Here is a 461373-nt window from a genome sequence, read left to right on the forward strand (position 1 = left end):
GCATCGTGTGAAGTGCTGTACAGCATGGTCAAAGGTGCGCAAAATGCGTTTATCAAAGGATTAGCAAAAGAGCTTGCTCCAAGTGGAATTAGAGCAAATGCTGTCTCGCCAGGTGCTGTCAAAACAGACATGATGAATCGTTTTACGCAGGAAGACATCGCTATGCTGGAAGAAGAAATTCCGCTTGGCCGGCTTGCATCGCCTGAGGAGGTTGCAGATGTCATTTGGTTTCTCGCGTCAAAACAGTCAAATTATATCACAGGTCAAATTTTATCTGTTAATGGCGGCTGGTACTGTTAAAAAACGTGTATAATTCGTCTCTCCATGACAAAAGCTATGGCTGTAATTCATCTTTTCGAATGGAGGAATCGACATGTCTGTACTTGAGAACTGGGACCATTGGAAAAACTTTTTAGGTGATCGCTTAAATCATGCGCAGGATAAAGGTTTAGAAGATGAGACTATCAATAACCTTGCGTATGAAATTGGCGGATATCTAGCTAACGAAGTTGAGGCAAAGAACGAGCAGGAAAGAGTACTTGCTGACCTTTGGAGCGTTGCATCAGAAGATGAGCAGCGTGCCATTGCAAATATGATGGTCAAGCTAGTTGAAAATAATAGCTCGCACTAAACAAAAAGAGAGGTCGTTTGTGCCTCTCTTTTTATTTTAACCGTTTCACAACATTGTGCTTTCTAAAAATGTGAAAATGCTTTATGATAAAGGAAGGTAAAAATTTGCCACAATGAAGGGGGTAATATCATTTGGCAAAGCTCGAATGGTATTTTGAATATGAGATACAGGTAAACCGTCCCGGACTTTTAGGAGACATTTCTTCTCTAATGGGGATGCTTTCAATTAATATTGTGACAATTAATGGTGTTGATGTATCAAGACGCGGAATGCTTTTACGCTGTGACCACACAGATCAAATTAAGCGGCTTGAATCAATTTTAAATACAATGGAAACGATAAAAGTAACGAAATTAAGACAGCCAAAGCTTCGTGACCGCTTAGCTGTTCGTCATGGAAGATACATACAGCGTGATGCCGATGACAAAAAGACGTTCCGTTTTGAAAGAGACGAGCTCGGTCTTCTTGTTGATTTTATGGCTGAACTCTTTAAAAAAGAAGGACATAAATTGATTGGGATTCGCGGAATGCCGCGTGTCGGAAAAACAGAATCAATTGTGGCTTCAAGTGTTTGTGCAAGCAAGAGATGGCTGTTTGTATCATCAACTCTTTTGAAACAGACGATCCGAAGTCAGCTGATCGCAGATGAATACAGCCCAGATAACGTCTTTATTATTGATGGGATTGTATCGACAAGAAGAGGTTCTGAGAAGCATTTGCAGCTTTTAAGGGAAATTATGAGACTGCCGGCAACGAAGGTGGTCGAGCATCCAGACATCTTTATTCAAAATTCAGAATATACAATGGATGATTTCGACTATATCATTGAATTGCGGAATAGCGCAGACGAAGAGATTACATATGAACACGCTGAAGAACCACAAGTGTTTGATCATTCTGGTTTTTCTGGCTTCGATTTTTAATATGGTAATGGTAGGTGTTTGTTTTGACTGAATTGGGAAAACGGCTCGTTGAGGCCAGAGAGGAAAAAGGAATGTCGCTGGAGGATCTTCAGACGGTGACCAAGATCCAAAAGCGCTATTTGCTAGCAATCGAACAAGGAAACTATGATATTATTCCAGGTAAATTTTACGTCAGAGCGTTTATTAAACAATATGCCGAAGCCGTTGGACTGAATCCTGAACAATTGTTCGAAGAATTTCGTAAAGATGTTCCAAGCACGTATAACGATGAAGTATCTGATAAATTATCGAATATTAAGCCGCAAAGAGAGCTGCCAAAGCCTGCCTCGAAAGTGCTTGAACTATTGCCGACAATTTTAATTATTGGAGGCATCATTGTGGTCATCGCCATCATTTATGTGATCGTGCAGGCGGTCAATCATGATAGCGGACAGAAGAATAATCAGGCGGCCCCTCAGCAATCAGAATCTAAATATGAAGTATCTAAGGATTCATCTCTTGCAAAAGATCAAAAGAAAAAAGAAAAAGCTTCGTCAGATGATAAAGAAAAATCATCTAAAAAAGATGATTCATCAAAAGACGATGAAACTGTATCTTTAAAGGCGACGAATACAGAAGGCTCGACAACAACGTATGAAGTATCAGGTGCAGACGAAATGGAGTTAAAAATTTCTGCCTCTCAAGCTTCATGGCTGCGCGTAAGAGACGAATCTGGAAAAGTGCTGAAGATGGGTGAACTAAAAGATGGCGAATCGTTTAAAACAGACCTGGCTGATCTTTCTCAGGTCGATATCCGTCTAGGCAATGCGTCTGGAATAGATATCAAGGTAAATGACGAGACACTTAAGTACGAATTAGACCCTAAGGACACCATGACACAAAACATTGTGATTGTGAATAAAGGAAAGGAAAAGTCATCTTAAGCAAGTAGATGACTTTTCTTTTGTTCCTACTATTATATACATAATAAAATTGCATTATTGGAGGATTGGATTTCATGTTTAACTTACCGAATAAAATAACCCTTTCTAGGATCGCCTTGATCCCTGTTTTTATGATTATTATGCTTGCACCGTTAGATTGGGGTGTTGCGCGCTTTGGCGACGTCAGCATCGAAGTGACGCACCTTGTTGGAGCGATCCTGTTTATTGTTGCTTCAACAACTGACTGGATTGATGGATACTACGCACGTAAGCTTAATTTAGTGACGAACTTTGGTAAATTTTTAGATCCGCTTGCAGATAAATTGCTTGTTTCAGCTGCTTTAATTATACTTGTTCAATACAACCTCACACCGGCATGGATGGCGATTGTGATCATCAGCCGTGAATTTGCTGTAACAGGTCTAAGGCTTGTATTAGCCGGAGGCGGTGAAGTAGTGGCAGCGAATATGCTTGGAAAGGTGAAGACATGGGCGCAGATCATTGCGATTTCTGCACTTTTACTGCATAACCTGCCGTTTGAACTTGTGTCATTCCCGTTTGGTGATCTAGCGATGTGGGTAGCGGTGTTCTTCACTGTTGTCTCAGGCTGGGATTACTTTGCAAAAAACTGGGAAGCTTTAAAGAATTCTAACTAAAAAGGACGTGTACGCTTTGAAGTCAGAGAGAAAAGCAGAAATTATTGCAGTCGGTTCCGAACTATTGCTAGGGCAAATTACGAATACGAATGCACAATTCATCAGCAAACAACTAGCTGAAATTGGTGTGAATGTTTATTACCACACAGCAGTTGGTGACAATCCAGAGCGTTTAAAACAGGCCATTCAGGTGGCGCAGGAAAGATCTAATTTTATTATCTTCTCAGGTGGTCTTGGACCAACCAAAGATGACTTAACAAAAGAAACCATTGCGAGCACGCTTGGCAAAGAGCTTGTACTAAATGAAGAAGCATTTGAATCGATTCAAGACTACTTTCTAAAGACCGGACGCGTTATGTCACCGAACAACCGTAAGCAGGCACTCGTTCTAGAAGGGTCTGATGTGCTCGTGAACCGTTTCGGGATGGCCCCGGGTATGTTTGTTCAAGAAGACGATACGTTTTATATGCTTCTTCCTGGACCGCCAAGTGAACTGCACCCGATGTTTAAAAACGAGGCAAAGCCGCTGATTTCTGAGAAACTTGGCTTAAAGGAAAAGATCGTGTCTGTTGTTCTGCGCTTCTTCGGAATCGGTGAATCGCAGCTTGAAACAGACCTAGAAGATTTAATTGATGCTCAAACCAACCCGACGATTGCACCACTCGCATCTGACGGTGAAGTGACGCTAAGGCTGACTGCTAAGCATGAGGATGAAAAAGAAACAGAGCGTCTGTTAAAAGAAACAGAAGCGCAAATTTTAGCGCGGGTAGGAGAGTACTTCTACGGATATGGGGATACATCACTTGTCCGCGAAGCGTCCAAAGCCTTGCACGAGCACGGGAAAACAGTAGCAGCAGCAGAAAGCCTGACTGGCGGAATGTTCTCCGAATGGCTGACAGACCTCGAAGGAGCATCATCCATTTTGAACGGAAGTGTGGTTTGTTATACAAACCAAGTCAAGCAGCAGGTACTTGGCTGCCGCGAGGAAACATTGTCTTCTCATGGTGCTGTCAGCAAAGAGTGTGCTTTAGAGCTTGCTGAAGGGGTTAGAAAGCTGACCGGAAGTGATATTGGCATTAGCTTTACGGGTGTAGCAGGACCTGATACCCAAGAGGGTCAGCCTGTTGGAAAAGTGTTCATTGGACTATCTACGAAAGACCAGACGGACGTGTTTGAATGGATGTTTACAGGCAGCCGGTCAGGCATTCGAAAGCGTGCTGTGAAATATGGTCTGCATCACTTACTCAACTTATTAAAAGAGAGTTAATTTTGTTTTTTGTTAGGTTTACTCCTTTATAAAAGAGCGTTTTTTCTAATAGAAAATACTCTTTTCTTAAAAATCTGCCAAGAAAAAAATCGAATATGTGTTCGTTTTTTTCTTGGCAAATGACGTAAAACAAGGTATAGTATAGATAGTGGAATTGATAAAGGAGGAAACAATAGAATGAGTGATCGTCAAGCAGCCTTAGATATGGCTCTTAAACAAATAGAAAAACAGTTTGGTAAAGGCTCTATTATGAAACTAGGAGAGCAAACAGATACACGTATTTCAACAGTACCTAGTGGTTCGTTAGCACTTGATACTGCGCTTGGAATAGGCGGATATCCCCGAGGCCGTATTATCGAAGTATATGGTCCAGAGAGTTCTGGTAAAACGACAGTAGCCCTTCATGCCATTGCTGAAGTTCAGCAGCAGGGAGGACAAGCTGCATTTATTGATGCAGAGCATGCACTCGATCCAGTTTATGCTCAAAAACTAGGTGTCAACATTGATGAACTGTTACTTTCTCAGCCGGATACAGGAGAGCAAGCACTTGAAATTGCAGAAGCTCTTGTCCGCAGCGGGGCAGTTGATATTGTTGTTATTGACTCTGTAGCTGCTCTTGTACCAAAAGCAGAGATTGAAGGAGACATGGGTGATTCACACGTTGGTCTTCAAGCACGTTTGATGTCCCAAGCCCTTCGTAAACTATCAGGTGCTATCAATAAATCAAAAACAATTGCCATCTTTATTAACCAAATTCGTGAAAAAGTTGGGGTCATGTTCGGTAACCCTGAAACAACGCCAGGTGGACGTGCGCTGAAGTTCTATTCGTCTGTTCGTTTAGAAGTGCGCCGTGCTGAACAGCTGAAACAAGGCAATGATATTATGGGGAATAAAACGAGAATTAAAGTAGTGAAAAACAAAGTAGCACCGCCATTCCGTATTGCCGAAGTAGACATTATGTACGGTGAAGGGATCTCAAAAGAGGGAGAAATCATCGACCTTGGAAGCGAGCTAGATATCGTACAAAAGAGCGGTGCTTGGTATTCTTACCAAGAGGAACGTCTTGGACAAGGCCGTGAAAATGCGAAACAGTTCCTAAAAGAAAATAAAGATATCATGCTGATGATCCAGGAGCAAATTCGCGAACATTACGGTTTGGATAATAACGGAACAGTGCAACAGGAATCTGAAGAGGCGCTAGAACAATTAGAATTAGAATAAAAATTAAATCAGTATGAAATGATAAAAAAGGCTGGGTGAAAAAACTCAGCCTTTTTTATTTTGCAAAAAACTTTCGACAACTTTTTCAGTATTTCATCCGTCTAAAGTGTACAAAATGGCATTTATTTTGGGAGGAAAAACGAATGACAAGCCCGACCCGCAGAAGAAATGCAAAATACAGCCGGAAACAACCAAGTCAGAGGGGAAAACTTGTGCTTGTTTTTTTAGCAGCGATGATTTGCTTAACGATGTGGAATGTGCTTCATCGAAATAGTGAAGAGAAGAACCCGTTTCAAAAAACTGCAGTAGCTTTAGAAAACAGCCAGAATAAAGAAGTTAAAAGGAAAACCGCTAAAATATCAGAGAAACAAATCAAAACAGTGGACCGTAATCACAAAATCAGCAGTTATTTAAATGGGATCGGTTTCAGCGGAACAGCCATGATTGTTCGAAATGGAGAAATCGTAACAAATAAAGGTTTTGGTTATGCAGACCGTAAACAAAAAGTTCGAAATAATCCTTTGACATCTTTTTATGTCGGTTCGTCACAAAAAGCGCTGATTGCAACCGCTATTTTGCAGCTTGAGGAAAAGGGGAAACTTCAGACAAGTGATTCGGTAAGCACGTATTTACCTCATTTCCCTAACGGACAAGCGATTACTTTGAAAAATCTGCTGACACATACATCGGGAATAAACGGACATATTGAAGGAAACGCCGTAATTACTCCGGACGAATTAATAAAAGACATAGAACGTCAGGGAATTAATCGTCAGCCGGGTGTATGGGGCTACAAGGATTCAAACTATTCTGTTCTTGCTTATATTGTTGCTGAAGTGAGCGGTGAGTCCTATGAACAATATATAAAGAATCATATTTTTAAACCGGCGGGGATGACGCATGCAGGCTTTTACAAAACATATGAAAAAGAACCTTATCCTGCTGTCGGGTATAAGCTGAAAGGCAGCAAAGCGGTTACACCGTATATGCCCGATCTATCTCAGCTTTACGGTGCTGGAGATATTTATATGAGTGCTATAGATATGTACAAATTTGACCAAGCCCTGATAGACGGCAAACTGTATTCGCAGAAGAGCTATAAAAAGATGTTTACGCCAGGAAGCAGCTCCACATACGGAATGGGATTTTATGTTGCTCCCGGTAGCTATTCAAGCCATGGTGTCGTGCCGGGCTTTAACATTTTGAACAGCTTTAGCAAATCTGGACAAACCATCGTTGTTTTGTTCTCAAATATACAAAATAACACTAAACTGGGCCAAGTGAACAATAAAGTATATCAGCTGCTGAATCAAGAATAATTCTGATCTGCTTTTGCAAACGCTAAGATGGCTAGCTTGACAAGTATTTCCGACACAATTACAATGGGAATGTATCACTTGTTTTTCTTAACATGATTGATAACTAATTTAAACTTGACAAGGGCAGTGAGGATCTCATTCCCTGTGAAGGCCCTGTATGTTGAGACACAAAACAATGTACATGCCGACACTTTATTTGTAAAACCAAGTTCATAGCAAGAGGAGGTGAAAATATGTCGCCTACGATGTTTACGATCATCTCCATTTTGCTGAGCCTAATCTGTTTAGTTGTTGGCTACTTTGTTCGTAAAACCATTGCAGAAGCAAAAATATCCGGCGCAAGAAACATGGCCGAACAAATTGTTGAGGATGCAAAGCGTGATGCGGAAGCATTGAAGAAAGAAGCGCTCTTGGAAGCGAAAGATGAAATTCATTCGTTTCGTGTAGAGGCGGAGCAAGAAGTTCGTGAAAGACGAAATGAGCTTCAAAGACAAGAAAACCGTTTACTTCAAAAAGAGGAAAATCTTGATCGCAAAGACGAATCTTTAGATAAACGGGAGTCCCTGTTGGAGAAGAGAGATCATTCTCTGAATGAACGACAACAACATATTGAAGAGATGGAAAGCAAAGTGGATGATATGATTCGTTTGCAGAAAGCCGAGTTGGAACGTATTTCAAGTCTAACTCGAGATGAAGCGAAACAAATCATTCTGGATCAAGTTGAAAATGAGCTTTCCCACGACATTGCAGTCATGACGAAAGAATCTGAAAACCGAGCGAAAGAAGAGGCTGACAAAAAGGCGAAAAATATTCTTTCACTTGCGTTACAGCGTTGTGCAGCTGATCATGTGGCTGAAACAACGGTATCTGTAGTCAATCTTCCAAATGATGAGATGAAAGGTCGTATTATCGGACGTGAAGGACGAAATATCCGTACGTTAGAAACGTTAACAGGTATTGACTTGATCATAGATGATACACCTGAAGCTGTTATACTATCGGGCTTTGATCCGATTAGACGTGAAACAGCGAGGATAGCTCTGGACAAGCTAGTCCAGGATGGCCGCATTCATCCTGCACGAATTGAAGAAATGGTGGAAAAATCACGCCGTGAAGTCGATGATTATATCCGCGAGATGGGTGAGCAAACGACATTCGAAGTCGGAGTTCACGGTCTGCATCCGGATCTGATCAAAATTCTCGGCCGCTTAAAATTCCGTACAAGTTATGGACAAAATGTCCTGAAGCATTCAATTGAGGTTGCACATCTTGCAGGTCTCATGGCTTCAGAGCTTGGAGAAGATGCAAAGCTTGCAAAACGAGCAGGTCTTCTGCATGACATTGGAAAAGCCATTGATCACGAAGTAGAAGGAAGCCACGTAGAAATTGGCGTTGAGCTTGCGACGAAATATAAAGAGCATCCTGTTGTCATCAACAGTATTGCCTCTCACCACGGTGACCAAGAACCGACATCTATTATCGCTGTTCTTGTTGCGGCAGCTGATGCATTATCTGCAGCACGCCCTGGTGCAAGAAGTGAGACGCTTGAAAATTACATTCGGAGACTTGAGAAATTAGAAGATATCTCTGAATCTTATGAAGGTGTTGAAAAATCGTTTGCGATACAGGCTGGACGTGAAGTACGTATTATGGTGAAGCCAGATTCAATTAATGATCTTGAAGCTCACCGTCTAGCAAGGGATATTCGTAAGCGAATTGAGGACGAGCTCGATTACCCTGGTCACATTAAAGTGACAGTCATTCGAGAAACTCGCGCAGTAGAGTATGCAAAATAGAGCGGTGCGCTTAGCGCCGCTTTATTTTTTTGTGTAAATATGCAACACTGATAAGAAGATCAATTTAAAAGAGAAAGGGTTCAAAAGCGCATGAAAATATTATTTGTTGGAGATATTGTCGGTTCACCTGGCAGAGACACACTGAAAGAATATTTGCCAAAGCTAAAGAAAAAATATCAGCCGCACTTTACCATTGTCAACGGAGAAAATGCTGCTCACGGGAAAGGTCTAACTGAAAAAATCTATCATGAGCTGCTGCAAGCAGGAGCTGATGTGCTCACAATGGGCAACCATACATGGGATAAAAGAGACATTTTCGATTTCATCGATGATGCAGCTAATATGGTCCGTCCAGCTAACTTCCCAGAAGGCACACCTGGAAAAGGTCTCACGTTTATTAAAAAACAAGGAAAAGAATTGGCGGTCATTAACCTGCAAGGACGTACGTTTTTACCGCCAATTGACTGCCCATTTCAAAAAGTAGATGAATTAATTGCGGAAGCATCCAAACGGACACCGTTTATTTTTATTGATTTTCATGGTGAAGCCACAAGCGAAAAACAGGCGATGGGCTGGTATACAGACGGCCGTGCATCATGTGTCGTTGGCACGCATACACATGTTCAAACAGCAGATAACCGCGTATTGCCAAAAGGAACTGCGTATATTTCAGATGTCGGGATGACAGGACCTTATGATGGCATTTTAGGTGTTGACCGAGAAACGATCATTAAACGATTCAAAACAAGTCTCCCAGTCCGGTTTGAAATTGCAGAAGGCCGCACGACGTTAAGTGCAGTAATCGTAGAAATTGACGAACAGTCGAAAAAAGCTGTCAAAATTGATCGAATTTTGATAAATGATGACCATATTTTCTTTGAATAAATGTTCACATATTTATTTCAGAAAAATATTAATCAGAAAGAAGGAATATGCGCCCTCTATCGTGAATATAGTAAAAATGGTAGGTAGCCTGCTATTTTTGAAAAACATTTTGGGGATGGATTTTCAAAAAAATAGCATCATCTAACAAAGATTGTTCTAATGAACACTCACTTATCCATTGTAAATTTAAGGGGGAGCAGAAATGGAAATTTTAAAAGTTTCAGCAAAGTCAAATCCGAATTCAGTAGCAGGAGCATTAGCCGGCGTTTTACGTGAACGCGGTGCAGCGGAAATACAAGCAATCGGCGCTGGGGCACTGAATCAGGCGGTTAAGGCTGTCGCCATTGCAAGGGGATTTGTCGCGCCAAGCGGAGTGGATTTGATATGCATTCCAGCCTTTACTGACATTCTGATCGATGGAGAAGAAAGAACAGCCATCAAATTGATTGTTGAACCACGATAATTCTAATTTTATTATTTTCAACCTGCTTACATCATGTAAGCAGGTTGTTTTTGTTTACCGCTATACATTTCTTATATAACATATTCAGTTCGTGAAATAGATAAAAATGACATATTAGAGCTTGCATTTTTTCACCGTGATGATAAATTAAGATTAAGTTGAATTTACTTCATCAAAAATAAATATTTAAGTAGGTGAAATAATGTTTGAAGCTTTTTTGAAAAGAGGAAAGCTTGTTTTTATTTTATTTTTTATCGTTCTCATTGCTGGCGGCTATTTATTCGCGCAGCTTCCTAAACGAGAACTTCCAGAATTCGAGGCGAATCTCGTCACGATTTCTACCGTTTTTCCTGGTGCAGATGCAAAACAGGTGGAAAGAGATGTCACCAATAAACTGGAATCAGCCCTATCAGATATCAATGGTGTAGAGAAAACGAGCTCAATTTCTGCCATTGGTTTCTCAAATATTGTGCTTGAAATTGAGGACCAAGCCGACTTTCAAAAGGTGGCAAGTCAAATTAAGAATGAAACCACAAGTGCTGCGTCGTCTTTTCCTGACGGGGTGATGGAGCCGGAAGTAAAGGATGAATTCGGCAGCGTGCCGGTTGGCTCTTATATGATTGTGTCAAATGAATCATCGGACTTAGCAAAGAGTCAGCAATCGCTGCGTGCATTGAAGGAAAAAGTAGAGGACATCAAAGGGGTAGACAGTGTCATTATCAAAGGCTTCAATGACAAACAAGCGCTATTAAACTTAGATTCAAACAAGCTGGAGGGTGAAGGGCTCAATGTAACTGATGTCACAGATGCCATCAATCAGGAATTTGACACATCTCCACTAGGCGATATTCGGCCAGGCAAAGAGAAGGTGAAGCTGTCCATCGATACATATGACCGCTTAGATCAAGTTAAAAAAATTGAGCTTTTCTCAAAAACGAAAAGAGAGCCGGTCACAATTAGTCAGCTTGGCAGTTTAAAAGAAGTAGAAAAACAGAAAAGTGATATTGTGTCGTATAACGGAAAGCCCGCTTATTCATTTACTGTGAATATTAAACAAGGGCTTGATATTCCTAAAATGTATGACAAAGTCAGTGAGGTCATTGAGAAAGAAAAGCAGCTGCCAAATGGGGTGGAGTGGGTAGACTACTATTCACAAAAAAGTGAAGTGGATACCATTTTCAATGATTTAATAAAAGAAGCCATTGTTGCGGTCATTGCTGTCATAATTGTTACCACACTTGGACTCACGATTGGCGGGGCGTTTATCGTTTCACTCGCCATTCCGCTATCCATTACAATCGGAACGATTCCGCTGCCATTTTTACAAGTGGACCTCAATCAAATTTCGATCATCGGCTTTATCATTGCTTTAGGGATACTTGTCGATGATGCGATTGTCGTCAATGATAATATTTTAAGACAAATGAAAAAATACGAAAGTCCGCTTAAAGGAACAATTGCAGGGGTGAAAGAAGTCGCAGGGTCCATTTTGACATCAACACTAGCTGTTGTGTTTGCCTTCCTGCCGCTTGTATTCCTATCAGGTGCAAATGGTTCATTTATTCGGGCATTACCGTCTGTTCTAGTGACGACTGTGCTTGCGTCCATGGTGATTTCTCTGACACTTGTACCGGTCTATCAATATACTGTGAACCGGAAAAGAAAGAACAAAAACAGTCAAAAAGAGCCGGGATTCCTAGGGAAACCATTAAAAAGGCTGGCTGATTTCTATGCAGACCGTGTGCTGACAAACATTGTGAAACGGCCGCTCGTTATTGGACTAAGTGGTTTGCTCGTTGCAACGCTTGCTTTTTTACTTATTTTCGTCACACCATTTGAATTTTTCCCTGCGGCGAATAAGAAAGAAGTGGTCGTCACTGTCACGCTTCCAAGTGAAACAACATTAGACAAAACAAATGAAACACTAAAGAAAATAGAACAAGAAATTAAGCAGCAAAAAGGCATTGAAGAAACGGCGATTTTTGCAGGCGGCGGTGTGCCGAACCTATTTAATGAAAGTATTTCAAATGCAAGTGACCACACGGGTCAGGTTGTCGTGAGAGTAGACAATGATCAGATGACAAGTAAGGCATTAATAGATCGTATGACCGAGCCTTTGCGAGAGACATTCAAAGAGGCTGAAATCTTTATGAAAACCATTGTACAAGGACCGCCAACTGGAGCGCCAGTGACAGTAACGGTTGCGGGTGACTCTTTTTCAAAGCTCATTGATGTCAAAGAAACACTGACAAATGAAATGAAAGACAAAGGGGCAAGCTTGATTACGGACGATGTCAATCAGCCGGTGAAAACGATCTCTTTTGAATTAAACCGCAAGCGGATGGCAGAGGATGGGCTCAGTGCTCAATTTGTCAGCAGACAGCTTGGTCTTGTGACAGAAGGGATGCCATTAGGTACCTTTCAACAAGGAACAAATGATATCGATTTAGTAGTGAAACAGGATATAGGCACACATCAAAATGGTTTAAAGCTAAAAGAAATGAAAGTGCCTGTGAAGACAAATGAGGGCGGTATGCCTCAACTTGAGCCGCTTAGCCGATATGTAAAAGAAAAAGAAACAGAGCAGTACGAAAGCATTCCACATGAAAATGGAGTTCCGACCATTACGCTGAAGGCGTATCCCGGCGCATCAGATTCGTTTAAAGACGATATGAAAGAAGTCGTCAATCAAGTGGGGAAAAGCGCTGCAGCGAAGGATTTGACCATCTTACAGGGTGGAGAAAATGAAAATCAGACCCAGTTCTTTATTGAAATTAGTCTCTTATTTGCAGTAGTCTTGCTGCTCATTTACGTGACCATCGCATTCCAGTTCAATTCATTGATGCTTCCGCTGTTAGTTCTAGGAACGGTTTACTTAGCCGTATCAGGAGCCATTATCGGACTGTTTGTCACACAAACACCATTCAGCTTTATGGCAACAATGGGAATTGTCTCATTGGCTGGTATTGTCGTCCGAAATGCGGTCGTCCTATTCGAATTTATTGAACAGCGGTGCAAGCAAGGGTTTGATCAACAGACAGCTGTCATTGAAGCAGGAAGAGCAAGGATTAGACCGATTCTCTTAACAGCATTTACGGCACTTGTTGCACTAATGCCTGTTGCATTAAGTCATGATCCACTCTTTAAGCCGCTGGCCATCTGCATTGTATCTGGTGTCTTTTTCTCAACAATACTGACCTTATTCATTGTGCCAGCACTATATGTTGCCGTTTCAAAGAAACGCTGACGATGAAAGCAAATCTCCGATCGAAAGGAGATTTGCTTTTTTTTTTAGAAAAATATCCAAAAAAATATGTGGGGTGTTCATTTGTCTTTTTCTAGTAGACAGTGGTATTTACGACTAAAATAAGTCGTGTTAAAATCTGATTGGGAGAAGTTTTTTAACAAAGGGGTTGTACGTCATGTGTGGAACGATGAAAGCAATTGTTAAAAAAGAAAGCGCTTACGGAGCGGTGATGATGGAGATGCCGATTCCAGAAATCAAAGATCATGAAGTTTTGATCCAAGTGAAAGCCACTTCGATATGCGGAACAGACGTGCATATTTATAATTGGGATGACTGGGCTAAGGGAAGAGTCAAAGCGCCTTACATTTTTGGACATGAATTTACAGGGGAAGTTGTTAAAGTGGGGAAGCAGGTCTCACGAGCAAAGGTAGGGGACTTTGTATCGGCTGAGACGCATGTTGTATGTAATCAATGTTATATGTGCTTAACAGGGCAGCAGCATTTGTGCAGTGAAACGAAAATTTTAGGGGTAGACATTGATGGCTGTTTTGCTGAATATGTCAAAGTACCTGAACAAAATGTGTGGCATAATCCAGCTCAAATGCCGGTTGAGCTTGCCTCTATCCAAGAGCCGCTAGGAAATGCAGTCCATACTGTACTGCACACACCTGTATCAGGTAAATCAGTGGCGATTTTTGGCTGCGGACCAATCGGTTTAATGGCAATCGCTGTCGCAAAAGCCTCCGGGGCTGTTCAAGTGTTCGCTGTTGATAAAAATGAATACAGGCTCGATCTTGCCCGAAAAATGGGTGCAGATCATATCGTGGATATTGGAAAAGGTGATCCAGTCGCGATAATTAAGCAGCTCACGCGGATGGAAGGGGCAGATGTGATGTGTGAGATGTCAGGTCATCCAGCTGCCATTAATCAAGCACTCGAAGCTTGTGCAAATGGAGGGAAAGTCAATATACTAAGCTTGCCAGAACGGCCAGTAACAATTGATATTACGAATCAAATTGTTTTTAGGGGATTAACCGTGCAAGGGATCACGGGGAGAAAAATGTTTGAGACGTGGCGTCAAGTATCTGAGCTATTAAGAACTAATACCATTGATGTAAAGCCGGTTGTCACTCATACACTGCCATTTGAAGAGTTCGAAAAGGGATTTGAACTTATGCAAAGCGGTACGTGCGGAAAAGTCGTACTGATGATGCCATCATATCAAAGGGGGAAGAAATGATGAAAGAATTCACGTATTTACAAGATGAATTGGAAACAATGAAGCAGCAAGGCACCCACCAAACTTTGAAAGAGATCGACTCAAAACAATCATCCACTGTGACATTAAATGAACAATCTGTCATACAACTCTCCTCAAATAACTACTTAGGGCTCACCTCACACCCAAGGCTGATAAAAGCAGCAAAAGAGGCAATCGATGAATTCGGTGCGGGTACAGGATCTGTACGTACCATCGCCGGCACAATGACGATGCATGAACGTCTTGAAAAAAAGCTTGCTGCATTTAAAAAGACAGAAGCAGCACTTGTATTCCAATCAGGCTTTACGACCAATCAAGGGGTCTTATCCAGTATCTTGACAAAAGATGATATTGTCATTTCAGATGAACTGAATCATGCCTCAATTATTGATGGCATCCGATTAACAAAAGCAGATAAAAAGGTATACGGTCATTCCAATATGGAAGAGCTGGAGAAGATTTTGAAAAAATCAATGAATTACCGCGTCCGCCTCATCGTTACAGACGGTGTATTCTCGATGGATGGAGATATCGCGCCACTTCCTGAGATCGTCAGGCTCGCAGAAGCATATGATGCATTTGTGATGGTAGACGATGCGCACGCCTCGGGCGTGCTTGGTGAGAATGGCCGCGGGACGGTCAACCATTTTAAACTCGACGGCAGAGTGCACATTCAGGTCGGGACACTTAGTAAGGCTGTCGGAGTGCTCGGCGGCTATGTGGCTGGTTCAGCGGTTTTAATTGATTATTTAAAGCATAAAGCAAGACCGTTTTTATTCAGCACCTCTCATCCGCCAGCTGTGACTAGAGCGTGTGAAGAAGCGATTGAAGTGCTGTTAGATGAACCGGAACGAATCGATACACTTTGGGAGAACGCCGCTTATTTTAAAGAAAAGGTCATCAGCCTAGGATTTCAAGTCGCCGCCCCAACAGAGACACCGATTATCCCAATCATGATTGGAGACGAAGCACTTACTTTTCGATTCTCAAAGGCTTTAATAGAACGAGGCGTGTTTGCCCAAGGCATCGCCTTCCCAACTGTAGCAAAAGGCAAGGCAAGAATTAGAGCCATCATCACAGCCGAGCACACAAAAGAAGAACTAGACCGGGCACTGACAATCATTGAAGAAGAAGCAAAAAAACTAAACATACTTGATTGAGAGAGCGCAGGCTCTCTTTTTTTGACGATATTCTTTCCAATTTTCATCAAATCTACCGTTTGTTATGTATAATGTATGTAAAAAGATCTATTGAGGTAAGTGATGAGACAAATGATATTTAATAAAGAAGACTTTTATAAGCAATATTTAGATTATAAGAGCAATGTAATAACAGATAAGAATCACCCTTTTCACAAAATGTTTAATAAAGAGATACCAAACAAAATTCAAAATGAATTAGAAAAACGTCATATGAAAAATTTGGATAGAATCGATATTAAAGCATCTACAGGAAATGGAAAAGTTTCAGAGTCTATTTGGATAGCGTTTCTAGACCAGCTTTTAACAAAAAATCAAAAAACAAATAAAACAACAACACAAAAAGGATTATATATAGTCATTTTATTCGCTAATAATGGCAAAGATTTTTATTTATCGATTGGTTTAGGTACTGAAAATCTATCTCTCAAAAAGATTAAATATGAAGCGGATATTTGGCGAGAACGACTAAAACCTCAATTGATGAATAGTCCTAATTTAAAAGGATTTGAAATAGGTGATTTTTACTTAGGAGAATCTGATAGACCTAAAAAATATGCAGCAGGTTCTTTGGTATTTAAAAGATATAATATTGATACATTTAATCAATACGAGTTTTTAAAAGACATATATAACTTAAATGAATTTTTTTATGATTTTATTTTCGAAATATATTCGAATCCGGATCTTCATATGGATACAAAGATTAATAAGAGTATAAAACGAAAAAGAATCATCCATAGAAACGTTTATAAGCAATTAAGAGAAGAAAGAGCCAAGCAAAATGAAGAGACAGGTCGAATAGCAGAGAAGTTTGTTTATGATATGGAAGTAGAGCAATTAAAAGCAGTGGGTCAGGAGCAATTAGCGAAAAATGTCAATTGGTTAGCCGAAACGGAAGATGGCCATGGGTTTGATATCAAATCGTATTACCCTGATGGAAAAGAAAAACTAATAGAGGTGAAGGGCTCAAAACTTGCTCATCAAGACTTTCCTTTCTTCTTATCTGAACAAGAAAGAATGGTAGCAGAAGAGGAAAAAGAAGCATATGTGATTACTTTAGTTGAGAGTGTCGGTACACAGCAAATGAAGATTGTAAAAGAAATACAAAACCCTTTGGAGAAAGATAACCTACTGTTAAAACCTACTCAATATTCATGCAGAATCCGGGTGGATTGAAAAGTAATGACACATATGATTTATTTTCAATTCATCACAAAATAGTCTATACTGTAGGGTGGAACTTGGTTTGAAAGGAGTACAAATTCATGAATGAAGAGCAGAGAAAAGCGAGCGGACAAGTAAGTTCATCGGACAAAAAATCCGAGAAGGACTACAGCAAATATTTTGAAGCTGTGTACATTCCGCCTTCCTTAAAAGATGCAAAAAAACGGGGTAAAGAAGAAGTCGAATACAATCAATTTCAAATTGACGAGCAGTTTCAAGGGTTAGGAAACGGCCGCAAGTTTTATATTCGCACATATGGCTGTCAAATGAATGAGCATGACACAGAAGTGATGGCTGGTATTTTTATGGCGCTTGGCTATGAACCAACAAACTCAACGGAAGATGCAAATGTCATCTTATTAAACACTTGTGCGATTCGTGAGAATGCAGAAAATAAAGTGTTTGGAGAGCTTGGTCATTTAAAAGCATTAAAGCGTGAAAAGCCAGATTTAATTTTAGGTGTCTGCGGATGTATGTCACAAGAAGAATCTGTCGTGAACCGTATTTTGAAGAAACACCCATTTGTTGACTTGATTTTTGGCACGCACAACATTCACCGCCTGCCAGAGCTGTTATCTGAATGCTACCTTTCAAAAGAAATGGTCATTGAGGTTTGGTCAAAAGAAGGCGACGTGATTGAGAACCTTCCAAGAGCCCGTCAAGGTAAAATCAAGGGCTGGGTGAACATTATGTACGGCTGTGATAAATTCTGTACATACTGTATCGTGCCTTACACGCGCGGCAAGGAAAGAAGCCGCCGCCCAGATGAAATTATTCAAGAGGTCAGACGTTTAGCGGCAGAAGGATATAAGGAAATTACCCTTCTTGGTCAAAACGTGAATGCATATGGAAAAGATTTTGAAGATATGGAATATGGTCTTGGCCACCTGATGGATGAGCTGCGAAAAATTGATATTCCGCGTATCCGTTTTACAACAAGTCACCCGCGTGATTTTGATGATCACTTAATCGAAGTGCTTGCCAAGGGCGGAAACCTTCTCGATCATATTCACCTGCCAGTTCAATCCGGAAGTTCTTCTGTGCTGAAGCTTATGGCGAGAAAATATGACCGTGAGCGCTACCTTGATCTTGTGCGCAAAATCAAAGAAGCGATGCCGAATGCTTCATTAACAACGGACATTATTGTTGGATTCCCAAATGAAACAGATGAGCAGTTTGAAGAAACACTTTCGCTTTATCGCGAGGTTGAGTTTGATGCCGCTTATACGTTCATTTATTCCCCAAGAGAAGGAACGCCAGCAGCGAAAATGAAAGACAACGTGCCAATGCGTGTGAAAAAAGAACGTCTGCAGCGCCTAAATGCACTTGTGAATGAAATTTCTGCGAAAAAAATGAAGGAATATGAAGGGCAGATTGTCGAAGTATTAGTAGAGGGTGAAAGTAAAAACAACCCTGAGATCCTAGCCGGATATACAAGTAAAAGCAAGCTTGTGAATTTTAAAGCACCAAAAGAAGCGATTGGCAACATCGTCAAAGTGAAAATCACACAAGCCAAAACTTGGTCTCTTGACGGAGAAATGGTTGGAGAAGCTATCGAGGTGAATTAAAATGACACTTTATTCAAAGAAAGAGATTGTCGAGCGTGCAAGAGAGCTCGCTAAAATGATTTCTGAAACGGAAGAAGTTGATTTCTTCAAAAAAGCAGAAGCGCAAATCAATGAAAATACAAAAATTTCAACGATCATTAATCAAATTAAGGCGCTTCAAAAACAAGCTGTGAACTTAAAGCATTACGGCAAACATGAAGCCTTAAAGCAAGTCGAAGAAAAAATCGATGCCCTGCAAGAAGAACTGGATGACATCCCAGTGATTCAAGAATTCAAAGAATCACAAATGGAAGTCAATTCCCTGCTTCAGCTTGTGGCACACACGATTTCGAATCAAGTAACAGATGAAATCATTCTTTCAACCGGCGGTGACCTCTTATTAGGAGAAACCGGTTCAAAAGTAAAAAACTCATCACCAAGTTGCTCCATTAAATGAGAAAACCCCGCAGATGCGGGGTTTTTTATTTGTGGACTCTTATTTATTTGTAATTTAGTATTTAAAATCCCTTATAGGTTTATAACGCTTAAATGTTGCTATAAGTCATGTATAACAGAAATAGATGAGATTTCTTGCGATCTAATATTAAGGAAAATTAATACGGAATAGTAGAAAACCGCATAATACTTCATTAAAGGTGAGATCTTTGTGGTCACTAAAAACTCACTTCACCTTATATGTAATTTATATTTTATAGGCTGTGACATCAACAATTTGTTGATGTCACAGCCCCTTTTTTATTTTCTATGGTTACCTTATTTCTTCATAAAACACGTAATACAAACTAAAAAAAGTGGATATATTTTTTAATGATATTCTTTATTATTTTTAAATCTAATTTTAAATATAAAGAAAATCGAATGTTGATTTTTATAAATAGCCCCTCCTAAAGGGACTGTGACTTCATCATTAAACCACAACCTTCTATTCCAATCAACCTCCAAACCTCTCACTCTCCAACTTTTCCAATTTTCAAGGCAAGTTTATGGGCGACCATGCATACACTGAAACAGAAATGAATTTAATTGAACATGAAGTTCAAAATCGTGACACACTAGACGAATGCCCAGCATAAGATAAAACGATCAAGAACAAGGAGGCATGCCGGAATGTCTGAATACAGAGAAATTATTACAAAAGCGGTGGTTGCAAAAGGGAGGAAATTCACCCAAAGCACACACACCATTTCTCCATCGCAAAAACCAACCAGCATCCTAGGTGGTTGGATCATTAATCATAAGTATGATGCTGAAAAGGTCGGTAAAACCGTTGAGATCGAAGGAACATTTGATATTAACGTATGGTACTCTTACGCCGACAATACGAAAACAGAAGTCGTCACAGAGCGTGTGAAGTATGTAGACATCATTAAACTGAGATATAAAGATAAAAATTTCCTTGATGATGAGCACGAAGTAATTGCGAAAGTATTGCAGCAGCCCAATTGCTTAGAAGTGACCATTTCTCCAAATGGCAATAAAATTATCGTTCAGGCAGAGCGTGAATTCATTGCTGAGGTAGTCGGTGAAACAAAAATTGTCGTAGAGGTCGATTCAAGCTGGAAAGAAAAAGATGATCACGAGTGGGAAGAAGAAGTGGATGAGGAGTTAGAGGATATTCATCCAGAATTCCTAGCAGGTGAGACAGAAGAGTAAGGAATGACTAGGGCGCATATCCCCCTAGTTTTTTTGTGCCTGATCTAGGAGAAAAAAGGTGATTTTTTATGCTATAATTAGAGATGGTATGAATTCGAAAGTAATATAGTGAGGGATTAGAAATATGGCAAGTTATACGCCCATGATACAGCAATATTTAAAGATCAAGGCAGATTATCAAGATGCCTTTTTATTTTTTCGCCTAGGCGATTTTTATGAGATGTTTTTTGATGATGCAAAGGAAGCCGCGCAAGAACTAGAAATTACGTTAACAAGCAGAGACGGCGGCACAATTCCAATGTGCGGCGTTCCTTATCATTCTGCTTCTGCATACATAGAACAGTTGATTTCAAAAGGCTACAAGGTCGCCATTTGTGAGCAGGTGGAAGACCCTAAAACGGCAAAAGGTGTAGTCAAAAGGGAAGTCGTTCAACTGATTACACCAGGAACCGTCATGGATGGTAAAGGATTAAGTGAAAACGAGAACAACTTTATTGCGTCTGTTACCAGCTTTCAAAATGGGTACGGTCTTGCGCTGTCTGATTTATCAACAGGTGAAAACATGGCGGCTTTCATCGATCGATTAGATGAAGTCGTATCAGAAATTTATTCTGTCGGTGCAAAAGAAATTGTGGTGTCAAAGCAGCTGGATGAGGAAACAATCAAAACCCTTAAAGAACGCTGCCAAGCGACCATTTCATACGAAGATAGTGATGCATTATTAGATGAAGCTGAACGGCTCGTTTCCCATCTAGACGAAAAGTTAAAAACGTCATTTTTAACACTATATGCCTATTTAAGAAGAACGCAAAAAAGAAGTTTGGATCATCTTCAGAAAGTTCAAGTGTTTGAACTTGAACAAACGATGAAAATCGATCTTTACTCAAAACGAAACCTTGAATTAACAGAAACGATTCGTTCAAAAAGCAAAAAAGGCTCTTTATTATGGCTGTTAGATGAAACAAAAACAGCGATGGGCGGCAGACTGCTCAAGCAATGGATCGACCGGCCGCTTATTCGCCTTTCGCAAATTAATGAGCGTCAGGAAATGGTGCAAATTCTGATGGATCATTTCTTTGAGCGAGAGGATCTGCGCGAAAGATTAAAGCAAGTATATGATCTTGAGCGTTTAGCGGGCCGCGTGGCATTTGGCAACGTGAATGCTCGTGATCTCATCCAGCTCAAAGAATCCTTAAAACAAGTACCGGATATTAAACAACTCGTTCATTCATTACCAGAGGAAATGGCAAAATCAAGAGCGAATGAGATTGATCCTTGTGGTGACCTCCTTGATTTATTAGAAGATGCACTTCATGAAAATCCGCCGATGACGATAAAAGAAGGCAATTTGATTAAAGATGGCTACAATGCAAAATTAGATGAATACCGTGATGCCAGCCGAAACGGAAAGGACTGGATTGCACGGCTTGAACAGCAGGAAAGAGAATATACCGGCATTCGCTCCTTAAAAGTCGGGTTTAATAAAGTGTTTGGTTATTATATCGAAGTGACACGCGCGAATACACATCTGCTGGAGGAAGGGCGTTACGAAAGAAAACAAACGCTTGCCAATGCAGAGCGGTATATCACACCTGAATTAAAAGAAAAAGAAGCACTGATTCTTGAAGCAGAATCAAATATTAACGAATTGGAATATGAACTATTTACAGCTCTCAGGGAGCAAGTAAAAGGCTATATTCCTAGATTACAGCTGCTCGCAAAACAAATGAGCGAGCTTGATGCGCTTCAATGCTTTGCGACTGTCAGTGAAAAGCGCCGTTATATCCGGCCGGAATTCTCAGAGGATGACGTGGATGTCAAAGATGGCCGTCACCCTGTCGTTGAAAAAGTGCTCGATCACCAGGAATATGTACCGAATGACTGCCATATGGGAAAAGGCAGACAAACCTTACTCATCACTGGACCAAATATGTCAGGGAAAAGTACGTATATGAGACAAATGGCACTCATCTCGATTCTTGCGCAGATTGGCTGCTTCGTTCCTGCGTCAAAGGCGACGCTTCCAATCTTCGATCAAATCTTTACACGTATCGGTGCAGCAGATGATTTGATTTCTGGTCAAAGTACTTTTATGGTAGAGATGCTCGAAGCAAAAAATGCGATGGTACATGCTACGAAAAACAGCTTGATTTTATTTGATGAAATTGGACGCGGGACAAGCACCTATGATGGAATGGCTCTTGCGCAGGCAATCATTGAATTTGTTCATGATCATATTGGCGCCAAAACCCTATTCTCTACACATTACCATGAGCTCACTGTCCTTGAATCTCAATTAAGCGAGCTGAAAAATGTTCATGTGCGAGCTGAAGAGCATGAAGGCACGGTCGTTTTCTTACATCAAATCAAAGAAGGTGCAGCTGATAAAAGCTATGGTATTCATGTAGCGCAGCTTGCTGAATTGCCTGATGCCATCATTAATAGAGCCCAGACTATTTTAACGGAGCTTGAGAGCGGATCACATGACGTGACCCCAACCGTATCTGCAGCATCAAAAGCAGAAAAGACTGTAGAAAAACAGCAGCTTTCTTTCTTTGAAGTAGAAGAAAAACCGCAGCCGAAAGCTGCGCTAAAACAGAAAGATCAAGCGGTCATCGACGAATTAAAGTCTTACAACCTAATGGATATGACGCCGCTTGAAGCAATGACAAAGCTGTATGAATTGCAAAAGAAATTATAATGTAAGGTGAGGTGAGCAGAAATGGCAAAGATTATTCAGTTATCCGATGACCTATCCAATAAAATTGCTGCAGGTGAAGTGGTCGAGCGCCCGGCTTCTGTTGTAAAGGAGCTTGTGGAAAATGCGATCGATGCAAAAAGTACAGTCATTGAAATCGATGTAGAAGAAGCAGGTCTTTCTTCTATCAGGATTATTGATAATGGTGTTGGAATCGATGCTGAAGATTGTAAGCTCGCCTTCCAGCGCCATGCAACGAGTAAAATCAAAGATGAAAATGATCTGTTTCGTGTTAGAACGCTCGGATTCAGAGGAGAGGCGCTGCCAAGTATTGCATCCGTCTCTCACCTAGAAATGAAAACAAGTACTGGCGAAGGAGCTGGGACACACTTAGCTTTGCAAGGCGGGAAGATTATCTCAGAGAAAAAAACCTCTGGCCGCCGCGGCACCGAGATTGTGGTCACCAACTTATTTTACAATACGCCAGCCCGTCTAAAATATATGAAAACCGTTCATACGGAACTTGGTAATATATCGGATGTGGTCAATCGAATTGCGCTAGCTCATCCCGAAGTATCGATCCGTTTGCGTCATCAAGGGAAAGTCCTGCTACAGACGAATGGAAACGGAGATGTGCGTCACGTACTTGCGGCCATTTACGGGACAGCTGTGGCTAAAAAAATGCTGCCGCTTCACGTACAATCACTTGATTTTGAAGTGAAAGGATATATTTCCTTACCAGAAGTGACGAGGGCATCACGGAATTATATGTCTTCTGTTGTAAACGGCCGATATGTCAAACATTTTCCGCTCGTGAAAGCGATCCATGAAGGGTATCACACGCTGCTTCCGATTGGCCGTCATCCAATTACATTCATTGAGATGAAGATGGATCCCATTCTAGTGGATGTGAACGTTCATCCATCGAAGCTAGAAGTGAGGCTAAGTAAAGAACAGGAACTTCATGATCTGATTAAACAAGGAATTAAGGAAGTATTTCAAAAGCAGCAGCTCATTCCAAGTGCTTCAGTACCAAAAAAAGCACCAATGCCAGCTGTGAAAAATGAGCAGCAATCCTTAACCTTTGATGCGAAACAAAGGAACGCAAGCCCAGCGGAAACACCGCTAACCTATCAGCCGGAGCCGCACGAGTCGGTCGTATACGAGACAAGTCATACCGATGCATACGGAATGCCTAAACATGAGAAGACAGAAGCATCATCACCAGTATTTTATGAAGAAACCTCATCTGAGCGTATTCATTTAGAGGAATCCGCCGCTTCACTTGAATATGAAGAGCCGGTACTACATGAAGATGCAAAAACGATTCCTGAAAACGAACGCGTCCCTGTGATGTATCCAATTGGGCAAATGCATGGCACATATATTTTGGCTCAAAATGAACGAGGGCTTTATATCATCGACCAGCATGCGGCTCAAGAGCGAATCAAGTATGAGTATTATCGTGAGAAGGTGGGAGAGATCGAACAGGAAGTGCAAGAAATGCTCGTCCCCTTAACATTTCACTACTCTAAAAACGATATGCTGATCATTGAAGAGCATAAGGATATTCTCGCGAAAGTGGGGGTCTTCTTAGAGCCCTTTGGTTCAGGTAGCTACATCGTTCGGTCGCATCCGCAGTGGTTTCCAAAAGGTGAAGAGGCTGAATTGATCGAAGAGATTATAGAGCAAGTGCTTGATGAAAAACGTGTTGATATCAAGAAACTAAGAGAAGAAGCGGCGATTATGATGAGCTGCAAAGGCTCAATCAAAGCAAATCGTCATTTGCGTCATGATGAAATCAAAGCCTTATTAGATGAACTTCGGCAAACGAAAGACCCATTCACCTGTCCGCACGGCCGGCCGATCATCATTCATCACTCCACTTATGAAATGGAGAAGATGTTTAAACGGGTGATGTGATATAAAAAAGCGCTCTAATCAGAGCGCTTTTTTATTTAGCATCCGCAAGGATCTGGCGGTGTGACCACAACTGGTCGTGTATTAATATCAATCGTATCTTCTGCATAAAATGTGGAACCGATGCTGATGGCTCGATTTTCTGCACGGAACGTGTATGTACCTGCAGCAGGGAGTACTTTATGTGAAAGCTTTAATGTATACTTGGAAATTCCAAGTAAATCCAGTCTGAGCGGAATACGAACGGTTTGTCCGTTGTTCAAAATATAGCTGTCTTTTAATGCTTTGCCGTTCATAATGTCTTTCGTCGTTGCTTGGAAACCCTTTGGCAGAGTGAACTCAACCGCACCAAGACTTAGAACAGAATTTGGGCTGTATGTCAGCTCAATGTCAGAAAAAGACCATTCCTGCTTACTTGCTCCTGTAATTTTTGCGTAAAGTGCAGCTGGTTTTGCATTAGTTGTTGCTTTGCCGGCTTCCTCAGCAGATGCAGAAAGCGGTACTGACAGCGCCATAACCAATGTGAGCATCCCCATCATAAGAATCGTCCATGTTTTTTTCATTTTTTCCTTCCCCCTTGTTGAATATAGGTAAATAATAGATGATTACACCCATTATTTACCTATAATGTTACCATATTACCATATGGTATTAAATGGGATATTATACCCTTATTTTGTCATTCTTTAGTAATAGCGGGGAAAAAGCGCATTTGGTTGATTCATTCCGTAATAATGGCCTGGCATTTGCTGGTTTGTTGGCATCATCATATGCATATCTTGATAACCGTATGGATGGTGTGGCATCATCCCATATCCACCATAATGGCCTAGATGATGGTGATCCTTCATTGGAACATGCTTTGAAAAGGTATCATGCTGATTTGGGAACGGTGAATAAACTGAATGATGATGTGGATGGTGCGCGTTATACATATCTTTTTTGCCGCTATGATAATGGTTGGGCATATTCATATGATCATGCATGTTTGGCGCGACCATATGCTCATGATTGGCTGTATACACATTTTCAAATGTGTGATAGGGATTTTCTTGGTGATAATGATTCATTTGGCTGTTCATATCGTTCATGTATATCTCATCCTTTATGTCAGGTTGCCATATCCTATGAGACAGATCTGCTTCATGAGCCTATCCATATGAAAGAAAAAAACCGGCTTTTCAGCCGGGAAAAGGAAAAGCAGGTAAAGCGTCAAGCGTTAAATTGTGTAGCTGTGTCTTCTTCTGCGACGCTTTTTACATCTGCTGCAGACACTTTTAGGAAAATAACAGGGATCGTAGCTTCGAGAGGTATCCCAAAAATCGCTCTCAAACCATTTATCTTTTTTATGACAAAACTTTTTTTCTTTACATGGATCCTCATGGCAATGATCGTCATGCTTTTTATGGCAGTGTGAGTGGGAATGTTTGCACTTGCATTTGCACATTGTCATCCCTCCTAAATGTGACTCAATGCTAGTATATGCAAGAAAGAGTCATGAGGACTGGATGCTCATGCTTCTTTTATAAAAAAAGGCTTTTTCTGAAAAAACTCAAATAAAAAGAATTGACTAGTGCTAAATTAACATGATAAAATATAAATTTTTATCCTCTGACGAAATGTGTTATAATGATATTGTGAATACTTTCGGAGGTGGCGGATTTGTTTCAAATAGGTGATAAAATTGTTTATCCAATGCATGGAGCCGGTGTGATTGAAGGAATGGAAGAAAAAGAGATTTTAGGTAAGACACAGGAATATTTCCTGATTCAAATGCCGAATATGCAGATGATGGTCCCAAAAGGCAGAATCAATCAACTAGGTATACGTCCGGTAGCAGATCAAGCAACGCTGAAAGTTGTGATGAACAATTTTGCAGAAGAAACAAACGACGACACGCTTACTTGGAAGCAAAGATATGATGAAAATCTGAAAAAGCTAAAAACAGGTGCGATCGAAGATGGTGCAGACGTTGTCAAAGATCTAATGAGACGAAATCAGAAGAAAGCGTTAAATTCAAGTGAAAAGAAGATGCTTGAAGATGCAAGAGGCATGTTAGTGAGTGAGATTTCACTTGCACAGGGACTGACGCAAGATGAAGTGATGACAGCTTTAGAGAATGAATTAAGAATGTAATGATGATATACAGAGACTAGCTGTAAACTGAAGGGGACTACTTCTTTTGTTTACAGCTTTTTTGTTTGAAAAAAAGAGTAATATTGCCATTTTTGTAGGTGGTTTTAACTAAAATTGAAATGAGGTCATACGATTTAGTTTTTACGTTCACAACAAAAATTTAAAGACCTCTGAAATACCTAGATCATATGAAAAACAGGTAACTTCTCCTGATTCATTCAAATGAGCCGGACAACCTTTGAATTTTCTAAGCCATTGATAGTAAAATATTGCGGTAAGATGACACCTAAGAGAAAAAAGGAGCGGTGAAATGAAAAGGTTACTAATATGTGGATTCATCTTTCTTATTCTGTGTACTCTTTTAATGGTGAAATGCAGCCATTCTGTTCAAGAAAAAAAAGAACAAAAGCAGCATCATCAAGAGGTAGAAAAGTATCAAAAAGAGCGAAAACAAGGCGATCAATATGAAAGCTTTAAACAGCTCATGCGATATGAAAGAGACGGTTATGAGATAGAATTTCACGAAAAGGGCGGAAGTGATTTACTTGTATTTTCTCCTCATGGAGGTGAAATTGAACCAGGAACAAGTGAAATTGTAGAAGCCTTTCAAGAAAGCTACTCTACGTATTTGTTTGAAGGTACAAAGCAAGACAATAACCGGGACCTGCATATCACGAGTACCAATTTTGATGAACCCATTTTGGTTCAAATGATTAAAACGTATCCTTTTTCAATTTCCATCCACGGCTATAAAAGTGATAAAAGACACACGCTCGTTGGCGGCACAAATGAAAAAATGCAAAGAGCCGTTGTTCGAGAACTAAAAGATCGGGGATTTTCCGCAGAAATGGTACAAAAAGGCGAACGGCTTTCTGGTACAGATCCCAAAAATATAAATAATCGAAATGCGAGTGGTGAAAGCGTTCAGCTCGAAATTAGTACAGCGCAAAGAGAAGCTTTTTTTGATAATTTTGATACGAGAAAAGGAAAGAAAAAAGCATTTAGACGCTATATTAATGCATTAAAAGAAGTGCTAAGAGAATTCGATCCGTCTGCGTAAAAAAGTTTGATGGGCAAAAGTGCTCTATTTAAACTTGGTAAAAAAGATAGGAATATGCGATTTGAACATAAAATATGTAATAACTTACAATTTGCCTTGAAAACATAAATTATGTAAAATAATAGTTATCAGTTTGATATGATAGAATGGGGCTGAAGTGGATGGCACACAAAATACCATCTTCCGAAGTAGGTGTAAAGATCAATCAATGGTACACGCATATTTGCAAATTTGAAGTTGAACAGGCAAACCGCATGAAGCGCCTTGTTGAAGAAGAAATTCATGATATGGAAGAGGATCAAGATTTACTCCTATACTATTCTCTAATGGATTTTCGCCATCAAATGATGCTTCAGCACTTAGCGCCAGTCCATGCAGGGAGTGAAACGCTTCAAGCAGTGTCCTTTCCTAAAGAAATTGACGATGCAGAAGATGAAATGACAGGCTTACTCGGCTATTATTTTCATTTTTTTCATGGAATGTATGCGTTTATCCAGCGCCGGTATATCGAGGCCATTTCATATTACAAGCATGCGGAACATCAACTGATTTTAGTGACAGATGAGATCGAAAAAGCAGAATTTTACTATAAAATCGCAGAAGTATACTATCATATGAAACAAACCTATTTCTCCATGCACTACGCTAAAAAGGCAAGAGACATCTACAAGAAACATCAGCTTTATGGAAAAAGAAGCATTCAATGTGATTTTGTCATGGCAGGTAATTGGATTGATGTTAATCAGTATCAAAAAGCGCTTCCTTATTTAGAAAAAGCGTTAAAGGTCTGTGAAGCAATGGAACAAAAAGAATGCACATCTTACTTTAAAGCAATGGCGCTTAATAATTTAGGCACTTGTCATTATAGTATGGGAACGTATCATACAGCGACTGTCTTTTTTGAACAAGCCATTTCACTTTATCAGAAAGATCAAGCATCCACGATGATCAAATCGTTGTTTTCACTTGCCCTTACTTGTTTTAAACTCGGAGATATCAAGCGGGCGGGCGAGGCCATATCTACAGGAATGGAAGAGGCTTGTGTATTGGAAGATGAAATTTATCAGCTGAAATTCCAATTTTTGCAGGCGCTCTATATAGAGAAAGACAGCTGTGAGCAATTGAGGTCGGCCCTTTTTGGTCTGAGAAATAAAAAAATGTTTGCTGATTTAGAGGAATTAGCACTTGATGCGGCTAATTATTATAAGGAACGCGACATGTACAAGGAATCCTCCACTTTTTTTGAGATTGTGATCGAAGCGCGTACGCACATTCAAAAAGGAGATGAGATGTATGAGAACGAAGCATAACATGTCAGCTGCTCAAGTAGATGAAAGACTTCACACTTAAAAATGAGACAAACAACACCCTTTACGCAAAACGTAAAGGGCTTTTTTCTTTATTCTTTGATTGCTTTTTCTGCGTCAATTGCACCTGCTCCATAAACCATCGGGTCATCCCCAGACCACTTGCTTGTATTTTCTTTTAACAGGGTTTTGACTTCATCCGGTGTTAAATCTGGTGAATGCTCTAGTAGTAGAGCGCAAATACCAGCACAAATCGGTGTTGCCATCGATGTGCCAGATAACGTTGTATAATCATGATCGACTCTGCTTGATTTATCAAGTTTATCCAGAAAGGATCTTGGTGATCTGAGAGAAACGATGTTTACTCCAGGTGCGAGGATATCAGGCTTTGCTTCACCATAAACGGTTGGCCCTCTGCTTGAAAACGGTGCCACGATATCGTCGCTTGATTCTGGTGTATTCCGGTCATCATAGGCTCCGACCGTAATGACCTTTTGACTGACAGCAGGGCTTGCAATCGTCTGGCTGTTAGGACCAGAGTTTCCGGCAGCGACGCATACAACAATCCCTTGATCCCAAGCCGCATTGACAGCACGCACCATTGGATCGTCCTGTTCGTCATCATAACGCTGCGCAGCTCCGCCCAGCGACATACTGATAATATGAATCGGATCATCCGGGTTTTCTTTGTTGAATTGTATGCACCATTCAACACCTTCTATAATAGTAGAAAGTGATCCAGCCCCTTGTTTATTTAACACTTTTACGCCAATCAGATTTGCTTTTGGGGCAGGTCCTTTGTATAAGCCGTCTGAGGCGGCTCCATCTCCAGCGACATCTCCCGCGCAGTGAGTACCGTGGCCATTATCATCATAAGGCTTTGTTTTTTGTTTGACTAAATCCACAAAATCTCGAATTCTTCCATCTAAATCTTCATGTGGATAAATTCCCGTGTCAATGACAGCGACCGTAATGCCTTCTCCTGTTAAAGTTGTCCCGTTTCGGATGACTTCTTCAGCATGGCTTGCTTGTGTGGCTACATCCAGCAGCGCATGAACTTTCCGGTCTAAATAAATTTTACGAATATGCTCACCATTTGCTAATAGCTCCTCTAAAGCAGCAGGCGTTAAATCAGCAGCACAGCAGTCGATATGTGAAAAATGCCGTTTTATATTTGTTTTTCTGCTTTTTTTCATGAGCTGCTTTGTGCTTTGAATCCCTGCCTCGGCTGCACCTTCCTTAAATTCAATGACCACACGAAGCTTCTTTTTCTTCTTCAGCCTGCCTTCGAAAAAACGATGAAGAAAGCATGGCGTCCATTTAAAAGGTTTATAAAGGTGAAGAACGGTCTCTCTTAAAGGCTGATCTAGTTTACTAGCATGTGTTCTGACCATTTGCACCATAGAAAATCCAAACATGTGATGCCCTCCATTCCAGCTATCCATTCTCGTACACTCTTACGTTATGAGAATGAGAACTGCTTGGTTCGGATTCTTGTCCCTCCTTTTCTTTATATTGGCGGCTTGCTTATGTCTTTCAAAAAAAGAAAAGCGCTTACATTTTGTAAAATAATAGAAAAAGGTGGAATTCACGTAGAATCTGCCGATGATAGGTGGGAGAGTTCTTCTGAGAGAACCAGTGAAACAAAGGATTTTGCAGAAAAAGGAGGGCTGTGGACAGGGTCAATGCTCATATAAATGTGATGCGTGACAGATGGAAAACATCAAATCCTTATCAAAAAAAGCCGAATTAAAGAAAACAGACTGGATAGGACTAGGTCATATTAAACATAACGTCATTTTTTTGTCATACTATTCTAACTCTGTTTTCAAAGAGGAGAGGCGTTTCTGTGTATATAAATGCAATTATCTTATTTTTGAGGAATCTCATGATCTAGAGTGTTATGATCAAACGTGAAGAGAAAATGTGGAAAAAATGATAAGAAATGATGATTCAATATTAATCATAGAAACGGCTTAGAAATCTGTTAAAGGAGAACGGGAATGAAGAAGTTTTTTGCTTTGCTTCTCCTGCTTGCGATCGGATGGGGCGTTTATTATACTATGCAAGCACAGGAACATGATGAGCCAGTGTCATCAGGTGGGGAAGACGAAAGCGGTTCAAATGATATTTATCGAAATTTTAAAGAACTTGAAGAAAACGAATCAACAAGCAGCTATAACATTACAGCCAACCCAGTGTCTGGCAGCCGCCTTCTTGTGATGTCACCTCATGGCGGGAGGATCGAAGGCGGCGTGAGCGAGATCGTCCATTTTTTTGACAACGATTTTTCGACGTATTTATTTGAAGGTCTAAGAGAGAATGCATCAGAACTTCATATTACAAGTACAAACTTTGATGAGCCAATCGGCGTCGCGCAGGCAAAAGCACATGATTACATCTTAGCAGTGCATGGATACAAAGGCGAGGAAGGTATTGACCATACTCTCGTCGGCGGAACAGATTACGATCGTGCAGAGAAAATTGTGAGCTCATTAGAGCGGAACGGGTTTTCTGCTGAACTAGCTGTCGCACACGCAACCCTGAGCGGGACAAGCAATCATAATATTAATAATCTTACAAAAACAGGGCAGAGTGTGCAGCTTGAGATTAGTAGAAGTCAGCGTGAAGCTTTATTTGACAGTTTCGATTTTCGGAGGCGGTCAAGTACAAAAAACGAGACATTCTATCGTTATGTCAGGGCGATTCGGACAGTGCTGGATGAAGAATATACATAAGGGCTGTGCACATGTTAAGACAAGGAGTGGAATTCTTGTTACACTATGAACAGTGATAACAAAAGGAGAGACGGATATGGCGCGTCATCATTTTCATCTTCAGGCAAGCTGGCCCGGTCTGCGTAACGATGTGGGTACAATCGCATGTGAACAATTAAAAACAAAGATTTCGATTCCAAAGGAAATGGACGGTCCAGGTATTGGAACCAATCCAGATGAGATGCTCTTAGGTGCAGCGGCTACGTGTTATATCATTACACTTGCAGCCATGATGGAGCGGAGTCAATTAGACAAAGAGGATCTATCGATGAGCTCTGAAGCCGTCGTAGATGTGACAAATGGTGTGTTTACTTATGAGGAAATCATTCATCGGCCTGTCATCACCCTCAAAGAGTCCGCTTCCGCACATGATATTGAGCTGGCCCGAAAGCTTGCGCATAAAGCCGAAAGCTCATGTATGATTTCAAGAGCTGTTCAGGGGAATGTGAACATTTCCTTAGAAGAAACCATTCAAGTCGGCCGTTAAAACAAAAAAGTCATTTTCTCTAGAAATATGGAGAAAATGACTTTTTTTATGACGTCCATTCGGTTTGATCGAGTTGTGCTTTGGTTTCGTTCTTTTGCTTCTTGGATTGATTTAAGACAATCACGCCGCAGATGACAAGTGCAAGGCCGATGTAGCCTTTCGTGCTGATCGTTTCGTTAAACAGCACAAGTCCTACAAGAGCAGTGAGAGCTGTTCCAACGCCAGACCAGGTTGCATAGGCAGACGAGAGCTCGATGGTTTTAAGTGCCAAGCTCAGGAAAGTAAAGGCGCATCCAAATCCGATCAGTACCCCGATACTCGGCAGCAGCTGCGAAAAGCCTTGAGAAAGCTTCAGCATTGTACTGCCAAAAACCTCCGTCAAAATGGCTCCTATTAAGTAGAGTATTCCTTTCATCATCTCCCACATCCTTTATGACATATTTAATAGTACGACCCCTGAGACAAGCATCGCCATGCCAATGACGGCTTTTTGGTTCAAGGTTTCTTTGAAAAAGAGCACGCCAAAAATAGCCGTGAGAACCGTACCAACCCCAGACCATGTTGCGTAAGACATGCTTAGCGGAATGATATTGAGCGTCAATGACAGCATATAAAAAGCAAGTGTATAGCCAGCCACAACAACCGCGCTAGGCTTCCAGCGCGTAAAACCATGAGATAATTTTAACATCGCGGCGCCAATGGCTTCTGAAAAAATGGCCACAGCCAAAAAAAGATATCCGAGGATCATGATCATCCCTCCTCTAATAGGTGTAAAATCCGATGAAGTAAAAGGTTTTTTTCCTCTCTTTTCAACGGTTCAAGCTGAAACATTTCTGAAAACCATATCCCATCACATGCAAGGCGGATCAGCTGACTCAGTGCAGGATCGCTTATTTCCTCAGCTGCTTTTTCTTTGAACTCCGTATAAAAATCACGCCAAGGGTGCAGCAGCGCATCATCAAATGACATGGTAGCTAGCATACTTGTACATAGCTGGGTCGTATGCTGCATGTCTAAATCATGTAATGTGGCCAATAGATATGCGCGTACATAAGGCGCTTTTTCGTGTTTGTATGTTTCGTAATACGTCTCGAGCTGCTGACGAAAGGAAAGAATCGCGTGCTCATTCATTTGTTGGATGAGCTCTTCCTTGCTTGAAAAATGATAAAGCAGACCAGCTTTGGTCATATTTGCATGCTCTGCCACCTGCTGAAGGGTGAGCTGGCTTAACCCTTCTTTTAAAATCGTACTGGCAGCTGCATCAAAAATTTGCTCTTTTTTGGTTTTAGACATAAAAAAAACACCTACTTTACTGAACAGTCGGTAAAGTAAATGTTAACCCATGAAAAAAGAGTGTGTCAATCGATTCATTTTATGAACGGATGTTTTCACTTAAACGTCATATTTAATACCAAGGGTATGGTCCATATGGCGGGTATGGCGGATAAGGGTATCCATAGCCATATCCTGGCGCAAGCAGAGATCCAGCAAGCAGGCCTCCAGCAAAACCACCTAAAAATGGAGGTCCAAAGAATCCAGGTCTTCCAAAGCCAAAGCCTGGGCGGCCAAATCCAAAACCAGGTCTCCCAAATCCAAAACCAAAAGGTCTTCTCATGTCTTCTTGAATAAACGGAGGTGCGTCAAAATAATTCATAATAAAAGGCTCCTTTCTCATAAAATCACTGTAACTGACATCAGTGTATTCCAGCAGCCTACAGATGTTTGGGTGAACGCCTAATATAAGGAGGAATGTTAGAAATGGGCCTGTATCCATCTGATTGGGCAAAGTGTCCGCCGCATGCTCATGCATATAAAGCACGTACAGATATAACGGAGGGGCATTATCATTTAATAGAAGGTATTTCTCAGCCTGTAAATGGAAGCAGTACCGACCGGCATACTCATTTTTATCGGGGGATCACCTCCTTTGAAAGAGGGCATTTTCACAGGTACTACGGGGTCACAGGGCCGGCAATTCCTAGAGTGGATGGAACACATTATCACGAGATCGAGGAAGTCACCTATTCAGCCTATCTCGATTCTGTTCCCATTCCATATGGAGGTGTCGTCTATAGTCCAGATGAGAAGCGGCCAACACATAAGCATCGTTTAAAAGGAAAAACATATGAAGTGGTTGGAAATGAACCGCTTGGCTGGTAATGGGCAGGAGATAGGAGAGTAAGAAAAGTTATGCTATACTGTAGGCAGTTTTGTAAAAGTGAGTGATGTTATGAATAAAACGAAGCAGCCAGTAATCGTGTTAGTAGGGCCGACGGCTGTCGGCAAAACCAAATTGAGCATTGATATAGCCAAAGCATTTAATGGAGAGATTATCAGCGGGGATTCTATGCAGATTTATAAAGGGATGGATATCGGAACAGCTAAAATCACTCCCGAAGAAATGAATGGCATCCCGCATCATTTAATTGATATTAAACAGCCAGACGAATCTTTTTCGACAGCTGAATTTCAGCAGCTGGTTCGTGCGAAAATCAAAGAGATTGCCGCTAGAGGGAAAACACCAATGATTGTCGGTGGAACAGGCCTCTATATCCAATCTGTTTTATATGATTACACATTTACGGATGAGAAAAGTGATCCTGCTTTTAGAGAAGAAATGACGCTCTTTGAACAGCAGCACGGCGCGCTTTTGCTGCACGAAAAGCTAAAGGCAGTAGATCCTGATGCGGCAAACGCTATTCATCCAAATAACGTCCGCCGCGTGATCCGGGCGCTGGAAGTGATTCATACAACAGGTCAGAAAATGTCGGAGATGCAAAAGGGGCATCAAGAAGTTCCTCTTTATGATACAGCCTTCATTGGGCTGAAAATGGATCGAGAGGTTTTGTACGAGCGCATTCATCAAAGAATTGATATGATGATAGATGAAGGCTTAATTGAAGAAGTGAGAGCACTTTATCAATCTGGCTTGAAGGATTGTCAGTCTGTTCAAGCCATTGGTTATAAAGAGCTGTATGCCTATTTTCAAGGTGACTGCTCACTTGATGAAGCCATCCAGCAATTAAAGCAAAATTCCCGTAGATATGCGAAGCGTCAGTTCACGTGGTTCCGTAATAAAATGGCGGTCACTTGGTTTGATATGACACCGCCTTGCCACTTTTCAGACAAAAAAGAGGAAATTTTCGCATATATAGCAGGAAAGCTTGGACTTAAAGCGAAACTGTAGTTATCAGAATCAAGGAGGACGAAACATGAAACCGATTAATATTCAGGAGCAGTTTTTGAATCAGATCCGCAAAGACAATACATTTGTCACAGTATTCTTGCTGAATGGCTTTCAGCTTCGCGGTCAAGTGAAAGGGTTTGACAATTTCACGGTGCTGCTTGAAACAGAAGGGAAGCAGCAGCTTATTTATAAACACGCCATTTCTACATTTGCACCTCAAAAGAATGTAAATTTAGAATTAGAATAGGATATGTTGTATTTAAAATAGCCCCATGCCTCTGCGAATAAACCGGCCGGAACCCGCTACGTTTTTTGTCAGTGCAGAGGGGCTATTTTGCATGCAATGAAACTTTTCTGCCAATTTTCCGTATAATTCCTTATTGGATATTAGAAGGGTGAGGGGATTCATATGGAAAATGCAGAGCTTGAATTAAGAAGGATTAGAGTGATCCTCCTTTTGATTGGAATTGTTGTCTTGTTTGGATCGTGCGCTATCTCAAACATTGAAACGAGACAAGAAAGTTGGAATAACCATTCTCATGAAAATGCAGATGGAGTTTTACCATCATCTGCTGCACTAAAAAATAATCATTTTGCTGTTGTGAAAGATGATCAAGTACATGTGTACCGATTTGATGAAAAAGAAGGAGAGCTGACTCTCGTTACAACGAAATACATAGATGAATGGGACGACGAAGAATATGATGATGACCTTGATGAAGACGAGTAAGCACGTAAATTTACAAATGAATGTGAAGTCGCTACACTATAATCATGCATCAGACATCTAGACAGAAAAGGATGAGTTCATGACACATAAAATTAAAATTAATCATTGGGAACAAACTTGTGAAGACGATTCCTGTTTCGAATATGGAACAAGCGTTTCTGTAAATGGGAAAGAATTAGTGAGAGAAGCTTCAATCGTCTCTGCGCTTGAAGCGGTGCTAAAAGAATTAGGTGTTGAAGTGGAAATTACAGAAGTGTCAGAAGATTTACAGTGCGATGCCTACAAAAAATAAAACAAAAAGTCTAGTCTACTAAGCGATTTTTTTTCGTGTTATGATAGATTTCGGTTTCAGTTGAATAGGGAGTAGAGCAGTCTATTTTTAGATCCTGTTCTGCTCTATTTATTTGAACGTACGAGTTCGGCTATGAAGGTTCGGCCGGGTTGGTTGATTTTTTTCGTTTCGAACATCTATATGTTGTGTTTTGAAAAAACATAGTATACTATATATAGTGAATAACGAAATGATCAACAATACTAAAAACTAGGTCGTGATGGAATTGATTCAAATCGTATTTGATTCAAAAACAGGAAATGTTCAACGCTTTTTGGACAAGACCCCTTTTACAGACAAACGAAAATTGACTGGAGAAGAGTTTTTGGATACGCCGTTTATTCTCGTCACCTTTACGACAGGATTTGGACAAGTCCCTAGTACCACTCAGTCCTTTTTAGAGAAAAATGCTCACCTTTTACTAGGTGTTGCGGTGAGTGGCAACAAAGTGTGGGGAGATAATTTTGCAAAAAGCGCCGATACGATTTCTAAACAATATCAAGTTCCTATTTTGCACACCTTTGAACTAAGCGGAACAAAAAGGGATGTTGAATTGTTTACACAGGAGGTAGAAAGAATTGTCACAAAATCAGGTTCCAAAGTGGATACAATTAAATAACGAAATTATGATTCAAAAAGAAGGAAAGTTTCAGTTCGATAAGGACAAAGAAGCTGTACATAGTTATTTCGTAGATTACATTAATCAAAACACGGTCTTTTTTCATAATCTAGAAGAGAAGATTGATTACTTAATAGAAAACGACTACTATGAGGAAGAATTTTTAAGACAATACAGCATGGCAGATATTAAAGAAGTCTTTGAAGCTGCATATGCCAAAAAATTTAGATTCCCATCATTTATGAGTGCATTTAAGTTTTACAATGACTATGCACTGAAAACAAATGATAAAAAGAAAATCCTTGAACGCTATGAAGACCGCATTTCAGTTGTAGCACTTTTCTTTGCGGGTGGAGATAAAGAAAAAGCACTTGAGTTTGTAGAACTGATGATCAATCAAGAGTACCAGCCAAGTACACCAACCTTCTTGAACGCTGGACGTAAAAGACGCGGTGAGCTTGTGAGCTGCTTCTTGCTTGAAGTAAATGACTCACTAAACGATATTTCAAGAGCGATTGATATTTCCATGCAGCTGTCAAAATTAGGCGGCGGCGTCAGTTTGAACCTGTCAAAACTTCGTGCAAAAGGCGAAGCAATCAAAGATGTCGAAAACGCGACAAAAGGTGTCGTCGGCGTGATGAAGCTTCTTGATAATGCGTTCAGATATGCAGATCAAATGGGGCAAAGACAAGGATCAGGCAGCGCCTACTTGAATATTTTCCACAGAGATATCAATGATTTCTTAGATACGAAAAAAATCTCTGCCGATGAAGATGTTCGCGTGAAAACTCTATCCATTGGAGTCGTCATCCCGGATAAATTTATCGAGCTTGCTAGAGAAGATAAAACAGCTTACACCTTCTATCCGCATACAGTCTATAAAGAATATGGACAGCATCTTGATGAGATGGACATGGAAGAAATGTATGACGAGCTTGTAGAAAACCCGAAAGTTAAAAAAGAAAAAGTCAATCCGAGAAAGCTTCTTGAAAAATTGGCTGTTCTACGCTCAGAATCAGGCTATCCATATATCATGTTCCAAGATAATGTAAACAGAGAGCATGCCTTGAACCATATTTCACGAGTGAAATTCTCAAACCTTTGCTCAGAAGTGCTTCAGGCGTCAGAGGTTTCTTCTTACACGGACTATGATCAAGAAGATGAAATCGGCCTTGATATTTCTTGTAACCTTGGTTCATTAAATATCATGAATGTCATGAAAAACAAATCGATTGAAAAAACGGTTAAGCTTGCAACAGACTCACTAACGCTTGTGTCTGAAACAACAGACATTCGCAATGCACCGGCTGTTCGAAAAGCGAACAAAGCGATGAAGTCAATCGGACTTGGCGCGATGAACCTTCACGGGTATTTAGCTCAAAACCAAATTGCCTATGAAAGTGAAGAAGCAAGAGATTTTGCAAATACGTTCTTTATGATGGTGAACTATTATTCAATTAAACGCTCAAGTGAGATTGCAAAAGAAAAAGGAGAAACATTCCATCGTTATGAAGGCTCTGGCTACGCAACTGGTGAGTACTTCAATAAATACGTGGAGAATGATTTCACACCAAAAACAGAAAAAGCAGCAGCACTATTTGAAGGCATGCACATTCCAACAAAAGAAGACTGGGCAGCACTCAAAGAATTTGTAGCGGAACATGGCATGTATCACAGCTATCGTTTATGTATTGCACCAACAGGTTCCATTTCTTATGTTCAATCGGCAACAGCTTCTGTGATGCCAATTATGGAACGTATCGAAGAAAGAACATACGGCAACAGCAAAACCTATTACCCAATGCCAGGTCTTTCAGCACAAAACTGGTTCTTCTATAAAGAAGCGTACGATATGGACATGTTTAAAGTGGTCGATATGATCGCAACGATTCAGCAGCACGTCGATCAAGGAATCAGCTTTACACTATTCTTAAAAGATACGATGACAACGCGTGATTTAAACCGCATCGATCTTTATGCACACCATAAAGGCATTAAGACACTTTATTATGCAAGAACGAAGGATACAGGGCAGGAAGGCTGTCTTTCTTGTGTTGTTTGATTAAAGGAGAGTTTAACGTGACAAAAATTTATGATGCAGCCAACTGGTCAAAACACGAAGACGATTTTACACAAATGTTTTACAACCAAAATGTAAAGCAGTTCTGGCTTCCAGAAGAGATTTCCTTAAACGGAGATCTCTTAACATGGAAATATTTAGGTGAAAAAGAGCGAGATACGTATATGAAGGTACTTGCTGGACTGACTTTACTTGATACAGAACAAGGAAATACAGGGATGCCGATTGTTGCTGAACATGTGGACGGCCATCAGCGTAAAGCTGTACTCAACTTTATGGCAATGATGGAAAATGCGGTGCATGCGAAATCATACTCAAATATCTTCATGACACTCGCACCAACTGAAACGATCAGTGAAGTGTTTGAATGGGTCAAGAAGAATAAATTCCTGCAAAAGAAAGCAGATATGATTGTCAGTTTATACCGTTCGATTCAAAAGGACGATCCTATTTCTCTCTTTAAAGCAATGGTTGCTTCTGTTTATTTAGAAAGTTTCCTATTTTATAGTGGTTTTTACTACCCGCTATATTTCTATGGACAAGGAAAGCTCATGCAAAGCGGTGAAATCATCAACTTAATTTTGCGTGATGAAGCGATACATGGTGTATACGTTGGTTTATTAGCACAAGAAATTTACAACAAACAAACACCTGACGTGCAAAAAGAGCTGTATGATTTCTCTATTGACCTTTTAAACGAGCTTTATGAAAATGAACTTCATTACACGGAAGATATTTATGACCAAGTCAATTTATCGCATGATGTGAAAAAGTTCATTCGTTACAATGCCAATAAAGCGTTAATGAACCTTGGATTTGCCCCTTACTTTGAAGAAGAAGAGATCAACCCTATTGTATTGAATGGACTCAATACAAAAACAAAGTCGCATGACTTCTTCTCAATGAAAGGGAACGGCTACAAAAAAGCAACAGTTGAGCCGTTAAAAGATGACGATTTCTTCTTTGGAGATGAATCATAAGGAAAGCGTAAAAGTCAAAACGCATCACTCGTTTTGGCTTTTTGCCATTTCTAACAATGTGATAGTTACATACTGGAGGTTACCGAACATGGGAAAAATGGACGAAATCATTTTAGTAGCACCACGCGCACGCGTGTTTCAAAACGAAACACTTGCGTTTAATGGTGTGAACAGTGAAGAGAAAACAATCAGCACCATTATGAAAGAAATCGAAGAGCACTTCGAGCAAATGCGAAGAGGCGATGCAGAAGAAAATCCTGACTTCAAGCAGCCGATTCCTTATGTCGTGATTAAGCGTGAGGACGAAGTGTATGTATACGAAAGACTTCAAGGCGGAGGAGAGACTCGCTTACATCATAAGTTATCTCTTGGCTTTGGGGGGCATATGAACTTCATCGAAGGAAAAAACTTTGCTGAGATTCTAAAAGAAAATACAGATCGTGAGCTGGACGAAGAACTTTCAATTCAAGAAGAAGACAAACTTGAAATGAAAACCCTTGGGTTAATCAATGACGATGACAACAGTGTCGGCCGTGTGCACATCGGACTGTTATCAGCGCTTGAACTATCTCCAGGTGCTCATGTAGAGGTAAAAGAAACAGATCAAATCTCAGGAAAATGGATGAAAGCAGCCGATTTGAAAAAGCCTGAATACTTCGATCGTCTTGAAACATGGTCTCAATTTGTCGTTAACATCTTAGCGTAAATGAATACACAACAAACCGGCTCAGCAGAAGACTTGAGCCGGTTTGTTTCGTTACAACAGCTTCAACTTATTGGAAAACGAATGCGTCGTGACCGGCCTGTTTCAATCTTGCGACGAGATCATCTGCATTTTGCTTTGTACGGAAAGCCCCGGCTTGCACTCGGAACATGCCGCCGTCTAATACAACAAACGCGTCAAAGCCTTTGGATTTAAGTGTTGCTGCTAATTCATCTGCATTGGCTTTCACTTTGAAAGCTCCTGCCTGCACTTTATAAAGATTACTTGCTTTTTTTTTCAATTGAAAGGCTTCTTCTAGACCAGTCGCATGAGCGCGAGCGATGCCTTGAAGGAAGGTTGCGTTGCGGAGCTTATTAGCATCAGCTGCCGTATCGATGAAACCATTCTCTGTTAAAATAGCGGGCATAGAAGTTTCTCGAAGAACGTGGAAGTTCGCAGTTTTCTTGCCGCGGTTCGCAAAATCAACCGAGCGGACAATTTCATCATGAAGGGCATTGCGATACGTGGTGGTCGGTGCTGAAACGCCAGGATACACATAGCTTTCAAACCCTGTGCCCCCGCCAGCATTAATATGAATAGACACGAAATAGTCTGCCCCCCAGCTGTTTGCCGCATTCGTACGCTGGGACAAAGTGACGGATTGGTCAGTTGAACGACTTAAGCGGACGGAAACCCCATCATATTCACTAATCAAAATGTCTCTCAATAAAAGCGCGATTTGAAGTGTTATATTTTTCTCCAAAAGTCCATTAGCACTAGCTCCAGAATCTGTTCCTCCGTGGCCAGGATCAATAAAAATTTTCACCATCTATTCATCACCTCGTCTTTATTTTATGAGAAAATAGAAGAATTGCCTGTACAAAATGCGGAAATCATTGAGACTCTTTTCTGCATCATTTGTGATTAAAAAGCTACATTTTTCTAAGAAAAAGCAAATTGTTGGTTTGTCCGCCCAAACGGGATGAATACAATGGAAATAGCACATCATTTCCTGGGAAACCGCAGAAATCCCTACAATATTCGGTATCTCGGGTCATTTTGACAGCAAACTTGGGCTTAAGCGGGCGATTGTCACGATTACAGCTCCACCCGAATAGAATAAAGAGAGAAGAGCGAGAGGTGAATACGTTGGAGCGAGCTGTCACATATAAAAACAACGGCCAAATCAATATTATACTTAACGGACAAAAGCAAGTATTGGTTGATGCAGACTCAGAGGCAGAATACCTAGAAGCCTTGCAGAAAAATGAGGCAAAACACAGCATCTTACGGGAAATAGAGCGTGAAATGAACAGCCTTGTCGGTATGGATGAAATGAAACGAAACATAAAAGAGATTTATGCTTGGATTTTTGTTAATCAAAAACGGCAGGAACAAGGGTTAAAGGTAGGAAAACAAGCGCTTCATATGATGTTCAAAGGAAATCCTGGCACAGGAAAAACCACAGTTGCAAGACTTGTCGGGAAGCTTTTCTTTGAAATGAATGTGCTCTCAAAGGGTCACTTAATTGAAGCAGAACGCGGTGATCTAGTTGGAGAGTACATTGGTCATACAGCGCAAAAAACAAGGGATTTAATTAAAAAATCATTAGGTGGTATTTTGTTCATTGACGAAGCCTATTCTCTTGCACGCGGAGGAGAAAAGGATTTTGGAAAAGAAGCGATTGATACCCTTGTAAAACATATGGAGGACAAACAGCACGAATTCATTCTCATTCTTGCTGGCTACTCCAAGGAAATGGATCATTTTCTTTCTTTAAACCCCGGCCTGCAATCAAGATTTCCAATCAACATCAGCTTTCCTGATTATACAGTCGATCAGCTCATGGATATTGCAAAACGAATGATGGCAGACAGAGAATATGTATTTACACAAGAAGCCGAATGGAAGCTGCGGGATTATTTAATGCACATTAAAAGTACCACAAGCCCGGCAAAATTCAGCAACGGCCGGTTTGTGCGAAACACCATTGAAAAGGCCATACGAACCCAAGCGATGAGACTGCTTCTTGTGGATCATTATGATAAAAAAGATCTGCTGACCATTAAAAGTCACGATCTTCAAATGAAAGAGGATACGCCTTCTTGAAATGGCGTATCCTTTTTATAAAGAGTCACTAAAATAAACCATCCGAATAGTGGTATACGTGTGATGTGTTTGGTATGATGGTACTACTGAAAACTTAAGTACAGAAAGGAAACAACTAACGTTGAATGAACATGAAATGACTGAAAAAGCGATCCTTGTCGGCTGCCAATTGCCGCATGTAACGGATGAACGCTTTCAATACTCAATGGAAGAATTAGCTTCCTTAACTAAAACCGCTGGCGGTGAAGCTGTCAGCGTGATGACGCAGAAGAGAAATAGACAAGACAGTGCAACGTATATCGGGAAAGGGAAAGTAGAAGAACTTGAAGTGCTTTGCGAGGAACTCGAATGTGATGTCATTATTTTTAATGACGAGCTTTCTCCAAGCCAGCTAAAAGCTTTGGCGACTGCTTTAGATGTAAAAATTATTGATCGTACGCAACTGATTTTAGATATCTTTGCAAAAAGAGCCCGTACAAGAGAGGGGAAGCTGCAAATAGAGCTTGCCCAGCTTCAGTATGCCTTGCCGAGACTAAGTGGACAAGGGATCAGCCTTTCAAGACAAGGGGGCGGAATTGGCGCAAGAGGTCCAGGTGAAACAAAACTTGAAACAGACAGACGCCATATTCGAAACCGCATTCATGAAATTAACGGGCAGTTATCTGCAGTCAAAGAACACCGAACAAGATACCGGGAGCGCCGAAAGAAAAATGGTGTGTTCCAAATTGCTATTGTCGGGTATACGAATGCCGGAAAATCAACTTTGTTTAACCAGTTAACAGAAGCGGATAGTCATGAAGAGGATTTGTTGTTTGCGACACTTGATCCAATGACACGTAAGATGACATTAGAATCTGGCTACAGTGTGCTGATTTCAGATACAGTTGGTTTTATCCAAGACCTTCCGACCACACTGATTGCCGCATTTCGTTCCACCCTTGAAGAAGTGAAGGAAGCCGATTACTTGCTTCATGTCATCGACTCTTCTAATGAGGATTATGAAGGGCACGAACGAACGGTTCATGAGCTTTTAGAAGAATTAGAAGCGGACCGTATTCCGATGCTGACTGTTTATAACAAGGAAGATCAAATTAGACCAGATTTCATCCCATCTTCAAAGCATCGCCACATCTTAATCAGTGCTAAGCGCAAGGAAGATGTAAAAAGGTTAAAAGCGGATATTATGGCTGAGCTGAAAAAAGCCTTTTTAAAGCCATATCATGTAAAGATTCCAGCGCATGAAGGCAAGCTCATCTCCGCATTAAAATCAGATACGCTTGTGGAATCACTAGAATTTCAAAAAGAAGCAGAGATATATGACATCACCGGATATAGTGGTGAGGATCAGACCATTTTAGGTCAAATCAAGAAGTATATGTTGGAAAGGAATTAAATCAAGATGTTTCACACATTAAAACACGGCAGTATTTTAGAAAAAGCAGCAGCAGAAACAGAACAAGAGATTTTACACGTGCATCAGCAAATTGATCAAAAGAGCGAACAAAATGAGTGGCGGGTGCTTGAAAGCTATCGAAAGCACAAAGTCAGTGACTCCCACTTTAATCCGACGACTGGATATGGCTACGATGATATGGGGAGAGACACATTAGAAAAGATTTATGCGGATGTCTTCGGCGGAGAAAGCGGGCTTGTGCGTCCGCAAATCATTTCCGGCACACACGCGATTTCCATTGCCTTATTTGGTGTGCTGAGACCTGGCGATGAATTGATCTATATGACGGGAAAACCATACGATACGCTAGAAGAAATTGTCGGGATTCGCGGGAAAGAAGGGACAGGCTCATTAAAAGACTTCCAGATTGACTACAAAGCCATTGATTTACGACAAGATGGATCCGTCGATTATGAGAAAGTTAAAGAGTCAATTTCCTCTAAAACAAAAGTCATCGGCATTCAGCGTTCGAAAGGCTATGCGTCAAGACCCTCCTTTACTATAGAAGAAATTGAGCAAATGATTTCATTTGTGAAAGAGATAAATGAAGAAATCATTGTGTTTGTAGATAATTGTTATGGTGAATTTACTGAATTACAAGAGCCATGTCATGTCGGAGCTGACCTCATGGCCGGTTCACTCATTAAAAACCCAGGCGGAGGCCTTGCCAAAACAGGCGGTTACATCGTTGGAAAAGAAAAATGGGTAGAAGCTTGCTCTTATCGAATGACTTCTCCAGGCATCGGCAGTGAAGCGGGTGCATCGCTGTATGCGCTCCAAGAAATGTATCAAGGCTTTTTCTTGGCGCCGCATGTTGTAGCTCAAAGTTTAAAAGGCGCAGTGTTTACGGCTCGTTTTCTTGAGAAGCTCGGATTCCAAACAAACCCGGCGTGGAATGCGAAAAGAACGGATTTGATTCAATCAGTCGAATTTGGGGATCCTAAAAAAATGATTGCGTTCTGTCAGGCAATCCAGTATGCATCTCCTATTAACAGTCACGTCACACCACATGCAAGCTATATGCCAGGCTACGAAGACGATGTCATTATGGCAGCGGGCACCTTTGTACAAGGAGCTAGTATCGAATTATCAGCCGATGGTCCGATCAGACCGCCTTATACTGCCTACGTTCAAGGCGGACTCACGTATGCCCATGTGAAAAATGCGATTTGCAGTGCTGTCGATGCCTTATTGGAACAAGGCTTTATTGAAGTACCTGCTCAATAAAAAAATCCATGTTAATATTCCTAACATCTTGTTGACACATAATATAACATGACATATAATAAATTTAAGCAAAGAGGAGGAGACAGTTGAGATGAGTGATAACATTCGCCGCTCAATGCCTTTATTCCCAATTGGGATTGTCATGCAGCTAACAGAATTATCTGCAAGACAAATTCGCTATTATGAGGAAAATGGTTTAGTATTTCCAGCAAGAAGTGATGGAAACCGCCGATTATTTTCTTTTCATGATGTTGATAAATTACTAGAAATTAAAAACCTCATCGAACAAGGTGTAAACATGGCAGGAATCAAAAAACTTTTTGCCAAAGCTGAGGCAGAAAATCCATCGTCTGATACAAAGACGGAGGAAAAAGCTGCAGCTAAGCACAACTTGACAGATGATGAACTCAGGAAGCTACTGAAGAAAGAACTCATTCAGGCTGGACGTTTCCAACAAGGAACGACCTTTAGGCAGGGGGATATGTCAAGGTTCTTCCGTTAACCAATTAGCAAAAGCATTGCTATACACATTTTACCTTTTGTAGGGGAGGAGTTTTACGAAATGGCAAAGTACACAAGAGAAGATATCGTAAAATTAGTAAATGAGGAAAACGTAAAGTACATCCGTCTGCAATTTACAGACATTCTCGGAACGATTAAAAATGTTGAGATTCCTGTGAGCCAGTTAGAAAAAGCTCTCGATAACAAATGTATGTTTGACGGTTCATCTATTGAAGGATTCGTACGTATCGAAGAATCAGATATGTATCTATACCCAGATCTAAACACATTTGTTATTTTCCCTTGGACAGCAGAAAAAGGTAAAGTTGCACGCTTTATTTGTGACATTTATAAGCCAGATGGGACACCATTTGATGGAGACCCGCGTAACAACTTAAAGCGTATCTTAAAGGAAATGGAAGAACTAGGATTTAGTGATTTCAACCTTGGACCTGAGCCAGAATTCTTCTTATTTAAATTAGATGAAAAAGGCGAGCCAACGCTTGAACTAAACGATAAAGGCGGATACTTTGACCTTGCGCCAACAGATCTAGGCGAAAACTGCCGCCGTGATATCGTGCTAGAGCTTGAAGAAATGGGCTTTGAAATTGAAGCATCTCACCACGAAGTAGCACCAGGGCAGCATGAAATTGACTTCAAATATGCAGGCGCGATCCGTTCTTGTGATGACATTCAAACGTTCAAACTCGTTGTCAAAACCATTGCGAGAAAGCATGGTCTTCATGCGACATTCATGCCAAAACCATTGTTCGGTGTAAACGGATCTGGTATGCACTGTAACCTATCATTATTCAAAAATGGTAAAAACGCATTCTTTGATGAAAAAGCAGATTTACAATTAAGCGAGACTGCTAGACACTTTATCGCAGGTATCGTCAAGCACGCAACAAGCTTTACAGCGGTCACAAACCCAACTGTAAACTCTTACAAGCGTCTTGTACCTGGCTATGAAGCACCTTGCTATGTGGCTTGGAGTGCACAAAACCGCAGCCCATTGATCCGTATCCCGGCATCACGCGGCATCAGCACACGCGTAGAAGTACGCAGCGTAGACCCATCTGCAAACCCATACCTTGCACTAAGCGTATTACTTGCAGCAGGTCTTGACGGAATCAAAAACAAACTAGAAGCACCAGCACCAATCGACAGAAACATCTATGTCATGGACAAAGAAGAGCGCCTTGAAAACGGCATCGCTGACCTTCCTGCAACACTTGCAGAAGCACTCGAGCTGCTAAAATCAAACGAAGTCATGATCAACGCACTAGGCGATCACCTATTCGAGCACTTCATCGAATCAAAAGAAATCGAATGGGATATGTTCCGCACCCAAGTACACCCATGGGAACGCGATCAGTATATGTCTCAGTATTAATAATAAAAACCCCTTGGAGCCATTGGCTTCAGGGGGATTTTATTTTTGTGGGTGTTTCTAATATTTCAAAATGAAGGAGCTATCATCCACAATTCACCCACAAAAAAGGCGACTTTCAAATTTCAACGAAGGTCTCACAAAAGTATTCAAAACCTTGCTGAAATGATTGGTACGAAGTCCAAGTGGAGCGATATTCTCCGCTATATTTGCAAATGCAGAGCGTCTAATTATAAATTATCAGAGTAGATCACAGTGGTGTAGTTCACATTGCTGATCATGAGCCGGAACAGTTAGAGGATGAATTGAGCTTACCTGCAGAAAAAATAAGATTAAAGAAAAATTCCATAAAAATTGAACGTAAAGTGGAGGGGTTGAAATCAGGATCAGATTAACGAAGGTAAACCGATGCAGACTGAAGAAACATATGATAATAATTTAGATTCCAGATTTCTCTCATAGTGTGAAAGACGATTCTGGCGGGAATGATCAAAAAGAAGAGGAAGCTTATGTACTTAAAGTATCTGAAGATGCTGATTGATCTGTCTTTAGATTTAAGGGATTTGCAAAGTCTTCAAGGCAAATAAAAAAAGCGAAGACTACAGATTTAATGAATATATATAATTCATTATAACACGGGAAGCTTTGTGCACATGAATAATCCTTACAAACTTACAAATTCAACCATTTTCATTTATAACTTTATGACCAAAGGAGTAGTGAAAGCATTATTCTAGATGATCATTCCAACCAAGCGTTTTTAGCTGAAGCACCTATTTACGGGAAAACGGATATCACTACACGCGAAGGCCAGTTCACAAATTTAAATTAATCGAGTTCACACAAAATAAAATAGCAGGAGCTTCCTCCTGCAGGTAACAGTCAAAAATTAGTCATTTGCTAATGATTCTGAAATTATTAAAACAGGCATAGTGATGGCAGCTATATATTTTCAAATTAGCTAATTAAAAATGAGATAGGAGGGTCATCCTCCTATCTCTTAGATATTTTTAAAATCAACATTGATATTTGCCTGTCCGAGTACCATCACCCTTTTATGCATCTTTTAGGACCAAAGAGACCGAAACATTTGATAGGTTTTTTGTGTGTATTGGCTTTTAGATGAATAGTTTTCAACTCAGCTTGAGGAGTTATTACCTTTTGACTCATCTTGCTGTCTGCATTAGAAGGTGAAGCGAATGCAGGAGATGCAGAAACAAGTAAAGCAAAGGATAATGCGGAACAAATTAAAACTTTTTTTAATCTCATTTAAAACACTCCATAGTTTATTTTTTACATACCTAATTATCCTATATTTTATAAAAAATTCAAGGATTTTTTTGTAAAAATAAGAACAGTTTTCAGATTTAGATAGATTATAAGAAAATTTCAATATGAACTTTCAAGGAGTGATAGGCTGAAATCTGAACAATTGTGTTTACTACCAGGGATCGATGAGAAACAAGTCCGAAATGCTCTGATCAAGGAGCTAAAGGTTTATAGGGCCCTGAAGGTGAAGGAGGATAACAAAAAGGAACAAGAGGCAAACGATGCTACAGGCCTGTTTCCTTCTCTTAGAAATCAGGAAGTTTTTAAATGAACTAAAGATGCGGGAAATAGAAAGAGCACTTGAAAACAGCCTAGATGAAATTGAGCAATATTATAAATAAATTGGAAAAGGAGTATCGGAATGAAGAGATTTGCTTATTCGATTTTCTTTATGGTTGTTCTGTTGACGGCATATTTGTAGGAGATGCGAAATAAATATATCAAATGGTATATTGGTAAATACACAGATCCTAAATGGGATTGGTCTGGTTTAGACATTCACCATGTTATACCTTTAGAATATGGTGGAGATAATAAAATGGGTAATTTATATGCACTCACAAGAACGCTGCATCAACAAGAGGTTTCTCCTTGGTGGAGAGGATATAGATAGAAGGTGAAAGATTGAGTAGGATCGTGCAGATATTAGAAAAGCTTGAAAATCAATTAGATGAGAAGAACATCATCAAATTCTCGGTAGACGGTGAAGTCTATGAAAAGTGCTGTACCTTCAATGCCCCAGCCGATCAAGAAAATATAAAACAATTTGAAAAGAAACATCATACATTGCCTGACGATCTCAAAGAGTTTTTATGTCTACATAATGGCGCAAGAATATTTGAAGACATAGTTTTTGGGAACAAGGTAGGTGGAGGATTACACGTTTTCAGTTTAGAAGAAATCGAATCCGAGTTGTCTAATGATTTTTTTGATCAGGTTGATGGAACAGCTATTGCCGCTCTTTTTGAAGGGTGCTACTTGATACTAAATAAGGAAAATCCCAACCTTTATCTATTTGAAGACGGTTTAGAGTATAGGTTGCTTGACGTAGATTTTGAAACTTTCCTTCAGAAGTATATTGAATCTGAAGGCGATGCGTTTTGGGAATAATAGAACCAAAGTGTCCATCTTTATGGGCACTTTTTTTATTTGCATTGCAGAGAAAGAGCCGAGAAAAAGCCGACAAAAAGGGGGATAAAATGGGGACCTTTTTTCATGCGTGGATCATCGTATGATAGAGACAAGCAAAACGAACGTGAATATTTTGTCCAGAAGGAAGAACCTGCGGACGCTAATCATTGAGCACTTTAAGTGCCTTGGTTAGTGTCCGCTTTTTTTATTGGGAGACGCGTCTTTCCTTTATCAATGGCGTATCTGGATACGGAACAAAGGTGTTGAGGAATGTGGCCATACGAGAGGGACATTCTGAGCCTGGATAGCAGCTGGTCTGCGGCAGCCGTATCGAGGACAGTTTTTCATTTTAATTGATGATTGACTGTACTTGGCATCCTCTCGGAGTGTAGTCATCATTGCAAAATCAAAATCTATTTAAGCGAATAGCGTAAGGTGGTGCTTATTCGGCAAGGAGAGTATGAACATGAAGATCAGGGATTCTGTTTCTAAAGAGACATTAAAGCAATTTAAAAGCATTGCTCCTGGTTCTAATAGTAAGAAGAGCGATGCTGATCCGATAACAAAGCGAGATTGGGAAGAAATCATGGGAACGAGACGCGAAACGTATCAAAGACAAGGCGGCCGTATCCGGAGGAAACCCTAATGGGAACAGTCGTATTTTGGGTGTATGGCTGCACGTGCTTTGGTGAGGGATAGGAGCGCAAAAATATAAAAAGGGAGATGATGAGCATGGCATCAGGATTTGGAGTGTCGGCGAACCCGACAAAAGCTAATCACAAAATTGGAGAGGATAAGGTCGTACGAATTGCAGTACAAAACCACAATGACTTTAGTGCTGGTCCCAACCTTATTCCACAAAGAAAGGTTAATGGAAAGTGGGAGACAATAAAAACAAATTCCCGGAACCCCCTTAACCCAGGTGAAAAACTTTATGATCAATTTGACATCAAAGAGTCATTTTGTAACAAAAAAGGTACTTATCGCTTTAGAGTGGATGTAGAACGTTACGACAAAAAGGGCAATCATGTTGCAACTCTTGGAACATTCTACACTAGCGAATTTTACATTAAATAGAACCAATTTAGTGAACACCTGAAAATTTCCAAATCACCTCCGATATATTTTTAGGAGGTGATTTCTTATGAATGAAATTAACGAAACCAACGAATTTACATCATTTGAACAGAGTAAATACATCGAGATTTATTTGAAACAATTTAGGAAAAAGCTGCATAAAGCAACTATTAATCAACAAACAGCATTTAAAGAGAAAATAAAAAAGCAGTATAATAGAAAAGAAATTCAAATGCTTTTGGGTAGGACTGAAGATATTATAGAGAATAAGAAATCTAATAAGCATTACATTTATGCAACAAATAAACCTAATAATTGACTAGACTTTGCTAGAACGATTGGTATTATTAGCTTGTCGCTCTCTTGAGGAGTGTGGATTGAAAGAAACTATATCTTTAAAGTTAAGAAGAGCCAATGATGTAATTATCATTGGCTCTTTTCTTTTAACGGAATTTAAGTTACCTAAAATCCGAATGGGATAACAGAATTTAAGTTACCTAAATAAAGGGGTGTGTTCTTTACAAGAGCACCCCTTTTTCGTATAGGCGAGGGGCTTGGCACGCCCCCAAGCTTAAACGAGAGCGCGGCAGCTTCACATTCTCCTTATACATTACTTGGTACACCGCTAATATAACAAGGCTTTAAAGTGCACCAATAAAGCGAATGAGTGTAGAATGACATAAATTCCAACCAAGAACCTTTTTTTGTTCATTTTGTTATAATAGATTCAAAACACTAGTTAAGAACTGCGCTTAATTAAAAAATAGAGGAGTACTTATGAAAGAAGAAATTATAAAAGAATATTTCTTTATGTGGGTAACTAGAGATTTTACGTTTTTAGATACGTATTTTTCTGATGATATTATCTACCGCGAATGTTATGGAGCAATGTATGTGGGTATAGAAGAAGTCCATTTGTGGATCAAAAAAATGTTACTGAAGCAAGTTGTCTTAGAATGGAAGATAAAAAATATTCATCAAGTAAATGATACCTTATTTTTTGTAGAATGGTATTTTAAAGCAAAAGAAGAACAACTTTATTCATTTGATGGTATATCAAAGATTAGATTTGATGGAAATAAAATCCGATTAATAGAAGAGTATGAAGCTAAACATGAAACTTTTAGACCGTGTAAGATTGATTAAAGATGTCCAGGGACAAGAACATCAATTACATACACTTAAAACTGATACGATGTGAGGTTAAACACGGTTGAGGGATACTCCGTATGAATGGTACAGAAAATTGTCCAGGGACAAATTTGCTCCGTTTATTAAAGATTGTCGAGGGACAAGAACATGGTCCCCATTGAAGTCGCTATTTTAGCGGCTTTTTATTTTATCGGTACAAGTTCTTGTCCCGATTGCCGGAATGCGAAAAGAACATGTTACTATTGCCAATTAGTCATATGTTTGCATTTTGCGGGATACCGAAAACTTTTAAAATGAACACCTTGGCTTTACATATGTTGTAAATGTCATGTTAAAATTATACAAAGGAAATGATTGCAAGGGGGTAATGGGATGTCGAATTTGATTTCTTCTGTAGATGTAGCAAACACGCTCAACAAATGGTATTTACATATTAAAAAGAGGGAAGTTTCACAAGCAGTAGAGCTGAGGGATGAGATTCAAGAAATGTTAGGCGAAATGGAAGAAAATCAAGATGTGTTACTCTATTTCAATATTCTTGATTACAGATTTAAGGTACTGATGGAAGATTTAGTGGGGCAACCAACAATAACAGAAAGTGAAAGAGTCAAAACAGATGACATGCTAAGGTTTTACTTTTATCTTTTCAAAGGTATGTATGAGAGTGCAAAGAATAACTATTCAGAAGCCCTAGTCCTATTCAGAGTAGCTGAGAGACAGTTGGACAAGGTACATGATGAAATTGAAAAGGCTGAGTTCCATTATAAAATTGGCACGCTCTACTATTTCAATAAAGTCACGCTTCTTTCTCACCATCATCTACAAACAGCAAAGGACATCTACAAAGGTCATGAAGGCTACAGCATACAGACCATAAACTGTAATATGTTGTTGGCACTGAATTTGATTGATGACGGTAGACTAGACAAAGCTGAACGGATGCTTTTGGATTGTGTCGATAGACTGATTGAAAAGAATGATAAGAGATTGTTAGCGTTGGCTTATTATGATTTGGGATTTCTTAAAATTCAGGATGACCAACATATAGAAGCAATTGAATATTTCAACAAAGCAATTTCCGCAGATGATCTAAAACAGTCAGCTCCTGTTTCATACTTACAATGTGCGTATGAATTTGCAAGATCAAGCTACAAATCAAATCAGATGGATCAGGCAATAAGTTGGGTTGCTGAGGGGAAAAGCTTCTCTAAAGAACAGCAAAACACAAACTTTATTTTGAAATTCAATATCCTTGAGAAATGTTATACAACACCACGGGAAAGCTATGAGGACATCAAGAAAGGGCTATGTCTTTTGGAAGAAAGAAAAGCATATGTTGATATAGAGGCTTTAGCTCCTGATGTTGCCTCCATTTATAAGAAGTTAAATCTTTATGAAGAAAGTAACTACTTCTTGGAATTGGCTTTGAAATCTTGTACGCTTATAGGAAAGGAGGTCATATGATCATGAAAAAAATAATGATGATGATTACTACCGCTTTGCTATTAGGTGCAATTCTTGGAATGCCTGCTGGACAACAAACTCAGGCAGATGCTAAAAATGAGGTAGTGTTGCTTTTCTCTAGAGGTGCAGGGTCATAAAAGGGATAAGATTTAATCCACCACTACGGAGGATAATTGGTTAAAAAACGATAAAGTGGATTAAAGTGTAAGACTCCTTATGGTATTCTAGTAAAAGAATACGCCATAAAAGGAGTCTTTTTTATATGAAAATATTAGATGCTCCATCTTTACTATCAGCTGTCGAACAAAGGTCAAAAGCCTATCAGGAGCTTCGAGACGAAATGCAGCATGTGAAAATAGCATTAAAAAGTGTGTCGGGATTAGGTGATGAATTTACTGGAAAAGGTGCAGACAATATCAAAGCCTTTTATGAGGATCTTGCGCTTTACGCAGACACTTATCTTGACTTTATCGATATGCAAAAAGCGTTTTTAGATGGGGTAAAAGGAAAGCTTGATGATGAATCGTTAGGCGGGAGTACATTTATTGATGAGCATTTCTTAGACGCTCAACTGAAACAAGGGATTCAGAATAATAAAGATATGGTCAAGGAACAAAAAGAAGCCCTATCCACTATTTTTGATGACATCAGTGATCTCATAGAACTGAATGTATTTTCAAGTAAAGAGGTCAATGAGCATTTAGATGATGCGAACAAAAAAAGAAAAGAGGCAATTGATGCTGTACATAAATTAGATCATGCCCTAAAAACAGAATACGCAAAATCAGAAGCGATTGAGAAACATCTTACAACCTTTTATACAAAAATGATGGCTGCTACAGGAAAAGGGAAAAATGCGCAGCCCATGTATTACGATGCAAAAGCATTTCATGAGACAGATGTGTACAAGAATCATGATAAAATCGATGCACAGGTGAAAGCATATTTAAAGGTGAAAAAAGAAGAAAAAGAGAAACGAAGAATCAAAGAATTGAAAGAAAAACTCAACGATCCTTCGTGTATGTCAGAAGCGAAATACTTTGAGATTGTAGACGAAATTGGATATGAGAATCTTTCTTACGATCAAAAAATGTATTACAGCCAGCTTCTCCAGATCAAAGCGCAGGAAGAAGCATCAGAGGGGTTCGTTGATGTTGTAAAAGGTGCAGCAGTTGGTCTATATGATGTGGCCAAAGATACAGTAGTTGGCATCTACGATCTTGTGACAGATCCTGGAGGTGCCGTTGAATCGGTCGTAACGGCAGTTTCACATCCAATTGAAACATCGAAAGCGATTGGAAAGTCGATTTCAGACTCATTCCAAAAAGAAGTCATCGATGGTGATGCATATTCTCGATCACACTGGTTCGCCTATGCGACTGGTTCTCTAGCAGAAATCGTCTTTGGCTCTAAAGGGGCAGGTGCCATTACAAAAACGGGGACAACAGCGGCAAAAACAACGGTGAAGAAAGGGCTTGAACAAGGAGCAAGATCATTAGACAATGTCTCTATTCCGAATCTATTGCCATACTCACCAAAGTTTCAAATGGCTGGCGGCCCGAAGCTGCCGTATAACGTGTTTGACGGAGAAAATCTCAAAAATAAACTCCTCTCTATGGCAAAGCGTCTAGACAACAATTCAGGATATGGCATCTCTAAGACAGGCAGACGATTACCGGCACCAAAATCACCACCAACCGTTGTCAGTTACGGAGATCACTATGTGAGATGGAATCGTAAAAAAGTATTAAAACCGAATATCGTTTATTCAACAAAGCAAGGCTACACCTACACAACGGATCACTACGGACGTATTGTCAAAGTCGAAGCAAGTGATTTAAAATACGGAGAGGTTAAAAGAAACCAATATGCCCAATCCAATTCAGGAAAGCCGGATCGATTACTAGATGATGATGGAGGTCACTTGATTGCAACTATTTTTAAAGGTTCAGGGGATATTGATAATCTTGTGCCAATGAATGGAAATTTAAATAAAGGTGAATGGAAAAAGCTTGAGAATGCATGGGCTGATGCTCTTCAAAATGGTGATCAGGTTAAAGTAAAGATAACACCTAACTATAAAGCTGATTCTCTACGTCCAGAAACTTTTGATATTAAGTATAAAATTGGTGATGATGAGTGGGAAATCAGACGATTCGATAATGTGTATGGAGGGAAAAAATAATGAATGAAGAAGAACTAGAATATGTATACAAACAGATAGTTGATATTGTAGTTAAGACAATACCTGTCAATTGGATAAAGGTGTATTTATATGGTGAAGTAGTTGAAGGTTCACAGACTGCTTACTTTTATTTTTTACCTAAGGAAAATGATGATCAGCCGATCTATAGTCATGAGATCACTGAATTGTTTGAAGTGAGTGAACATGAATACAGAGAAAGATGGCATCAATTAGTTGACTGTATCCAAGAACTTAGGAGAGCGTTTGAACAAAGTGGTCAAGAGCCTTGGACAAATTTCACAATGATATTTAATGAAACGGGACATTTTAATATAGAATTTAATTATGATGATCTTTCGAATACAAACCCTCATGAAAGAAAAACCATTTGGAAATATAATCATCTAGGTATTATACCTAAAAGTAATTCTGGTAAAAAACATTTAGAAAAATATCTTTCTACATTGGAGTAACTTTTGAATTTTTTAAGAAGATGTTATAAATTTCATTTTGATAGATTATAGAAATAAAAAATAGAGAACTAATTGAGAGCACCATTCCAAGCAGAAATGGTGCTCTTTTTAAATAATAACTCCTTTTATTCAATAACAAAACAGACACATGTAATGACAAAATAAAAATATTGATTGTGATTGGAATCAATTGTTATTGATTAGCATGTCAAAGAAACCGATCAACGAAAGCAAAAAGATCGAAAAACAAATTCCTCTTCTAATTTCATTATTCATTTCCCTCTATCTAAACCGATAAACCGTCACTTCACAATCACCCAGCACCTCTTCAATCATCTCTTCCACAATCGTCCAATCGCCGCCAGCCAATCCGCAGCCGATCCCGTATGGAATAGCGATGGACGTTTGGTTTTTCTCTTCAGGTGATTGTGTCACTGTATCCTTTAGGTGTTGAAAGCAGCTGCGTAAGGCATCGTAGTCTGTTTGCTTTCTTGTTCTTCCGTATCCAGCTTGGGCAAATAAGTTGGCAATTGTTTTTCCGTCTTTTGTTGTGATGAGTTGAACGGAGCTTAACAAGTCATCTCCTTGTTCTGTACATAACTGTTTATAATCTTTGAACACATTCGGATATTTGCTTTTGATCTGTTTTGCTAATCCAGCTCCCATGACTCCTTTACAGTTCACTTGGTGACAAATGATGTCTTCGCTTGCCTCTAATATATTGCCGTCTACCGTTTTGATCATATGCAGTAACCCCTTTTTGATAAAATGCAAACTTATGTTCTATTATAACAGTTTTGTTCCTGTGATTTAATAGCCTTTGATGAGTTTTTAGTTAGTACACGATGTTCAGGTGACAGCAAAGTGACAAACATGTCATATGATTCCATGGTTTGTTCGTTCGATCGATGGAGGCAGACATCTCATTTCAATTATCCTTATCGTAAATCAAGTAAAAAGGGATGAAATGAGATGCGGGGACTTAATGAAGATTTATTTAGGCGGGTGAATGAGCTCAGTATCGATTATGGTTACTTGAATCCAATATTTATTGGACTAGCTGAATATACAGTGCTGCTGGCAGCGCTCGTGTGTCTGTTCGTATGGTTTCAAAATCGCAGCAGGTACAATAGGGCGATGGTCGTTTCTGCCGGACTGACCTTCGTACTCGCCGAGTTACTTGGGAAAATCGCTGGGGTGTTTTATTTTAATCAGCAGCCCTTTGCAGAAATGAGCCACGTCAATCTTTTGATTCAAAAGGAAGTGAATAACTCGTTTCCGAGTGATCATACCATCTTTATTTTTTCGATTTGTGTGATCTTTTGGCTGTTTCACAAACGCCATATGTATTGGCTGATCATTGCGTGTGCTGTTGGTTTTTCAAGGATTTGGGTAGGTGTTCATTATCCATTAGATGTCTTAGCAGGAGCTGCTATAGCGTGTTTAACAGCCGTCGCCGTTGTATATTTGCCGATATGCCAAAAGAGCGTTGATGCCCTTTTGTCATGTTATGAATGGCTTGAACAAAAATTGGTAGGGAAGAGAACAAAATAATATTGTTGCAGCAAAATACCCCGATCTGTAAAGCTGAGATCGGGGTACTGTTTATTTTCGCCAAAACGTTGAACAATCCGCTTTGTCTTCGATATTAAATTCGATGATTTTTTTTAGGAGAGGATAATCAACTGGCAAGCTTTCTTTCATGCGAAACAGATTTTTCCCATGATCGTACCCAGCTTGTACAATGTCAGCTGAAAATTGATCAATTCCTTTTGCTTCTGGTGCGACAGAAATGTGATGTTTTGCCACGCTAAACCCAATAATAAATGTGCCGTGATCTGTGAACATGGGCTGATTCCAAGCAATTCTTGCCTCTAATTGAGGGAATGTGTCTTCTACCCATTGTAAGATGTCTTGAGTGCGCTGCTTCAGCTCTGGGTTACCGATTTTGCTGATATATTCTTCAAACACATGCATGATATTTTATCCTCCCAATCCATCTACTTCATAAGCCTCAGACGGGATTCGAACCCGCACTCCTTTCGTAAGCATAGGCTAGGGGCAACACGCTTCCCTACGGAATTTCACCGACAGGAATTTCACCTGTCTCAGCTCATGTGCTTTTCGGTGCTTCTGAAACCCTTGCCTTGCGACCCGCCAGCTACAATTTGTTTTACGGCGCTCTTCCCTTCTAGAGCTACTGAGGCGTGTAAGTGATTGATCATATTATATAAAGAAACTGGATAAATGAAAAGCTGCTATGAACCATCATCAGATTAGAAAGCCTTGACATTGGGCTTTTTTCATTTCATCTCAAGATGTTTATTTTAAAAAAGGCGGAATTTTTTCGCAAATATCATTGACTAGGAGAAAGAAACGCACTTTCAATGGAAACGGTTATTGAAGATTCAAGTGATTCATATTAAAATGATGTCAAATGGACTAATTAGCAATTGCTAATAGAAGTTCCATATTTAGTGAAATATGTGTTGTAGCTGAAGGTGATTGGGGGTGTAGAATGAGCAAAGTTCCTGTTGCGGAATTGGCATCACTATTAAATGACTGGAACATGGAAATCAAAAAAGATCATGCAGATGAGGCAGAACGGTTATTTGCCAAAGCGAAAAAAGCGGTAGAGGAAATTGACGATGCGGATATCCTCATATACTATTCTCTTCTTGAGAAGAGGCATCACATTCTTATGTACAATTTAAGAGGGCAAAAGGGCAATGTTTCAACGAAAAGCATAGAGGGTCATTATGGAAAAAAAGAAGATGACCTGTCTAATCGTCTTGCCTATTATTTTGATTTTTATGAGGGTGTGTATGAGCAGCATCAAGGTAATTATGAGGTTGCATTGCAGATGTATCAAAGTGCTGAAAAGCTCTTAGATAAAATTCCAAGTGAGATAGAACGTGCTGATTTCGATTTTAAAGTGGCATGGCTTTATTACCGGCTCAGTCATATCATGCTCTCATTAAGCTATATCCGCAGAGCGCTGCACGTCTATAAGCGGCACAAGCAGTATGAAAGAAGAACGGCCCTTTCATACTCTCTTATAGCAGCGAATCTAACGGAGATCGGCCGGTATGAAGAGGCGCTTGAGAATTATCGTCTGGCGGAAGAAGTTTTGACAAATGAGCAGGATGATTTTATGCTGGCTCAGCTTCATCACAATGTGGCCATTTTATATTCATTTTGGAATAAACCGAAGGAATCGATACGTCATCTTGAAAAAGCACTGTCCCATCAAGAGTATTATGATTCAGATTTCTTTTTCCATTCTACGTATCTGATCAGCCGGGAACTCTGTGTGATTGGTGAAAAGCAGCGTGCAAGCCAATATATAGAGGCTGCATATGCCAGAATAAAAGATGCTTCTCATGAAGTGTTTCAGCTAAAAATAGGCATCGTACATGATCTTTACTTAACGCATGCGCCACAAAGATTTCAGCAAATTGATGAGAAATTAAGAAAGTTAGAAGAGAAGAATGAATATCATGAAGTAAAAGAGCTATCACAATTTGCAGCAAAATATTGTGAAAAGCAATCACTTTATGAGCAGTCTGTTTTTTACTTGAACAAAAGTTTAGAAGCGGATTTACATATGAAAAGAATGGGGTTGATTTAAGATGAAAACAGGATTAAAAGTATTATTCGTTGTCGGTTTAGCGGTCGCTGCGACTGTTCTATCGCAAAACGTTGCGGGTTCATTCGAAGTTGCAGAAAAAATCATTGGTGGTTAATACCATTTATCTCTCGCCCTTGTTGATGATCGTCAGCAAGGGTTTTTTGTGTTTTAATAGGCTCTTCTTATTAAACGCTGCAAGAACGTTTAATAAGAAGAATTCGCAACAAAGGGGGTGTGCAAATTTATTACCTGCTCCATTATTCTAAATAAACATAGGGCAGAGCAACAAGTTAAAAAGGTCACTTTTCTTTGCTTAATTTAATTTTTTGCAGGACTTTTCATTCAAATTTTATCAAATTGGTCTAATGTACATAGAAGGAAAGAAAAAGCAGGAGCACCGCCCCATTTGTCATGCATATGATTAGATAAGGTCTGATTCGAAGGCAGGTGATTGTATGTATCCACGGGTTTATGGTGGTTTTCATGGAGGCGGTTTTAGCGGAGGCGGGGCACATATTGGGCCGGTTGGTTCCCATATCGGCTTTGGCGGGTATTATTTGAGTCCTGGTGTATTCTCTGGCTTAGGCGGTTTTCCCGGGTACGGAGGATTCGGGACATTTTCTGGATATCCATATGGTTCAACGTTCATCATGGGACGCCCTCCTGGTTTTTATGTCAGGAGTTATTAGTGTAAGATCACAATAATTGAAATAGCCGTCTAAAGAGAGGCTATTTCAATTGGTGAAAGTGCTTCAATCCAGCAGTTATCACAATGATGCCTAGAATGATGATAGGCAGCCATATGATGATAAACGGATCGTAACGATCTGTGTATGCAGCAATAGCTGCACCTAGGCAGTAGAAGACAATAGAGCCTATTCGCATCAAGCTTACAAGCTGGATAGGGGCCTTTCTTTTTTCCCGGTATGATATGCGCTGGGCTGCATCTTCAAATAGGTTAGCAAGTGTACTTGTGAGAACGGTTGTGGAAATGCCAGCAACATTCAATTTACGTGCGGCCGCCGTTTGCATGCCCATAGCCATACTTAAAAGAATGATCAGCATAAAGTAAGCACCTTGTGTATAAGGGAAAATGGTCATGAGAGCAAATAGAAGCAAAATCATCAATTCGATGATAAAAATGCGGGTTACGGCTTTTGGCCAAAACGTTTTCTCGTGATTTCCGCCTATCACCACTGCAAGTAAAACCCCTAAAACGAATCCACTTAGAGCAATGATGGAATGAAGGGCTGTTAGCTGCAAGGAGCTTCCTGCTGCAATGCCAAGCAGCACAATATTACCTGTCATATTGGCTGTAAACACATGCCCTAGGCTTAAATAGCCAATCACATCCACAATTCCTGCGGAAAGACATAAGAAAATCAAAGCTGTATTTCGAAATGAATGTGCGGTCAAAATAGTCATCCCTTTCTTCCTCTCTAATGAATAAGTGTAACGCTTCATGACCGCAAATGTCCATCTGATGAGATGGTCACATGTGTGCAAGCTGATGTAAGACTTGTCTAAAAGCATCATCATTCACAAGGTGCCTCATGCGGCGGAACGGATCGCCCTTTTCCTTTAAACGCTCTATAACAGCCGGCATCGTAAAAAGAGAAGGATGAAGCTCATCATGATAGAGTTCGTCCCATTCAAGCGGTGTCGCAACAAGTCCAAGCTCATTTCCTCTTGGAGAATATGGAGCGATGATTGTTTTCCCAGCATCGTGCTGAATGTAGTCTAAATACAAGCGATTGCCGCGTTTTTTCTTAAGGCGTTCCAGAGTAAAAAGATCCGGTGCTTGCTCACATAAAAATTGGCATATGAACGCGGTGAATTGTCTTGTTTCTTCGTATGTGAAGGCGTTTTTCTTTAAAGGAATATAGACTTGAAGCCCTTTACCTCCGCTTGTTTTAATAAAGGCTGTGAGATAAAGCCCGTCTAAAAGCGTTTTGATTCGTTTAGCCGCTTCTATGGCTAGATGAAACTCATTTACAGATGGGGGGTCTAGATCAAAGACGATTTCTGTCGGCCGATCCGTATCTCTTGTTTCAAAAGGGATATGAAATTCCATCGCCAGCTGGTTGCCAAGCCAAAGAAGTGTACGAGGATCATTACAGACCGTATAAGAAATATCATCAACTTCATCTGTTAAAACAAAATCCGGCGCATAATCAGGTGTCGACTTTTGATAAAAGAATTCGTCTCCAGTGCCATGCGGATACCGAATTAAAGTAAGACGCCTTTCACGTAAAAAGGGCAAAAGGTAGGGAGCCGCTTGTCTTAAATAAAGTAAGTAATCTGCCTTGTTTAGTTGAAGAGCCGGGACAATCGGTTTTTCTGGGTGGGTGACGTCTATAGCAGCAGGGAGTGGATACAGCTGTTTGAGCATTTGCTGAAATGTACATGCTGCTGGATCAGCATCTAGTAAAAAGGAAGAAAAACGCGGCTCTCTTAACGCCGATCCATCAAAGGATATACAAGCAATGCTGGCAACGATAGAAGGAGGGATTTCGTATAAAGATCCTCCTGTTAACTGGCCTTTTGTCTGAAATAGTGTACGCAGCGTTTGTTCTTCTTCTTTAGAAAAACCATGCTTGAATTGGACAACCTCGATGAGAGCCGAATCTTGATAAATGGAACCTTGAAAATAGCCATTTTCTTTGTCAAAACGGGTGACAATGACAGAGACATACCGCCAGTTTTTCATTTTCAGCCATTCTTTTGAACGAGTATTGTCATGCCATTTACTCGACTTTTTTTTCGCTACTAGTCCTTCTGCTAAATACGTCGTCATCACGTTTTTCATGTATTCAGAGTCTGGGTCTGTATGAATGACCTGCAAAAGGGAAGGGTGCTCTAGCTGAACTGAGGAGGGGAGCTTTGCTTCTTGGAATAATTGCTGCAGCTGATTTTTTCTTTCCATCAACGGTGAATCAACGAGAGGTTTCCCTTTGCAGCTTAATAGATCAAACGTAATGAAATGGCATGGAAATCGTTCAGCCTGTCGTTGTATGGCTTCTTTGTTTTTCAGCCTGCCTCTTTGCTGAACCTTCGCAAACTCGCTTTGTTGTTCACTCAGTAAAAAGACCAATTCTCCGTCAAGTGTCAGCGGTAAAAAGGGAGCAAATTGTTCTCTTAATTGTTCGCATTGATCCATCACTTCAGGAAATTGCTTATTTAGCCGTTTTCCGGTCCTGCTTTCTAAACGAATCCCGTCTTCTTCCCATACAAGAATAGCCCGAAAGCCATCATATTTTAATTCATACACCCAGTCTGCACCGGCAGGTATATCATGTGCAGGTGTTAATCGCATAGGTTTCATTGTGCATGTCACTTCCTTATATCATGTGTTCTTAGAGTGGGATGAAATTTTCATTCACATACATAAGTCTGATGAAAACATTACATAGTAAGGAGAAAAGAACGGAGGAATCGCGATGCATACAGTATGGAAAGGCGGCATTAGTTTCGGATTGGTCAATATTCCAGTCAAGCTGTTTACCGCTACAGAGAACAAAGACATTAAATTAAGACAGCTGCATAAAGAGTGTCACACGCCCATTAACTACAAGAAAGTATGTGCCAATTGCGGTGAAGAAGTAGCGCCAGAACAAATTGTGAAGGCGTATGAATATGCGAAAAATAAATTTATTGAATTGGACGATGAAGAACTGGAAAAGCTGCGAAAAGAAAATGAAGAAAAAGCCGTTGAAATCATTGATTTTGTAAAGATTGAGGAGATTGATCCAATCTATTACGAAAGAAGTTACTTCTTATCACCGGATACCGGCGGAGCGAAGGCTTATTCATTATTAAGAAAAGCTTTAGAGGAATCGGGGAAAATTGGTGTCGCTAAGATTATGATTCGCTCAAAGGAGCAATTAGCGATCGTTAGGTGCTATGAACATATTTTGCTGATGGAAACCATTCATTTCCCTGACGAAATTAGACAAGTATCAGATGTGCCGAATATCCCCCAAGAGGAGAACATTGTAAAGAAAGAGTTAGATACAGCGCTCCTTTTAATCGAGCAGCTGACCACAACGTTCGATCCAGCGGCATATCAAGATGAATACAGAGAACAGCTGATGAATTTAATTGGCGATAAAATATCTGGAGAACATACCGTTCAGCCAGAAACGACAGGCAAAAAAGATCCTGCAGCCAATGTGACAGATTTAATGGCCGCACTACAGGCTTCGATCGACCGATCAAAACCAGCCAAAGCGAAAAAAGCAGCACCTAAGAAAAGAAAAACTCCAGCGAAAAAAGAAAAGAATGCTTAAAAAAAGACCGCTGACGAGCGGTCTTATTGCGGTTTTAACACGTCCTGAATCGTCCCGTCTTTTCGATGAATGACAACGGAAGTTCCTTTATTAGCTGAAATCTCCTTTGCCCGGTCAATTGCTTCTTGTTTTGTTTCTTTGACCTCACTTGCTCGTTTCGCTTTCTCTGTTTGAATCGCCCAGCCTTCCTCGTGTTTCACTACATGCTGCGCATGATCCATGAGCTCTGGTCTTGTGGAGCTGCTGCTCTCTGAAGGTTTGACAGAACCATGAGATGAAAAATTCTCTACCTCTTTCTCCGCTGCGTTCTTTTTCCACTCTTTCGCTTGACTGATTGCAATTGGAATGGCTCTATTTTCCTCATAGCCTTCCTGAATCATTTTATTGGCAATCTCAAGCGCTTTTTTTCGAATGACGTTGTCTAATGATTTAAATGAAGCTGGATAATCGTTCATCGTCCAAGGCATATGGACCGCTCCTTTCTGTTATTTTATTTGAACACCTTCCCCCATCTGCAATAAATCAAACATACAATGTCTCTCAAACTAATGTTAGGGATAAAATACATCGTTTTGCTGAGGCAGAATATCATTCATTCACGCAGAATAGAAGATAGAAAAGGAGTGATTTTGATGATGATGAAAGGTTTGTATGAAGCACATTTACCTGTGAGTGACTTGAAGACATCGATTGCGTTTTATGAAAAATTGGAATTGACACTTGCTCATGAAAATGAAAGAGTTGCTTTTTTATGGATTGAGAAAGGAAAGAGCTGGCTTGGACTGTGGAAAGTAGATATAAATGCCTATCCATACCATCCTTCGACTCGTCACGTTGCCTTTCAAATTACAACGTCCAGTATCGAACAGATTAAGACTTGGCTGATTGAAAGAGGCATCAGTATTCACCCAATGTTTGGTTTTTCAGAAGAAAAGCAGCCTTTAGTTCTCGATAATCCGCCGCAATTTCATGCAGCGATCTATTTTCTTGACCCAGATGAGAATCTGCTTGAATGCATTGCCCCGCTTGAACTTGATACAGCAGAAAACTACGATATCATGGCATATGAGGACTGGGACCAAAAGAAAAATCCGTTTATTGATTGACAAAATCACTCATTGTAACTATATTGATTACAACGGTGGTGAAAGATTGTGAAACAAATTAGCAGCAGGTATCCGATTGCTGTTCATATTGTGTCATTTATTGCAGGTGTTCCAAAAGAGTGTACTAGTGATTTTATTGCAGAGAGCGTGAATTCAAATCCAGCCATTGTTCGAAAAATGATGGCAATGCTCAAACGGGCGGGTCTCATTGAAATTCGCCGCGGTGTGGGCGGTGCTTATTTAAAAAGACCGGCTGAGGACATCACGCTGTTAGATGTGTATCGCGCTGTGGATGTAAGCGAGGATAAAGAATTATTTAACTTTCATCAGCCCGTCATCGCATGCCCGATTGGTCAAGCGATGGACACGAGACTTCGGCATGAACTAAAAGAAGCACAAGCTGCACTTGAGAATCACCTAAAGCAAGTGACAATTCAGCAATTATTAACAGAGGCGGAATAAAAAAGCTCGTACTTTAGAGCTTTTTTTACACCTTTGTTGTAACCATTTCGATTATAACGAATGTACATCACCGTTGAACGAAAAATGAGGAGGTCAACAAATGAAATTATTAGTAACAGGCGCAACGGGACAACTTGGATCGCTCGTCGTCAAGCATTTGCTCACAAAAGTACCGGCTGAACAAATTTCAGTCAGTGTTCGAAATCCGCAAAAAGCAGCACATTTGAAGGATGCAGGGGTGGATGTACGCCATGGAGATTTTACTCAGCCAGACACCCTGGCATCAGCATTTAAGGGCATTGATCGTCTGTTGATCATTTCAACAGCGGATGGTGACCGCGTCGAGCAGCATAAAGCAGCAATTGAAGCGGCGAAAGCAGCAAATGTGAGGTTTATTGCTTATACAAGTGTTGTCAATGCAAGAGAGAGTCAGCTTGTCCTTGCAAATGACCATGCCAAAACAGAAGAAGCCATTTTGGCCTCTGGCATTCCTCATGTATTTTTAAGAAACAACTGGTATGTTGAAAACGAAAAGGATACGATTCTGGCGTCAGTCAGCGGCGCACCATTTTTAAGCCCTATTGGCGAAGGAAAGGTTGGCTGGGCAACAAGAAATGACTACGCAGAAGCGGCAGCAAATGCGTTAACACTTGCCGTACATGATCAGGAGATATATGAACTGTCAGGACCTCTTCGGACGCATAGTGAACTTGCACAAATTGTTAGTAAGGTGAGTGGAAAAGAAATCAAAGTAGAAAAAATAGATGTAGACACCTTTGGAGACTTTTTAGCTTCAAATGGTGTACCAAAAGAAGCAGTGCCATTTGTCAAAGCCATTCAAAGCGGCATACGCGATGGTGCTTTAGCTGTCGAAAGTCAAGATTTCGAAACATTACTAGGCCGGCCGTTAACACCTATTGAAGAGAGAATTCGTGAATTGATTTCAGAATAAACAACAAAAACGCCCTATGAAAAGGGCGTTTTTTCCATCTAAAAAGCTCACGCCAGTTTTAAAAAATCATCTTGCCACTAGGTGAATGGACATAGTAAGATGACGACATACAAGATGAACTGCTCATCTACTGCTGATGTAAAGGAAGCTGCTAATGGAAATGAAGACAACTGCTCAAACGAAATCAATTGCACTGCCGCTTGTGATTTCAATTATTGCTATTTCGTTTTCTGCAATCATTGTGAAATGGTCAAATGCACCTGCTGCTATTTTAAGTATGTATCGAATGATTTTTGCGGCGGCTCTCATGCTGCCGTTTATCTTGCCAAGAAAAAAAGAATTTCTCTCGATAAAGCGCAGAGACTGGTTTTTCTTATGTACCTCAGGCTTCTTTTTAGGGCTTCACTTTGTGTTGTGGTTTGGCTCACTGAAACTGACGACAGTGGCAAGCTCTACCATTATTATCGCCCTTCAGCCGATGGTGTCCTTATTAGGAGGATTCCTCATTTTCCGTGAACGAACAACAATGTCTGCAATATTCACGATGTGTGGGGCGATTGTTGGTGCCCTCATGATAGGCTGGGGAGATATTGGTCATAGCAAGGAAGCCATCTTAGGAGATATTTTATCCTTTTTGAGTGTGATCGCTGTTGTTTGTTATTTGTTAATAGGCCAACAGGCTGTAAGAAAAATATCTCATTGGATTTATAGTTTTTGTGTATTTGGCTTTGCCGGTCTTTTTTTAATTTTATTCAACCTGCTTCAGCAAACTTCTTTTATAGGCTATCCGAGTAAAGAGTGGGGAATTTTTTTATTGCTCGCCCTTATTCCCACGATGTCTCATGTCATTAATAATTGGCTATTAACCTATGTTAATGCGACTACCATTTCAATGAGTATTCTAGGTGAACCTGTTGGGGCAACGATCCTTGCTGTATGGCTGCTTGGAGAGAAAGTCACGCTGCTTCAAATGCTTGGCGGTCTGCTTGTTCTTTTAGGCGTCTTTTTCTTTTTGATGCAGCAGCGTCAAGGTATCGTGATGAAAACAAAAAAATTCGGTTAACTTCCGGATTTTTTACTCTTTTAAATCGTTTTTTTCAATTACTTTGTTTAATCTTGCCTCGATTTTTTTCAATTCCATTCGTTTTCTTCTAATCATGCGAAACGCGATAACAATGATTGTCACAATAAAGGCAATGAATAGAAGAGAGAACACTTGAAATAGAAGATCTCCCATGTTGAATGCCATATTCTCTCTATTAGACATACGTAAAACCTCCTTTTCTATCTATATATTACCATAATCAATAAAAGATTGAGATTTATCCATAATTTATCTATAATAGGTAAAATATCACTCATTAAAGGAGAACCAATATGAGAACTTTAGTCCTTTTACGAGGTCTCCCAGGCGTAGGTAAATCAACATGGATCAAAGAACAAGGCTTAGAGCCTTACACTTTATCAGCGGATCAAATCCGGCTGTTAACTCAGCCGCCGCAGCTATCAGTCAATGGGAAACTAGACATTTCAAGCAAGCATGACCACAAAGTTTGGTCTTTATTATTCGATCTACTCACAGCCCGTATGGAGCGCGGAGACTTTACTGTGATTGATGCGACACATATTTCAAGTAAATCGATTTCTCAATATAAGTCTTTAGCGACATCTTATCGTTACAGGGTGTATGTCGTCGATTTCACGCAGGTCCCCCTTGAAACAGCTCTTTTGCAAAATCGCTCACGTGAATCTCACAAAGTGGTGCGGGAATCTGTTTTGTATCAAATGAACGAGCGGTTAAAAACAGAAAAGGTCCCATCATGGGTGACTGTTTTGCAGCCGGAGGATTATCCGCAAGTGATGACTTATCAGCCTCGATCTTTTGATCAATATGAGGCCATTCATGTTTTCGGAGATATTCACGGTTGTTACACCGCACTTACCACCTATTTGCAAGGAGACATCAAAGAAAACGAACTTTATATTTTTGCAGGTGACTTGCTTGATAGAGGAATAGAAAACAAAGAAGTATTAGAATGGATGCTCGCCCATAGGGTATGCCGGAATGTCATCGTCATTGAAGGCAATCATGATCAGCATTTATACCGGTTTGCACATGGTGAAAAAGTCAGAAGCAATATGTTTAATCGTCATACTGTGCCTGAAATCGAAGCAGCAAACTTTGATTTGAAGGAAGTACGAAAGTTTGTCAGAACCTTTCATCAGCTTACTTATTTTACGTACCATGATCAGACATTTCTTGTTACACATGGCGGGCTTGCTCATTTGCCAGAAGAACTTCTGCATGTCTCAACACAGCAGCTCATTCACGGCGTAGGAGAATATTCAGATGATATTGATCACTTATTTGTTCAAAATACGGCTGGGCTGGATATCATCCAAATTCACGGGCATCGCAATTTATACAGACTGCCTATTCACGCAGCGGAAAGGTCTTATAACCTAGAAGGTCAGGTTGAATTTGGGGGGCAGCTGCGGGTGTTGAAAATCACAGCTGACGGGATTGAGACTCATGAAATTGACAATCCAGTCTACAGAGCGTCTGAGAAAAAACAATCGGCTGCTGTTCAGACAGATATTTCACTGGATGATTTTTTAGCTCATTTAGATCAGCATGAATACGTACAGGAATTAAAGCTTCCGCACTATATTTCATCTTTTAATTTTACGAAAAAGGCTTTTAGTGAACGGCAGTGGGATGATGTGAATGTGAAAGCAAGAGGTTTGTTTGTCAATATGGTTTCTAAGCAGATTGTGTCTAGAAGCTACAATAAATTTTTTAACATTGATGAGCGTCCGGAGACAAGAATGCAGCATTTAGTGAACCATCTTCAATTCCCTGTCACCGTATATGATAAAGCAAATGGATACTTAGGAACTGTTGGGTATAATGAAATGGAAGATGAATTGGTGTTTACATCCAAATCGTATACATCACATGTGAAACAAAATCAGCATGCTTCATGGGTCGAAGAGCTATTTAATAAGACCTTCAGTGACGTGCAGGCTGATTACATTAAATCATATGTCCGTGACCACCATGTATCTCTTGTGTTTGAAGTCATTTTGCCAGAAAAAGATCCGCATATTATCACTTATGAACAAGATCAACTCATTTTACTTGATATTGTGAAGCGGCAGTTAAGCTATGAAAAAGCACCATTCGCTGAAGTGAAAAGATTAAGTGAACAGCTTGGAATATCCTGCAAGCAGGAAGTGGCTGTTTTCCATGATTGGACGTCTTTTTATAAATGGTATCAGGCTGTCTCTCATGATAATACAATTAAAGAAGAGGGGTATGTCATTGAGGATGATCAAGGCTTTATGACAAAACTCAAGCTCCCTTATTATCAATTCTGGAAGCAGATGCGGGGGATGAAGCAGCGCGTTGTAGAGAAGCGTTCCTCGCAAAAATATATGCAGGCTTTGCAGACAGCGGAGCAAGCAAGATTTTATACATGGCTTCTTAAGCAAGAAGCAGATCATGTGAGGAATAGCTCAATTATTGAACTGCGATCACAATTTGAACAAAGCAGTACTGCCCAATTGAATAATGATGAAATAAATGCATAGTCTAACAAAGAGTCTTTTCTAAGGAAAAGGCTTTTTTTGATGCAATTGAAAGGTGGATACTTGCATGTCTGACCATATTGAAGTCATTCTTCGGACGATGTTTGCTTTTGCGATTTTATTTGGAGGAGCACGTCTTTTAGGGAAACAAACCATTGCGCAAATGAATATTTTTGATTTTATAGCAGCCATCAGCTTAGGTTCAATTGCAGCGAACCTGGCGTTTAATACAACGCTCCCGCTTCAGCACACAACGATTTCCTTTGTGTCACTTGTCATGATTATTTATGTGATTTCCCTGCTTGCATTAAGAAGCCGGAAGATGAGAGGGTTGATGGCGGGTAAACCAACACTTGTCATACAAAATGGAAAAATTCTTGAAGGAAATATGAAAGGGATGAGATATACCCTTGATTATTTAAATCAGCAGCTGAGAGAAAAAGACATCTTTGATATTAGCGAAGTTGAATTTGCAATGATTGAAACAGATGGGCATATGTCAGTGAAAAAATACCCTTCGTTTGAAAAAGTCACGCGGAAGGACCTTCATTTATTCATGGAGGCAGAGCGTTACATGCCGATTGAAGTCATCATGGACGGGAAACTCATCCAAAAAAACATACAAGAAAATCAATTAACAGAGCAATGGATAGAAGAAGAGCTGAAAAAAAGGCAGCTGTCCTTAAAGGACATTGTTTATGCTGTCCGTTCAAGTAATGGAAGCTTATATATTGATACATATGACGACCATATTCAATCCCCAATCGATCAGGAATGAATGTGTAGTGCTGATGACACCTGCATGACACAATTGACAATCTTTATAAGTCCTTTGGCTGTCATGTGACTAGGTATCATTTCTCAATTATTATTATTTTCAGAAAATGTAGTGACGGAGTAAAATAAGTATGTTTAAGTATAAATAGATGAAATTAAAATGTTAATATAATATACCACAAGCGGAATGAACGTTCATTCCTACGTTTAAAAGGAGGGGATGAAATGCCAGCAGTGACTGATAAACAAGAACAGATCATGAAGGCTTCGCTGGAACTATTTATTGAACGAGGCTTTGATGGCACCACAATGCCGATGATTTCAAAAAGAGCAAACGTCGGAGCGGGCACCATTTACCGTTATTTCGACAGCAAGGAGGCACTCGTCAATATTTTGTACCAGCGCAGCCTCTCGGCATTTATCGAAAAAATGAACACAAACAGTCCAGATCCAAAGTTAAGTATTCGGGCGTACTTTAAGCATGTATTTTATTGCTTAGTTTTATTTACAAAGGAGAATCCAAGCGGGCTGTATTTTTTAGAGATAGATAAACGGTCCCATTACTTAGACGAGACGAGCAAAGAGAAAATGCAGCATTTGTTACATGAGCTATTCCTTATCTTTGAAGAAGGAAAAAAGGATGGGATTCACCCAAACCTCTCAGGCAGAACCATTTTATCTATTGTATTTGGTGCTTTTGTGCAGCTGCATAAACAAATTCTTGCAGAAGAAATAGAGCCAACGATTGAATTTTTGGAGGAAATTGAGCAATGTTTATGGCGTGCCATCAGCGTTGCATCTTAAAAGAAATAAAGGGAGTGGGCATATGAAGCAAACATCAATCATTCCAAAACCAAAAACATACGGACCTTTAAAAAATATTCCCCATATAAAAAAGGGAGAGCTTGCTCAAACCTTTTGGCGGCTGGCAGATGAATTAGGACCGATCTTTCAGTTTGAATTTTCAAATGCAACAAGTATTTTTGTTTCCAGCCATGAACTTGTCAAAGAAGTATGTGACGAAAGCCGTTTTGATAAATTTATTGGAACTAGTCTGAGTAAAGTCAGAGCATTTGCAGGGGACGGACTATTTACAAGCTGGACAGAAGAACCGAACTGGAGAAAGGCTCATCAAATTTTGATGCCTGCATTCAGCCAGCAGGCCATGAAGGGCTATCATGAGATGATGCTCGATATTGCCACACAGCTTGTGCAAAAATGGCAAAGAACAGGCCGCGATGAAGAAATTGAAGTAGCTGAGGATATGACAAAGCTGACTTTAGATACGATCGGCCTTTGCGGTTTTGATTTTCGCTTTAACAGCTTTTATAAAGAAAATCAGCATCCGTTCATCGACAGCATGCTGAAAGGCTTAAATGAAGCAATGGAGCAGTCGAGTCGATTGCCAATTGCAGATAAACTCATGATCAAAAGAAGAAAAGAATTTGACCAGCATGTCGATTTTATGAAGCAATTAGTAGATGACATTATTCAGGAACGAAGAAAACAAGATAAAGCGGGCGATGATTTACTGTCTCTTATGCTGCATGCAGAGGACCCTGAAACAGGTGAACGTTTATCCGATGAAAATATCCGTTATCAAATCATCACCTTCTTAATTGCAGGCCACGAAACAACAAGCGGGCTGCTATCATTTGCGATTTATTTCTTACTGAAGAATCCAGAGAAATTAAAGAAAGCCGTCCAAGAAGCAGATGAGGTGCTGCAGGGCGGGCTTCCGGCATTTAAACAGGTGCAAAAGCTAAGCTACACTCGTATGGTGTTAAATGAAGCTCTCCGCCTCTGGCCAACAGCGCCTACATTCTCTCTTTATGCGAAAGAGGACACAGTAATCGGGGGAAAATATCCGATTCAAAAAAATCAAAGTGTCTCTGTTCTGCTCCCTAAATTACACCGTGATCCAGCGGTATGGGGCGAGGATGCTGAAGAATTTAAACCAGAGCGGTTTACACATCCTGAGAAAATCCCGCAGCATGCCTACAAGCCTTTTGGGAATGGACAGCGTGCATGTATCGGTATGCAGTTCGCCCTGCATGAAGCTACGATGGTTCTCGCGATGGTTCTGCACAATTTAGAGTTAATTGATCACACATCTTATGAGCTTGATTTAAAAGAATCTCTCACAATTAAACCTAACGATTTTAAAATCAAAGTGCGGCCAAGGAACCAGCAATTCTTTATGGCACCACCGAAAGAAGAATCTAAGAAAAGCACCAAATCTCATGAGTCAAAAGTGGCGAGTCACGGTACACCGCTGCTAGTTTTATACGGATCAAATCTTGGTACGGCGAAGCAAATAGCGAACGAATTGGCTGAAGATGGGAAAGCAAAAGGGTTTGATGTGACCACTGCGCCGCTTGATGACTTTACACGCCAATTGCCAGATACAGGTGCTGTCTTCATCGTGACCGCTTCATACAACGGACATCCGCCTGACAATGCGAAGCAATTTGTGGATTGGCTGGCGCAGGATGAAGAGCAGGATTTATCAAACGTGACATTTGCTGTCTTTGGATGCGGAGATCGAAATTGGGCGAGTACGTACCAGCGGATCCCCCGTCTAATTGATGAAGCTCTAGAAAGAAAAGGAGCCAAACGTGTAGCTGATTTAGGAGAAGGTGATGCAGGCGGTGATATGGATGAGGATAAAGAAATCTTCCAGAAAACAGTCTTCGAACAGCTTGCAAAAGAATTTAAGCTCACCTTCCAAGAAAAGGGGAAGGAAAAACCAAACCTATCAGTTTCTTATACGAATGAGCTAGTGGAGCGTCCTGTAGCTAAAATATATGATGCCTTTTCAGCTGTTGTATTGAAAAATGAAGAATTACAATCAGAAACAAGCACGCGGCAGACAAGACATATTGAACTGAAGTTGCCTGCTGGCAAAGCATACAAAGAAGGGGATCATATCGGGATTGTGCCGAAAAATAGTGATGCACTCGTTGAGCGTGTGACCTGCCGCTTTAAACTAGATCCAGAGCAGCGCATTAAGCTCTCATCTGATAAAGAGGCAAGTCATTTACCATTAGATCAGCCGATTCCAATCAAAGAATTACTTGCCTCGCATGTTGAGCTTCAAGAACCTGCGACACGTACACAGCTAAGAGAGCTTGCAGCACATACGGTATGTCCGCCTCACCGCGTAGAACTTGAACAAATGGCTGGTGAAGCATATCAAGAAGCCATCTTAAAGAAACGAGTAACCATGCTGGATTTATTAGATCAATATGAAGCGTGTGAGCTGCCATTTGTACACTTTTTGGCGCTTTTACCAGGTTTGAAGCCGCGTTATTATTCGATCTCTAGCTCGCCAAAGGTAGATGAAGAAAAAGTCAGTATCACAGTGGCAGTTGTCAAAGGTAAAGCATGGAGCGGCAGCGGAGAATATGCCGGAGTCGCATCAACCTATTTATGTGGTCTGAAAGAAGGGGAAGAAGTAGCCTGCTTCCTGCATGAAGCACAAGACGGATTCCAGCTGCCCCCTTCATCAGACATACCGATGATTATGATTGGACCAGGTACAGGAATCGCTCCATTTAGAGGATTTGTTCAGGCAAGAGAAGTGTGGCAGAAGGAAGGGAAGCAGCTAGGCGAAGCCCACCTATATTTTGGCTGCCGTCACCCTCAGGAAGATGATCTGTATTTTGATGAAATGAAGCTTGCAGCGCAAAAAGGCATTGTCCATATCCATCGTGCTTATTCTCGTTACGATGAGCAAAAAGTATATGTCCAGCATTTGTTGAAAGAAGACGGCGGCATGCTGATCGAATTGCTTGATCAAGGTGCTTATCTGTACGTGTGCGGAGACGGAAAAGTCATGGCTCCAGATGTAGAGGCTACACTGATCGATCTTTATCAAAACGAGAAACAATGCTCGAGAGAAACAGCTGAAAATTGGCTGACAGCCCTCGCAAATGACAATAGATATGTAAAAGATGTGTGGAGCTGACAAAGAGGAAAGACCGCCTATTAGGCGGTTTTTTCTGTTCTCATAGAAAGAGATCGATAGAATGAAGGTTGGGAAGATACAAAACACCTAATTTGGAAATGAAATATTTTGTAAAAAATAAGAATATTCTCTCATTTACTCCAATATGAAACAATCGTATGATTTTTGATATAGGACATAAAGGAGGAATATGATGAAAAAGGTGAAAATGTTACTCCCTTCTCTTCTCGTTTTTGGTGCTTTAAGTGTGCCTAGTTTTGCCCATGCCGCATCGGATTCAGTACTAACGTCTGATTATGACATGGTGACTTCTGATGGTAAAGTGATTTCTTCAAGTGATTTCCACAATGATACGAAAGCCCCCTCATCCTTTGACAAAGTGGATGATCTTTCTTCTACTGTTGGCGAAAAAGTAAAACCACTATCAAAATATTTAAAAGATTTTCAAACGAAAGTCGTCATTGGAGACGATGGTAGAACCAAAGTAGCAAATACAAGAGTGGCACCATACAATTCGATTGCTTATATTACATTTGGCGGCTCAAGCTGTACGGGAACACTCATTGCTCCTAACAAAATTTTGACAAACGGACACTGCGTGTACAATACGGCATCGAGAAGCTATAGTGAGAAAGGGACTGTATATCCTGGTATGAATGATAGTACTGCGGTGAACGGTTCAGCAAAAATGACTGAGTTCTATGTGCCAAGCGGGTATATTAATACTGGTGCAAGTCAATATGACTTTGCCGTAATCAAAACCGATACGAATATTGGCAATACGGTCGGCTACCGATCTATCCGCCAGGTGACAAACTTGACTGGGACAACCATTAAAATCTCAGGATATCCTGGTGATAAAATGAGATCGACTGGCAAGGTGTCACAATGGGAGATGTCAGGTCCTGTGACGAGAGAAGATACGAATCTAGCATACTATACGATTGATACATTCAGCGGAAATTCAGGTTCTGCCATGCTGGATCAGAACCAGCAAATCGTTGGAGTTCATAACGCTGGGTATTCAAACGGAACGATAAATGGCGGGCCGAAAGCGACAGCTGCCTTTGTTGAGTTTATAAACTATGCGAAAGCGCAATAAAAAATAGAGCTTGTTTCCTTCATAGGGGACAAGCTTTTTTGTATGAATCGATTTGATAGGATTCATATTTCTAACCTGAGAGATTTGAGATTGAGAGCTCATCATTTTTTTCTCATGTCATCTGCGCACCACTCATACATTAAAATGACACATTTCCTTTAAGTCAAGATGATGCTGAAGATGGATGAGGAGGTCACATGCTTTTGAAGATGAAAAGAGGCTGGATCGCTGCTGTCGCCTTATGTTTTGTGATATGGATGGGCACGTTGTTTGGCGGATTTGGAGAGAAGCAGGCAGCAAAAGGGGCTGATCGATATGATCATGTCGTTCAATTTCCAAAGGAAAGGTACCCTGAAACAGGCAGTCATATTCAAGAAGCCATTCGAAAAGGGCATTCAGATGTGTGTACCATTGACCGAAATGGAGCAGATGCCCGCAGGCAAGAATCATTAAAAGGAATTCCGACAAAACCTGGCTTTGACCGGGATGAATGGCCAATGGCGGTTTGTCTTGAGGGAGGAAAAGGCGCAAGCGTTCAATATGTCAGTCCATCTGATAATAGGGGGGCAGGCTCATGGGTCGGGCATCAAATCAGCGAGTTTCCTGATGGGAAAAGAATATTATTCATTGTGAAATAAATCGGAAAGAGTCTCCCTTGAGTGGGGGGCTCTTTTGTTTATCATCAGAGCCTATTCGAGCTAGCAGGGTCAAAAGATTCAGTGGTACAATCAATCTATAAGGTACAAAGACTGACAAGAAGAAAATGTGAAGGGACATTTGCTTATGGATAAGAACCGTGCATTATACGATTTTTTTATGCAGCATGCAGAGAAGCTGACTGAAACATGGTATGAATCAATTGAGGACGATGATCCAGATTCTATATATCGTTCAACAGATTCCAGCATCATAGCAGAGCTAAAACGGCAGAATCAAGATTATTACCAGCATTTTATACGAGCTATTATTGAAGATAAGACGTATTTACATACTGAATTTAAAAAATGGTCTGAGGACTTAGCCAGCGACCCAAAGCATTTAAATACACCATTAGATTATGTCGTGAGAGAATACATGTCCAATCAAAGAGTGGTTCTGCATTACTTAAAAGAATTTATCAAACAGCGTCAAGATGAAATTGATATTGACCGCATCTTTTATTGGTATGATTTAATTTCCGAAGCGTTTAATATTTCAATCCATGTGTTTATCCAGCAATATGTGAAAAATACAACCGAAAAACTCGTGGCTCAAAGAGATATGATTTACGAATTGAGCTCACCGGTAATTGTCTTAAAAAGCCAGATTGCGTTATTGCCATTAGTAGGTGACATTGACACAGCGAGAGCAAAGATTATTTTAGAAAATACGCTAAATCAGTGCTCACAAAAAGGTGTTCAGCATTTATGTATTGATTTATCGGGTGTTGTCATGATTGATACAATGGTGGCTCATCAAATCTTTGATCTTGTCACGTCACTTCGGTTAATTGGAGTAGAGACGACCATTTCAGGGATTAGACCAGAAATTGCCCAAACAGCAGTGCAGCTCGGGCTTCCTTTTAATGAATTTCGCACGGCATCATCACTTGCTCACGCGCTGGACCGTATGACTGAATTTTCTTCAATATAAAAACCAGGCCGATGAAAGGCCTGGTTTTTTATTTAGATGACAGCGTCAATTTGTGTGACTTTCCAATTTTTTTGTACTTTTTCGTACGTAACAGTTCGTTTTACTTTGCGTCCATCAAGTGTTGGGACAGTAAATTCATATGTGCGGACCGTTTGTTTTTTAGAAACAAGTTTAGGTGTGGCTTTTTCCCAATTGAGCATGTTGTCTCCATCACCGACTGGAACAGCCATTTTGCCTTTATGAACAATGAATTGATAATCTTTTAAACCATGTTTGATGGCATCTTGAGTGAAAACTTGAGATAGGTAGCTGTTTAATTTTTTCTTTGTATCAAATGTTTTAGAAAGATAGTTGTACGTCATATCTTTATAGGTAAATGATTTTAATTTGACATTAGAATGGACTTTAATTTTGTAGCCTGACATTGCACTCCAAAAATGTTCTCTTGCATCAAGGGCAATATGTAACGCTTCTTTATTTGTCAAAGCGGCTGATTTCTTGGAAGCGGCCAATGTTGTTGTTTGTAATGAGATCATAAGCATAATAGCAGTTAATAAAACAAATAATTTTTTCAAGGCGATTGCCTCCTTTTCTCAATGAAAACTTCTTATGTTACAAATGTTACAATAATTACAGTGATATTACAAGTATTAAATCTAAATGTTTTTTATTTCTTTTGTTTCTAATTATATAACGTTTGAGGGAGACAAAAAGTTTTCATTTTTTTTCTTTTTTTCTTAATCATTATTTAACCGTTCTAAAGAAGAACGAAACGTCTTTTGGAAAAATTTCTATTTAGACGTTTAACACTCTTTTTTATTTATGACATATACTGTCGTGATGAATGTCTAAGGAAAGTGGTGTTTATTATGTATCATCCGTATGAAGGTGTGTGGAATGGGTACTCATATGATAGGCAGATGCAAGGATTTCCATCCATTGGTATTCCTTCAGGGTTTCCTGGGTTTCCAATCGGAGGAGGAGGTACTTTACCAGGGCAAGGTTCAGGCGGACATTCAGCACCGCCAGCACCGCCGCAGCATATCATTTCGCAGTATCAGCAAGCACTCTCTCAGCCTCAAAGTATGCAGTCGTTTATATCTGGGCAAGGTGTAGGCGGAGGCCATCAAACTGTACAATTTGCAGCGGGATGTAATAGAAGATGGACAATTGTGCTTTTGAGAAACGGCCAAGTATTTTTAATGTTCGTTCTTTCCTCACAGCCTTTTGGCCGAACAACTGGCTTTATATGGCCGAACTTTACATTTGGTTCCTTCCCAAGCTCAAGTATTCTTGCCTATTCTTGTGCATAAGAAAAAGCCGGTTCTCATCAGCAGCTGATGAATACCGGCTTTTTTTAATGAATATTTCGAAATACGCCAATCACTTTACCTAGTATACTCACATTCTGTAAAATAATCGGTTCCATTGATGGGTTCTCTGGCTGTAATCTAAAGTGTGTATCTTCTTTATAAAAACGTTTCACTGTCGCTTCATCTTCCTCTGTCATGGCGACCACAATATCTCCATTGTTAGCAGTGCTTTGCTGACGCACAATGACATAGTCCTTGTCCAAAATACCTGCATCAATCATACTTTCTCCCATAATTTCAAGCATAAACACTTGTTCGTCTGGTGCAGCAAATGTCTCTGGAAGAGGGAAGTATTCTTCTACATTCTCAACAGCTGTGATAGGAAGGCCTGCCGTTACTTTTCCGATGACTGGAACGTTCATTACAGCACTCCTCGGAATATTCATTTCCTCTTCATCTAGTACTTCGATCGCTCTAGGTTTTGTCGGGTCTCTTCTAATTAAGCCCTTTGTTTCTAGTCTAGCTAAATGTCCATGGACCGTTGAACTGGATGCTAGACCGACAGCTTCTCCAATTTCACGGACGGATGGGGGATAACCCTTGCTTTTTACTTCATCTTTGATGAATTTCAGGATATCGAGTTGTCTTTTTGATAGCTTCGTCATCTTTTGCACCTCAAAACGTCAATTTTAAAGAAATTATAGCATGTTTTTCCTAACAGTACAAACATAGGTTCGAAAAAACGTTTGACAGAAACGTTTGTTCGTATTTATAATGAGAGACAGAAAGAGCGAACACACATTCTATTAGGAGAGATGACATTATGAGGTTAAAAGAATCTATTATTTTTATTGGGGTATTCTCATTCATCGTTGGCATATTTCTCTCACTTATTGCAGTCACAAGCCATAATGATTCAAATCAGTATGTTAAAATAGAGGTTCAATCAGGTGATACTCTGTGGGGATTAGCTGATCAAGTAAATGACAGCAAATCAATCGACAAAAATGCATTTATTGACTGGGTAACAGAACACAATGATCTTGCTTCAACTGAAATCCAGCCTGGCGACATTCTTGTCATACCCGTCAAAAAAGAGCATCCAGTCGTATATCAACTTGCAACAGTACAGTAGAAAGGTCGATTTTAGACATGAACGCAATCATTTATGCGAGAGTAAGCACTGTGAAAGAAGAGCAGGAAACCTCGCTGAAAAGACAAGAAGAAGAACTGCTGGCTTTAGCTGCCATGCACAAGATGAATGTGGTCAAAGTCATCAAAGAAAAAGCAAGTGGATATGAGCTAGATCGTGATGGCGTGTTTGAAATGCTTGCTGCACTGAAGGAAGAGTCAATTGATGCCGTTCTGATCCAAGATGAAACACGTCTTGGAAGAGGACAAGCAAAAATTGCGCTTCTTCATTGTCTATTTAAAGAGAACGTAAAGGTATACAGTGTGTTTCATAGAGGAGAGCTTGAGCTTTCAGAAGCAGATGAAATGGTCATTGAGATTGTAGGAGTTGTCGAAGAGTACCAACGGAAAATTCATAACCTGAAAATCAAGCGGGGGATGAAAAGGGCTGTTGAGCGCGGTTATCAGCCTGAACTGAATTTAAGACAGCAGAACCATGCACCTGGCCGTGAGCGTATTGAAGTGCCGATTTCAGAAATTGTTCGATTAAGAAAAAATAACATGACGTTCGCCGAAATTGCCGCAACTCTTCAGGCATTAGGTTTTGACATTTCAAAAGCAACGGTGCATAGAAGGTATCAAGAATATGAAAAAGGCTTTACCACCTAAAGCGTGATTTGTTGTCAAAATGATTGATATTTAGTAGTATGTAGAGAAAATGCTTTAAAGGAGTTTGTCATGATTTCTAAAGAACAGCTTGCAAGAATAAATGAGCTTTCAAAAAAGTCGAAAGAGACCGGTTTATCAGATGCTGAAAAAACAGAACAAAAGCAGTTGAGAGAAGAGTATTTGAAAGCTTTTCGTTCTTCTATGAAAAATACACTTAAAACTGTTAAAATCGTTGACCCTGAAGGAAACGATGTTACACCAGAAAAATTAAAAAGAGAAAAAGATCAGAACCTTCATTAAGGCTGTGATTTCTTGAATTTTGAAAAGATGGGAAGAATATTCTCGTCTTTTTTCATATTTGCATAACTTTTTAGGTGATCGATAAACTAAATGTGACAAAATCCTTCTTTTTCAGCGTGAAATAGTTGTGAAAAAAGGACAGTAGATTTATGATAATGGTGTACACAAGATACGGAAGGGGATTTATATGGAAACGATTGAATTGAAATCTATTGCAACAATACGTACTCTCTCCATAGACGCAATTGAAAAAGCGAATTCCGGTCACCCAGGAATGCCGATGGGTGCTGCACCAATGGCGTACGCTTTATGGACGAATCACTTAAACGTAAGTCCGCAAAATCCAAATTGGTTTAACAGAGACCGCTTTGTTTTATCTGCGGGCCATGGTTCTATGCTTCTATACAGCATGCTTCATTTAAGCGGATACAATCTGAGCATTGACGATTTAAAACAATTCCGCCAATGGGGAAGCAAAACACCTGGACATCCTGAATTTGGACACACAGAAGGCGTAGACGCGACAACGGGTCCACTAGGCCAGGGAATTGCTATGGCAGTAGGAATGGCACTTGCAGAAAGACATCTTGCGGAAACGTATAACAAAGACAACTTTCATGTTGTAGACCACTATACATACAGCATTTGCGGAGATGGAGACTTAATGGAGGGAATTTCCTCTGAAGCAGCTTCACTTGCTGGTCATTTAGGCTTAGGCCGTTTAATCGTTCTTTACGATTCAAATGACATTTCTTTAGATGGCGATTTAGATCGTTCATTCTCTGAAAATGTGAAGAATCGTTTTGAAGCGATGAACTGGGAAGTTCTTTACGTGAAAGACGGCAACAACATCGAAGAAGTAACAGCTGCTATTGAAAAGGCGAAGCAAAGCACAGACAGACCTACATTAATCGAAGTGAAAACAACGATCGGTTTCGGATCGCCAAACCGTGCGGGAACGTCTGGTGTGCATGGTGCACCGCTTGGCAGTGAGGAAGCAAAGCTGACGAAGGAAGCTTACTCTTGGACGTTTGAAGAAGATTTCCATGTACCTTCTGAAGTGTACGATCATTTCAAAGAAGCTGTCAAAGACGCTGGACAGAAAAAAGAAGCAGCGTGGAATGAATTGTTTGCGCAATACGAAAAAGAATATCCAGAGCTGGCAGCACAGCTGAAGCTTGCGATTGAAGGAAAGCTTCCTGAAAATTGGGATCAAGAGGTTCCTGTTTATGAAGCAGGTTCAAGCCTTGCCTCCCGCGCATCCTCAGGTGAAGTGTTAAATGGCATTGCGAAGCAAGTACCTTTCTTTATTGGCGGGTCTGCTGATCTTGCTGGATCAAATAAAACAACGATTAAAAACACAGATGATTTCGGTAAAAATAATTATGCCGGCAAAAACATTTGGTTCGGTGTCAGAGAGTTTGCAATGGGTGCAGCACTCAATGGTATGGCACTTCACGGCGGTCTTCGTGTATTCGGCGGAACGTTCTTTGTTTTCTCAGATTACTTAAGACCAGCAATTCGTCTTGCTGCCTTAATGGGACTTCCAGTCACATACGTCTTTACTCATGATAGTATCGCTGTTGGTGAAGATGGTCCGACGCATGAACCGGTTGAACAGCTTGCTTCACTGCGTGCGATGCCTAACCTTTCCGTTATCCGCCCAGCAGATGGAAATGAAACAGCTGCAGCGTGGAAACTAGCTGTATCTTCAACGGATAAACCGACAGCACTAGTTCTTACTCGTCAAAACCTTCCAACGATTGACCAGGCACCAGAGAAGGCATATGAGGGAGTAGAAAAAGGTGGATACGTTGTGGTTGAAGCAGCTGATGCACAGCCAGAAGCACTTCTACTCGCTTCAGGATCTGAGGTTGGTTTAGCCATTGAAGCGCAAAAGGCACTTGAAAAAGAAGGTATCCGCGCATCTGTTGTCAGCCTTCCTGCATGGGATCGCTTCGATCAGCAGTCAGACGAATACAAAGAATCCGTTCTTCCTAAAGCAGTACGTGCACGTATTGCAATTGAAATGGGTGCTTCACTTGGCTGGGAGCGTTACACTGGTCTTGATGGTGACGTGATTGCAATTGATAAATTTGGCGCTTCTGCACCAGGAGAAACCATTATCGAGAAATACGGCTTTACTGTCAGCAATGTAGTCAGCCGTGTGAAAGCGAAGCTAAATAAATAAACGAACTCCAAGCATCATGCTTTTTTGCTATCTGTTTGCAGAGCATTTTCATCCGCTCTGCAAACTTTTTTCTTTTTTCTTGTTTTTTTGACAAAACTAGTTTCTTCTTGCTTCATATATAGACAATTCTTTCTTTCACATTTTTGTATAATACAAGCAATAAACGAGATTGACGAAATGTGAAAGGAAGGGATAGACATGGAACGTCATTATTATATTTATTGGATTGAGGATGAATTTGCGCATCACTATTTTGGCAGAGAATCGATTTTGTTTCATTTGTTTGAGTCGTTACATTGGACGAACCGCACTGACGATGAGTTGGTTATGCTTGTGAAGCAAGTGGATTATGTGACGAAACGAATCCCTGCTTTTCATATGCACCAGCGTCTAATGAATAACTTAACGAACATTCACTATACACAAATAGGCTCGATTTACAGCGCTTCCTTACCAGATGGAAAAGGAACTGTAGCATTTATTATTAAAGACCGGTATATTCAAATGTCTGCCACTGGCAGTTATGAGGCAGAAGCCGTGTTTTTTGAAGTGCTGAGAAAAATCAGCCCTTGTTTTCTTGCGATGGACTTTAGTTCAAAGAAACACGGATGGCTCAATCCAGTAAAAGTGAGGAATTTTGTTTAAAAAAATAAAATTGAACGTGAAATGTTGTATAATAGCCTTTTGTTTAGTACACTTTATACGAGACAACATGAAGGAGGAAGAATTATGGATTTATGGGTTGTCATCCTTGTAGGCGTTGTTGCACTGCTTGCAGGAGTTGCACTCGGATTCTTTATTGCTCGTAAGTATATGATGAGCTATTTGAAAAAGAATCCACCGATTAATGAACAAATGCTTCGAATGATGATGATGCAAATGGGCATGAAACCGTCCCAGAAGAAAATCAATCAAATGATGAAAGCCATGAACAACCAAGCGAAATAATACGTACGATATTATGATCATAGATGGAACATGGTTTTAAAGAATGGACAAGCGTTGTCCTTTCTTTATTCAATTCACCTTCATCAGACGCTTAAAACCACTGTACTTGCATGAATGAAGCAGGGAAGGTGGTTTTTATTATGGCGTCAAGAGCATGTGAAAAACAAAAAACCCCTATGTCAGAGGTTTTTGTTTCGTTTATGGTCACACATATCAACTGTTCTAAAAATGGTACGGCATGTTTGATATCATGAAGTATGATTAGTTGGCTGAGTTTGAGTGTAAGTGTCGTTGATATTGTAAGAGGAGATGATCTAGCTGCTGGCTATGTTCGATGGTCACTGTTGATGTCATCCCATTATGCAAGACAACTTTCATCAGCTCTTCTCTTTTTTCTTCGATTTGAGTTAATAATGATGTTTTTACCAAAGTCATGTTCCTTTCATGCAAATCTTGATAAAAAGAATCGATTCTATTATATCCATTTTAAGGTTTATTTTCAAATTTAAAGGATTCATTATCTTGATGTCAAATTAAATTATATAAGGTTTTAAGAGAATAGACCATCTTTATTGAGGTGATGTAAAAAAAATGAAATGATTTTGTCATCTCTTATTGTATATTGTAAGAAGGGGGTGCTCTTTTGACAGATTTGAATTACTTTTTAGCATTTGGAGCAGGATTTCTTTCTTTTATTTCACCGTGCTGTCTGCCGCTTTATCCAGCATTTTTATCGTATATTACGGGCGTTAGTATAGATGAAGTGAAATCCGAGAAGGTGATGCTGAGAAGAAGAAGTCTGCTTCATACTTTATTTTTTTTAGTTGGGTTCTCTATTATATTTATTGCGATTGGCTTTGGGACATCGTTTGTCGGGAAGTTTTTTTATGATTATCATCAAGCGATTCGTCAAATTGGAGCCATCCTCATTATTTTCTTTGGTTTTATGACTCTTGGCGTATTTAAGCCCTCTTTCCTCATGGGCGAAAAGAGAATCCAGTTCAAAAATCGTCCTGCTGGTTTTTTTGGATCCATTCTCATCGGAATGGGCTTTGCCGCTGGATGGACACCTTGTACAGGACCTATTTTATCCGCTGTCATCACACTGGCGAGTAACAATCCTGAGTCGGCTGTCATGTATATGATTGCGTATGTATTCGGATTTGCCGTCCCGTTTTTTATTCTCTCCTTTTTCATTACGAAAATGGCGTGGATCAGAAAACGTCAGCAGCTCATCATGCGAGTTGGCGGAATCATTATGATTGTGGTAGGGATTTTGCTGTTCTTTGATCTTCTGACATGGATTATCATCATGTTCTCATCATTGTTTGGCGGCTTTACAGGCTTTTGAAATCGTTTTCTACAGTCGCGGCGAATGGTTTTTTTTCGTCAATTGGAGTATATTATACATAGGCTGACCTTAAAGAATAAAGGAATGATTTGATATGATGATCTTGATCTCTTCTATAATTGCAATATGTATGGCGGTGGCCGTCATGTTTATTCGCATTAAGTCATCTGCAAAACCTGCAACTGCGAAAAAAATTATTTTACCTCCTATTTTCATGAGCACTGGCGCATTGATGTTTTTTGTTCCTATGTTTCGGGTAACTGGAGCTGAATTTCTAGAAGCGATCACAGTGGGGATGTTTTTCTCCATATTTTTAATCAAAACATCGAAGTTTGAAATTAGAGGCAATGACATCTACTTAAAACGGTCAAAAGCATTTGTGTTCATTCTCATTGGACTTCTTGTCCTTCGTATCGGGATGAAGACCATCCTAAGCTCTTCTATTGATTATGGTTCATTAAGCGGGATGTTTTGGATTCTTGCCTTTGGCATGATCGTGCCTTGGCGGGTTGCCATGTATTTATCGTTTAGAAAGCTGTCTAAACAATTAGATCCGCAGCAGATTCAAATGAATTAAACCTCCTTTTTAAAGGAGGTTATTTTAATAACGATTCATATGGCGAGTGATCAATGTTTTTTTCTTGAAGGCGCTTCAGTAAAAACTTATGATCCCTCTTTGGTGTGGCCATAATGTAGCCGCGAATGATTAAGTCTAAATTAATGCTGGCAGCCTGTTCTTTTAATGCCAGCTCGCCAATTTTACCCGCAATTTTCTCTTTGGCAACATCTCTAAACAGCTCTGGAACAGGTAATACGAGTTCATTTAACAGCTGTTTGTCCTCATCCCGCCATAGGTGAAGGCTCTTTTGAATATATTCATCCTGCCAATCAAGCTCTGATTTACCATCTTCCTTTGGCAATCGTTTTAAAAATTTACGAAACATAAAAAAGCCACCGATTGCGAGTAATCCGATCATCACTGTACCCCAAAATAAAATGAACCACAAAAACCAGCCGCTTAACATGTTCTCACTCCTTATACCCCTTATCTCTCTATTTTATATTACATGAAGAGAGGATAGAAGAAAATAACAAAAATGTATGTCTATTTTCTCTATAAACGCCCTTTTTCATTGATAGCCGCCCATTTACTAGAATGACCCAAACCAATTAGTAGAAAAAGAATACATTATCATATAGCGACTCTACTATTTGGCCATGGTGGTTCGCAAAAGGTATTGACTTGAAACGAACGGGAAGAGAGCCCACCTATATAAAGGTGGGCTCTTAATGTTTGAAGTGCGGGATTTGAAAGGAAAATGCACCGTTTGGATGGTCGGAACATTTTTTAATTTTTATCGATATGATTCGGTTTTCATAATCTGTTTCAATGTCTTTGTCGTTTAAATAAAAAGGGAGCATCACGCTTTTTTCAATTGGCTGTTCTCCTTCACCATTTGGATGCTGTACTGTGTAAGTCAACGTCAGCTCATGTCCAGCAAAGGTCAGCTTTACATCAGTGATCGATAAGGTGGAGACATCGATTTCGATAATATAATCACGGCTTGTTTCATAAAGATCAATTGGGAGGTGTTCATCATACCAGGCAAATGGATCATCCATTAAAACATTGAGCCAATCATCTATTTCAATAAAATCAGAGGAATTCGATTGCTTTTCATTCTCCATAAACACTCCTCCATCACATCTCATAATAAATCATATGATGAAAATGGAAATGTGTGAAAGACCTAAAACATCCCGTGTGGTCACGGGATGAGAGGGGGATCATTACATATCATGATGAGAATTGTGCTTTTGTCTTGTATGGTTGCGGTTTTTCACTTTTTTACTGCCTGATAACGGCTCAGGCTGACCGCCTTGATGCTCCTTAGGAGAGTTTTGACGGATGTCTTTCCCTGTGTTTTTATTCGTCATGATGTTTGGCTCCTTCTTATTGATTCTTTTTACGTTTTTTATTGTTTTGCCTTTGTTCTTCTGTTAAAACGAGCTGATCATCTTCCGTATAGCCTGCGCCATTACCCTGGCTTTTGGCTGCGTTCATGCCATTAATGACATGATTAGCTTTGCGTTTTGTCATGTTCTATCACCTCATTTGTAGTATGAGCCCGCCCCGCTTCGTTTATGAAGAGTAATCATTTCCTAATGATAAGTTAAACTTATTGAATTTAATAAAAGCATTGTTATTTACTTATGTATGAATTTGTTTTAAGATGAAATTGTGAGAAAATTGTGGTGAAATACGACGATTTTTCTGAGAATTGAAATTGATCTTGATCATCAAAAGGGGGATTTTGGACATGTCGAAACAGCAGCAAGTCGCTAAACAAGACGCTTTTCAATCTAGAAAAACGTTTTCGACAAATGGGAAAACGTATCACTATTATTCGTTAGAAGCACTAGAGAAACAAGGAATCGGAAATGTTTCTAAGCTGCCTTATTCCATTAAGGTACTTTTAGAATCAGTGCTTCGCCAAGTAGACGGTAGAGTGATCAAGAAGGAACACGTTGAAAACTTGGCAAAATGGGGAACTGCCGAGGTAAAAGAAATTGATGTTCCGTTTAAACCTTCTCGTGTTATTTTACAAGACTTCACGGGTGTACCAGCAGTCGTTGACCTTGCTTCTTTAAGAAAAGCAATGGCAGATGTAGGCGGGGATCCGGATAAAATCAACCCTGAAATTCCAGTTGACCTTGTGATTGACCACTCAGTACAAGTTGATAAAGCTGGAACTGAAGATGCATTAAACATTAACATGGATTTAGAATTCGAACGTAACGCAGAGCGTTATAACTTCCTTAGCTGGGCAAAGAAAGCGTTTAACAATTACCAAGCTGTTCCGCCTGCAACAGGAATTGTTCACCAAGTGAACTTAGAGTATCTTGCAAGTGTTGTTCATGCGATTGAAGAAGATGGCGAGATCATCACTTACCCAGATACATTAGTTGGAACTGACTCTCATACAACGATGATTAACGGTATCGGTGTACTTGGATGGGGCGTTGGCGGTATCGAAGCGGAAGCTGGTATGCTTGGTCAGCCTTCATACTTCCCAGTACCAGAAGTGATTGGTGCTAAATTAGTTGGAGAGCTTCCAAACGGAACAACTGCAACTGACCTTGCATTAAAAGTCACACAAGTCCTTCGTGAAAAAGGTGTAGTGAACAAGTTCGTTGAGTTCTTCGGACCTGGTGTTGCACAATTGCCGTTAGCAGATCGTGCAACCATTGCGAACATGGCGCCAGAATACGGTGCTACTTGCGGATTCTTCCCAGTAGATGAAGAAGCGCTTGCTTACCTGCGCCTTACTGGACGTGATGAAGAGCAAATTAATATCGTTGAAGAATATTCTCGTGCAAATGGCTTATTCTATACGCCAGATGCAGAAGAACCAATTTTTACTGATGTTGTGGAAATTGATCTTTCTAAGATTGAGTCAAACTTATCTGGTCCTAAACGTCCACAAGATTTGATTCCACTTTCTCAAATGAAAGAGACGTTCCATAAACACATCGAAAGCCCAGCTGGTAACCAAGGGTTTGGCTTAGATAAATCAGAGCTTGATAAACAAATCGAATTTGATCTTGCAAACGGTGAAAAAGCTGTGATGAAGACAGGTGCGATTGCGATTGCAGCGATTACGAGCTGTACGAATACATCGAACCCGTACGTGTTAATCGGAGCAGGTCTTGTTGCGAAGAAAGCAAGTGAGCTCGGTATGAAAGTGCCGAACTACGTGAAAACGTCACTAGCGCCGGGTTCTAAAGTTGTAACAGGGTACCTTGTGAATTCGGGACTTCTTCCATATTTAAAAGACCTCGGATTTAACATTGTTGGATATGGCTGTACAACATGTATCGGAAACTCCGGACCGCTTGAGAAAGAAATTGAAGATGCAGTCTCTGAAAATGATCTGCTGATCACTTCTGTTTTATCAGGTAACCGTAACTTTGAAGGTCGTATTCATCCGCTTGTGAAAGGGAACTACCTTGCATCTCCACCATTAGTTGTGGCTTATGCACTTGCTGGTACGGTGAATATTGATTTAACAAAAGATCCTATCGGTGTCGATAAAAATGGCGAGAACGTTTATTTCAATGACATTTGGCCATCAATGGATGAAATCAACAGCGTCGTTAAGAGCACTGTCACACCTGAGCTATTCCGTTCAGAGTATGAAACTGTTTTTGACAACAATGACCGCTGGAATGAAATTAAAACGACGGATGATGCATTGTATAAATGGGATGAAGATTCCACATACATTGCAAACCCGCCATTCTTTGAAAACCTATCAGTTGAACCTGGTAAAGTTGAACCGCTTAAAGGCTTGCGCGTCGTTGCGAAGTTCGGCGACTCTGTCACAACTGACCATATTTCTCCTGCTGGAGCGATTGGTAAGGACACACCGGCGGGCAAATACTTGCAAGAAAGAGGCGTATCGCCTAGAGACTTTAACTCATATGGATCTCGCCGTGGTAACCACCATGTCATGATGAGAGGTACTTTTGCAAACATCCGTATTAAGAACCAAATTGCACCAGGAACAGAAGGCGGTTATACAACTTACTGGCCAACTGGTGAAGTGACATCGATTTATGATGCATGCATGCGTTATAAAGAGGATGGAACAGGTCTTGCGATCTTAGCAGGTAAAGACTACGGAATGGGTTCTTCACGTGACTGGGCTGCTAAAGGAACAAACCTTCTTGGAATTAAATTTGTTCTAGCTGAAAGCTTTGAGCGTATCCACAGAAGTAACCTTGTCTTCATGGGCGTACTTCCTCTGCAGTTTAAAGATGGAGAAAGTGCAGAAACTCATGGTCTAACAGGAACAGAAACATTTGAAGTTCATGTTGACGAAACAGTTCGTCCACGTGATCTCGTCACTGTGAAAGCAATTGACACAGATGGAAACGAGAAAACGTTTGAAGTGGTGGTTCGCTTTGACAGTGAAGTCGAAATTGACTACTATCGTCATGGCGGTATCCTTCAAATGGTACTTCGCGAAAAATTGGCAAGCAACTAATACAGCAAAGAAGAGAAGGCGATCCAACAGCTTTCTCTTCTTTTTTAAAATAGTGGAGGATCAATCATGTGGAAAAAAGGAATGGCAAGCGCTGTTTTACTTGTGTTGATTGGTTTACTTGCGTGGAATTTATTTGGGCCAAAAGAGCCCGCAATCGGTCTTGAAAAAGGGGATCAAGCCCCTGATTTTGAACTGAAAACCCTTGACGGCAAAACCGCCTCGTTATCTGATTACCGAGGGAAAAAGGTGCTCGTCAATTTTTGGGCGACATGGTGTAAGCCGTGCAGGACAGAAATGCCGGATTTAGACGCGATTAGGAGCGAAAATGACCAAGTTGAAGTACTAGCAGTGAATTTAACGACCACTGAAAAGAGTGTGGATCATGTGGCAGCATTCACAAAAGAATTAAAGGTGAGCTTTCCTGTTTTATTGGACCAAAAAGGCATTCAAGCAAGATATCAGGTGCTTTCATACCCAACGACATACATATTAGATGAAAAAGGACGCATCATGTCTGTGAAGCATCAAATGCTGACAAAAAAAGAAATTGAAAAAGAGCTGGATCTATAATGATTCAGCTCTTTTGCTTATTTTCTAAATGTTTTGGCGAAAATGTAATCATACATATATGGAGGTGAGTGGAATGAGAAGAAGAAAACGACGCACATTTGAAGAGCTTGTGCTTGAAAATAAAAAAGAATTATTAAGCAATGAGGAATTTTTAAACCAGCTTGAAGAAAAGTTGGAAGAACGATTTAGACAGAAATAAGTTATGAATTATCCGTTTTCGTTCATCCTAAAGAAGAGGGAGGGATGAATAATAATGGGTAGAGAGCATGATAAACAAGCACAGTTTACACCAGACCATTTAGGGACAAAACCTGTAGCATACAAACGGAATAAAGGTAAAAAGATGCATAATAAATCAAATGAACAGCCTGATGTGATACAGACGAAGGGCGAATAAGGAGGGGAATCATCATGAATAACGAGTCCTATCAATCCAATCCAGATGATCGTTCTGATAATGTTGAAAAGCTGCAAGATATGATCGAGAACACACTTGACAATATCGATGAATCTGAAGCAGCGATGTCCGTTTCAACAGAGACAGAAAAGCAAATGATCAAACAAAAAAACGAAAACCGCAAAATGAGTATTGACGCGATGCGTTCTGAGATCAAGGACGAAGAAGCGGCAAGAAAGAATGGCTATACCGAATAAACCAGGGATTCCTGGTTTATTTTATTGCCTCTTTTTAGAAGAACCATTTGGAATGTGGTAAAATGGCAGAGACAGACCTTAGGTTTTGATAGGAGAGCGATGAAAACGTGTATGTATCAAAAAAAGAAATAGAAGTCCGTTATGCAGAAACAGATCAAATGGGCATCGTGTATCATGCCAATTATTTAATCTGGATGGAAGTCGGCAGAACAGCATTGATTAAAGAATTAGGGTTTTCCTATGCGCAGCTAGAAGCAGATGGTGCTCTTGCACCTGTTATAGACTTGCAGGTTCAATATAAAAAACCATTGCTGTATGGTGAAACAGCAACCGTTCATACATGGATTGAAGAATATAATGGTGTCAAAACGGTGTATGGCTATGAAATTCAAAAACCTGATGGACAAACAGCGATTACAGGGACAACCTCACATATATGTGTGGATAAAGACACCTTTAGACCTATTCAATTTAGAAAAGCCTTTCCTGCCTGGCATAAAGTATATGAACAGTCGAAGAAGCGGGTTTAATTTATGGCTTTTGGTATTAAACGAAGCGATTTAAACGCTTGGAAATCAGCTGTCCAGCAAGGAAAAGTTGCTTTTTTAACACACTACTGGCTCGATGACCGTTTTCCAAATGCCAATACTGTCACAAAAGCAGCCTGTCAGGATATGAAGCGGTTAGTTGAGTGGGGAGAAAGACATGGACTAAAAAAAGAATGGATTCATGACCGCGAAGGGTTTCCTCATTTTGACTTGATCGGTGAGCCGCAAAAAAGAATTCTGCAAAAGGAACGATCTTTAGGGAACATTCAGGAGTATGGGCTGAATATTGAAGTGTAAAACAAAAAAGATACCCGAGGGATGAGGTATCTTTTTTGTTTATTCATAATGAAATTCTGGTTCTTTCACGGACTCGTTATAATCAATATGCAGATCATGGTTGTCAAAGTACCAAATATCACTTTCCTCAATAAAGAAAGTAATACCTTCTATTTCAGCGGTTGCGCCGGCATTTTGAGGTTCATCTTTTGCGACGCCGAGAGAAAAGCCTTTTTGTACATTACTGCACCCGCCATATCTCACAAAAAAGCGAACTTGATCACCTTTTTCTAAATCTAATTCATTCTTGTACCAATTGAGTGCATCTTCTTTTATCGTTAATTTCAATGTGATCGCCCCTTTTTGAAGTCATGCTGTTTTTAAAATGCAGGATGCAAAAACAGCTTTTCTTTACTTTTACCACATATTTAAATGGATGAAACGGCTAGAGCCATTTGATTTTCGGTTCAGTTTTGTTGAGAATTCGTTTGAGGTTGGCGATGTGTCTGTAGATCACAAAGCCAGCAAGAACGGCAACAACAATGATTAAGAATAGGTCTTTGGTGAATATGCTGTAAATGAATGTATAGATCCCGGTCAGCATAGATGATAGTGAAACATATTTACTAATGTATAAAAATAAGAAAAAAGCAGCGATCATCGTGATAAATAGGAATGGGGCATAAAATAGCAGCACACCGCCTGATGTAGCGACTGCCTTTCCCCCTTTAAATTTTGCAAAGACAGGAAAGCTGTGACCGATAACAGCAGCAACTCCTGCTAATAAGGGATGGATGTCCAGCTGCATGAAAAACGGTAAAGCTGAAGCAAGCGTCCCTTTTAGGATATCAGCAGTAATCACAATAGACCCTGCTTTTACGCCAAGTGTACGAAATGCATTCGTCGCACCTAGGTTTCCGCTGCCATGTTCACGGATATCGATACCCTTTGCAGCTTTCCCGACAATGAGACCGGATGGAATACTGCCGAGAAGATAAGCCAAAATAAACATCAAAGCAATTAACATCTGCATAACTCCTTTATATTCTCCCTCTTGTCTTACATTTTAACATGATCTTGTGAAAAACATGGGGAACTTTTTTTGAAAAAATCGAAAGCAGATGGATTCGGCTTTGTTTTTAAGCAGAAATTCGCTAAAATGGAGGAAAAGGAGTGTCTTGATGAACAATCCTACGAAAGAAGAAATCGGCCGTATATTAAAAAGCAGTAAACGAATTGCTGTTGTTGGATTATCAGATCAGCCGCACCGGACGTCTTATATGGTGTCTAAGGCGATGCAGGATGCCGGGTATGAGATGATCCCAGTGAATCCAAAGATCGATGAAGCACTCGGTGTGAAAGCAGTCGCTTCTTTAAAAGATATAAAAGAGCCTGTTGATATCGTCAATGTCTTTAGACGTTCAGAGTTTTTACCAGAGGTGGCAGAAGAGTTTCTCGAAATAGACGCACCTGTTTTTTGGGCGCAGCAAGGCATATATCACGAAGAAGCGAAAAGGCTGATTGAGGAAAATGGCAAGGTCGCCATCATGGATTTATGTATCAAGGTGGCCCATGCGATGACAAAAACTCATTAAATCGTCAAAAATCCTTGGTTTTTCAAGGATTTTTGCTTTTTTGTTGCAGAAATATATTTGCGATTCTGAAAGAAAGCGATAAAATAAGGCGACAGGGACATATCGGCGGCCTTGCATATCGAGAAAAAGAGCGATAAGATAAATATAGAACATTTGTTCTGTTTTGCTAAAACCATCATATGATTGCATTTGGCTTATGAAACAGTCTTGTTTATAATGGACTTCTAGTTCTGATTGCAGAATGTAGAATGATTCTCATAGCTGTGCAAAAGAGCATGTATTGGTGAATGACACATGCATGATGATGATGCAGCTTATTAAAGTGGACAGTAATGAGCAGCATGATCATCATTAAAATCTAGAGAGATCATTTGATGATTAGCCGGTTATGTTTGTTAGTGAAAGGGGATTAAGCATTTGGTTAAAAAGCAGCAAGTAGATTATAACGATGATTCTATTCAGGTGCTAGAGGGGCTTGAAGCGGTCCGTAAACGTCCAGGGATGTATATTGGATCTACGGATTCGCGCGGTCTTCATCACCTTGTCTATGAGATTGTAGACAACTCTGTCGATGAAGTGCTCGCTGGCCATGGAGATCATATCATTGTCAAAATACATAAAGATAACAGCATTTCCGTCCAAGATAAAGGGCGTGGAATGCCTACTGGTATGCATAAGCTTGGAAAACCGACACCCGAGATCATTTTAACGGTCCTGCACGCAGGCGGAAAATTTGGTCAAGGCGGATATAAAACAAGTGGTGGACTTCACGGAGTTGGGGCATCTGTTGTGAACGCGCTGTCAGAATGGCTCACTGTCACAATTGAACGTGACGGATTTATTTATCATCAGCGCTTTGAAAACGGCGGTAAACCTGTCACATCACTCGAAAAAATCGGAAAATCGAAAAAAACGGGAACACTGATTCATTTTAAGCCTGACCCTACCATGTTCAGTGTTACGACCTATAATTTCGATACATTATCAGAGCGTTTAAGAGAATCTGCCTTTTTATTAAAAGGGTTAAAAATAGAGCTGATCGATGAACGGCATGATGTACAAGAAACGTTTTATTATGAGACAGGCATTGAAGCCTTTGTTGCTTATTTAAATGAAGAAAAAGATGTTCTGAGTGAAGTCGTCTCATTTGAAGGAGAGCATCAGTCCATTGAAGTAGATTTTGCTTTTCAATTTAATGATGGCTATTCGGAAAATATCCTTTCCTTCGTTAATAACGTCAGAACAAAAGATGGCGGAACACATGAGTCTGGTGCCAAAACGGCCATGACGAGAGCCTTTAACGAATATGCTCGCAAAGTCGCTCTTTTAAAAGAAAAAGACAAAAATTTAGAAGGTACTGATATTCGCGAAGGACTGTCTGCTATTATTTCTGTCAGAATTCCTGAAGAACTGCTTCAATTTGAAGGGCAGACAAAAGGAAAGCTTGGGACAAGTGAGGCACGTTCAGCTGTTGATGCTGTCATTTCTGAAAAACTTGCGTATTTCCTTGAAGAAAACCGGGAAACAGCCACTCTTCTTGTGAAAAAAGCAATTAAAGCGCAGCAGGCAAGAGAGGCTGCTAGAAAAGCCCGTGAAGAAGCAAGGAGCGGTAAGAAACGGAAAAAGTCTGAAGCCACGCTGAGCGGAAAATTAACACCTGCCCAATCTAGAAACCCAGCAAGAAACGAACTATACCTAGTAGAGGGTGACTCAGCGGGCGGGTCAGCAAAACAGGGGCGCGACCGTAAATTCCAGGCGGTGCTGCCGCTGCGCGGAAAGGTCATCAATACAGAAAAAGCAAAGCTTGCTGATATTTTCAAAAACGAAGAAATCAACACCATTATTCATGCAATTGGTGGAGGCGTCGGTGTCGATTTTAATGTAGAAGACATCAATTATGACAAAATCGTGATCATGACAGATGCGGATACGGATGGAGCGCATATTCAAGTGCTTCTCTTAACATTCTTCTACCGCTATATGAAGCCGCTGATTGAGCATGGCAAAGTGTTTATTGCACTCCCGCCTTTATATAAAGTCAGCAAAGGCTCAGGGAAAAAAGAAATCATTGAGTACGCATGGTCTGATGAAGAAATGGATGACGTTTTGAAGAAAGTTGGAAAAGGGTACACGATTCAGCGCTACAAAGGGTTAGGTGAAATGAATGCCGACCAGCTATGGGAAACGACAATGAATCCAGAATCGAGAACACTTGTCAGGGTCAAAATTGATGATGCTGCACGTGTGGAACGCCGCGTCACAACTCTAATGGGTGACAAAGTAGAACCACGCCGTAAATGGATTGAAAAGAATGTCGCCTTTGGACTTGATGAGGAAAGCAACATTCTTGAAAATGAAAACTTGTCGCTAGCTGAGGAGGTTTAAACATGGCACAACAAGAACGATTTCATGATTTACCATTAGAAGAAGTAATCGGGGACCGCTTTGGCCGCTATAGTAAATATATTATCCAAGACCGTGCGCTTCCAGATGCACGTGATGGACTAAAACCTGTACAACGAAGAATTTTATATGCGATGTATGCAGAAGGAAATACGCAGGATAAAAACTTCCGTAAAGCCGCTAAAACAGTCGGTAACGTGATTGGTAACTATCACCCGCACGGAGACTCATCTGTTTATGAAGCGATGGTAAGAATGAGTCAGGAGTGGAAAGTACGAAATGTACTGATTGAGATGCATGGGAATAACGGGAGTATCGATGGTGATCCGCCTGCTGCCATGCGTTATACGGAAGCAAGGCTGTCTGCTATTGCTTCAGAGCTTTTAAAGGACTTAGACAAGGAAACGGTCGAATTTGTCGCAAACTTTGATGATACAAGCAAAGAGCCCGTTGTATTACCAGCGATGTTCCCAAACCTTCTTGTGAACGGATCAACAGGGATTTCAGCCGGGTATGCCACTGATATCCCGCCGCATCACTTGGGAGAAGTCATTGATGGCGTTATTAAACGAATCGAACAGCCGCATTGTACGGTTGAGGATTTAATGACGGTCATCAAAGGGCCAGATTTCCCAACAGGCGGTATCATTCAAGGTGTAGACGGTATTAAGAAGGCGTATGAAACAGGAAAAGGAAAGATTATGATTCGAGGCAAAGCGGAGATTGAAACCATCCGCGGCGGACGCCAGCAAATCGTGATCACAGAAATTCCTTATGAAGTGAATAAAGCCAATCTTGTCAAAAAGATGGACGAGTTCCGAATTGAAAGAAAAGTAGAAGGCATTTCAGAGGTCCGAGATGAGACAGACCGTACTGGGCTTCGAATCGTAGTAGAGCTGAAAAAAGAAGCAGATGCAAATGGTGTGCTGAATTTCTTATATAAAAACTCAGATCTGCAAATCCCATATAACTTTAATATGGTAGCGATACATAATCGAAGACCGACCTTAATGACGCTCACCACTGTACTAGATGCATATATTGCCCATCAAAAAGAAGTGGTGACGAACCGCTCAGCGTACGAGCTTCGAAAAGCGAAGGAACGCCACCATATTGTAGACGGATTAATTAAGGCACTTTCCATCTTAGATGAAGTTATTGCCACAATTCGCTCCTCTAATGATAAGCGTGATGCAAAGAACAACTTGATGGCCAAATATGACTTTACAGAAGCACAATCAGAAGCGATTGTTTCACTCCAGTTATATCGTTTAACGAATACAGATATTACGCAATTAAGAGACGAAGCAAGAGAGCTAGATGTGCGCATAGCAGAGCTTGAAGACATTTTAGCGAACGAGAAAAAGCTGCTGAAGGTCATTACAAACAGCCTGAAAAAGCTCAAAAAGACATATGCTGATGAGAGAAGATCCGTTATTGAGGAAAAAATCGAAGAAATTAAGATTAACCTTGAAGTGATGATCGCATCAGAGGATGTATACGTCACAGTCACAAAGGATGGTTACATCAAACGGACAAGCCAGCGCTCCTATGCTGCCTCTAACGGTAAGGACTTTGGCATGAAGGATACTGACCGTTTGATTCATCAGTTTGAAATGAATACAACGGATGTTCTTCTGCTGTTTACGAATAAAGGAAGCTACATTTATTGTCCTGTTCACCAGCTGCCAGATATACGCTGGAAAGACATGGGGCAGCATATTACGAATATCATTTCGATTGATCGCGAGGAATCAATCCAAAAAGCCATTCCAATAAAAGAATTTGATGAAACGTCATATCTTTTATTCTTTACGAAAGGCGGAATGGTGAAGAAAACAGAGCTTCTTCAATATAAGGCGCAGCGTTATTCGAAACCGCTTGTTGCCTTGAACCTAAAAGGTGACGATGAACTCGTCGATGTTCATGTCACAACAGGACAGCAGGAATTGTTTATTGCAACGAAAAATGGTTACGGTTTGTGGTTTGATGAAGAAGAAGTAAGTGTTGTTGGACCGAGAGCGGCCGGCGTCAAAGGAATCAACTTGAAGGAAGGGGACGAGGTAGTCTCTGGCCAGATCATTGATCCGAAAAACGATGTCCTTGTGCTCACGACACAAAGAGGGGCTGTAAAGCGAATGAACCTCTCTGAATTTGATAAAACATCAAGAGCGAAACGCGGAGTTCTTATGCTGAGAGAATTAAAGAAAAACCCGCACCGTATTGTGGCTGTGATCGCTGCAGCGCTGCACGATACACTTGAGATAGATACCGAAAAAGGTACAACGATTCCACTTGATATTTCTACTTTAAGAGCAAATGACCGCTATAGCAATGGATCATTTATTGTAGATGAGGAAGAGCAGGGAGAAGTGACTCATGTCCTTCTGACACCTGAACCTGCACCAGATGACAATAAATAAGCAAACGAAAACCCCCTGCGACTGGCAGGGGGTTTCTTTTATATACGGGTCATTTAGCTCTCGTGGTTGCCAAACATGCTTGTAATGGCGTGCACTACTTCAATTCCTTGGTAAACGAAAAGAGAAAGTGAAGTGACAGAGAAAAGACCTAGAATGAAAATTCTTAAGAAAAATAACATCGTGTAAAACCTCCCAATTTTTGTTTTGATTTAGATGGTTGGGTTAAACACGAGCTTGTCGGAAATAAGAAGATTGATAGAACACTGCAAGTAAATGCTTCTTTTTCCGGTCAAATCGATCAGTATGAGTGATGCGTGCAAATCCAGCTGTCATACTGCCAATAATCAGCAGTGCTGTAAATGCGGCAAATACTGCGTTCACATGTTTTTGTTTCTTTTCATCGCCCATTGTCTGGACGATTTTCATTTCATGTGATTCTTGATCGGCAACCACCTTAGCATGATGGTATACCTGAACGGAATGAGGCATTGAGAACAAATGAAAACTTGCAAGTGCTATGCATAAAACACCTAATTTTAATAGCATATTTTTTTTCATTTTTCTCACCCCTTCCTGGTTATTTTCATGATCTTACCACGTTTTCAGTTATTTGAAAAGTCTTATTTTTTTACTTTCCCTCTTTAAAAAAGCGATAAACATCACGACATCTATAGGACTGTTTCACTTCATGAAAGGTTTCAATTTTATTTTTTAAATTTAAAAAAAGTGCCATGATCAAGGATCAGACACTTTTAGTCGCTTGTAATGAATGTGGTTTTGCTACAGCTTTAGTAAAGATTCCTGCAATACATATGGCAAATAGAACAAAGATAAAGGCATGAAGGAGTCCAACCTGATTGGCAAGCAGCCCTAAAATAGGAGGACCGGAAAGGGAGGCGGTGTAACCAGATAAGGTCACAATACTAACGCGTTTGACCGCGTACCGGCTATCATCGCCAGCAGCAGAAATAGTTAGCGGAAAGCCTAAAGATGCGCCAAGTCCCCATAAAAAGATTGATATCATACATACAACAAGTGAAATCTTCAAAATGACTAAGAATAGGCCGGCAGCTGCTGATAAAATCGCAACTCTTAGTAACAGTACTCTGCCAAAGCGATCGATCAAACGTCCGCTGATCAGTCTGCCGCTAATCATGCCGCACAAAAACAAAGCATAGATGACCGTACTCATGGAATGTGAAACTTGGTAGCCATCCACCATTGCAAGTGGAATCCAATCATTGGCGGAGCCTTCGACAAACGCAAGACATAAGGCGATCATCGCAAGAGATATCGTTCGTTTGTTCAGCCATGCCGTTTGAGTAGGCTCAACTGTATCGGACTGTTTCTCATGCTGATCCTTTCCTGTCCCGTGCGGAATAAACCGTGTACAAATCAATATGCTGAGGAAAAGCAGAAGGGCAATAGCGAGAAGGTGTATCAATACAGAAACCCCTAAATGGATAAAAAGAATACCAGCACCTGCTCCAATAAAAGTCCCAATGCTAAAGGAAGCGTGCAATATAGGCAGAATGGTTTTCTTGATGCTGTACTCAATCTCTGTTCCTTCTAAGTTCATCGCTACATTGCACATGCCAGAGCCTGCGCCAAAAAGAAAAAGACCAGAAGTGACGACAAAGATAGAAGAGAGTGTTGAACCAATGGCAAGAGTAGTAAATCCAAGGAACATCAAAAAAGCACTGATCACAATCGCCACTCGGCCGCCTTTTTTGCGGACGAATACATTTGAAAGAACAAGCCCAACAATTGAACCAACGGATAAACCGAGTAAAATAAGTCCCATTGTTCCTGTGTTTGCTTGTAATAAATCTCTCACTTCCGGTGTCCGTGAAAACCATGTAGAAATGGAGATACCAGACATCGTAAAGATCACAATAATTGCTTTATACCACTTTAATTCCATCTAATCCCTCACATTTAAAGATATATATGTTATTGAACAAATCTACTCGATTATAAATGAGACTTGCTGATTCGTAAATAACTTGCTGGAGGAACAAGGTCAATTCTAGTCAAAAGAAATCATTCCTTCCCAATTCTTATGATGAGAAGGTAAAATAAACATAAAGGGGGCGGTAGGATGTAATCATATCGCATCGGTATAAATAGAAGGGAGGAGGAGACCAACATGAAAAGTGAAAAGGAAAAAATGATTCAAGGAGAACATTATGTATCTAGTGACCAAACACTGATCGCAGATCGTGAAAGAGCGAGACAATTGACATACGCATATCAGCAAACCAATCAGCAAGAAAAAAGAACATCCATTTTAAAGGAATTATTAGGCGCTTGCGGAAATGATGTCGTTTTTGAAGGAAGACTGCAGTGCGATTACGGATACAATATCGAGATTGGTGAGCATTTTTTTGCGAATTTTGATGCAGTGTTATTAGACGTTTGTAAAATTACCATTGGACATCATTGTTTATTAGGTCCGAATGTACATATTTATACGGCTGGACACCCGCTTGACCCGATAGAACGTGCAAAAGGCATTGAATTCGGCAAACCAGTCACCATTGGAAACCATGTATGGATTGGCGGCGGTGCTATTATTAATCTAGGTGTCACAATTGGCGACAATGCTGTCATTGCATCTGGTGCCGTTGTGACAAAAAATGTTCCAGCAAATGTGGTGGTTGGCGGAAATCCTGCGAAAATCATTAAATATCTTGATGAATCAAAATCTGGCGAATAACGTTGGATTTTGATTTTTTCTATTTTGTCTCAATAAGATAAGTATACTTAATTTTGAGACGAGGGAAATTCATTGTTTGTTTAACTTCCTAGAATATATATTATGTAAACTAGGAAATGAGAATACATATTTGAGTGTCGATATTTAATTTCACAACCTCTACCACTTTCTCAATAAATTAAATCAGTCGTAAAGGTTGTGCCTTTCCTTATTGGCTGCTACAGTAAATTAAATACTTTGGGATATTTCGTTTAAAAATACTTTCCTCTTTTCATCTGTTGTTAAGTTAACTCTCGAAAAATGAATCCATTTGGTGTCTTCGTTTTTAATTCCCAAGTCAGCAAGAGTTCTGTTAATAAAAACGCTTTGAATCGCATTCCCACCTTCAGATTCTATATAATCCTTATCTGTTGTAGATGTTGAGATCACGGTTGTTTTTTTAATATTTGTCAATAAACCTTTTAAAGCCCCAGTGTTTTTATCTTCCAAGAATGCGAAACCTCTTAACATGACTTTATCAATAAATCCTTTTAAAATTGCAGGTAAATCCCACCACCAGACAGGAAATATAAATATTAATTCAGTTGACTGACTTAATTTCTTTTGATAATCCTTAACTAATTGATCAGGCGTTTCTCCTTTATGAAAATACTTCAATTCCTCAGCTGAAAAAACGGGATTAAACCCATCTTTATATAAATCGATCACTTGAAATGGTTCTCTCTTTGTTTCTAGATTTTCTGTAATGGAAGTCAAAATGGCATGATTATAGCTTCCATCCCAAGGATGTGCATAGACAATTGTTTTCATGATTCATTCACCCTTTTTTGTTATTTTCATCATATTTTGATGTACATTCATTTTATTGTATGCTATAACGTACTACAAGTACGGTAATTAAAGTGCGATACTAACCTAAAGGAGAGTGTGAAATGACCAAAGAATCCTTTACAGCTCATGTTGATCTAAAAGAAACTGGATTTGGGTACACTTTATCATTAATTGGTGGGAAATATAAGATGACGGTACTGTATGCTTTATATGCAAACAATGCGCCTATTCGCTATAATCAGTTGAAACGAATGCTTGGGGCAATCTCTTTTAAAACATTAACCAATACACTAAAAGAGCTTGAAGCAGATCAGTTAATTAATCGTAAAGAATATCCTCAAGTGCCTCCAAAAGTAGAATATAGTTTATCGGAAAAGGGATTATCATTGATCCCTGTATTAGATGCGATTTGCTATTGGGGTGAAGAACAAATGAAAAAATAGTTAGACGTTGAGTGAAATTGTACTTTTAGGCAAAAGGGTGTACATTCAGTCAAAAAAAGAGCATCTCTCTTGAGATACTCTAAGAACATTGATAAATCTCATGGAATATTAAGTTGTCTTTCTCTTATTTTTTGTTTGAGTTATGCTGCAAATAAACAACATGAGTTTGTAAAAATTCTTCTAACCCATGTTTACCATCTGCTCCGCCAATTCCAGATTTCTTACGACCTGCGTGGAATCCTTGAAAAAAATAGAGATTCCAAATGGAAACTCTATTTTTTATATCAACCAACCTTACACAATGAAATAAAAAGCTTTTAAAGGTCCATGCACACCTACGACCAAATTCATTTCGATATCTGCAGAATTACTTGGTCCAGAAATAAAGTGAATACAAGAAGCAACAGCTTCTCCCTTTTCCACACGTTGGTTTAGGTCAGAAACAGCCTGTGTAATACGTGCCACAATCGTTTCACGCGGGATAATCGTGACATAGACAGTCGGCAAAAAGTGAAGTGCCCGCCCTTGTCCCTCATGAGTTTTTACAACAATTGTTCCTGACTCGGCAAGTGCATAGTCACTGAATGTAATACCAATATTGGCTTTTTCGGCGAGTGAATGATTCGCTTCACGTCCTCTTTTTGAATCCCATACATGTACCTCTATATTTTCTTCCGGCCATTCTTTTTCAAGTAAATCTGTTAAGCCATATTCTTTGAAACGTGAATCTTGGGCTGTCATTACAGGCCCCCCGCCATGTTCAGCAACAATTTTCTTTAAAGCTTCAGCTAAGTGATCTTTTGTTGTTTCAAAAACAGTGGTATGAATTTTGCTGCAGTGCTCTGTGAACGTAGCGATTAACTCCTTTTCTGTATAACCTTTCATTACATTCCAATTTACGTTATTCTTCCACTCTGGTCGGACAACACCACTTATTCGTCTTTCCCGTCCCAGTTGTTTAGCCACATGATTTAAAAAAACTTCCTGATTTTGAGCTGTTCCTCTCATTACTTTTCACCACCTTTTTTATGATTGTCAAACCAGTCTCGAAAACGTTCTTTACTTGGAGCTGGGAATTCTCGAATTTCAGTCCAATTTTTTAATGGGCCAATTCCTTTGGAGACTCGATCTCCTGATACAATGGGCTTCATAGCTGCAGGTGCCATTTTTGTACCTAGTTTGTATAGAGCAGCAGATGATGCTCCCATTCCAAACATTTTCATCGCTAGTTTCTCACCGAGAGGAGCACGTCCTTCTTTTTCAACAATTACTTGACGATGTTTTAAAAGTAGTTCGTGTAGCGGAATTTTAACTGGACAAGCATCAGTACATGCTGCACAAAGAGTTGATGCATATGGCAGTTCTTTATAATCGTCATATCCACCTAATAGTGGACTTAATACTGCACCAATTGGCCCCGGATAGATAGAGCCATAAGAATGTCCTCCGACATGACGATATACTGGACATACATTAATACATGCCGCACAACGGATGCATTGTAATACTTGTTGGAACTCAGACCCTAAGATTTCAGAACGGCCGTTATCAACGACAACAAGGTGAAATTCTTCTGGACCATCTGCCTCTTCTTCATATTTAGGCCCTACTGTTGTAATGTAACTTGTTAGCTTTTGCCCTACTGCACTTCTGCAAAGCAATCCAACGAGTACATCCAGCTCCTCCATTGTTGGTACAAGACGTTCCATTCCCATTACAGCGATTTGCGTTTTTGGAATAGCAGTTACAAGATCTGCATTTCCTTCATTGGTCACTAAACAAATTGATCCTGTATTTGCAACGGCAAAGTTGCAACCGGTGACACCGATTTCTGCTTCAAGAAATTTTTCGCGCAGGATTTTACGAACAAATTTTGTCATCTCGTAAGGATCTTCCGACTTTCCATAACCTAGTTTTTCTTGAAATACATCACGAATTTGTTCTTTTTTCATATGAAGAGCCGGCGCTACGATGTGGGAAGGTGGTTCATGATCATCAACTTGCAAAATGTATTCGCCAAGGTCACTTTCTACCACTTCACAACCTATGTCTTCTAAAGTTTTATTCATTTCGATTTCTTCGGTTACCATTGATTTGGATTTCACGACTTTCTTGGCTTGTTTTTTTTCTGCAACTTCCTTCATGTATTGAGCGGCGTCTTCTTTTGTTTTCGCAAAAAAGACATGTCCCCCGCGTTTTGTAACATTTTCACTTAATTGCATTAAGTAATAATCTAAATTCTCCAGCGTGTGTTGACGGATTTGCTCCCCTAAATCGCGCCATTCTTCCCAGTTCCCAAGCTCTTCACTAGCTGTCAAACGACGTGTATACAGGCGTTCTTGAGCTGTAGACACAGCTTCACGCATCGTAGAATCTTGGATTCCTTTATCAATACGTTCATTAAATTTTTTATCACTAATTTTCATGCTCATGTCGTGTTCCCCCCCTTGAATTAACGGCTATTTAATACCTCTGCAATATGCAGTACCTGCGCTGATTTTCCTAAACGTTCTATTCGTCCTCCAATATTCATTAAACATCCACAATCTGCACTAATTAAATAGTCCGCACCGGTCTGTTCAACACTTTCCACTTTTTCGTCTACCATTTGTTCAGATATTGGCATCATTTTCACAGAAAAAGTTCCACCAAATCCACAGCAATTTTGGGCGTTGGGAAGGTGCTCAACCTCTAATTCTTTTACATTAGAAAGCAGCGTAAAAGGTGCTTCCTTCACACCTAGCAAACGTGTCATATGACAAGATGTATGATAGGTCGCTTTCCCTTTTAAACGTGCCCCTACATCTGTAACCTTTAACACCTCTACGATAAATTGAGTTAGTTCATACGTTTTCTCAGCAAGACGCCTTGCTCGCTCCTCCCATTGAAAATCTCCTTTGAATATATGTGGATATTCGTGGAACATCGCTGCACAAGAACCAGAGGGAGTTACTATATACTCTGCATCTGCAAAGGTTTGAATCATATTTTTCGCTGCTTGCTTGGCTTCGGCAACATAGCCACTATTATAGGCGGGCTGGCCACAACATACTTGTGATGTAGGAAAGGATACTTCACAACCAAGGTGTTCAAGTATCTCAACTGTTGCCTTACCGACATTCGGCTGGAAAGTATCAATTAAACATGTAATAAATAAGCTCACTTTCAATTTTAAAACCTCCTCTTAACGAATATTTAGATTTACCTGGTCGGCTGATGACTGAAAAGTAAAAGCAGGCCCCTTCTTTCATAAGTATTTTATTGTGTATTCTCCATGTGAGATGAATATGATTCCCTTCAATTAGCACGCGTAGAGTGGAAAAAACATTGAGTTGTAACCTATTCATCTAAAAAGGAATCCTTGTAATATAAACAGGGGAATTGATCTATTAGACCCTTCCCCTGACTGTATCTCTTTGTAAATTTACTAGTTAGCCTTTCATGATTTTTTAGGCTAAAACAGGGTTTCTTTTTGTTAATACATCTTGCTCATATTGTTTCACTTCTTCCAGCCATGTTTCTTTTAAAGGCACGCCCATTTTTTCACAATAGTAATCCCAGATTGCACCGAAAGGATACGTTTTGAATTCCTCTATTAATGCTAATCTTTCTGTAAAGTTTCCATCTTCCTGTAACTCTTTTAAATGTTCATTTGGTACTAACATTTTATTAAATAATGAAAATAGTCAGGAACCATTAGAAAAGATTTTGCATTTTCTAAAATCTCCGGATGATTTTGTTTAATTGAATAAAGTTGATAAATCGTATTAAATTTTTGAAATTGAATTCCTGTCTCTAGATACAGACGTTCCTTCATGAATGTTTTAAAAACCTCATCCATCATCCCGTCTGTTCTCGAATCGCGATAGGCAACAAAATCTGTTAAAGGTTTGTTCCATTTATCTAGTAAAACAAAGTCTACTGCCCATGTATCAATACCGATACTTTCTGGAGATAATCCCATTTCACTACATTGATGAATTCCCTTTTTTATTTCTTCAAATAATCGATCAAGCTCCCAGCAAAACTGGCCATTTTTTTGGACCATTTTATTCTCGAAACGGTGGATTTCTTTTAGATTTAAAAGTCCATCTTCAAGATGACCCGCTATTAATCTTCCACTAGAAGCACCAATATCAACTGCTAAACAACATTTCTTCATTTTAATCACCCTTTGCATGAAAGCGTTTGCTTATGTCTTTATATTAATCCAGCTAAAAGGAGAAAATAATGTCTAAAATGATTTATTTATTGTCCTTATTTGCAATTGTTTAAAATAAAAAAGAACATTTAGCAGCATCTTATTTTTTTGCTAAGTGTTCTCTGAATTGCTTTGGTGTCTGATGATATTTGTTTTTAAAAATCCGATAGAAATAACTTACATTATCATATCCAACTTGATCTATAACAGAGGCAATTGGCATATCTGTACTTTCCAGTAACTCTTTCGCTTTATTTAAACGTTTTTCTTGAAGTAATTCTTTAAATGTAAAGCTGGTAGCTTTTTTAATCTCTTTACTTAAAGCATAAGCGGGCTGGCTTAATTTTGTGGCTAATTCATTCAGTGATGCACTCTGGAAATGTTCATCAATATACTTTAATGATTCAACAATTAAATAATGTTGTACAGGATTGTCTTCTGTATGTTCGGCCTTATCAGCGTGTTTAATTAACTCCACCATTAAAAGACCCATATACAATTTAATGGTGGATTCAGACATAAAAGCAGGAGACATAATTTCAATAATAATTTTTTTTATCAATTCTTGAATGCTTTCTACTTCTGAAACTTTAAAGTAAAGGAATTGTCCATTTTGAGTACTGTTATATAAACTGTTAATTAAGAAATTACTAATTCTGTTTTCAGTCGTTAAAAACGAAAAGATAAAATCAAAAAAATGAGGTAAAATGATAAAATTAATAATAATGTCTTCTTCTGCACAAGCTTGAGTTTCATGCTCAATATGCTGGTTTAAAAATAACAGCTCCCCTTGTTGCAATTTTATTCTTTGATTCCCTACTTTTTGGTTATACTCTCCATTGTAAACATAATTAATCTCAATGTATTCGTGTTTATGTTTAGGAAAATCCACAAAGCGTGTATGTTTTCGAACCGTAATCATACTCTCTTGATTGAGAAATTTTTGACTTTCTATAATAAAATTAGACTGATTGGTATAAATGTCTTTATTTATCTCTCTTCTGTTTTGTAGAATCAGTTCCTCTTCATCTGTTATCTTTAATAATTGATTGAGAAGATCATGTTGCATAGGTATCTCCTTTGTTTATAATCTTACTTTATTGTTTATTAGACTTCTTCAACCAAAGCCCACATACCTTTTTTCTTTTATAGAGTCTAACTCCATGCTTTTTAAAAAAAGACTACCTAAAGTAGTCTCTTTATTATTTCCCAAGCTCATAGGTTTGTACAAAAGTGCTTTCTGCAAGAATGGCTTTCACTCCTGTTTGTTCAATTATCTAAAAATGAATGATCCCTAATTCTATTGATGTTTTAATTGCTTCAGCTCTTGATGTCACATTTAGTTTTTGATAAATGTTTGTTAAATGTGCTTTTACAGTTCTCTCGGAAATTCCCATATCAAATGCAATTTCCTTACTCCGAAACCCTCTAGCTACTGCTTGCAAAACGAGCATTTCTTTTTCGGTAAGCAAGTGGTTGTCTGTTTTCAATTTTTCTTGAGGTTCTTTGTGTACGGTTGATTCAAATACCTTTGAGGCCACATTTGATTGAAGTAAAATGTCTCCTCTGATGGCCGCTTCAATTGTATTAAATAAGTTTTCTCTGCTGGCATCCTTTAAGAGGTAGCCTTTTGCACCAAGCTGTAACCCTTGAATCATTAAGTTCTCTTCATTATAAGTAGTCAAGATGAGTACGGGAACTTTTATTTGAAGAGTCTGCATTTCTCTAAGCATATCAAGCCCGCTCATCATAGGCATGTTGAGGTCAAGTAATACAAGGTCTGGGGATTTTTCTTTTATGACATCTATCCCCTTTCCTCCATCTTCTGCTTCTCCAACTACTTCAAATCTTTCGTCTGTTTCAAGAATTAATTTTAATCCTTCTCTCACAACATAATGATCATCAACAATCACAATTCGATAAGACACTGTATTTACTCCTTTTTCAAAGGTATGTTCACTATTACTTGTGTACCTTCATTTTTTTTACTTTTCAAATGGATCTCTCCACCAAGCAGCCGAACACGTTCTGACATACCAATGATGCCGTAATGTCCAAAAGTGGATTCTCGTTTTTTCTCATCAAATCCCACTCCATTGTCTGCTATTTCCAAATGGATGTGATCACCTTGTTGTACCATCACTAACTCGACATGGCTTGCTTTGGCATGTTTTGAAACATTCGTTAAGCATTCTTTTATCATGTAAACAGTATGTTCAATAAAAAAAGGTGACATATTCTGAGGTACAGATATCTTTGTACGAATTGGGATATTCGTTGCTGTCGTAAATCGATTTACTTCATTTTTCACTGTTTCAGTTAAATCGTATTGATCATGACGATCCTTCCGAAGATCATCAATCACCATTCGTGCCTCACCTAATGTTTTTCGAGCTTGGCTCATTGAGCCCTTGATAATGCTTTGAGCACGCTGGGTATTTTGATTCTCTAAATGTGCTTGAACAGCTTCCAATTGCATAATAATGCCTGCAAGCCCTTGTGCAAGGGTATCATGTAAATCTCTCGCCATTCTTTGACGTTCATTAGCAAGGGTTAACTCTTCCACCTGCTGATGTGCGAGTTCGAGTTCCTTTAGAAACGTTTGAGTTCGTATTCTAGCCTTTACTTGTCTAAAAAATAAGATAGAGTATGCAACGACCACAATAAGGATAAGAAATAAAATCGGAATGTAGACAGTCAGATCATCTGTATCATTAACCAAAATAAGAGCTAGAAAAAAAAGTACATAAAAACAAAGTCCTGTCAAAATAATCTTTAATGTATGATAGTATACACCGATGCTTTGAGCAATTAATACCGGTAAAAGACCAATTAAAATAACAGGAGAGGCAGCTTGCATAGCTAAAACACAAAGTAGAATAACGATTCCTTGTATGAAGAAATAAATCCAAGGCTTCTTCTTGAACCAATAAAATGACCACCAGTGCAAAATGAGATGGATCGCGATAAGGCCAGAAAAAAACAAACTTGAAAGCGATAAAGATGCTGTTAAAAACTGAAAAATCATCGCTGCAACATACACAAGAACGCCCCATAATAACGTGGGAATTCGGGAATAGATCATTTCATTAAATGGGTCTATCCGTTTCTTAACCATAAACTCTCACCTTCCAAACCCCATCATAACACGAAAAATACCGCCCGCCTTTTAAAGAGGCAATGGCGGTATTAGGATTTTAACATTTTAAAAAGAATACATTATATAATCTTCTTTTCTTTTTGGGCAATTGACTCTCCTTCAATATCAATATGCGGAAGCAATCGTGCCAGCCATTTTGGTAAGTACCAATTTGCCCGCCCTAATAGCATCATACAAGCAGGGATAAAGGTCATTCTAATGACAAATGCATCGAATAAAACCCCAAATGCCAATGTTAATCCCATTGTTTTAATAATCAAGTCTTGAGCAAAAATAAAGCTTGCGAAAACGAAAATCATAATTAAGCCTGCTGCAGTTACAACCCTGCCACTATGCTGTAATCCAGAAATAACAGATTTCTTTGCATCATGAGATAGAAGGAATTCTTCCCTCATTCTACTTACTAAAAATACTTCATAATCCATTGCAAGACCAAATAATATTCCTGTCACTAGTACAGGCATAAAGTTTAACAACGGTCCTGCTGCAGGTATTCCAAACAATGGGGCAAGGTGTCCATCCTGTAAAACAAAGACAGCAAAACCTAATGTAGCAGTTAATGTCATTAAAAACCCTAGTACAGCCTTTAATGGAACAAGGAATGATCTAAATACAAGAATCATTAACACAAAAGCAAATCCAATAATGACTCCTGCAAATTTTGGCAATGCTTCACTGAGTCTATCTGAAATATCTATATTCACGGCAGTAGAACCAGTCACAAGAAACTTTGTGTCAGTCACACTCGATACATTTCGAATGTCTTTCACTAATTGCTTCGTTTCTTTATCCTCCGGACCACTTCTAGGTAAAATTGTTAACATTGCGTACTCACCCGATGGATCAGGAATCGCCGGCGTGATTTGTGTGATACCATCCATTTTTTCTAACAATTTTGATGATTCCTCGATGGACTTGGACTTCATCGTTTTATCTGCTTGAGAGGCATCTATGATGATGGCAAGTGGTCCATTAAACCCCTTGCCAAATCCTTCTGCTAAAAGATCGTATCCTTTACGTTCAGTTGTTTCTTTGCCTTTCATACCGTTATCCGGAAGACCAAGCTCCATATGAAGTGCTGGCCAGCTTATCAATCCTGTCAATAAAATGACACCTAGCATTATTTTACCCGGATGCTTTTGAATAAATCTTCCCCAGCCCATTGTTTTTTTCTCTTTTTTTGGCTGTAATTTAGAAAATAACTTATTTTTCCTAGAAGGACTCACCTTATCTCCAAGAAGCCCTAGTATAGCTGGAACAATCGTGAGGGAAACAAGCATAACAGATAGTACCATAAAGGCTCCCACAAGGCCCATGATACCTAGAAACGGTATGTCAACTAATACAAGTCCACATAATGCAACAATGACAGTGACGCCCGCAAATAATACAGCACTTCCTGCGGTACCCACAGCTCTAGCAGCAGCCTCATTCAAATTGTAGCCTTCTGCTAACAGCTGTCGATATCTTGAAATGATAAACAGTGCATAATCAATTCCTACTGCAAGACCAATCATCACCGCTAATGTGAGACTAAATGCAGACATTTCTACAAAGTTTGAGGTGATTAAAATGACCATCACACCTATTACTAACCCAATTACAGCCGTCAATATTGGTAATCCTGCGACCAAAAGTGAAGCAAATGTAAAGGCTAAAATCAAGAAGGCGAAGATAATCCCTATGATTTCAGAAATGCCACCTACTTCAATTTCAGAGAATGTCACGGAGCCGCCTAATTCCGTTTGGATGCCCGCATCTTTTGAAATCTTTATGCTATTTAATACTTTCTCTTTTGAGGATTCCTTTACCTTGTCCGCTTTCACTCGATACGTAATATCCGCATATCCTATTTTCTTATCTTTACTTATCGTAAAGGTCTCATATAAATCGGTCACCTGCTTAACTGCTTTATCCTTTTTAATTTCTTTTATCGTCTCATTAATTTTATGTTTCACTTTCTTTGCTTCTAAAGTTTCATCTTTAGGTGCTTTAAATATTAGACGAATTGTTCCCTCATCATCACCTGCTGGGAACTTCTTTTCCAAGAGATCCATCGCTTTTTCAGATTTTGTTCCTGGAATCGACATATCTCCATTAAATGAAACGCCTGTCCCTATTGTTGCTGCAACTACAGCTACTAAAATAAGTAACCAACCGATTAACATTCGTTTAGGCTTAGTAAAAGCAAAGTTTCCTAAGTTATATAAAAATTTAGCCATTCACTTACTCCTTTTTCATCGAATTCATGATATTCACCTCTTTATTCTACGTAATGAAATAGTTGATTGAAATTGTACTTTTGGGCAAAAGGGATTGTACATTTAGGCATGAAAAAGAGCATCTCTTTTGAGATACCCTTCTATTGATAGAGAGCGTTCATTTTATCTATATCATCATCTGGCCAATTCCGGATCAGTTGTATTAGTCATATCTGGTTATTTTGATTTAATTCCTGCACCACAAAGAGGTATGACGATTGTTTCTTTTGCTTCCTTTTTATATTTCATGTAGCCAGCAAAATTGACGGCAGATGTCACTTCCACATAAAATCCTTTCTCACTTAGTTTAGAGCGTGCATTCAATATCTCATCCTCTTCAATATCTATAAATGTACCATTGGTATCTTGGACAGCTTCTAGAATTTGTTTGGAGCGCGCCGGGGCAGCAATGGCTATACCTTCTGCCAAAGTTCCTGTATTCGTAACAGGCGATGCTGATTCCTCCGCGTTTTGATAAGCTTTCACGAGAGGAGCACAGTTTTTCGCTTGTATGGCAATGATTTTCGGTATTTTATGAATCAAACCATTTTCAAATAACTCTTTAAAACCGTAATATGCACCTAGGAGGAGAGTACCATTTCCAACCGGAATGATTAATGCATCAGGTGCTCCTTTTATTTGTTCATAAATTTCATAGGCGTATGTTTTTGTTCCTTCAAAAAAATAAGGATTATACACATGGCTTGCATAAAAAACGTTTTCGGCGTCTACTGCTTTTTGCGCCGCGGCTGCAATATCCTCTCGTGTACCGCGAATTTCTTTAATCGTTGCTCCATGGGCTTTTATTTGAGCGATCTTTTTAGGTGAAGTTTCATCGCTTAGATAGATGTCACATGCAATCTCGCAACGAGCTGCATAAGCGGCAATCGCCGTTCCTGCATTCCCGCTGCTATCCGCAATGACTTTTGATACCCCTAATTCCTTTGCCTTTGTCATTAAAACAGCAGCTCCTCGATCTTTAAAGGATAGCGTAGGCATCATATAATCAACTTTTACATAAGTGTTTGGCTCATGAGGATCTAAAACGATTAACGGAGTTTGACCTTCACCCATTGTCACAGATTCCCAAGTCTTAGAACCTTTTGAAAATGGCATGGTTTCAACATAACGCCATAATGAGTTTGGGTAGTGATTCCAAGCCTCCATATCTATTTTAGGGGTATCTTTCACCAGGTTTAATACGCCGTTACAATCACATTTCCATAGAGTTGGTGTCATCTCATACTTTTTCCCACAATCGTTACAAATCAATTGATTCATCAATCATCAGCCCCTTCGAATAATTTTTTATACAAAATATACTTTTTTATATATCATAGGCAAAAAAATATTCTAAATATAAGAAATAGCATCAATTTCAATCTTGAAACCAAAATGTAATTCATTCGTTGGGACAACAGTACGTGCTGGTTGATGTTCACCAAAAAATTGAGTATAAACCGCATCTACTTTGTCCCATAAATGAATATCCGAAATGTATAATGTCATACGCAAAATCTTTTCTTTTTTACTTCCGGCTGCTTCTACAATCATCTCCACATTCTTAAGCGCTTGTAATGTCTCTTCTTCGATGGTGCCGAATTCCTTTTCTCTCGTTTCAGGATTGATGGCAAATTGTCCTGAAACATAGACCGTGTTTTGATGAATGGTTGCGAATGCATAATGTCCGTTGGATTTTAGATTTCCTACCTCAAGGATGCTTTTCATTTCGTTTCCCCTTCATTCGATTTATGTTTGATTTCATCCAAATAGCTATAGACGGTGACTTTAGAAATACCTAACATAGATGCGACCTTCTCAACCGAACCTTTCATTAAAAAGATTCCCTTTTCATCCATGAACCTTATTAATTCAATTTTTTCATGGCGTTTCATAACTGGGTGGACACTGTTTTGAATGATCTGTTGAATCAATTGATCTACGATTCCTTCCACATTTTCAAGATCATCATTTGATGTTGTTTCATTCTCTTGAACTTCAACTTTTGTAGAAAGAAAAGTATCCATAAATTGCTGCATTTGATTCAATGCTTCAACATCAAAATTGATACAGAATGCCCCGATCACCTTTTTCTTCGAATCACGAATTAATGAAGTCGAAGAACGAATGGTACGGTTGTCTTCTGTTTTAAATGTATACCCAGCAAGATAATCTTCTTTAAAATCTTCTGATTGTAAAACAGTCTTTACCAAATGATCAAATGATTGACCGATTTTTCTTCCCGTCACATGATGATTGACTGTAAACATGACAGATGCTTGTGGGTTCGTTAAATCATGAATAACGACTTCACAATTTGGTCCAAACATTTTTGCCGTAGATTTTGCTAAAGGAATATAGCTCTCTAATAAATTCTTTATATTTTCCATGCCTAAGCACCTCATTTGTTTATTCCACTAGATTATATAATTTTTTATATACAAAAACAATATATAGATTTTTTTATATATGTTGAAAAAGTTAAGAAAATATAAAAAAAGCAGCCATTGACTGCTTTTTGCTTGTGCTCCTTTCTAATTGATTTCTTGCTGGATTCCATACAAAATGACTTCAATTCCCCACCTGAACCGTTCCATTGATACGGTATCACCTGCAAACATTTCTTCTTTTAGGCTATGGATGAAAGGAAACCGCGTTTTGTCTGCATCATGAAATGCTTTTTTTGTATCTGAAATCTGCGAAGAGCCATGTTTCTTCCAAGAGACCTTTTCGTATGCTACGGAAGATACGTATAACAGTAACAGGTCTACTCCCCATGCAGCAGATGTAGATTTGACCCCGCCTTCATGCAATGCAGCGAGAATATGTTCGGTCAACTGTAAAAAGTTCGTTCCTTGCGGGATGGTGGAAAGAGAAATTTCAGCAAGACCAGGTTTTTCGAATAACAGTAGGAAATAAGTATGCAATATGTCAAATAACTGTTCTTTCCATGTGCCATTCACTGAATTTGGGTAAACCATTTGGCCGAGACCATAATCCAATACGTAAGCACTTAGTTCTTGAAAATTGTTCACGTAGACATACAAAGATGCAGGTCCCGTATCGAGTGCTTTAGCCACCTTACGCATACTCATGCCCTCTAACCCTTGCTCCTTTAGAAGCTCATAGGCAGTTTTCACAATGAGTTCACGACTTAAGGGCTCTTTAGCCGGCCGAGACCGACGACTTATAATACGACGATTTGAATTGTTCATAATCTCTTTATAACATGTCAAAGTCAAATAGTAAATTGAGCATCAATCACCGTTTTCTTGAAAAGAATTCATCATTTCAGCAAGCTTGACTGCAGCATCTTTTGAAAAACACAGCTTTAAACTTTTTTCAGATTCATGAGCTTTCTCCGATGAATATTCGTACATCCTGTCTTCGTATTCTTCAATAGCCTTTTCAATATGATGAGGATTTCGAACAATCGCAAGTGCAAGCTCCATTGCATCAAACATCGCCATGTTTACACCCTCCCCTGCGAATGGCGACATGACATGAGCGGCATCACCGATAAGCGTTGCTCCTTTATGGCGGTTCCATTTAAAACCGACAGGAAGCGTATAAATCCGTCTTGGAATGATGGCATCTTCTGCATAACGAATATAATTTTTCAGCTGATCGTCCCAATCACTAAATAATTCTAATAATTGTTCTTTTGCTTCTTTCGCTTGATGAAACGGAATACCACAAGTCTCAATCCAGTTACGCTCTACCATAAGGCTTGCATACACTTTGATTCGTCCATCTCCGTTTAACTGACCAATCAGTCCTTTGTGGTCAGCTAAAGCAAACATCTTACCACGTTTATTAAATGCAGCTAAATCAGGATGGTTCATCTCTACGTTGAGGATATTCAGTTCCAGCATCGTGAGTCCGGCGTATTCAATATCAATATCTGTTAAGAGAGGACGCACACGAGAAAAAGCACCATCTGCCCCGATTACAAGTTCAACTGTCTCAACAACTCCGTTTTCAAAATGAAGCTCCGTCATGCCGCTTTCTAGTGAAATGCAACTTTCTAGTGAAATGCAACTTTCTAGTTTATATCCATATTTGATGTTTTCAGCATCAATTTGATCTAACAGCAGTTCGCACAAAACACCACGATCAATTTCTGGGCGGGTGCCTTTTTGCTCTGATTCCGTTTCTTCATCTAAATAAATTCTTCCTGATTTATCAAGTAAGCGGAAATCTTCTCCTTCATAGCGGGCGTTCCTTTGAAATTCCTCATAAACTCCTGCTTCTTTTAAAGCTTTTTGACCTGTTTCTTCATGAATATCCAGTGATCCCCCTCTTTCAAGACTCTTGTCATGCATCTCTCGCTCATAGATAGTAGTTTGTATACCGTAATTTTGCAGAATTAAGGCGAGTGTTAGCCCCCCAGGTCCTCCTCCAATAATAGCGATCTGCTTTTGTTTCTTAGATAATGCCGTCATCGTATGCATCTCCTCTTCTTTATGGAAATCGTTTAAAGCCACATCACATTTATATTATAACGAACACCGTTCGTAAAGAACAGTGTTCGTTTAAAAAGTTTATTTCACAATTGTGTATTTTACAATCGCCCGCCACCATATGATACACTCCAACTAGGAATGTGAAAGGATGTCGAATCATCACAATGATTCTTGAATCAGTCGTTTCGATTGTTCTAATTCTGAGTGTAAGAGGTGTTTCTATGAATAAATTATTGGCAATGTTGATATTAGGATTGAGCTTTAGTGGTGCGGCTCTCATTCTTTCTGTCCCTTTGTTATTCAAGTCAAAACCAGAACAATTTGAGCTAGTGTTTGCTGCTGGATCAGCAGGCGCTTTCGCAGTATTCGCTGTCTCATGCCTAGTTCTTCGAAAACAATTCAATCGCTAAAAAACCTAAACACAATCCGCCATTAGAACAATGGAGATTTGTTTAGGTTTTGTGTTTTATTCTGATATCAACTTAAAGAATGTGGTACAAGCTGACCCCGATACTGAGAGCGAATAACACAAGTGCAGGGAGTGCTTTTTTAAAGGGATCTTTGGCTAATACGATCAGAGTAAAGGCAGCTGCAAGCATCGTGCCTCCTAACAGTAAGCCTGATAATATTGCTATTGTTGGCATCCATATGCCAATCAGCATTCCAGCTGCGCCTATGAGCTCAAAGGCTCCGGTTAAAACATTAAAAAAAGCAGGTAAACCAAATCGTTTGAACTCTTCTGCCATTTTCCCTGATATAATTTTCGATCCTGTTACAAAAAAGAAAGCGGCCAATATCATTTGCAGAATAAGTATGAAAATCGTGATCACATCTTTCTAAGTTATTTGACTGAAACACTCAGTCCAAATGGACAAATTTTCAGCTGGTGAAAATTATATGTCATAGCATATATTAGATATAAATCGTTTGTTACAGATTAGACATTTCAAGATTCATAGTGTGAATGAAATAATTTGTTCAAAAGTAATTTTAATTGTTGAATCTCTTCATCGCTTAATTGCTTTGTTACCGTTTGATGTGCATCCATGACAACAGGAAGAATGGCCTTTTTGACCTCGTGCCCTTTTTCTGTTAAAAGCAGGTGATGTGAGCGCCGGTCTTGTTCGTTATAGATTTTTTTGACAAGCCCTTTTCGTTCCATTGACTGGATCATTCTGACGACAGTCGTTTGATTTTTATCAATTCCTTCTGCCAATTCTTTTTGAGTAGTCCCCTTTTCACTGCTCAGAATACTGATAATACTCCATTGTTCAGGAGTGACCCCGTAAGGCTTTAACCTGTTTGTAAAATAATTTGTCATTTTGAGATCGGTACGATGAACGAGATAACCTATTAAATCTTGTAAATCCATGTAAACACCCTCTATAAATTTTATATGCTATAGCACTTATATTAGTGAAGCCTTTGAAAATTGTCAAATCAACTATCTTTCTTGTTTAAAATCAATCCCTGACAAAATATATGGAACTGCTGATTTGATAAACTCCTCTGATGATATGTGCGAACTATTTTTTCTCCACTCAACAGAAGCTCCGTGAATTCCCCAGCTTAAAAAAACAGCTGTGACCTTCAGAATTTGCTTTTCGACATTTGTATATTGATTGATTAACAATTGATAAAAAATAATTTCAAGCTGTTCTCTCACAATAGGAGCAAGTTCAGTTTCATATTCTACTTGGCAGCGGTTATGCAGAGATTGTTGAAAATTCGTTAATGCTTTAAAAATATTGATGATCGTATCTTCATCTAGTTTACGATGATTGAAATGAATACTTTCTAAATTAATCGATAATACTTCTGACAGCGTTTTATCCAGCAAATCGTACTTATCCTCAAAATGATAATAAAACGTAGCTCGGTTGATCATGGCTTCTGCCGTGACATCTTTGATTGTAATATCCTTAAATTCCTTTTTCGATGAAAGTTTCATAAAAGACTCCATGATTAACTTACGCGTTCTCAGAACCCGAGGGTCTGTCTTTGGCTGCGTCATCTTATCCCTCCTCCTTTTTCAACACATCTATTAATCTGTTGGATAAACAACAAATTGAAGAAATTATTGGTGTTGGTCTTACTCATTGTGTCTTAAGATCTAATTGTAATGCAAATGATTGATTCAAACAAACATAGGGAATAGCGTTTCCTGCAAAATTTGAGGAGGTAAATGAAATTGAAAAACAATGAGATGTTTTGTGATATAGAAACAGGTGTATGTGGTGTAGGTGAAGATGAGGATATCCAGGTCATTGATTTTCAACAGCCTAAAAAAACAATAACGCTCTATTATGTAACAGATCCGATTTGTTCGCATTGCTGGGCAATTGAACCTGTCCTGCGTCGATTGAAAGAGCAATATGGACATTATTTTCATTTCCAAACTGTGTTGGGTGGACTGTTAGAGAAATGGCATGACGGTCCAATTGATCCTGCAAATGGCATTTATAAGCCTGCTGATGTTGCTGGTCACTGGAGAGAGGTTGGAGAACATTCCCGCATGCCAATTGATGGTTCCTTAATGATTGACAATCCTGTTCAATCCTCCTACCCGCCCTCTCGCGTGTTCAAAGTAATTCAAAAACATCATGATGATGCACTAGCCTATACTTTTTTACGCCGTGCAAGAGAAGCGCTATTTGCCTTCAATCAAAATATATCGGATATCGCGGTGTTGATTGACATCATCAACAACCTTGGACTTAACGGAGATGTGATTGTCCATGAAGCGGAGCTGCCAAGCGGCCAGGAATTATTAAATCAAGATTTTACGCTTGTTCGAGACCTTGGTGCTAGAGGTTTCCCAACGATCATCTTCGTCAACGAAGAAAATAAAGGAGTCAAAATCACGGGTGGCCGCTCATTTGAAGTCTATGTTGAAGGATTAAAGCAAGCTTTAAACACTGAAGAACTTGAACCGAAAAAGCGCCCAGCTGTTTCTATCCTGCTCGAAAAAGAAAAACTTCTATTTTCTAAAGAAATTGAAGTAATGTACGATGTTGACCAATCAGATGTACGGTCTTTTATGAAGAAAGAACTTCCGCAGCAGCAGTATCAAAGGAAAGAAGTGCTGGGAGAACTGTATTTTACAACTTCGACATAAGGAGAATGACGATGGCACATTTATTACAGGTGAATTTTAAGATGAAGGGCCCTTTCGGTGATGAAATGGCAAAAGAGTTTTCTGATTTAGCGAAAAGTATAAATGAGGAAGACGGATTCATATGGAAAATATGGACGGAGAATCCCGAGAAGAACGAGGCTGGCGGAATCTACTTATTCGAAACAAAAGAAGCAGCTGAAAACTATCTTGAGATGCATTCTAAAAGAATCACTAGCTTTGGAATAACAGACATCAACGCTAAAATCTTTAACATGAATGCTCATCTTACTCATATCACAAAAGGTCCATTAAAAACTCGTCAAGGTTGATACACGAAAAAAGAGCGGCTGATGGCTGCTCTTTTTTTCGTGTGATTTCATCGATTTATCCACTTTACATTTTCTTTTTTCTCTTCATTGACGACGAGTTGGAAGACATCAGGTCTTGAATAATGTCCTACGACATCGAAGTCAAATTGACTAGAAGAAATATCACGCAAATCAAGATCTGCCACCAGTATCTCTTCTTGACCATAGACAGGTTCTTTTATATATTCGCCTAACGGACCGACGATTGCACTTCCCCCTCGGCACATTTCATCAGGAGAAGATGCTAATTCATCATAGCAGGCTAAATCTCTAGGATACATCTCTTTATTCACATATTGATTACAAGATAGAACGAAGCAGCGGCCTTCTGCGGCAATATGGCGAATCGTTGATTGCCATAGCTCCCTGGAATCTGCTGTAGGGGCTATATAGATTTGGACGCCTTTTGCATACATCGCTGCTCTAGCTAATGGCATATAGTTTTCCCAGCAAATTAAAGCGCCTATTTTACCATACGGTGTATCGAAAACCGGTAGTGTGCTGCCATCCCCCTCTCCCCATATGAGTCGTTCAGAGCCTGTCGGCTTTAGTTTACGGTGCTTTCCAAGTAAGGTTCCATCTGGTCCGAAAAACAATACGGAACAATATAAAGTCCCGCGGCTTGATTCATCATCTCTTTCAATGACACCGATGACGAGGTAGACACCAGCTTTGCGGGCTGCTTCTCCTAATCTGTCTGTTGTTTGACTTGGAACTGGAACTGAATTTTCTAAGTAACGAAGCCAGTCCTTTCTTCCTTCTGGAGAACGGCTTCCTACAGTGGCGCCAAATGCTAGTCCTCTTGGATAAGCAGGTATAAATGCTTCAGGGAATACAACAATATTGGCTCCTTTTTCTCCGGCCTCAAGTGTTAACGAAATGGCTTTTTCAGTACAAGCTTCTCTATCCATAATGACAGAAGCAGCTTGCACAACAGCAACTCTACATGTTGACATCTTACCCCCTCCTTATTCTCAGTGTAAAAATAAACGTTTATCATGTACAATATATCATCATCATAATGAGTATGCCTTATTGGAATAATGGGAGGATAAAATGAACATACGGGACTTTGAAATATTTAAAACGATTGCGGATTGTGGAAGTTTTTCAAGAGCAAGTGAAAAGCTTTTTATCGCACAGCCTTCCCTTTCTAAAACCATTCAAAAATTAGAGAAAAAACTGGGTGTCATTCTTTTCGATCGGTCAAATCGAATTTTTAGGTTAACGGATGAAGGACAGCTTGTATATGAAAAAGCGATTGCGGTGCTTCAGCAAATGAATGAGCTGCAAATGGAGCTGGGTGATACCGACACGCATATTCGCGGCCATTTAAAGATCGGTCTACCGCAAATAATTGGTACCTTTTTCTTTTCCAAAGTGGCAAAGGCTTTTACTAAAAAGCATCCAGATGTGACGCTCGAAATGATTGAAGAGGGCGGCTTGCATGTAGAAAAACTCGTTGAGAAAGGCGAAGTAGATGTTGCCTTTGTTGTCATACCTGCGCAAAGTCTTGAATTAGAGGAACAACTCATTTTTGAAGCGCCATTTGTAGCTTGTGTACCAAAAAATCACGCTTTAAAAGATGAACAACAGCTCTCACTCGAACAGCTTAAAGAGGATAACTGGATATTGTTTGATTCTTCATTTGCGTTGAGTCAAGTGATTTTAGAAAGCTGCCGTAAGGAACATTTTGTTCCCAACATCGCTTACAGCACAACACAATGGGATTTGCTTTTGACATTAGTTCGTGATGAACTTGGAGTGGCGATCCTTCCAAGTCCTTTAACGGATATGTACAGAGAGGACATTTGTGTAAAACCAATTAGCAGTCAATATATTCCCTGGAAAATTGGCATTGTCGTGAAGAAAGATCGATATAAAACACGTGCTTTGAAGGCTTTTTTAAAAATCGTTGCGGATATCTATTCTGGGGAACAGAAATAGAAACAAATAAAAAATCATCCTTCTTAGTTTCTCCATGATAGCACCTGTCAGCCATGCAATAGACATGAGACCATCAGGTCATCACTTTCTGCTCGTTTTCCACGCCATCGTATGACAGACTTTCCACATGTACAGGCTTTTGCAGAATGTAATGATCAAAAAATGAATGTGAAATACACATTTTGATATAAGCGCTTTTCAAAACGATGACCACTCTCTTTATGTTTCTAGCTTTATGATATAATAACTTGTCAGTGCCAACCGCTTAGTGAAACCGAAATGAACTTGCTGGAAGGTATTCATCATTGGAAAAGATTCTGAAGAAATGATAGGTGATCACAATGAGAAGGCTTGAGTCTAGAATGTCAGTAGACAACGAAATATTTTCTGATATTGTCAGGTATGAACATGAAACGATAAGCGGAACGACGATCAACAACTCGAATGTTCATTCACCTATATTTTGGAGCTGTTACCTGCGTCATCTTGTATTTAATACGTGTGATCTGACGAATGCGAGATTCTTTGCAGATAGTACGATTGATCATTGTACGTTTATTCGTTCCGATTTGCGTTCTGTTGGAATTGCTAGAGACGAGGCTGTTTTTACGAATTGCGAATTTTCCTCCTGTGATATGAGAGGAATGACATTGGAAAATGCTGCGTTTATCAACTGTACATTTTATCAATGCAGGTTTAATGACCGCGTTTTACAAGCAGCAAATATCGTAAATTGTACCTTTACCGGTAAGCTAGTGGATATAACGTTTGAGGGAAATGGTAAACAAAAGCTGATTGCCAATTTTGAAAACTGCATTCTTGACGGTGTTCGCTTTACAGGCTGTGACCTGTCGCAATGTATTCCGCCAGCTTCCAAAAACCATCTATATGTTGAAAAGGTCTCCGCGCGTGTCAAACAGGCATTGCTGAAGATAAATCATGACCCTCATCTTTCTGACGAGGATCGCAAAGTACTGGTACGCAGCCTGCGCAAGCTTGAGCATATGGAACAATATATTTTTAATACTGCGCATATGGAGAACATACATGGGGCTGATTTTGTGGAGCGATTTTTCAGTTATCTGGAATGTAACAAAGAGAACGCTTGATGCGTCCCTCTTCCTGCTAAGTCTAGGTCGTACATCAACTTCGAGTATATTTGAGAGGAATGAGTTCTCCAATTTTCACTTTGACTAGTTCGCCATCTATTTCTAAGATGACAAAACATTCTGGTCCGAAATCTGAAATGAGCTCTCTGCAAATGCCGCAAGGGCTTACGACCCTCAATCTTCTATCCTCTTCATCTGAATATGGATGTCGAACGGCAACAATTGTATCAAAATCTTTATATCCATTCGATAAAGCACTGCCAATTGCAATGGCTTCTGCACAAACTGTTACCCGTCCGATATACGCTTCTATATGGACAGCCGAGATCATTTCTCCTGTTTTCATGCGGATAGTGGCTCCTACATGATGTTTATCCTCTTCATAAAGGCTCGTAATCTTCTTTTTTGCTTCGTCTATTAACTCTACATCTTTTGGAGTAAGATCAAATGTGTGCATTGTGTTCCCTTCGCCCTTCTATGCTCGTTTTGAATATACTGATCTATTATACCAAACTTCAGAAAATGGGCGGTTCCGCAAGATGAAGAATGGATACAAAAAAGCTGATTTTTGTGACCATCAGCTTTTTCGTTATGCTCTTTTATAGCGGGCATACATATATCGAATGATTTTTGTGATGACAGAGGTACACATGCATAAAAAGGTCATCACCACGACCCAATACAAATTTGACATGTCAAACCCAGTATAGGCAAATATAAAAATAGTGGAGACTGCAAATGTGATGATAAGAACGATGTAAACTCGCTTAAAGATGCAGTAGCCAACAATCCCCCATACCAAAGATAACAAAGGCAGTGTAAATAAGATTAGCGCCATGGGATGAAGAAAGAAAACACTCATCATGTCACTCTCCTTTATGAACCGGTGAACAACCGAATATTTATCATATTAATAGGAAATTCGCACGTTGTAAACAAAAATTGGAATTTAAGGAATGTTTAATCTGAGGCGGATTGCATTGTATGTCATGTTGAATGGAAAAAGACTGCTTTCAGTAAGCAGCCCATTTTGCTAAGCTTTCAAATATTCAAGCCGGAGCATTTTGATATGTGAAAAGAGAATCTAACTATTTATCACCTGAATGATTTTTTCCTGAGCGTCTTGTGCCTCAGGGATTGGCATGACGACAAATACATGCAGCATTTCTGGATAAACAAAGGTTTTCATGTCAATTCCTTGTTCTGCTAGCTTTTCATCAAGCTTTAGTGCATCTGGATATAAAATATCATGTGTTCCAATAAAATGAGTGATCTTCGCAAGACCGTTAAAGTCACCGTGAATTGGACTGATTATTGGGTCAGTTACCTTTTTATCTGCTGCCCACATTTTTGTAATGACATCTATTCCTTCTGGCGCTAAAATGGGATCTTTATCGGCATATTCAGATATAAGAGGATTGCTTAAACTCATATCAACACATGCAGATAATAAAATAATATCCTTCGGCTGCGGCAGATCTTCCATCTTTAAGAGGTGCGCAAGGCCAAGAGAGATATTTCCGCCCGCTGAATCACCCATGATCGTTAATTGATCGGTACTCTCAATTGTTTTTAGTATTTCTTTATATAGATTTAGAATTTTTGGATAGGTATCTTGGTAGCTGTAATGAGGTAATTTAGGGTAAATAGGAGCGATCACTTTGGCGTTAAGGGACCTAGCCATTTTATCCATGTACCACCAATGGAAATCGAGAGGCTGGTTTACCCAGGCACCACCATGTATATATAAAATCACCTTTTGTTTTTGTGACATTTGGTCATTCAATGTGAAAACCTGCATTCCTTCGAAAGTCTGCTCCTTTATCTCACTCTTTAATTTCACATCGTCTCCGATTGCATAAGGCTTTATATTTTCTATTTGAGACAGAAGATTTTTGGTTTTTTCGACACTAGCAAAACTCTCTTTATTACTTTGGGACGTGAATAATGTTTCAAATTGAATACTTTCTTCAGAACGTTCTCCATTAAAAATGTCGATACTCATTTTGTTTTCTCTCCTTTAAGCAGATATGTTTATTCGTCATCCTGATTCATCATACGAAATGATTTGAGATACACTTGTACTTCTTTCTCAGGAGTCTTTAATAAGTTAGATAAAAGGTCTTGTATGAGACGGAGACTGTTAATTTTCTTTTCAATTTCTTCATGTTTTTGATGTACAATTCTTTTTAAAGTATCAAGTTCTATGTCTTGACTCAGCATTTCCAATATTTCTTTTATTTCCTTTAGTGAATAACCCAATGATTTGGCATCTTTGATCAATTGAATTTTCACAATATAATCTTCTGTGTATCGTCTATAACCGTTCGAACGGCGTCTCGGGACAGGTAAAATGTTGTGTTCTTCATAGTAACGAATTGCGGCAGGGCTTATTCCTGTTTGTTTGGCAAGTTCTCCTCTAGTCATCAACTCCATCGTTACTCCTTTTTCGTGATTTTGTCTTTCTATATTTACATTATAAAGGTTGAAGTATACTTCAAGGTCAAGATACGTTTTCGTAAAAAACAAAACACCATCGCATGCAGCCGGTTAAGGCGCCCTGAGATGGTGTTTTACATCATTCAATTTGCTTTTATAGGTCTTCTCCATTTGATGCGATTACATTTTTGTACCAGAAGAATGAGTCTTTGCGGTAACGATTTAGTGTACCATTTCCTTGGTCGTCTTGATCCACATAGATCAAACCATAGCGTTTAGTCATTTGAGATGTTCCGCAGCTGATTAAGTCAATGCAGCCCCAAGGTGTGTACCCCATTAAGTCAACACCTTCTTTTACGGCTTCTTTCATCTGTTCAATATGTTTTTTCAAATAATCAATTCGATAATCATCGTGTATTTTTCCGTCTTGTGTCAATGTATCCCTTGCACCAAGTCCATTTTCACAAACAAATAAAGGCTTTTGGTATCTGTCATACAGTTTAATTAATGAAATGCGCAGACCCATTGGATCGATTGGCCAATCCCATTGTGATAATTCCAAGTGTTCATTTTTAATCGGACTGTCAAACGTACCCGCTAGCTCAGCTGCATCTTCACGTGCTTCTGCTACGTGTGACATATAGTAGCTGATCGCAACAAAATCAACCGTGCCTTCTTTTAAAATTTGTTCATCCTGCTCTTTAATATCCAGCTTGATTTGATTATCAGCAAAGTATTTCACCATGTATGTTGGATATTCGCCTCTAGCTTGTACATCTGGATAGAACATATTCAATTGATTCGATTTGACTGCCTGCAGCTGATCCTCTGGTTTTGTTGTTTTTGCATAGGCTTCAATCTGGTTAATCATACAGCCAATTTGGACATCTGGAATGATTTCCTTCGCAGCCTTCACTGTTAAGGCACTTGCCACAAATTGATGATGAGATGCTTGGTAAGCAGCTTGTAATTTATGGTCTACTAGATCCTCTAAAATTCCAGCACCTGTATAAAGGCTATTGAGGTTCATATTCATTTCATTAAACGTAATCCAATATTTCACTTTGTTTTTATATCTTTCTAAAATCGCACGTGCGTATTTTTCGAACAATGGGACAAGCTCTCTACTCATCCATCCATTATATTTTTCTGTTAAAGTAATCGGCATTTCATAATGAGACATCGTTACTAGCGGTTCAATTCCATATTTCGCACATTCATCAAATACTTTATCGTAAAAAGCCAATCCTTCTTCATTCGGCTTGTCCTCTAAGCCTGTTGGAAAGATTCTTGCCCATGAGATAGACAAACGAAATACTTTAAATCCCATTTCTGCAAACAGTGCAATATCTTCTTCATAACGATGATAAAAATCAATTCCGCGTCTTTTTGGGAAATCAAATGCATCAGGACTTTCCTTGTACTTGTTTAGTTCAGCTGAACTCACATCGAATGTAAAGTTGTTCACTTTTCCTTGTGCATAAGGATCTTTATATGCAGCGAAGTCTGAAGTTGACAGCCCTTTTCCACCTTCTAAATATGCACCCTCAATTTGATTGGCAGCGGTTGCGCCACCCCATAGAAAATTATCTGAAAATCCTTTTTTTAATTCTTTCATTTCAATCATCCCTTCTATTTTGATTAATGAATGAGCATTAAGAGTTTATTTTCTCCTGCGTTGACATAAGAGTCACCTGTATAAATAACATCCAGGTACTTCGAGGAATTAGTGACGATCATAGGTGTCACGACATCTAATCCTTTTGATTGAATTCCTTCTATATCAAAGGATAATAAATGATCCCCGATGTTGATTTCATCTCCTTCTTCCACCAATACCTCAAAGAATTGACCATTTAGGGTGACGGTATCAATCCCTACATGTATTAATAATTCAACCCCATCATCTGAAACCAAACCTATTGCATGTTTAGTAGGTGTAACGGTCACTACTTTTCCGGCAAACGGCGCTTGTACCACCCCCTTATCAGGTATAATCGCTACTCCCTTGCCCATCATTTCGCTTGAAAAGACGGCATCATTTACGTCAGATAAAGGAACGACTTTACCAGTTATAGGTGCTTGTACTTCATAAGGATTTACTTGTCTGGCAGCTTGTTGATTGACTGCATTCTCTGGATTTTTAGATGGCTTCTCCTGTTTTTCCGGCTGATCTTCTTCTTTTGTGGCAGGTTCCTTAAAACCAAGGAACATAGTGACTAGCAGGGATACTAAAAAGCTCAGTGCTATTCCAATTAGAGCCAGCTGGAAATTGTTTGTGCCTTTCATAATGTAAGTTGGCAGAGATGTAATACCTGGAATTGAAAATGCTGTCGTTTTGACTGAGAATAAACCATAAAAACATCCGCCAACTGCGCCGCCTATTAATGAAGCATAGAAAGGCTTTTTCAGTCTCAGTGTTACGCCATAAATGGCTGGTTCTGTGATACCAAAGAAACTCGGAAGCAAGGTTGATAACGCTAAAGACCTTGTTTCTACTCGTTTTGTGCGAATGATGACACCTAAAACGGCGCCTGCTTGTGCCATATTGGCAATAAAGTTCATCGGAAGCAGCATGACATCGTAACCAACTTTTTCAAAGCTGGCAAACGTGCTTGGGAAGAATGCGTAATGCATCCCAGTTAACACAATTAAAGGCATGAGGCCTCCCATTAATAAACCTGCAATCGGTCCAGCAAAATGGAATAAAGAAGTGAAAAAGATCTCTAAATACTGGCCGAAAACGTTTCCAACAGGAGCTATGAAAGCTAGTGTAAGAGGCGCTGTGATCATTAAGCTCAGTACTGGTGTAAACACGATACTTAAGGACTTTGGAATCACTTTCGTCATCCATTTATCGACAAAGCTAAGCAGCAGCACGCCTAAAATAATCGGTAAGACTGAAGAAGTATAATTATATAATGGAATACTCAACCCTAAAAAACTAAGTGGATCTGCCCCTTTTACTGCACCTTCCACCATCGTGGGATACAATAAAATCCCAGCCAAGGCCATCGCGAGAGATTCTCGTGTTTTAAATTTCTTCGCTGCAGAATACGCAATGAGGAAAGGTAAAAAGTAAAAGACTGCATTTGAAAAGATTTGAAGCACAGCATAGGTAGAGCTTTTTTCCGTCAGCCAACCTAAACTAACGAACAAAGCCATGATCCCTTTAATCAATCCACTACCAACAATCGCCGGCAAAATGGGTGTGAAAATTCCGCTAATGACATCGAATACGACTTCGATTGGATTCATTTTTGACGTATTTTTAGCAGAAGTAGAATCATTGCTGCTCTCTCCAATCAGATGGTCGATTTCCTCATAGACTTCTGCAACCTTTGCTCCAATAATGACTTGGAATTGTCCGCTTTGGAATTGCGCTCCCAGCACACCGTCTACTGTTTTCAGTTCATCTACTTTCACCTGTTTTTCATCGTTGATATTAAATCTCAGCCTCGTAATACAATGCCAGCTTTGAGATATATTGCCGGTTCCACCCATTAATTTGATAATTTCTTGCGCCAATTCTTTGTTTCCCATGTCTTCACCCCTTCATTTTCACAAAAAAAACCTAAACAAAATCCACCATTAGAAAGACTTCTAAATGGAGATTTGTTTAGGTTAATGCTTTTTCATAACACGCCTAAAAGAAATCATTTATTCTGTTGATGTTTCTTTGTAATTCTTTCAATATGAATGACTAGAAAAACAAGTTCGTCTTCCGTGACATTCCAATTGAATTCCCGCTTTAACATTTCTTTAATAATTAAACCGCATGCATAGCTCTTCATATAACGATCCTGAATTAATTCTTTTAATGAATCATCCATTTGCTGAGGCGGTTGATTTGTTTCTTGTCTGACAATAAAATATCTCAAATGAGTGATAAACCTCGAATAATCTATTGATGATTTATCTAATACCATCTCGAAAATGTTTTGAATAATCTTAACGATTTCCTTCGTGAGATGGGTCATTTTGATCGTATCTCCCATAGACTGACCATCTATTTGAGCGTTTACAAAATGAAGGGCAATGAGTGAAGCCTCTGTATCATGAAAAGTAATTCCCATCATTTTTTGAATAATTTTAAGTGCTTTTTTCCCAATTTGATATTCTTGAAAATATAGATGTGGAATTTCCCATACAATAGGGTTTTCATATTCCATTTTTTCTTGATGCCTTTGAATAGAAAAGGTAAGATGATCAGATAGCGAAAACAGCATGCTAGAACCTAATTTTTTATTCAACATCTCTTCGCCCATATGAATGATTTTTTCAGTTAATAAAAGGATATCAGTTGGGATAGCGGCAAGTTGAGATTCTAATGGAGACGTCTGATCAGAATAAAACGTCTTACTGACAGCGCTCTCATCAAGTGTATCACCCTTTTTCTTCTTAAAGCCTATTCCTGTACCAAAAACAACTACTTCATTTTGAGTGTCTGTTAGAGCTAATACAATATTATTGTTTAAAACTTTAACGACGGTGAACATCTTCATCCCACCTTACCTAAAACTGCTAAAAAAGCATAAAAAAAACACCAAAATCTCAGCAAACAACGTACAAATGTACAACATGTTTACCTGACTTGGTGGTGCCTGATGATATCAGTAACACTCCTGCATCGGTTACGACTTTATTGTAAACACAGGATAAACCAAAGTCAACTATTTTTTTCGGTAAAATAGATTTAAATACCTATATTATAGTATGTCGTTTATAAATTATTTTAAAAGGTAAACATTTTTAAGGTTGCTGTAAGGTTCAGATTAATACGGATTAAGGTTGAGGTAGTACAATGTGTTTGTAGTGAATAAATCATAGAGGTGAAACGTTTTGAGAGAAAATAAAGTCTTGTCATCATTATGTTACTTCAGTATCTTTTTCGCACCATTTTTGTTCCCAATTATCGTCTATTTCTTAGGTAAGGACGAAGTGAAATATCATGCGAAAAAATCATTATGGACGCATGTCATACCTTATTTGATTTTTGGTATTGGTATCCTTGGTTCAGGTTTACTTGGTATGAAAGATATCAGCCATGCGGGGCCTTTCTTAATTGCGACATATGCAGTGACATTCCTTGTTGCCATCTACTTCTTCATTTGGAACATTGTGAAAGGCATCAAAGTATTTTCAGAATAAATAATAGGTAAAAAAACGGTTCTGTTGTTGATCAGAACCGTTTTTTTTTTGTCTATTTTTATGCTGGTAGTTGGATATCAATTGTTGTTCCTTTTCCTACACTGCTGCGGATCGTGATGTCCCCGCCGTGCTTGACGATAATATCCTTTGCAATGGCCATCCCAAGACCAGAGCCAGCATGTGAAACTCCTGTATTCGTCCCCCTGTAATAGCGGTCAAACACTTTTTCCAGCTCTGCCTCTTCTATTCCTCTGCCGTTGTCTTTAATCGTGATATGGGTTTTTTCTTTTTGTTCAAGCTGTACAATGATCGTCACATCAGGATCATTGTGAACGAGGGCATTTAAAATCAGATTGGTAACCGCTCTTCGAATGAGGATTTTATCAATATTCAGCATGAGCTTGTCTTCATTCGTTTGAAGCTCAATCGTCTGATCCGCATATCTTGAATCGTTCAAAATATCAATTAACGTTTCCCGCAGCAGTGACACGATGTTGACCAGCTCTTTATTGAGCATGACGCCGTTATTTTTCAGCCTTGTCGTTAAATTCAGATCCTCCATGACATCTTTGATATACAATGATTTATTCTCAATGATGCCCGCGTAATGTCTGATGTCTTGTTTTGAAAGAGGATACTTTGGGTCTTTCATGATTTCTGCATAGCCTTGAATAGAAGCGAGCGGCGTTTTAATATCATGAGAAATATGGCTGATCCATTCTTCACGCATTTGCTCTAGTTTGTCTTTTTCTTTTTTGCTTGAAGCGAGCTGCTCTGATAAGTGATTGACATTATAGAAGACATCTTTATAAATTCCTTTAGCAGGCAGATTTGTCGTGTAATCTCCGTTTGCCAGCCGCTGGATGCTATGAATGGCACGGCCGAGCGGTTTTGTGAGCTGCCGGCTGAATAAGTAACCAATGAGTAATGCTATGATGGCATCAATTGATAATAAAATCATCGTCCCGATATTGAATCTAGTGACTAAATCCTTCGTGTCAAACGAGAATAGGTATTTTCCAATGGAAGGATCTTTAAATCCGATAAAGTAACTGTATTCTTTGCCCTTTACTTTTTTTCCGCCAGCATAAATGGTCGATAATAATTGCTTATCTTTATATTTATGTAAGTTCACGATGTCTATCGGTGTATATTTGTGCTTTAATCCTTTAGGTGCCTGCGCATGATACACGTCCTGTCCATTTTCGTCTAAAATTTGAATCCATGCATTCTGTTGTTTTAAGGCTTTCTGCCCTTTTTTGTTTACGGTTATCCCTTGATCAGAGAAAGAGACGTATTGTTCAAATGATCTTGTAAAGGTTTCGGGCGTATTTTCCTCGTTATGCTGGCTGTTTGCCTGAAGTACGAGCCAAATCATAAATACGAATAAGTTGATAAAGACCGTGATTATGGTCACGATAATGACAGAGACCATATATCTGCCTGTTAATCGCCATTTCATCCTTACGCATCCTTTACAACAAATTTATAGCCAAGCCCTTTGACTGTGACGAGAAACTCTGGTGTTGACGGGGAATTTTCTATTTTTTCCCGAAGTCTTCGGATATGAACCATCACCGTATTGTCAGAACCGAAGAAGTCTTCCCCCCAAACAGTTTGATAAAGCGTTTCTTTACTGATGATGCGGTTCGGATGCTGCAAGAAGTAGGTCATCAGCAGAAGCTCTTTCGGCGTGAGCTCAATGACCGCGCCGTTTTTCGTCAGTTCTGCTTGCTGCTCGTTTAATTCAAACGGCCCTTTTTTGATCACGGGATCGGCTTGAGATGACTGCAAGTATGAGAGCCGTCTCAGCTGCGCTTTCACCCGGTAGGCGACTTCCTTTGGGCTGAACGGTTTTGTAATGTAGTCATCCCCGCCGATGGCAAGTCCTACAATTTTGTCTGTTTCCTCTCCCTTTGCTGATAAAAAGATAATCGGAACATGGGAGGTCTCTCTGATTTGTCTGCAAATATCATAGCCTTCACCGTCTGGCAGCATAATATCAAGTATGACAAGATCGGGCTGTTCTTGATGAAATTTCGTGAGCCCCTCACGGGCAGTTGAAGCTGTTATGACACGATCAATGCCTTCTCTTGTTAATACTGTGTTGATTAATTCCAAAATTTCTTTTTCGTCATCGATCATTAATACTTTGCTTTGATGCTTTGGCATACATTGATCACTCTCCTGAAGTCATTGCCATTATTATACCCAATGTAAGAACATAGTGAAAAAATCAACTTCTTATTTGCATAAAAAAAGCCAATTTTCTTTTGAAATGAGAAAATTGGCTTTTGGTGATTCAATTGATTTTTTAGCGTTTGACTACAAATGTTGTCACACTTTGAGCCGGGAGATGAGCCCAAAATTGATTACCTGATATATTTAAGTCTGTACCCGGCTGAAGGTTGCTGTTGCTGCTCGTAATCCATCTTGATGCTTGCGAAGCAGTTCCATTTTGCATCACAAAGTGCTGATTGACTCCTGTATTGTTTTTGTTAATCGCGACAATGACGACCTGATTGTTTCCTTTGTAGGCAGATACGAAAACATTTGGTTCAGGACTTTTCGTTGCATCAATTCTGACGTATCCTGGGCGTACAAACTTGGAGAAATGCGCCATGTTGTAACCGCGTTTACTGATCAGGCCATCTTCCTTCATAGGGCCGTAGGATCTGCGGATGTACCACCAAACATATGCCTGAAAGTCCCCTTCTACCATCGAATGGTGAATATGCTCTGAAACCCCTAATGCCTCAGGCCAGCGGTCCGCTGAATTGTTATCGCTATTCGGGTAGTAGACCTCTGTCATCCAAAGCTCCTTTCCCCCTCCTTTTTGTTTGAACAGAGGATACGGAAGCTGGCTGATTTGGGTTCCGTACAAATGGGCTCCGAGAATGTCCATATTTCTTAGCGCCTGCGGATCATTTAAGATAGGATCTGATATATTTTTAAGGTATTGAAAGGATTCTGGTGCAATCACGCGGGCATTAATGGAGCCGGCATTTTCTCTCATGAAACGCAGGATTTCCTGAGGAGTCCACCATGTCCATTCATGTGCATAATCGGGCTCGTTTTGTACTGATATCGCATAGAGATTGACGCCATTATTTTTCATATACGTCACAAAATCGTTCAGATGCTGAGCATATGCAGCGTATTGATTGTATCTCAGACGCTTTGCAGTTGTACCATTACGGTTGAAAGTCTCGACCATATGGCTTGGAGGATTCCAAGGTGAAGCGATCACTAAAGCTCCATGCTCTATTGCTCTTTTGGCTGTGGCGACCTCTCTGTGCCAATTATTTCTGTTCTCATCTACAAAAATTCTTAGAATGGAAAACCCTAATTGATTCTGCCCATTGCCAAAAGCGGTTTCCCTTTGAGGTGCGGTCAAATCACCAATCCAAGCCGGGTGGTTCATTCCGCCAAAGCCACGAATCACTTGTCTTTCTGCATTGATATTAATATTGGCATCGGCTGCTGAAACTTCAGTGACGCCAGGTCCGATGAACATGACAGACAGCATGGTGAAGCAGATCAATAAAGTACAGATTGGTTTTTTGATCATTGACATCAAATTTTTCCACTCTCCTATCATTTTGTCATCCTTTGTTATTGAGTAAACCGCCAGGAATCAAACTGAAATAGGTTTGAACCTGTTCCAGTAAAGACAAAAAATACGTTGTGCACGCCAGCTGCTCCGTTTACTGTCGTTTCTACTTCTCGCCAATTGTTTGTTCCGCCTGTGGAAGGGACATTTAGTGTCCCAACGAGTCTGCCGTCAGGGCTTCCGAGGCGTACTTCTATTTTTCCGCCTGCATTTGATGCTACATTGGCTTTAAATGTTCTTGCGCCGTTTGATCCGAAATCGACGTTACTGGCAGCCACCCAATCTCCGTTTTGAATGTTTGTGACATGCTGGTTATTGACCGGTCCGCCTGGAGCTGAAGATGCCTCTGTCAAAATGCGTCCATTCCATGCGAATGTTTCAGCTTCTACCCGCTGATAAGGATTCAGGTTGGAAAGCTGTTTGACCCCTTCAAAATTGGCTGCTACCTCTCGAAGGGAGCCGTCAGCATTATGCACGAGCTTATTTATATGTGGAGATCTGTAGCCTTTTCCTGCCCCGTATAAAGCAGAGCTGACTGTTTGGGTATGATACACGACATACCACTCGTTTTTAAAATTGAACACAGCATGATGGTTGTTACCGCCTCCACCGAAAAATGCACCCGGATTTTTCAGGAAATGCCCTCTATACGTAAAGGGACCCATCGGACTTGAGCTCGTCATATAACCGATCTCACCAGGTGGTTTATCTGCTGGGTGGGAGCCGCCAAAGTTGATGCAATAGGAATAGTAATAGGTTCCGTTATACTTATGCATCCCTGAGTCTTCAAACATAAAAGGAGCATCAATGGTCGAAGCGCTGCCCACAACACTTGTCATATCAGGCCCTAGTTTTAAGACTCTTGCTGTTTTCGGATTGGCCCATTGTCCCTGCGTTGGATTAGAACCGCCTGGTACGCCTCCACCGGCATATAAATAACCAGTGCCGTCATCATCTACAAAAACGGCTGGATCAAACAGCCATACAACCCCGGACATTCCTGGTGTATTTGGTGTGACGAGCGCTTTTCCGATAGGATCTGTCCATGGACCGATTGGGGAGTCTGCTGTCAGAACCCCAATCCCTCCGCCGCTGTTCGCGAAATAAAGGAAAAATTTATCTTTCCCATTGATTTTTTTCACCGCCGCTGATGGAGCCCAGGAAGCACCTGCCCATTTAGCGATCCCTTTGCCGCCATTTGCTCCATTAGCCCCGGCTACTGGAATCGCGCCATGATCTGTCCAGTTCACCATATCTGCTGAAGAGATGACGAAGACCCTATTCAAATTGGCAAAAGAATTATCCTTAATCGTTCCGTTGCTGTGATATTCATAGTCATCACTCGACATATAAATGTACACTCTTCCGTTATAGGTGAGCGCAAACGGATCAGCGCCCAAGTGGTGGTCTATGAGCGGGTTTGCATTTCCTACACGTTTTGCAATTGTTGTGCTTGCCGCACTCGCATCATATACCGGTAAAAAGCTCAGTACCAAAGCAAAAATCAATAAACCAACGCCGCACTTCATCCTCGTCCTCATCGTTTCATTTCCTCCTGTTTTCATCTTCCTTATATTGGGGTTTAGGCCCAATTTCAAAATATGTTGATAGATACTGATGAAGAATGAATAGAAAGAATGATTTCTACTGCAAATCCTTGCTGGAATCACAATGAAAACCCTTACTTTTTGACTAGGAGACAACAAAAAATGCAGTCTCCCATGCTGGGACTGCATTTTTTCTCCTTATGATTCATTGCATATAGCTTACATATAACGAGCGGTGACCATTTTCTTTCTTGTGTAAAACTCCACTCCGTCTGTTCCATTGGCATGCAAGTCTCCGTAGAAAGAATCCTTCCAGCCGGAAAAAGGGAAGAATGCCATTGGTGCGGGTACACCGATGTTTACACCGAGCATTCCCGCTTCGATGTTTTCGCGAAATTCTCTTATGCTTGATGCGCTGTCCGTATACAGGCAGGCACCATTCGCAAATTTTGATTGATTGGACAGGTCGATTGCTTCTGCTAATGAAGAAACACGGACAATTGATAAGACTGGGGCGAAAATCTCGTCCTGCCAAATTTTCATTTGATTTGTGACATGATCAAAGATTGTCGGTCCGACGAAATACCCTTCTCCATTTGTTTCGTGGTCTTGCCGGCCATCACGAATAAGGCTTGCTCCTTCTTCAATCCCTGACTGGATGTATTGAAGCGTTCGTTCTTTATGTTCCTTTCGAATGACTGGACCAAGAAAGACGTCTTCATTGATCCCGTTTCCAATGACGAGCTCGTTTGATTCATCCACTAATTTTTGAATCAACTCATCAGCCACTTCTTCTTCCACTGCGACAACGGCTGCGGCCATGCAGCGCTCTCCCGCTGATCCAAAGGCAGCCCCAATGATTTGTTTCGTTGCTGCGTCTAAATCCGCATCTTTGAGGACAATGGAGTGATTCTTTGCGCCTGCAAGTGCTTGGACACGTTTGCCATGCTCCGTTCCTTTTTTATAGACATATTCAGCGACTGGCTGAGAGCCGACAAATGATATGGCTTTGACCTTTTGATGTTCAAGCAGGCCGTTGACGACATCATGAGCTCCATTGACAATGTTGAGAACACCTTTTGGAAGACCCGCTTCTTCAAACAGTTCTGCTAACCGTGCTGCAAGAATAGGTGTTCGTTCTGAAGGTTTTAAAACAAACGTATTTCCGCAGGCAATTGCAAGCGGGAACATCCAGCATGGAACCATCATTGGAAAGTTAAATGGCGTAATGCCGCCGATGACGCCAATTGGATAGCGGTACATGCCTGATTCAAGTCCAGTCGCAATATCTGGCAGCTGTTTTCCCATCATTAACGTCGGTGCGCCCGCAGCAAATTCCACACATTCAATCCCGCGCTGTACTTCTCCTTTTGCCTCTGTTACACTTTTTCCGTTTTCGATCGTTACGAGTTCAGCCAGCTCATCCCAGTTCTCAACGAGTAACTGCTGGTATTTAAATAAAATGCGTGCACGGCGGGGAACAGCAGTTTTAGACCAAGTGGTAAACGCTTTCTGTGCTGCTTGTACCGCACGTTCAACATCCGTTTTTGTTGAAAGCGGCACTTCCGCGATGATTTTGCCAGTAGCTGGGTTATACACTGCCTCTGTTTGACTTGTTTCTGCCTCAATCCATTGTCCGCCAATATAATTTTTCAACATTTGTACATCTGTTTTGGTCATGTTCCCTCTCTCCTCTTTGTTAAAGAATGTCATGCTTAAAGGGTGTGTATGTATCGTCATTGTCTCATCTAACGGGCATTCATCTGTATACACTCTTTGTCAAATCAAACGGCAGTTTTGGTTTACGTTGTGATAATCTGGTTTGTTTGTGACATATGACACTAGAACGCCAAAAATCAATGATGTATTTTTGATTAACTGTTGGTTAACTTTAGAGAAATCATAATATGAAAATGACCCTCAGTCAATCCTCTTTTTGCTTCATAAGAAAAACCTGATGCGCGGTGCATCAGGTAGAGGCTGGTTCATTGATATTATTTGGTTGATGCGGCATATTGATTTGGTTCTATATAATTTGGCAGCATCTCTCCATGTGTTTCAATGAGTTCATCACATAATTTAATGGTGTCATCAATTGATAGTTCAGCGCTTGTGTGTGGATCCAGTAGAGCTGCTTGATAAATGTGTTCTTTTTTACCGCTGATCGCTGCTTCAATCGTCATCAGCTGTGAGCTGATATTCGTTCGGTTGAGTCCTGCCAATTGTTCAGGTATTTCTCCGACATAGCATGGCATGATGCCGCTTCGATCTGCCACACACGGTACTTCTACACAGGCTTTTTCAGGCAGGTTGTCAATGAGCCCGCCAGTGTTCAGAACATTTCCGCCAAATTTAAAGGGAACGTTCGTTTCAATCGCTTCAATGATCCGGGAACCATATTCTTTTGAGCGGGTATGTGTGATCTGTGTGTTTCCCACAAGGTCATGCTTCATTGTATTCCAATTGTTGATTTGTTCCTCGCAGCGTCTCGGGTATTCATCGAGAGGAATGTTAAACTGACCGATTAGTTCAGGGTACCGTGATTTGATGAAATATGGATGGTATTCGGCATTGTGCTCTGAGGATTCTGTGACATAGTAGCCGAATTTATCCATCAGTTCAAAACGAACCATATCATGATGCCTCGATTGCTGCTTTTCTTTTGCTCGTCTTTTGATTTCTGGATACAAGTCTTTTCCGTCCCGTTTTACTTCTAATAACCATGCCATATGGTTAATGCCGGCGATTTTTTCTTCAATGCCTTCATGATCCATTTCAAGAGATTCAAATAGGTCCTTTGTACAGACTTGCACACTATGACAGAGACCAATCGTTTGAACCTGAGTATAGCGCAGCATCGCACCTGTCAGTGTGGCCATTGGGTTCGTGTAATTTAACAATAAAGCATTTGGGCAAACCTCTTCCATATCCTTTGCAAAGTCTAGCATGACAGGAATCGTCCGAAGGGAACGGAAGATGCCGCCGATCCCTACCGTATCCGCGATCGTTTGTCTTAATCCGTATTTTTTTGGTATTTCAAAATCAATGACAGTACTTGGCCGATAGCCTCCGACTTGGATGGCATTGATGACATATTTTGCATCCTTTAAGGCTTCTTTGCGGTTGTGATAGGACTGGATGGTCACGTTTGCACCGTAATTTGCTTTTAAATGCGACAGCATTGTTTCTGATTCTTTCAGCCGGTTGTGGTCGATATCATATAATGCGAATTCAAACCCTGCAAGGGCGGGAACAAACAGACAATCTCCTAATATATTTTTAGCAAACACGGTACTCCCTGCACCGATAAATGTAATTTTAGACATAGACGACTCTCCTTTTCACATCCATATTGGGCTAGCCTTTGACAGAGCCTTGTGAAAGCCCTGCGATAAAATATTTTTGCAAAAGTAAAAACATCGTGACCATTGGCAGCATCGCAATGAGTGCAGCTGCCCCAACGAGCTGAAGCTGATGCTGATTTTGACCAAAAAAATGGGATAAGGCGACTGTGAGTGTATGCATCTCTTTATCTTGCAAAAAGAAGATAGCAAATTGATAGTCGTTCCAAATATACACGCAGGCAATGATTAATACAGAAGCGGTGATGGGCTTCAAAAGCGGAAAAACGACTGTGAAAAAAACTCTGAGTGTCCCTGCTCCATCAATACGGGCAGCTTCTTCAAGCTCCTTTGGAATTGTCGATCGGATAAAGCCTGCGTATAAGAAAATTGTCAGCGGCAAAAAAGCAGCCACATTATTTAAAATAGCGATTTGGTAGGTGTTCATCATCCCGATTTGAACGACCATTTTATAGAGCGGGACAAGGGCTGTAAGCGGTGGAATGACCATAATGGCAATAAATAAAACATAGACTGCTTTATTCAGCTTTGTGTTCCTTCTTGCAAGCGGATAGGCTGCAAGAGATCCAAAGATAATGAGCAATACAGCGGAACTGAACGTAATGATTACTGTATTCAAAAAGGACTGGCCAAGCTGAGCCTCTGTCCATGCTGTGCGGAAGTTTTCAAGATGCAGTGCTTTCGGAAACAGCCATTTTGAACTGAAATCTCCTATCCCCTTTAATGATGTTGTCACCAAAATATAAAATGGAATGAGGTGCAGCAATGTGATCAATAGTGCGAGGACAGAGTACCATCTTTTCTTGCGTTTATAGGCGTTATCCATCACACCTCGGTCTCCTTTCGTTTGAAATAAATCAGCGCTGCGACACTAATGACAAGGATGATGACCGCCATGAACACCCCTTGCGTCGCTGCATAGCCTGCATCCTGACGTTTGAAATACAGATCATACATAAAGGTCGACATGGATTGCGAGGAATCTCCAGGTCCGCCGCCCGTGAGTGCTACAATGACATCAAAGAGCTTGAGCCCGCCAATGACATTCAGCACAACATTAATGGTGATCGACGGCATAAGCAGCGGCAATGTAATCCGCCTGAATTGCTGGAAGCTCGATGCGCCGTCTAATTGAGCCGCTTCATAATAATCCTTAGGAATACTTTGAAGTCCTGCTAAATAAATGATCATCGCAATCCCCACAAATTGATATGTGTTGACAAGCACAATGATCCATGTGTTTAATTCCGGATTGCCGAGCGCATTTATTTGATCGAATCCAAAAAGCGTCACCACATCATTTAAGGCACCGCCTTGGTAAGCAAACACAAAATACCAAATATAGCCCATCGCAATCGGGCTGATCATGACAGGTAAATAGATGACCGTTCTTGTGATGGCTTTCATCTTTAAACTTTGATTTAATAAAAGAGCATATCCAAGTCCGATGATATTTTGCAAGATGGTGCTCCCAATTCCATAGAGAAGCGTGTTTTTGACAACAAGCCATGTCGCTTGATCCTGAAGCAGTCTTTGATATTGCTCAAGACCAATCCATTGATAAGTTTGTGAGAAACCGTTCCAATTCGTAAAAGAAAGCTGAATGCCGTTCAAAAAAGGATAAATGATAAAGGTACTGACGACGAGAACAGCTGGCATGTACATCCACCAAAGTGAGGAATTCTGGCGTTTTTGCATCTTTTCTTTTGGTAAAGAGGTGAATGCGGCTGGCTGCTTTGCTTTTGTGATGTCATTCATTGGCTTCACTCCTGTTTCAGCATCCATCGGCTATTGTTTTTTCAAACGCTTATATTCCTCTTCCATTTTCTTTGATAACTGTTCTGGTGTGATCGAGCCTGCTAATAATTCTTGACCGGTTGTTGCCATGACCGCCCACATTCCGCTTGGTAAGTATTTTCGATCGAAATACGGTTCAATCTTTACCTGTTCGTATTGATCGTAAAATGTAGAGTAATAGTTTTTCGCTTTCACTTTTTTTAGAGCTGTTTCAGAGGATGTGCCCTCTGCGATTTTTTTTGCGTTTTCAGGTTTTGCTAAAAAATCGATGAATTGTTTTGCTTCTTTTAGATGCTTAGAGTCTTTCCAAGCAGCAACAGTAAAACGTTCTCCGCCAATCCAGCTTTGTTCATCTCCTTTATGAATGGCTGGAACAGGCATCGTGCCTACTTTGATCGATGAATTCAGCTCTGTTGCTTCAGGTCCTAAGGATCCTCCGACAAAGGTGAAGGCGATTTTGTTTTGTGCCATGAGTTCAGGCGCTTGAGAGAGTTTCGCTGTCAGGACATCCTTGTTTAAAAGGTCTTGATCCTTCAGATCTTTCATGAACCTGGCAAGCGGTGTATAGTTAGACCAATCAAATGATCCGTTTTCAAGTTCTCTTCCGTGTTGATGCTTTTGATCGGTGATTAATAAAGGCGTCGCCAGCTCATCAAAGACTTGGGCAATATTTGAGTTATCTCCTCCTGGTATCCAGAGCGGCACAACATCTCCTTTGCTCTTTTCTTTCACTGTCAGCAAAGCAGATTTTAATTCATCAAGTGTTCTAGGCACTTCTATGCCATATTCCTTTAATAGATTGGCATTAAAGCTAAGCCCGTCTTTTGCTTGATTCAGCGGATAAGCGTACACTTTCCCATCTTGGTCTTTTAAAATCTGGTCGAGTGAAGGATCAAGCTGTTTGACCCAATCCATCTCTTTTAAATCAGCCACATACTCGCTATAGCGCAGTTTGGCCCAGCCATGTGTATCAAACAGGTCTGGCATATCGTTTGCTCCCATTTTGATGCGGATCATATCTTCATAGCTGTTGCCTGGGAAATTAGCATCGATTCGAATCTGTTGATGCTCCTTCTCAAACTCGCGAATGACTTCTTCAAACGCTTTTCTTTCCCCGCTGTTACTCATCGTTGAAAATAGCGTCAAGGTGACCTTTCCATTTGCTTCAGATGAGCTGTTATTACCGCAAGCAGACAAAATCATGGTCAAGAACATGGCTGCAGTCAGCAGCATGATTTTTTTATTCATGGTTTCCTCCTTTTAATCACTGAAAATTCAGACGATAATCGGTAGAATTCATGCAGTTGCGGAAACAAAGGAAGTCCATTATACTGGAATTCTATTCTTTTCTAAGAGATAAGAGAGCATACCGGCAGGCTGCCTTGTTCTTAGCATGATCTGGCCATCATGCTAAGTAGCTTGCTTTCTGCTTTTTTGTCTCTTTTTTGTGTGCTGAAATCTATGGTTCACCCCCTTTCATGGATGAGACATGTACTGCCTCGCTCGATGAGTGTTGTTGGCACGACGACTTTTAGAGGAAGTTTTCTTCCGTTTATTCTCTCAAGCAAAAGTTTCAAACCGACTTCCCCCATTTCTTCTGTATATACTTTGACGGTCGTAAGCGGCGGACTTGAAAATGACGCGGCTTCAATGTCATTAAACCCAACAATGGATACATCTGAAGGTACGTGTAGACCGGCTTCATGCAGAGCGCGCATTGCGCCGATTGCCATAGAGTCACTTCCAATGAAAAAGGCTTGCGGCAGTTTTCCCTTTTTGATCGCTTGCTGCATAAGCGTATAGCCTTCTTGCATGGAGTATTCACCAATGTGGATGTCTTCCATATGAAGAGCTCCCGCCTCCTGCATTCTTTTTATAAACGTCGTTTGTCTTTCGTCCTCAATCACAGCATTACCTTCGAAATAATGCTCCCGCTCTTTCCCGCCAATATAGCCTAGATGTGTATAGCCGAGAGATTGCAGATGGCGAATGGCGCGATCTGCCGCTCTGACAAAATCCACATGTACACAATCATACAAATCTTCATCCGCATAATGATTGATAAAAACAATGTGTTCCATTCGATTTGTCATTTTTCCAACCGTATCCGGGCTGATTCGTCCAATGACGATCAAGCCGTCAATATCCTTTAGCATCGCCCCTTTATCCATGCTTCTTAGGCGAAAGGTATGGAGAGTGGACAAGCCTTGTTTGGCATATTCTTTTTCAATTCCTTTTCGAATCGATGAAAAAAAGGGATCATTTAATTCTTCGTCAATGGATTGAGCGACAACGACACCGATGACTGGGGATTCAGATGGGCTTTTTTCTTCTGCTTGATCGGCTTTTCTTGCTCTCACTGGGGTATAGTTTAACTTCTTAGCAATGTCGAGGATGTTTTGTCTCGTTGCGTGTGAAACGGCAAGCGTTTGATCGCCATTTAACACACGGGATACAGTGGAAACAGACACTTTTGCATCATGAGCAATATCTTTGAGTGTGGTCATAGGCAAACTCCTCATCGTTATTTGACTAAATATTTACTAAAGATATTTGAAGGATAACACATAAATAAAGCGCTTTCAATTATGAATTTTTGATTTTTATTTTGTTTTTGGGTAAGTTTTGGTGAATGAATTGTGTTTTAGTAAAATTTGCGTAAAAAAGAGGATGGTTTTCATCCTCTCTTTTACTAACGTGATTCGATTGAGGCTGTTTCTTTTGCAAATATTTGCTTCATTCTTTCCCAAGCAGTGTCGAGTTCTTTATGAAGTCCAAATAAACCTGAGGTGCCGATGATGTAAATTTCATTTCCAGCCTCAGCAAGCAGCCGGAACGTGCTCTCATTACAAGAGCCGTCTACTTCAATTGAAAACGAGTATCCTCCGTGCTTTTTGATATCTCTCACCTGTTTAATTTTTTGAAGCATTTCTTTAATAAAAGGCTGTCCGGCAAAGCCTGGATCGATTGTCATGATCGTCACTCTGTCTATTAAATGAATAAAGGAATCTAATGCTGCAACTGGTGTGGCGGGATTTAGAACAAAGCCAACATCACATTTTCTTTGGTGAATATGCCGGATGATTCGAAAGGCATCTTTTTGCACGACTTCTGGGTGTAAACAAATCATCGTTGCGCCTGCATCAATACATGCATCGATTAAAAATTCCTGCGGATGTTCGGCCATTAGATGAACATCAATCGGTAAATTTGTCAGTTTCCGAAGCTGTTCAATGAAAAAGGGTGATAACGTCATATTCTTCACATAATGCCCATCCATCACATCGACATGGTACCGGTCTGCTCTTGTGTTGAGAAGATGGATTTGTTCACGGAAGTGCGTTAGATCCATGCACATCAATGAAGGTGAAAAAACGGCTGTCATTCTCAGGCTCCTCCTTTTTACAGCTGAAATAAAAACTTGATCAATCCAATCAAGATTCCGATGATACCAAAGTCTGTATCTCCAAACGTCGTCCCTTCAAAGCCAAGGGCTCCTAACACAGGTAATAAACAGGCAGGTAAAAAGGAAAGAAGCAATCCATTTACAAAGGCCCCAGCGACAGCACCTCTAACCCCTCCTGTTGCATTGCCATACACGCCTGCTGTAGCACCGCAAAAAAAGTGCGGGACAAGTCCAGGGACAATGACAGTTAAACCAAACAAAGGTAAAAGAAAAATGGATACGATGCCTCCTGCAAAGCTGCATAAAAAACCGATAATGACCGCATTTGGCGCAAATGGAAAAACGGTTGGCGCATCAAGTGCCGGCTTTGCCCCCTTCACGAATCGATCGGCAATCCCTTTAAACGCAGGTACGATCTCGCCAATGGCCATCCGTACCCCTGCTAAAATAATGTACACACCAGCAGCAAACGTAATCGCTTGAATGAGAATGAAGACAGCGAAGTTCGTGCCACCGCTAATTTGTTCTATATAAGGAATTCCTGCAAACGGTGCAATTGCAAAGAACAGTAAAGCCATCGTGATCGAAATGGCAACAGATGTATCTCTTAGAAAACCGAGTGATTTAGGCACTTGAATGGTTTCCGTTGATTTTTCTGGAGATCCAACCCATTTGCCGATCATTCCCGCAGTAAAATAACCGAAAGTACTGAAGTGTCCGAGCGCGAGATCATTGCTTCCGGTGACTTTCCTCGTAAACGGTTGAAGGATTGCGGGTGCAATGACCATAGCTGCCCCTAATATCATGGAGCCAGTGGAGATGAGCAGCCACCCGTGCATGCCGGCTGTCGAAAGAACGACGGCGAGCATCGCCGCCATATACAACGTATGATGACCAGTCAAAAAGATATATTTAAAAGGTGTAAATCTTGCAAGTAACAAATTGACCAGCATACCAAAAATCATGATAAGTGCTGTCTGTGTACCGAATTCCTTTTGAGCAATGGCGGCCATAGCATCTGTATTTGGGACAACCCCTTGAATGTGAAAGGCTGCTTCAAACATCTTTCGAAAAACCCCAAGTGAATCAGAGACGACTGTAGCGCCCGCCCCTAATATTAAGAAACCCATGGTTGTTTTCAAGGTGCCTGACACAGTGTCTGCAGCTGATTTTTTCTGCAAAAGTAAACCGGCTAGTGCAAACAAACCGATGAGAATGGCAGGTGTGCCCAATATATCGTTCATGATCAGTTCTATCATGATGTGAATCCCCCTTTTTCATGACTTAAATGTGTTGACGAAGGACGTCTTTAATGGCTTCCTGGTCTAACAAATTGTTTAAGCCAGCCACATTCCTTGTGCCGTCATTCAGCTGGTCAATAATATCAGCTGCTCCGATATAAAGGTCTGCTTGTTCATTTTTACTTGTACTGAGATCGGTATGATCCACTTCAGCTTTAAGACCTAATTCTTCTAATGCTTTTTTGACATTCATTTCTACAATAAAGCTGCTTCCTAACCCGTTTCCACATACAACAAGAATTTTTTTCATTTTCTTACTCCCCCTTTATACTTGTGAAAATTGATCAATTAGTTTTTGAACTGATGCTAAATCTTCTGCTTCCATCAATTGTTTCGTGCGTTTCTCTTCACTTAACAGCATGGTTAGCTGTTTGAGTGCTTTCAAGTGGCTCATGCTGTCAATAGCGGCTAACACAATGACGAGCCGCACCTGCTTTTTTCCATCCTTTGAAAACGAAATGGGCTGTTTGAATGACATGAGCGTCATGCTCAATTTGTTCACGCCATCCTCGGGCCTTGCATGTGGAATGGCCACTTGTGGTGCAATGACAATATAAGGACCATTTTGATGAACAGACTGTATCATGGCTTCTACATAACTTGGTTTAATAGCATTTTGATCAAGTAAAGGCTGCGCCGCTTTTGTAATCGCCTCTTGCCATGTGTCTGCTGTTTGGTGGAGCTTGATGGTTTGTTCTGTTAATAAATCATTTAACACTGGGTTCCACCCTTTCTGATAAGATACATATGTGGGATGTAGCAGCTCCCGAATGTCATGAAGCAGTGCTTGTTTATTTTGTACAATGGTATGCTGCTGAATGATGTTGAATAAAGCGTTTACATGCTTCTCGTCAATCTTCGTTTCTGAGCCTTTTCCGTATTGAAGTAATGTTTTTTTCTCATAGGCAGTTAAAATAGGATGAACGAGATGAACTGGTTTTCCTTTAAACGAAATAGGTGTTGTGGACACAACGAATTCTGCATCAACTGCTGCTAATTCTTCATATGCACGCTTTGATAACAGTCCGCGTACTTCAATGTAGCCGATTAATTCGAGAAGCTGAGTTTTCAGCATGTTACTTGTGCCGATTCCTTCTCCGCAGACAATGTATACAGAACGCCTGACAATGGATGAAATTCCTTCTCTTCTCATCCAGCTGCCAAAATGCATGGCGAGATATGCAATTTCATGGTCACTCAACTTTGAACAGGCCGCCTTTTCTAAATGACATGCAACTTTTTGAGTGATTTCAAACACTTCTGGCTGTGCTTTTTTTATAGAATCCGTCAGTTCGTTGATCATACCAATGTGATAGATGAGCCTGTAATAGGCTGGAATTAAATGCATTGTTAAGTTTTGCTCCAATGCTTTAGGTTCTTGAAAGGAAATACAAGCATATCGCTGAAAGTCAAAGATCATTTGTCTGGCGATGGTGCGAATGAGATGTTCTTCTGGTTTTTTAATTGATGGAAGTTTTTGTTTTTTGGCACTGAGCCATAAGGTGCTAAGAAAATAGATCTCATCATCATGAACAATGAGACTGGCCTCTTTTTGAATCTGCGCCATGAAACGAATAGCAGCCAAGCATTCCTCTGTTTCCTGCAATGTTCGTTTTTCTTCGTTTGAAATGTGTACGGCATGCCCCAGCTTCATCCGCTTGAAGTAAAAAAAGAGATCCAAAGAGAGCTGATCCAGCATCTCATCTGCAAATTCAAGCTTAAGTTCTTGTTCTGACTGCTGGAGGAGATGGTGTACCCGTTTGGATGAAATAGGTCCCTTTAACCAAAACGACGGAAACGTTTTTTCGTTTTTTATCATGGTGCGAATGAAATGTATATAAGGTTTGAGTGCCAATCGAATGGCCCTTTCGTCACCTGAAATGACATAACCGCTTGCTGCCTGATAGCGGAGTGTGATCTCCTGCTTTGAAAGCGCTTCTTTTAGCTGTTTCATATCCTCGAGTAATGTATTTCGGCTCACCTTTGTCATCTTCATAAAATCATCTATTCTTAGGCAATGCTCGCTGCATGCAATGGTTAAAAGCAAGATAGCCCTTCGTTCCTTTACACATGGTTCATAATCGTGACCAACAAGAATGGTATCAGCTTTTTGAATAATGATTTCTTTTTCATGAGGATTTAAATAATAGCCAAGTTGGCCTTTTCGCTGCACACCACTAAGCTGATGAGTTTCTAGCCAGCTGTTCATTCGCTTGATTTCAGCGTAAACGGTTCGAGTCGAAACGTTCATTCGATTCTGCAAATCTTCTATTGATAGATAAGATGTCGTATGAAGCAGCATAGATAGTAACGTCGTGCCCCTTTTGGTTAAGTACAGTTGGAATTCCTCCTTTCTTTCCCTTTGTTATAAGTCTAATCAACTCACATGCATCAAAGAAGCCCAAATGTCTTCAGCACGTGCTGTGCAGCGATTGTGTTCTCCTTTCATAAGAAAAACACACCATTTGAGTGTGCTTTCAGGCTTGTATACAATTTGAGAACCAATAAACGCAAAAAACCTAGAATGGTATAGAGCCAGTCAAGGTTTTTTCATTTCTTATCATCTTTTATTTTTCTTATATGTGACGCTCAAAATTATTTTTTGTTTAAACTAAATCCGAAATCCAAATCGTTTTCAAATGAAATACAAATACACCAATCGCCTTCTAAGGATATAAAGTAGTGGTGCTGTGGGATATCTAAAAAATAGACTAGTAACTCTTTTAAATGTTTTAATTCAAACTGGTACCCAAACTCTGTAAGGTTATCCCCTATGTAAATTACTTGTAAGTTATTATCTAAATATTTTTCTTTTAATTCGGTTATAAATAGAAGAGCATCAGGAAGTAACGATTCATGATTTGAGCTCTTACTATAATGTTTATTGGTTTGTAACCAATCTATTTTTGAACCAGCAAAATCAAATTTTTGTTCTATTAAGTCTAAATAAATTTTTGGATTTTTATGTACTTTGACATATTTAAGAAGGTCTTTTAATTCCAAATCTTTTATTAGATCTTCATCATAAGAATTCAATAAAATTACCCCCTTTTATGTTTTTTAATGTCTTTCTTGTCAAAATCCATAGGAATCGCTGTTTTGTCATTTTGTTGCAATCATTACAGTGTACAATGCCATTGAAGCTTGCTGATCCGTCTCTGACAAAGCATATTTATCTTTCTTCAACAGCTGAGATCTAAAGAAGATGGAAATAAGATTGGTGGTTCATTGAGATTTTGTTCGAAACTTGGAGCAAGAATTTTTTGATACGACTCACGTTCATGTATCTAGTAAGAGGTCTAACCAGCATTGATTATGGACAATATAAGAGTAGTCTCTCTTGTAAACTTTCCAAGATTTCTACAGGCATTTCCCGGACCTTGATATCATCGCCTAGGAAAAATAGCCAATTTGTCATTTCCGTTATTTCTTCTGAATGATTAACATCGATAAAAGTCTTTAAAATGGCTGTAGTTTGGTAAGGATTCGTATAAGAAATTGACATTTTGAAAGGATGGTATTTTTTGAACTGTGCAATTGCCTTTGGACCAAGTTCAAGGACAAGGTTGATTACTTCCTCCTGCTTACTTAGTTTTTCTAAAATCTTTTTCCTGCTTAATCGATTATTTGTAGAGCATGGTTCAACATCTGTGAGGTTGTCGACAGGCAAAATCCGTTTCTTCTCTTCCTTTAAATCAAAGCCTTCAATCAGCCAAAGGCTTTTTTCACGATAAAGGTTCAAGAGGTAAATAGGATAGGACTTTATCACTTTCTCCTCTCTCATGGTAATCAGTAAATATCGATCCAAAATAAGCAGTTGGATTAATTTTTCTAACATGGGATGAGGGAGATCTGTCAAATCAAGCAGATCAGGATTATTCGGATTAGTCCCTTCAAATAGCAAAAGGCGATTTAACAGAACAAGGTCATCTTGCTGGGTTTCTGAGATGAGTCCTAGTAATTTTTCAGCTAAAGACTGGCGACTCTTTAAATAAGGGAGTTGTTGGTTTCTTGTGGCCATAAAGGCAATAAAAAGAGCTTTAATCTCATTATCGGTAAAACGAACAGTTGGCAGGACTGAATTGTTCATCACAAAATACCCCCCGTCCCTTCCGACTTCAGCGACAAGCGGCATCCCCATAGCTTCAATTTCTCTGATGTCTCTAATTGCTGTCGAACGAGAGATATGAAATTCTCTCATGATTTCAGAAATTGTAAAGTTGGCGCGGTTGTTAATATACCGCATGATGGTATTAATCCGTTCAACTTTTTTCATCTGATCCCCCTAAACAGTATCATTTTTTGACATGATTTAAGCCTATTATATATTTATCAAGTGAAAAGAAAAAACATTTGATCAATTTTTCAAAAGGAAGTGTTGAATATGGCAGATTATATACTAGAACAAAAAGACAGCTTTCACGTGTTAGGTATTGGAACTGAACTTAAGAGTCATTACACAGACTATGCGGGCATCACGAAGGAAAAAGCAGACTTTTGGCAAGCAGTCACACAAGAAGGTAAGCTTGACACCTTAAAAGCCATTGCCTCAAATGACTATATTTTTATCGTAAACGAAGCGGTAAATAACAAGCTGATGCATTATGTCGGGGTCATGACAGAGGAATCGTTACCAGAAGCGGACAGAGTGATTCAATTTCCTAAAGGGGAATATCTAATCGTTAAAGGGGAAGCTAAAACCGCTGATGAATTGCATCAAACGCTTACTGGTATTGCATTTGGTCAAGTCTTGCCTGAAGCAAAGAATTTCGCTTATGTTGGTGGACCAAATGCAGTGGTAGAGATGGGGCAGCGAAACGACTTATTACTTGGTGAGATGTGGATTCCTGTTGTACGAAAATAAGAAGGATATGGAGGGATAGAAATGGCCTATATCGTTGATTTTAAAAATGTGTCTACGATTGGTTTAGAGTCTTCACCTGTAGCAGAAGCACTTGCTGGCTTACGAGCTAATGAGGCTCGTTACTTTATGAACAAATATAAGCATGAATTTACAGTATTACCTGCCAGCGAAAGTCAGGATACCCTTGATTATGTGAACCGAGTGTTAAAAGAAGAACGTGAACTAGAGTTTGCAGCCAAACCTTTAGAAACGGCAAGTTTTCAAGTGGAAAATATCAAATGGACTTACGTCTTTTATGAGGATGGTCTTGCAATTAACGTCCTGTATACAGTGGATGACCCGAAAAAACGTGCTGTTGGTTTTAAGCTTTCTGAAGGTATGGAAGTACCAAAGGAATTAGAAGGGAAATTTAAATTTGCTAGACAGAAGTCTAAACTTGCTGGAACGATTCGTGGGTCATTTTTTAAAATTAAAGGGGAATATTGAACCCGAATTTGTGAATCTGATGAAACAAATAAATAAAAATTATTTCCCTCTTCTAAACAGAGCAGCATTCTCTATGCATTATTAGAGGATGTTTTTCTGTTTATTGTACCAATTTCATTTTCTTATGAAAAAGTTCGCCGTCAAAGCGGCTTGGCTATTTCACTGTTTAACATCTATACTTTTTTCAGATCTATATTCAAAGAAAATGATGTGAAGTATCCCTCATTCAACAAAAAACACTCACCATAAAAGCTGTGAGTGCCTAGTTTTGCTTGTCTCTATCATACGATGACCCACACAGAAAAAAAGGTTCCCATCTCCCTTTTGGTCGGTTTTTTCTCAGTTTGAAGTCCAATAACACAAAAACCTTAAAAGGCATTAGCCCATTAAGGTTTTTTATATTCTATAAATTCTGTAAATCATCTCCACCGCCAGCTAATTTCCCTATCAGGATAAACTGCCGGTATATATATGCCCCTTCTTTTATTTTCTTCATCAATAATGTACCAATTGTTATCATCTAACCATTCTTCGTTAAAATTTGTTTCTACAAAATCATTTTCTTCATCAACAAGTGCTGCGAAAAAATCATTAAATTTGTCTATATTATTTGAAGGGGTAATCTCACCATTAACCCACATACCATCAACATTAATAGCGCGTATATCTCCTAAAAACTCGTTTAGAAAGTATAATTTCACAATTCTCACTCCTTAGGTGAAACCTTAATATATTGGCTTGGAACTTCCCCTTTAATCAAATACTCATTATCCCTTTTAGTCCAATTAATCGCTCTTTTCTTCCAAAAATCAGAACAAGTAACATCTCTTTCAATCAACTTTTGAATTTGTTTTGGAGAAAGTATAACAACACCTTTTAGCTTTCCAGACTGTATATCTTTCCTTAAAGCTGATATGTTTAGTTCAATTGCATTTTCTCCATAATTTCCAATAACATTTTTGTTATTTGTAAAACTAGTATAAGGGCTATTAGATTTAGCTCCTTTTCTATAACCTCCAAGTATATGCTCTGTAACAGTCACTTCTCGTCCTTTATATAAACCTTCTTTACTAGCTGGTACTAAATCACCTGAACTTGATATATGAGGTTTACCAATTCCATTTGGTCTAGTTGGAGAGTGTAGTAAACTATCCCCTCTATATAAATTACTTTTGTTGGTTAAAGAAGCATCATCTATACCCCTAATCCCCATCTTCCCATGAAACCTCTTCGACCCGATCGGCAAAAGCATCCCCAGAGTCGCGTTCATACTCGCTTCCTGCTGTTCTTTCGAGATCTTGTTTCCAAACATGTCTCGGCCTGTAATCGCTTCGCTGAAGCCGTTGGTCGCGGTGAGCCCGTATAAACCTTTTTGAGATGTTTTTAAGGCGTCAAAGGATTTTTGTGATGTCTTGTAGATATCGACTGCCCTAACTGCGGCTGATGTGGCTTGGGTGGTTTTATAGACAGCTTTTCCGCCTTTGAAAATGCGGCCTGCCCAGCCGACGATAGGGATGTAGCCGGCTGCAGCCATTCCTCCTGCAGCGACTCGCTGGCCTGCGGTGAGTTCCTCCCCTGTGATTGGATCGACGCCTGTTGCGGCACGTTTTGCATCGTTCACGCCAGTCAGTTCATTCACGATGTTTCCACCATAATCGAGGGCTTTTTCATACCAAGGGCGGTTGGCGAGGGCTTCTTGTTCCTTTGCGATCTTGCGGGCTTCTTCTTGTTCTTTTTTGATTTTCAGATATTCAGCAGTTTGCTTTTCAATATCGCTTTTTGCCTTGTAGATTTCGCTATTTTGATACGCTTTCTTGTCAAAATTCATAGGCGAAATCGCTTTTCCGTCATTTGTCGCATTGATCATTTCAGCGTACAATGCCATTGTAGCTTGCTGCTCCGTCTCTGACAAAGCATATTCATCTTTTAAATTTTGATCAAGCTCTCTTAGTTCTTTGACCGTCTTTTTTCGTTCATCTTCCGCATCTTCTATATTTTCATCAAAGGTTTGGCTATCAAATACCTCTAGGGAAATGAGGTCATCAATGTCTTGAAAAATCGTTTTGAGTGCCTTTTTTTGATCCTTCACAATGCTTTTGGCATTCTTGATGCCCATATGTACTGCGTTGTCTAAAAAGTGTTCTTCTACAAAGGTATCGCCGCCAAAGCTCGTATCATCCAGTGTCCCAGAAACACCTTCATGAAAGGCTTTTTGTTTATCAATGAAGCTGATAAACATGTCTACATTTCCAGCAAGCTCTTTATAGAAACTTTTAATATTATCTGCACCTTTCCCAGTGAAATCATCACCGAGATTGGCCACACCTTGTAATGCCTTTTTTAAATCTACCATTTGTTCGCGGAGTTCCTGATAGTGTTTTGCCCTTGTGTCCATGGCACTTGTTAGTGCTTTTGCATCAAGTATCTTGCCCAGAAGAATTCACTCCTTCCTATTCATTGACAAGGTCAATTTTACCAATAAAAATTTTGTCATTAAATAGGAATATTGATACAAAAAACAGCACTTATTATGTAAATGAACAAGGTTTCAATAGAATACTTTAGCTCCACTTTTGTCATAACAATTATAATGTAGTTTTTAGAACAATCTTTTAAATAGAACATTTTTTTGAGCTACTCCATTATAAAAAATGTTATAGAGCACTTCCATGGTAAGGAAGATGTCACTAGTCGAGGCAATCCCTACATGAATTAGGAATGCACTTAGAAAAAGCACACCCGCATCAGTGTACTTTTTACGATTTAGACTTCAGCAATTGCAGCTCTTGCTCCATGATATCTGCTGCTTCAGTTATAAATTGAATAATTAAATCTAATTCTTCTGGTTTGTATTCATTTGTGAGTTCCTTCGTTGATGTTGATAAGGATCGAAAGAGTTCTTTTACCTGTGATTTCCCCGCTGTTAGAGGAACAATGATGACTCTTCGTTTGTCTTTTGGGTCCTTTTCTCTTTTGGCGTAGCCCGCTTTTTCAAGCCGATCAATGAGAGCTGTAACCGCACCGGAGCTAAGACCTGTTTTTTCACTTAATTCTCCTGCTGTGAGAGGACCGAGTTCGTTTAATAAATCGGCGGATTTGAGATCTGTTGGAAAAAGGCCGAGCGATTGAGCGGCCGCTTGGTGGAACAAAACGGTTCGTGTGGCGAGGCGCCTCATTGTATGTATGATCTGGGCTGCTCTGTCTTCAGCCTCGTTCTTTATTGACAACTTGTTCTCCTCCCTTTAAAATCAATTTATCTTGATCATCAAGATAAATGTTCTCTTACTTTATGGTTAAGTTGATCATAGCAAAAATAATGAGAGAACGTAAGCAGGAGGTAAATGAAATGAATCATGTGGATAAAGGCAAGGCATCCACTCGCTTTGTTGTCATCGGTTTGCTGTTAGGGATTTTTATGGCAGCGATGGACAATACCATTGTTGCAACAGCAATGGGAAGCATCGTAGCAGATTTAGGCAGTTTTGATAAATTTGCTTGGGTGACGGCTTCTTATATGGTGGCAGTGATGGCGGGAATGCCTATTTACGGAAAGCTTTCTGATATGTATGGTCGAAAGCGTTTTTTTCTGTTTGGACTTATTTTCTTTTTAATTGGATCAGCGCTGTGCGGTATCGCACAAACGATGGATCAGCTCATTATTTACCGAGCCATTCAAGGGCTTGGGGGCGGTGCACTTCTTCCGATCGCATTTACGATTATCTTTGACATCTTCCCGCCTGAAAAGCGCGGAAAAATGTCTGGTATGTTTGGAGCAGTCTTTGGTTTATCAAGTGTACTCGGACCGCTTTTAGGTGCTATTATTACGGATTCGATCGGCTGGCATTGGGTTTTCTATATTAATGTGCCGATTGGTATTGTCAGTGTCTTCTTGATCGCCAGATACTATCAGGAATCGCTTGAACATCGTAAGCAGAAAATCGACTGGTCAGGTGCTATTACACTTGTCGTTGCGGTTGTCAGCTTAATGTTCGCGCTTGAGCTTGGCGGTAAATCTTATGCTTGGGATTCGGTGCAAATTCTCACACTTTTTGCTGTGTTTCTTGTGTTCGGTACGATCTTCTTTATTGTTGAGCGTAAGGCTGAGGAGCCGATTATCTCATTTTGGATGTTTAAAAATCGATTATTTGCAACATCTCAAATTTTGGCGTTTTTATATGGCGGGACATTTATTATTCTTGCTGTCTTTATTCCTATTTTCGTGCAGGCGGTGTACGGTGAATCTGCGACAAGTGCAGGGTTCATTTTAACACCGATGATGATTGGATCAGTCATTGGCAGTATGATTGGCGGAACGATGCAGACGAAAGTGCCTTTCAGACGTCTTATGACCATTTCTGTCATTTCATTTTTCGCTGGGATGCTGCTGCTTGCCAATATGTCACCAGATACAGCAAGACTGTGGCTCACACTCTTTATGATGATATCAGGCTTTGGCGTCGGGTTCAGCTTCTCCCTTCTGCCTTCAGCTTCAATGAATGATCTTGAGCCACGCTACCGAGGCAGTGCAAACTCGACCAATTCATTTATGAGATCACTTGGAATGACTCTGGGTGTCACGATTTTCGGAACGATTCAAACCAATGTGCTGACAAATCGTTTAGCAGATGCCTTTAGCGGAATGAAAGGAGCCCCTTCTCAAGTAGGCGATCCACAGGCTATTTTCCAAGAAGGTGCCCGCTCACAAATTCCGCCTGATATTTTAAATAAAGTCATCGATGCGATGTCACAAAGTATTACGTACGTATTTTTGCTTGCATTATTCCCGATTGCACTTGCGGCGATTACGGTCATATTTATGGGAAATGCACGAGTACGCACATCTAATGAAATGAAAGAAAACGAATAATGTGAAAAAGCAGAGCGATAGCGGCTCTGCTTTTTTTCTTATTGATATAACGGATGGGCTTTGCCTTCACTGCCAACGATTCGTATTTTCGATTGGACCATGTCTTTCGCTGCTTGTTTTGCTTTTTGTAAATACATACGCGGATCTAAGCTTTCAGGTTCGTTTGAGAAATGATCACGTATTGCTTCGGAATACGCATTTTTCAGTTCAGTTGAGACATTCACCTTTGCCATACCAAGTGCAACGCATCGCTTGACATCCTCATCTGGTACAGCGGAACCACCGTGCAGGACAAGTGGTACATCGACCAGCGCTGCAATTTGTTCAATGCGGTCAAAGTCAATATCCGGCACCCCTTTATAAATGCCATGGGCAGTACCAATCGCAGGCGCTAAAGTAGGCACTCCAGTTTCTTCTACAAATTGACGGCATTCTGATGGAACGGCTTTTTCAGCATCCTTTTCGTCAACGACGATATCATCTTCTACACCGCCTACCTTGCCTAGCTCTGCTTCGACATTTACACCTACTTTTAAGGCAAGATCCACGACTTCTTTTGTGCGGCGTACATTTTCTTCATATGAGTGCATAGATGCATCGATCATAACGGATGTATATCCAGCCCTGATACAGGTGAGAATCACATCAAAGTCTGTGCAGTGATCCAGGTGAAGACCGATTGGGATTTGATATTGATCAGCCGCCGCCTTCACTGTATCTGCAATCGCTTTTGCTCCAAGAGATTGAACCGTTCCAACCGTTGTTTGCAAAATCACAGGTGACTTTAATTCTGCGGCAGTTTCGAGCACCCAATAGATACTGTCAAAGGAGTGCACATTGAATGCCACAATTCCGTATTTTTCGTTTTTCGCAGCCTCAAGCATTGGTGTTGTTGAAAGTAAAGGCATGATCAAACATCCTCTCTAGTTAAAATATCCGTTTCTAATACAGCAAGCATGTCTTCATTTGTTCTTGTTTCCAGCAGTTTTTGACGTTTCGTTTCATCCATTAAGCCTCGTGAAAGGGCTGAAAGAGCTTTTAAATGAGTCGTCCCTGCTTCACTTTTAGGGATCAGTAAGGATAAGAAGAAAAAGCAAGGCTTCCCATCAAAAGCGTCCCATTCAATACCTGTTTCCGTGCGGACGATCACAAGTGCTGGTTTCGTGATGGCTTCTGTTTGAGTATGCGGAATGGCAAATCCATCTTGAAATCCGGTTGTACTCAGTGCTTCCCTTTCCGCTAACCCTTTTTTGACATCCTCTGGTGAGGTGCAAATACCTGCTTTGTAGGCAATGTCAGCAATGGCTGCGAACACGCCAGCCTGTGAAGAAGCTGTTTCGTGAAGATTCATATAGATATGTTCCATCATTTCTCATCCTCCCTTTTAAACTGCTGGGTTGTCTATTTTTTTACGGTAAAGTCCGTAGAGAATCGCACCTACGAGTGAGCCGATTAGTATGGAAAGCACCCATTGGAATGCACCTGTGACGACCGGAAGAACAAGGAATCCACCATGCGGAGCTGGAACCTGTACCCCAAACAAATATGTCAATATAGCAGAGATGGCAGAGCCAAACATGATAATTGGCAGGACAACGACCGGGTTTTTGGCCGCAAATGGGATGGCTCCTTCTGTAATATGTGTCGCTCCTAGAATATAGTTGATTGCCCCTGCATTTCGTTCTTGTGGCGTGAAATGTTTTCGGAAAATCGTTGTAGCAATCGCAATGATAAGCGGCGGTGTGATACATGCTGCTGACACACCTGCCATGAAGTAAAGGTTACCTTCTGCAAGTAAAGCCGTTCCTGTGACATAGGCTGCTTTGTTAAAAGGTCCGCCCATATCAAATCCACACATTGCTCCAACAATTAAGCCTAAAAGCAGCGGATTTGTGGATTGTACAGATGAAAGAAAGTCCATTAAGGAATTATTTAGCCCTGTGATTGGAACTAACAACGGGGTCATGACAGCCCCAATTAAGAAAATACCGATGACAGGATAGATGAAGATTGATTTTAATCCATCAAGTGATGCTGGTAATTTTTGAAGCAGGAATTGAAGAAGTACGATGATATACCCTGCTGCAAAACCAGCGATAATACCACCTAAGAATCCAGCGCCTCCATCATTTGCAAGGAGACCACCTATAAATCCAACGACCATCCCTGGGCGTCTTGCGATCGAATCAGCGATAAATGCTGCTAAAATTGGTACCATTAAGCTGAAGCCAAGTCCGCCAATGCTTTTCAAATAGGCAGCAAACGGATGATACGTTTCGTGCTTAGGATCAGCAGAGTAGATACCAAATAAGAAAGAAAGGGCAATTAAGACACCGCCTCCAACGACAAATGGCAGCATGTGTGATACACCGTTCATTAAGTGCTTATAAATGGTGTGTATCCATTTATTTGCCGACTTTTGTTGAGAGGATGAAGGAGCAGATGGTTTCTCCGTTCCAGAAGTTCTTCCTTTCACTTGATGAACGGGGGCATCTCCATTGATAATGCCTTGGATCAGTTCATTTGGCGTGCGGATACCCTTCGCTACAGGCACTTCAATTAGTGGTTTGCCGTGAAAACGATCTGTATTTACATCTTTGTCAGCTGCGACAATGACCCCATCGGCCTCCAGAATGTCTTGATCAGTTAAAGCGTTTTCAATTCCTACTTGACCATGCGTTTCGACTTTGATGTCGACCCCTAGCTGCTCGGCAGCGATTTTTAATGCTTCAGCTGCCATGAATGTGTGTGCAATGCCTGTTGGACAGCCGGTTGCAGCGACAATTTTTTTACGGCTCATGTGTTATTCCCCCTTATTTCTTCTGAATGTGTACTTGCTCAATCAATGAATCAATGTCATGTAAATCACTTAAGCCTTTAGAAAATGCAGTAGATGCGCCAGTTGCAATGCCGTAACGTAAGCACTCGTCAGATGAATGACCTTCAAGCTGTTTACTAAGAAAGGCTGCGAGCATCGCATCTCCAGAGCAAGCTGTATTTACTACAGTGCCTGTCGGTGCGTTTCCTTTTAAGACGGCGTCTTTCGTAATGAACAAAGCCCCTTCTCCCCCGCGGGAAATAAGCACTTGCTCTGCACCCATCTCAATGAGTTTCTCTCCTGATTGAATGAGTTCTTTTTCTGACAAAGGATGTGTTTTGCCGAAAAAAGCAGCGATTTCTTCTTCATTCGGTTTTAATAAATACGGTTTGTATTGAAGCGTCTCAAGAACCGCTGCGGAGCTTGTGTCTAAAATGAACTTGACCTTCTGTTGATGACAAATAGCTGCTACTTCTGAAAAAATGCTGGCAGGAACGCCCTTTGGCAGACTGCCTGACATGATGAGGATGCCTCCTTGCGGGATAGCCGCAATTTTCTCACGAAAGGCGTGAAGCGCTTTTTCTTCAATTGCAGGGCCTTGATTCACTAGCTTGTATTCTTCTGTCGTATTGATAAAAACATTAATGCGTGTAATGCCTTCAACCGAGATAAAATCGGTTTGAATGGAGAGATCCTTTAAGGATTGTTCAATATAAGAGCCTGAAAACCCAGCAATAAATCCTAGTGCAGTGCTGGTGAAGCCATATTTCTTTAGCATAATTGACACGTTCACGCCTTTTCCATTCGGCTGATAATCTTCATCTTCTGTGCGATTGACTGCATTTGCCCGCATTTCTTTTAATGCAATATATAGGTCAATAGCAGGATTTAAGGTGCAGGTATAAATCAATTGGTTTCACCTTCTTTCTTTTCTCTAAAGAAAGTATCTCATACGATTCAGTGAAAATGTTTTCAGAATGTGTAAAGGTTTTCATGAGAAAAAGCCTTCCAGATCAAACTCTCGAAGGCTTTCTTATTGGTTATTTCATTCGGATCACATAGGCGTCAAGTAAAATGCGGGCAATGACATGAAGAGACAGACGGGATCTGACTTCATAATCTGGGAAGAAAGATTGTTCCCCTTTATATCCGACTAGTGTCATATCTGATATTTTGCTTAATGTAGAATCTATTCTTGTCGTAACCGTAATGGTTGTGACTTGCTTCATACTGAGGTTTTGACACGCTTCAACAAGCTCAGCTGTTTCGCCATTTAATGAAACAAAGATGGCAAGCTCACTTTTTTCAATGTCTCGCGATTTCAGCCGAATGATATTCGGATCGTCGTGTACTTCACATGTTTTCCCGATGAGCTGTAATTTGATGGTCATCTCTTTGGCGATCATCTCTGAGAAGCCTCTGCCGAAAATATAAATTTTGTCTGCATTATGTATTTTTTGAACGGCATCTTCAATTTGTCCAATACTTTGCAGCTGTATCGTTTTTAAAACCTCTTCTTCATTTTTCCGAATTGCTAGTTTGATGTCTTCATCAATATTTTTGAGCTGGTCGCTTGCATCTGTCATTTTCTTTTCTTGTTTCAATCGATATTTAAAGGATGTATAGCCGTTATAGCCAATTTTTTTCATCAGTCTGACAATCGTGGCCGTTGATACATTGGCTCTTTCGCTTAAAGTGACAATGGATAAGGTGGAGATATCCTCTAAATGCTGGTGAATATAATTGAGTAAATATCGTTCTGTTTCACTTAACGTTTGATATACATCACTTGGGATGTTAAATAATGATTCATTCAAATCGATTCCCCCTTATTCATTTCATACTATAATTAAATGCCCAATAAAAACAAGATGATTCTTTTGTCATGTATTTAGATGAAAGGCGAAAATGAGTGAAATTTTATTTTTGACATAAACTAAAGAAAAGTTGTGTCTATGTGAAAGGAGCTGATCCGTATGCTTCATCTTTTGTTTTATCTGATCCTTCTCTATGTCGTTTATGTCTTTTTGACCGCATTTGTTTTGTTTTATTTACCGATCCAAAAAACATGCAAAGAACATTGTATTTATAAAGCTTCTTCGATCTCAGGAGACGATCAGGGCACAAATCAAGTGATGCTTCTTGACGATGGATTTGTGTCCGGTCAGGCCAGAATCCAAATGATTCGTGAGGCAAAGAGGATGATCCGCCTTAGTTATTATTCCATCCAAAAGGGGAAAACAGCCGAATGGGTACTAGGTGCTTTAATTGAAGCTGCTGATCGAGGGGTGAAAGTTCAGCTGCTTTTAGACGGCATCTGCCACAGTTTGCGTGGACCGCTAAAAGATTTACGATATGCCGTGGCAAATCACCCGAATATGGCCATTCGTTTTTATGAGCCCTTTCGGTTATTTAAGCCATGGACGTGGCATAACCGCCTTCATGATAAGCTGCTGCTGGCAGATGGCCGAGTGGTTGTGATGGGCGGAAGAAATATCGGTGATAAATACTTTGCAGATCAGCCCCCGAAAGATTTTGCATTTGACCGCGATGTGCTGCTTTATAACGACAAAAAAGGAAAAGTATTAGATGAAATGGAACAATACTTCGTTTATTTATGGAATCATGACTTTACGAAAAGAACAAAAGCTGTGTTCTCTAAACAAAAAGCAAAGAAAGGCTTAAAACTAAGAAAGAAACTGCTTAGATCCTATCAGGAGGCAGTGCATGCGAAAGAACCTTTTGTGATGTCGTCCTTTAATTGGGCAGCAGATGGCACCTCAGTAAAGCAGATTGCATTTTTTACAAATCCTGTGGAGCGTTTCAATAAGCGTCCTCTTGTGCTCAAAAAACTAAACGATCTTGCTCACCGGGCAAAGCGTTCTGTGCTCATACAGACGCCTTATGTCATCCCGACACGCCCCATGAAAGACGGCCTCACTCCCTTAGCCAGCGGGATTCAAACGACAGTTGTCACGAATTCTCTTACAGCGACGCCAAATCCGTTAGCTTTTGCAGGTTACTTAAGCACGAAAAAGGAACTGATGAAAACAGGCGTTCATTTGTACGAATATGAAGGTCCGTATTCCATTCATGCGAAATCAATGGTCATTGATGATTATTTAAGTATTATTGGCACATATAATTTAGATGCGAGGTCTAGTTTTTTAAATACAGAGTCAATTTTGGTCATTGATAGTGCCCCTTTTGCGCTATCACTTACTCAGGCAATAGAACGTAAAATTGCCTATAGTATACTTGTCGCGAAGGACAAAGCAGCCTATAAAGCGGAGTCCTATGGGCAGAAAAAAAAGCCTTTGATGAAAAGGCTCCTTTTAAATGGTTTATCCGCGATAACTGTTCTATGGCGGCGGTTAATCTAAAGGGCGGCTACTCTTGTGGCAGCCCTTTTTCTTCTGATTGATCCTCTTCTGCTGACTCCAATTTGGTCAATTTAAACACCAGAATCCCCGCAACAATCACAATGACACCTAATAGTTTTGCGGGAGAAAATTCTACTTTCTCTAACCCAAGCCAGCCGAGCGAATCGAACAAAAGCGCGGAGCCGAGCTGTGAAATCAGGACAATCGAGATTCCATAAGTCGGACCGAGACGTTTGATGCTTTGAACGAGGCAGATGACCACCCCTACTCCAATGGCTCCGCTAATCCAGTACCACGCTTCCATATGTCTTAATTGAAACATGCCGGTTCCTTCTAGCAAAAGACCCATCAAAAGTGAAGCAATAAAGCCCATACCTAGAACGAGAGTGGTCGTTGACCAAGAGCCTGTCTGCTCATTGACCTTACTGTTAAAAATGGTTTGTAAGCTGACGAGTGCGCCAGCCGTGATGGCTAATCCTATTCCTATGATCATGTCTGAATCCCTTCATTTCTTCTATTCATAAATGTTTCGCTCCGCTATTTCTAAGAGTCCTTCCCGGTCAAGAATCGTAATCTTCCCTCTTCGCCTCTCTATCAGCCCTTTTTCACAAAATTGCTGAATCACCCGGTTAATATGACGGTAGCTTGTACCAATTAAGCTCGCCGCATCAGTAAGACGCAGTGCGCTCGCGCTGTTATCCCCTGTTAACACAGACAATAAGTAGCTTGCGAGTCTGACCTCTACAGGGTATAAAAGGTGGAAGCTCAAATCGTTTGATTTCGTATAAAATTTGTTTGTGATGCCCTTTAGTAAAAAGGTTAACACGCGGGAGTCATCCTTCGCATGGCGCATGAGCGCTTGATGAGAAATCCTTAGCATATGTACTTCTGTGACAGCCTCCACTGTATTGACCATATCAGTCTGCTGAACGTATTCAATATCTCCAATCGCTTCAAGAGGATGTTTAAAACAAAGAATGAAGGTCTTTCCTTCTTTTGTGGTGGTGAAAATCTTTAATTTTCCTTTTACTAACAAGTACAAGTGCTCCCTCTGATCTCCCTTTGAACAAATCAGCTCACCTTGCTCATAGCGCCATAAGCTGACGTGTGATATGAGTTTCTGATGAAAGACGTTTTCTAATTCATGTGCCTTGAGATAAGAGGAAAATAGAGATTCATCATGAAGCTCCTCCATCTGACGCCCTCCTTTATAGCTTTAAAATGATTACGCCTGCGATCATCAATAGAATTCCTGCATAATGCTGCCATTTCATTTTCTTCTTCTGTACACCAAACCATCCTTTTGCATCGATTGCAAAGGTGAAAGCAAGCTGAGCAATGAGTAAAGCAGCGATGGTCAGTGTGACACCGATCATTTGAATCGCAGTCACTTCATTGAAAATAATAATGGCTGCAAATGCACCGCCTACTAAATAAAGCGGCTGCACCTTTCGATATTCTCGAAAGTGTCCGTCACGTACGATCAGTAAAATGATCAGTGCGATCATAAAGCCGGTCAGCTGCGTGATGGTTGCCGCCTGCCATGTGCCGATATCCTGGCTGATTCTTGCGTTTGCGACGCCTTGCAGTGTAATACAAGCGCCTCCTAATAAAGCGAAAATAACACCTTTCATTCGTTCAAATGCTCCTTCTTTTTCAGTCTAGTTCCATTAAAAGATAGATGCCCTCATGTTGAAAAGGACATATGTCCCACTTTGCGTATTATATCAGAAACTTTTTCTTTTACAGTTGCATCGTTTTAGATTTTTCACAGTGGGTACAGTTTTATATCACCTGAAAACAGAATATTGAATGGAATCACATATAAAAAGGAGACATGTCAGAATGAGAAATCAAGAGAAACATTTTATTAACGGAGAATGGATCGCATCAACAGGAAACGAAACGACGGAAGTCATCAATCCTGCTACAGAGGAAGTCATTGGCACCATTAGTTTAGGAACAAAAGAAGATTTAGATAAGGCAGTCAAAGCTGCTCGTGACGCCTTTCCTTCTTTCTCAAAAACATCTCGAAATGAACGCGTAAAGATGCTGGAAAACATTGTGCGCGGCTACGAAAAGCGTAAGGATGAACTAATTGAAGTCATGACACAAGAGCTCGGTGCACCGCTGAAAGTATCGGAAGAGGTTCATTACAAAATGGGACATGAACATTTTTCTAAAGCAGCGGAAGCACTTAAATCGTATACATTTACTGAGGACCGCGGCGGACATACCATTATAAAAGAAGCAATTGGTGTCAGCGGATTGATTACACCTTGGAATTTCCCAACAAATCAAACATCACTTAAAATCGCGGGTGCCATTGCAGCAGGCTCACCAGTTGTCTTAAAGCCTGCGGAAATTACACCTTTTGCCGCAATGATTCTTGCAGACATCATTGATGAAGCTGGCGTACCGAAAGGCGTCTTCAACCTAGTTAACGGAACTGGTGATGTCATTGGTGACGGCATTAGCTCACACCCTGATATTGACTTTGTTTCATTTACAGGATCAGGCGCTGTCGGCTCTAAAATAATGGAAAATGCTGCAGACAATATTAAGAAAGTGGCTCTTGAGCTCGGCGGGAAATCCCCTCTTATCGTCTTAGATGATGCAGATGTGGATGAGGCAGCCGAAACAGCCGTTCATCATATTGCGATGAATACAGGTCAAGTGTGTTCCGCAGCTACACGTGTGCTGATTCCTGAATCAATGAAAGACGCATTTGAAAAAGCGCTGCTGAATGCTCTGCCGAAGTTTACAGTTGGTGATCCGCGAGAAGATCACGCCACTGGTCCGCTTGTCTCCAAAAAGCAATGGGATACCGTGCAGTCTTATATTGAAAAAGGAATTGAAGAAGGTGCTCACCTGCTTGCTGGGGGAACTGGTAAGCCGGACGGACTAGGCAAAGGATATTTCGCCAAGCATACTATTTTCACAAATGTGAAAAATGATATGACCATTGCGCAAGAGGAAATATTCGGACCCGTCATGAGTGTGATCACATATCAAGACTTGGATCATGCCCTTGAGATTGCCAATGATACAGTGTACGGTCTTGCTGGCTATGTGGTTGGAAAAGATGAAAAAACATTAAAATATGTAGCTGAACATATTCGTGCCGGTCAAATTACCATTAACAACGCCGAAACAGATTACTTTGCCCCATTTGGCGGCTTTAAGCAATCTGGTATCGGAAGAGAATGGGGAGACTTCGGTATCGAGGAATATTTAGAAGTGAAAGCTGTGATGGGACTTCCAACAGCATAATTTGAAAAAGGAGAAAAACTCTAAGGTTTTTCTCCTTTTTTCATGATAGAAAGAATCTGCCCCCTGCTCCCCTACTTATCCATGATGATTTTATATTTTTCGACCTTTGCTTTAGGAGGAAACGATTCTTGTAACTCATCAAACCAAACCTCAATCGTTTGACCCTGTGACAGCTCTTTAGAGTCTACTTTTGTTAAATCCATAACGATGAGATCATTTTTATACTTTTCAATAAGAAGATGAGTTTTCAATGAATCATCGCTTTTTAATGGCGTTTTATTGTTTATAAGAAGTAAATTCGTCTCCCCTTTTCTTAGCAGGATGCCTTTTTTTGAAAAAGATGCTGTTGTTTTATTCTGATTGTATGAATCTTTTATATTGTCCTTTGGAGAATTGCACGCTACTAATAAAATGAGAAAAATCAAGGCGACAAGCCGAAAACATTTTATATTTTTAAACTTTAGCAGTATCAATTTCATACACCCCTTTTCAATTCCTTACGATCGCTTATTCATTCAAAACGGCCCATTTTTCTAAAGATGCTTTATACAATTAAACGATTCACCTTCAAGTTCTGTCACCTTGCAAAGGTATTAGAAATCTTAATCATGACAATCAATATTATATATTTTACTTAATGGCAAACTTTCGGTAAAGTTCAAATTGAACCTATATATATAATTCCTATCGAATTAATCTATGTTTATATTCCTTGTGAGGTGGATATCGTTGCAACTTCATGTATTGAACAGTCCGTTTAGTCAGGAGCAGGCAGAACTGCTTAATCAGCTGCTTCCGACTTTAACAGATCAGCAAAAAATTTGGCTTACCGGTTATTTATCAGCACAGGCAGCTTTAGCCGGATCAGAAAATACTGCCCTAGCCCCTTCTCCTTCTGCCGCAGCACCAGCGCAGCCTGTCAGCAAAGATGTGACCGTCCTTTATGGCTCACAAACAGGCAATTCTGAAGGGTTAGCAAAAAAGACAGCTCAGCATCTTGAAGAGAAAGGTTTTCAAGTGACGCTCTCTTCTATGTCAGATTTTAAACCAAATAGTCTGAAAAAAATAAACAATTTACTGATTATCGTCAGCACACATGGCGAGGGAGATCCGCCTGATAATGCCCTTTCTTTCCATGAATATGTTCACGGCAGACGTGCACCAGAGCTTGATCATTTAAGCTTTTCTGTCCTATCACTTGGTGACAGCTCTTACGAATTCTTCTGTCAAACAGGTAAAGAATTTGATGAGCGCTTAAAAGAGCTTGGCGGAACGCGTCTTTTCGATCGAGTGGACTGTGATCTTGATTATGATGAGCCGTTTTCTGAATGGCTTCAAGGGGTGGCATCATCACTTAGCGAAGGCGGAGCTGCAGCAGCCCCGCAGGAATCAGCGGAAGCAAACACTCAAACAGCTGCATCTGAATACTCAAGAACAAATCCTTTTTATGCTGAAGTGCTTGAAAATATCAACTTAAATGGCCGCGGTTCTAACAAAGAAACCCGGCATTTGGAGCTTTCTCTTGAAGGATCAGGACTTGTTTATGAGCCTGGTGACAGCCTTGGTATTTATCCAACAAATGATCCTGCGCTTGTTGATGAACTGATCACAACATGCGGATGGAATGCAGAGGAAGCCGTAACCGTTCATAAAAACGGCGACACGCTTCCTTTAAAAGAAGCACTTACCTCTCATTTTGAGATTACCGTATTGACAAAACCTCTTCTTCAAAAGATGGCGTCCTTTACAAAAAGCGAAGCCTTGCAGGCTCTTTTAGAAGAAGGAAACGAAGAAAAGCTGAAAGCATATATAGCAGGAAGAGATTTAGTAGATGCTGCTCGTGATTTCGGTCCTTTTGAAGGAACAGCGGCAGACTTCACTGCCATTTTAAGAAAAATTCCGGCTCGCCTTTATTCCATTGCAAGCAGCCTGAAAGCAAATGAAGAAGAAGTTCATTTGACGATCGGTGCTGTGAGATATGATGCTCACGGAAGAGAACGTCAAGGTGTCTGCTCAATCTTATGTGCGGAGCGCTTAGAGCCAGGTGATAAGCTGCCTGTTTATATCCAGCACAATCAAAACTTTAAGCTACCTGAAAACCCTGAAGCACCGATCATTATGGTAGGACCAGGCACAGGCATCGCCCCTTTCCGTTCCTTTATGCAGGAGCGCGAGGAAGTTGGTGCAGACGGAAAGTCATGGTTGTTCTTCGGTGATCAGCACTTTGTGACGGATTTCTTATATCAAACCGAATGGCAAAAGTGGTTAAAAGATGGTGTGTTAACGAAAATGGATGTGGCTTTTTCAAGAGATTCAGAGGAAAAAGTATATGTCCAGCATCAAATGAAGAAACAAAGTAAAGAATTATTCGAATGGCTGGAGCAAGGTGCCTATGTATATGTCTGCGGAGATGAAAAACATATGGCGCATGATGTTCATAATACCCTTCTATCAATCATCCAAGAAGAAGGTGCGATGAGCAAAGAGAAAGCTGAAAGCTATCTAGCCAACTTGCAGCAGCAAAAACGCTATCAGCGTGACGTATATTGATTGAATGCTTGAAAGAAAGGAGCTTTTACTTACATGGTGAAGACAGCATTAACAGCGCCGGAAGGACCTCCGAGCGACGTAGAGGAAATCAAAGAAAAAAGTGATTATTTACGGGGTACTTTAAAAGAAGTGATGCTCGATCCGATTTCAGCGGGTATTCCTGATGATGATAACCGTCTGATGAAGCATCACGGCAGTTATTTACAGGATGATCGTGACCTGAGAAATGAACGGCAAAAACAAAAGCTTGAGCCTGCCTATCAATTTATGCTGCGCGTCCGCCTGCCTGGCGGAATCGCTACATCCAAACAGTGGCTTGTGATGGATGAGCTTGCTCATAAATATGGAAACGGTACGTTAAAGCTGACAACTCGTGAAACCTTTCAGCTTCACGGTATTTTAAAATGGAACATGAAAAAGACCATTCAAGACATTCATTCCACTATGCTTGATACGATCGCTGCTTGCGGCGATGTGAACCGTAATGTCATGTGTACATCAAACCCCTATCAATCAGAAGTGCACCATGATGTATACGAGCTCGCCAAAAAATTAAGTGATGACCTGCTTCCGCAAACAAGAGCGTACCATGAAATTTGGCTTGATGAGGAAAAGGTAGCAGCAACGCCTGATACAGAGGTTGAGCCGATGTATGGTCCACTTTATTTGCCAAGAAAATTCAAGATTGGTGTGGCGGTCCCTCCTGCTAACGATATTGATGTATTTTCGCAGGATTTAGGCTTCATTGCGATTATTGAAAATGATCAATTAGTCGGTTTTAATGTCGCGATTGGCGGTGGAATGGGCATGACTCATGGTGATACAGCGACCTATCCTCAGCTTGCAAAAGTAATTGGCTTTTGTACACCGGAACAAGTTGTAGAGATTGCCAAACAAGTGATCACCATCCAGCGGGACTACGGAAACCGTTCGGTGAGAAAAAATGCCCGCTTTAAATATACAGTGGACCGCCTCGGTCTTGAGAATGTAAAAGAAGAGCTTGAGCGCCGCCTTGGATTTACCCTATTAGACGCAAGAGATTATCACTTCGATCATAACGGTGACCGCTATGGCTGGGTAAAAGGCATTAATGGCAGATGGCATTATACGATGTTTGTAGAAGGCGGACGTATCACGGATTACGATGATTATCCGCTGATGACAGGCATTCGTGAAATCGCAAAGATTCATACAGGTGACTTCCGCTTAACAGCGAATCAAAATTTGATCATTGGAAACGTCACATCTCATAAAAAGAAACAAATCGAGCAGCTCATTCAGGAGTTTGGTTTGTCAGATGGACAACAGCACTCTGCACTGCGCCGCAGTTCAATGGCCTGTGTTGCTCTTCCGACATGCGGCTTAGCGATGGCAGAGGCAGAACGCTACCTCCCGCGCTTAATTGACAAAATTGAAGAGATTGTCGAAGAAAATGGCTTAAGTGATAAAGAAATCACGATTCGTATGACTGGATGTCCAAATGGATGCGCCCGTCATGCGCTTGGTGAAATTGGTTTTATCGGGAAATCACCTGGTAAATACAACATGTATCTTGGCGCTGCGTTTGATGGCAGCAGATTAAGTAAACTGTACCGAGAAAATGTAGGAGAAGAAGACATTTTAAATGAGCTTGGCACTCTACTCCCCCGCTATGCAAAAGAACGCAAGGAGCATGAACATTTCGGTGATTTTGTGATTCGGGCAGGTATTGTAAAAGAAACAACAGATGGCACGAATTTTCATGTGCAATAAAAAAGACAGGACGCTCTCCTGTCTTTTTTTATGGACTTTGTTTTCTTTTCAAGTATTCGCAAATGCTGTTATACACATCAGGATTATCTAGAGACGAAAGATCTGGTGAAGGCTGCTGTTCATAAGCTCCTTTTAATAAACGCCGGACGATTTTTCCGTTTCTAGTTTTCGGTAAAGCTGAAATGAGATGAATTTCCTTTGGTGTGAGCGCTTTTCCCGCATATGAACCTACATGTATTTTGAGCTCTTGAATGAGTGCTGCTTCTTCAAAAGTCTGTGAACTGGCCACAATGAAACAAACTAGTGCTTCTCCCTTCACCTCATCCTTTACTCCAATCACAGCAGCCTCATGTACGGCTGGATGCCCGACAAGAATGGATTCAATTTCAGCTGGACCAATGCGTTTACCTGCTGTATTAATGACATCATCCGATCTGCCCGTGATATGGAATGCGCCATCCTCTGATTGCATCACCCAATCACCGTGTGTCCATACCCCATCAAATCGTTTAAAATAGGTGTCTTCATATCGCTCCGGATCTTTCCAAAACCCACATGTCATGCCGACCCACGGCTTTTTCACAACAAGCTCCCCTACCTCATTCAGAACGCTCTCTCCTGCCTCATTATACACATCTGCCGCCATTCCTAAGATGGCCGCATTAAAAAGGATCGGTTTGATTAGACGAAGCAGCGTACTTCCTACAATACCGCCAGAAACCTCTGTTCCCCCTGAGTAATTTAAGATTGGAATGTGCTTTTGACCAATGGTGTCAAAAAGCCATTGCCATGGTGCTTCATTCCACGGTTCACCTGTAGATATGATGGCTTTCACATGCGGCAGCTCAATGTCTGAAAGGTTTTGCTGCATCGCAGAACGAACAAAAGTAGGTGAAAGTCCAAAATGGGTGACTTTTTGCTCGTGGATGAATGACCAAAGGTGCTGTTCATCTGGATAATCGGGGGCGCCATCATATAAAACAATTGTAGCTCCATTGATCAAGCCGCCAAAGACGAGAAAGGGCCCCATCATCCATCCCATGTCTGTGAGCCAAAACAAACGGTCTCCTTTTGCAACGTCCATACAAAGACCGGCATCAAAAGCCGCTTTTACAGGAAAGCCTGCGTGTGTATGGACAGCCCCTTTTGGTGTACCGGTTGTTCCAGACGTGTATAAGATCATAAGGGGATCTTCATTTGAAAGATAAGTTGTTTTACTCAGTGGTTCCTCTTTTAACAAATCGTTTAGCTCAATATCCTCTTTATATCCAGTAGAAGAGGAAGCATGTACAATGACTGTTTGGACAGTCTTGGTTTTGTCGATCGCTTCTGCCGCACATTCACGCATGTTGATTGTCTTTCCCCGGCGCGTCACGCTTGAGCCTGTGACGACAATGGTTGCACCTGATGCACGAATACGTACGGCAAGAGGCTCGCTTCCATAGCCAGAAAAAACCGGGCTAAAGATGACACCAATCTTTGCAAAGGCAAGCATGACAGCAGCCGTTTCCGGAAGCATCGGCATATAAATGACCGCTACATCCCCTTTTTGTATTCCCTTCTTCAAAAAACCAGCAGCGAGACGATTGACCTTTTCTTGAAGTTCGAGGAACGACCATCTTCTCTCTTCTCCCGCTTCATTTCTCCACATCACAGCTGGTTGATGCTGGGTTTCTTCATTCTCTGCCCATTTGTCAACAGCCGTTTCGACCACGTTGAGCCGGCCGCCTTTATACCAATTGGGCCACATGAATGAATCTTGGCCTAATGCGGCTTCATACCGCTTCTTCCACACGATGCCGACCGCCTTTTCGGCTTCTCTCCAAAACCAATCGGTCCGCTCGATACTAGCTTGATAGAACGCATCATAAGTAGAAAAACCAAGTGAATGCATCCATTTGTAAAGGCGTGTTTGTTTCATCATCTGTTCTTCGGGTATCCACGCTGGTTTTAGGTTCATCATGAGGCCGCCCCCTTTAGACCGGATAAACCGGGTGTTTTCGTCTTGTAAATGTCATCTCTTTAGAGGTATAAGCTTGTAATCTATGACAAAGCTCATCTCGCAAATGGTCAAATGGGATGACACCATCGACAATCATTTCAGAGGCAAGCTCATATATATTCATATCTTCCTGGTATTCCTTGCGTTTCTCTTGAATAAATGCTGCTCTTTCCTCAGCAGGCAGTTCGGCAATTTTATTCGCATAGACAGCATTTACAGCGGCTTCTGGCCCCATGACAGCAATTTGTGCTGATGGAAGTGCGAGACAGCAGTCCGGTTCAAAGGCCGGTCCCGCCATTGCATATAAACCTGCACCATATGCTTTACGAACAATGACGGATATTTTCGGAACGGTTGCCTCTGACATGGCGGAAATCATTTTCGCCCCGTGCCTGATAATGCCTGCTTGTTCCACTTTTGTTCCGATCATAAACCCCGGTATATCGGCAAGGAAAAGGAGTGGAATATGAAAGGCGTCACATAGCTGAATAAACTTAGCGGCTTTGTCGGCTGAGTCATGGAATAAAACGCCGCCTTTTACCCTCGGCTGGTTGGCAATAAGACCGACAGGCTGACCATTCATGCGGCCAAAGCCTGTGATCAATTCTGCGGCAAACAGTTTTTTGATTTCAAAAAATGATCCTTCATCAATGAGTAAATCAATGAGCTGATACATATCAAAAGGGGTATTCTGCCCTTTAGGGATGAGGTCTTGGATGGTGATCTCTGATGGTTTAGGTGCTTTTGCGGCTGCCCGTTTTGGTTTTTCTGTATAGTTGGCAGGCATGTAAGTTAAATAAGTGCGGGCGATTTGAATGGCTTCTTCCTCTGTTTTTGCTAAAATATCGCCGCATCCAGAAATGCTGCAATGCATTTTTGCTCCGCCCATTTCTTCAAGGGATACTTTCTCTCCAATCACCATTTCGGCCATTCGCGGTGAGCCTAAGTACATTGAGGCATTCCCTTCGACCATGACGACGATGTCACAAAAAGCAGGAATGTAAGCACCTCCGGCTGCCGAAGGACCAAATAGTAAACAAATTTGCGGAATACGTCCAGACAGCTTCACTTGGTTATAAAAAATGCGGCCTGCACCCCTTCTGCCTGGAAACATGGCGATTTGATCGGTGATTCTAGCACCCGCAGAGTCAACTAAATACAGCATTGGGCAGTTGAGCTTTTCGGCTGTTTCCTGGATTCTAATGATTTTTTCTACCGTTTTGACGCCCCATGATCCTGCCTTGACGGTAGAATCATTTGCCATAACGCAAACAGTCTGCCCATTCATCCGCCCTGTCCCTGTGACAACACCATCTGCTGGTAAATGTTCATTTTGACACTCGGCAAACATGGCATCCTCAATGAAAGAATCCTCATCTAATAACAACTGGAGGCGGTCACGGACAAACAATTTTCCTTTTTCTTTGTTTTTTTGATGGTATCGGTCTGCCCCGCCTTTCAGAATCTGCTGTTTTTTTAGTTCATATCCTTCGATCATACCCATTCCCCTTTCTTGCTACCTGCCTCTGTATTGAGGCGTTCGTTTTTCTTGGAAGGCTTGAAGACCTTCCGTTCGATCTTCTGTCTCAATGAGCCGTAGATAGGCTTCGTATTCCTTTGTCAAACCTGTATGCAAATCGTGATCAAGGCTTGATTGAATCGCTTGTTTCGCTTCTTTTAAGGCAAGCGGGCCATTTTTGATGATTTGTTTTGCAAGAGAGATGGCATCGTTCATGAGGGAATCTGCTACAGAGATATGCTCAATCAGCCCAATTTGAATGGCTTCTTCTGCTTGTAATGATGCGCCTGTGAAAATAAGTTCTTTTGCTTTACCGAGTCCAATGAGGCGCGGAAGGCGCTGCGTCCCTCCGGCTCCTGGTATGATAGCTAGTCCTGTTTCTGGCAGGCCGAGTCTTGCTCCGGCTCGTGAAATGCGGAGATCACAAGCGAGCGCGAGCTCAAGTCCTCCGCCCAGTGCGTGTCCATTTATCACTGCAATGACAGGTACAGGAATAGATTCAATCTCGATAAAAGTTTGCTGAATCGAAAGAACAGCGCCTTTTGCTTCTGCTTCTGTCATCAATCGTCTTTCTTTTAAATCTGCTCCAGCACAAAAGACTTTTGAACCGGCTCCTGTAATGAGAAGACAGCGAATGCTTTCATCGTGTTTGATTTCTTGAATGATTTGATTGATCTCCTCCAGCATTGGAGCAGATAGGGAATTCGCTTGTTCTGGCCTGTTTAAGGTCATGATGCCGATCTGTTCATCTTGTATCGAAAAATGGACCAATGATGTCATGTTATTCATCCTTTATGAAGTAGTCTGAGAGTGAAAAGCACGTAAACAGTGACTAGGCAGGGTTCGATCTACTTTCGCTTCAATCCATTCTGCCGCTTTAATTAATGCAGGAAGGTGAATATTTGTCTCAATTCCTAGTTTTTGAAGCATATGCACCACATCTTCTGTCGCCACATTTCCGCTGGAACCAGGTGCATAGGGACATCCGCCAAGCCCGCCGCTGGAGGAGTCAAATATGGTGATCCCAGCTTTTAATGCCGTATAAATATTCGCAAGAGCCATCCCCTTCGTATCATGAAAATGAAGAGCGATTTTATCAGCAGGAAAACGTTCGAGTAAAATGTCTAAGCGCCTTTCTACTTGAAGCGGATGGGCTTCACCGATGGTGTCACCGAGAGATATTTCATCAATGCCATAAGAAAGCAAAATATCCGTTAACCGGAGGACTTGATCCATTGGCACTTGTTTTTCATATGGGCAGCCAAACACGGTGGAAATATACGCGCGCGTGTTTTTTCCTGCTGCTTTTAAATCAGCTGTCATTTGTTTGATAACAGGAAGTGTTTCGTGGATGGATTGATTCATATTTTTCTTGTTATGTGTTTCACTCGAAGAGATGAACATAGCGCCAGTGTCAAGATTGGCTTCAAAAAAATGAGCTAAGCCTTTTTCATTGGGAATGAGTGCTGCATAGGTGATGTCGTCTTTTTTGTTAAAGGATTGGGTGAGTTCTTTGGCATCTTTTAAGGCTGGAACCCATTTAGGATGAACAAATGATGTGACTTCAATATAAGGGAGCTGGGCTGCTGCGAGCAGATCAATCCACGTTCGCTTCTCGCCTGTGTCAAGCCAGACTGATTCATTTTGCAGTCCGTCCCGCGGGCCGACCTCCCTGATAAGCACACTCTTTGGTAATGCCATCTGGCTCCCTCCTATTCTGATAGTTCTAAAAGAACCTCTCCTTCATCGACAAACTCTCCCTCTGCCTTATACACTTTACTGATGATCCCGCCCTCTTCAGCAACGATCGGAATCTCCATTTTCATTGATTCTAAGATGGCAACCTCCTGTCCTTTTTGCACTTCATCCCCTTGTTTCACAAGAAGCTTCCACAAGTTTCCGGCCATTTGAATTGTGACAGTTTTCATGAACGGTTTTCCTCCCTTTTTTTCATGAGAAAATCGGTGGTGATGCTGCCTTGTAAGAAAGCAGAAGATCCGGCCATTTCCCTTAAAAGCGGTAAGTTGGTTTTGATCCCTTCTATTTCATATGCTTGTAATGCCCCTTTTAATCGTTCTATTGCAAGTTTTCGTGTATCACCGTAAACGATCATTTTCGCAATCATAGGATCGTAAAAAGGGGTAATGATGCTTCCATTTGTCACGCTTGACTCATGACGGATATACGGAGCTTCAGGTGTGGAAAGCTGAGTGATCGTTCCTGGTGATGGATAAAAGGTGACGGGATCTTCCGCATAAATTCTAACCTCGATGGCATGGCCGATTTGATGAATATCCTCCTGATTAAAGGAAAGCGGCTCACATGCAGCGATTTTCAGCTGTTCCTCGACAAGGTCAATGCCTGTAATTTCTTCTGTGACAGGGTGCTCTACTTGTAATCTTGTGTTCATTTCTAGGAAATAAAATTGTTGATGCTGATCGACTAAACATTCAATCGTTCCTGCATTTTCATACCCAATCGCTTTGGCTGCTTTGACGGCCATCTCCCCCATCTGATGTCTCACCGATTCATCGAGACAGACGGCTGGTGCTTCTTCAATGATTTTTTGATGTCTTCGCTGGAGTGAACAGTCGCGCTCAAATAAGTGAACCCCATGGCCGAAGGAATCAAAAAGGACCTGAATTTCAATGTGCCGAGCGTTTTCAATGACCTTTTCCATATACAGCGTCCCATCGTTGAAAAAGCTTTGCGCTCTTTTTTGATTCCCTTCAAAAGCCCTGTACAGCTCCTCGTCATTTTGCACGAGCTGCATGCCAATTCCTCCGCCCCCGCTTGATGCCTTGAGCATGATCGGATAACCGAGTGACTGCGCTTGACTGACCCCTTCTTCTGCATCATGCAGCGGAGCTGAAACGCCTGGTACAATGGGGATACCTGCTTGAGCCATCGTTTTTCTTGCTTCAATTTTATTCCCCATTCGCTGAATGACTTGTGCGGATGGGCCAATAAAGGCGATTCCTTCGCTGCGGCAGCGTTCTGCAAAGGCTGCATTTTCTGATAAGAGGCCATATCCTGGGTGGATAGCATCTGTATTTGTCTGTTTGGCTACACGAATGATGGCTTCCATGTTTAAATAGCTTTCAGATACTTTCGCGCCTCCAATCGGATAGGCGCTGTCTGCTTCTTGCACATGAAGTGCATGCTGATCTGCTTCTGAATAAACGGCGACGGTGTGGATTCCGAGCCTTTTACACGTTCGAATAATTCGCCGGGCAATTTCGCCTCGATTTGCAATCAGTACTTTTAGAAACATCACTGCCTTCACTCCTTTATTAGATCAAGCGCCTGCTTTTTCAGACGAAATTTTTGAATCTTCCCTGATGCGGTCATTGGATACTCGTCAGTGATGAAAAAATATTTAGGAATTTTGTAGCGAGCCATTTGCGACTGACAATAGCTGGTGAGTGTCTCAATTGTCACCGTCCTACCTTGTTTAAGCCGAATGAATGCGGCGGCTTCTTCTCCATACGTCTCGTCAGGTATACCAACGACCTGTGCATCAAGAATATCCGGATGAGTATAAAGAACATCCTCAATTTCTTTTGGATAAACATTCTCCCCGCCTCTAATGATCATATCTTTCAGCCGTCCTGTGATTTTCACATAGCCGTCCTCATCCATCTCTGCTAAATCACCCGTATGAAGCCAGCCGTCCTGATCAATCACTTCATTTGTGGCTTCTTCATTTTTATAGTAGCCTTTCATCACATGATAGCCTCTTGTACACAGCTCTCCTTGTTCTCCTCTTGGTACTTCCTCCGGCGTGCCTGGAACGGTGATTTTCACTTCAATGTGAGGAAGTGCCCGGCCGACCGTTTGAACCCGCCTTTCAAATGAATCATCCGTTCTTGTTTGGGTAATGACAGGAGAGCTTTCGGTCTGGCCGTAAGCAATCGTGAGCTCCTTCAGTCCCATTTGTTCAATGACGGCTTTCATCACATGGGATGGGCAAAGAGATCCTGCCATAATGCCCGTTCGTAATGTGGACAGATCGTATTGGTGAAAATTCGGATGGTCGAGCTCTGCAATGAACATTGTCGGGACGCCGTGAAGGACGGTGCACTTCTCTTTTTCTACGGTTTGAAGAACTCGCTCTGGGTGGAAGGATTCAATTGGAATGATCGTTCCTCCTTTTGTGAGACATGCAAGCACGCCAAGGACGGATCCAAAGCAATGAAAGAAAGGAACAGGGATACACATTCGGTCCTTTTGGGTGAGCTTCATACAATCTGCGATTTGGCTGGCATTGCAGACAATGTTTGTATGGCTGAGCATGACTCCTTTTGGATAGCCGGTTGTGCCTGAGGTATATTGCATATTAATGACGTCATCCGGTGCAAGCTCATCCATTCGTTTCTCCCACTCATGATCCTCTGTTCTTTTGGCAGCTGCTTGAATACTGTTCCAGCTGCGCATGCCCTTTGGCGTGTGCTCACCTATATAGACGACACTTTTTAAATAAGGAAAAGATGAGGATGTGATCTCTCCTTGATGAGCGTTTTGAAGCTCCGGTATGAGTTCTTCAAGCATTTTGACATAGGATGTCTCTTTAAACCCGTCTACGATAAACAGCATGCTGCTATCAGAGTGCTTGAGTAAATAAGCGAGTTCTTGTGATTGAAAGTTTGTATTCACGGTGACAAGAACGGCTCCAATCGACGCGCAGGCGAATTGCAGCATGAGCCATTCGGGTACATTGGGCGCCATGATGGCGATATGATCCCCTTTTTGAACCCCTAATGCCATAAGACCTTTCCCGGTTTCCTTGACTTCTCGATAAAACGCTTCATATGAATAACGTAAAGAACGTTCTGGATACACAATGGCTTCATGTCCTGGATGCTGATCCTTTTTCTCTTTTAATAACGAGCCGATTGTCTGTGGATGAATCGACATCATGGCTTTCCTCCTCCATTGATGGTAAGCGTTTTCATTATCGGATTACGCTAACAGTTGTCTTGCGATGACTAGACGCTGAATTTCAGAGGTCCCTTCTCCAATTTCCATTAGCTTGGCATCTCTCACAAGCCGTTCTACACCACATTCTTTCATGTAGCCTGTTCCCCCGTGAATTTGAACAGCATCAAGACTTGCTTTTGTCGCCATTTCAGAAGCGAAGAGTTTGGCATAGGCAGCTTCTTTTGTAAACGGCTTGCCGTGATCTTTCAGCCAAGCGGCTTTCCACACCATTTGTCTAGCGAGCTCTATTTGCATCGCCATATCTGCCAGCTTAAACTGAATCGCTTGGAAGGAAGAAAGGGTCTGCCCAAATTGCTTTCTTTCTTTTGCATGCGAGAGCGAAGCATCTAGTGCAGCTTGTGCGATGCCAACTGATAACGCAGCAATTGAAATGCGCCCCCCGTCTAATGTATATAAAAATTGCTTAAAGCCTTTCGTTGGGTCTCCTAAAATATTCTGGGCTGGTACACGTACACCGTCTAAAATGATTTCTGCTGTATCTGAACCGCGCACGCCCATTTTGTCATATGGATTTGTAATGGTCAGCCCTTTTTGCCCTTTCTCCACAATGAAGGCGGAGATGATCGGGCGGCCGTTTTCATCTTGATCCGAGACAGCAGTGACGATAATGGTTCTGGCAAAATTGGCGTTTGTGATCCAACACTTTTCCCCGCTAATGACATACTCTTGTCCGTCTTTGACTGCTTTTGTTTTCGTTCCTTTTGCATCTGACCCTGCATTTGGTTCTGTTAATCCGAAGGAACCAAGTGCTGTTCCAGAAGCCAGCGGGACAAGGTGGTCCATCTTTTGTTCCTCTGTACCGAAATAATAAAGCGGGCTTGCGCCTAAGGAGACGGCTGCGGCATAGCTAAGACCTGTACTACCGCACTGTTTTCCGATTTCTTCTACAGCGAGTGCATATGATATCGTATCTCCTCCTGAGCCGCCGTATTTCTCTGGAAAGGGGATGCCCATAAAGCCGAGCTCTCCCATTTTTTGAAACGTTTTGGCTGGGAATACGGCCTGTTCATCAATGGTTTGAGCGATTGGTGCAATTTCTGCTTTGGCGAAATCTTTGACCATCTGGCGGATCATTTGTTGTTCTTTCGTTAATTCAAAATCCATCTTGCTTCCCCCTTTAGCTCTTTTCTATCATATTTATTAATCAAGCAGCTGCTTCATGCCAAGCTTGATTGAATTCAGAAAATTAAAACAAGAATAATAGAAAAAAAGCATGAACGAAGAAAATCTCACTCATGCTTTTTCTGTTATTTCACTATTTTTGTAGAAGGCTTGCTTTCGTGATGAAGACGATTAAGAGCCGTAATCTTGTAAGTATCCATTTTCTTTTGATTGACTGGGAGGTCTTTAATCGTTGTTATGGCGCCTTTTTCTTTTCTAACCGTTTGCAGCAATTCATACGTTCCTTTATTTGTTAATCGATAGACCGCATAATAGGATACGGTAGAATGCGGATCATTTTTGATTTGTAAAGCCGCACCATCCGATGTCTTTTTCACAGATTGAATGATTGGTTTTTTAGGTGCTTTCTGATGAAGCCAAGGCATTTCTGGAATGAGAGCTGGTTTGCTGTATGACTCTTCTATCAATCGATCCTTTACATTCAAAGGGTTGCGATTGAGATCCTTCAGGCTGAAATGCATGCTTCCCTGCACAAGCTGTGACTGCCTGTTCAGCTCAATCTGCCTAAAATATTCTTCCGGGTCAGACCAAGCAGGGTCACTGTTTTGATTAATTTTATATGCCGCCTGCCCAATGTACAGGTGAACCGGCTCCCCTTTCACCTCATTTGACCACCATTTCGTCAGCACATCATAAGCGGCAGCTTGAAAGCCGATGCTCCAGTAAATTTGCGGAGTAACATAATCAATATCATGCTGCTGAATCCACTCTCTTGTATCAGCATACAAATCATCGTAGTTGGTCATTCCTGCAGTGGTGTTTGAACCAGTCGGGTCATCTTTTATGTTGCGCCATACCCCGAATGGACTAATACCAAATTTCACATACGGTTTTTCTTTCTTAATGGTGTTATTGATTTTCTTCACCAGCTGATTCACATTATCTCTTCGCCAATCTTCTATATGTGTAAATGCTTTTTTTCCATATGTTTCATACGTTTCTTGATCTGGAAATGGTACACCGGCTATTTTATATGGATAAAAATAATCATCCATATGCACTGCATCAATATCGTAGTTTTTCACAACTTCTTCTATACCGCCGATAATGAAGTCCTGAGTTTCAGAAATACCAGGATTGTAATAAAGCTGATTACCATACGCAATCGTCCAATCAGGATGCTGTCTTGCAGGGTGATCGACAGACAAACGGCTGAGATCAGTATGATTCATTGTGATTCGGTAAGGGTTAAACCAAGCGTGAAATTCAAGGCCACGTTTATGAGCTTCTTCGATCATAAACTCAAGCGGATCGTACCCCGGATCTTTCCCTTGTGTTCCAGTCAAATATTCTGACCACGGCCCGTATGCTGAAGGATAAAAGGCATCTGCTGTTGGTTTAATTTGCATAATGACGGCATTCATATTCATCGCTTTGATTTCGTCTAACAAACGAATAAACTCTTGCTTCTGCTCTGCTACGGGCAGCCCCTTCTTTGAGGGCCAATCTAAGTTATAAACCGATGCAATCCATACCGCGCGCATCTCTCTTGTGCTCTCAAGCTTCCCTTTTGGCACTGCACGAGCTGCTAGACTGCTAGAAGGAATCAATAAAAATACAAACATCAACATCAGTGTTAAAACTGTCATACTGATCTTTTTCAGCATGTTTTGCATCACCTCATCTTAAGTTTATTCCGCTTTTTGTGATGGAATGCCAGCAGATGGTGTAAGCAGAATGTTTTTCATTTCATTGAGCTGAGCTTCAGGGACTTTGCAGGCTTCAATTAAATACCGCTCTGCACTCCCGTATGTCTCCAGCATTTCGTGCAGCACATCTTCAAGATAATCTTGCTGCACACCGACAAGCGGCTGAATTTGTTCTTTTGACACCCGGTATAAACTCATCAATCGGACAAATCGTTCCTGTCTTCTGACGAGCATTTGCACGCCTTCATTGGAACGCATGTATTCACTTAAAACGACAGCCAGCGGTACACCTGCCACCAACTGAATCAGGGCAGATAAAAAACCTGTACGGTCCTTGCCACTCGTGCAGTGAAGCATCAGCGGGTAATGGCTTTGATCTGAAAGCAGTGTGAACAGCTGACGAATCTCTTCTTTACGCTCTGTCAGCATGCTTTGATATAACTCTTTCATGATCGGTGTAAATGAGAGAGACTTCCCTTCTGTTACCAGCATACGAAACATGGTCCATTTACTTGGCATCTTACTGTCAGGCTGCATCGGAATATGGACGATTTTGTCGTGTTCCTTGATCTTTGGCGGATGTGATTTACGTTCTGAGGCTGTACGGAGGTCACAAACGGTTTGAATTCCGAGTGCTGAGAATATCTCAATGTCTTGTTTCGACAAACGGGATAAGTCTGCGGATCGATAAATCATTCTCTGTTTGATCACCATCCCATCTGTTGTTTGAAGCCCCCCTACTTCTCTAAAATTCGCAAGCTTTGAAAATGGGTTGTTTGATTGATTCATAGAAGTGAAAGTTCCTTTCTGGTTTCTTTCTTTTTTCTATCATACGCTTTTATATCAAAGGAGAAAAGAGAATCAATTGACCTAATCCATGTAAGAGAATTTATTGGTATAATGGATAAAGGACATTCGGATTGATTGGAGATATGAAGTATGATAAAAACAAAACGGATTCAGCAAATCAAAGAGTATGTGTTTGACCGGGAATCTGCCTCACTTGATGAGCTTGTGGCGCATTTTGGTGTCTCCAAAAACACGATACGCCGAGATGTACAGGCGTTGGTCGAGTCCGGCGTGCTAAAAAAAGTGTATGGCGGAGTGGCTGTGAACCACTCAACGTTAGTGGTGTATCAGGAGCGAAAGATCCGTCAGCTCAGTAAAAAGCAATTGATCGGTCAGACGGCTGCCGCTTTTGTGGAAAACGGGGATATGATTTTTATTGATTCTGGTACGACAACGCTTGAGATGCTCCCCTATTTGACGGAGAAACAGGTGACCATTGTGACCAATAATGTGGATTTCATTACACAGGCGATGCCTTATGAAAATCTCACCATCTTTTCCACTGGCGGGATGCTTGAAAGAAAAACGAATTCTTTCGTTGGTTATCAAAGTGTTGAGCGCTTAAAAGCTTACAATGTCAATAAAGCCTTTATCGCATCAACTGGTTTATCCATTGATCACGGCGTCACGAATTCGTCTCCGCTTGAAACCGATATTAAAAAGACGCTTGTTCAAAAAAGTGCCAAAACCTTTTTATTAGTGGATGATAGCAAATTCGATCATTACGCCTTGACCACGTTTTGTGATTTGCACGAGATTAATATCGTCGTGACCAATCAGGAGCCAAATGAAGATTATCTTCAATATGGAAAAGAGCATGATGTACGGTTTGTCACACCTTCATCAAATGAATAGATGGACAAAAAAACGGCTCAGGAATTTGAGCCGTTTTTTGATTCATTGATTTCAAGCTGTATGATCATATGGAATAAAAATCGATACACGGCCGAGATGACGTCAATGAAAGCCGTATCTTCGTGGATATCCTCAAGCTCAAGAAGCTGCAAATTCACATCAAATAAGCCATCTTGTCCATTAAATTGAAGCTGAGCACCATTTAATGGCGATAGCATGTCCTTTAGAATATTCGTGTCTTTTTTAGGACGTTTTAAACCGAATAGGACGGTATACGTTTGAAACACTTCATCCCATTCAATGGCCAAGCCATCCACTTTCACAACATCAAACCACTTGGATTCGATATAAATGAATTCTTTTTGATGTTTTTTCACATATGTAAGCGGTGTGTTTAGAAATGAGGCGTTTTCTGTTTGAATCATGTTCTCTGATTCCTTGTCTACACGCTCTATATATACATCGCCAAAACGGGCTTCTTCTTTTATTCTCGCCCCTTCTAATGTCCAATTGCGGCGCGCCGCTTCATCATATTCAAAGTCGGTCAGCGCCTGTCCTTCTTTCAGTAAGTCTTGTAAGCGATTTTGCAGTGACATGGCTATGTCTCCTTTCTTCTCCTTCATGTGTGTTTATTATTTTAGCATAACTCATGAAAAGAAAGATATGTCCCAGCATATGATGGTATGATAGTGTCAAAAGAAACATCTCGGAGGGGTACGTTTTGCTCACAATGACACTGGCAGAAAAAATCGTAGATGAGGTTAAAAAGGTGCTGACTGAGGAAATCATCATCGCACAAACAAACGGCACCATCATTGCAGCAACAGATCCAGCGCGCGTTGGACAATTTCATGAAGGAGCGTATCTGACATCTTTTGAAGGACAGAAACGAATTCTCACAAAGGATGACCAGCAGCACATGAAAGGCGTCAAAGCTGGCATCAATCTGCCTATTTATTTTAAGCAAGAGGTCATCGGGGTCATTGGAATGACAGGAGATCCTGTACATGTGTCTCCTTTTGGCGAAATATTAAGAAAAATGACCGAGCTGCTTATTCATGAACATGAATTTTTTCAAGAAACTGAAACGGATGAACGTCAGCTCGAAGCGTTTGTATTCGACTGGCTTCATCTGCCAGAGACAGCGATTGATCTCACTGAAAAAGCGTCGCGGCTTCAGCTTGATATCAACAAGGAGCGCGCAGTTGTCCTGATCGATTGTCAGGATGAATCGTTTATGAAGCAAAATCAATACAAAGAATTGAAGGAAACGCTGCATCTCAACAGCCAGGAGATCATCGTCCGCTGGGGGCATGGCCGCTTTTTACTCATGCTGCAAACAACAGCAGATGATCGTAAAGCCCTGCAGCAGCGCCTGTTTCACATCCATGCCTCCCTTACGGCGCGGAGCTCGCCCGGGGTTTTGATTGGAGCGGGAAAACCAGCAGCTGCTCATTTGATGAAGCAATCGTTTCAACAAGCCTTTCGAGCATTAAAAATGGCACATGCTGATACGCCGATTGTATTTGATGAAGATTTAACGCTCGAACTTTTTATGGAGGAAATAAGTCAGGAAACAAAAGAAGTGTTTCTTGATCGAACGATCGCCCCTCTTCTCCCCTATCCTGAATTAGTGAAAACATTGCGGGTACTCATGACATCAGATTGTTCATTGAAATATACCGCAGAAGCGATGCATGTCCATATCAATACACTGCATTACAGGCTAAAACGAATCCAAGATTTAACGACACTTGATCCAAAGCGCATGCAAGATGCCATGCTCCTTTATTTAGCCTTCATGCTATTAGATAATGATCCAAAAAAACGAAGCAAACAGCCCGATATTTTGTAGAATCGTCCATAGGCATGAGGCGATTCTTTTTTTATACTGAAAAGAAACGATACGTCTCATCAATAGGAGTTGAATGCGTATGTTACATTCTGAATTTTTAAATCAATTAAAAAAGATTGTTGGCGCGTCTTACATGCAGGACAGTAAAGCCGATCGGCTTGCCTATTCTTATGATGCAACACCAAATTTTCAGCATATGCCAGATGTCATCGTAAGCCCGCATACGGCTGAGGAAATCCAGCAAATTGTCCGGCTCTGCGCTTCATACAACATACCAATCGTGCCAAGAGGATCAGGAACGAACCTTTGTGCAGGCACATGTCCCACTCAAGGCGGACTTGTGCTGCTGTTTACAAGAATGAACCAATTAATAGAAATAGATGAAGAAAACCTGACAGCAACGGTGCAGCCTGGATTGATCACACAGGAACTCATTCACCAAGTAGAGGCGAAAGGCCTCTTCTATCCACCTGATCCTAGCTCTATGAAAATCTCTACATTAGGCGGAAATATTAATGAAAATTCAGGTGGTCTCCGGGGGTTAAAGTATGGAGTGACGAGAGATTATGTCCTTGGACTTGAAGTCGTTCTGCCAAACGGTGACATCATCAAAACAGGCGGCAAGCTTGCAAAGGACGTGGCCGGGTATGATATGACCCGTTTGTTCGTAGGTTCAGAAGGAACGCTCGGGATTGTCACTGAAGCCACGCTAAAGCTTTTGCCGCTTCCAGAAACAAAACAAACGATGCTTTGCTTATATGAAAGTTTAGAGGAAGCCGCCGCTTCAGTGTCGGCGATTATTGCAGAGCGTATCATCCCCGCCACATTAGAATTTATGGATCAGCCGACGCTGGAAGTCGTTGAAGACTTTGCAAAAATCGGTTTGCCGACTGACGTTCAAGCGGTGCTGTTAATCGAACAAGACGGCCATCCTGAAGCGGTTGCCCGTGATATGCAGCGCATCGCAAAAGTGTGTCAGCAGCATGGTGCAAAAGAAGTGAATATCGCACATTCTGAAGAAGAGGCAAATGCACTTTTAACAGCGAGACGATCCGCTTTATCTGCCCTCGCCCGCTTAAGCCCGACGACCATTTTAGAAGATGCCACAGTTCCCCGGTCTGAAATTGCCAGCATGGTGCGGGCGATCGAAGACATTGCGAAGCAGTACAAAGTGAAAATCTGTACATTTGGTCATGCAGGTGATGGCAATTTGCATCCTACTTGTGCAGCAGATGCAAGAAATGAAGAAGAAATGAAACGGGTGGAAGAAGCCTTTCAGGCCATTTTTGAAAAAGCAGTCTCACTTGGCGGCACCATTACGGGTGAACATGGCGTGGGTCTTATGAAATCCCCTTACTTAGAACTGAAGGTTAAAAAAGAAGGCATTGCGGCAATGAAAGCGATCAAACAAGCGCTTGACCCGGAAAATATCATGAACCCTGATAAAGTGTTCGGAAAAGCCGCAAGAAAGCGGGTGGTGGTCTCATGAGTTCTAAACAAACAGAGATTCAGCAAGCATTTCAGCAGCAAATGGACGAAAAAGAGCTGCTCAATTGCATGCGCTGCGGATTCTGCCTTCCTTCCTGCCCTACTTATATTGAATCTGGTCAACAAGAAACACACTCTCCCCGCGGCCGAATTGCTTTAATGAAGGCGGTGAGAGACGGCGTCATTGAGCCAGATGAAGATGTCGAGCATTCACTGAATCTTTGTCTTGGCTGCCGTGCATGTGAACCGGTCTGCCCTTCCGGCGTTAAATATGGACGGTTACTTGAAGATGCAAGAGACATCATTCAGCAGCACAAAAAACAATCCATTCCTGTCAAACTTGTAAGACGTGTCGTGTTTAAAGGTCTTTTTCCTTCACAAAGCCGAATGCGGAAAGCAGCAGGACTTCTTCGCTTTTATCAAACATCTGGTCTGCAAACGGCTGCCCGCAAAACTGGCATGCTGAAGGTGCTTCCACCGCATTTACGTCTGATGGAACAGGCGCTCCCAAAGGTGCCGCGTCAACGAAAAAGCCGTTTGACGGAATACAAAGCCGCCGGCCCAGCGAGAAAACGGGTCGCCTTTTTTACTGGCTGTTTAATGGACACCGTTTTTTCCAGCACAAACGAAGCGACCATCCAGCTTTTGCAGCTGGCAGGCTGTGACGTCATCGTCCCTCCTATTCAGACGTGCTGCGGAGCGCTCCATGGCCATAGCGGTGAAAAAGAACAAGCGAAACAGTTAGCAAAGCGGAATATTGAAGCATTTGAAGAGATAGATGCGGATGCCATAGTCATGAATGCAGGCGGTTGTGGCGCTTTTTTAAGTGATTATGATCATTTGCTTTGCGATAATCCGGATTTTCAAAAGCGAAGTGAAGCCTTCTCAAAGAAAATCACGGATATATCAGACATTTTAGTGGAGCTGGAATTTCACCGCCGCATGCCGCTTGCTTTGCCAGAGCAGGTCATCACCTATCAGGATTCTTGTCATTTGCGGAACGGAATGGGCGTACAGCATGCACCAAGGGTGCTGATGAAGGCCATTCAAGGTGTATCATTTAAAGAAATGAAGGATTCGGGCCGGTGCTGCGGCTCAGCTGGCATTTACAACATCTTGCAGCCAAAGATGTCGATGCAAATTTTAGATCATAAAATGACAGAAGCCACTCAAACAAAGGCCGCTGCCATCGTTACGTCTAATCCAGGCTGTCAGCTGCAAATGGCAGCAGGCATCAAACGCTCAGGGCACTCACCGAGCATGCGTGCCGTCCATCTAGCTGATTTATTATTAGAAGCCGTTCTATATGGAAAAAAAGCGTCCAGCCCATCAAGCTGAACGCTTTTTTCATGCATATCTTTAGACAATCGGTTAGATAATAGAGGCAAATCGCCGAAGGAGCTGGTCCAAATGCTGAAGAAAAACAAACAACAAAAGGACCCGAATTCAGTATTTGAAGCATTGTCACGTTCTGCTGATTTTACAAATGAGCTGTCTCGAAATGGAGACTTTCTGTATAGGATTTCCTTTTTTCGTTCATTGATTAATGGACATCTTCTACATGAACAAATTCTCCCCTCCCTCAAACAACTGCACCTGTCACCCACTCTTGAAGAGCTGAAAGAACGAATTCCCATTGAGAAGGCTGTCATCACGAGCGATCTTCAAAAAGTGCAAGAAGCCCTTCACCGGGGCAGCATTGCGATTAGACTTGAGACAGACTGGGGCAAAACGCTTCTCTTGCCGATTGAAGAAAAGAAAGGCAGACAAATAGGTCCGCCTGAAATTGAATTTGGGATTATCAGTGCACAGGAAGCATTTGTGGAGGTTTTAGATACCAATTTAAATTTGGTCAGACGGCGGCTGCCGACGCCTAACCTGAAAGTTGAGGAAAAGACGGTTGGTACGCTCTCTCAAACAAAAGTTGCCGTGTTATATATTGAAGAAATCGCCAACCCGGAAAACATCGAAACGGTTCTTCAACGAATTGAGGACGTTGATTATGATCAGATTTTAGATGCGAATTACCTCGCTCAAATGCTTTATGATGTATCCAATACGATCTTTCCGTTGTTTTTGAATACAGAAAGACCCGACCGCGTGTCTTCAGGCTTATCAGAAGGGAAAATTGCCATATTAGTGGATGGTTCGCCTCATGTCTTGCTTGCCCCAACTATTTTACTTGAGTATTTTTCCACGATGGAAGACTACAATATGTCATGGATTGCGGCTTCTTGCTTTAGGCTGTTACGCATATTTGCTGTGATATTTTCCATTTTTGCGACACCTTTATATGTCGCCGTTTTAACCTTTCATTATGAGCTGATCCCAAAGGATTTATTAGAAACCATTGTCTCCTCGCGCTATCTTGTGCCATTTCCTCCGATCATTGAGGCACTATTTTTAGAGATTTCGATTGAATTACTAAGAGAAGCAGGTTCAAGGCTCCCAGCTAAAGTCGGTCAGACGCTCGGGATTGTTGGAGGGATTGTCATTGGACAGGCTGCTGTAGCAGCAGGCTTAACGAGCAATATTTTACTCATTATTGTTGCCCTGTCTGCTCTCGCCTCATTTGTCACGCCCATATACAAAATGGGCAGTACCATTCGGCTGCTGAGATTTCCTTTTTTAGTTGCAGCACAGGTTTGGGGCGCATTAGGTATTGCTGTGATGGGATCTTTTCTGCTCACCCATTTAATGAAATTAACTTCAATTGGCCGGCCGTATTTAGAGCCTATTTTTCCAATGCGCCTTGCTGATTTAAAGGGCAGTTTGATTCGTCCTCAGCTCCGTTTTTTGAACAAAAGGCCGGAAAATTTACGTCCGCAAAATGAAACCATCCATCGCTCTAAGCCGAAGCAAGGCCGCAAGGGGAAAAATGATTTTTATGAATAAGGAAGTGAAGGCATGAGCTCTTCTTCTGTCAAAGAGAAATTTCAAGTATCCCCTTATTTTGTGTTTTTTCTCATCAATGCCAATCAAGTCGGTGTCAGCATTTTAAACTTTCAAACAAACCTTGTTCGTTCTATCAATAATGATGGATGGATCGCTATTTTGATTTCTGGCATGAGCGTCAATGTGATGATCTTTCTCATATACTTAATGTTTAAAAAGGCACCTTCGGATGAATTTGGTGAAATCGCGCAATATGTATTTGGCAAATGGATTGGGCAATTATTCAACATTCTTTATATCTTATATTTTGCTTCTTTGTCGCTGACCGTTCTTATCCATTACATGGATGTGATCCATGTATGGCTGTTTAAAGAAATTCCTGGTCTTTTGTTTGCGTCTGTACTGCTTCTGCTTGTGTATTACATTCATACTGGCGGCTTTAGAACCATTGCTGGATGGGCATTTTTTAGTGTTGTATTGACGTATTGGATGACGTTTATCTGTTTTTATGCCATGAAATATAGTCACATTCGTTTCATGTTCCCAATGTTTGATCATACATTTTCGCAAATGCTCGTGGGAGTCAAAGATGCATCCTTATCCATGTTTGGTTTTGGCACGCTGCTTGTCTATTATCCCTTTATTAAACAAGCTCAGACATCTCAAAAATTTGCTCACATGGGGGTATTATTTACGACATGCTTAAATTTGCTCACTTTTCTCGTCTCTATAGCGTATTACTCAAGTGCTCAGCTCAAATTAACAAAATGGCCGACGCTAACGTTAACGAGCATTGTGAAGCTTCCGTTTATCCAGCGCTTTGAATTTATTGAAGTGTCTCTTTGGCTGCTTCTGATCATTCCTAATATCACGATTCCATTATGGGCAGCGAGCCGAATGGCAAAAAAAATGCTTCATACGAGCCAGCGCGTCACGTACATCGGGCTCAGCATCCTCATTCTGATCATGTTTTCGTTTTTTGCCAGTGCAACTTCTTTTGAAACCTTTAATCAATGGGTGGAATTTAGCGGATTCATTCTGATCTATGGATTGATTATCTGTATGGTCATTGGACTGATGCTGAAAAAAAGGAGGGGGAAAAAACGAGCATGAAACGTTATATACTTACGGGCCTCATGTTGTGTAGTCTTTTGTTAACCAGCTGTGCAGAGCCCCGCCTTTTAGATGAATTAAATATCTCTCAGGCGGCAGGATTTGATTTATTGGAAGATGGAGAAATGAAGGGCTTCTTTGTCTTCCCTGTCTTTAAAAGTCAAGAGCAAGGAAGTTATCAAATATTAAGCGGAAAGTCAAACACCATTAGTAATATTCAATTTCTCGTGTCAGAAGAATCACCTTTTCCAGTAGTCATGGGCCAGGTGCTCGTTATTTTAGTCAGTGAAAAGTTAGCAAAAGAAGTCGGCATGATCGATTTAATGAATTATATTTATCGTGATCCTATCATTGGTTCACGCCAAGTGTTTGCGATTGTAGGCGGAGAAGTTGAAGAGTTATTATACACAAAAATGAATCAAACGAACTTAAATATAGGTGTATATCTCTCTGACATGTTGGCCCAAAATATGCGAAATGGCAATGAACCTGTCACCAATCAGCATATTTTTATGAATCAGATGCTGGCAAAAGGGGTCGATGCATACCTCCCTTACATCAAAAAAACAAGCAGTGCTATAAAGGTCTCGGGTGTCGCTCTTTTTGATCAAGAAAAAATGGTGGGGCATATTCCGGCGGAAGAAACGTTTACGTTTAAAGCCATGATTGAAAACCATAAAAACGGCATTTATGAATTTCGTTTTCATGATAAGTGGAAGACTCATGTTGTGATTGAAAATATCAAATCACGGGTGTCTTATCATATAAAACCAACTGAAAACCTCACTAAAAAACCCCATATCACGATTGATATCAAGCTGAAAGGCGAATTAAAAGAATTCATGAAGTCCAAAAAAATTGATAAACCATCTATATTGGACCATGTTGAAAAAGAAGTAGAAAAACGTGTCGCTCAGCAAGGACAAGACCTTGTTCAATCCTTTAAAAAGCAAAACATAGATCCGCTTGGGCTGGGCCTGAGGTATAGATCAAAAGACAAAGCAGTAACACCAGAAAAGTGGAAAAGCATTTATCCTGATGCAGATGTACAAGTTAAATGCCACATGAAGATTGTTCAAACCGGAGTCAGCCAATAAAAAGGCTTATTCAAATATGTCTTGCTTGTTCTCCAAGATGTTGGACACTTTCATTTTCACTCGTGGAACCGGATCTTTTTGATGAACATCATGTGAAATCTTTTCTACTTCATTTTTATCAGTTCTAAGAATTTTAGGTGAAAATTTTTCCACAAGAGGCGGTCTATTCCCTTTTGCACAGTTTGCCATTGTATCTAGTGCAATGAAGCAGAAAGGTCTTCCTTTGTTTAGCCAAGATTTCATTCTCTCCCAGGTTGGGCAGCTGACGGCTGCCAGCCTTTCCCACTGATCGTGAAAATGGGTGCAATTTGACTCCATCCAATCCAAAATTTTGTGAGAACGGAAACGATGCAGGCAAATAAAAGCCTCTAACGGCAATTCTTTTTCACTGATCGATTTCAATTTTTCTAATATATGGTGTAATCCCTCATCTCCTGGCAAACTGCTGGCTGCTGCCCACGAAAGTGGGTAAAGGAATTCTTCGTCCTCGTAATCCAAAAGTTCCCTGACCCATTCAGCGGCAAATGTATCTAGAACATCAGCCGTGATCTCTAACATTCACTTCGGCATGCTCCGTTTCATGAAACCTACTTTGAATAGAATGCAAGATTTTTGCTGATCGTGCTGTTTCAAAACATCGATGACATCATCCTCAAGAAACCATCTAGTGATTGAAAAGTCTAATATAGACACCAAATCATGCCTAACGGCTTTTAATGTTGGAACTTTCTCGCTTTTGGTGATGACGACATTCTCCTCTAATTGAAAAGCCTGTCCGTCCTCTCCATAAAAATCATCGCGGGAGTAAAAATTGTTTAGGAGAATGGAGAACAGCTAGGTTATACCATTCAATAGGCCGTAATGAATAGCTGAGTAATCTTTCGTTGCATTGATGGCCTGTTTCGGTTCATCAGACGATTCTACAACGTTCATTTCTTTTTTGACAGGCTTCACATAAAGTAGTTGTCCCCATTGTTTTCACTTTCTTTTACTGCTATTCTGCTTCTTTCATTGGAGCAAGCTTAAGGCGAAATAGAAATCATTCTTTCTATAACCGGCATTCGTCCATATTGTTTCAAATGAAGAAATAACGATCTTCTAATCTTCATCCTTTACATCGGGGTCTTCCGGAATCGGTTCATTTAAGATCTCTTGGACGAGCTCTTTATATTGCTCGAGCTGCTTTAAATGCGTTTGAAACTGCCCTTGATAAATGAGATAAGATTCCCCGTCAAATACGTAACGAATCTTTTTTTGCTGGATTAATTTTTCAATATACGCTTCTGATACTTCCAAGTATTCAGCCGTTTCTGCGATTGTTAAATACATGTTTGTGCACCACCCGTTCGTTTCATCTAGCAAATTATATCACGAGCTGGTGAAAAAACAGATATCGCTTGTTCATGTTTTTTTCATCTTTTCTTCACTGATTCGTCAACTCGCTTTTGTACAGTATTCATACACCCACTCAAACACTAGGAGGTGATGATCCTTCGCATGTCAAAGAAAAATATTCGGACCTATGCCGCATTTTTAACTGTAGGCGCTAGCAATACGATGATTGACTTTCTGTTCTTCTTTTTTTTAACTGCTTGCTTTGTTCCCTCTTTTCTTGCACAGTGCTTGTCCTATACCGCAGGAATGCTGAACAGTTATGTTTGGAATCGAAAATGGACGTTCCAAGTGAAAAAGAAAGCTGACAAGTGGGAATGGATCAAGTGGGCCACAGTCAACGGCGCAGCGTGCCTCCTCACCTATGTTGTCTTATATGTCATACAGCAAGCAGGTTTCTCATTATTCATTAGTAAAGCGATTGGTACCCTTCTTGGCATGATGATCACTTTTACTGGAAGCCGCCTATGGGTTTTTCCATCAGAAAATAAACCATCAGAAATGGAGCGATGATTCAATGAACATTAAAAAAGCCGTCATACCAGCAGCCGGATTAGGCACACGTTTTTTACCCGCAACGAAAGCACAGCCAAAGGAAATGCTGCCTATTATCGACAAACCCGCCATTCAATACATAGTTGAGGAGGCTGTTCAATCAGGCATTGAAGATATACTAATTATCACAGGAAGAAATAAAAAATCGATTGAAGATCACTTTGACCGTTCGATTGAGCTAGAACACACGTTGCTTGAAAAAGGGAAAGAAGAACAGCTGGCTGAAATCAAACATATTGCGGATATGGCCAATATTCATTATATTCGTCAAAAGGAGCCCTTAGGTCTTGGACATGCGGTATTATGTGCACGTCATTTTACTGGCAATGATCCTTTTGCGGTCCTTTTAGGTGATGATGTCATGGTGTCAGAAAGACCTGCACTCTCTCAGCTCATGGAAGTCTTTGAAGACAAACAAAGAGAGGTCATTGGCGTCCAGCAAGTGGATCGTCTAGATGTCAGTAAGTATGGTATGATAAGACCAGCTAGAATAGACGGTCAAGTGTTTGAAGTCACAGACTTAGTGGAAAAGCCAGCAATTCATGAAGCTCCTTCCGATTTAGCCGTCATGGGCAGGTACCTGTTAACACCATCGATTTTTCCTATTTTACAAGGAATCGAGAGAGGTACCGGGAACGAAATCCAGCTGACAGATGCACTGAAAATCATTGCACATGAATCACCCATTTATGCAACACAATTAGATGGGATGAGATTTGATGTTGGTGATAAGCTCGGCTCGTTTAAGGCAGCGGCAGAACTTGGATTAATGCGTCATGATATGCGGCCAGCCATGCTAGCATATATGCAAAGCATACTCATGAGAGAAGAAAAACAAGCATAGGCTCTTATAAGGATGCTTGAAGAAAATTCGTATTTAAAGGCAGAGTGAAATGAATGGGAACCTTGTTTAATGAAATTTTGACCTGGCTGACAAGCCTAGGTTACGCGGGTGTTGCACTTGGACTGATGATTGAAATCATTCCGAGTGAAATTGTACTTGCCTATGGCGGATATATGGTATCAACAGGCACAATTGGTTTTGTAGGAGCTGTGATTGCCGGCGTCATCGGTGGTACGCTCGCCCAGTGTTTTATTTACTGGATCGGTCTGTACGGCGGACGACCTTTTTTAACAAAGTATGGAAAGTATTTATTCATCCATGAACATCATATCGCGACTGCAGAGCGCTGGTTTGATCGGTATGGAACCGGTGTAGTCTTTACCGCCCGCTTTATCCCTGTTGTCCGTCATGCCATCTCGATTCCAGCGGGTATTGCCAAGATGCCTTTTTTGAAATTTGTTTTCTTGACAGGATTAGCTGCCATCCCTTGGTCTATCTTATTTATCTATCTTGGCATGCAGCTTGGGACGAAATGGGATCATATTCAAAGTGTTGCTCATGCTTATACAACCCCCATTATGGTCATTGCCATCGTCCTGATTGTTCTCTACTTTGTACTCAAAAAAATTCGGACGAATCGAAAACGGACAATCTAACAAAAACGCCTTTCACCAGATCAGTGAAAGGCGTCTTTTTATATGTGTGCTGATTGTTTTTTCATATATTGGGATAATTCTATAATCATTGCTCCCATTCTCTCAAGTGACGGGGCAAGAATTCGGTCTATTCCCTCTTCTTTTAAAGCTTCTGCCGTGACTTTCCCGACAGCTACTGCCAGTACGTCCTGCTCGAATAATGCTTGCAATTCTTCTTTTCTGCCCCATTCTGCGGCTAATTTGAAAAAGGCGTGGACCTGGACAGCGGTTGTAAAACAGACGGCATGAACTTGTCCATCTTTCATTTCTTGCAGCAGCGTTTCAGCTGCCTCTGGTTCAGGAGGTGTGTGCTGATATGGTAAAAGCGGCAAAACATCTGCCCCCTTGTCATGTAAAAACTGAATGAGAGCTGGTGCATTTTCACCATGAAGCTGCACCATCACGCGTTTTCCTTGAAACTCCTTGTCTTCAAGCTTTGAAATCAAGTCACGAACCGTTCCGTCTTCATCAGAGACCTCTGGCTGAATTCCGCGTTTTTTCAGCGCAGCAAAGGTTTTGTACCCTCTTGAAGCAATATGTGCGTTTGATAGAATGTTCATAAATTCTTTACCAAGCTGCAGCTCTTCTGCACTCTCAATCAATGTATCTGTACCGATGCCTGTTGTCAAGATCACCCAGTCGGCCCCTTGTCTCACAAAGGTTTCTATGCCTGGCTTTAAATCCTCTTTGGCTAAAAATACGGTTCCTTGAAGAGAGCGAATAACGGCTTGTCCTCCTTGTTTTTCGACAAGTGTACGCATTTCTTCTGTTTTTCTTGTTCCACAAATGGCAATCGTTTTTCCAGATAAGCCTTTACTCATGTTATCCCTCTTTTTCTATCACATTTGATATGTATTAAATATAGATTTATTTGGAAGACGATGCAAGTGTCTACTAAAAAAGAGCTTGACGTTTCTATCGAATTCGAGTATCTTTTGTAAGTGCAAATTGTAGGAGGTCATTATGGAAAAACAGAATGTTCAAGCAATTCGATTATCAATTGCAGACCCAACACCACTTGGTTTGTTTGGTTTAGCAATGGTGACGCTCGTTGCGTCCTCACAAAAACTAGGAATCACAGATGGCACTTCTCTTATTTTACCTTGGGCTATCTTCCTTGGAGGAATCGCGCAGCTGATCGCGTCCATACAAGATTCAAAGCATCATAATATTTTTGGAGCCACTGCTTTTGGCGCATTCGGTCTTTTCTGGATGGGCGTTGGAACAACTTGGCTCATTCAAGCCGGCGTCTTTGGGAAAACGCTTGCGGGAGCAGCAGATCCAAAACAGCTAGGCTTTGCGTTTATTGGCTATTTGATTTTCAGCTTGTTTATGACGATTGGTGCAATGGAAACACATAAAGTGTTATTTTTGATTTTCGTCTTTATTGATTTCTTATTCATTGGTCTTTCCCTTAGTACATTTGGTGTGATGTATGATGTGACTCATACCATGGCTGGTATTGCAGAATTGATCATTTCTCTGCTTTCATTTTATGGTTCTGCAGCTGTTGTTCTTAATGCACATTTTGGCCGTATTGTTCTGCCAATTGGACAACCATTTCGCATTTTTACAAAAGCTTAAATAAAAAAGAACTGCTCTGTGCAGTTCTTTTTTTATGTTTATTTTTCTTGTGCCTCTTGAAAAATCTCTCCGATGATTTCATACGAGCGCATTCTTTCTTGATGGTCAAACATATCCGAATTAATCATCACTTCATCTGCTTGAGTAGCTTCTATAAAGGCTTCTAATTCTGTTTTCACTTTTTCTTTATCCCCAATGATAGTCGAGCTTAATTGTTCATCCACCATCGCCTTTTCATATGGACTCCAAAGACCGTCCATGCTGTCGACAGGCGCCTTCAGTTTTCCTGGTGTGTTGCGAATGAGACTTAAAAACCGCTGATAATGAGAGGTTGCCAAATATTCAGCCCGTTCTGTTTGATCTGCAGCAAAAACCGTCACACCGACCATGGCATAAGGCTCTTTTAATACATCAGAAGGTCTAAATGACTGTCTGTACAACTCTAACGCGGGAATTGTATTTTTAGGTGAGAAATGTGCTGCAAAGGCAAATGGCAAGCCAAGTTCTCCTGCAAGTCTAGCGCTAAAACCGCTTGAACCAAGGAGCCAAATTGGAATGTCCAGGCCTTCTCCTGGAACAGCTCTTACATGTTTTTTAACCTGTCCGGTCGGTTTGAAATATTGACGAAGTTCTTCAAGCTGCTCAGGGAAATCTTCTCCGTTATGAAGATTACGTCTAAGCGCTCTTGCTGTTAACTGATCTGTCCCTGGTGCTCTGCCAAGACCTAAATCAATTCTCCCTGGATACAATGTCTCAAGTGTGCCAAATTGTTCGGCAATGACAAGTGAAGAGTGGTTTGGCAGCATAATCCCGCCAGATCCTACTCGAATTTTTTCGGTTCCTCCCGCAATATATCCAATTAAAACAGACGTTGCAGAGCTCGCTACCCCTTCCATGTTATGGTGTTCTGCCAGCCAGTATCTATGATAACCCCACTTCTCCGCCTTCTTTGCTAAATCCATACTACGATCAAAAGATTCTTTAATGGTGCCTCCTTCTGTCACTGAGGATAAATTTAAAACGGAATAGGCTTTGCCTTGTAAAACTGATTGACTCATATATGATGTCCCCATTTCTGTCAAAAATCATACTATTTCATACTTTCAACACCATAACACAAATCAATGAAAGATTTAAATGATTTGATTCGATGATTTTCGAAATGATGATTTTCTAGGTTTTACTTCCAATTTGAAAATTTGCACATAGAATGAAATATCAATTCTAGGAGATGGGCAATTTGTACAATCAATTCGAACACAAATGTCCCTTTTGCGGTAAATACCATGAACAGCCTCATTACAAAAGATCACGTCATGACCGTCCTCGAAAAAGAGACTGTCCATTCATTAAACAAGAATATTCAAAACAAAATACATCTCAAGGGAATCAACCTTGCCACATTGCAAAAGGAATAAAACAATCAAAACAAAATCAAAGAGCTGGACCAAGAGGCCCGGCAGGCCCAGCAGGTCCCCCTGGACCAACCGGACCTACTGGACCTGCTGGCGGGTTAACCGGCGCCCTTCCTTTTAATCCCTCACAATCACAAGATTACGATGCAGGGCAAGTGGTCACGTTTGATGGCAGTACTTACATTGCCAATGTTGACGCTCCATCAGGTATACCTGGACTCTCCCCCGACTATACCCTTTTAGCTGCTTCTGGAGAAACCGGTCCTACGGGTCCTACTGGGATCGGATTAAGTGGTATTGAAGCCTATGATCCTGTTATGGCACCAACATATTCAGTCGGTCAAGTGGTCACTTATGGTGGTGGTACGTATATTGTGGATTCTGCACCACCTTCAGGTACGCCAGATACGTCGCCAGATTACACACTTTTAGCAGCACCAGGTGAAACTGGCCCTACCGGTGCCACGGGGATTACTGGATCAACCGGATCTACTGGTGCCACGGGTAGCACTGGACCAACTGGTCCTACTGGTGCCACGGGGATTACCGGAGCTACTGGAGATACCGGGGCTACTGGGATTACTGGGGCTACCGGACCTACCGGTGCCACGGGTAGCACTGGACCAACTGGAGATACCGGCGCTACTGGGATTACCGGATCAACTGGAGATACGGGTACTACAGGCAGCACTGGACCTACTGGTCCTACTGGCGCAACGGGGATTACCGGATCAACTGGACCTACCGGTGCCACGGGTAGCACTGGACCAACTGGTCCTACCGGTGCTACTGGGATTACTGGAGCTACCGGACCTACCGGTGCCACGGGTACCACTGGACCAACTGGAGATACCGGCGCTACTGGGATTACCGGATCAACTGGAGATACGGGTACTACAGGCAGCACTGGACCTACTGGGCCTACCGGTGCGACTGGGATTACTGGGGCTACCGGACCTACCGGTGCCACGGGTACCACTGGACCAACTGGAGATACCGGCGCTACTGGGATTACCGGATCAACTGGAGATACGGGTACTACAGGCAGCACTGGACCTACTGGGCCTACCGGTGCGACTGGGATTACTGGGGCTACCGGACCTACCGGTGCCACGGGGATTACCGGAGCTACTGGACCTACTGGTGCCACGGGTAGCACTGGACCAACTGGACCTACTGGCGCCACGGGGATTACCGGAGCTACTGGAGATACCGGGGCTACTGGGATTACTGGGGCTACCGGACCTACCGGTGCCACGGGGATTACCGGAGCTACTGGACCTACTGGTGCCACGGGGATTACTGGATCAACTGGGCCTACTGGTGCCACGGGGATTACCGGATCAACTGGAGATACCGGGGCTACTGGGATTACTGGGGCTACCGGACCTACCGGTGCCACGGGGATTACTGGAGCTACTGGTCCTACTGGTGCAACGGGGATCACTGGGGCTACCGGACCTACCGGTGCCACGGGGATTACTGGATCAACTGGACCTACTGGCGCAACGGGGATCACTGGAGCTACCGGACCTACTGGTGCCACGGGGATTACTGGATCTACCGGGCCTACCGGCGCAACGGGGATTACTGGAGCTACCGGGCCTACCGGCGCAACGGGGATTACCGGATCAACTGGACCTACCGGGGCTACAGGGATCACTGGGTCAACTGGACCTACCGGGGCTACAGGGATCACTGGGTCAACTGGAGATACGGGTGCGACGGGGATTACTGGATTAACTGGTCCTACTGGTGCGACGGGGATCACCGGAACAACTGGTGATACGGGTGCTACAGGGATCACTGGACCAACAGGTCCTATCGGTGCTACAGGGATCACTGGAGCTACCGGACCTACTGGCGCTACAGGGATCACTGGATCAACAGGTCCTACCGGCGCCACAGGGATCACCGGATTAACCGGACCTACTGGCGCGACGGGGATCACCGGATCAACTGGAGATACGGGTACTACAGGTAGCACTGGGCCTACTGGAGCTACCGGTGCGACTGGGATTACTGGAGCTACCGGGCCTACTGGTGCCACGGGGATTACCGGATCAACTGGACTTACCGGTGCCACGGGGATTACTGGATCAACTGGACCTACTGGCGCAACAGGGATCACTGGAGCTACTGGGCCTACTGGCGCAACAGGGATCACTGGAGCTACTGGGCCTACTGGCGCAACAGGGATCACTGGAGCTACTGGGCCTACCGGCACCACAGGGATTACCGGATCAACTGGAGATACGGGTACTACAGGCAGCACTGGACCAACTGGTCCTACCGGTGCGACTGGGATTACCGGAGCTACTGGAGATACCGGGGCTACTGGGATTACTGGGGCTACCGGACCTACCGGTGCCACGGGGATTACCGGAGCTACTGGACCTACTGGTGCCACGGGTAGCACTGGACCAACTGGACCTACTGGCGCCACGGGGATTACCGGAGCTACTGGAGATACCGGGGCTACTGGGATTACTGGGGCTACCGGACCTACCGGTGCCACGGGGATTACCGGATCAACTGGACCTACCGGGGCTACTGGGATTACTGGGGCTACCGGACCTACCGGTGCCACGGGGATTACTGGATCAACTGGTCCTACCGGCGCCACGGGGATTACCGGATCAACTGGACCTACTGGTGCCACGGGGATTACTGGATCAACTGGGCCTACTGGTGCCACGGGGATTACCGGATCAACTGGAGATACCGGGGCTACTGGGATTACTGGGGCTACCGGACCTACCGGTGCCACGGGGATTACCGGATCAACTGGACCTACCGGGGCTACTGGGATTACTGGGGCTACCGGACCTACCGGTGCCACGGGGATTACTGGATCAACTGGTCCTACCGGCGCCACGGGGATTACCGGATCAACTGGACCTACTGGTGCCACGGGGATTACTGGATCAACTGGGCCTACTGGTGCCACGGGGATTACTGGATCAACTGGGCCTACTGGTGCCACGGGGATTACCGGGGCTACCGGACCTACCGGTGCCACGGGGATTACTGGAGCTACTGGTCCTACTGGTGCAACGGGGATCACTGGGGCTACCGGACCTACCGGTGCCACGGGGATTACTGGATCAACTGGACCTACTGGCGCAACGGGGATCACTGGAGCTACCGGACCTACTGGTGCCACGGGGATTACTGGAGATACCGGGCCTACCGGCGCAACGGGGATTACTGGAGCTACCGGGCCTACCGGCGCAACGGGGATTACCGGATCAACTGGACCTACCGGGGCTACTGGGATTACTGGGGCTACCGGACCTACCGGGGCTACAGGGATCACTGGGTCAACTGGAGATACGGGTGCGACGGGGATTACTGGAGCTACTGGTCCTACTGGTGCGACGGGGATCACCGGAACAACTGGTGATACGGGTGCTACAGGGATCACTGGACCAACAGGTCCTATCGGTGCTACAGGGATCACTGGAGCTACCGGACCTACTGGCGCTACAGGGATCACTGGATCAACAGGTCCTACCGGCGCCACAGGGATCACCGGATTAACCGGACCTACTGGCGCGACGGGGATCACCGGATCAACTGGAGATACGGGTACTACAGGTAGCACTGGGCCTACTGGAGCTACCGGTGCGACTGGGATTACTGGAGCTACCGGGCCTACTGGTGCCACGGGTAGCACTGGATCAACTGGTCCTACCGGTGCGACTGGGATTACTGGATTAACTGGTCCTACTGGTGCCACGGGGATCACTGGAGCTACTGGGCCTACCGGCACCACAGGGATTACCGGATCAACTGGAGATACGGGTACTACAGGCAGCACTGGACCAACTGGTCCTACTGGCGCAACGGGGATCACTGGACCAACTGGACCAACTGGCGCCACGGGGATCACTGGAGCTACCGGACCTACCGGACCTACCGGTGCCATGGGGATTACTGGATCAACCGGATCTACTGGTGCCACGGGGATCACTGGACCAACTGGTCCTACTGGTGCCACGGGGATTACCGGAGCTACTGGAGATACCGGGGCTACTGGGATTACTGGGATTACTGGGGCTACCGGACCTACCGGTGCCACGGGGATTACCGGATCAACTGGACCTACCGGGGCTACAGGGATCACTGGGTCAACTGGACCTACCGGGGCTACAGGGATCACTGGGTCAACTGGACCTACCGGGGCTACAGGGATCACTGGGTCAACTGGAGATACGGGTGCGACGGGGATTACTGGAGCTACTGGTCCTACTGGTGCTACAGGGATCACTGGACCAACAGGTCCTATCGGTGCTACAGGGATCACTGGAGCTACCGGACCTACTGGCGCTACAGGGATCACTGGATCAACAGGTCCTACCGGCGCCACAGGGATCACCGGATTAACCGGACCTACTGGCGCGACGGGGATCACCGGATCAACTGGAGATACGGGTACTACAGGTAGCACTGGGCCTACTGGAGCTACCGGTGCGACTGGGATTACTGGAGCTACCGGGCCTACTGGTGCCACGGGTAGCACTGGATCAACTGGTCCTACCGGTGCGACTGGGATTACTGGATTAACTGGTCCTACTGGTGCCACGGGGATTACCGGATCAACTGGACCTACTGGTGCCACGGGGATCACTGGAGCTACTGGGCCTACCGGCACCACAGGGATTACCGGATCAACTGGAGATACGGGTACTACAGGCAGCACTGGACCAACTGGTCCTACTGGCGCAACGGGGATCACTGGACCAACTGGACCAACTGGCGCAACGGGGATCACTGGAGCTACCGGACCTACCGGTGCCATGGGGATTACTGGATCAACCGGATCTACTGGTGCCACGGGTAGCACTGGACCAACTGGTCCTACTGGTGCCACGGGGATTACCGGACCAACTGGTCCTACTGGTGCCACGGGGATTACCGGAGCTACTGGAGATACCGGGGCTACTGGGATTACTGGGGCTACCGGACCTACCGGTGCCACGGGGATTACCGGATCAACTGGACCTACCGGTGCTACTGGGATTACTGGAGCTACCGGACCTACTGGTGCCACGGGTAGCACTGGACCAACTGGACCAACTGGCGCAACGGGGATCACTGGAGCTACCGGACCTACTGGTGCCACGGGTAGTACTGGATCAACTGGTCCTACCGGCACCACAGGGATTACCGGATCAACTGGAGATACGGGTACTACAGGCAGCACTGGACCAACTGGTCCTACCGGTGCGACTGGGATTACTGGAGCTACCGGACCTACTGGCGCCACGGGGATCACTGGACCTACTGGACCTACTGGCGCAACGGGGATCACTGGAGCTACCGGACCTACTGGTGCCACGGGTAGTACTGGATCAACTGGTCCTACCGGCACCACAGGGATTACCGGATCAACTGGAGATACGGGTACTACAGGCAGCACTGGACCAACTGGTCCTACCGGTGCGACTGGGATTACTGGAGCTACCGGGCCTACTGGCGCCACGGGGATCACTGGACCAACTGGACCTACCGGTGCGACTGGGATCACTGGAGCTACCGGACCTACTGGGATTACCGGATCAACTGGAGCTACCGGATCTACTGGTGCCACGGGGATCACTGGACCAACTGGTCCTACTGGTGCCACGGGGATTACCGGAGCTACCGGTGCCACGGGGATCACTGGACCAACTGGAGCTACCGGACCTACTGGGATTACCGGATCAACTGGAGATACGGGTACTACAGGCAGCACTGGACCAACTGGTCCTACTGGCGCAACGGGGATCACTGGAGCTACCGGACCTACTGGTGCCACGGGTAGTACTGGATCAACTGGTCCTACCGGCACCACAGGGATTACCGGATCAACTGGAGATACGGGTACTACAGGCAGCACTGGACCAACTGGTCCTACCGGTGCGACTGGGATTACTGGAGCTACCGGGCCTACTGGCGCCACGGGGGTCACTGGACCAACTGGACCTACCGGTGCGACTGGGATCACTGGAGCTACCGGACCTACTGGTGCCACGGGGATTACTGGAGCTACCGGCGCTACAGGTATCACCGGACCAACCGGACCTACTGGCGCAACAGGGATCACTGGAGCTACCGGACCTACTGGTGCCACGGGGATTACTGGGGCTACCGGGCCTACCGGCGCCACGGGTAGCACTGGGTCAACTGGACCTACTGGCGCAACAGGGATCACTGGAGCTACCGGACCTACTGGTGCCACGGGGATTACTGGGGCTACCGGGCCTACCGGCGCCACGGGTAGCACTGGAGCTACCGGACCTACTGGTGCCACGGGGATTACCGGATCAACCGGGTCTACTGGTGCCACGGGGATTACTGGGGCTACCGGTCCTACCGGCGCCACGGGTAGCACTGGAGCTACCGGACCTACTGGTGCCACGGGGATTACTGGAGCTACCGGACCTACAGGTATCACCGGACCAACCGGACCTACTGGCGCTACAGGCATCACGGGCGCCACGGGTGCGACGGGTATCACTGGGGCTACTGGAACAGGTGGTTTTACGGATACAGCACTTTATGCTGCTAATAGTTCTGGATCTACCATTATCACTGTAGCTAGTGGAACGAATATTCCTCTGCCGAATTTACAAAACATTACTAACTTTACCGCAAACGGAACGAGCACTGTTTTTACCGTTTTGCAAACTGGTAAATATTATATTACGTATCAAGTCAACACCACAACAGCTCTTTTAATTAATACACGTTTGCTTTTAAATGGAGATACTGTGCCTGGTTCTGTTCAATCACCGGTTATCTCTACTTCGTTTCTCAATAATACTTTAATCGTCAATATAACAGCTGGAAGCACCATTTCACTGCAGTTTTTTGGGGCAGTTGTCACAGCTATTTTAGTTGGCGGGGGCGGTGCTGCAGGTGCTACCTTGACCATCATACGGCTCAGCTAAACTAAAAAAGAAAGGCTTTCTCAGCCTTTCTTTTTTATATCTTCTATTACAGTTATACAACGTTCAATATCATGAGATTGTAAAAGGTGAAAAATAGATTGGATGATTGTAAGCTCTAAATTCCACCATTCTAATAACTGCAGTTTTTCGATTATTTCGGATGAAAATCGATATTTCATGAGCTGCTGGGGATTTCCTGCGGCAATTGCATATGGCGGCACATCTTTTGTGATTACACTATTTGCTCCGATCACGGCCCCGTTTCCTATACATACTCCTGACATAATCGTTGCACCATATCCAATCCATACGTCATGTCCAATATGAACATCCCCCTTCGATTTGGGATGTCCTTTAATATGGGCAGCTTCTTTAAAAATTTGATTAAACGGGTACGTTGTGACCCAATCAGTACGGTGTTCCCCGCCTAGAAAAATTTTCACCTCGTTTGCGATAGAACAAAACTTCCCAATATGTAATGTCGTTCCTTCCCCCCACGTCAACACTTGGAAATCTGGTCCGGCATAAGAAAAATCACCGATATTGTACGAGATTAGTTCACTTCTTTTATTCAAAAACATAGAAGATTCGGCCTCCTTAAAAGTGAGAGATCTTCGTATGTATATGCTGCCTCACACCTTTACATTATGATTGAACAAGCGAGATAATTTGTTTTTTCTTCCATATGAGCTGATAGTAGCTGTATTGGAGGAGTAAGTTCACAAAAAAAGCAGCTGGGTAGCCAATCCATATTCCTTTAATGCCAAGAGATGTATAGTGTGATAGCACATAAGCGACTGGTACTTCTACAAGCCAAATGGAACAAATACTAAAGATCGTCGGCCAAAGAACCGTCCCGCTTGCTCTCATTGTGGCTGCAACAATTTGGGCCGTTCCAAAAATGAGATAGCTCCATAGTGTAATGACGACCAAACTATAGGCAATGTCTATCGTCTTAGGATCTGTTAAAAAGATAGATAAAATCTGCGGTGCAAAAATATAAACGAAAATAATGATACATCCGCCTATGGCAAAGTTAAGACCTAACCCAATTTTAATGACATCTTTCAGTCGATTCATATTCCCTGCACCAATGAATTGTGCTGCAAAGATCGAGACCGCAATACCAAGACTCACTGCCGGCATCTGCACATAACTCACGACTTGATTGACAACACCATAGGCAGCTGTCGCCTGTGATCCATAATCGTTGACGAAAGAAATAACGGCAATTTCTGATAAAGAAATGAGGATCATATTAATGCTTGATGGGATACTAAGCTTTAATAACGTTTTTAATAGATCCCCTTTCATCAATAAATGCTTTCTCACCGATGCATCAATGCGAAGCGGGTGCTTTGTCTTATATAAGTAGATATGTAGAATGATAAACGTCACAATTGTTGAAAACACAGAAGCATACGCAGCGCCATATAAGCCGAACGCCGGCAGTCCCAGCCAGCCAAATAATAAAATGGGCAGCATCAAAATATTCGTTGCCGTACTAATCATTAAGAAATAAAAAGGTGTTTTCGAATCCCCTGTTCCCCTCAAGAAGGTCGTATAAACAAAATAAAGAAATAAGATCGGCATTGAGATGAATAGAATTCTGGCATATGCCGCACTTTCCTCCACGATATTAGCGGGTGTTCCCATGAGGTTTAAGATATCAGTTGCGAAAAAACCTCCAATGATCGCTAAAGATACTCCGATTAAAAAAGTGAATGAAAGCGTTGTGCCAATAATTTCTTTTAATTTCTGTTCATTTTTTGCTCCATACGCTTGTCCAATAAGGATCGAGCTTCCCGATCCAATGCCAATGGAAAAAGAAACGAGTAAAAAGAAAAGCGGAAAGAATGCAGAAATGGCAGCTACTGCATCCTCTCCAATCCATCTTCCGACAAGAACAATTGACACTAATTGTCCGATCGATTGCAAAATATTACTTAGCAAAAGCGGGATGAGAAAAATGGACATGGTTTTTACTAAAGATTGATTATTATCTAACGTCATGATGGTTCTCCTTCTCTCTCTAAATCTAAAGATTCTCAGCTAGTATGCTGACAATACGGTCTTCTATCTCTTTCCCTTTTTCGTCATCAACAAGGTGATTTAATAAAATGGAAAAAGCGAGCGTTTTTCCGCCCTGCGTGTCAATATATCCAGAAAGTGTACTGACCGTTGTTAACGACCCTGTTTTTGCACGTACTTTTTCTAGTGTAGCTGGTTCCTTCAATCTGTTCCTTAACGTTCCCCCCACCATTCGTTCACTTGCCCCTGCTAAAGGGAGCGCATGTTCATAGGTTTTAAACCATTTTTCCTTTTGAATGTTTGTCAAAAATAAAGTGAACTGGTTAGCAGAGACAAGGTTAATAGGTGATATCCCCGATCCGTCACGCAGCACTGCAAGCGAAGGATCAACGCCAAACGCAGGAAGCCGTTCATTCATGACGTCCAGCCCAGCTTCAAAGCTCCCTTTGTTTTTCACTTTTTTGCCTAGTTCCTTTAGCAAAATTTCTGCATGGGTATTGTTGCTTAATTTCATCATAGGAACAAGCAGCTCCGATAATGGCATCGATGTATGGGAAGCAATTTTTTTGGCTTTTTTAGGAACTTGTTTTGATTTCAGCGGTCCCTTTACTTGAATCCCTTCCGCCTTTAACGCTCGTTTCATTAAATCTAAAGCATAGGCGGCCGGCTCCCATAAAGCTACCCATTGTTTAGATGAGCTTGCTTTAACCGGAATGGTCCCAGTCAACGTAATCTTGTTGGATCCGTGAGAGCGCTTAAAAGAGATTTTCTTTTTTCCGCCTTCTGGAACTGTTTTCACTTGATTGATGACTTGAGCGACATCCGTTTTCGGAATCATATCATAGGCGGCTTTCAGTCCTGCTTTTTTTCCTGGTTTTACTTCGAGAATCACGGTCCCTGCATCATAATCTTGATTCGGTGAAGCCGTGAGAGCAGAAATTTGTGCCCCGTAATATTGATCCTCATCACTCCAAGGCAGATCAATCGAGTATCTCGTGTCATCAAACCAAGTGTCATCTGCCGCAAGCTGTCCGCGAATGGTATGTATTCCGGCCTTTTTGACCTGTTTGGCGAGTGCTGCAAAATCCTCCTCTAATAAAGTTGGATCGCCGGTGCCACGAAGATAAAGGCTGCCATGTAGCGTTTTCTTTTGAATGGAACCATCCATCCAGATGTCTGTAGGGAATGTGTGTGTTTCTCCAAGTATATCAAGTGCGATGGCTGATGTGAGCAGTTTCATATTAGAAGCAGGAGTAAGACGAATATCGGCTTGATGTTCATAAAGAAGAGAGGTGTCAGAAGTATCGCGGACGCTGATGCCAGAGATCGCGCCCTCTAAATCAGGTGCTGTTCGTATGAATTCGTCTAAAGCTGTCATCCATTGAAGTGAATCGTCACGAGCTTTGAGTTGTTCATCTTTCGCTGAAAAAGGGAGAAATAAAATCGACAGGATACATATTTGTAAAAACATGAGCTGTGAAAAACGCTTCACGCAATCCCTCCTTTTTGTTGCAGCCAATTTTAGAAGAATATGTTCATTATACACAAAAGAACGTTTGTTCTCAAAGGTTTTTTAAACAGAAAAGTCAGCTTTCTTTGACGAAAACTGACAAGCCCTTTACCTCTTTTCTGGATTCCAGCCATCGGCTCCGCCAAGAACAGCCTGAACTGTGATTTGACTTGCTTCATTTTGGGTTAAAATGGTTGACCATTTTACGCGGTTTGCTGGGCTGCTTCCTGCTCCTGTCGATCCAAATTCTTTGTACCTGGCCGTTCTTTCGTTGTCACGGTTATCCCAGTTATGCCATCCCTCGGCTTTTATATGGTCATCCATTTTTGTATGGAGGAATGTCACAGCCGAATAAGGTCTCCACGGACGTCCTAAATAAACCGATTGCGCAGCTGCCGTTCCCTTTTTCAACGTAGAATCTATGAATACATAGCCGTACCTTTGTGCTTCTGTTGTGGATGCTGCAGTAATATACCCATTTCCAAGACTTTTTATTTCAGCTCTTTTAAACACAGCTGTGGCTGATCCAAAAATAAAATCGACCGTGCCTTCAATATAGCAGTTTTCGTAATATTGCCGCCCTGTGCCTGTTGCATAAAGTGTATCTTGATAGCCTAACACACGTATTTGTTTGAACACAGCCCGGTCGCCAGACACATACAGCGCAACTGCCTGACCCGCATGTCTGCCAGCTGTATTTTGAAAAGTGATATTTTCTGCATAAAAATCGTTTGCACGAATCATTGTGCTTGAGCTGTTTGTTGTACTGCCGGTGCTTGCATTTGTATCATCATACGTAAGAATCGTTTTGTGCTGGTTTTCGCCAATAAAGGATACGTGTGGTTTATTTTGCGGAAGCAATATTTTTTCTTTATATACGCCATTTTTAATATAGATCGTTGCCGGTTGTTGATTGTTTGCTGGAATCGCATCAATGGCAGACTGAACGGTGCGGTATGTCCCGCTTCCCTTTTGATCAACAACAAGGACACGGTTATGCCCGGCTTCTGCTGCTTGAAGTGAAGCTGGGTCAAAAAGAAAGAAAGACAAGACCATGACCATCCATATGTTTCTAAATTTCATCACATATCTCCCCCTCATTTTGTGAACGTTTTCATCAAACATTCTTTTTGATCCTATTCCGTACACGCACAAAAAAACACCCACGTTTTTATGTTGTGGATGTTTTTTTAGACTTTTCATATTGCATCGCATAAATCCCTTCATTTTCAATCCATTCACAAAATAGAACGTCTCGATAAGAGGAAATATGCTGCTTTTTTAATTGCTCATTCAGCCAAGATTCATCAAAGCCGGCTTCTTGAAGATCTTTTTTTAAAATTTCGCCGTCAATAATAAACGTTCTAGGCAATTTCACTTCTTTTCCCTTCACGTTCACATCTTCGGCTGTGGCTGGGGCGTATTTCATTTTCGGAAGAACGCTGACAGAGCCGTCCGTTTCCAAAATAGCATATTCAATTTCATTCAGGGCAAAATGGCCTTTTGCGCGAACCAGTGTCTGCAGCTGATTGATATCAAGCATATTTTTCTTCAACCGGTTGTAGTGAATCTTCCCCTTATCAATCACAAGAGTAGGTCTTCCTTCTAAAAAAGCGCGAATGGATTTAAAGCGCTGTGAAAGCCATTCAACTGTATAAATGAGAACGCCCCATACTGCAACAGCAAATAAAATGTGCTGAATCCTGACTTCCGGATCAAAAATAGCGTTTCCGACCATTTCGCCTAAAATTAGTGCAGAAATGAAATCAAACGGTGTGATTTGTGCAAATTGTGTTTTCCCTAATAATTTTGTAATAAAAAATAAAGCGAAAAATCCGATTAAGAGTTCAATCAAAATATTAACGAACGGCACAAAAATTCCTTCCTTTCTTGCTGCATTTATATACAGCATTTACATGAAAGGAAGGATCTAAACCATTTATGAAGGCAATAAAATAAAGACATCGTCCCCTTCAACGAATGTTTCATATGTTTTAACGCATCCCTGGTCTGGTGCTTGTACGTTTCCTGATGAAAGATCAATTTTCCAATCATGCATTGGACAGAAAACGTGATTCCCGCTGACCATGCCTTCAGCCAGAACGCCGCCTTTATGTGGACAGCGATTTTCAATGGCTTTGAACTGCTTATTAGAGGTTTGAAAAACAGCTAATTCAAGTGTACCGGCTTCAACTGTTTTCCCTAGCTGGAGCGGAAAATCTGATAGGGTGCCAATGTGAACTTTAACAACTGAAACTGTCATATGATCTCATCCCTTCAATTGATTTATACGGAAGCCGTCGCTTTTTGAAATAATTGTCTCGTGTCTTTTTGGCTCTCGCGAAGCTCCTGCCAAGGCTCTTCATATGTTGAAAGCGCAATGTCCATTCTTTCGATTAAGGCTGCTCGTTTTTCATCATCTAGGAGTACTGATTGAATATGCTCTAAGCCAAGTCGCTCAACCCAAGCAGAGGTTCTTTCTAAATAATTTGCCGTTTCTCTGTAATATTGAAGGTATGCTGCGGCCATTTGCTCTACTTCTTCTGCTGTACTGACCTTCATTAATAAATCTCCAGCCCGCAGGTGTGTGCCGCCATTTCCGCCGGCGTACAATTCAAACCCTCCATCTATCCCCACGATACCGAGGTCTTTAATTCCGGACTCTGCACAGTTTCTCGGACAAGCAGAGACGGCCATTTTTACTTTATGCGGTGTCGCAAGACCTTCAAATTTCTTTTCTAGTGCAATTCCAAGAGCCATGGAGTCCTGCGTGCCGAACCTGCAAAATTGTTCTCCAACACAAGTTTTAACTGTTCTTAAAGATTTCCCATATGCATAACCCGATGGCATATCTAGATCCGCCCACACTTTTGGTAAATCTTCTTTTTTGACACCTAGAAGATCGATACGCTGACCGCCAGTCATTTTCACAAGCGGTATTTCATATTTGTCGACGACATCGGCTATTTTCCTCAAGTCATTTGCATTGGTGACGCCGCCGTACATTCGCGGAACAACTGAATAGGTACCATCGTTTTGAATATTGGCATGCATGCGTTCATTTACAAAGCGTGAGCTCTTTTCATCTTTGTATTCAAGTGGATAAAGCATGCCTAAATAATAATTCAGTGCAGGTCGGCATTTTGAACAGCCCTCTTCTGTATTCCAGTCAAGTACATTCATCACTTCTTTGACATGCTGCAAGCCTTTTTCTTTGATTTCATGAATGACTTCATCTCGTGAAAGAGTGGTGCAGGCGCAGATGGTTTCTTTTTGGGCTGTCAGGCTTGCATCCTCACCTAGCGTATGCCAAAGAATCTCTTCGACAACAGGCTGACAGCCTCCGCAAGATCGTGAGGCACTTGTACATTGCTTGACTTCCTGAAACGTTGTTAAGCCTTCTTTCTGAATGGCTTCTACAATCTGCCCTTTTGCCACGCCATTACAGCCGCAAACGATATGGTCGTTTGCCATGCTGTCAATCGTGCTTTCTTGCGCCGGATCATTGGAGGTTAAGACAGATACCTTCTCCATATCCGACATATCTATTCCTTCTTTAATGTACGAGAATAAACGAGGTCCGTCGCTTGTTTCTCCAAACATGACGGCGCCTACTAATCGGTTTTGCTGGAAGACGAGTTTTTGATAGATGCCTTTTTGTTCGTCAAAAATTTTAATCGCCTTTTTCTCATCGTTTTCAATAAAATCACCAGCTGAAAACACATCAACTCCTGATACTTTCAGCTGTGTTGACAGAACAGAGCCTTCATATGGAGCAGGGTTCAAGCCGCATACATGCTTGGCAAGTACAGCCGCTTGATCGTATAAAGGAGCAACTAATCCGTACGTTTGTCCTCTGTGTTCCACACATTCTCCGACGGCATAAATGCCCGGGACACTCGTTTCCATAAAATCATTGACGATAATACCACGGTTCACTTCAAGCCCGCTTATTTCTGCAAGCATTTTACTCGGTTTAATTCCCGCAGCCATGACAACTAGGTCTGCCTCAAGTGTAGTGCCGTCTGAAAATGATAAACCTTCTACTCTTGTATCTCCTAAAATCTCATTTGTCTGTTTTCCAAGCAGGAATTTCATCCCCTGTTCTTCTAATGCTTTTTGAAGAAGCTGTCCTGCAATAGGGTCTAGCTGGCGTTCCATTAAATGAGAGCCGAGGTGAATGACATTCACTTCCATGCCTAAGTTTAATAGACCGCGTGCTGCTTCAAGCCCAAGGAGTCCGCCTCCGATGACTGCTGCTTTTTTGTACATAGTAGAGGCATTGACCATTTCCTCAGTGTCTTGCAATGTACGAAAAGCCGTCACGCCTTTTTTATCACTCCCTGGAATTGGCAGGATAAATGGAAGTGACCCTGTTGCTAAAATCAATCGGTCATAATATACGGTCCGTCCTTGATCACTGGTGACTGTTTGGTTCTCTGTATCGATCTTCACAATGGTCTCGTTTGTAAACAGCTGAATTTCATGCTTTTGATACCAGTTCCAATCGTTTAACGTAATATCTTCGACTTTCGTATCCCCTTGAAGCACTTTCGATAAAAGAATTCGGTTATAGTTAGGATGCGGTTCAGTCCCAAATACCGTCATGTCGAATCGTTCGCCGTCTGTTTTTAAAATGTTTTCAAGGCTTCGAATGCCGGCCATACCGTTCCCCACTAATACGAGTTTTTCTTTCATGAAAAAACACCCCTCATGTGATCATTTTTTAGAAAGTACCATAATCTAAACATAGATGGAAAATACATGTTAAAATTTCTCACATAGTTTTTCATTCACGTAGGCTGACAGCTGTACAGGACAATATTTAAAGCCTGGCATTTTACTGTGCGGATCTAGTTGATCATCAATTAATTGATTAATTGATTGATGTTTGCTCCAGTGAAATGGAACAAATACGGTATCTGTTCGAATGGTGTCTGATATGCGGCATCTGATGATAACACTTCCTTTTTTTGACTTGATGGTCACGAGCTCCCCGTGCTGAAGTCCATACGTTTTCGCTGTATCAGGATGAAGCTCTGCATATGCTTCAAACTGTCTGGCAACAAGAGAGGTGCTCCTTCTTGTTTGAACGCCTGTTTGGTAATGAGCCATCACCCTGCCGGTCGTTAAATAAAGAGGGTATTCTTGACTGACGGGTTCCTTTGCAGCCTTTTTATCGTGTGTGACGACGGCAAACTTCGCTAAACTGTCAGAATGTGAGAATGCATGTTCAAATAATCTTTCAGTTCCCGGGTCTTCTAAATGAGTACAAGGCCACCTTATGCCTTGTTCCTTCCTTAGTCTTTCATAGGTTATGCCTGAATAATCAGCCTTTGCACCTTTCGTTACGGCTCTTAATTCCTCAAAGATCTCTTCTGCGGATGAAAAGGAAAAATGGCTGCCTTTGCCTAATACAGCTGCTATTTCACAAATGATTTGCCAATCGTGCTTTCTTTGGTGTTTAAGTGGATATGTTGCTTCTCTAAGCGTAACGCGCCCCTCTACGTTTGTCACGGTACCTTCATCCTCTAAATATGACGAAGCAGGTAAAATTACATCTGCCAGCGCAGCTGTCTCAGACATAAATAAATCAACGGCAACAAAAAAGGACAAGTTCTTGATGGCTTGCTGAATCAAGTGCGCATTTGGCCCTGACTGGACAGGATTTGAGCACATTAAAAAGAGCGCTTTGATTTCACCTGCCTGCATTTTTTCAAACATTTCAAAAGCAGACACGCCCTTTCCTGGAAGTTCCTTTTCATCAATGTTCCATCGTTCAGCCATTTCTTTTCTGTGAGCAGGATTTGAGATATCTCGATATCCTGGAAGCTGATCTGCTTTTTGCCCATGCTCTCTTGCTCCCTGGCCATTTCCCTGGCCGGTTATTGCCCCGTAGCCGCATCCAAAGCGGCCGATCTTCCCAGTAACAAGCAGAATATTCAGGAAATTACGGACAGAGGCTGTACCGTCTATTTGCTGCTCAATGCCTCTTGCTGTAAAAATCATGCCTGTCTTTTCTTGCGCGAATTTCCTTGCTATTTTCTGCATCACATCAATCGTCACGCCAGTTTGCTCAGCAATGTCTGGCAGGGAGATGCGTGAGATGTGCTCCTTTAGTTTTTGGAAACCTGATGTTCGTTGATGAATAAATGATTCATCGATTAAATGCTCATGCAGCATGATGTGCAATATGCCGTTTGCCAGTGCGGCATCTGACCCTGGTTTTAGGCTGACATGTAAATCGGCTAATTGGGCTGTCGGAGTTTTGCGCGGATCAATGACGATGAGAAATGCGCCATTGTTTTTTGCCTCTTCAATGTAGGGCAGGAAGGTTGGCTGACATTCCGCTATATTCGTTCCAACCAATATCAACACCCGTGCATGCTTGATGTCGCTTAAAGGAAAGGTCAGACCACGGTCAAGTCCGAATGTTTGATTTGCGGCAGTTGCTGCCGAAGACATACATAGTCTGCCGTTATAATCGATGTATTTCGTTTTCAGCGCCACTCTTGCAAATTTCCCGAGTAAGTACGCTTCCTCATTTGTAATTGATGCGCTTCCGTACACACTGATCACATCATGGCCATGCGACAGCTGAAGGGATTCTATGTTTGTTTTGATTTCTTCGAGAGCCTCCTGCCATGTCGCTTTTACAAATTGTCCGTTTCTTTTGATCAGCGGGTGATTCAGGCGATCTTTATGAAGCGCGTGCTGGTGGGCATGCTGTCCTTTCATACAAAGTCTTCCGTGCGTAGTTGGATTGTGTACACCAATCGTTTGGTAGCGTGTTCGCCCTTCCACATGCTGCTCGATTAATTGCATTTTGCACTGCATACTGCAAAAAGGACATTGGGCTGGGAAGACTCGCTTTTGTTCTTCCTGCTTTGATTTTTGCTGGGCATATTGTAAAAAAGATTGACTCATACCTTCACATCCTTATGTCTTACATTTCCTTGTCTGCTTTGGTCAAATTGCGCACAGAGCTCTTCTCTTATTTCCTCATCAAGTAACTTTTCACGAATAGAAATGTTCCCTTGCCGGGAAAGCCAATCGCCAATGGATTCTTGAAAGTAAGCATTTTTTCTATACTCTTCAAGCAGCGCTTTTAAAAAAGGAATAAGCCCACTTGAATGAGCCAAGGTGTAAAAAAGCTGGCCTCCTATATAAATGTTCCATTCACCCAGCTGCTTTTTCAGACAGATATCATCAATTGGAGCAAGTTTACACGTGCAAGAAGCACCTGTGATATGAATGGAGGTGACAGCTGGTAAAAGTGTATCTTCCACTTGTCTTTCCAGCTCCATCACAAGTGACGTGACAGCTGGATCGTCACAGTCGCATGAAAGGATATGAGATAGTCTTCTTTTCTCATTAGGCATAATTGGCCAATGATTTTTGACGATTTGTGCCGCATGTTTTGACACACCGATGAGCCGTATTCGTTTATGCCTTGTCAGCTCTGCCTGCTCAATCAGCCTGTTCTCTAACAAAGACGTAATGATTTTCAAAAAATCCAGATCAAGCCGGCCCCCATATAATTGAGGAGTCAACATGTCTTCCTGTTCAGCAGCGCCGATTTTTTCCACCGATCCTTGAAATTGCTCGAGATAGTATTGAATGGCCGGCTGGCAGATGCCGCAGCCGTGATTCGTTTTCCATTGAAAATGTCTTCTTATTTCTTCAGCATTCACCGGCTGCTGCTTTTTAATAAACGAAAAAATGGTCTGCCCATCTACTTCTGTACATGGACAAAAAAAGGCCTGCGATTCCGTTTGTTCATGTGATGGTAACTGGCAGCAAGCACGGACGAGCTCTTGACAGCCGCCGCACCCAGTTGCTGCTCCTGTCTTTTTTTTCACCTCGTCTAAGTTTGTCAGCTGATGAACCAAAATGCTTTTTAAAATCGTCCCTTTTGTAACGGTTTGACATTGGCAGACGAGGTCTTCCATTTTTAATGAATCTAGTGGGGATGATGGCTTTTCATGAAGGGCTTTCATGACCACACTTTTATCACGTCCCACTTTTACATCTTGCAAAAGCTGATCGGCATTCCCCAGCTCTCCGACGAATAAAATACCTGCCAGCGCCTGACGTTCAAAGACGAATTTTTTATACACCTCTTGCTCTTCATCTAAATAAGTCACAGCTGACATAAACGGAGAATGATGTTCAATACATCCAGCAGAATAAATCGGCAAATCAGGTACTTTTAATTTTGTTGAGTAAATGGGCTTTGGTGTATGTGTGATTTTTTCTCCTAAAAGATGCTTAGCGAGCACGCTTGCTTGTTCATAAATGGGCTGAACAAGGCCATGCACCATCCCTTGGTGCTCTGCACATTCTCCAATCGCATAAATATTCGGGATATTAGTCTCCATCACGTCATTGACAACAATGGCTTTTCTCGTGTGTACGCCATGATTCTCTGCAAGCTGTATATTCGGACGGATACCTGTTGTAAAAACAACAAGATCAGCATCCACGATGTCTCCATTTTTCAATAGAACGCCTTCTACCCTCTCACCGCCTAAGCATGCAATGGTATGGGCATTTGTTTTCACCTGAATGCCTTTTCGAATGAATTTTCGCTGTAATAATCCGGCTGCTGTTTCATCTAATTGGCGCTGCATCAGCCGCTCCGTATAATGAATGATGGTGGTTTCAAGCCCCGCCAGCTGCAGACCGGCTGCTACCTCCACACCAAGCACGCCGCCTCCGATCACTGCTGCTTGTTGATAATGCACCGCATCCGCACAAATGGCCTCATAATCATCAATTGTCCGAAAAGCGTATATCCCTTTTTTGGACACACCCTGAATAGGAAGAAAATTCGGCGATGAACCCGTTGCAATGACGAGCTTGTCATAGGGGATTTCCCGGCGCGCATCTGTCATGACACACTTTCGATTTGTATCGATATGTACAACTGATTCTCCTTTGTACAATGTGATGTCATGTGCGGTGTACCATTCTTTTTCCTTTAGTTGAATTTCAGCTAATGATTCGCTTTTTTGTAAAATCGACGAAAGTTTTATGCGATTGTAGGCAGAGTGCTTCTCTTTTCCAATGACTGTTATGGCATAATGTTCTGGCTGCTTTTGAATGATCTCTTCGATACATTTCATACTCGCCATGCCGTTTCCGATAAACACAAGTTTGCGTTTTGCCATCTGAAATCAACCTTTCTAAGCCTCTTGCTCGAGCACATTGTATGGATTGATTATGGCACATACTTGTAAAAAAGTGTTTATTCATGTCAATTTTTCTCACATAATACTTTCATTACATAAGTGAACTCGCTATCTTTAAGTCAGAAAATTCAAAATGGAGGAGGCGTTTTATGAAACTCTCAGAATTAAAATCAAGTGGTCATCCTAAAACATTGTTTGGTTCCTTTTTATATTTTGATGTGAGCTTTATGATTTGGGTTTTGTTAGGGGCGCTGGGTGCTTTTATTGCACAAGATTTTGCTTTATCAACCGTAGAGAAAGGCATGATTGTGGCCATTCCAATTCTATCTGGTTCTTTTTTTCGGATTGTGCTTGGTTTATTCACCGATCGAATAGGACCTAAAAAGACTGCAGTGATAGGAATGCTTTTAACGACGATTCCGCTTATTTGGGGGTTTATCGCTGGTACAACCCTTTCAGAGCTCGTACTGATTGGGATTTTGCTTGGAGTAGCAGGAGCAAGTTTTGCTGTTGCTTTGCCAATGGCAAGCCGCTGGTATCCTCCTCACTTACAAGGAGTAGCCATGGGGATTGCAGGCGCCGGGAATAGTGGAACACTAATCTCCACCTTATTTGGTCCAAGACTTGCGGAGATTTACGGGTGGCATGCCGTAATGGGGCTCGCTTTGATTCCGTTAAGTCTTGTCTTTTTGTTTTTTATTTTCACTGCAAAAGATGCACCAAATCAGCCCGCTCCTCAGCCGATTCGGTCGTACTTTTCAGTATTTCAAGTGAAATCGACATGGTTTTTCTGTTTGCTTTATGCGATCACATTCGGAGGGTTTGTCGGGCTTTCCAGTTTCCTCAGTATTTTCTTTGTGGATCAATATGGGGTTTCGAAGATTCATGCTGGTGATTTTGTGACACTTTGTGTGGCGGCAGGCAGCTTCTTTCGGCCTGTGGGCGGTCTCATTGCCGATAAAATAGGCGGAATGAAAGTACTGCTTGGATTATTCGGAATCATCGGCATCTGCTTAGGAGGCGTGAGCAGTCTTCCAGCTTTACCTGTGGTCATTGCGCTTTTATTTGTGGGGATGATGTGCCTTGGGATGGGAAATGGCGCTGTTTTTCAGCTGGTGCCTCAAGTATTTCATAAAGAAATTGGGATTGTGACCGGAATTGTTGGGGCTGCTGGAGGCATTGGCGGATTCTTTCTACCTAATATTCTTGGCAGTTTAAAAGAATTGACTGGCTCATATACGTTTGGCTTTTTGACCATTTCCCTTTTTGTTCTGATTGTCTTCCTCTGTTTAGTCGTATCGCAGCTTAAACGTAAAAAAGTGTTAATCAACCATACCTAAAAAGCCATGACCACACGTTGGTCATGGCTTTTCTTTATATTGTAACACCCTTTGTTTGACCTATTTTGGCAGAACCGAACTCCCCATTAAATAACGGTCTACCTCGTGCGCCACTTGTCTGCCTTCATTAATTGCCCAGACAATCAAGCTTTGCCCGCGTCTTGCATCTCCCGCTGCAAATACGCCTTCTACATTTGTTGTATATTCCCCATATTTTGCGTCAATGCGATTGTTTTTGCTGTCCACGCCAAAGTGTTTCACAAGCGGCTGTTCAGTTCCCTCAAAACCAATTGCAATAAAGACGAGCTGAGCAGGCCATACCTTTTCTGTCCCTGGAATTTCATGAAATTCAAACTTCCCTTGTTCGTTTTTCACCTTTTCCATTTGAATGGTATGAAGCTCTTTTAATTTCCCATTTTTATCTGCCACAATTTTTGTGGTTTGAATTGAATATTGACGCGGATCTTCTCCGAATTTTGCTTGTGCTTCTTCATAAGCGTAATCCAGCGAGAAGACATAAGGCTGTTCTGGCCACATGTTATCCCCTACACGTGTATCCGGAAGCTTTGGATGCTTCCCAAATTGAACAACACTTTTTGCTTTTTGGCGAAGTGCAGTTGCCACGCAGTCCGCACCTGTATCTCCTCCGCCAATCACAATCACGTCTTTTCCTTTTGCATCAATGAAGTTTTTGTCTTTAAATCCTGAATCAAGCATGCTTTTCGTTGCAAGGGTTAAATAATCCATCGCAAGGTGAATCCCTTTTGCTTCCCGGCCTTCAATCAATAGGTCACGCTGCTTTTGTGCACCTGTACAAAGGATAACTGCATCAAACTGCTCTTTCAGTTCATCAGCAGTAATATCCACGCCGATTTCTGTGTTCGTCACAAAGTCAATGCCTTCTTGTCTTAGAAGTTTGACTCTTCGCTCGACCACTTCTTTGTCGAGCTTCATATTCGGAATCCCGTATGTCAGCAGTCCGCCAAGACGGTCAGAACGCTCGAACACTGTGACAGCGTGCCCTGCTTGGTTTAATTGATCAGCACTTGCAAGTCCTGCTGGTCCTGAGCCGACAATGGCAATTTTCTTCCCTGTACGGCTTGAAGGGATTCTTGGTGTGATCCATCCATTTTCAAAACCTTTATCAATGATCGTGCGTTCGATATTTTTAATCGAAACAGCCGGATCATTGATAGCGACTGTACATGACCCTTCACAAGGTGCAGGACATACTCTCCCAGTAAACTCTGGGAAATTATTTGTTTTTTGCAGTCTTTCGAGTGCTTCCTTCCATCTCCCGCGATAGACAAGATCATTCCATTCTGGAATTAAGTTGTAGATCGGGCAGCCAGACACGCCGCCCCTGATCTCCATCCCAATTTGACAAAACGGTGTTCCGCAATCCATACATCTAGCGCCCTGCTTTTTCAATACGTCATCTGTATAAGGAGCTGAATATTCTTTCCAGTCATTTTGACGAGTGAGAGGGTCACGTTCATTTGGCTTTTCTCTTTTATAATCCATAAAACCTGTTGCTTTGCCCATTGTCCTCTCCCCTTTCTTAATGAGCGAGGGCTGCTTTTTGCCCGTTTGCCGTTTCTTGATTTTTCGGTTTTGTGTTTGCTTCAAAGGCAAACATCACCGCTTCTTCATGACTGAGGCCCGCTTGTTTTTGTTCTTCAATGCTTTGAAGCATCATTTTGTAATTTCTCGGAATGACTTTGATGAATTGATCCTTTTCTTGCTCCCAGTTTTCAAGAAGTGCTGCTGCTTTTGAGCTGTTTGTATAATCAAGGTGTTCCTTGATCATCTGCTTCACTTCTTGTTCTTCTTCATGATCTGTGAGCTTTTCAAACATGATCATTTCCATATTGCACATTATTTTGAACTGTTTCGCATCCGATGTATGGATGTAAGCCACACCGCCAGACATACCTGCACCAAAGTTTTTCCCAACGTCTCCTAAAATAACGACACGTCCGCCAGTCATGTATTCACAGCCGTGATCTCCAATTCCTTCAACAACCACATGTACACCTGAATTACGAACAGCAAATCGTTCACCAGCACGGCCGTTAATATAAGCTTTTCCGCTAGTTGCACCGTAAAATGCAACGTTTCCTACAATGACGTTTTCATGTCCATTTTGTACAAAATGATCAGACGTTTTCACAGCAATTTTGCCTCCTGAGAGTCCTTTGCCGATATAGTCATTTGAATCACCTGTTAAATAGAGAGACATGCCCTTTGGCACAAATGCGCCAAAGCTTTGTCCAGCTGAACCAGTGAATCTGAGTGTGATCGTATCCTCTGGCAAGCCCTCTTCCCCGTAGCGCTTAGACACTTCACTGCCAGTAATGGTTCCGGCCACACGATTGATATTGCGAATGTTCAATGATAGATCAACCGGTGTTTGATGATTCAGCGCTTCTTGCACATAAGGAAGGATTTCATTCATATCCAGCGATTCGTCAATTTTATGATTTTGCGGTGTTCTGAATGTCCGCGCTCCTTCTGGCTGATAAAGCAGTGTTTCAAGGTTTAGCTGGCCTGCTTTCCAGTGAGCTTTTGCTCGTTCACTGACCGCCAGGACGTCCGTACGTCCGATTAATTCATCCATTGATGTAAAGCCGAGTTCCGCTAAGATTTCTCTTACTTCCTCTGCAATAAACATCATGAAGTTCACAATGTGATCAGGGTCACCCATGAATTTTTTGCGAAGCTCTGGGTTTTGTGTGGCAACACCGACTGGGCAAGTATCTAAATGACATGCTCTCATCATCACGCAGCCCAGCACGACAAGTGGAGCTGTCGCAAATCCGTATTCTTCTGCTCCTAAAATCGCAGCCATCACAACGTCGCGGCCAGTCATTAACTTTCCGTCTGTTTCAAGAACGACTCTCTCGCGAAGACCATTTAACACAAGGGTTTGATGCGCCTCTGCCAATCCAAGCTCCCAAGGAAGCCCTGTGTGTTTAATACTTGTTTTCGGTGAAGCTCCTGTACCGCCATCATAACCACTGATAACAATGACGTCCGCAGTTCCTTTTGCTACACCTGCTGCAATCGTGCCAACGCCGGCTTTAGATACAAGCTTGACACTGATGCGTGCATCACGGTTCGCGTTTTTCAAATCATGAATCAGCTGTGCCAAATCCTCAATGGAATAAATATCATGATGCGGCGGTGGTGAAATCAATCCGACACCTGGCGTAGAACCACGTACATCGGCCACCCAAGGATACACTTTATTTCCTGGCAGCTGTCCGCCTTCTCCAGGTTTTGCTCCTTGCGCCATTTTAATTTGCAGTTCATCTGCATTGACCAAGTAATGACTTTTCACACCAAATCGGCCAGAAGCGATTTGTTTAATCGCACTTCTGCGGTCATCACCGTGTTCATCTACTGTAAAGCGGGCAGGATCTTCTCCGCCTTCTCCGCTGTTACTTTTACCGCCAATTCGGTTCATCGCAATCGCAAGTGCCTCATGCGCTTCTTTACTTAAAGACCCAAATGACATGGCACCTGTCTTAAAGCGGCGCACGATGGATTCAGCAGATTCAACCTCTTCCAGACGAACCGGCTTTTGTTTTGGCTGAAATGCAAACAAGTTTCTGAGGAAGCCGATTCTTTCTTCATCCGCTGCTTTTGTATATTGTTTAAATAGATCGTAATCTTCATTACGGCATGCCCACTGGAGCGTATGGATCGTTTTTGGGTTAAAAGCATGATGCTCTCCATTTTTTCTCCACTGGAATTCACTGCCTGATTCAAGTGTCTGGTCTGTTGCTGCTTGATACCCTGCTTCATGGCGAAGTTTTGCCTCATGAGCAATGGTGTCAAGATCAATCCCACCAAGCTGTGAAGCTGTTCCTGTGAAATACGCTTGAATGACGTCTTCACTAATCCCAACTGCTTCAAAGATTTGCGCGCCTCTATAGCTCTGCACAGTGGAAATTCCCACTTTGGACATGACTTTGACGACACCTTCTGTCACGCTTTTACCAAACTTTGTAACAGCTTCATCAAAGCTGATCGAAATCGCTTCGTCTGCAATCAGCTGTTTGTACGTTTCATAGACAAGGTAAGGGTGAATCGCATCTGCGCCGTAGCCAATTAGTGCGGCAAAATGATGGACCTCTCTCACCTCTCCAGATTCAACGATCAGACTGACCTTTGTCCGTAGACCTTGACGCACAAGATGCTGATGAAGTGCACTTAGCGCAAGAAGTGGTGGAATCGGTACTTTTTGTGCTGTCATTTCACGATCTGAAAGGATTAATAAAGAGACACCTTCTCTGATCGCTTTTTCCGCCTCTTCAAACATCGCATCCAGTCCGCGCTTTAAATCATCGGTGAAAAGTGTATGGATTGTTTTGCTTTTAAAGGCATTATGAACAATCGTTTTCAAGCCGTTAAATTGTCCGCTCGTTAAGACCGGTGTATAAAGTTTAATTCTTCGGCATGAATATTCATTCGGATGTAAAATATCGCCTTCGGCACCTAACCAAGTCATGGTTGATGTCACGAGCTGCTCACGAATGGCATCAATCGGCGGGTTCGTGACTTGTGCAAACAGCTGCTTAAAATAATGAAAAAGAGACTGCGCACGATCTGATAACACAGCAAGCGGTGTGTCACTTCCCATTGAACCGATTGGGTCCTTGCCTTCCTCTAGTAAAGGAATTAAATACTTTTGAATGTCTTCATACGTATAATGGAACGCACGCTGACGCGTCAATAAATCATCCATTATACTAGAATTTTCTGAATTTTCTTCCGAGCGATTGACGTGGACCATTTCTTCATCGAGCCATTTTTGATAAGGCAGTTCATTCGCAATGGTCGATTTCACTTCTTCGTCAGAAATAATTCGTCCTTCTTCTAGATCAATGAGCAGCATTTTACCAGGCTCAAGTCGATCTTTATACTTCACATCTTCTTCATTTGTGTCAATTACGCCAACCTCAGAAGAGAAAATGATATGATCATCATTCGTGACATAATATCTTGCCGGTCTCAATCCGTTTCGGTCTAAGATGGCCCCGATTTGTTTCCCGTCCGTAAAGGAAATGGCTGTTGGTCCATCCCACGGCTCCATGAGAGAACTATGGTATTCATAAAATGCCCGTTTCTCTTTCGACATGTGCGTGTTTTCCGTCCAAGGCTCAGGAATCAGCATCATTGCTGTATGAGCAGGTGTACGGCCTGCAAGCACAAAGAATTCAAAGGCATTGTCTAAAATGGATGAATCACTTCCGTCTGCATTCAGCACTGGCAAAATCTTGTCTAAATCGTCTCCGAAGGCTTCAGATACGAATTGTTGTTCTCTTGCTCTCATCCAATTGATGTTTCCTCTTAATGTGTTGATTTCTCCGTTGTGAATTAAGTAACGGTTTGGATGGGCTCTTTCCCATGTAGGAAATGTATTTGTACTAAATCTTGAATGAACAAGTGAAAATGCAGAAACAAATGTTTCATCCTGTAGATCAAGATAAAAAGCATCGACTTGATCTGATGTTAAAAGCCCCTTGTATACGATGGTTTGACTCGACAGGCTGACAAAGTAAAATTGCTTTTCCTCTCTTGTTCCCCAGTTCTCAGCCTGCTTACGGATGACATATAATTTTCGTTCAAATGACAAACGATCTGTGATGTTGTCGTTTGCTCCGATAAAGACCTGTCTCACAACCGGACAGCTCTTCGCTGCGACAGTACCAATTTTTCCGGCATCGACAGGAACCGTTCTCCAGCCAATTAATGTTTGGCCTTCTTGTTTAATGAACCCGTTGATTTTCTGTTCGATGGCTTGACGCGTTTTTTCGTCATCATCTTTTGAAAAGAAGACCATTCCTACCCCGTAACGGCCTTTTTCAGGAAGTGCAAATTCTTTGCAGTTCTTTCTAAAGAAAGCGTCTGGCAGCTGTACCATTAAACCGGCACCATCACCTGTATACGGATCACTGCCTTGCCCGCCGCGATGATCAAGCTGGCACAGCATTTGTAATCCCTTTTTGACGATGCTATGTGTCGCCTCCCCTTTTAAATGGGCGTACAGTCCGATTCCACATGCATCATGTTCAAATTCAGGACGGTAGAGACCTTGTGGTTGTGGTAGTTGATTATAAGTCATCGTTTCTCTCCCCCGTTTAAAAGATCCGTTTTTTCACAGTAATAAAATCTCACAAACTCTGTAACTTATTTTAAGTTTTCAAATTGATATAAACAATATATAATTTAGATCAAAACAATCTCTTTTTGAGATAGATGGGTGTGAAGTGCAAAAATGGAGCTTCGTCAGTTACGTTATTTTGTAGAAGTCGCAGACCGTGAACACGTGTCAGAAGCGGCTGAAAACTTACATGTTGCCCAATCTGCCATCAGCCGGCAGATTGCGAATTTAGAAGAAGAACTTGGAGTGGCCTTATTCGAACGAGAAGGACGAAATATCAAATTAACGAAGATCGGCAGACAATTTTTAGATCATGTCAGAACTGCACTCAAAGCCATTGATTATGCAAAAGAGCAAATTGATGAATACTTAGATCCACACAAAGGAACGGTGAATATTGGCTTTCCTACAAGTCTAGCAAGCCAAGTACTCCCTTCTGTCATCTCCGCCTTTAAGCAGGAATATCCAGAGGTCGATTTTTTACTTCGTCAAGGATCCTATAAATTTCTCATTGAAGCGGTCAAAAATCGAGATATCGATCTCGCCTTTTTAGGACCCGTACCGACAAACGATTCTCAAATAGAAGGAAATATTTTGTTTTCCGAAAGCATATATGCCCTTTTACCGGTTAGCCACCCCTTTAGCGGACAAAGGAGTATTCATTTAAGTGATTTAAGAAAGGATCATTTCGTGTTATTTCCTGAAGGGTATGTGCTGAGACAAATTGCGGTTGATGCTTGCAAGCAGGCAGGCTATGAGCCTACCATTTCATCTGAAGGAGAAGATTTGGATGCCATTAAAGGTCTCGTCTCGGCAGGTATGGGTGTTACCTTATTACCCGAAAGCGCCTTTTATGAAACAACACCCCGATTTACAGTGAAAATTCCAATCGATTTTCCTCAAGTGAGACGAACGGTTGGCATTATTGCATCTAAAACGCGCGAAATGTCTCCTTCTGCCCATGATTTTTATGTGTTTGTGAAGGATTTCTTTTCTAAAATTGAACAATATAAATAATTCATTAAAAGAAGACATTTCATTTGTAGAAATAATCCCTCTTTGTATATGATGGGTTACAGAACAAAAGACTATATGGAAGAAAGGTATTCGTATGAAATCAATTTTATCGTTTTTAAAGCCGTATCGGCTGTCCGTTGTGTCCATTGTCATTCTCACCTTTTTAAGCAGTATGCTCCAGCTGTATTTACCGACGTTAACAGCAGATATCGTTGATGTCGGTATCGTCCAGGGAGATATTGCTTACATATGGAAGGTTGGCGCCTGGATGGTGGCTTGTTCTCTACTCGCCATTTTGCTCACCATTTGGAAGTCTTACTTGTCATCAAAGACAGCACTTGGCTTCGGCCGTGATATGAGAAGACAGCTGTTTGTGCATGTCGAACAATTTTCATTAGAAGAATTTCAAAAGATCGGCACATCTTCCTTTATTACTAGATCAACAAATGATGTGAAACAAGTCCAAGATGTGACGATTATGATTTTACAAATGATGACGCGGGCCCCGCTCATGCTTGTGGGCGGAATTATTTTGGCTGTTTCCAGAGATGCTGTCCTGTCTCTTATCTTTTTGGCAGCCCTCCCCCTTCTTGGTGGATTCATTTATTTGGTGTCAAGAAAAGCCATCCCTCTATTTGGCCAGCTTCAGAAAAAAACAGACCGGCTGAATTTAATTATGCGGGAATCTCTTTCAGGCATCCGCGTTATTCGTGCATTTAACCGTGTGGATGATGAAAAGGAGCGATTCCAAGAAGCCAACACGTCCTATAAGGACACTGGTCTTAAAGTTAACCGATTAATGGCTTACTTGTTTCCATTTATGCTGATCATCATGAACTTCACGAATATCGGCATTGTCTGGCTTGGTGCAAACCGAATTGATGCCGGAGAAATGGAAGTTGGGAATCTCATTGCCTTCATTCAATATGCGATGATGATTTTAATGGCACTGATTATGCTGTCGATGAGCTTTATTATGGTCCCAAGAGCACAAGCGTCAGCTAAACGCATGAATGAAGTGTTAAACATGGAACCAAAGATTAAAGACAAAGAAGAGTCTATGACTGACCTTCACAAGCCCGCTCAATCCATTCGCTTTGAGGATGTGTCATTTTATTACTCAAATGCTGAGAAACCGGCCGTTCAAGGTATCACGTTTGAAGCCAAAACTGGTGAAACGACAGCCATCATCGGAAGTACGGGTTCTGGGAAAACAACGCTTCTCCAGCTGATGACGCGCTTTTATGAAGTGTCAGAAGGCCGGATTACACTAGATGGTGTAGATATTAGAGAGCTGCCACAAGAGAAACTGAGAAACCAAATGGGCTATGTCTCTCAAAAAGCTGTTTTATTCAGTGGAACCATTGCCGACAATGTGCGCTTTGGCAAGCAGGATGCAAGCGATGAAGACATCTGGCAGGCGCTGCGAACTGCGCAGGCCGAAGAATTTGTTTTGCAAAAAGATGGCGGAATTGATGCAGAAATTGATCAAGGTGGTTCCAATCTATCGGGCGGCCAAAAGCAGCGGCTTTCCATTGCAAGGGCGCTAGTGCGAAAACCATCATTCTATCTGTTTGACGATAGCTTTTCAGCACTTGATTACAAAACAGATGCGAAGCTGCGGGCATCATTAGAAGCAGAAAAAGCTCATGCAGCCCTCATCATTGTGGCTCAACGAATCAGTACAGTGAAGCATAGTGATAAAATCATTGTACTTGATGAAGGGAAAATCGCAGGTATCGGAACACATGAACAATTATTAAAGGACAATCTTGTATACCAAGAGATTGTCGCCTCTCAGGAAGGTCAGGAGGTGAGCGAGGATGAGTAAGAAAATGTCTTCTGGCATGGGCCATAAAGGCGGCCACCCTAAAGGGCCAGCCGCAAAACCGAAGGAATTTAAGAAAACACTGCTACGTTTGACAGGCTATTTAAAACCAAGGAAATTTCAGCTGATCATCGTCTTTATTGCAGCGATTGGTTCAACTGTCTTTAACGTCATTAGTCCAAAGCTGCTTGGGGATGCCACCTCTTCCCTATTTGACAGCTTTACGAATGGAACAGCCGTTCAATTTGACGTCATTTCACGGATTTTATTGCTGCTTGTCGTGCTGTACGTCGTTGCTTCCCTCTTTTCATTCGTTCAGCAATATGTCATGGCTGGAGTCTCTCAACAGACCATTGCTGAATTACGGCAGGAAGCAAATGACAAGCTCACACGTCTCCCCCTTCGTTATTTTGATAAAACAACCCACGGGGACACGCTAAGCCGTGTGATGAATGATATCGATAATATTAATACATCGCTTCAGCAGGCGCTCACCCAAGTGATTACATCTGTGATTACAGTCATTGGGATTGTCGTCATGATGCTCTTCATCAGTCCGCTGCTTACATTGCTTGTTTGTTTGACGCTGCCACTCAGCCTGTTTGCGATTCGCGGCATTACGTCATTTTCTCAAAAGCATTTTAAAGCGCAGCAAAAAGAGCTTGGCACGATCAATGGACATATTAATGAGATGTTCACAGGACATCAGACAGTTCGTGCGTATGGCTACGAAAAGAAAGCAATCGATACATTTGATGAATTAAATGAAAAGCTGTATGAATCTTCAAGGAAAGCGCAGTTCATTTCTGGTTTAATGATGCCAATGATGACCTTCATCGGGAACCTTGGCTATGTGGCAGTCAGTGTAGCCGGCGGGATTCTAGTCATTAATGGGAATATTCGTGTCGGGGATGTGCAGGCGTTTATCCAATACACACAGCAAATGTCTCAGCCGCTTGTGCAAGCATCAAGCGTCGCAAACTTAGTTCAATCAGCGATCGCTTCTGCTGAAAGGGTGTTTGAAATCCTTGATGAGGAAGAAGAAAGTACCGAAGAAGATGCGGCAATTGATCTTGCATCACTCTCAGGTGATGTGAGCTTTGAACAAGTTCAATTCGGATATGAAAAAGATCATCCGATTATTAAAGATTTGAATTTAGATGTGCAAGAAGGACAGACGGTTGCCATTGTCGGACCAACAGGCGCGGGAAAAACGACCATCATTAATCTTTTAATGCGTTTTTACGAATTAGATCAAGGCTCCATACGCATTGGCGGTGTCAAAACAACTGATCTCAGCCGTCAGCAAGTACGAGAATTATTTGCGATGGTTCTTCAAGATACATGGCTCTTTGAAGGAACGATTTACGACAACATTGCCTATGGCAGGCAGCACGTTTCCAAAGAGGATGTCATCAAAGCCGCCAAACATGCCTATGCAGATGATTTCATCCGCACGCTTCCAGATGGATATGACACACTGTTAACAGAAGATGCAGGCAACCTGTCTCAAGGTCAGCGCCAGCTGTTAACCATCGCCCGTGCCATTTTATCTGATCCAAAGATCTTGATATTAGATGAAGCAACAAGCAGTGTAGATACACGGACAGAGATGCATATTCAAAAAGCAATGAATGAATTGATGAAAGGCAGAACGAGCTTCGTGATTGCACACAGACTTTCAACAATCAAGGATGCAGACCTTATTTTAGTCATGAAGGATGGAAGCATCATTGAAAAAGGATCGCACAGCGAACTTTTAAAACAAAAAGGCTTCTATGCAGACTTATATATGAGTCAATTTGCCGAAAATCAAGTGGGATAACATCAAAAAAAGAGGATAGACACGCATGTCACATGCTGTCTATCCTCTTTTCAATTGTCATCTACTCGCTTCTTCACTTTTACACTGAGCTTCGTTATATACTCTGCTTCATCTTTAGACATGAGCGAATGAAGTAAATACTCCTCATATACATCTCCATCCAGCATCATGCCCTCTTTCTCGATTTCATCTAACAAATGCGAATAAGCAGATTCGATCTCATCAAATGTTCCTTGATCATACATCACCGCATAGAGCCCGCCAGGTTTTTTGACTGCCGCCGGGCCATCCATTCGGCAGAACAGCTGATCTGACTGATGATAGTGCCGCTTACGGAACTGCTCCTTTTTTAAGACAGAACCATTTGCCGCAGCCCCTTTTATGCCAACTCCCTTTAAAAATTCCCCTACAATACGTGATATTTCTTCTACAGGTGTATTGAAGTCGATCGGGTTTGATGCACTTAGTACCACGGGTTCTTCTGGCAGCTCTTGAAACAGGACCTCCCCTATTTTCACATTTGCTAATTCATGTGTCGTCTCCATCACCCGCATAAGAAAAGCCTGGATGTCTTGAAGTTTTTCAATCTCTTGTTTGACCTTTTTTATTTGGTCGGCCGCTAGGCTTTGCAGTCTCTCGCGGGAAGGTTCTGTGAAATATTGTTTTAACTCTTTGATCGGAAATTGAACAGCCCGCAAGGATTGAATCGCAATAAAATGGTCAAATTGCTCAAGTGTATAGTAGCGGTATCCATTTTCGTGAACACCAGCCGGCTTAAATAAATCGATTTTATCATAATACAGAAGCGTATCTTTTTTGACATCAAATAGCTTGGCAAATTCTCCAGTAAAAAACGTTTTTTGCACATCATTGATCATGAGGAAGGCTCCTTTCTTGACTATGGAGTAACTCCATCCTTTATTATAACATCCAGAAACATCACTACGTATGGAAAGGATAAAAAAATGAACAAAATAACTCAACATGAAGTAACATTAGCACAAGCAAATAAAGAGGACTTCCCTTCAATGAAAAAAGAGCTCCAGAAAGCTTTTACAGCTGGTGTGATCGATGCATTTGGCGATGCGCATGGTGGACCAATTCCTCCAGATGAAGTGATTGATGAATCTTTTCATTCGAATGAACACATTGTTTATCATATTATGCTAAATGGTGAAAAGGCAGGAGGCGTTGTTATCAAAATCAACCAAGAGACACATCACAACTCGGTTGATTTGCTATACATTTCATCATCCTTTCACAGCCGGGGCATTGGTCAGGCAGCATGGAAAGCCATCGAGGCGCAATATCCAGAAACGATTGCATGGGAGGTTGTGACTCCATACTTTGAAAAACGCAACATTCATTTTTATGTCAATAAGTGCGGCTTTCAAATAGTTGAATTTTATCACTTACACCATCCAGATCCAAACGCACCTCATGAAGCACATCAAGGCAATGAACCTTTAGCACCTGAGGAATTTGAATTTTTTAAATTTGAGAAGATCATGAAGAAAAATTGTGCAAACGTAGGATAACGTGTATTTCTTTTAAATAAAGTTAAAAACACTACCTCATAAAAAGGTAGTGTTTCTTGAATCTTTCTAGATTCTAATCTGACCGTCGCCACATAGAAGCAGCTTAGTTGTCGTGAGTGCAGGAAGTCCCATTGGCCCTCTTGCGTGGAGTTTTTGAGTAGAGATGCCGATTTCAGCTCCATAGCCAAGTGCGCCGCCGTCTGTAAAGCGAGTCGATGCGTTATGATAAACAGCCGCCGCATCGACTTCGTTTAGAAACGTGAGTGCATGTTTTTCATTTTCTGTCACGATGGCTTCTGAATGTTTTGTGCCGTACTGATCAATATGGCTGATCGCTTCCTCGATTGAATCGACTACCTTCACTGCAAGATCAAGACTTAAATACTCATCTGTCCAATCCACTTCTCCAGCAGGAACCGCATCTGAAAAGTAAGACTCTGCTGCCTGATCGCCATGTACAGTGACACGGTGCTCCTGCAAAGCTTCATTTAATGAGACTGCATTTTCTTTCAGCCAATCGCGATGAATAATCAGCGTCTCAAGTGCATTACATACAGCCGGACGATTCGTTTTCGCATTGATCACAATCTCAATGGCTTTTTTCACATTCGCGGTTTGATCAATAAAGATATGGCAGTTTCCTGTCCCTGTTTCAAGCACTGGGATAGTGGATTCTTCCACCACTGTTTTGATTAAGGAAGCTCCGCCCCGCGGAATTAACACATCGATCCATTCTTTAAGTTGAAACATCGCCTGAACCGATGAACGGTCTGTTTGTTCAATCAATTGCACCGCATCACGAGGAATCTTTGTTTGATCCAATGCTTCATGGATCACACTGACAATGGCTTTGTTGGAAGAAATAGCGGAGGAACCGCCTTTTAAAATCACTGAGTTGCCTGCCTTTAAGGCAAGGCCTGCTGCATCGACAGTGACGTTCGGTCTCGCTTCATAGATCATCCCGATCACACCGAGCGGTACTCTTCGGCTTTTTACGTGTAAGCCGTTATCAAGAGTCCATTCATCCAATATTTCTCCAACAGGATCTGTTAATCTCGTCACAAGCCGCAAACTTTCAGCAAACTCATGAATTCTTTCTTCATTTAACAGTAATCGATCCAAGAGTGCCTCTGAGAAGCCTTTTTCTTTCCCGGCATTTAAATCTTTTTGATTCTCCTGTAAAATAAAGCGGCTGTTTTGCTCTAATGCTTCTGCCATTTTAAGAAGCGCGTCATTCTTTTCCTCTGTTTGAAGTAAACTTAGTTTTTTTGAAACATGCTTTGCTTTTTTCGCTTTTTCTTTGACCGATGTGACAACTTCAGCTGTCAGTGTCATGGAATTCCTCCCTTTTGGTTAACAAACTGGAATGGATAAATCTAAATGACAAACAAATGCTTCAAGATCGACGACATGCACGATTTCATCTTGTAACAAATCACTCTTACGTGCGAGTTCATCTGACGCATAATTCACAATGCCAAGACCTATTTCTCTTCCATCTTGATCTAAAATACGGACCACATCGCCTTTTTTAAACGAACCTTTTACGTTGACAATCCCATCAGAATCAAGGCTTCCCTCTCGGTGCATGAGGAATTCCTGTGTTTTCTCTTGAACCACGATCTCACCCTTTGGTCCAGAATGAAAGGCAATCCACTGCTTCTTATAATTGAGCGGCGCTACATTTTCGTCAGCGGTAAAATAAGTGCCATCCTCTGTCCCATTGATCGCTTTGTCTAAAATGTCAGGCGTATCTGCTTTTCCTAAAAAGCCATTGATCCCTGCGGCCATTGATATTTTAAACGCATCGAGCTTTGATTTCATTCCGCCTGTACCTACGCTGCTGCCTGCGTCTCCAGCAGCTGCTTCGATGTCTTCTGTGATGTCTGTCACTTCGAGAATTCTCTTTGCATTTGGATTTGTATGAGGATTATCTTCATACAAGCCATCAATATCAGATAAAATGGCAAGGAAATCCGCATCAATTAAGCCAGCTACTTTTGCAGACAATGTATCGTTGTCTCCAAACTTCAACCGATTGATTGTCACTGTATCATTTTCGTTAATAATTGGGATGATGCCTCGATCTAATAACACGTTCATTGTGTTACGCACATTTTGATAGCGCGTTTCATCAGAAAAATCACTTCTTGTGATTAAGAGCTGTGAGGCAATATAACCGTGTGATAAAAATAAAGTAGAATATGATTCCATTAAAAGCCCTTGCCCAATTGAGGCAGATGCCTGCTTTTCCGGCAGTGTTTTGGGTCTATCGATAAATCCTAGTTTTCGGTAACCAGCTGCAACCGCACCAGATGAAACCAAAATGACTTCGTGTCCTTCATCTTTGAGTTTCACAATTTGATTGACGAGGTTTTCTAGTTTTTTTAAACTAATCTCACCTTGAAAGCTAGTAAGAGAGCTGCTTCCGATTTTCACAACAATTCGTTTTCTCTCTTTATCTGCGTACACCTAATCACTCCTGTACCTGAGCTCTATTTATATAGATACTTTTTGTTTTTGCTGATTGCTTATCTCTTTTGATCGATTGGCAGCATGTTTGACAGCCTGCTTGATCGCTTCTCCTCCGCCAAAATCATCTAATGCATTGAGTCCTGCAGCAGTTGTTCCATTTGGTGACGTAATTTTCTCTCTTAGGACAGATGGATTTTCCTCTGTTTCTTGCAGCATTTTTGCCGCACCGAGGAGTGTCTGCGCGCCAATTTGGCGAGACAATTCCTTTGATAAACCTGCCTCTTCTCCTGCTTCTTCGATTCTTTCCATTAAGAAATAAAAGTAGGCGGGCCCGCTTCCAGCAATTCCAGTAAAAATATCCATTTGCTCTTCCTGAATGGTATAGACTTCGCCCATTTCAGATAAAAGATCCTGGCTTATGCTCATATGGTCGTTTTTCACGTAACGTCCAGCAGATAAAGCAGTCGCTGATGCCCCGATCGTACTTGATGTATTTGGCATGACCCTCATAACAGGCTGGCCTTCATGCAGCATGTCTTCAATATACGATAGCTTGACACCTGCAAGGACAGACATGATGAGCTGATCTGGCTGAATACGAGGTTTTAATGATTCAAGGGCTGCTTCAGCATCCTTTGGCTTCATGGCCAGGATCAACATATCCATTTCTTCAAAAGGAAATGAATCCATTGCGGCTGTTTGGATTCCGTATCGTTTCGTTAGTTCATTCAATCGAAGTTGATTTTGTCTGTTTGTTGCGTAAATTTGGTCTAGCGGCATCTGTCCTGATCGCACAATCCCTGCAATCATTCCTTCAGCCATAGAGCCTGCTCCAATGAAAGCAACTTTCTTTTGATCAATGATATTGATCCTCTCCCTTGTTCGCTTTTTGTTCGTGTTTTTCGCACGTTAGTAATCGTAACATGATGAGAAATCGTGTCAAGAAAGAGCCAGCGCTTTTCAAAAGTCCCGAATGCATGGCCGGCAGCTTGCTGCAAGTATGTTAGCCGTGTTTTTCAAATACAGTAATTTAGATCAAAAGAACTATGATCATTTGAATCATAGGACCCTTTCGTTCGACTGGATTCACCAATTTATTTTTGGTTTCGGTGACTTCAATTCTATTTTTCAGAAAGCGCTCTCATTTTAATGACTTTCTATTTTCCTATATAGTGAATGTGCTTGAATCTTTCGATTAGACTATTGACATATTTTAGAAAACATGTCCGTTGAAATGATATTTTACTGGTGATACCGTGAAAGAGAAATCATGTGAAAAAGGAGCGTTCATAATGAAAGTGAAAGAAAACTATGTCAATGTGATTCCAATGAAAGAAATCCGTTCTACCGATGACCTTCTTTTCCCATTCCCTATTTACAATGAGCTGCGTGCAGAAAGTGATATTAGATATGATGAGACAAGAAAGTGCTGGGATCTCTTTCGATATTCGGATATCCAGTCTGTTCTAAAACAGCCTAAAGTGTTCTCTTCACAGCGAGGAAGAAGCACGTCTAAAACAAGTATTTTAACGATGGATCCTCCAAAACATACAAAGATGAGAGCGCTTGTGAATAAAGCGTTCACCCCAAAAGCGATCAAGCAATTAGAAGATAAGATCAAAGACTTGACACATGATCTATTAAATCAAGTTAAGGACCAACGTACGTTTGATATTGTGCAAGATTTAGCAGCTCCCCTGCCAGTGATGATCATCGCTGAGCTTCTCGGTGCAGAGGTGCAGGACAGAGAGCTGATTAAAAAACATTCTGATGCCCTTGTGGCAGGTGCTAAGGATGAATCAAAAGAAGCCATTCAGGCTGTTGTAGATATGCAGAAACGCGCTGAAGAGGAGCTGTCCGTTTATTTTGCTCATTTGATCAAAAAACGAAAAGAAACACCAGCCGATGACTTGATCTCGCTTCTCATTCAAGCGGAAATTGATGGAGAGCGTTTAACGGAAAATGAACTGCTTGGCTTTTGTATTCTACTACTCGTTGCAGGCAATGAGACAACGACCAATTTAATAACCAATGCCGTACGACTGCTGACAGAGCAGCCGCATATCGCTGAATCAGTTCGGCAGGACCCCTCTCTTATTCCTCAATTGACTGAGGAAACGTTACGGTATTATCCCCCTGTTCAAGCCATTGGCCGAATCGCTGCAGAAGATGTTGAAATTGCAGGCGCGCGCATTGAAAAAGGAGACTACCTCATCAGCTGGGTTGCTTCGGCAAATCGGGATGAACAGAAATTTGAAGATCCAGATACGTTCCGGCTTGACCGAAAATCAAATCCGCATATGAGCTTTGGGTTTGGCATTCACTTTTGTCTCGGTGCACCGCTTGCCCGGCTTGAAAGCAACATTGCGCTTGACGTTTTACTCCATACGTTTCAAGACATCACATGCGCTACAGATCAGCTAAAACCTATTCAAAGCACGTTTGTTTTTGGGGTAAAAGAATTTCCTGTACAAGTCACCCGTTTTTAAAAGTCCCTTTTCAGGGGCTTTTTTTCATTTTCTTCAATTCATCATCTCTTTCTTACCTTCCTCCTCCGAACATGCTAAAATAAAATCCATACAAAGTGATAACGGAATGCAGAAAGGAAGCCGAAAACTCATGACCGATTATACAGCGATGAAAGACGGAATATTCAAATCAGTTTGTTCGTTAGACTGCCCGGATCAGTGCGGTCTTTTAATACATAAAGAAAATGGAAAGATCGTGAAAGTGCAGGGAGATCCGGACCACCCTGTCACACAAGGAAACATATGCAACAAAGTGCGTAATGTCACAGCCCGTTTATATGATGAAAAAAGACTGACCACTCCTTTAAAACGTGTTGGCCAAAAAGGCGAAGGTCAGTTTGCACCGATTACGTGGGAAGAAGCCATTGAAACCATTCGTCAAAAATGGACAAAGCTGATCGAAGAAAAAGGACCAGAAAGCATTCTGCCTTACAGCTTCTATGGAAACATGGGCAATCTCAACGCTGAAGGAATGGACCGCCGCTTTTTTTATCGTCTTGGTTCAAGTCAGTTAGACCGGACAATCTGTCAGTCAGCAGGAACGACTGGCTATAAATATACAATGGGTGCCAGCATTGGGACAGATCCTGAAGATACCATTCATACGAAACTATTTATCTTTTGGGGCATCAATGCCGTGTCGACAAATATGCACCAAATCACCTTGGCACAAAAAGCACGAAAGCAAGGAGCGAAGATTGTCGTAATTGATGTTCACAAGAACCAAACCGGCCGGATGGCAGATTGGTTCATTCCGCTTCGGCCTGGTACTGACAGTGCACTTGCCCTTGGCATCATGCACGTCCTTTTTAAAGAGGAACGTACAGATGATGCATTTTTAGAGGCTTACACGGTCGGCCATAAGGAGCTGCGTGAGCATGTAAAGCAATATGATCCAGACACAGTTGAGCGCATCACAGGTGTGCCTAAGGATGACATCATTACACTTGCGAGAATGTACGCTGAGACATCGCCCTCTCTTATTCGGATTGGGAATGGTTTGCAGCACCATGATAATGGCGGGATGAGTATTAGAACCATTTCCTGCCTCCCTGCCCTGACTGGTCAATGGCTGCACAAGGGCGGCGGAGCGATGAAATCAAACTCTTCTTTTCTCAGCTATAATGAGACAGCTCTTCAGCGGCCGGATTTATTAAAAGAACGAACGCCTAGATCATTTAATATGAATCAGCTGGGCAGCGTGCTGACAAACGCAGAGCCTTCCGTTGATTCTCTCTTTATCTACTCGTGCAACCCAGCGGTTGTGACACCAGAAGCGAATAAAGTCAGAGAAGGTTTGATGAGAGAGGATTTATTTACAGTGGTTCATGATTTATTCCTGACAGAAACAGCGGCGTATGCAGACATTGTCCTGCCAGCGACATCAGCCTTTGAAAACGAGGATTTTTATACATCGTACTGGCATCATTATATTCAAATTCAGGAGCCTGTGATAGAACGCTACGGAGAAAGCAAATCAAATACTGAAGTATTCCGCCTGCTTGCCCATGCGATGGGCTTTGAAGATGAAGCCTTCCGCGAGACAGATGCTGAACTGATGGAACAAGCTCTTCATCATCCAGAAAATCCGCATTATGAGGACATTTCATACGAAGCATTAAAAGAAAAGAAATGGATCAAAGCGAAACGTGGACCTTTCCAGGAATTAAAGCTTCAAACCCCAAGCGGGAAAATTGAGCTTTATTCTGAACAAATGAAAAAAGACGGGTATCCAGCACTTCCAACCTATGTGCCCCTTTATCAGGAAAGCGATTATCCGCTTACCTTTATACCGGGACCGAACCATAATTTTCTGAATTCCACCTTCTCACTTCATGAAAAGCATCAAAAGCTAGAGAAATTTCCGAAGCTTCACATGAATGAACAGGATGCAAAGGAAAGAAAAATTGAAGATGGTGATATGGTACGTGTGTTGAACGACCGAGGAGAGTGTGAGCTTGTCGTGTCAGTCGGTCAAAATGTATTATCTGGTGTTGTGGTCAGTCAAGGATTATGGGCAGATCAAAAAGGCAAAAAGCATTTAGTGAATGGATTAACACCTGATCGATTGGCAGATATGGGCGGCGGCGCGACGTTCTTTTCTGGCAGAGTGGAAGTTGAAAAATTATCATAGAAAAAATAAAAGCCAGCAAAAAAACTGCTGGCTTTCAGATTGTTTACAAAGGGCTAAAATGATTTTAGCCCTTTGTCTTCTTTTCAGCGTGATAGAAAACCTTTGCAGTCTAGGAAGGACGAGCACCGGAGCGGAGCGAATTTGACATTCGTGAGCACCGAAGCGCAGACCTGACAACGAATGCGAGGGTTTGTCTACACGCTGAAAGCCAGCAAAAACTGCTGGCTTTTTTATAAGCTTTTATCGTCCAATAAACAGCTGATTGGTCATCACATTCGCACTTCCGCTGCTCTGGTAGCCTTCTACAGTAAATGCTGTTTCATACATTTTACCCATTGGCATGCCTAAGCTTTCCCATTTATTAAAATGCGCACTGACGGAGACCGTTCCGCTTGTACGTTTTGTTTGACGTACACTCCAATATTGCTTGAAGGTCGCGATCCCGATAATGGAAGGCTGATTAACGCGGGTCGTTTCATAAATGTCATATGTGCCTCCATCTGCATAAAATGATCCTTTATACGCTCCTGTTGGACGATATGTGCCCCATGAATCAACAATGTAGTATTCTGCTAATGGAGATTGTGTCCAGCCATAGACACATAAATAGGAATTCCCGCCTGGGTTAAAGTTTGCGTTGTAATTGATGGAGATGTTGCCAAGCTGATGATGAGTTTTAGTGGAATCAAACTTCTTTCCTTTCCGAAATAAAGCATTTCCGATACTGTTCCAGCCTGCAGTAAATGCCCCGCCGTTATTGAGTGTCATTGAGGTGTTTCCATAATCCTTCCATAATTCATAATCGTATCCGCTATGTGTACCCATTTCATTATTATAAATCGTTTTCGCATCAGCTGGCACAGCCGTCAGTGTCAGCACAAATCCAATACACACCACAAACAAAAGCCTCAATCTTTTCAAATTCATTTTCCATCCCTCTCCTTTTTTCATCCGTATTGTTCTGTCATCCCTAAGGTGAAAAACCCATCACCTCCTTTCATGCAGCCTTCTCAGTTAGATGGAACGATACTGCTTTAACCCGGCATGGATATCTTTTGTTTGTGTATAAATCCTTTGATACAAATGAAATAGATCAGCATATACTTCCGCATGCTGCTGCTCTGGCTCATAAACAGCGGCTTGATGGATCAATTGATTAGCACATACTTCAAGTGACGGATACCATCCGCAGCCAACCGCAGCAAGCATGGCTGCACCTAAAGCAGGCCCTTGTTCATTGTCTAACTGGATGACTTCAGCCTGAAAAATGTCTGCTTGCATTTGAAGCCAAGTCCGGCTTCTCGCACCGCCGCCAATGGACACAATAGAATCTATGTTTTTTCCTGCCTGCCGGAATAATGCGATAGATTCATTTAGCGAAAAGGTAATTCCCTCTAACACAGCTCTGACAACATGTGCCCTTTCATGCCTGCTGTCTAATCCAATCAAGCTGCCGCGAATGATCGAATCCGCATGAGGTGTTCTTTCCCCGACTAAATAGGGAGTAAAGAGTAATCCTTTCGCTCCTGGCGCTACATGAGCCGCACCTTCTAAAAGTGATTGAAACGATTCCTCAGGAGCCAGTAAGTGTTTTGCCCAGTTAAGACTATATCCTGCTGAGAGGGTGACACCCATTGTGTAAAAAGCGTCTTTTTTTGCATGATGAAACAAATGTAAATTCCCTTGAAGCTCCCTTTTATGATCCTCTTCGTAGGAGAGAATCACCCCAGATGTGCCGATGCTGCATAACGTGCGGTCAGAGGACAAGATGCCAGCACCAATTGCTCCGCAAGCATTATCTGCCCCGCCGGCAAAAACCTTCGCGCCTTCTTTCATCCCAACATCACGTGCAATGTGCGGCAAAAGTGTACCAACCTCCGCCTCTGATGTGACAAGCGGCGGGCAAATATGAGGAGAAATATCAAATGCCTGACAAATCTCCTCACTCCACGTCTGTTCACCGATATTTAACAGCAAAGTGCCAGCCGCATCAGAATAATCCATATGGACAGCGCCAGTTAAACGAAATCTGACATAATCTTTTGGGAGTAAAAACATGTCGATTTGCTGATCAATATGTGGTTCATGTTCCTTTACCCATAATAATTTTGGCAGTGTGAATCCTTCTAACGCCTGGTTTTTTGTGATCTTTTGCAGCCGGTCTCCCAGCTTTTTTGTAATATGTGCACATTGTGCTGTCGTTCGTGTATCATTCCATAAAATTGCAGGGCGGAGCACTTCGCGAGATTCATTTAATAGAACTAATCCATGCATCTGGCCGGAAAAGCTGATGCCTTCAACTTGTCTTGAATGAACAGGCTGCTTTGCCATCAGTTCTTTCATCACAGCCATTGTTTGGTTTACCCAATCCTCGGGGTGCTGCTCACAGTATCCAGGCTTCTCTTGAATGAGGCGGTACGGCTTAGAGGCTTCACAGCACACCTTCCCGCTCTCATCCACTAATATCGCCTTGACCCCGCTCGTTCCAAGATCAATTCCCATCACATATTTCATGTTTTCACTCCTTCAAAACAGGTCAGCCCCTTCAATTAATCTTCTAACAAGTATTGATTTAAACGGGCTTTCAGCTGTTCCTCTCTTCCCGATTCGTTTCTGATCAAAGGATGTTTCAGCGCATATTCTTCTAATGTATGAAAGTTTGCCTTCCCTTCTGAAATGTCACGGCCAATTCCTTCAGAAAAGCTGCGATACCGGTGCTTTATAACATCCTCAAACACACGGTCTTCTATGAGTCTATGAGCGACCCGCAGTCCTTTTGCAAATGCATCCATCCCAGCAATATGAGCATATAAAATATCTTCAAGTTCAAAGGAAGCTCTTCTCACTTTTGCATCAAAATTAAGACCGCCTGCCCCTAGTCCGCCATTTTGCAAAATTTCATACATGGCAAGAGTTGTCGCATACAGATCGGTTGGAAATTCATCTGTGTCCCATCCAAGAAGCGAATTGCCCTGGTTTGCATCAACAGAACCGAGCAGCCCATGAATTCTTGCGACACGTAATTCATGCTCAAACGTATGGCCGGCCAGTGTCGCATGATTGGCCTCAATATTTAATTTAAAATGGGAATCTAATCCGTATTGTTTTAAAAAGGCGATGGATGTCGCTGCATCTGTGTCGTATTGATGAGTGGTTGGCTCCTTTGGCTTTGGTTCGATTAAAAATTGGCCAGTGTACCCAATTTCTTTTGCATAATCAACAGCCATATGCAAGAAAGCCGCCATATGATCAAGCTCTCTTTTCATATCTGTATTGAGCAGCGTATCGTACCCTTCTCGTCCACCCCAGAAAACATAATTTTCTGCACCAAGTTCTTTGGCGGTTTCGATGCCTTTTTTAACCTGTGCGGCTGCGTAGGCAAAGACATCTGCATGACAAGATGTCGCAGCGCCGTGAACAAATCTAGGGTGCTTAAACATATTAGCTGTGTTCCACAGCAGCTTTACTCCGCTTTGCTTCATGTATTCTTTCATTCTTTCTAAAATGATGTCTAATTGTTGATTCGTCTCTTGAAGCGTCTCTCCCTCTGGCGCAATGTCACGGTCATGGAATGAAAAATACGGAACATCCAATAGGTCAAAAAGCTGAAAAGCGACTTCCAATCTAGCTTTTGCTAAATCCATTCCGCTATAGGTGTCCCAGGCTCTTTGCATCGTCCCAGTTCCAAACATGTCTGTTCCATCAGCCGTCAATGTATGCCAATAAGCGACTGAAAAACGCAGGTGGTCTTTCATTGTTTTTCCGCCAATCACTTCGCTTGGATTATAGTATTGAAAGGCGAGTGGATTGTTTGATTGTTTTCCTTCATATTGAATTTTGCCGATTCCTTCTAGACTGTATAATGTTTTCATATTTGATTTGGCCATTCTTCATTCCTCCTGAGTACACTTTGTAAGTTGATACAACAAACTAATGATCAATCTATGAAAAAATCACTTTGAATTTTCCATATTTTTTAGTTTTTTAAAAATATTTTCGTTATAATAAAGTTAAAATCATCTTTCTTATCGAATACATGCGAAAAAAAGCAGCTCTTCTCAACTTAATCTAAAGACGAAACAAATGGAGTGGATAACGTGGATATCGCTGATCAGAACTTTGTCAAAAAAATAAATCAAAAACTTTTATTAAAAGAAATTCTCCAGCATGCGCCCATTTCGAGAGCAAAATTATCTGAACGCACTGGATTAAATAAATCGACTGTTTCCTCTCAAGTAAGTACGTTAATGAAAGAACATCTTGTCTATGAGATCGGTCAAGGTGAGTCTAGCGGCGGGAGAAGACCGGTTTTACTGATGTTTAATAAGCGTGCTGGCTGTTCCATCGGAATCGATGTCGGCGTTGATTACGTCAATGGCATATTAACTGACCTTGAAGGGTCTATTCTTTACGAAGAGCAGATCAAGCTCCCACCCAGCTCTCCTGAGGTGACGATACGTAAATTAATTGAATTAATACAGCAGCTCATCACACAAATGCCCTCTTCCCCATACGGGCTCATTGGCATTGGCCTATGCATACATGGTTTAGTGGATGCAGGTGAACAAATCGTGTTTACGCCTCATTCAAAATGGAAAAATGTTGATCTGAAAACCACGCTTCAAGAGACATTCCAAGTACCGATCTTCATTGAAAATGAAGCAAATGCCGGTGCATATGGTGAAAAAATCTTTGGTGCCGCTAAACATTATGACCATTTGATCTATGCAAGCATCGGCACTGGCATCGGGATTGGCATCATCATCAATCATCATTTATACAGAGGAGCGTATGGCTTTTCTGGTGAAATGGGACATATGACAATCGATTTTAACGGACCGACATGTAGCTGCGGGAACCGTGGGTGCTGGGAATTGTATGCTTCTGAGAAGGCCTTGTTTCAGTCTCTTCAAACAGATGATCAGCACATCTCCCATCAAGATCTGGAACAGCTGGCCAAGTTAAATGATATGAAAACGCTCAATGCCCTGCGCAACTTTGGCTTTTACCTTGGTGTCGGTCTCACAAACGTCCTGCATACCTTTAACCCGCAAGCCATTATTTTAAGAAACAAAGTGATCGAATCACATCAGGCGGTTCTACATGTGATTAAGGAGGAGGTATCCTCGCGAATGGATACGCAATTCAGCTCACATGTAGAGCTGCTCCCTTCATCATTAGGACACAATGCACCAGTATTGGGGATGACATCTCTTGTCATAGAAGCTTTTCTGCAAAATGCCACCCTCACAACCTGATCTATATATTTTTCAAAAAGAGGCAGCTCGTAGCGAGTTGTCTTTTTTATTCGTCTGTTTCCTCATAGCGAAAATAGTGAAAATCAGCAGGAAGACGCTCGCCGCTCGTATCTTGGCACTGCATACCGACAAATGCCCCTGTAAAAAACCCCCCACCTCGAATGAAATCATCGGATAAATGGATGGATTCAAACGGTACATCAATTTCCTTCCACTCTTTCTGATCAAATGAATAAGAATATTTATATGTCTCTTTCCGAACGGTCACTTTTAAATAGACATAAGTGACCTCGTCAGGAATGATGATTTTATGTGTCAATGGCTGAGAAAAGGCAAGATTTTGACAGACAGATAGTTCAAGCGTGCGGCCAAGTTCCTCATCATATGTCACCTGGAGTGCTGTCCAGTTTTCCGTATTATAATAATTCACAAGACCTGCGGCTTGCTGAAAGTTTTCTGGGAAGAACGAAACAGCTGTCTCTGCTTCAAAATAAAAGCTTTGCCAGCGTCTTGCAACAAATGCTTGGGTAAACTTAGACGTTAAAGATTCGCGGCCGAATAATCTTAAATGCTGCGGTTTCTCCGTTAACGAACCAATCTGATCGGTAAACGGAATTCTTAATGTTTGGAAGTGTCTATTTAGTGTTGATTCTTTAAATTCATCGACTGTATGATAGGTTGGTGCAAAAACCTTTTCTTCGATCTTTGGCGCTTCAACCTCTAGCGTCCCCTCTTTTCCGCCTACAACATAAGGCCAGCCATCCTTCCATTCAAGCTTTTGTATCGCTGTTTCTCTTCCTAAAGGGCACCACCCTCTCTGTTGAAAAATCGATTCCTTGCTTGATTGAATCGGGCGGCCAGTGAGATGAGCGAGATACCATTCATTTGTATGCGTTTGAACGATTGAAGCATGCCCGCATTTTTGAAGCGGATGTTCAGGCACATGGAAGGCACTTAAAATCGGGTTATCAGGATGAACCTCATAAGGCCCTTCAATATGCGAGGACCGGGCGATCGTTGCTGCATGCTCATACCGGGTACCTCCTTCTGCCGTTAATAAATAGTAGTAGTCACCGATACGGTACAGATGCGGCGCTTCTGTCAATTTAATCGGTGTGCCTTTAAAAATGACCTTCCTTTGTCCGATGAGCTTCTTTTCAGCCACACTATATTCCTGCAAGGCAATACCTGCAAACGAATGATGCTTCTCCCTATGATCCCACAGCATATTTAAGACGTATTTCTTCCCGCTGTGATCATGGAATAAAGATGGATCAAAGCCGGAGCTGTTGAGCAGGATCGGTTCACTCCAATCGCCGTCCACCTCGCTTGCCGTGACCAAATAATTATGACCGTCTTTAAATGGGCCATCCACTACTTTGATATCTGAATAAATAAGCCAAAACTGCCCATCAGCATAGCTTAAGCACGGCGCCCATACCCCGCCAGAGTCAGGATTCCCCTTCATATCCAGCTGCGACGTTTTTTGCAATGGACGCGCAGCAAGACGCCAATGGACGAGATCCTTTGAATGATAAATTTGCACCCCTGGAAACCATTCAAATGTAGAAACAGCCATATAATAATCTTCTCCTACACGGCAAATACTTGGATCAGGATTAAACCCTTTGAGCACTGGATTGGTAATCTTCATTGAACTTCCTCCTCTTTCAGAGACCTACATTTTAAAATCGTCCATATGATCGATATACACTTTGTCTCTATTCTCAAGCTCCCGTACGACTTTTTTATGTTTTTCTTCGTCTAGGTTATAAAAATTAATATCCACCATCGCTAAAATCAGTAAGCATACAGGAATCACCGTTGTCGTGATTAAAATGCCAAGTAAAGCTTCTGGTGATTGCATTTGGTTCGCAACATAGCCAAAGCGATCGAGTACAAGCCCTGGCACAATCCCGCCTAATGCCATCCCAAATTTAAAGAAGAATCCGATGATGGCATAGATGAGCCCGCCCATCCTTTTCCCTGTTTTATATTCGCCATATTCAACGGTTTCAGGAATGAGCGCCCACATGTAAGCACCGGCTGTAATACTTCCTGCAGCTGCAACGAGCCTAAAAATCAGTATTAAAGTGATTTGACTCGGCGGTATCACAAGTAATGCAAGAAGACCTACGATATTCAGCAATAATGAATAATTCAGCAGCTTTTTCTTTCCTAACAGCTTGTGCAGTTTTGGAATAAACGGCAGCACCATTAAAGCTGGCAGACTGCCAATGAGTCCGTACCATTTCACTAAATCTTCTCTGCCGAGGTTATACGTCACATAATAGATCCCAACAGAGTTACTGATCGAGTTCACCCCAAAAATAATAATAAAGAAAATGCTTAATACAACAAGCGGACGATTCACACGTAACTGCACAAAGATATCACTGAACTTAATTTTTTCCTCCGGCTTTTGAAGCGTGACACGTTCATTCGTGCTTTTAAAACAGAAAATAAGTAATGCACCGCCAAGAACGCCGAGAAAAGCCATCGTCATCTGCCAGCCGAGGGCTGTATTTCCTGTTTTATCGCTCAAAAAAGTCGCAAGAAAAGGAACAAAAAAAGCAACAACTAGACCTCCGAGATTAGCAAAAAGCATACGAACAGACGTAATACTGACAACCTCTTGGTTATTTCTTGTCATTGCGGATGTTAAAGCACCATAAGGAACATTGATGAATGTGTATGTAAGCGATAAACCAACATACGTGATGTAGGCATAAACGAGTTTACCCATTTCAGAAAGATCAGGTGTTGTAAAGCAAAGGATAGCAAGTACCACAAAAGGAAACGCACCGAATAACAAGTAAGGTCTAAACCTGCCAAAACGGCTGTTCGTTCGATCCACCAATGCACCAATAAACGGATCTGCAAGCGCATCAATGGCGCGGACAACTAAAAACATTGTTCCTGCTGCCGCCGCTGATAAACCATACACATCTGTATAAAAAAATAATAGATACGTAGAGACAGTTGCATAAATTAAGTTACATGCGAAATCTCCTGAAGCATATCCCACTTTTTCAGACATACGAATCTTTTTTAAATTCTCACTTACCATGAGCTTTCTCCCTTCTTCTCTTAGCCTCTTCTAATGAACAGATGATGGAGGGCAGCAGCAGTCAATACAAAGAATATAAAGCGCTTTCAATTTGTTGTAAAAATGAAGCTGAACATCTGATCCTTTCAGCTTAGCCCACATAGACAGCAAATGATTTGAATGACGGAATCATCCCCTTTAATGACCGGATCATCACTTGGAATTCATCTTAGTTTATCGACTAAACAAACTAAGATGAATTCATTTTATAAAATCTGATCTGACTTTTCAATATTTTTTGAAAAAACAATCCAAATAATTGATTTCTTGTCATTTTTCTGCTGAAATGACGTGAAAAACTGAAATGAAGCATTTAATGGTTGCAATTCCGATCACCTCATGCTATATTAATCAAGCGATGAGCTGAATTGTGTAAGTCGGATAACATGTCTCCTTGAGACACACACGAATGTGGCGTGTGGTTATTCCGCCTCAATACGCAAAAGACATCTTCTCAGGAAGATGTCTTTTTTATTACCCTATTTTTGTCCCATTTTCTACAGGCTCATCTGTTGCTAGTAATACTACGTCTTCTTTTGACGGCATACCCCCTAAGACAAGCACTTCTGATTTGAATCCTGCAATTCTTCTTGGCGGAAAATTGACGACTGCTACGATTTGTCTGCCAATAAGACTCTCAGCCGTATAACGTTTTGTCAGCTGAGCACTGGATTGCTTTAGACCAACCTCTTCACCAAAATCAATCTTGAGTTTTAATGCAGGTACTCTTGCCTCTGCAAAGAATTCTGCTTCAATGATCGTCCCGACACGAATATCTAACGCCAAAAACTGTTCAATATCTGCCATCTGATTCTCTCCTCTTCATTCAAGGGTAGGTTCATTTACTAGAGTCATCTATTGTTTTTTTCATTGTAGCACATTCATTTCGTAAAAAAAGTGAGTCAAAAAGCCGATTCACCGCAAAAACCACCCTTTAGTTTACATAATAAATTTATCGTCATGTATTAAATATTTGCATCCTGAAAATGAATTCAGTAAAATGGCAAATAATCCTACTGCTTCCTCCCAAATATATTGGGGAGGGGTTAACACTTGTTTACATTATCAGATATGTGGACATTTTGCTGGTCGTTTTTCGTCATTCTTCCTATCGTTGCCATCTTGCATCAGCTTGGCCATATTATGGTCGCATGGATGTTTGGTGCAAAGGTTTCTTTTGCTCTTGGCAGAGGCAAAAAAGTATTGAAAATAGGTGTTGTTGAAATTAGACGAATCTATTTTCTAGATGCATTTTGCCATTATGAAGAAATGAGGAAAAATAACCGATTCTCACACATTCTTGTCTACCTAGGCGGATCATTATGCAACCTGCTCAGTGTTCTCATACTGAATACAATGATCGCCAATGATATCCTGCCAGAACATCAATTTTTCTATCAATTTGCTTACTTCTCAGTCTACTATGTATTTTTTGCACTGCTGCCAGTCCAGTATGCAGATCATCATCCGAGTGATGGGCAAGCGATTGTGAACATCATTCGGCACGGTGAACCATGTGACATCATTGATTAACAGGATGGCTTCCCCCTGTCAATTTGATAATGAATCGTTAAAAAGGGAATACCGAATAGCTTCATTTGATGAACTGCTGTGAGACTTTTATCTGTCTCCGGCTTCATATGAAAGCTTTCTTCCATTGGCAGTTTCATGGTGATAAAAGGTGTATGCAAATACAATCCTTCGTCACCGGTACTGCCTTTTGGACATGCACTTTTTAAGAGAAAGTCTTCATTTTCATTAAAAGGTTTTAAAATGGCGGTCATCTGAGAATATGGAAGCGGCAGCGCAATATTCATATAGCCCGCAGCTGCATCGTGATGATGAGCATAAAGTGCAAAAAAAACCTGCTCCCCTTTTTCGTTATAACGAATCCACGCCCTGACATTCTTTCGCCCTTCTTTAGGATGTTGAAATGTAGTCAGACGCCCCTTCATTTCATACGGGATACGAGATGTCCCCAAATAGAGCTGGCCTATTTTCTTAAAAACTGGCTGAAGTAAAAAAACAAACGGCCTCACCCACCAATGAAAACAGACTGCTGCTTTTAACGTAAACGCCATCGGATTCTCATAAAACCTTCGAATCACAGGTGACACCCTATCAGCTGAAAATGTCGTTCCATTTAAATCATCAAGTGAATCGACTAAACCAAGGTTCTCTCGATCATGCATTCTTTCCTTTTGAAAAGAGATCAAATGAAGACGGCCATGCACTTTTGATATCGGAAAGTCCTTCTGCTTCAATTGATCCTTTGGCCCTTCGATCAGCCATCCAATCAAACCTGGTAAAATAACAAAAAAGGCATTAATACTGCCATGAAACCAAATCATCTGATCAATGCTGATGTAGGTCACGCGCATGAGCATGCCAGCAGAATAAAGAAGAGATAGCACGATCGTTCCCATTAAGACGCAGCTAGAAAACACAATCAGCACTTTGGCCACAGTCGATCGAAACCTTGTTTTCATACAAAGAATACCGTACAAGTAGAGTGCAATGACATATAGTATAACGCTGAACGTATCAAATAGACGGGAGAAGCTAATCCCAACAGCAATCATCACAGGCGACAGCAAAATCACCCAGCCTGCCGCTTTGTATAAAGCTGTCTCTTTTTCTCTCTGTCTCCCTAAAAATCCATAGAAAAGCGGGATAAAAAAAGCCGAGTAATGAAAATGAATAGCGGTCAAAAGCACGATGATTGGTGAAAAGGTCATGACCTGTATATCTGCTGTGTACAGCCAAAACCAAAGCCCTCCTAAAGCGATATACATCCATGCACCATCGATCATCAATTCATGAAGCGGAAAGATACCCCTTTTCAGCAAACGAGTAAAGCCATATAACGCCAAAAGAATCGTATACAAAAACCATCCCGATGCAAAAAAGGCAGAATGATAGATGAATGCAGCCGTTGCACAAAGAGCAGCTAATGGAAAGGCTTTCATTAAAAAGCCGAGCAGTATCCCCGGCTTACTCTCCCTCTCTTCCTTCACAAAAAAGGCTAAAATTGCAGGAAGGAAAAACAGAATGGCTATCAGTACAAATAACTCTGCTGCCGGACCTGTCATCAAGCGGGTGGCGATAAAACAGCACATGAAGACGAGGCTTGATATCAAATGCCATTTATTCATCATGAGACATCACCCTTTCAGTAAACCGGCCTTTATATGTAAAAAGGGTCCCAAACAATCGGTTTTTCACATGCACATCAATAGTATACACACCCGCGTGCTCCTCGTAGCCTTCTGTGACATCTGACACACCGTAAAGCCATGAAGGCAGCGGCCACTCACGTCCTAACATGAGCAGCTTCTGCCGGCCGGATTGAATGCGAAGGAACCCGTGCTTTGTTACTGTAAAATGAAGCTCTGACATAAGAAGTCTAGGCTTTCCAAAATAGTCTAGTACTTTATGACTCTTCTCATCAATGATCATATCTGCATCAAAGTGCCGTTCCTTCTTTGGGAAATAAAACGTACGAAACCAGTGCATGCCTTCCTCTCCCTTATTTGTCATAAAGGGTTTATTCACAATCCGGAAAGGAATGTTTTTTCCTCTCTCAGGGAAAAAACAGCGAAACAGTGGACCAATTTTGAAGAAAAATCGAATGAGCCTCGTTCCGCCGCCTATTTCCTCCATAGTGCCTTCTGCGGTAAACGCACGGTTGTATCTCTCTTTTAATTTTGGATGAAGCTTATCGTAATCCTTTACTTGATGACGATGAACGACCATGTCTACCTCCCCTTTTTCGTTTGATCGAAAATACGTCTATACAATCTTTTAAATTAATCATTCCTGCAATGGATAGGATCAAAAATGCACTCATCACAAGCGGCTCATGAAGTGTCGTTTGGGGGGATAGGATCCCGATACAAAGCATCAGCAGCAGAAACACACTTTGAAGAATGAACAAATATTTCTTTGATAGCTTAGGTATCAGCCATGATACGCCTATAAGGGCATAAAACAACCGAAATCCTGTGCTATGATCAAAAGCAGAATGTGAAAAAGGGATAACCGCTTGACACAGCCAGACGATGGCAAACAGCAAACAAATTCCATAATGGGCAAGTGTTCTCTCCAGTAACAACCGAGGGTGCGTACCCTTTTCAAGCCACGTCTTTAGTGCGCCAAAACTAAAGGCCGTCATAAACCCCATCATCGGGCGAAAAAGAAATCGATCTGCCCACGCCCATCCTTTTCCTTCTTTCGGTTCATAATCAAATTGCGTTTGAAACACAATATGATCGTTCGTTTTCACATATTTCCAATAGCCGCCGCCTTCTTTGATAAAAGACAATGGGTGTGACGATTTGAATTTAAGCGAGGATGCCCGTTCATTCCGTTCATCCATCATTCTAGTTCGATATGCTCCTGTCCCTGTGACACTTACCCCAAAACCAAGATGCTTTTCATACAAAAAAGTTTGGGGCTGTTCATCTTGGGGTCCATTTAATGAAATGGTTGAAAAGCGCAAATCCCACTGTTCATGAAGCTTTGGATTTTGCGTATATTCCCATACTTTCTCTAAAGGTGCATGAATGGTTGTTTCCACATAAACAGGCTTTCTTTTCATCTGCCTCTACTCCTCTATGTGAATTATTTCACATAATAAGCATACCATGTTTCACAAAACTGTCAAATCTTTATTCGTTTTTCTCGCTAAAAAATTGTGCCAGACGGACGCTCCTTTATGATATCGATTTGCTATAAAAAAAGACCTGTCAAATAGACAGATCTTCTTTTTGCAATACACCTGTGATATAGAGCCGAACCGCATAGCTCACACTTTCTTCAAGCTGTTCTTTTCGTTGAAATCCCTTTTTATTAGAAATATCACCGAAGCCGTGCAGTAAGCTTCTCAGTCCTCTGACGACATGCGTCATTTCTTCTTCTTTTACACCAAAGCGTGACATAATGGATTGAACAAACTGAACAAGGCGCTCTGCTGCAAGTCGTACTTCTTTTTCGTTCATATGTGAAAAGGCAGCTTCATAAAGACCGGGATGTGTTCGGACAAATTGCACATATTGTCTGGCAAAGGCTAAAACAGCTTCTTTTTTTTCCAGCCCCTCTGTGACTTGCATCCCTTCCTCACAAAGCATGGAGAGCCCCTTTACTGCGAGTGCTGCCTGAATCTCATGAAGGCCGGATACATGATTATAAAGAGAAGGCGGCCTGATATTCAGCCTTTTAGACAATGTAGCAATAGTCAAAGCGGAGAAGCCCTCTTCATCAACAAATGCAGCCGCTGTATCCATAATTTTTTCTTGTGTAATTCCCATTCTTGGAGACACGGTTTACTGCCCTCCTTTTTTTAGCTGGTGCTGTCTTTTTTTAACGGCAGCTTGAAGCTTTTCATGAGGCTCTATGATAAGGTCACCATGTCCTGCAGCAAGACAGGATATGCGCAGCGCTAGTAATTTTTCAGCGCTTTTTAATGCGGTTTCTGCATCCCATGTGGCAAATGCCGGGAACGGGAAGCTCCACCGAAACTCACCCGTAACCGATAAGCTGCCTTTTGTCACAAGTGCATCCCCTGCAATGACAACTCCTGACCTTTCATCGTATAAAGAAATGCTGCCGGGTGTATGCCCTGGTGTTGCAATCACTTTGAGCGTCCCAATCTCATCTCCTTCTTTGACAAGTACATCTGGTTTTGTATGAATATTTTTCATAAAACTGCCTTTAATTTTTTGCTGAGGTTCATCAGGGAGCAAGGAAAAGTCACCTTCAAAAAGGCGTGCATCACGTTTTGATAAATAGACAACTGCCTCTGGAAAAGCCTTCTTCACCTCATCTAATGCGCCGATATGATCCATATGGCTATGAGTGAGAATAATCTTATGAATTGGTTTGTTCTTTTTACGGGCAAATTCGATGATCGAGTTTGCCGCCATTTTTAAAGCAGCATCAATTAAGATGAGTCCTTCCTCTTCCTCAAAGACATAGCAATTTACCGGAAATAATCGCGGCATCAATGTAAGCTGGTGCAGACGGTCAAAAGTTGTTAATCTCATGATTGCCCTCCTAAAACTAATATCGTTAGTTTTATATTAACTAATAGTATTAGTTTTAGCAATCATTTTTTCATCAACCGCAATATAAATATCAATTTGTGCTTCTTTTGGATCAATAGATCTTTCATCATACCATTCAAAATCACCTGTATAAGTGCGGTATTGACGCTGATCCCACGTCCAAATCTTGTGCCATGTTTCAAGCACGACCTCTTCAATCGGTCCTTTTCTCGTTTGAAATCTTGCATAGGTGGACGCAGGAATCTCTTTTACATGTTCGATCTGCTGATCCGCGAATTGCCCAGCTGTAAATAAATAAGAACCATGTTCATCTTTTTCATAATCTGAATAGAGCCCTATGACTGGAGCTTGTCCCCCATGTAGCTGCTGCGCAAAAAAATCCTGCCAAAGCGGTGCAATCTTCCGCTCTTTTGTTTTCTCTATTTCATTTGTTGTTCGAACAGACAACCCTTTGACCCATTGTTTCTCTAATGTGACGATATCGTACATACATTCTCATCTCCTTTTCTCCCATCATATAAAAAGAAACCTGACAACAGTGTGTCAAGTTTCTAATCGCTTCATAAATTGTTTTAATTGGAGATCAAATGCTTCCTTGATGTGCTGAGGTGAAACAATGTCGACGTCCGGTCCTAAATGGAATAGGAAACTGTGCAGCCAATCATCTTGCGGCACAGTCAATGCTGCCAGATAGGTTCCGTCTGAACATATGATCAATTCGTTCTCATCCACCCATTCCTTCACTTTGCCAACTGATGCTTCGGTTAACCTGAGCGTGAGGGTTGTGACTGAAGGTTCTTCATGCCAAGAGTCATTCCAAGGCTTCTCTTCATTTTTGATTCTTTTCGGCCTGAAATATGCTGAAATGGTGATGAGGTCTGTCATTCTGGTCAGCTTGAATAGACGAAAATCATGTTTCACACAACAAAACGCATACAAGTACCAATGCCTTCCTTTTAAGACAAGCGTATAAGGCTCCGCTTTACGTGGAAGTGTTTCACCTTTTGCGTTGCGATAAGTGAATTGAATGAATTGATGCGCGGAAGCAGCTGTATGGATCAGCTGAAGCTTCTTTTCTGCCTGGCTGTCTTTTCCCCATGAGCTTAAATCAATAAAGACATGGTGCTGTTTCTCGCTTTCATCGCTTTGTGGCGGAATGAGAGATTTGATTTTTTTCAGTACATGTTCACTTTCTTTAAAGGAGTATGCACTCGTCATGCTTTCAAGGGCAGTTAAAATAAGCTCAATGTCATCATCGGTAAATAACTTTTTCTCTAAACGATAGTCGTCAACAAGCGAAATGCCTCCGCCTGCTCCTTGTGTTGTCACAATAGGAATCCCGGCTTGATTGATGGTCTCAATATCGCGATAAATCGTCCTTACGCTCACTTCGTGAAGTTCAGCAAGGTCTTTCGCTTGTATTTGCTTTTTGCTAATGAGCAGCATCACAATAGACAAAATACGATCGATTTTCATGCCTTTTCCTCTTTTTCATAAATGTAGGTTTTGATTTGATAAAAAATGAAAGAATGGTAAAGATAAGGAACAGCCAGCATTCGTTTACATCCCTGCACATGCAGGAGGAGGTTGCATCATGACACATCACGTGTGGCAGTTATTCATAATTGGGGGCATTATGCTGATCTGCATCATCTTTCGAATGAATCGAATGAGACGCTATCAGCTTGTGCGCCCGATCAGTCTTTTGATGAGAATGTATGTATTTGGACTCACTGCCCTTATTCTCTTATTAGAAGGCTGGCAAAATCACAGCATTTTCATCTATGCCGCTATTGGTATGCTCTTTGGAAGCAGTCTGGCCGTTCATGCCTATGAGACGATCCGCATGAAAGAAGAAAATGGCCGTCTTTATGTGAAAACGAGTAAATGGATTGAAAGCTTCATTTTATGCTTATTTTTATCACGACTTAGTTTTAAGCTGGGTGAGCTGACGAACCATTCGCTCACAAAGATTGGTGTCGTTGAACTGTATCAGCATATTGTGAGTGATGATGCCATGACCATGCTCAGCTTTTTTCTGTTAGCTGCTTACTATGTTGTTTTTTCTTATCAAATGATGAAAGCAGGTAAACGATCAACCCGTATGCATCATGCGTAAAAACCTTCCTACTCATATAGGAAGGTTTTTATTAGTCATGCTGTGCATGATGAATCATTTGTTCAAGTACTTCCATCACATGCTGATCTTCAGGACTGTAAAAGATCGATGTCCCTGCTCGTCTAGATTTCACGAGACGAAGGTTTTTTAAAAAGCGCAGCTGATGAGAAACTGTTGATTGCATGAGATTCAGCGTTTCTGCGATATCATTTACCGAGTATTCACCTTGAGACAAGAGGTGCAGAATACGAATACGTGTCGGATCAGATAAGGCTTTAAACGTTTGGGAGACAAGAAATAAACTTTCTTCATCCAGCTCCATCCGTTCCTGTTCTTGATTTGTATTCAGTTCTTCCTTCATTTCGCTTCACCTTTCTTGTTAGTCAAATCACGACTTATTCTATGTATCATCATATACTAAAACGTCCGGCGTGCAAAGCGGGCACACTTTAAACAAAAGATTTATTCAAATAGCATTGACACTTGGTAGCATTCTTTTTAAAATGAGCATTATTTATTCATTTTTAGAGGAGCTGATAGGCAAATTGACTGAAGAGCCAAGACTAAAACGCAGCCTGACTGTCTTTCCACTTGTTGTGATCGGGCTTGCTTATATGGATCCACTTGTCGTATTTGATTCATACGGCATTGTTGCTCAGCTGACGAAAGGACACGTCGCTGCAGCTTATATATTTACGTTGCTGGCATTACTATTGACAGCGCTTAGCTATGGGAATATGGTGAAAGCTTTTCCAAAAGCAGGATCTGCTTATACATATGCGCAAAAAAGTATTCATCCTCATGTCGGCTTCCTTGTGGGCTGGACACTTTTACTGGATTATTTATTTCTGCCTATGGTGAATTTTGCGATCGGAAGTGCTTATTTAACCGCAGCCTTTCCTGATGTACCTCATTACATTTGGATCATCATACTTGCTATCGCCATAACGACTGTCAATGTCATCGGTATACGGCTTACAGCCAACATTACGGCGCTGTTTGTGACATTTCAGGTCATTGTCGCTGTCACCTTTGTTGGATTTGTTATTTATGGGCTCACGCAAAACGCTGGCAGTGGAGAGTTATTGTCAGCCCGGCCTTTTTATTCAGCGAGCTTAGATCCAGCGCTTATTTTTTCAGGAGCGACCATTTTATGTTTCTCCTTTCTGGGATTTGATGCCATTTCCACTATGTCTGAGGAAACCATTAAACCAAAAAAGACGATTCCGCTTGCCATTTTCTTAACAGTTGCGATTGGAGGCGTACTGTTTACTTTGACGTCTTATTTTTTGCAGCAGGTGTTTCCAAATTTTCAGCAGTTCAAACATCCTGATGCAGCCTCACTTGAAATTGCAGAATTTGTGGGCGGCGCATTTCTTCACTCGTTCTTTTTAGCCGGCACAATGGTCGCTGTCATTTCTTCCTCCTTATCGTCACATGCGAGTGCAGCAAGGCTTTTATATGCAATGGGAAGAGATCAATCGTTACCAAAGCGTTTCTTTGGGTATATTCATCCGAGATTAAAAACCCCTGTTTTTAATATTTTGTTAATCGGAGCTTTCTCCTTAACCGCAGTCGTTGGCGAACTTGAAGTTATTTATTCCTTTATCAGCTTCGGCGCGTTAATTGGATTTACCTTTGTGAATTTGTCTGTTTTTGCGTACTTTTTCGTCAAACAAAAACAAAGAGGTATTCTGAATACATTGAGATATGCCGTGATCCCTCTATGCGGGACGGCGTTTTGCATTTGGCTGTTAACGAGCATCAGTACAAATGCATTAATCATTGGCATGATTTGGCTGATTATCGGTTTTGTTTATTTCTGCTTCAGGCTGAAAACAAGACCTGAATTTACGTTTGGATATGATTGATTATAAGGTTTTCACTTGGTATCCTGCACAGGATATGGCATAATGAAAAGGCTGTACTTCCCTTTTAAAAGCGGGGCAAAACAGGGGTGAACTGACCTTGAAAAAGAAAAAAACAGGATGTTTTGCCATTTCAGGCTGTTTCACGATTTTTCTCTTTGTTTTCGTATTAGCAGCCATTGCCATCTCCTTTAATCAAAAGGAGTTAAAAAAGCTGCCGATTGATACGGAATCAATTGTTTTGTCGAGATTGGATGATTACAAACCGCTTGTAGAAACAGAGTTAAGAGATCAAGATTTAGATCAGTATACCGGGTTAATCCTCGGTATGATGTATCAAGAATCAAAAGGCAGGGGCGGAGATCCAATGCAGGCCTCTGAATCTCTTGGTTTGAAACGAAATGAAATCAATGACCCTGAGAAAAGCATTAAACAAGGAGTCCATCATTTTTCGACTATGTACAAGCATGGGAAGAAAAAAGGCGTTGATTTGGAAACCATTATTCAAAGCTATAACATGGGAATCGGCTATATTGATTTTGTTGCAAAAAACGGGGGAAAACATTCCGAGAAACTGGCAAAGCAATACTCCAAAAAGCAAGTGAAACGAAACCCCGAGGTCTATACGTGCGGCGGCAATAAAGATAACTTCCGCTATCCGTATTGCTACGGTGACTTCACTTACGCTGAAAAAGTAAAAGAAAAAACGAAAACAGTTGAAGAAAAGATGAAATTGGCTTCTTCATCCACACCATCATCGTAAAAAAAGCACTTCCGTATAGGAAGTGCTTTTCATTTTATCGCTGTTCTTTCCCAATTTCCGGCAGGATCGTTTTTGCTAAATGCTGGTCCATTTCCTCATATTCATCATAATGAATCGTTTCATACAGCTCTTTTCTCGTTTGCATATCCCCAAGTATCCCCTGCTGCGTTCCCTTTTCCATGATTTCTGTAAATAAACGCTCATACGCTTTTGCAGCAACTCTAAGTGATGACACAGGGTAAATGACCATTTGAAAGCCAAATACAGAAAATTCGTCTGCATGATAATAAGGCGTCTTGCCAAACTCCGTCATGTTTGCAAGGAGCGGACCTTTAATATGGTTTGAGGCATGCGTGAAGTCCTCTGCTGTGATGAGTGCCTCAGGAAAAATAGCATCAGCTCCTGCTTCTACGTAAAGATTGGCCCGGCGGATGACATCCTCCATTCCATTTACGGACTTTGCATCGGTTCTTGCAATCACCAAAAGCGTTGGTGCCGCTTGTTTGATGGCTTTGATTTTTGCGACCATTTCTTCTACTGGAACGAGTGATTTCCCGTTTAAATGCCCGCATTTTTTCGGCATTTGCTGATCTTCAATTTGAACAGCTGCCACTTTGCTCTCAACCATTTCTTTTGCCGCTCTTGCTGCATTTAAAACACCGCCATAACCTGTATCCATATCGACCAAAAGCGGCAGCTGGGAAGCTCGAATAATCTCCTTCGCTTTTTCAGCCATTTCTGTTGAATGGATCATGCCGAGATCAGGCAGTCCTTTGCTGGCACAAAAAGCGGCACCTGATAAATAGAGCCCTTGAAAGCCCATTTTTTTCGCATAGAGCGCAGACATTCCATCGTGAACGCCTGGAATTTGAAATAAAGCTGATTTGTTCATTTGTTCTTTAAAGGCTGCGGCTAAATCAGCCTGACTTCTTTCTTCATTCACGATCCACACGCTAGCTCCCCCTTATATGACGAATAAGTCCATAAATGCTGGCACTGTTGTTGTTTTTAATTGATTTGGATTTTGGCAGAGTGACACAATTTGATCCACTTGCTTTTGTGGAAATCTTGTCTTTAAATGATAGAGCCATTTCTTTTCAAGCAGCGGAATGCCTTCCTGTCTTCTTCTGCGATGACCGAGCGGGTATTCAATTTCAATTCGGTCTGTCATCGTCCCGTTTTTAAAGAAAATTTGTACACAGTTTGCAATCGATCTCTTTTTCGGATCTAAATAATCCTCTGTGTAACGTTTATCCTCTTTCACAATCATTCGATCACGAAGACGATCAATGGCTGGATTTTGCGCCGTTTCTTCTTCATAATGGTCAGCTGTTAGTTCACCATAGATCAGTCCAATAGCTGTAATATACTGCAAGCAATGATCACGGTCTGCCGGATTATAAAGCGGTCCTTTCTTATCAATAATCCGAATCGCTGACTCATGTGTCGTAATCTCTACCCGGTCAATTTCATCTAAACGATCTTTTACAGCGTCATGCAGCATCACAGCCGCCTCTGCAGCAGTCTGCGCATGGAACTCAGCAGGATAAGCAATTTTGAAGAGAACATTTTCTATGACGTATGATCCAAGGGGCTGGGCGAGCGTAAGTGGTTTTCCTTTCATCAGAACATCTTCAAAGCCCCACTTCTCTGCACTGAGGGGCGTTTGATAACCCATTTCCCCTTTACGTGTCATCATTGCCAGCCTCACTCCGCGGCTTGTTGCATCCCCCGCTGCCCATGATTTCCTCGATCCTGTGTTTGGGGCGTGGCGATACGTCCTAAGCGGGGAATTATCAACAAACGCTTGTGATAAAACATGCTGGACCTCTTCCTTTGTTCCGCCAAGCATTGCACACACAACTGCACTTGTTGCCACTTTGACAAATAACACATGGTCCAATCCATTTCGATTTAGACAATTTTCTAAAGCAAGGACACCTTGAATTTCATGCGCCTTGACGATTGCATGCAGTACGTCATTCATCGTTAGCGGCTCTTCTCCGTTTGCAAGGCGTGTTCTGCTGATATAATCACTTACAGCTAATATTCCGCCTAAGTTATCTGACGGATGCCCCCACTCCTGTGCAAGCCACGTGTCATTATAATCTAACCAGCGGATCATACAGCCGATATCAAAAGCCGCTTGAACGGGATCTAGCACAAACGAAGTGCCAGGAACTCTTGCTCCGTTAGGCACAACAGTTCCAGGTACGATAGGTCCAAGGTGCTTCGTACATTCTGGAAAATTAAGAGCCAGCATTCCGCACCCGAGCGTGTCTATGAGCACATACCGCGCGGTTTCAATGGCCTCTTTGCTCGTAATTTCTCCGTCTACTGCATAGGCAGCGATTTCTACTAATAGCTGATCTGTTTGATTGGCGACTGCTGTTTTGTTCATGTTCATTCCCCCGTTTTTCCATCATCATTTGAAACCTTTAATCCTCTTGGCCCTAGATACCGGACTCTCGGTCTAAAAATGCGATTATGCAAATGCTGTTCAATGACATGTGCGGCTAATCCGCTAGCTCTTGCAGCAAAGAAAATGGGTGTATAAAGTGAAATAGGGATTCCGAGCACGTAATAAATCGGTGCAGCATAATAATCAAGATTTGGATAAAGGTTTTTCTGCTCTTTCATATATGCCTCTCCTGCTACACACATGTCATATAGCGTTGTATCTCCCTTCGATTCGGTAAGCGTTTTCAATGAACGTTTTAAAAGAGCGGCTCGCGGGTCCATTTTTCTCATGTATACTCTGTGGCCAAAGCCCATCATTTTTTCTTTTGCGGCTAATTTTCGTTCAATGAGTGCAAGAAATCCTTCTGTTGTTTTTCCTTCAAGAAGCATGTGCATGACAGCTTCATTTGCTCCTCCGTGGAGGTCACCTTTTAATGAAGAGATCGCTCCAGTAAAAGCACCATACATGTCAGAATGCGTGGATGCAATCACTCTAGCCGCAAACGTTGAATTCGGCAGCTCATGTTCGCTATATAATGTGAGTGTTTGGTCAAAAGCAGTAATTTCGTCTTGTGTCGGGGTGCGTCCAGTTAGCATGGATAAAAAGTTTTCAGTGTAGGATTTGGTCTGATCTGGAGAAATAGCGGCGTCTTTTACGAGAATATAATAGCTTCCAGCAACAATGGCCGGCAGCTGTCCTAGTAATCGAACTGCACGCCTTTTTTGGCACGCTTCAGATCGATCATGTAATGCGTCATCATACCCTGCAAGAGCAGATAAACACGTTCTCATCGCATCCATAGGGTGAGTGGATTTTGGCAGCTTGGTTAAAATGGTTTGGATGGTTGGATGTAAGCTCGTTTGTGAGGATATATCTTGCTGAAATTGGTGATATTCCATCTTATCTGGTAATCTTCCATAAATAAGCAGATAGGCTGTTTCTAAATATGTCTTGTTTTGTGCCAGCTCAATGAGGTCGTACCCGCGAATCACAATTTCCTCTTGCTCCACATCTAAGTATGATATGGACGTTTCGCTTGCCACAATGTCTTCAAGCCCCGGTTTATACTGCAATTGTTCAGTCATCATATAACCCCCGTTTCGTCCAATTGTTGATCTCCAAACGAGCAAACGGCCAGAAATGATGTGAATCTATAGATGGGAAGATACCGTGCTAGTCGGATATCCAATTTCCATTCTATCCAAAGCACTTCATCTTGTAAATAAAAGAACGTATGTCCAATTGGACATACGTTAGCTGTAATATGGAGAAATCATGATATAGACAATGACGCCAGTGAGACTAACATAGAGCCAAAGCGGCATCGTCCAGCGGGCAATTTTACGGTGACGCTCGACCTGCATCTGTGCGCCTCTAAATAGTGTAATCAGTGCAAGCGGTACAATAATAGCTGAGAGCACAATATGTGTAATCAAAATAAAGAAGTAAATCGGACGGATGATCCCTTCTCCTCCGAAGTGTGTATCAGCTGCCATTGAATGATATGTCACATAGGAAATTAAAAAGACAAGTGTTGTTGAAAATGCAGCAAAAATAAATCGTCTATGTGCTTTAATGTTCTTTTGTTTAATCATAATGAGTGCTGAAAGTAAGAAGATAAACGTAAAGCTGTTCATCACGGCATTCAGTAACGGCAGAAATGTAATATCCAGATGACTAAATTTATCTGTTTTTGGCATTAAAAATAATAAAGCGATTAATCCGTTTATGGCAATTGTTAAAATGACAACAATGCCGGTGAAATTTTTCGGTTTTTGATTCTGTTCGTTCATGTTTGAAAACCTCTCTTTATTAGTTCCGACTAAGAGTATGTTATTTAACTTTCTCTATAAAGTCAATGAATTCGCTGTCTTCGTCGAATTTTAGACAAACTTGCCGATAATCGGCATTCTAACGGCTTGAAAGATTCATCCACTTCCTTTAAAATTGGAATTTATGTGATTTTTATCATTTCTTATATGAAAGGAGTAATGGACTTGTCAATCTTACAGGAAACACCCAAAGATGTGAAGGCGTTAGAGCAAGAATTACAGCAATTGCAGTTCCAAATGTATCGAATGCAAGAAAATATGAAAGATATTTCGAAAAAGGCAAAGATCATTGGCATTGATCAGGCGAAAGAAGATGAATGGATGATTGTCTCTGCCATTGAAAATGCTGATACATGTAAAATCATGCTGACCGATTGTGAAAAAGCTTTTCGCGGACAATCTGATTTTTCCTTAATTGCTGAATATCCTGAAGAAGGAAAGATTCATATTGCCGATATTAAAGGACCTCCCGATAATGGATACGGTTCAATCTGTATGAAGCATTTAAAAGAAATCGCAAGAGAGCAGAACATCCCAGTCATCACAGGTGACCTCGTCAAAAGAGATTGGAATCACGTGGACCGATTGATTCACTTTTATGAAAAGCACCAATTTGATGTCCAAATCAATTGGAAAGAACAAAGCGGAGAAATTTATTGGGTGGACAGCTAACGACAAAAAAACAGCGTGTATGATGGAATATACGCTGTTTTTTGTCGAAAATGCAAATTTTTCTGAAAAATGTGTGTTTTTTTGACCAAAAAAAGGGTACAATAAAAGCATCAGGCCGCCACCTGATGCTTTCTTTCCAAAAAACAATAAGTTACTAGTTAAGTACTTTCACTTTGACTGATTTTACGCCCCAATTTTTTGCTTGGGATTTGCTTGGTACATGTACATCAATTTTGTTACCTTTAATTGCGCCGCCAGTATCTGCTGCGATGGCTTCACCGTAGCCTTCAACATAAACCTTACTTCCTAATGGAATGACATTAGGATCTACTGCAATCACTTTCGCATTTGGGTTTTTGTTTAAGTTTACCCCTGTTGCAGTGATACCTGAGATGCCACCATCATTTGCTGTATAAGCCGTAGCCGTTACAGTCATTTCTTTTTGTACACTTTGACTAGCAGAAGATGATTCTGCTTTAGCTGTTTCCTGTTTAGGAGCAGCTTTTTTCGGTGCTTCCTGTTTAGGAGCAGCTTTTTGTGTTGTTTGCTCTTTTTGGACAGGCTCCTGTTTTTGTACAGGCTCTGAGCTTACCGGAGCTGAGCTTTGACCAGCAACACTTAGTGTTGAACCAATCATAATTATATCTGAGTTTAAGTTATTCCAAGACTTAATATCGCTAATTGACACATTGAATTTTTGAGCGATTTTCCAGAGGCTGTCCCCCTTCTGGACTTTATACTGCTCCTGAGTTTTCTCTTTTGAAGAGATTGTCAATTTATCACCTACATAAATCATGTCTGTAGATAAATTGTTCCAACCCTTTAGGTCCTTTAGAGACACATCATTTTTTTGAGAGATTCCCCAAAGTGTATCACCTTTCTTCACAGTGATTTCCTTTGCAGAAGCTTGCTGTGCTCCAAATGCTGTTGTAGAGATTGCTGCAACAGCAACCAAGGACATAATAGTCTTCTTCATAAAGTAAATCCTCCCTTGTTAGCTTTTTATGGCGGCTAACGAGTGCTATCGTAACATATGTAAATGTCAATTCAATAACAAAACGATATGTTTTAGATTACAGTTCCTTTACATGAAACATCTCTCTCCATTGGTAAATCAGACCACAAAACAGCTCGATTACCCGCCATATCAAGGTTTTGAAAGGATCAGAAACCTCCTGTTGAAAACGTGTCCAAACGCAGCGAAAAAAATTTATTTTTCTTCTTCAACCTTTTTATTTTTCTCTTTTTCTATAAATAAATGGATTTCTTCTAAAAAAACATCCCCGTATTTCTCTCTTTTTTGAGCGCCTATTCCCTTAATATTGAGAAGTTCTTCTTCTGTTTTAGGCTGAACGGCTGACATTTCCTTCAAGGTTTGATCAGAAAATACAACAAATGGCGGAACGCCCTGCTCTCTTGCCAGCTTCATTCTCACCGCTCTCAGCTGCTCAAATAATGCATCGTTTTCTTGAATCGCCTCTCTTTTAACTGCCTGCTTTTTATACACAGCCTCTTGCCCGACTAACACTTTCTTTCCTTTATGTGTCACTTTTAATGTTGGATAAGCTCCTTCAGACATGTGCAAATACTCTTCTGTAATTAAAAATTCGATGAAATCACTAATTTGCTGGGCGGATTGCTGCTTCATTAAAGCGTATGTAGGAAGACGGTCGAAACCGAGGTCAAGCACTTTTTTATTTTTAGAGCCTGCCAGTACTTGAGCAATCATCATTTTTCCAAAGCGCTCGTTCATTCTAACCGTACACGATAAAACCATTTGCGCTTCTCGAGTGACCTCTTCACGCTCTCTTTCATCAAGACAATTACTGCATTTTTGGCAAGGGGCACTTGCTGATTGATCAAAGTAGTCCATCACAAATTGCTGCAGACATTGCTCAGTGTGACAGTAATCGACCATTTGTCTAAGTTTAAGCAGCTCATGCTGAAAGCGCACTTCATCTTCTGTTGACTGTTCAATGAGGAATCGCTGCATTCGTACGCCCTGCGGCGAAAATAGTAAAATGCATTCACTTTGGAGCCCGTCTCTGCCGGCTCGTCCAGCTTCTTGATAGTAGCTTTCAATATCCCTTGGAATTTGATGATGAATCACAAAACGGACATTTGACTTATTAATTCCCATGCCAAATGCAGATGTAGCGACCATGACCTGGATGTCATCGTTTAAAAACAGGTTTTGCTGCTCTTCTCTCACATCGTCATCTAACCCGCCATGATAAATGCCCACTTTGATCTTTTGTTTCTTTAGCCGATTGTAAATATTTTCGGCTTCTTTTCTTGTAGCAGTATAGATAATGCCGGACTCAAGCTTATTTTTCTTCATATAATGTGTGATAAAGCGGTCACTATTTTCTCCTTTGACCACCTGAAAAGATAAATTTTCTCTAGCAAAACCAGTAAAAATGGTTTCTTCTTCGTTCATGCCAAGCTGTTCACATATATCTCGGTGAACCTTTTTCGTGGCTGTAGCCGTTAATGCGACAATCACTGGCCTTTTTGTCAGCCGATTTAAGCATTCTTGAATAAAGCGGTAGCTCGGCCTAAAATCATGCCCCCACTCAGATATACAGTGTGCTTCATCAATTGCAATTAAAGGGATCGTTAACCGATCAAGCAGCTGAAAAAAACGTTCATTTTGTAAACGTTCAGGTGTGATATAAAGCAGCTGATATTCCCCATCTTCACATTTTTTCAGCCTTTTATTCATTTCAGCTGCGGAAAGTGTGCTGTTTAAAAAGGACGATCGTATGCCCATCTCATTTAGCGCATCGACTTGATCTTTCATTAAAGAAATTAGCGGGGATACAACGATCGTTGTTCCTTCCATCATCAAGGCAGGAATCTGGTAGCAAACCGATTTCCCCCCGCCTGTCGGCATAATACAGACGGTATCCTTCTGTTTGTTTACAATCGATTCAATGGCTTGTTTCTGTCCCTGCCTAAAGGCGTCAAAGCCAAAGTATTGTTTCAGGAGTGCTTCTGCTTGTTCTAACATCCAATTCCCTCTCCGTCTTTTGTTTTGTCTATTTTAACATACATTCATGCCTCTTCCTGCTGACTGTGCAATTTCGTTTTTTCACAAAATAAAAAGCCATTTTCCAAAATGGAAAATGGCTTGAATCATCCTAGGAAAAGCTGCGGATGCCGTAATCTAAGTAAGAAAGTTTTAAACCACCACTCCTCAAAGTGGGTGTTTGCAGAAACGTTCCTGTCTTCCTCGCTAAGGAGGCATGACATTCCGGCTTCAATATAAAACTCCCTATTACAGCTTAAAGGTTAAAACTTAATTAACATTACGCGCATCGCAGCCTTTAAACTATATTACACGAAAGTTTATTAAATTTCAAGAGATCTTTTTTCTATGAAATACTCATGTATACAAGTTATTTGTTCATGTGTACATAAGAAAAAATTATTCTGAAAAAATTTAACCTTCGCTTATGATCCTATTTTTCCTCATCTACATCAACATCTTGCTCTTCCTCTAATCTTTCATACGTATCTGAATGCATCTGATCCATTGTTTCTCTATTTGTTAAATCGCGCATTTGATCGGAGAATGAACGGTCAAATTCGTTTGGATCTTGAGTGGTTTCTTCATTTTTCTTTGCATCTATTGAATGACGTGTATATGGAACTGCTTTTAAACGCTCGTATGGGATCTCTTTTCCCGTTTTCTCACATATCCCATATGTTCCGTCTTCCATTCGTTTCAGTGCTGCATCGATTTCACCTTCAAGCTGATCATCGACCTGATCCAGCGTTTGTTCTGTCATACGGTCTAAATAGATGCTCCCATGATCAGCGATATGATTACCAACACCATTTGAAATCTCACTCGATTCAACGAGCATCGATTCTTCTTTCTTTTTTGATCCCTTCACATCTTCTTTTAATTGAATCAATCTTTCGTATAAATCAGCTTGTTGTTCTTTCGTTAAGCCCACGGTCAATCACTCCTTTCTCATTACCTTCCCGCTGAAAGGGAAAAGAAAACATCAAAAAAGCCGCCGCCTCTTTGGCAGCAGCTTTCTTTTCTTACAGATGGCGAAGTGCTTCTTCGATTGGTTTATCGCCTTTCATCAAGTCAAAGGACTTATTTTTCACATTGGATTCTGTTAAGCTCTCCACAAGAACAATGGCTACGTCCTCTCTTGAAATTTCGATGTTTTGATCATCTGGAATATGTTCGGCAGCTTCAATCTTTCCTGTCTTCTCCTCATGCAGCAGGGCACCTGGGCGGACAATCGTATAGGAAAGACCAGACTGTTTTAAGTGCTCATCGGCTTTTCTTTTTGCTTCATAATAAGTTTCCATACTTCCTTGCCCTTTTCCTTGATTCGGATCATCTGCATTATAAGCACTAAGCATAACAAAATGCTGGATGTTTTCTTTTTTCGCTGTATCAACGAGGCGTTTTGCCCCTTCTTGATCGACCGCAATGGTCTTATCTGCACCTGTTTTTGAGCCTGAACCAGCTGCAAAGATGACAGCGTCTGCTTGTTTCACAGCATCTGTCACATCTTTTTCAAGATCACCGATGACAGGTGCTGCACCAAGTTCTTTTAGTGCATCAGCTTGTTTTTCATCTCGAATGAGAGCAAGCGGTTCATGTCCTTTTTCTTTTAAATAACGAACGACAAGTCTGCCTGTATGTCCATTTGCTCCTGCAACTAATACTTTCATTGTTCATTCTCCTTTCTGTATCTGTTTCATCTTTATCCTTTTTTGCTATCATTCAAACTCTTAAGCAGAAAAAAGCCCTTCCCATCAGATGGGAAGGGCTTAGCAATGTGCGATCTATAAAAATAAGAACGAAGAATGAGAAAAGTGCATATGATCTATGTAATCGCAAGATTGATCAGCAAAGATGTTTTGTCAAAATGGCTTGCACATCACTCAAATCCGTCTCTTTGGAAAAGTCGAGTTCAAATACTTTTGAGCTTGTAACAAGCAGCATACCTGTGTCCTGATCAAACACGCCAGCTTCTTGTATGGCAAAACTTTCAATTGATCGATACGGCAAGGAGACCCTGACTTTCTTCTTAGAAAATACGCGGTTATCGCCAAAGATCAGTCGTTTATTGGTAAAGCAAATTTGGTCGTGACGCAGTCTGTAAACAGCCTCAATTCTTTCCCCTTCAATCAATAAGGATTCGAATTTCTTATCATTTTGTTTACTGACAGAAAAAATACCCACGTAAACCCCCTCTTCCTGCATCAAATTCCTTTATGACAAAACGGCCACACGGCTCTGTGGGTACGTTTTATTCTCACTTATAGAATACGCTATAAATGGTTGTTATTCCATTACGAATAGATTAAATTTCATTTAACTTTTTCTTTTTGATCCGATGCTCTTTCCTCTACTTATTTAGACAGTTAAACCAGGAAAAAAGTTTCAGTTCTTTTCGAGAAAAATGCTGAATCATTCCAATAAAAAAACAGTGATTATGCCAAATCACTGTTTTTAAATGACTATTCGTCTTTTGGTGTATCAATCGTTCCCTCGGCATACACATCGGAAATCTGTTCAAGCGTAATCGCCATATCAGCGTCCTCGTGTTCATGCCATGCATTTTGATTTTTCTGCTCGTCATTTTGCTGCTTTTTCATCATCATCACCCTTTACTGTTTTTCTTAGTATGAGTGATGACCATCAAAATCATTCAGCTGAAATATCTTCGAAATACTCCTTGTAATACCCGCCTACTTTACCCGTATTGTCTACGACAAACAGGAATTCTTCTGTTTCATTTTTCACTTCATATGTGCTTCCAACCGTTAATGCCCGGTCGACCATATATTTTTTCGCATTTGTATGTACACATTTTACTTGTTTTAACGTTTGAGCCGTTTGCCAGTTTTGATGGATCATGATTTAAAAACTCCTTTTTTCATCTATACATTTATTGTAGCCAAATTTTCGCGAAATGCAATGAGTGTTATGGATTGCTTTCAAACAGGTCGTGTAATATGATAATTGTATACGTTTACATCTTTGTGCGTATACAATTTAAGTTGCTTGTCCGCTTTTCCCACCTAGAACTCGCAGAAAACAATCCATATCTTTAAGGAGGTTTGTTTATTTATGAGCTCTACAACACTTCAAATTAGTTCAAAACTCGAATCTTTTCTCCAAGGGACGAAAAAACTCTACATTAATGGTCAGTTTGTCACAAGTCACGATAACAAAACCTTTGCTACTCCTAACCCAGCCACAGGCGAAACCCTTATTGATGTTTATGAAGCAGGTGCAAAAGATATTGATGAGGCCGTAAAAGCTGCAAAAAAAGCCTTTCATGGTCCTTGGCGCTCAATGTCTGCCGCTGAACGCGCCCGCCTCATGTTCAAGCTTGCTGATTTAATGGAAGAAAATCAGGAAGAGCTTGCACAGCTAGAAACTTTAGATAACGGAAAACCAATTAATGAAACAACAAATGCAGATATCCCCCTCGCTATTGAGCACATGCGCTATTATGCGGGCTGGACGACAAAAATGAATGGACAAACCATTCCTGTCAGTCAAGGATATTTTAATTATACCCGCCATGAGCCGGTTGGGGTTGTAGGACAAATCATCCCATGGAACTTCCCGCTGCTCATGGCTATGTGGAAAATGGGCGCCGCACTTGCAACAGGGTGCACCATCGTTTTAAAGCCAGCCGAACAAACTCCACTCTCTGCTCTTTACTTAGCAGAATTAGTGGACAAAGCCGGCTTCCCAGAAGGCGTGATTAACATCGTTCCTGGATTTGGCGAAACAGCCGGAGAAGCCTTAACTGATCATCCTGACGTGAACAAGCTGGCCTTCACAGGGTCAACAAGTGTTGGGAAATTAATTATGGAGAAAGCGGCTAAAACCATTAAGAGGGTCACATTAGAGCTTGGCGGAAAATCACCGAATATTATTTTACCTGATGCCGATTTAAAGAAAGCCATTCCAGGTGCTTTAAATGGCGTCATGTTTAACCAAGGCCAAGTATGCTGCGCAGGGTCCAGAGTCTTTGTTCATCGGAGCCAATATGATGAAGTAGTCGATCAAATGGCCAAATATGCAGGATCCCTCAAACAAGGCGCTGGTCTTCATCAAGATACGCAAATTGGACCTCTTGTAAGTAAAGAACAGCACGAACGCGTGTTAGGCTATATTGAAAAAGGTAAATCCGAAGGGGCAACAGCCGTTGTCGGGGGCGATTGCCCTTATGAGGCTGGCTATTTCGTCTCTCCTACTATTTTTAAAGATGTAGAAGATGAAATGACCATTGCCAAAGAAGAAATCTTTGGACCTGTCTTATCTGCCATTCCTTACGATTCCATTGATGAAGTGGTCGAACGAGCCAACCAGTCTGAATATGGATTAGCAGCAGGACTTTGGACAGAAAACTTAAAGCATGCCCATGATATCGCTGCACGTCTTGAAGCAGGAACAATTTGGGTCAACTGCTATAATGTCTTTGATGCCGCCTCCCCGTTTGGAGGATATAAGCAATCAGGTCTTGGCAGAGAAATGGGATCATATGCCCTTAACAACTATACAGAAGTCAAAAGTGTATGGATTAACCTCCAAGACTAATGACGTCAAGAAAGCCGTGACCCTGTCATCGGCTCAGATCGTTGACAAAGTGCTAAAATGATTTTTATTTTAGCACTTTGTCTTCTTTTCAGCGTGATAGAAAACCTTTGCAGTCTAGGAAGGACGAGCACTGGCGCGGAGCGAATTGACATTCGTGAGCACCAGCGCGCAGACCTGACACCTAATGCGAGGGTTTGTCTACACGCTGAGCCGGTGACCCTGTCATCGGCTTTTTTTGTATTTGCATGTGACAGGCCGGCTCCTGAATATAGTATGAAAGGAAAGGAGCATGGCCGCATATGCAAGATTTTAAATTGAAAGTAAACGAATTTATTGAAGAATTGCACATGCAAATGCAGCGAAGACAACGAGAAGATGGTGCCTTTGTTTTCTGCTTTGAAGGTCCTATGATGACAAATGCTTTTTTGATTATGCTGTTAAAGGCTGTCGGCGATTCGGATCAGGCTTTGGTTCATCAATTAGCAGAAGCGATACGCGAAAAACAAAATGAGGATGGGTCTTTTTCTTTGTATCATGATCAAACGGGACATGTAACAGCCACTGTGCAGGGCTATTGCGGAATGCTTGTTTCAGGCAGGTTTCAACAAGATGAGCCTCATATGGAAAAAGCAGCGCAATATATTCGATCAAAAGGCGGATTAAAGAACGTTCACTTTATGACAAAGTGGATGCTCGCCGTCAACGGCATGCACCCTTGGCCGTATTTCTATGCACCACTTTCCTTTTTACTCATCCCTACATACTTTCCGCTGCACTTCTATCATCTTAGTGCATATGCAAGAATTCACTTTGTGCCAATGATGATTGCACTCAACAAACGATATACCTCTCATGAGACATTTCCAAGTTTGGCACACCTTGATGCAAACATGTCTAAGAATCCATTTGACTGGTTTATGGCAAGAGAAGAACGTTCCGCTCAACACTTTCTGACTTACATGCGGTCGTATACAGCACTCGACAGCCGGCTGGACTTTTTCGGATATGAAGCAGCAAAGCGATATATGTTTGATCGCCTTGAAAAAGATGGCACGCTGTACAGCTATTTAAGTGCCAGTATTTTTATGGTCTATGCACTGATGAGTCTTGGGTACTCCCCGGGACATCATCTCATTTTAAAAGCAGTCAAAGGCATGAAAAAGCTAGTCACTGTCTGTCAGGGCAGAATGTATGCAGAAAATTCCACATCCACAGTTTGGGATACAGCGCTTGTCAGTTATGCTTCTCAAAAAGCTGGCAAAAAACAAGAAGACCCAGTCATCACAAAGTCTTTCTTATACTTATTGAACCGGCAGCAAATGAAGAAAGCAGATTGGGCGATTCATAACCGTCATGCTGCCCCGGGAGGCTTTGGTTTTTCAGATATCAACACAAATAACCCTGATTGTGATGATACGCAAATTGTCTTAAAAGCCATTCCGCGAACATACGCACCAGTTCAATGGAAACGAGGATTTCATTGGCTTCTTTCCATGCAAAACCGTGACGGCGGATTCTCTGCCTTTGAAAAAAATCAAGATCACTTCCTGCTTCGACATCTTCCGCTTGAATCTGCGGAGGATGCAGCAATTGATCCATCGACCCCCGATATTACAGGCCGGGTGCTTCATCTCATTGGTCTTGAAGAGAAAAACATGTCTCCTCCTCTTCACAGGCAAAAAGATCGATGTGTCAAGTGGCTCCTAGATCACCAAGAGAAAAATGGGTCATGGTTTGGCAGATGGGGTGTTTGCTATATTTATGGAACGTGGGCAGCATTAACAGGACTAAAAGCGGCCGGCATCCCCTCCACCCATCCTGCTGTTCAAAAAGCGTGCCGATTTTTAAAGCAGATTCAACGAGAAGATGGCAGCTTCGGAGAATCGTGTAAAAGTGCAGAGGTAAAAACGTATGTCCCTCTTCCGTTTGGCACAGTGGTTCAGACGGCTTGGGCAGCAGAGGCACTTTTACAATATGAGAAGCCAGATGACAAAACGATTTTAAAAGCCATCTCATTTTTGACCCATCATCAGCACACGAGTGAAGCCTTGCACTATCCAGTAGGCATTGGCCTGCCAAAGCAATTTTACATCACTTATCATAGCTACCCATTTGTCTTTCCGATGATGGCTTGTTCCACATTTTTAGAAGAAATGAGGCGTAAAAATGAATAAGGAAGAATACCGTTTGCAGCTTAAAGAGTGGCTTAGCTCGATTCAACCCGCGATTCAAGATGACAACATCCGTCAGAAAGTAGACCATTTATGGTTTTCAATGGATGATGAACATTCCAGTGAACAAGAGTGGTACGAACTGGCAGAACGTATTGCTGAGGACATGAACCCACAAGAAGACATGCGAGAGGTAGCAGCTGGAAGTCACAAGTTACCTCCTCTCCCTTACCGGTATGATGCACTAGAACCGTTTATATCAAAAGAAATTATGTATTTGCATCACCAGAAGCATCACCAATCATATGTAGATGGTTTGAACCAAGCTGAGCTTGCATTAAAAAATGCAAGAAGAACCAATGATTTTAAAATGATCAAACATTGGGAACGGGAGCTTGCCTTCAATGGTGCGGGGCACTATTTACATTGTATTTTTTGGTTTTCCATGAGTCCTTCAGGAAAACGAAAGCCCACTGGACAAATGCTTCGTCTCATTGAACAATCGTTTGACAGCTATGATGCATTTAAATCTCAATTTTCAGCAGCGGCCAAACAAGTAGAGGGTGTTGGCTGGGCCATTCTCGTATGGGCGCCCAGATCTCAGCGATTAGAGATTTTACAAGCAGAACGCCATCAATTTTTGTCACAATGGGATGTGATCCCCCTTCTAGCCCTTGATGTATGGGAGCACGCCTACTACCTTCAATATTTGAATGAAAAAGCGAAATACGTCGATCGTTGGTGGAATGTAGTCGACTGGCGTGAGCCAGAAGCTAGGCTTAAGCAAGCACAGCAAGTGAGATGGACCCCTTTTTAAAACGATGCTCCATATAGGCTAATGCTTATATGGGGTATTTTTAGTTTACATAATTTTATTATTAACACCTTTATAAAGAATGGGTTGTTTTTTCAGAAAATTCGTTTAAAATAGAAAGGATATGTGAGGAAAGTGAGATGAAGCAATGAATGAACATTCTTTTAACCATTAGTCAATTTGCAGGAAGAACCTTTGCAATCTGGGTCATTATCTTTGCATGTCTTGGATTTGCTTTTCCTGACGTCTTTTCTCAGATTGGACCGTATATCCCTTTTTTACTAGGTGTCATTATGTTTGGGATGGGGCTTACGTTATCTGGTGAAGATTTTAAGGAGCTTTTTCGTAAACCTCTCTATGTGTTAATTGGGGTTTTGGCGCAGTACACACTCATGCCGCTGATCGCCTTTCTATTAGCTTACGGATTACGGCTGCCGTCTGAAATTGCAGTAGGCGTTATTCTTGTCGGCTGCTGCCCAGGCGGTACAGCATCCAATGTCATGACCTTCTTGGCAAAAGGCAATATGGCATTATCCGTAGCGGTCACAACGATATCGACCCTTCTTGCTCCCTTTTTAACGCCTCTCTTTATCTATATTTTTGCAAGATCATGGTTACCTGTATCACCTGAGGCATTATTTTTGTCGATTGTCCAAGTTGTGCTAATTCCTATTATCTTAGGGGTTATCGTTAAGGTATTTTTCAAAAAACAAGTAAACTATGCAGTTCAAGCATTGCCGCTTGTATCTGTTGCTGGAATTGTGTTGATCATTGCAGCGGTTGTCAGTGCAAATAAAGAGCAAATTCTTCAAACTGGATTGCTGATATTTGCCGTTGTTATATTACATAATGCACTTGGTCTCTTATTTGGTTACCTGATCGCAAAGTGGTGCAGAATGGATATCCCTTCTCGTAGAGCGATCTCGATCGAAGTAGGCATGCAAAACTCCGGGCTCGGTGCAGCGCTAGCAACAGCACACTTCTCACCGCTCGCAGCCGTACCAAGTGCGATTTTTAGTGTGTGGCATAATTTATCTGGTTCCTGGCTTGCGACGTATTGGTCAAAACGAGGACAACATGACAGTGAAAAGAAAAAAAGCTAGCACCTTAACAGGTGCTAGCTTTTTATAATTGAAGATTATCCTTCAAGTAATAGCTGCTCAGGATCTTCAAGCAGATTTTTAATCGTAACGAGGAATCCAACTGCTTCTTTACCATCGACAATGCGGTGGTCATAAGAAAGAGCTAAATACATCATCGGACGGTTCTCAAAACGTTCTTCATCAATCGCTACCGGACGAAGCTGAATTTTATGCATCCCTAAAATTCCAACTTGCGGGCTGTTTAAAATCGGAGTTGAAAGCAGAGAACCAAATGTTCCGCCGTTTGTGATCGTGAATGATCCACCTTGTAACTCATTAAGAGACAATTTGTTATCTCTTGCTTTTTTCGCAAGATGACCAATTTCTTTTTCAATCCCCGCAAATGACAATCTGTCTGCATCACGGACAACCGGTACAACAAGTCCTTCGTTTGCAGCAACAGCGATGCCGATGTCATAGAATTTTTTCAAGACAAGCTCATCACCTTGAATTTCTGCGTTAAGCAGCGGATATTTCTTCAGTGCTGCTACAACTGCTTTTGTAAAGAAGGACATGAAGCCAAGCTTGACATCATTTTGTTCTAGGAAGGCATCTTTACGACGCTTTCTTAAATCCATTACCGCTGTCATATCGACTTCATTAAATGTCGTCAGCATCGCAGCCGTTTGTTGAACTTCAACTAAACGTTTTGCAATTGTTTGTCTGCGGCGTGACATTCTTTCACGTTCAATAGGCTTTCCTGGTTGTTCAGTTTGCACCGCAGCATTTGCTTTTGGCGCGGCTTTCGGTGCACTTGCAGGTGCTTCATTCTTTTGATAAGAAGCGACATCCTGCTTTCGTACCCTGCCCAGCGGATCTACGGTTGGAATCTCAGATAAGTCTAACCCCTTCTCTCTCGCTAATTTTCTAGCTGCAGGAGAAGCGATGGTTCTGCCATTACCAGCTTTCGGCTCTTCTTTTACTGCTTCTTCTTTTTGAGCAGCTGCCGGTTCTTCTTTCGAAGCTGGTGCAGAAGCTTGCTCAGGTGCTGGAGCTGCGGACTCGCTTCCGCCAGCTTCACCTGCTGCAATCGTTCCGATGACCTCTCCAACTTGTACAGTGTCACCAGAATCTTTCAGCACTTCTTTTAATACACCAGATTCTTCAGCAGTCAGTTCGACATTGACTTTATCTGTTTCAAGTTCTAGCAGGTACTCCCCCTGCTCCACATAATCGCCCGGCTGCTTTAGCCATTGAGCAATCGTTCCTTCCGAGATTGATTCCGCTAATTCAGGTACTTTAATTTCCGCCATTTTTCATTTCCCCCTTAGTTTTTGCGAGTCAAGCTATCAGATACAATTCGTTCTTGTTCTTTTTTATGCACAGTTGGATCACCCTCAGCCGTACTTGAACGTCTTCTTCGGCCGATGTAACGTACTTTTACTTTTTCAGGCGCAATTTCACGTAAATATGGCTCAATGTATCCCCAAGCTCCCATATTTTGTGGTTCTTCTTGCACCCATACGATTTCTTCTAAGTTTGTCAGCTTTGTTAAAATTCCTTTAATATCTTTGGCTGGGAACGGATATAGCTGTTCCACTCTTGCAACGTGAAGCCAATCTTTCGGCTCTTCCATTTGAGTAAAACGATCACTAATATCAATGGATACCTTCCCGCTAGATAACACGAGACGCGATACTTTTTCGTGATCATGTACAAGACCTGGCTGTTCAAGAACTGGACGGAACTGTCCATCTGTTAATTCTTGGACTTCAGACAATGTGTTCGGGTTACGAAGCAGACTCTTCGGTGTCATAATGACAAGCGGACGAATCTCTTCACGAAGCAGCATTTTCGCCTGTCTTCTAAGAATATGGAAATATTGCGCTGCACTTGTCAGGTTCGCAACTGTCCAGTTATTCTCAGCAGCTGATTGCAGGAAGCGCTCTGTCCTTCCACTTGAATGCTCAGGACCTTGTCCTTCATATCCATGCGGCAGCAGCATGACTAAACCTGATTTTTGTCCCCATTTTGCACGGCCAGCTGAGATAAATTGATCGAAATACACTTGAGCTGCATTTGCGAAGTCTCCGAATTGAGCTTCCCAAATCACTAACGTTTCAGGAGAATAGACATTATAACCATATTCAAACCCGATGACTGAGCCTTCTGACAGTGGACTGTTATGAACTGTAAACGAAGCATTCGCATCACTTAGTTCATGAAGAGCAATAAATTCATCTCCCGTTTGACTGTCGTGAAGAACAAGGTTTCTTTGAGCAAAAGTACCACGCTCTGAATCCTGTCCGGTCATTCGAATTGGCGTACCGTCTTTTAATATAGATGCAAATGCGAGTGCTTCCCCAAGTGACCATTCTACTTTACGGTCATCTGTAAACACTTTTGCACGTTTTTCAAGGATCCGCTTCAGCTTACCAAATACTTGGAAATCATTCGGCCAGCTGATCAATTCTTCATTCAGCTTTCGCAATACATCAAATTCTACTGATGTATCCACTGCTGGGAAGCCGTTTGATACAGGCTCTGGCAGTTCGATTTCTTGAATCGTATGCTCTTTCTTTGAAGGCACCTTTTTATAAGCTTCTTCTATTTTTGCCGTCACAGCCTGCTCGATTTCTTCACGCTGCTCTTTTGTCAAAAGACCTTCTGAGACAAGTTTATCTGCAAAGATATTCTTGACCGTTTTGTGCTTTCTGACCGCATCGTACAGCATTGGCTGAGTTGTAGAAGGCTCATCCATTTCGTTATGACCGTATCTGCGGTAACCGATCAAGTCAATAAGGAAATCCTTCTTGAAGCGTTTGCGGTATTCTACTGCTAGCTGAACAGCCGCTAAACACGCTTCTGGATCATCTGCATTGACGTGAACAATAGGGATCTCAAATCCTTTTGCAAGGTCACTCGCATATTTCGTCGAGCGGGATTCATTGCTTTCTGTTGTAAAACCGATCATATTATTGGCAATAATATGGATGGTTCCGCCCACTTGATAGCCTACAAGTTGGCTTAAATTTAATGTTTCTGCCACAATTCCTTCTCCAGGGAATGCTGCATCCCCATGAATTAAGATGGCTAACGCTTTTTCAACGTCTTGAACTGGGTAGCCTTTTTGAGTACGTGATTCCTGAGCGGCACGCGTGCTTCCTTCAATGATTGGATCAATGAACTCCAAGTGACTTGGGTTATTAGCAAGCGTAACTCTCGCACTCTTTGTATCTTCGTCTTTAATTTGACGGTCAGCTCCAAGATGGTACTTCACATCCCCTGTCCATCCGTAGCTGATGCCAATAGAGCCTTCTGATGGAACGAGCTCTTTATTTGGCGCATGCTGGAATTCTGAGAAAATGATCTCATATGGCTTTCCTAACACATGTGCTAATACATTTAAACGGCCTCTGTGTGCCATTCCAATGTTAATATTTGAAGTCCCTTGTGTAACAGACTCTGAAATAATTTCATCAAGTACTGGGACAAGTGCGTCTAAACCTTCTATAGAGAAGCGCTTTTGCCCAACAAATGTTTTATGAAGAAACTGCTCGAATTGCTCAACTTCTGTTAATCTCTTGAATACAGAAACTAGTTTATCTGCTGGTTTTTTCTTAAATAGTTCACCAGATTCGATTGATTTTGAGAGCCAGTTTCGCTCTTCGAAGTCATGCACGTGATCAAACTCAAATGAAATGGTACGTTTATACGTATTTCTCAAATGGTTAATGGCTTCTATGCCGTTTGAAATGTGTTTTGGTGCATCCGGACTAATAATAGATATCGGAATATTCTTGACATCTTCTTCTGTTAAACCGTACTCCTTTAAAGGAAACAGCTCTTGTAATTCCTTTTCTTTGCGAAGAGGATTGACGGAAGCATTTAAATGGCCATACGTTCTGATGTCTTCTGCCAGTTTAACGACTGATGCTATCTTTTGGATTTGTTCAGAAGTAACTATGCTATTTTCTTTTTTCCCAATTTCCTCCTTCATTTCACTCGGTGGTGCACCAAGTTCATCAAATATGCCTCTTAGATCTTCATCAACACTAGTAGGATCCTGGACATACTGATCGTAGAGCTCGAGCACATAGCCGAGGTTCGGACCATGAAATTCTTCCCAACTCAACGGTTGTTTCACATCATTTTGAAACATTTTGAACACTACCCCCAACTTTGATCATCAAGTGATTGAACACTATCTCGATATAACTTCCAGAACACAATGACCAAATTTATGTAATAAAACGCTTCCAATAATATTCTACCACTGTTTTGGATTACTTTCTACATTCTTTGTTCAATTAAAGATAAAAAATTCACAGAAAAACAAAAAATTTAAATCATTCCGAAAAATAATTTGAAGAAAGGGGCAAAAGCTTATGCCCCAATGCTTTTATGCAGCAGTTTCTTCAGTAATGGATATAAAACATCTGGCAATGTATCGACATCTGGTACAAAAATGCTGAACTTGCCGTACATATCTTGAATGGTTTTCATCTGTGCTTCTTCTATCGGCGAATTGGATAAAAACACATTGATCACCTCAATGCCCTTTTTCCTCGCTTCAAGCACTGCTTCATGCGTATCGACAATCCCATTTTGTTCGTAGCTGAACGCAGCTGGCTCTCCGTCTGAAAAGACAATCAGAAACTTTTGTTCTTCTCTTCGTTTTAAAATCATCTTTGTCATTTGGCGAATCGCATAGCCATCCCGGTTATCCTCTTCTGGCTCAAGAGACATAATAGAAGGCCCTGCGTCAAATAGAGAATCTTTGAACGACACAACTGTGTTGAAGTAGTTTGGCTGACTTGTTTCTGTTGCGTCGTTTGTATCTTCCCAAAACCCAACAATTTGATGTGGGACTTGCACGGATTTTAACGCTTCATGAAAGAGAACAATGCCTTTTTTCGTCTCATCCATCTTGTCAAACATGCTCGCTGAACAGTCTACTAATAAGGTGAAAACAGCATCAATCTGAGAAGACGGTGCCTGTTTTTTATAGAAAAGACGCGGGTTAGACTCTGTAAAGTAGCGAATCAGCTTTTTACTGAGACGTCCTGCATGAAGGTCTGTTTTAGGCCATGACTTTTTATGTTCAAGTGTTTTTTGGATCATTTGTTTTAAGCGTTTCTGATAAGGCTCAATTTCCTTAGCATGCTGCTTGTATACATCGATTTGTTCTGGCTTAGGAGGATCTGGTGAAATCATCACTGGAAAAGCATATTTGTTTTCTTTTCCATTCTCATAACCATCTGCTCCGCTTTCTTCACCTTCAGCCTCTTCCAGCGCTTCAAGCTTTGAATAATCTTTCCGGTGTGTTTGCTTTGCAGAGCCTTGGACAGTTCCGAGTGCCTGATCTCCGTCATCACCTTCTCTTGCCGCATCCTTACCAAGATCACTTTTACCGCCGTGCTCTAAATCAAATTGAAGGAAGCTTTTGGATGGCGCTTCGGTTTCTCGATGCCACACTTCCATATACTCTTGGTGAATGTCTTCATCGCCTTCTTTTTCTCGGTCGACTTTAATGTCCTCACTTAATGTAGGTTTTCTTTTTAAGTCATGGAACAGCGGTTCTTTTGCCGCTTGTTCATAGTCCAATTCAGGGAAGAAAAAGTACGTATTCAGCATATCCTTTTCAAGCAGTTCATCGAATCCTTCCATCAATTCTTTGACAATAGCTGCGATGTCTGCTGTTGAACCCGCATCATACACACGTTCAAGACTTGACTCAATAAACGGAATCATCGGGTTGATCTGCTCATGAAGAGGCGGAATCTCTTCGAGCGGAGAATCAGCTGTCAGCTTCACATAAATCGCACAAAAGAGTGCATCTGTTAAAATACTTCGTTCTTGGTTAATCGTTAATTGTGTCTTAAAGTGACGCCGGTACAGCTCTCTTCTTCGTTTAAATACCTTTTTTGTTCCTGGGCGGTCATGTTTAATCCGCTCTTCAATCCGGATATCTTCAAACAGCATAAACAATTGTTTACATACATCAGGAATGGATAATGTATGAGCAAAGCGAATGATCTCCTGAAATACCGTAAGATCACTATAAACCGTGCCTACTGCACGAAGGAACACATCACTTTTCAGCCCTGCTAGCATATCTTCTTGTTTACGATCATCCCAAAAATGACTGATGAAAATTTTCTTTTCAAACGGTTCATAGTAGGACTGTACACCGTATTCAAGCTCGACATCATCACTTTTTGCTAACGTTTTGGCTAAATCCGTTAATTCCATAAATAAAAATGAATCGATTCTGCTGTCATTAAATTTGATGAATTTCAAAAGTCAGAACCTCACTCGAATAATGTTTGAGCGATATTTCTTACCGCTGCTTTTTCCCGGTCATCTTCCAGCTTTTCAACAATGCCTCGTTCAACGGCACGAAGCGGCGGGATGTACTGCGCAAGATCACAAGTATCCAGGAGTGCGCGGATGGATGCTGCTTCTTCACTCACCTGTCCGTTATGAGCTTGTGTAATGAGGTCAGATGAGAGCTGAACGAATTGTTCAATTAACCGCTCATCCTTTAAAACAGATTGAGATTGCAGTACATCTTTCAGGATACCGCCGCCGATATATGGAACGTCAATGACAACAAAACGGTTTTTTAACGCTTCATTTAGAGGTACTGTGCCGACATATCCTTCATTGATTGCAGCAATGACGCCGAAGCCTTCTTCTGCTCGAACAACCTCACCTGTAAATGGGTTTGTCATCATTTTTCTGTAGTCGAGTACACCATTTAAAATAGGAAGTGTTTCTGGCTTTGCCATGTTGATTTCATCAATATATAAAAGATGGCCTTTTTTCATTGCTTTTGTCACAGGTCCTTCAATGAATTCAATCGAAGCCACCTGACCATCATTGTGAATGGTTTTATAGCCAATCAAGCTTTCAGCATCAAGATCAACCGAGCAGTTCACACTGTGCATCGGCTGCTGAAAAAAAGCGGATAATGTTTCTGCTAGTTTTGTTTTACCTGAGCCGGTCGGCCCCTTTAAAAGAACGTTTTTTCCTAGTGCCAATGCAATCATGGCATCTTGAATGATAGAAGTATCCTGTGATTCATAGCCACCTGTTCCAATAAGTGGACGAAATTCTTCTTCCAGCACTTTTGCTTTTGCTTCAATCATTGCTTGAATTTCTTCTGGGAGTGATTGTTCGTTAAACATGTATGATTAATTCCTCTCTTCGATCATTTTCCTCACCAAGTATACTAAAAAAACCTTTATGCACTCAATACATAAAGGTTAGACTTCTGTTATTTTACCATTTCTTTTGTGATCGATCCGCAAGCGATGCGTTTCCCTGAGTTTCCAGAAGGGTTACTTAAATAATCATCTGCTTCTGCATGAATGATAAAGCTTCGCCCATTTTGATCGATTAATTGATTCGGGCCTCCCTTTAACTTCACATCCGGTACGTTCACAACCACATCAATTTGTCCATCTGCTCCTACCTCTAAATTAGGCATATCTCCAGCATGGTGCCCCTTTGGATTGTCAAAACCATGCTCTCTATGGGTTGGATTAAAGTGAGCTCCTGCCGTTTCAAAATCTGGCGTTTCACATATTCCTGTTTCATGAATATGAAAACCGTGAGGACCTGGCGGCAGCCCTTTCGCTTTCACATGCAGATCCAGCCCATTTTCTGAGGACTCTCTTATTTCAATGCTTCCTATTTTTTGCCCGCTTTCGTTTATGAGTGACGTCGTAACTGGTGATTGTTTAGGTGCTGAAACTTCGCTTGTTTCTTCTGTCGTTTCTTTTTTCGGCGGTGCATGACATGCTGATGCGGTAAAGATCAAACATATCACGATCATCCACACTGACTTTTTCATTTATGACTGCCCCCTTTTGTTATCAGTATGGACAATCACAGCAGCGGGCAAACAAAAAAAGCCGAAAATCGGCTTTTTTTAGAAGAAACGTTTTGCACCTAAGTAGGCTTTTTTCCAATATGGGTTGCTTAAGTTCGAGATCCCTACTCCATTGTCACTTGCATGAAGGAAATCTCCTCCGCCAAGGTATAGTCCCATATGAGAAGGGCCTGCTTTGTACGTTGTAAAATAAACAAAATCTCCAACTTGTGGTGTGCTTACAGGAGTCATCATATTCCAGTAGCCAGCTGTGCTTAATCTGGATACAGATGAAACTTTGTTAATGAGATAGTAAACAAAGCCGCTGCAGTCAAATCCTGCTGGTGTATTACCGCCCCATCTGTAAGGAACGCCTGTCAGCTTTTTCCCCTCTTGAATCATTGTCGTGATCTTTGCATTCATTGGTACATCATTTTTGTTATTGTCGACTGGCTTTGTTGAACCGTTAGACGTAGAGCCATTCGATCCAGTTGAGCCGGAAGCTGCACCATTAATTTTTAATACTTGTCCAATTCTAAGCACATCACTTTTTAAGTTGTTGGCTGTGCGGATTGATTGAACCTGTACTTTGAATTGATTCGCAATTTTCCATAACGAATCGCCTGATTTTACAGTATAAGAGGTTGTTTTCCCGCTAGAAGACTGGTTACTGTTTGAATTGCTTGGTGTAGTAGGTTTTGACTGACTTGGTTTTGATGCAGCCGTCCCTTTTACTTTCAATACTTGATTCGGATAAATCATATCAGATTTTAGTCCGTTCAATGTTTTGATTTCACCAATCGACATATTTAGCGAATTCGCAATTTTCCAAAGTGAATCCCCTAATTTAACCTTGTATGTACTTGAAGATGATGAACTATTTGAATTCGTTGTCTTATTGCTTGAGCTGGAATTTGAAGATGAGTTTGAATTTGATGACTGGCTTCCGCTCGTCTTCGTGCTGCCAGATACCTTTAGCTTTTGACCAGGACGAATCAGGTCGCTGTTTAAGCTGTTTAGGCTCTTTAAGCTTGCAACTGACATTTTATGATTTTTTGCAATCAGCCATAAAGAATCGCCAAGCTTTACAGTATAGCTGGAAGTCGTTGAAGCACTTGATTTCTTTGCTTTTGACCCTGTTGATGAACTGGATTTCTTGCTTTTTTCACCAGGAATTTTTAAGCTTTGCCCTGCAAAAATCATTGTCGTTTTTAATTGATTAAGAGATTGAAGCTCCGAAATAGTTGTATTGTACTGTTCGGCAATCTTCCAAAGTGAGTCACCGCTTTTCACCTTGATCGTCTGTGCTTCTGCCGGTGCAGCAAACACAGCTGAGCCAGCGATCGCTGAAACTGTAAGGCCGGTTACTACTTTTTTCTTCATAGAGGAATCTCCGCCTTTCGTGATTTTGTCCATTAAGACGTATGTACTAGTTTTTGAGTTTAGCATTTAATGGTTCTGCTTCTCTTGCACTATTTTATCTTTATTTCTATTATATTACTCGACATGAAGACGTTGGGCAATAACAAATAGGCTAAAGCAGCCAACTCAAAATGCTAAAAAACAAAGCCATATCGTTTCTATCGGCTGTTTGTTGTATTTATAAACATTTTTTAAGGAATTTTTAAGTTGACGTTTAGAAATTTGTCAAAACAAGCACACTGCTAGTTTCATAGTTCTATTCTACATGACAAATTTTTCTGTATCAAATGACTTTTTACTTAATTGGTCGATTTTTCTCCGCAAATAAAAAAGCATCCTTCCGAATGAAGAATGCAGCGTTCGTTTTTATTTTCTTATTTCCGGATCTTTTACGGTAAGCGGGTAAAGCACGCCTTCTTTCGCAAACGACATTTTTCCCGTTTCTTCTGATACGACAAGAACAAGTGCATCTGTCATACCAGAGAGTCCGATCGCTGCCCTGTGCCTTGTGCCAAGCGAAGGACTCACTTTTTTCGATGTAAGCGGCAGCACATTTGCAGCAGAAACAAGTGTATTTTCTTTGACTAAAAGAGCACCGTCATGCAGTGGATTTCCCGGGTAGAATATGCTTTCTATTAAGGAAGCGCTAATTTTCGCATGAAGGTTTGTCCCTTTTTGAATAAAATCCTCAACCTCATCGCGTCTTTGGATCACAATGAGTGCTCCATGCTTTTGTTTTGATAAATTCTCAATGGCTAAAGAAAATTGAGCAAATCCTGGTGTGAATTCTTCCATATACGCTTGTAAATAAAACGACGAGGCCTCTGCATGCATTTCATTAAACTGATCATGCAATGCTTCGAGATCACAAAGTAAACACTGCTCTGTTTCATCAAGAGAATCAATGATGTCACTTGCATCCTTCATAATGTTCATTAAATGTGTTCTCATCCCCGCTTTAAATATCACTTCTTCGTTCGTCCGATGGATCATCTGATCTTTTCCCTCCTTCTTTCGCTTGTTGTTATAAAATAGCAAATTGTGCACATTCTATTTGTATGGAGGTGAGCTTAATATGACCATTCAGAAAATCATCCAATATGCTTGCAGCATTTTAGGTGTTGTCAGTCTTTCTTTTATTTATGCCCAAATGTTTAAAAAAACGAAGCCATCTAAGAAAAATAATCCGACGGAGAATTGATTTTTTTACATAGCATGATATAATTCCTCTCGTTATTTCTGTTCAGAGAGGAACTTATGATGAGAGAAACGAATAGCATTCGAGCAAAGCTGACACTATTTTTAACCATTTTGATTCCGATTTTAATCACCCAAGCAGGTCTTTCGCTTATTACCTTTTTAGATACGGTGATGTCTGGAAAAGTGAGTGCAGAAGACCTTGCGGGTGTTGCAATCGGTTCTAGTATTTGGACACCTGTTTATACGGGACTTGCCGGGATTTTGATGGCCGTTACTCCGATTGTGGCTCAGCTGATGGGCGCTGGGCATAAAGAAGATGTTCCCCGGGCTGTCTTTCAGGCGATTTATTTATCCTTTCTTTTAAGTATCGCTGTGATTGTCATTGGTACGATCAGCGTTCCTTACATACTAGGAGGACTTGGACTCGAGCACTCTGTAGAGGATATTGCCCGGCATTTTCTCAGCTTTCTTGCTTTTGGCATCATTCCGCTGTTTGGTTATTCGGTGCTAAGGTCATTTATTGATGCATTAGGGAAAACACGTGTGACAATGTTCATCACGCTCACAGCACTTCCTATTAACTTTGTTTTAAATTACGTATTTATTTTTGGGAATTTTGGCTTTCCAAAGCTTGGCGGCGCGGGTGCCGGTCTTGCATCTGCAATGACGTATTGGGCGATTTTCATCATGAGTATTTTTATTGTCATTAAAACAGAACCATTTGCCTCATTTCGTTTGTTTCAAAAACTGCCCCGAATGAATATCTCCCGTATAGGGCAAATACTGAAAATTGGCCTTCCTATCGGGTTTGCGATCTTTTTTGAAACGAGTATCTTTGCAGCAGTGACGCTATTAATGGGGCACTTTGATACTATTACTATCGCCAGTCACCAAGCAGCGATGAACTTTGCTTCTATTCTTTATATTTTACCGCTTAGTATCTCAATGGCATTAACGATCGTTGTTGGGTTTGAAGCGGGGGCTAAGAGGTATAAAGACGCGCAAAGCTACAGCTATATCGGCATTGGAACGGCGGTATTATTCTCATTATGTACGGCGGCCCTCATCTTGCTATTCAGACCAGAGATCGCTGGTTTATATACAGCTGAATCAGCTGTTTTACAAATGACACAGCACTTTTTGATTTACGCGATCTTTTTCCAGCTGTCAGATGCGATTGCTGCACCCATTCAAGGGGCTCTGCGCGGCTATAAAGATGTGAATTATACGCTGATTGCTGCTTTTGTCTCTTACTGGGTCATCGGTCTTCCTGCCGGTTATCTCATTGGCACATATACCTCCTTTGGGGCGTTTGGTTATTGGATCGGACTGATTGCCGGGCTTGCCGCAGGCGCCATCGTCCTCTTTATCCGTCTCAGATTGATTCAAAAACGTCAACTCAGGCATGTATCGCATCACTAAATACAACACAAAAAAGCAACTGACATGGATCAGCTGCTTTTTTGTTTAGTCATTCCATTGATACGTCCAGAAAATTTCTTCATCAAACCATTTTTGGACAACTGGTTCTTTGTTTTTCAGCTTTTGTTCAAGCTCTCTCAGCATGCCCTCTGTTTGCGTTCTATGCGCTCTCAGTGCATTTAATTTGATATCTGCAACATCTGTAATATCAATCACAATATCCGCATGTCCAAGGACTTCTTCTCTATTCTTCGTAATGGCCATGCAGTATGTGACAGGACGGTCTTCTTTTTTCTTGCGGTAAAGAGCACGAATCACAGCTTCACCTGTCGCATCATGATCAGGATGTACACCGTGTCCTGGATAAAACGTCACAATGAGTGTCGGTTTGACTTCATCAATGATGGTTTCCATCACATCTGCCAAATACTCGTCGTCTTCAAATTCCAATGTTTTATCACGCAGGCCAAGCATACGTAAGTCTGTGATATCCATTTCTTTGCAGGCATTGATTAATTCCTGTTTTCTTAATTCAGGAAGTGTTTCACGGTTCGCATATGTTGGGCTTCCCATATTTCTGCCCATTTCTCCAAGTGTCCCGCATGCATATGTGACGGGAATTCCGCGTTTTCTGCTTTGTGCAATGAGACCAGCAACCCCAAAAGATTCATCATCGGGGTGAGGCAGCATCACTAGTACATGTTCGTTCATGACTTGTCACCCTTTCTTCTACACCTGAAATGGTGTTTCACTAATTTGTAATGAAATCGCTAGTTTGCCGTCTGGCAAGTGTCCAGCTAATAGCAAGCGGCCTTGGTCATCAAACACATAATCGGTTAATCCTTCTGCGTAAATCCAGCCATCTTCTGTTTTCATTCCAACACGGTATGGACCTTGTCCTTTTATTTTCGCCTGTGAATAGACGACTTTCGCGTTGCGGATATACGCAACAACCGTCATATTTTGTTCATTTACATGAGCTGAATAAGAACCAGTTGTCGTTTCAAGATGAACGAAGACTGGACGATTTAAAAACGATTCAAGATGTGCTGTGACATCTTCCGTTTGAATTGGTTTCATGAGTGGTTCCTTCCTTCATTTTGAATTAATTCTCGCAGCTTTTTCGTATGTAAGCTGATCAGCTGCAGCTGATGATCATGCTTAAGCTCACTTTCTAAAATTCTCTCCACAGCAAGCACATACTTTTGGTGTAATGATTTCCTTGCCCGCGGATGTGTTCGTGCATCAAGTAAATCATCACATATGGCCTCGTGTAAAGAAGACATATCATCAACATCAAGCTGACGATTTTTCCATAAAGATTGATAGGCGGCTGCAAGCTCATGAGCTGACGACATATGATCACCTCTACAGTTTTGGTAACAATTTATTATGACATGATCCGCCTGCAAAAAAAAGCAAACTGCTCGTTTGGCTTAATGAGAATTCGCTGTTTTTTTCATGCGTAATTGAGAGGTGGTAAACAGTAAAATCGCCACCCAAATACAAAGGAATGTCACAATTTTAGCTGCGGATAAGTGTTCGTGATAGACAAACAGCCCTAAAAACAGCGTAATTGTCGGTGCAATGTATTGCAAAATGCCCACTTGATAAAGTGGAATTCTTTTTGCGCCTTCTGAGAATAAAAGAAGCGGCACGGCTGTAAAAACGCCTGCAAAAAATAAGAGACCGAGCGACCCGAAGCTGTTAGGATTCATAGTCACAACAGGTTCTTTTAAGAAAAATAATAAGTATACAAGTGCAGCCGGTGCGAGAAGCAGTGTTTCAATCGTCAAACCAATTGCGCTCGTGAAGCTCATCCTTTTTTTAATCAAACCATAAAAGCCGAAGCTAAGGGCTAATAAGAAAGCAACGACAGGAAATGACCCGTATTGAACTGTTGATAGGATCACCCCAAATGCGGCAATGAGGATGGCAATGGTTTGCAATTTATTTAGTCGTTCTTTTAAGAAAATAATGCCTAATAGAACGGATACAAGCGGATTAATATAGTACCCTAAACTTGCTTCTAGCATAAGACCATGATTGACTGCCCAAATGTAAACATACCAGTTGACCGAAATTAAAATAGCAGATAAAAGTAATGAAAAAAATGCTTTACCATCCAGTATGAGACCCTTCACTGTCTGCATTGCTGGACGGACTTGTTTTAAATACAAAAGAATACCGCACATAAACACAAATGACCATAAAATTCTGTGCGCTAAAATTTCGCCTGACGAAATATGCTCCATCAGCTTCCAATATAACGGGAATAAACCCCAGAGTGTAAAAGATGCTGCCGTGTAGAGAACACCTTTTGATTGCTGTTCGTTCAATGTAACCATCCCTTTCTAAATCTAACGTATATTATAGCACGCACGCAGGCGAATGGGCATATACTAATTCAGGGCATTTAGAAAGGATGATTCACATGTTCGACTGGAACCGATTATTCCCTTTTCAAAAGCAGTTCTCAAAAGAAGCCTTAAAGAATTCAGATCCTAAAGACGTTGAGCAGTATGTCAATCAAGTCATGGAAAGTGTATTCGGCTCCAATTATCCTGCTCAGTTCCCATTTCAGGACCCCCTTTCCCAAAATCAAAAAACGAGAGAAACTGATGCCGAAAAAGAAAAAGAGCCAGAAGTCGAAGTGTTCGAGACGACTGATCATGTGTTTGTCAAAATTGAACTTGCTCGTCCAAACACAGAAAAAGTCAAAATCAAACATACAGCCAATCTGCTGTTTATTGATCATTTTCCTGAAGAAGGAACGCAGAAGAAAGTCGTTCTCCCTGCTGCTGTGAAACGAAAAGGAACGAAGGCGTCGTATCAAGACGGCATTTTGGAAATTATGTTTTTAAAGCATGATGATCCAGGAATTTCTGAAATTGATATTCCATTATAAAAAGCCTGCTTTAAGAACGGAAGCAGGCTTACTCTTTTTTCTTAATAATATGGTGGATATCCGCCGCCATAAGGTGGTGGAGCAGGCGGTGGTGGTGGCGGGTAATATGGACGGGGATAATTAAAAATCGCACTTCCTAGAAATCCGCCAAGCAGACCGCCGACTAAAGGAGCGCCAAAACCAAAAAACAAAGGGACTCTGGATTCATATGGCGGAATGCCAGGGGCGCCGCCTCGAAAATACGGAGTATGAGGGTACATGCATTTCTCCTCCTTTGTCATGTGCCTAACATCAGCATATTCATCAGGAGTCAAAATGTTTGGGCAAACCTGAAACTAGGCTTGCTCCTTTTTCCCGTGTGAGTCTGTATACTCCCCTGCCCACCGAGATACCTCATGAAACACATCATGTAACGCATTCCCTTTTTCAGTTAAACTGTAAATGACTTTGACAGGCGTCTCAGGCAGGACAGTTCGCTCTATAATCCCTTCTTGCTCGAGCTCTTTTAAACGCTCTGCGAGCATTTTTTGACTGATCGACGGGATCGTGTCTGTGAGGTCTTTAAAACGCTTTGGTCCATCAAGCAATACATGTATAATGAGACCGTTCCACCTTTTGCCTAGGAGTAAAAAAGCTTGCTGAATGTGTGGACATAATTGGAATTCCATAAATTTCAGCCTTTCTTTTCATGATTGTTTGACAAACTAACGGTGTACAATTTAAAATAACTCTAGTTACAATAAGTAAGTTTCTCACTTTTTAGTTATTGTACCATATTATTTGCAAAAACGGGAGGAAATATCCATATGGCGACCGATCAAAAAACAATTGACATCTTAAAACAAAGAGCTTCAGTAAAAGAGTATGATACTTCTCATGAAATGACAAAAGAAGAGTTAACAGAGCTTCTTGAAATCACAACAAAAGCACCATCTGCTTGGAACCTTCAGCATTGGCATTTCACTGTTTTCCATAGTGCTGAAGCAAAAGCAAAATTACTTCCAATCGCTTACAACCAAAAGCAAGTATCACAGGCATCAGCTGTTATTGCAGTTCTAGGTGACCTTGAAGCTAACCAAAATGGCGAAAAAATCTACAGTGAGCTGGCAGAACAAGGCTTCATTACTGAAGACATTAAAGAAACATTGATGACTCAAATCAATGGCGCATACCAAAGCAAGCAATATGCACGCGAAGCAGCGTATTCAAATGCTTCATTAGCTGCTATGCAATTAATGATTGCGGCCAAAGCAATGGGCTATGATACATGTGCAATGGGTGGTTTCAGTAAAGACGCGTACATCAAAGAATTCAATGTAAGCGGCCGCTACGAGCCGGTTATGCTGATTTCAGTTGGTAAAGCAGCGAAAGAAGCTCATAAAAGCAACCGTTTCGACATCGAAGAAGTTTCTGATTTCCTTTAAAAATTGGCAAAGCCTCAGCCTTTATGCTGGGGCTTTTTTATTGGCTTTAAATATTATTTCTACATACTTTCTTTCACCTTCCTCCTCTTTACAACTTCACTCTTTCTCCTTTTTCAAAAATGAAAGCGTTATATTAGTATGATATTCACCAAAATGATTGTTTTTTCTGAAAATGGTCTTGTGATCTAATCTGACAACTGCTATTATTATGAAATTACAAAATATTCAGGAGGAAATTATGAACAATAAATTGATGCTGGCACTACTAATCGCGATTCCATTCATCGGACAGCTCGCATTGCTGCCTTTTGCGAATCGCATTCATCCATTTGTCATCGGCCTGCCCTTTTTCCACTTCTGGCTCTTGCTATGGATTGTACTCACACCAATTTGCACATTTATCATTTATAAGATGCAACATTCAAATGGAGGAACTGACTAATGCAAGGAAATTTAACAGCTTTATTGATTACTGCAAGTATTATTTTCATCGTCGTGGTCATCGGATTTGCCGCTGGTCGTGACAAATCATCAAGACAGTCAGTAGAAGAATGGTCTGTCGGCGGAAGAAAATTTGGCGGACTGCTCGTCTGGTTCCTCGTTGGCGCAGACTTATATACAGCTTATACCTTTTTAGGGCTTACAAGTACAGCCTATACAGCTGGAAGCGTCGCTTTTTTCGCTATTCCTTATTCAGTCCTAGCTTATTTTATTGCTTATTTCTTTTTACCGAAACTATGGACGGTTGCGAAAAATCACAACCTTACAACACTTGCCGATTATGCACGTGAGCGGTTTGACAGCAAGCTGTTATCCAGTTTGATTGCGATTGTTGGAGTACTTATGCTGATTCCTTATATTTGTCTTCAGCTGAGCGGAATTCAAGATACGTTAACTGTCGCTGGAACGAATTATATTAATGTGAATGCAGTAGTTATTATTTCGTTTATTTTAGTCGCACTTTATACATTTTTTAGTGGTATTAAAGGTCCTACATATACAGCCATTATTAAGGATATTCTTGTTTGGGTGATCATGCTGTTTATGGTCGTTTCACTGCCAATTATTCATTTTAACGGCTGGACACCGATGATGAACACGTTAGCCAAAGAAGCGCCTCAGCTTCTAACGATCCCTGAAGGCGGTCCTAAGGGCATTTTATGGTTCATTACTGCTTCAGGCGTTTCTGCTCTTGCTTTGTTTATGTGGGCACACGCAGCAACTGGGGTTTTTACAGCCAAAAGCGCAGATGCCATCCGTAAAAACAGCATGTTTTTGCCTCTTTATAATATTGTATTGATTTTGGTCATCTTCCTTGGATTTATTGCTTTTTTAGTCTTACCAGAAGATACAAATCCAAGATTTGCTCTTCTTCATTTAATTCAAACATCATATGGCGGCGTGATGCAGGGGCTCGCATATTCAACGATTGCACTGGCTTCCCTCATTCCATGCTCCATCATGGCCATTGGCGCATCGAATTTATTTGCCAATAATTTATACCGTGACTTAATTCATCCGAATGTGTCACCTAAAAGATTGACCATCATTACACGTTCGATGGTGTTTATCGTCATCGGGCTCGCTCTTTTATTCGGGATGCTGTTCCCAACTGCACTTGTCACACTTCAGCTCATTGGTGTTTCAGGAATGGTTCAAATCTTCCCAGCTATTGCCATCAGTTTGTTCTGGAAAAAACAATCGAGAGAAGCAACGATTTCCGGTTTAGTCGTTGGAATCATCGTTACCTTTACAGCGAATATCTCACAAGTTACGTTTGGTCTTTATGAAGGTTTTCTTGGTTTACTAGCAAACGTCGTTGTCATCTTGATTTTGAATCCATTCTTCCAAAACAAGGTCACATCCAATTCTGTCATGAATGATCTATTTGAAAAGGATCATGAAAAAACAGAAGCAATCACAAACGAAGTGTAAGGATAAGAAAAAGCAGTCCCGATGAGGACTGCTTTGATCTTGTAGACAAAGTCTACAAGATTTTTTGTATAACACAATTCCAATGTACATGATCGAGTATTATTTTTTTACAGCATGAATAAAATGAATTGTCTCAAAGGCTGATAGGTAATCTTCTCTATTATTAAAATACAGTTCATTAATTTTTTCAGGTGATAAATGTTCATAAATGAGTAAATCTGATTTCTCTAACACCTTTTCGATTTCAAAGTACGAAAAACATGATTTCATCGGTTCTCCGCCTATTGAAGCCATTTTCACCATATTTTCAACTCTATTAGAGGTTCCTTTTTCTTCGAATAGTTTTTCATCTGCATAATCAAAAACGATTGAACTTCCTGATGGAACCTTGGTGAATAAATAATCTATTAAGCTTGACACTTCCTCTTTCGTTAAATAGTAAGAAACCCCTAGAAGACTAAAGAACGTCTTTTTGTTATCAAATCCTTGAACTATTAGGTTTTGATAGGACAAATTTTTGGTGAAGTCCATAGAAACAAAATGAAGATTACTTGGGATTTTTAATTTAGCCTCGTCCAATCTTTGCTTTTTAAATTCCTGTGTAGTAGGATGATCAATTTCGAATATTTCTAAGCTGTTTTCCAATTCTGGATGTCGGAAACTAAAAGTATCTAATCCAGCACCAAGTATGACATATTGTTTTAATCCTAACGCTACCTCGTGAAGCAATACTTTTTCGCAATACGCTGCACGTGATAAGGTTATTGGAGAAAGCTGGACTTGTGTAATCCATTTTAATATTTCTTCTGTATTTCCTTCGAATTTTTGATCGATATATTTGTTGAAGAAATGTATGCCTTGAACCATGTTTTCTTTGATGTCATTGAATTCTTTTTCAGAAATTAATTCTCTAGCTATATCATCATTAAAAATTTTAGGCGTATCAAATTGACTATGATAGGATCTGGCAAAAGCCGATATTAACGAAGTGAGACTGGACTCATCTTTCTTCATACAAATACACTCCTTTATTTTAGAACAAAAAAATAGGATTCTCCTGGCCAGGAGAATCCTATTATATATTCTAAAAACAATAAAGTAAATTATAGCATAATTACATTATTTTGTCAAGTTCAAAAAAGTCTTTTTTCATACAAATATTAACACCTAACAGCGTTACATGGATCAAAAAGAAAGTATGCTTACTTTCACTGCCATGCATTTTAAAAGGAAACAAACTAGACATGGAAAGACCCGTGTTCAACATAAAACTCTATATGTTTTTATCAAAAAACCCCACTTCACTCAAAATAAAGGTGGGGTTTTTCTACAATCTGAAAGCAGTCCCCTGATGAGGACTGCTTTTTTTATTTCATTTCTTTTTTCAAGACTTCAATGGCTTTTTTCATTTGTGTATCGTTGTTCTTTAGCTTATCTTGGATCTTTGTCATCAGAACGGTCGTTGTATCTCCTGTCAGGATACCGTCTGCCTTGAGATCGTTGTCTGTTTGGAAGCTTTTGACGATAGACTGGAATGCTTGATCGTACTCACCGTTTGCTTTTGCTTTGTAGCCAAGCGCTTGGAACATTTTTTGAGCTGCTTTGACTTCATCTCCATTGTCATTTAGCTCATATGATTTTTTCGGGCTTAAGTACGGCAGCTTTGCATAACTTGGGAGAGCTGCTTTCACCTGTGGTTCGATACCTTTTTTGTGAATCCAAGAACCGTCTGGTGTCAGCCATTTTGCAATGGTTAACTTGACACTAGAACCATCATTATAGTTTTGCGCATTTTGAACAGTTCCTTTGCCAAACGTCTTTTCACCCACAATTTGAATGCCTGAAGATTGGTGCAGAGCCGCCGCCATGATTTCAGCAGCGCTGGCTGAACCGCCATTTACAAGGACAACTGCCGGCTGATGGACTTTGCGTTCTTTTTCAGCCTTGTACACTTGTTTCTTCCCTTTTTCTTCAACCTGCATGATGACTTTCCCTTTATCAATAAAGTCATTGCTCATTTCAATGGCTTCTGTCATGATGCCGCCTGGATTATCTCTCAGGTCAATGACAAAACCTTTTGCCCCTTTTTTCTCAAGGTCATCAATTGCTTTATCCAGCTCTTTCGATGTGGTTTCAGCAAAGGACGTAATTTGGATTTCTCCTATTTTGTCTTTTGTGAGTTTTGCATACACCGTTTCAAGCGGAATGGTGTCTCTTGTGATGGTCACATCTACATTGCCGACTCCTTGACGGTTAAGATGCAGCTTAACATCCGTTCCTTTTTTCCCTCTAATGAGAGAGACTGCTTTATTGACCGACATTCCTTTGGTGCTTTTTCCATTCACTTTTAAAATATGATCATGCGGTTTCAAACCAGCTTTTTCAGCAGGAGAGCCTTTAATCGGCGCAACAATTAAAATTTGTCCATCCTTCTCTTCAACTTGTGCACCAATTCCTTCAAATGAAGAAGAAATGGTATTATTAAATCCTTCGGCTTCCTCCTGATCCATATATGTAGAGTATGGATCATCAAGTGATGCAATCATTCCTTGGATCGCACCATCTACTAGTTTTTGATCATCCGTTTTTTCGTAATACTCATCCTTTACCTTCGTATACGCAGCCATGAGTTTACTAAACTTCTCGTCTCCTGAGACGCTGACAGCACCTTGTTTTGTGATCACAAATGTAATCGCTGAGGACAGTGCAGCAGTCACGAGAATGGCTACCACGAACTTCATTTGTTTTTTCAAAAAAACACCACCTTTATCTCCTTTCATTATTATCAAGGACGAGGCTTCATCCGTCAACCAAAGGATCAACTTCTATTTGAAAAGATAAGCCATTTGCCCCTCTATTGCATAATCTTTAGAGAGGAACAGGATAAGGAAAGAAGGGATTATATGAGTGATTATGTAGAAATGCTTGCTTATTTTGGCGTATCAGGTGCCCATCCTGGCGGAATTGAGTTAACAAAAACGATGATTGAGCATATAAAACTGCCGCCTCATGCACGAATACTGGACGCTGGATGCGGTACAGGACAGACCGCCGCCTATTTAGGAAATATTGGTTATCAGGTGGAGGCCATTGATACGCATCCATTGATGATTGAAAAGGCGAACCTGCGATTCAAACGGGAGGAACTGCCTATCCGTGCTTTAGAGGCATCCATTGAGCAGCTGCCCTTTCCAGATCAAGCGTTCTCTCTACTCATCAGTGAATCTGTTTTAAGCTTTACCAAGCTGCCTGATGCACTAGCTGAAATCAAACGTGTGCTTGCTCCTGGCAGTCAACTGATTGCAAATGAAGCTGTGTTAAAAGCCCCTCTTACGCCTGAAGAGCTGGCAGCTGTTCGAAATTTTTACGGCTTTCACTCGCTCTTGTCGCTTGAAGAATGGAAGGAGCAGTTAACAGCAGCAGGCTTCCGTGACATTCAGATTCTTTCATTCGATGAACATATGGTGCAGGAGGAACCGACAGAGATGGAATTATCTGAACACATACCGCCTTCTCTTTACGAGACACTGCAAACACACTACGATCTCATTCAAGCACACCGAAAGCAGCTAAGCCACATTCTATTTGAATGTACCGTATAAAATGAGCGAATCTCCTATATGTTTTGTCCAAACTCTATGAAGTCTCTCGCATAGGATAAGAGTGAAAAGAGTTTGTCATAAGGAGGAAAAACATGGAGCGCTACTACAAGCTTTGTCAGCAGCACATGGGGAAAGTCGCTAGAATTACTGACCGTAATGGCAGAGTACACGTCGGACGCATTGAGCGTGTGACAAACCGCAAAGTTTATATTCGTCCAGTCGGCGGGTCTCGCGGAGGCTTTGGCTTTGGCTATTGGGGCGGATATTATGGCTGGGGTGCAGCGTATGGCATCGGCCTCGGTTTCATTACCGGCTTCGCATTAGCAGGATTGTTCTTTTTTTAAAAGAAGAATAAGAGAAGGCCTCCCGAATAGCTGGGAGGCCTTTAACTTGTTTAGATTTTCTTTACTTTGTTCATGTATTCTTCAAATGTTAAATCATGATCATGCATCGCTTTTGCGGCTTCTTTTCCCACATAGCGCAGATGCCACGGCTCATATTCGTATTTCGTAATGTCTTCTTTTCCTTTTGGATAGCGGATGATAAAGCCATATTTATAGGCGTTTTTAGCCACCCATTTGCCATCTGGTGTTTCACCAAACTTTTCAGAGATCTCAAAACCGGCACTTTTTGAGGAAATGTCCATGGCTAAACCTGTTTGATGTTCACTTTCGCCTGGTAAAGCGACTGCTTCTTGTGCTTTTTCTTTGCCTTTTAATTTGACCTCACTATCAAAAATGACTTTTTGACGGTCATAGGAGCGATAGCCAGATACTGCAGCAAGCTCGAAGTTTTCCTTTTTTGCACCTTTGAATAACTTCTCAAGCGCTTCCGCTGCTTCTTTGCGGATATATCGCTTTTCAATATCTTCCGAAAAAGAGAATTCTACTTTTGGTACAACGAGATCAGAAGGTTTATAGGTTCCTGGTAATGCATATTCTTTGTTGACAAGTGCTAGCACATTTTCAGGATTTTGAATGGTTTTCAGACCGCTCACAACCTTGATGTCATTGAAATATTCACTCTTTAACGTCAGCTCTTGATTCGATGAATCTGCCTTATCGTTTGAGTTGTGCTGGGGAGATGAACTTGCTGCGTTTTTTTGTTCGTTTGTTTTGTTTGATTCAGATGTACCGCTTTTTTGGTCCAGCAACTGGCAGCCTGATAGCGCGGCTGTCAAACCAAGAATCGATGCGATTGAGAGTATTTTGTAGCTTTTCTTCATGACATACCTTCCTTTTGCTCTTCTAAAAAAATAAAGATGCGCTACATTGTAGCACACCCTTTATACTATTATAAAACGGAGTCTAGCGCAATTAAGATCATTTCATCAAACGTTGTTTGACGCTCTTCAGCCGTTGTTTCTTCTCCTGTTAGAACGTGGTCACTCACAGTCAAAATTGATAACGCTTTTCGATCAAATTTTGCTGCAAGAGAATAAAGAGCGGTTGTCTCCATTTCGATCGCTAGGATACCATATTGAGCCATGAGCTCAAGTGGTTTTTCATTGTAAAATTGGTCTGCTGTAAATACATTTCCAACACGTACAGCGACATTTTTTGCTTCTGCTGTGTCGTAGGCTTTCTTGAGCAGGCCAAAATCAGCACATGGCGCATAATCAATCGGTCCAAATGCCACACGATTCATTTGTGAATCTGTTGATGATGTCTGGGCTAAAATGACGTCACGTACATTAACATCTCTTTTGATGGCTCCGCAAGATCCAACGCGAATTAAGTTTTGAACATCATAGCTTTGAATGAGTTCATTCACATAAATTGAAATAGACGGTACGCCCATTCCAGTGCCCTGTACAGAAACACGTTTCCCTTTATAGGTTCCAGTATAGCCATACATTCCGCGCACTTCGTTATAGCACTCAACATCTTCTAAATATGTATCTGCAATATATTTCGCACGAAGCGGATCGCCTGGCAGCAATACCGTTTCTGCAATTTGTCCTTTTTCTGCTCCAATATGTACACTCATTTTTTAGCCTCCACTTACGTTTACTATGTATTTTATCCTATTTATTATAAACGATCGAGCTTAAAAAAGAAAATACCAGCTGGATCTCAAGCTGGCATCATTCATTATCTATTTAACCTATCGTCATTAGTCGTTCACTGCGTTTCCACCCTGCCGGAGAGAGCTGATAATAGCACTTCCCCTTTTTCTTATCATCAATCACAACAATATCACCTGTTGTGATAAACCGCGCATTGTAATCATTAGGGACTGTATCATGTACATTAAATGTCGAGAATGCTTTTTCCAGTACATCAAGGTGTGTTCTGCCGCCAATCTTTGTCCGGTACACAGGCTGATGCCCGCTTGCAGCGCCATATTCAGGTGTCTGATAAATGGTTAAGTGAAATGCTGAAGGTTTCTTTTGAAAAAATCTCAACGTCAATTGCATTCAAATCCCTCCCCTTTTATATAAAATTGGCTGGGATCTGTCCATTTCCTTCTTCTATTTTTGTCGAATGACAGGCAATCTTTCGTCAATCTTTTTACAAATGAGAAATAGAGCGAGTCCTATCGCAAAGCCTCCTGCAACATCTGTCAAATAATGCACCCCGATATACATCCGGCTGATGCCAATGGCCAGAACGCAAAGCCCTGTGATCAAATAGACGATTTTTTGTCTTTCTTTCAGCCATGGGATCATTTCAACTAATAGATAAGCAATAAAAGGGTAGATGGTGGCTGCATTCATCGAATGTCCGCTCGGAAAGCTGTAATACGTTTCAACTACAAGGTGATCAAAGGCCGGACGCTCTCTAGCAAACAGCCCCTTTAATTCATGATTGATTGTTTTTTCTGTGAGATATAGTAGAAAAAGCATCATGATAGAGTAGTAGCGCTTATACATAAACAAGACCACACTAAAAATGAGCATGATTGGAACGAGCAGCGCGCTGATGCCAAAGTCCGTCAAAGCGAGCATGACATCATTTAAAAAAGGGAGTCTGATGCTTTCAAACCATAAGATAATCTGGTTGTCCAAATCTTGAAAAACCCCAGATGCCATGAGCGCAGCAATGGCGCCAAATAAAATGAAAAGAAATAGGATGTACACGCGAAGGATTCCCCTCCCTCTCTCTTCAGAATCTCTTCAAAGTATAGTGCCTACCACGCCTCTTCTTCAACTATCATTGCTTTTTTCAGCATATATTCAAATGTAATGTCAGCCAGCTCAAATGTTTCAAGCTCAGCAGGTATGTACCCTCTTTTGATCAGCTCCACGTAGAAGAACTCCGCAATTTCCTCTGTATCAATCACCAAATCTGCTTCTTTCATTGCATTCCGCCTCCTTTTTTATGATGTATGAACGCCGGCTGTTTTTTATTACAGTTTGTCATAATGGCTCATTCCATACATATAAATGCAGTAAACAAAAAGAAAAGGGGCTTGAAAGAATGAAATGGTTAAGCATATTAGATGGAGAAACTTTTGATCAGGTGATGGGCCGTATCTTGAGGGGATGGTTTTATGTGATTGCATTTTTCTGTGTGCCTTATTTTTTATTCGTGTTAGGACAAGTCTTTCTTTAACCAAAATGTTCGTGTAAACTTTCCAAAATAAAATCCATCATATCCTTATATTCTGGATCTTTGAAAAATTCATAGAGAATTTTATAATCGTTATAAATATCAAGAAGCTCATCCACTATAGATACAGCCAGAAATTCAAGTGAAGATTCGCTTTCTTGTTTCTCTTCTAGCTGCAATAGAGCCGTTTGGACCATATCTTCTTCTAACTCTTTTGAGGTTTCTCCGACGTAATGCACAAAAAGAAGCTGATGAACAAACTGGTCCATCTCATATTTTCTTAGGACAAGCGTTAAATCTTCCTCTTCTGTTTCCAGCCACTCTCCGTCTTTCAGCCTCGTGAGTTCGTAAATGACATCTTCCCAGCCATCTTCAAGGTAGCGCCAAATTTCAGTCCGATGACCAATGATTTTAAATAGCTCTTTTCCGTAATCTTTTACATATACAACATCGCCAATGAGGAACTCATATTCAATGTCCAGCTTTTCTGTATCGACAATCACTCCGCTATACTCATCGTAAAGCTGAAGTGATGTTTCAAAATAAAGCACCTCATTATGATTGACCTCATATAAATAGTGCTGGTCAATTTGATGGACTTTTGTAATCGTTCCGACTGTGCCGTACATGACAACGACGACAATATCCCCTACTTGATATTTTGGTGCTTTCGCCTTCATTCTGTCTCCCCCTTGCCCGACTTTTGGTCTTAACGTATCGTATGCCGGCGCAAGGAATTCTGCATGGGCAACCACACCATGCAAAACGCCATTTTATTTCTCATGAAAAAACCGCTTCTCCATTCGGATAAGCGGTTGTGTGTTATTTTTTTTTGACTTCTACTTCGTATTGCTCAAACGCTTCGTCAAATGTTGTCATTGAGCTTAAATAATCACCATTTAATTCTAAATAAGCGCACAGCTCATGATAATCTGTGGAAGCTTTAGGAAAGCTGTGATCCTCATACGCAGCATTTGCGAAATGGCTGATTTCATCTTTCGGTTTTGGATGTCTGAACTTCATTAAATAATGGTAAAACGACTTCACCTGTTTTTCCCTCCGCGACACACTATTTTGTTGTTATATTATACAGCAATTTGATGACTTGTATAGGCGGAGGTACAACTTATGATGAAAAGTCAAAGTAATTTCGCTTTAATAACCGCTCCATGCTCATTAATTCCTCGTAGGAGATTTTTTCTGGAAGTTTTGTCTGATCCACTAAAATTAATTGATCTTCAATCTCTTTGACCGTCTCATCCTTTTGATAGATCATCCCGCAGTGCGTGCAGGAAATGGACGGCGTTTCGATGATTTCAATTGATTGTGTGCCCGTGATCAGTTCCCAATAGACTGTTGTCTGCTCCGCATTTGCTTTGTTTTCCTCACACCAATCACATGTCAGCAAGGCTATTTCTCCTCCTTTACGGTTTGTTCTTTTTTGAGCTGCGCTTGATATTTCTTCTCTTTTAATTCATCTCGTTTCTCACGTTTGTTTTTAAGTGTGTCGTGCTCAGGATTTGTCTCATATGCTTCTCTACGTTTCATTCGGCTTAAATTCTCAGGCGTAAACGATCTCGCTTCATCCTCAAATAGTGCGGTAATACCAATTGCCGGTTCTTGTTTCTCTTCATAAATTTCATTAAAATACGCATCTGCCTGGCCTGCGACGTAATGCTCTGGTTCTGGATAAGAGGTGATGACACCTTCAAAGTTACGAAGGACGACTTTGTCAGGGCTTTGCGATAATAAATAATTTGGCTGTAAGGCAATTTTCCCTCCGCCTCCTGGCGCATCTACAACAAAGCTTGGTACTGCATAACCACTCGTATGTCCTCTTAAACCCTCAATGATTTCAAGCCCTTTTGATACCGGCGTTCTAAAGTGGCCAATGCCCTCAGATAAATCACATTGATAAATATAATATGGTCTGACCCGAATCTTCACAAGATCGTGCATCAGCTTCTTCATAATCGGCACACTGTCGTTAATACCTGCAAGGATGACGGCCTGATTCCCTACAGGAACGCCGGCATTCACGAGACGTTCGCACGCTTCTTTTGCTTCTTTTGTGATTTCAATACTTGTATTGAAATGGGTGTTCAGCCAAACTGGGTGATATTTTTTCAAAATCTCGCACAGCTCATCTGTAATACGCTGCGGAAAGACAACCGGCGCGCGGGTTCCAATCCGAATGATCTCAACGTGCGGAATATCTCGTAAGTTTTTCAAAATGTATTCAAGCACTTGATCATTGATTAAAAGCCCATCTCCGCCAGAAATTAACACATCCCGCACCTCAGGTGTTTCTCTAATATATCCAATTGCAGCATCTAACTGCTTTTTCGGCACACCCATACCAATCTGGCCGGAAAAACGTCTTCTCGTACAATAACGGCAGTACATGGAGCACTGATTTGTCACAAGAAACAGCACACGATCTGGATATCGGTGCGTGAGCCCTGGGACAGGTGAGTCCTCATCTTCATGCAGCGGGTCTTCCAGATCATATTTTGTTTTATGAAGCTCTTCTGCAATTGGCACAGATTGCATACGTATTGGACATCTTGGATCGTCTGGATTCATCAGTGAGGCATAGTAGGGTGTAATGTTGAGTGGAATGGTTTTGGTGGAAATCTTCACCCCTTCTCGTTCCTCTTCTGTTAAGTTTACGATTTTTTCTAAATCCTCAAGCGTTTTCACGGTATGCGTCAGCTGCCAAATCCAGTCGTTCCACTTTTCCTCAGGTACATCCTTCCAAAGCTCAATGTCCTTCCAGTGACGTGCCGGTTCATACAATTTCTGATTCATATCCATTCCCCCTATCAGCATTCACTTTATACTATGCAAGTTATGTGCCAACATGGGAAAATGCCCCTATTCTTTACAAAAGGAGCTTTTACCCGTCATATTCAATTGGATGTTGTGCCTATATTTCGGCATCTGCATATTTCTTTAATTTATATTGCAGCGTTTGTCGAGGGATTTTTAAAGCAGCGGCGGTTTTTTTAATATTCCCATTATGCTGATGTAAAGCTTCTTGAATCAATGTTTGTTCAAATGAAGACACTTGATTTTTTAAGGAGGATTCAGATGTTTCTTTTTCCAGCTTTTGCTCACGTAAATGAGCCGGAAGGTATAAAGGGATGATCTCTTCCGCTTCCTTTGGCATCATCAACACAGCATGTTCTATTGTATGTTTTAATTCTCTGACATTCCCAGGCCAGTGGTGCGCCATAAACAATCGTTCCGTTTCTTCAGAAAGGCGTGTAACGTTTTTTGAAAACTGCTGATGATAGGTTTGAATGAAGTGGCGGGATAGCAGCGTGATATCTTGCTTTCTTTCACGAAGCGGCGGGATATGAAAAGATGATACATGCAGTCTATAAAATAAATCTTCTCTTAAAATTTGCTTTTTCACTGCTTCGAATGGGTCCATATTGAGCGCAGTAATGAGCCGAACATCCACTTGAATGGACTTTGCATCACCGATGCGGCGGACAACGCCATCCTCTAACACACGTAATAATTTCGTCTGCAGCGTGAGCGGCATCGCTTGCAGCTCATCAAGAAAAAGTGTGCCCCCATCAGCTAATTCGAAAAGTCCCTTGCGATCAAGTGCGCCCGTATAGCTCCCTTTGACAGATCCGAACAATAAACTTTCAAGTAATGATTCTGGGAGTGCTGCGCAGTTTTGCGGAATGAACACTTGATTTTTTCGATCAGATTCATGGACAATGGCTTGAACGAGCACTTCTTTTCCTGTCCCTGTTTCCCCATAGACAACAACTGATGATGGGTAAACAGCTGCTTTTTTTGCCCTTTCAAGCATTTCTTTTAAAAGCGGATCATTTGTTAAAAATGAAGCAAAATCATGCATTTGTACGGCCTCAGCCGCATCTTGTGTCCGCTTTTTTTGACCTAAACGATTGGAAAGGGCTGACATCTTTGAAACATCTTTTGCGACTTCGACCGCGCCTATTAACTCGTTATCTTCGATAATAGGCAATGTCGTGTTCACTGTTTCAATCCTTTCTCCATTTTTATTCAAATAGGTTTGCAGCGAATGATAAATGGGCTTTCCTGTTCGCAACACATGCATGAGCGTACTTGTTTTTTCTGTTAAAGAGGGATACACATCAAGGATGTACTTGCCAATCACCTCTTCTTTTTGTAAACAGTCAAACTTAGCGGCATTATGATTGTAAAAAATCGTCATCCCTCGATCATCTACAACGTGAATGGCTTCATCAATGGCTTCTAAAATCAATTCAAACCAATCTGCTCTTTCGACAACCTTCCCCATTCTTTCCCCCTCACTTTCAGTGCCAAAAAACCGGCATCAATTGCCAAGTTTTCAGCGGCTTGATCATTTCTTAAAGGTTCCTGTCCTTTTCATGTTTCGCTTTTTCCTTTCTACTTCCTGCAATCATTGCGAAAAAAGCACCCCTCTTATGAGGAGTGCTTTCGTCCGGATGTTTGATAAAGAGACATATCGAATTCTTGCAGCGATTCCCTATACAGCGGCACAATCGGCTTTCCTTCCTGAAAAAACGTAAATTGGGATGGGTACAGCTTAATCGGCTGATGATAAAAAGCAAATCGCTTCACGACCTCAGGATCAATTCGGCAAAAGGTATCATGCACAAGTAAATAAACATCTTGTTTCCATTTAAACAGGCGCCTGTTTGGCGGACTGAAAACTGGAGAAGCTTGAATGATGCTGCCATCCTCAAATGCCTGGAGCTGATCATTTGAAATCGTATAGATCTCCTTTGGGTGAAACTGAAAATATTGCACGTCACGTTTTGAAGCAAACCGTCTTTTTTTCTGATCTTCAATATAAAAGAACGTTTTCCCATAATCTGCGGTGACAACTGTATAATTGGGGACTGCCAGCTTCTCTTTCATTTCATATTTCATCTCACATAACAGCGGAACACGGATCGCACGCCTGTTCTTTTCATTGATCCAGCGTTTTTCAATTCCATGAAGTTTCCCGTCTGCGATTTGATAATAATCTCCTTCTTTTTCAATGACCGTTCCGTCAATTAAATCATACGGCATACTCGAAAACAGATGGTGAAAGGAATGAGGCGTTTTATACGTTGTATCCAGTACATCTTTTAATGGAAAAAACGCAGCGAAGTGATTCAGCCTCATCCAAAATACAGAATCTGCATGATGCCAGTGCTTTGGCTCATCGTCCCAATATTGTCCGTATTTTTCATAAATCAGTGGAAGCAAGCAGCTTCTGTGCATGACCGAACAATGGTCCACTTGAAAGGACGCATGCTCTAAGATTTGATCTGCTTCTCGAATAAAACTCATTGTTTCCACTAAATGCTGATCAACATGCACGACCCGCTGCGAGGAATACACAATATCTATGTGAGGCTTCGACCGAAAAACATCCACCATTTTAAGCAAACGATCTTTATGGTACACGGTATCATCGGTTAAATAACAAATGAGCTCACCTGTTATACGGGTTAATGCTTCATTAATAAGCGTCGCATATCGTGCGGTTAACAGCCGTTTTGCCGGATGAACTGTGTGCGAATACAGCTGAATGCGTTCATCACTTAAATAGGGCTGGATCTTTTGAATGGTGCCCTCTTCTGAGCCATCATCCATAATCAAAAGCTCCCAATGCGGATACGTTTGATCTACCATACTCTTTAGCACACGATCAATGAAATCTGGTTTATTGTAGCTTGTTAAAATCACCGATACTTTCATGATCATTATCCTTTTTGATTAGATTAAAAAGCCCCCCAGCTGACAATGTTCACATAAGGAACACTCACTCTTAGCTGATTTGTCGCGTTTTTAAAGACTGCAACCGTATCAAACAATTGCACGACAACCACGTTTTGAAGTACATCTCCATTGACTAAATGAACACGCGGCACTGGAATGCCAAGCTCAAGCCATGGACGAAGTAATTCTTTGATGTCTGACACATCCCCTTCCCCACTTTCTTCCAAAAGACGAAGAAGAAGTAAAATCAAGATGACTTCAAGCACTCCTTCCGACTCTAGTAATTCTTCGTTCCAACCATCTAATAATTTTTCAAATTCCATTCATAATCCCTCTCTCTTCACATTTAATCTTTACTAGAGTATGAGCGTCACTTCATTTAGCCTCAGCATTTGAAAACATTTTTAAAAATGTGTGAAGTGATTAAATGAAAAAAAGATCAGGAATCAGCGTTCTGCTTATGCCAAAAAAAATGAACGGCATATACATAGGGGTGAGTTTGAATTGATGAAGAAAGGATGGGGAAAAAATGAGCGAAAAGCGTGCTGAATTAAAAAAGGAACTATTGAAAGTGTTTTTCAAACCAATTACTCATGCATTAACAGCTAATCTCGAAGAAGGAGGAGTTCAAATGGAAGAAAAATTGAACGATTTATTAAGTGAAGTGGCAGCTGAGGCATCACCTTCAGATTCTGCTACAACACTCGATGTATCTCAGCCAGCAAGATGGATCTTTGCAAGACTTGCACCAGGAACAGTCATTAGCATTGTCACTGACTCAGGAGATTTAATTGGGCCAGTTCAATTTGTATCATTCGATGCTTCAACAGGTGTTGTATTTGTTACACAAGAAAGCTCTGTCACACCTACAGGCTCAGCAACGACTCTATTAGATGTAGATAAAGTTGAAAGTGTTACATTCACATCTTAATGTGAGAGGATCATCATGAAGCTTCTTTATATCAGTTCTGGCTACGGCGGAATCTATCACATGTTTGATCAATGGGTAGAAGAAAGCTTCATTGATTCCCCCTTTTCATGTGTAAAGATTGATAGAGAATCTCTACCCACTAACATGCACAAAATCCGGACATTTTCTCCGGATTTTGTTTTGATGATGATCGGTGATCATGTTCCGAAAGATGTACTTCATCAATTCAAACAAGAAAAAATCCCGATTGTTCTTTGGATGACAGAAGATCCCTTTTATACAGATGTGTCAGCTGCTTGCGCACATGAAGCTCAGCTTATATTAACGATTGATGAAGGGGTTTTGCCATTTTATAAACAATTAGGCGCTCTAAATACGCACTACTTTCCCATTCCGGCAAATACACGTGTCTTTCAGAAAAATGAATCGCCAGAAGAGATGTGCACGTATGACATTGCTCTCATTGGCTACCCTTATCCCAACCGCATCAAAGCCATCGATACACTCTTGCAGCAAAACAAATGGCGTATTCTCGTTGCAGGTAAGGAATGGCACCGTCACTTAAATAAATCACGGAGACATTATCGTGATTTCACACTGATAACGAATTGGCTGAGTCCTCAGCAAATGGCGGACATCTATCAGCAGACAGCAATTGTTTTGAATCCGCATAGGCCGGCTCAATTTGCGTATAACAAAAACAAAGCCATGATTCAAAATATGAGCCTCAATAACAGAGCATTTGACATTGCTGCAACTGGAAGTTTTCAATTGACGGATCTACATCCACCGCCTGCTTTTTCAAGCTTTGCTTTTTACAAAGATGAGGATGATTTGATAAAACAGGTGGAATACTATGGATCAAATGCCGGTGAAAGAAAGGCGGCCGCACTGAACAACTATGAGCAAGCCGTTCGCTGGAATACATTTGATACGATGCCACAAAGGCTTTATGAGATCGTAAAAAGCGCCCTATAACTGGGCGCTTTCAAATTGTTGACAAAGGGCTAAAATGTTCTTGATTTTAGCCCTTTGTCTTCTTTTCAGCGTGATAGAAAACCTTTGCAGTGTAGGAAGGGCGAGTACCGGAGCGGAGCGAATTTGACATTCGTGAGCACCGGAGCGCAGACCTGACACGGAATGCGAGGGTTTGTCTACACGCTGAAAGCGCCCTATGACTGGGCGCTTTTTCTCGTTGAATGCCAGCTTATGCATGATCTTCCGCATCTCGGCGAGCTAATAAGATTTTCTCTGCCTCTTTCCGGTCTGCCTCCTGTTTCACCACAAGCGACTGCGTGTGATCCATCATATATGCTCCGACAGATCCTTCTAAAAAGGAATGAATGCATTCTTTGGCATAATGAGCATGAAAAGCATATATTGCACCATTTAGCCGGCCATACGTATATGGCTGCTCATGCTTTGGCATGAAAAAGTAATGATTGTCCTTATATAAAGTAGCTTCATTGTTTTCATGCAGTGTCCAAGTTTCATTTGGGTTTTCTAACGCCTCTGTAAAAGATGCGGTGCAGTCATATCCCCCCTCCACTAAAAGCTGCAAGCACTTCTCGATATCTGCCGGCTGTCTTAGAGGAGACGATGGATGCAGATACAGCACAATATCAAAGGTTTTTCCCTCCCGCTCTAAATAAGCAAGCGCATGCTTCACAGCTAACAGTGACGGCGTTTGTTCTGTCACATGTGTGCTTGGCAGTTCAATCACATTTGCTCCGTAGTGAGATGAAATAATTTGCGTATTGACATCCTCTGAGGAGACGATGACTTCATCTAATTCAATCATTTGCAGTAACGGCTGAATGGTCCAATAGATAAGCGGCCTCTCAGCCAATATGCGTATGTGTTCATCATGCCGGCCGTCGTGACTTCTAAATGCAGGTATCATGGCTAAAATACGATTTCCCCTATACATGTCTTCTCTTCTCCCCTCGCGCACAGCTCCCTACAATTTTCTTCTCTGCCCGAGCTGACCGCAGTACTGAAGTATTCAGGTCTCTCGTTTTTCTAGTTGATCTCTTATCTCTCCATATTCTATTAAGACAACAAGCAGATGGTTATAATTTGTTCACCTAATTTATACATGAAGTGGTTCTTTTCCTCAAACGAATGCCGCTCTTTCACATATGATGCAAAGTAGAGAAATGAGAGTTGGGGGATTAGATATGTCCAAACAGATAGAAACGACTTTGAAGACCTTTTTTCGTGATAAAACGATATTGGTTACAGGCGGTACAGGGTCAATCGGCCGGCAAATCGTGAATAAATTAACAAGTTGCTCTCCAAAGAAGATAATCGTCTTCAGTAAAGATGACAGCAAACAATACATGATGAAAAATGAGTACGCAGATCATCAAGAGGTCGTATTCGCTTTAGGAGATGTCCGGGATGCAAGCCGCGTGAGACAGCTCGTCAAGGGTGTGGATATCATTTTCCATGCAGCGGCCTTAAAACAAGTACCTACTTGTGAAGATAATCCGTTCGAAGCTGTTCAAACGAATATCATCGGCGGGCAGCACGTCATTGAAGCCGCTCTCGAACATGAAGTGAGTCATGTCGTCAACATTTCAACTGACAAAGCGGTTTCTCCAACGAATGCCATGGGTGCAACAAAATTGATTTCAGAAAAACTATTTTTCCAAGCAAACGAAAGTATTCCGAATCAAAAAACGAGGTTTTGCTCTGTACGCTTTGGCAATGTGCTTGGATCTAGAGGTTCCGTTATTCCGATCATGCTCCAGCAGCTATTAAATGAAAAACCTTTGACCGTGACTGATCCTCATATGACACGTTTTTTTATGTCCATTGAAGAGGCTGTTTCCCTCACACTTAAAGCAGCAATCATGATGAAAGGCGGCGAAACCTTCATACTCAAGATGGAGTCCTTACAGCTTGCCGATCTCCTAAAAGCGTTTCATGAATATGCCGCTCAAATCAATGCTAAATCTCCGGATATTCTTGTAGTCGGAAAAAGACCTGGCGAAAAGCTTCACGAGGAGCTCACATTTCCGCACGAAGCAGATGCACTGTTTGAACATGAACAATTTTATGCCATTTTACCGAGACCACATTTGCACCCTGCCTTTCAAAAAGTCGACTTAACGAATTACACCTCAAAAGAAGCACCGCTCATTACCAAAGAAAAGCTATTCCATATCATCGAACAATTACATCATACACATCATAAAAAATAAAAAATCGTCACACGGAAGCAGATGCTTTCCATGTGACGATTTTTAAATGGATCAATCAAATAGATGTTTCAAATCCCCGTAGCCTTCTTTTTCAAGATCATCCTTTGGGATAAACTTTAAAGCGGCTGAGTTAATACAATACCGAAGACCGTTTGGCCCTGGTCCATCAGGAAAAACATGACCTAGATGAGAATCAGCTGTTCTACTGCGAACCTCTGTCCGCACCATTCCATGACTCGTATCAACCTTCTCTGCTACTTCTTCCTCTTCAAGCGGTTTTGTAAAACTTGGCCATCCGCAGTGGGCATCAAACTTATCTAAAGAAGAAAAAAGCGGCTTTCCTGAAATGATATCCACATAGATACCTTCTTCTTTATGATCCCAAAATTCATTTTGAAATGGCGGCTCTGTGCCATTATTTTGCGTGACTTCGTACTGCATGCGATTTAATTCTTTTATACGCTTTTCTTTTTCATTTGCCATTATTTATCACTCCAATGGGACTCAATAAAACCGGCTCTGCCCGAACCGACATGATATCGTTCGTAGTGCATTTTGTTTTTCTTATAATAATGCTGATGATATTCCTCTGCTGGATAAAAAGGACCTGCGTCTAAAATTTCTGTAACGATTGGCTTTTTGAAAATCCCGCTTTGGCTCAGCTGCTCTTTCGATGCTTCAGCTAGCTTTCGCTGCTCGTCATGATGAACATAAATACCTGTACGGTAAGATTCCCCTCTATCGCCAAATTGCCCGCCATCGTCTGTTGGGTCTATTTGCTGCCAATACAGCTCTAGCAGCTTCTCATACGGGAACACGTCAGGATCAAACGTAATTTGAACCGCTTCTCTATGTCCCGTTGTATTTGTACATACTTCCTCATAGGTCGGATTCACTGTATGTCCGCCAGTATACCCTGATTCAACTTTGATAATGCCCGGCTGTTCATCAAAAGGTTTAACCATACACCAGAAGCAGCCTCCTGCAAATGTGGCTAATTCTTGTTTTTCAGACATATTAGTGCCCCCTTCATTTAAAAAATGGTATCATCATATTATAACATGATAAAAAATAATGAAAATGATACGACTTGTATACCAAAATAAAAGAAAGCATGACGTCGTATCTTTAAAATATAATGGGGGTTTAATGATTGGAACAAAGAAAACAAATGATGTACGAAATGGACACTTTACTGAGAACCGTATTTAAGCAGATCCGTTATGAAATTAACAGCCTGCTCGAAAACGAATTATCTCGGAATGAATTTCTTATTTTAAATCTGCTGCGTGAGCAAGGTGCAAAAAAAGTAACGGAATTCGCTTCCATTCTTGGAGTGTCAGCAAGTCATATTACCGCTGTGACTGACACACTCGTAGAAAAAGGCTGGATCACCCGTATCCGCTCAAAAGAGGACCGCCGCATCATCAAAATCCACTTAACCGATAAGGGTAAGGAAATTACTGAGCATTTTGAGAAAAAGAAAACGGAATACTTTATGGAGCGATTTGAATCATTTGATGACGAAGAACTAAAAACCATGATCAAATTATTTAAAAAGCTGGATAAAAGTCAAAAGGATTAAGCATAGATTTTAGCGCTCAGGACATGCTACGGATAAAAAGAGGTGGAAATGAACCATGACAAGCCCTTACCTTTGTCCAAACTGTAAAACAAACAGAACGCGCTTTAATCTCATTGAGCAGCTTTCAGAACCTGTCAAGCTAGATCCAGCAACAGGAGCAGTTGTCGAAAGATACGAAGGAGAACAGCTGTCTCCTTTTCACTTGAGCTATCAAGGTCCTCAAATGAAAGTCCAGTGCGGTGTTTGTGGTTTAATTGAGGATGAAAAAACGTTCATTAAACTAGCTGAATATCATCAATATTCTTCTCCTTCTTAACATGCCGGCCTGACGGAATACGTCAGGCTTTTTTCTATGCTTCTTTTGCCTATACAGATCGTCTTTTTCATGCATACGCTACAAAAAACACCATTGCATGAGAAAGAAGGGATTGATGACATGCAGCAGCTCCTTTATCATGACTTTCCATATCGGCCATTCGCTGGCACCTACGAGCATCTTCAAAGCAGCCCTTCATCAAAAGCCTTTATTCGATTATTTCACGCTGCACCAGATCTCAGTGAGCTCGCTGTTTATGTGAACCGGAAGCAGGTAATGAAACCAATGCCTTACAGCCATTTGACCGCTTATATGGAGTGGGATGAGGGAATGTATGAAATAGAAGTGTTCAAACTGGCTACAAATGAGAGAATTCTTCATTCCCGCATTCGATTTAAGAGCGGCGAGGTCTACACATTATGTATCACAGGTGCCCGTGCAGGCTTTGCACTGCTGACTGAGCAGCAGACTCCTTTGATTAAACAAGAAGACCTGTCAGCACTTACATTTGTACAGCTGTCTCCGGACCTTCCTTCTATAGATATATATGAACGAGACCAAGGGATCATATCGAAGGAGCTTGATTATGTAAACAGCACCCACATTCATCATTTCTCTCCAAATAAATATCATTTTGAATTGAAAGCCGCCGGCACTCAAAGTGTACTGCTTGATATCCCAAAAGTTCATCTGCAAACAAAGCGTGCATACCTGATCCTGCTTCATGGTTTTGCGAACGGAGAACCTGAACTTATGGCAAAGGTGGTCTTGTCTCGGCAACTATAAAAAAGAGCCTTTCCTAAAATGGAAAAGGCTCCTTACGAGACATCTTCAGCTTTTTCTTGCTTTTGAAAATCAAAAGCAAGAATCATCGTGCCAAGAAATAATGCACAGTAGGCAATATTTAAGTAAAACTGATCGATATTTTCTGCTTTTAAAGCATTGGCAGCTGTTATGCCGAAGTACGCAGCAAATAAAAACGACAGTAAACTAAAATATTGATAGACTCGCTTCATGATAACACTCCTGACTCACACGTTCTATTGCTTTGGATGATAATATGAAAATTCAATTTCATCGTTCTGTAGATCAATTTTGTTTGCTTTTACATACATATCATTCGTCAGCGGCATTTCTGAAAGACGCACTTCAACCGTTTTTTGATCCGGTTTTACATGAACGAACTCTGGCAGCTCATAGAACTGACCCATGTAGCTTAAAACAAAACTAATCGGAATGCTCAATTGTCCAATTGAAAAGTCATCCACTTTCAAAAGCACATCACCATTATCTTCAACAGTTGGCGTAAATGAGACGTTTGCATCAATCGTTGAAGAGAAAGCTTTAATTGCGCCTGTTACTTTCACATCTTGATCGATTGCTACATGAAAGTCTGGCATATCATTTGATCCTTGATTTTTCAAATAATCATTCACAAAGCTGGTGAGTGATTCCTTTGAGCTGGATATATTAAAAGCATATTCGCTTTTCACTTCTTTGGTTGAAGCGGATTGACCGCCTGGCAGCAGCATCAAAATACCGCAGCCAATCACAATCAATAGATTGATTGCAAGTAAAATAAAAAATAAGCTTTTCCATTTTTTCATCTGTTTCACCCTATTCCTTCGGCAGCCCTTCTTTTTTCACTTCGGAGAATAAACGATTTGCCATAAGAGAGTACCCCTTTTGGTTTGGGTGGAAATCATCTTCTGCCAGTAATTTTTCATCAGAACCTTCTTCAAATAAATCTGCTACATTGACCATATCCGCATTGCCGTCTTTTTTGAGTTCCTTTTTGGCAGCGGCATTCCAGTCTTGAACGACTTCATCAATATCTCGCAGCTCAGACAAACTGAATTTAAAAGGATTGTACATGCTGACATACATGATTTTCGCATGATCATTCTGTTCTCTCAGTTGAGCAAGAATGGTTTTAAAGCGCTCTTCAAAAGGACCCTGCTCTTTTTGAAAAGGAGCAAACGTCAAATTAAGCACATTTTGACGGACAACATGCATGAGATCATTCCCGCCGATCGTAAAGAAAATATAGTCAGCGTCTTTCAGTCCGTCCTGCACCTTTTTTTCTTTTAATCTTTTTAATAAATCTACTGTTCTACTGCCTTTAATAGCATAGTTTTTTAATGTGACAGACTGCACGCCGTCCACTGCTTCTATCTTGTCACGGGTCATGCCTGCATAGCCTTTTTTATCTTGATCTCCGATTCCTTCTGTTAAGGAATCTCCAACCGCTGCGATGGTAATATGTTCTTTTACTTTTGGTGTGTCTTCTAGTTTATCCTTTATGCCAGCCTCTTGCGCGGAACATGCAGAAAGAACAAAAGCTAGAGACATCACAATCAAAATCAAACGAGCCTTCAAACGATGATGTCCCTCCTTTTTCTGATTAAAAAAGTGTATCATGTTTTCGCCCATTTGAACATCCTTATGCTAGCTTCGGTTCAGCGTTTTGATGTCCTTGATGATGTCATCATAAGGTGTGTTTTGCACCCCATCATAGTTTTTCATCACTTTCCCATCTTGATTGACAAGGAAAAACAGGGACTGATGAATCACTTGGTCTTCATCTTCAGGTTTTTTTACAATGGTTTTAAAACTTTTCATTGCGAATTTTTCAATTTCTGACTGTGAATACCCAGTGAGAAAATCCCAATTTTTAAAGGACAATGGATAGGCTTTTGCAAATTCCTTTAGCTTTTTCGGTGAATCGACCTCTGGGTCCACGCTAAAGGAAATGATATGCGCTTCCAATTTTTCTTCTTTTAACCGTTTTTGCAGCTCTGTCATATGAGCAGTCATCGGCGGACAAATCGTTTCACAGCTTGTGAAAATAAAATCAGCGACCCATACTTTCCCCTTCAAATCATCCAATGACACCTTTTGGCCATCTTGGTTTTCAAACTCAAACGGCTCTATTTGATAATTTAAAGCATCCTTGATTTGTCCATTTGAACATGAGACTAAAAGAAGCACGCTTACCATCATAAGCGCACCAAGTAAGGCTCCCCTTTTTCTATACATGATATGTCCATCCCCTTTTTCTATCAATCGGTATAAAAAGTAAAGCCTATTGCGCCCTTTCCAGTATGACACGAAATAATCGGTGTTGTGTAGGCGATGTCAATCAGTGCTTCAGGTGTGTGATCAAGCAGCGCTTTTTTTAGCTTTTCAGCGAGTTCTAATGCATCTGCATGTGCGATCCCAATGGCTTGAACTGTTTTTCCCTTCACCGCCTGTACATACTGTTTTGTCAGATGGCGGACAAGCGCAGAGTAGCTTCTCACATTCGCTTCTGGCGTATATACCCCGTCTGTTAAGCTGGCAATAGGTTTGATGTGAAGAAGTGAGCCGATGAGCGCCTTTCCTCTTCCAATTCTGCCGCCTTTGACGAGATTTTCTAATGTATCGATCGTGACATATAGCTTTGTTTGATGACGGATTTTATCTAATTCTGTGATAATATCTTCACGGCTTGCACCCTTTTTGGCTAGTTCTGCTGCTTTGATGACTTGAAATCCTAATCCATAGGAAATAAAATTCGAATCAATTACCGTGATATTTCCATCTACCATTTTCGAAGCGCTTTCAGCAGTTTGAACAGTACCACTCATTCCACCAGTTAAATGGATACTGATCACTTCACTTCCATCTACCGTCAGCTTTTCATATAATTCGACGAATTGACCGATCGCAGGTTGAGACGTTTTCGGCAGTTCCTCAGCGGCCTCCATTTTTTCAATAAATTCATCTGGCTGTATATTCACTCGGTCAATATAATCAACTCCAGAAATGGAGATATTGAGCGGAATCACGTGAATGGAAAGATCATTGATTTTTTCTTGCGGAAGGTCCACAGTTGAATCTGTTACAATTTTAATTTGTTTCACTATCGTCTCATCCTTGCTGTCTTAGTCTTTACTTATGATATTACCTTATTTCCTGCACACTTGAAAACAACTGACCTAACGTTTTTGAAATTGTCACATTTTCTTCTTGTCATGAAAAAAATCCTTGCCAAACTGAGCAGCTGCCATTTCAAAATGGCTACCTCCCCCTTTTGACAAAGATTTCTGCTTACGCATTGTGTTTCAGTGTAGGCTCCTGATAGATCTGTTCATATGTGCTCCACTTGACGTTACGTTTCACATCCTCTCTGAAAGAGTACACAGCTCTCTTTCCTTTAGATACATAGACTTTTTTCAAGAAAGCTTCAAGTCTAAAGGTGAGCATGAAACGATACGTCTCATCTCCCTTTAGAACAGGGACTTCTGTTACCTTGATCTGAGCTCCATCCATCCGTCTAAAACATATTGTTTTGAGCAGCACAAACGATCAATCCTCTTTTCCAATTATCTGTTAAGCCTAAATAAATAGGTGGAATAAATCTTGATCTTTATTCACTTCAACATAGTGGAAGCCTTTTTTATCCATCCGCTCAATCAGCGCTGCATAGTCATCTTTTTCTTTCAATTCGATGCCGACTAGCGCAGGACCTTTGCTTCGGTTATTCTTTTTCGTATATTCAAAGCGTGAGATATCATCATTTGGCCCTAACACTTCATCTAAAAATTCACGAAGCGCTCCTGCTCTTTGCGGAAAATTGACAATAAAGTAATGTTGAAGCCCTTCATAGATCATCGAGCGTTCTTTGATTTCCTGCATTCTGCCGATGTCATTATTTCCTCCACTGACAATACAGACAACATTTTTCCCTTTGATCTCCTCGCGATGAGCATCTAATGCTGCGATCGGCAATGCGCCAGCCGGTTCTGCTACAATCGCACATTGATTATACAGCTCTAAAATCGTTGTACATACTTTCCCTTCTGGTACAAGACTGATTTTATCGACAACAGACTGAAGCGATGTAAACGTCTTTTCGCCAATCCGCTGAACCGCTGCTCCGTCTACAAACTTATCAATCGAATCAAGTGTCACAACCTCGCCCTTCTCATGCGAGGCATGCAGTGAAGCTGCGCCAAGCGGTTCGACTGCAATGATTTCGGTTTCTGGTGAGATATTTTTGATATATGTACCAACACCAGATAACAGACCTCCACCTCCGACACTTACAAATAAAAAGTGAGGCTCCACCTCGATATCATTTAAGATTTCGACAGCAGTCGTTCCTTGTCCTGCCATCACATCCAGATCATCAAACGGATGGATAAATTCGCGCTTCTCTTCATCTCCGCATTTTACGGCTTCATGATACGAATCATCAAACGTATCTCCGGTTAAGATAATTTCAACATATTCTTTTCCGAACAGCTCCACTTGTGATACTTTTTGCCTTGGCGTCGTAGCAGGCATAAAGATTTTCCCGTGGATGCCTAAATATTTACAAGAATAGGCAACACCCTGCGCGTGATTTCCAGCACTTGCACAGACAATGCCATTTTCTAGTTTATCTTTTGGAAGCTGGCTCATTTTATTAAAAGCGCCTCTTAATTTAAAGGAACGAACTACTTGAAGATCCTCTCTTTTTAAGTAGACATTGCATTCATATCGTTCAGAAAGTCGCTCATTTTTTTGAAGTGGTGTATGAATGACTACATCCTTCAAATTTTGATGGGCTTTTAAGATGTCTTTCACTTGAATTAGCGTATTTTCTTTGAGCAACGGTTTCATGTACAAGATCCTTTCTCTTTAACCTTATTTAATTTGTCATTATAACATGAATATTCAAAAAATAAACCAATAGATCACGATCCATCATAAATTTTATAAACTTTTTCGTTTTCCTGTACATTTGTTTTAATTGGGTGTTACAATTGAACCAATTAGAACCACAAAGAAAGGAATCACCCAATGGCCACTCAATCATTCGCATCTATCTATGGAGATCATCAAGATATCAAGCATGCAATTCATCTGGCAAAACAATTTTCTAAAAACGAACAGCCGGTCTTGATAACAGGAGACATCGGCACAGGCAAAACGCTATTCGCCCAAGAAATGGCGAACGCATCACTGACACACATGTATTGCCCCATCTTGAATGAAGAAACCTTACAGAAAGCCTTCACAGAAAAAAACAATCAAATTCTTTATTTAGATGAAATCGGTGCATTGAGTATTTCTATGCAGCACCAGGTCATTCACTTTCTAGAAACGTCACCTGCAACAAAAGTAATCGCTTCTTCGTCTTTATCAATAGAGGCACTCAGGGTTTCTTCTACCTTTTTACCCGAGCTGTTTTATCGTCTGAATGTTCTTCATTTGGCCCTTCCAGCTTTAGCCGAACGAAAAACAGATATTCCTGTGTTAACAAATGCTTTCTTTCAAAAGCTGAACATGGCACCTGATATTGATCCAAGTGTTTGGGAGGCCTTGCAGCAGTATCCATTTGAAGGAAATGTCCAAGAACTCAAAAATATTGTTCATTACGCTGCGTCTATACTCGAGGGCCACACGGTATTTTTACATCATTTACCGCCCTTTGTGTTAGCACCCCTTCCCTCAGCCTTAAAAGGAAAAAAGGAAGAACACCAGCTCACACTAATGGAAAAACAAGAGTTTGTTTTCTTGCTGGAAGCCATTAAATCTCTCAATGAAAAAGGAGAAGCAGCCAGCAGGCGTATCTTGTCTGAATTAAGCAAACAAGGAGACATCCCGCTGACCCCTCAGCAGGTGCGAAACCGCTTAGATGATCTTGAGAAAAAAGCATACGTGACGAAAGGAAAAGGCAGGGCCGGAACGAAGATTACACTTGAAGGTCTTTCATTCCTGAAGTCGCTTGATGGTTATATACCGGTTCAATAAAAGGAGGACATCCATTGTTTACTGTAAAAGAAGAAATTGCAAACGCCATTACACATGGCATTGGTGTTATTTTATCCATTCCAGCTATTGTGTTTCTCGTCTTATTCGCTGTTCAATACGGCACCGTCACAGACATTATCAGCTTTTCGATATTTGGTGCATCCATGCTGCTACTCTATTTAAGCTCAACCCTGCTTCATAGCATTCGGCACCAAAAAACAAAAGATATTTTTGAAATCCTCGATCACTCGGCTATTTATGTATTGATTGCTGGTACATATACACCCTTTTTACTTGGACCTCTAAAAGGTGCACTGGGTTATACACTCCTTGCGATTGTATGGGCGCTTGCTGCTGGTGGGATTGTCTTTAAAATCTTTTTCGTCAAACGCTTTATTATCGTATCTACCCTTGTCTATTTATTAATGGGCTGGATGATCATCATTGCCATCAAACCGCTTTATATCCAATTAACAGGTGCAGGATTTGGCCTCTTACTGTTAGGCGGCGTTTTATATTCGGTCGGAACCATCTTTTATATTTGGCGGAAAATCCCCTATCATCATGCGATTTGGCACAGCTTTGTTCTCGGCGGCAGCGCCTCGATGTTCTTCTGTATTTTATTCTATTGTGTGAACGTTCCTGCTGCATGAAAAAAAACCAGCATCCACTATTCGGATGCTGGTTTTTTCTATGCACGCTTTTGTGCGTAATCACTGATCATGACAGGAGCTTTAATATGAATATCAACATTAACAGGACGCAGTCTTTTCACGATCTTCCCAGTTAAAAGACGATCCGTTCCGCTCGTTTCAATCGGTACAAGCGGACAATCGTATTCTTCAGCAAGCGCCTCTGCAATGTGACGATATGCTTCTGAAAGCAAGATACTCTGCCCAGACATGATTCTTTCCTTTGCTTCTTCTAATAAGACCTCATCCGTTTGATTCTGATGAATGACCGCCATTTTTTTGAGCCATTGTTTTATAATCGGATACCGAAAGAGCTTCGGCTTTGCCATAAAAGCAAATGGCTTCTCTAGGTGGCCGATCAATAATGTCGTCGTGACTGGATTCAGCTCTTTTGTGACATAAATAACCGGGCCATCTGGCAGCTTCTTTTGCTGATGAATGGTCATGACTGATCCTGATTGATCAATACATCCCCGGGCAAATCTTTTTGCATACTCATGAATGAGATGCATTCGTTTCGTATAGGAAATGCGTGGATCCGTTAATTCATGATCGTACAAATGCCTCATACTTTTTAAAAAGGATACAACAACATAAATCGTTAAAAACCAATAACGAAACAACCGTACTCCTCCTACTCACTTATCCTTTTTTGTCATAGACGACAAATTCATAATTGTAGGGGTTCTTTTCGTCACGATGGCCTTTTTCGCGTGATACAATCGTCCATTCATCTTCATTGTAATACGGGAAATAGCGGTCTCCTTCAAACGCATGGTGAATGTGCGTGATATAGAGACGATCCGCATATGGCATCATTTCTTCATACAGCTTAGACCCGCCAATGATAAATAGCTCTGTCTCGCTCTCCGCAATTGCCAAAATGTCAGCAATTGAATGAACAACCTCGCATCCTTCTGCTTTAAAAGAAGAACTTGTGGTCAGCACAATGTTTCGGCGGTTAGGCAGCGCTCGTCCAATCGATTCAAAGGTTTTTCTGCCCATGACAATCGTATGACCGCCTGTGACTTTTTTAAAATACGCTAAATCTGCTGGTAAATGCCAAGGCATTTGATTATCTTGACCAATGACTCTGTCATCTCCTGTCGCCACAATCATGGAAATCATACACTGACTTCTCCTTTAATATGCGGATGCGGATCATAGTTCTCAAGCACAAAATCATCAAACGTAAAATCAAAAATGCTTTTTACATCTCTCGTAATACGAAGCGTAGGAAGAGTGCGTTCTTCGCGCTCTAGCTGCATTTTCACCTGTGGAAGATGATTTTGGTAAATATGAGCATCTCCGAGTGTATGAATAAACTCTCCTGGCTCAAGATTTGTGACTTTGGCAATCATCATCGTTAGAAGAGCATATGAAGCGATATTAAATGGCACGCCTAAAAAGATATCTGCCGATCTTTGATATAGCTGGCAGGAAAGCTTCCCGTTTGATACGTAAAATTGAAACAGACAATGACAAGGAGGCAGCGCCATTTGATCAATTTCCCCCGGGTTCCAAGCACTGACGATCAGTCGTCTTGAATTCGGGTTGTGCTCAATATCATGAATCAGCTTTGCGATCTGATCCACTGTCTCGCCGTCTCCGCTCGCCCATGATCTCCACTGCGCCCCGTATACACGGCCCAGCTCTCCATTTTCATCTGCCCATTCGTTCCAAATCCGGACACCATTTTCTTGAAGATATTTGACATTTGTATCACCTTTTAAAAACCAAAGCAACTCATGAATGATTGATTTCAGGTGTAATTTCTTTGTGGTTAAAAGAGGAAACCCTTCCTGTAAATCAAATCTCATCTGGTAACCGAACGTGCTGATTGTACCTGTACCCGTTCTGTCACCTTTTTCATCCCCGTGCTGTAATACATGACGGCATAACTCTTTGTATTGTTTCATTTTTTTCATCCTTTATTTATGTTCTTGTTGTAGTTTACCTTATTTCAGCTTTTCTTGAAACCAAAAAAACATGCCTGCATGATGAGCAGACATGTTTTTCTTTTTATACTTGATTCACTCGTTCCTGCTCTTCATCCTTAATATCTTGGTGTGAGTGAGCAATCCGGCTTGCAGCTGCTGCGGCAAGTGCAGCGACTAGGTCATCAAGGAAAGTATGCACTTCACCTGGACGGCCTTCATCTAATTCACGAATAATACCAAATTTCTCTTTATCTAAATAACCGAAGTTGGTCAAACCGATTGATCCATATACATTGACAATGGAAAGCGGAATAATCTCATCAATTCCATATAGCGGCTCATCTGTTTCAACTAAGTGCTGTAAAGGTTCTGGCAAAAGCTTTTTTTCTGCCAGCTGATCAAGGGCAAGTCCTGTTAAAACTGCATGGACAATTTCTCTTTTATTCAGCACTTTTTCAACATTTTCAATACAGACACTAAGTGGAAGGTTTGGATGATATTTTTCTTGGAGCTTCAGCACAATGTGTGCGATATCTTCAATTTTCACTCCGCGATCGTTTAACATTTGTTTTGTAATCTGCACCATTTCGTTCATTGTATATTTTTTCAATTGGCATGACATCTCCTTCTAGTGGCTCATCCAGCTCGGCGGGGTGTTTTTATCCCAGTAAATATTACCGAGTTCATGATGCGTCTGGAATCCATCTTCTGCTGTATGGTAATGAAAGTTAAACCAATATCCGCTGTGAGGCGGCTGATCTCTTCTGACATGAAAACGGAGCAAATCTTCTCCAGTCTTGCGGTTGTAAATGTGGAAGATTTTTTCGCCATTTCCGCTTGAAGGCTGATCAGTTATCACAACATCTTGAAATTTTTCGTCATCTTTGAAATTTGTTAAATAGTCGGTTAACACTTGTTCAATCTTCGGCTGAATTTCTTCTCTGTACTCGTCCTCAATGACAGGTGTGATTTTACGGCCAAATTTGAGAAAGGATTGATTTTCTGCACTTGACAGCACCTCTTGCTTATATTGCTCAAAGGGGTCTATCTGCTCTTTGCTTTCCTCTTGCGTTAGTTCCCAGCTGCGCAATTCATCTGATGTATCATAAACAGCTGTATAAGGCGTTTTATCAGATGAAGAAAGTTCAGAGGGCTTGTCTGTCATCAAAGCCGACGGAGGAGAGACTAAACCAAAAGTTGCAATCGTAAAGAGCACAACAAGCGTTTTTCTCATCCACATCTTCATGATATCTAATTCCTTCCATAAGTTATCATACTGCTATTCTAGCATATAATGAATTTTCAGTCATTCAATTTGGTCACCGATTTGAGACTTTCTTTTTTATAATAAAACGTTTACAATGGCAGTAAAGGCGACTAAAATTTGGGAGGAATGGGTATGCTTGAAGGGTTTTTTATTACGGCTTCCTTGCTGACATTATTTTATTTTGTCTATATGGAGATTACAGATTAAAAGCCCTGAATAAGGGCTTTTTTAGATGCTTGACAAGGAATTAAAAAGAATTGTCTGCACAGCTGAACCTTTAGCGAGGGCTTTTTTCTTTCTCAATATATCCATAATGAAATTGGGCTGTTTTTCGTTTTAAAACGTGAAATTGATAGGAGTCTGCTTGAAATCGGGTGCTTTTCCAATGATCTTTTAAAACCACTCTTTTTCTCGCTACTCTCAGCGCTTCTTGGACGGCTGTTTCGTGATCAAAGTGGTACTCTGCCGCATGACGGAGCGGAGCGATACTTGCAGATTCTTGAATCGCCTCCTCAAACATCGGGTCAAAATAGACGACATCAATTGATTCATCAGAGAGCTTTTTTAGCTGCTCGATACTGTCTCCACTTACAACAGATATCCGTTTCATCGCTTCATCTGCCTCTCTTACCCCTGTCTCCCATGTGTTTAATCCTTCTCGGACTAACAATGCTGTCATGGGATTCTTTTCGATACCAATGACCCTTCCATTCGGACCTACTCGCAAGCTGGCTGTAATGGCATCTGATCCTAGACCAAGCGTACAATCTAAAAAGGAATCGCCTGGCCGAAGCTGCGTGGCTTCGATTAAAGGATCCTTTTCTCCGCGCATGAGCCGCTTCACCCTGAACATCGCTGAGCTTGGATGGAAGAAGAACTTTTCACCATTTGGCTGATACCATTCGAATCTTTCCTTCCCCACAACAAGGACATCTCCTCGTTTCATCGCAAGCTGCTTGACAGATTGTTTGCGCCTTTCAACATACTCACCATGTAAATCCTCTGCAAGGGCTTTTGCTGTTTCAATTGTTTGTTCATTTGCTCTAAAGCTTGTTGTGATAAGCATGCAGTTCCTCCATCATGATCAAGAAAAAATGCCCTGATTTGTTTACAGGACATTTCAACATGTGTATTAGCAATGTTTTTCGAATGCAGATAAGACGTTGTTCATGATGTCTTCCATTTCATGACCTTCAATTTCGTCACGCGGAATAAAATGAACGAGTTCATTTCCTTTTAAAAGTGCCATAGATGGAGACGATGGCTCTTCCCCTGTGAAGTATTCTCTCATTTTTGCCGTTGCTTCCCTGTCCTGACCAGCAAAAACTGTGACAATTCGATCTGGTGTTTTTTCTGCCTTCATCACAGCTTGTGTAGCAGCTGGGCGTGCTAAGCCGGCAGCGCACCCGCATACAGAATTGACAACGACAAATGTCGTTCCTTCTGCTTCTTGCATCGTTTGTTCTACTTCTTCTTCCGTTGTTAGTTCTTGAAATCCTGCACTTGTCAGCTCTTGACGCATCGGTACAACGAGCTGGCGCATATATTCTTCATATGCCATTGACATAAAAAAGCCCCCTCTATAATCCTTATGTTGTGAATAAAGGATACTATAGAGAGAGCCAATTTTCAAATGTTCGATATCAGATTAAATTTTCATGATGCCGCCTGTATTGGCTGATGTCACAAGTTTTGAATATCTAGCAAGATAACCCGTTTTTACTTTTGGCTCAAAACCTTTCCAGTTTGCTTTTCTTCTTTCCCATTCTTCCTCTGGAACATCTACGCTTAAAATGCGCTGCTCAATATCGACAACGACATGGTCACCATTTTCAACAAAGGCAAGCGGGCCGCCCTCAGCTGCCTCTGGAGAGACGTGTCCAATAGACAATCCGCGAGAAGCGCCGGAAAAACGTCCGTCTGTTATTAAAGCAACCTTTGGTCCAAGTCCCATGCCGACAATTTGTGAAGTAGGTGCAAGCATTTCAGGCATGCCAGGTCCGCCTTTAGGTCCTTCGTAGCGAATGATGACAACATGTCCTGCTTCTACTTTTCTATTAATGATACCTTCAAGGGCTTCTTCTTGGGATTCAAATACGATGGCAGGTCCCTCGTGGCGTGTGATCCCGTCTTGTACCCCGCCCGTTTTAATGATGGCTCCATCTGGCGCAAGGTTTCCAAATAAAACGGCTAAGCCGCCTTTTTCAGTAAATGGCTTGTCAATTGGATAAATGACGTTATAATCTTTTACCTCATGCCCCGCAATGTTCTCGCCAAGCGTTTTCGCAGTGACGGTCATTGTATCTAAATGAAGAGCTCCTTCTTTTTTAGACAATTCATTTAGTGCTGCTGTAACGCCGCCTGCTTCATGTAAATCCTCAATATAAACGTCTGAAGCTGGAGCAAGTTTTGATAAATGAGGCACACGTTCTGCTACTTCATTGATACGTTCAAGTGAATATTCAACACCTGCTTCATTCGCAATCGCCAATGTGTGAAGAACGGTATTGGTTGAACCACCAAGTGCCATATCTAATGCAAATGCATTATCAATTGCTTTTTCAGTGACAATATCCCGTGGTTTAATATCTTTTTTGATAAGCTCCATGAGTTGTTTTGCAGACTTCTTCGCAAATTCTCTTCGCTCTGGTGATGTCGCCAAAATCGTTCCATTGCCAGGAAGAGCGATCCCTAGTGCTTCCGCTAAACAGTTCATTGAGTTAGCTGTAAACATACCTGAACAAGATCCGCAGGTTGGACAGCCAAACTGCTCTAATTCATTTAATTCCTCTTCATTGATTTTACCTGACTGGTATGCACCAACGCCTTCAAATACAGAAGAAAGAGAAATTTTTCTGCCATCACTTGTTCTACCCGCTTCCATCGGTCCCCCGCTCACAAAGACAGTCGGGATATTCACGCGCATCGCTGCCATCATCATTCCTGGTGTGATTTTATCGCAGTTAGGAATACAAACCATTCCATCAAACCAATGAGCAGATACAACGGTTTCCACAGAGTCCGCAATGATTTCACGGCTTGGCAATGAATATCTCATCCCGATATGACCCATGGCAATTCCATCATCGACGCCAATCGTATTGAATTCAAATGGAACCCCGCCAGCTTCACGAATGGCTTCCTTCACAATCTTCCCGAATTCCTGAAGATGGACATGTCCTGGGACAATATCAATATAGGAATTACATACGGCAATAAATGGCTTGCCGAAATCCTCATCCTTTACCCCCGCCGCTCTTAGCAAGCTTCGGTGAGGTGCTCTGTCGATTCCTTGTTTAATCATATTACTGCGTAGTTCTGCCATCTGTTTAAAAAGCCTCCTATACTACAAGTCTTGTTGACTGCATGATTTTGAGTTGATTTTATTTTACAAATTTTCTGTTTATTTAGCCACCTATGAATGACTGATGACTAACATGGCTGCTGAAGCAAGCGCTCAGCAAGGTTCGTGTCATAAAATCTGACCTCCAATATTCTATATTGGTACTACTATATAGAGTTTTTTCGCATATTTCAACAATATTCAAAATAATTTTTCTAAAAAAATTTTTCTGTCTATCCTTTTTAGAAAAACAAGCTGCTTTTCATTGGCAGCTTGTTCATCTATCTCATCATTCTGATGCGTTCTTTCTACTTTCTGTCATTTGCTTCCATACTGAGCCTTTTGCTTCTTCTCCATGCTCAATACGCTCAATCGCCATTTTCACTTGAAGACTGACTTCAAACTCAGGGTCTTGCTCTGCTTCTTTTAATGCTGAAAGTGCCGTTTCGTCCCCTTCTTCATAAAGGAACATAGCTGCACGCCAGCGGACGAGCTTACTCGGGTCCTTTAATGCTGCGATCATGGCTTCGCTAGCACTTGGGTCACCAAGGTCTGAAATACAGTCGCCAGCCGTTCTGCGGACCGTCACTGTTTTGTCTTCGAGCCCCTTATATAAAATAGGCAGAATGGCAGGATCTTCAATCATACCAGCATTCACAACGGCTTGTCTGCGAATAGACGTTTTTGGATCCTCCATTGCTTTCATTAAAACAGGTATGTCCTTTAGCTCTGGCTGCATTTGCTCTAAATGGGCAAAACGTTTTTTCCAATCTTCCTCTTGCAGCATGTCTTCTGTTACATCATATGCCTTTCGGTTCACCTGTCTATCTACAGCTTCCTGACCTTCTTTAACCGCCTCTGTTAATCGGGCTAAACGCTCGTCATCATAGGCTGCTTGCAGCTCCTCTGTGACTTCCTGACCGATATCAGCAAATTCTCCAAAACGAACGCCGTGTTCTTTCCACACACGTTCAAACACGACATTGTCTGAGCTGCTTCTAAGCTTTAAAATGGCTGCTTGAAAACGTTCAGGCATGCCAAACCGTTCTTCTCTTTCACCGTCTGACAGTTTGACCTGCATTGGAATCCCATTAAACATTTGGACAAACACTTTCACTTCACCAAATGTGTCATCGCCTGACTGAGCTCCTTCCTGAAGACCTTCTGTTTCTTGTCCAAAGGCTTCTCTGACCTGTTGTAAAATACCCTGCCAGTCAAACTTTGCATTTCGCTCAACCGCTAAGAAATCTGCAACATGATAAACCCCTTTTACACCTTCAATGCTTAAAATACGCTTGATCATTTCTGGTGCTTCGTCTTTTTGATCCTTTTTGTAGTTGTTGCTTTTACCGCCGGCAAGTGCTTCTGTCAAAATCACCTTCATGGTATTCGGACTTGGCGTTGGTTCTATTGCTGTTATTTTCATTGATATATCCTCCTTACACACATAAAGACCCTACTCATCTGTAAGGCCGCATTCTTCTTTCCACTTCTTGATAAATAAACTCATCAATTCATGCCGCTCATCAGCAAGCTGCTTTCCTGCATGAGTGTTCATCAAGTCTTTTAATTTGAGCAGTTTTTCTTCCATATGCTTTAGCACAGAGCCCTGCTGCGTGTCCTCTGTATAATGGGGCTCACCTGTAGCGCCAGCATACGTAAACACTCTAGCGATACCGCTTGCTCCTATCGCATCCAGCCTATCCGCATCTTGAACAATGGCCCCTTCTAACGTCATTGGCCTAAACTGCTTATGCCGATGACGAAAAGACATCGTTGTAATAATGTCCATGATATAGCGGATATCCCGCGTGTCCAATTCCCACAAAAGGAGCTGGTTCTCAAGCTGCTCCTTCGTAACCTTCCATTCACTTGACAGCTTTTCATCAATGACATCATGTACAATCGCCGCCATTTCGATGATAAAAAGAGAGCCGCCTTCCTGATTTGCAATACGAACGGCAAGCTGACGCACACGAGCAACATGAGCCGCATCGTGTCCAGTCGGTTCATTCTTCAGCCTGTCTGAAACAAAGGAGGCTGCTGCCTCCAATTGTTTTCGCTGCATGACTGTCACCATCTTATTTGTTAAGCAGAGCAATGATTGAGCTTTCTAATTCTTTTGGTGGTGTTTTCGGAGAGAATCGTTCAGTGACTTCTCCGTTTTGGTCCACGATAAATTTGGTGAAATTCCATTTCACTGTTTTTGTCCCAAGCACACCTTTCGCTTCACTTGTTAAATGTTTGAACAGCGGGTGCGCCTCTTCGCCATTGACATCTACTTTCGCAAACATAGGGAAGGTCACTCCATAATTCAAAGAACAGAACTCTTGAATGGCTTCTTCTCCTTCTGGCTCTTGGTTCATAAATTGGTTACACGGAAATCCTAAAATTTCAAGGCCCTTTTCATGATATTGATCATATAGCTCTTGTAATTGTTTAAATTGAGGAGTCAGTCCACATTTGCTTGCTGTGTTTACAATAATGAGCACTTTTCCTTTGTAATCTGCCATCGATTTTTCCTGACCGTTAATGGTCTTGACCTGAATATCATAAATTGACATCTCATAGCCTCCTAGGATTCACTTTTTCCTATCGTAACATGCTTCTTTTAGAAAATCGCTTTTTATGCTCCCGTTTAAAAGAGTCCTGTCACACTGCCGTCTTCTAATAAGTCCATTTCGAGAGCCGCAGGTTTTTTAGGTAAGCCAGGCATTGTCAAAATGCTTCCGGTTAAGGCTACAATAAACCCTGCTCCTACAGATGGCTTTAACTCTCGAATCGTAATGGTAAAGCCTTTAGGTCTGCCGATTAAAGCTGGATCATCTGAAAGAGAATATTGTGTTTTTGCCATACAAACCGGCAAATGAGCCCAGCCGTTTTCCTCAATGGCAGCCAGCTGCTTTCTTGCTTTAGTTGTGAGCGTGACCCCATCTGCCCCGTAAACCACTTTGGCCACTTTAGATAACTTTTCTTCGATGGAATCGTTCTCTTCATACAAATAGGTAAAGTTGTTCTTTTTCTTTTCAATGAGTGCTGCTAGTTCCTCGGCAAGAGCTGTCCCGCCTTCTCCTCCTTCTTCCCATACATTCACGGCTTTGACTGGATGGCCATGTTTGCCGCACCAATCTTCTATCGCTTGAATCTCTTCTTTTGTATCCGTTATAAATCGGTTTACCGCCACAATATATGGAAGACCAAAAGCTTGCACGGTTTCAATATGCTTTTCTAAATTATGTATACCTTCTAATACGGCGTGTGCATTCTCTTCTTTGAGTTCGGTTTTCTTCATTCCGCCATGCATCTTTAATGCTCTCACTGTTGCGACAATGACAACTGCACTAGGTTTGAAATCACCAGCTCTTGTTTTAATGTGCAGGAACTTTTCTGCTCCAAGGTCTGCACCAAATCCAGCTTCTGTAACGACATAATCAGCTAATTTTGCTGCCATTTTGGTTGCAATTAAACTATTGCATCCATGTGCAATATTAGCAAAAGGACCGCCATGGACAAGGGCTGGGGTTCCTTCAATCGTTTGAACAAGGTTCGGTTTGAGTGCGTCTTTTAAAAGTAGCGTCAGAACACCTTCATATCCAAGTGCTCCCACTGTGACTGGCTCGCCTTCTTGATTATAGGCAACAACAATAGAAGAAAGACGTTTTTTTAAGTCGTTTAAGTCTTCTGCTAAACAAAGGATCGCCATCATTTCGGAAGCCACTGTAATATCAAATCCGTCTTCTCTAGGATATCCATTTAACTGACCGCCAAGTCCGACAACGACCTGTCTTAATGCACGATCGTTTAAATCAAGCACCCGCTTCCACACAATGCGCCGCGTGTCGATACCGAGTTCATTTCCGTGATGGATATGGTTATCAATAAATGCAGATAAGGCGTTATGTGCAGATGTAATGGCATGAAAATCCCCTGTGAAATGAAGATTGATTTCTTCCATTGGCAGCACCTGTGAATATCCTCCGCCCGCTGCTCCGCCTTTAATCCCCATTGTAGGACCTAATGATGGCTCACGCATCGCAATGATCGCTTTTTTGCCAATTTTTTCGAAGGCTTGACCAAGGCCGACAGTTACGGTGGATTTCCCCTCACCTGCTGGCGTAGGATTAATCGAAGTGACAAGAATCACGTGTCCTTCTTTTTGTTTCTTTAAACGATCAAAAATAGTCAAAGAAATTTTCGCTTTTGTGAAACCATAGCATTCTAATTCTTCGTCATGTATTTGCAGCTTTGCTGCGATGTCTTGAATCGGTCTCAGCTTAGCCTTTTGGGCAATGTCAATATCTGATAAATGCTTTGTGATCATAACAAAACGGCCTCCTTTTTTTACAGAAACAGCATTTTTTTTGCTCTATTTTTCATTGTAACATAATTGAAACATTGAAATATCGCCAGAAAGTTCCTATAATGAAGTGAAATTAGCTTTGGTTCAGGGGGTGGCGAGTTGCCTATTAACATACCAGTTCATCTGCCGGCAAAACAAATACTAGAGAGCGAAAATATTTTCGTCATGGATGAGACAAGGGCATTCAAGCAAGATATCCGTCCTTTGAATATCGTGATCTTAAATTTAATGCCAAAAAAAATACAAACTGAAACGCAGCTGCTGAGAATGCTCGGAAATTCTCCTTTACAAGTGTACTTTACGTTTTTGATTCCGAGTACACATACACCGAAGAATACGTCGAGAGAGCATCTAGATGAATTTTATACGACCTTTGAATCGATTCGCCATAAAAAATTTGATGGAATGATCATCACTGGCGCACCAATCGAGCACTTACCTTTTGAAGAAGTCTCTTATTGGAAAGAGCTGCAGGACATTTTGGACTGGAGTAAAACCAATGTGACGTCTACCCTTCATATTTGCTGGGGTGCACAGGCAGGTTTATATCACCATTACGGGATTGAAAAAATCAAGCTTCCTGAGAAAAAATTTGGCGTATTTGAGCATATTGTGAAAGAGAAAAAAGAAAGATTAGTCAGAGGTTTTGATGAAGTATACTATGTCCCACATTCTAGGCATACAGATATTAATACAGAACAATTAAAAAACACGCCGAATTTGAAAGTCTTGAGTATGTCTGAAGAAGCGGGTGTTTGTTTAATTGTTTCAGATGATGATAAACAAGTATTTTTAACTGGACATCCTGAATATGATACAGATACATTGATGCAGGAATATGAAAGAGATTTGTTGAAACATGATACAGTCCAAAAACCTGTCCACTATTTTATAGAAGATGGTGACACATTAATCCCAGTAAATCGCTGGAAAGCCCATGCAACCTTATTGTTTATGAATTGGCTTAATTATTATGTTTATCAAGAAACACCATATGTTTGGGAATAAAATAGACTGTGGTCTGATGATAAATCGTCAAAATGTGTTAAAATACAAATGGCTCTGTCTTCCATTATCAATTGAATCTGTTTGTTTTTTAAAATTAGTTTAATTCTTTCGTAACGAATGATATGCTCTAACTGTTTATATGTTATCTTTATGTATATGTAGACCTATGAGATTAATAGTTTTCGTACGAAGTTTTGTTGTTGTTGATTACATTTGAGGTGAATATTCTTGAATACCAATAAAAAAATATTAATCTTGACCGCAAATTATGGAAATGGACATATGCAGGTAGCAAAAACACTGTATGATGAATGCAAATCCCAAGGATTTGAACATGTTGTAGTTTCTAATTTGTATCAAGAATCGAATCCCATTGTGTCAGAAGTGACTCAATATTTATATTTGAAGAGCTTTTCCATTGGGAAACAATTTTATCGCTTGTTTTATTACGGTGTAGATAAAATTTACAATAAACGCAAATTTAACATTTATTTAAAAATGGGAAACAAGCGTCTCGATGAATTAATTCAGTTACACAATCCGGACATCATCATTATTACATTCCCGATGATTGTGGTACCAGAATACCGAAACAAAACAGGTAAAGTGATTCCAACTTTTAATGTCATGACAGATTTTTGTCTCCATAAGATTTGGGTACATGAAAACATCGACCGATACTATGTTGCAACCGATTATGTGAAACAAAAATTAGTGGAAATCGGCACACATCCAAGCGATGTCAAGGTGACAGGTATTCCTATTAGACCACAGTTTGAAGCAGACGTGCCAAAATCGATAATCTATAAGAAATATGGATTATCATCAGATAAAAAAGTTCTTCTCATCATGGCCGGTGCTCACGGTGTACTAAAAAATGTGAAGGAATTGTGTGAGGCGCTGCTTCTCGACAGTGAAGTACAAATTGTTGTTGTATGCGGAAAAAACGCAGCGCTGAAACAATCGCTTAGCGAACTTGAAAAAGCACACCCAGATCAATTGAAGGCGCTTGGATATGTGGAACAAATTGATGAATTGTTCAGAGTAACAGATTGTATGATTACAAAACCAGGCGGCATTACTTTAACAGAAGCAACTGCAATCGGTGTCCCGGTCATTCTTTACAAGCCTGTCCCTGGACAAGAAAAGGAAAATGCTCTTTTCTTTGAGGATTATGGCGCTGCCATTGTCATTAACAGACATGAAGACATTTTAGAATCTGTGACCAACTTGCTGCAGGATGAAGAAAAATTAGAAACAATGAAACAAAACATGAAAAAACTGCATTTAAAACAATCTTCTCAAACCATTTTGGAAGATATCGTCGAGCAGTCAGATCTCATCATGAATAACAAAACTTATGCTCGCGCATTATCATAAAAAGGTGTCCGTCAATGACGGACACCTTTTCTTCATCCTTGATTTCCATTTGTTGTGTATACTTCTTCAAACGGCTGAACGACAACAAAGCCGCTTCCGGTAAACTTCATTTGAATGGACTCTCCGCTTCCCCTGCCAATAAAAGTTTTAAAGGAAACATCTGTCACAAATTCAGTTTTTAAATCCCCTGACCACGCAACAGTCGCATTCGGATCTGTATAAACAGAGTCACCCGGCTGAACAATGAGTGTCAGCGGCTCATAATGACTTGTGATTGCTACTAAGCCCGGCCCTTCTAATTTGACATTAAATAATCCACCTGCAAGCATGCCAGACACTTTTTTCATCAATTTGATATCCCAGCGGACAGACGGTTCAAACGCGAGCAGGTCGTTTCCATTTACAAAAATGGATTCTCCTTGAGCCAAACGAAGAATCGAGATTTTTTTACCTTGATCTGCCACATATAATTTCCCATCACCTGTCGCCTTCATTAGTGAGGTGCCTTCTCCTGAGAGCATTTTTTTGAACATCTTTGAAACGCCGTGCTCAAAAACACCCTCACGTTCAAATTTGATTTTCCCTCGATAGGAAACCATGGAACCCGTTTTTGCCCAAATCGTGTCAGTCAAATTAATTTCTAAAAGTCTTGGTGTTTCAAGTTCGAAGACTCCTTCTCCTTTATCTTCTTGCTGCGTATTCTGAACAAATTCTTCAATTGTATAACGATTCATGATTGCACCTCTTTCTGTATTTTTTTTATATACGGACAAGCTGCATGTTAGGTTTCGAAAAGAACGTTTTATATTTCATTGTTATTCACCAAAAAAACAAAAAAATCAAACATTCTGCTCAAAATTTGGCTCGCCTGCTTGACGCTTTACTTCTGATGGTGTATAGTGGAACCATCATTTAACAACTGCAAAGCCGTTAGGTGATGAAAATTTTTTTTAGTATGCCAAAAGGTGTGCTACAGTACTAGGAGGAAAAAGCAATATGCAAAACGGTAAAGTAAAATGGTTCAATAATGAAAAAGGTTTCGGCTTCATTGAAGTTGAAGGCGGAGACGATGTATTCGTTCACTTCACAGCTATCGAAGGTGACGGCTACAAGTCTTTAGAAGAAGGACAAGAAGTTTCTTTTGAAATCGTTGAAGGTAATCGTGGACCTCAAGCTGCAAACGTAACAAAACTTTAATCAACTAAATCAATGATGAAACGACAAAATAAAGAGAGGCTTATGCCTCTCTTATTTGATTTTCAGCTGAATTTCAATGGCTAAAATATTTTGCTTCAGTCGTTGTTCAATTTCAGAAATATCTTTTTCGAGAAAAGGTCTTCCCTTCTTTGCTACATCTACTAGCTGCTCTAGATCGCTGTATACCTCTTGAAATGTTCGATGTAATACCGTTTCGTAATCCTTATTATCCATGCCGGCCTTCCCCTTTTCCTCTATTATCCGTCACTTAGTCAAAAAGTAACTCAACCAAAACTTTCTATAGTTATATCGGCTCATTTTTTAGAATATGTTCTTTTTTCACACATTCTCTTCGTGTTTTTTTCATGAACGGATGTTTGAGCAGGGAAAACCGGGTCACAGGTGCTTACTTTTTAAGCAGCGTCTGTCCGTATTCTTTTATTTTCTCTCCTACTGTGCATTGCTGAATACAAAAGGAATGGGCGTATTTTTTGCCATATTCTTTTCGAAAGTGCTTCTTAATCAAACAATCTGAACAATACGTGTCTTGGAGATCCGTCAATTCTTGTACTGCTGTTTTTTTATCCACATTATTCAGCTCCGTCTGCTTCTAATTTCAATTTACTTTCAATTGGAACGTCTGCAAGCATCTGCCTTGCAAGCTGATCCGCTTCCGCATTTTGTTTACGATCGATGACTTCATAGGTTGGTGTAAGCCTCAGCTCTTTTAAAGCCGATTCAATCCGGTCGAGCCATTTGTTATGTATATCATCATAACAAGGCCATTCTCCTTTTAATTGATTCATGACAACAAGTGAATCGCCTCTAATCGTGACAGAATTTCTGCTTGCTCCAAGGTCTTTTAATGCTTTGACTGCCTCAAATAAAGCCGCATACTCTGCTTCATTATTGGTGATTCCTTTGAAGGGCTGATTTTTTCTCAAACGATAAGCATCTTCTCCGAGCTTATAGTAGACGACAACCCCAAGACCAGAGTCGCCTGTTTCTTTGTGAAAACTTGCATCAAAATAGACCTGAAGCTGATCAGGTTCAAGCTTTAGTTCTTCATTTAGCTTTTCAAGTTCTTTAATAGACCACATCGCCCCTTTTTCATCTTCAAATGATAGGAGGGACTGTGGTTCTTTTTTATCGATATGTTTGGCTAAAATCAAGGCCTCTTTTAGCTCCATCCAATCTTCTTGGAAAAAAGCAATGGACCCAATCGATTTCACTTTCATTGTATAGTGTGCTCTTAATTTCATTGATCACATCGCCTTCCCGTGCTTTTAAGGTAAACATACGTTATGCTATAATCAAAAAGTTACATTTTACAATGAGAAAGGAAGTTCATGTCACTTGTTTAATGAAGGTATTTGGATCTTATTTGCGATCATTAATTTTATCATTGTTCTTCTATTTTATAAAGGATTTGGCAAGATGGGCCTTTTCGTCTGGATTGGCTTTGCGACGGTTGCTGCAAATTTACAAGTGGTCAAAACCGTTGAATTGTTTGGCTTAACGGCAACACTTGGAAACATTTTATACGGCAGTGTATTCTTTGCAACGGACGTATTGAATGAAAAATATGGACAAAATGAAGCGAGAAAAGCTGTCTGGATTGGTTTTGCCACCCTTTTAACGCTAACCGTTGTCATGCAAGAGGCTTTACTTTTCCATCCCGCTCCATCTGACATTTCTCAAACATCGCTGGAAACCATATTTGGCTTTATGCCAAGGGTCGCACTTGGCAGTCTTGCTGCTTATATCATCAGTCAAATGTTAGATGTTTATGTATATTCGTTTATTCGCCGGATATTTCCTTCTGATGGTGCGCTCTGGGTGCGCAACGCTGGAAGTACGATGATCAGCCAGCTGCTTGATACACTGATCTTCACAACCATTGCCTTTCTTGGCACCTATCCATTTCATGTATGGATCGAAATCTTCATCACGACTTATGTGATTAAATTTATCGTCGCCGCGATTGGGACACCATATGCGTATGCAGCGAAAAGAATGGTTCCGCTTGATGAAAGGGTGAAATAAATTGCCAGCTGAAATATACATTGATGGTGCTAGCGCAGGAAATCCAGGTCCTTCTGGCATCGGCATTTTCATTAAATATGATGGAAAGGCAGAATCTTTCTCTATTCCTCTCGGATCCATGAGCAATCACGAAGCAGAATTTACCGCTCTCATTGAAGGGATGAAAATCTGCGTAAAAAAAGGACTGCGTTCCGTTTCGTTCCGAACAGATTCACAGGTAGTTGACCGCGTAGCCAATGCAGGATTTGCAAAAAATCCAGCCTTTCAGCATTTTATAAAAGAGATGATCGAGCTTCAAAGCCAGTTTGATTTATTTTTCATTAAGTGGATTCCAAGCAAGGAAAATCAAGTAGCTGATCAGCTCGCTAGAAAAGCGATTCACCTTTCTAAAGGATGAATCGCTTTTTTTCGGTTATGCTAATGTATGAGGTGATACTGATTGGATAAAGAAAATAAAGGTCGTGTCACAAATGGGACAACCCCTCAAGGTGATGCGCAAACAAAAGATAAGCAGCCACTATCTCAGCTCGAAAATAGAGCGAAGAAAAGCAATACAAAAAGATGATCTTAGAGATCAGCTTAGCTGATCTCTAACAAAGGGCTAAAATGATTTTTATTTTAGCCCTTTGTCTTCTTTTCAGCGTGATAAAAAACCTTTGCAGCCCTAGGAAGGGCGAGTACCGGAGCGGAGCGAATTTGATATTCGTGAGCACCGGAGCGCAGACCTGCGGGCGAATGCGAGGGTTTGTCTATACGCTGAGAGATCGGCTTAGCTGATCTCTATTTTACTTAATCGATTCACCATCGGTTCAATCCCTTTGATTTGATGGTATCGCAGCATGGCAGCAGCCCGTTCTTGATTGATGTTCACCTTCGTCTCATCAATTGGACAGCTCAGCGGGACATCACATTTGATCTCTGCCAATAGACGGGAGAGCTTCAAATCTTCTAATCCTGCTTGCATTTTCTTTTGCTGTGCAGCCGTTAGTTCATGAACATTTTCTAATAATCCGTCAATGGTTTGATATGTTTGAATAAATTTTAATGCTGTTTTTTCTCCGATTCCTTTGACGCCTGGATAATTGTCACTTGAATCCCCCATAAGTGCTTTCATATCGATCAGCGCCTTTGGAGAGATACCCATTTCCTCTTCAAATAAGGCTTTTGTATAATGTTTATAGTTCCCGATTCCTTTTTGCATTAGAGCAACCGTCACTTGTTCATTCAATATCTGCAGCAAATCTCTGTCCCCAGTTAGGACAGTCACACGTGCTTCATTCTGATAGAGTGCCGCCAGCGTGCCGATACAATCATCTGCCTCAAAGCCCTTTATACCAATGTTTACAATTCCTAGTTCCTCTGTCGCTTCTTTTGCTAAATCGAATTGCGGAATGAGCTCGACAGGTGCCTCTCCTCGATTTGCTTTATAATCTTGAAACAATTCATTTCGGTATGTTTGGCTTCCCATATCCCAGCAGCAAACAATATGAGTTGGCTCAAATGTCTGAACAGCGGTTAATAAATGCTTCAAATAGCCATTCACTCCATTTGTCGGGACACCGTGATCATTTATCATAAAATTGCGATGGACAGCCGTTGCATAAAACGACCTGAACAGAAGCGCCATGCCATCAACAAGCAGTACGTGTTTATTCATTCTTATAAACTCCCTTTTTCAAAACAATACTCCTATTCTATCATAGAACATCGAATTCGACATAAAAAAGGCGCCTTCTTCTTTTGGAAAAGAAGTGGCACCCGGGGGATTACTTTTGACCGTATTGCATTTTTTTCGATTCTGCTTCTGCGTAGGACGGCATCTCTTTTTGTTTAGGGTGACGCTCATCCTGCTTTTTTGCATGCTGCTTTTTTTCCATCATCATTCCCCTTTCTCGGTTCACTTGTTAAGATGACCAAAAAAGAGAAAGTTACTCTTTACTTCTGTTTTCGTTCGACATACTCCCTGACCATATCAATCGTGACATGCTTACGCAGCGGAACAATTCCGCCTCGTGCAAGCTCATTCATCTTCGACGTAATTTCATTGATCTCGTCAGTTGTAAATGGTTCGTTTTGCTCACACTTCAAAACAGCAGTCTCTATTGCCTGCTCTCTTTTCTGCTCAAGCGCAAGAAAAGACTTGATATGAGCATTCTGTTTTTGTGAATGTGCGGAAATTTCTTCGTGTACGCTCGTCATTTTTTATCAACTGCTTTCTTTTTTATATAGTCTATCATGAATCAAATGGTTTTCAACTGGTTCTTCCATTCATTTGTTTGCTTGTATACTTGTTCTATCATCGCCTGCTCTTTCGCATCTGTCGTTAAGCTCATGATAAATGTTTGTTTTTGTTCACTCAGCTGCTTAAGCGCTTCTGTTTCATATCTTTCAGTAAAGGTCTTCACCATCATATCGTATCTGCTCTGTAATTCTTCTTTTTCTTTATCTGCCCATTTCGTCGTTAATTGGAAAAGGACATCTCGAATCGCTTCAATAAACGCTGCCTTCCCGTTCTGTTCAAAGAAAGCTTTCGCTGATTTTTGCTTCTTTAAGAGCGGCTCAAACGGCGTCAGGTCCGCTTCCACTTCAATTTGTTTCAGCTCGGCATTTTTCTCATCTGGCGGCGACAGCCGGAGAGAAAAGTAAGGATCTTCTGCACACGCAGCCTGTAACCCTTTCTCCCACTCCTCTTTGAAATATTGAGTGATAAACGATTCCATTCGAATATCAAGCGCTTTTATCTCCTGTACAAATTCAAATTCATAATCCTTTAACGCTTGTTCCAGCGCTTTTTTCAACTCCTGTCTGAAGTCCCCTTGAGATATTCCAGGATAAAAGGCTGTCTTTAACAGATCATTTGCATAAAGTGACAAGCGCTGAACAATGTGGTAAAGCTGTTCGTGCAAGTCCTTTTTCACACTTTCTTTCACTAGCTTAGATCGTTTAATATGGCTCATTTGATCAACGATCGCTTCATAGGATGTGTTTATCTTTTTCTTTTCCGCTTGCTTTTCATCTTCCGACTGATGCAGCGTCGCATGCAGCTTGTCAACTGTTCTACATAATGTACTAGCTTCAAAATACAGAAGCTCAATCGCATCTTTTGTTAATTCTTCCTCAATAAAATAGTCGAGCTGTGTTCTAAGCTGTGCATACTGGTTATAAGGCGACTGTCCCTTTCCTTCGATCTCTTCCTTGCTGGATACGTGATGAAGGTTTGGATGCCGGATGCCTTCTTTTGTGAGCTCATTTTTCACATAGTCAAAGACGGTTTCAAGCTCTGTTTGATCCTTTGCGAGGTCAGCTGCATTGATAATAAAAAACATTTTATCCATGCTAAATGAATCTTTTACAAGCCCGAGTTTACGTAAAAATGACCGGTCTGCTTTTGAGAAAGAATGCTGGTAGTAAGTTAAATAAAGAAGGGCATCAGCATCCTTCATATATTGAAAGGCAATCTCTGTGTGACGTTTATTCATACTGCTGGCGCCTGGTGTATCAACAATCGTCAGTCCTTTATCTGTTAAAGGTGTACTTAAATAGACCGTCACTTCCTTCACCACACAAGAAACAGCCTCTTCTGCCACATATGGCTTTAATTCTTGAAGGGTGACATTGAGCGGCGTTTGTTTTTGAATCGAATCACGGAACTTTTCATGAGCGTTTAAAAAATGGTCAACAATGATGCGGTGATCCTGTTCAAGCTCTCTTTTTTTCAGCGATCGCTCGAGTTTCGCTTGAAACGTATCTCCCTTTTCTTCTGTTATAGAATAACCGAGAATTTGATCGAGCTCTTCTAATATCTCCTGTTCGGTTTTAAACACCACTTTCACACTTTCATGCGGATGGTCTTCTGTCGGCCGGGTCAGCTTATTGATCGTGGCCGTCGTTGGTGTAGGAGATGATGGCAGCACCTTTCTCCCAACAAGGGCATTGGCAAACGAAGATTTCCCCGAACTAAAAGCACCGAATAAGGCGAGTGTAAATTCCTTCGCTTGCAGCCGCTTTGTTCGTTTTTCAAAGGACTTTCTTTGAGATTGAAGCGCGTTTAATGGCATTAAAATTTGAGAAAGCTGCTCAAACTGGTCAATCGACTGCGCTGTCGGGATATGCTGTGATTGTCGCATTTGATCAAGCTTTATCTGCTGCTGATTTTCATTTTCGCTTTCTTCCGTATGAGTTGATGCATGATTCTGATTTAGCTCGTCATGCTGCATCCGGTGTTTTTTCACATAAAACCAATCTTCTTCGATCTGCTCATTTGTTCCGTTTTGCCATATATCCCATACATGCTCAATATCTTTTCTGATTTGATCATTTTTTTCCATGCATTGCTCCAGCGCTTGGAGCTCCTGTGCTGCCTGGAACCATTTATCTTGCTGCTTTCCCTTTTCATTCAGGAGCTGGGTTTTCAGCATCTCGGTCATTTGTTCAATCAATGGTATTGCTTTCTGTTTCGTCTGTCTTTTCAGTGCTTCACCAGCATCTTTTGCATATTGCAAAACGTATTCATTTGAAAATGTCGCACCGTGATGGATCACGTTTTCAAGCAGTGATTCTTCTACAGGCGTTTCAAACGCCATCACTTGATTTAATAATTCTTCACCAAGCTGATGCTTCTTGACTTCTTTTTTGAGCAGCTCAGCAATATGCCAGTCTACTTCTGCTTTCATTCTTGCTTTGACATCTGCTAAGAACTCGTTCGCCCGCTTTTCTTTTTCCTGCTCGGTTTTATTTTTCGCGAACAGCAGTCCTACCTTAAAGCCAGGTGCTTTCGATTCAATATAATCACTTGCTAGCTCCCTCATTTTAAATGGGGTTAGATTTGCATTTTTTAAAATGTTCTCGACTTCAGAAGACACTTCATCTTCTAACTGTTTTGCTCCATTTTCAATGAAGCTACTTTTCGCTTCAAGTTCCTTCACTTCTTTTCTTTTTTCTTGAAGCTGTAAATCAAGATCCTCTTCCTTCAGCTCTTCTTTTAATGAGTCAATATGTTCTTTTAAAACGTGCTCTATTTTCTGCTCGGTATAGGCGCGAAGCGATGCTTTCGGCAATGTTTGTAATTCTTGCAGTTTCTCGATTAAACGAATCATTTCGTTTCTTGGATGCGCCTCATCGGTTACAGATGTAAAGTATAGGTGTTCTTCTTCAATGCCTTCTTTTTGAAGCATATCAACTACTTGATTTTTGTAGTCTTCAAACGCTGTCTCATGCTCATCATGTCGATCGACTTGATTTACGATGAAATAAAGATTTGGCACTTTCTCTTTAATGGAGCGAATGAAACGAATGTTTTCCTCCGAATGAACATGGTTGTAATGAACGACATAAAAAAGAGCATCTGCTTGATGAAGAATAGACGCAGCAGATAAAAAGTGAGCATGATCCGTTGAATCAATTCCGGGTGTATCAATCACTGCCACCTTTTCTTCCAGTCCTCTATAGTCCCCGCTAATTTCCACCATTTCAATCTGTTCTCCATCCTTACAAAAACGCTGAACTGCTTCTTTATCATAAGAACCGCTCATTTTTGCAAAACGACCATCTGAAGTGTGAAGCTTTACTTCACTCTCCCCTTTCCTCACGACGACCAAGTTTGCACTTGTTGGAATTGGACTCGTTGGCAGGATGTGATCATGAAGCAGATGATTCACAAGTGATGACTTTCCAGCTGAATAGTGACCGGTAAATGCGATATACACTTCTTCTTCTGCTTCCTTTTTGATAATCGATGCAAGTTTGGCTGCGCGTTTATGATCATCCCTTTTGAGAAGGCTTTGATATAAAGCACCTGTAGTTTGAACGAGCGAATCTCGAATAGACAAGTCTTCCATGACGATAAACCCCTTTGTTTTTAGAAAAGTCAGTTATGTATGTGATACCATTTTACACAAAATGAAGAGATTTTTCTTCTGATCTGAGGAAATAAAAAAAATCTGCTGCCCGATCAGTCGCAATTGACTGCGATCAGGAAGCAGATTTTTTAGAAACACCTTTTAATACAAAGCCAATTAATAGGCTGTATACACAGACCGTACCGAGTAAGAAAACCATTGTCATGTGATCACCGTCCATCCTTCGTGATTGAGAATGCTTATCATTAATGAAAGTGTATCACAATTGATAATGATTTTCAATATTAATTTAACAAATACTGATTGAGCGCTTTCTCTTCTGTTTGAATTCTCACAGCCATCATCCATGCATTTAAACATGTGAACAAAATGGCGGTAAAATAAGCATTAAACAAAAGCGGGATCAGCATAAGCTCAATCGCCACCACTACATAGTTAGGATGCTTTAACCAGCGATAAGGTCCTTTTTTCACCATCATCGCATTTGGTACAACTAAAATCTTTGTATTCCAATACGTCCCAAGAGAACATAATGCCCAGTATCGAATCACCTGTGTGGCCAGCAGGAAAACGAGAAGCACAAGAAAATAGCGCGACGGCGGCCTGTTTAACCCCCATACCTCAACCATAAGTGAGAGAAAAAAGCCCGCATGCATAGCGACCATATAAGGATAATGACTTGCACCAAATTCAATGGCACCGATCGCTTTTACTTTCTTTTCATTTCTTTTAGCCACAAGCATTTCAATAAGCCGCTGACAAACGAAGAAACCAATGACGAGCCAAATGATCATGATAAGACCTCCTCCCATTTCATGAGAAGCAGCTCTGAGGAAAAGCCCGGACCAAGCGCTCCGCAAAGACCCATATCTCCCGCTTCAGCAGATTGATGTTCAAGATAATGTTTGATCACATACAAAACTGTGGCAGAGGACATATTTCCGTGTTGTTTAAGTACTTCTTTTGATGAAAAAAGTTGATCCTCTTGTAAGGATAGACTTTCAATATAGGCGTCAATCACTTTTTTTCCTCCAGGATGAGCAAGAAAAACTGATAGATCTTCTGCCGAATACCCTTGCTGCTCTAAAAATTGATCGACCTGCTCTTTTAACCAGCCGGAAATAATGGAAGGAATGTCACGGGAGAAAATAACCCGAAAGCCGTCACTTGTAAATTCCCAGCCCATCACATCCTCAGACTCTTTCATTGTGACGGATTGTGTACCAATCACTTTAGGGACTGTTTTGAGATGGGTATATTCTGATACACCTTTTTCTCCAGTTAAGAGTACCGCGGCTGTCCCGTCTCCGAACAAAGATGTCCCGATTAAATTGCTTTTTGATTGATCTTGCGGCTGGAAAGTTAAACTGCACAGTTCACAGGCGACAACCAGCACCTTTGCTTCTGGAAATGCCCTTATGTATTCGTAAGCCCGGGACAACCCTGCCGCTCCGCCTCCGCACCCTAATCCCCAGATCGGCACTCGTTTCGTATAAGGCGAAAAAGGAAGAACGTTCATCAGTTTTGCATCAAGACTTGGTGTCGAAAGTCCGGTGCTTGAAATAAAAAACAATGCATCGATCTCTTCAAACGGAATCGGTTTTTTCAGGAACGCCTTCTCATGAAGACAGTGTATGACCGCTTCTTTTGCATGAGCCAATGCTTTTTCCAAATAGAGATTGTTTTTCTCCTCAAAAGAGTGGTGCGTCTGATACCATTCAATTGGCTGCACAAATTGTCTGCTCTCGATTTCTCCGTTTTGAAAAGCTCTCAGCAGCCGGTCGATATCTTTAAACGATCGTTTAAATTGGGATCTAGCAAAATCAGCCGCCTTTTTCTGATCCACATGATGTTTTGGCAGACTCGTTCCAACAGAAAGAATGTACGCCATCGGCTTCACCTCTTTTTCCGCTTAATATCCCCTATCGAAAAAAGGATATACATGCCAAAACGTCACAATTCAGTCAAAATATTTTCCTCCGGCTAACTTTTTGTCTTGACGACAATTGATAAATATTGGATAATATAGGTGAAAACATGATGTAGTTTTCCTCCTTCACAGGTTCGTTCTAAGCCAAGCGAACCTGCTTTTTTTATGCAAAAAACACTTCTAAAAGAGAAGTGTTCAGAACGTAGACCCCCCCTTTACTTTAAATAAAAGTGGGGTTTTCACTTTAATTATAAAGGGTTTACGCTGGACATAGTGTTTTCCATGTATGATTTTGACTTTGTGTACAGTTATCTAGAAAAGAACAAGTTTAAACCTCTGAACCGGACACATATTGTTTAAATCCTTCTCTAGTCGTTGTACGGTAAGCGAGAATTTGCCGATATGGGCACAATATGCGTCCATACACGCATTCATTCTTTTTAAAATAATCTGCTGCTATTCTCGGACGAATGTAAGGCTTGACAGGTTTTATCTCTTGATCCATAAAAACTTAGCTCTGATTCAGTTGTACTGACTTTGATTTCTTTTGTTTCTTCTTTATTTTGTAGTGGTACGAGCTTTTCTCTATGTTTTTTGAGATTAATCGCCTCTGTCTCCACTTTCCACATGAGCACCCTTTTTTCAATGAAATCGTCATTATACAACACTTTCATAAGGAATCTCCCTTTCGCTTCGAATTAATGGTCAAATCTGCTGCTATCTTAGCGTATAAATATTAACGTTTCGATCATTATTCAGAATGATTTTATTTAAACATGAATGGATCACTTTTTTTGCTGATCAACACAAAGTAACAACCATATAAAAAGGATTTTTTCCACTATATACATAATCAATATGAGTACCAGAAAAACAGTGAAAAAAGAAAGGATCTACAACATGGTTCAGCTCAAAATTTAATTGACTGGAGTGATTGTAATGAAAAAGGTTTCCAAAAAAAAGACACCCTACAACACGATACTTCTCTCAAAGGTAATTGGTTTAGTGCTTCTTACACTGTTTCTCTTTTTTATCTGGGATATGTCTAAACCCCATTTGCAGGCGACAAATGGGCAAGCAAAAAATGTTGCCAGCAGTGACTTCCGTGACACAAGCATCAGTCTGAAAGCAAAAGATCAGTCTACAAGAACATTGGATACACATTTTAAGACCAATCCAAACCAACAGGCAACGAATAAAACGGTCTTTTTAACATTTGATGATGGTCCTTCTGCTACATCAAATCAGCTGTTAAATGTATTAAAAGCACATCACGTGAAGGCGACGTTCTTCATGCTTGGACCGCAAATCCAAGCACACCAATCAGCTGTGAAAAGACTTTATCAAGAAGGACATCAATTAGGTCTTCATGGCATGACGCATGATATAAACCTCTTTTATCAGAACAGCGAGTCTCCCGCAAATGAAATGAGAGAAGCTCAGCGTATTCTTGCCTCTGTTACTGGCGTCTACAGCCGTATTGTAAGAACCCCCTTTGGCAGTGTTCCAAATTTAACATATCATCAAAAAGTACGTTTAAACCAAAATGGCTTTATTTACTGGGACTGGACGATTGATAGCCTTGACTGGAGATATAAAAACTCACAATATGTTCCAGAGGTATTGAATCAATTGCAAATGTTTGAGAAAAATAAACCATGGGAACCAAAGGTTATTTTAATGCATGATCAACCCTCTACCACAAACTATTTAGATAGCCTGATTATACAGCTAAAAGCAAGGGGCTATACATTTGCAGTCATTAACGAAACAATGCCGCCGGTACAACATTAATAGTGCTAATCACAAAAAGCCCGTATCCAAAAGATGCGGGCTTTCAGCTTGTAGACAAACCCTCACACGCTCCTTCCTAGGATCCTAGGACTTCAAAGGTTTTTTATCAAGCTAAAAAGAAGACAAAGAGTTAAAATAAAAGGTTATTTTAGCTCTTTGTCCATCATCTGAACCCCTCTCCAAGAGAGGGGTTTACATAACAGATTGCTTAGGTTCTTCTACCAGGTCATGCCCGGCTTCTTTTTTAAAAGGAATCAAGTGATAAATAATATGAAGCAAAATAGCGGTAAAGCTTCCGGCCACAATGCCGTTACTTGTTAATAATTTAATCGATTCTGGCAGATGCTCAAACATTTGCGGTACGACAGTAACTCCTAAGCCGATTCCCACGGAGCAAGCGACGATCAGCAAGTTCTCCTGCTTTGCAAAGTCCACGCGCGAGAGCATTTTAATACCGTATGCAATGACCATGCCAAACATGGCAACCATTGCACCGCCAAGAACTGATTTTGGAATAATCGTCGTAAAGGCAGCGATTTTAGGAAAAAGACCAAATAACATGAGCAATGCTCCTGTGACGACAATGACTTGGTTTTTCTTAACGCCTGTTAACTGGATCAATCCAACATTTTGCGAGTAGGCTGTATACGGAAAAGCATTAAAGATTCCGCCTAATAACACAGCAATCCCCTCTGCCCGATAGCCTTTAGCCAAATCCTTCTCTTTTAATGACCGGTTTGTTAAATCACCTAATGCGAAATAAACGCCTGTTGATTCAACTAATGACACAATCGCAACTAACGTCATGGTCATGATTGGTGCAAATTCAAAGGTCGGCATCCCAAAATAAAATGGCTCAATCATACGGAAAACCTGAGCGTTTGCCACCTCAGCTGTTTCCACTTTCCCCATAAACGCAGCAACAGCTGTCCCAAGAAGAATACCGATTAAAATGGCGATCGCCTTCATAAATCCTTTCGTGAATCGATAGAGCAGTACAATGATAAACAGTACAAGGAAAGCGAGTCCTAGATTTTCAAAAGAACCATAGTCTGCACTTCCTTCTCCTCCTGCCATATTGTTCATCGCTACAGGAATGAGGGTGATACCAATAATGGTGACGACAGAACCTGTGACAACAGGCGGGAAAAATTTCACAAGCTTTCCAAAGAAAAATGAAAGAAGAATGATAATACAACCTGAAGCGATAATACTTCCATAGATAGACGAAACTCCATACTTAGAGCCAATCGCAATCATAGGCGAAACAGCAGTAAATGTACAGCCTAATACAACAGGCAGACCGATCCCAAAGAAGCGGTTTTTCCATACTTGAAGCAATGTGGCAGCCCCGCACATGAAAATATCCGCCGAGATTAAGTAAGTCAGCTGTGCAGGCGTGAGCCCGAGCGCATCTCCAACAATGAGCGGCACAAGAACAGCACCGGCATACATCGCCAGCACATGCTGAATACCCAGTGAGAGCGTTTTGACTTTTTTAGCGGCACTCATGATTGTACCTCCCGTACAAACGTGACTTTCCCTTCCTCAAGTGATTCAATACGTGCGAGGGACTCAACGCGGTAGCCCATTTGCACAAGCGCATTTCTTCCAGGCTGGAATGATTTTTCAATGACAATGCCAAATCCGGCTACTTTCGCCTTCGCCTGCTTTGCAATCGCAGCAAGTCCTTTCGCAGCTTCACCATTTGCTAAAAAGTCATCGATGATTAACACACAATCATTTTCACTAAGATGCGTATTTGAGACAGCAATCGTGCTTTCTACTTTTTTCGTAAAAGAGTACACACTGGCTGTTAATAGGTTATCCGTTAATGTGAGTGATTGACGTTTTCTTGCAAACACAACAGGGACTTGAAGAGCAAGCCCAGCCATCACAGCAGGTGCGATGCCTGAAGATTCGATTGTGATGATTTTTGTAATGCCATCATGCTTAAATAATCTAGCAAACTCTTGCCCGATCTCATGCATTAACACAGGATCAATTTGATGATTTAAAAAAGCATCTACCTTTAATACTTGATTTGACAGAACGATTCCTTCGTTCTCAATTTTTTGACGTAACAATTCCATCATTCTTCCCCCTAGCATTTTGGCAAACATTCGATTTTTTGCATAAAAAAAGCATTGCTGTCCATGAGGAGCAAGCAATGCGAAAACGATCAACGGATCTTCAGCTCAAACAAGAGCTGTTTCATTTTGCTCACTCATAGTCGGACCGTATCGGTGTCCGGTAGAAACTTGCGTGCCATCATCACGCGATTATATGAGTGTTATAGTGTTCAAATTATAACAAGATTTCAGACGCTTGGAAAGCACTTTTCTAGAAAAATACCGAACTTAAATAATAGATCAGAACAAAATGTTCGTTTTTAGAATATTCAAGCATCAAAAAAGCACCCCTCTCATGAAAGGGTGCCCTTCTTTTATGATAAATACAGTTTCGTATATTTATCTGTTAAGTAGTCGATTAAATATTGCACATTTAATTCTTCGCCTGTTGCATCTTGAATGATTTCAGATGGCTTTTTCCGTTTTCCATGCTGATGAACATGTTCCGTCAGCCATTCTTTTATCGGTGCAAAAGACCCATTTTGAATGAGCTCATCAAAATTTGGTAAATCTTTGATCATTTGCTGCTTTAATTGCGCTGCATACATATAACCAAGGGCATATGAAGGGAAATAGCCAAAGCTTCCATCAGACCAGTGAACATCCTGCAAGATACCGAGTGCATCATTAGGAGGCGTAATACCAAGATACGCTTGATATTTTTCATTCCAAAGTGCAGGCAGATCTTCAACTGCTACTTCTTCATTGAAAATCGCTTTCTCAATTTCATAGCGGATGATAATGTGAAGCGGATATGTCAGTTCATCGGCTTCAATTCGAATGTAAGTCGGCTTCGATTCATTCACTGCATGCACAAAGTCTTCTAAAGAAACATCTTTAAATTGCTCAGGTGAAGCTTCTTGCAGCTTTTGATAATACGTTTTCCAGAAATCTTCGTGTCTGCCGATAAAGTTCTCAAAGAAAAGAGACTGTGATTCATGGATACCCATCGAAGTCCCATCACATAAAAGTGTTCCGCTCAGTGCTTCATCAATGTTTTGCTCATAAATCGCATGACCACATTCATGAATCGTGCCAAAGATCGCCATTCGAAAATCATGCTCATCATAACGAGTCGTCACACGTACGTCACCTCTGCTTAACGTTACAGCAAATGGATGGACTGTTGTATCAAGGCGGCCTGCGTCAAAATCATATCCTAATTCTTTTAAGAAAAAGAGACTCAATTCCTTTTGTTTATCGATTGGGAAGCTTTTCGATAAAAATGAAGTATCCGGCTTATTAGGTGAGTCTTCGATTTTTTTCACAAGAGGAACAATAGCGTCACGAAGTGCACCAAATTTTTGATCAAGCTGTTCAACCGTCATATCTGGCTCATAGTTATTGAGCAGCACATCATAAGGCGTTTTTTTCACGCCCCAATATTGGATGAAACGCTTGTTAAAGTCAATAAGCTGTTTTAAGTATGGTGCAAAGAGTGAAAAGTCTGATTTCTCCCTTGCTTCTACCCATACATGCTCCGCTTTTGATTGCAAAATCGAGTATTCTTTAAATTCTTCTTTCGGAATTTTACTGTTTTCATCATACTCTTTTTGTGATAATTCGAGCGCCTTCTGTGTATCTTTTGACAGCTCATCTCGATGTTTGTTTAATGCGAGAAGAAGATCTCTCATTTCATCAGAAGTCTTCATATTAAAAATATCACTTGATAATTGACCGATCGTTTCAGCTCTAAAATCCGCACTTTTTTTAGGTGCTTGTGTTCTAGAGTCCCAATAAAGTAAATGGAGCGCCTCTGTATAATGGGCGATTTTCCCTAGTAATTGATAAAACGCTTTCTCAGTTGCTTCAAGACTCATGCGTTTGTTCCCCCAATCAATAAAATATGTATGTACGTTTCAAGGCTACTTCAATGAATGTTCTTTTGTCAATGAAAAAGGAGGATACACCGTAGTATCCTCCTCATTTGCAAGCTTTCACCTATTTAAGATGTGATGATGGGCTTCACTGGCAGGACAGATTCAATTTTACTTTGAAGCTTAGTATCTTCCTGACGATCAAAGTAAATATGAATGCTTCCTGCGTCTTGGCTTGTCCGGATCAGTCTTCCGATCCCTTGGCGTAAGCGAAGCAGCATATACGGAAGGTCAACTTCAGCATGTGCATCCTTTGCTTCATTCCGTTTCGCTTCAAATACTGGATCATGCGGCGGATAAGGAAGTCCCCAGATGATCACATTCGTTAATGATTCACCTGGAATATCAAGCCCTTCCCACAGATGAACTGAGCATAACACGGATGTTTCATCAGCTTGGAACTTTTGAACAATCGTGCTGATTTCCTCGTCTCCCTCAAAATATACGTCAAACGGCAGTGATTCATTTGCTGCTTCAAGTTGTTTTCTAAAGAAATGAAGTTCATCAAATGAAGGGAAGAGAATCAGAGATCGTCCTCCATTTTCTTTCAGCTGAGTGATCACTTGCTGTGCTTTTGCCTCTTGCTCAGCGAGCTGCTGAATTCCATGGAAATAAATCTTCATTTGTTCATCGTAATCATACGGCGAAGCGACACTCATTGATAAGTAATCTTTAATCCCAAGACTTTCAGCTAAATAATCAAAGGATTGATTCTCAGACAATGTAGCGGAAGAGAAAATATATGGTCTTTTTTGCGAGAATACTTTTTCGCCAAGTACCTCTGCGACCGTCTTCGGCATCACAACAAATGTTGTATCTAATTCCTGTTTTTCCAGCCAGCTAATGGCATTTTTTTGATAAAGCGATAAAGAATACGCCATTTGTTCAATGTATTCTTCCACAACAGATAATTCGTATTGATCGATCGTATACATCTCAGATTCAAACACGAGCGCTTCTCCGATTTTTTCAAGCAAGTCACACAATTCACTTGCAGAACGCTTCACCTCATCGACACGCCCAATTTCAAGCCGGTGCGAGCCTTTGACTTCTTTGGCATGCGTTTTTAAGAGATAAAAGAACTCATCGTTTGTTGCAAGTGCATCTTCAACAAGCTCTGCAAATTCTTCGCGTATGTCGTTTTGCAAAAGACGTTCCAAAAATGTTTCGAGCGTTGATTGCTTCACTCGGTACGTTAACGCTTTTTGTGCGGCAAACTCGAGAAGATGTCCCTCATCAAATACGACGGAGCTATGCTCAGGAAGCAGCGGAAGCTGACCCTCACGTTTCCGGGATTCCTTCGTCCACACATGCTCCATGTAAAAATCATGTGAACAGATGATGAGATCTGTCGCTTTCCGGTAATGATCTCTTGATAAATTCAGACCGCAGCGATGACGCATATCGCACGTCAGGCAGTCCTGAAACGAGTCATAGCCAATTCGTGACCATTCATCATTTGATAACTCTGGATACTCTTTTCGATCGCCATACGGATAAAAGGTTTGCATGCCATGTGATTCATGGACAAATGAAGGCAGTGATTCATAAATATCGAGCCACTTTTCATCATCTTCACGCTGCATCGTTTTCTCCAGCTTTTTTAAGCATAAATATTGATCATGCGATTTACTTAATCTCGCATCTATTTGAATATCAAGGTGATTGGCAATTTTATAGATATCACCTTCTTGTTTAACAAGCTGTTCAATTAACGTTTCGTCTGCACATGCAATAATCGCAGGCTTCCCTGTATACCTTGCATATGTGACGGCAAATAATAGATAGACGATGGTTTTGCCTGTGCCTACCCCAGCTTCGGCAAACATCACACTTTTTTCTTTAAAGGCTCTTTCTAGTTGAAAAGCCATAAATATTTGTTCATCTCGAAGATCAAAGCCCTTTTCTGGCAAAATGTCATAAAACACATCACCAATCCAGTTGCCCAGTTCTTCGTAAAAATTGTGTTCTTTTGATAATGAAAAAGGCAAACGAGATGCTGTCACCTGCTTCAACCCCCAACTTTTGAATCATTCAGACATTCAATAGTACCATTTACGCTGGGGAAAAACAATCTTTTTTTATGAGCGCAGGCGATGTTGATAGCTTTCCTTCATTAAAAATGCATGCTCAGAACGTTCTATGTATGCCTGAGCCAGCGCCAAATCTTCAATGGCTGCCGTAAGCTGAGCAGATTGTCCACCTTCATGCCCTTCAATTTCTTGAGCAGTCGAAGCGAGTGCTTTTTGGATTAACTGAATTTGATCATAATGAATCATGAAGACACCTCTTTTTTTAAAATCAAGTTCAGTTTATTCCGCCTTGCTGAGAGTTATACCTTTTCTGCATAAAAAAGCCGCACCCCTCTTTCGGTGCGGCCATTTCTTACGATTCGGTTGGTTACTTTCTAGGCGGGCGTTTTCCCCAATATTGATAATAGTCTGTTTTAATAAATCCATTAAACAGTTTTCTCTTTTTCGTCGCTTTTCTTCCGAAGCACTCTTCGAATTTTTCGTGTGACGTTAAGATGTAAATGGACCATGTATCTAGGTTCTTAAACGCTTCACCCATTCCTTGATACATTTTTTCAACTGCTGGTTTATCACTCAGTCGTTCACCATAAGGAGGATTTCCGACAATCACACCGTACTCTTCTTTTGTTTGAAAGTCTTTTACTTGCATTTGTTTAAACTCAATCAGTTCACTCAGTCCTGCTTCTTCTGCATTCATTTTTGCGATATCTATCATACGATGGTCGATGTCACTTGCAATAATGCGGAGCGGCTGATCATAGTTTGCTTTTTCTTCTACTTCCACACGCGCTTTGTTCCATACGTCTTCACCGATCCATTCCCATGATTCAGACGCAAAATCCCGGTTAAATCCTGGGGCAATGTTTTGTCCTATCATCGCTGCTTCAATGGCGATTGTTCCTGATCCGCAGAAAGGATCAACAAACGGACGGTCAGGTGTCCAGTTCGTTAATAAGACGAGCGCAGCAGCAAGCGTTTCTTTAATAGGTGCTCCGCCTTGATCCATGCGGTATCCGCGTTTATGAAGACCTACACCAGATGTATCAAGCGTAAGAACCGCTTTATCTTTTAAAAGAGCGATCTCGATTTTATATTCAGGTCCCGTCTCTTCAAGCCATTCAGACTGAATGTTGTAGGAGGATTTAAGCTTTTGCGCAATGGCTTTTTTGACGATGCGCTGACAGTCCGGCACACTGGCAAGCTGAGATTTAACAGATTTCCCGATGACAGGAAACGTACTGTTTTTTGGTAAAAAAGCAGCCCAGTCAATCGCTTTCGTCCGTTCAAAAAGCTCATCAAATGTTTTAGCCGAAAATTCAGCAACTTGTACCTTGATCCGGTCTGCTGTACGCAGCCAAAGGTTTGCACGGCAAATCGCAAGAGCATCCCCCTTGAAAATCACTTTTCCGTTGTCGACTGTGCACTCATAGCCAAGGTCTCTTACTTCTTTTGCAACAATTGCTTCAATTCCCATTGGAGCTGTTGCGATGAGTGTATAGGTTTTCATTGATTTATCACCTGTTTTCTCGTCCTTTTATGTATTCAAGATAAAAGCTCTCCATATGTTGAAATAGGAGAGCTTTGTTTCATCATGTTTATTATAACGGATTTAACGTTCTGTAAGCCATGTTTTGTTCCATCGTACTGCAAATGGCAAATGCCTCGTACTCAGGTGGTAATCATCTATCTACAGAATTCTCTGTCCTTCTCTCCGTTTGGTTCCTTTGAGAAAGTTCCCCTACCAAGTTTGGGTTTCTCGCTCGAGGGGTTTACCGCGTTCCACTCTCACCATTTCTAGTGAGACTTCGTCACTGTGGCACTTTCAAGGATACTTTGCCATATCCTAAAAAGGACGTAGGCATTTTTCCTGCCGTCAGCCTTTCCCAGGCTGCCCTGGCTTATTTTTTCGCCAGGCACGAACACTACGGGCATCTCAGCACCGTGCGAGCATGGACTTTCCTCTGCAATGCCCTAAATAGCATTACAGCGATTACCCGAACGTTAATCAATAAGCGTTATTATAAACGACAATGACATCTGACACAAGCTTTTTCAGCAACACTCAATCATAAAGTTTGCTGCCAAATACGTGTTTCTCAAGGTTCGATAGTCTTTTTAAAATATCAAAGTTTGTTGTATTAGACTGTGCAGGCTGTCTTTTCCCTTGTTCAACAGCTTCTTCAAGCTGTTTTGACAAGTGGAGGTTTTCTTGTTGAAGTTTTTCGATTTCTTGGTTGAATGTCTCATAGTCTTTAATGACCATATCTAAAAATTTATCGACTTCTTCTTGTTTGTACCCTCTGACACCTGTTTTAAATTCTTTTTCTAAAATTTCTTTCGCAGAAAGCTTTACTTTATCAGCAAGCATCTTTTTCACCTCATATCGTGAATTCATAGTATATTTTTTCAGAAATACGTGACGTTGTCAAATTTTCTCTTGCTTTTAATCAAAAAACGGATCTTCCGCCTCAACCTGTGCTCTTAGATCATCCATCGTGATGTACATAATCGGGTAATCGGTATAGGCTTCCGCCTCCCTGATCATATACTTCGGCGATCCCTCATGCTCGGGATCATATAAGACGAGAAGACCATCTGTTTTTTCAATAAAAAAGCGGTTCTTTTGTTTAAATTGTGCCGGACTTTCGTACGGTCTATGCGTGACACTTTCTACAAAATCGGCCTGTGCAAGAATTCCTTCATACAACTCTTTGTTTTGTTCATTCCAGCGCTCTTCCTGTTCATAAAATGGCGTTATGACTGCAAGTTTTAACGCTGGATATTCCTCCTGAAGCTCAAACACCACTTCGGCTGTCCAAATTTCTGCCCCAAGCTGGCCTGAGATGAGAACCCATTCCAGACCTTCTTCGATAAGGGCTGTCAGCCTTTTTTGAAGCTCCGCTTTTATGTATTGAAGTGCAGGCTCGTCTTGTTTGAATATCCCAAGCTCAAACGGCTTGTACCCTGTGACAGCAATAATTTTCATTTTTTCACCTGCTTTTAAAAAATGGGACTTATAAAAGTCCCATTCACTTTATCTGTTACAGCAAGGTCCACCGCAGTTAAAGTGTTGATGTGTTGTCGGGTCCACCTGAGAAAACGTATGCGGGAAGTAGTGAACATGTTTGAAATTATGGTGGTGAACATTTGTCACATGCTGCGGGTGGATATGCGGCACAATTGTTGTTGACTCGCTGTGTGTACAGCAATGATTCGTCGGATGAACAATTGGCTGTGTAACATTCGGATGGCAATGATGGTGATGATGGTACATGTAGCATTCCCCTCTCCTTTATTTTCTTACATTAACAATGTATGAATTAAGAGGTGTACATGTACTAATGCATTAACCTATTTTAAAAGTTGGCAAGAAAAATATCTTTATAGTTTGAAAACACAAAAGCGACCAAAATGACCACAAGAAAAAACAAGTAGAAAAGACCCTTATACATGCTATACGCTCCTCATTCAATATCTAACGTTATTTTACAGGATTCGCGGACTTTCTACAATAAAAGTGCTAAACAATTTTTATTTTCGGCCGAGAGCCGAACGTTGTCATTTTTTGCGCTTTCCCGGGTAATAATATTTCATTGCCCAACTTTTCTCAATAGCCGTTTTTTTCGCTTCTCAAGCTCTTTTGTGTCTCGCTCGCTTAACGATGAGAAAGATAATAAAGATTCCGTGATGGAAAGAGCTGACCTTGCATCTTTTTGGCGATGCTCTTTACACTTCGCAAGCTCTATACCCGCTTTTAATGCTAAATGGACATCACTTGATTCAAATAATGTTTCCCAAATTCGAACTGCTTCATCCCACTCGTTTAGACGTTTATATTGTAAGGAGAGATCAAAAGCCGCCTGATTGGCATGTTCAAAATCAGCACCTGTTAATTCCCGCAAATGCTTTGTAGCTTCCTGTACATCACGATGCGCGAGATGCCACCTAGCCAGTGCGTATTTCTCATCGTGCTCCTTTACCGCATCCATAGATAGAATTTTTTTGGATAGATGAATGTAGAGGCTAATTAACGAAAGGACGTCTAATTCATTATGAGTCAAAATCCCTTCAATGAGCTTCGGATTTTGTTCCTTTAAAAAATGAAAATAGATCATCGGTGCCAAAAAACCCGGTGTGTCTCCTTCCCGGTGAACGTGCAGCTCTTCTTTTTCAACCACAGATAGCGCCATTCGTTCATATTTATGCTTCCACAACCGTCTTGACCCATGCAGAAGATCAAAGTGGCCAAACTCTGGAAGCGCAGGGATTTGATCTCGTAGCAAAGTATGTCTCGTTTTCACTTGCGGCCAATCGAATGATTTTCCATTATATGTAACGAGCGATTCTACGTTCACTTCATCGAGAAAGCTTTTATAAAGAGCCGCTTCATTTCCCGGATTTGTGAGCAGGTGCTGTTTCACCACTACTTTGTCAGCAAAGACCCGCGCATGTCCTAGCAAGAAGATCATATTTCCCGTTCCACCAGATAATCCAGTTGTTTCTGTATCAAAGAAAAACAGTTCATGCGGCTTGTAACCTTTAGCCGATAGAGAATGCTGGATGCTGCTTTTGTTCCATGCCTCGATGATCTTTGGCAGTTCCGCAAACGAGTAGAGTCCATGCTTATCATCTAATGAATAGGTGACTTCTCGAATGAGACAAAAAGAATCCTCAAAGTGATAAGGAGCTGCACCCAATTGCTCCCATTCCTTTAAAAATGGAATGTTTTCGGCCGTCACAGGCAGAGGTTGCCCTTCCACTGCTTTTGGCCGTTTTTCGTTTGGCTGGTTGTGCGATAGGTGCTTCTTCATTCGATTTAATTTCCCTTTTAAAGACATAAGTAAGTATCTTCCTCCTTCCCCTTAAAATACAGACATCAATTCAACAATGCTGCTTTTTCCGCTCACCTCTTTCATTTCCATGCCAATGCAGGATGGACAGCCGTTCTCACAGCGGCACCGCTCTATCAGCTGAATGGCTGCACCTGCTATTTCATCGAAACGAGCTTGGACTTCTTTGCTTAAACCGATTCCGCCAGGGTAGTGGTCATATAAAAAGACTGTCGGTTTACCGGTATGTGCCGCTTTAATTTGTGAAACAACATGAATATCTGAGCGGTCACACATCACAAAAGCAGGTACAATGTGCTGAAGAACATTTGCGATGCCAAGCAGGAGTTGTTCAAGTGTCTTTTCTTCAAATCTCCGCTCTGCCTCGTGTAATTCAAACCAAGCCGCACTCGTATGAATTTCTTCTTCCGGTAAGTGAATCGGTCCAGACCCGATATTTTCACCAGTACTGAGCCGGATTTTTTTGAAAATTGTAGGCATTGCGTTGACAGTCACATCACCGTAGTGAACAGATACAGCTTCTTTCTCTGTCGTCTGATCGATTTCCAGTACCTTGAGCTGAACAGCTAAATTCGCATCTGTATAGTATTCTACATCTACTTGTTTCACATAAGCCTTCAGATGCTCGTAATCTAGCTTTTCTACTTGATACTGAACCCCTTCATGTAAATAAATCGCCTCATCATGCAGCAATGTCATTGCACTGAATCGATCCATCTCTCCAATAATCCGAACATTCGCTACGTCGGATTGATCCACAATTACCACATTTTCTTGGCTTGCAGACCGCAGGCTAATGCCATGCGCTGGGAACGATTGATCTGACCAATAATACCGGTTCCCGGTAAAATGAAGAACCCCTTCCTCATGTAAGTATTGCAAAATGTCTTCTACTTCCATGCCGCCAAACTGTTCATCCCTCCGAAATGGCAGCTCGTAGGAAGCACATTTTAGATGATCCACTAAAATAATGAGATTTTCAGGATTGATTCTGGCTGCTTCAGGTGGTCTATTAAAGAAATATTCAGGGTGTCTGACAATATATTGATCAAGGGGTGAGGAACTCGCCACCATGATAATGAGCGCCTCCTCATGACGCCTTCCAGCACGTCCTGCCTGCTGCCATGTACTCGCTACACTGCCAGGATACCCCGTCATAATGCATACCTTTAGCTGACCTATATCTACCCCTAATTCTAGTGCGTTCGTGCTCACGACACCTAGAATGTCTCCTTCTCTTAATCCCTTTTCAATCACGCGCCGCTCTTTTGGCAAATAGCCTCCGCGATACCCGCGAATCGATTTTGGACCGATTTCTTTTTTCACAAGCTCTTGAATATGACTTAAAATCACTTCTACTCGTACTCTGCTTCTAGCAAAAACGATCGTTTGAATTTTTTCTTTTAAAAATGTTTTAGCCAATTGGTTGACGACAGTGGCAGCGCTTTGTCTAATATTTAATGGTTTATTCACCACTGGCGGGTTATAAAACACAAAATTCTTTTTACCGCTAGGCGCTCCGTTTCGTTCAATAAGATGCACTTTGCTACCTGTGAGCTGCTGCGCCAGCTCTTTTGGATTTGCAATCGTTGCTGAAGTACAAATGAAAATCGGATCACTTCCATAAAATGCACAAATTCGTTTTAACCTGCGAATCACATTAGCCACATGACTGCCAAATACGCCTCGATATGTATGAAGCTCATCAATGACAATATACTTCAAATTCTCAAATAAACTGACCCATTTCGTATGATGAGGCAAAATAGCTGAATGCAGCATATCTGGGTTTGTGATGACAATATGTCCTGCTTGTCTGACTCGCTGCCGAATGGCCGGGGAGGTGTCCCCGTCATATGTTTCACTATGAATCGGAACATCCATCTCGTGGATGATCTCGTTAAGTTCACTCTTTTGATCCTGTGCGAGCGCTTTTGTTGGAAATAAATAAAGAGAGCGGTTTGTCTGGTCTTCTGCAATCGACTGAAGAACAGGCAGATTGTAGCAAAGCGTTTTACCTGAAGCTGTTGGTGTAACCGTTACTACATGCTCACCATCCATTACTCGTTCAAAGGCTTCTTTTTGATGAATATACAGCTCTTTCACGCCTCGTATTTCAAGCGCCTTTTTTAGCCTGTCGTCCACTCTTTCAGGAACGGGTGAGGTCTGTGCAGGCTTTGCTTCAATTTCATGCCAATGTTCTATCTGTTCGTCTTTCTTTAATTCTTCTATCAGTTCGTTCATTGTTTTCTTTTTCATATTGCGTCCACCTCTCATTCTAGTGTACCGAATATTTGTTTGCATGACTAGGCGGCAATTTTTTGATGCGGACTTATGAGCAAATACTTTGAACTGTTGTAACAGTATCGATTACACTTCTATAGTGAAATGATTTTATGAAGGAAGAAGATGATCAGATTGAAAAACGAATTTAAGCCTTTATTTGAACCATTTACGTTTCCAGGAGGCGCCTCTATTGATGGCCGGTTAGTGGTTGCTCCAATGACACACTTTGGTTCTCATGACGACGGCACCATTTCAAAAGACGAAATTGACTTCATTACAGCTAGATCAAGTGAAATGGGCATGGTGATTACAGCATGTGCGAATGTGACTCCAGATGGGAAGGCATTTGAAGGACAGCCTTCTATCGCAAGAGATGAAGATATCCCTGGCCTGAAAAAACTGGCTTCAGCTATCCAGGCAAAAGGAACAAAAGCCATTATTCAAATTCATCACGGCGGCTCTCAGGCTCTCCCTCATTTAGTTCCAAACGGTGATGTGGTTGCGCCAAGTGATGTGTTTAAAGATGGAAAACAAATTGCACGCGCTTTAAAAGAAGAGGAAATTACGCATATTATCGACTCCTTTAAAGAAGCAGCAAGACGAGCGGTTCAAGCAGGGTTTGACGGCGTGGAAATTCACGGGGCAAACGGTTATTTATTACAGCAATTTTACTCACCGCATAGCAATCAGCGTACAGATCAATGGGGAGGAAACGAAGAAAAACGTCTAGCTTTCCCTATTGCTGTTGTAGATGCAGTTAAAGAGGCCATCAAAGAGCATGCGGCTAAACCGTTTATCTTTGGATACCGGTTATCTCCTGAAGAGCCAGAAACTCCTGGTTTAACAATGACAGAGACGTTTACATTAGTGGATGTTCTCAAAACAAAAAGCCTCGATTATTTGCATATCTCTTTAATGGAGATTGGCTCTAAAGCAAGACGAGGCGCAGATTCTAATAAGACACGTATGGAACTGCTAAAAGAACGCTGCGGCGATGCTCTTCCGCTTATTGGAGTAGGCAGCGTCATTACAGCTGAAGATGCACTCCATGCTTACAATCAAGGAATTCCTCTCATCGCTGTCGCACGAGAGCTGATCGTCGACCCAGATTGGGCAAAGAAAATTAAAGAAGGCAGAGAACAAGAGATTGAAACCGTCATTAAACGCAGCCAAAAAGACAAGTATCTTATTCCAGAAGGATTGTGGTCTGTCATGGAAGCGAGTCAAGGCTGGGTTCCAATGGAGGATTAATGTCCTCACCTCAATAAAAAACTACCCTATCAATGGGTAGTTTTTTTCATGAACTATTTCATTTTCACTGTAAAGAGCTTGGACGTCTGCTTTTCTACAGAGCCTTTTGGTTCTTTATCAAGTCGTTCGATAAGGTCACCGTTCATAATCACAATCGGTGTCACTGTACTTGACGCTTTCTCTTCAATCAGTTCTAAATCACACGTAATAAGAGGATCCCCGATTTTCACCTTATCCCCTTCTTTCATGTGCGCTTCAAATCCTTCACCATTTAACCCAACTGTTTCAAGTCCAATATGAATCAGAAGCTCAAGCCCCGAGAGTGTTCGAATGCCAATTGCATGTTTTGTATGGAAGAGCTGAATGATTTCACCCTCTACTGGTGACACAATCGTCCCACTTTTTGGTTTTACTGCTACGCCGTCTCCCATCATCTTTTGAGAAAAGACGGGATCTGGTACATCAGTCATATCCATTAACTCTCCATCAACTGGAGAATAAATGACTTCTTCCTTTACATCATCTTGGTTTTTTCCGAAACCGAATAATTTTTTCAGCAATGTCAATTTGCTCCCTTCAAGCTTTGCTTCCTAAATCTATTTCGTGTATGAAACTTTACGCCCATACACCTTGCTTCATTCAACACTATTTAATCATAATTTTTTCCTCTCATCAATTGATAACCGCCTGAGCCCCCTCTGCATAGGCTGTAGATGAGAGGTGATTCAGATGAAACATGAAGGCGAAAAAAAACATGAAATGCTGGCAAATGAAGATATGCTATATGAAGCGATTGAACAATTTTTTGCATCCTCCCCGTTTCACGAGATATTAAATAGTGCAGAGGCACTCATGACCACATCGCATTCACTTGCATCCATTACGACCGATGTGACAGAGGATGAACAGAATGTGTATATCGAGATTCAATTTCCAGACCATTTTGTCGAAGGAGACATTGCGCTAGAAGTAAAAGCCCAATATTTACACTTATCAGTACAGGAAAAAATCAAAACGAATACGACTACCTCGTATTCAAGTTTTAATAAAACGATTTTAATGCCGGCAAAAATAGATGAGACAAAAATGAAGAGTGTGTGGAAAGATCAATCGCTTCATGTGTCTGCGCCAAAGCAAACAACCCAATAGTTCAATCTATTGGGTTTAGCTATGCTTTAAAAATGCTTGTAAATCCTTTCGCCAATGAGCCTACTTGATTCATTGTACTCATCATTTGGCCAGCTGTATCAAACATTTTGTTAAAATCGTATTGCCCATTCGTCTTTTTGAATTGTGACAGCACACTTTTAAATTGAGATGGCTGCTGTTTTTGCGGCCTTGGCAATGGATAAGGGTTCATAGGCGGCTGCATGGGCATCATGCCTGGAGGCGGCTGCATTTGGGGTGGATTCATCGCTTCAGGCGGCTGCATAAGCGGCACGTTTTCTTGGTATCCATAAGGCGGCTGATAAACAGTAGATGGTGCCTGATTCATTCCCCCTCCACCTTGATACGGCGGCATGAAATAGTCTGGAGGCTGCGGAGGCTGCTGCATTTCTGGATACGGAAAAGGCCTTTGCGTGAATTGATTGAATTCATAAGGCTGCTGGTTTGAATAAGGGAACATCTATCTCGCTCCTCTCGCTCTCAACACATATTGATGTCACTCATATATTATGACCAAGAGCAGAAGATGTGCCTAAAGAAGCCATAAGAAAAACGCAGCATCATGTCTTTAGCTGCGCTTTTTGATTTCTTCTATTAAAAGATTCAGAGTGTAAACCACTGACTCAACTAAATTTTTTACACGGGGTGCGTGCTGTTTACCAAAATAAGATTGCAGGACAACCTCTTTACCATTTTCTTTTACGGCTTCAAGCTGTTCTTGGTGTAAATATCTAGGTTTGGCCTGCTCAATAAACGAGATCGCAGCGGTGAGCCACTCCTCCATTTTCTGATCAAATGTAACAACGGCCGGCTGAATATCCGTATAAAAATCATACGATGGGTACTCCTCTTCAGCCTTTCCCTTTTGGTACTGCTCATATGCTTCTTCGATCCATATTCTCAAGTTTTGTGTATGTTCAAGTAATGTTTGATTATCCAAAGTGTTCACCTCTATGAACCATCCTATCAAACGTTTACCTATTGCTCAAATAGAAAAGCTATCCGGCGTGATATGCCGGTCTTACTGCCAGTTTATACTCGGCTGCATGAAGCTTCACTTCACAGTCCTTTACTTCTGATTCAAGCCGGTCAATCATTTGTTCTTGCTCTTCTATCGCTGCACGTTTCGTCTGCTTCACAGCAAGAGACAGCTCTTCCTCCACTGCATCAATTTTTCGCTCGATTTCCTCTAACAACTGCATAATGGATTCTTTTGATACAAATTCGCTCATCATCAGATTCCTCCTTTATTGTCTCTCGTTACATTCTCTTTTCTTTCTCCCCCTCCTTCACACATGACAAAACTAGAAGCAAATCGCCAATCTAAGTGTAGATAAGCGCTATTTCTTCCTTTTCGACAGATGCTTGTCCTTCTTTGTATGATTGCGTCCGATTGTGTAAATTCTAAGGACAAAAGGAGGTAGATTTCATGAAAAAGCAGCCAGCACCAAAAGAGCAAAAGCCAAAAGGGAAAGAAAACAGTCCAGATCAGCTTGATAAAAAGCTCGGCGGTCCTAATCGTCCATCTACGTAAAAAAAGCAGGCACCCCCTGCTTTTTATTTATGCAAAAAATAATGCTCTAATGAGAAAAGAAAACGAAGCTGTCTTTTTTTATGGAAATACCAGTCGGTCAGATCAATCTGCTTTGGCAGCGGCTCTGCCTCAAATAAAGATGAACTCAATTTCTTTTGAAACCAATCTTCCCTTTGATCGTCTAATGAATGTGTCATCACCGGATAAACCGTCCGAAGAAAAGGTGTTGACCTTCTAGCGATCCCTAAAAACGGCTCAAAATCAAACCGAGACCCCGTATGCGGAACGGTATGCAAAAAATGATAAAAATCCGAAAACAAATCGGCTCGAAATAATAGTTTCGCTAGTTTTTTACCTAATGTAATGCGCTCCTTTACATTGGAAAACTTCCGTATGGTTAAGCCATACAAATGGCCGTCCACCGTTGGAAAAACAACGGTTTGGAAATGTCCCCACTCGCTGAAAAGATATTGAATCGAGTGAAAAACATTCTTTTTCAGAAGAGGATTTTGTATAATAGGAGATTGTATAGTATATTGTTCATTTATGATGAGTGCATATAGCAGACGCTCTGTGTCACGCTTTAGCCAGAAACGTTCCCACTCAGCGCTCATAAAACGAGACACGGAGAAATAAGGCAGCAGATGAAACAAAGGTTTACTGCACCTTTTAGACCATTCATACAAAAGAAGCTGAGGGTAAGCATCCGAAAAGATCAGCCAATTCGCTCTTTCATATGCTGTGAAAAAAAGGTGCCCCTGCTGATCCGTTAAACCTGGATGGAAGAGCTCGCCCTTTAAATCCGTCATGGACCACCCAGCATTTCTCGAGACAAAGGAAGCGAGCAGCGACCATTTCATCTCCGGATGCCGGTCATAAAAGCGCTTGTAAGCATTTGTCCTCGTCAGGTTGTCTTTATTTTTTGCTTTCGTTTCACGCAAAATTTGCTGAGTGATGATGTGCTCTTCTTGGGACAACATGGTGATCTCTCCAATACAAAATGCATTAAAAGGAGGCTGAAACTTGATGATTCGGTATCCAAACGGAAAATCGTATCAGCCCATTCAACAAATTGGGACAAAAAAAAGAATCAGCGGCGAATCCTCTTATAGTAACCGCGGGATGACGCTTGAGGCTGATTTAAATGAAACGAACCAATACTATTTGGTCAACGGGATCGCAGTCATTCATAAAAAGCCTACCCCAGTTCAAATTGTGAATGTGGATTACCCAAAAAGAAGTGCTGCTGTCATTAAAGAAGCCTATTTTAAACAATCATCCACAACAGACTATAACGGGGTGTATAAAGGCCGCTATATCGATTTTGAAGCAAAGGAAACCAAAAGCACTACCTCGTTTCCGCTCAAAAATTTCCACGACCATCAAATTGAGCATATGAAACAGGTTGAAAAGCAAGGCGGCATTTGTTTCGTTATTATATCCGCTTTTGGCTCCGTTTATTATTTGCCCGCTTCAGATCTCTTTTACTTCTGGGAGCGGCAGAAGAAAAACGGCCGTAAATCCATTAGCAAAGACGAATTAATGGAAGCTGGCCACATAATGACACTTGGATATTCGCCAAGAATTGATTATATTAAAGTAGTGGAGACACTTCATTTTTCGGATGAAAGCAATCAGCAATTACGTTCGAAAAAGGTTTAACACGAAAGGTTGAGATGTGATGTCTGATCAATTTACAAGTCGTGAACAGCGACGTAAAGCAAGTCAAGTTAACAATAAGAAGCAAAAGAACAAAAAAGGCAAAAAGAAAGCAGGTCTATTTAAAAAAATATTTTTATCTTTACTCGTGATCGGTCTACTTTGTTTAGTTGCCGGAATCACAACTTTTGCCGTTTTTGCATCAAGCGCTCCTTCTATTGATGATAGTAAGCTTAAAACACCATACTCTTCAAAGCTTTATGATAAAGACAAGAAAGTGTTTGCAGAAGTTGGTGCAGAAAAAAGAACGTATGTCTCGATAAAAGATATACCCGATGTGGTAAAAGACGCATTTATTGCGACTGAAGATGCACGTTTTTATAAGCACCACGGGATTGATCCAATCCGTATCGGCGGTGCCCTTGTCGCAAACGTTGAGGACGGCTTTGGTGCTGAAGGCGGAAGTACCATTACACAGCAGGTTGTGAAAAACTCCCTCCTAACCAATCAAAAGACGTTAAAACGGAAAGTACAGGAAGTATGGCTCTCGATTCAGCTTGAGCAAAAATACTCTAAAGATGAAATTTTGGAAATGTATTTAAACCGGATTTTCTTCTCTCCTTATGCTTATGGAGTTGGGAAAGCAGCTGAACAATTTTTCGGAGTCACAGATTTAAATAAACTAACCGTTGCACAAGCTGCTACACTTGCAGGTATGCCGCAGAGTCCTTCTGCCTATAACCCAGTGAAACATCCCGAGGCAGCGGAAAAACGCCGTAATATCGTTTTAAGCCTTATGAAAAAACAAGGCTACATTTCAGAAAAAGAATATGACGTTGCAAAAGCAACCCCTGTCAGCAAGACAGTTGTTTCAGCTAGTAAATATAAGAGCCAAAACTCTAGTAAGTACTCTGCCTACATTGAAGAAGTAATGGAAGAAGTACAGAAAAAAGCCAAAGTGGATGCATCAACTGACGGATTAAAAATCTATACTTCCCTTGATCGAAATGCACAGGATCATCTAAATGATATCATCAATGGAGATTCAGTTGGATTTACGAAAGGGATGCAGGCGGGTGTGACCCTGCTTGATACGAAAAATGGTGAAATACGCGCCATTGGCGGTGGACGTGATGTACCAGCCGGCGGCTTTAACTATGCGACGGATGCAAAACGCCAGCCAGGGTCCACAATCAAACCGATCTTAGATTACGGCCCAGTCATTGAAAACAAAAAATGGTCAACATATCAGCAAATTGATGATGCGCCGTATACGTACTCAGATGGTACACCGATTAACAACTTTGACAGAAGACATTTAGGTAAAATGTCGATGAGAAGTGCTTTGGCACAATCGCGTAACATCCCTGCACTTAAAGCATTCCAAGAAGCTGGTTCAGCCAATGCCGCTCAATTTGCTAATAATTTAGGCATGGACTTACCTTCTGATATTCCAGAATCTTATTCCATCGGTGGATTTGGAGATGGTGTGTCTTCATTAAAAATGGCAGGTGCATTTAGTGCATTCGGTAATAACGGATACTATAATGAACCGCACGCTGTCACATCTGTTGAATTTAATGACGGGACAAAGCTTGACCTTACGCCGGACTCAAAAGCAGCAATGAGTGATTACACAGCATTTATGATTACAGATATGCTGAAAACTGCTGTCCAATCTGGTACTGGTACACTTGCACAAGTACCGAACGTTCAAGTAGCTGGTAAAACAGGTACAACGAACTTCACACAAGACGATATTAATAAACACAATATCCCTTCTGGCGGTGCGAAAGATTCGTGGTTTGTCGGTTATACGCCGCAATATACAGCAGCCGTTTGGACTGGAATCGGTAATTCAAAAGATGCAGACGGCAAAATATGGCTGAATGATTACGAGCAGCGTGTTGCCAAAATCGTCTTCCAGCGATTGATTTCTCAAATTGATGATGGAAGCGGCTCATTTGAAAAACCAGACAGTGTCGTTGAAGCTACGGTTGAAAAAGGATCCGATCCTGCAAAATTAGCCGGACCGAATACACCAAGTGACAAGAAGACAACAGAATACTTTGTTAAAGGAACGGTACCAACAAAAGTCTCTGACACATACGAGAAAAAAGAAGCCGATAAGCCTTCTGATTTAAAAGCGGTGTATGATGAAGAGAAAAAATCCATCACACTGACTTGGGGCTATTCTGACGACGCTGATGCTACATTTAATGTCAAGCAAGCAGTTGATAATGGCGGCTATAAAGAGATTCAAAACAGCTCTGCTAAAGAAGCGGTTATCTCTGATGTGAAGCCTGGCTCCACTTATAAATTCCAAGTGACAGCCACTGTAGATGATGTCACGAGTAAAGCGGCTTCTACCTTCCTCACCATTAAGGATGACGCAGATGAGGAAGAAAAAGCGGATGATGAGAATAAAGAAGAAGAAGAACCGCAGCAGCCTGACGACGAACAGACAGACCAAACAGACGATAACAAAAATCAGCCCCCTGGCACTGATGAGCAAAAGCCTGATGACAAAAAAGATCAAGATAAGGATAAGGATCAGGACCAAGGTGGAAATACAGAAAACGGAAATAATGGTTCTTCAGAAAATGGCTCAGACAGTACAAATGGGAACAGCAACTCGCAAACTGATAATAAAGATAAAAAGAAAGATGATGAGAAAGCCAACTCGCAAAGTTCCAATTCGCAATCAAATGCTACTTCTCGAAAAGAAGATGAATAATGAAAAAGCACTTGCCTCCTTGGCAAGTGCTTTTTTTAACGCTGCTGTCTGATTTTTTTTAGTGCTTCATATTTTCCATACTGCTTTTTTAATTCCGTGTATAGCTCGTCCAATTGAATAAAGCAGTGATATTGAGTTGGTTTTAGCAAAATGAACTCTAAACGTTCCGTCCAATTAATCGGAGCAACAGGAAATGTCTCTTGCTTGATATGTTCCCATTCAAACGTTTGGACACTCTCCCCTTTGATCCAGTAAAACATCGCAATCATACTGACGATTCCTTGCAGCATATCATCTTCTTCACAGCGGGATTTTCTTGTTTGGAAACGAGGAAGCATTTTTTCTTTTAATTCGTCCCACAGCTCAAACATCACAGGAACAAATTCTTCCGTTTCCTGCCACGGAAACTCGTCTGTTAAAACTTCTGAAGATAGATCATATGCGAGCGGATTGGCTCTCAGTATATCTACTCGATCACCTTTAATCTCTACCTTTTTTTCTTTTAGCTTTTCGACATATGAGGTGAAAACAGCTGCCCCGCTCATGCCAGCTTCACCAATCCTTTTTTCAGCCTCTTCTGCCCTTCTCTGCACATATCAAGAAGTGGACACGATTCGCACTGCGGCCGCTGCGCCTTACAATGATATCTCCCAAAAAAGATCAGACGGTGATGCGTCACAGACCAATCTTCTTGTGGCACCTTTTTCATCAAGGTTTGCTCTACTTCAAGCACAGAATCCTTCCAGCGGCAGATGCCTAGACGTTTGCTGACTCGTTCTACATGTGTATCTACTGCTATTGCCGGTACCCCAAAAGCGACTGAAACGACGACATTTGCTGTTTTCCGGCCAACCCCAGGAAGCTTAACAAGCTCGTCCCGGTCCTTTGGTACTTCACCGCCATATTCTTCAATCAGCATTTTGCTCAACTTTTGAATGTTTTTAGCCTTATTTCGATAAAGACCAATCGAGCGAATATCTTGCTGCAGTTCTTCAAGCGGTACACTTAAATAGTCTTCTGGTGTTTTATATTTTTGAAATAACGTTTTGGTGACCTTGTTTACAAGCACGTCCGTACATTGAGCAGAGAGCGCAACAGCAATCACAAGCTCAAATGGATTGGCATGAACAAGCTCACACTCAGCCTCTGGAAACATATCTCCTATAATATCTAAACACTCATTGATTTGTTTTTTTGATAACATGCCTTCTCCTTTATTGGTTATTGTTCCAGCCAATTATAAAAAGGAACTTGTCGTTTATAAGTGGACGTCTCTTCGTTTGAAGGTGGCGTTTTCTGCTGAGAACGGAAGTGCTGGCTATGTTCTTTTGCTTCTTTCGCTGTTTTCAGCCCTTTCTTTTTCCACTCAAATAAAATTCGATCAATATAACGGAAATTTAATTTCCCTGATAAAACGGCTTCTCTTAGTGCTAGCCGAATCATCTCAGCATCATGATGGTCTTGATCCATCCAGATCGAAAGTGTTTCTCCTTCAAGGGGTGACAGCGGTCTGCCGAATTCATCTTCAAATAAAGCATATAAAGATTTTTCAGCCTGCACCTGTTGTTTTTGAACTTCTTTCGCCTGTTTTGTTTCTAAAAAGTCATACAGCACGCCCCATAAAGGTTCTACTGAGTAACGGTCATGCTGAATACCAGACCTGTCTTCAAATGGCTGAATCGAGATAAATCCTTTTTGAATCAGATGCTGAACCATATACGCGCACTCTTCCGCTGAAATGGTCATGCCTTGAGAAAGCTCTTCAAATGTTTGAAAGAAAACGCCTTGTTCTTCATTCATTTTAATTTTGAGCATCACCATCATCTGTGATTCATTCAGTCCTAACTGCTCATAATGAGCAATCAGCAAATTAGGCAAACTTGTCGACCCCATTTGCTGCATATTAATAAATTGCTGCCTATTCATCGGATACACCTCTTCACTTTAAGTATATCACGTTTTATTTCACGTGCCTCTCTAAAAAGACGTTTGAAAAAGCCTCCATTTGTTGGAGGCTTTCACGTCTTAAGGGTATAAACGGTTTAATAATCTTGGGAAAGGAATGGTTTCACGCACATGCGGCGCTCCGCTAATCCAAGCAACTGTACGTTCAAGTCCAAGACCAAAACCTGAATGCGGTACAGAACCGTATTGTCTTAATTCTGTATACCATTTGTAAGTTTCCTGATCAAGCCCATGTTCTTTCAATCTTGCTTCAAGAAGCTCTAAATCATGAACACGCTCAGAACCGCCAATAATCTCTCCGTAGCCTTCTGGTGCAATCAAGTCTGCACAAAGGACAACATCTTCACGATCCGGTGCTGGCTGCATATAAAACGGTTTTAATGATGTTGGGTAATGAGTGATAAACACTGGTTTATCATAGCTTTCGGCGATCGCAGTTTCGTGAGGCGCTCCGAAGTCATCTCCCCATTCGATATCATCAAAGCCTTTTTCCTGCAAGAATTTAATCGCTTCATCGTAAGTGATGCGCGGGAATGGTGCTTTGATATTTTCTAATTTTGCTGTATCACGGCCTAATGTTTGCAGCTCCACTTTACAGTTTTCAAGTACACTTTGAACAACATGAGTCACATAATTTTCTTGATACTCAAGGTTTTCATTGAATTCGACAAAAGCCATCTCCGGCTCGATCATCCAAAACTCAATTAAATGACGTTTTGTTTTAGATTTTTCAGCTCTAAATGTTGGGCCAAATGAGAAAACTTTTCCGAGTGCCATTGCTGCAGCTTCCATGTAAAGCTGGCCACTTTGAGAAAGGTATGCATCTTCATCAAAATATTTCGTAGCAAACAGTTCCGTTGTGCCTTCAGGTGCACTTCCAGTTAAAATGGGCGGATCTACTTTCACGAAACCTTCTTGATGGAAGTATTCATATGTAGCACGAATAATTTCGTTACGGATTTTCATAATGGCATGCTGTTTTTTAGAACGAAGCCATAAATGACGGTGATCCATTAAGAATTCTGTTCCATGCTCTTTTGGTGTAATTGGATAATCTGTCGCTTCATGAATCACTTCAATAGATTTCACTTGCAATTCAAAACCTAGCGGTGAACGCTCATCTTTTGTCACTTGACCTGTCACATAGACAGATGTTTCTTGAGTGACTGATTTCGCAAGCTTAAAGACTTCCTCTTCCACTTCTGCTTTTACTACGACTCCTTGAATAAAGCCTGTCCCGTCACGCAGCTGCAAAAATGCAATTTTTCCGCTTGAACGTTTATTGGCAATCCATGCGCCGATGGTTACTTCTTGATCGACGTGTTTGAACACTTGATTAATCGTTGTTTTCAACATAATTCCCTCCAAAGCCAGAAAGAAACTCACCTTTAGACAGGTGTGAATCTTTTTTCATACATTTTATTATAACCGTTCTAAATCAGCATGGTCAACGCAAGACAGGAGAAACTACGGTGTTAAATTTTTTTCCACGTGTCCTGTCGAGAAGTCGACATAGCTGAAGCTATATTGATTGTTTTCATTTAAGTATGTCACTTCCCAAAGAAGTACGTCACCTTCTCTCGCTAATTTGACTTCTTTTAGCTTAGAGACCGTGTTCTCCTTTTGAACGGCTTGTACTGCTTGATTCGAGGTAATGCCTTCTTTTGCTTTTTTTGCGATCACTTTTTCTTTTTTGCTGGCAGGAACCCAAACGTAGGTCGTTTCATTCTGTTTGTTTTTCCCTTCAACAATAAATTGTTTTTCTTTCCCGACAAAGGTTTCCACTTGCTCCACTTGTACGATGTTTGCTTGTTCTTTTGCTCGTTCGATCGCTGCTTCATGCCCTTGTTCTCTTTGTCCCATGGCAATTTGATAAATCCACGTAAAGCTGATGATGCCAATAAGCAGAACGAGAGCCACTACAGATGAAATAATCCAGACTATTTTTTTCATGTCAAGCTTCCCCTATGTGCGATATATCGTAAATACCGCTTGATTTTGGTCTTCTTGATCTAATGCTAATCCAAACATGAGATCTTCTCTTTTAAGCGTTCTGTTCAATAAATCAACGATTTTGTATAGGTCTTCTGAATGCTTAATTTGAACAGTTGAAAGTACCTCTATTTTACTTTCCACTTCTAATTCCTCCTCGGTACGTAAATATTGTTAGTCATACTTTTCTGCACGGGAACCGATACTATTTTTACAACGGAACACAAAAAGCCGTTACGATAAATTAACTCCAAACCCACACCAGCTAAAGGCCGCTTATGACAGCGGCTTTTCGTTGTTAAGGTTTTCTATATACGCCTCAAGTGACTCTTTTGACATCTCGTGAACCGGCGCATGAGGGAGTGATTCTAAAAATAGTTTTCCGTATGAAGCTGTTTTCACTCGGCGGTCTAAAATCAGCAATGTGCCTATGTCTTTTTCAGAGCGTAGCAAGCGTCCAGCTCCTTGCTTAAAGGTTAACACAGCTTCTGGTAAAGCGACCGCTTTAAACGGATTCTTCCCTTGTTTTTTAGCTGCATCACATTTGGCTTCAATGAGAGGAGAATCAGGCGGCCTGAACGGAAGACGTGCCATGATGACTGTTGTCAGCTCTGAGCCCGGAAAATCAACACCTTCCCAAAAACTACCCGTACCAAGTAAAATGGCTTGTTTTGCTAATTTGAACATTTTCGTTAATTTTACGGGGCTTCCGCCTGTCAAACCTTGAGCAAAAAGAGCTGATTGCATCCCTTCTGTTTTTAGCTCTTCATAGACTGCTTTTAACATCTCATGTGAATTAAACAAAACCAATATTTTTGCATGCTGCTGCTTTTCCATGACCTTAATATATTGCGCAGCCTGCTTTACATAATCTCGTTCATCACGGTTCGTAATCGGCGGCATGTCTGCTGGAACAATGACCTTAAGCTGTTTTTCAAGTTCAAAAGGTGAATCAATTTGCACAAGATGAGGATAAAAATCTTGCAGGCCAAACCGTTCCAAGCAATAATCAAAGCGGTGATTGATGGTGAGTGTCCCTGATGTGAGGACAACACTCTTTTTGTTCATAAAGAAACGATCAGCCAAAAGCTCCCCAGTATCTAACGGCTGTGCATGCATAAAGACTGCGTTTTTGGCACCTTTTGCATCAATTTCAATCCAAACCGTTTCATCGTTTTTCGGTTCAAAGATAAACCGGTACAGTGTACTGCAAAAAGTATGCATAAACGACATAACTTGGTCGTATTCCTCTGCTTCAAAGGCAAAGTGTTCTGTCAGCTGATCACTTTTTTGAAGAAGCTCATTTTTTTGCTGTTCATACAGTTTCTCACAAGCAATTAACAAGGAACAAAGCTTACTTGCCGTTTCTTTAATCCGTTTCCACTGAGCATGCTTTGAATGATGACGTACTCTATGAATGAGACGATTGATGTCGGCTTTTGGTTTTGTCCTTTTCACAAATGAATGGACGGTGCTAAAGAAAGCGTCACTTTCCATTTGAAGCTGATTGAGATACTCATCCATTTCAATAAAGGTGTCTGTCTGTAACCCTGCATGATGAAATCTCTTTTTCAGTTTCTTTAACAGTCCGCCTTGCAAGGAGCCAAGCTGCGTTAATTTCGCGTGAAGCTGGATATAAGACGCACTATCCCCTAGTGTTTCATTGGCTGTTTTCTCAAATTGATGGGCTTCGTCTATCACATATACGTCAGCATGCTGAAAGATAGACGATGCCTCCGTTTGTGATAAAAGCAGACGATGATTCGTTAAAATTAAATCAGCTGTTCTTGCCCTTTTTTTGGCGCGCTCATAAAAGCAATAGTCTTTAAAACGGCGCTTTTTCGATGTAAACGGCATATGCACACAGGAAATGCGGTCTTTTATATTGGCAGCTCCTGACGGTAAATTCAGTTCAGATAAATCACCTGTTTCTGTTACAAGGAGCCACATTAAAATTTGCGCCTTCGTTAAGACGACATCATAGTTATCATCTTCCTCATGAAGCACGTGCTCAAACTTATCTAAACAAATATAATGCGCCCGACCTTTAAATACACAGGCAGCAGGCTCAAACGGGAGCAATTGATTCAACATCGGCACATCGCGCTGAAGCATTTGCTGCTGCAAAAGGATGGAATATGTACTAATAATGACAGGTTTTCCTGATTTCCTCGCTTCTAGAGCTGCTGGGATGAGGTAAGCGAGCGTTTTCCCAATACCCGGCGCCGCTTCAATTAATGCATAAGCTCTTTCATGAAACACGTCTCTCACTTTATTCATCATTGTAAGCTGGCCTTCTCTTACCTCATAGCCTTCTACCGTTTGCGGAAGCTTCTTTTTGATCTCCTCAAACAGCTGTTTATCATCTTCGCCTACTGAATGTGTCGCCCTACTGATAGGATTGGTGACATCTTTTACAGAAAAAGAGCCGACTTCCACTAAAGAATCTTCCCGGCTAGCATGGTTTGTTTCAAGCTGCTTAATTAAAAGTCCTATATCACTTAGGAGATAAGAGGATAATCTGCGCAGCTGCTTCAGCACATTTTTCGGTGTATGTTTTAATTGATGTAATAAAGTTAAAAATAACATGGCAGTAACTTCCGCATCACTATCCGCCCTATGCGGGTGGTCATGTGGAAGCATGAGCTCTTCACTTAATTCAGTGAGCTTATAACCTTCAAGCTCAGGATAAAGAATTCTAGAGATCTCAACTGTATCAATTGCTAGCACATCCAGCTCATTTTTCCCGCATGCTTTTAGTTCATCATTTAAAAAATTCAAGTCAAAATGAACATTGTGCGCAACAAAATAAGCACCCTGTATGAGATCATACACCTCTTGGGCAATGTCCTCAAAAAACACCGCATCGTCAACCATGTGCTGCTGAATGCCTGTCAGCTGTTCAATAAATCCTGGGATTGCTTTTCCCGGGTTCACATATTTTGAATACCGTTCGACAATTTGTCCATTTTCAATGACCACCGCAGCTATTTGAATGATTTTATCACCCTTTTTAGGTGAATTCCCGGTGGTTTCAATATCAACGACAACAAACCTTTGATCGGTCATAAAATGGACACCTCAATTCCTCGTTTCACCCTGAAGTGAAACACGCTCTGGACAAAATAGATGAAACAGAACAGCCTCTCTTCTGAAACTGTTCTGTTTCCACGGAGCCTGCGTTATAAAATCGTTCTCGCAGGCTCTTGCCCAATCATTTGTTCAATTTGATTTTGTTTATTTAACACGACCACTTTTGGTGTATGTGTCTTAGCTTCTTCTTCTGACAGCATCCCATAAGCGATAATAATGACTTCATCCCCTGGCTGAACGAGTCTCGCCGCCGCCCCATTTAGACAAATGACACCGCTCTTTCTTTCGCCGGGAATAATATATGTTTCAAGTCTTGCGCCATTATGATTATTGACAATTTGTACTTTCTCATTTGCCATCATACCTGCCGCATCAAGTAAATCTTCGTCAATTGTGATACTTCCTACATAATGTAAGTTTGCTTCTGTTACCGTTGCTTTATGAAGCTTAGATGTCATAAAGGTTCTATACATGTTTTTCACCGCTTTCAGGAACATGGAAAATCACATTATCAATCAGTCTTGCCCGTGAGAATTTCACCGCAACCGCCATAATGACTTGACCTGCTAACTGCTGAAGCGGCTCAAGTTCTGGATATGAATAGATCTCAATATAATCTATTTCTCCGCACGTCTGAACAAGTTCCTCTTCAATCTGCTGATATACACGACTGACATCACGTTCACCTTTTTCAACAGCTGACCGTCCTTTTTTTAATGCGCGGTATAAAGCGGGTGCTTCTTGTCTTTCTTTTTCTGACAAGTACACATTCCTTGAGCTTTTCGCTAAGCCGTCTTCTTCTCTGACTGTCGGTACAGATACAAGGTGAAGATCAAAGAAGAAATCTTTGATCATCGCATCGATCACAGCGACTTGCTGTGCATCCTTTAGTCCAAAGTAGACATTTGTTGGTGACACAAGATGAAACAGCTTTGTGAGCACAGTGACAACGCCGTCAAAATGTCCTGGACGTTTTTTTCCGCATAAGACATCTGTCCGCTTTTGAACCGTCATCGTAATAGATGGTTCATTTTGGTACATTTCCTTCACATCAGGTGTAAATAAAATATCCACCCCTGCTGCTTCTGCCAGACGCTGGTCTCTTTCCATATCCCTTGGATAGGATTCAAAGTCTTCATTTGGTCCAAATTGCAACGGATTGACAAAAATACTCATCACGACAATGTCATTTTGACTTCTTGCCTCTTTCGCAAGCGTCAGATGTCCTTCATGAAGAAAACCCATCGTTGGGACAAAGCCGATGGAATGCTGTTTTTCTTGATGCTGCTTGATTAATTCTTTTAGCTCGTGAATATGGGTGACAACATTCATTTTTTGATTCCCCCATATAAGCCATCAAGGACTTCTTCTTTGATATGAAACGTGTGCATGTCCTCTGGAAATGTGCGTGCTTTTACTTCTTTCGTATATTGAATGAGCGCTTCTTCTAAAACAGTATCAATTTGCGCGTATTGTTTCACAAACTTAGGTGTTCTAGACACCCCGTATCCTACCACATCATGGTAAACGAGAACTTGTCCGTCTGCCTCAGCTCCTGCACCAATTCCGATCACAGGAATCTTCAGCATGTCGGTAATTCGTTTTGTCAGTTCGCCAGGTACGCATTCCAGCACAAGAGCGATTGCACCGGCTTCCTCACATTTCAAGCTGTCTTCAATCAATTTTTGAGCACTTTCGTGGTCTTTTCCTTGCACTTTATATCCGCCAAGTACACCAACTGATTGAGGTGTGAGGCCTAAATGACTGACGACAGGAATTCCGCCTCTTGTTAGAGCTTGAATGGATTCAAATACTCCATCTCCGCCTTCTAGCTTTAAGGCATCGGCACCGCTTTCTTGCATGATGCGTGCAGCATTTTTCATTGTTTCTTCTAACGAATAATGGTAAGACATAAATGGCATATCAGTCACAACAAATGTGTCTTTTGCGCCTCTTTTCACTGCTTTTGTGTGATGGATCATATCATCCATCGTGACTTGAACTGTGGAATCTAGTCCAAGTACAACCATCCCAAGTGAATCACCAACTAAGATCATGTCGACTTCCGCTTTTTCCGCTTGCTTTGCAGCTGGATAGTCGTATGCGGTCAGCATCACAATAGGTTCGTTTTGTTCTTTCATTTTGAAAAAATCTAGCTTTGTCTTCATTTGTTCCTCCTCATTCTGGAGAGGAGATGGCTTGCCTCACATCACATGCTTTGATTTCTCATGTGCGGCGAATCATCCCTCTGTCCAAGTCCCTTAGGATCAAGGCAGAAATTTATCGAATTTTTCTTCCTAACAGGTACAGTTCTTTGCAGATACTGCCCACACGAAGTATATCAAAAATGTGCCGGGTGTTCCACTCAAGTTGACTTGATCTCAATGTCTGCGGAGTAGATTTTTTGGATACCGTCCTCCGTTTCAAGCAATAAAACACCTTCTTCATTGATGCCAAGCGCCTTCCCCGTATATTGCCCATTGAAGGTGCGGGCAACAATATGTTGACCGATCGTCATCGCAAACGATTCCCATAATTGTTTAATGGGCGCAAATCCTTGCTTCATATAATCATCATATCTTTTTTCAAAAGTGGACATGATCTGTTGTATAAGTGCAGCACGATCCACTTTTTCATTCAGTTCCATCCGCAGACTTGTGGCGACATCCTTTAGGTCATCCGGGAAGTCATCAGCTGTTTGGTTCACATTTATGCCCGGTCCAATAATGACCGCATGAACCTGGTCCGCTTCTGCTTTTAATTCAGTCAGAATGCCAACGACCTTTTTTCCATTCAACAAAATATCGTTTGGCCATTTAATAGATGGACTGAGTCCTGTTTGCTGCGCAATCGCTTCTGCGATGGCTACAGATGCCAAAAGCGTCATTTGCGGCGCTTTATGCAGCGGAATTTCAGGCCGGAGAATGAGACTCATCCAAATGCCTGTCCCGTTTGGTGAATGCCACGTTCTTTGAAGACGCCCTTTTCCGTTTGTCTGATGATCGCTGACAACGATCGTGCCGTGGGGCGCACCTTCATTGACAAGATCATGGGCAATCAGCTGGGTTGAAGCGACTTCTTTCTGAAAGAAAATATGCCTGCCAAAGCTCTCTGTTTCCAGACCAAACAGAATTTCGTCCTCACTAATTTTGTCCGGTTTACGAAGCAGACGGTATCCTTTTCTTCTAACTGCTTCTACCTCATACCCCTCTTTTCGCAAGTCCTCCATATGCTTCCACACAGCTGTTCGGGAGCAGCCAAGTTCATCACAAATTTGCTGACTTGAGACAAAATCCTGACTGGATGCTGTAAATAGTTCAATTAATCGTTTTCTAATTGCGGATCGCATGCTTTAAGCCACTCCTCTATGGCTTCTTTTCGGTTTTCTAAACGGTTTTGCAAAACGGCTTTTTTCACAAAATTGAGCTCCTCTGCAATCCATTTCCCAGACGACTTTTGCCGAAATGCCATTAAATCTTTTCCTGAAACAGCGAGGTCTTGGAGCTTTTTAATCGGCAGTGCATCATAAGAACGCTTCGCTGCCTCCAGCTCATCAAAGAAAATGCGGCGCTCATGTTTTAGCTGTGTGATCTTCAAACTAGATAAGAGCACGTGTTCACCAGCTTCAAACATGTTTTCCGCATCCCAGTCACAATCAACGTATTTACTAATGGCTACTGCTTCTTTCAAAAGCTTAGTTGACAGCTTCCATTCTTTTAAGAAGGCCGCAGCCTCCGCTTCATCTAGGCCGAGTAAATGAATGCAAGCCCCCCATACCTCTTCTAGTCCATCCAGTAAGTAATATGGAAAGGCTTGAAAGGATTCATGAAGACGCTCCTCTTTAAGACCTGGCAATTCTTCATATAAATTGGTTGAAATGAGTACTTGAATGGCCTTCTCACAATGACGGCCTTTTAAAAGCTTCTCCATTTCAATCTTTTTGCGCTCAACTGATATGTTGGCAAGCAGATGCTTATCCTTTTTCATAGCTTCAGCCGTTTCATCAGCGAGTTCAAAGCCAAGCTGGCTTAAAAAACGGACAGCTCTCATCATGCGAAGCGCATCTTCTTGAAAGCGGCACGCAGGATCTCCAACAGTTTGAATTCGTTTCCGCTTAATATCCTGTTTACCACCTACATGATCAATAATTTCCCCATTTATATCCATGGCCATCGCATTAATCGTTAAATCTCTTCTTAAAAGATCTTCCTTAAGCGACGTGATAAACGCCACTTCTTTCGGTCTGCGAAAATCTTCATATTCTGATTCCGTTCGAAACGTCGTGACCTCATAGCTGACACCATCATGCAACACAATGACAGTGCCATGCTCCTTACCGACATCTACTGTTTTTTCAAATAAAGACTCAACCTTATCAGGTGTTGCATCTGTCGCAATATCGATATCTCCGATTTCCCGTCCTAATAGAACATCTCTCACCGCTCCGCCGACAAAGTAAGCCTGATGCCCATGTTCGTGCAGTGTATGTAATATAGGGATCGCATGTGTGAATGGTTCATTCATCTTCATCATCACCTTCGATCAATTCTAGGTAAAGCTTCTCATATTCACTCACAATCTTATCAGAGGAGAAATGAGCCTGAACACTAGACTGAGCTGCCGCTGACACTTTTTCATGAAGCGCTTCGTCTTTCAGCAGAGACACTGCGTGCTTTGCTGCTCCGTTTATATCGCCGAGCGGGACAAGAAACCCTGTTTCTCCATGTGTAATGACCTCTGGAATACCGCCGACATCCGTACCGATACAAGGAACACCGCACGCCATTGCTTCAAGAAGCACAAGCCCAAAGCTCTCCTTCTCTGAAAGAAGCAGCTTCAAATCACTTATTGAATATAGCTCCTCAACCTTCTCTTGCTTGCCTAAAAACAACACGCGGTCTGTCAGTCCTAATTTTTTCACGAGTTCACATACAACCGATTTCTCAGGACCATCACCAATGAGCAGCAGCTTTGCCTGCACCTGTTCAGCAATCTTTTGAAACACATGAATCACGTCATGCACCCGTTTCACCTTTCGAAAGTTTGATACATGGATGATGACCTTTTCGTTCGGTAAAAGACCATAATGTGTCTTTAGCAAATCGTGATCTTCACGCAAATACACCCGTTCATCTACAAAATTATGAATCGTATCAATCTTTTTATCTGGTTTGATGAGATCGTATGTCTGCGCAGCTAATGAATGCGACACCGCTGTTACGCGATCCGATGATTCGATGGCGAACCGAATCACTTCTTTTAATGATGGATCATAGCCTAAAACCGTAATATCCGTTCCATGAAGCGTCGTAACGACTTTCACAGAGTGTCCAGTCATTTGTTTGGCTAGAAACGCACAGACAGCGTGCGGGACTGCATAATGCGCGTGAATAATATCAAGCTTTTCTCGTTTTGCGACTTCTGCCAATTTACTTGCCAGCGCAAGGTCATAAGGCGGATATTGAAATACTGCATATTGATTCACATCCACCTCATGAAAATAAATATTCGGATATACTTTATTAAGCCTAAACGGAATGCTAGAGGTAATGAAATGAACATCGTGCCCTTTTTCAGCTAAACGTTTTCCAAGCTCCGTGGCTATAATGCCTGAGCCGCCGACACTTGGATAACAAGTAATTCCGACCTTCAGTTTTTTCATAATTACCCCCCAAGTAAGTCATCGTCCAACAAAAGTGGTTTCTTTGTGATAAACCCTTCTGCATAAGCTTTGTTGACTTCTCTTCCATACATAGACTCTCTCATTTTGACAAAATCAATATAACCGTTCACAAGAGGTGTCTCTACTGAGTTTGCCGATTTAACAAATTGGCTTTTATACGCATGCAGGCTATCAATTTTTTGGTGCATTTCCTCAGAAATATCGATCACAAAATCTGGACGATGGTGCCCATTAATCATGTAATAATACATTTGGCTTATTTTATGCGCTGGCTGCTTGTATGAATCTTCAAATTTATGTATACCTGCAGAAAAAGCGGCCTCTTCTACAAGTGAGCCCGCATGGCCATGATCTGGATGCCGATCTTGGTGGTACGGAGCGAAAATCAGTTTCGGTTTGTAAGTTCGAATCACGCCCGCAATTTCCTTCATCGCTTCGTCGTTTAGATAAAGCCCTCTATCTGGCAGTGTAAGCTGGATTCTCGCTCTGACACCTAAAATAGCGGCGGCGGCTTTTGCTTCTTCTTTGCGGCTCTCTACTGTTCCATTTGAAGATAATTCGGCCTGGGTCAAGTCGCAAATCCCGACGCGCGCCCCTTTTTTTACGTATTTTGCAATCGTTCCGCCCATTCCGATCTCTACGTCATCGCTATGGGCACCGAATGCAAGGATATCAAGTCGTTTCATTTGTTCCTCCGTTTTTTGCTACATCTCGAAAATCAAACGTACCTTTATTTAAATTCCTGACTAAAATTTCAGCAGTTCCCATATTGGTGGCTAATGGAATGGTATACACATCGCAAAGCCGGATGAGTGCAGATACATCCGGTTCATGCGGCTGCGCAGTTAGCGGGTCTCTAAAAAAGAGCACAAGATCCATTGCATTATCAGCAATTAAAGCACCGATCTGCTGATCTCCCCCAAGTGGTCCTGATTGGAAACGATGAATGGGAAGCCCCGTCGCTTCTTTCACTCTCAAACCTGTTGTCCCTGTTGCGTAAAGTGTATGATCTGCCAAAATATCACGGTACGCAGTGGTAAACTGAATCATGTCACTTTTTTTCTTATCATGAGCGATTAAAGCAATGTTCATCAGGAATCCACTCCTTATTAGTCGATGATATTTTCTAAACCATAAACGAGCTGATCAATGTGCATGACCTGCTCTACTGAAAGCTTCACGCCTGACATAAAGGATGCACGGTTATAAGAATCATGACGAATGGTGAGCGTCTGTCCGTCCATTCCAAACAGCACTTCTTGATGTGCAATCATGCCAGGAAGTCTCACGCTGTGCAGACGGATACCATCATAATCTGCTCCTCGTGCACCTTCGATTAATTCTTTCTCTTCTGGATGTCCCTGTTTCTTGCTTTCTCTTACTTCTGCAATCATTTCAGCCGTTTTTAAGCCCGTACCGCTTGGGGCATCTAATTTTTTATCATGGTGAAGCTCAATGATTTCAACGTCAGGAAAATAATTCGCTGCCATTTTGGCAAATTTCATCATTAAGACCGCACCCACAGCAAAGTTTGGTGCAATAATACAGCCTATGCCCTTTTCTTCTGTTAATTGCTGAAGCTCTTTTAGGTCATCTTCTGAAAATCCAGTTGTTCCGACGACTGGACGCACGCCATGTTCAAGTGCTTTTTTTGTATGTACTTTCCCGATTTCTGGTGTTGTTAAATCAATTAATACATCTGGTGCTGTTTCTGAAAGACACACATCAATATCCGTATAAATTGGCGCATGAGATGTCGTATGAATCACATCAGATAATTTTTTTCCTTCATGCGCGTGATCAAGTGCTGCCACCAGCTCAAAATGGCCTGTTTCTTCCGCCAGCTTCACAGCCTCTATCCCCATTCTTCCTCTTGCTCCAGCGATTACTACTTTGATGGTTTCGTTCGTCATCGTCTCTACTTCCCTTCTTTTTTCGTCCAGCGGTCTTTATCTCTTGTGTTGAATTTATGCATCACACGATCATGTGCTTCTTCTAGTGAAATATCAAGTGAATTAGCAAGGCATGTTAACACAAACAAAACATCGCCAATTTCTTCTTCCATGCTTTTTTCTGTTTCCGTTGTTTTTTTCGGCTTTTCTCCATAGTAATGGTTAACCTCTCTTGCCAGCTCCCCTAATTCTTCTGTCAGGCGGGCCATCATGGCAAGCGGGCTGAAATAGCCTTCTTTAAATTGCCCTATGTAATCATCTACTTCTTGCTGTACGTGACGCAGCGTTTTTTCTTTTGTCATGATGCTCATCCTCCTATCCATCTCTTACATGTTAGCGAAATCATAAATATTTGACAAATGTTTAAGACTCAGTTTGCTTGTTTCTCTCCCATACCATATAATATTATCGCTGTCTAAGCAAAAAAAGGAGTGGTCTCTTGCTAAAAGAAATTCGTCTTAAAAATATCGTATTTATTTTAATAGGATCTGCGATTTTTTCTTTCGGTCTTGTTCATTTTAATATGCAGAACAATTTGGCGGAAGGCGGATTTACAGGTATTACACTGCTTTTATATTTTCTATTTCACATTGACCCATCTATTTCAAACCTTGTCTTAAACATTCCGATCTTTTTTATAGGCTGGAAAATGCTCGGCAGAACGATGTTTACTTATACAATTGTAGGAACAGTGAGTCTTTCTGTCTTTCTTGCCATCTTCCAGCGCTTTCAAATACATATGCCTCTCCAGCACGATTTAGCCTTAGCCGCCCTCTTTGCAGGTGTATTTATCGGAACAGGCCTCGGAATCATCTTTAAATTCGGCGGTACAACAGGCGGTGTGGACATCATTGCAAGACTGATTAACAAGCATTATCAGGTGGCAATGGGACGAACAATGTTCATCTTCGACGCATGCGTCATTACCATCTCTCTGACCTACTTAAATTATAAAGAAGCGATGTATACACTTGTCGCAGTGTTTGTGGCTGCGAAGGTCATTGACTTCATGCAAGAAGGCGCTTACGCTGCCAAAGGCGCCATGATTATCTCTGAAAAAGACGACATCATTCAAAAGAAAATCACAGATGAAATGGAGCGCGGTGTCACCATCTTAAAAGGGGTCGGTTCCTATACGAAACAGGAGCGCAACGTTCTTTATTGCGTCGTTCCGAAAAACGAGCTTGTCCACCTTAAAAGCGTCGTGACCTCAGTCGATCCTCATGCGTTTGTATCTGTCAGTGACGTGCATGATGTACTCGGTGAAGGCTTTACATTAGATGAACACAAAAAGCCGCTCAATCCACATTAAAAAAGAAGCACCAGTTTTGGGCTTCTTTTTTTATGATTTAGGATAATCAGCCTGACGTTTTTGCTTCTTTTCTTTTTCTGCACGATATTTCCGAAATCCAACATACGTTAACGTTAATAAAATGATACTCCCGGTTGTTAAGATGACCCATAAAAGCGATGGATCCGCTTCATCTTCATCGACGTGAGCAAATACACTCGATAAATCCTCTTCCAGCTTCGTGAGACGTTCAAGCTTTGTCCCACTTGATGCTTTTAAAAATTCACCTTGCTCAATCACTTCCATGTGCTGCTTAATCGTCTGCAGCTTTTCAGGCGAAATATCAATGGTTAAACTTGGATAGATCATATCGTATAAAGAAACCAGCTCATTCCAAGTTTCATAAAATGTCGTCGATTCTGGATCTTTTACTTCTTTTTTCAAAGTAGGAAAAGAGCCCATAATAGGCTTCTCCAGCGAACCCCAAAGAGGCTCAGAATCCGACTGGATCGCATCAAGCAGCATTCTAAATTGAGAGGCATAACGAAGCTTTTCGCGCTCATTCAATTCTTCCTGCGGCAGCCCTTTTATCATATCTTGATAGCCAAGTGTAATTTGCCGAATCTGCGTATTCGTCAAAGTTCCACGCCAATTCTCAGCTTTAAATGTCTTTTCAACATACAATGCGACTTGTAAAGCCTCATCATATTTAGCTTGTCTCGTTAATTGAAAGATGGAATCTGATAGTTCCGTTAATTCTTGCAGCGTGTTAGCAGCTGTTTCCTCACCTTTGACAACTGCTGGCTGTAATACGAGAAAAAATAATAGAATCATCGCGATTGGCTTTCGTTTCATGCAAGTCCCTCCTAGCCCTTCTCCTTACAGCGTATGAAGAAAAGGACAAGGTTAGACCAACATTGTTAAGGGAGTTCCAGCTTAACCGATTTTTTCGATAGAACGAGATAATACGAAACAAGAAGAACCGCAATACTTAGCCAAAACGTCACGTAGCCGATCTCGTTTGAGTAAGCAGACAGCATAGAATAACGGGGCATCATACCAAATACATAATCAATTACATCATTATGTAAGATCCAAATGCCTGCTACCACGAGATGACGCATTTGAAAACGATAATATGGCGCAAACAATACAGCCTGAACCGCCATCGCAAAGTGAGACCCAATCAGCATGTATCCTTCCCACGGAAAATCATCAACAGATAAAAGCACAAAGATATTCATTCCTACCGCCCATAACCCATATTTAATCAAGGTCACAAGAGCAAGTGCTTCAAAATAAGGAGCATTTCGTTTCATCAAAAACGCAAGTAATACAAATAAAAAGAAAAAGCTGGCCGTTGGACTGTCTGGTACAAAAGCTAAAAAGACAGCCGGTGTCTCTACGAGCTGCGGAATATACCAATAGTAGCCGTACACAGTGCCAAGGAAATTGATCATAAGCACCAGCACAAGCATGTAGCGCGTCGCTAGCAAATATTGAATCCATCTCATATGTCTCTTCACTCACGATCTGTTAAAATCAGAAAAAAGCTGACAGCGCCAGCTTTTTCTCTTTTGAGTATATCCTTGTACTTGCATTTAAACAACTGAATTATTTTGATTTGACCTCAGATAAATATTTAGAGAGCTTCTCAAGTTCTTCATCACTGCCTTTAAAGACACCCTTCGGCATGTTGCCTTTTCCTTCTACAGCGATTTTAGCGATCTCCTCAGGCGAAAGACCGTTGTCAACGAGTGACGGTCCGGCTGCTCCGCCCTGCATGTTATCCCCGTGGCAGGAGATACATGTCTGCTCTTGATAAATTTTATACTCTTCAGCTGAAGTATCAATCTCTGCTTCTTTCTTAATCTCACCTTGTTTTGCCGCTGCTTCCCAATCATGAGTTGCAACAGACTCCCACGTTAAATATGTTGCTGCGCCGACTGCAAGAATCATCATCCCGACTGCAATTGGTCTTCTATACGGTCTGCGTTCTGGACCTGAATCAAGAAATGGTGCGAGCAAAAGTGCACCAAACGCAATTCCAGGCATAATCATCGCGCCGACGACAGTGAAGTTTCCTGCAGCAAATTCATATTTTAATAACTGGTACAAAAATAGGAAATACCAGTCTGGCAGCGGAATATAGCCAGTATCTGTTGGATCAGCCATCCGCTCAAGCGGAGGCGCATGAACAACAGTTAGGACAAGAAATCCAATTAAAAAAACGGCACCTACAAGCCATTCCTTTAAAAGAAAGTTCGGCCAAAAGGCTTCTGTTTTTCCCGGATATTCGGAATAGTCTTTAGGTATGTTAGGTTTTCTTTCTGCCGGTATTCTGGAATCTCCGACAAACTTCATCCCTTTTCCCCTATGCAAAGTCATCCCCTCCTCATTGAACATTCATCAAACGCAGCATTTTATAGCGGTCCAGAAATTCCTTGCTTACGAATCATAATAAAGTGGGCAGCCATCAGCCCAAATAATGCCGCTGGCAAGAAAAAGACATGGATAGCGAAAAATCTCGTCAGCGTTTGTGCCCCTACAATGTCAGGATGACCTGCAAGCAGCGTTTTGATCTCTTTACCAATGAAAGGTGTTGCTTCTGCTATTTGAAGACCAACCTTCGTCGCAAACAGCGCCTTCATATCCCATGGTAAAAGATAACCTGTAAAACCAAGTCCAAGCATCACAAAGAAAATGAGCACACCAACAATCCAGTTCAGCTCTCTAGGCTTTTTATACGCCCCTTGGAAAAAGACCCTTAGCGTATGTAAAAACATCATCACAATGACTAAACTCGCACCCCAGTGGTGCATCCCTCTGACAATCTGGCCAAATGCCACTTCATTTTGCAAATAATAAACAGATTCCCAGGCATTTTTAATATCCGGCACGTAATACATCGTTAAAAACATGCCCGAAAGGACTTGAATGACTGTCACAAAAAACGTTAAACCGCCAAAACAATACACAAAAGCGGAGAAATGATGTGCTGGGTTGACGTGCTCTGGCACCTCGTGATCCGCAATATCTCTCCATATTGGTGTAATGTCCAGCCGCTCATCTACCCAATCGTAAATCTTGTTAAGCATCGTTACCCTTCCCCTTTCGGCACAGCTTTTCCAAGATAGAGGTATCCGTCCTTCACTTGCTGCTTATAATGGTCAAGCGGTGCAAGCGGTGGAGTTCCGGGTACGTTTGTACCATCCTTGTCGTACAGCCCATAATGGCACGGGCAGAAAAATTTGTTTGGATTTTTCGGATCACTGTTCCAGTTCACTGTACATCCCAAATGTTTACAGATCGGCGATAAAGCGACAATTTCATCCCCTTCTTTGTACACCCATGCTGACCTAGATTCCTTTGACTCGTACCATGCATCTACTTGATCAATTTTAAAGTCAAAGCGCTTCGGTTCCTTTGTCAGTTCATCAACACTGACAACTTGAACCATATCCTGATCCTCTGTTCCTTTTAGCACAGGGTCAAGCGCAAAGCGAACCATAGGCATGAGCATTCCAGCGGCCATAAATCCCCCCACGCCGGTCAACGTGTAATTCAAAAATTGACGCCTGGACACTCCATGTCTCTTCTCGCTCATTTTTTTCTCCCCCCCTCAGGTCGTCAGCTACTTTATAACTGAATTAGAAAAAATTTCATAAAACTAGGACACCCTCATAATATATCAATCTATTCACAAGGTCAACATCCTAAAAAGCTATGTACAATGCAAATGTAAGGGTTTTTATGAAGGGTTCCATTTTTGTAACAAAAAGTTCAAAATTTGTTCTACACTGTCTTGAATGACTTTTTGCTTTAATTCAGCCTTCAAATGCTCCAGCGGAACCGGCTTGAGCAAAAATAGCGATTCACTGATCTCAGTATGCTCTTTCCACTGGTGATCAGATGTGATCAATACGACATGCTGAAAATGATCCTTGAGCGACTGCTTCATGATGAGTATATCTTCTTGTTTCCGGTCACTCACTTCCAAATATGTATGTGGCGGAAAAAGAAAAACCCGCCCTTTTAACTGTCTTTCAAGTTCATCTGCTACTAGAATAGTAAACTCTCCTAAAGACACGGTTTGTTTCATTTGACCCGCATCAATCCCAACTAATGGAATGATAGCGGTATCAATGTAAGCTTTAGATTGCAAAAATCGATCCGCGTCCTCTGCTTGAAACTTCATCAATTTCCCCTCTTTCATGACATAAGCCCTGCCTGTATAGGGCAAGGCTTATTCGTTCAGTTTATGACAATAGGCTTAATTCTTTTGCCAGCTTATTAAATGTTTCTTGATCATGACGGTCAAGTGCTTCATCTATCTCTTTCATGAGCCGTTCTTTTTGGAAAGTTGCGATTGAGTGCTCAAGCACTTTCTCAGCAAGATCCTTATCTTTTTCGTTCTCATAAAGATCCTTTGGAATATGAGGATTTGTTTCAAGAACAGCTGCATATTCCGGCGAACGATAAGCAGAACGGAAATTCAATTGAATAAACAAATCCTGCTGTTTATTCAAACGAATATCATGAAAAGACTTTTCAGCATCTGTCGTCATGATGTTTTCTTTATAAAATCTAAAGGGAACTTCATCCACACAGTGTGTTGACATGATGATTCCCCTTGGGCAAAATTCTGCTTGCTCTACAAAATGAACCTTTTCCATCAAAGAGTCGTGACTCATTAAATAATTTAATATCCAAACACACTCTCTTCGCTTTAGCTGATAATGGTTTAAGAACCACCGGATAAATTCCTTTTTTTCATTGACAGAAACAGGGGTCTGCATGTTATTCCCTCCTCTATCGTAAATTAAATTGCTATACATGAATTATTCAACAAACCAGTTCTTCATTCCTGCAAACTATAAGGAAATTTCGTCTTCAATTCTTAAAATCGTTTCTTCAATTTCTTCATTCGTGCCATCTTTCTCTAGAACTTTGCGTAATAACGGCAATGCTTCTTTTTGTCTGCCCTCTTCTAAAAGGAACGAAGCGTATTCATATAAAAAGTCACGCTCCTCATCAAAATCAGGCAGGGCAAGCTTGAAATACTCGGCAGCTTCTTTGTATTCTTCTCGCCCGACAGAAGCAGATGCAGCATACCAATTCCATTTTGGATCATCTTCCCCAAAGCTTTTAACCTCTTTAATAACATCCAGAATTTCATCAAACAGCTCTTCATTTAAATAGATCGCCAGCAATGTTTGAACTGCTTCAATATAACCCGGATCGAGAGCAAGTGCTTCTTGAAGAAGTTTTTTCGCATCTTCTGAATCCCCATTTTTCAAATCAATCTTGGCACCATATAAATATAATTCTTTGTTATACTCATCAACTTTAATACCCTCTTTTACTACTTCTAAAGCCTCGTGATATAGTCCTTCTTCCTCATAACTTTTCGCTAAAGGCATATAAAGTGACGAATAGGACGGATCAATATCTTTCAGTTCTGTAAGCTGCTGAATGGCTGTTTTCGTTCTGCCAGCCCTCATTGCTGTAAATCCGTAGCCAAAAAGAGTATTCGGGTCTGCTTGATCTTTTACTGCCTTTTCGTACCATTCAAGTGCATCCTCAAATTCTCCAGCTGTGCTGAGCGATTCAGCGAGCCGCTGATACACATTGACACCGCCAACCTCATGCTGTTGATCTGCCACTTTGTAGAAATAATCGGCCGCTTTTTTTGAAAGGCCTTGAGAAAAATACAACTCACCTAATGCAAAATCGATGATGGCTTCATTCGGAAGTAGTTCTTTCGCTTTTAAAAGCTTTTGTTCACTGACTTCAAATAGTCCTTGCATTTGATACAAATCTGCCATTAACAATAAACTCTCTGGGTACGCATCATCATCTTCAGGAATCGTTTCTAATACTGCAATCGCCTTCTCTTCTTCATCAGAGTCAATCAACAGCTCTGCATAAAAACACGTTAAACCTGTTTCCTCTGGATATAAATCATGTAAATCACTGATGAGATTCCGTGCTTTATCGATATCTCCCCAATCATAATATAATTGAGCCGCTTGCGCCTTTTCTTCATCATGCAAATGCTTCTCTGCTTGAGCAAGTGTTTGGAGTCCTTTTTCAGTCTCACCCGCCTCAACTAATTTTATGGCTTCTTGTAATGAACTATTCAAATCAAACCGTTCCTTTCTGTTTCCAAAAACCTAAACTATTGTTACTTCATATCATAATCGACAGGTACACATCCAGCAAATATGTTGCTCTTTTAAAATGAACCCATTTTTGTGATTTAAAGACTGTTTTTCATTTCATCCTATACGAAACTGATGATTTGTAAACTGCAGACACTATTTTTATCGGACAAAATGTTTTTTTTCAAGGTTTCACCTTGAGACAAGCTATGCTATATTTCTGACAAATATGCAAAAGGAAAGAAAAAGCCTGAGGACCTCCTCAGACTGTTTTCGTTAAATATTCAATGTGTTCAAAGAAATTCGGGTATGAGACACGAACAGCATCTGTATCTTCAATCTCAATTGCTTGCTTTGTCACACATGCGGCAATTCCCAGCATCATACCGATACGGTGATCTCCGTAGCTTGAGACGATTGCGCCGCCTTGAAGCGTAGTTTTACCATGAATCTTCATACCATCATCTGTTGCTTCAATATCAGCACCGAGTTTTTTAAGTTCTGATACGACTGTATCAATTCGATTGGTTTCTTTAACTTTTAACTCAGCAGCATCTTTAATGATCGTTGTTCCTTCTGCTTGGGTCGCAAGAAGCGCAATAATCGGAATTTCATCGATGAGTCTTGAAATCATGTCACCAGAAATTTCAATCCCTTTTAATGATGAAGTAGAAATCGTTAAATCACCATACGGTTCTCCGCCTTTGGCATCTACTTCATTGATCTCAAGGTTTGCACCCATAAGTTTCAGCACATCAATAATACCTGTTCTTGTTTTGTTTAGCCCGACATTTTTTAAGACAATCCGGCTGTTAGGAACGATTGATCCAGCTACAAGGAAAAATGCAGCTGAAGAGATGTCTCCAGGAACAAATATATCGGTTGCTGTTAATGTCTGGCCGCCTTCAATGGAAACACTTTGTTCATCTTCATCTAGTTTTACACCAAACATAGAGAGCATTCTTTCTGTATGATCTCTTGATTTATGTGGTTCAGTTAATGTTGTTGTACCCTCTGCTTGCAGCCCAGCTAAAAGGACAGCCGACTTAATTTGTGCACTTGCCACCGGAGACTCATAAGTTATGCCTTTTAAATGACCGCCACGAATAGACAGTGGTGTATACTCGCCATTTGCTCTGCCGTCTATTTTGGCTCCTAGTTGTTTCAGCGGACCCGTCACACGTTTCATTGGTCTTTTGGCAATACTCTCATCACCAATTAGTGTACTGTGAAACTCACAACCAGCTAATATTCCCATCATTAATCGAATGGTTGTACCAGAATTGCCAACATCAAGAATGTCAGACGGCTCCTTGAGCTCTTTCAGTCCTTTACCATGAATGACAACATCTGTCCCTTTTTGTTCAATTTCAACGCCCATCTTTCTAAAGCAATCAATCGTACTTAAACAGTCAGCTCCAGGAAGAAAGTTTTTCACTACTGTGGTCCCTTCAGCAATTGCACCAAACATCACTGATCTATGTGAAATAGATTTATCACCTGGGATATGAATTTCTCCATTCATAGGAGCATTTTTATGAATTTCCATGTTTGTCACCTCAGTCAGCATAAAATGTATCGTAATTCGCTCTATTTTTTATACAGATTTCTGCACGCTTGCGGTCGTCGTCTGTTTGAAAACTAATGCGTAAAATCCCATTAATGTCTTCCCGCGTCTCAATAATACGGATATTTGTAATACTAATGTTTTCACTTGCTAGATGCCCTGTAATCTCCGATATGACCCCAGGGTGATCCGGAACATCGACATACAGATCATAAAAAGCAGGAATGGCACCTTTTTTCCTTAGAGGCAGTCCATCACGATATTCCTTTGCATCTTGAAAATAAGAGAACAATCCTTCAGCATCTTCTTGCTCTACGAAGGTTTCAATGCGGTTAATCTCTTTTTTCCATTCATGAAAACGGTCTAAAATCTTGTGTTTATTGTGCAGCAGGATATCCCGCCACATTGCAGGATTGCTTGAAGCAATTCGTGTGATATCACGAAAGCCTCCAGCAGCAAACCGTTTAACAAGTGGGAATTGTTCTTCAAAATGATGTGCTTGATGCACAAGGCTGGCTGCAACAATATGAGGAAAATGGCTAATTACACTTGTCACAGCATCATGTTCTTCTGGTGTCATCTCGATGAAATGAGCATTTGTCCCCTTTAGCAAATCCATCAACCGATCAACAGCTTGGCGGTTTGTTTCCTTTGCAGGCGTTAAAATGTAGAACGCATTTTCAAATAAAAAGTCTTTTGCTGCAATAACACCTGACTTATGAGAGCCTGCCATTGGATGTCCACCAATAAATTGGTACTGCTCAGGCAGCGCTTTTTCAGCAAAATGGACGACCTTTTGCTTTGTGCTGCCGACATCAGTGATTGTGAGCTCTCTTTCAATTCCAGAGTCTGCAATATCACTAAGCATCTTTACTGTTTGCTGGACAGGTGTTGCCAAAATAATGGTCGAAGATTCTTCTAAACCAGCCAGAAACGAATCAGCTGTTGCATCAATAATTCCCAGCTTTGTTGCAGCAACCATTTGCTCTTTGGAAACATCAAATCCTACAATTTTTTTATGAGGATACTCTTTTTTAATCGAGAGTGCAATGGATCCCCCAATTAAACCGAGTCCAGCGATTAATATTGTTTCGTTTGCATCATTCATATTCATCACCTGATTTTTCGCGAAAATTAAACAACTTATTTCAACAGCTTATATGTATTGAGGTTGGTACAATGAAAGCCATATCCTGCCTTAGGATATGACTTTATGGTTATGCTACGCACGAATGCCTTGCAGTAAATCGGCAAGTGTACTTAGAATGTCTTCATTTTGCTCTTTTGTTCCGACGGTAATACGTAAAGAAGTCGGAAAACCAAGTGCTTTCCCGGAACGAACAATGTAACCTTTTTTCAATAATGCATTGAACAATTCATCTGCATCTCTTTTAAAATCAATCAGCACAAAGTTTGTTTGAGATGGATAGATATATAGTCCAAAACGGTCTGCAAAATCTTGATATTGCTTAAGACCTGCTTCGTTTTTCTGTCTGCATGATTGTATGAAATCTTGATCTTTGATCGCTGCACGAGCAGCTGCCTGAGCGATACGGCTGGTATTAAAAGGCTCTCTCGCTGGTTCAATGGCAGTAATCAGCTCTTCTGATGCAATTCCGTAGCCTACTCGAAGCGCTGCAAGTCCATATGCTTTAGAAAACGTTCGAAGTACAATGACATTTTGATAATTGTGTAATAAAGATAAACTGTTTGGAAAATCTTCCGCACGAACGTATTCAAAATACGCTTCATCTAGAACAACAAGCACGTGAGCTGGCACTTCGTCTAAAAACGCCACAATCTCAGATTCTGACAAATGATTTCCTGTCGGGTTATTTGGATTACATACCCAGACAACCTTCGTGTTTTCATCGATCGCATCCAGCATGCCCTTCAGATCGTGAGCTCCTCCTTCTAAAAGAGGCACTTCTCGAATTTCAGCATGTTCAATCACTGCATTGTGACGGTATTGCGGAAAAGATGGAGATGGGATGACGGTATTTGTATGTTGGTCAAGGAAAGCTCTCGCAATAATTTGCACAAGTTCATCTGAGCCGTTCCCGAAAATTAATTGTTTTTCACTTACTTGAAGAAACTCAGCAAGCTCCGTTCTTAAACTTGCGCTGTACCCATCAGGATAAATCGCTAAATGTTCGAGCTCAGCTTGTATTGCCTCTCTTGCATGTACAGAACATCCAAAAGGGTTTTCATTTGAAGCCAATTTCACAATTTTGTCTAATTGATATTCTTTTTTGACCTCTTCAATTGGTTTCCCAGGTTGATACGGTTTTAGCTGTTTTAATTGATCTTTGATTTGCAAAATGTTTCACCTCATTTGAATGAATAGAGGGGACTAAATGTTTTTGCATATGTTTCAAATTCTCTTAAAGCCTCTTGACGTGTATCACTTGCCAGCAATTGTTCTTGAAGCTCTTCAATTTTTTTCACAAGTGCACTTCCGACAACAACACCGTCACTCAGTTTATTCATTGAGTCTACCTGCTCTCTTGTTGAGATGCCAAAACCGACCGCAACCGGTATGTGACTCAGCTGTTTCACTTGTTGAATAAAATCTGTAATTGACGCGTCAAAGGATTGTCTGACACCTGTTACACCAAGAGATGAAACACAATACACAAAACCTTCTGCCTGCTCTACAATGTTTACTAATCGTTCCTTGCTTGTTGGTGCAACGAGTGAAATATATGAAATGTCATGTGTTTGACAGTTCTTTTGCAGCTCGCTGCTCTCTTCAAACGGCAAGTCGGGTGTTAAGAGTCCCGAAATATGATTTTTGCGCAGTAAAGCGAAAAAGTATTCTGTGTCTAATTGTAACACAGGATTATAATACGTAAATAGAATTACAGGAATTTTTACACCGTTTTTTTTCATCTTCCCTGCTAATTCTATCGCTTTTACGATATTCATGCCATGATTTAGAGCTCTTTTGGAGGCTCTTTGAATGACAGGACCGTCTGCTAATGGATCGGAATAAGGAACACCGAGTTCAATCGCATGTGCACCGGCTGCTTGAAGGGAGATAGCTAAATCAATCGTGATGTCTTCTGACGGATCTCCAGCTGTGATAAATGGGATAAATAATTTTTCGCCTTGCTCTAATTGAAATCTAATCATTTTGTTTTCCCCTCACTTTCGAGCACGTTCATTAATGTATGCACATCCTTATCGCCTCTTCCTGAAAGGCAGACAAGGACGATTTCGTCTTCATTCATCGTCTTGCTTACCTCAAACGCTTTGGCTAGCGCATGTGCAGATTCAATTGCTGGCAGAATTCCTTCTTTTTCAGTCAGCAGCTTTAGTGCATCTAGTGCTTCTTGATCTGTCGCACTCACATATTGAACCCGCCCGCTCGCATGTAAATAGGCGTGTTCTGGTCCAATTCCCGGATAATCTAAACCAGCGGAAATAGAATATGGCTCAATAATTTGGCCAAATTCATCTTGAATTAAATAGGTCAAAGACCCGTGGATTACACCTTTGGTTCCTTTCGTGATGGTTGCAGCATGGAGCGGCGTATCGATTCCTTTTCCAGCTGCCTCTACACCAATGATATCTACCTCTTCATCTAAAAATGCCCGGTACATTCCAATGGCATTACTTCCGCCGCCAACACAGGCAATGACTTTATGAGGAAGTCTTCCTTCTTTTTCAAGCAGCTGCTCTTTTGCTTCATCACCAATCATGCGCTGGAACTCGCTGACGATTTGAGGATACGGATGAGGGCCTACAACGGAGCCAATCATATAAAAATGATCACTGCAGTGCTGAACCCAATAGCGGATGGCTTCGTTGGTTGCATCTTTTAGTGTACCATTTCCGCTTGTGACAGGTATGACTTCAGCGCCAAGCAGTTTCATTCGAAAGACATTGAGTGATTGTCTTTCCACATCTTCTTTTCCCATAAATACCGTGCAGGATAACCCGAACTTTGCGGCCACCGTTGCAGCAGCTACTCCGTGCTGGCCCGCGCCTGTTTCTGCGATGATGTTTGATTTCCCCATTTTTTTCGCAAGCAGGGCCTGACCAAGCGCATTGTTAATTTTATGAGCACCCGTGTGATTTAAATCTTCTCTTTTTAAATAGATTTTTGCGCCGCCGAGGTATGCTGATAATTGGTCAGCATATGTAAGCGCAGTTGGTCTGCCTGAATAGTTTCGAAGTAGTGATACATATTCTGCTTGAAAAGCAGGGTCTTCTTTTAATTCACGAAATGCCTGCTCGATTTCTGCAAGTGGCTGCATGAGCGTTTCCGGGACAAATTTCCCTCCGAATTCTCCGTATCTGCCAATCTCATTTGGATATGCGTACATCATTTAACATCCTTTCTTCGAGCGCTTCGATCTTAGCGCTGCTTTTCTTTCCGTTTTCTTCTATTCCGCTTGAAAGATCGATCGCTTCTGGACCATAGGCAAGGAGTTCTTCTACCGTTTCTGGTGTGATGCCGCCTGCAATTATGCAAGTTTTCTCCAGCCGTTTTGCATGCTTAACGTATGCAGGCACCGCCTCCCAAGCAAAAGCTGTTCCAGAGCCGCCTCTCATCCCTTTTACTTTCGCATCAATAAGGAAGCCATCGACAACAGGCGCAAATGCCGTCATTTTTTCAAGCGTGTTTGTGATATTGGATTCGTGGTGGAACACTTTCCAAACGACAGCCCCTGTTTGTTGTTTGATTTCTTTAGCGTCATCCTGCGTTTCATCTCCATGAAGCTGTACGATATCTAAAGGTATATGTTTTGTGATCTCACACACTTTTTCGATCTTTTCATTTACAAATACACCGGCAATTTTTTTCTCACACTTTGTTTGGATGAGCCATTGTTTCACTTGATCTGATTGGACTTGTCTTTTACTTGGAGTAAAAATAAATCCAATGGCATCTGCATGAGATTGCGCAATACATTCCACATCATCTTGTGATACTGCCCCGCAATATTTTACATAAGGCTTCATCCTGTTCATTCTCCAAACAATGTCTGAACGGCTTTTTCTTGTGATTGTTCTCTCATTAATGATTCTCCTACAAGAACTGCACCCGCTCCATGTTTCTTCACAAAGGCCAGATCATCAAATGTTTGAATACCGCTCTCACTCACTAGTAAAACATCTTTTGGAACAAGGGGTGCGATCTCTTTTGTTTGTTCGACTGTTGTTGTAAATGTATTTAAATTCCGGTTGTTCACTCCAATGATTTCAGGAGTGAACAACTTTAAAATATTTTCCAGTGTATCTGCTGCATGTACTTCGACAAGGACATCAAGGCCTTTCTCTTTCGCTTCAGCATAGAGCTCGTGCAGCTTTTGCGGCTCAAGTAATTCTCCAATTAATAAAATGGCATCTGCCCCTATACGTCTTGACTCTTCTACCTGTATGGAGTCAATGATGAAATCTTTTCTTAAAATTGGACGATCTACGTGTTTTTTAATGAGGGATAAGTATTCGTTTTTCCCTTGAAAGAACGGTTCATCCGTTAAAACAGATAAGCAATCAGCGTTTGATTTTTCGTAAGCTTTTGCTGTTTGTAAAGGATCAAAATTCGGTTGAATGATTCCTTTGGAAGGAGACGCTTTTTTCACCTCCGCAATGAGACCAATTGAGCGATGAGGATTCATGAGTGCTTCTTTAAATGATCGTCTTTCAAAGTGTCCATCTACTGGTAACTGCAATGTTTGAATATGTTCTTTTTTGCGGGCAATGATTTGATTAAGCATAGATCTCTTCCTCTCTCGTTTTTTGTTTTAAACGAGCCAATTGTTCTTTGGCTGCGCCGTTTTTAATCGTTTCAATCGCTTTTAATGTCCCGGCCATGAGGCTTTCTGACTTCCCTGCGACATATAAAGCGGCTCCAGCATTCAGGGCTGTAATATGAAGCGGCGCCCCTTCTGTTTGATGATTCAATATATTCTGAATCAATTTAGCACTCTCTTCCGGAGATTGGACCTGAATTTCTGATAAATATCCTTTTTGCAGCCCAAAGTCTTCTGGATTGAGTGTATATTCTGTCATGACATCTTTTTTGAGTTCAATCACATATGAATTTGCTGTAATCGTTAATTCATCCAGTCCATCTTCTCCGCAAACAAACAGCACATGTTCTGGCTCTAACGGTGCAAGGGCTTCTGCCATTAATTTTGCCTTTTCCTTTGAGTAGACACCGATGATTTGCTTTTTGGCTTGCATTGGGTGGCAAAGCGGGCCTAAGAGATTAAATACCGTCCGGAAGCCGAGCTGCTTGCGGACTGCGGCTACTTGTTTCATAGATGAATGATACAATGGTGCAAATAAAAAGCCCATGTTTTTCTCTTGTATTTGTCTTCTTGTTTCTTCTGGTGTGGATTGAATATGAATCCCAAGACACTCTAGTACATCGGCACTCCCGCTTTTAGAAGAAACTGATCGATTTCCGTGTTTGGCGATTTTGGCTCCAGCAGCGGAAGCGACAATGGCAGCGGCAGTTGATATATTAAAGGTGGAGAGTCCATCGCCTCCTGTGCCGCAAGTATCTACAACATCAAGCGCTTGTTCCATTGGTGCTGCATTTTGCCGCATGGCTTTCACAAAACCCGTCATTTCTTCAGCGGTTTCTCCTCTATGCGCTAAAATCGAGAGACTCGCAGCGACTTCAGCATCTGTTAAAAAGCCGCTCATCATATCATGCATGAGTTTATTTGCTTCATTTTCTGATAGAAAGCCTCCATTAACAAGAGCTGATAGTCGGTGATTCATCCTGCACACTCTCCTTTTCTGAGAAAATATGTTCCGCAAGCTGAATGGCTTTCAGAAGTGCTCCTGCCTTGTTACAAGTCTCTTCCCATTCATTTTCTGGGACAGAATCAGCCACAATGCCGGCGCCTGCTTGTATAGAAGCGGTATGATTTTTGACACTCATCGTACGAATCGTAATACAAGAGTCGATATTGCCGTCGAATCCAATATAAGCAATACAGCCGCCATACGTTTCCCTTGGCTCAGGCTCCATTTCATTTAATAATTGCATCGCTCTTATTTTCGGGGCACCTGTTAATGTGCCTGCTGGGAATGCGGACATGAGCGCATCAACTGGATGTGTATCCCGCTTTAGCTTTCCTGTCACAATGGAGATGATGTGCATGACATGAGAGAAGCTCACTACTTTTGTAAAGGTTGGTACGGACACACTGCCGTATTCTGCCACACGGCCTACATCATTTCTAGCAAGATCCACTAACATGTAATGCTCGGCTTTTTCCTTTTCATCTTCAAGCAGCTCTCTTGCTAGTTCAGCATCCTCTTCTCTTGTTGTTCCTCGTTTTCTTGTGCCAGCAATAGGATGAATTTCTAAATGCCCATTTTTGGCATGGATTAATCGTTCTGGCGAGCTGCCGACTAAATCACGATCTTTTAATTTCATAAAATACATATAAGGAGATGGATTCACAATCCGAAGCACGCGGTATAACTCAAATGAACTCACTGATACAGGGATATCAAATCGTTGCGAGAGTACGCCTTGAAAAATGTCACCCGCTCGAATGTATTCTTTGATTTTTTCTACGTCTTTTAAAAATTGCGCTTTTTCATAGGTTGACGTCACATGTTCAAAGGATGGCGGCTCATTCATATTCCCTGATAAAATCAGTTCTTTCATATCAACCTTTGAATGGAGCTTGTGAATCATCTGTTCAAGCTGTTTTTGATTTTCTTTGTAAGCTCGAATTTTTTCGTCTTCTGTTTCATGTCCGGCGAGCTGAGTGTATTGGATAAAATGAACATGATTTGTTTCATGATCAAAGGCAATCATCGTTTGGCAGACAAATAATGTGCAATTTTCTGCCAGCGATGCGCTGCGGTGAGGCCTGACAGAAGGTTCAATGTTTGGGATCAGATCGTAGCTTAAGTACCCAACAGCCCCGCCTGTAAATGGGATATCAATATCTGGCGTTTTGATTTGATATTGCTCTTTCATCCAATCCAGCAGTTCTTTCAGCTCTTGCTTTTGCATGACTTCCTGCCCCGCAGCGTCACGTGCAACGTATTTGTTTTGGTCATCATGTAAGGTTAAAAACGGGTGCAATCCAATGAAGGAATATCTCGACCAGCTGGAAGACTCATCTTTGCTTTCTAGCAAATACACAATATCTTGTTTGAGTTTTTCAACAATTTGAATCGGTGAGAGCGTATCGACTGTAATGGTTTCAACAATTGGGATCGTTTTGTAGGACTCACTGTCCTTTAAAAATTGGGTCAGGTTTGATTGGGAATTCATAAGCACACTCCTTAAATGGGATTAAGGAGAATGAGGGGACATATAGAGGGTTTGTATGAGTATACGAAATAAGCCTAAAAGAGGGTTGCTCTTTTAGGCAGTATGATTAAATAGAAGTATCGTATCTCTGCTCAACTCTACTCATCTCAACTACCCTAGTCTCATTCTCATCTTCTCTAAGCTTGCAATGCCGTTTACACCTGTGTGTAAACTTCGGCTGTTCATATCGTATTATAATTCCTTGTTTTTTGTCAACTGTAAATCAGGGCGAAGCGTCACAGCTTCTTCCAAGTATACATGCTGTATGTCTTCCTGCTTTGTATCCGTCTGGACAGTCATTAAGACACGAATACATTGCTTTAAACCGCCATCAATGTCCAGTTCCTGCATGCAAGTAACTGGTACATATGTCCATCCTTCAAACTGACGAAGTGCTTTTGCCGGAAAAACGGAGTGAATATCTTGTGTAGCTGAAATCAAGATCTGCACGACACGTTCTGGATCTACTTGGTTTCTTGAAATGATCGCTTCTAACAGCTGTTTCGTTTTGTTTAACACTTCTGTTTCTGTATCTTCTATTACAGTTGTAGCCCCACGTATCCCGCGAAACATCATAGACATCCCTCCTCCCGTTTCCATTCTTCGAGCCAGTAGTGCAGCTCATCTTTTGTGAAAGACTGCAAGGTGACGTCTCCAACCTGTTTTAATAAAACAAATTGAACACTGCCGCCCCTTGCCTTTTTATCTCCAATCATCCGGTCAACAAAAGTTTTTGTGGAAATATCTTGTGTGACTTGTACAGGGAACCCTAGCTCTTTCATCCACTCTTTTAGTTCCAAACGATTAAGGCTGAGCCCCAGCTGCTTTTCGCTCACATACAGCGCAAACTGCATGCCGATTGCAATGGCATCTCCATGCGTGATGGCGCCATATCCATACTCTGCTTCAATGGCATGCCCGAGTGTATGGCCTAAATTCAAAAATGCACGCACACCTTGTTCTTTTTCATCTTCTTGAACGATTGACGCTTTGACTTGAATGCCTTGATACAGCATATGTGCCAGCTCGCTTTTTGATAAATCCGTCAAAGAACGAATGGACATGAGTTCTGATAAAAATGCTTCACTTGAAATCAGTGCATGTTTGATGACTTCTGCAAAGCCTGATCTTCGTTCAATTTGAGATAGTGTCTCAAGCATACTAGTATCATAGATCACAGCTTTCGGCTGATGAAACGCACCGATTAAATTTTTACCGAGCGGATGGTTGATCCCTGTTTTCCCGCCAACTGCACTATCATGTGCCAGCAGTGTCGTCGGCACTTGGATAAAATCAATGCCTCTCATATAAGTGGCAGCAGCAAAGCCAGCCAAATCTCCAATTACGCCGCCTCCCAGCGCAATGATGCAGGAGGAACGATCAAGCTGAAATTGAATGGCTTTCGTATGAATATGCTCAAATTCGGCAAAGGATTTTGACTGCTCTCCGCTTGGCACAACCACTTTGTTCACAGGCCACTTCTGCTGAAGTAAGCGAACCATCTCATCACCATAAATGGCATCAACAGCTGCATCTGTGACGATTAAGAGCTTCGTATAGGAATGCCCAGTGGAAGTTATCAAGTCGACGATATTGCGTTTAATCCCATCACCGATAAATACAGGATAAGTGGCTGAAGACGTCTTAACTTCCAGTGTTTTCATTAAAATTCCCTCTGAAGCTGGCGCATTTTCTCAACATTTTCTTTAATGCGGTCGATTTGGTCAAGGCCAAACTGCTCTACTACTGCATTGGCAATTTCCCATGCAACGACTGCTTCTGCAACAACACTTGCAGCAGGAACAGCACAGCTGTCAGATCGTTCAATACTTGCAGAGAAAGGTTCTTTTGTTTCAATGTCAACGCTTTGAAGCGGCTTATAAAGCGTTGGGATTGGTTTCATAACTCCTCTTACGACAATTGGCATACCCGTTGACATTCCGCCTTCAAGACCACCTAGGCGATTTGTTTTTCTCGTATAGCCCTTTTCTTCATCCCAGATAATTTCATCATGGACCTCACTGCCATTTTTAGAGGCTGCCTCGAAGCCAATACCGAATTCAACCCCTTTAAAAGCGTTGATACTAAGTACAGCGCCAGCAAGCTTGCTGTCCAATTTACGGTCGTAATGAACATAGCTGCCAACCCCAACCGGCATCCCTTCAACGATGACTTCAACAATTCCGCCAATTGAATCGCCGTTTTTCTTCGCTTCATCAATTGCATCCATCATTTTCTGACCCGCTTCACTGTCATAGCAGCGAACAGGTGATTCTTCTGTTACCTTCTGCAAATCTTCAATAGACTCATATGCTGTATGAGCTGCTTTCACTCCGCCAATTTCAAGAACGTGGCCAGCTACTTTAATCCCTAGATGCGCCAAGATTTGTTTGGCAACTGCGCCTGCTGCTACTCGAACAGTTGTCTCGCGGGCTGATGAGCGCTCTAATACGTTTCTCATATCACGGTGTCCATATTTGATCGCCCCATTTAAATCCGCATGTCCTGGTCTTGGACGGGAGATTTGACGCTTCATTTCACTTTCTTCTTCTTCCGTGATCGGCTCTGCCCCCATCACCTTTGTCCAATGCTTCCAGTCGTTGTTTTCAACAACAAGTGCGATTGGGGAACCTAATGTTCTCCCGTGGCGAACACCACTTAACACTTTCGCCTGGTCTTTTTCAATCTGCATTCTTCTTCCGCGGCCATGACCTTTTTGTCTTCTAGCCAATTCATAATTGATGTCATCCTGCTCTATGTAAAGTCCCGCTGGAACTCCTTCAATAATTGTGGTCAGTTGTGGACCATGTGATTCACCTGCTGTTAAGTACCTCATGACTCAATCTCCCTTCATCGCATTAACGCTTTTAAGTAAAAATATAATAACACACTTGCTACTAAAAAGTCAGCTACATACCCTTCTTTTGATAAAAGAAAGTATCAGCAGATGTCAGTCCAAACTTTTCTGGGTGAAAAATTTGCTCTGTAGAACCAACAAATAATACGCCATTTTGTTTTAAACTGCTGCTCATTTTTAAGTAAATTTCTTCTTTTGCCTCTTCAGTAAAGTAAATCAGTACATTTCGGCAGACGATGAGGTCAAGCTGTTTTTCATATGGATCTGCTAAAAGGTTGTGCTTCTTAAATTGAATATGCTTTCGAACCTCATCCTTCACAGTGTAAAATGAAGAATCTTCTTTTGTGAAATATTTTTGCTTGATATGATCTGGCACCTCTTGCAGAGAGCGTTCATGATATCTGCCTTTTTGAGCTGACTGCAGAACTTTATCATCAATATCAGTTGCAATAATTTGGAAGTCTTTCACAAGAGGATGGCTTGACAGCAGCATGGAAAGTGTATATGGCTCCTCTCCTGTCGAACATGCTGCACTCCAAATCTTTAAGGTGCCGCCATTTTTCGAGAGCAGCGGCAGGATTTTTTGATCAAGTACTTCCCAGCGCTGATAGTTTCGGTAAAATTCTGACACATTTATCGTCATGCGGTCCATCGTCTCATCTAATAATGCTCTGTCCTTTTCAAGCGCGGCCGCGAATGCTTCAAAATCTTTATATCCTTTTTTATCATAAAGTGAGGTTAATCTTCGTTTCATTTGTGCTTCTTTATATAAATTTAGATCAACCCCGGTTAGTTTTTTCCATTTTCCAACAAATACTTGATATGAATCCATCAATGTCCTCTCCTGTCTCATCTATCTTTGTCCTAGTATAGCTGTTTTTATCGAAAATTTGTATCTTCTCATGAGAAATTTCGTGTAGAAAGTTCAATATAAAAAAAGCCAAAGTGCTCATTAGATGAACACCTTGGCTTGAAACTTAATAAATCCAGCTTGAGATGGTTTGATCCCAGCTTGTGAGTTCTTCTTGTTTGAAGAATAAGTTAATTTCTCTTTCAGCACTTTCTGGTGAGTCTGACCCATGGATAATGTTTTTCCCAACAGTCAATCCATAGTCTCCTCTTATTGTGCCTGGAAGCGCTTCCTTTGGATTTGTTTTGCCGATAATCTGTCTTGTTACGTCTACTACCTGTTCACCTTGCCATACCATTGCAAATACAGGTCCTGACGTAATAAAGTCAACCAATTCCCCGAAAAACGGTTTTTCTTTATGCTCTCCGTAATGGGTTTCTGCTACTTCCTTTGGTATACTCATTAGTTTTGCACCAACAAGCTGAAGCCCCTTTTTTTCGAATCTTGACACAATGTCACCGATTAATTGTCTTTCCACACCATCAGGTTTGACCATAAGAAATGTTTTGTCCATATACGTTTTCCACCCCGTCGTTATGTATGTATAGGCTTACATTGTTACAAAGTGATCGTATCATTTTTTTTTATAATAATCAATTTTTGACAAAAAATTTCACAAAAAAACCAATCAACATCACGTTGATTAGAATTTTCGTTTCCCAATATATTTTGCAATGGAGGCGAGTGACGTTCTCGCTCGTCCTCGAGGAAGTTTGTCGAGCTGTTCAAAAGCTTTTTTCAAATACATTTCACTCACTCGAATCGAGCGGTCGATCGCATCTGTTTGTTTGAGGCTTTCAATGACAGGCTCCAGCTGCTTCTCCGTCGTTTCACTATTGATCAGCTTCAATTGACCTTCTAGCGTCGGATTTTTCAGTGCATATAAGACTGGGAGTGTGACATTCCCTTGTAAAAGGTCTCCTCCGACAGGCTTGCCCAGCTCTTCTTCAGTTGATGTGAAATCAAGGACATCATCAATGATTTGATAGGACATGCCGACATAGTATCCAAACCAATAGAGGGCTTTATGTGTTTTTTCATCTGTACCTGCTGCAATGGCGCCTAATTGACAGCTGCCTGCAATGAGCAAGGCTGTTTTTCGTTTGATTCTTCTTAAATATGTACGCAGGTTTTGATCCATATTATATTTATCTTTCACTTGCTCTATCTCACCAAGACAAAGCTCGACGACCATTTTTGACAAAATTTCATGTGCCATTGGGTGATTGATTTTTGTCATGTATTCAAGTGATCTCGCAAACATATAATCCCCTGTGTACATGGCAATTCTGTTATCCCATTTTGCCTTTATCGTTGGTTTGCCTCTTCTCAGCTCTGCATCATCAATAACATCATCGTGAACAAGTGATGCCATATGAATCAGCTCGAGGGCAACGGCAACATATTTAATTTTATTAATGTCATAGTCACCAAACATGCCTGAAAGGAGAACAAAAACGGGGCGGATTCGTTTTCCGCCCGCTTGCAGCAAATGAAGACCTGCTTCACTTAATAATGCATAATCAGAGCGAACTGTTTGTTCAAGCTCTTTTTCAATTATATCGATATCATGATTTAAAAAAGAGATCATTGCTTTTAATTTCATTATCTTCACCCAAATATCGTTTATTCAAAGCTTCTTTCCGATATGTGTTGCTGCTACACCGCCTGTAAATGGATGATACGAGACATCAGACAACCCGGCCTCTTCGAACAGAGCCGCCAGCTCTTTCATGCCAGGGAACGTTTTGGCTGATTCTTGAAGCCATGAATACTCCTGATAGCTTTTGGCAAACAATTTACCAAAGAGCGGCATAATGTATTTGAAATAGATGTAGTAGCCCTGTTTAAAGCCGATCATCTCAGGCTGTGAAGTCTCCAGACAGACAACCATTCCGCCAGGCTTCACTACTCTTGTCATTTCCTTGAGCACCGTTAAATAATCAGGAACGTTTCTAAGTCCAAAACCGATGGTGACATAATCAAATGAGTTGTCCTCAAAAGGGAGCTCCATCGCATTGCCATGAAGCAATTCAATTTGTTTGTAGCCCCCAGTCTTCACCTTCGTTTCTCCAACACTCAGCATGTTTTTACTGAAATCAAGGCCTTTGACCTCGCCTTTTTCTCCAACAGCATCTGCAAGCGCAATTGTCCAATCGGCTGTCCCGCAGCATACATCTAATGCTTTAGACCCTTTTTGCACATTCATAAGTTTCATTGTTTTATCGCGCCATTTTTTATGCTGTTTAAAGCTGATGACAGAGTTCATTTGATCATAGTTTTTATAAATTTTTTCAAATACACCGTGTACTCGCTGTTCTTTTGATTGCTGCATGACTTACCCTTCTTCCACTTTCTGATGGTACGCAGGCTCATTTTTCATATGATCCAAGCGATTTAATAGCTCTTTTTGAACGACCGGAGATGAAACAAGATGCTCCTTGATCGGTCGTTTGGCCTTTTCATAGCCTTCATTCTCAAAATTGTCAAAGCACGAATAGGCGTCCGTATAACGATCGTTCAAAAAAAGTTTTAAATGTTTGTCATTTTCTGCTTGTTTCATGAAGCGTTTATAAACAAGAAAACGACTTGCAATCTCATTCCAATGCGTTAATTGAAAATGCTCAGAAATCCTTTGGAAAAGCGCAGATTCAACTGTAGCTACACTTTTGTAAAAGTGCGCTGCATCTTGAATGGACCGGTCATACAGTCTAATTTTATGTTCATTGATCTCTTTGATCGCCGTAGCGAGCGTGCGGATCATATAAATATCTTTCATGTCAGAGAGAAGAGAATAATAGAGACCGCTGAAATAGTCTCCTGCCAGGATGGTCAGCTGACGATTTTTGAATTCGTCTTGCTTGATGGCTGCAGCAGTTGTGACTTCGTCATGGGTATCAAGGGCAATTTGCACAAGCATCGCCGTTAAAATATAATTTTCTTTTTTCTCTGCATCAATTTGAGCTTCTTCAAACATTGCATGAAAAAGAAGGAGCTTATCTTCATCGATGAGTGGTGCGCGTAAATGCTTCGCCAAATAAGGATGAGAAAGCTTTTTATTTAATTTTATATTTAGATTAGATAAAATTCCGTAGATGTCTTGCAAAGATATCACCCTTGTCCCAAAAATTACAGTTTCATATGTAGACCTGCACATTGTATAGAGATTTATTATACCATATCAGCTCTCACTTTTATGCTATCAAGTGCTACAAGTTCTTTATTTCTTTGCTTCGCTTTGAATTTCGCCGAAGCTTGTTTGAATGACAGCATCGCCTCTTACTTTGATCGCTGACGTATGCTCAGTAAATTGTGCAATGATCACTTCACCTTTATCGAGTTTCTCGGAATGGTGAAATCTTGTATCAGAGCCTCTTGTTAGGCCGATGACATTTACACCATTATCAATGGCTTTAATCACCACAAAATCAGATGCTTTATTTTCACTCATTTTGTTCACCTTCCATCTATTGAATTAGTCGTTTTTAATAAAGGAAAGCACTTCTGCTCTTGCGGCTGCATCATTTGCAAATGTGCCGCGGACGGCTGATGTGACTGTTTTAGCGCCTGGCTTTTTCACTCCGCGCATCGTCATACACATATGCTCTGCTTCAACGACAATCATCACGCCATGCGGATTAAGTGTTTCCACCATACTATCTGCAATGGTTGATGTAATGCGTTCCTGAAGCTGCGGGCGTTTAGCCACGGCTTCTACAGCTCTTGCCAGCTTACTAAGTCCCGTTACTTTTCCTCCGCGCGGAATATAAGCAACATGGGCTTTCCCGTAGAAAGGCACAAGGTGGTGTTCACACATTGAATGGAAAGCAATATCTTTTACAAGGACGAGTTCTTCGTGGTCTTCGCCAAAAATGGTTTTAAAATGTTCTTTTGGATCTTCATTTAATCCCGAGAACACTTCTTCATACATTTTTGCGACTCGTTTTGGGGTATCAAGAAGTCCTTCACGATCCGGATCTTCTCCGATTGCTTTTAATATATCGCGTACCGCGTGTTCAATTAATTCTTTATTTATTTCACTCATGTATTATATCCTCCAAAGGCGATTACATTTCATTCAGATTCTAGCACACTTCAGATCCTAAAAGCAAAGGAGAGCGTTCTAAACGAACCTTTTGATTCAAAAGGAAAAGCCCCTTATGAAAGGGGCTTTTCTAGACCAGTGTGAAACTGTATATGTATAACTCCTTCAACAGGATCATTACACATAACGATTATTTACCTGCCACCGCGTCTTTAAGTGCTTTACCTGGTTTGAAAGCAGGTACTTTGCTTGCAGGGATTTCGATCTCTGCACCAGTTTGTGGGTTACGTCCTTTACGAGCTGAACGCTCACGTACTTCAAAGTTACCAAAACCAATAAGTTGGATTTTGTCACCATTTTTAAGTGCATCTAAAATTGTATCAAAAACAGAATCAACTGCTTTTGTCGCGTCTTTTTTAGATAACTCGCTTGCTTCAGCAACCGCGTTAATAAGTTCTGTCTTGTTCATGCCTTTCACCTCCTCCCAAAAATATGCATTCAGTAGATTGTTATCATTTCTTCACAATTCATCTTCTTTCTATACCCTTTTTCAGAAAAAAAAGAGCGTCTAGAAAGCGTTATACATGGCTTTTCATTAGAAAACATCTCTTTGAAGGAATGTTTGTCCAACAAAGTGAAGATTTTCTGTAAGTAGATTAACACATATGAAATACCATATCAAGCATTTTAAAGGGAAGAATCCTTATTCGTCAAGGATTAAGGGCACTTTTGCGAACGAATATTCCTAATTTCAGCCTGAATCTGACTAATCTTTATACAATTGTCTTTTTATGACTCATTTTACACGCAAAAAAAAGACCCCATCAATGAGAGGTCTCACTTGCTATAAAATAATCGCGATCAAACCGCCTGATCCTTCGTTAATGATTCTTTCAAGCGTTTCCTTCAGCTTGTATCTTGCGTTTTCCGGCATGAGAGACAGCTTTGCTTGAATGCCTTCTCTGACAAGGGAGCTGAGGGAACGGCCAAATATATCTGAATTCCAGATCGAAAGCGGATCGTCTTCAAAGTCTTGCATTAAGTAGCGGACGAGCTCTTCACTTTGTTTTTCTGTTCCGATAATCGGTGCAAATTCGCTCTCTACATCTACTTTGATCATATGAATAGATGGAGCGACCGCTTTTAATCTCACGCCGAATCTTGATCCCTGCCTAATGATTTCTGGCTCATCTAAACTCATATCTGATAACGCTGGCGCTGCAATCCCGTAACCAGTCTGCTTCACCATTTTTAATGCGTCTGATACTTGATCATATTCTGTCTTAGCATGAGCAAAGTCTTGCATGAGCTCTAGAAGATGGTCTTTTCCTCTAATTTCTACACCAACCACTTCTTTTAAAATATGATCATATAGATCATCTGGCGCATACAGGTCAATCTCCGCAATCCCCTGACCCATTTCAATTCCTGCTAAACCCGCTCTTTCGATAAAATCAAATTCACTGAATTGACCAACGACACGGTCGACATCTCTTAATCTTTTAATATCCTTTACAGTTTCCTTTACTGAATCCTGATAGCTCTCTCTCAGCCAGTGATCTTCTTTTAGCACCATCACCCAGCTTGGCAGGTTCACATTCACCTCTAGAACTGGGAATTCATATAATGCTTCACGAAGAACGCTGAGTACGTCTTGCTCTCTCATACTTTCTACGCTCATGGCGAGTACTGGAATATCATACTTTTGGCTAAGTTCCTGCCGGAGCGCTTCTGTTTCAGGATGATATGGCCTCACAGAGTTAATGACCATAATAAACGGCTTTCCAACCTCTTTGAGTTCATCAATTACACGTTCTTCAGATTCAATATAATCATGTCTTGGAATTTCTCCAATGGAACCATCTGTTGTAATGACTACACCTATTGTTGAATGCTCTTGAATGACCTTGCGTGTACCAATTTCCGCTGCTTCATGAAACGGGATTGGCTCTTCATACCACGGCGTATTGATCATTCTTGGGCCATTTTCATCTTCATACCCGCGCGCACCAGGGACAGTGTATCCCACACAATCGACAAGTCTGATGTTGACATCAAGGCCGTCACTCACGTGAATTGATGCTGCTTGATTCGGTACAAATTTTGGCTCTGTGGTCATAATGGTTTTTCCTGCTGCGCTTTGCGGCAATTCATCCTGTGCTCTTGCACGATCTGCCTCATTATTGATATTCGGGAGCACCACGAGCTCCATAAACTTTTTAATAAACGTAGATTTCCCTGTACGAACAGCGCCAACGACTCCTAAATATATATCGCCTCCTGTTCGTTCAGCGATATCCTTGAAAATATCGACTTTTTCCAAGTGATCCCCTCCCGGACTTGCTATCCTCGTTTTCAAATTAAATACTCTATTCTTCAATCAAACTGTGCTTGAAAGGTGTCTGGACAATATATGTGTATGACGTTGTCCTATTTGAATATGACACCTTTTTGTTTTGAGAGTAAGTTTAGCCATAAAAAAACCTTTCTCCTCATTTATATGCAGAGGAAAAAGGTTCATTCTTGTTTATGACGTCTTTTTTTCTAAAAAGGCAGGCTCACCTTTTTTGTTGATGGTATATGGGACAGAAAACGCGGGTACAAACGGGGTTTCCTGCCAATATACATCTTGAATGTTTTCACCTGGTTTCAGCTTTTGCTTCGTATTCTTCAAAATGTGAGCAAAATCACTGCGGTAGTCCACATAGATGTCACCGTTTGATGAAATCAGTAATGGGAGGGAATTCCCTGTCACAGGACTTATCACCGCAGGCGGCGATTTTAATCCTAGTTTTTTTTCATTTAACGTATATAAATTGGCTGATACGACTTTGCCGTATGGCGGATATGTATGTTCATCTTGATACATCTTGATTCTAAGCCGTAATTCATTGATGGTCTGTGTCATTTTGACATCAAGCAGTTTCACAGTGGGTTTCTTTTCGACGTCTGTGAGGACATAAATATATTCGCCCCCGCCTTCATAAGATGTAGACGGTACATCGTGTAAATATCTTGGTGACAAGCGCTTAAAGTCGATGACATATTTCTGATAAACCGGCGTGTCTGCTTCTTTCGTTTCTATAGGCAAAAGACCATTTGTTGCTTTTTGAAATTCCTCAATCGCTGTCTGTACACTTTGCAGCTGCTCTTCGTATGGCACCCGGTTCTCAGCTTTGCGATTTTCTGGATACAGACATCCTGTTAATAAAATAAGTGCTAACAGTGTGACACTGACTTTTGCTTTGATCATCACATTCTTCCTTTTTCTTTATTCATTGACCGGTCCGCTAAAGACAACTAAAAACACAATGATACCTGATATCAGCATCAAGCTGTATGCAACGGTCGAGGCCGTTATTTTAAGAAATTTGCTTTTCAGCTTAAACCTGCTGAGATAAATGGTTACTACGGCTAAAAACATGAGCCCCATTGAACCAAGCGCAAACCACATCTTGATTAAAGCAAAACTCATCGTGCCTGTCCCCCTTCAAAACGAACGAATTGTAAGCGTTTATATTTCATTTTAAACCAAAAATAAGGTAAATATCAATCATTTTTCCAATCATTCAGAAAAAAGCGCATAAAAAAACTGAAGCAAAGAGGGGGACTCTGCTTCAGTCATTGGATCGACTATTTTCCTCATTCTGTAGAGGCAAAGCTCTATTCAAACTTCATTGCTATGTTATGCAAGTCTTCCCCTTCTTGCATCCTCTACATGCCTAAGTTCAGTCTTTCCTTTTATTTTGTTTGGTTTTCAAACATGTTCACAAGGTCTTCCATCTCATGTGTTTTCACACGTGCCATCAATGATTCTACAGCATCGTCCACCTTTTTCCCTTCAAACAGGACGCCGTAAAGAGCCTCTGTGATCGGCATGCTGACCTTGTATTCTTTGGAGAGCTGATAAGCGCCTTTTGTTGTGCGGACGCCTTCGACAACCATGCCCATTTTTTCAAGCACTTCTTCGAGCTTATATCCTTTACCGAGTAAATTCCCGCAGCGCCAGTTACGCGAATGAACACTTGTACATGTCACAATTAAATCGCCAACGCCTGTCAATCCAGCAAATGTAAGGGGATTCCCTCCCATTTTTGTGCCAAGACGTGCGATTTCAGCAAGTCCTCTTGTGATAAGCGCCGCTTTTGCATTGTCACCATATCCAAGTCCGTCTGTAATACCAGCCGCAAGAGCAATGATATTTTTCAATGCGCCGCCAATTTCCACCCCAATCACATCAGGGTTTGTGTACACTCTAAAATGATTGTTCATGAACAAATCTTGAACAAATTGAGCTGCTTCAATGTTTTCTGACGAGACAGTGACAGTTGTTGGATGACGCAGACCTACTTCTTCTGCATGACTCGGTCCTGATAGGACAACGACAGCCTCTCTTTTCTCAGATGGGACTTCTTGTTCAATCATTTGAGAAATTCTAAGAAGTGTATCTGGTTCAATTCCCTTACTGACATGGACAAATGGCACCTTCGATGAGATCAGCTCATTTGCCTGCTTCAATACCTCACGAATGGCCTTTGTTGGCACAGCGACAATAACCGCCTCTGTCCCCTCTAAAGCCTGCTTCATATCGGTTGTCGCCTGAATAGACGCTGGCAGTTCGACATTTGGCAAGTAATCATGATTTTCATGTTTCTCATTGATTTGATCAATGAGCTCTTGTCTATGTCCCCACATGTGTACATCATGATGATTATCAGCTAATACAAGCGCAAGAGCTGTTCCCCAGCTGCCTGCTCCAAGTACTGAAATTTTCTTCATCCTGCTCACCCTTTTTATTTTCTCGCTCTCGCAAATATTTTAATTGGTGTTCCTTCAAAACCAAATGCATCTCGAATGCGGTTTTCTAGGAAACGCTCATAAGAAAAGTGCATAAGCTCTGGATCGTTGACAAACACAACGAAGGAAGGAGGCTTAATGGCCACCTGTGTTGCATAGTAAATCTTTAGGCGCTGTCCGTTATGGGTCGGCGTTGGATTCATCGCCACCGCATCCATGATGATATCATTTAAAATATTGGTTTGAACGCGCATTGCATGGTTTTCGCTTGCTGTGATAATGGACGGCATTAATGTATGAATTCTCTTTTTCGTAAGAGCAGACATAAACAAGACAGGTGCATAATCAAGGAATTGAAAATGCTCGCGGATGTTTTGCTCAAATTCCTTCATCGTGCGCTCATCTTTTTCAACAGCATCCCATTTGTTCACAATGATGACAACAGCTTTACCAGCTTCGTGTGCATATCCAGCAATTCGTTTATCCTGCTCAATAATGCCTTCCTCGCCGTCAAGTACAACTGCGACAACATCAGAGCGGTCAATGGCTTTTAATGCACGAAGTACACTGTATTTCTCTGTTGTTTCATATACTTTCCCTTTTTTCCTCATACCTGCTGTATCAACAATGACAAAGTCACGCTGATTGTACGTAAACATCGTATCGACAGCATCTCTTGTTGTACCAGCGATGTTGCTGACAATGACGCGGTCTTCTCCGAGCATCGCATTCACTAAAGAAGATTTCCCTACATTCGGACGGCCAATTAAGCAGAACTGGACAACTTCTTCATCATATTGCGTATCCGGTAAATTCTTAAAATGTTCTGCCACTGCATCAAGCAGATCACCAAGACCTAATCCGTGTGTTCCAGAAATCGGATACGGCTCGCCAAATCCGAGTGCATAAAAGTCATACACGTCGCTTCTCATTTCAGGGTTGTCCAGTTTATTGACAGCAAGTACAACTGGCTTTTTCGTGCGATATAAAATTTTTGCGACTTCTTCATCCGCAGATGTCACACCATCTCGGCCATTCACCATAAAGATAATGACATCCGCTTCGTCCATTGCGATTTCTGCCTGATGGCGAATTTGCGCCAAGAATGGCTCATCTCCAATATCAATTCCACCAGTATCTATTAAATTAAAGTCATAATTTAACCATTCAGCAGAGCTATAGATTCGATCTCTTGTTACACCAGGTGTGTCTTCTACAATCGATATTCTTTCGCCTGCGATTCGATTAAAAATTGTAGATTTTCCAACGTTGGGCCTTCCAACAATGGCTACGACAGGTTTACCCATAGTACCCTTCCTTTCAATCCAGCCGCGATTCAATATGTTCATCATCATGTTTCAACCGGGATTTATAATTTTCATTCAGTTTTATGAAATAAACCCTTCAAACATGAAGGGTTCAACTTATATATTATATCAATTTTTAATCAGACCACAATGAATAACTTAAAAATGTTTGACAATCAAGTAAAGATCTTCTCCAATGCCGTGTGCAATTCCATCTAAAATGGCCTCTAAATTCATGGCATACATGTCGAGCTCTTCTTTATTTTCACAGAAAAAAACCGCTGTTCCGCCAATGACCCGCTCTTTATTAGTAGTTGCCACAGCCAATATAAATTGTTCAATGGTGTTCGCCATGCCCTATTACCTCACTTTCTTTTTAATGAAATCTGTCGGCATTCTTATGGCATTTTCTAAAATAGGCACCTCTTCTAATACACGGACAGCCAAATCTTCACGCTGCCATTGCGGTAAAATGAACACACCAAGTGTACCGGTATTCAGATCACGTTTTGCGAGTGGACAGAGCGATGGTTCACCAGAATCGCGGTACACACCAAGCACGTTCGATAAATCAAATAAAATGGCTTGCCGCTGCCCAAGGTTAGCAATCGTTGTAGCAGAGTTGAAATTTTTCGGCGTCAAAATAAAACCCATCCCATGCTCTAAAATGAGCTTTTGCTTTTCAGGCAGCCCGATATTCATAATGTATATATCATTTACATAAAGCCCTGCCCCATCAAAGCGAAGTTCCCCTTTTTGAATGCTGACGATATCCTTTAATTGACTGCCTGACATTAATAGCTTTGCCATGAAAAAACAAAGAATACCGACTACTGTTCCAACAACAAGCGAGAAGAAAATACAGGCTGTCGTTGTAATAAGTGCAGTGAGAATCGCAATATAATTTCGACTTTCAAAGGCAATGGCAATGCCTTCTATATATGTACTGCCTCGGGAGACAAGCTCATACGAATCCATTTGGGTTAACGTATTTCTTTCCATATTTCGGACATCTCGAAATTGCGTGGCTGCCAAAGTGAGAAAGGTAATCGCTGTAAATTCCTCCTGAATTAGTGCAGGCATAATGATCGCACCTAATCCTGACGCAATAAAACCAAGTGCAATGTGAATCACTTGTCCATGAATATACGTAGGGTATTGCCGGTAATCCGTTCTTAACATGTAAAGTCTGGCCGCCATCCCAAAGATGACACCAATAATCACAGGAAACGTATAATCTGTCATGTTGATTTTGCAGCCCCTTTTACTGATTTTCTTGATGAACGGGCGTTCAAGAGCTTTTCAAACTGATCGACACCTAATAGGAAGACGGCTCCTTGTACAACGAAGGAAAGAAAAGAGAGATCCCCTATGACAATTGATGATGTGAGGCGGTGAATCGTCAGCGCATAAAGGGCTTCGCCAAGACATACTGACATCATCCATAAGGTGATTCTTTCCGTTAACGGCTGTCCATATGTCATACACATTAAGATCAGCAGGGCAAATACGACCCAATCCACCTTTATTATCGTGAACCAAACAGGGTCATATAATGCAAATATCATAAAAAAGGCATACGCGCTCACCATCGAGCCCAATTGCATGATTCTCATCATTCGGTAACTAGGCCTGAATATGACGAAAGCAGCACATGCATATAAAAAAGTCATCAAGAAACCCGCATTGATGCTTATATCTAAAACGGATATCATGACATGACTGAATATAATATGGACAAGTACACAGATGCCCAGCACGGTGCGCCACAAACTTTTTTCCATGATAAATGTCACCATAATCCAAACGAACCATATAGACCAATAATAGTACAAAGCCTCCAACGCCTCATCACCTCAATTACATTATGGGAAAATCTCCAATTTTTAAACATGCGGATCGTTACCGGCTTTGTATGAAATAAACAAGAGGTGACACCCTAATAACCTGAGGAGGGATACATGATGGGAAAAGATAGACAGGAAAAGCGTTTAAAGGCGTCAAAAAGAGTGGAATCTGACCGCGATCAATCCATTCATCATAAGGGTGCAACAGCATTAGAAGGTCCAGAAAGCGCTCGAAAAAGAAATCAATAAAAAAAAGGCATGTGATCATGACATGCCTTAGATTTGTTGACAAAGGGCTAAAATGATGTTTATTTTAGCCCTTTGTCTTCTTTTCAGCGTGATAGAAAACCTTTGCAGCCCTAGGAAGGACGAGTACCGGAGCGGAGCGAATTGTACATTCGTGAGCACCGGCACGCAGGACTGACACCGAATGCGAGGGTTTGTCTACGCGCTGAGGCATGTGATATCACATACCTCTCTTACTATAGTACGTTGTGTCAACGCCTCTTTCTTTGAGCCAATGACTTGTTTCCCCTGAGATCACAACTTGAGCCTGTCTCAGTTCTTCAATCGTCTTCACGCCAAGCACTGTCATCATCATCTTGATATCTTCTTGAAGTTCCATGATATCTGCGATGAGGCCGCTTTCTCCTCCACTGGTCAATGATTTTAAGAAAAATCCAGCTAGACCAGCAGCAGATGCGCCAAGAGCCATTGATTTGGTTACATCAAGAGCATCTTGAATACCTCCGGAGGCTAAAATCGTTTGATTCGGAAAGGCTGTATGTACTTCAGCAAGACTCGCTGCAGTTGGAATTCCCCATTGATCAAAATAACGAAGTGCTTTTTGGCGGCGGAGATTTTCAATCTTAGAAAAGTTCGTTCCACCAAATCCGCCTACATCAACGGCTGCAACCCCAGCATGGAATAACTTTCCTGCCGTCTCCTTACTCATGCCAAATCCGACTTCTTTTACAACAACAGGCACACCAACAGATTCAACGATAGCTGCAATCCGCTCAAGCGCCCCCCTGAAATCGCGATCGCCTTCAGGCATGACAATCTCTTGGATGACATTCAGATGAATTTGGAGCATATTTGCCTCGAGCATGTTGACTGCTTCTTGAGCTTGCTTCATTGTCGCTTCACTGCCTAAATTCGCAAATACAATTCCATCCGGATTGACTTTACGAACGACTTCATATGTTCGTCTTTCTTCTTTATCTTTCAGTGCAGCCATTTGTGATCCAACTGCTACTGGGATATTGGTCTCCTTCGCTGCGATCGATAAAGAGCGGTTGATCTCATAGGTGGATTCTCCGCCTCCGCCAGTCATTGCATTGATAAAAATTGGCGAACCGAAAGTCAGTCCGCCAATTGTCGTATGTGTATCAATTTGTGATGTCGCAAGATCTGGTAAACTGGCGTGAACGAAGGAAACATCATCTAAACCTGTTGCTGCATGCTGGCCAGTGGACAGCGCATGCTCAATATGCTGCTTCTTTCTTTCTGCTCGCGTCAATTTTGATCACCAAATTATTTTAGTTTATTGAGTTTATCGCCGATCAGGTCACCAAGCTGGAATCCGCTTGTGTTTTCTTCTTTCGCCTGATATTGACGATAATCCTCTTCGATTTGTTTTTCAGGATTTTCTTCTAAATCACGGATGCTTAGTGAAATGCGCTCTTCGTCTTCATTCACATCAAGCACTTTCACTTTCACAGTCTGCCCTTCTTCAAGGACTTCTTGCGGCGTGCCGATATGTTTATGAGAGATTTGGGAAATATGCACAAGCCCTTCTACACCTGGCAGAATTTCAACAAATGCACCAAAGCTCACAAGACGTTGAACGGTTCCTTCAAGCACATCACCTTGTTTTACCTTTTCACCAATTTGGCTCCAAGGTCCTGGTAATGTTTCTTTAATAGATAGTGAGATACGTTCGTTATCACGATCAACAGCAAGTACTTTGACCTTGACTTCCTGTCCTTCTTCTACTACGTCAGATGGCTTTTCAACATGCGCATGGGATAGTTGAGAAATGTGAACTAATCCATCAATGCCGCCAATGTCAACAAATGCACCAAAATCAGTAAGCCTCTGCACTTTACCATCAATCACACTGCCTACTTCAAGCTTTTGCAGGAAGTCTTGCTTTTTGTCTAATTGCTCTTGCTCAACGACTGCACGGTGCGAGAGAATCACGCGATTTTTTTCGCGGTCAAGTTCTACCACGACAAGTGAGAGTGTTTTCCCTTTGTAATCTGTGAAGTCTTCTACATAGTGTGCTTCTACAAGAGATGCAGGAATAAATCCGCGCACACCAATGTCAACGACAAGACCACCTTTTACAACGTCTTTTACTTCAGCTTCAAATACCTCTTTTGTGTCAAACTTTTTCTCTAGGTCTTCCCAAGCGCGGTCTGCATCAACAGCACGTTTAGATAAAATCAAAGCATCGTCTTCGACCTTTGTTACTTTAAGCTCTAACTCGTCGCCATCTTTCACGACATCTGATGCTTTTTCAACGTGAAGACTTGATAATTCACTGATTGGGATGATACCAGGTTGTTTCACATTGACGATATCTACATTGACATGCTTGTCCTCAACTTTAGAAACAATCCCTTTCACTACATCTCCAACCTCTGGTACCTGAACATCGATTTGATTCATTTCCTCTGTCATTTCGATAACCTCCTTGGTCCAAACCTACACAGCTTAGTTAAAACGACTGGGCGAATATGTGTCTTAAGCATGATGATTGCCAGCCGAATATGTATTATAGAAACATTCAAATCAATATAATTGCTTGAATGATCAATAAAAATAGTATTAGTATAAACTTCTAATAAAAGACCTTGTTTGTCAAGAGATAAACCTCTAACTTATAAAAGTTTTCTAAAATTTCTTACTGTTTCTCCACGCGGTCTGCTGCATCTAAAATTTTCCCTGCTACCTCTTGAATAGAAAGGGAAGTGGTGTCAATCTCAATGGCGTCATCTGCTTTCTTCAAAGGTGAAACTTCGCGCTCAGAATCAAGCTTATCGCGTCTTGCAATCTCTTCGATCAGCTGATCGTAATTGACATCGTAGCCTTTTTTCTGATTCTCTTCAAAGCGGCGTTTTGCTCTTTCTTCTACTGATGCAAGCAAGAAAATTTTCACTTCAGCATCTGGAAGTACGTGAGTGCCTATGTCTCTTCCGTCCATAACGACGCCGCCTCGTTTGCCAAGCTCTTGCTGCCTGCGGACCATTTCTTCCCGAACAGCTCTGTGCTTTGCAACAACCGATACTTGGTTGCTTACGCGGTCTGTGCGAATATCCTCTGTGACATCCGTATTGTTTAGATGGACTTTTTGACCCTCGTCTGTTGTGACTAGTTCAATGACCGTTTTTTTCAGTAATGAATCAAGTGCCTGTTCGTCTTCAAGATCTACACCTTGATTGAGTGCCGCAAGTGTAATCGCGCGGTACATAGCACCTGTATCAATATAAATATATGATTTTTTGGCTGCGACAATTTTTGCCACAGTGCTTTTGCCTGCTGCTGCAGGACCGTCAATTGCAATAGATAATTTCTTTTTCATAATACCTCTCCTTGATTGAATCTCCCTTATGAATTGTAACACGATCACCGCTCAAACGGGGGAATTTTCTATCAATCCTTCTGCTTAAACGTTTCAATCCATTCTTCAATGCTCATGTTGTTCACACCCTCATACTGCACGACTTTTGACAAAAAAAGTTCTCCTTTCGTCAAATGAAGTGTGATCTGAACAGTGAGCAATAAAACAAGCTGAATGAGCACCACTTTCAATAACCATCTTTCCATTGTCTTCATACAAAAAGCCTCCACGCTAGATTCTTTCCTCTCTAGTATGGAAGCTTTTTACACCCTTTATTCTTATGCTTTTTTCACACGTGTTAAAAGCTGCTGCTGGAAGCAGTATTTCATGATGTGCTGCTGGTGCTCATTTGTGATCTCTGAAAACTCCATGATCGCTCTTTTTTTGCCAGACTGTTCATCTTCATATACTCGATTCATCTCTGCAACCGCTTTTATTTTCACGGGCTCTTTTAGGGGAAGTTCAAACTCTGTGACCACTTCTCCATATTCTTTCAATGACACGCCCTCAGGAACAGAGATTGCTACGCCGCCAGCACTCATATTTACAATAAACGTCTCAAAGGCCTCTTCGTCCGTTTGCATGATAGTAGCTTTGACCATCGTATCCACTCTCAGATATTCTCTTCGCTGAAGGCGAATCATTTCTTCTTTTGGCGGAATGGAAATGACAATCATCGGAATATCTTCTTTTCTTTTTCCGATGACTTCGCTTGTACATTTGTATGGAATTTGGTTTTCGTCAAAAAAGAAGACGGTGATTTCTGTTTGCTGGTTTAAGTAGATGGTGCGTCCCGTTTCTTTATCAGCTGGATAATTAATGCAAATATCATCGTTATTATTTTCCAAAACCTTCGATTTTGCTGTTTTCACTTCTTTGTTCTCATTGACATATTCGATTGTGATTGCATCCCCTATTTGTAACATTCCTCATCACTCTTTTCATCTGTGAAATCGTATCCTCTCCTATATTAAACCATGTCTAAAACAAAAGGAAAAGACTTATTAGCCTTTTCCTCGTTTCCTTTTCTATAGGTCTTTATATATAGGTTCTGCGTTTTTTAGTTTATCTACTCGTTCTTCTTTTCCAGTATCTGCATTAATGAACATGCGATACGTATCGTTTTTTATCGTTCCGAGGAACTCATAGCACAGAACTTCCTCTGACATATCATTTTGCACAATCGCTAAATGAGTATCTTCGATCTTTACATGCTGATTTAATGTTTTCTTCGCTTCTTTTTGCGAGATTTTAGGTGCTTTAATGTCGCGTGTTTTATGATTCGTTAAGTAATCCTTCGCTGAAAACCCAACAACCTCACCATCGTCCAATGCGACTTTCATGCGTATACTATCTGGATAAAGCAGAACATTTTTCTGAAGAGGAACATAGGTAAATACACCGATATTATCAAATTGTGCACTTTCATCTAAATGGAACGATTCTGTGTCAAACCCTTGCTTCTTTAGGAAGCTGAGTGCTTTTTCTGATGCCTCATTCAAACTGATTTTCTGTTTTTTCACGTCACGATTCTGAAGAAGGTAGACTGGGTGTCCTCCTTTTTCAGTTAAGTCTAGATAAAAGTTTGCATGGCTGTCTGGATCAGACATCGATAAGCTGTACACGTCGCGATTGGTTTTGCTGCCGCTTTTTCTCACTTTAAAATGTTGATTATGGTCTGGTGTGAATTGCTGTGCAATGCGGATCGCTTCTTTTTTTGAAATCTTATCGCCTTTTAAATGATTGTAGCCTTGTGTTTCTTTTTCTGTGGACACATTTGTAGGCCCAAGATCGACATCTGCAAATGCATCTGCATTTCTCTCGACTGTTTTCAGCCCGTCAATGATGGTGTTGTCGTTCTTTCGATCGCCGTCAGCGAGCGCCATTTCAACATCCATCCATTTTAAGTTTTTATTAAGTACGAGGTGCTGCACTTGTCTAAGTTCGTTTTGGATATCTGACGCTTGATTATATAGAGCTGTAATGGTTTTGTGCGTATCTTTATTTAATGGTTCATCTGATAAAGATTTGACTGATGATTTGTAGCTAAAATCTCCGACATTCGCCAGGAATTCTTCCGTTTTATTAAAAGGCATCAATGTAAGCGGGAGCTGGCTGACATTGTTATGCGCTTCTGATGACATTCTCCATACATCTGCAAGTGCTGGTGAGATGGATGTTTGGCTGTTCATCGCAAGTGTTGCGCCCAGTTTGTCATGCAGCTGATCCACCTGATACGTTAAATCATGGAATGCTCTTTGGTAGTTGTTCTCAGCATGAAGCAGTACGGCGTCTTTTTCTTGATGTTCTTTATAGCCCCAATAACCTGTTGAGATGACAGCAATTCCTAAAATAGCAATCAATATTCCTCTGATCATTTATTTACACCTCTTTTTATTCGCAGAATATATGTTTCCCGATTCGTTTAATTTGTGGTCTTCCCCAAATCCATGGACTTGTTGCTGTATCAGGATTAAAGTAATAGATGGCGCTCTCAGATGGATCCCAGCCATTGATTGCATCAAATACAGCTTTTTTTGCCGTTTCATCTGGCGTCATATAAAATTGCCCATCTGCTACAGCAGTAAACGCAAGCGGTTCAAAAATGACTCCTGCGATCGTATTTGGAAAGGTCGGATTGTTCAAACGGTTTAAGATAACGGCCGCGATAGCCACCTGTCCTTCATACGGCTCACCTCTTGCTTCACTGTACACAGCTTGCGACAAGAGCTGAATGTCATTACTAGAAAAACCACCAGGCATGTTGGCTGCTGTTTGTTTTGGTGTTTGATTTCCCTGCTGGCTGCCTGACTGATTGCCAGACTTCCCAGATGATCCACCTTGACTTTTTTGATTTTCGTTTGTACCTTGGGCTGTCTTTTTTTGCGAGCTTCTTTGCGCAGGAGCCTTTGTTTGCTGATCAAGAGGCTTCCCGCCATAATGGGTAAACTGGTTCCCTTCCTGCAGCTGCTTTTGAACAAACTCTTTGTAGTATTTCGTCTTTTGAACTAATAAGCTTTTTGTTTTCTCACCTACAAGTCCATCGACCTTCTTCATGCCAAATTGGCTTTGAAAGTTGCGAACGGCCCAGTACGTCCCCCAGCCATAGACGCCATCGATTTTGCCATTGTAAAAACCATTGTATTGGAGCCGCGCTTGCAGCTCGACTACATCTTCTCCTGTTGCCCCGCGCTGGATGACTTGGGCGGTGAAGGCTTCACTTTTACTGACTGTCAAAAGTGAAGACGCAAGAAGAACGATTGAGAAGATAAGAACAATTTGTTTCATGAAACGAGCTTTATCCATATTTGATCCTCCTGTACTTTTGATGTTTGAATATATGTTTCTTCCGATCCCTATTTTTATACATTCAACACAGGAGAGAATTGGATGGAAAAGACAAAAAAACGCCCTATAAACAAATAGGACGTTTTCCAAAATTAAATTTGCACCATTTTTACCGCACGGGCTTTTTTTGCTTTCCTTAAACCAAACCACCATAAAAAAATCATGAACGGCACCATGATATATCCCCAGTTTTTCATCCCTAATAGAATGAAATCATACAGGCCGTGAAACAGCACAGGGAGCGTTAAAGAAAGGATCAGCCATTTGCGCTGCTCTTTTTTATCAGAGAAGCGGGCTTTTCCGATATAAAAACCCATCACAACACCAAATAATGCGTGACTTGATACAGGTAATAAAGCACGGGTAAACGCATATTCGACCCCGTGACCGACTAAGTAAAGGATATTTTCAAGTGTTGCAAAACCAAGTGAGACACTCGTTCCATACACAATTCCGTCATAGTGTTCGTCAAACTGGGCATGTGCATAAACGCTGACCATTAAAATAAACCATTTTAATGATTCCTCTAAAAAGCCCGACGTCACAAATGAAATCAAGATAGGATTTGTTGCGATATTTTCCTCTTGAAGGACATATTGAATAAACATGGTTGGAAACACAAGTATGACACCTAGCATAAAAGATCTGATGACCATGTGAACCGGCTCATTGTCGTACTGATCTTTCAAATAAAAATAACTTAAAAGTGCGATGCCGGGAGCTAAACCTGCTGAGATGATTGCGATCATAACCAGACCTCTTTCCCTACATTATCCTTCATTATCGTACCATGATTTACCCTTTTTTTATATGACTCGGGCCCATTTTTCTAAAAATATCTTTCTATATAATCCCAATTTATATAAAAAAGAACCGAACCCCTTTGAAGGATTCAGTTCATTTTTTATCCGTTGATTCTTTTGTTGATTTCTTCTGCAATGAGTCCGCCATGAAATCTTCCATTTTCAATGAAAATTTCATTGGCATTATTTCCAGCAGCAATGACTCCCGCAATGAAAATACCTTCAACATTCGTTTCCATCGTCTGTTCATCAAATGCTGGACGGCCTGATTCTGGATCAATCGTGACACCCATTTTTTCTAAGAAAGAATGATCTGGGTGATAGCCAGTCATAGCAAATACATAGTCACTTTTCACTCGATCCGTTTGATTTTGCTGGTTTGTAAAGATCACATCTTCTTCTGTGATTTCTTTCACCTGCGCACCAAACTCCATTCGAATTGTTCCATTACGGACAAGCGCTTCAAACTCTGGTAGTATCCAAGGCTTGATGCTGGATGAATATTCAGTTCCTCTATACAGCACAGTGACTCTGCTTCCGCATTTCACAAGTTCTAGCGCAGCATCCACACTGGAGTTCTTTCCGCCGATCACCGTCACATCTTTATCAAAATATGGATGTCCTTCTTTAAAATAGTGATATACGTGAGGAAGGTCTTCTCCTTTGACGTTCATATAGTTTGGATGATCATAGTAGCCAGTCGCAATGACGACGTAATCACATGAATAGTTGTCTTTTGATGTATTCACCGTAAAACGGCCTTCTTGTTTTGTCACGGCGTTTACTTTTTCAAAAGCATGTACACGCAGTTTTTTTCGTCTGACGACCTCTCGGTAATAAGAAAGTGCCTGAATACGAACGGGCTTACGGTTCTCAGTAATAAAAGCGACATCACCGATTTCAAGCTTTTCACTTGTACTAAAAAAGGTTTGATGTGTTGGGTAATGATAAATACTGTTCACGACATTCCCCTTTTCAATCACAAGTGCATCAATCCCAATTTGCTTGAATGCGATAGCAGCTGATAACCCGCATGGGCCGCCTCCTATTATGATCGCTTTTTCTTGTTTCATTTGTTCCACTCCTGTCATTTCACTGCAATAACAATTGCTGGGCTGTTTGATTCTTTGTTCCATTCCATAAAAAAATCTCCTATTTAAGGATAGGAGATTTTAAGGCGCGATGCAAATCAGCCGCTTAAATCCAGCCTCTGAATCGAGAAGCTTCAGCCATTTTACGTACACCGACCATATATGCAGCAAGACGCATATCAATTCGGCGGTTTTGCGCCATTTCATAAATATTATTAAATGATTTCACCATCATATCTTCTAAACGAGTTTCAACTTCTTCTTCAGTCCAGTAGAACCCTTGGTTATTCTGAACCCATTCAAAGTAAGAAACAGTTACACCACCCGCACTCGCAAGCACGTCTGGAACAAGCAGTACACCACGATCTGAAAGAATTTTGGTTCCTTCCAGTGTCGTTGGACCGTTTGCTGCTTCTACGACAATTTTGGCTTTAATGTTTGCCGCATTATCTTCTGTGATTTGGTTTTCAATGGCTGCAGGTACTAAGATATCACAATCCAGCTCAAGCAGCTCTTGGTTTGTAATTGTATCGTTAAATAGTTTAGTGACGGTTCCAAAGCTGTCACGTCGGTCAAGCAAGTAGTCAATGTCTAGACCATCTTCATCGTATAATCCGCCGTATGCATCTGAAATCCCTACGATTTTTGCTCCAGCATCATACATGAATTTAGCTAAGTAGCTTCCTGCATTTCCGAATCCCTGTACGACAACACGAGCTCCGTTAATGTCAATTCCTTTTTTCTTCGCCGCTTCTTTGATGCAGATCGTCACACCTTTTGCTGTTGCAGTATCACGTCCGTGTGATCCTCCAAGAACAATTGGTTTTCCTGTAATAAATCCTGGCGAGTTAAATTCATCAATTCTAGAATATTCATCCATCATCCATGCCATAATTTGAGAGTTCGTAAACACGTCTGGTGCTGGAACATCTTTTGTTGGTCCAACAATTTGACTGATGGCGCGAACATAGCCGCGGCTTAGTTTTTCAAGCTCTCTGAATGACATTTCTCTTGGATCACAGATAATACCGCCTTTTCCTCCGCCATAAGGAAGATCCACAATTCCACATTTTAAACTCATCCAAATTGAAAGCGCTTTTACTTCTTTTTCCGTAACGTTCGGGTGGAAACGGATTCCGCCTTTTGTTGGACCGACAGCATCATTGTGCTGTGCACGGTAACCAGTGAAAATTTTCACCGATCCATCGTCCATACGTACTGGAATTTTGACCGTTAATAGACGAATTGGCTCCTTCAGCAATTCATACACTTCCTGCGGATACCCTAATTTGTCAAGCGCTTTATGTATGACGGTTTGAGTTGACTTTAAAACATCTAGCTTATCTTCTGCGTTATGAGCGGCGTTTTGATCGGCTGCCATTAAAATAAACCCCCTAGAAATCTTTCATGATCTACTGCTCCCTTTCAAGCAATAGTATACACCTTCGTACTGGTAAAGCAAAGGTAAAAAGCGTTTTTTATCAAAATAAAATATCAGCGTTTATAAATATAAAAAAGGATATAAAAAAATACTGTTGTTTCATCACAACAGTATTAAATATAATAGATAAAAGTGATTAAAAATACATTTGAATCGTTTTCACAGCATCGTCTTGCATGATCACTTTTCCATATTCTTTTAGCCGGTGGATGGTGAGTGTCGTAGGTGAGCCAAACTCTGCTAAAATCGAAATGACTGTATCAGCAGATAATTCTCCAACATCATCCAGGCTGAGGTAATATTGACCTTCATAATGGTAAACTGTACCCCCTAAAAGTCCAATACGACTTAAACTATGGGACAGTTGAATCACATCTTCAAACGAGGCAAATTGATAGAGCACATGCTTACTCTCGTCGAGCTTGACTTGCATCTCAATGTAATCTTCATCAAACTCATCATCAGCATCTTCCTGCTGACTCTTTGTGACAATGACGACCATCCCCTGCGCCTGAAGAGAAAATACTTCAACAGCAATCGGTCCATTCGCTTCAAAACCGAGCTCCTGATTCGCCTCGTTCATCATGTCTTTAAACAGCTGATGGACTTTGAACGAATCTTTCCAAAGGTCTTCTTTCGTAAGACCTCGGTCTGTCAGGTCATCTAGTGTGAGAAAAATTTTGATTTTATTATAATTCAGACGCTCCAGTCGCATAACGTTCCCTCCTGCCTCTTCTAAACACACATCATACTGTAGTATATGAGATGATGAGTCATAGGTTCTTAATTTTGTATTCAGTTTACACTGTGTCAAGACGGAAGACAAGCATGAAGCTATGCTTACGGTGACTTTTATGGAAAATATTGAGGGTGCCGCAAGTTAACGCGTTTTTAGAGGCATTAAATAGATCAGATGGGTTTCTGGTTCTGCTCCGAGACGCATGGGAATTTTTGTGGTCCCGTAGCCATTACTAATGAGAAAGAACGCACCTTTGACCTGGCCTGTTCTTCCTTTTTCATACGGACCAAATTTCCCAATTCGGATCTGTCCCCCATGCGTATGACCGCTCAGGACAAGGTCGATTCCCTCTTCTTCACTCATCAAATGATGCACATCTGGATTGTGTGATAAGAGAATATTGACATCATCTTTCACAAACTCAGGCCGTATGGCTTCATAATCTGCTTTTTCAAGCCGAATATCATCAATTCCTCCGATTTTGATTCGCTGGCCTTCGAAATTCCATACAGCCGTTTCATTTTGCAAAGTCGTGACATCGTATGCATGAAGAATTTCTTTAAACCTTTGCTGGTGCAGCTCATGATCATTATTTCCCCAAACAAAATAAACCGGCGCAATTCTTGATAAACGTTTCACATTTTCTTCAATCCTTGCGTAGGGCACACCTTTTTCTGCTAAATCTCCGCCAATCATAATCACATCTGGCTCTTCCTGTCTGATTTCTGCTAATAAAGTGTCACTGATGAGACGTCTGTGTGTATCAGAAATAAAGAAAATGACAGCAGGCCGGTCTGATTGAAGTGCTTCTATTGTAAAATAATGCTTTTTGATGTTGTTTTGTTTTGCCGTTTTCACCATTTTCGCCGTTACACACACACCTGTTGTAACAGCCGCAATGGCGGCAGTAAATCCGATGGCATATTTCATCACAAATGGCTCCCTTACGTATCTTTCTTTCATAAAACGCTTGAAAGAAAAAAGACGTTTCAACTGTTAAACGTCTTTTTCCTCATTTATTTACTTTCATAATAGAGATTAATGTCATACTGCTTCTGCATATAGCGAAAAACCGTCTCGCGCTCTTTCCACTGATTTGACTGCGGCCATAAATCTGTGCTTTTTTGTATAATTTCACATCGAAGCCGATGATATTCATCCTCAGCCTTTTCTTCTTTTTTCTTATAGTAATAAGATGCGTAAAAAGCAAAGACCTCGGCCATGATCCAAAACAGAAATACTTCATGACCAAGCAGTGTGGCAATCATGGCTTCCGGCTGAAGCGAGCCGCCTCCCGCATTTGCCGTGATCACAAAATAAAACAAAAGAATGGCCAGCGATAGAAGGGCTGTCCATTGCCATCTTTTGCACTGCTTGGCAAAACCCTCATATTTATGCTTTCTTTTGATCAATGTTTCCATCATCTTCTGTGTCGGCTGATCCATATATCGGCTGATTGCGTGTAATGTCATCACATACACCCTGTCCCTTTTTTCTACATATGTATGTGCGTGCTTCTTCATTCATGTCAGGTGATTAGTTTTCTAGTGGAATATTCAGCACTTGACCACTGTATACGCTGTTACCTTTTAAGTGATTATAGGCTCTAATTTTCTCTTCACCCGAACGGTTTTTGTAATACTTCATTGAAATTCGATACAGGTTTTCCTCTGGACCAACAGTGTGCTGCACGACACGGACTGGCTTTTCTTCCTGCTTCTTTTTCTCTTCGGCTTCTTTTCTTTTTTTCTCTTCCTGCTGCTTTTGCAAGGCTAGTTGCTGCTGTTCACGCTTTTTGGCAGCTTCAGCTCTCTCGCGTTCTTTTTCTTTCGCTGCTTGTTCACGCTCTTCTTTCTCTTTAGCAGCTTTTTCTTTTTTCTTCTGTTCAGCTTTTTCTTTCGATCGTTGTTTTTCTTCCTCTTTCTTTTGCTTCTCATCATCAGACGCATCCGCTTTATCAGCACTTGAGTCATTTTTTGTTTCGGCAAGTGCTGACGGGACTGGGTCTGTGTCAGCACTTGAGGTAGAATCAATATTATATACATCTTGATTATTATTATGGTTGATTTCCTTTGATGTGTAGTAAATCAAAAGAAAGAACACCGTGACGACAATAATAGGAAAGATAATAGCCAGTGTTGTAAACAATGGATTGCGCACCTTTTTCGTGCGCTGCTTTTTATATTCATGGAAATCTTCTCGTGTAGGAAAGTGAGAGTCATCTGAAGGCTCTACTTCTTCTTCAAAAATTTCCTCTACATCATCATGGATGTTTGTCAGCTGCTCCTTCTTTCTCTTCATTCTCGACATTTCTTCCATGTTCATCCCTCCCCCTATATTTCAAACGAATTTGACAAGCAAAGACTAAGTCAATGACAAAATGGGTCATGACAGGAACAAATAAATTCCCCGTCCACTCGTATAAAAGTCCTAAAAAAATACTAATAGAAACCACAAGGATAAACAAGAGTATTTTTGATAAGTAGCGAAAGTGAAGGAGCGCAAACACAATACTGGCAATTTCCAGTCCAAATTGCTGCTGGACGATCCCTCGGAATAGAATTTCCTCTGAAAAGGCGATGAGCAGTGTTAACCAAACAATATGCGGGATGCTGCGGTTTTTGAACATTTTTTCATTTAATCCGCCATCATCATACATATGAGCAGGAAACACCTTCATGACAATCGCATCCACAATGATCACAACCGCAGCGCCGCCAATTCCATAAGTCAGTATCCGCGCATCTTGGATCTCCCAAAGAGATGTGAAATCTGTCCAATAATCGAACATAAATATACCTAGTAAAAAAGAAATGACCAGCATCAGCAGCTGCGTGAAATACAGCTGTTCTACCACTTGTCGATCGGTTAATTTTTCGATGATCCGGCGATGTTGTTCAATCAATGCTGCGCCTCTTTTGTCAGATGAAACATACGATCCAGCACGGTCTTCCAGTGTGTCATTTCATTCAGCTCCAATGGTTGATCTTTTTTTTCATAATCAGACAGGTCAAGTCCGCAAGAAGAGCAGCAGCTGCCAGAGGATGCGCTCTCTGTTTGATCAAGCTGTTCGTAAAAGTATGATAACAGAGATTGTCTAAAGCAGCCATGATCTGTGATCCGCTCCTTAAATTGCCACACTTTTCTCAGTTTTTCTGTTTGTCTGTCCTGCAATTTCTCTTTCAGTTTCATCAGGAGCACACGCGGCTCGTCAGACTGATACATCCTGTAATAATGGATCAGCATTCTTGCACGTGTCTCCTGAAGCCCTGATTCCATTAATTGTTCACGTAATTTCTTTTCATCATTTGTCTGCATTTGTGTCAGCCTGGCTAAGAAGAAATCAATTTCTGGCTCATCAAAGCCCTCTGCTTGTATTAAATGCTGTTGAATGTCCGCATCCTCTTCTGTATATAAAAGAATGCTGACACTCTTTTTCCCGTCCCGTCCTGCTCTTCCAATTTCCTGCATAAATGCTTCAATTGACTGCGGCGGGCTCATATGAATAACAAATCGTATATCTGCTTTATCAATTCCCATTCCAAAAGCACTTGTACAACAAATAAGATCAAGCTGTCCGCTGATAAATTGCTGCTGAATAAGCATACGATCTCCTGCATCCATTCCGCCATGGTAATACTCTACACGCTGATGGGTTTTTTGTTTCATAATGAGCGCCATATCTTCTGTCATTTGCCGGGTTGGGCAATAAATCAGACCGGGGCCCTGCAGATATTCAACAAGCTCAATGGCCCGTTTTTCTTTTGCTTCTTTCGTTTCGTGCGCTTCTTTGACTAATGCGATGTTTGGCCGGTTGACAGAATGGATATGAAAGTCTGGATGCTGCAATCTTAACGTTTGTACGGTATCTTTTAGCGTTTGTTTTGTTGCAGTTGCCGTCAGTGCTAAGGCGACAGGATGACCTAACGCTTCTCTCCATTCTCCCAGCTTGGAATATTCCGGACGGAAATCATGCCCCCACTCAGATATACAATGGGCTTCATCGACGACAAACAGACCAATATGCATCGATTTGAGCTGTTCTAGCAGCACCTCTGACATTAATGCCTCAGGGGCGACGAATAAAAATTTATATGATGGCAAATGCCGAATGATATGTCGTCTCTCCTGAAAAGACAATGTGCTGTTCAGTGCCGCCACTCGTTTTTCTCCGCGCATTTTCATTCGTTCGACTTGATCCTCCATAAGCGATAACAGCGGCGAAATAATGAGAACTAATCCATCTGTCATATAGCCGGGAATTTGATAGCAGATGGATTTCCCGCCGCCAGTAGGCAGCATGGCCACCGTATCCTTTTGATTCAGTACACTTTGAATAATGTCCTCTTGACCCGTTTTAAATGAGTCGTAACCAAAATATCGCATGAGCGTCTGATGAAGCTTATCCATTTGCTTTCACCATCCTTGTCAGAGCCAATCGTATTTGAAAATAAGTAAATGGATGTTCGAGTTTTTCTTTAATCAGCTTCATCTTATTTGTTTGAAGCTCTCTGGCTACTGCATGAATGGCCTGCTGCTGTTCTTCGCTCACATACGGCTCTATTGAGAAGCTCGGTTCATGTATGGAAAGCTCGACAATATGGTCTTCGATCGTTGCCTTTTTTAAAGAGCGAATGTGAGCAATTTGATCAATATCAAAGCCTTTTTGCACAAGCTCGAGCGTTTTGTGCGTAGAGGTTGTCAGCACGCGTTTGAATTCAAGGTCACCTACGAGCTTTTGCATGAGCTGCGCCTCACCTTTTTGGGCAGCATGAATAAAATAATGGAGGACATTCCAAAAAAGCAGGTACACATACCACACATCTTCTTTTAGCCACTCTGCCATTTGCTGATACGTACGCCCAATTCTTTCATTTGAGGTCAATGAATAAACAAATATCAGCGCCTCTTGATCACTTATACGGCTAAGGAGCTTTTCGAGTTCATGATGCAGCTCTTCCGAAAGCTTATTCTTCTCATGATGCTGTTTTAAGAAGGATTTCGTCCAGCTTTGTACAGATACATCTCTTTGTATTGGGACATATTGATGCGATCCAGCCAGATGGTGAGACAGCACTTGTACAAGTAACGAGAGCCTCATCCATAACACCTTTGCTTTATCATGATATTTGGCACCATGAAAAAAAGCGGGCATCGGTTTTTCTGAGAAATACTGGTTTAGCATTTGCTGTCCTGCATCTGTAACAATGAATGTCTCCCCTGTTTTTTTGATGTAGTGCTTTTCGTCAAGCTTTATAGTAGAGCGATTCAGCTGATCCCTCGTAAACCCCGGGTAACAGCCGAAATACTTTGAAAGCTGAAACAAACTGGCATCCTGTATGGTTTGTGATGATTTTTTTCCTTTAAAAAGATGGTAGACAGCACTTATGGAGCGTTCGCCGTTCAATTTATATACGCTGTCCATTAACATGACATCCAAGTAATGAAGAGTCATTCGCCAAAGCACCTGTCTTCCTGACAAAATTCGAATATTTTCTCCCTTTATTTTAACAGATTTCATAGAAGAAGAAATGTTTAAACTCAATTTGTGGGGGAAAGTTATGAACAAACCCTTATGTGATAAGCATTCTCAATCACTTTACAGTTGAAATGTGAAATTAAAATCATTACAATAAGGTTTGAGGAAATTGTTTTTTATCGGTGAAACTAAAAAGGTTAGACCATTTGTTCCATCGAACAATCTGGGAGGTATTTTTTTAACATGGCAAAATATACAATTGTAGACAAAGACACATGTATTGCTTGCGGCGCATGCGGTGCAGCTGCTCCAGACATTTATGATTATGATGATGAAGGCATTGCATTTGTTACGCTTGATGACAACCAAGGGACTGTAGAAGTTCCAGAAGTACTTGAAGAAGATATGCTTGATGCATTTGAAGGATGTCCAACAGATTCAATCAAAGTTGCGGACGAATCTTTCGATGGTGACCCGCTTAAGCATGAATAGTATAAAAGCCCCTTATACAGGGGCTTTCAGCATGTAAACAAACCCTCGCATTCGGTATCAGGTCTGCGCTCCAGTGCTCACGAATATTCAATTCGCTCCGCTCCGGTACTCGTCCTTCCTAGACTGCAAAGGTTTTCTATCACGCTGAAAAGAAGACAAAGAGCTAAAATAAAGATCATTTTAGCTCTTTGTCAACAATCTAAAAGCCCCTTATACAGGGGCTTTTTTTATATTAACTATTTTGAAGTCGGCGTTTATTTTCAAACCATGGACGCATTTTCACAAAAATGAGGCTAAACACGATGGTAATGATGATTCCTTTAATAAAGTTAAATGGTAAGATCCCTGCTGTAATGGTCGTCTTGAGCGCATGATCAGATAGTTCTGGCGCGTTTAAGAACCATGTGTAAGCTGGCAGGAATAAGAAGTAATTTAAAATACTCATCATCACAGTCATAAGCAATGTACCCGCGATCATAGACCATGCCATCCCTTTTGCTGATTTGATTTTTTTGAACATAAAGGCGACTGGCAAGATAAATAGTGTGCCTGCAATGAAGTTCGCGACTTGCCCAACTGGAACGCCGGACATACTGCCTTGAATGAGGTAATGCAGTACATTTTTTAATGCCTCAACTGCAATCCCTGCACCCGGTCCATAAATTAAAATTGCAATAATTGCCGGGATATCACTAAAATCAATTTTCAAATACGCTGGAAGACCCGGGAAAGGAAAATCCAATAAAATTAACACAAACGAAATACTGCTGAGCATACTGGTAACAACTAAACGCTTTACTTTACTTTGATTCAATATTCTCTCTCCTTTTCGATCAAATCTTTCGAAAAGAGGATTGTTCCATTTTAGCCACAAAAAAACCGCCCTTGAAAACAGGAGCGGGGAAATTGGGCTAGACAAATAAACGTGTGAACATCAATGTTTTCAACGTTTATGAACCTCCATCTTCTCCCATCCAGACTATACTGTCGGCTTCGGAATCACACCGAATCCTGCCAAAAAGGCTCGCGGGCTTAGAGACTATGCTCATCACCGCCGGTAGGGAATTGCACCCTGCCCCGAAGATTGATCATTATTCAATTCGACATCATTATATATGATATATGAGCATTTGTACAGATAAAAATCCTGAGCAAATTCATCAGTTTTAAGAAATCGTAAAAAACACAAAAATTCTAATGACAAATGCGCAAAAATTGGTTATCTTTTGTTTAAAGGTGTTCATTCTTTATAAAGACACAAAGAAATGTTCGTGTTTTCTTTTTCACTTTACTGCTTTAATTTGATTGACACAGTGAAAAGGAATATGGTAAATTATCAGATATTTATGACGTTTATTTTAGGAGGAAATCTTACGATGTTTCGAGTATTAGTCTCAGATAAGATGAGCAATGATGGTCTTCTACCACTTTTAGAATCAGATTTTGTTGAAATTGTCCAAAAAAATGTAGCAGAAGCAGAAGATGAATTACACACGTTTGATGCCTTACTTGTCAGAAGTGCCACAAAAGTAACGAAAGAGCTTTATGAAAAAATGACTTCATTAAAAATTGTCGGTCGTGCCGGTGTGGGAGTAGACAATATTGACATTGATGAAGCGACCAAGCATGGCGTCATTGTAATCAATGCACCAAACGGTAATACGATCTCGACAGCTGAGCATACGTTTGCTATGATTTCATCACTTATGCGTCATATTCCGCAGGCCAATATTTCTGTCAAATCAAAAGAATGGAACAGAGGTGCATATGTTGGTGCTGAGCTTTACGGAAAATCTCTTGGGATTGTCGGTTTAGGCAGAATCGGAAGTGAAATCGCCCAGCGTGCAAGAGCATTTGGCATGACAGTCAACGTGTTTGACCCATTTCTCACAAAAGAGCGTGCAGAAAAAATTGGCGTCAATGCGAAATCACTTGATGAAGTACTCGAAGTATCAGATATTATTACTGTACATACGCCATTAACAAAAGAAACAAGAGGACTTCTCAATAAAGAAACGATTGCAAAAACGAAAAAAGGTGTTCGCCTTGTAAACTGTGCGCGCGGCGGCATTATTGACGAAGCTGACCTTCTTGAGGCACTTGAAAGCGGCCATGTCGCAGGAGCTGCACTCGATGTATTCGAGGTAGAACCTCCAACTGATAATCCGCTTGTGGATCATCCACACGTCATTGCAACTCCGCATCTTGGTGCCTCTACAAAAGAAGCACAATTAAATGTAGCGGCGCAAGTATCTGAAGAAGTCCTTCAATTTGCAAAAGGCCTTCCTGTCATGTCATCTATTAATCTACCAGCGATGACAAAAGACGAGTTCAAAAAGATTCAGCCTTATCATCAATTTGCAGGGAAACTTGGACGTCTTGTCTCTCAATCCATGAGAGAACCTGTAAAAGAAGTAGGCATTTCTTATGAAGGCTCTATTTCAAAACTCGAAACATCATTTATCACAAAGAGTCTCCTGTCAGGCTTTTTAAAAGAGCGTGTTGATTCGACTGTGAATGAAGTAAATGCTGGAATGGTCGCAAAAGAACGAGGCATTAGCTTTAGTGAAAAAATTTCTTCCAGCGAATCTGGTTACGAGAACAGTATTTCTATTGAAGTCAAAGGTGATCTTTCAACCTTTACTCTAAAAGCGACTTACATCCCGCATTTAGGGGAACGCGTAGTTTCTATTAATGGCTTTAATATTGATTTTTACCCAGATGGACACCTTGTCTACATCCAGCATACAGATGCACCTGGTGTGATTGGAAAGGTTGGACAGATTTTAGGCGACCATGATGTCAACATCGCAACAATGCAGGTGGGACGTAAAGAAAAAGGCGGCGAAGCCATTATGATGCTTTCTTTCGACAAGCATCTAGAGGACGAAATTGTGAAAAAATTAACTGAAGTGCAGGATATTCTTTCTGTCCGCCTGATTGACCTATAAAAAACAGTGATAAACCTCATGCTTTGCATGAGGTTTATTTAGTTGAAACCATTAAACGGTCTCCTGTTCGAATGAGGTGAGTGGTCAGCTCATTGATCTTTTTCAATTGTTCCACAGTCATTTCATGCGCCTTTGCTATCGACCAAAGGGTATCCCCTTGTTTAATGACATATGTATTTTTTTCATGTCCATTTACATGAAGAGCGGGCTCTTGGAAACGTTCCACAGCAATCATTTTGAGCGGATCTATTGCATCCTCTTTGCTGACTGACCAATTGCCACGATGTACTTCAAAATGCAAATGTGTGCCTCTGGAGGCCCCTGTGTTGCCAATTATACCAATCGGCTGTCCCGCTTGTACATGGTCACCCTTTTTCACAAAACGCTCGTGTAAATGAGCATAGACAGTTTCGTATCCGTTTGGATGCTGAATAAATACAACTTCTCCATATGTAGCCGATACATACGAACGCGTGACCACACCTTCACTTGCAGCAAAAATGGATTCTCCTTCTGGCGCAGCTATATCTAATCCCTTATGCGAGCCGCCCCTTGTCCCAAACAAGTCAGTGACTTCTCCTTTCACTGGTTCCACCCATTCGGTTGTCTTCTGTGCATGGGCAAATGGTGCTAAGATCAAGAGCAAAAAACAGCTGGCACCTATGAAGCAATACCTTTTCATCAGTGACTCCCCTTCTTTGAGGTTCTTTTCATGACAGCTTAGTATACAGCAAGAAGACCATTTTCTATACATCAAAAAAGAACGCAATGAAATGCTTGCGTCCTTTAACGTTCTTTGATGACAACTGGATTCGGCAGAGCCGGTACCTCTATTGGTTCATTTAATTCATATGGTCCTACTTGATCTGTTCCTGCATATTGAATGGTGACATCTGTAAAACCAAAATCTTTCGCTGTGAGCAGCAGACCTTCAATGAGTAGAGTATGATCAATTGAGTCCGATAATTGCGCTGATGCTCCAAACGTGATGGTTACATGCTTACCTTTTGATGTCACTTCTTTAATGGGTTCTTCTTTAATTAATGGTTCAAGTCCAGAATCACTCGTGCGTTTCATGGCCTCTACCGCATCTTCATAAGTAGAATAATGTGTTTTTGAGGGCACCAAAAAAGTCCCGCTCTTATTTTCTAACACGTAATAAGCTTTCTTCGTTTGTTTATCAATTGATATCGTGCCAAAGCTGCTAGTCCCTAATTGAAGATGAGAACCTTTGACTGACCTGACCTCCACTTGTTTATACCTGCTCCATTTGAGCGTTTCTTTGACCATATCTTTAAATCGATTGGCTTCCTTTATCGTATCAAGGGACAAATCATTTTTTAACTGAAAAACAAGTGTATTCCCATTTTCACGAAGGTCCACCATCTCAAGATAAGATTGAAGAGGCTTTGTCATTTCAGGCAGCTGCACCTGTTCATATGTGTTCATCATTTCCTGCAAATGGCCATGTTCATTCTCTTTTTCAATACTTATGGGAACCACTTGAGATGTCGATTCATCTATGTATGCAACCGTCATATACTTTTGCTTGTCTTCATGAGAAACAACGTGTGTGGTACCATTTGCCTGTTTGACCGGCTCTAATGTGGCATTTGCCTGTCCTTTGTCAGCACTTGATTCCATTTTCATCTGTTGATGCTGTTCTTGAGCAGCCGGCTGAAATAAATGAGGAGAAATTAAAAACGCCATAAATAAAACCACAACGGTTGCCACCGCTGGACCGATCCATTTGACACTTTTCTTTTTCTTCCCGCTTGCCATCAGCACCTGCTGGTATATCTGCTTAGATGAACGGTTGTCCTCCACCTTTGGAAGCTGACTTAGTAACACTTTGATTCGTTCTTCGCTCCAATCGGACCTGTTCGTTTTCATTCACTAGCTCCTCCTTCAAAAGCTCCATATGTTTTCGGAGCACTTTCAGGCCTCGGTGCTGCGTTGTTTTGACTTTGCTTTCCGAGAACTTTAGCGCCTTTGCCGTCTCCATGATTGAGTAGCCCTGGATAAACCTTAAAATGATGACAGCTCTTTGATCAATCGTGCAGTGATCAAGCGCGGCATAAATTTCTTTAGTATTTTCATCCTGTACAGCCAGTTCGTCTGGGAGCAAGTCTGGGTCTTTTACATCCTGCTTATCCCAATCAAACGTGCCGAGTACCCGTTGTCTAATGGTTTGCTGCTTGCGAAACCAGTCAATCGCCACATGCCTTGCAATTGAAAACAGCCATGTTTTCTCGCTGCTTCTTCCTTCAAAAGTTTTATATGAGTGAAGTACCCGAATGTAAACCTCCTGTACGAGATCCTCTGCCTGATTTTTATCTTTAACCATGTAAAATAAAAACTGGTACAAATCTTGATGGTACGAATCATATATTTTTTGAAAGGTTTCATGCATAGGAAACCCCTCCGTTCACTTATTTTTGTCGAGTGACTCTTATAAAACGTTACATTACAACTTTATGACAAATATATTACAAGTTCGACAGTTTGGAAAGGGCTTTTTGTTTAACTTCTCCTTAAAAATTTGAAAATAGAAAAAACACTTCATTTTCTTTACGAAAAGAAGTGTTTCTCATGTAACAAGATTCTTCGTCAAGATTAGACGAGTTCCTGCTTTTTTCTCGGAATATAGAATGTGAAGTGTGTACCTGCACCCGCTTTGCTATGAGCATGTATAGAGCCTTGATGTGCCTCGACGATGTTCTTCACAATCGCAAGGCCAAGTCCAGTACCAGAACGTCCTCTTGTCCTTGCTTTATCGGCTTTATAGAAGCGTTCGAAAATAAAGGGCAGATCCTCTTCGGGAATTCCGCTCCCCGAATCTTTTACATCCATTTTCAGTCCGTTCTCCACCGATTGAACCGAGAAGTGAACCTCGCCGCCCTCTGGTGTATGACGAATGGCATTATCAATGAGATTCGTAAACACTTGCTCAATCTTATCTGGGTCGAATACAAAGTACGGTTCATCCACTTGAATATCATACGTAAGGTCGATTTGTTTTTCTTTCGCAACCCCGAGAAACTTACGGTAAATCTTCTCTGTCAGCTCTTCCGTATCTGTTGATTCAAGATTCAATGTAATATGACCTGCTTCCATTCTCGCTAGATCTAGAAGGTCATTCACAAGACGTCCCATTCGAAGTGATTCATCATAGATAATTTGCGCAATCTCTTTCTTTTCTTCTTCTGATCCTGCAATATCATCTACAATTGCCTCGCTGTACCCTTGCAGCATAGCAATTGGCGTACGAAGCTCATGACTGACATTGGCAATGAAGTCTTTTCTCAGTTTATCAAGTCTTCGTTCCTCCGTCATATCACGAAGGACTGCAACTGCTCCTCTGACATCCTGCTGATTATACAGAGGAGACATGAGAAGAACCCAGGTACGCCCTTGCAGCGTAACTTCAATCATTTGCTCTTTTTCTGTACTGACAGCTGTATGAAATAGCTCGCGCGCTTCTGGCGGCAGTTCATCTCCATCTTTGATCTTCATATTTTGCTCATAATACCATGCCTGTAAAAATCGTTCTGCTGGAGGATTTGTCATCAAGATCGTTCCATCAATATTGATGGTGATGACGCCATCAGCCATACTGCTTAAAATATTAGATAAATGTTCTTTTTCTTGATTTAAGGCTGTGATATGGAATTTAAGCTGCTTCCCCATTTGATTAAAGGCGATCGCCAGTTCTCCAATTTCATCTTGCGTTAAAATAGGAATCTTTGTATCAAATTTCCCTTTCGCCAAATCTTGTGCACCCTCTCTCATCTTTCTGAGAGGATAGGTGACACGTGTTGACAAGAAGAAAGCGAATATAGTGGTCAGTACAATCGCAATTCCGGCGGCTAAAAAGATGTAGCGTGTCGTATGTTTCGTTGTTTGTTCTACAGCGAGGAGTGACTGAGAAAGAAAGACCATGCCTTTTTTTCCGTTCGCCTCATATGGAACACCGACTACAATCCGTTCATCTTTTTGATTGCCTGCATCAGGTTCTGCCCGTTTACTGATTTTTTTACGATCTTTCAGTGCTTGATTTAAATCGCTGTCTGCTTCAATTTGTTTCTTTGTAATCGCAGGAAGCTTCCCGTCTTTTTCAGACGAATACCACTCTAGCCCGTCCTCTTGGATGATCGCAATACTCGTCAATTTGTCAGCGAGCTCTGATGTAATCGACCTTGCAAGCGATTGATCCTCATGGCTTTCTAAAATGACCGCTACTTTGTTTGCCATTTGTGTTAAATCAGATTTTGCTTCTTCTACATGATAATTCTCAATGAACTCTAAAAGAAGCACAGTTAAAATAGATAAAACGATCAAGACGAGGAAAAGAATGGTTAACCATAGCTTTCCTACAACACTTTTCCACAGTTTCATTCAGCGCCGACCTCAAATTTGTACCCGACACCCCATACAGTTACGATTTTTTTCGCTGCTTCTGGTGACACTTTATTCAGTTTTTCACGAAGTCGTTTGACATGCGTATCAACTGTTCGTAAGTCTCCAAAGAATTCATATTGCCATACTTCTTTTAGCAGCTTTTCTCTGTCATAGACCTTATCTGGTGTTTTTGCAAGGAAATATAAAAGCTCATATTCCTTCGGCGTGAGGCTGACTTCTTTGCCATCAGCCGTCACTCTATGTGCATCATGGTCAATAGAAAGATGAGAAAACACAAGAACATCCTTTGTTGTTGTCCCAGTATTCAAATAAGACGTTTGAGACGATCTTCTGAGCAATGCCTTTACACGTAAAACCACTTCACGCGGGCTGAAAGGTTTGACGATGTAGTCATCCGTTCCTGCCTCAAATCCTTGAACGCGGTTTGCTTCTTCTCCTTTTGCCGTCAGCATAATGATTGGAGTCGCTTTTTTGTCTCGAATTTGATTACACACTTCGATTCCATCTGTACCAGGCATCATTAAATCGAGCAAAATGAGGTCGTAATCGGTTTGAAGCCCTTTTTGAATCGCCTCATCTCCATTTTCCGCTTCATCGATTTCATAATTTTCACGTTCTAAATACATTTTTAAAAGGCGGCGAATTCTTGCCTCATCATCTACGACTAATATTTTCGTTTGAGTTGTGTGTTCCATTAGACAGTCCTCCTGCTTTCTCCGTTGTTACATTCATTTTAACAAAAAGCCGAATTGAATCATAAAAGTTGGCTTTTCCTTGTATTATGCGTAAGAATGAAGCCCCGCAATGACAAGGTTGACAAAGATGAGATTAAACATAATAATGGCGAAGCCGATCACAGCAAGCCATGCGGACTTTTCACCATGCCAGCCTCGCGACAAGCGAAGATGAAGATAGGCAGCATAAAAGAGAAACGTAATCAATGCCCATACTTCCTTCGGGTCCCAGCCCCAAAACCTAGTCCATGCAATTTGCGCCCAGATCATGGCAAAGATCAGCCCGCCTAACGCAAATACAGGGAAACCAATCGAAACAGCCCTATACCCAATTTCATCAACTAAGTCTAGGTTCACCTGTTTCACTAGCGGTTGAAGCAGTGCGCTCAGCCGTTTGCGAATGATCAATCGAACGAGTCCGTATATGATCAGCCCTACGCCAAATGACCATAACACCGTATTGACCTTTCTACCTGAAAAAACAGGCGGCAGCTCAACAAACGGTTCCAAACGATCTTCCGTCATAAGCTCCCCTTTATGAGGTCCGACAAGAGCTGGCAGCTCATAGACCATCTCACTTTTTTCTTTATTTTTATCGATCCAATTAAATGTCGCTTCATATCCTGTCATTCTAAAGATAGACGTGACAGCGATAAATGCAAGTGTGACCACAATCATAAACATGACAAGCTCTAAACCAAACGTCTTCTTCCCTGGCTTTGTTTGATCCACATGCTTTAATAGAAAGATGACACCTGCCACAAAGCTGATGGCTAAAATGGCTTGGCCAAGTGCTGCTGTTGTCACGTGAATATAAAGCCAATTACTTTGAAGTGAAGGAATCAGCGGTGAAATATCTGATGGGAACATACTTGCATAGGCAATAATCAATAAAGCGATTGGAAGGGTGAATAAACCAAGTACAGATACTTGATACACAAAATATAAAATGATGAATGCAAGCACCAGCATCATGCCAAAAGCCGTTGTGAACTCAAACAAATTACTGACTGGTGCATGGCCAGATGCGATCCATCTTGAAATAAAATAGCCCAACTGGCTCAAAAAACCGATGATGGTAAGCGTAATACCAATGAGTGCCGCCTTATTCCTGCGCGTTCCTTCTTCTTTCTTTTTTCCCTTAATGGCACCACCAAAAAAAGGAACTGCCGCTAAATAAAATAGAAAAGCTGCAAATAACAGATTTTCACTGACTGCCGCCATCTAATCCTTCCCCCTTGCTTTTGCTGATACTTGTTGTATCAGGCAGTTCTTTTTGATCAACTGGCTGTTTGATGCCACTGCCGCTTAGTAACACACCAAGATCGGACTTTAAGCCGAACCAGTTTTTGTTTGTATGTCCTGCCACCAATACTTTTCCATCCTTTGCCGACAGCCATATTCTTCTATGCTGCCAATACATCCCCTGCACGACACCAATCATGAAGATGATTCCGCCTACTATGAGCACGCCAAGTGTTAAATCCTTTCTAACTGTTAACCCTGTAACGTTTTTCGTTTCAACCCGATCAAACTTCATTTTATATAGATTGTTATCAGAACCCTCTACTGTCTCTTGAATGGCGACAAAGCTTTTTTCACCTTTAGGTTTTTCAGGAGAAATCATTTCAAACACGAAAGCAGGATTATTCGGATTCCTTGTTTTCGTACTCGGCGTTCCATCATCGTCAAAATAAAAATCAGGCAGATAGCTCATCACCTTGACTTTGTAACCGCTACCAAGATCATATTCTGACTTAGGCTCCAGCAGATTAATCTTCACTGTACCGAAAGATTTTTCTGTATCTTTACGAATCAGCTGAAAGACCATTTGATCGAGTTCATTTTGTTTAAAATCCACTTGATATAATGAGAAATTGTCAAACTTGAGCGGTTCATTCACTTTGATATCGTGTTCTGTTACCTGCTTCAGCTTGGGCTTTTCACCAAATACAACTTCTCCTTCACGTTTGTATAAAATGGCATCCGTTTTATAGCTTTTCACCACTTGACCGTCGCCAGCTTTTTCAATGGCATTCTCAAACACTTCTTTTTCATTTCCAGTTTCATAGCGATCAATTGAAAACGCATTATTTTTCAAGAAGTATTGACCATCCGTACCTGGAATTGGTGCAGTTTCCCCTTCTCTGACCCAAAGCGTTTCATCCACGTACATGCCCGGGACAAACCGGAGCATCGCTCCAATGAGAAAGATGATTAGTCCAATGTGATTGACGTAAGGTCCCCAGCGTGAAAAACGTCCTTTTTCGGCTAAAATATGCCCATTTTCTTCTCGCACGCGGTAACGCTTTTGTTTCATTGCTCTTATGATGCCTTCATATGTATGCTGATCTAATGTTTTGTCTGTCTCGCTAAACAGACGCTGTCTTCTCATAAAGCCTTCTTTTTTGATAACCCCTTGGTTTTTGAGTGCTCGATAAAGAGGAATAACGCGGTCGAGACTGCAAATGACAAGGGAGATTCCGATTGATGCGACAAGAGCTAAAAACCACCAAGAATTATAAAGATCATGGAATCCAAGTGTGTAATACAGTTTGCCAAACGATCCATATTGCTCTTCATAATACGTGGAAGCAGATGCACCTGGCGGAATAAATCGCTCCTGCGGAAAAATCGTTCCAAGCGAAGAAGCGAGCAGTGTAATGACAATCAGCCACACACCCACTTTAACGGAAGAAAAAAAGTTCCATACTTTATCAACAATCGTTTTGTTGTATGTTTGCGAGCGTCTTGCACTGCCGTCATATCTCATATCAAGCAGCTTTGAAGAGTTTTTCTCTTTAGCCGCAATGGGATTCCCGCATGATTCACATAGAACAGTACCGATTGGATTAATATGTCCACACTCGCACTTTACCTCTTTCATTCTATGACCCCTTTGGTTTAATCAAATTCATATATTCATAGACATTACGTTCTGTCATCGTTCCCTTTATGACTTTGATTACCTTGCCTTCAGGACTGATTAAAAATGTGGTTGGCAGCGGCGTAATATCATATGCCTCTGTCACTTGACGATCTTTGTCCATGGCAACAGGAAAATTCACGCCATAGGATTCCATAAAATTTTTCACGGCAATCTTGGATTCCGCAACATTGACTGCAACAATTTCCACACCGCGATCCTTGAACACTTCATATTGATTCGCCATATAAGGAAATTCTTGTTTACACGGACCACACCATGTACCCCAAAAATTAAGAAAGACACCTTTGCCTTTTAAGTCCTTTAACTCAATCCGATCCCCATCGACAGATTGAAGGACAAAGTTTGGCGCAATAGATCCTTCTTTGACTCGATCCTGTTTGGCAAATACTGAGTTATACATTGTATAACATAGTGCAGCAAGCATCACGAGGAGAATGCCCGTCCGTATGAAAAACCGTCTTTTTTTCATCTGAAGTACCCCTTCCCCATAGACATTCAGGTAAATTATAGCATTCTCCTTCTTTTGATGCTTCTTCATTTTTTGAAGTTTATGTGAAAATTAAAAAGCGCTTTTCCCATGATCGGCAATTGCTCTCAGGCGCTTTACTTCATGCGGAGACAATTCTCTGCGGTCTCCTGGTCTCATACCTTCAATATGAAGGAACGAATATTGCTCTCTTTTTAGCTTTAACACATCATGTCCAATCGCTTCAAACATGCGGCGCACCTGTCTGTTTCTGCCTTCGTGAATGGTTAATTGAACAATACAAGTTTGTTTTCGTTTATCAATAGAAAGCATTTTCGCACGAGCAGGTGCTGTTTTTTTATGATCTAACATGATCCCTTTTTCTAGCTTTCTAAGCAGTTCCTTTGATGGAATGCCTTTTAGCTTCGCTGCATACGTTTTATCAATTTCGTATTTCGGGTGCATGAGCTTATGGGCAAATTCCCCATCATTTGTAATCAAAATCAAACCGCTCGTATCATAATCTAACCGCCCGATTGGATAAAGGCGCTGCGGGACATCATCAAAGAAATCTGTGACGACCTTGCGTCCTTTATCATCCTCGGCAGCCGAAATGACGCCGCGCGGTTTATAAAGCATAAAGTAAACCGGTTCTTCTCTTTCAAGCTTTAATCCATTGACTTCAATTTTATCTGAAGAGCCCACCTTCACTCCGAGCTCTGTCACTGTTTGACCATTAACGGTAACTCGTCCTTCTTTAATTAATTCTTCAGCCTTTCGTCTTGAAGCGACGCCGGCATGTGCAATTACTTTCTGTAAACGTTCCATTTGTCTTTCACCTCATGTACTATCTTACTTGCTTGACTTAAAACAAACAAGCATTCGTGGAAAATTAAGCGTTTCGTCTGTCTAATTTCAGCTAAAAAGCGATTTTCCATCCATGAAATACAAAAAAGCGCCTGATTAGGCGCCGCTAAATAACAAACTGACGATAATCACAGAGGCAATGACACCAATGAGATCTGCTAGCAAACCTACTTTCAGCGCATCTCCCATTTTTTTAATCCCGACTGCTCCAAAATAGACCGTTAAAATGTAAAGGGTGGTGTCTGTTGACCCTTGCATGACAGCTGCAAGCTGGCCAATAAAAGAATCTGGGCCATACGTCGCTATTAAGTCAGATGTCATTCCAAGTGCAGCCGTTCCTGATATCGGGCGAATAAACGCAAGCGGCACGACTTCTGGCGGGAAACCAATCGCTGTAAAGACTGGTTTTAGTAGTCCCATAACAAAATCAAGCGCACCTGATGCACGAAATATCGTAATGGCTACAAGCATACCGACTAAATAGGGAATGATTGAAAAGGCAATTTGAATGCCCTCTTTTCCTCCCTCCACAAATGTTTCATAGGTTGGTACCTTTTTAATGGTTCCAGCAATCAAAATTCCTGCGATGATCAGTGGAATCAAAGCAAGTGACAGCCAGTTAATAAATGCCACAAGATCACCCCCGCCTGCTTCTGCGATAGTGGAAATAACGATCGATGATAATTGCACCGATTCCTGAAATGAGTGTTGCTAAAATGGTTGGCCCTACAATGTCTGTTGGCTGATCTGCCCCATAGGTCATTCTTATTGCAATGACGGTTGTTGGGACAAGTGTGATAGAGGATGTGTTGACCGCTAGAAATGTAATCATAGAACGGCTTGCCTCATTTTTTCCGCCGTTTAATGCTTTCATCTGCTCCATCGCCTTAATCCCAAGCGGTGTAGCGGCATTCCCGAGACCAAAGAAATTCGCCATGAGATTGGACAAAATATACCCCATTGCAGGATGATTAGGCGGAATATCCGGGAATAGCTTTGAAATAAAAGGCCGGCACAATTTACTAAAGAAATTTAACAGCCCTGCCTCTTCGGCAATCTTCATGAGCCCGAGCCAAAAAACGAGAACACTAATCAAACCAATCGAAATGGTAACCGCTTCTTTTGAGCCCTTAAATACAGCCTCGTTCACTTCCTGCATCGTTCCATTAAACATCGCATAGACAAGACCGATGACAGTGAGAAATACCCAAATTAGATTGACCATGAAGATCCGCCTATAGATGTCTGAAAGACAGACTTAAACATTTCTTGAAAGCTTTTTTGAGGCATGCGGTTTCGTTTATTTTCATAAAAAATCGGTAATTGCTCGATCACCTGTCCATCTAATAAAATCGTCATTTTTCCTACAACATCTGGGATGGCTTCGGCGTTTTTTTTCCATTTCTTTTTAGGGGTGAGCATTTCCGTTTCAATTTTGACAAGTTTTTTCTCATCTTCATTTAAAAAATAGTCCACATCACGCTTGATAAACGCTTTTTTTTCGTAAAAGGTCCCTTTTAACGAAGCAAGCCTTCCTTTTTCAGCAAGCACATACGTTTTATAGTGATCAAATGCATATTCAAACATAGAAATATGATCCTTCCAGTCGTCAGGTGCATTAATGGTCACAGCGATCAGCTGAGCATCACCCTTTGCAGCGGTGGAGACAAGCGTTCGTTTTGCAAGCTTTGTATATCCTGTTTTTCCTCCAGTGGAATATTCGTATAAACCGGTGAGCAGCTTGTTTTTATTTTTCCAATAGCCTTCCATTGTCTTCGCTTTATAGAAAGTTGTACCGGCAATTTTTTGATATTGTTTATGTTTCATCGCGTATTTTGTTAGGATCGCCATGTCATAGGCTGATGAATAATGATTTTTATGATCATCGAGTCCGTGCGGATTTTGAAAATTCGTATTCTCCATTCCTAGTTCAGCTGCCTTTTGGTTCATCATAAAGATAAATCCTTCTAAGCTGCCGCCAACATGCTCTGCAATGGCAACAGCTGCATCATTTCCAGAACGCAGCATGAGCCCGTATGTCAAATCTTCTAAGCTCACCTTCTGCCCTTCCTTTAAATAAATGGATGAACCCTCCGCCTGAATCGCACGTTTTGATACTTTGACGGTATCTTTCATTTTTCCTGATTCAATGGCTAATACAGCAGTCATAATTTTTGTAATACTGGCGATTCTTCTTTTTTCGTGCTCGTCCTTTCCAAATAGGACTCTGCCTGACTGTCCATCTATTAAAATGGCGCTTCTTGCACTCACTGATAATGAAATGTCTGCTTTGGCATGTGAGGAAAAAGGCAGTAAGAGTGTAAATAGAAGAAGGACTGCTGTTCCAATTTTTAAATAGGGCATGTTCATTCACGTCCTTGTCCGTTTTGTACAAGTGTATGCTCAGCTGAAAAAGTTATGATGCCCCGTCCATAAAAAAAAGCGCCTCTACATATAGAGGCGCTTCTTCAAATTGCTTATACCATTTTCACTTGCTGATGAGAAGTCGTATATTCCAGCTCTTCTCTCATCGCTAAAAAGTCTTTTTCTAATGAAGAAAATAATTGTTTCATATCAGCGGATACTTCATGGTGAAAAACAATGCTGCTTTTTCCTGTATAGGCCGAACGGCTGTCTTCATACCATGTATCCTTTTTAGGCGTGAAAAATTCTTCAATACATTGATGATAAATACGGTGGAGCATCTGCTGTGCGGCTTGCTGCGGGAATGTCTGCTGCTGGCTCATTTTCCTGCAAACTGCTGCTGCATCCTCGCTGTACACTGCAAGCTTCCGTAATGTACTCAATATGTCACAATAATAGGCTTCCGCTTCGGGGTTTAATCGTTTCAAGCTTGATAAGGTGGTTTCGTTCAGAAAACCATTCATTTCAATTGCAACCTTTGATAAAAAGACGCCTGCTTGATCAACTTGAGCCTTTACATTCATATGTGCCATTTGTTTCGTGTTTACCTTCCCCTCATGGCTTTGTCACCATTTTATCTGTCATCAAAAGATTTTAGACCTAAAATCTTTTTTATATTTTATCATACATTTTTCATTCTTTTGAACTATTTTATGTCTTCAAATGTTTGATTGAAGTTTTCAAAAAATAGATCGGCCTCTTCTTGTCCATCTGCTTCTACATTCTCTGGAAGCGGCGGTAATTCATCTAAAGCCTTTAAGCCAAATTGCTCTAAAAAGGTAGGGGTTGTCCCATAAAGAATCGCTCGTCCCGGACCATCGGCACGTCCTACTTCACAGAGCAGTGCTTTGGCTACTAAACTATGAAGTACCCGCTCTGATTTGACTCCTCTGATCTCCTCTACCTCACTGCGTGTAATCGGCTGTTTATAAGAAACAATGGCAAGCACCTCCAGCGCTGCCTGCGACAAACCCTTGGATGGTGTCTCAACTAATTTTTTTAAATACATGCTGTATTCTTTTTTCGTCAGCAGCATATATGAATCTGCATATTCAATGAGCTCAATCCCTCGTTCTTGTTTTTGATATTCTTCCTTTACGGAAGACATAATGTCGAGTAATACCGACTCATCTACTTCAAGAACAGACATGAGCTGTTTTCTTGTTAAGCCTTCGTCACCTGCTGCATACAGCAGCGCTTCTAAGATGGCTTTCCAATTCACGATATCAAGCGTCATGAATCGTTTCACTCCCTATGATATAAATGTCTTCAAAGTTCCCTTCCTGCTCTAGCATGATTTGATGACTTTTCATCAATTCGAGAACAGCAAGAAACGTCACGACAAGGTGTTCCTTTTGATCATGTTGAAATAGAGTCATGAAATTGGTCCGCTTTTTTGTTTTTCTTAAATGGTTCATAATCTCATTCATTTTGTCTTCAATCGGGATTTCTTGTCTTGTAATCTTTGATGGTGCTGGTTTCGTTATTTTCTTTCGATTTAATACCTTTTGGAACGCACCTAACATATCATACACCGTTACGTGTAAATTTGTGTCCTTCGCTTCTGATTCTTTTGCAAATTCGCTTAAATCACTCGGTGGTTTTGTAAAGGCATTTTGCCTTTCTTCTTCGCGTTCCTTTAGTTCTTGTGCTGCATTTTTATACTTGCGGTATTCAATCAATTTGCCAATCAGCTCTTCTCGAGGGTCTTCTTCCTCTTCGAGCAGGTCTTCATCAAACAGCTCTTCCTCTTGTTTCGGAAGAAGCATTCTGCTTTTAATACTCAGGAGGGTTGCAGCCATGACCAAATATTCACTCGCAACATCGAGCTCAAGCTCCCTCATCGTGTGGACATATAATAAATACTGCTCCGTAATTTTAGCGACGGGAATATCATAAATATCAATTTCCAACCGGTTAATTAAATGTAAAAGCAAGTCCAAAGGACCCTCGAACGAATCTATTTTCACCTGATATTCCAGCATCTTTTTCTCACCATTTCTACTGTCTTCTAAGTACCGTTTCACCGGCTAACCTTTAGTATAAGACAGGATAAAGCTCTCGTCCAATATAATTTCGGCCATGATGCCTTAGGCAAATCGAGAAAAACAGTGGATCCGCCCATACCAATAAGGGCATTTATACATAGAATACCATTGTAATCAGAACTGATGAAAAAGGAGGCCGTATCATTATGGGAGATGGCTATAACTTCGGCGGAGGATTCGCGCTAATTGTCGTGCTTTTCATCTTGCTGATCATCGTTGGCGCGGCTTGGGTTTATTAAAGAAACAGAGCGTCCTTTTCACTAAAGGGACGCTCTTTCTTCTTTTCTTTTCGATATGTTAGACTGAGAGTGGAAAAGGAGATGACCGCTGTGTATCCTGAAGCGTACGTGGCTTTTTTACACGAATTTCATACGACAAGAGATTATTTTGAGTGTCATGAAATTTTAGAGGAATATTGGAAAGAAGATCCCCCTGAGCAGCGCAAAGAATATTGGGTCGGGCTCATCCAGCTCGCTGTTGCCTTGTATCATCAAAGGCGGGGAAATGGAAAAGGAGCAAAACGGCTCATTTCTAACAGTCTTCATTTGTTAGAAGCAAACCGTTCAGTATTATCGAATCTCGGTCTGGATGATGAGGCATTTCTGATGCTTCTGAGAACGCTGAAAAAGAAAATGGATGAAGATACGCCCTATGAAAGTGTGATGCTGCCAATCAAAGATGAAGCACTTCTTTCTTTATGCCAAGAAATGGCCCAAAAAGAAGGACTGCTCTTTGGACAGGAAAGCAACTTATCCCATACATTTTTAATCGAAAAACATAGACTCCGTGACCGGACAGAAGTTTTGCTGGAACGAAAAAAGCAGATTGAACGTAAAAAAAGCAGAGGACTGTAGCCTCTGCTTTTACATGTGTGATATTTAATTTGATTCGCTGTGACACTTATGAAAGAAGCCTTGCGTTAATTCATTTGGAATGAGTGTTTTGGTTTTAAATATTTCTTCCACGGCTAAAACCATTTCCTTGCCGATTCCTTGATCACGATGGGATGGATTCACACTAATATGCTCAATTTGTACTTGGTCGTCTGTTTTCAACACACCAATAGCACCTACAATATCCTCGCCATCTTTCCATAGGAACAGCTGCCGATCTTCATCCATTTCATATGACTTCATCGTCTGCTGAAGCTGTTTGACGTCTTTCTCACCCGGCATAAAGGACAGAAGTCCCATGGCAATTTTTTCAAAAGACCTCTTGTAACGAATTAACATATATACCCCTCAATATTCAAATTATCCTAATTTCCAGCAAATGTCTTATGATTCATTTGCTCATCACACATTATAAACATTTTTATACCGTTTTTAAACTCTTTTTCACTAAATTAAGAGAATGTTCGATTGAGATTCGCCATTTCAATAGCAGCTGCAGCCGATTCGCTGCCTTTATTTCCTGCTTTTGTACCAGCTCTTTCAATGGCTTGTTCAATAGATTCTGTTGTGAGTACACCAAAGATAATCGGTACCCCTGTTGACATAGCACTCTGAGCAATTCCTTTAGCAGCTTCATTACAAACGTAATCATAGTGAGTCGTTGCGCCTCTGATCACGGTTCCAAGTGTGATGACTGCATCATATTTTTTGGTTTCTGCTAATTTTTTTGCCATGTACGGGATTTCAAAAGCGCCTGGTACCCACACAACATCGATATCATCACCATTTGCTCCGTGTCTGAGTAATGTATCTTCTGCTCCATCTAACAGTTTACTTGTAATAAAATCATTGAATCTCGCTACAACGATTGCAAATTTTAGTCCTTCTGCTACTACATGGCCTTGTATTGTATTCATATGTTGATCATCCTTTTTTGTGATTTTTATTTTGTTTCAATAGCGGCTGTTCGATTGTTGTTTAAATATGACTGTAATGCTTCGATTGTCAGCATCTTTAAATCATGCTGTTTTTGGATCTCCTTTAGTTCAGGGACGCGCGCCATTGATCCATCTGCATTCATAATTTCACATATGACACCCGCTGGCTCTGAGCCTGCCAGTTTAGCAAGATCAACCGCCGCCTCTGTATGACCTGGTCTTTCTAGTACGCCGCCCTCTTTTGCAATAAGCGGAAAAACATGACCTGGTCGGGCAAACTCTTCTGGTTTTGCGTCTTTATTTAACATGGCCAGCATGGTCGTGGAGCGCTCAAAAGCACTAATACCAGTCGTCGTTGTCACATGGTCGATGCTTACTGTAAACGCTGTATGGTGTGCATCCGTATTATGTTCAACCATTGGATGCAGATTCAGGTGTTTGGCGATCGACGCATGGACTGGCGTACAAATGAGGCCTCTTCCATGTAAAGCCATGAAGTTAATCACCTCAGGTGTGGCATGCTCAGCAAGTGCCACAAAGTCTCCTTCATTTTCTCTGTCTTCATCATCCACTACGATAATGATTTCTCCTTGTTTAAGGGCATTTACTGCCTCATTAACGGAATGATACATACAATCGCCTCCTAGAATCCGTGCTCTTTTAGCAATGATGGGGTCAATCGAGATGGCTGTTTTTCGCTCTGCTCTTTTGTTAAAAAGCGATAAATGTATTTACCGATCATGTCACACTCTATATTCACGATATCCCCCATAGATTTAGTCGGGAAAATAGTTCCTTCAAGCGTGTGAGGAATAATAGAGACTGTGACATGTGAATCTCGCAAATCGAAAATGGTCAAGCTGACACCATCTATTGCGATCGAACCCTTTTGGGTGAGCATATCTGTGAGGGTCTTGTTCATCTTTAAATCATAGTAAATGGCATTACTCTTCTTTTCTATCCGGGTAATGACAGCCGTTCCATCAACATGGCCTGAGACAAAATGGCCGCCAAATCGTCCATTTGAGGACATGGCTCGCTCTAAATTCACTGGACTGCCTTTTGTCAGCTGATCCAGCGATGTCGCTTTGACCGTCTCTGGCATCACATCTGCCGCGAACTGTTCTTTTGTGAAGCTAGTGACTGTGAGACATACTCCATTAATGGCAATACTGTCTCCGAGGTGAACATCTTCCAGCACACGGCTGCATGTAATGACAATTTCCATGGCATCTGCTGACTTTTTACTTAATGACTGAACGGTGCCAACTTCTTCAATTATCCCCGTAAACATGTGATCCTCCCTTTCGTTTCATTTGTATTTCTCACTTTTAAAAAAAGCGATGTTAGGGACATGTGATCGATTGAGCACCTTCGTCGCTTTTTATGGTCCATACAAGGTAGATGAGGGATCACCTAATAAACACTGCATGCAGTCTATTAACGACAAAATCATACAGAAAGCCCCGGAAAAAATTCCGGGGCTTTGGTTTTTTTGCATCAGAAATAAGACTATGATCAACAAATATTTTTCGTTCATAGCTTTCTTTATCCTTCTCCCATCCAGACTTTCACTGTCGGCTTCAGCTTTTCACTGAATCAACCGTTAATAAATTAACGGGTCACGGGCTGTAAAGCATTTGCTTTATTACCGTCGGTCGGGATTTTCACCCTGCCCCGAAGGATACAATCGATATTTAGCTGTCCTTGGGGCTATTATAGCGATCCTTGTTGTCAAATGCAACAATCAAGATTTCTTCACACAAAAAAAGCCTCCTTATAGGAAAGGAGACATATTAATTAACGACTTTTACTACTTTTATCAGTCCATCTATTCTTTTTTCATTACTAAAGTAGGCTTTAATACGATCGCCTTTTTTCAGATCGGCCACATCATCTTCAAATTTCTTACCATTAAAAATAATTTTTGTGCCATTCTTCGCTTGACCGTAATATTCATCTCCATCAATTTTCGTAATGGTATATTCATAGATGGTGTAATCTTTATCATTATTTGTTAAGCTTTCGCCAATAGCTGTTGGCACATCTTCAATTTTCATGCCATTCATGTATAAATAACCTGCGCCTAAACAAAGCAGTAAAACAAATAAGATCGCCATTTTTAATTTAATTTTCCCCATATTTAGAACCTCCATCATCTGCACTTCGCCTATTTGTATGTTTTATTCCTTCTTTTATTGAAATAAAACCAAAAAAGCTGATTTTCATTAATGGTTATTTATATAACGATTCAGATGGCCTTTTGGTTCCACCTCTTAATCATTACATATGATACGAATATGCGTTCTTTATTAAGGGGGTCTTTTTCCTGTTTATTAGTTCGTAACACACCATACTGCAAGCTTTTCATTATATTCTTTTTTCGAGTGCAAATAAGTCTTCCTCTAATAATTGTGACCGCTGAACAGCGATGCTGCGGCTGTCGCGAACCCCTTGATTATAGTAGTAGCTTCCAAGGTTTTTTGTGATAAATTCTAGTATATTAATGGCTGCTAATTCACCAATCTCTTCTTCTCGTTCTTCGGCAAAATAACGCTGAATGGCCATCGTCATTTGATTTTTCTCTTCTTTTGTGAGTGGTTTCAAAGTATCCCCTTCTTTCTTTCCGATTTCTTCATTTGCATCTGATGTGCTGGCACCCCGCAAATACGAATGTTTGTTCTCCTATCATATCATAAAAATACATTCTGCGCATGACTGCCCTATAAGAAAAAGCGTATTTTGATGTAATGGATCAAATACGTTTTCACTATGCTGTATGATTTTTCATGGAAGCTGTCATAGCGTGTTGTCCATTTTATTTTAAAATGGATAGGATCGTCGCTACAGAATGATCTACAAATGAACGCTCTGGACGTGACTTCATGAGGACGGTAAGCCCGATGAAAGAAACGACCAGTGTCTGTGCTAAGGCTTTAGCATTCAAGCTGCTTTCAAGCTCACCCGAGCGAATACCTTGCACAATCTTTTCTTCAAATATGACCGAAAGATACATCTGATGCTCTCTTGTCAGAATTTCAAATTTCTCTTCGTGTGGAGCAAGTTCCACTATCGTATTAATGCAAAAACAGCCTTTACTCGGGCCATCTCTATATTCCTCTTCCACTACATCTGTAAATAAAGTATGAAATGCTTTCTTTACAGATTGATTGTTTTGAAGTTTTGTTCGAATATGGGCTGCATGCTGCTTTGTATATTTACGTAATGCAGCCTCAAATAACTCCTCTTTATCTCCAAAGGCTGAGTATAAGCTTGGCCGCTGTATTCCCATTTTTGCAGTCAAATCGCTTAACGTTGTAGCTCTATACCCCTTTTCCCAAAAAAGCACCATTGCATCATCCAACGCTTTTTCCTCATCAAACTCACGCTGTCGAACCATCCTCAATTCCTCTTTTCAACAATAAAATCATTTCACCAAAACAATTATTCATTTATTACCAATCAGTACATTATAATTTTATTTTATTCATGTAAAATTGTCAAACTGTCTTTCTTTAATCAAGATCAACTTAGAATAACTGGATGAAACTCTTGACTTTAAAATATTTTATTGGTTATCATTAACAGGAATCATTTTATACCGATCGATATATTATACTCTTTAGTATAAAAAGGAGAGGATGCAATGAATGGTTAAAGATGAAATGACTCCAAGAGATCATCCTGATATGAATTTTCGGTTAAAACCTGAATCAAAGATGAGTCACTATATGGCACTACTTTTTGCAGCAGCGTGCGGGATGGCTGTTGCAAACATATACTTCGCACAACCGTTACTAGATTCACTGGCAGACGAGTTCGGTATCACGTATTCATCCATTGGTATTGTCATTACGATTACTCAGCTTTGTTATGCGGCGGGGCTGCTACTGATAGTACCGCTTGGTGATCTGTTGAATCGACGACGGCTCATTATCGGTCAGATGCTTTTATCTGTGCTTGCCCTCATTCTAGTCGGCATCGCTCCTATCGTCACCGTCCTATTTCTAGGATTAGCAGTGGTCGGACTGCTCGCTGTAGTCACTCAGGTACTCGTTGCGTTTGCAGCAAGTTGGGCTGCTCCAGAAGAACGCGGCCGTATAGTCGGCTTGGTGCAAAGTGGAATCGTAACCGGCATTCTTCTCGCTCGAACCTTTGCTGGTGTATTAACCGATTTTGCTGGCTGGAGGTCTGTTTATCTTGTTTCTGCCGTCATCATGCTTATCCTAACTGGCGTATTGTTCCGAGTGCTCCCGCGTGATGACAGCAAAAGAGAGTCATTATCCTATGTTCATCTGCTTCGTTCAATGTTTATATTGTTCATACAAGAACGAATCCTGCGCATCCGTGGGATTTTGGCTCTTCTGATTTTTATCGTCTTTGGTACGTTATGGACTTCACTCGTACTGCCTCTCAGTACTGCGCCATACTCTCTTTCACATACTGCAATTGGCGCATTTGGTCTTGCTGGAGCAGCCGGAGCGTTAGGGGCTGCTCGGGCTGGCAGCCTTGCTGATCGAGGTTTTGGACAGTTCACAACTGGTATAGCCCTTGTCCTATTATTCATTTCATGGTTTTTCATCAGTTTGACTGAACATTCACTTATTGCATTAGTCATTGGCATTATCCTTCTTGACCTATCTGTGCAGGCAGTTCATGTGACCAATCAGAGTATGATTTTTACAGTACGGGCTGAGGCAAGAAGCCGGCTTACTGCGGCTTACATGATTTTTTACTCTATCGGCAGTGCGATCGGTTCAATTGTTTCAACCAGTATATACGCGACCTATGGCTGGGGCGGAGTATGTCTCTTTGGTGCCTCTATCAGCGCTTTAGCCATTTTGTATTGGTTCATCACCTACCGCCTAACGAAACATATCACAGTCGTCTCACAAACAAAATAAAAAAACACCGCGATTAAGCGGTGTTTTTTATTGTTGACAAGGGCTAAAATGAACTTGATTTTAGCCCTTTGTCTTCTTTTCAGCGTGTTTGAAAACCTTTGAAGTCTAGGAAGGGCGAGCACTGGAACGGAGCGAATTTAACATTCGTGAGTACCGGAGCGCAGACCTGACACCGAATGCAAGGGTTTGTCTACACGCTGAAACACCGCGATTAAGCGGTGTTTTAGATTAAGCATCTACAACTTCAACTTTTTCCATGCCCTGCCCTTGCTCCATATCAAGTACAGCCTCGATACCAGATGTTACCTTGCCAAAAACAGTGTGAACACCGTTTAAGTGCGGCTGCGGGTCATGTACGATAAAGAATTGGCTGCCGCCTGTGTCTTTACCAGCATGTGCCATTGATAATGAACCTCTTTCGTGCTGATGTGGATTTCCTTCTGTTTCACATTTAATTGTGTAACCAGGACCACCCGTTCCATTACCGTTTGGGTCGCCGCCTTGGCTGACGAAGCCTGGGATCACGCGGTGGAATTTTAATCCATCGTAGAAGCCTTCATTCGCTAATTTTTCAAAGTTTGCTACTGTACCTGGAGCAGCCTCTGGGTAAAGTTCAAACTCAATTTTCTTTCCATTCGTTAATTGTATGTATCCTTTTTTCGCCATTTTTCACATTCTCCTTTCAAGTTAAACAACGCTCATTATAGCACATTTCCGGTGATGTTAAACATCCCCTGCTCTTCGATTGTCATTTACCTCTTAACTGATGATTGATAAAATAGGGTTGCTTGATCCTTTTTTCCTAATAAAATGATATCTGACTAAATGACATGTTTTCATTTATTGGAACAGGAACACATCTTAAAAAGAAAATTGAAACGTCGAGCCAATTTGTTACGTCTATATGATGGAGTGCACTTCATCACGTGTACTCAAAAGATAAGTTTCTCTTGAAAGAGGAACGCTTTCGACTTGAAGGAGGTCAACATGTTTAAAAAAATGATGCTTGGTATGATGGCAGCGCTCCTTTTCCTTATTGGTGCGCCAAAAGTCAGCTTAGCGGATGCAGCTGTCGGCGATGTCATCGTCACACTCGGGCAAGACTTAACACCGGCTGATCGCCAGAAGGTGCTTGACGAGTTGAATCCACCTGAAAATGCGACAAAAATTGAAGTAACCAATAAAGAAGAGCACGAATATTTAGGAAAGTATATCCCTCGTTCTTCTATCGGGACGAGAGCATTATCATCTTCATCGATTACCATTGAAAAATCAGGTACTGGTCTCACTGTGGATACACACAACATCAAGACCATTACAGATGAGATGTATTTAAATGCTTTAATGACAGCAGGTGTCAAAGATGCCAAGGTTGTCGTGACTGCTCCATTTGAAGTATCTGGTACAGCCGCACTGACAGGCTTACTAAAAGCTTATGAGGTGTCAAGCGACAAAGCCATTCCAGAAGATGTGAAGCAGGTGGCAAACGAAGAGCTTGTGACAACTTCTAAATTGGGTGACTCTATCGGGAAAGATAACGCTTCTGCCCTTATTGCAAAAATCAAAGATGACATTGCAAAAAATGGTGTCCCTAAAACCACAAAAGAAGTAGAAGAAAAAGTGGATCAGGCTGCTTCTGATTTGAATTTAAATCTGACGCAGGATCAAAAAGATCAGCTTGTCTCGCTATTTGATAAAATGAAAAACATCAATATCGATTGGAATCAAGTAGGATCTCAAATTGATAAAGCAAAAGACAAGATTACTAAATTCATAGAATCGGATGAAGGGAAAAACCTTCTTCAAAAGATTTGGGATTTCTTTGTCTCCATTTGGAATGCGATCGTTTCTGTATTCACTGGAGGAAAATAATTCATGAAAAAAAGCTGCCTGAACTCCAGGCGGCTTTTTTTAAGTAGATGATTTCACTTTTGATTGATACGGTAAATCAAGTTTCACAATGTCCTCATATGTTTCACGCTCAACCACAAGCTGCGCTTCCCCGTCTTCTACAAACACAACAGCTGGGCGCGGGATACGGTTATAGTTGTTTGACATACTATAGCCGTAAGCTCCGGTACAAAAGACAGCTAATAAATCTCCTTGTGATAATTCTGGCAGATCGATATCCCAAATGAGCATATCTCCGCTTTCACAGCATTTCCCGGCAATTGAAACCGTTTGATCATGCGTTTGGCTCATTTTGTTGGCACTTGCGGCTTCATATTTCGCTTGATATAAAGCTGGACGAATGTTATCACTCATTCCGCCATCTATCGCTACATAATCACGGATGCCAGGTACATGTTTTGATGATCCGACCGTATAAAGAGTCGTCCCTGCATCTCCAACAAGAGAACGGCCTGGTTCTATCCAAATCTCTGGCATATCGAACTGGTAGCGGGCCACGTTCTCTTTCACAGCTTGGATAATTTTTTCGACATATTCTGTCGCAGGAAGTGGTTCATCCTCTTCTGTATAACGAATCCCAAAGCCGCCGCCTAAGTTTAATACCGTAGAAATAAAACCAAATGATTCTCTCCATTCATCCAGCTTCAAAAAGATTTTATCGGCTGCAAGGACAAAACCAGCCGTATCAAAAATTTGTGAACCGATATGACAATGAACACCTAAAAGCTCGATCACTTCTGAACCAAGCACTTGTTTCACCGCTTCATCTGCTTGTCCATTGTGAAGATCAAAGCCAAATTTTGAATCCTCTTGACCTGTCGTAATGTAATCATGCGTATGCGCTTCGACACCAGGCGTGATGCGGAGCAATACTTTCACTTTTTTTGACAGCTCTTGACCAAGCTGTTCAATGAGCTTCATTTCATAGAAATTATCCACAACAATACAGCCGATCCCATGCTCTAAAGCCATTTTTAATTCTTCTCTGCTTTTATTATTGCCATGGAAATGAATTTTTTCTACTGGGAATCCAGCGCAAATGGCTGTGTGAAGCTCACCTCCTGATACGACATCAAGAGATAATCCTTCTTCTTTGGCAAGCTGAAACATGGCGATGGAGGAAAATGCTTTACTCGCATATGCTACCTGCGCCGTTAATTCTTCTTCTATAAATGCTTTTTGAAAGCTTTTTGCGCGCTCCCGTATTAAAGCCACATCATATACATAAAGTGGTGTCCCATACGTTTCAGCTAAAGAAACGGCATCAACACCACCAATTTCTAAATGACCAAGTTCATTTTGTCTGCAAGTGCCGTGTAAATACAATGTCATTCCCTCTTTCTCCGCTTCGGCTGAAAAAAGGCAGCTGCGTGAGCTGCCTTTTGCCGTGTCTCAAAGTTAAAAATACAATATCACAATCTTCAGCCACTTTCAATGAGCGTTAAGAATTTGGCGGAATTTTTGATCTGTTTTGAGGGTGAACGATGCTCGGCCTTACTTTTGAGCCAGGAACAGACGTCCGAATCAGCACTTGCCACAAAGCCTTTCCATTAAAAGGAATGAATGGCCACATATAAGGCGTCTGCAATGAACGAATAGATGTTAAATAAATGATTAACAACGTAAAACCAATGATGAGTCCATTCAGCTTAAAAATTGCCACTAGTGCTAGAATGATGAGCCTTACAATCTTATTGGCGACACTCAGCTCATAGCTTGGCGTTGTAAAGGTACCGATCGCCGCCAGCGAGACGTATAAGATGACCTCTGGTGTAAACAAACCGACATCAATAGCGATTTGTCCAATTAAAACAGCCGCGATCAATCCCATGGCGGTCGACAATGCGGTTGGCGTATGAATGGCTGCCATCCTTAAAAACTCCACCCCGAAATCAGCAAGAAATACTTGGAGAATGACAGGGATATGAGAAGGTTTGTTAAACCCAATATAGCTTAAATTGTCAGGCAGGAGATTTGGTTCGAGAATAAAAAGAAACCAAATCGGCAAAAGAAAGGTAGAACATAAAATGCCTAAAAAGCGTACCCATCTTAGGAACGTACCAACAGCAGGCGCCTGGCGGTATTCTTCTGCATGCTGAACGTGGTGAAAAATAGTGGTTGGTGTAATGATGACACTAGGGGATGTATCCGTAATGATGATGACATGCCCTTCTAATATGTGGTTAGCGGCGACATCCGGACGCTCGGTGTAACGCACTAGCGGAAAGGGATTATATCCTTGCTTAATTATAAATTCTTCAATCGTTTTATCAGACATCGTCAGCCCATCGACTTTGATTCCTGATACTTCTTTTTCTATAATATCTACTAAGTCAGGGTCTGCAATATCTTCAATATAGCAAACACAAACATCTGCTTTTGAACGTTCGCCTACTTTGAGCATTTTGTATCTCAGCTTTTCATCCCGCACTCTTCTTCGAATAAGCGCTGTATTCACAATAATGTTCTCAACAAAGCCGTCCCTTGCTCCCCTGACCACCTTTTCTGTATCCGGCTCTTCAGGCATTCTGCCAGGATAGCTTCTAACATCAATGATAAAGGCGTAGTTTTCACCTTCTACAACGACTGCTACAAGCCCAGACAGTACTTGATCCACTGCTTCATCCAGCGTTTCTACCTTGGAGACCTGCTGATTGACAAGGCGGTTCTCGACTACATGTGCAAGATCATCGGATTCAGGTTCGTTGTCATTGATTTCGATTAGCTCTTTTAATAAGTAGATAATATACTGTGTATCACACAATCCGTTTACATAGTAAAGCTGGATTTCCTGATCGTGTATATAAATTTTCCGAACACCAAGATCAAAGCTGAGACCCATTCCGACATTTTCCTTGAAGTAATCTTCATTTTTCTTCGGGTCTCGGTACACGTTTACCTTGTCTTTCTTCATGGAAACCACTCCTTTCTAATATTAATTCCACTGCTTTCATCGTGATTGGAGATCCCTTGCTCAGATCATCTTTCCGTCCCATCTTGCCAATATCTCCAATTCCGACAACTAACGGAAGATTGAGGGAGTCAAGACAATACACTGTATCACCGCTCATTTTATGGGGCTCCATTTCGGGAAGACCGTGTTTGTCGACACCGTATTCTGTCAGTTCACCTTCCCGGTCAATGGAGACATGGACCTTAGTCCATTCGGCTTGGTGCGTTTTGGATGCAACTGCAATCGCTCCAATGACTTCGATTTCAGGGTGGCGCGCCACATGTTTCATCGCCGTCTCGCCTGTTCCTTCACCTGTCAGTCCAGAATCATCGAACATCACAAAGACTGGATCATACGGCGTTTTTAAAATCATCTGAACAAGTTCAGGTCCTGTCCGTTTGCTTGGATTTCCTTTTGAGCTGGAAATACATCGTCCGCCAACGTTTTTAGCGGCAAGCTCAATGGTTTTGGCAGCATATATATCTCCGTCTGTCACTAAAATGACTTTCCGTCTTTGCCCCATATTCGGTTATCCTTTCGGTTTAAAGATCAGTGCGATAATAAATGAAAATAAAATCGCAGCTGATATTCCAGCAGAGGTT

General features: G+C 41.2%; 471 protein-coding genes, 2 other RNA genes, 2 pseudogenes and 3 riboswitches (2 of these 478 only partly in view). Of the genes and pseudogenes, 163 read left to right on the forward strand and 312 right to left on the reverse strand.

Annotated features, from left to right (window positions below; translation table 11 throughout):
- From ymfI to mutL, 20 genes are all read left to right on the forward strand, one after another.
- Positions 1 to 300 carry the final stretch of an elongation factor P 5-aminopentanone reductase gene (ymfI, locus tag H7F25_RS07065; RefSeq protein WP_185854530.1) on the forward strand. It extends 429 nt beyond the left edge of the window, so the window shows 300 of its 729 coding nt (coding positions 430–729); its start codon lies off the left edge, out of view; it ends in the stop codon at positions 298 to 300.
- 73 nt (positions 301 to 373) lie between these two features.
- A complete protein-coding gene (locus H7F25_RS07070; RefSeq protein WP_024424114.1) occupies positions 374 to 631 on the forward strand; it encodes a DUF3243 domain-containing protein in 258 nt (85 codons plus the stop codon).
- Positions 632 to 762: 131 nt separating this feature from the next.
- Positions 763 to 1554 (forward strand): DUF3388 domain-containing protein, encoded by a 792-nt coding sequence (locus H7F25_RS07075; protein WP_003211480.1) that lies wholly within the window; start codon positions 763 to 765, stop codon positions 1552 to 1554.
- A 23-nt stretch (positions 1555 to 1577) separates the two neighbouring features.
- Positions 1578 to 2477, forward strand: coding sequence for a helix-turn-helix domain-containing protein (locus H7F25_RS07080; protein ID WP_122631375.1), 900 nt, complete (start codon positions 1578 to 1580; stop codon positions 2475 to 2477).
- 74 nt (positions 2478 to 2551) lie between these two features.
- Complete coding sequence (gene pgsA / locus H7F25_RS07085; protein ID WP_008358030.1) at positions 2552 to 3133, forward strand: CDP-diacylglycerol--glycerol-3-phosphate 3-phosphatidyltransferase; 582 nt, start codon at positions 2552 to 2554, stop codon at positions 3131 to 3133.
- Between the two features lie 16 nt (positions 3134 to 3149).
- Positions 3150 to 4400, forward strand: a complete 1251-nt coding sequence (locus H7F25_RS07090) for a competence/damage-inducible protein A (protein ID WP_185854409.1) — start codon at positions 3150 to 3152, stop codon at positions 4398 to 4400.
- 177 nt (positions 4401 to 4577) lie between these two features.
- Positions 4578 to 5621 (forward strand): recombinase RecA, encoded by a 1044-nt coding sequence (recA, locus tag H7F25_RS07095; protein WP_024424111.1) that lies wholly within the window; start codon positions 4578 to 4580, stop codon positions 5619 to 5621.
- Between the two features lie 143 nt (positions 5622 to 5764).
- Positions 5765 to 6940: a serine hydrolase domain-containing protein gene (locus tag H7F25_RS07100; RefSeq protein WP_133743800.1), complete on the forward strand. Its 1176-nt coding sequence runs from the start codon at positions 5765 to 5767 to the stop codon at positions 6938 to 6940.
- A gap of 233 nt (positions 6941 to 7173) precedes the next feature.
- Positions 7174 to 8736: a ribonuclease Y gene (gene rny / locus H7F25_RS07105; protein WP_003211958.1), complete on the forward strand. Its 1563-nt coding sequence runs from the start codon at positions 7174 to 7176 to the stop codon at positions 8734 to 8736.
- Between the two features lie 90 nt (positions 8737 to 8826).
- On the forward strand, positions 8827 to 9621 hold the full coding sequence (locus H7F25_RS07110; RefSeq protein WP_024424109.1) for a TIGR00282 family metallophosphoesterase: 795 nt from the start codon (positions 8827 to 8829) through the stop codon (positions 9619 to 9621).
- A 202-nt stretch (positions 9622 to 9823) separates the two neighbouring features.
- Positions 9824 to 10084 (forward strand): stage V sporulation protein SpoVS, encoded by a 261-nt coding sequence (gene spoVS, locus H7F25_RS07115; RefSeq protein ID WP_003211281.1) that lies wholly within the window; start codon positions 9824 to 9826, stop codon positions 10082 to 10084.
- A gap of 202 nt (positions 10085 to 10286) precedes the next feature.
- Positions 10287 to 13331, forward strand: coding sequence for an efflux RND transporter permease subunit (locus tag H7F25_RS07120; RefSeq protein ID WP_185854410.1), 3045 nt, complete (start codon positions 10287 to 10289; stop codon positions 13329 to 13331).
- Positions 13332 to 13506: 175 nt separating this feature from the next.
- The gene (gene tdh, locus H7F25_RS07125) at positions 13507 to 14571 is read left to right on the forward strand and encodes an L-threonine 3-dehydrogenase (protein ID WP_044330479.1); all 1065 of its coding nucleotides are present in this window, start codon (positions 13507 to 13509) and stop codon (positions 14569 to 14571) included.
- Positions 14568 to 15752: a glycine C-acetyltransferase gene (locus H7F25_RS07130; RefSeq protein ID WP_185854411.1), complete on the forward strand. Its 1185-nt coding sequence runs from the start codon at positions 14568 to 14570 to the stop codon at positions 15750 to 15752. Before tdh ends, H7F25_RS07130 begins: the two co-directional genes overlap by 4 nt.
- 102 nt (positions 15753 to 15854) lie before the next feature.
- Positions 15855 to 16970: an MrcB family domain-containing protein gene (locus H7F25_RS07135; protein WP_243837372.1), complete on the forward strand. Its 1116-nt coding sequence runs from the start codon at positions 15855 to 15857 to the stop codon at positions 16968 to 16970.
- 89 nt (positions 16971 to 17059) lie between these two features.
- The gene (gene miaB / locus H7F25_RS07140; protein WP_024427027.1) at positions 17060 to 18586 is read left to right on the forward strand and encodes a tRNA (N6-isopentenyl adenosine(37)-C2)-methylthiotransferase MiaB; all 1527 of its coding nucleotides are present in this window, start codon (positions 17060 to 17062) and stop codon (positions 18584 to 18586) included.
- Between the two features lies 1 nt (position 18587).
- On the forward strand, positions 18588 to 19022 hold the full coding sequence (locus H7F25_RS07145; protein WP_008358013.1) for a regulatory iron-sulfur-containing complex subunit RicA: 435 nt from the start codon (positions 18588 to 18590) through the stop codon (positions 19020 to 19022).
- A 671-nt stretch (positions 19023 to 19693) separates the two neighbouring features.
- A complete protein-coding gene (gene cotE, locus H7F25_RS07150; RefSeq protein ID WP_024424105.1) occupies positions 19694 to 20239 on the forward strand; it encodes an outer spore coat protein CotE in 546 nt (181 codons plus the stop codon).
- A gap of 124 nt (positions 20240 to 20363) precedes the next feature.
- A complete protein-coding gene (gene mutS / locus H7F25_RS07155; RefSeq protein ID WP_185854412.1) occupies positions 20364 to 22940 on the forward strand; it encodes a DNA mismatch repair protein MutS in 2577 nt (858 codons plus the stop codon).
- A 21-nt stretch (positions 22941 to 22961) separates the two neighbouring features.
- On the forward strand, positions 22962 to 24860 hold the full coding sequence (gene mutL, locus H7F25_RS07160) for a DNA mismatch repair endonuclease MutL (RefSeq protein WP_185854413.1): 1899 nt from the start codon (positions 22962 to 22964) through the stop codon (positions 24858 to 24860).
- Between the two features lie 35 nt (positions 24861 to 24895).
- On the opposite strand, the gene bslA is transcribed toward mutL, so the two are convergent.
- Both bslA and H7F25_RS07170 read right to left on the reverse strand, forming a co-directional pair.
- The gene (gene bslA, locus H7F25_RS07165; RefSeq protein WP_024424102.1) at positions 24896 to 25420 is read right to left on the reverse strand and encodes a biofilm surface layer hydrophobin BslA; all 525 of its coding nucleotides are present in this window, start codon (positions 25418 to 25420) and stop codon (positions 24896 to 24898) included.
- 123 nt (positions 25421 to 25543) lie between these two features.
- Positions 25544 to 25948 (reverse strand): hypothetical protein, encoded by a 405-nt coding sequence (locus H7F25_RS07170; RefSeq protein ID WP_024427030.1) that lies wholly within the window; start codon positions 25946 to 25948, stop codon positions 25544 to 25546.
- 68 nt (positions 25949 to 26016) lie between these two features.
- Between H7F25_RS07170 and H7F25_RS07175 the strand changes: the two genes are divergently transcribed.
- From H7F25_RS07175 to H7F25_RS07190, 4 genes are all read left to right on the forward strand, one after another.
- Positions 26017 to 26274, forward strand: a complete 258-nt coding sequence (locus H7F25_RS07175) for a hypothetical protein (protein WP_024424100.1) — start codon at positions 26017 to 26019, stop codon at positions 26272 to 26274.
- Between the two features lie 245 nt (positions 26275 to 26519).
- The gene (locus tag H7F25_RS07180; protein WP_024424099.1) at positions 26520 to 26993 is read left to right on the forward strand and encodes a CarD family transcriptional regulator; all 474 of its coding nucleotides are present in this window, start codon (positions 26520 to 26522) and stop codon (positions 26991 to 26993) included.
- Positions 26994 to 27303: 310 nt separating this feature from the next.
- Positions 27304 to 28053 (forward strand): poly-gamma-glutamate hydrolase family protein, encoded by a 750-nt coding sequence (locus H7F25_RS07185; RefSeq protein ID WP_073205251.1) that lies wholly within the window; start codon positions 27304 to 27306, stop codon positions 28051 to 28053.
- Between the two features lie 161 nt (positions 28054 to 28214).
- The gene (locus H7F25_RS07190; protein WP_185854414.1) at positions 28215 to 29363 is read left to right on the forward strand and encodes a Rap family tetratricopeptide repeat protein; all 1149 of its coding nucleotides are present in this window, start codon (positions 28215 to 28217) and stop codon (positions 29361 to 29363) included.
- A gap of 89 nt (positions 29364 to 29452) precedes the next feature.
- Here H7F25_RS07190 and H7F25_RS07195 read toward each other — a convergent pair whose 3' ends face one another.
- On the reverse strand, positions 29453 to 30778 hold the full coding sequence (locus H7F25_RS07195) for a S8 family peptidase (protein ID WP_185854415.1): 1326 nt from the start codon (positions 30776 to 30778) through the stop codon (positions 29453 to 29455).
- A 585-nt stretch (positions 30779 to 31363) separates the two neighbouring features.
- Here H7F25_RS07195 and H7F25_RS07200 point away from each other — a divergent pair.
- Positions 31364 to 32098, forward strand: a complete 735-nt coding sequence (locus H7F25_RS07200) for a poly-gamma-glutamate hydrolase family protein (protein ID WP_185854416.1) — start codon at positions 31364 to 31366, stop codon at positions 32096 to 32098.
- Positions 32099 to 32174: 76 nt separating this feature from the next.
- On the forward strand, positions 32175 to 32624 hold the full coding sequence (locus tag H7F25_RS07205; RefSeq protein WP_024424094.1) for an OsmC family protein: 450 nt from the start codon (positions 32175 to 32177) through the stop codon (positions 32622 to 32624).
- 46 nt (positions 32625 to 32670) lie between these two features.
- On the opposite strand, the gene H7F25_RS07210 is transcribed toward H7F25_RS07205, so the two are convergent.
- The 4 genes from H7F25_RS07210 to H7F25_RS07225 form a co-directional block, all read right to left on the reverse strand.
- Complete coding sequence (locus tag H7F25_RS07210; RefSeq protein ID WP_044330809.1) at positions 32671 to 33039, reverse strand: SMR family multidrug efflux transporter EbrB; 369 nt, start codon at positions 33037 to 33039, stop codon at positions 32671 to 32673.
- A 15-nt stretch (positions 33040 to 33054) separates the two neighbouring features.
- Positions 33055 to 33372: an SMR family multidrug efflux transporter EbrA gene (locus H7F25_RS07215; protein WP_024424092.1), complete on the reverse strand. Its 318-nt coding sequence runs from the start codon at positions 33370 to 33372 to the stop codon at positions 33055 to 33057.
- A 2-nt stretch (positions 33373 to 33374) separates the two neighbouring features.
- Positions 33375 to 33917 (reverse strand): TetR/AcrR family transcriptional regulator, encoded by a 543-nt coding sequence (locus H7F25_RS07220; protein WP_044330441.1) that lies wholly within the window; start codon positions 33915 to 33917, stop codon positions 33375 to 33377.
- Positions 33918 to 34029: 112 nt separating this feature from the next.
- Positions 34030 to 34278: a hypothetical protein gene (locus tag H7F25_RS07225; RefSeq protein ID WP_044330439.1), complete on the reverse strand. Its 249-nt coding sequence runs from the start codon at positions 34276 to 34278 to the stop codon at positions 34030 to 34032.
- 104 nt (positions 34279 to 34382) lie between these two features.
- On the opposite strand from H7F25_RS07225, the gene H7F25_RS07230 reads away from it, so the two are divergent.
- From H7F25_RS07230 to H7F25_RS07270, 9 genes are all read left to right on the forward strand, one after another.
- Positions 34383 to 34784, forward strand: coding sequence for a YmaF family protein (locus H7F25_RS07230; RefSeq protein WP_044330437.1), 402 nt, complete (start codon positions 34383 to 34385; stop codon positions 34782 to 34784).
- A 70-nt stretch (positions 34785 to 34854) separates the two neighbouring features.
- The gene (gene miaA / locus H7F25_RS07235; protein WP_044330435.1) at positions 34855 to 35811 is read left to right on the forward strand and encodes a tRNA (adenosine(37)-N6)-dimethylallyltransferase MiaA; all 957 of its coding nucleotides are present in this window, start codon (positions 34855 to 34857) and stop codon (positions 35809 to 35811) included.
- Positions 35812 to 35836: 25 nt separating this feature from the next.
- Positions 35837 to 36058, forward strand: coding sequence for an RNA chaperone Hfq (hfq, locus tag H7F25_RS07240; RefSeq protein ID WP_024424088.1), 222 nt, complete (start codon positions 35837 to 35839; stop codon positions 36056 to 36058).
- Between the two features lie 162 nt (positions 36059 to 36220).
- Complete coding sequence (locus H7F25_RS07245; protein WP_044330433.1) at positions 36221 to 36541, forward strand: YmzC family protein; 321 nt, start codon at positions 36221 to 36223, stop codon at positions 36539 to 36541.
- Between the two features lie 79 nt (positions 36542 to 36620).
- Positions 36621 to 36833 carry a hypothetical protein gene (locus H7F25_RS07250; RefSeq protein WP_003212415.1) on the forward strand — a complete coding sequence of 71 codons (213 nt, stop codon included), beginning with the start codon at positions 36621 to 36623 and terminating at the stop codon, positions 36831 to 36833.
- A gap of 265 nt (positions 36834 to 37098) precedes the next feature.
- On the forward strand, positions 37099 to 37491 hold the full coding sequence (gene nrdI / locus H7F25_RS07255) for a class Ib ribonucleoside-diphosphate reductase assembly flavoprotein NrdI (protein ID WP_008360380.1): 393 nt from the start codon (positions 37099 to 37101) through the stop codon (positions 37489 to 37491).
- A complete protein-coding gene (gene nrdE, locus H7F25_RS07260) occupies positions 37451 to 39553 on the forward strand; it encodes a class 1b ribonucleoside-diphosphate reductase subunit alpha (RefSeq protein WP_044330425.1) in 2103 nt (700 codons plus the stop codon). Before nrdI ends, nrdE begins: the two co-directional genes overlap by 41 nt.
- Before the next feature lie 17 nt (positions 39554 to 39570).
- Entirely contained in the window at positions 39571 to 40551 is a 981-nt protein-coding gene (nrdF, locus tag H7F25_RS07265; protein ID WP_024424085.1) for a class 1b ribonucleoside-diphosphate reductase subunit beta, read from the forward strand.
- 88 nt (positions 40552 to 40639) lie between these two features.
- Positions 40640 to 41257, forward strand: coding sequence for a hypothetical protein (locus H7F25_RS07270; protein WP_024424084.1), 618 nt, complete (start codon positions 40640 to 40642; stop codon positions 41255 to 41257).
- Between the two features lie 67 nt (positions 41258 to 41324).
- Here H7F25_RS07270 and H7F25_RS07275 read toward each other — a convergent pair whose 3' ends face one another.
- Complete coding sequence (locus tag H7F25_RS07275; RefSeq protein ID WP_024427042.1) at positions 41325 to 42083, reverse strand: N-acetylmuramoyl-L-alanine amidase; 759 nt, start codon at positions 42081 to 42083, stop codon at positions 41325 to 41327.
- A 320-nt stretch (positions 42084 to 42403) separates the two neighbouring features.
- Between H7F25_RS07275 and spoVK the strand changes: the two genes are divergently transcribed.
- From spoVK to glnA, 5 genes are all read left to right on the forward strand, one after another.
- Entirely contained in the window at positions 42404 to 43363 is a 960-nt protein-coding gene (gene spoVK / locus H7F25_RS07280) for a stage V sporulation protein K (protein ID WP_024424083.1), read from the forward strand.
- A gap of 121 nt (positions 43364 to 43484) precedes the next feature.
- A complete protein-coding gene (gene hflX / locus H7F25_RS07285; protein ID WP_061109894.1) occupies positions 43485 to 44756 on the forward strand; it encodes a GTPase HflX in 1272 nt (423 codons plus the stop codon).
- A 6-nt stretch (positions 44757 to 44762) separates the two neighbouring features.
- A complete protein-coding gene (locus H7F25_RS07290) occupies positions 44763 to 46043 on the forward strand; it encodes a methionine gamma-lyase family protein (RefSeq protein ID WP_122631367.1) in 1281 nt (426 codons plus the stop codon).
- Between the two features lie 91 nt (positions 46044 to 46134).
- On the forward strand, positions 46135 to 46545 hold the full coding sequence (locus H7F25_RS07295) for a MerR family transcriptional regulator (protein ID WP_024424081.1): 411 nt from the start codon (positions 46135 to 46137) through the stop codon (positions 46543 to 46545).
- Positions 46546 to 46605: 60 nt separating this feature from the next.
- Entirely contained in the window at positions 46606 to 47940 is a 1335-nt protein-coding gene (glnA, locus tag H7F25_RS07300) for a type I glutamate--ammonia ligase (RefSeq protein WP_025093273.1), read from the forward strand.
- A 1044-nt stretch (positions 47941 to 48984) separates the two neighbouring features.
- Here glnA and H7F25_RS07305 read toward each other — a convergent pair.
- Positions 48985 to 49206, reverse strand: coding sequence for a hypothetical protein (locus H7F25_RS07305; protein WP_247721857.1), 222 nt, complete (start codon positions 49204 to 49206; stop codon positions 48985 to 48987).
- A 684-nt stretch (positions 49207 to 49890) separates the two neighbouring features.
- Between H7F25_RS07305 and H7F25_RS07310 the strand changes: the two genes are divergently transcribed.
- From H7F25_RS07310 to H7F25_RS07345, 9 genes are all read left to right on the forward strand, one after another.
- Complete coding sequence (locus H7F25_RS07310; protein ID WP_185854418.1) at positions 49891 to 50376, forward strand: SMI1/KNR4 family protein; 486 nt, start codon at positions 49891 to 49893, stop codon at positions 50374 to 50376.
- Between the two features lie 487 nt (positions 50377 to 50863).
- Entirely contained in the window at positions 50864 to 51043 is a 180-nt protein-coding gene (locus H7F25_RS07315; protein WP_185854419.1) for a hypothetical protein, read from the forward strand.
- A gap of 86 nt (positions 51044 to 51129) precedes the next feature.
- A complete protein-coding gene (locus tag H7F25_RS07320) occupies positions 51130 to 51474 on the forward strand; it encodes a structural protein (protein ID WP_185854420.1) in 345 nt (114 codons plus the stop codon).
- A gap of 67 nt (positions 51475 to 51541) precedes the next feature.
- Positions 51542 to 51793, forward strand: coding sequence for a hypothetical protein (locus tag H7F25_RS07325; protein ID WP_185854421.1), 252 nt, complete (start codon positions 51542 to 51544; stop codon positions 51791 to 51793).
- A gap of 458 nt (positions 51794 to 52251) precedes the next feature.
- Entirely contained in the window at positions 52252 to 52620 is a 369-nt protein-coding gene (locus H7F25_RS07330) for a nuclear transport factor 2 family protein (protein WP_024425099.1), read from the forward strand.
- A 378-nt stretch (positions 52621 to 52998) separates the two neighbouring features.
- Positions 52999 to 54090 carry a Rap family tetratricopeptide repeat protein gene (locus H7F25_RS07335; RefSeq protein ID WP_185854422.1) on the forward strand — a complete coding sequence of 364 codons (1092 nt, stop codon included), beginning with the start codon at positions 52999 to 53001 and terminating at the stop codon, positions 54088 to 54090.
- Positions 54091 to 54092: 2 nt separating this feature from the next.
- Positions 54093 to 54227 carry a hypothetical protein gene (locus H7F25_RS19300; RefSeq protein ID WP_260627233.1) on the forward strand — a complete coding sequence of 45 codons (135 nt, stop codon included), beginning with the start codon at positions 54093 to 54095 and terminating at the stop codon, positions 54225 to 54227.
- Between the two features lie 125 nt (positions 54228 to 54352).
- The gene (locus H7F25_RS07340; protein WP_185854423.1) at positions 54353 to 56275 is read left to right on the forward strand and encodes a T7SS effector LXG polymorphic toxin; all 1923 of its coding nucleotides are present in this window, start codon (positions 54353 to 54355) and stop codon (positions 56273 to 56275) included.
- The gene (locus H7F25_RS07345) at positions 56275 to 56748 is read left to right on the forward strand and encodes an antitoxin YezG family protein (protein ID WP_185854424.1); all 474 of its coding nucleotides are present in this window, start codon (positions 56275 to 56277) and stop codon (positions 56746 to 56748) included. Before H7F25_RS07340 ends, H7F25_RS07345 begins: the two co-directional genes overlap by 1 nt.
- A gap of 282 nt (positions 56749 to 57030) precedes the next feature.
- Here the strand turns inward: H7F25_RS07345 and H7F25_RS07350 are convergent, their stop codons facing one another.
- A complete protein-coding gene (locus H7F25_RS07350; RefSeq protein WP_185854425.1) occupies positions 57031 to 57492 on the reverse strand; it encodes a macro domain-containing protein in 462 nt (153 codons plus the stop codon).
- A gap of 228 nt (positions 57493 to 57720) precedes the next feature.
- Here H7F25_RS07350 and H7F25_RS07355 point away from each other — a divergent pair, with 228 nt between their 5' ends.
- The gene (locus H7F25_RS07355) at positions 57721 to 58302 is read left to right on the forward strand and encodes an undecaprenyl-diphosphatase (protein ID WP_185854426.1); all 582 of its coding nucleotides are present in this window, start codon (positions 57721 to 57723) and stop codon (positions 58300 to 58302) included.
- A gap of 51 nt (positions 58303 to 58353) precedes the next feature.
- Here H7F25_RS07355 and H7F25_RS07360 read toward each other — a convergent pair whose 3' ends face one another.
- Positions 58354 to 58725 (reverse strand): iron chaperone, encoded by a 372-nt coding sequence (locus H7F25_RS07360; protein WP_185854427.1) that lies wholly within the window; start codon positions 58723 to 58725, stop codon positions 58354 to 58356.
- A 541-nt stretch (positions 58726 to 59266) separates the two neighbouring features.
- Here H7F25_RS07360 and H7F25_RS07365 point away from each other — a divergent pair.
- A complete protein-coding gene (locus H7F25_RS07365; RefSeq protein ID WP_024425110.1) occupies positions 59267 to 60379 on the forward strand; it encodes a response regulator aspartate phosphatase in 1113 nt (370 codons plus the stop codon).
- Positions 60380 to 61108: 729 nt separating this feature from the next.
- Here the strand turns inward: H7F25_RS07365 and H7F25_RS07370 are convergent.
- Both H7F25_RS07370 and H7F25_RS07375 read right to left on the reverse strand, forming a co-directional pair.
- Complete coding sequence (locus H7F25_RS07370; RefSeq protein ID WP_149126624.1) at positions 61109 to 61804, reverse strand: YoaK family protein; 696 nt, start codon at positions 61802 to 61804, stop codon at positions 61109 to 61111.
- A 67-nt stretch (positions 61805 to 61871) separates the two neighbouring features.
- Entirely contained in the window at positions 61872 to 63704 is a 1833-nt protein-coding gene (locus H7F25_RS07375; RefSeq protein ID WP_185854428.1) for a DNA ligase D, read from the reverse strand.
- Positions 63705 to 63819: 115 nt separating this feature from the next.
- Here H7F25_RS07375 and H7F25_RS07380 point away from each other — a divergent pair, with 115 nt between their 5' ends.
- Positions 63820 to 64668 carry a non-homologous end joining protein Ku gene (locus tag H7F25_RS07380; RefSeq protein ID WP_024425113.1) on the forward strand — a complete coding sequence of 283 codons (849 nt, stop codon included), beginning with the start codon at positions 63820 to 63822 and terminating at the stop codon, positions 64666 to 64668.
- Positions 64669 to 64691: 23 nt separating this feature from the next.
- On the opposite strand, the gene H7F25_RS07385 is transcribed toward H7F25_RS07380, so the two are convergent.
- Complete coding sequence (locus H7F25_RS07385) at positions 64692 to 65135, reverse strand: DUF2188 domain-containing protein (protein ID WP_024425114.1); 444 nt, start codon at positions 65133 to 65135, stop codon at positions 64692 to 64694.
- Positions 65136 to 65300: 165 nt separating this feature from the next.
- Between H7F25_RS07385 and H7F25_RS07390 the strand changes: the two genes are divergently transcribed.
- The 4 genes from H7F25_RS07390 to H7F25_RS07405 all read left to right on the forward strand — a co-directional run bounded on the left by H7F25_RS07390 (position 65301) and on the right by H7F25_RS07405 (position 68251).
- Positions 65301 to 65774, forward strand: a complete 474-nt coding sequence (locus tag H7F25_RS07390) for a VOC family protein (protein ID WP_051170147.1) — start codon at positions 65301 to 65303, stop codon at positions 65772 to 65774.
- Positions 65775 to 65822: 48 nt separating this feature from the next.
- On the forward strand, positions 65823 to 66236 hold the full coding sequence (locus H7F25_RS07395) for an Rrf2 family transcriptional regulator (protein ID WP_024425116.1): 414 nt from the start codon (positions 65823 to 65825) through the stop codon (positions 66234 to 66236).
- 100 nt (positions 66237 to 66336) lie between these two features.
- Positions 66337 to 67188: an SDR family oxidoreductase gene (locus tag H7F25_RS07400; protein WP_024425117.1), complete on the forward strand. Its 852-nt coding sequence runs from the start codon at positions 66337 to 66339 to the stop codon at positions 67186 to 67188.
- 154 nt (positions 67189 to 67342) lie between these two features.
- Complete coding sequence (locus tag H7F25_RS07405; RefSeq protein ID WP_185854429.1) at positions 67343 to 68251, forward strand: DMT family transporter; 909 nt, start codon at positions 67343 to 67345, stop codon at positions 68249 to 68251.
- A 12-nt stretch (positions 68252 to 68263) separates the two neighbouring features.
- On the opposite strand, the gene H7F25_RS07410 is transcribed toward H7F25_RS07405, so the two are convergent.
- On the reverse strand, positions 68264 to 68455 hold the full coding sequence (locus H7F25_RS07410; RefSeq protein WP_024425119.1) for a hypothetical protein: 192 nt from the start codon (positions 68453 to 68455) through the stop codon (positions 68264 to 68266).
- A gap of 110 nt (positions 68456 to 68565) precedes the next feature.
- Here H7F25_RS07410 and H7F25_RS07415 point away from each other — a divergent pair, with 110 nt between their 5' ends.
- The 7 genes from H7F25_RS07415 (at position 68566) to H7F25_RS07445 (ending at position 78260) form a co-directional block, all read left to right on the forward strand.
- Entirely contained in the window at positions 68566 to 70782 is a 2217-nt protein-coding gene (locus H7F25_RS07415) for an RNA ligase (RefSeq protein ID WP_185854430.1), read from the forward strand.
- Between the two features lie 64 nt (positions 70783 to 70846).
- A complete protein-coding gene (locus tag H7F25_RS07420) occupies positions 70847 to 71557 on the forward strand; it encodes a DUF421 domain-containing protein (RefSeq protein WP_185854431.1) in 711 nt (236 codons plus the stop codon).
- A 224-nt stretch (positions 71558 to 71781) separates the two neighbouring features.
- Positions 71782 to 72360: a TetR/AcrR family transcriptional regulator gene (locus tag H7F25_RS07425; protein WP_041109214.1), complete on the forward strand. Its 579-nt coding sequence runs from the start codon at positions 71782 to 71784 to the stop codon at positions 72358 to 72360.
- 22 nt (positions 72361 to 72382) lie between these two features.
- On the forward strand, positions 72383 to 75526 hold the full coding sequence (locus tag H7F25_RS07430; RefSeq protein WP_149126620.1) for a bifunctional cytochrome P450/NADPH--P450 reductase: 3144 nt from the start codon (positions 72383 to 72385) through the stop codon (positions 75524 to 75526).
- 193 nt (positions 75527 to 75719) lie between these two features.
- Complete coding sequence (locus H7F25_RS07435) at positions 75720 to 76628, forward strand: trypsin-like serine peptidase (protein WP_024425124.1); 909 nt, start codon at positions 75720 to 75722, stop codon at positions 76626 to 76628.
- Between the two features lie 257 nt (positions 76629 to 76885).
- On the forward strand, positions 76886 to 77266 hold the full coding sequence (locus H7F25_RS07440) for a NucA/NucB deoxyribonuclease domain-containing protein (protein WP_065214465.1): 381 nt from the start codon (positions 76886 to 76888) through the stop codon (positions 77264 to 77266).
- 145 nt (positions 77267 to 77411) lie between these two features.
- Positions 77412 to 78260 (forward strand): STAS domain-containing protein, encoded by an 849-nt coding sequence (locus H7F25_RS07445; protein ID WP_044335939.1) that lies wholly within the window; start codon positions 77412 to 77414, stop codon positions 78258 to 78260.
- A gap of 32 nt (positions 78261 to 78292) precedes the next feature.
- Here the strand turns inward: H7F25_RS07445 and H7F25_RS07450 are convergent, their stop codons facing one another.
- The gene (locus H7F25_RS07450) at positions 78293 to 78835 is read right to left on the reverse strand and encodes an IseA DL-endopeptidase inhibitor family protein (RefSeq protein ID WP_185854432.1); all 543 of its coding nucleotides are present in this window, start codon (positions 78833 to 78835) and stop codon (positions 78293 to 78295) included.
- Positions 78836 to 79129: 294 nt separating this feature from the next.
- On the opposite strand from H7F25_RS07450, the gene H7F25_RS07455 reads away from it, so the two are divergent.
- Entirely contained in the window at positions 79130 to 79573 is a 444-nt protein-coding gene (locus H7F25_RS07455) for a hypothetical protein (protein ID WP_044335372.1), read from the forward strand.
- A 44-nt stretch (positions 79574 to 79617) separates the two neighbouring features.
- Here the strand turns inward: H7F25_RS07455 and lexA are convergent, their stop codons facing one another.
- Positions 79618 to 80238 carry a transcriptional repressor LexA gene (lexA, locus tag H7F25_RS07460; RefSeq protein ID WP_024427080.1) on the reverse strand — a complete coding sequence of 207 codons (621 nt, stop codon included), beginning with the start codon at positions 80236 to 80238 and terminating at the stop codon, positions 79618 to 79620.
- A gap of 158 nt (positions 80239 to 80396) precedes the next feature.
- On the opposite strand from lexA, the gene yneA reads away from it, so the two are divergent.
- The 6 genes from yneA to H7F25_RS07490 all read left to right on the forward strand — a co-directional run bounded on the left by yneA (position 80397) and on the right by H7F25_RS07490 (position 84812).
- Positions 80397 to 80708, forward strand: coding sequence for a cell division suppressor protein YneA (gene yneA / locus H7F25_RS07465; RefSeq protein ID WP_024425130.1), 312 nt, complete (start codon positions 80397 to 80399; stop codon positions 80706 to 80708).
- Between the two features lie 17 nt (positions 80709 to 80725).
- Positions 80726 to 81373, forward strand: coding sequence for a YneB family resolvase-like protein (locus H7F25_RS07470; RefSeq protein WP_025093247.1), 648 nt, complete (start codon positions 80726 to 80728; stop codon positions 81371 to 81373).
- 69 nt (positions 81374 to 81442) lie between these two features.
- Positions 81443 to 81673 carry a DUF896 domain-containing protein gene (locus H7F25_RS07475; protein ID WP_024425132.1) on the forward strand — a complete coding sequence of 77 codons (231 nt, stop codon included), beginning with the start codon at positions 81443 to 81445 and terminating at the stop codon, positions 81671 to 81673.
- Between the two features lie 187 nt (positions 81674 to 81860).
- Positions 81861 to 83864: a transketolase gene (tkt, locus tag H7F25_RS07480; RefSeq protein ID WP_024425133.1), complete on the forward strand. Its 2004-nt coding sequence runs from the start codon at positions 81861 to 81863 to the stop codon at positions 83862 to 83864.
- Between the two features lie 198 nt (positions 83865 to 84062).
- Entirely contained in the window at positions 84063 to 84509 is a 447-nt protein-coding gene (gene sirA / locus H7F25_RS07485; RefSeq protein ID WP_185854433.1) for a sporulation inhibitor of replication protein SirA, read from the forward strand.
- 84 nt (positions 84510 to 84593) lie between these two features.
- Positions 84594 to 84812: a YneF family protein gene (locus tag H7F25_RS07490; protein ID WP_003212379.1), complete on the forward strand. Its 219-nt coding sequence runs from the start codon at positions 84594 to 84596 to the stop codon at positions 84810 to 84812.
- A gap of 261 nt (positions 84813 to 85073) precedes the next feature.
- On the opposite strand, the gene H7F25_RS07495 is transcribed toward H7F25_RS07490, so the two are convergent.
- Positions 85074 to 85247, reverse strand: coding sequence for an aspartyl-phosphate phosphatase Spo0E family protein (locus H7F25_RS07495; protein ID WP_369810454.1), 174 nt, complete (start codon positions 85245 to 85247; stop codon positions 85074 to 85076).
- Between the two features lie 208 nt (positions 85248 to 85455).
- Between H7F25_RS07495 and H7F25_RS07500 the strand changes: the two genes are divergently transcribed.
- Both H7F25_RS07500 and H7F25_RS07505 read left to right on the forward strand, forming a co-directional pair.
- Entirely contained in the window at positions 85456 to 86163 is a 708-nt protein-coding gene (locus H7F25_RS07500; protein ID WP_185854434.1) for a cytochrome c biogenesis protein CcdA, read from the forward strand.
- 94 nt (positions 86164 to 86257) lie between these two features.
- Positions 86258 to 86740, forward strand: coding sequence for a CcdC family protein (locus tag H7F25_RS07505; RefSeq protein WP_047203110.1), 483 nt, complete (start codon positions 86258 to 86260; stop codon positions 86738 to 86740).
- A 19-nt stretch (positions 86741 to 86759) separates the two neighbouring features.
- On the opposite strand, the gene H7F25_RS07510 is transcribed toward H7F25_RS07505, so the two are convergent.
- The 4 genes from H7F25_RS07510 to sspO all read right to left on the reverse strand — a co-directional run bounded on the left by H7F25_RS07510 (position 86760) and on the right by sspO (position 88264).
- The gene (locus tag H7F25_RS07510; protein WP_024427086.1) at positions 86760 to 87188 is read right to left on the reverse strand and encodes a DUF2621 domain-containing protein; all 429 of its coding nucleotides are present in this window, start codon (positions 87186 to 87188) and stop codon (positions 86760 to 86762) included.
- A 262-nt stretch (positions 87189 to 87450) separates the two neighbouring features.
- Positions 87451 to 87852: an Hsp20/alpha crystallin family protein gene (locus tag H7F25_RS07515; RefSeq protein ID WP_024425138.1), complete on the reverse strand. Its 402-nt coding sequence runs from the start codon at positions 87850 to 87852 to the stop codon at positions 87451 to 87453.
- A gap of 102 nt (positions 87853 to 87954) precedes the next feature.
- Positions 87955 to 88101 carry a small acid-soluble spore protein P gene (locus H7F25_RS07520; protein WP_003211331.1) on the reverse strand — a complete coding sequence of 49 codons (147 nt, stop codon included), beginning with the start codon at positions 88099 to 88101 and terminating at the stop codon, positions 87955 to 87957.
- 16 nt (positions 88102 to 88117) lie between these two features.
- On the reverse strand, positions 88118 to 88264 hold the full coding sequence (gene sspO / locus H7F25_RS07525) for a small acid-soluble spore protein O (RefSeq protein ID WP_034283440.1): 147 nt from the start codon (positions 88262 to 88264) through the stop codon (positions 88118 to 88120).
- Between the two features lie 220 nt (positions 88265 to 88484).
- Between sspO and acnA the strand changes: the two genes are divergently transcribed.
- The 7 genes from acnA (at position 88485) to H7F25_RS07560 (ending at position 93283) form a co-directional block, all read left to right on the forward strand.
- Entirely contained in the window at positions 88485 to 91214 is a 2730-nt protein-coding gene (gene acnA / locus H7F25_RS07530; protein ID WP_172881695.1) for an aconitate hydratase AcnA, read from the forward strand.
- 66 nt (positions 91215 to 91280) lie between these two features.
- Positions 91281 to 91784 (forward strand): TlpA family protein disulfide reductase, encoded by a 504-nt coding sequence (locus H7F25_RS07535; RefSeq protein WP_024425141.1) that lies wholly within the window; start codon positions 91281 to 91283, stop codon positions 91782 to 91784.
- Between the two features lie 73 nt (positions 91785 to 91857).
- Entirely contained in the window at positions 91858 to 91983 is a 126-nt protein-coding gene (locus H7F25_RS07540; RefSeq protein WP_003211002.1) for an FbpB family small basic protein, read from the forward strand.
- A 54-nt stretch (positions 91984 to 92037) separates the two neighbouring features.
- Positions 92038 to 92181, forward strand: coding sequence for an acid-soluble spore protein N (locus H7F25_RS07545; protein WP_008357830.1), 144 nt, complete (start codon positions 92038 to 92040; stop codon positions 92179 to 92181).
- A gap of 14 nt (positions 92182 to 92195) precedes the next feature.
- A complete protein-coding gene (gene tlp / locus H7F25_RS07550; RefSeq protein WP_024427090.1) occupies positions 92196 to 92438 on the forward strand; it encodes a small acid-soluble spore protein Tlp in 243 nt (80 codons plus the stop codon).
- Positions 92439 to 92545: 107 nt separating this feature from the next.
- Positions 92546 to 92968: an acyl-CoA thioesterase gene (locus H7F25_RS07555; RefSeq protein ID WP_024427091.1), complete on the forward strand. Its 423-nt coding sequence runs from the start codon at positions 92546 to 92548 to the stop codon at positions 92966 to 92968.
- A gap of 3 nt (positions 92969 to 92971) precedes the next feature.
- Positions 92972 to 93283 (forward strand): hypothetical protein, encoded by a 312-nt coding sequence (locus H7F25_RS07560; protein ID WP_185854435.1) that lies wholly within the window; start codon positions 92972 to 92974, stop codon positions 93281 to 93283.
- A gap of 39 nt (positions 93284 to 93322) precedes the next feature.
- Here H7F25_RS07560 and H7F25_RS07565 read toward each other — a convergent pair whose 3' ends face one another.
- Positions 93323 to 93610, reverse strand: coding sequence for a HesB/YadR/YfhF family protein (locus H7F25_RS07565; protein WP_056766600.1), 288 nt, complete (start codon positions 93608 to 93610; stop codon positions 93323 to 93325).
- A gap of 97 nt (positions 93611 to 93707) precedes the next feature.
- Positions 93708 to 94289: a glycerol-3-phosphate 1-O-acyltransferase PlsY gene (plsY, locus tag H7F25_RS07570; protein ID WP_024425146.1), complete on the reverse strand. Its 582-nt coding sequence runs from the start codon at positions 94287 to 94289 to the stop codon at positions 93708 to 93710.
- Positions 94290 to 94364: 75 nt separating this feature from the next.
- Between plsY and H7F25_RS19305 the strand changes: the two genes are divergently transcribed.
- From H7F25_RS19305 to parC, 4 genes are all read left to right on the forward strand, one after another.
- Positions 94365 to 94493, forward strand: a complete 129-nt coding sequence (locus tag H7F25_RS19305; protein WP_254966706.1) for a hypothetical protein — start codon at positions 94365 to 94367, stop codon at positions 94491 to 94493.
- Positions 94444 to 94857 carry a CoA-binding protein gene (locus tag H7F25_RS07575; RefSeq protein ID WP_185854436.1) on the forward strand — a complete coding sequence of 138 codons (414 nt, stop codon included), beginning with the start codon at positions 94444 to 94446 and terminating at the stop codon, positions 94855 to 94857. Before H7F25_RS19305 ends, H7F25_RS07575 begins: the two co-directional genes overlap by 50 nt.
- Positions 94858 to 95274: 417 nt before the next feature.
- Positions 95275 to 97242: a DNA topoisomerase IV subunit B gene (gene parE, locus H7F25_RS07580; protein ID WP_024425148.1), complete on the forward strand. Its 1968-nt coding sequence runs from the start codon at positions 95275 to 95277 to the stop codon at positions 97240 to 97242.
- Positions 97243 to 97244: 2 nt separating this feature from the next.
- Complete coding sequence (parC, locus tag H7F25_RS07585) at positions 97245 to 99683, forward strand: DNA topoisomerase IV subunit A (RefSeq protein ID WP_024427093.1); 2439 nt, start codon at positions 97245 to 97247, stop codon at positions 99681 to 99683.
- Between the two features lie 53 nt (positions 99684 to 99736).
- Here parC and H7F25_RS19310 read toward each other — a convergent pair whose 3' ends face one another.
- The 3 genes from H7F25_RS19310 to H7F25_RS07595 all read right to left on the reverse strand — a co-directional run bounded on the left by H7F25_RS19310 (position 99737) and on the right by H7F25_RS07595 (position 101607).
- Positions 99737 to 99862, reverse strand: coding sequence for a hypothetical protein (locus tag H7F25_RS19310; protein ID WP_254966705.1), 126 nt, complete (start codon positions 99860 to 99862; stop codon positions 99737 to 99739).
- 43 nt (positions 99863 to 99905) lie between these two features.
- A complete protein-coding gene (locus tag H7F25_RS07590) occupies positions 99906 to 100241 on the reverse strand; it encodes a hypothetical protein (RefSeq protein ID WP_024425150.1) in 336 nt (111 codons plus the stop codon).
- A gap of 184 nt (positions 100242 to 100425) precedes the next feature.
- Positions 100426 to 101607 carry an MFS transporter gene (locus H7F25_RS07595; RefSeq protein ID WP_185854437.1) on the reverse strand — a complete coding sequence of 394 codons (1182 nt, stop codon included), beginning with the start codon at positions 101605 to 101607 and terminating at the stop codon, positions 100426 to 100428.
- Between the two features lie 225 nt (positions 101608 to 101832).
- On the opposite strand from H7F25_RS07595, the gene H7F25_RS07600 reads away from it, so the two are divergent.
- Positions 101833 to 102402, forward strand: coding sequence for a sugar O-acetyltransferase (locus H7F25_RS07600; RefSeq protein WP_185854438.1), 570 nt, complete (start codon positions 101833 to 101835; stop codon positions 102400 to 102402).
- Positions 102403 to 102630: 228 nt separating this feature from the next.
- On the opposite strand, the gene H7F25_RS07605 is transcribed toward H7F25_RS07600, so the two are convergent.
- Complete coding sequence (locus tag H7F25_RS07605; RefSeq protein WP_073205741.1) at positions 102631 to 103212, reverse strand: NAD(P)H-dependent oxidoreductase; 582 nt, start codon at positions 103210 to 103212, stop codon at positions 102631 to 102633.
- Positions 103213 to 103334: 122 nt separating this feature from the next.
- Between H7F25_RS07605 and H7F25_RS07610 the strand changes: the two genes are divergently transcribed.
- Positions 103335 to 103676 (forward strand): winged helix-turn-helix transcriptional regulator, encoded by a 342-nt coding sequence (locus H7F25_RS07610; protein WP_056766608.1) that lies wholly within the window; start codon positions 103335 to 103337, stop codon positions 103674 to 103676.
- A 294-nt stretch (positions 103677 to 103970) separates the two neighbouring features.
- Here H7F25_RS07610 and H7F25_RS07615 read toward each other — a convergent pair whose 3' ends face one another.
- The 14 genes and pseudogenes from H7F25_RS07615 to H7F25_RS07680 all read right to left on the reverse strand — a co-directional run bounded on the left by H7F25_RS07615 (position 103971) and on the right by H7F25_RS07680 (position 117743).
- A complete protein-coding gene (locus H7F25_RS07615) occupies positions 103971 to 104684 on the reverse strand; it encodes a LutC/YkgG family protein (protein WP_073205744.1) in 714 nt (237 codons plus the stop codon).
- On the reverse strand, positions 104684 to 106108 hold the full coding sequence (locus tag H7F25_RS07620; RefSeq protein WP_185854439.1) for a LutB/LldF family L-lactate oxidation iron-sulfur protein: 1425 nt from the start codon (positions 106106 to 106108) through the stop codon (positions 104684 to 104686). The genes H7F25_RS07615 and H7F25_RS07620 overlap by 1 nt, the downstream gene beginning before the upstream one ends.
- A gap of 20 nt (positions 106109 to 106128) precedes the next feature.
- Complete coding sequence (locus H7F25_RS07625; protein WP_185854440.1) at positions 106129 to 106845, reverse strand: (Fe-S)-binding protein; 717 nt, start codon at positions 106843 to 106845, stop codon at positions 106129 to 106131.
- Between the two features lie 280 nt (positions 106846 to 107125).
- Positions 107126 to 107356 (reverse strand): annotated as a pseudogene (locus H7F25_RS07630) (L-rhamnose isomerase); the annotation flags it as partial.
- Positions 107335 to 107856 (reverse strand): FGGY family carbohydrate kinase, encoded by a 522-nt coding sequence (locus H7F25_RS07635; RefSeq protein WP_313770565.1) that lies wholly within the window; start codon positions 107854 to 107856, stop codon positions 107335 to 107337. The pseudogene H7F25_RS07630 and the gene H7F25_RS07635, both read right to left, overlap by 22 nt.
- A gap of 121 nt (positions 107857 to 107977) precedes the next feature.
- Positions 107978 to 108946: an AraC family transcriptional regulator gene (locus H7F25_RS07640; RefSeq protein ID WP_185854441.1), complete on the reverse strand. Its 969-nt coding sequence runs from the start codon at positions 108944 to 108946 to the stop codon at positions 107978 to 107980.
- A gap of 208 nt (positions 108947 to 109154) precedes the next feature.
- Positions 109155 to 109805: a response regulator transcription factor gene (locus H7F25_RS07645; RefSeq protein WP_103132486.1), complete on the reverse strand. Its 651-nt coding sequence runs from the start codon at positions 109803 to 109805 to the stop codon at positions 109155 to 109157.
- Positions 109806 to 109810: 5 nt separating this feature from the next.
- Positions 109811 to 110995 (reverse strand): sensor histidine kinase, encoded by a 1185-nt coding sequence (locus H7F25_RS07650; RefSeq protein WP_044334494.1) that lies wholly within the window; start codon positions 110993 to 110995, stop codon positions 109811 to 109813.
- 101 nt (positions 110996 to 111096) lie between these two features.
- Positions 111097 to 113259 carry an MMPL family transporter gene (locus H7F25_RS07655; RefSeq protein ID WP_044334496.1) on the reverse strand — a complete coding sequence of 721 codons (2163 nt, stop codon included), beginning with the start codon at positions 113257 to 113259 and terminating at the stop codon, positions 111097 to 111099.
- Between the two features lie 216 nt (positions 113260 to 113475).
- The gene (locus H7F25_RS07660) at positions 113476 to 114579 is read right to left on the reverse strand and encodes a threonine synthase (protein WP_044334498.1); all 1104 of its coding nucleotides are present in this window, start codon (positions 114577 to 114579) and stop codon (positions 113476 to 113478) included.
- 72 nt (positions 114580 to 114651) lie between these two features.
- Positions 114652 to 115026, reverse strand: coding sequence for a RidA family protein (locus H7F25_RS07665; protein WP_044334500.1), 375 nt, complete (start codon positions 115024 to 115026; stop codon positions 114652 to 114654).
- Positions 115023 to 115688, reverse strand: a complete 666-nt coding sequence (locus H7F25_RS07670) for a helix-turn-helix transcriptional regulator (protein WP_024425163.1) — start codon at positions 115686 to 115688, stop codon at positions 115023 to 115025. Before H7F25_RS07670 ends, H7F25_RS07665 begins: the two co-directional genes overlap by 4 nt.
- 144 nt (positions 115689 to 115832) lie before the next feature.
- Positions 115833 to 116513, reverse strand: a complete 681-nt coding sequence (locus H7F25_RS07675; protein WP_185854442.1) for a TetR/AcrR family transcriptional regulator — start codon at positions 116511 to 116513, stop codon at positions 115833 to 115835.
- Positions 116514 to 116555: 42 nt separating this feature from the next.
- Positions 116556 to 117743, reverse strand: a complete 1188-nt coding sequence (locus H7F25_RS07680) for an FAD-dependent oxidoreductase (protein ID WP_185854443.1) — start codon at positions 117741 to 117743, stop codon at positions 116556 to 116558.
- 242 nt (positions 117744 to 117985) lie between these two features.
- On the opposite strand from H7F25_RS07680, the gene H7F25_RS07685 reads away from it, so the two are divergent.
- Positions 117986 to 118174, forward strand: coding sequence for a hypothetical protein (locus H7F25_RS07685; protein ID WP_024425166.1), 189 nt, complete (start codon positions 117986 to 117988; stop codon positions 118172 to 118174).
- A 72-nt stretch (positions 118175 to 118246) separates the two neighbouring features.
- Here the strand turns inward: H7F25_RS07685 and H7F25_RS07690 are convergent, their stop codons facing one another.
- The 3 genes from H7F25_RS07690 to H7F25_RS07700 all read right to left on the reverse strand — a co-directional run bounded on the left by H7F25_RS07690 (position 118247) and on the right by H7F25_RS07700 (position 119778).
- Entirely contained in the window at positions 118247 to 118564 is a 318-nt protein-coding gene (locus H7F25_RS07690; RefSeq protein ID WP_029706817.1) for a DoxX family protein, read from the reverse strand.
- A gap of 146 nt (positions 118565 to 118710) precedes the next feature.
- A complete protein-coding gene (locus H7F25_RS07695; protein WP_024425168.1) occupies positions 118711 to 119136 on the reverse strand; it encodes a MarR family winged helix-turn-helix transcriptional regulator in 426 nt (141 codons plus the stop codon).
- A 72-nt stretch (positions 119137 to 119208) separates the two neighbouring features.
- Positions 119209 to 119778, reverse strand: coding sequence for a TetR/AcrR family transcriptional regulator (locus tag H7F25_RS07700; protein ID WP_073205781.1), 570 nt, complete (start codon positions 119776 to 119778; stop codon positions 119209 to 119211).
- A 177-nt stretch (positions 119779 to 119955) separates the two neighbouring features.
- Between H7F25_RS07700 and H7F25_RS07705 the strand changes: the two genes are divergently transcribed.
- Both H7F25_RS07705 and H7F25_RS07710 read left to right on the forward strand, forming a co-directional pair.
- Positions 119956 to 120882 (forward strand): DsbA family protein, encoded by a 927-nt coding sequence (locus H7F25_RS07705; protein ID WP_073205782.1) that lies wholly within the window; start codon positions 119956 to 119958, stop codon positions 120880 to 120882.
- A gap of 11 nt (positions 120883 to 120893) precedes the next feature.
- Positions 120894 to 121211: a monooxygenase gene (locus H7F25_RS07710; protein WP_073205785.1), complete on the forward strand. Its 318-nt coding sequence runs from the start codon at positions 120894 to 120896 to the stop codon at positions 121209 to 121211.
- Between the two features lie 47 nt (positions 121212 to 121258).
- Here the strand turns inward: H7F25_RS07710 and H7F25_RS07715 are convergent, their stop codons facing one another.
- Positions 121259 to 122206: a carbon-nitrogen hydrolase family protein gene (locus tag H7F25_RS07715; protein WP_073205787.1), complete on the reverse strand. Its 948-nt coding sequence runs from the start codon at positions 122204 to 122206 to the stop codon at positions 121259 to 121261.
- Between the two features lie 100 nt (positions 122207 to 122306).
- Between H7F25_RS07715 and H7F25_RS07720 the strand changes: the two genes are divergently transcribed.
- Both H7F25_RS07720 and H7F25_RS07725 read left to right on the forward strand, forming a co-directional pair.
- A complete protein-coding gene (locus H7F25_RS07720) occupies positions 122307 to 123197 on the forward strand; it encodes a LysR family transcriptional regulator (protein WP_073205789.1) in 891 nt (296 codons plus the stop codon).
- 341 nt (positions 123198 to 123538) lie between these two features.
- A complete protein-coding gene (locus tag H7F25_RS07725) occupies positions 123539 to 124306 on the forward strand; it encodes a pentapeptide repeat-containing protein (RefSeq protein ID WP_185854444.1) in 768 nt (255 codons plus the stop codon).
- A gap of 34 nt (positions 124307 to 124340) precedes the next feature.
- On the opposite strand, the gene H7F25_RS07730 is transcribed toward H7F25_RS07725, so the two are convergent.
- The 7 genes from H7F25_RS07730 to H7F25_RS07760 form a co-directional block, all read right to left on the reverse strand.
- A complete protein-coding gene (locus H7F25_RS07730; protein WP_185854445.1) occupies positions 124341 to 124763 on the reverse strand; it encodes a cytidine deaminase in 423 nt (140 codons plus the stop codon).
- 132 nt (positions 124764 to 124895) lie between these two features.
- Positions 124896 to 125168, reverse strand: a complete 273-nt coding sequence (locus H7F25_RS07735; protein WP_133743759.1) for a DUF2651 family protein — start codon at positions 125166 to 125168, stop codon at positions 124896 to 124898.
- A 222-nt stretch (positions 125169 to 125390) separates the two neighbouring features.
- A complete protein-coding gene (locus H7F25_RS07740) occupies positions 125391 to 126311 on the reverse strand; it encodes an alpha/beta hydrolase fold domain-containing protein (RefSeq protein WP_185854446.1) in 921 nt (306 codons plus the stop codon).
- 29 nt (positions 126312 to 126340) lie between these two features.
- A complete protein-coding gene (locus tag H7F25_RS07745; protein WP_151863048.1) occupies positions 126341 to 126742 on the reverse strand; it encodes a MerR family transcriptional regulator in 402 nt (133 codons plus the stop codon).
- A 157-nt stretch (positions 126743 to 126899) separates the two neighbouring features.
- Positions 126900 to 128363 (reverse strand): glycoside hydrolase family 1 protein, encoded by a 1464-nt coding sequence (locus H7F25_RS07750; RefSeq protein ID WP_185854447.1) that lies wholly within the window; start codon positions 128361 to 128363, stop codon positions 126900 to 126902.
- Positions 128364 to 128386: 23 nt separating this feature from the next.
- Positions 128387 to 130288 carry a beta-glucoside-specific PTS transporter subunit IIABC gene (locus tag H7F25_RS07755; RefSeq protein WP_185854448.1) on the reverse strand — a complete coding sequence of 634 codons (1902 nt, stop codon included), beginning with the start codon at positions 130286 to 130288 and terminating at the stop codon, positions 128387 to 128389.
- Positions 130289 to 130401: 113 nt separating this feature from the next.
- The gene (locus H7F25_RS07760; RefSeq protein ID WP_073205807.1) at positions 130402 to 131244 is read right to left on the reverse strand and encodes a PRD domain-containing protein; all 843 of its coding nucleotides are present in this window, start codon (positions 131242 to 131244) and stop codon (positions 130402 to 130404) included.
- 343 nt (positions 131245 to 131587) lie between these two features.
- Between H7F25_RS07760 and H7F25_RS07765 the strand changes: the two genes are divergently transcribed.
- Positions 131588 to 131896: a magnetosome magnetite crystal formation protein family gene (locus H7F25_RS07765; RefSeq protein WP_185854449.1), complete on the forward strand. Its 309-nt coding sequence runs from the start codon at positions 131588 to 131590 to the stop codon at positions 131894 to 131896.
- Positions 131897 to 131954: 58 nt separating this feature from the next.
- Here H7F25_RS07765 and H7F25_RS07770 read toward each other — a convergent pair whose 3' ends face one another.
- From H7F25_RS07770 to H7F25_RS07845, 16 genes are all read right to left on the reverse strand, one after another.
- Positions 131955 to 133358: a sensor histidine kinase gene (locus H7F25_RS07770; RefSeq protein ID WP_185854450.1), complete on the reverse strand. Its 1404-nt coding sequence runs from the start codon at positions 133356 to 133358 to the stop codon at positions 131955 to 131957.
- Between the two features lie 2 nt (positions 133359 to 133360).
- Entirely contained in the window at positions 133361 to 134068 is a 708-nt protein-coding gene (locus H7F25_RS07775; protein ID WP_024425182.1) for a response regulator transcription factor, read from the reverse strand.
- A 142-nt stretch (positions 134069 to 134210) separates the two neighbouring features.
- Positions 134211 to 135476, reverse strand: a complete 1266-nt coding sequence (locus H7F25_RS07780; RefSeq protein WP_073205813.1) for a glucuronoarabinoxylan endo-1,4-beta-xylanase XynC — start codon at positions 135474 to 135476, stop codon at positions 134211 to 134213.
- A 35-nt stretch (positions 135477 to 135511) separates the two neighbouring features.
- On the reverse strand, positions 135512 to 137050 hold the full coding sequence (locus H7F25_RS07785) for a glycoside hydrolase family 43 protein (protein WP_034622046.1): 1539 nt from the start codon (positions 137048 to 137050) through the stop codon (positions 135512 to 135514).
- 225 nt (positions 137051 to 137275) lie between these two features.
- On the reverse strand, positions 137276 to 138736 hold the full coding sequence (locus tag H7F25_RS07790; RefSeq protein WP_073205816.1) for a CoA-acylating methylmalonate-semialdehyde dehydrogenase: 1461 nt from the start codon (positions 138734 to 138736) through the stop codon (positions 137276 to 137278).
- A 314-nt stretch (positions 138737 to 139050) separates the two neighbouring features.
- On the reverse strand, positions 139051 to 140382 hold the full coding sequence (locus tag H7F25_RS07795) for an alpha-glucosidase/alpha-galactosidase (protein WP_185854451.1): 1332 nt from the start codon (positions 140380 to 140382) through the stop codon (positions 139051 to 139053).
- A 31-nt stretch (positions 140383 to 140413) separates the two neighbouring features.
- Entirely contained in the window at positions 140414 to 141244 is an 831-nt protein-coding gene (locus tag H7F25_RS07800) for a carbohydrate ABC transporter permease (RefSeq protein WP_024425187.1), read from the reverse strand.
- Positions 141244 to 142176 carry a carbohydrate ABC transporter permease gene (locus H7F25_RS07805; protein ID WP_073208350.1) on the reverse strand — a complete coding sequence of 311 codons (933 nt, stop codon included), beginning with the start codon at positions 142174 to 142176 and terminating at the stop codon, positions 141244 to 141246. The genes H7F25_RS07800 and H7F25_RS07805 overlap by 1 nt, the downstream gene beginning before the upstream one ends.
- Before the next feature lie 30 nt (positions 142177 to 142206).
- Positions 142207 to 143463, reverse strand: coding sequence for an ABC transporter substrate-binding protein (locus H7F25_RS07810; protein ID WP_185854452.1), 1257 nt, complete (start codon positions 143461 to 143463; stop codon positions 142207 to 142209).
- Positions 143464 to 143681: 218 nt separating this feature from the next.
- Positions 143682 to 144722, reverse strand: coding sequence for a LacI family DNA-binding transcriptional regulator (locus H7F25_RS07815; RefSeq protein ID WP_185854453.1), 1041 nt, complete (start codon positions 144720 to 144722; stop codon positions 143682 to 143684).
- 185 nt (positions 144723 to 144907) lie between these two features.
- Positions 144908 to 145600, reverse strand: a complete 693-nt coding sequence (gene alsE / locus H7F25_RS07820) for a D-allulose 6-phosphate 3-epimerase (RefSeq protein ID WP_024425190.1) — start codon at positions 145598 to 145600, stop codon at positions 144908 to 144910.
- Between the two features lie 17 nt (positions 145601 to 145617).
- On the reverse strand, positions 145618 to 146880 hold the full coding sequence (locus tag H7F25_RS07825; RefSeq protein WP_185854454.1) for a PTS ascorbate transporter subunit IIC: 1263 nt from the start codon (positions 146878 to 146880) through the stop codon (positions 145618 to 145620).
- A gap of 25 nt (positions 146881 to 146905) precedes the next feature.
- Positions 146906 to 147172, reverse strand: coding sequence for a PTS sugar transporter subunit IIB (locus tag H7F25_RS07830; protein ID WP_024425192.1), 267 nt, complete (start codon positions 147170 to 147172; stop codon positions 146906 to 146908).
- Positions 147173 to 147187: 15 nt separating this feature from the next.
- The gene (locus H7F25_RS07835) at positions 147188 to 149224 is read right to left on the reverse strand and encodes a BglG family transcription antiterminator (protein ID WP_232624279.1); all 2037 of its coding nucleotides are present in this window, start codon (positions 149222 to 149224) and stop codon (positions 147188 to 147190) included.
- 293 nt (positions 149225 to 149517) lie between these two features.
- Complete coding sequence (locus H7F25_RS07840; RefSeq protein ID WP_024425194.1) at positions 149518 to 149958, reverse strand: hypothetical protein; 441 nt, start codon at positions 149956 to 149958, stop codon at positions 149518 to 149520.
- Positions 149959 to 150235: 277 nt separating this feature from the next.
- Positions 150236 to 151198, reverse strand: a complete 963-nt coding sequence (locus H7F25_RS07845; RefSeq protein WP_024425195.1) for a helix-turn-helix transcriptional regulator — start codon at positions 151196 to 151198, stop codon at positions 150236 to 150238.
- Between the two features lie 108 nt (positions 151199 to 151306).
- Between H7F25_RS07845 and H7F25_RS07850 the strand changes: the two genes are divergently transcribed.
- Together H7F25_RS07850 and H7F25_RS07855 are read left to right on the forward strand one after the other, a co-directional pair.
- Positions 151307 to 151786, forward strand: a complete 480-nt coding sequence (locus H7F25_RS07850) for a GyrI-like domain-containing protein (protein ID WP_151039541.1) — start codon at positions 151307 to 151309, stop codon at positions 151784 to 151786.
- A gap of 21 nt (positions 151787 to 151807) precedes the next feature.
- Positions 151808 to 152272 carry a hypothetical protein gene (locus H7F25_RS07855; RefSeq protein WP_024425197.1) on the forward strand — a complete coding sequence of 155 codons (465 nt, stop codon included), beginning with the start codon at positions 151808 to 151810 and terminating at the stop codon, positions 152270 to 152272.
- Positions 152273 to 152691: 419 nt separating this feature from the next.
- On the opposite strand, the gene H7F25_RS07860 is transcribed toward H7F25_RS07855, so the two are convergent.
- From H7F25_RS07860 to H7F25_RS07870, 3 genes are all read right to left on the reverse strand, one after another.
- A complete protein-coding gene (locus H7F25_RS07860; RefSeq protein WP_185854455.1) occupies positions 152692 to 152973 on the reverse strand; it encodes a hypothetical protein in 282 nt (93 codons plus the stop codon).
- 5 nt (positions 152974 to 152978) lie between these two features.
- Positions 152979 to 154667, reverse strand: a complete 1689-nt coding sequence (locus H7F25_RS07865) for a ribonuclease YeeF family protein (protein ID WP_185854456.1) — start codon at positions 154665 to 154667, stop codon at positions 152979 to 152981.
- A 361-nt stretch (positions 154668 to 155028) separates the two neighbouring features.
- Positions 155029 to 155448, reverse strand: coding sequence for a MarR family winged helix-turn-helix transcriptional regulator (locus H7F25_RS07870; RefSeq protein WP_044335851.1), 420 nt, complete (start codon positions 155446 to 155448; stop codon positions 155029 to 155031).
- A gap of 170 nt (positions 155449 to 155618) precedes the next feature.
- Here H7F25_RS07870 and H7F25_RS07875 point away from each other — a divergent pair, with 170 nt between their 5' ends.
- Positions 155619 to 157139 (forward strand): MDR family MFS transporter, encoded by a 1521-nt coding sequence (locus tag H7F25_RS07875; RefSeq protein WP_133744067.1) that lies wholly within the window; start codon positions 155619 to 155621, stop codon positions 157137 to 157139.
- Between the two features lie 38 nt (positions 157140 to 157177).
- Here the strand turns inward: H7F25_RS07875 and H7F25_RS07880 are convergent, their stop codons facing one another.
- The 5 genes from H7F25_RS07880 to H7F25_RS07900 form a co-directional block, all read right to left on the reverse strand.
- On the reverse strand, positions 157178 to 158047 hold the full coding sequence (locus H7F25_RS07880) for a class II fructose-bisphosphate aldolase (RefSeq protein WP_044335845.1): 870 nt from the start codon (positions 158045 to 158047) through the stop codon (positions 157178 to 157180).
- 2 nt (positions 158048 to 158049) lie between these two features.
- Positions 158050 to 158508, reverse strand: coding sequence for a PTS sugar transporter subunit IIA (locus tag H7F25_RS07885; RefSeq protein ID WP_024427781.1), 459 nt, complete (start codon positions 158506 to 158508; stop codon positions 158050 to 158052).
- 15 nt (positions 158509 to 158523) lie between these two features.
- The gene (locus H7F25_RS07890) at positions 158524 to 159939 is read right to left on the reverse strand and encodes a PTS fructose transporter subunit IIC (RefSeq protein WP_133744068.1); all 1416 of its coding nucleotides are present in this window, start codon (positions 159937 to 159939) and stop codon (positions 158524 to 158526) included.
- 13 nt (positions 159940 to 159952) lie between these two features.
- Positions 159953 to 160867 (reverse strand): 1-phosphofructokinase, encoded by a 915-nt coding sequence (gene pfkB, locus H7F25_RS07895; RefSeq protein ID WP_133744069.1) that lies wholly within the window; start codon positions 160865 to 160867, stop codon positions 159953 to 159955.
- A 130-nt stretch (positions 160868 to 160997) separates the two neighbouring features.
- The gene (locus H7F25_RS07900; protein WP_024425669.1) at positions 160998 to 161774 is read right to left on the reverse strand and encodes a MurR/RpiR family transcriptional regulator; all 777 of its coding nucleotides are present in this window, start codon (positions 161772 to 161774) and stop codon (positions 160998 to 161000) included.
- 159 nt (positions 161775 to 161933) lie between these two features.
- Between H7F25_RS07900 and H7F25_RS07905 the strand changes: the two genes are divergently transcribed.
- Positions 161934 to 163340, forward strand: coding sequence for a phospholipase D-like domain-containing protein (locus H7F25_RS07905; protein ID WP_185854457.1), 1407 nt, complete (start codon positions 161934 to 161936; stop codon positions 163338 to 163340).
- A gap of 7 nt (positions 163341 to 163347) precedes the next feature.
- Here H7F25_RS07905 and H7F25_RS07910 read toward each other — a convergent pair whose 3' ends face one another.
- From H7F25_RS07910 to H7F25_RS07920, 3 genes are read right to left on the reverse strand one after another with little or no spacing between them, the layout of a single operon-like run.
- On the reverse strand, positions 163348 to 163833 hold the full coding sequence (locus H7F25_RS07910) for a DMT family transporter (RefSeq protein WP_025093180.1): 486 nt from the start codon (positions 163831 to 163833) through the stop codon (positions 163348 to 163350).
- 21 nt (positions 163834 to 163854) lie between these two features.
- Entirely contained in the window at positions 163855 to 164535 is a 681-nt protein-coding gene (locus H7F25_RS07915; protein ID WP_034624354.1) for a Crp/Fnr family transcriptional regulator, read from the reverse strand.
- Positions 164536 to 164548: 13 nt separating this feature from the next.
- Entirely contained in the window at positions 164549 to 164974 is a 426-nt protein-coding gene (locus H7F25_RS07920; RefSeq protein ID WP_056766940.1) for a DMT family transporter, read from the reverse strand.
- Between the two features lie 211 nt (positions 164975 to 165185).
- Here H7F25_RS07920 and H7F25_RS07925 point away from each other — a divergent pair, with 211 nt between their 5' ends.
- Positions 165186 to 166613, forward strand: coding sequence for an aldehyde dehydrogenase family protein (locus H7F25_RS07925; RefSeq protein WP_185854458.1), 1428 nt, complete (start codon positions 165186 to 165188; stop codon positions 166611 to 166613).
- 71 nt (positions 166614 to 166684) lie between these two features.
- Here H7F25_RS07925 and H7F25_RS07930 read toward each other — a convergent pair whose 3' ends face one another.
- On the reverse strand, positions 166685 to 167086 hold the full coding sequence (locus H7F25_RS07930) for a DUF3221 domain-containing protein (protein ID WP_185854459.1): 402 nt from the start codon (positions 167084 to 167086) through the stop codon (positions 166685 to 166687).
- Positions 167087 to 167342: 256 nt separating this feature from the next.
- Between H7F25_RS07930 and H7F25_RS07935 the strand changes: the two genes are divergently transcribed.
- A complete protein-coding gene (locus H7F25_RS07935) occupies positions 167343 to 169163 on the forward strand; it encodes an assimilatory sulfite reductase (NADPH) flavoprotein subunit (protein WP_185854460.1) in 1821 nt (606 codons plus the stop codon).
- Positions 169164 to 169196: 33 nt separating this feature from the next.
- Positions 169197 to 170915 (forward strand): assimilatory sulfite reductase (NADPH) hemoprotein subunit, encoded by a 1719-nt coding sequence (gene cysI / locus H7F25_RS07940; RefSeq protein ID WP_185854461.1) that lies wholly within the window; start codon positions 169197 to 169199, stop codon positions 170913 to 170915.
- Between the two features lie 28 nt (positions 170916 to 170943).
- Here the strand turns inward: cysI and H7F25_RS07945 are convergent, their stop codons facing one another.
- From H7F25_RS07945 to H7F25_RS07990, 10 genes are all read right to left on the reverse strand, one after another.
- A complete protein-coding gene (locus H7F25_RS07945; RefSeq protein WP_185854462.1) occupies positions 170944 to 172878 on the reverse strand; it encodes an AMP-binding protein in 1935 nt (644 codons plus the stop codon).
- 13 nt (positions 172879 to 172891) lie between these two features.
- Entirely contained in the window at positions 172892 to 174415 is a 1524-nt protein-coding gene (locus H7F25_RS07950; protein ID WP_149126577.1) for an acyl-CoA carboxylase subunit beta, read from the reverse strand.
- An 18-nt stretch (positions 174416 to 174433) separates the two neighbouring features.
- Entirely contained in the window at positions 174434 to 175216 is a 783-nt protein-coding gene (locus tag H7F25_RS07955; RefSeq protein WP_087977577.1) for an enoyl-CoA hydratase, read from the reverse strand.
- A 12-nt stretch (positions 175217 to 175228) separates the two neighbouring features.
- The gene (locus H7F25_RS07960; protein ID WP_024427768.1) at positions 175229 to 176137 is read right to left on the reverse strand and encodes a hydroxymethylglutaryl-CoA lyase; all 909 of its coding nucleotides are present in this window, start codon (positions 176135 to 176137) and stop codon (positions 175229 to 175231) included.
- An 11-nt stretch (positions 176138 to 176148) separates the two neighbouring features.
- The gene (locus H7F25_RS07965) at positions 176149 to 176364 is read right to left on the reverse strand and encodes an acetyl-CoA carboxylase biotin carboxyl carrier protein subunit (RefSeq protein WP_024425681.1); all 216 of its coding nucleotides are present in this window, start codon (positions 176362 to 176364) and stop codon (positions 176149 to 176151) included.
- A complete protein-coding gene (locus H7F25_RS07970; protein ID WP_151039964.1) occupies positions 176361 to 177710 on the reverse strand; it encodes an acetyl-CoA carboxylase biotin carboxylase subunit in 1350 nt (449 codons plus the stop codon). Before H7F25_RS07970 ends, H7F25_RS07965 begins: the two co-directional genes overlap by 4 nt.
- 8 nt (positions 177711 to 177718) lie before the next feature.
- Positions 177719 to 179356 carry an AMP-binding protein gene (locus tag H7F25_RS07975; RefSeq protein WP_185854463.1) on the reverse strand — a complete coding sequence of 546 codons (1638 nt, stop codon included), beginning with the start codon at positions 179354 to 179356 and terminating at the stop codon, positions 177719 to 177721.
- 42 nt (positions 179357 to 179398) lie between these two features.
- On the reverse strand, positions 179399 to 180541 hold the full coding sequence (locus H7F25_RS07980) for an acyl-CoA dehydrogenase family protein (protein ID WP_185854464.1): 1143 nt from the start codon (positions 180539 to 180541) through the stop codon (positions 179399 to 179401).
- Between the two features lie 143 nt (positions 180542 to 180684).
- Complete coding sequence (locus H7F25_RS07985; RefSeq protein ID WP_185854465.1) at positions 180685 to 182226, reverse strand: glycoside hydrolase family 10-like protein; 1542 nt, start codon at positions 182224 to 182226, stop codon at positions 180685 to 180687.
- Positions 182227 to 182250: 24 nt separating this feature from the next.
- Positions 182251 to 183057 (reverse strand): tyrosine-protein phosphatase, encoded by an 807-nt coding sequence (locus tag H7F25_RS07990; protein ID WP_185854466.1) that lies wholly within the window; start codon positions 183055 to 183057, stop codon positions 182251 to 182253.
- 150 nt (positions 183058 to 183207) lie between these two features.
- Here H7F25_RS07990 and H7F25_RS07995 point away from each other — a divergent pair, with 150 nt between their 5' ends.
- Positions 183208 to 183972 carry a DeoR/GlpR family DNA-binding transcription regulator gene (locus tag H7F25_RS07995; RefSeq protein ID WP_125587029.1) on the forward strand — a complete coding sequence of 255 codons (765 nt, stop codon included), beginning with the start codon at positions 183208 to 183210 and terminating at the stop codon, positions 183970 to 183972.
- Between the two features lie 17 nt (positions 183973 to 183989).
- On the opposite strand, the gene H7F25_RS08000 is transcribed toward H7F25_RS07995, so the two are convergent.
- Positions 183990 to 184568, reverse strand: coding sequence for a hypothetical protein (locus tag H7F25_RS08000; RefSeq protein ID WP_024427762.1), 579 nt, complete (start codon positions 184566 to 184568; stop codon positions 183990 to 183992).
- Positions 184569 to 184693: 125 nt separating this feature from the next.
- On the opposite strand from H7F25_RS08000, the gene H7F25_RS08005 reads away from it, so the two are divergent.
- The 6 genes from H7F25_RS08005 to H7F25_RS08030 all read left to right on the forward strand — a co-directional run bounded on the left by H7F25_RS08005 (position 184694) and on the right by H7F25_RS08030 (position 192420).
- On the forward strand, positions 184694 to 185827 hold the full coding sequence (locus H7F25_RS08005; protein ID WP_185854467.1) for a CdaR family transcriptional regulator: 1134 nt from the start codon (positions 184694 to 184696) through the stop codon (positions 185825 to 185827).
- Between the two features lie 79 nt (positions 185828 to 185906).
- The gene (gene glcD / locus H7F25_RS08010; RefSeq protein ID WP_171464296.1) at positions 185907 to 187316 is read left to right on the forward strand and encodes a glycolate oxidase subunit GlcD; all 1410 of its coding nucleotides are present in this window, start codon (positions 185907 to 185909) and stop codon (positions 187314 to 187316) included.
- A complete protein-coding gene (locus H7F25_RS08015; RefSeq protein ID WP_171464297.1) occupies positions 187313 to 188653 on the forward strand; it encodes a (Fe-S)-binding protein in 1341 nt (446 codons plus the stop codon). The genes glcD and H7F25_RS08015 overlap by 4 nt, the downstream gene beginning before the upstream one ends.
- 72 nt (positions 188654 to 188725) lie before the next feature.
- Complete coding sequence (locus H7F25_RS08020) at positions 188726 to 190210, forward strand: spore germination protein (protein ID WP_103132769.1); 1485 nt, start codon at positions 188726 to 188728, stop codon at positions 190208 to 190210.
- A 12-nt stretch (positions 190211 to 190222) separates the two neighbouring features.
- Complete coding sequence (locus H7F25_RS08025) at positions 190223 to 191323, forward strand: GerAB/ArcD/ProY family transporter (protein ID WP_185854468.1); 1101 nt, start codon at positions 190223 to 190225, stop codon at positions 191321 to 191323.
- Complete coding sequence (locus H7F25_RS08030; protein WP_185854469.1) at positions 191320 to 192420, forward strand: Ger(x)C family spore germination protein; 1101 nt, start codon at positions 191320 to 191322, stop codon at positions 192418 to 192420. The genes H7F25_RS08025 and H7F25_RS08030 overlap by 4 nt, the downstream gene beginning before the upstream one ends.
- A gap of 6 nt (positions 192421 to 192426) precedes the next feature.
- On the opposite strand, the gene H7F25_RS19315 is transcribed toward H7F25_RS08030, so the two are convergent.
- Positions 192427 to 192978, reverse strand: coding sequence for a hypothetical protein (locus H7F25_RS19315; RefSeq protein WP_225315522.1), 552 nt, complete (start codon positions 192976 to 192978; stop codon positions 192427 to 192429).
- Between the two features lie 540 nt (positions 192979 to 193518).
- Positions 193519 to 193749 carry an excisionase family DNA-binding protein gene (locus tag H7F25_RS08040; protein ID WP_039179160.1) on the reverse strand — a complete coding sequence of 77 codons (231 nt, stop codon included), beginning with the start codon at positions 193747 to 193749 and terminating at the stop codon, positions 193519 to 193521.
- 168 nt (positions 193750 to 193917) lie between these two features.
- Here H7F25_RS08040 and H7F25_RS08045 point away from each other — a divergent pair, with 168 nt between their 5' ends.
- Genes H7F25_RS08045 through H7F25_RS08055 form a run of 3 tightly spaced genes read left to right on the forward strand, consistent with a single transcriptional unit; the run spans position 193918 to position 195867 of the window.
- On the forward strand, positions 193918 to 194325 hold the full coding sequence (locus H7F25_RS08045; RefSeq protein ID WP_056766903.1) for a GtrA family protein: 408 nt from the start codon (positions 193918 to 193920) through the stop codon (positions 194323 to 194325).
- 4 nt (positions 194326 to 194329) lie between these two features.
- Positions 194330 to 195211: a UTP--glucose-1-phosphate uridylyltransferase GalU gene (gene galU, locus H7F25_RS08050; RefSeq protein WP_034624312.1), complete on the forward strand. Its 882-nt coding sequence runs from the start codon at positions 194330 to 194332 to the stop codon at positions 195209 to 195211.
- Between the two features lie 53 nt (positions 195212 to 195264).
- Complete coding sequence (locus tag H7F25_RS08055) at positions 195265 to 195867, forward strand: undecaprenyl phosphate transporter UptA (RefSeq protein WP_024425701.1); 603 nt, start codon at positions 195265 to 195267, stop codon at positions 195865 to 195867.
- 38 nt (positions 195868 to 195905) lie between these two features.
- On the opposite strand, the gene H7F25_RS08060 is transcribed toward H7F25_RS08055, so the two are convergent.
- A complete protein-coding gene (locus H7F25_RS08060; protein WP_025093161.1) occupies positions 195906 to 196727 on the reverse strand; it encodes a uroporphyrinogen-III synthase in 822 nt (273 codons plus the stop codon).
- A gap of 142 nt (positions 196728 to 196869) precedes the next feature.
- On the opposite strand from H7F25_RS08060, the gene H7F25_RS08065 reads away from it, so the two are divergent.
- Positions 196870 to 197490: an acetate uptake transporter gene (locus H7F25_RS08065; protein ID WP_171464299.1), complete on the forward strand. Its 621-nt coding sequence runs from the start codon at positions 196870 to 196872 to the stop codon at positions 197488 to 197490.
- Between the two features lie 38 nt (positions 197491 to 197528).
- Here H7F25_RS08065 and H7F25_RS08070 read toward each other — a convergent pair whose 3' ends face one another.
- Entirely contained in the window at positions 197529 to 198548 is a 1020-nt protein-coding gene (locus H7F25_RS08070; protein WP_024427753.1) for an LLM class flavin-dependent oxidoreductase, read from the reverse strand.
- Between the two features lie 173 nt (positions 198549 to 198721).
- On the opposite strand from H7F25_RS08070, the gene H7F25_RS08075 reads away from it, so the two are divergent.
- Positions 198722 to 205843 carry a hypothetical protein gene (locus tag H7F25_RS08075; RefSeq protein ID WP_221899237.1) on the forward strand — a complete coding sequence of 2374 codons (7122 nt, stop codon included), beginning with the start codon at positions 198722 to 198724 and terminating at the stop codon, positions 205841 to 205843.
- Positions 205844 to 205863: 20 nt separating this feature from the next.
- Here the strand turns inward: H7F25_RS08075 and H7F25_RS08080 are convergent, their stop codons facing one another.
- From H7F25_RS08080 to H7F25_RS08120, 9 genes are all read right to left on the reverse strand, one after another.
- Positions 205864 to 206424: a CatB-related O-acetyltransferase gene (locus tag H7F25_RS08080; RefSeq protein ID WP_185854470.1), complete on the reverse strand. Its 561-nt coding sequence runs from the start codon at positions 206422 to 206424 to the stop codon at positions 205864 to 205866.
- A 64-nt stretch (positions 206425 to 206488) separates the two neighbouring features.
- Positions 206489 to 207856: an MATE family efflux transporter gene (locus H7F25_RS08085; protein ID WP_185854471.1), complete on the reverse strand. Its 1368-nt coding sequence runs from the start codon at positions 207854 to 207856 to the stop codon at positions 206489 to 206491.
- Between the two features lie 25 nt (positions 207857 to 207881).
- A complete protein-coding gene (dacB, locus tag H7F25_RS08090) occupies positions 207882 to 209366 on the reverse strand; it encodes a D-alanyl-D-alanine carboxypeptidase/D-alanyl-D-alanine endopeptidase (protein WP_185854472.1) in 1485 nt (494 codons plus the stop codon).
- A 126-nt stretch (positions 209367 to 209492) separates the two neighbouring features.
- Positions 209493 to 210467 (reverse strand): pectinesterase family protein, encoded by a 975-nt coding sequence (locus tag H7F25_RS08095; RefSeq protein WP_133744093.1) that lies wholly within the window; start codon positions 210465 to 210467, stop codon positions 209493 to 209495.
- Positions 210468 to 210555: 88 nt separating this feature from the next.
- Positions 210556 to 211257, reverse strand: a complete 702-nt coding sequence (locus tag H7F25_RS08100; protein WP_024422641.1) for a DUF421 domain-containing protein — start codon at positions 211255 to 211257, stop codon at positions 210556 to 210558.
- A 66-nt stretch (positions 211258 to 211323) separates the two neighbouring features.
- A complete protein-coding gene (gene nirD / locus H7F25_RS08105) occupies positions 211324 to 211647 on the reverse strand; it encodes a nitrite reductase small subunit NirD (RefSeq protein ID WP_034621391.1) in 324 nt (107 codons plus the stop codon).
- Between the two features lie 23 nt (positions 211648 to 211670).
- Positions 211671 to 214082, reverse strand: a complete 2412-nt coding sequence (gene nirB / locus H7F25_RS08110; protein WP_185854473.1) for a nitrite reductase large subunit NirB — start codon at positions 214080 to 214082, stop codon at positions 211671 to 211673.
- A 69-nt stretch (positions 214083 to 214151) separates the two neighbouring features.
- Positions 214152 to 216311 (reverse strand): assimilatory nitrate reductase catalytic subunit NasC, encoded by a 2160-nt coding sequence (locus H7F25_RS08115; RefSeq protein WP_185854474.1) that lies wholly within the window; start codon positions 216309 to 216311, stop codon positions 214152 to 214154.
- Entirely contained in the window at positions 216308 to 218557 is a 2250-nt protein-coding gene (locus tag H7F25_RS08120) for an FAD-dependent oxidoreductase (protein ID WP_185854475.1), read from the reverse strand. Before H7F25_RS08120 ends, H7F25_RS08115 begins: the two co-directional genes overlap by 4 nt.
- A 170-nt stretch (positions 218558 to 218727) precedes the next feature.
- Between H7F25_RS08120 and H7F25_RS08125 the strand changes: the two genes are divergently transcribed.
- On the forward strand, positions 218728 to 219918 hold the full coding sequence (locus H7F25_RS08125; RefSeq protein WP_025093149.1) for a nitrate/nitrite transporter: 1191 nt from the start codon (positions 218728 to 218730) through the stop codon (positions 219916 to 219918).
- A 60-nt stretch (positions 219919 to 219978) separates the two neighbouring features.
- Here H7F25_RS08125 and gltD read toward each other — a convergent pair whose 3' ends face one another.
- Together gltD and gltB are read right to left on the reverse strand one after the other, a co-directional pair.
- Positions 219979 to 221463: a glutamate synthase small subunit gene (gene gltD, locus H7F25_RS08130; protein ID WP_024428371.1), complete on the reverse strand. Its 1485-nt coding sequence runs from the start codon at positions 221461 to 221463 to the stop codon at positions 219979 to 219981.
- 16 nt (positions 221464 to 221479) lie between these two features.
- Positions 221480 to 226051: a glutamate synthase large subunit gene (gene gltB, locus H7F25_RS08135; protein WP_185854476.1), complete on the reverse strand. Its 4572-nt coding sequence runs from the start codon at positions 226049 to 226051 to the stop codon at positions 221480 to 221482.
- Positions 226052 to 226204: 153 nt separating this feature from the next.
- Here gltB and H7F25_RS08140 point away from each other — a divergent pair, with 153 nt between their 5' ends.
- From H7F25_RS08140 to H7F25_RS08150, 3 genes are all read left to right on the forward strand, one after another.
- Positions 226205 to 227107, forward strand: coding sequence for a glutamate biosynthesis transcriptional regulator GltC (locus H7F25_RS08140; protein WP_034280677.1), 903 nt, complete (start codon positions 226205 to 226207; stop codon positions 227105 to 227107).
- Between the two features lie 94 nt (positions 227108 to 227201).
- Entirely contained in the window at positions 227202 to 228938 is a 1737-nt protein-coding gene (locus H7F25_RS08145; RefSeq protein ID WP_185854477.1) for an ABC transporter ATP-binding protein, read from the forward strand.
- Positions 228931 to 230760, forward strand: a complete 1830-nt coding sequence (locus tag H7F25_RS08150) for an ABC transporter ATP-binding protein (protein ID WP_025093146.1) — start codon at positions 228931 to 228933, stop codon at positions 230758 to 230760. Before H7F25_RS08145 ends, H7F25_RS08150 begins: the two co-directional genes overlap by 8 nt.
- A gap of 50 nt (positions 230761 to 230810) precedes the next feature.
- On the opposite strand, the gene H7F25_RS08155 is transcribed toward H7F25_RS08150, so the two are convergent.
- Positions 230811 to 231638, reverse strand: coding sequence for a MerR family transcriptional regulator (locus tag H7F25_RS08155; protein WP_149126551.1), 828 nt, complete (start codon positions 231636 to 231638; stop codon positions 230811 to 230813).
- 87 nt (positions 231639 to 231725) lie between these two features.
- On the opposite strand from H7F25_RS08155, the gene H7F25_RS08160 reads away from it, so the two are divergent.
- Positions 231726 to 232298 (forward strand): GNAT family N-acetyltransferase, encoded by a 573-nt coding sequence (locus tag H7F25_RS08160; RefSeq protein ID WP_149126550.1) that lies wholly within the window; start codon positions 231726 to 231728, stop codon positions 232296 to 232298.
- A 66-nt stretch (positions 232299 to 232364) separates the two neighbouring features.
- Here the strand turns inward: H7F25_RS08160 and H7F25_RS08165 are convergent, their stop codons facing one another.
- Genes H7F25_RS08165 through proC form a run of 3 tightly spaced genes read right to left on the reverse strand, consistent with a single transcriptional unit; the run spans position 232365 to position 235595 of the window.
- Positions 232365 to 233633 (reverse strand): glutamate-5-semialdehyde dehydrogenase, encoded by a 1269-nt coding sequence (locus tag H7F25_RS08165; RefSeq protein WP_149126549.1) that lies wholly within the window; start codon positions 233631 to 233633, stop codon positions 232365 to 232367.
- An 18-nt stretch (positions 233634 to 233651) separates the two neighbouring features.
- Positions 233652 to 234770 carry a glutamate 5-kinase gene (proB, locus tag H7F25_RS08170; protein WP_024428364.1) on the reverse strand — a complete coding sequence of 373 codons (1119 nt, stop codon included), beginning with the start codon at positions 234768 to 234770 and terminating at the stop codon, positions 233652 to 233654.
- A 27-nt stretch (positions 234771 to 234797) separates the two neighbouring features.
- Positions 234798 to 235595: a pyrroline-5-carboxylate reductase gene (proC, locus tag H7F25_RS08175; protein WP_175579140.1), complete on the reverse strand. Its 798-nt coding sequence runs from the start codon at positions 235593 to 235595 to the stop codon at positions 234798 to 234800.
- A 470-nt stretch (positions 235596 to 236065) separates the two neighbouring features.
- On the opposite strand from proC, the gene H7F25_RS08180 reads away from it, so the two are divergent.
- The gene (locus H7F25_RS08180) at positions 236066 to 237262 is read left to right on the forward strand and encodes a cytochrome P450 (RefSeq protein ID WP_024422654.1); all 1197 of its coding nucleotides are present in this window, start codon (positions 236066 to 236068) and stop codon (positions 237260 to 237262) included.
- Positions 237263 to 237392: 130 nt separating this feature from the next.
- Complete coding sequence (locus H7F25_RS08185; RefSeq protein WP_171464366.1) at positions 237393 to 239435, forward strand: molybdopterin oxidoreductase family protein; 2043 nt, start codon at positions 237393 to 237395, stop codon at positions 239433 to 239435.
- Between the two features lie 240 nt (positions 239436 to 239675).
- Here H7F25_RS08185 and H7F25_RS08190 read toward each other — a convergent pair whose 3' ends face one another.
- The 3 genes from H7F25_RS08190 to xylA form a co-directional block, all read right to left on the reverse strand.
- Positions 239676 to 240362: a glycoside hydrolase family 11 protein gene (locus tag H7F25_RS08190; protein ID WP_025093139.1), complete on the reverse strand. Its 687-nt coding sequence runs from the start codon at positions 240360 to 240362 to the stop codon at positions 239676 to 239678.
- A gap of 87 nt (positions 240363 to 240449) precedes the next feature.
- A complete protein-coding gene (gene xylB, locus H7F25_RS08195) occupies positions 240450 to 241949 on the reverse strand; it encodes a xylulokinase (protein WP_034621368.1) in 1500 nt (499 codons plus the stop codon).
- Between the two features lie 35 nt (positions 241950 to 241984).
- Positions 241985 to 243322: a xylose isomerase gene (xylA, locus tag H7F25_RS08200; protein WP_122630986.1), complete on the reverse strand. Its 1338-nt coding sequence runs from the start codon at positions 243320 to 243322 to the stop codon at positions 241985 to 241987.
- Positions 243323 to 243532: 210 nt separating this feature from the next.
- Between xylA and H7F25_RS08205 the strand changes: the two genes are divergently transcribed.
- Positions 243533 to 244693: a transcriptional repressor XylR gene (locus tag H7F25_RS08205; protein ID WP_185854478.1), complete on the forward strand. Its 1161-nt coding sequence runs from the start codon at positions 243533 to 243535 to the stop codon at positions 244691 to 244693.
- Positions 244694 to 244739: 46 nt separating this feature from the next.
- Here H7F25_RS08205 and H7F25_RS08210 read toward each other — a convergent pair whose 3' ends face one another.
- From H7F25_RS08210 to csaA, 3 genes are all read right to left on the reverse strand, one after another.
- Positions 244740 to 246347, reverse strand: coding sequence for a glycoside hydrolase family 43 protein (locus tag H7F25_RS08210; RefSeq protein ID WP_044332949.1), 1608 nt, complete (start codon positions 246345 to 246347; stop codon positions 244740 to 244742).
- Positions 246348 to 246371: 24 nt separating this feature from the next.
- The gene (locus H7F25_RS08215; RefSeq protein WP_034621364.1) at positions 246372 to 247763 is read right to left on the reverse strand and encodes an MFS transporter; all 1392 of its coding nucleotides are present in this window, start codon (positions 247761 to 247763) and stop codon (positions 246372 to 246374) included.
- A gap of 513 nt (positions 247764 to 248276) precedes the next feature.
- Positions 248277 to 248609, reverse strand: coding sequence for a chaperone CsaA (gene csaA / locus H7F25_RS08220; protein WP_034621362.1), 333 nt, complete (start codon positions 248607 to 248609; stop codon positions 248277 to 248279).
- 246 nt (positions 248610 to 248855) lie between these two features.
- On the opposite strand from csaA, the gene H7F25_RS08225 reads away from it, so the two are divergent.
- Positions 248856 to 249335, forward strand: a complete 480-nt coding sequence (locus H7F25_RS08225) for a hypothetical protein (RefSeq protein ID WP_024422662.1) — start codon at positions 248856 to 248858, stop codon at positions 249333 to 249335.
- On the opposite strand, the gene H7F25_RS08230 is transcribed toward H7F25_RS08225, so the two are convergent.
- The 7 genes from H7F25_RS08230 to H7F25_RS08260 all read right to left on the reverse strand — a co-directional run bounded on the left by H7F25_RS08230 (position 249332) and on the right by H7F25_RS08260 (position 255343).
- On the reverse strand, positions 249332 to 250957 hold the full coding sequence (locus H7F25_RS08230) for a YndJ family protein (protein WP_122631128.1): 1626 nt from the start codon (positions 250955 to 250957) through the stop codon (positions 249332 to 249334). The two genes, H7F25_RS08225 and H7F25_RS08230, sit on opposite strands and share 4 nt — an antisense overlap.
- The gene (locus H7F25_RS08235) at positions 250950 to 251558 is read right to left on the reverse strand and encodes a DUF4166 domain-containing protein (RefSeq protein ID WP_122630987.1); all 609 of its coding nucleotides are present in this window, start codon (positions 251556 to 251558) and stop codon (positions 250950 to 250952) included. The genes H7F25_RS08230 and H7F25_RS08235 overlap by 8 nt, the downstream gene beginning before the upstream one ends.
- Positions 251521 to 252402, reverse strand: a complete 882-nt coding sequence (locus H7F25_RS08240; protein WP_024422664.1) for a hypothetical protein — start codon at positions 252400 to 252402, stop codon at positions 251521 to 251523. Before H7F25_RS08240 ends, H7F25_RS08235 begins: the two co-directional genes overlap by 38 nt.
- A 148-nt stretch (positions 252403 to 252550) precedes the next feature.
- Complete coding sequence (locus H7F25_RS08245) at positions 252551 to 253123, reverse strand: TetR/AcrR family transcriptional regulator (protein ID WP_122630988.1); 573 nt, start codon at positions 253121 to 253123, stop codon at positions 252551 to 252553.
- A 3-nt stretch (positions 253124 to 253126) separates the two neighbouring features.
- Entirely contained in the window at positions 253127 to 253846 is a 720-nt protein-coding gene (locus H7F25_RS08250; RefSeq protein ID WP_122630989.1) for an MBL fold metallo-hydrolase, read from the reverse strand.
- Positions 253847 to 253882: 36 nt separating this feature from the next.
- Positions 253883 to 254356 carry a GyrI-like domain-containing protein gene (locus H7F25_RS08255; protein ID WP_122630990.1) on the reverse strand — a complete coding sequence of 158 codons (474 nt, stop codon included), beginning with the start codon at positions 254354 to 254356 and terminating at the stop codon, positions 253883 to 253885.
- Between the two features lie 54 nt (positions 254357 to 254410).
- Positions 254411 to 255343 carry a helix-turn-helix transcriptional regulator gene (locus H7F25_RS08260; RefSeq protein WP_122630991.1) on the reverse strand — a complete coding sequence of 311 codons (933 nt, stop codon included), beginning with the start codon at positions 255341 to 255343 and terminating at the stop codon, positions 254411 to 254413.
- A 118-nt stretch (positions 255344 to 255461) separates the two neighbouring features.
- On the opposite strand from H7F25_RS08260, the gene H7F25_RS08265 reads away from it, so the two are divergent.
- Positions 255462 to 255986 carry a CcdC protein domain-containing protein gene (locus H7F25_RS08265; protein ID WP_024428348.1) on the forward strand — a complete coding sequence of 175 codons (525 nt, stop codon included), beginning with the start codon at positions 255462 to 255464 and terminating at the stop codon, positions 255984 to 255986.
- A 31-nt stretch (positions 255987 to 256017) separates the two neighbouring features.
- Here the strand turns inward: H7F25_RS08265 and czrA are convergent, their stop codons facing one another.
- Positions 256018 to 256347 (reverse strand): Zn(II)-responsive metalloregulatory transcriptional repressor CzrA, encoded by a 330-nt coding sequence (czrA, locus tag H7F25_RS08270; RefSeq protein ID WP_024422670.1) that lies wholly within the window; start codon positions 256345 to 256347, stop codon positions 256018 to 256020.
- A 184-nt stretch (positions 256348 to 256531) separates the two neighbouring features.
- On the opposite strand from czrA, the gene H7F25_RS08275 reads away from it, so the two are divergent.
- Positions 256532 to 257857 carry an APC family permease gene (locus H7F25_RS08275; protein WP_171464319.1) on the forward strand — a complete coding sequence of 442 codons (1326 nt, stop codon included), beginning with the start codon at positions 256532 to 256534 and terminating at the stop codon, positions 257855 to 257857.
- A 97-nt stretch (positions 257858 to 257954) separates the two neighbouring features.
- Complete coding sequence (locus H7F25_RS08280) at positions 257955 to 258617, forward strand: lysozyme family protein (RefSeq protein ID WP_024422672.1); 663 nt, start codon at positions 257955 to 257957, stop codon at positions 258615 to 258617.
- 34 nt (positions 258618 to 258651) lie between these two features.
- Here the strand turns inward: H7F25_RS08280 and prpB are convergent, their stop codons facing one another.
- The 4 genes from prpB to H7F25_RS08300 form a co-directional block, all read right to left on the reverse strand.
- Positions 258652 to 259569, reverse strand: coding sequence for a methylisocitrate lyase (gene prpB / locus H7F25_RS08285; protein WP_044332931.1), 918 nt, complete (start codon positions 259567 to 259569; stop codon positions 258652 to 258654).
- Positions 259570 to 259581: 12 nt separating this feature from the next.
- Positions 259582 to 261018, reverse strand: a complete 1437-nt coding sequence (locus H7F25_RS08290) for a bifunctional 2-methylcitrate dehydratase/aconitate hydratase (RefSeq protein ID WP_277602648.1) — start codon at positions 261016 to 261018, stop codon at positions 259582 to 259584.
- Positions 261019 to 261020: 2 nt separating this feature from the next.
- On the reverse strand, positions 261021 to 262163 hold the full coding sequence (gene mmgD, locus H7F25_RS08295; protein WP_185854480.1) for a citrate synthase: 1143 nt from the start codon (positions 262161 to 262163) through the stop codon (positions 261021 to 261023).
- Between the two features lie 168 nt (positions 262164 to 262331).
- Entirely contained in the window at positions 262332 to 262871 is a 540-nt protein-coding gene (locus H7F25_RS08300; protein WP_024422676.1) for a DUF420 domain-containing protein, read from the reverse strand.
- Between the two features lie 198 nt (positions 262872 to 263069).
- On the opposite strand from H7F25_RS08300, the gene H7F25_RS08305 reads away from it, so the two are divergent.
- Positions 263070 to 263582 (forward strand): GNAT family protein, encoded by a 513-nt coding sequence (locus tag H7F25_RS08305; RefSeq protein ID WP_029708157.1) that lies wholly within the window; start codon positions 263070 to 263072, stop codon positions 263580 to 263582.
- Positions 263583 to 263736: 154 nt separating this feature from the next.
- Here the strand turns inward: H7F25_RS08305 and H7F25_RS08310 are convergent, their stop codons facing one another.
- The 8 genes from H7F25_RS08310 to H7F25_RS08345 form a co-directional block, all read right to left on the reverse strand.
- Entirely contained in the window at positions 263737 to 264558 is an 822-nt protein-coding gene (locus H7F25_RS08310; protein ID WP_024422678.1) for a LysM peptidoglycan-binding and 3D domain-containing protein, read from the reverse strand.
- Positions 264559 to 264792: 234 nt separating this feature from the next.
- Positions 264793 to 266595, reverse strand: a complete 1803-nt coding sequence (gene recQ / locus H7F25_RS08315) for a DNA helicase RecQ (protein ID WP_044332923.1) — start codon at positions 266593 to 266595, stop codon at positions 264793 to 264795.
- A gap of 133 nt (positions 266596 to 266728) precedes the next feature.
- Positions 266729 to 266914: non-coding RNA, 6S RNA (gene ssrS, locus H7F25_RS08320), on the reverse strand.
- Positions 266915 to 267046: 132 nt separating this feature from the next.
- Entirely contained in the window at positions 267047 to 267547 is a 501-nt protein-coding gene (locus H7F25_RS08325) for a TraR/DksA family transcriptional regulator (protein WP_044332921.1), read from the reverse strand.
- 91 nt (positions 267548 to 267638) lie between these two features.
- Complete coding sequence (locus H7F25_RS08330) at positions 267639 to 268286, reverse strand: SDR family oxidoreductase (RefSeq protein WP_044332919.1); 648 nt, start codon at positions 268284 to 268286, stop codon at positions 267639 to 267641.
- Between the two features lie 175 nt (positions 268287 to 268461).
- Positions 268462 to 268800, reverse strand: a complete 339-nt coding sequence (locus H7F25_RS08335) for a PH domain-containing protein (RefSeq protein ID WP_024422682.1) — start codon at positions 268798 to 268800, stop codon at positions 268462 to 268464.
- Between the two features lie 278 nt (positions 268801 to 269078).
- Positions 269079 to 269216, reverse strand: coding sequence for a DUF4025 domain-containing protein (locus H7F25_RS08340; RefSeq protein ID WP_075611524.1), 138 nt, complete (start codon positions 269214 to 269216; stop codon positions 269079 to 269081).
- A 49-nt stretch (positions 269217 to 269265) separates the two neighbouring features.
- Positions 269266 to 269478 carry a DUF6501 family protein gene (locus H7F25_RS08345; RefSeq protein ID WP_024422683.1) on the reverse strand — a complete coding sequence of 71 codons (213 nt, stop codon included), beginning with the start codon at positions 269476 to 269478 and terminating at the stop codon, positions 269266 to 269268.
- Positions 269479 to 269691: 213 nt separating this feature from the next.
- Here H7F25_RS08345 and H7F25_RS08350 point away from each other — a divergent pair, with 213 nt between their 5' ends.
- From H7F25_RS08350 to H7F25_RS08365, 4 genes are all read left to right on the forward strand, one after another.
- Positions 269692 to 271176 carry an aldehyde dehydrogenase family protein gene (locus H7F25_RS08350; protein ID WP_024422684.1) on the forward strand — a complete coding sequence of 495 codons (1485 nt, stop codon included), beginning with the start codon at positions 269692 to 269694 and terminating at the stop codon, positions 271174 to 271176.
- Positions 271177 to 271475: 299 nt separating this feature from the next.
- Entirely contained in the window at positions 271476 to 273350 is a 1875-nt protein-coding gene (locus H7F25_RS08355; protein ID WP_103132031.1) for a terpene cyclase/mutase family protein, read from the forward strand.
- Positions 273343 to 274164 (forward strand): superoxide dismutase, encoded by an 822-nt coding sequence (locus H7F25_RS08360; protein WP_025093123.1) that lies wholly within the window; start codon positions 273343 to 273345, stop codon positions 274162 to 274164. The genes H7F25_RS08355 and H7F25_RS08360 overlap by 8 nt, the downstream gene beginning before the upstream one ends.
- 149 nt (positions 274165 to 274313) lie before the next feature.
- Positions 274314 to 275264, forward strand: a complete 951-nt coding sequence (locus H7F25_RS08365; protein ID WP_024422685.1) for a bile acid:sodium symporter family protein — start codon at positions 274314 to 274316, stop codon at positions 275262 to 275264.
- Between the two features lie 35 nt (positions 275265 to 275299).
- Here the strand turns inward: H7F25_RS08365 and odhB are convergent, their stop codons facing one another.
- The 7 genes from odhB to cdaS all read right to left on the reverse strand — a co-directional run bounded on the left by odhB (position 275300) and on the right by cdaS (position 285537).
- A complete protein-coding gene (odhB, locus tag H7F25_RS08370) occupies positions 275300 to 276556 on the reverse strand; it encodes a 2-oxoglutarate dehydrogenase complex dihydrolipoyllysine-residue succinyltransferase (protein WP_024422686.1) in 1257 nt (418 codons plus the stop codon).
- Positions 276557 to 276570: 14 nt separating this feature from the next.
- Complete coding sequence (sucA, locus tag H7F25_RS08375; protein WP_024428334.1) at positions 276571 to 279405, reverse strand: 2-oxoglutarate dehydrogenase E1 component; 2835 nt, start codon at positions 279403 to 279405, stop codon at positions 276571 to 276573.
- A 224-nt stretch (positions 279406 to 279629) separates the two neighbouring features.
- Entirely contained in the window at positions 279630 to 281546 is a 1917-nt protein-coding gene (locus H7F25_RS08380; protein WP_025093121.1) for a vWA domain-containing protein, read from the reverse strand.
- 11 nt (positions 281547 to 281557) lie between these two features.
- Entirely contained in the window at positions 281558 to 282436 is an 879-nt protein-coding gene (locus H7F25_RS08385; protein WP_185854481.1) for an ATP-binding protein, read from the reverse strand.
- Between the two features lie 89 nt (positions 282437 to 282525).
- Entirely contained in the window at positions 282526 to 283104 is a 579-nt protein-coding gene (locus tag H7F25_RS08390; protein WP_185854482.1) for a superoxide dismutase family protein, read from the reverse strand.
- A gap of 78 nt (positions 283105 to 283182) precedes the next feature.
- On the reverse strand, positions 283183 to 284505 hold the full coding sequence (locus tag H7F25_RS08395; protein WP_024428330.1) for a C40 family peptidase: 1323 nt from the start codon (positions 284503 to 284505) through the stop codon (positions 283183 to 283185).
- A gap of 405 nt (positions 284506 to 284910) precedes the next feature.
- Entirely contained in the window at positions 284911 to 285537 is a 627-nt protein-coding gene (cdaS, locus tag H7F25_RS08400; protein ID WP_024422691.1) for a sporulation-specific diadenylate cyclase CdaS, read from the reverse strand.
- Positions 285538 to 285619: 82 nt separating this feature from the next.
- On the opposite strand from cdaS, the gene H7F25_RS19320 reads away from it, so the two are divergent.
- Both H7F25_RS19320 and H7F25_RS08405 read left to right on the forward strand, forming a co-directional pair.
- Positions 285620 to 285745, forward strand: a complete 126-nt coding sequence (locus H7F25_RS19320) for a hypothetical protein (protein WP_008359993.1) — start codon at positions 285620 to 285622, stop codon at positions 285743 to 285745.
- Between the two features lie 59 nt (positions 285746 to 285804).
- The gene (locus H7F25_RS08405; protein ID WP_185854483.1) at positions 285805 to 287166 is read left to right on the forward strand and encodes an MATE family efflux transporter; all 1362 of its coding nucleotides are present in this window, start codon (positions 285805 to 285807) and stop codon (positions 287164 to 287166) included.
- Positions 287167 to 287211: 45 nt separating this feature from the next.
- On the opposite strand, the gene bshB2 is transcribed toward H7F25_RS08405, so the two are convergent.
- From bshB2 to rarD, 4 genes are all read right to left on the reverse strand, one after another.
- Positions 287212 to 287877, reverse strand: a complete 666-nt coding sequence (gene bshB2 / locus H7F25_RS08410) for a bacillithiol biosynthesis deacetylase BshB2 (RefSeq protein ID WP_024422693.1) — start codon at positions 287875 to 287877, stop codon at positions 287212 to 287214.
- Between the two features lie 18 nt (positions 287878 to 287895).
- Entirely contained in the window at positions 287896 to 288246 is a 351-nt protein-coding gene (locus H7F25_RS08415) for a YojF family protein (RefSeq protein WP_008359999.1), read from the reverse strand.
- Positions 288243 to 288524, reverse strand: a complete 282-nt coding sequence (locus H7F25_RS08420) for a hypothetical protein (protein WP_024428326.1) — start codon at positions 288522 to 288524, stop codon at positions 288243 to 288245. Before H7F25_RS08420 ends, H7F25_RS08415 begins: the two co-directional genes overlap by 4 nt.
- 78 nt (positions 288525 to 288602) lie before the next feature.
- The gene (gene rarD, locus H7F25_RS08425) at positions 288603 to 289514 is read right to left on the reverse strand and encodes an EamA family transporter RarD (protein WP_048239421.1); all 912 of its coding nucleotides are present in this window, start codon (positions 289512 to 289514) and stop codon (positions 288603 to 288605) included.
- An 86-nt stretch (positions 289515 to 289600) separates the two neighbouring features.
- Here rarD and H7F25_RS08430 point away from each other — a divergent pair, with 86 nt between their 5' ends.
- The gene (locus H7F25_RS08430; protein WP_024428325.1) at positions 289601 to 290074 is read left to right on the forward strand and encodes an Hsp20/alpha crystallin family protein; all 474 of its coding nucleotides are present in this window, start codon (positions 289601 to 289603) and stop codon (positions 290072 to 290074) included.
- A gap of 41 nt (positions 290075 to 290115) precedes the next feature.
- Here the strand turns inward: H7F25_RS08430 and H7F25_RS08435 are convergent, their stop codons facing one another.
- Together H7F25_RS08435 and H7F25_RS08440 are read right to left on the reverse strand one after the other, a co-directional pair.
- Complete coding sequence (locus H7F25_RS08435; protein ID WP_024422697.1) at positions 290116 to 290334, reverse strand: hypothetical protein; 219 nt, start codon at positions 290332 to 290334, stop codon at positions 290116 to 290118.
- 75 nt (positions 290335 to 290409) lie between these two features.
- Positions 290410 to 290742, reverse strand: a complete 333-nt coding sequence (locus H7F25_RS08440; RefSeq protein ID WP_024428324.1) for a winged helix-turn-helix transcriptional regulator — start codon at positions 290740 to 290742, stop codon at positions 290410 to 290412.
- A gap of 138 nt (positions 290743 to 290880) precedes the next feature.
- Here H7F25_RS08440 and H7F25_RS08445 point away from each other — a divergent pair, with 138 nt between their 5' ends.
- The 3 genes from H7F25_RS08445 to H7F25_RS08455 all read left to right on the forward strand — a co-directional run bounded on the left by H7F25_RS08445 (position 290881) and on the right by H7F25_RS08455 (position 293433).
- Entirely contained in the window at positions 290881 to 291498 is a 618-nt protein-coding gene (locus H7F25_RS08445; RefSeq protein ID WP_151039980.1) for a nitroreductase family protein, read from the forward strand.
- A 238-nt stretch (positions 291499 to 291736) separates the two neighbouring features.
- Positions 291737 to 291940: a DUF3311 domain-containing protein gene (locus H7F25_RS08450; protein ID WP_185854484.1), complete on the forward strand. Its 204-nt coding sequence runs from the start codon at positions 291737 to 291739 to the stop codon at positions 291938 to 291940.
- The gene (locus H7F25_RS08455; RefSeq protein WP_172880755.1) at positions 291940 to 293433 is read left to right on the forward strand and encodes a sodium:solute symporter family protein; all 1494 of its coding nucleotides are present in this window, start codon (positions 291940 to 291942) and stop codon (positions 293431 to 293433) included. The genes H7F25_RS08450 and H7F25_RS08455 overlap by 1 nt, the downstream gene beginning before the upstream one ends.
- A 99-nt stretch (positions 293434 to 293532) precedes the next feature.
- Here H7F25_RS08455 and H7F25_RS08460 read toward each other — a convergent pair whose 3' ends face one another.
- The gene (locus tag H7F25_RS08460) at positions 293533 to 294447 is read right to left on the reverse strand and encodes a class I SAM-dependent methyltransferase (protein ID WP_185854485.1); all 915 of its coding nucleotides are present in this window, start codon (positions 294445 to 294447) and stop codon (positions 293533 to 293535) included.
- Between the two features lie 353 nt (positions 294448 to 294800).
- Positions 294801 to 296186 (reverse strand): S41 family peptidase, encoded by a 1386-nt coding sequence (locus tag H7F25_RS08465; RefSeq protein WP_149126534.1) that lies wholly within the window; start codon positions 296184 to 296186, stop codon positions 294801 to 294803.
- A 150-nt stretch (positions 296187 to 296336) separates the two neighbouring features.
- Here H7F25_RS08465 and H7F25_RS08470 point away from each other — a divergent pair, with 150 nt between their 5' ends.
- Complete coding sequence (locus H7F25_RS08470; protein ID WP_024422703.1) at positions 296337 to 297035, forward strand: class I SAM-dependent methyltransferase; 699 nt, start codon at positions 296337 to 296339, stop codon at positions 297033 to 297035.
- 92 nt (positions 297036 to 297127) lie between these two features.
- Entirely contained in the window at positions 297128 to 297379 is a 252-nt protein-coding gene (locus H7F25_RS08475; protein ID WP_024422704.1) for a hypothetical protein, read from the forward strand.
- 50 nt (positions 297380 to 297429) lie between these two features.
- On the opposite strand, the gene H7F25_RS08480 is transcribed toward H7F25_RS08475, so the two are convergent.
- The 12 genes from H7F25_RS08480 to cgeC form a co-directional block, all read right to left on the reverse strand.
- A complete protein-coding gene (locus H7F25_RS08480; protein WP_024422705.1) occupies positions 297430 to 298260 on the reverse strand; it encodes a M15 family metallopeptidase in 831 nt (276 codons plus the stop codon).
- A gap of 68 nt (positions 298261 to 298328) precedes the next feature.
- Positions 298329 to 299024 (reverse strand): purine-nucleoside phosphorylase, encoded by a 696-nt coding sequence (deoD, locus tag H7F25_RS08485; RefSeq protein ID WP_012010274.1) that lies wholly within the window; start codon positions 299022 to 299024, stop codon positions 298329 to 298331.
- A gap of 112 nt (positions 299025 to 299136) precedes the next feature.
- Entirely contained in the window at positions 299137 to 299454 is a 318-nt protein-coding gene (locus H7F25_RS08490) for a hypothetical protein (RefSeq protein WP_024422706.1), read from the reverse strand.
- Positions 299455 to 299508: 54 nt separating this feature from the next.
- The gene (locus H7F25_RS08495; RefSeq protein WP_185854486.1) at positions 299509 to 300117 is read right to left on the reverse strand and encodes a phosphatase PAP2 family protein; all 609 of its coding nucleotides are present in this window, start codon (positions 300115 to 300117) and stop codon (positions 299509 to 299511) included.
- Between the two features lie 50 nt (positions 300118 to 300167).
- Complete coding sequence (locus H7F25_RS08500) at positions 300168 to 300338, reverse strand: YozD family protein (protein ID WP_065214722.1); 171 nt, start codon at positions 300336 to 300338, stop codon at positions 300168 to 300170.
- 250 nt (positions 300339 to 300588) lie between these two features.
- Positions 300589 to 301269: a hypothetical protein gene (locus tag H7F25_RS08505; protein ID WP_024422708.1), complete on the reverse strand. Its 681-nt coding sequence runs from the start codon at positions 301267 to 301269 to the stop codon at positions 300589 to 300591.
- A 142-nt stretch (positions 301270 to 301411) separates the two neighbouring features.
- Positions 301412 to 301636, reverse strand: a complete 225-nt coding sequence (locus H7F25_RS08510) for a YozE family protein (protein ID WP_024422709.1) — start codon at positions 301634 to 301636, stop codon at positions 301412 to 301414.
- Positions 301637 to 301715: 79 nt separating this feature from the next.
- Complete coding sequence (locus H7F25_RS08515) at positions 301716 to 301997, reverse strand: YokU family protein (protein WP_024422710.1); 282 nt, start codon at positions 301995 to 301997, stop codon at positions 301716 to 301718.
- 2 nt (positions 301998 to 301999) lie between these two features.
- Positions 302000 to 303400 carry a lysine 2,3-aminomutase gene (gene ablA, locus H7F25_RS08520; protein ID WP_024428317.1) on the reverse strand — a complete coding sequence of 467 codons (1401 nt, stop codon included), beginning with the start codon at positions 303398 to 303400 and terminating at the stop codon, positions 302000 to 302002.
- Between the two features lie 118 nt (positions 303401 to 303518).
- Positions 303519 to 304895 carry a sigma-54 interaction domain-containing protein gene (locus H7F25_RS08525; protein ID WP_185854487.1) on the reverse strand — a complete coding sequence of 459 codons (1377 nt, stop codon included), beginning with the start codon at positions 304893 to 304895 and terminating at the stop codon, positions 303519 to 303521.
- Between the two features lie 146 nt (positions 304896 to 305041).
- Positions 305042 to 306337 (reverse strand): glycosyltransferase family 2 protein, encoded by a 1296-nt coding sequence (locus tag H7F25_RS08530; protein WP_185854488.1) that lies wholly within the window; start codon positions 306335 to 306337, stop codon positions 305042 to 305044.
- Positions 306338 to 306354: 17 nt separating this feature from the next.
- The gene (gene cgeC / locus H7F25_RS08535; protein ID WP_185854489.1) at positions 306355 to 306675 is read right to left on the reverse strand and encodes a spore maturation protein CgeC; all 321 of its coding nucleotides are present in this window, start codon (positions 306673 to 306675) and stop codon (positions 306355 to 306357) included.
- A gap of 206 nt (positions 306676 to 306881) precedes the next feature.
- Here cgeC and H7F25_RS08540 point away from each other — a divergent pair, with 206 nt between their 5' ends.
- Together H7F25_RS08540 and H7F25_RS08545 are read left to right on the forward strand one after the other, a co-directional pair.
- Entirely contained in the window at positions 306882 to 307283 is a 402-nt protein-coding gene (locus H7F25_RS08540) for a hypothetical protein (RefSeq protein WP_024422714.1), read from the forward strand.
- Positions 307284 to 307298: 15 nt separating this feature from the next.
- Complete coding sequence (locus tag H7F25_RS08545; protein ID WP_185854490.1) at positions 307299 to 308261, forward strand: CgeB family protein; 963 nt, start codon at positions 307299 to 307301, stop codon at positions 308259 to 308261.
- A gap of 229 nt (positions 308262 to 308490) precedes the next feature.
- Here the strand turns inward: H7F25_RS08545 and H7F25_RS08550 are convergent, their stop codons facing one another.
- The gene (locus H7F25_RS08550; protein WP_044335174.1) at positions 308491 to 309213 is read right to left on the reverse strand and encodes an acylneuraminate cytidylyltransferase family protein; all 723 of its coding nucleotides are present in this window, start codon (positions 309211 to 309213) and stop codon (positions 308491 to 308493) included.
- A 250-nt stretch (positions 309214 to 309463) separates the two neighbouring features.
- On the opposite strand from H7F25_RS08550, the gene H7F25_RS08555 reads away from it, so the two are divergent.
- The gene (locus tag H7F25_RS08555) at positions 309464 to 310492 is read left to right on the forward strand and encodes an SDR family NAD(P)-dependent oxidoreductase (protein ID WP_044335176.1); all 1029 of its coding nucleotides are present in this window, start codon (positions 309464 to 309466) and stop codon (positions 310490 to 310492) included.
- Positions 310493 to 310543: 51 nt separating this feature from the next.
- On the opposite strand, the gene msrB is transcribed toward H7F25_RS08555, so the two are convergent.
- Both msrB and msrA read right to left on the reverse strand, forming a co-directional pair.
- A complete protein-coding gene (msrB, locus tag H7F25_RS08560) occupies positions 310544 to 310975 on the reverse strand; it encodes a peptide-methionine (R)-S-oxide reductase MsrB (RefSeq protein ID WP_185854491.1) in 432 nt (143 codons plus the stop codon).
- On the reverse strand, positions 310975 to 311508 hold the full coding sequence (msrA, locus tag H7F25_RS08565) for a peptide-methionine (S)-S-oxide reductase MsrA (protein ID WP_024422720.1): 534 nt from the start codon (positions 311506 to 311508) through the stop codon (positions 310975 to 310977). The genes msrB and msrA overlap by 1 nt, the downstream gene beginning before the upstream one ends.
- Positions 311509 to 311645: 137 nt before the next feature.
- Between msrA and H7F25_RS08570 the strand changes: the two genes are divergently transcribed.
- The 3 genes from H7F25_RS08570 (at position 311646) to H7F25_RS08580 (ending at position 313179) form a co-directional block, all read left to right on the forward strand.
- The gene (locus tag H7F25_RS08570) at positions 311646 to 312077 is read left to right on the forward strand and encodes a MarR family transcriptional regulator (protein WP_007500780.1); all 432 of its coding nucleotides are present in this window, start codon (positions 311646 to 311648) and stop codon (positions 312075 to 312077) included.
- 55 nt (positions 312078 to 312132) lie between these two features.
- Entirely contained in the window at positions 312133 to 312393 is a 261-nt protein-coding gene (locus H7F25_RS08575) for a hypothetical protein (protein WP_024422721.1), read from the forward strand.
- A gap of 69 nt (positions 312394 to 312462) precedes the next feature.
- Entirely contained in the window at positions 312463 to 313179 is a 717-nt protein-coding gene (locus H7F25_RS08580) for a DUF4397 domain-containing protein (RefSeq protein ID WP_238549967.1), read from the forward strand.
- A gap of 32 nt (positions 313180 to 313211) precedes the next feature.
- Here H7F25_RS08580 and ypmT read toward each other — a convergent pair whose 3' ends face one another.
- The 7 genes from ypmT to ilvA all read right to left on the reverse strand — a co-directional run bounded on the left by ypmT (position 313212) and on the right by ilvA (position 318042).
- Positions 313212 to 313409, reverse strand: a complete 198-nt coding sequence (ypmT, locus tag H7F25_RS08585; protein ID WP_024422723.1) for a protein YpmT — start codon at positions 313407 to 313409, stop codon at positions 313212 to 313214.
- A gap of 24 nt (positions 313410 to 313433) precedes the next feature.
- Positions 313434 to 314000: a YpmS family protein gene (locus H7F25_RS08590; protein WP_024422724.1), complete on the reverse strand. Its 567-nt coding sequence runs from the start codon at positions 313998 to 314000 to the stop codon at positions 313434 to 313436.
- A 10-nt stretch (positions 314001 to 314010) separates the two neighbouring features.
- Positions 314011 to 314772 (reverse strand): SGNH/GDSL hydrolase family protein, encoded by a 762-nt coding sequence (locus tag H7F25_RS08595; protein WP_024422725.1) that lies wholly within the window; start codon positions 314770 to 314772, stop codon positions 314011 to 314013.
- 69 nt (positions 314773 to 314841) lie between these two features.
- Entirely contained in the window at positions 314842 to 315432 is a 591-nt protein-coding gene (locus tag H7F25_RS08600; protein WP_044335178.1) for an SCO family protein, read from the reverse strand.
- A 23-nt stretch (positions 315433 to 315455) separates the two neighbouring features.
- A complete protein-coding gene (locus H7F25_RS08605) occupies positions 315456 to 316298 on the reverse strand; it encodes a DegV family protein (RefSeq protein ID WP_044335180.1) in 843 nt (280 codons plus the stop codon).
- 187 nt (positions 316299 to 316485) lie between these two features.
- The gene (locus tag H7F25_RS08610; protein WP_024422728.1) at positions 316486 to 316737 is read right to left on the reverse strand and encodes a YpmP family protein; all 252 of its coding nucleotides are present in this window, start codon (positions 316735 to 316737) and stop codon (positions 316486 to 316488) included.
- Between the two features lie 36 nt (positions 316738 to 316773).
- Positions 316774 to 318042, reverse strand: coding sequence for a threonine ammonia-lyase IlvA (gene ilvA, locus H7F25_RS08615; RefSeq protein ID WP_185854533.1), 1269 nt, complete (start codon positions 318040 to 318042; stop codon positions 316774 to 316776).
- Between the two features lie 180 nt (positions 318043 to 318222).
- Here ilvA and H7F25_RS08620 point away from each other — a divergent pair, with 180 nt between their 5' ends.
- Entirely contained in the window at positions 318223 to 319176 is a 954-nt protein-coding gene (locus tag H7F25_RS08620; protein ID WP_185854492.1) for an AAA-type ATPase lid domain-containing protein, read from the forward strand.
- 14 nt (positions 319177 to 319190) lie between these two features.
- Positions 319191 to 319829: a PAQR family membrane homeostasis protein TrhA gene (locus H7F25_RS08625; RefSeq protein WP_034623514.1), complete on the forward strand. Its 639-nt coding sequence runs from the start codon at positions 319191 to 319193 to the stop codon at positions 319827 to 319829.
- A 38-nt stretch (positions 319830 to 319867) separates the two neighbouring features.
- On the opposite strand, the gene H7F25_RS08630 is transcribed toward H7F25_RS08625, so the two are convergent.
- The 12 genes from H7F25_RS08630 to H7F25_RS08685 all read right to left on the reverse strand — a co-directional run bounded on the left by H7F25_RS08630 (position 319868) and on the right by H7F25_RS08685 (position 330739).
- Positions 319868 to 320491, reverse strand: a complete 624-nt coding sequence (locus H7F25_RS08630) for a lysophospholipid acyltransferase family protein (protein ID WP_034623512.1) — start codon at positions 320489 to 320491, stop codon at positions 319868 to 319870.
- Positions 320492 to 320510: 19 nt separating this feature from the next.
- A complete protein-coding gene (locus H7F25_RS08635; RefSeq protein ID WP_034623511.1) occupies positions 320511 to 320996 on the reverse strand; it encodes a dihydrofolate reductase in 486 nt (161 codons plus the stop codon).
- Entirely contained in the window at positions 320993 to 321787 is a 795-nt protein-coding gene (locus H7F25_RS08640; protein ID WP_024422734.1) for a thymidylate synthase, read from the reverse strand. Before H7F25_RS08640 ends, H7F25_RS08635 begins: the two co-directional genes overlap by 4 nt.
- A gap of 103 nt (positions 321788 to 321890) precedes the next feature.
- Positions 321891 to 322418 (reverse strand): phosphatidylglycerophosphatase A family protein, encoded by a 528-nt coding sequence (locus tag H7F25_RS08645; RefSeq protein ID WP_024422735.1) that lies wholly within the window; start codon positions 322416 to 322418, stop codon positions 321891 to 321893.
- An 18-nt stretch (positions 322419 to 322436) separates the two neighbouring features.
- The gene (locus H7F25_RS08650; protein ID WP_034623509.1) at positions 322437 to 323054 is read right to left on the reverse strand and encodes a YpjP family protein; all 618 of its coding nucleotides are present in this window, start codon (positions 323052 to 323054) and stop codon (positions 322437 to 322439) included.
- 298 nt (positions 323055 to 323352) lie between these two features.
- Positions 323353 to 324141, reverse strand: coding sequence for a class I SAM-dependent methyltransferase (locus H7F25_RS08655; protein ID WP_039179379.1), 789 nt, complete (start codon positions 324139 to 324141; stop codon positions 323353 to 323355).
- 66 nt (positions 324142 to 324207) lie between these two features.
- Positions 324208 to 324642 (reverse strand): BrxA/BrxB family bacilliredoxin, encoded by a 435-nt coding sequence (locus H7F25_RS08660; RefSeq protein ID WP_024422738.1) that lies wholly within the window; start codon positions 324640 to 324642, stop codon positions 324208 to 324210.
- Between the two features lie 81 nt (positions 324643 to 324723).
- Positions 324724 to 326400 (reverse strand): dihydroxy-acid dehydratase, encoded by a 1677-nt coding sequence (gene ilvD / locus H7F25_RS08665; RefSeq protein WP_024422739.1) that lies wholly within the window; start codon positions 326398 to 326400, stop codon positions 324724 to 324726.
- Between the two features lie 307 nt (positions 326401 to 326707).
- Positions 326708 to 327844 (reverse strand): conserved virulence factor C family protein, encoded by a 1137-nt coding sequence (locus H7F25_RS08670; RefSeq protein ID WP_185854493.1) that lies wholly within the window; start codon positions 327842 to 327844, stop codon positions 326708 to 326710.
- 30 nt (positions 327845 to 327874) lie between these two features.
- On the reverse strand, positions 327875 to 328486 hold the full coding sequence (locus tag H7F25_RS08675; protein WP_226340829.1) for an HD domain-containing protein: 612 nt from the start codon (positions 328484 to 328486) through the stop codon (positions 327875 to 327877).
- Positions 328487 to 328499: 13 nt separating this feature from the next.
- Positions 328500 to 328982 carry a glutathione peroxidase gene (locus tag H7F25_RS08680; RefSeq protein ID WP_025093096.1) on the reverse strand — a complete coding sequence of 161 codons (483 nt, stop codon included), beginning with the start codon at positions 328980 to 328982 and terminating at the stop codon, positions 328500 to 328502.
- Positions 328983 to 329056: 74 nt separating this feature from the next.
- Positions 329057 to 330739, reverse strand: a complete 1683-nt coding sequence (locus H7F25_RS08685; RefSeq protein WP_044335198.1) for a formate--tetrahydrofolate ligase — start codon at positions 330737 to 330739, stop codon at positions 329057 to 329059.
- Between the two features lie 138 nt (positions 330740 to 330877).
- On the opposite strand from H7F25_RS08685, the gene metA reads away from it, so the two are divergent.
- Together metA and H7F25_RS08695 are read left to right on the forward strand one after the other, a co-directional pair.
- A complete protein-coding gene (gene metA / locus H7F25_RS08690; RefSeq protein WP_024428133.1) occupies positions 330878 to 331786 on the forward strand; it encodes a homoserine O-acetyltransferase MetA in 909 nt (302 codons plus the stop codon).
- Between the two features lie 228 nt (positions 331787 to 332014).
- Complete coding sequence (locus H7F25_RS08695; RefSeq protein WP_122631017.1) at positions 332015 to 333166, forward strand: diglucosyl diacylglycerol synthase; 1152 nt, start codon at positions 332015 to 332017, stop codon at positions 333164 to 333166.
- A 32-nt stretch (positions 333167 to 333198) separates the two neighbouring features.
- Here the strand turns inward: H7F25_RS08695 and H7F25_RS08700 are convergent, their stop codons facing one another.
- The gene (locus H7F25_RS08700) at positions 333199 to 333900 is read right to left on the reverse strand and encodes an AIM24 family protein (protein WP_122631018.1); all 702 of its coding nucleotides are present in this window, start codon (positions 333898 to 333900) and stop codon (positions 333199 to 333201) included.
- 262 nt (positions 333901 to 334162) lie between these two features.
- Here H7F25_RS08700 and cspD point away from each other — a divergent pair, with 262 nt between their 5' ends.
- Positions 334163 to 334363: a cold-shock protein CspD gene (gene cspD, locus H7F25_RS08705; RefSeq protein ID WP_024422747.1), complete on the forward strand. Its 201-nt coding sequence runs from the start codon at positions 334163 to 334165 to the stop codon at positions 334361 to 334363.
- Between the two features lie 51 nt (positions 334364 to 334414).
- Here the strand turns inward: cspD and H7F25_RS08710 are convergent, their stop codons facing one another.
- The 3 genes from H7F25_RS08710 to H7F25_RS08720 form a co-directional block, all read right to left on the reverse strand.
- A complete protein-coding gene (locus tag H7F25_RS08710; protein WP_122631019.1) occupies positions 334415 to 334597 on the reverse strand; it encodes a hypothetical protein in 183 nt (60 codons plus the stop codon).
- 172 nt (positions 334598 to 334769) lie between these two features.
- Positions 334770 to 334952 carry a zinc-finger domain-containing protein gene (locus H7F25_RS08715; RefSeq protein WP_024422748.1) on the reverse strand — a complete coding sequence of 61 codons (183 nt, stop codon included), beginning with the start codon at positions 334950 to 334952 and terminating at the stop codon, positions 334770 to 334772.
- A gap of 1 nt (position 334953) precedes the next feature.
- Positions 334954 to 335625 carry a ribonuclease H family protein gene (locus H7F25_RS08720; RefSeq protein WP_024422749.1) on the reverse strand — a complete coding sequence of 224 codons (672 nt, stop codon included), beginning with the start codon at positions 335623 to 335625 and terminating at the stop codon, positions 334954 to 334956.
- A 94-nt stretch (positions 335626 to 335719) separates the two neighbouring features.
- On the opposite strand from H7F25_RS08720, the gene H7F25_RS08725 reads away from it, so the two are divergent.
- From H7F25_RS08725 to H7F25_RS08735, 3 genes are read left to right on the forward strand one after another with little or no spacing between them, the layout of a single operon-like run.
- Positions 335720 to 336409, forward strand: coding sequence for a queuosine precursor transporter (locus H7F25_RS08725; protein ID WP_041085802.1), 690 nt, complete (start codon positions 335720 to 335722; stop codon positions 336407 to 336409).
- A 1-nt stretch (position 336410) separates the two neighbouring features.
- Positions 336411 to 336806: a reverse transcriptase-like protein gene (locus H7F25_RS08730; RefSeq protein ID WP_122631020.1), complete on the forward strand. Its 396-nt coding sequence runs from the start codon at positions 336411 to 336413 to the stop codon at positions 336804 to 336806.
- A gap of 42 nt (positions 336807 to 336848) precedes the next feature.
- On the forward strand, positions 336849 to 336974 hold the full coding sequence (locus H7F25_RS08735) for a hypothetical protein (RefSeq protein WP_003215584.1): 126 nt from the start codon (positions 336849 to 336851) through the stop codon (positions 336972 to 336974).
- A 204-nt stretch (positions 336975 to 337178) separates the two neighbouring features.
- On the opposite strand, the gene H7F25_RS08740 is transcribed toward H7F25_RS08735, so the two are convergent.
- The 7 genes and pseudogenes from H7F25_RS08740 to H7F25_RS08770 all read right to left on the reverse strand — a co-directional run.
- Complete coding sequence (locus tag H7F25_RS08740; RefSeq protein WP_151039990.1) at positions 337179 to 338066, reverse strand: 5'-3' exonuclease; 888 nt, start codon at positions 338064 to 338066, stop codon at positions 337179 to 337181.
- Between the two features lie 278 nt (positions 338067 to 338344).
- Entirely contained in the window at positions 338345 to 338608 is a 264-nt protein-coding gene (locus H7F25_RS08745) for a YpbS family protein (RefSeq protein ID WP_024422753.1), read from the reverse strand.
- Between the two features lie 41 nt (positions 338609 to 338649).
- Positions 338650 to 342246, reverse strand: a complete 3597-nt coding sequence (locus H7F25_RS08750; RefSeq protein WP_185854494.1) for a dynamin GTPase — start codon at positions 342244 to 342246, stop codon at positions 338650 to 338652.
- A gap of 133 nt (positions 342247 to 342379) precedes the next feature.
- On the reverse strand, positions 342380 to 342487 hold the full coding sequence (gene fbpC / locus H7F25_RS19515; RefSeq protein WP_306299200.1) for a Fur-regulated basic protein FbpC: 108 nt from the start codon (positions 342485 to 342487) through the stop codon (positions 342380 to 342382).
- Between the two features lie 64 nt (positions 342488 to 342551).
- Positions 342552 to 343061 carry an isoprenylcysteine carboxyl methyltransferase family protein gene (locus H7F25_RS08760; RefSeq protein WP_034623498.1) on the reverse strand — a complete coding sequence of 170 codons (510 nt, stop codon included), beginning with the start codon at positions 343059 to 343061 and terminating at the stop codon, positions 342552 to 342554.
- Positions 343058 to 344158: a type III polyketide synthase gene (locus H7F25_RS08765; RefSeq protein ID WP_103132015.1), complete on the reverse strand. Its 1101-nt coding sequence runs from the start codon at positions 344156 to 344158 to the stop codon at positions 343058 to 343060. Before H7F25_RS08765 ends, H7F25_RS08760 begins: the two co-directional genes overlap by 4 nt.
- 370 nt (positions 344159 to 344528) lie before the next feature.
- A pseudogene (locus H7F25_RS08770) lies at positions 344529 to 344871 on the reverse strand (hypothetical protein); the annotation flags it as partial.
- Positions 344872 to 345136: 265 nt separating this feature from the next.
- On the opposite strand from H7F25_RS08770, the gene H7F25_RS08775 reads away from it, so the two are divergent.
- Complete coding sequence (locus H7F25_RS08775) at positions 345137 to 345991, forward strand: polysaccharide deacetylase family protein (RefSeq protein WP_185854496.1); 855 nt, start codon at positions 345137 to 345139, stop codon at positions 345989 to 345991.
- A gap of 192 nt (positions 345992 to 346183) precedes the next feature.
- Here H7F25_RS08775 and pbuX read toward each other — a convergent pair whose 3' ends face one another.
- The 12 genes from pbuX to H7F25_RS08835 form a co-directional block, all read right to left on the reverse strand.
- Positions 346184 to 347503 (reverse strand): xanthine permease PbuX, encoded by a 1320-nt coding sequence (pbuX, locus tag H7F25_RS08780; RefSeq protein WP_185854497.1) that lies wholly within the window; start codon positions 347501 to 347503, stop codon positions 346184 to 346186.
- Entirely contained in the window at positions 347500 to 348084 is a 585-nt protein-coding gene (gene xpt / locus H7F25_RS08785; protein WP_024422759.1) for a xanthine phosphoribosyltransferase, read from the reverse strand. The genes pbuX and xpt overlap by 4 nt, the downstream gene beginning before the upstream one ends.
- A 117-nt stretch (positions 348085 to 348201) precedes the next feature.
- Positions 348202 to 348301: riboswitch (purine riboswitch) on the reverse strand.
- A 136-nt stretch (positions 348302 to 348437) separates the two neighbouring features.
- Positions 348438 to 349943, reverse strand: a complete 1506-nt coding sequence (locus tag H7F25_RS08790) for a carboxypeptidase M32 (RefSeq protein ID WP_185854498.1) — start codon at positions 349941 to 349943, stop codon at positions 348438 to 348440.
- A gap of 125 nt (positions 349944 to 350068) precedes the next feature.
- Entirely contained in the window at positions 350069 to 352006 is a 1938-nt protein-coding gene (locus H7F25_RS08795) for an ATP-dependent DNA helicase (protein ID WP_185854499.1), read from the reverse strand.
- A 75-nt stretch (positions 352007 to 352081) separates the two neighbouring features.
- Positions 352082 to 352279, reverse strand: coding sequence for a hypothetical protein (locus tag H7F25_RS08800; protein ID WP_024422762.1), 198 nt, complete (start codon positions 352277 to 352279; stop codon positions 352082 to 352084).
- Between the two features lie 121 nt (positions 352280 to 352400).
- Positions 352401 to 353540, reverse strand: a complete 1140-nt coding sequence (locus H7F25_RS08805; protein WP_185854500.1) for a THUMP domain-containing class I SAM-dependent RNA methyltransferase — start codon at positions 353538 to 353540, stop codon at positions 352401 to 352403.
- Between the two features lie 108 nt (positions 353541 to 353648).
- Positions 353649 to 354035: RNase P RNA component class B (rnpB, locus tag H7F25_RS08810), an RNA gene on the reverse strand.
- 60 nt (positions 354036 to 354095) lie between these two features.
- On the reverse strand, positions 354096 to 354401 hold the full coding sequence (gpsB, locus tag H7F25_RS08815) for a cell division regulator GpsB (RefSeq protein ID WP_012010336.1): 306 nt from the start codon (positions 354399 to 354401) through the stop codon (positions 354096 to 354098).
- A gap of 75 nt (positions 354402 to 354476) precedes the next feature.
- Positions 354477 to 355019, reverse strand: a complete 543-nt coding sequence (locus tag H7F25_RS08820) for an SLOG family protein (protein ID WP_029706022.1) — start codon at positions 355017 to 355019, stop codon at positions 354477 to 354479.
- Between the two features lie 48 nt (positions 355020 to 355067).
- The gene (locus H7F25_RS08825; protein WP_073206049.1) at positions 355068 to 355307 is read right to left on the reverse strand and encodes a CotD family spore coat protein; all 240 of its coding nucleotides are present in this window, start codon (positions 355305 to 355307) and stop codon (positions 355068 to 355070) included.
- Between the two features lie 316 nt (positions 355308 to 355623).
- On the reverse strand, positions 355624 to 356871 hold the full coding sequence (locus tag H7F25_RS08830; protein WP_185854501.1) for a ribonuclease H-like domain-containing protein: 1248 nt from the start codon (positions 356869 to 356871) through the stop codon (positions 355624 to 355626).
- A gap of 24 nt (positions 356872 to 356895) precedes the next feature.
- Complete coding sequence (locus H7F25_RS08835; protein ID WP_151862681.1) at positions 356896 to 359142, reverse strand: DEAD/DEAH box helicase; 2247 nt, start codon at positions 359140 to 359142, stop codon at positions 356896 to 356898.
- Positions 359143 to 359301: 159 nt separating this feature from the next.
- On the opposite strand from H7F25_RS08835, the gene H7F25_RS08840 reads away from it, so the two are divergent.
- Positions 359302 to 360420, forward strand: a complete 1119-nt coding sequence (locus tag H7F25_RS08840) for an NADH-dependent flavin oxidoreductase (protein ID WP_024428115.1) — start codon at positions 359302 to 359304, stop codon at positions 360418 to 360420.
- 53 nt (positions 360421 to 360473) lie between these two features.
- On the opposite strand, the gene H7F25_RS08845 is transcribed toward H7F25_RS08840, so the two are convergent.
- Positions 360474 to 360980 (reverse strand): PTS sugar transporter subunit IIA, encoded by a 507-nt coding sequence (locus tag H7F25_RS08845; RefSeq protein WP_024422767.1) that lies wholly within the window; start codon positions 360978 to 360980, stop codon positions 360474 to 360476.
- Positions 360981 to 361149: 169 nt separating this feature from the next.
- Here H7F25_RS08845 and H7F25_RS08850 point away from each other — a divergent pair, with 169 nt between their 5' ends.
- A complete protein-coding gene (locus H7F25_RS08850; RefSeq protein WP_171464477.1) occupies positions 361150 to 361569 on the forward strand; it encodes an Hsp20/alpha crystallin family protein in 420 nt (139 codons plus the stop codon).
- A gap of 19 nt (positions 361570 to 361588) precedes the next feature.
- On the opposite strand, the gene H7F25_RS08855 is transcribed toward H7F25_RS08850, so the two are convergent.
- The 3 genes from H7F25_RS08855 to H7F25_RS08865 form a co-directional block, all read right to left on the reverse strand.
- On the reverse strand, positions 361589 to 362047 hold the full coding sequence (locus H7F25_RS08855; RefSeq protein ID WP_225315529.1) for a YppG family protein: 459 nt from the start codon (positions 362045 to 362047) through the stop codon (positions 361589 to 361591).
- Between the two features lie 108 nt (positions 362048 to 362155).
- Positions 362156 to 362536 (reverse strand): YppE family protein, encoded by a 381-nt coding sequence (locus H7F25_RS08860; RefSeq protein WP_224426683.1) that lies wholly within the window; start codon positions 362534 to 362536, stop codon positions 362156 to 362158.
- 49 nt (positions 362537 to 362585) lie between these two features.
- The gene (locus H7F25_RS08865; protein WP_225315530.1) at positions 362586 to 362819 is read right to left on the reverse strand and encodes a DUF5446 family protein; all 234 of its coding nucleotides are present in this window, start codon (positions 362817 to 362819) and stop codon (positions 362586 to 362588) included.
- A 197-nt stretch (positions 362820 to 363016) separates the two neighbouring features.
- Here H7F25_RS08865 and sspM point away from each other — a divergent pair, with 197 nt between their 5' ends.
- Positions 363017 to 363121, forward strand: a complete 105-nt coding sequence (gene sspM / locus H7F25_RS08870) for an acid-soluble spore protein SspM (protein WP_024422772.1) — start codon at positions 363017 to 363019, stop codon at positions 363119 to 363121.
- 23 nt (positions 363122 to 363144) lie between these two features.
- Here sspM and H7F25_RS08875 read toward each other — a convergent pair whose 3' ends face one another.
- The gene (locus H7F25_RS08875) at positions 363145 to 364101 is read right to left on the reverse strand and encodes a DUF2515 domain-containing protein (protein WP_151039999.1); all 957 of its coding nucleotides are present in this window, start codon (positions 364099 to 364101) and stop codon (positions 363145 to 363147) included.
- A gap of 46 nt (positions 364102 to 364147) precedes the next feature.
- Here H7F25_RS08875 and recU point away from each other — a divergent pair, with 46 nt between their 5' ends.
- Both recU and H7F25_RS08885 read left to right on the forward strand, forming a co-directional pair.
- A complete protein-coding gene (gene recU, locus H7F25_RS08880; RefSeq protein WP_024428112.1) occupies positions 364148 to 364783 on the forward strand; it encodes a Holliday junction resolvase RecU in 636 nt (211 codons plus the stop codon).
- 19 nt (positions 364784 to 364802) lie between these two features.
- A complete protein-coding gene (locus H7F25_RS08885; protein WP_133744138.1) occupies positions 364803 to 367517 on the forward strand; it encodes a PBP1A family penicillin-binding protein in 2715 nt (904 codons plus the stop codon).
- 35 nt (positions 367518 to 367552) lie between these two features.
- Here the strand turns inward: H7F25_RS08885 and H7F25_RS08890 are convergent, their stop codons facing one another.
- The 17 genes from H7F25_RS08890 to H7F25_RS08970 all read right to left on the reverse strand — a co-directional run bounded on the left by H7F25_RS08890 (position 367553) and on the right by H7F25_RS08970 (position 382504).
- Positions 367553 to 368062 carry a YpoC family protein gene (locus H7F25_RS08890; protein WP_024428110.1) on the reverse strand — a complete coding sequence of 170 codons (510 nt, stop codon included), beginning with the start codon at positions 368060 to 368062 and terminating at the stop codon, positions 367553 to 367555.
- Positions 368059 to 368721, reverse strand: a complete 663-nt coding sequence (gene nth, locus H7F25_RS08895; RefSeq protein WP_122631032.1) for an endonuclease III — start codon at positions 368719 to 368721, stop codon at positions 368059 to 368061. Before nth ends, H7F25_RS08890 begins: the two co-directional genes overlap by 4 nt.
- 17 nt (positions 368722 to 368738) lie before the next feature.
- Positions 368739 to 369443 (reverse strand): DnaD domain-containing protein, encoded by a 705-nt coding sequence (locus tag H7F25_RS08900; RefSeq protein ID WP_024422777.1) that lies wholly within the window; start codon positions 369441 to 369443, stop codon positions 368739 to 368741.
- A gap of 99 nt (positions 369444 to 369542) precedes the next feature.
- The gene (gene asnS / locus H7F25_RS08905) at positions 369543 to 370835 is read right to left on the reverse strand and encodes an asparagine--tRNA ligase (RefSeq protein WP_024422778.1); all 1293 of its coding nucleotides are present in this window, start codon (positions 370833 to 370835) and stop codon (positions 369543 to 369545) included.
- 114 nt (positions 370836 to 370949) lie between these two features.
- On the reverse strand, positions 370950 to 371435 hold the full coding sequence (gene tseB / locus H7F25_RS08910; protein WP_024422779.1) for a cell wall elongation/penicillin-binding protein regulator TseB: 486 nt from the start codon (positions 371433 to 371435) through the stop codon (positions 370950 to 370952).
- A 12-nt stretch (positions 371436 to 371447) separates the two neighbouring features.
- A complete protein-coding gene (locus H7F25_RS08915) occupies positions 371448 to 371618 on the reverse strand; it encodes a YpmA family protein (protein ID WP_065214698.1) in 171 nt (56 codons plus the stop codon).
- A 132-nt stretch (positions 371619 to 371750) separates the two neighbouring features.
- Entirely contained in the window at positions 371751 to 374543 is a 2793-nt protein-coding gene (gene dinG / locus H7F25_RS08920; RefSeq protein WP_122631033.1) for an ATP-dependent DNA helicase DinG, read from the reverse strand.
- Positions 374544 to 374656: 113 nt separating this feature from the next.
- Complete coding sequence (gene panD, locus H7F25_RS08925) at positions 374657 to 375040, reverse strand: aspartate 1-decarboxylase (protein ID WP_024422780.1); 384 nt, start codon at positions 375038 to 375040, stop codon at positions 374657 to 374659.
- The gene (panC, locus tag H7F25_RS08930) at positions 375033 to 375899 is read right to left on the reverse strand and encodes a pantoate--beta-alanine ligase (RefSeq protein WP_034623474.1); all 867 of its coding nucleotides are present in this window, start codon (positions 375897 to 375899) and stop codon (positions 375033 to 375035) included. Before panC ends, panD begins: the two co-directional genes overlap by 8 nt.
- Positions 375896 to 376735 (reverse strand): 3-methyl-2-oxobutanoate hydroxymethyltransferase, encoded by an 840-nt coding sequence (panB, locus tag H7F25_RS08935; protein ID WP_024422781.1) that lies wholly within the window; start codon positions 376733 to 376735, stop codon positions 375896 to 375898. Before panB ends, panC begins: the two co-directional genes overlap by 4 nt.
- Positions 376736 to 376932: 197 nt before the next feature.
- Complete coding sequence (locus tag H7F25_RS08940; protein ID WP_185854502.1) at positions 376933 to 377916, reverse strand: biotin--[acetyl-CoA-carboxylase] ligase; 984 nt, start codon at positions 377914 to 377916, stop codon at positions 376933 to 376935.
- A complete protein-coding gene (locus tag H7F25_RS08945) occupies positions 377889 to 379091 on the reverse strand; it encodes a CCA tRNA nucleotidyltransferase (protein ID WP_122631035.1) in 1203 nt (400 codons plus the stop codon). Before H7F25_RS08945 ends, H7F25_RS08940 begins: the two co-directional genes overlap by 28 nt.
- Complete coding sequence (gene bshA / locus H7F25_RS08950; RefSeq protein WP_122631036.1) at positions 379084 to 380229, reverse strand: N-acetyl-alpha-D-glucosaminyl L-malate synthase BshA; 1146 nt, start codon at positions 380227 to 380229, stop codon at positions 379084 to 379086. Before bshA ends, H7F25_RS08945 begins: the two co-directional genes overlap by 8 nt.
- Positions 380230 to 380231: 2 nt before the next feature.
- On the reverse strand, positions 380232 to 380936 hold the full coding sequence (bshB1, locus tag H7F25_RS08955; RefSeq protein ID WP_024422785.1) for a bacillithiol biosynthesis deacetylase BshB1: 705 nt from the start codon (positions 380934 to 380936) through the stop codon (positions 380232 to 380234).
- Positions 380923 to 381342, reverse strand: a complete 420-nt coding sequence (mgsA, locus tag H7F25_RS08960) for a methylglyoxal synthase (RefSeq protein WP_024422786.1) — start codon at positions 381340 to 381342, stop codon at positions 380923 to 380925. The genes bshB1 and mgsA overlap by 14 nt, the downstream gene beginning before the upstream one ends.
- A 17-nt stretch (positions 381343 to 381359) precedes the next feature.
- Positions 381360 to 382163, reverse strand: coding sequence for a 4-hydroxy-tetrahydrodipicolinate reductase (dapB, locus tag H7F25_RS08965; RefSeq protein WP_122631037.1), 804 nt, complete (start codon positions 382161 to 382163; stop codon positions 381360 to 381362).
- A gap of 5 nt (positions 382164 to 382168) precedes the next feature.
- Entirely contained in the window at positions 382169 to 382504 is a 336-nt protein-coding gene (locus H7F25_RS08970) for a nucleotide pyrophosphohydrolase (RefSeq protein WP_024422788.1), read from the reverse strand.
- A 137-nt stretch (positions 382505 to 382641) separates the two neighbouring features.
- On the opposite strand from H7F25_RS08970, the gene H7F25_RS08975 reads away from it, so the two are divergent.
- The gene (locus H7F25_RS08975; protein ID WP_024422789.1) at positions 382642 to 383514 is read left to right on the forward strand and encodes a YitT family protein; all 873 of its coding nucleotides are present in this window, start codon (positions 382642 to 382644) and stop codon (positions 383512 to 383514) included.
- Positions 383515 to 383544: 30 nt separating this feature from the next.
- Here H7F25_RS08975 and ypjB read toward each other — a convergent pair whose 3' ends face one another.
- The 36 genes from ypjB to H7F25_RS09155 form a co-directional block, all read right to left on the reverse strand.
- Positions 383545 to 384348 carry a sporulation protein YpjB gene (gene ypjB / locus H7F25_RS08980; RefSeq protein ID WP_024422790.1) on the reverse strand — a complete coding sequence of 268 codons (804 nt, stop codon included), beginning with the start codon at positions 384346 to 384348 and terminating at the stop codon, positions 383545 to 383547.
- 65 nt (positions 384349 to 384413) lie between these two features.
- Positions 384414 to 385007, reverse strand: coding sequence for a lipoprotein heptaprenylglyceryl N-acetyltransferase LhaT (locus H7F25_RS08985; protein ID WP_024428102.1), 594 nt, complete (start codon positions 385005 to 385007; stop codon positions 384414 to 384416).
- 100 nt (positions 385008 to 385107) lie between these two features.
- The gene (locus H7F25_RS08990; RefSeq protein WP_024422792.1) at positions 385108 to 385875 is read right to left on the reverse strand and encodes a menaquinol-cytochrome c reductase cytochrome b/c subunit; all 768 of its coding nucleotides are present in this window, start codon (positions 385873 to 385875) and stop codon (positions 385108 to 385110) included.
- Positions 385876 to 385916: 41 nt separating this feature from the next.
- Positions 385917 to 386591: a menaquinol-cytochrome c reductase cytochrome b subunit gene (gene qcrB, locus H7F25_RS08995; protein WP_003215804.1), complete on the reverse strand. Its 675-nt coding sequence runs from the start codon at positions 386589 to 386591 to the stop codon at positions 385917 to 385919.
- Between the two features lie 2 nt (positions 386592 to 386593).
- Positions 386594 to 387100: a ubiquinol-cytochrome c reductase iron-sulfur subunit gene (locus tag H7F25_RS09000; protein ID WP_007500911.1), complete on the reverse strand. Its 507-nt coding sequence runs from the start codon at positions 387098 to 387100 to the stop codon at positions 386594 to 386596.
- A 144-nt stretch (positions 387101 to 387244) separates the two neighbouring features.
- A complete protein-coding gene (locus H7F25_RS09005; RefSeq protein ID WP_185854503.1) occupies positions 387245 to 387691 on the reverse strand; it encodes a YpiF family protein in 447 nt (148 codons plus the stop codon).
- 61 nt (positions 387692 to 387752) lie between these two features.
- The gene (locus H7F25_RS09010; protein ID WP_008344562.1) at positions 387753 to 388292 is read right to left on the reverse strand and encodes a ReoY family proteolytic degradation factor; all 540 of its coding nucleotides are present in this window, start codon (positions 388290 to 388292) and stop codon (positions 387753 to 387755) included.
- Between the two features lie 75 nt (positions 388293 to 388367).
- Positions 388368 to 389639 carry a tetratricopeptide repeat protein gene (locus H7F25_RS09015; protein WP_024422794.1) on the reverse strand — a complete coding sequence of 424 codons (1272 nt, stop codon included), beginning with the start codon at positions 389637 to 389639 and terminating at the stop codon, positions 388368 to 388370.
- A 280-nt stretch (positions 389640 to 389919) separates the two neighbouring features.
- A complete protein-coding gene (aroA, locus tag H7F25_RS09020) occupies positions 389920 to 391206 on the reverse strand; it encodes a 3-phosphoshikimate 1-carboxyvinyltransferase (RefSeq protein WP_185854504.1) in 1287 nt (428 codons plus the stop codon).
- Positions 391207 to 391216: 10 nt separating this feature from the next.
- Complete coding sequence (locus tag H7F25_RS09025) at positions 391217 to 392332, reverse strand: prephenate dehydrogenase (protein ID WP_024422796.1); 1116 nt, start codon at positions 392330 to 392332, stop codon at positions 391217 to 391219.
- Positions 392333 to 392446: 114 nt separating this feature from the next.
- Entirely contained in the window at positions 392447 to 393544 is a 1098-nt protein-coding gene (gene hisC, locus H7F25_RS09030) for a histidinol-phosphate transaminase (protein WP_024422797.1), read from the reverse strand.
- 11 nt (positions 393545 to 393555) lie between these two features.
- Entirely contained in the window at positions 393556 to 394359 is an 804-nt protein-coding gene (gene trpA, locus H7F25_RS09035) for a tryptophan synthase subunit alpha (RefSeq protein WP_041109616.1), read from the reverse strand.
- Positions 394356 to 395555, reverse strand: a complete 1200-nt coding sequence (trpB, locus tag H7F25_RS09040) for a tryptophan synthase subunit beta (RefSeq protein WP_122631040.1) — start codon at positions 395553 to 395555, stop codon at positions 394356 to 394358. The genes trpA and trpB overlap by 4 nt, the downstream gene beginning before the upstream one ends.
- Positions 395536 to 396204: a phosphoribosylanthranilate isomerase gene (locus H7F25_RS09045; RefSeq protein ID WP_185854505.1), complete on the reverse strand. Its 669-nt coding sequence runs from the start codon at positions 396202 to 396204 to the stop codon at positions 395536 to 395538. The genes trpB and H7F25_RS09045 overlap by 20 nt, the downstream gene beginning before the upstream one ends.
- Complete coding sequence (trpC, locus tag H7F25_RS09050; RefSeq protein WP_185854506.1) at positions 396201 to 396953, reverse strand: indole-3-glycerol phosphate synthase TrpC; 753 nt, start codon at positions 396951 to 396953, stop codon at positions 396201 to 396203. Before trpC ends, H7F25_RS09045 begins: the two co-directional genes overlap by 4 nt.
- Positions 396946 to 397968, reverse strand: a complete 1023-nt coding sequence (gene trpD, locus H7F25_RS09055) for an anthranilate phosphoribosyltransferase (protein ID WP_133744148.1) — start codon at positions 397966 to 397968, stop codon at positions 396946 to 396948. Before trpD ends, trpC begins: the two co-directional genes overlap by 8 nt.
- Positions 397940 to 399487 (reverse strand): anthranilate synthase component I, encoded by a 1548-nt coding sequence (gene trpE, locus H7F25_RS09060; protein WP_122631044.1) that lies wholly within the window; start codon positions 399485 to 399487, stop codon positions 397940 to 397942. The genes trpD and trpE overlap by 29 nt, the downstream gene beginning before the upstream one ends.
- A 231-nt stretch (positions 399488 to 399718) precedes the next feature.
- Entirely contained in the window at positions 399719 to 400102 is a 384-nt protein-coding gene (gene aroH, locus H7F25_RS09065) for a chorismate mutase (RefSeq protein ID WP_024422804.1), read from the reverse strand.
- Positions 400099 to 401190: a 3-dehydroquinate synthase gene (gene aroB, locus H7F25_RS09070; protein WP_185854507.1), complete on the reverse strand. Its 1092-nt coding sequence runs from the start codon at positions 401188 to 401190 to the stop codon at positions 400099 to 400101. Before aroB ends, aroH begins: the two co-directional genes overlap by 4 nt.
- A complete protein-coding gene (gene aroC / locus H7F25_RS09075) occupies positions 401190 to 402362 on the reverse strand; it encodes a chorismate synthase (RefSeq protein ID WP_024422806.1) in 1173 nt (390 codons plus the stop codon). The genes aroB and aroC overlap by 1 nt, the downstream gene beginning before the upstream one ends.
- Before the next feature lie 73 nt (positions 402363 to 402435).
- Positions 402436 to 403215: a CheR family methyltransferase gene (locus H7F25_RS09080; protein WP_034623453.1), complete on the reverse strand. Its 780-nt coding sequence runs from the start codon at positions 403213 to 403215 to the stop codon at positions 402436 to 402438.
- A 145-nt stretch (positions 403216 to 403360) separates the two neighbouring features.
- Positions 403361 to 403807, reverse strand: coding sequence for a nucleoside-diphosphate kinase (gene ndk / locus H7F25_RS09085; protein WP_024422808.1), 447 nt, complete (start codon positions 403805 to 403807; stop codon positions 403361 to 403363).
- A 129-nt stretch (positions 403808 to 403936) separates the two neighbouring features.
- Positions 403937 to 404899 (reverse strand): heptaprenyl diphosphate synthase component II, encoded by a 963-nt coding sequence (gene hepT, locus H7F25_RS09090; protein ID WP_024422809.1) that lies wholly within the window; start codon positions 404897 to 404899, stop codon positions 403937 to 403939.
- A gap of 24 nt (positions 404900 to 404923) precedes the next feature.
- On the reverse strand, positions 404924 to 405628 hold the full coding sequence (locus H7F25_RS09095) for a demethylmenaquinone methyltransferase (protein WP_024422810.1): 705 nt from the start codon (positions 405626 to 405628) through the stop codon (positions 404924 to 404926).
- 3 nt (positions 405629 to 405631) lie between these two features.
- Positions 405632 to 406399: a heptaprenyl diphosphate synthase component 1 gene (locus H7F25_RS09100; RefSeq protein ID WP_061109295.1), complete on the reverse strand. Its 768-nt coding sequence runs from the start codon at positions 406397 to 406399 to the stop codon at positions 405632 to 405634.
- A 114-nt stretch (positions 406400 to 406513) separates the two neighbouring features.
- Positions 406514 to 406744, reverse strand: a complete 231-nt coding sequence (gene mtrB, locus H7F25_RS09105) for a trp RNA-binding attenuation protein MtrB (protein WP_008344541.1) — start codon at positions 406742 to 406744, stop codon at positions 406514 to 406516.
- A gap of 24 nt (positions 406745 to 406768) precedes the next feature.
- Positions 406769 to 407338: a GTP cyclohydrolase I FolE gene (gene folE, locus H7F25_RS09110; protein ID WP_003215789.1), complete on the reverse strand. Its 570-nt coding sequence runs from the start codon at positions 407336 to 407338 to the stop codon at positions 406769 to 406771.
- A 190-nt stretch (positions 407339 to 407528) separates the two neighbouring features.
- The gene (hbs, locus tag H7F25_RS09115; RefSeq protein ID WP_003215863.1) at positions 407529 to 407807 is read right to left on the reverse strand and encodes a non-specific DNA-binding protein Hbs; all 279 of its coding nucleotides are present in this window, start codon (positions 407805 to 407807) and stop codon (positions 407529 to 407531) included.
- A 375-nt stretch (positions 407808 to 408182) separates the two neighbouring features.
- On the reverse strand, positions 408183 to 409661 hold the full coding sequence (gene spoIVA, locus H7F25_RS09120) for a stage IV sporulation protein A (protein ID WP_008344534.1): 1479 nt from the start codon (positions 409659 to 409661) through the stop codon (positions 408183 to 408185).
- Positions 409662 to 409865: 204 nt separating this feature from the next.
- On the reverse strand, positions 409866 to 410591 hold the full coding sequence (locus H7F25_RS09125) for a hypothetical protein (protein WP_024428087.1): 726 nt from the start codon (positions 410589 to 410591) through the stop codon (positions 409866 to 409868).
- 18 nt (positions 410592 to 410609) lie between these two features.
- Positions 410610 to 410813: a DUF2768 domain-containing protein gene (locus H7F25_RS09130; protein WP_024422813.1), complete on the reverse strand. Its 204-nt coding sequence runs from the start codon at positions 410811 to 410813 to the stop codon at positions 410610 to 410612.
- Positions 410814 to 411079: 266 nt separating this feature from the next.
- Positions 411080 to 412117 (reverse strand): NAD(P)H-dependent glycerol-3-phosphate dehydrogenase, encoded by a 1038-nt coding sequence (locus H7F25_RS09135; RefSeq protein ID WP_024428086.1) that lies wholly within the window; start codon positions 412115 to 412117, stop codon positions 411080 to 411082.
- 14 nt (positions 412118 to 412131) lie between these two features.
- Complete coding sequence (gene der, locus H7F25_RS09140; protein WP_024422815.1) at positions 412132 to 413442, reverse strand: ribosome biogenesis GTPase Der; 1311 nt, start codon at positions 413440 to 413442, stop codon at positions 412132 to 412134.
- 159 nt (positions 413443 to 413601) lie between these two features.
- Positions 413602 to 413796, reverse strand: a complete 195-nt coding sequence (locus tag H7F25_RS09145) for a capping complex subunit for YIEGIA (RefSeq protein WP_008344527.1) — start codon at positions 413794 to 413796, stop codon at positions 413602 to 413604.
- A gap of 6 nt (positions 413797 to 413802) precedes the next feature.
- Positions 413803 to 414687, reverse strand: a complete 885-nt coding sequence (locus tag H7F25_RS09150) for a YIEGIA family protein (protein WP_024422816.1) — start codon at positions 414685 to 414687, stop codon at positions 413803 to 413805.
- Complete coding sequence (locus H7F25_RS09155; protein WP_133744152.1) at positions 414684 to 415226, reverse strand: YphA family membrane protein; 543 nt, start codon at positions 415224 to 415226, stop codon at positions 414684 to 414686. The genes H7F25_RS09150 and H7F25_RS09155 overlap by 4 nt, the downstream gene beginning before the upstream one ends.
- Positions 415227 to 415406: 180 nt before the next feature.
- On the opposite strand from H7F25_RS09155, the gene H7F25_RS09160 reads away from it, so the two are divergent.
- Positions 415407 to 415538: a YpzI family protein gene (locus tag H7F25_RS09160; RefSeq protein WP_064497540.1), complete on the forward strand. Its 132-nt coding sequence runs from the start codon at positions 415407 to 415409 to the stop codon at positions 415536 to 415538.
- A gap of 217 nt (positions 415539 to 415755) precedes the next feature.
- Here the strand turns inward: H7F25_RS09160 and fni are convergent, their stop codons facing one another.
- From fni to H7F25_RS09245, 17 genes are all read right to left on the reverse strand, one after another.
- Positions 415756 to 416811, reverse strand: a complete 1056-nt coding sequence (fni, locus tag H7F25_RS09165; RefSeq protein WP_024428084.1) for a type 2 isopentenyl-diphosphate Delta-isomerase — start codon at positions 416809 to 416811, stop codon at positions 415756 to 415758.
- A gap of 14 nt (positions 416812 to 416825) precedes the next feature.
- Positions 416826 to 417977 carry a 30S ribosomal protein S1 gene (gene rpsA / locus H7F25_RS09170; protein ID WP_056767151.1) on the reverse strand — a complete coding sequence of 384 codons (1152 nt, stop codon included), beginning with the start codon at positions 417975 to 417977 and terminating at the stop codon, positions 416826 to 416828.
- 223 nt (positions 417978 to 418200) lie between these two features.
- Entirely contained in the window at positions 418201 to 418878 is a 678-nt protein-coding gene (gene cmk / locus H7F25_RS09175) for a (d)CMP kinase (RefSeq protein ID WP_024428083.1), read from the reverse strand.
- Positions 418879 to 418949: 71 nt separating this feature from the next.
- The gene (locus H7F25_RS09180; protein ID WP_024422820.1) at positions 418950 to 419132 is read right to left on the reverse strand and encodes a DUF5359 family protein; all 183 of its coding nucleotides are present in this window, start codon (positions 419130 to 419132) and stop codon (positions 418950 to 418952) included.
- Positions 419133 to 419195: 63 nt separating this feature from the next.
- Complete coding sequence (locus H7F25_RS09185) at positions 419196 to 419843, reverse strand: flagellar brake protein (RefSeq protein WP_025093051.1); 648 nt, start codon at positions 419841 to 419843, stop codon at positions 419196 to 419198.
- Positions 419844 to 419945: 102 nt separating this feature from the next.
- Positions 419946 to 421295 carry a germination protein YpeB gene (gene ypeB, locus H7F25_RS09190; protein ID WP_024422822.1) on the reverse strand — a complete coding sequence of 450 codons (1350 nt, stop codon included), beginning with the start codon at positions 421293 to 421295 and terminating at the stop codon, positions 419946 to 419948.
- Between the two features lie 16 nt (positions 421296 to 421311).
- Positions 421312 to 422223, reverse strand: a complete 912-nt coding sequence (gene sleB, locus H7F25_RS09195; protein WP_056767158.1) for a spore cortex-lytic enzyme — start codon at positions 422221 to 422223, stop codon at positions 421312 to 421314.
- Between the two features lie 134 nt (positions 422224 to 422357).
- Positions 422358 to 423014, reverse strand: a complete 657-nt coding sequence (gene prsW / locus H7F25_RS09200; protein ID WP_024422824.1) for a glutamic-type intramembrane protease PrsW — start codon at positions 423012 to 423014, stop codon at positions 422358 to 422360.
- A gap of 155 nt (positions 423015 to 423169) precedes the next feature.
- Entirely contained in the window at positions 423170 to 424141 is a 972-nt protein-coding gene (locus H7F25_RS09205) for a YpdA family putative bacillithiol disulfide reductase (RefSeq protein ID WP_185854534.1), read from the reverse strand.
- A gap of 124 nt (positions 424142 to 424265) precedes the next feature.
- Positions 424266 to 425540 carry a Glu/Leu/Phe/Val family dehydrogenase gene (locus H7F25_RS09210; protein WP_007500982.1) on the reverse strand — a complete coding sequence of 425 codons (1275 nt, stop codon included), beginning with the start codon at positions 425538 to 425540 and terminating at the stop codon, positions 424266 to 424268.
- A 196-nt stretch (positions 425541 to 425736) separates the two neighbouring features.
- A complete protein-coding gene (locus tag H7F25_RS09215) occupies positions 425737 to 426315 on the reverse strand; it encodes a genetic competence negative regulator (protein WP_024422826.1) in 579 nt (192 codons plus the stop codon).
- 165 nt (positions 426316 to 426480) lie between these two features.
- Positions 426481 to 427269, reverse strand: coding sequence for a metallophosphoesterase (locus tag H7F25_RS09220; protein WP_025093049.1), 789 nt, complete (start codon positions 427267 to 427269; stop codon positions 426481 to 426483).
- Positions 427270 to 427355: 86 nt separating this feature from the next.
- Positions 427356 to 427811 (reverse strand): DUF2663 family protein, encoded by a 456-nt coding sequence (locus H7F25_RS09225; RefSeq protein ID WP_185854508.1) that lies wholly within the window; start codon positions 427809 to 427811, stop codon positions 427356 to 427358.
- Between the two features lie 64 nt (positions 427812 to 427875).
- Positions 427876 to 428658, reverse strand: coding sequence for a LysM peptidoglycan-binding domain-containing protein (locus H7F25_RS09230; protein ID WP_185854509.1), 783 nt, complete (start codon positions 428656 to 428658; stop codon positions 427876 to 427878).
- Complete coding sequence (locus tag H7F25_RS09235; protein WP_185854510.1) at positions 428603 to 429244, reverse strand: CPBP family intramembrane glutamic endopeptidase; 642 nt, start codon at positions 429242 to 429244, stop codon at positions 428603 to 428605. The genes H7F25_RS09230 and H7F25_RS09235 overlap by 56 nt, the downstream gene beginning before the upstream one ends.
- A complete protein-coding gene (locus H7F25_RS09240) occupies positions 429241 to 430749 on the reverse strand; it encodes a RecQ family ATP-dependent DNA helicase (RefSeq protein ID WP_065214676.1) in 1509 nt (502 codons plus the stop codon). Before H7F25_RS09240 ends, H7F25_RS09235 begins: the two co-directional genes overlap by 4 nt.
- Complete coding sequence (locus tag H7F25_RS09245) at positions 430742 to 431794, reverse strand: YpbB family protein (RefSeq protein WP_185854535.1); 1053 nt, start codon at positions 431792 to 431794, stop codon at positions 430742 to 430744. The genes H7F25_RS09240 and H7F25_RS09245 overlap by 8 nt, the downstream gene beginning before the upstream one ends.
- A gap of 267 nt (positions 431795 to 432061) precedes the next feature.
- On the opposite strand from H7F25_RS09245, the gene H7F25_RS09250 reads away from it, so the two are divergent.
- A complete protein-coding gene (locus tag H7F25_RS09250; RefSeq protein ID WP_008361239.1) occupies positions 432062 to 432310 on the forward strand; it encodes a ferredoxin in 249 nt (82 codons plus the stop codon).
- 232 nt (positions 432311 to 432542) lie between these two features.
- Here the strand turns inward: H7F25_RS09250 and H7F25_RS09255 are convergent, their stop codons facing one another.
- Positions 432543 to 433085, reverse strand: coding sequence for a riboflavin transporter FmnP (locus H7F25_RS09255; protein ID WP_044332864.1), 543 nt, complete (start codon positions 433083 to 433085; stop codon positions 432543 to 432545).
- Positions 433086 to 433268: 183 nt separating this feature from the next.
- Positions 433269 to 433399: riboswitch (FMN riboswitch) on the reverse strand.
- 287 nt (positions 433400 to 433686) lie between these two features.
- On the opposite strand from H7F25_RS09255, the gene serA reads away from it, so the two are divergent.
- On the forward strand, positions 433687 to 435261 hold the full coding sequence (serA, locus tag H7F25_RS09260; protein ID WP_024422834.1) for a phosphoglycerate dehydrogenase: 1575 nt from the start codon (positions 433687 to 433689) through the stop codon (positions 435259 to 435261).
- A gap of 34 nt (positions 435262 to 435295) precedes the next feature.
- Here the strand turns inward: serA and H7F25_RS09265 are convergent, their stop codons facing one another.
- From H7F25_RS09265 to H7F25_RS09335, 15 genes are all read right to left on the reverse strand, one after another.
- Positions 435296 to 435943, reverse strand: a complete 648-nt coding sequence (locus H7F25_RS09265) for a M23 family metallopeptidase (protein WP_024422835.1) — start codon at positions 435941 to 435943, stop codon at positions 435296 to 435298.
- 104 nt (positions 435944 to 436047) lie between these two features.
- On the reverse strand, positions 436048 to 437154 hold the full coding sequence (locus tag H7F25_RS09270) for a hypothetical protein (protein WP_029706041.1): 1107 nt from the start codon (positions 437152 to 437154) through the stop codon (positions 436048 to 436050).
- Complete coding sequence (gene sigX / locus H7F25_RS09275; protein WP_125587279.1) at positions 437066 to 437674, reverse strand: RNA polymerase sigma factor SigX; 609 nt, start codon at positions 437672 to 437674, stop codon at positions 437066 to 437068. Before sigX ends, H7F25_RS09270 begins: the two co-directional genes overlap by 89 nt.
- Before the next feature lie 203 nt (positions 437675 to 437877).
- Positions 437878 to 439659 carry an ATP-binding protein gene (locus H7F25_RS09280; protein WP_185854511.1) on the reverse strand — a complete coding sequence of 594 codons (1782 nt, stop codon included), beginning with the start codon at positions 439657 to 439659 and terminating at the stop codon, positions 437878 to 437880.
- Positions 439656 to 440378, reverse strand: coding sequence for a response regulator transcription factor (locus H7F25_RS09285; RefSeq protein WP_003215596.1), 723 nt, complete (start codon positions 440376 to 440378; stop codon positions 439656 to 439658). Before H7F25_RS09285 ends, H7F25_RS09280 begins: the two co-directional genes overlap by 4 nt.
- An 84-nt stretch (positions 440379 to 440462) precedes the next feature.
- Complete coding sequence (gene ccsB, locus H7F25_RS09290) at positions 440463 to 441641, reverse strand: c-type cytochrome biogenesis protein CcsB (protein ID WP_122631057.1); 1179 nt, start codon at positions 441639 to 441641, stop codon at positions 440463 to 440465.
- Positions 441625 to 443304, reverse strand: a complete 1680-nt coding sequence (locus H7F25_RS09295) for a cytochrome c biogenesis protein ResB (protein ID WP_122631058.1) — start codon at positions 443302 to 443304, stop codon at positions 441625 to 441627. The genes ccsB and H7F25_RS09295 overlap by 17 nt, the downstream gene beginning before the upstream one ends.
- Before the next feature lies 1 nt (position 443305).
- Complete coding sequence (gene resA / locus H7F25_RS09300; protein WP_024422841.1) at positions 443306 to 443836, reverse strand: thiol-disulfide oxidoreductase ResA; 531 nt, start codon at positions 443834 to 443836, stop codon at positions 443306 to 443308.
- A gap of 90 nt (positions 443837 to 443926) precedes the next feature.
- Positions 443927 to 444661 carry a 23S rRNA pseudouridine(2605) synthase RluB gene (rluB, locus tag H7F25_RS09305; protein ID WP_024422842.1) on the reverse strand — a complete coding sequence of 245 codons (735 nt, stop codon included), beginning with the start codon at positions 444659 to 444661 and terminating at the stop codon, positions 443927 to 443929.
- A 135-nt stretch (positions 444662 to 444796) separates the two neighbouring features.
- A complete protein-coding gene (locus H7F25_RS09310) occupies positions 444797 to 445333 on the reverse strand; it encodes a spore maturation protein (RefSeq protein ID WP_024422843.1) in 537 nt (178 codons plus the stop codon).
- A 4-nt stretch (positions 445334 to 445337) separates the two neighbouring features.
- Positions 445338 to 445925, reverse strand: a complete 588-nt coding sequence (locus H7F25_RS09315; protein WP_024422844.1) for a nucleoside recognition domain-containing protein — start codon at positions 445923 to 445925, stop codon at positions 445338 to 445340.
- A complete protein-coding gene (locus H7F25_RS09320) occupies positions 445913 to 447064 on the reverse strand; it encodes a D-alanyl-D-alanine carboxypeptidase family protein (RefSeq protein ID WP_039179629.1) in 1152 nt (383 codons plus the stop codon). Before H7F25_RS09320 ends, H7F25_RS09315 begins: the two co-directional genes overlap by 13 nt.
- A 113-nt stretch (positions 447065 to 447177) precedes the next feature.
- Complete coding sequence (locus tag H7F25_RS09325; protein ID WP_044332823.1) at positions 447178 to 447657, reverse strand: YpuI family protein; 480 nt, start codon at positions 447655 to 447657, stop codon at positions 447178 to 447180.
- 113 nt (positions 447658 to 447770) lie between these two features.
- Complete coding sequence (scpB, locus tag H7F25_RS09330) at positions 447771 to 448361, reverse strand: SMC-Scp complex subunit ScpB (RefSeq protein ID WP_185854512.1); 591 nt, start codon at positions 448359 to 448361, stop codon at positions 447771 to 447773.
- Positions 448351 to 449109 carry a segregation/condensation protein A gene (locus H7F25_RS09335; protein ID WP_024422848.1) on the reverse strand — a complete coding sequence of 253 codons (759 nt, stop codon included), beginning with the start codon at positions 449107 to 449109 and terminating at the stop codon, positions 448351 to 448353. Before H7F25_RS09335 ends, scpB begins: the two co-directional genes overlap by 11 nt.
- Positions 449110 to 449318: 209 nt before the next feature.
- On the opposite strand from H7F25_RS09335, the gene H7F25_RS09340 reads away from it, so the two are divergent.
- Positions 449319 to 449411: a YjcZ family sporulation protein gene (locus tag H7F25_RS09340; RefSeq protein ID WP_012010430.1), complete on the forward strand. Its 93-nt coding sequence runs from the start codon at positions 449319 to 449321 to the stop codon at positions 449409 to 449411.
- 90 nt (positions 449412 to 449501) lie between these two features.
- Positions 449502 to 450026, forward strand: a complete 525-nt coding sequence (locus H7F25_RS09345) for a DUF309 domain-containing protein (RefSeq protein WP_122631059.1) — start codon at positions 449502 to 449504, stop codon at positions 450024 to 450026.
- 24 nt (positions 450027 to 450050) lie between these two features.
- Here the strand turns inward: H7F25_RS09345 and H7F25_RS09350 are convergent, their stop codons facing one another.
- The 7 genes from H7F25_RS09350 to H7F25_RS09380 all read right to left on the reverse strand — a co-directional run bounded on the left by H7F25_RS09350 (position 450051) and on the right by H7F25_RS09380 (position 454403).
- On the reverse strand, positions 450051 to 450404 hold the full coding sequence (locus H7F25_RS09350; RefSeq protein ID WP_024422850.1) for a GNAT family N-acetyltransferase: 354 nt from the start codon (positions 450402 to 450404) through the stop codon (positions 450051 to 450053).
- A 113-nt stretch (positions 450405 to 450517) separates the two neighbouring features.
- Positions 450518 to 450982 (reverse strand): 6,7-dimethyl-8-ribityllumazine synthase, encoded by a 465-nt coding sequence (gene ribE / locus H7F25_RS09355; RefSeq protein ID WP_029706184.1) that lies wholly within the window; start codon positions 450980 to 450982, stop codon positions 450518 to 450520.
- 26 nt (positions 450983 to 451008) lie between these two features.
- Positions 451009 to 451635: a 3,4-dihydroxy-2-butanone-4-phosphate synthase gene (gene ribB / locus H7F25_RS09360; RefSeq protein WP_122631060.1), complete on the reverse strand. Its 627-nt coding sequence runs from the start codon at positions 451633 to 451635 to the stop codon at positions 451009 to 451011.
- A gap of 11 nt (positions 451636 to 451646) precedes the next feature.
- The gene (gene ribE, locus H7F25_RS09365; protein ID WP_185854513.1) at positions 451647 to 452297 is read right to left on the reverse strand and encodes a riboflavin synthase; all 651 of its coding nucleotides are present in this window, start codon (positions 452295 to 452297) and stop codon (positions 451647 to 451649) included.
- 253 nt (positions 452298 to 452550) lie between these two features.
- A riboswitch (FMN riboswitch) is annotated at positions 452551 to 452692 on the reverse strand.
- 107 nt (positions 452693 to 452799) lie between these two features.
- Complete coding sequence (locus tag H7F25_RS09370) at positions 452800 to 453144, reverse strand: hypothetical protein (RefSeq protein WP_034623431.1); 345 nt, start codon at positions 453142 to 453144, stop codon at positions 452800 to 452802.
- Between the two features lie 229 nt (positions 453145 to 453373).
- On the reverse strand, positions 453374 to 453610 hold the full coding sequence (locus H7F25_RS09375) for a DUF2164 domain-containing protein (RefSeq protein WP_024422853.1): 237 nt from the start codon (positions 453608 to 453610) through the stop codon (positions 453374 to 453376).
- Between the two features lie 211 nt (positions 453611 to 453821).
- Complete coding sequence (locus H7F25_RS09380) at positions 453822 to 454403, reverse strand: TetR/AcrR family transcriptional regulator (RefSeq protein ID WP_122631062.1); 582 nt, start codon at positions 454401 to 454403, stop codon at positions 453822 to 453824.
- 289 nt (positions 454404 to 454692) lie between these two features.
- Here H7F25_RS09380 and H7F25_RS09385 point away from each other — a divergent pair, with 289 nt between their 5' ends.
- On the forward strand, positions 454693 to 455907 hold the full coding sequence (locus H7F25_RS09385; RefSeq protein WP_395960774.1) for an MFS transporter: 1215 nt from the start codon (positions 454693 to 454695) through the stop codon (positions 455905 to 455907).
- A 228-nt stretch (positions 455908 to 456135) separates the two neighbouring features.
- Here the strand turns inward: H7F25_RS09385 and H7F25_RS09390 are convergent, their stop codons facing one another.
- On the reverse strand, positions 456136 to 456573 hold the full coding sequence (locus tag H7F25_RS09390; protein ID WP_008359679.1) for a peptidylprolyl isomerase: 438 nt from the start codon (positions 456571 to 456573) through the stop codon (positions 456136 to 456138).
- Between the two features lie 321 nt (positions 456574 to 456894).
- Between H7F25_RS09390 and H7F25_RS09395 the strand changes: the two genes are divergently transcribed.
- The gene (locus H7F25_RS09395) at positions 456895 to 457779 is read left to right on the forward strand and encodes a DUF1002 domain-containing protein (RefSeq protein ID WP_024422856.1); all 885 of its coding nucleotides are present in this window, start codon (positions 456895 to 456897) and stop codon (positions 457777 to 457779) included.
- A gap of 39 nt (positions 457780 to 457818) precedes the next feature.
- Here H7F25_RS09395 and lysA read toward each other — a convergent pair whose 3' ends face one another.
- The 4 genes from lysA to spoVAE form a co-directional block, all read right to left on the reverse strand.
- On the reverse strand, positions 457819 to 459144 hold the full coding sequence (gene lysA / locus H7F25_RS09400; protein ID WP_185854536.1) for a diaminopimelate decarboxylase: 1326 nt from the start codon (positions 459142 to 459144) through the stop codon (positions 457819 to 457821).
- Between the two features lie 115 nt (positions 459145 to 459259).
- On the reverse strand, positions 459260 to 460732 hold the full coding sequence (locus H7F25_RS09405) for a spore germination protein (protein ID WP_029708045.1): 1473 nt from the start codon (positions 460730 to 460732) through the stop codon (positions 459260 to 459262).
- Positions 460686 to 461294: a stage V sporulation protein SpoVABEA gene (locus H7F25_RS09410; protein WP_024422859.1), complete on the reverse strand. Its 609-nt coding sequence runs from the start codon at positions 461292 to 461294 to the stop codon at positions 460686 to 460688. The genes H7F25_RS09405 and H7F25_RS09410 overlap by 47 nt, the downstream gene beginning before the upstream one ends.
- Before the next feature lie 6 nt (positions 461295 to 461300).
- Positions 461301 to 461373, reverse strand: partial view of a stage V sporulation protein AE gene (gene spoVAE, locus H7F25_RS09415; protein WP_007501045.1) — the 3' end only. The gene runs 278 nt beyond the window's last position; the window shows 73 of its 351 coding nt (coding positions 279–351); its start codon lies off the right edge, out of view — the gene reads right to left on this strand; the stop codon is at positions 461301 to 461303.

This window comes from Bacillus sp. PAMC28571 (assembly GCF_014250435.1).
Lineage (GTDB): Bacteria > Bacillota > Bacilli > Bacillales > Bacillaceae > Bacillus > Bacillus safensis.

Bases quoted from the DNA above. Each gene is read 5' to 3' on its own strand.
- H7F25_RS07070 (WP_024424114.1), top strand. From the start codon at position 374: ATGTCTGTACTTGAGAACTGGGACCATTGGAAAAACTTTTTAGGTGAT.
- pgsA (WP_008358030.1), top strand. From the start codon at position 2,552: ATGTTTAACTTACCGAATAAAATAACCCTTTCTAGGATCGCCTTGATC.
- recA (WP_024424111.1), top strand. From the start codon at position 4,578: ATGAGTGATCGTCAAGCAGCCTTAGATATGGCTCTTAAACAAATAGAA.
- H7F25_RS07100 (WP_133743800.1), top strand. From the start codon at position 5,765: ATGACAAGCCCGACCCGCAGAAGAAATGCAAAATACAGCCGGAAACAA.
- rny (WP_003211958.1), top strand. From the start codon at position 7,174: ATGTCGCCTACGATGTTTACGATCATCTCCATTTTGCTGAGCCTAATC.
- H7F25_RS07110 (WP_024424109.1), top strand. From the start codon at position 8,827: ATGAAAATATTATTTGTTGGAGATATTGTCGGTTCACCTGGCAGAGAC.
- spoVS (WP_003211281.1), top strand. From the start codon at position 9,824: ATGGAAATTTTAAAAGTTTCAGCAAAGTCAAATCCGAATTCAGTAGCA.
- H7F25_RS07120 (WP_185854410.1), top strand. From the start codon at position 10,287: ATGTTTGAAGCTTTTTTGAAAAGAGGAAAGCTTGTTTTTATTTTATTT.
- tdh (WP_044330479.1), top strand. From the start codon at position 13,507: ATGTGTGGAACGATGAAAGCAATTGTTAAAAAAGAAAGCGCTTACGGA.
- H7F25_RS07130 (WP_185854411.1), top strand. From the start codon at position 14,568: ATGATGAAAGAATTCACGTATTTACAAGATGAATTGGAAACAATGAAG.
- H7F25_RS07135 (WP_243837372.1), top strand. From the start codon at position 15,855: ATGAGACAAATGATATTTAATAAAGAAGACTTTTATAAGCAATATTTA.
- miaB (WP_024427027.1), top strand. From the start codon at position 17,060: ATGAATGAAGAGCAGAGAAAAGCGAGCGGACAAGTAAGTTCATCGGAC.
- H7F25_RS07145 (WP_008358013.1), top strand. From the start codon at position 18,588: ATGACACTTTATTCAAAGAAAGAGATTGTCGAGCGTGCAAGAGAGCTC.
- cotE (WP_024424105.1), top strand. From the start codon at position 19,694: ATGTCTGAATACAGAGAAATTATTACAAAAGCGGTGGTTGCAAAAGGG.
- mutS (WP_185854412.1), top strand. From the start codon at position 20,364: ATGGCAAGTTATACGCCCATGATACAGCAATATTTAAAGATCAAGGCA.
- mutL (WP_185854413.1), top strand. From the start codon at position 22,962: ATGGCAAAGATTATTCAGTTATCCGATGACCTATCCAATAAAATTGCT.
- bslA (WP_024424102.1), bottom strand. From the start codon at position 25,420: ATGAAAAAAACATGGACGATTCTTATGATGGGGATGCTCACATTGGTT.
- H7F25_RS07170 (WP_024427030.1), bottom strand. From the start codon at position 25,948: ATGAACGATATGAACAGCCAAATGAATCATTATCACCAAGAAAATCCC.
- H7F25_RS07175 (WP_024424100.1), top strand. From the start codon at position 26,017: ATGAAAGAAAAAAACCGGCTTTTCAGCCGGGAAAAGGAAAAGCAGGTA.
- H7F25_RS07185 (WP_073205251.1), top strand. From the start codon at position 27,304: ATGAAAAGGTTACTAATATGTGGATTCATCTTTCTTATTCTGTGTACT.
- H7F25_RS07190 (WP_185854414.1), top strand. From the start codon at position 28,215: ATGGCACACAAAATACCATCTTCCGAAGTAGGTGTAAAGATCAATCAA.
- H7F25_RS07195 (WP_185854415.1), bottom strand. From the start codon at position 30,778: ATGTTTGGATTTTCTATGGTGCAAATGGTCAGAACACATGCTAGTAAA.
- H7F25_RS07200 (WP_185854416.1), top strand. From the start codon at position 31,364: ATGAAGAAGTTTTTTGCTTTGCTTCTCCTGCTTGCGATCGGATGGGGC.
- H7F25_RS07205 (WP_024424094.1), top strand. From the start codon at position 32,175: ATGGCGCGTCATCATTTTCATCTTCAGGCAAGCTGGCCCGGTCTGCGT.
- H7F25_RS07210 (WP_044330809.1), bottom strand. From the start codon at position 33,039: ATGAAAGGAATACTCTACTTAATAGGAGCCATTTTGACGGAGGTTTTT.
- H7F25_RS07215 (WP_024424092.1), bottom strand. From the start codon at position 33,372: ATGATCCTCGGATATCTTTTTTTGGCTGTGGCCATTTTTTCAGAAGCC.
- H7F25_RS07220 (WP_044330441.1), bottom strand. From the start codon at position 33,917: ATGTCTAAAACCAAAAAAGAGCAAATTTTTGATGCAGCTGCCAGTACG.
- H7F25_RS07225 (WP_044330439.1), bottom strand. From the start codon at position 34,278: ATGAATTATTTTGACGCACCTCCGTTTATTCAAGAAGACATGAGAAGA.
- H7F25_RS07230 (WP_044330437.1), top strand. From the start codon at position 34,383: ATGGGCCTGTATCCATCTGATTGGGCAAAGTGTCCGCCGCATGCTCAT.
- miaA (WP_044330435.1), top strand. From the start codon at position 34,855: ATGAATAAAACGAAGCAGCCAGTAATCGTGTTAGTAGGGCCGACGGCT.
- hfq (WP_024424088.1), top strand. From the start codon at position 35,837: ATGAAACCGATTAATATTCAGGAGCAGTTTTTGAATCAGATCCGCAAA.
- H7F25_RS07245 (WP_044330433.1), top strand. From the start codon at position 36,221: ATGGAAAATGCAGAGCTTGAATTAAGAAGGATTAGAGTGATCCTCCTT.
- H7F25_RS07250 (WP_003212415.1), top strand. From the start codon at position 36,621: ATGACACATAAAATTAAAATTAATCATTGGGAACAAACTTGTGAAGAC.
- H7F25_RS07270 (WP_024424084.1), top strand. From the start codon at position 40,640: ATGGGAAAAATGGACGAAATCATTTTAGTAGCACCACGCGCACGCGTG.
- H7F25_RS07275 (WP_024427042.1), bottom strand. From the start codon at position 42,083: ATGGTGAAAATTTTTATTGATCCTGGCCACGGAGGAACAGATTCTGGA.
- H7F25_RS07290 (WP_122631367.1), top strand. From the start codon at position 44,763: ATGTTTCACACATTAAAACACGGCAGTATTTTAGAAAAAGCAGCAGCA.
- H7F25_RS07295 (WP_024424081.1), top strand. From the start codon at position 46,135: ATGAGTGATAACATTCGCCGCTCAATGCCTTTATTCCCAATTGGGATT.
- glnA (WP_025093273.1), top strand. From the start codon at position 46,606: ATGGCAAAGTACACAAGAGAAGATATCGTAAAATTAGTAAATGAGGAA.
- H7F25_RS07305 (WP_247721857.1), bottom strand. From the start codon at position 49,206: ATGAGATTAAAAAAAGTTTTAATTTGTTCCGCATTATCCTTTGCTTTA.
- H7F25_RS07315 (WP_185854419.1), top strand. From the start codon at position 50,864: ATGAAGATCAGGGATTCTGTTTCTAAAGAGACATTAAAGCAATTTAAA.
- H7F25_RS07320 (WP_185854420.1), top strand. From the start codon at position 51,130: ATGGCATCAGGATTTGGAGTGTCGGCGAACCCGACAAAAGCTAATCAC.
- H7F25_RS07325 (WP_185854421.1), top strand. From the start codon at position 51,542: ATGAATGAAATTAACGAAACCAACGAATTTACATCATTTGAACAGAGT.
- H7F25_RS07330 (WP_024425099.1), top strand. From the start codon at position 52,252: ATGAAAGAAGAAATTATAAAAGAATATTTCTTTATGTGGGTAACTAGA.
- H7F25_RS07335 (WP_185854422.1), top strand. From the start codon at position 52,999: ATGTCGAATTTGATTTCTTCTGTAGATGTAGCAAACACGCTCAACAAA.
- H7F25_RS19300 (WP_260627233.1), top strand. From the start codon at position 54,093: ATGAAAAAAATAATGATGATGATTACTACCGCTTTGCTATTAGGTGCA.
- H7F25_RS07340 (WP_185854423.1), top strand. From the start codon at position 54,353: ATGAAAATATTAGATGCTCCATCTTTACTATCAGCTGTCGAACAAAGG.
- H7F25_RS07345 (WP_185854424.1), top strand. From the start codon at position 56,275: ATGAATGAAGAAGAACTAGAATATGTATACAAACAGATAGTTGATATT.
- H7F25_RS07350 (WP_185854425.1), bottom strand. From the start codon at position 57,492: ATGATCAAAACGGTAGACGGCAATATATTAGAGGCAAGCGAAGACATC.
- H7F25_RS07355 (WP_185854426.1), top strand. From the start codon at position 57,721: ATGCGGGGACTTAATGAAGATTTATTTAGGCGGGTGAATGAGCTCAGT.
- H7F25_RS07360 (WP_185854427.1), bottom strand. From the start codon at position 58,725: ATGCATGTGTTTGAAGAATATATCAGCAAAATCGGTAACCCAGAGCTG.
- H7F25_RS07365 (WP_024425110.1), top strand. From the start codon at position 59,267: ATGAGCAAAGTTCCTGTTGCGGAATTGGCATCACTATTAAATGACTGG.
- H7F25_RS07370 (WP_149126624.1), bottom strand. From the start codon at position 61,804: ATGACTATTTTGACCGCACATTCATTTCGAAATACAGCTTTGATTTTC.
- H7F25_RS07375 (WP_185854428.1), bottom strand. From the start codon at position 63,704: ATGAAACCTATGCGATTAACACCTGCACATGATATACCTGCCGGTGCA.
- H7F25_RS07380 (WP_024425113.1), top strand. From the start codon at position 63,820: ATGCATACAGTATGGAAAGGCGGCATTAGTTTCGGATTGGTCAATATT.
- H7F25_RS07385 (WP_024425114.1), bottom strand. From the start codon at position 65,135: ATGCCTTGGACGATGAACGATTATCCAGCTTCATTTAAATCATTAGAC.
- H7F25_RS07390 (WP_051170147.1), top strand. From the start codon at position 65,301: ATGATGATGAAAGGTTTGTATGAAGCACATTTACCTGTGAGTGACTTG.
- H7F25_RS07400 (WP_024425117.1), top strand. From the start codon at position 66,337: ATGAAATTATTAGTAACAGGCGCAACGGGACAACTTGGATCGCTCGTC.
- H7F25_RS07405 (WP_185854429.1), top strand. From the start codon at position 67,343: ATGGAAATGAAGACAACTGCTCAAACGAAATCAATTGCACTGCCGCTT.
- H7F25_RS07410 (WP_024425119.1), bottom strand. From the start codon at position 68,455: ATGTCTAATAGAGAGAATATGGCATTCAACATGGGAGATCTTCTATTT.
- H7F25_RS07415 (WP_185854430.1), top strand. From the start codon at position 68,566: ATGAGAACTTTAGTCCTTTTACGAGGTCTCCCAGGCGTAGGTAAATCA.
- H7F25_RS07420 (WP_185854431.1), top strand. From the start codon at position 70,847: ATGTCTGACCATATTGAAGTCATTCTTCGGACGATGTTTGCTTTTGCG.
- H7F25_RS07425 (WP_041109214.1), top strand. From the start codon at position 71,782: ATGCCAGCAGTGACTGATAAACAAGAACAGATCATGAAGGCTTCGCTG.
- H7F25_RS07430 (WP_149126620.1), top strand. From the start codon at position 72,383: ATGAAGCAAACATCAATCATTCCAAAACCAAAAACATACGGACCTTTA.
- H7F25_RS07435 (WP_024425124.1), top strand. From the start codon at position 75,720: ATGAAAAAGGTGAAAATGTTACTCCCTTCTCTTCTCGTTTTTGGTGCT.
- H7F25_RS07440 (WP_065214465.1), top strand. From the start codon at position 76,886: ATGGGCACGTTGTTTGGCGGATTTGGAGAGAAGCAGGCAGCAAAAGGG.
- H7F25_RS07445 (WP_044335939.1), top strand. From the start codon at position 77,412: ATGGATAAGAACCGTGCATTATACGATTTTTTTATGCAGCATGCAGAG.
- H7F25_RS07455 (WP_044335372.1), top strand. From the start codon at position 79,130: ATGTATCATCCGTATGAAGGTGTGTGGAATGGGTACTCATATGATAGG.
- lexA (WP_024427080.1), bottom strand. From the start codon at position 80,238: ATGACGAAGCTATCAAAAAGACAACTCGATATCCTGAAATTCATCAAA.
- yneA (WP_024425130.1), top strand. From the start codon at position 80,397: ATGAGGTTAAAAGAATCTATTATTTTTATTGGGGTATTCTCATTCATC.
- H7F25_RS07470 (WP_025093247.1), top strand. From the start codon at position 80,726: ATGAACGCAATCATTTATGCGAGAGTAAGCACTGTGAAAGAAGAGCAG.
- H7F25_RS07475 (WP_024425132.1), top strand. From the start codon at position 81,443: ATGATTTCTAAAGAACAGCTTGCAAGAATAAATGAGCTTTCAAAAAAG.
- tkt (WP_024425133.1), top strand. From the start codon at position 81,861: ATGGAAACGATTGAATTGAAATCTATTGCAACAATACGTACTCTCTCC.
- sirA (WP_185854433.1), top strand. From the start codon at position 84,063: ATGGAACGTCATTATTATATTTATTGGATTGAGGATGAATTTGCGCAT.
- H7F25_RS07490 (WP_003212379.1), top strand. From the start codon at position 84,594: ATGGATTTATGGGTTGTCATCCTTGTAGGCGTTGTTGCACTGCTTGCA.
- H7F25_RS07495 (WP_369810454.1), bottom strand. From the start codon at position 85,247: ATGACTTTGGTAAAAACATCATTATTAACTCAAATCGAAGAAAAAAGA.
- H7F25_RS07505 (WP_047203110.1), top strand. From the start codon at position 86,258: ATGATGATCTTGATCTCTTCTATAATTGCAATATGTATGGCGGTGGCC.
- H7F25_RS07510 (WP_024427086.1), bottom strand. From the start codon at position 87,188: ATGTTAAGCGGCTGGTTTTTGTGGTTCATTTTATTTTGGGGTACAGTG.
- H7F25_RS07515 (WP_024425138.1), bottom strand. From the start codon at position 87,852: ATGGAGAATGAAAAGCAATCGAATTCCTCTGATTTTATTGAAATAGAT.
- H7F25_RS07520 (WP_003211331.1), bottom strand. From the start codon at position 88,101: ATGACGAATAAAAACACAGGGAAAGACATCCGTCAAAACTCTCCTAAG.
- sspO (WP_034283440.1), bottom strand. From the start codon at position 88,264: ATGACAAAACGCAAAGCTAATCATGTCATTAATGGCATGAACGCAGCC.
- acnA (WP_172881695.1), top strand. From the start codon at position 88,485: ATGTCGAAACAGCAGCAAGTCGCTAAACAAGACGCTTTTCAATCTAGA.
- H7F25_RS07535 (WP_024425141.1), top strand. From the start codon at position 91,281: ATGTGGAAAAAAGGAATGGCAAGCGCTGTTTTACTTGTGTTGATTGGT.
- H7F25_RS07540 (WP_003211002.1), top strand. From the start codon at position 91,858: ATGAGAAGAAGAAAACGACGCACATTTGAAGAGCTTGTGCTTGAAAAT.
- H7F25_RS07545 (WP_008357830.1), top strand. From the start codon at position 92,038: ATGGGTAGAGAGCATGATAAACAAGCACAGTTTACACCAGACCATTTA.
- tlp (WP_024427090.1), top strand. From the start codon at position 92,196: ATGAATAACGAGTCCTATCAATCCAATCCAGATGATCGTTCTGATAAT.
- H7F25_RS07560 (WP_185854435.1), top strand. From the start codon at position 92,972: ATGGCTTTTGGTATTAAACGAAGCGATTTAAACGCTTGGAAATCAGCT.
- plsY (WP_024425146.1), bottom strand. From the start codon at position 94,289: ATGTTAATTGCTTTGATGTTTATTTTGGCTTATCTTCTCGGCAGTATT.
- H7F25_RS07575 (WP_185854436.1), top strand. From the start codon at position 94,444: ATGAACAATCCTACGAAAGAAGAAATCGGCCGTATATTAAAAAGCAGT.
- parC (WP_024427093.1), top strand. From the start codon at position 97,245: ATGGCACAACAAGAACGATTTCATGATTTACCATTAGAAGAAGTAATC.
- H7F25_RS19310 (WP_254966705.1), bottom strand. From the start codon at position 99,862: ATGTTATTTTTCTTAAGAATTTTCATTCTAGGTCTTTTCTCTGTCACT.
- H7F25_RS07590 (WP_024425150.1), bottom strand. From the start codon at position 100,241: ATGAAAAAAAATATGCTATTAAAATTAGGTGTTTTATGCATAGCACTT.
- H7F25_RS07595 (WP_185854437.1), bottom strand. From the start codon at position 101,607: ATGGAATTAAAGTGGTATAAAGCAATTATTGTGATCTTTACGATGTCT.
- H7F25_RS07600 (WP_185854438.1), top strand. From the start codon at position 101,833: ATGAAAAGTGAAAAGGAAAAAATGATTCAAGGAGAACATTATGTATCT.
- H7F25_RS07605 (WP_073205741.1), bottom strand. From the start codon at position 103,212: ATGAAAACAATTGTCTATGCACATCCTTGGGATGGAAGCTATAATCAT.
- H7F25_RS07610 (WP_056766608.1), top strand. From the start codon at position 103,335: ATGACCAAAGAATCCTTTACAGCTCATGTTGATCTAAAAGAAACTGGA.
- H7F25_RS07615 (WP_073205744.1), bottom strand. From the start codon at position 104,684: ATGAGAGGAACAGCTCAAAATCAGGAAGTTTTTTTAAATCATGTGGCT.
- H7F25_RS07620 (WP_185854439.1), bottom strand. From the start codon at position 106,108: ATGAGCATGAAAATTAGTGATAAAAAATTTAATGAACGTATTGATAAA.
- H7F25_RS07635 (WP_313770565.1), bottom strand. From the start codon at position 107,856: ATGCAAAGGGTGATTAAAATGAAGAAATGTTGTTTAGCAGTTGATATT.
- H7F25_RS07640 (WP_185854441.1), bottom strand. From the start codon at position 108,946: ATGCAACATGATCTTCTCAATCAATTATTAAAGATAACAGATGAAGAG.
- H7F25_RS07650 (WP_044334494.1), bottom strand. From the start codon at position 110,995: ATGGTTAAGAAACGGATAGACCCATTTAATGAAATGATCTATTCCCGA.
- H7F25_RS07655 (WP_044334496.1), bottom strand. From the start codon at position 113,259: ATGGCTAAATTTTTATATAACTTAGGAAACTTTGCTTTTACTAAGCCT.
- H7F25_RS07660 (WP_044334498.1), bottom strand. From the start codon at position 114,579: ATGAATCAATTGATTTGTAACGATTGTGGGAAAAAGTATGAGATGACA.
- H7F25_RS07665 (WP_044334500.1), bottom strand. From the start codon at position 115,026: ATGAAAAGCATCCTTGAGGTAGGAAATCTAAAATCCAACGGACATTAT.
- H7F25_RS07670 (WP_024425163.1), bottom strand. From the start codon at position 115,688: ATGGAAAATATAAAGAATTTATTAGAGAGCTATATTCCTTTAGCAAAA.
- H7F25_RS07675 (WP_185854442.1), bottom strand. From the start codon at position 116,513: ATGAACAATTCAAATCGTCGTATTATAAGTCGTCGGTCTCGGCCGGCT.
- H7F25_RS07680 (WP_185854443.1), bottom strand. From the start codon at position 117,743: ATGACGGCATTATCTAAGAAACAAAAGCAGATCGCTATTATTGGAGGA.
- H7F25_RS07685 (WP_024425166.1), top strand. From the start codon at position 117,986: ATGAATAAATTATTGGCAATGTTGATATTAGGATTGAGCTTTAGTGGT.
- H7F25_RS07690 (WP_029706817.1), bottom strand. From the start codon at position 118,564: ATGATATTGGCCGCTTTCTTTTTTGTAACAGGATCGAAAATTATATCA.
- H7F25_RS07695 (WP_024425168.1), bottom strand. From the start codon at position 119,136: ATGGATTTACAAGATTTAATAGGTTATCTCGTTCATCGTACCGATCTC.
- H7F25_RS07700 (WP_073205781.1), bottom strand. From the start codon at position 119,778: ATGACGCAGCCAAAGACAGACCCTCGGGTTCTGAGAACGCGTAAGTTA.
- H7F25_RS07710 (WP_073205785.1), top strand. From the start codon at position 120,894: ATGGCACATTTATTACAGGTGAATTTTAAGATGAAGGGCCCTTTCGGT.
- H7F25_RS07715 (WP_073205787.1), bottom strand. From the start codon at position 122,206: ATGTCAACATGTAGAGTTGCTGTTGTGCAAGCTGCTTCTGTCATTATG.
- H7F25_RS07720 (WP_073205789.1), top strand. From the start codon at position 122,307: ATGAACATACGGGACTTTGAAATATTTAAAACGATTGCGGATTGTGGA.
- H7F25_RS07725 (WP_185854444.1), top strand. From the start codon at position 123,539: ATGAGAAGGCTTGAGTCTAGAATGTCAGTAGACAACGAAATATTTTCT.
- H7F25_RS07730 (WP_185854445.1), bottom strand. From the start codon at position 124,763: ATGCACACATTTGATCTTACTCCAAAAGATGTAGAGTTAATAGACGAA.
- H7F25_RS07735 (WP_133743759.1), bottom strand. From the start codon at position 125,168: ATGAGTGTTTTCTTTCTTCATCCCATGGCGCTAATCTTATTTACACTG.
- H7F25_RS07740 (WP_185854446.1), bottom strand. From the start codon at position 126,311: ATGAGTATCGACATTTTTAATGGAGAACGTTCTGAAGAAAGTATTCAA.
- H7F25_RS07745 (WP_151863048.1), bottom strand. From the start codon at position 126,742: ATGGAGTTGATGACTAGAGGAGAACTTGCCAAACAAACAGGAATAAGC.
- H7F25_RS07750 (WP_185854447.1), bottom strand. From the start codon at position 128,363: ATGAAAGAATTAAAAAAAGGATTTTCAGATAATTTTCTATGGGGTGGC.
- H7F25_RS07755 (WP_185854448.1), bottom strand. From the start codon at position 130,288: ATGGGAAACAAAGAATTGGCGCAAGAAATTATCAAATTAATGGGTGGA.
- H7F25_RS07760 (WP_073205807.1), bottom strand. From the start codon at position 131,244: ATGTTCACCGTCGTTAAAGTTTTAAACAATAATATTGTATTAGCTCTA.
- H7F25_RS07770 (WP_185854450.1), bottom strand. From the start codon at position 133,358: ATGAAATGGCGATTAACAGGCAGATATATGGTCTCTGTCATTATCGTG.
- H7F25_RS07775 (WP_024425182.1), bottom strand. From the start codon at position 134,068: ATGCCAAAGCATCAAAGCAAAGTATTAATGATCGATGACGAAAAAGAA.
- H7F25_RS07785 (WP_034622046.1), bottom strand. From the start codon at position 137,050: ATGAGGACGAGGATGAAGTGCGGCGTTGGTTTATTGATTTTTGCTTTG.
- H7F25_RS07790 (WP_073205816.1), bottom strand. From the start codon at position 138,736: ATGACCAAAACAGATGTACAAATGTTGAAAAATTATATTGGCGGACAA.
- H7F25_RS07795 (WP_185854451.1), bottom strand. From the start codon at position 140,382: ATGTCTAAAATTACATTTATCGGTGCAGGGAGTACCGTGTTTGCTAAA.
- H7F25_RS07800 (WP_024425187.1), bottom strand. From the start codon at position 141,244: ATGGATAACGCCTATAAACGCAAGAAAAGATGGTACTCTGTCCTCGCA.
- H7F25_RS07805 (WP_073208350.1), bottom strand. From the start codon at position 142,176: ATGAATGACATCACAAAAGCAAAGCAGCCAGCCGCATTCACCTCTTTA.
- H7F25_RS07810 (WP_185854452.1), bottom strand. From the start codon at position 143,463: ATGAATAAAAAAATCATGCTGCTGACTGCAGCCATGTTCTTGACCATG.
- H7F25_RS07815 (WP_185854453.1), bottom strand. From the start codon at position 144,722: ATGACCACACTCAAAGATATTGCTCATGATGCAAAAGTGTCTGTTTCC.
- alsE (WP_024425190.1), bottom strand. From the start codon at position 145,600: ATGACAGCCGTTTTTTCACCTTCATTGATGTGCATGGATCTAACGCAC.
- H7F25_RS07825 (WP_185854454.1), bottom strand. From the start codon at position 146,880: ATGATAGAACTGATCATGAACGATATATTGGGCACACCTGCCATTCTC.
- H7F25_RS07830 (WP_024425192.1), bottom strand. From the start codon at position 147,172: ATGAAAAAAATTCTTGTTGTATGTGGAAACGGGTTAGGAAGCAGCTTT.
- H7F25_RS07835 (WP_232624279.1), bottom strand. From the start codon at position 149,224: ATGCTGCTTCATACGACATCTTATCTATCAATAGAAGATTTGCAGAAT.
- H7F25_RS07845 (WP_024425195.1), bottom strand. From the start codon at position 151,198: ATGAAAAAAGTTGAACGGATTAATACCATCATGCGGTATATTAACAAC.
- H7F25_RS07850 (WP_151039541.1), top strand. From the start codon at position 151,307: ATGGCAGATTATATACTAGAACAAAAAGACAGCTTTCACGTGTTAGGT.
- H7F25_RS07855 (WP_024425197.1), top strand. From the start codon at position 151,808: ATGGCCTATATCGTTGATTTTAAAAATGTGTCTACGATTGGTTTAGAG.
- H7F25_RS07865 (WP_185854456.1), bottom strand. From the start codon at position 154,667: ATGGACACAAGGGCAAAACACTATCAGGAACTCCGCGAACAAATGGTA.
- H7F25_RS07870 (WP_044335851.1), bottom strand. From the start codon at position 155,448: ATGAGGCGCCTCGCCACACGAACCGTTTTGTTCCACCAAGCGGCCGCT.
- H7F25_RS07875 (WP_133744067.1), top strand. From the start codon at position 155,619: ATGAATCATGTGGATAAAGGCAAGGCATCCACTCGCTTTGTTGTCATC.
- H7F25_RS07880 (WP_044335845.1), bottom strand. From the start codon at position 158,047: ATGCCTTTACTTTCAACAACACCAATGCTTGAGGCTGCGAAAAACGAA.
- H7F25_RS07885 (WP_024427781.1), bottom strand. From the start codon at position 158,508: ATGATGGAACATATCTATATGAATCTTCACGAAACAGCTTCTTCACAG.
- H7F25_RS07890 (WP_133744068.1), bottom strand. From the start codon at position 159,939: ATGAGCCGTAAAAAAATTGTCGCTGCAACCGGCTGTCCAACAGGCATT.
- H7F25_RS07905 (WP_185854457.1), top strand. From the start codon at position 161,934: ATGCTTCATCTTTTGTTTTATCTGATCCTTCTCTATGTCGTTTATGTC.
- H7F25_RS07910 (WP_025093180.1), bottom strand. From the start codon at position 163,833: ATGATCATAGGAATAGGATTAGCCATCACGGCTGGCGCACTCGTCAGC.
- H7F25_RS07915 (WP_034624354.1), bottom strand. From the start codon at position 164,535: ATGGAGGAGCTTCATGATGAATCTCTATTTTCCTCTTATCTCAAGGCA.
- H7F25_RS07920 (WP_056766940.1), bottom strand. From the start codon at position 164,974: ATGAAAGGTGTTATTTTCGCTTTATTAGGAGGCGCTTGTATTACACTG.
- H7F25_RS07925 (WP_185854458.1), top strand. From the start codon at position 165,186: ATGAGAAATCAAGAGAAACATTTTATTAACGGAGAATGGATCGCATCA.
- cysI (WP_185854461.1), top strand. From the start codon at position 169,197: ATGGTGAAGACAGCATTAACAGCGCCGGAAGGACCTCCGAGCGACGTA.
- H7F25_RS07945 (WP_185854462.1), bottom strand. From the start codon at position 172,878: ATGATGAACCTAAAACCAGCGTGGATACCCGAAGAACAGATGATGAAA.
- H7F25_RS07950 (WP_149126577.1), bottom strand. From the start codon at position 174,415: ATGATCGAAGGATATGAACTAAAAAAACAGCAGATTCTGAAAGGCGGG.
- H7F25_RS07955 (WP_087977577.1), bottom strand. From the start codon at position 175,216: ATGACATCATTGGTCCATTTTTCGATACAAGATGAACAGATCGGCATC.
- H7F25_RS07960 (WP_024427768.1), bottom strand. From the start codon at position 176,137: ATGGCATTACCAAAGAGTGTGCTTATCAGGGAGGTCGGCCCGCGGGAC.
- H7F25_RS07965 (WP_024425681.1), bottom strand. From the start codon at position 176,364: ATGAAAACTGTCACAATTCAAATGGCCGGAAACTTGTGGAAGCTTCTT.
- H7F25_RS07970 (WP_151039964.1), bottom strand. From the start codon at position 177,710: ATGTTTCTAAAAGTACTGATTGCAAATCGAGGCGAAATTGCCCGGCGA.
- H7F25_RS07975 (WP_185854463.1), bottom strand. From the start codon at position 179,356: ATGATGTCGATTCATCCACAGACAATCGGCTCGTTATTAAAAGAGAAA.
- H7F25_RS07980 (WP_185854464.1), bottom strand. From the start codon at position 180,541: ATGGATTTTGAATTAACGAAAGAACAACAAATGATCCGCCAGATGGTC.
- H7F25_RS07985 (WP_185854465.1), bottom strand. From the start codon at position 182,226: ATGCTGAAAAAGATCAGTATGACAGTTTTAACACTGATGTTGATGTTT.
- H7F25_RS07990 (WP_185854466.1), bottom strand. From the start codon at position 183,057: ATGAATCAATCAAACAACCCATTTTCAAAGCTTGCGAATTTTAGAGAA.
- H7F25_RS07995 (WP_125587029.1), top strand. From the start codon at position 183,208: ATGATAAAAACAAAACGGATTCAGCAAATCAAAGAGTATGTGTTTGAC.
- H7F25_RS08000 (WP_024427762.1), bottom strand. From the start codon at position 184,568: ATGTCACTGCAAAATCGCTTACAAGACTTACTGAAAGAAGGACAGGCG.
- glcD (WP_171464296.1), top strand. From the start codon at position 185,907: ATGTTACATTCTGAATTTTTAAATCAATTAAAAAAGATTGTTGGCGCG.
- H7F25_RS08015 (WP_171464297.1), top strand. From the start codon at position 187,313: ATGAGTTCTAAACAAACAGAGATTCAGCAAGCATTTCAGCAGCAAATG.
- H7F25_RS08020 (WP_103132769.1), top strand. From the start codon at position 188,726: ATGCTGAAGAAAAACAAACAACAAAAGGACCCGAATTCAGTATTTGAA.
- H7F25_RS08025 (WP_185854468.1), top strand. From the start codon at position 190,223: ATGAGCTCTTCTTCTGTCAAAGAGAAATTTCAAGTATCCCCTTATTTT.
- H7F25_RS08030 (WP_185854469.1), top strand. From the start codon at position 191,320: ATGAAACGTTATATACTTACGGGCCTCATGTTGTGTAGTCTTTTGTTA.
- H7F25_RS19315 (WP_225315522.1), bottom strand. From the start codon at position 192,978: ATGTTAGAGATCACGGCTGATGTTCTAGATACATTTGCCGCTGAATGG.
- H7F25_RS08040 (WP_039179160.1), bottom strand. From the start codon at position 193,749: ATGTATTTAACAATCGCAGAAACGGCTGAATACTTGGAAGTATCAGAA.
- H7F25_RS08045 (WP_056766903.1), top strand. From the start codon at position 193,918: ATGTCAAAGAAAAATATTCGGACCTATGCCGCATTTTTAACTGTAGGC.
- galU (WP_034624312.1), top strand. From the start codon at position 194,330: ATGAACATTAAAAAAGCCGTCATACCAGCAGCCGGATTAGGCACACGT.
- H7F25_RS08055 (WP_024425701.1), top strand. From the start codon at position 195,265: ATGGGAACCTTGTTTAATGAAATTTTGACCTGGCTGACAAGCCTAGGT.
- H7F25_RS08060 (WP_025093161.1), bottom strand. From the start codon at position 196,727: ATGAGTAAAGGCTTATCTGGAAAAACGATTGCCATTTGTGGAACAAGA.
- H7F25_RS08065 (WP_171464299.1), top strand. From the start codon at position 196,870: ATGGAAAAACAGAATGTTCAAGCAATTCGATTATCAATTGCAGACCCA.
- H7F25_RS08070 (WP_024427753.1), bottom strand. From the start codon at position 198,548: ATGAGTCAATCAGTTTTACAAGGCAAAGCCTATTCCGTTTTAAATTTA.
- H7F25_RS08075 (WP_221899237.1), top strand. From the start codon at position 198,722: ATGGGCAATTTGTACAATCAATTCGAACACAAATGTCCCTTTTGCGGT.
- H7F25_RS08080 (WP_185854470.1), bottom strand. From the start codon at position 206,424: ATGTTTTTGAATAAAAGAAGTGAACTAATCTCGTACAATATCGGTGAT.
- H7F25_RS08085 (WP_185854471.1), bottom strand. From the start codon at position 207,856: ATGACGTTAGATAATAATCAATCTTTAGTAAAAACCATGTCCATTTTT.
- H7F25_RS08095 (WP_133744093.1), bottom strand. From the start codon at position 210,467: ATGAAATTTAGAAACATATGGATGGTCATGGTCTTGTCTTTCTTTCTT.
- nirD (WP_034621391.1), bottom strand. From the start codon at position 211,647: ATGACAGTTTCAGTTGTTAAAGTTCACATTGGCACCCTATCAGATTTT.
- nirB (WP_185854473.1), bottom strand. From the start codon at position 214,082: ATGAAAGAAAAACTCGTATTAGTGGGGAACGGTATGGCCGGCATTCGA.
- H7F25_RS08115 (WP_185854474.1), bottom strand. From the start codon at position 216,311: ATGAGTCAATCTTTTTTACAATATGCCCAGCAAAAATCAAAGCAGGAA.
- H7F25_RS08120 (WP_185854475.1), bottom strand. From the start codon at position 218,557: ATGGCAAAACGCAAACTTGTGTTTATCGGAAACGGCATGGCGAGTATG.
- H7F25_RS08125 (WP_025093149.1), top strand. From the start codon at position 218,728: ATGAAACTCTCAGAATTAAAATCAAGTGGTCATCCTAAAACATTGTTT.
- gltD (WP_024428371.1), bottom strand. From the start codon at position 221,463: ATGGGCAAAGCAACAGGTTTTATGGATTATAAAAGAGAAAAGCCAAAT.
- gltB (WP_185854476.1), bottom strand. From the start codon at position 226,051: ATGACTTATAATCAACTACCACAACCACAAGGTCTCTACCGTCCTGAA.
- H7F25_RS08140 (WP_034280677.1), top strand. From the start codon at position 226,205: ATGGAGCTTCGTCAGTTACGTTATTTTGTAGAAGTCGCAGACCGTGAA.
- H7F25_RS08145 (WP_185854477.1), top strand. From the start codon at position 227,202: ATGAAATCAATTTTATCGTTTTTAAAGCCGTATCGGCTGTCCGTTGTG.
- H7F25_RS08150 (WP_025093146.1), top strand. From the start codon at position 228,931: ATGAGTAAGAAAATGTCTTCTGGCATGGGCCATAAAGGCGGCCACCCT.
- H7F25_RS08155 (WP_149126551.1), bottom strand. From the start codon at position 231,638: ATGATCAATGATGTGCAAAAAACGTTTTTTACTGGAGAATTTGCCAAG.
- H7F25_RS08160 (WP_149126550.1), top strand. From the start codon at position 231,726: ATGAACAAAATAACTCAACATGAAGTAACATTAGCACAAGCAAATAAA.
- H7F25_RS08165 (WP_149126549.1), bottom strand. From the start codon at position 233,633: ATGACACTGACAGCTGAAGTTGTCACATCGGTCAAAGAAAAAGCGAAA.
- proC (WP_175579140.1), bottom strand. From the start codon at position 235,595: ATGGCTGAAGGAATGATTGCAGGGATTGTGCGATCAGGACAGATGCCG.
- H7F25_RS08180 (WP_024422654.1), top strand. From the start codon at position 236,066: ATGAAAGTGAAAGAAAACTATGTCAATGTGATTCCAATGAAAGAAATC.
- H7F25_RS08185 (WP_171464366.1), top strand. From the start codon at position 237,393: ATGACCGATTATACAGCGATGAAAGACGGAATATTCAAATCAGTTTGT.
- H7F25_RS08190 (WP_025093139.1), bottom strand. From the start codon at position 240,362: ATGAATTTGAAAAGATTGAGGCTTTTGTTTGTGGTGTGTATTGGATTT.
- xylB (WP_034621368.1), bottom strand. From the start codon at position 241,949: ATGAAATATGTGATGGGAATTGATCTTGGAACGAGCGGGGTCAAGGCG.
- xylA (WP_122630986.1), bottom strand. From the start codon at position 243,322: ATGGCCAAATCAAATATGAAAACATTATACAGTCTAGAAGGAATCGGC.
- H7F25_RS08210 (WP_044332949.1), bottom strand. From the start codon at position 246,347: ATGAAGATTACCAATCCAGTGCTCAAAGGGTTTAATCCTGATCCAAGT.
- H7F25_RS08215 (WP_034621364.1), bottom strand. From the start codon at position 247,763: ATGGTAAGTGAGAATTTAAAAAAGATTCGTATGTCTGAAAAAGTGGGA.
- csaA (WP_034621362.1), bottom strand. From the start codon at position 248,609: ATGGCAGATATTGAACAGTTTTTGGCGTTAGATATTCGTGTCGGGACG.
- H7F25_RS08230 (WP_122631128.1), bottom strand. From the start codon at position 250,957: ATGAATAAATGGCATTTGATATCAAGCCTCGTCTTCATGTGCTGTTTT.
- H7F25_RS08235 (WP_122630987.1), bottom strand. From the start codon at position 251,558: ATGGTCGTTCATCGTCATCAAGTAAAGGATTACGATAAGCTTCATCCA.
- H7F25_RS08240 (WP_024422664.1), bottom strand. From the start codon at position 252,402: ATGAAAAGAAAGCCTGTTTATGTGGAAACAACCATTCATGCACCTTTA.
- H7F25_RS08250 (WP_122630989.1), bottom strand. From the start codon at position 253,846: ATGAGATTAACAACTTTTGACCGTCTGCACCAGCTTACATTGATGCCG.
- H7F25_RS08255 (WP_122630990.1), bottom strand. From the start codon at position 254,356: ATGTACGATATCGTCACATTAGAGAAACAATGGGTCAAAGGGTTGTCT.
- H7F25_RS08260 (WP_122630991.1), bottom strand. From the start codon at position 255,343: ATGAAAATCGATCGTATTTTGTCTATTGTGATGCTGCTCATTAGCAAA.
- H7F25_RS08265 (WP_024428348.1), top strand. From the start codon at position 255,462: ATGACACATCACGTGTGGCAGTTATTCATAATTGGGGGCATTATGCTG.
- czrA (WP_024422670.1), bottom strand. From the start codon at position 256,347: ATGAAGGAAGAACTGAATACAAATCAAGAACAGGAACGGATGGAGCTG.
- H7F25_RS08290 (WP_277602648.1), bottom strand. From the start codon at position 261,018: ATGAACAAAACAGCAGTCGCCAATCAAACAGATCAGCTATTAGTAGAA.
- mmgD (WP_185854480.1), bottom strand. From the start codon at position 262,163: ATGACTGAACAATTGCAGTATAAACCGGGGCTTGAAGACATTGTGGCA.
- H7F25_RS08300 (WP_024422676.1), bottom strand. From the start codon at position 262,871: ATGAACGAACAGAATCAAAAACCGAAAAATTTCACCGGCATTGTTGTC.
- H7F25_RS08305 (WP_029708157.1), top strand. From the start codon at position 263,070: ATGGACTTGTCAATCTTACAGGAAACACCCAAAGATGTGAAGGCGTTA.
- H7F25_RS08310 (WP_024422678.1), bottom strand. From the start codon at position 264,558: ATGAAGAAGACTATTATGTCCTTGGTTGCTGTTGCAGCAATCTCTACA.
- recQ (WP_044332923.1), bottom strand. From the start codon at position 266,595: ATGTTAGAACAAGCAGAAGCACTCCTGAAACAATACTTTGGCTTTGAC.
- H7F25_RS08330 (WP_044332919.1), bottom strand. From the start codon at position 268,286: ATGAAAGTATTAGTTGCAGGAGCAAATGGACATACAGGCAGACTTGTC.
- H7F25_RS08340 (WP_075611524.1), bottom strand. From the start codon at position 269,216: ATGAAAAAGCAGCAAAATGACGAGCAGAAAAATCAAAATGCATGGCAT.
- H7F25_RS08345 (WP_024422683.1), bottom strand. From the start codon at position 269,478: ATGATCCATCAAAACTGGCAAACGGCTCAAACGTTAAAACAAGTAAAA.
- H7F25_RS08350 (WP_024422684.1), top strand. From the start codon at position 269,692: ATGAGCTCTACAACACTTCAAATTAGTTCAAAACTCGAATCTTTTCTC.
- H7F25_RS08355 (WP_103132031.1), top strand. From the start codon at position 271,476: ATGCAAGATTTTAAATTGAAAGTAAACGAATTTATTGAAGAATTGCAC.
- H7F25_RS08360 (WP_025093123.1), top strand. From the start codon at position 273,343: ATGAATAAGGAAGAATACCGTTTGCAGCTTAAAGAGTGGCTTAGCTCG.
- H7F25_RS08365 (WP_024422685.1), top strand. From the start codon at position 274,314: ATGAACATTCTTTTAACCATTAGTCAATTTGCAGGAAGAACCTTTGCA.
- odhB (WP_024422686.1), bottom strand. From the start codon at position 276,556: ATGGCGGAAATTAAAGTACCTGAATTAGCGGAATCAATCTCGGAAGGA.
- sucA (WP_024428334.1), bottom strand. From the start codon at position 279,405: ATGTTTCAAAATGATGTGAAACAACCGTTGAGTTGGGAAGAATTTCAT.
- H7F25_RS08385 (WP_185854481.1), bottom strand. From the start codon at position 282,436: ATGTTTAACGAACAATCACTCCCAGAAGAAATTCAAGCAATGATTGAA.
- H7F25_RS08390 (WP_185854482.1), bottom strand. From the start codon at position 283,104: ATGAAAAAGTCAGTGTGGATGATCGTGATATGTTTGATCTTTACCGCA.
- H7F25_RS08395 (WP_024428330.1), bottom strand. From the start codon at position 284,505: ATGAAGAAAAAAGTAGTAACCGGCCTTACAGTTTCAGCGATCGCTGGC.
- cdaS (WP_024422691.1), bottom strand. From the start codon at position 285,537: ATGATCCATCGGACGAACGAAGAAGTGATATTTAAAGCGGGGATGAGA.
- H7F25_RS19320 (WP_008359993.1), top strand. From the start codon at position 285,620: ATGACCATTCAGAAAATCATCCAATATGCTTGCAGCATTTTAGGTGTT.
- H7F25_RS08405 (WP_185854483.1), top strand. From the start codon at position 285,805: ATGAGAGAAACGAATAGCATTCGAGCAAAGCTGACACTATTTTTAACC.
- bshB2 (WP_024422693.1), bottom strand. From the start codon at position 287,877: ATGAACGAACATGTACTAGTGATGCTGCCTCACCCCGATGATGAATCT.
- H7F25_RS08415 (WP_008359999.1), bottom strand. From the start codon at position 288,246: ATGAAACCAATTCAAACGGAAGATGTCACAGCACATCTTGAATCGTTT.
- H7F25_RS08420 (WP_024428326.1), bottom strand. From the start codon at position 288,524: ATGTCGTCAGCTCATGAGCTTGCAGCCGCCTATCAATCTTTATGGAAA.
- rarD (WP_048239421.1), bottom strand. From the start codon at position 289,514: ATGGTTACATTGAACGAACAGCAATCAAAAGGTGTTCTCTACACGGCA.
- H7F25_RS08430 (WP_024428325.1), top strand. From the start codon at position 289,601: ATGTTCGACTGGAACCGATTATTCCCTTTTCAAAAGCAGTTCTCAAAA.
- H7F25_RS08435 (WP_024422697.1), bottom strand. From the start codon at position 290,334: ATGTACCCTCATACTCCGTATTTTCGAGGCGGCGCCCCTGGCATTCCG.
- H7F25_RS08440 (WP_024428324.1), bottom strand. From the start codon at position 290,742: ATGGAATTCCAATTATGTCCACACATTCAGCAAGCTTTTTTACTCCTA.
- H7F25_RS08445 (WP_151039980.1), top strand. From the start codon at position 290,881: ATGGCGACCGATCAAAAAACAATTGACATCTTAAAACAAAGAGCTTCA.
- H7F25_RS08450 (WP_185854484.1), top strand. From the start codon at position 291,737: ATGAACAATAAATTGATGCTGGCACTACTAATCGCGATTCCATTCATC.
- H7F25_RS08455 (WP_172880755.1), top strand. From the start codon at position 291,940: ATGCAAGGAAATTTAACAGCTTTATTGATTACTGCAAGTATTATTTTC.
- H7F25_RS08460 (WP_185854485.1), bottom strand. From the start codon at position 294,447: ATGAAGAAAGATGAGTCCAGTCTCACTTCGTTAATATCGGCTTTTGCC.
- H7F25_RS08470 (WP_024422703.1), top strand. From the start codon at position 296,337: ATGAGTGATTATGTAGAAATGCTTGCTTATTTTGGCGTATCAGGTGCC.
- H7F25_RS08475 (WP_024422704.1), top strand. From the start codon at position 297,128: ATGGAGCGCTACTACAAGCTTTGTCAGCAGCACATGGGGAAAGTCGCT.
- H7F25_RS08480 (WP_024422705.1), bottom strand. From the start codon at position 298,260: ATGAAGAAAAGCTACAAAATACTCTCAATCGCATCGATTCTTGGTTTG.
- deoD (WP_012010274.1), bottom strand. From the start codon at position 299,024: ATGAGTGTACATATTGGAGCAGAAAAAGGACAAATTGCAGAAACGGTA.
- H7F25_RS08490 (WP_024422706.1), bottom strand. From the start codon at position 299,454: ATGCAATTGACGTTGAGATTTTTTCAAAAGAAACCTTCAGCATTTCAC.
- H7F25_RS08500 (WP_065214722.1), bottom strand. From the start codon at position 300,338: ATGAAAGAAGCAGATTTGGTGATTGATACAGAGGAAATTGCGGAGTTC.
- H7F25_RS08505 (WP_024422708.1), bottom strand. From the start codon at position 301,269: ATGAAGGCGAAAGCACCAAAATATCAAGTAGGGGATATTGTCGTCGTT.
- ablA (WP_024428317.1), bottom strand. From the start codon at position 303,400: ATGAATCAGAAATTGTATGAACCGGCACGTCACTGGAAGGACATTGAG.
- H7F25_RS08525 (WP_185854487.1), bottom strand. From the start codon at position 304,895: ATGGGGAAGGTTGTCGAAAGAGCAGATTGGTTTGAATTGATTTTAGAA.
- H7F25_RS08530 (WP_185854488.1), bottom strand. From the start codon at position 306,337: ATGATCATGAAAGTATCGGTGATTTTAACAAGCTACAATAAACCAGAT.
- cgeC (WP_185854489.1), bottom strand. From the start codon at position 306,675: ATGGAATTTGAAAAATTATTAGATGGTTGGAACGAAGAATTACTAGAG.
- H7F25_RS08540 (WP_024422714.1), top strand. From the start codon at position 306,882: ATGAGCGAAAAGCGTGCTGAATTAAAAAAGGAACTATTGAAAGTGTTT.
- H7F25_RS08545 (WP_185854490.1), top strand. From the start codon at position 307,299: ATGAAGCTTCTTTATATCAGTTCTGGCTACGGCGGAATCTATCACATG.
- H7F25_RS08550 (WP_044335174.1), bottom strand. From the start codon at position 309,213: ATGTATAGGGGAAATCGTATTTTAGCCATGATACCTGCATTTAGAAGT.
- H7F25_RS08555 (WP_044335176.1), top strand. From the start codon at position 309,464: ATGTCCAAACAGATAGAAACGACTTTGAAGACCTTTTTTCGTGATAAA.
- msrB (WP_185854491.1), bottom strand. From the start codon at position 310,975: ATGGCAAATGAAAAAGAAAAGCGTATAAAAGAATTAAATCGCATGCAG.
- msrA (WP_024422720.1), bottom strand. From the start codon at position 311,508: ATGTCTGAAAAACAAGAATTAGCCACATTTGCAGGAGGCTGCTTCTGG.
- H7F25_RS08575 (WP_024422721.1), top strand. From the start codon at position 312,133: ATGACAAGCCCTTACCTTTGTCCAAACTGTAAAACAAACAGAACGCGC.
- H7F25_RS08580 (WP_238549967.1), top strand. From the start codon at position 312,463: ATGCATACGCTACAAAAAACACCATTGCATGAGAAAGAAGGGATTGAT.
- ypmT (WP_024422723.1), bottom strand. From the start codon at position 313,409: ATGAAGCGAGTCTATCAATATTTTAGTTTACTGTCGTTTTTATTTGCT.
- H7F25_RS08590 (WP_024422724.1), bottom strand. From the start codon at position 314,000: ATGAAAAAATGGAAAAGCTTATTTTTTATTTTACTTGCAATCAATCTA.
- H7F25_RS08600 (WP_044335178.1), bottom strand. From the start codon at position 315,432: ATGTATAGAAAAAGGGGAGCCTTACTTGGTGCGCTTATGATGGTAAGC.
- ilvA (WP_185854533.1), bottom strand. From the start codon at position 318,042: ATGAAACCGTTGCTCAAAGAAAATACGCTAATTCAAGTGAAAGACATC.
- H7F25_RS08620 (WP_185854492.1), top strand. From the start codon at position 318,223: ATGGCCACTCAATCATTCGCATCTATCTATGGAGATCATCAAGATATC.
- H7F25_RS08635 (WP_034623511.1), bottom strand. From the start codon at position 320,996: ATGATTTCCATGATTGTGGCGACAGGAGATGACAGAGTCATTGGTCAA.
- H7F25_RS08640 (WP_024422734.1), bottom strand. From the start codon at position 321,787: ATGAAACAATACAAAGAGTTATGCCGTCATGTATTACAGCACGGGGAT.
- H7F25_RS08650 (WP_034623509.1), bottom strand. From the start codon at position 323,054: ATGAAGATGTGGATGAGAAAAACGCTTGTTGTGCTCTTTACGATTGCA.
- H7F25_RS08655 (WP_039179379.1), bottom strand. From the start codon at position 324,141: ATGCTTATCACAACAAGCTTTAGAGCAAATGAACAAACAATTGAAACA.
- H7F25_RS08660 (WP_024422738.1), bottom strand. From the start codon at position 324,642: ATGTCAATGGCATATGAAGAATATATGCGCCAGCTCGTTGTACCGATG.
- ilvD (WP_024422739.1), bottom strand. From the start codon at position 326,400: ATGGCAGAACTACGCAGTAATATGATTAAACAAGGAATCGACAGAGCA.
- H7F25_RS08670 (WP_185854493.1), bottom strand. From the start codon at position 327,844: ATGAAAATAACAGCAATAGAACCAACGCCAAGTCCGAATACCATGAAG.
- H7F25_RS08675 (WP_226340829.1), bottom strand. From the start codon at position 328,486: ATGCAGCGAAAACAATTGGAGGCAGCAGCCTCCTTTGTTTCAGACAGG.
- H7F25_RS08680 (WP_025093096.1), bottom strand. From the start codon at position 328,982: ATGTCAATTTATGATATTCAGGTCAAGACCATTAACGGTCAGGAAAAA.
- H7F25_RS08685 (WP_044335198.1), bottom strand. From the start codon at position 330,739: ATGATCACAAAGCATTTATCAGATATTGACATTGCCCAAAAGGCTAAG.
- H7F25_RS08700 (WP_122631018.1), bottom strand. From the start codon at position 333,900: ATGAATCGTTATACAATTGAAGAATTTGTTCAGAATACGCAGCAAGAA.
- cspD (WP_024422747.1), top strand. From the start codon at position 334,163: ATGCAAAACGGTAAAGTAAAATGGTTCAATAATGAAAAAGGTTTCGGC.
- H7F25_RS08710 (WP_122631019.1), bottom strand. From the start codon at position 334,597: ATGGATAATAAGGATTACGAAACGGTATTACATCGAACATTTCAAGAG.
- H7F25_RS08720 (WP_024422749.1), bottom strand. From the start codon at position 335,625: ATGAAATTAAGAGCACACTATACAATGAAAGTGAAATCGATTGGGTCC.
- H7F25_RS08740 (WP_151039990.1), bottom strand. From the start codon at position 338,066: ATGAATAAACACGTACTGCTTGTTGATGGCATGGCGCTTCTGTTCAGG.
- H7F25_RS08745 (WP_024422753.1), bottom strand. From the start codon at position 338,608: ATGACGAGCGTACACGAAGAAATTTCCGCACATTCACAAAAACAGAAT.
- H7F25_RS08750 (WP_185854494.1), bottom strand. From the start codon at position 342,246: ATGGAAGACTTGTCTATTCGAGATTCGCTCGTTCAAACTACAGGTGCT.
- fbpC (WP_306299200.1), bottom strand. From the start codon at position 342,487: ATGGACGGTGATCACATGACAATGGTTTTCTTACTCGGTACGGTCTGT.
- H7F25_RS08760 (WP_034623498.1), bottom strand. From the start codon at position 343,061: ATGATCATTTGGCTCGTCATTGGTTTCTTCGTTTGTCAGCGGCTTATT.
- H7F25_RS08765 (WP_103132015.1), bottom strand. From the start codon at position 344,158: ATGGCGTACATTCTTTCTGTTGGAACGAGTCTGCCAAAACATCATGTG.
- H7F25_RS08775 (WP_185854496.1), top strand. From the start codon at position 345,137: ATGAAAAAGGTTTCCAAAAAAAAGACACCCTACAACACGATACTTCTC.
- pbuX (WP_185854497.1), bottom strand. From the start codon at position 347,503: ATGAGTGCCGCTAAAAAAGTCAAAACGCTCTCACTGGGTATTCAGCAT.
- xpt (WP_024422759.1), bottom strand. From the start codon at position 348,084: ATGGAATTGTTACGTCAAAAAATTGAGAACGAAGGAATCGTTCTGTCA.
- H7F25_RS08790 (WP_185854498.1), bottom strand. From the start codon at position 349,943: ATGAGTCTTGAAGCAACTGAGAAAGCGTTTTATCAATTACTAGGGAAA.
- H7F25_RS08800 (WP_024422762.1), bottom strand. From the start codon at position 352,279: ATGATTCATTATGATCAAATTCAGTTAATCCAAAAAGCACTCGCTTCG.
- H7F25_RS08805 (WP_185854500.1), bottom strand. From the start codon at position 353,540: ATGAAAACCTATACACTCATCGCAACAGCTCCAATGGGAATTGAAGCA.
- gpsB (WP_012010336.1), bottom strand. From the start codon at position 354,401: ATGCTTGCTGATAAAGTAAAGCTTTCTGCGAAAGAAATTTTAGAAAAA.
- H7F25_RS08820 (WP_029706022.1), bottom strand. From the start codon at position 355,019: ATGAAAATTATTGCTGTCACAGGGTACAAGCCGTTTGAGCTTGGGATA.
- H7F25_RS08825 (WP_073206049.1), bottom strand. From the start codon at position 355,307: ATGTACCATCATCACCATCATTGCCATCCGAATGTTACACAGCCAATT.
- H7F25_RS08830 (WP_185854501.1), bottom strand. From the start codon at position 356,871: ATGTCTTTAAAAGGGAAATTAAATCGAATGAAGAAGCACCTATCGCAC.
- H7F25_RS08835 (WP_151862681.1), bottom strand. From the start codon at position 359,142: ATGAAAAAGAAAACAATGAACGAACTGATAGAAGAATTAAAGAAAGAC.
- H7F25_RS08850 (WP_171464477.1), top strand. From the start codon at position 361,150: ATGAAACATGAAGGCGAAAAAAAACATGAAATGCTGGCAAATGAAGAT.
- H7F25_RS08855 (WP_225315529.1), bottom strand. From the start codon at position 362,047: ATGTTCCCTTATTCAAACCAGCAGCCTTATGAATTCAATCAATTCACG.
- H7F25_RS08865 (WP_225315530.1), bottom strand. From the start codon at position 362,819: ATGAGCGAATTTGTATCAAAAGAATCCATTATGCAGTTGTTAGAGGAA.
- sspM (WP_024422772.1), top strand. From the start codon at position 363,017: ATGAAAAAGCAGCCAGCACCAAAAGAGCAAAAGCCAAAAGGGAAAGAA.
- H7F25_RS08875 (WP_151039999.1), bottom strand. From the start codon at position 364,101: ATGTTGTCCCAAGAAGAGCACATCATCACTCAGCAAATTTTGCGTGAA.
- recU (WP_024428112.1), top strand. From the start codon at position 364,148: ATGATTCGGTATCCAAACGGAAAATCGTATCAGCCCATTCAACAAATT.
- H7F25_RS08885 (WP_133744138.1), top strand. From the start codon at position 364,803: ATGTCTGATCAATTTACAAGTCGTGAACAGCGACGTAAAGCAAGTCAA.
- H7F25_RS08890 (WP_024428110.1), bottom strand. From the start codon at position 368,062: ATGAGCGGGGCAGCTGTTTTCACCTCATATGTCGAAAAGCTAAAAGAA.
- nth (WP_122631032.1), bottom strand. From the start codon at position 368,721: ATGTTATCAAAAAAACAAATCAATGAGTGTTTAGATATTATAGGAGAT.
- H7F25_RS08900 (WP_024422777.1), bottom strand. From the start codon at position 369,443: ATGAATAGGCAGCAATTTATTAATATGCAGCAAATGGGGTCGACAAGT.
- tseB (WP_024422779.1), bottom strand. From the start codon at position 371,435: ATGAAAAAAATAGTCTGGATTATTTCATCTGTAGTGGCTCTCGTTCTG.
- dinG (WP_122631033.1), bottom strand. From the start codon at position 374,543: ATGACCGATCAAAGGTTTGTTGTCGTTGATATTGAAACCACCGGGAAT.
- panD (WP_024422780.1), bottom strand. From the start codon at position 375,040: ATGTATAGAACCTTTATGACATCTAAGCTTCATAAAGCAACGGTAACA.
- panC (WP_034623474.1), bottom strand. From the start codon at position 375,899: ATGAATGTTGTCACCCATATTCACGAGCTAAAAGAATTAATCAAGCAG.
- panB (WP_024422781.1), bottom strand. From the start codon at position 376,735: ATGAAGACAAAGCTAGATTTTTTCAAAATGAAAGAACAAAACGAACCT.
- H7F25_RS08940 (WP_185854502.1), bottom strand. From the start codon at position 377,916: ATGCGATCCGCAATTAGAAAACGATTAATTGAACTATTTACAGCATCC.
- H7F25_RS08945 (WP_122631035.1), bottom strand. From the start codon at position 379,091: ATGAATGAACCATTCACACATGCGATCCCTATATTACATACACTGCAC.
- bshA (WP_122631036.1), bottom strand. From the start codon at position 380,229: ATGAAAAAACTGAAGGTCGGAATTACTTGTTATCCAAGTGTCGGCGGC.
- bshB1 (WP_024422785.1), bottom strand. From the start codon at position 380,936: ATGAAACGACTTGATATCCTTGCATTCGGTGCCCATAGCGATGACGTA.
- mgsA (WP_024422786.1), bottom strand. From the start codon at position 381,342: ATGAACATTGCTTTAATCGCTCATGATAAGAAAAAAAGTGACATGATT.
- dapB (WP_122631037.1), bottom strand. From the start codon at position 382,163: ATGACGAACGAAACCATCAAAGTAGTAATCGCTGGAGCAAGAGGAAGA.
- H7F25_RS08970 (WP_024422788.1), bottom strand. From the start codon at position 382,504: ATGACAAAAGAAAAAACGCTGCGTCACGTACAGCAAGAAGTAGATGAT.
- ypjB (WP_024422790.1), bottom strand. From the start codon at position 384,348: ATGAAACGAAAGCCAATCGCGATGATTCTATTATTTTTTCTCGTATTA.
- H7F25_RS08985 (WP_024428102.1), bottom strand. From the start codon at position 385,007: ATGAGATGGATTCAATATTTGCTAGCGACGCGCTACATGCTTGTGCTG.
- qcrB (WP_003215804.1), bottom strand. From the start codon at position 386,591: ATGCTTAACAAGATTTACGATTGGGTAGATGAGCGGCTGGACATTACA.
- H7F25_RS09000 (WP_007500911.1), bottom strand. From the start codon at position 387,100: ATGAGCGAGAAGAGACATGGAGTGTCCAGGCGTCAATTTTTGAATTAC.
- H7F25_RS09005 (WP_185854503.1), bottom strand. From the start codon at position 387,691: ATGAAGTTTCAAGCAGAGGACGCGGATCGATTTTTGCAATCTAAAGCT.
- H7F25_RS09010 (WP_008344562.1), bottom strand. From the start codon at position 388,292: ATGCAGACCCCTGTTTCTGTCAATGAAAAAAAGGAATTTATCCGGTGG.
- aroA (WP_185854504.1), bottom strand. From the start codon at position 391,206: ATGGAAATTCATAAAAATGCTCCTATGAATGGAGAAATTCATATCCCA.
- H7F25_RS09025 (WP_024422796.1), bottom strand. From the start codon at position 392,332: ATGAATGATGCAAACGAAACAATATTAATCGCTGGACTCGGTTTAATT.
- trpA (WP_041109616.1), bottom strand. From the start codon at position 394,359: ATGATTAGATTTCAATTAGAGCAAGGCGAAAAATTATTTATCCCATTT.
- trpB (WP_122631040.1), bottom strand. From the start codon at position 395,555: ATGTACGCATATCCAAATGAGATTGGCAGATACGGAGAATTCGGAGGG.
- H7F25_RS09045 (WP_185854505.1), bottom strand. From the start codon at position 396,204: ATGAACAGGATGAAGCCTTATGTAAAATATTGCGGGGCAGTATCACAA.
- trpC (WP_185854506.1), bottom strand. From the start codon at position 396,953: ATGCTTAATCAAATCATTGCCCGCAAAAAAGAACATATTCAAACATTG.
- trpD (WP_133744148.1), bottom strand. From the start codon at position 397,968: ATGAATCACCGACTATCAGCTCTTGTTAATGGAGGCTTTCTATCAGAA.
- trpE (WP_122631044.1), bottom strand. From the start codon at position 399,487: ATGAATTCCCAATCAAACCTGACCCAATTTTTAAAGGACAGTGAGTCC.
- aroH (WP_024422804.1), bottom strand. From the start codon at position 400,102: ATGATGTTTCGCGGGATACGTGGGGCTACAACTGTAATAGAAGATACA.
- aroB (WP_185854507.1), bottom strand. From the start codon at position 401,190: ATGAAAACACTGGAAGTTAAGACGTCTTCAGCCACTTATCCTGTATTT.
- aroC (WP_024422806.1), bottom strand. From the start codon at position 402,362: ATGAGGTACTTAACAGCAGGTGAATCACATGGTCCACAACTGACCACA.
- H7F25_RS09080 (WP_034623453.1), bottom strand. From the start codon at position 403,215: ATGGATTCATATCAAGTATTTGTTGGAAAATGGAAAAAACTAACCGGG.
- ndk (WP_024422808.1), bottom strand. From the start codon at position 403,807: ATGGACAAAACATTTCTTATGGTCAAACCTGATGGTGTGGAAAGACAA.
- hepT (WP_024422809.1), bottom strand. From the start codon at position 404,899: ATGAAATTAAAAGCAATGATCTCTTTTTTAAATCATGATATCGATATA.
- H7F25_RS09095 (WP_024422810.1), bottom strand. From the start codon at position 405,628: ATGCAGCAATCAAAAGAACAGCGAGTACACGGTGTATTTGAAAAAATT.
- mtrB (WP_008344541.1), bottom strand. From the start codon at position 406,744: ATGAGTGAAAATAAAGCATCTGATTTTGTGGTGATTAAAGCCATTGAT.
- folE (WP_003215789.1), bottom strand. From the start codon at position 407,338: ATGAGTGAAATAAATAAAGAATTAATTGAACACGCGGTACGCGATATA.
- hbs (WP_003215863.1), bottom strand. From the start codon at position 407,807: ATGAACAAGACAGAACTTATTAACGCGGTTGCTGAAGCAAGCGAGTTA.
- H7F25_RS09125 (WP_024428087.1), bottom strand. From the start codon at position 410,591: ATGATCAAAGCAAAAGTCAGTGTCACACTGTTAGCACTTATTTTATTA.
- H7F25_RS09130 (WP_024422813.1), bottom strand. From the start codon at position 410,813: ATGAGTTTTGCTTTAATCAAGATGTGGTTTGCGCTTGGTTCAATGGGG.
- H7F25_RS09135 (WP_024428086.1), bottom strand. From the start codon at position 412,117: ATGAAGAAAATTTCAGTACTTGGAGCAGGCAGCTGGGGAACAGCTCTT.
- der (WP_024422815.1), bottom strand. From the start codon at position 413,442: ATGGGTAAACCTGTCGTAGCCATTGTTGGAAGGCCCAACGTTGGAAAA.
- H7F25_RS09145 (WP_008344527.1), bottom strand. From the start codon at position 413,796: ATGGCGAACACCATTGAACAATTTATATTGGCTGTGGCAACTACTAAT.
- H7F25_RS09150 (WP_024422816.1), bottom strand. From the start codon at position 414,687: ATGACAGATTATACGTTTCCTGTGATTATTGGTGTCATCTTTGGGATG.
- H7F25_RS09155 (WP_133744152.1), bottom strand. From the start codon at position 415,226: ATGGAAAAAAGTTTGTGGCGCACCGTGCTGGGCATCTGTGTACTTGTC.
- H7F25_RS09160 (WP_064497540.1), top strand. From the start codon at position 415,407: ATGGGAAAAGATAGACAGGAAAAGCGTTTAAAGGCGTCAAAAAGAGTG.
- rpsA (WP_056767151.1), bottom strand. From the start codon at position 417,977: ATGACAGAGGAAATGAATCAAATCGATGTTCAGGTACCAGAGGTTGGA.
- cmk (WP_024428083.1), bottom strand. From the start codon at position 418,878: ATGAAAAAGAAATTATCTATTGCAATTGACGGTCCTGCAGCAGCAGGC.
- H7F25_RS09180 (WP_024422820.1), bottom strand. From the start codon at position 419,132: ATGAAGACAATGGAAAGATGGTTATTGAAAGTGGTGCTCATTCAGCTT.
- H7F25_RS09185 (WP_025093051.1), bottom strand. From the start codon at position 419,843: ATGTTACAAATAGGGGATGCAATCACAATCGAATATGTCAATGAGAAC.
- ypeB (WP_024422822.1), bottom strand. From the start codon at position 421,295: ATGATCAGAGGAATATTGATTGCTATTTTAGGAATTGCTGTCATCTCA.
- sleB (WP_056767158.1), bottom strand. From the start codon at position 422,223: ATGGATAAAGCTCGTTTCATGAAACAAATTGTTCTTATCTTCTCAATC.
- prsW (WP_024422824.1), bottom strand. From the start codon at position 423,014: ATGATCGCAATCATCTCAGCAGGTTTAGCTCCCGGCATCGCACTTTTA.
- H7F25_RS09205 (WP_185854534.1), bottom strand. From the start codon at position 424,141: ATGAAACAAGAAAAAGCGATCATAATAGGAGGCGGCCCATGCGGGTTA.
- H7F25_RS09210 (WP_007500982.1), bottom strand. From the start codon at position 425,540: ATGGCAGCCGATCAAAACGCCGCTCATAACGCAGAAGATAAGCTAGAT.
- H7F25_RS09215 (WP_024422826.1), bottom strand. From the start codon at position 426,315: ATGCGACTGGAGCGTCTGAATTATAATAAAATCAAAATTTTTCTCACA.
- H7F25_RS09220 (WP_025093049.1), bottom strand. From the start codon at position 427,269: ATGAAATATGCCATCGGATTTACTGCCGCCATTGCGGCTGTTACAACA.
- H7F25_RS09225 (WP_185854508.1), bottom strand. From the start codon at position 427,811: ATGACATTACACGCAATCAGCCGATATATGGATCAGCCGACACAGAAG.
- H7F25_RS09230 (WP_185854509.1), bottom strand. From the start codon at position 428,658: ATGGAAGAAATGTCGAGAATGAAGAGAAAGAAGGAGCAGCTGACAAAC.
- H7F25_RS09240 (WP_065214676.1), bottom strand. From the start codon at position 430,749: ATGGATAAGCTTCATCAGACGCTCATGCGATATTTTGGTTACGACTCA.
- H7F25_RS09245 (WP_185854535.1), bottom strand. From the start codon at position 431,794: ATGACTCTTCATTACTTGGATGTCATGTTAATGGACAGCGTATATAAA.
- H7F25_RS09250 (WP_008361239.1), top strand. From the start codon at position 432,062: ATGGCAAAATATACAATTGTAGACAAAGACACATGTATTGCTTGCGGC.
- H7F25_RS09255 (WP_044332864.1), bottom strand. From the start codon at position 433,085: ATGCTCAGCAGTATTTCGTTTGTGTTAATTTTATTGGATTTTCCTTTC.
- serA (WP_024422834.1), top strand. From the start codon at position 433,687: ATGTTTCGAGTATTAGTCTCAGATAAGATGAGCAATGATGGTCTTCTA.
- H7F25_RS09265 (WP_024422835.1), bottom strand. From the start codon at position 435,943: ATGAAAAGGTATTGCTTCATAGGTGCCAGCTGTTTTTTGCTCTTGATC.
- H7F25_RS09270 (WP_029706041.1), bottom strand. From the start codon at position 437,154: ATGAAAACGAACAGGTCCGATTGGAGCGAAGAACGAATCAAAGTGTTA.
- sigX (WP_125587279.1), bottom strand. From the start codon at position 437,674: ATGCATGAAACCTTTCAAAAAATATATGATTCGTACCATCAAGATTTG.
- H7F25_RS09280 (WP_185854511.1), bottom strand. From the start codon at position 439,659: ATGAAACTGTGGAAAAGTGTTGTAGGAAAGCTATGGTTAACCATTCTT.
- H7F25_RS09285 (WP_003215596.1), bottom strand. From the start codon at position 440,378: ATGGAACACACAACTCAAACGAAAATATTAGTCGTAGATGATGAGGCA.
- ccsB (WP_122631057.1), bottom strand. From the start codon at position 441,641: ATGGCGGCAGTCAGTGAAAATCTGTTATTTGCAGCTTTTCTATTTTAT.
- H7F25_RS09295 (WP_122631058.1), bottom strand. From the start codon at position 443,304: ATGAAAGAGGTAAAGTGCGAGTGTGGACATATTAATCCAATCGGTACT.
- resA (WP_024422841.1), bottom strand. From the start codon at position 443,836: ATGAAAAAAAGACGGTTTTTCATACGGACGGGCATTCTCCTCGTGATG.
- rluB (WP_024422842.1), bottom strand. From the start codon at position 444,661: ATGGAACGTTTACAGAAAGTAATTGCACATGCCGGCGTCGCTTCAAGA.
- H7F25_RS09315 (WP_024422844.1), bottom strand. From the start codon at position 445,925: ATGGTCAATCTAATTTGGGTATTTCTCACTGTCATCGGTCTTGTCTAT.
- H7F25_RS09320 (WP_039179629.1), bottom strand. From the start codon at position 447,064: ATGCCCTATTTAAAAATTGGAACAGCAGTCCTTCTTCTATTTACACTC.
- H7F25_RS09325 (WP_044332823.1), bottom strand. From the start codon at position 447,657: ATGGCACATATGAATGTAAAGGCTCAAGTTGATCAAGCAGGCGTCTTT.
- scpB (WP_185854512.1), bottom strand. From the start codon at position 448,361: ATGACGCTTGATATCGTGAATTGGAAAGCCATCTTAGAAGCGCTGCTG.
- H7F25_RS09335 (WP_024422848.1), bottom strand. From the start codon at position 449,109: ATGCTGGAATATCAGGTGAAAATAGATTCGTTCGAGGGTCCTTTGGAC.
- H7F25_RS09340 (WP_012010430.1), top strand. From the start codon at position 449,319: ATGGGAGATGGCTATAACTTCGGCGGAGGATTCGCGCTAATTGTCGTG.
- H7F25_RS09350 (WP_024422850.1), bottom strand. From the start codon at position 450,404: ATGTTAATTCGTTACAAGAGGTCTTTTGAAAAAATTGCCATGGGACTT.
- ribE (WP_029706184.1), bottom strand. From the start codon at position 450,982: ATGAATACAATACAAGGCCATGTAGTAGCAGAAGGACTAAAATTTGCA.
- ribB (WP_122631060.1), bottom strand. From the start codon at position 451,635: ATGTATCATTCCGTTAATGAGGCAGTAAATGCCCTTAAACAAGGAGAA.
- ribE (WP_185854513.1), bottom strand. From the start codon at position 452,297: ATGTTTACGGGGATAATTGAAGAAGTTGGCACCGTTCAGTCATTAAGT.
- H7F25_RS09370 (WP_034623431.1), bottom strand. From the start codon at position 453,144: ATGGGGAAAATTAAATTAAAAATGGCGATCTTATTTGTTTTACTGCTT.
- H7F25_RS09380 (WP_122631062.1), bottom strand. From the start codon at position 454,403: ATGGTTCGACAGCGTGAGTTTGATGAGGAAAAAGCGTTGGATGATGCA.
- H7F25_RS09385 (WP_395960774.1), top strand. From the start codon at position 454,693: ATGAATTTTCGGTTAAAACCTGAATCAAAGATGAGTCACTATATGGCA.
- H7F25_RS09390 (WP_008359679.1), bottom strand. From the start codon at position 456,573: ATGGCGAAAAAAGGATACATACAATTAACGAATGGAAAGAAAATTGAG.
- H7F25_RS09395 (WP_024422856.1), top strand. From the start codon at position 456,895: ATGTTTAAAAAAATGATGCTTGGTATGATGGCAGCGCTCCTTTTCCTT.
- H7F25_RS09405 (WP_029708045.1), bottom strand. From the start codon at position 460,732: ATGAAGAAAGACAAGGTAAACGTGTACCGAGACCCGAAGAAAAATGAA.
- H7F25_RS09410 (WP_024422859.1), bottom strand. From the start codon at position 461,294: ATGGGGCAAAGACGGAAAGTCATTTTAGTGACAGACGGAGATATATAT.